The sequence below is a fragment of the Vogesella margarita genome, from assembly GCF_028548475.1.
In the GTDB taxonomy this organism is placed as follows: domain Bacteria; phylum Pseudomonadota; class Gammaproteobacteria; order Burkholderiales; family Chromobacteriaceae; genus Vogesella; species Vogesella margarita.
Map to the genome: position 1 here is coordinate 112,328 of NZ_JAQQLE010000001.1, position 389,136 is coordinate 501,463.

Below are 389,136 nucleotides of genomic sequence, written 5' to 3' on the forward strand. Positions count from 1 at the left end.
GGATACGCTGCAGGAAAAAGAGCGGGTCAATCGGGATATCGCGGCTTTGCAGGAGGCGGCCAGGATCAGGTTTGAAGAGGATTACAAGCAGATAGAGCTGCGCATTTTTGCTTACCGACTCGCCTTTGTCTTGCCGTTGCTGGCCACCGCCAGCTACCTGTTTGCCAAACATCGCAAGAAAGCCTACTGGCCCTTTGTCTGGGGCTTCATCATTTTCAGCCTGTTCGCCTTCTTTGTAGAGCTGGTGCCTTATTTGCCAAGTTATGGCGGCTATGTCAGGTATACGGTTGGCGTCGTGGTCACCCTGGCTGTCGGCAAGTATTCGATAGCCGCGCTGCAAAAATACCTGGAGCAGCAGCGGGAGCTGGAGCAACAACCCGATTTCCAGCGCAAGAATGACATCCAGTACGATCTGGCGCAGACCCGAATCGTCAAAGGCATCTGCCCAAGTTGCGAGCGTCCGATCGCCAGGGACAATGACAATTTCTGCCAGCATTGCGGCATAGAGATATTTGATAAATGCACATCATGCGGCACGCGGAAAATCGCATTTTCAAAGTTCTGCTTTCATTGCGGCAAGAAGACAGAGGAGAGCCCGCCCTAGCCGGCGGTGCTTACTGAGGTGTTGGGATTGCTCTGCCATATGTGCAGGCATGGGGCGCAAAAAAGCCCGCTCATCCGAGCGGGCTTTTTGTCGACTGCTGCGCAGAAAAAGCTTAGCCGTTCTGGCGTGCCAGCTGCGGTGCGCTTTCTTCCACGTCACCGGCTGCGATGCAGGCGGTGGCGGTGAACAGCACGTCGGTGGAGCTGTTCAGCGCGGTTTCCGCCGAGTCCTGCACTACGCCGATGATGAAGCCGACGGCCACCACCTGCATTGCCACGTCGTTGCTGATGCCGAACAGGCTGCACGCCATCGGGATCAGCAGCAGCGAGCCACCGGCCACGCCGGAGGCGCCGCAGGCGGCGACGGTGGACAGGATCGACAGCAGCAGGGCGGTCGGCAGATCCACGGCGATGCCCAGGGTGTGTACCGCGGCTAGGCTCAGCACCGAGATGGTGATGGCAGCACCGGCCATGTTGATGGTGGCGCCCAGCGGGATCGACACCGAGTAGGTGTCTTCATTCAGGCCCAGCTTCTTGCACAGGTTCATGTTGACCGGGATGTTGGCGGCCGAGCTGCGGGTGAAGAAGGCGGTGACGCCGCTTTCGCGCAGGCAGGTGAACACCAGTGGGAACGGGTTGCGACGCAGGGTCAGACCGACGATCAGCGGGTTCACCACCAGTGCGATGAACAGCATGGCGCCGACCAGTACCAGCAGCAGCTGGCTGTAGCCCAGCAGCGACGACAGGCCGGTGGTGGCCACCGCTTCGGCGACCAGGCCGAACACGCCGACCGGAGCAAAGCGGATGATCACGCCGACGATGCGCGATACGCCGTCGGCCAGCTCGTTCAGCAGGGTCTTGGTGCTGTCGCTGGCGTGATGCAGTGCCATGCCCAGTGCTACGGCCCAGGTCAGGATGCCGATGTAGTTACCGGTGGCGATGGCGTTGATCGGGTTGTCCACGATCTGGAACACCAGGTTGTTCAGTACCTGGCCGATGCCGCTAGGCGGGGTGGTATCGGCAACAGCGGCCACCAGTTTCAGCGTGGTCGGGAAGGCAAAGCTGGCCAGCACGCCGGTCACGGCGGCCAGGAAGGTGCCCAGCAGGTACAGGGTCAGAACCGGGCGCATATTGGTCTGCACGCCCTGTTTCTTGTTGGCGATGGCGCTGGCCACCAGCACGAACACCAGTACCGGTGCCACGGCCTTCAGGCCCTTGACGAACAGGCTGCCGAGGAAGGTCAGCGACTTGGCGGTGTCGGGAGCGAAGCTGGCCACCGCAATACCGGCCAGCATGCCGATCAGGATCTGCAGCACGATGCTGCCATTCATGATCCTGCTGATAATCGAAGGATTCTGCTGCATAAATTCCCTAAATCTAGATGTGTTGAGTTGCTACGGGGACAACAGCCGGCACGGTGGCAGATTCTTTTTGTCTTGCCGTGAACGCTTGCGGCCGGACTGCGGCGGCGGGGTGGAGCCCGTCACCTCGGGGCGTTGCGAAATGCCATGAAAAACAGGCACATCGGTGTTGTGGTGCGCAGTGTAACAAATTTTTTACTTGCAGAAAAAATTCAGTATCCAGGATGCGGTGCCATTGTCATCGCTGGCGGAACAGGCTGTTCCGGCTGGCGTGCTTCTGGCCGCGCCACCGGCTGTGGCCTAATGGGGACTTTGCCGGGCGGGATGAAGCGTCCCCGGCGCTGCGGCCAACCTTGCTGGCAGCAGTCATTAACAGGAGCCACCATGAGCCGCAGTTATGCCTACCAGATCGTCAACGTGTTTGCCGAAAGCCGTTTCGGCGGCAATCCGCTGGCGGTGTTTACCGATGCGCGCGGGCTGGACGATGCCGACATGCAGCTGATCGCCCGCCAGTTCAACCTGTCGGAAACGGTGTTCCTGCTGCCGGGTGATGCCGAGGCCGCCGCCAGCCTGCGCATCTTCACCCCCAGCTACGAGCTGCCGTTTGCCGGCCATCCCACCATCGGCAGCGCCGCGGTGCTGCACGCGCTGCAGGGGCTGGGCGATGCCTTCGCTCTGCGTACCAGGGCAGGCTTGATTCCGATCCGCCGGCAGGACGGCGTGTTCCGCCTCACCGCGGTGGCGGCCACGCAGCGTGCGGCCAACCTTGTGCCGGACGATGCGGCGGCGATGCTGGGCCTGGCCGCCGGCGACATCGCCGCCGCGCCGGTGTGGGTGAACGCCGGCAGCGAGCAGCTGCTGATCCGCCTGGCCAGCCGCGAGGCGGTGCTGGCGGCGCGGCCGGTGCACGAGCTGTTCGTGCGCCACGCCACGCTGCACCCCGGGCGCAGCATCGCCTACCTGTGGCACGTGGCAAACCATGTCGGCACCGTGCGGCTGTTTTTCGAGCAGCAGGGTGCCGTCATCGAGGACCCGGGCACCGGCAGCGCCTGCGCCAACCTGGGCGGCTGGTGCGCGCTGAACGGGCTGGCGCCGCTGTCGTGGCGCATCGAGCAGGGCGAGGCGATCCAGCGGCCGAATGTGCTGTATCTGGACGTGGACGCCGCCGGCACGGTGCAGGTCGGCGGCAAGGTGCAGCAACTGGGCGAGGGCACGTTCCGCTTGCCCTGAGCGCGGTGGCTTGCCACTATCGACAAGCGGCCAGCCGGCCGCTTTGTCATTGGGAGAATCCGTCATGCTGCCCGATCGTTTTGCCGTCCTCTCCGACATCCACGGCAACCCGCCGGCCCTGCAGGCGGTGCTGGCTGACCTGCACGGTCGTGGCGTCCGCCACGCGGTGAACCTGGGCGACATCCTGTCCGGCCCGCTGTGGCCGGCGGAGACCGCCGACCTGCTGATGGGCCTGAACCTGCCGACCATCGCCGGCAACCACGAACGCCAGCTGCTGGCCTGCCAGAGCAAGCCCGGCGGCCCGTCCGACCAGTACGCCTTTGATCAGACCTCGCCGCTGCAGCGCGCGTGGCTGGCGTCGCTGCCCGGTGCGCTGCGGCTGGGCGACGTGCAGCTCACCCACGGCAGCCCGCACAGCGACCTGCAGTACCTGCTGGACGACATCGTTGCGGCCAACCTTGTGCCGGCCAACCACGAAACCGTCGCGCAGCGGCTGGGGCAGACCAGTGCCACGCTGGTGTTGTGCGGTCACAGCCACATGCCGCGCCTGCTGCAGCTGCCGGACGGCCCGCTGGTGCTGAACCCCGGAAGCGTGGGCCTGCCGGCCTACGACGACAGCGACGGCGGCTACCACCGCGTGCAGACCGGCGCGCCGCACGCCAGTTACGCGATTGCCGAGCGGGTGGCGGGGGGCTGGCAGGTGCAACTGTTGCGGATTGCCTACGACTGGCAGCAGGCCGCGCAACGGGCGGCAGACAACGGCCGGCCGGATTGGGCGGCCTGGCTGCAAAGCGGGATGGCGGCCTAGCGCCAGTTGCGGTCGCCTGAAATTCATACAAGTGATTGAACGATTGGCGTATCAGGGTTAGAGTCGTGACACCAAACTGGCGTTTGAAAAAGGCATGAGGGGTGCCGGCGCCGGACAACACGAGGGAGATACGCACCATGAAGACACTAACCCAGCTCGCTACCGTCACCGCCCTGTTGCTGGTCAGCCAGGCGGCACTGGCCGCCGGTGCCGGCGGCACCTGGAAAACCATCGACGACGAGACCAAGCAGGCCAAGGCGCTGGTGGAGATCAGCGAAAACGTCGGCGGCGAGCTGTCCGGCCGCATCGTGAAGCTGTTCGCCAATCCGGACGCGGTCTGCGACAAGTGCGACGGCCCGCTGAAGGGCAAGCCGGTGGTCGGCATGACTATCCTCACCGGTCTGAAAAAGGGCGGCGACGGCTGGGAGGGGGGCAAGATCCTCGACCCGAAATCCGGCAAGGTGTACAGCGCCAAGGCCAAGCTGGCCGAGGCCGGCAAGAAGCTGGAAGTGCGCGGCTTCATCGGCATGGCGCTGCTGGGCCGCACCCAGACCTGGGAACGCCAGTAAGCCAGTCAGCGCGGCCCGCGCGGCCGCAAGCGGTAGCAATCGACGGGACAGCTTGGGCTGTCCCGTTTTGCATGGGTACAATGCGGCCATGAACTCTCCTGCCGATATCGCCGGCCAGCCGCCGCTGGCCGCGCCCGCCACCGCCAAGAAACTGGAGAAGCTCGGCATCCGCCGCCGCTTCGACCTGGTGCTGCACCTGCCGCTGCGCTACGAGGACGAGACCCACCTCTACCCGATCGCGCAGGCGCCGTACGGCCAGGCGGTGCTGGTGGAGGGCGAGGTGACGCAGTGCGAGGTGCAGTTCCGCCCGCGGCGGCAGCTGGTGGTGCAGATCGAGGACAAGAGCGGCAAGCTGGTGCTGCGCTTCATCCACTTCTACGGCAGCACGCAGCAGCAGCTGGCCAAGGGCCGCCGCGTGCGGGCGCTGGGCGAGGTGCGCCGCGGCTTCTTCGGCGACGAGATGGTGCACCCCAAGATCCGCGAGGTGCACGAGGGCGATCCGCTGGCCGACAGCCTGACCCCGGTCTATCCGACGGTCAACGGCCTGACCCAGCCGGTGCTGCGCCGCCTGATCCACGCCGAACTGAAGGCGCAGCCGATGCCGGAGACGCTGCCGGACGACATCCGCCGCCGCCTGGGGCTGATGCCCTTCGCCGACGCGGTGCAGCTGTTGCACCGCCCCGGCCCCGAGTATTCCGCCACCCAGCTCACCGACGGCAACCTGCCGGCGTGGCAGCGGTTGAAGTTCGACGAGCTGCTGGCGCAGCAGCTGTCGATGCGTCTGGCCTACCGCGCGCGGCGGCAGGGCACAGCGCCGGTGATCGCCGGCGACGGCAGCCTGCGCGCGCGGCTTGCGGCCAACCTTCCGTTCGCTCTGACCTGCGCGCAGCAGAAAGTTCTGGCCGAGATCGTCACCGATCTGGCGCTGGCGCATCCGATGAACCGCCTGCTGCAGGGCGACGTCGGCAGCGGCAAGACCATCGTGGCGGCGATGGCGGCGCTGGCGGCGATCGAGGCCGGCTTCCAGGTGGCGCTGATGGCGCCGACCGAGATCCTGGCAGAGCAGCACTACGTGAAGCTGGCCGCCTGGCTCGCGCCGCTGGGCATCGACGTGGCCTGGCTGTCCGGCAGCCTGCGCAAGAAGGCGCGTGGCGAGATGGCGGCCAAGATTGCCGGCGGCGAGGCGCGGCTGGCGGTGGGCACCCACGCGCTGTTCCAGGACGACGTTGCCTTCAGCCGGCTGGGGCTGGTGATCGTCGACGAGCAGCACCGCTTCGGCGTCGGCCAGCGTCTGGCCCTGCAGCAGAAGGGCGCCGAGCCGCACCAGCTGATGATGTCGGCGACGCCGATCCCGCGCACGCTGGCGATGAGTTTCTACGCCGATCTGGACGTATCGGTAATCGACGAGCTGCCACCGGGGCGCACGCCCATCGTCACCAAGCTGATCAACGCCGACCGCCGTGACGAGGTGGTGCGCTTCGTCGACAAGGCCTGCCGCGAGGGCAACCAGGTGTACTGGGTGTGCCCGCTGATCGAGGAGTCGGAAACGCTGCAGCTGCAGACCGCGGTCGATACCCACGCGGTGCTGGTGGAAGACCTGCCGCAGTGGGGCGTCGGGCTGGTGCACGGCCGCATGAAGGCGGCCGAAAAGGCCGAGGTGATGGGCCGCTTCATCCGCAACGAGCTGCAGCTGCTGGTGGCGACCACGGTGATCGAGGTCGGCGTCGACGTGCCCAACGCCAGCCTGATGGTGATCGAACACGCCGAGCGCATGGGCCTGGCGCAGCTGCACCAGCTGCGCGGCCGGGTAGGGCGGGGCGCGGCGAAGAGCAGCTGCGTGCTGCTGTTCGAGACGCCGCTGTCGGAGCTGGCCAAGGCACGGCTGAAGGTGATCTACGAGAACACCGACGGTTTCGAGATCGCGCGCCAGGACCTGAACATCCGCGGCCCCGGCGAGTTCCTCGGCGCGCGTCAGAGCGGCCTGCCGATGCTGCGTTTTGCCGATCTGGAGGCCGACATCGAGCTGCTGGAGGCGGCGCGCGAACTGGCACCGCAGCTGTTGCAAGGTTGGCCGCAACACGCGCAGGCGCATCTGGCGCGCTGGCTGGCCGGGCGCGAGCACTTTCTCAAGGCCTGACGCGGCTTGCGGCCAACCTTGCGCCATGAAAAAGGGCTGCCCGCAGGCAGCCCTTTTTGTTTGCAGCGTCGTGCTTACACGAACAGCTTCACGCCGACGTAGTACAGGCTGATCGCCAGACCCATGCTCACCGGCAGGGTCAGTACCCAGGTGATGATGATGGTCTTGATGGTGCCGGCCTGGATACCGGAGCGGTTGACCACCATGGTGCCGGCGACGGCACTGGACAGGATCTGGGTGGTGGACACCGGCGCGCCGATCAGGCTGGCGAGGCCGATGGACAGGGCAGACATGGTCTGTGCCGCCATGCCCTGTGCGTAGGTCATGTCCTTCTTGCCGATCTTCTCGCCTACGGTGTTGACCACGCGTTTCCAGCCGATCATGGTGCCGAGGCCGATCGCCAGCGCCACGGCGACGATCACCCAGGTCGGGGCGTATTCGGTGGTCTGGGTCAGGTCTTTCTGGATGCCCTTCAGCTGCTTCTGGTCGACGTCGTTGAGGCTAGGCACCTTGCTGATCTTCTTGGCGCCGTCGTTAAGGCAGATCAGCTGGGTACGCACGTCCCAGCGCTGCGCTTCCGGCAGGGTCTGGAACGATTTGGCGTCGCCGATTGCGCTCAGCAGCGCGCCGGTTTCTTCCACGATCTTCGACGGTTCACACTGGTGGTTGCCCTTGGCCGGGTACTTCAGGTCGACGATGACCTGGTTGCGCTGGTACAGCTCTTTCAGCTGGATGGCGGCGATCTTGGTGTGTTCGATCTGGATCGGTTCGGCTTCGAGGTTGACCACGAAGTGGGCCGGTGCCAGCGCGATCAGCACCAGCATCACCAGGCCTACGCCCTTCTGGCCGTCGTTGGAGCCGTGGGTGAAGCTCATGCCCATCGACGATACGATCAGCATGAAACGTGCCCAGAATGGTGGATGCTTGCGGCCTTCGATCTGCTGGCGCTGGAATGGCGATTTGTGGATGTTGGACAGCGGGCGCAGCTTCATCAGTACGAACAGCATCAGGCCGGCGAGGGTGGCGCCGAACAGTGGCGAGACCAGCAGCGAGGCGAACACGTCGATGGCCTTGCTCCAGTTGATGCCGTTGACAATGGAGTCGCCGGTCAGCAGCGCGTTGCCGATGCCGACACCGAGGATGGCGCCGATCAGGGTGTGCGAGCTGGACGCCGGGATGCCGAAGTACCAGGTGCCGAGGTTCCACACGATGGCGGAGGTGAGCAGCGCGAACACCATCACCATGCCCTGCGCCGAGTTGATGTTCAGCAGCAGGTCGGTCGGGATCAGGTTGACGATGGCGTAGGCCACGGCCAGGCCGCCAAAGAACACGCCGAGGAAGTTGAAGAGGCCGGACAGCAGCACGGCGGTCTGCGGCTTCATCGACTGGGTGTAGATGACGGTCGCAACGGCGTTGGCGGTGTCGTGAAAGCCGTTGATGAATTCAAAGGCGAGCACGAAGGTGATCGACAGCACCAGCGTGATCGCGAGCGGCGTGTCGAGTCCCGAAAGAAGTTCCAGCATGATTGATGTGTAAGGCGTTATCCGAAAGGCGGGATTCTTGGGGTTGGCAGATGACACGTCAAGGGCTTGTAACAATCTTTTTGCGGTGCGTCCGAAATGTGCCAAAGGCATGAGTTTACGGCTTGACAGTGTTGTATTTTGGCAGGGTTTAGTGGCTTGATTTGAAAAGAAAAATGCCTCCGTTCTGGAGGCATTTGAGGGGCTGTAATAAAACAGTAATATTCAGCCGAATTTGCCGGTGATGTAGTCTTCGGTTTCCTTGCGCTTGGGCGCGGTGAAGATATCGTCGGTGGCGCCGAACTCCATCAGCTCGCCCAGGTACATGTAGGCGGTGTAGTCGGACACGCGGGCCGCCTGCTGCATGTTGTGGGTGACGATGGCGATGGTGTAGTCCTGCTTCAGCTCGTGGATCAGTTCCTCGATGTGCGCGGTGGAGATCGGGTCCAGTGCCGAGGTCGGTTCGTCCAGCAGCAGCACTTCCGGGCGGGTGGCGACGCCACGCGCGATGCACAGGCGCTGTTGCTGGCCGCCGGACAGCGAGTTGCCGGACTGCTTCAGCTTGTCCTTCACCTCGTTCCACAGCGCCGCCTTGCGCAGCGCCCATTCCACACGATCGTCCATCTCGCTGCGCGACAGGTTTTCGTACAGCTTCACGCCGAAGGTGATGTTGTCGTAGATCGACATCGGGAACGGCGTCGGCTTCTGGAACACCATGCCGACGCTGGCGCGCAGCATGTTCACGTCGACCGATTTGGCGAGGATGTTCTGGTTGTCGAGCAGGATCTCGCCTTCGGCGCGCATGCCGGGATACAGCTCGAACATGCGGTTGAAGGTGCGCAGCAGCGTCGATTTGCCACAGCCGGACGGCCCGATGAAGGCGGTGACCTTGCCGGCCGGGATGTCGAGGTTGACCTTCTTCAGCGCGAGGAAGTTGCCGTAGTAAAAGTTGAGGTCTTTTACCTTGAGCTTGATTGCTTGTTCAGTCATGGTGCGTCAAGCCTTAATGAGATTGGGTTTTCTGACTGCCCAGCCAGCGGGCAACGATGTTCAGGGTCAGTACGCTGAGCGTGATCAGCAGGGCGCCGGCCCAGGCAAGGGCGTGCCAGTCTTCGTACGGGCTCATCGCGAACTGGAAGATCACGATCGGCAGGTTGGCCATCGGCTGGTTCATGCCGCTCCAGAACTGGTTGTTCAGCGCGGTGAACAGCAGCGGTGCGGTCTCGCCGGAAATGCGGGCCACCGCCAGCAGGATGCCGGTGATCACGCCGGCCTTGGCCGAGCGCAGCGTCACGTACATGGTCACCTTCCACTGCGGGGCGCCGAGTGCGATCGCCGCTTCGCGCAGGCTGTTCGGTACCAGGCGCAGCATGTTCTCGGTGGTGCGCACCACGACCGGGATCACCAGCAGCGACAGCGCCAGCGCGCCGGCCCAGCCGGAGAAGTGGCCCATGGTCACCACGTACATCTCGTAGATGAACAGGCCGATGACGATGGAAGGTGCCGACAGCAGGATGTCGTTGATGAAGCGGGTGGCGGGTGCCAGCCAGCCGCGATCGCCGAATTCCGCCAGGTACACGCCGGCGAGGATGCCGATCGGGGTGCCGAGCAGGGTGCCGAAGAAGGTCATCTTCAGCGAGCCGGCGATGGCGTTGATCAGGCCGCCAGCGGAGCCGGGCGGCGGCGTGATCTTGGTGAACACGTCCATGCTCATGCCGGCCAGGCCGTGGGCGAGCAGGGTGTACAGGATCCACGCCAGCCAGAACAGGCCGAACCCCATCGCCAGCAGCGAAGCGGTCATGTTGAAGCCGTTGACGAAACGGCGTCGGGCGTAGATGGCGTTGTTGCGCGAATTTTTGCTTGGTTGTGCCGACATGGTGCGATCCGTGTTGGGCGAACGGGCGGTCAGGGTGGTAGTCATCATGCTCCCGCTCAGGAATTACGGCCTTCCTGCTTCTTCAGTTGCAGCAGCAGCAACTTGGAGCAGGACAGTACGACAAAGGTGATGAAGAACAGGATCAGGCCGAGCTCGATCAGCGCCGCCATGTGGAATTCGCCGGTCGCTTCGGCAAATTCGTTGGCCAGTGCCGAGGCAATCGAGTTGCCGGCATCGAACAGGCTGGTGGACAGGTTGGTGGAGTTGCCGATCACGAAGGTGACCGCCATGGTCTCGCCCAGCGCACGACCCAGCCCCAGCATGATGCCGCCGATGACGCCGGTCTTGGTGTAGGGCAGGACCACGTTGCGCACCACTTCCCAGGTGGTGCCACCCAGGCCGTAGGCGGATTCCTTCAGCATTGGCGGTACTACTTCGAACACGTCGCGCATTACCGAGGCGATGAACGGAATCACCATGATCGCCAGGATCAGGCCGGCGGTGAAGATGCCGATACCCATCGGCGCGCCCTGGAACAGGAAGCCGATCAGCGGCCATTCACCCAGGTTTTCCATGACCCATGGCTGCACGTGGTCGCCGAACAGCGGCGCGAATACGAACAGGCCCCACATGCCGTAGATGATGGACGGGATGCCGGCCAGTAGTTCCACCGCGATGCCCAGCGGGCGCTTGAGCAGCGGCGGGCAGATTTCGGTCAGGAAGATGGCAATGCCGAAGCTGACCGGAACCCCGATCAGCAACGCGATAAAGGAGGTGACCAGCGTGCCGAAGATCGGCACCACTGCGCCGAAGTTTTCCGATACCGGATCCCATTCGGTGCTGGTCAGGAAGCCCCAGCCAAAGTGCCGGATGCTGGGCATGGCGCCGATGACAAGCGAGATCAGGATGCCGACCAGCAGTGCCAGCACCAGGAAGGCAAAAAACCGGGTGGTCACGCGGAACAGCGAGTCCAGCATCATCTGGCGCTTCGGGTTGGCGCTGTTGCTTAGTTTTTCCATGAAAATCTCTTGGTCTGATTGGCAGACAAAAAGCCGAGGAGTCTCTCCCCGGCTTGTACTTCAGTCCTGCGGCTGCAGATTACTTCCAGACCGGGGCGCCGGAGGTGGCGGTGATCTGCTTCCAGCTGCTGCGGATGACTGTCTTCACATTGGCAGGCATCGGCACATAGTCAAGCTGGGTGGCAATGGCGTCGCCGCCCTTGTAGGCCCAGTCGAAGAACTTCAGCGCTTCCTGTGCCTGTTCCGGCTTGTCCTGTTTCTTATGCATCAGGATGAAGGTCGCACCGGAGATCGGCCAGCTGTCCTTGCCAGGCTGGTTGGTCAGGATCAGGTAGAAGCCCGGTGCCTTGGCCCAGTCGGCGTTGGCCGCAGCCGCCTTGAAGGTGCTGTCGTCCGGATTCACGAAGGTGCCGGCGGCATTCTGTACCTGGGTGTGGGCAATCTTGTTCTGCTTGGCGTAGGCGTATTCCACGTAGCCGATGGCGCCCTTGATGCGGGTCACGTAGTTGGCCACGCCTTCGTTGCCCTTGCCACCGACACCTGTCTTCCAGTTAACGGCCGTGTTTTCACCGATAGAGGACTTCCACTCCGGCGACACCTTGGACAGATAGTTGGTGAAGATGAAGGTGGTGCCGGAGCCGTCGGAGCGGCGTACCACGGTAATCTTCTGGTCAGGCAGCTTCACGCCCGGGTTCAGCTTGCCGATGGCGGCATCGTTCCAGTTGGCAACCTTGCCAAGGTAGATGTCGGCCAGCAGCGGGCCGGTCAGTTTCAGCTGGCCGGCGCCGATGCCCGGTACGTTGACTACCGGAACCACGCCGCCGATCACGGTTGGGAACTGGGTCAGACCGTGCTTGCTCAGCTCTTCCGGCTTCAGCGGCATGTCGGAGGCGCCGAAGTCAACGGTCTTGGACTGGATCTGTTTGATACCGCCACCCGAGCCGATCGACTGGTAGTTCATGTTGTTGTTGGTCTGTGCCTTGTACGCTTCCGCCCACTTGGCGTACAGCGGATACGGGAAGGTGGCACCGGCACCGGTGATGTCAGCCGCAAACACATTGCTTGCAACAAAACCGGAAACCGCCAGCGCGGCAGCCCAACGAATAGAATGTTTCATGCTTGCTCCTAGAGTTCACGACTTGTTTCGATGTGCGCATCCTAAGGGAGGCTCTTTGCAGAAATATTACAGTCATGACCATGCACAGCAATGTAGTACCCGCTGATATAATTTGCCCATTAAAAACAGCACTCGGGGTATTCGGCATGACGGGCAAACTGGTAATCGGCAACTGGAAGATGAACGGACGGCTTGCGGCCAACCTTGCGCTGCTCGACGCGCTGCAGGCCAATGCGGCCGTGCAGGCGGCCCAGGTGGCGGTGGCGCCGCCGTTTGCCTACCTTGGCCAGGCCGCGACCGTGCTGGCAGGCAGCAATATCGCGCTGGCGGCGCAGGATGTCAGTGCCTTTGACAAGGATGGTGCCTATACCGGCGAGGTCAGCGCCGCGATGCTGGCCGATGTCGGCTGTCGCTATGTGCTGATCGGCCACTCCGAGCGCCGCCAGTACTTTGCCGAAGACCATGCCTTGCTGGCGCGCAAGCTGCAGGCGGCCGTCGCCGCCGGTCTGATCCCGGTCTACTGCGTGGGCGAGACGCTGGCCGAGCGCGAGGCTGATGCTTATAAGGCGGTTATTGCGGAACAGCTGGCGGTGCTGGGGGCATTGGCCGGTCACGACTATGTGGTGGCGTACGAGCCGGTGTGGGCCATCGGCACCGGCAAGGTGGCCAGCGTCGAGCAGATCGACGAGGTGCACCAGTTTATCCGGGAAACCGTGTTGCAATGCCATGGGGCTTCTGATAGTATTCGCGTCCTCTACGGAGGCAGCGTCAAGGCAGACAATGCGGATGCGATTTTATCGCTGCAAAGTGTCGGTGGCGCCTTGGTTGGCGGGGCATCCTTGGATGTTGAGAGCTTTGGGCGAATTTGCCAGGCTGCTAAAATAACGGTATAGTATGGAACTTCTGAATACATTAGCACTCGTCGCCATGTTGGTTTCTGCGCTGGCGATCATCATTCTTGTCCTGATGCAGCATGGCAAGGGTGCGGATATGGGTGCTGCTTTCGGTAGTGGTGCATCGGGTAGTCTGTTTGGTGCCACCGGTTCCGCGAATTTTCTGAGTAGGGCTACTGCGATTGCGGCAGTCGTATTCTTCTCGTCCTTGATGGTTATTGGTTTCTTTCACTCCTCGGCCAAGACGGAATTGGGCGTGATGGGTGGAGTATCCAGCCAGTCTGCATCGCCAATCCCGGGTGGCGCGGATAAAAGCAAGGCCTCTGGTTCTGTGATTCCAGAGTAAAAATTGAGTTTGTATAGTGCCGACATGGTGGAATTGGTAGACACGCTATCTTGAGGGGGTAGTGGCCATAGGCTGTGTGAGTTCGAGTCTCACTGTCGGCACCACATTCAAAAAACAGGCCATCGGGAAACCGGTGGCCTGTTTTACTTGGAGCCAAGGAGGTCTTTGACCTCCTTTCTTTTAGAGGTGCGCGGGAAATGCTGCAAAATTACTTTCCCATTCTGATGTTCGTTGTCGTCGGCCTGCTGGTTGGCGTCGGTCCATTGCTTCTGGGGTGGCTGTTGGCCCCGAATCGTCCTGATCCTGAAAAGCTTTCTCCATACGAATGCGGCTTCGAAGCTTTCGAAGATGCGCGTATGAAGTTTGACGTCCGGTACTACTTGGTCGCCATTCTTTTCATTCTCTTCGATCTGGAAATTGCCTTTCTCTTTCCGTGGGCGGTTGTGCTCAAAGAACTGGGCATGTATGGCTTCGGCGTCATGATTGAGTTCATCACGGTGCTGACCATCGGTTTCGTCTACATGTGGAAAAAGGGAGCTCTGGAATGGGAGTAGAAGGCGTTCTTGAAAAGGGCTTTGTCACCACCACGGCTGACAAGCTCATTAACTGGACCCGTACTGGTTCCCTGTGGCCGATGACCTTCGGTCTGGCCTGCTGTGCGGTGGAGATGATGCATGCGGGTGCCGCTCGTTATGACCTCGACCGTTTCGGTATCGTGTTCCGTCCTAGTCCACGTCAGTCCGATCTGATGATTGTCGCCGGTACTCTGTGCAACAAGATGGCTCCGGCCTTGCGCAAGGTGTACGACCAGATGGCCGAGCCACGCTGGGTCATTTCCATGGGCTCCTGTGCCAATGGCGGCGGCTACTATCACTACTCTTATTCTGTCGTTCGCGGCTGTGATCGTATTGTTCCGGTTGATGTTTACGTGCCGGGCTGTCCGCCGACTGCAGAGGCGTTGCTTTACGGCATCATCCAGCTGCAGAACAAGATCAAGCGTACCAATACTATCGCCCGCTGAGGTTAAACCATGGCATCCAGAATGGAAGTGCTCAAGTCGGCGGTAGAGCGTGTGCTTGGCGACAAGGTTGTATCGGCCAAGATTGCGCTCGGTGAGCTGACTATCGTCTGTAAATCCGTGAACGTGACCGAAGCAATGACCACATTGCGCGATCACCCAGAGCTGGCGTTCGAGCAGTGTATCGACGTCTGCGGCATGGACTACAGCACCTACCAAGACCAACCACAAGACGGCCCGCGTTTTGCGGTGGTTTATCATTTGCTGTCCCTGACGCACAACACCCGCCTGCGGGTGCGCGTGTTTGCGGAAGATGACGATTTCCCGGTCGTGCCGAGCGTGGTGGAAATCTGGAATACCGCCAACTGGTTCGAGCGCGAGGCGTTCGACCTGTTCGGCATCATCTTCGAAGGCCACCCGGACCTTCGTCGCATCCTTACCGACTACGGTTTTGTCGGTCATCCGTTCCGCAAGGACTTCCCGCTGTCCGGTCATGTCGAAATGCGCTACGACGCAGCTCAGCAGCGCGTGATCTACCAGCCGGTCACCATCGAACCGCGTGAGATTACCCCACGCATCATTCGCGAGGAGAACTACGGTGGCTGATATCCGTAACTACACCCTGAACTTCGGTCCGCAGCACCCGGCCGCGCACGGCGTGTTGCGCCTAGTGCTGGAGCTGGATGGCGAAGTGGTACAGCGTGCCGACCCGCATATCGGCCTGCTGCACCGCGGCACCGAGAAGCTGGCCGAGAGCAAGACTTTCATCCAGTCGCTGCCGTACATGGACCGCCTCGACTACGTGTCGATGATGTGCAACGAGCACGCCTACTGCCTGGCGATCGAAAAGCTGGCCGGCATCGAAGTGCCGGAGCGTGCCCAGTACATCCGCGTGATGTTTGCCGAGATCACCCGTATCCTCAACCACCTGTTGTGGATCGGCGCGCACTCCATCGACATCGGCGCGATGACCATGTTCCTGTACGCGTTCCGTGAGCGCGAGGACCTGATGGACTGCTACGAGGCAGTCTCCGGTGCCCGTCTGCACGCTGCCTACTTCCGTCCGGGCGGTGTTTATCGCGACCTGCCGGACAGCATGCCGCAGTACAAGGCGTCCAAGATCCGCAACGCCAAGGAAATCGCACGCCTGAACGAGACCCGCAAGGGCTCGATGCTCGATTTCATCGAAGACTTCACCAACCGTTTCCCGGCCTGTGTCGACGACTACGAGACTCTGCTCACCGATAACCGTATCTGGAAGCAGCGTACCGTCGGTATCGGCGTGGTTACCCCGGAACGTGCCAAGAACCTGGGCATGACCGGTCCGATGCTGCGTGGTTCCGGCATTGCCTGGGACCTGCGCAAGATGCAGCCGTACGACGTGTACGACCGCATGGAATTCGACATTCCGGTTGGCGTCACCGGCGACTGCTACGACCGCTATCTGGTGCGTGTCGAGGAAATGCGCCAGTCCAACCGCATCATCCAGCAGTGCGTAAAGTGGCTGAAGGCCAACCCTGGCCCTGTCATCACCGACAACCACAAGTTCGCCCCGCCTAGCCGCGAAGACATGAAGAGCAATATGGAGGAGCTGATCCACCATTTCAAACTCTTCACCGAAGGCATGCATGTGCCGGAAGGCGAAGCGTACGCCGCTGTAGAGCATCCAAAAGGCGAGTTCGGTATCTATCTGGTATCCGATGGCGCCAACAAACCTTATCGTCTGAAAATCCGTGCGCCGGGCTATGCCCATCTGGCCAGTCTGGATGAAATGTCTCGTGGCCACATGATCGCCGACGTTGTCGCGATCATTGGTACTCAGGACGTGGTATTTGGGGAGATCGACCGCTGATGCTATCCGCACAATCGCTTGCAAAAATTGACTACGAACTGGCCAAGTATCCTGCCGACCAGTTCCGGTCTGCCATCATGGGTGCGTTGCGCATTGCACTGGTCGAGCGTCGTGAAACCGGCAACACGCCGGAAGAGCGCTGCCTCAATGCCGACGTGATCGAATTCGTGGCCAACTACGTGGGCATCCCGCCGGTTGCCGCCTACGAAGTCGCCACCTTCTACAACATGTACGACATGAAGCCGGTCGGCAAATACAAGCTGACCGTCTGCACCAACCTGCCTTGCGCGCTGCAAGGCGGCGTCAATGCCGCGCACTACATCGGTGAAAAGCTGGGTATCGGCATCGGTGAAACCACCGCCGACGGCAAGTTCACCCTGCTGGAAGGGGAGTGCATGGGCGCCTGTGGCGACGCACCGGTACTGCTGGTGAATAACCACAAAATGTGCAGCTTCATGACGCGCGAAGCTATCGATAAGAAACTGGCGGAGTTGGAATAATGGCAGTTTTCGTCAATGGCGTGATTTTCGAGGGCGTGGACACCGCCACTCCGGACTGCTGGCGCCTCGAGGCCTACATGGCTCGCGGTGGCTATCAGGCCCTCAAGAAGATTCTGGATAACAAGATCCCCCAGGAAGACGTGATCGCCGAAGTGAAGAACTCCGGTCTGCGTGGTCGTGGTGGTGCAGGTTTCCCGACCGGTCTGAAGTGGAGCTTCATGCCGCGTTCCTTCCCGGGTGACAAGTACGTCGTCTGCAATACAGATGAGGGCGAACCGGGCACGTTCAAGGATCGCGACATCATCATCTACAACCCGCACGCGCTGATCGAAGGCATGATCATTGCCGGCTACGCGATGGGTTGCAAGGCGGGTTACAACTACATCCACGGTGAAATCTTCGAGGCCTACGAGCTGTTCGAAGAGGCGCTGGACGAGGCACGCAAGGCCGGCCTCCTGGGACAGAACATCCTCGGTACCGACTTCAGCTTCGACCTGTTCGCGCACCACGGTTACGGCGCCTACATCTGCGGCGAAGAAACCGCGCTGCTGGAGTCGCTGGAAGGCAAGAAAGGCCAGCCGCGCTTCAAGCCGCCGTTCCCGGCCAGCTTCGGCTTGTACGGCAAGCCGACCACCATCAACAACACCGAGTCGTTCGCGTCCGTGCCGTTCATCATCCGTGACGGCGGCCAGAAGTTCCTGGAAGCGGGCAAGCCGAACAACGGCGGTACCAAGCTGTTCTCCATCTCCGGTCACGTCAACCGTCCGGGCAACTACGAGATTCCGCTGGGCACCCCGTTCGCCACGCTGTTGGAAATGGCAGGCGGCATGAAGGACGGCAAGAAGCTGAAGGCAGTGATTCCGGGCGGTTCGTCCGCACCTGTACTGCCAGGCGACGTGATGATGGAACTGACCATGGATTACGACAGTATTTCCAAGGCCGGTTCGATGCTGGGTTCCGGCGCCGTCATCGTGATGAACGAGGACGTGTGCATGGTCAAGGCGCTGGAGCGTCTGGCCTACTTCTATCACGAAGAGTCCTGCGGCCAGTGCACGCCATGCCGTGAAGGCACCGGCTGGCTGTACAAGGTGATCCATCGCATCGCCAACGGCGAAGGCCGTGACGGCGATCTGGAGCTGTTGGAATCTGTCGGGAACAATATGGCGGGCCGCACGATTTGCGCCCTGGCTGACGCAGCCGTGTTCCCTGTTCGTAGTTTCACCAAGCACTTCCGCAATGAGTTTGAACATCTCATTAAGCACAAGAAGGCCTTGGTGGATCACAAATGGTGTTGAGCGATGCTTGAAATCGAAATCGACGGAAAAAAACTGACGGTCAATCAGGGCATCACCATCATGGATGCTGCCCATACCGCCGGTACACATATTCCTCACTTCTGCTACCACAAGAAACTGTCCATTGCGGCCAACTGCCGCATGTGCCTGGTGGAAGTCGAGAAGGCACCGAAGCCGCTGCCGGCCTGTGCCACTCCGGTAACCGACGGCATGAAGGTGCATACCGCCTCGCCACTGGCCAAGAAGGCCCAGGCTGGCGTGATGGAATTCCTGCTGATCAACCACCCGCTGGATTGCCCGATCTGCGACCAGGGCGGCGAATGCCAGCTGCAGGATCTGGCCGTGGGCTACGGTAATTCCTCGTCCCGCTATCAGGAAGAAAAACGCGCCGTGGTCGGCAAGGACATGGGGCCGCTGGTTTCCGCCGAGGAAATGAGCCGCTGCATCCATTGCACCCGCTGCGTCCGCTTTACCGAAGAGATCGGTGGCTACCAGGAAATCGGGATGGCCAACCGCAGCGAATTCTCGGAAATCCTGCCGTTCCTCGGCAAGACCGTGAATTCGGAAATCTCCGGCAACGTGATCGACCTGTGCCCGGTCGGCGCGCTGACTTCCAAGCCGTTCCGCTACGCCACCCGTGCCTGGGAGCTGTCGCGCCGCAAGTCGGTCAGCCCGCATGACGGTCTGGGCAGCAACCTGATCGTTCAGGTCAAGCAGAACCAGGTAATGCGCGTACTGCCGCTGGAAAACGAAGACATCAACGAGTGCTGGATCGCCGACCGCGACCGTTTCTCGTACGAAGGCCTGAACAGCGCCGAGCGCCTGCAGAAGCCGATGATCAAGTTTGACGGCAAGTGGCACGAAACCGACTGGCAGACGGCACTGGACTACGTGGTCAAGGGCCTCAACGGCGTGGCCAACGACCACGGCAAGGACGCCATCGGCTTCCTGGCCAGCCCGCACAGCACTACCGAAGAACTGTACCTGGCGCAGAAACTGGCGCGCAGCTTCGGCGTGAACAATATCGATGCCGCGCTGCGTCGCAGCGACAAGCGTGTCGTCGCTGCCCAGCAGGGCGCGCTGTGGCTGGGTTCCAGCATCGTCGAGCTGCTGGCCGCCAAGTCGGTACTGATGGTGGGTTCCACCCAGCGCACGGAACAGCCGTTGCTGGCATCGCGTCTGCGCCAGTCGGTCAAGAAGGGCATGGCACTGAACGTGATCCATACCAGCGACGACGACCTGCTGACCCGCGTCAACGCCAAGCTGATCGTGTCGCCGCTGGCGCTGGTCAACGCGCTGGCCCAGGTGCTGAAAGCCGCGGTGGAAATCAAGTCCGCGTCGACCACGCTGGACCTGTCTGCGGCCAACGTTGGCGCCGAGGCACGCGCGATTGCCGACAGCCTGTGCGCCGCCGAATCCGCTGCCGTGGTGCTGGGCAACGTGGCACAGCATCACCCGGCATTTGCCGAGCTGCTGTCGCTGGCCCAGGAAATCGGCCGCGTGACCGGCGCCCGTTTCGGTATCGCTGCCGAAGCCGCCAACAGCGTCGGTGCCGACATTGCCGGTGTCAATCCGCAACGTGGCCCGATGGGCAACGCCGTGACTGCCGGTCTCGCCGCAAGCGAAATGCTGGCTGCGCCGCGCAAGGCTTACGTGCTGCTCAACAGCGAGATCGAAGCCGACGCCTACAACAGCCAGCAGGCCGTGGCCGCGATGAAGCAGGCAGCCACCGTGATTGCGCTGACTGCATTCAAGGGTGAGGCACTGCTGGACTACGCCGACGTGCTGCTGCCGATCGCGCCGTTCTCCGAAACCGCCGGTTCCTTCGTCAACATGGAAGGCAAGCTGCAGCCGTTCAACGGTGTGGTGCGTCCGCTGGGCGAGACTCGTCCGGCCTGGAAAGTGCTGCGCGTACTGGGCAACATGCTCAACCTGTCCGGCTTTGACTTCAACAGCGCGGAAGACGTGCGTGCCGAACTGCTGGCGCAAGGCGACATCGCCGCGGCACTGAACAACCAGCTGAGCAGTGTTGCGGCCAACGTTGCTGCCGGCGACGCGCTGGTGCGTATCGGTGAAGTGCCGATGTACCAGGCCGATGCCATCTGCCGCCGTGCCGGCTCGCTGCAGAAGACCGCCGCGGCCGCCGCGCCCGTGATTGCCCTCAACCCGCAAGACATCGCCAAACTGGGTCTGGAAGCAGGTCAGCCTGCCATCGTCAGCCAGGGTGAGGCCGAAGTTCGCCTGCAACTGGTAGCCGACGCTGCCGTTGCCGCCGGTGCGGTCCGTGTCGCTGCTGCCCATCCGGCAACGCAGGCACTGGGTGGTCTGTTCGAACCGATTCAGATCAAGCGAGGATAAGTCATGGAATTGCTGCAAAACTTGCTGGGGACCGAGGCCGGTCTGGCAGTGTGGACACTGCTGAAAATTCTGGCCATCGTTGCCCCGCTGATGATCGGTGTGGCCTACCTGACGCTGGCAGAGCGCAAGGTGATCGGCTACATGCAGATCCGTATCGGCCCTAACCGTGTCGGCCCGAAAGGGCTGCTGCAGCCACTGGCTGACGGTGTGAAGCTGCTGATGAAAGAGATCATCCTGCCGACCAAGTCGAGCAAGGGTCTGTTTCTGGTGGCTCCTGTACTGTCCATCATGCCGGCACTGGCGGCCTGGGCGGTGATCCCGTTCACCGACACCATGGTGCTAGCCAATATCGACGCGTCGCTGCTGTTCATCATGGCGATCACCTCGATGGGCGTGTACGGCGTGATCGTGGCCGGCTGGGCGGGTAACTCCAAGTACTCCTTCCTGGGCGCGCTGCGTTCCTCGGCCCAGATCGTGTCCTACGAGATCTCGATGGGCTTCGCGCTGGTCGGCGTACTGATGGTGTCCGGCAGCCTGAACCTGGTCGACATCGTCAACCAGCAGGGCCATGGTATCGGTGGCGGCTCGGCACTGTCGTGGAACTGGCTGCCGCTGTTCCCGCTGTTCCTCGTGTACCTGATTTCCGGCGTTGCCGAAACCAACCGTGCCCCGTTCGACGTGGCGGAAGGTGAATCGGAAATCGTGGCCGGTTTCCACGTGGAATACTCGGGTATGGCCTTCGCCGTGTTCTTCCTGGCGGAATACGCCAACATGATCCTGGTGTCGGCACTGACCGCCATCATGTTCATGGGCGGCTGGCTGTCGCCGTTCCCGGCTTCCTGGGGCGCGCTGGGCGCATCCGGCGTGATCTGGCTGCTGGTCAAGATTTCCCTGGTGCTGTTCCTGTTCCTGTGGTTCCGTGCCACCTTCCCGCGCTATCGCTACGACCAGATCATGCGTCTGGGCTGGAAAATCTTCATCCCGGTATCGCTGGTTTGGGTGCTGGTTGTCGGCGCCTGGATGATGAGCCCACTGTCGCTGTGGAACTGATACGGATTGGATGAAATAGCATGGAAATGATCCGAAATTTTTTCAAAACCTTCCTGCTGGTGGAGCTGGTGCAGGGCCTGATGGTGACCGGTCGTCACTTCTTCGCCCGCAAGATCACCGTCCAGTTCCCGGAAGAGAAGACCCCGATTTCGCCACGCTTCCGTGGCTTGCACGCCCAGCGCCGTTACGCCAACGGTGAAGAGCGTTGCATCGCCTGTAAGCTGTGCGAGGCGGTATGCCCGGCAATGGCCATCACCATCGAGTCGGAACAGCGCGACGACGGCACCCGCCGCACCTCGCGTTACGACATCGACCTGACCAAGTGCATTTTCTGCGGTTTCTGCGAAGAAGCCTGCCCGGTCGACGCCATTGTGGAAACGCACATTTTTGAATACCACGGCGAAAAACGTGGCGACCTCTACTACACCAAGCCGATGCTGCTGGCGGTGGGTGACAAGTACGAGGCTGAAATTGCGGCCAACAAGGCTGCTGATGCCAAGTATCGCTAAGGGGGAGACATGAGCTTTCAAGCTGTTGTGTTTTATGTGCTGTCGTTGATCCTGATCGTTGCCGCGTTCCGCGTGGTTACGGCCAAGAACCCGGTTCATGCGGCCTTGTATCTGGTGCTGGCGTTCTTTACCGCCTCCGGTCACTGGCTGTTGCTGCAGGCGGAGTTCCTCGCGATTGCACTGGTGCTGGTTTATGTCGGTGCGGTCATGGTGCTGTTCCTGTTCGTGGTGATGATGCTGGACATCAACATCGAGAAGCTGCGCGAAGGCTTCTGGCAGAACTTCCCGCTGGCCGGTACCGTGGCGCTGGTGATGGTCGCCGAAATGGTGCTGATCCTGTCCAGCCCGGAGGCCAACCTTGCCGGCTTCAAGGCCGGTGCGGCGGTTGCGGCCGATGCCAGCAACGTGCGCGAACTGGGTCGCCAGCTGTATACCGTTTACCTGCTGCCATTCGAGGCCGCGGCAGTCGTGCTGCTGGTAGCGATGGTTGCCGCCATCGGCATCACCATGCGCAAGCGTGCAGACAGCAAATACATCAATCCGGCGGAGCAGGTGCGTGTGCGTCGTAACGACCGCGTGCGTGTGGTTCAGGTTCAGGCGGTAAAGCCTGAAGCGGACACTGCTTCTGACACTAACGAGCAACAGGCCTGACGGCCGATTAGGAGGACACGTGCTTTCACTCACACACTTCCTGGTTCTGGCCGGCATCCTGTTCGCCATCAGCGTGCTGGGTATTTTCCTGAACCGGAAAAACCTGATCATCCTGCTGATGGCCATCGAACTGATGTTGCTGGCGGTGAACTACAACTTCATCGCGTTTTCGCACTATCTGTCTGATACGGCTGGGCAGATCTTCGTCTTCTTCATCCTTACCGTTGCGGCGGCAGAATCGGCGATTGGTCTGGCGATTCTGGTGGTGCTGTTCCGTAAACTGGACAGCATCAACGTAGAAGACTTGGGCAGCCTCAAAGGCTAAGGCAACCGGATACCACTTTAAAAAGCACGACAAACATGGATATGAAGAGCTTATACCTGCTGATTGCGCTCTCACCACTGGTGGGGTCGGTCATTGCAGGCCTGTTTGGATGGGCGATTGGTCGCCGTGCTGCACACGTTGTTACCATTCTTGGCGTGGCAGTTTCGGCGGTTCTCTCGATTGGCGTACTGAAGGGCTTCCTTGACGGCAGCACCCAGGTATTCAATGCCCCTGTATACACTTGGCTGACGGTCGGTGGTTTCGAGTTCTCCGTCGGTTTCCTCGTTGACTCGCTGACTGCGATGATGCTGGTGGTGGTGACCAGCGTGTCGCTGATGGTGCATATCTACACCATCGGCTACATGCACGAAGACCCGGGTTACCAGCGCTTCTTCAGCTACATCTCGCTGTTTACCTTCTCGATGCTGATGCTGGTGATGTCCAACAACTTCATCCAGCTGTTCTTCGGCTGGGAAGCGGTGGGTCTGGTCTCCTATCTGCTGATCGGCTTCTGGTTCAAGCGTCCGACTGCGATCTTCGCCAACCTGAAGGCCTTCCTGGTCAACCGCGTGGGTGACTTCGGTTTCCTGCTCGGTATCGGCCTGGTGCTGGCCTACTTCGGCGGTTCGCTGAACTACAGCGACGTGTTCGCTGCCGCGCCTGCGCTGGCCAGCAAGACCATCCAGATCATCCCTGGCGTGGAATGGTCGCTGCTGACCGTGACCTGCATCCTGCTGTTCATCGGCGCGATGGGTAAATCGGCGCAGTTCCCGCTGCACGTGTGGCTGCCGGACTCGATGGAAGGCCCGACCCCGATCTCCGCACTGATCCACGCGGCGACCATGGTGACCGCTGGTATCTTCATGGTATCGCGCATGAGCCCGCTGTTCGAAATGTCGGATACCGCACTGAACGTGGTGATGGTGGCCGGTTCGATCACCGCGCTGTTCATGGGCTTCCTGGGCGTGGTGCAGAACGACATCAAGCGCGTGGTGGCTTACTCCACCCTGTCGCAGCTGGGTTACATGACCGTGGCGCTGGGCGCTTCCGCCTACTCGGTGGCCATGTTCCACGTGATGACGCACGCCTTCTTCAAGGCCCTGCTGTTCCTTGGCGCCGGTTCCGTGATCATGGGCATGCACCATGACCAGGACATGCGCAATATGGGCGGTCTGCGCAAGTACATGCCGATCACCTGGATCACCTCGTTGCTGGGCTCGCTGGCGCTGATCGGTACCCCGTTCTTCTCCGGCTTCTACTCCAAGGATTCCATCATCCTGGCCGTGGAAAACAGCAACCTGGCGGCTTCCGGTTTTGCCTACTTTGCCGTGATCGCCGGTGTGTTCGTGACCGCGTTCTACTCCTTCCGCATGTACTTCCTGGTCTTCCACGGCAAGGAACGCTGGATGGAAAACCACGCTCACCACGAGCATCACGGTGACCACGACGACGAAGAGCCGTCCGATGACCACCACCATGGTCTGGGTCCGAACGACAAGCCGCACGAATCGCCGTGGGTAGTTACCCTGCCACTGGCACTGCTGGCGATTCCGTCGGTACTGATCGGCTTCTTCGCGATCCATCCACTGGTCGGCGGCGAGTTCTTCAAGGGCGTGATCTACACCAACCTGGAAGCTCATCCGGGTCTGGAGGCAGCGATGCACCACGCCCACGATGCGATGGCCATGGGCCTGCACGCCTTCGTGACCCTGCCGTTCTGGTTGGCCGCAGCCGGTGTGGCACTGGCCTGGTTCTTCTACATGAAGGCGCCGCACATCCCGGCCGCCATCAAGCAGAAATTCTCCGGCGTACACACGCTACTCGAGAACAAGTACTACATGGACGAGCTGTACTTCGCCGTGTTTGCCAAAGGGTCGCGCGCACTGGGCACTTTCTTCTGGAAAGTCGGTGACATGCTGCTGATCGACGGCTTGCTGGTGAATGGCAGTGCCCGTCTGGTCGGCTCGGTATCCAGAGCGGTCCGCAAGCTGCAAACCGGTTTCATCTACAGCTACGCTGCGGTGATGATCATCGGGGTGCTGGTTCTGATGACGTACTGGTTCAAGCCGCTGATCCTCCGTTAAGGATCGGTACCGGAATCGATATAACAAATTAGGTTCTCGATATGTTTGCTAATCCTTTGAGTCTGGTGATCTGGACCCCCATCGTAGCCGGCCTGCTGGTGCTGGCGACCGGTGGCGACCAGCGCGCACCGCTGGCGCGCTGGCTGGCGCTGGCTGGTGCCGTGCTGGGGTTCCTGGTATCGCTCCCGTTGTTTACGCAGTTCGACAACCTGCATGGCGGCATGCAGTTTGTCGAAAACATGCCGTGGATCGAATCCCTCGGTATCAACTACCACCTGGGGGTGGACGGCATCTCGATGCTGTTCATCGTGCTGAACAGCTTCACCACGCTGATGGTGATCCTGGCCGGCTGGGAAGTGATCCAGAAGCGCACCGCGCAGTACATGGCCGCGTTCCTGATCATGTCCGGCCTGATCAACGGTGCCTTTGCTGCGCTGGACGCGATCCTGTTCTACGTGTTCTTCGAAGGCATGCTGATCCCGATGTACCTGATCATCGGTGTGTGGGGCGGTCCGCGTCGCGTTTACGCGTCGATCAAGTTCTTCCTGTACACGCTGCTGGGTTCGCTGCTGATGCTGGTAGCGTTCATCTACCTGTACTTCCAGGCCGGCAAGAGCTTTGACATCCAGGCCTTCCAGGCACTGAAGCAGATCCCGCTGCAGGTGCAGATCCTGCTGTTCATCGCCTTCTTCCTGTCGTTTGCGGTGAAGGTGCCGATGTGGCCGGTGCATACCTGGTTGCCGGATGCCCACGTGGAAGCGCCGACCGGCGGTTCCATGGTGCTGGCGGCGATCACGCTGAAGATCGGTGCCTACGGCTTCCTGCGATTCGCGCTGCCTATCGTGCCGGATGCCTCGATCGAGCTGTCCCCGATCATTATCGGCCTGTCGCTGGTAGCGGTGGTGTACATCGGTCTGGTGGCACTGGTGCAAACCGACATGAAGAAACTGGTGGCTTACTCCTCCATTTCCCACATGGGCTTCGTGACACTGGGCATGTTCCTGTTCACCGGCAGCCAGATGAATGCGTGGGCGGTGGAAGGTGCACTGGTACAGATGGTGTCGCACGGTTTCGTATCCGCCGCGATGTTCTTCTGCATCGGCGTGATGTATGACCGCGTGCACAGCCGCAACATCGCCGACTACGGCGGTGTCGCAAACAAGATGCCGATCTTCGCTGCCTTCATGATGCTGTTCGGCATGGCCAACTCCGGTCTGCCTGCCACCTCCGGCTTCGTCGGCGAATTCATGGTCATCATGGGTGCGGTGCAGGTGAACTTCCTGGTTGCCGCGCTGGCCGCCACCACCCTGATCTTCGGTGCCGCCTACACCCTGTGGATGTACAAGCGCGTGATTTTCGGTGAGGTGGGCAACCACCACGTGGAAGAGATGAAGGACGTCAACAAGCGTGAATTCCTGATTCTGGTGATCCTGGCCGTGACCGTACTGGGCATGGGTCTGTACCCGCAGCTGTTCGTTGAAAAGATGCACCTGTCTGTCAATGAACTGATCGCGCACGTTGCGCAAAGCAAGCTCTAAGAGGCCACAAGGAATACGAAATGAATTGGGCTGATCTCAATCTGATGCCGGCTTTGCCAGAGATGTTCCTGCTTGGGGCTCTGTCGGTAATCCTCATTCTTGACCTGTTTATCTCGGACGCCAAGCGCGGCATCACCTACGCACTGTCGCTGCTGACACTGCTGGTTTGTGCCGTGATCCAGGTTTCCACTTTCGAACCGTTCGCCACCGTTACCCTCAGTGGCATGTTTGTCGATGATCCGCTGTCGGACATCGTCAAGGTCGCAATGTACGGCGTGACGGCACTGGTGCTGATCTACACCCGCCAGTACGTGAAGGACCGTGGCCTGTTCAAGGGCGAATACTTCACCCTGACCCTGTTCGCGCTCCTGGGCATGAACCTGATGGTGTCGGCCAGCAACTTCGTCAGCCTGTACATGGGCCTGGAACTGCTGTCGCTGTCGCTGTACTCGCTGATCGCGCTGCAGCGTGAGTCCGGTCGCGCCATCGAAGCCGCGATGAAGTACTTCGTGCTCGGCGCGCTGGCTTCCGGCCTGCTGCTGTACGGTGTGTCGATGGTGTACGGTGCCACCGGTTCGCTGGAACTGGCCAAGGTTGCCCAGGCTATCGCCTCGGGCAGCGCCAACCAGACGCTGCTGGTCTTCGGCCTGGTGTTCATCGTGGCCGGTCTCGCGTTCAAGCTGGGCGCGGTACCGTTCCACATGTGGGTGCCTGACGTTTACCAGGGCTCGTCCACCGCGATGACGCTGATGATCGGTGCTGCACCGAAGCTGGCGGCCTTCGTGTTCGTGATCCGCATCCTGGTACAGGGTCTGGGCGAAATGGTGGCCGACTGGCAGGGCATGCTGGTGATCCTGGCGGTGCTGTCGATGGCCATCGGTAACCTGACCGCCATTGCGCAGACCAACCTCAAGCGCATGCTGGCCTACTCGACCATTTCGCACATGGGTTTCCTGCTGCTGGGCCTGATCGCCGGCAACGCCGAAGGCTACTCCGCCGCACTGTTCTACGTAATCGTTTACGTGCTAACCTCGCTGGCCGGTTTCGGCATCCTGCTGGGCCTGTCGCGTGCCGGTTTCGAGTGCGAAACCCTGGACGACCTGAAGGGTCTCAACGGCCGCAACAGCTGGTACGCGCTGCTGATGCTGCTGGCGTTGTTCTCGATGGCCGGTATTCCGCCGCTGGCTGGCTTCTACGCCAAGTTTGCGGTGATCCAGGCTATCGTCAACGTCAACCTGCTGTGGCTGGCGGTGGTGGCGGTGATGATGTCGCTGATCGGTGCCTTCTACTACCTGCGTGCGGTCAAGGTCATGTACTTCGACGACGTGCAGGACAACAGCCCGATCGCCATTCCTGGCGACATGAAGCTGGTGCTGTCGCTCAATGCCGTTGCGCTGCTGGTATTGGGTGCGATGCCGGAACGTTTGATCGCGATGTGCGTCGAAGCGATGAAACAATCCCTCGTCGTCCTGTAAGGAATCAGCATGGAAGTCAGCGTCATCGTTCTGTTACTGCTCGCGTTTGTTGCGGCCAACCTGCCATTCATGACTCGGCGTGTTGCCGGCGTATGGCGGGTCGCCAACAAGCACTTCGGCTGGCAGTTGCTGGAACTGGTGGCGTTGTACCTGCTGCTGGGCGTGCTGGCCCGGCTGCTGGAAGGCCGCTATTCCCCGGTACATGTGCAGAAGTGGCAGTTTTATGTCACCACCCTGTCGCTGTTCCTGGTGTTTGCGTTCCCCGGTTTCATCGGGCACTACTTCTGGAAAAAGCGCGGTATCTGAGCCGCTGCGCAGCACAACAAAAACGCCACGATTTGATCGTGGCGTTTTTGTTTGTCTACCGGCACAGAGGGCCTCGCTTCCGGATCGCTGATGCCGGGATGTCTGGAGATTGAAGGGTGCTGCTCCCGATCGCAGCGGGGCAGGGTAGTGCGGAGGGGCTGTCGCTATGCTGCGACCAACCTTGGCTACCTCAATGCGCAGACCGCTACCGAGCGGCTTCACTTCTGTACAGTTACAACCCGCGTCTCCCTGTGCGGCCAGAGTGCTCTCCGACTTGCTTTTCCAGAAAACAAAAAGGGCAAGGTTGGCCGCAGCCATCCTTGCCCTTGTGCCAGGGAAACGACTCAGTAGAAGCGCGCCTGCCCCTGCGGCCGGGTCTTGAAGCGCTTGTGCAGCCAGAAATACTGTTCCGGTGCCTCCAGGATGCGCTGCTCCAGGAAGGCGTTCATGCGGCGGGTATCGGCTTCCAGATTGTCGCTGGGGAAGTTGTCCAGCGGCGGATGGATGTCGAGCACGAAGCGCGAGCCTTCGCGGCGGGCGATGGCCGGCACTACCTTGGCCTTGGCGATGCTGGCGATGCGCGACAGGCCGGTGATGGTGGCGGCGTCGGTGGCGAAGAACTTCACGAAGATGGCGTCGCGCGGGCCGAAGTCCTGGTCCGGCAGGTACAGGAACGGGGTGTGCTCCTTGCGCATCGCCTTGATGATGCTGCGCAGGCTCTCCTGTCGCGATACGATGTAGGCGTTGTCGAAGCGGTTGCGGCCCTTGTAGAACTGCGCGTCCAGCGTCTTGTTCTTCTGGTGCGAATAGACGCTGACCAGCGGCACTTCCAGGTTCAGGCGCAATGCGCAGATCTCGAAGGCGACGAAGTGCGGGTAGAACAGCACCACGTCCTCGCCCGCCTCGCGCAGCCGGGTGATGTGTTCCAGACCGCGCACCTCCACCAGCTGGCGCAGGCGTTGTGGCGACGACCACCACACGATGCCGTACTCCAGCATCAGTTTCATCATTTCAGTGAAATGCTGCCGGATCAGCCGGCGGCGCTGTGTCGGCCCCATGTCGGGAAAGCACAGGCGCAGGTTGATCAGTCCGACGCGACGGCGCTCGCGGGCGAGCAGGTAGGCCAGTTGACCCAGGCTCCAGGCCAGGGCGTGGATGACGGGCAGCGGCAGCAGACGGATCAGCCACAGCAGGGCCAGGGCGAATTTCATGCGGTATTCCAGTGGTTAGGCTTGATCGGGGGAGGGCGCGCCGGACGGCGTCTTGTAGCGGTTGTAGCTCCACAGGTACTGCTGCGGCCAACGCCGGATCAGCCGCTCGACATTGGCGTTGACCACCGCGGCGTCGGCCTCGCGCTCGCCGCTGAAGGTCCCGACCTGGGGGCTGATGTGGATGTGGAAACCGGCGCCGTCAGGCAGGCGCTCGCCGGTGAACCACAGTACGGCGACACCATTCATCTGCGCCAGCCGTGCCAGCAGTGTCATGGTGAACGCCGGCTTGCCGAAGAATGGCGCCCAGGCGCCTTCGCCGCTGCCGGGTACCTGGTCCGGCAGGATGATGGTGGCCTCGCCGGATTTCAGCGCCTTCATCAGCTGGCGCACGCCGGCGCCGGTGGCCGGTGCGGTGCGGCCTTTGCCGCGGGCACGGCCCTCGTTCATGATCGGCTCCAGCCAGGCCAGCTTCGGCGGGCGGTACATCGCGGTCAGCGGGAACGGCAGCCGCGCCGAGATGTAGCGTCCGGCAATGTCGTAGCTGCCGAGGTGCGGGGTGACGAAGATCAGCCCCTTGCCTTCGGCCAGCGCCGCTTCCACATGCTCCCAGCCGTCGCAGCCGGTAACCAGCGAGGTGATGTAGTCCGGCTCGCGGCACCAGGCGATGGCCAGTTCCAGCGCGCCCTTGCCGGTTTCTGCCGCACAGAGTTTGACGAGCGATTCGTAAAGCTGATAACTTCCAGCGATTTGACTGGTTTTGAGGTTTTCGCGTATGCGTTCGCGAAAACGCGGCGATAGGTAATAGAGGATTTTCCCCAGCAGGGCGCCCAGCCGGTGCAGTGCCGGTAGCGGCAACGCGGCCAGGGTCTGCAGGATGAGTCGTGCGATTCGGGTCATCGTGGTCTGCTGGAAAGTAAACGCGCTATTTTATCATTAACTCAAAGGCCATTATTCGGGAACGGACACAATGAGCGAATATCTTTTTACATCTGAATCGGTATCTGAAGGCCATCCGGACAAGGTCGCGGACCAGATTTCCGACGCCATTCTGGACGCCATCCTGCGTGAAGACAAATACGCCCGCGTTGCGGCCGAGACCCTGGTCAATACCGGCCTGGTAGTGCTGGCCGGCGAGATCACCACCACCGCCAACGTCGACTATATCAAGATCGCGCGCGAAACCATCAAGCGCATCGGTTACGACAATACCGAGCTGGGCTTTGATCATCGCGGCTGCGCCGTGATGGTGTGCTACGACAAGCAGTCGCCGGACATCGCCCAGGGCGTCAACGAAGGCGAGGGCCTCGATCTGGACCAGGGCGCCGGCGACCAGGGCCTGATGTTCGGCTACGCCTGCGACGAAACCCCGACCCTGATGCCGTTCCCGATCTACTACGCACACCGTCTGGTGCAGCGTCAGGCGGAACTGCGCAAGGACGGCCGTCTGCCGTGGCTGCGTCCGGATGCCAAGAGCCAGATCACCTGCGTCTACGACAGCGAAACCGGTCTGCCCAAGCGCATCGACACCGTGGTGCTGTCCACCCAGCACGCGCCGGAAATCGACCACAAGACGCTGACCGAAGCCGTGATCGAGGACATCATCAAGCCGGTGCTGCCGGCGGACATGATTACTGCCGAGACCAAGTTCCTGATCAACCCGACCGGCCGTTTCGTCATCGGCGGCCCGATGGGCGACTGCGGTCTGACCGGCCGCAAGATCATCGTCGACACCTACGGCGGTGCCGCACCGCACGGCGGTGGCGCCTTCTCCGGCAAGGATCCGACCAAGGTTGACCGCTCCGCCGCCTACGCCGGCCGCTATGTCGCCAAGAACGTGGTGGCTGCCGGTCTGGCGCGCCAGTGCCAGATCCAGGTTTCCTACGCCATCGGCGTGGCCGAGCCGACCTCGATCTCGGTGGACACCTTCGGCACCAACGCCATTCCGAACGAGAAGATCGTCGAGCTGGTGAAACAGCACTTCGACCTGCGTCCGAAAGGCATCGTGCAGATGCTGGACCTGTTGCGTCCGATCTACACCAAGACCGCCGCCTACGGCCACTTCGGCCGCGAAGAGCCGGAGTTCACCTGGGAGCGTACCGACAAGGCGGCCGCGCTGCGCGCCGCTGCCGGCCTGTAAGCTACCCCTGTTGTTGTGCCAAAGGGCCTCGCAAGAGGCCTTTTTCTTTGCCGCCGGGCGGCGGTCGCGGCGGCGTTGCTGTCGTTGCGGCCAACCTTGCGGCAGCAAGTTCTGCCATAATGGCGGGATTCCGGGGAGCGCTGCGAGGCCATGCCCCAGGCCCGGAAACGCAAAACGGCGCTCACCTGCTTTTCATTGAACGGCCCCGATCGGGCCGCTTCAGGATAACCCGTGCCGGGCACGGGATGCGCGGGTGAGCCATCCCTCCCGGCCTTCGTGACAAAGGAATACACGAATGGCTGCATTCAACGACTACATCGTTGCCGACATCAATCTGGCAGACTGGGGCCGCAAGGAACTCAATATTGCCGAGACCGAAATGCCGGGCCTGATGGCCACGCGCAAGGAATACCAGCACAGCCAGCCGCTGCGCGGTGCCCGTATCGCCGGTTCGCTGCACATGACGGTGCAGACCGCGGTGCTGATCGAGACCCTGACCGCGCTGGGCGCCGAAGTGCGCTGGGCGTCGTGCAACATCTTCTCCACCCAGGATCACGCTGCCGCTGCCATTGCTGCGGCCAACATTCCGGTGTTCGCGTTCAAGGGCGAGAGCCTGGACGAGTACTGGGAATTCAGCCACAAGATCTTCGAATGGCCGGAAGACCAGCCTGCCAACATGATCCTCGACGACGGCGGCGACGCCACCCTGCTGCTGATGCTGGGCAGCAAGGCGGAGAAGGACATCGGCGTGATCGGCCATCCGACCAACGAGGAAGAAACCGCGCTGTTCGCTTCCATCAAGCGTCACCTGGAAATCGACCCGCAGTGGTACTCCAAGCGCCTGCAGCACATCAAGGGCGTGACCGAGGAAACCACCACCGGCGTGCATCGCCTGTACCAGCTGGAAAAGGACGGCCTGCTGCCGTTCCCGGCCTTCAACGTCAACGACTCGGTGACCAAGTCCAAGTTCGACAACCTGTACGGCTGCCGCGAATCGCTGGTGGACGGCATCAAGCGCGCCACCGACGTGATGATTGCCGGCAAGGTTGCCGTGGTGCTGGGCTACGGTGACGTGGGCAAGGGCTGCGCGCAATCGCTGCGTGGCCTGGGCGCCACCGTGTGGGTGACCGAGATCGATCCGATCTGCGCACTGCAGGCGGCGATGGAAGGCTACCGCGTGGTCCGCATGGACGAGATCTGCGATCAGGCCGACATCTTCGTGACCACCACCGGCAACGTCGGCGTGATCAATCACGAGCACATGAAGAAGATGCGCAACAACGCCATCGTGTGCAACATCGGCCACTTCGACAGCGAAATCGAAGTTGCCTCGCTGCGCCAGTATCAGTGGGAAAACATCAAGCCGCAGGTCGATCACATCATCTTCCCGGACGGCAAGCGCATCATCCTGCTGGCCGAAGGCCGCCTGGTGAACCTCGGCTGCGCCACAGGCCACCCGAGCTTCGTAATGTCCAACTCCTTCACCAACCAGGTGCTGGCACAGATCGAAATCTTCGCCAACGAGCACAAGTACGAGAACAAGGTGTACGTGCTGCCCAAGCATCTGGACGAGAAGGTGGCGCGCCTGCACCTGGAGCGCATCGGCGCCCGCCTGACCGAGCTGTCCGACGAGCAGGCCAGCTACATCAGCGTGCCGAAAGACGGCCCATATAAGCCGGCACACTATCGTTATTGATATTTGATGTCCGGTGAAAACGGACAGGGCCGTAAAATGCCCTGTCCGTTTTTTTGTGCGGCCAACGTTGGCCGCATGCCCCGTCAGCGGCGCCAGACCGATACGGGATGCCAGGGAAACCATCACCAACCTTGCCGCAAGAGCTTGCCATGACCGAACGTAACCGTACCTTCAGCTTCGAATTCTTCCCGCCGCGCACCCCGGAAGGCGTGGCCAAACTGCGTACCACCCGCCAGCAGCTGGCGCAGTTCAAGCCGGAGTTCTTCTCCGTGACCTTCGGTGCCGGCGGCACCACCCGCGACGGCACGCTGTCCACGGTGCTGGAGATCCGCAACGAGGGCTACGCCGCGGCGCCGCACCTGTCCTGCATCGGCTCCACCCGCGACAATATCCGCTCGATCCTGAACGAATACCGCAACCACGGCATCCGCCACATCGTCGCGCTGCGCGGCGACATGCCGTCCGGCATGGTTGAGGCCGGCGAATTCCGTTACGCCAATGAGTTGGTGGCCTTCATCCGCGAAGAGCACGGCGATCACTTCCACATCGAGGTGGCCGCCTATCCGGAATTCCACCCGCAGGCCAAGTCCGCCGAGGACGACATCAACAACTTCGTGCGCAAGGTGAAGGCCGGCGCCAACTCGGCGATGACGCAGTACTTCTTCAATGCCGATTCCTACTTCCGCTTCGTCGACGAAGTGCAGGCGCGCGGCGTGGATGTGCCCATCGTGCCGGGCATCATGCCGATCGCCAACTTCGGCCAGCTGTGCCGCTTCTCCGACATGTGCGGTGCGGAAGTGCCGCGCTGGCTGCGCCTGCGCATGCAGTCCTATATGGACGACAGCGCGTCGATCCGCGCGCTGGGGCTGGACGTGGTCACCGAGCTGTGCGACCGCCTGCTGGCAAACGGCGCGCCTGGCCTGCACTTCTACACACTGAACCAGGCCGGCACGGTGTCGACGATCTGGCAGCGACTCGGTTTATAATCGCGGCTGTTTTTTTCTGGAGTAGAGTTCTGCATGACTGTCGACAAGCAAGCACCCGGCGTAGCGCCATCGCAGCAGGCATCACCGCTCAGCCGCGCGATTTTCTGGAGCCGCTGGCTGCAGTTGCCGATTTATCTGGGCCTGATCGTGGTACAGGGCGTGTACGCCTACAAGTTTCTGGCCGCGTTGTGGCATCTGCTGAGTGACCTGTCTGTCATGACGGAGACCCAGATCATGCTGGCGGTGCTGGGGCTGATCGATGTGGTGATGATTGCCAACCTGCTGGTGATGGTGACCGTCGGCGGTTACGAGACCTTTGTGTCCCGCTTGCGCATCGACGAGCATCCCGATCAGCCGGAATGGCTGAATCACGTCAATGCCTCGGTGCTCAAGGTGAAGCTGTCGATGGCGATCATCAGCATTTCGTCGATACATTTGCTGCAGACCTTCATCAACGCCAGCCAGCTGCCGGAGCACACCATCAAGTGGCAGCTGATGCTGCATCTTGCCTTCCTGCTGTCGGCTGCCGCGATTGCCTATACCGACAAGCTGTTGTACTCCACGGCCCACCAGCCGCATTAAGCGGCTGCTTTCCCGCCAGCAACCGCAGCCCGTGCTGCGGTTTTTTCATGCCGTTGCGGCGCTGACGCAGCGGTTGCGGCCCTGTTCCTTGGCCAGACGCAAGGCGTGGGCCGCCTCGCCGATCAGGTCGTCGATGTCGTCGTGGCGGCGCAGGTCCAGCGTGGCACAGCCGATGCTGACGCTGACAAAGCTGGACACCCGCGACGCCGGATGCGGCAGCTGCAGCGCGGCAACCGCCAGACGCAGCTGCTCGGCGACGGCGGCAGCCTGCGCCGCGTCGTGCTGTGGCAGCAGCAGCAGCAGGGTGGCGCCCTTGGTGCGTACCGCGAGACCGGGACGCGTGAGCAGCTCGGCCTGCAGCAGCTGGGCGATGCGTTGCAGGCAGTCGTCGCCGGCGAGGTGGCCGGCGTGGTTGTTGTAGGCGGCAAACTGGTCGATGTCCAGCATCAGCGCCGACAGCGCCTGCTGGCACAGGAAGGCCTGCTCGAACAGTTGCTGTTTGTCCTGCAGCAGGCGGCTGAGATTGGCCAGGCCGGTCAGGCCGTCGCAATGGTTCTGTGCCTGCAGCTTGCAGTGGGCGGCCGCCAGCTGTTGCGTCAGCGCCTCCTGTTGCTGCTGCTGCTGGTGTCGCAGCAGCAGCCCGGACAGTTGCCCGGCAAACAGGCGCAGCAGGGTCAGCTCCTTGTCCAGCCAGTCGTGCTGACGGTTGACCACCTCGCAGCCGAAAATGCCTTGCAGTGGCGCGGTGTGATCGAGCGCGATCAGCACCAGGCTGCGGATGCCGTGTTCGGCTAGCAGCAGGCGTTCGCCGTGGCCGTCCGGCGGAATCTCCTCCAGCCGGCTGATGGTCAGCTGTGCCTGCTGTCGCAGTTGCGGTAGCAACCACGGCGAGTGCTGCAGGGGGGCCTGCAGGTAGAAGGCTTCGTTCGCCGGCAGCTGCTCGTTTTGCCAGCGGATGTGCTGCTGCAGTGCCTGCTGCTCATCCAGCAGCAGCAGATAGCAGCGGTCGATGCCCAGCAGGTGGCCGATCCGTGCCAGCGCATCGGCGATGGCGTCGTACTGCTCGTGCGGCGGCAGGTGCAGGAAACTGTGCGACAGCCTGGCCAGCAGCTGCTGCGAGCGGGTCAGCTGGTCGAGTTCGGTGGTGCGCTGGCTGGCCAGCTCGCTGAGCTGTTCGCGCTGTTTTTGTAGCTCGCTGCAGCGCTGTTGCTGCAGTTGCAGCTGTTCCTGCCAGTTCTGGCGATAGCGTTGCAGCTGTTTGCCCAGCAGGCTCAGCTCGCGTTCGCTGTCGGGCAGTCGCAGCGGCTGCTCCTTGTGCAGCTGTTCGAGCAGCTGTCCCAGCGGGCGCAGCAGGTGGCGCTGCATGAAGTGGCGGCACAGCAGCAGTATCAGCAGCATGGCGGCCATCAGGCTGGCGGCGAACATCAGGCTGTCAAGGCGCAGTTGCCGCAATGGCTCCTGCTGGCCGAGGTGCAGGCGCAGGCTGGCCAGCGGCTGGTTGCCGGAGCGTTCGGACTGGACCGGGAAATCGCGGATCCACTCGCTGTGTGCCGCCGGGTGTAGCTGGCTGCTCTGGCGCTGGCCGAGGTTGGTGATCAGTTCTACGCGGTTGACGCCGTCGAGCTGGTTGATGCTTTCCAGCAGCTGTTGGGTGTTGTGCTGGTCGAGATCCCATACGCTTTGCGCCAGCACGGCGACGAAGCGCTGCTCCACTAGTGTGTGCAGCTGCGCCAGCCGCTGTTCGATGTCGCGCAGGCCGAGCAGGTAGTGGATGCCGCCGCCGAGCGCGCCCAGCAACACCAGGCACAGCACGCCGCGCCATTGCAGGCGGCTGGATAAGGAATTGGTAGCGGCCACTGCGGATCCCGTTTTGCTGCCTAAGGTGTTCTGGATGATAGCGGAATGGGGCTGTGGCAGGAAATGCCCCCGCACGGGGCGGGGGCAGGGGGCTTACGGATTGAGGTGCGAGATCGGCAGCGAGGTGGTCTGCTTGAATTCCTTCAGCACGAAGCTGGACTTTACGTCCTCCACGCCTGGCTGCTGCAGCAGGTCGTCCATCACGAAGCGGGAGAAGTGCTCCAGATCCTCGAAGTACACCTGCAGCAGGTAGTCCATCTCGCCGGTCATCGCGTAGCAGTTGACCACTTCCGGCCAGCGCTGCACCGCTTCCATGAAGCCCTGCAGATGGGCATTGCCGCGCTTTTCCAGCGTGACGCGCACGAAGGCCTGCAGGCCGAGGCCAATCTTGGCCGGGTCCAGCAGCGCCACGTACTGGCGGATGACGCCGGAGTCTTCGAGCTGCTTCAGGCGGCGCAGGCAGGGCGACGGCGACAGGGCCACCTTTTCCGCCAGTTCCACGTTGGTCAGCCGGCCATTGGCCTGCAATGCGGCCAACATTTTTATATCTGTCTTGTCCAGGGGTGCCGTAGGCATGTTATCTCCTGATGATGGGTTTGCTCTGGAATATTGTTTTAAGTTTTTTATTTTCTCGGCACTATATCGCAAGAAAATTGCGGTTGAGTTTACTTAGAATGAAGCGCCTAAGCCAGACATTTTACACGGTGGCGCCAGATCGCCGGATATTGTCTACATCATGCGGCCGCGACTGGGTACGCTGCGCAACGGCAAGCCCGCCGGCCCGCGCAGCCTTGGTGGCGGCACTACAGAGACAGCGTCGATGACGACGCGCAAGAGGAGAGATGAATGAAAATGGAACATCAACTGATGAATCCGCTGGCAACCGATGGTTTCGAGTTTGTCGAGTACACCGCCCCCAACGCCGAAGGCGTCGACAAGCTGAAAGCGCTGTTCCTGTCGCTCGGCTTCATCGAGATCGCGCGCCATCGCAGCAAGAACGTCAGCCTGTTCCGCCAGGGCGACATCAACTTCATCCTCAACGCCGAGCGCACCCAGCCGGCCTCCGAGTTCGCGACCGTGCACGGCCCGTCCGCCTGCGCGATGGCCTGGCGCGTGAAGGACGCCGCCAAGGCGTATGAGTATGCGCTGGCCCACGGCGCCAAGCCCTACGTACGCCCGGTCGGCGCGATGGAGCTGAACATCCCGGCGGTGGAAGGCATCGGCGGTTCGGCCCTGTACTTCGTCGACCGCTATGGCCACGACAAGGACATCTACGAGATCGACTTCGTGCCGCTGGACGGCGTCGACCAGCACCCGGCCGGTGTCGGCCTGAAGGTGATCGATCACCTGACCCACAACGTGGTGCGCGGCAATATGGAGCACTGGGCCGGCTTCTACGAGAACATCGGCAACTTCCGCGAAATCCGCTACTTCGACATCGAGGGCAAGCTCACCGGCCTGGTGTCCAAGGCGATGACCAGCCCGTGCGGCAAGATCCGCATCCCGATCAACGAGTCGTCCGACGACAAGAGCCAGATCGAGGAATTCCTGAAGCAGTACAACGGCGAGGGCATCCAGCACATCGCGCTGACCACCGAGGACATCTACACTACGGTGGAAACGCTGAAGGCGCGCGGCACCCGCTTCCTCGACACCCCGGCTACCTACTACGAGAAAGTGGACCAGCGCGTGCCGAACCACGGCGAGGATCTGGCCCGCCTGCAGAAGAACAGCATCCTGATCGACGGCGCGCCGGTGGAAGGCATCCTGCTGCAGATCTTCACCGAGACCGTGATCGGTCCGATCTTCTTCGAGATCATCCAGCGCAAGGGCAACGAAGGCTTCGGCGAAGGCAACTTCCGTGCGCTGTTCGAATCGATCGAGGAAGACCAGATCCGCCGCGGCGTGCTGAAGGCCGACTGAGCCCGCCGCATCACCGCGTGAACGCATAGCAACACAAGGTTGGCCGCAGCAGATTGCTGCGGCCAACGTGTATCGACACCGTTCCAGACGAGACCACCCACATGAAACTCGCCACCTACCAGAACAACACCCGCGACGGCCAGCTGATGGTCGTCAGCCGCGACCTCTCCCGCGCCGTTGCCGTACCGCACATCGCCGCCACCCTGCAACAGGCGCTGGACAACTGGGCGCAGGCCGAGCCGCAGCTGCAACGGGTCTACGCCGCGCTGAACCAGGGCGAGGCCGACGGCGCCGTCGCCTTCGAGCAGGCGCGCTGTCTGAGCCCGCTGCCGCGCGCCTACCAGTGGGCGGACGGCTCCGCCTACCTCAACCACGTCGAGCTGGTGCGCAAGGCGCGCGGCGCCGAGGTGCCGGAGAGCTTCTACCACGATCCGCTGATGTACCAGGGCGGCTCCGACGCCTTCCTGCCGCCGCGCTCGCCGATTCCGCTGCGCGACGAGGCGTGGGGGCTGGACTTCGAGGGCGAGGTGGCGGTGGTCACCGGCGACGTGCCGCTGGGCGCCGATGCCGCCGCGTGCGCCGCCCACATCCGCCTGCTGATGCTGGTCAACGATGTGACCCTGCGCAACCTGATCCCGAACGAACTGGCCAAGGGCTTCGGCTTCTTCCAGAGCAAGCCGGCGACCGCGTTCTCGCCGGTGGCGGTGACCCCGGATGAGCTGGGCGACGCCTGGCAGGACGGCAAGGTGCACCTGCCGCTGCTGGTCGACTACAACAACGCCTTCTACGGCAAGCCCAACGCCGGCGTCGAGATGCAGTTCAGCTTCCCGCAGCTGGTGGCGCACGTGGCCAAGACCCGCGAGCTGGTCGCCGGCTCCATCGTCGGCTCCGGCACCGTGTCCAACCACGACCGCAGCGTGGGCAGCTGCTGCCTGGCCGAACAGCGCATGATCGAGATCATCGACACCGGCGCCGCGATCACCCCGTTCATGAAGGTGGGCGACACGGTGCGCATCGAGATGAAGGACGCCGCAGGCTTGAGCATTTTCGGCGCCATCGCACAGACGGTAGTCAAGCATGACTGACGCGGCCAACGTTGGCCGCACCCTGTACGGCTACTTCCGCTCCTCGGCTGCCTACCGCGTGCGCATCGCGCTGAACCTGAAAGGGCTGGCCTACGCGCAGGCGCCGGTCAGCCTGCTGCGCGGCGAGCAGCGCGGCGCCGATTATCTGGCGCTGAATCCGCAGGGGCTGGTGCCGGCGCTGCTGGATAAGGGCGTGCTGCTGACGCAGTCGCTGGCGATCTGCGAGTACCTGGACGAAGCCTACCCGGACAGCGCCCGGTTGCTGCCGGATAGTGCTGTAGCGCGGGCGCAGGTGCGCGCGGTGGCGCAGGCAATCGCCTGCGACATCCACCCGCTCAACAACCTGCGCGTGCTCAATTACCTGAAGGCCGAGCTGGGGCAGGGCGAGGATGCACGCAATGGCTGGTACCGGTACTGGGTGGCGACGGGCTTTGCCGCGCTGGAGCAGCAGCTGGCCGGCAGCGCCGGGCTGTGCTGCTTCGGCGACACGCCGACGCTGGCCGACGTCTGCCTGCTGCCGCAGGTATTCAATGCGCAGCGCTTTGCCGTGGACATGGACGCGTATCCGCTGCTGGCGCGCATTGCGGCCAACCTTGATGCCTTGCCGGCGTTTGCGGACGCCCATCCGTCGCGGCAGCCGGATGCACAGTAATTTGTGAAAACTGCCATTATCGGCGGTTTTTTCCGGAAAAGCCTTGACGTGAAAATTATGATCTGCTTTAATGCATGCCTCTGATGCAGCACGCAAGTGCGAGGCAAAGAGGCCAATTAGCTCAGTTGGTAGAGCAACGGATTGAAAATCCGTGTGTCCTTGGTTCGATTCCGAGATTGGCCACCACTTTTCCCCTGCGCCAGATGTTTGGCCAATTAGCTCAGTTGGTAGAGCAACGGATTGAAAATCCGTGTGTCCTTGGTTCGATTCCGAGATTGGCCACCAGACATGAAAAGCCGCAACCTTAACGGGTTGCGGCTTTTTGCATTCCAGGCAGTGTCTCCTGAACGAAAAAACGGCGCCGCAAAGGGCGCCGTTGTCGTGTTCTGTGCCGGCCTCAGGCCAGCTTCTTGATGTAGGCGGCGACGCCCCCCAGCAGCATCTCGATCGAGATCGCGGTCAGCACCAGCCCCATCAGCCGTTCCAGCGCGGTAATCGCCTGTTCGCCGAGCAGTTTCTGCAGGCGGCCGGAGAACAGGAATACCAGCAGCGTCACCAGCATGGTCAGCGTCAGCGCGCCGACCCACTCCAGTATCCGTTCCGGCTCACGCGTTGACATCAGCAGCACGGTGGCCATCGCCGACGGGCCGGCAATCAGCGGCACCGCGATCGGCACGATGAACGGCTCGCCGCTCAGCTGGTTGCCGCCGTGGCCGCCCTCGCCGGGGAAGATCATTTTCAGCGCGATCAGGAACAGGATCACGCCGCCGGCCACGCGCAGGCTCTCGTCGGTGAGGTGCATCACCTCCAGGAAGCCCTTGCCGAAGAACATGAAGGTCAAGAGCACGCTGAAGGCGATGAAGCACTCGCGGAATACCACGCGGCGGCGGCGCTCCGGCTTCACCTGCTTCAGCGCCGAGATGAACAGCGGAATATTGCCCAGCGGATCGGTGATCAGGATCAGCAGGATGGTGGCGGAGAGAAAGGATGTGTCCATGGCTGCCTCGGTGGGTGGATGGCAAAAGGGCGTGCGATGGATTATCGCACGCCCTTGCCTGGTGGCTACTGCCATGCCCCGTTGCTGAACGGGGCTGTCGCATTATTCCTTGCGGTTGGAGCCGGCCACCAGCGGGAAGACGTAGACGCGGCACTCCAGTGCGCCGTTGTACAGCATCGGCCGCGCTTCGGCATTCAGGCGCATCAGGGCCGGCAGACGGCTGTCGGCGGTCATCAGGTGCGCGGTCCAGCCGGCAAAGTTGCGCTTCAGCCAGGTCGCCAGGCGCGGGTACAGCTCGGCCAGCGAATCCTGCTCGTCGAGGCGGACGCCGTACGGCGGGTTGCATACCAGCAGGCCGCTGGCGGCCGGTGCCTGCAGTTCGGTGGCGTCGCCGTGGCTGAGCGTGACCAGCGACTCCAGGCCGCAGCGCGTCAGGTTGTGGCGGGCAATCTCCACCATTTCCAGCGACGTGTCGTTGCCGTAGATCGCCAGCTTGTCCAGCTGCCGTACCGCCAGCTCGGCGTCATTGCGGATGCTGTGCCACAGCAGGTCGTTGTGGGTGTTCAGCTTTTCGAAGGCAAAGTTGCGCAGGCGGCCCGGCGCGCGGTTGAGCGCGATGTCGGCGGCTTCCACCAGGAAGGTGCCGCTGCCGCACATCGGGTCCAGCAGTGGCTGGCTGCCGTTGTAGCCGGCGCCAAGCAGGATGCCGGCGGCCAGGTTTTCACGCAGCGGTGCCTCGCCGGTTTCGTCGCGCCAGCCGCGCTTGAACAGTGCCTCGCCGCTGGTGTCGAGATAAATCTGCACGTCGAAGCCGGACAGGAACACGCGGATGCGGATGTCCGGACGGCGGGTGTCCACGCTCGGGCGCTCGTCGTTCAGTGCGCGGAAGCGGTCGCAGATCGCGTCCTTCACGATCAGCGACACGTAGTCAATGCTGCGCAGGCGGGCGTGGCCGTCGGTCTTCACCTTGATGGTGTTGCCGACGTCGAACAGCGCCGGCCAGTCGATGCTCTTGGCAAGGGTGTAGATGTCGCGCTCGATCTGGAAGCTGCCTTGTGCCAGCTGTTGCAGCAGGCGGCTGGCGGTGCGCGAGTGCAGGTTGACCCGCATCATCACTTCCTGGTTGCCGGTGAAATGCACGCCGCCGTCGGTCAGCTGCAGGTCGATGCCGCCTTGCTGGCTGATTTCCTCGGCCAGCAGTTTTTCCAGACCGCGCGGGCAGCTGGCGAACAGTGCCAGCTGGCCTTGCTGCAGGACGCGGGCTTGCGGCTTGGCGTAGGGGGTGCGGCCAACGTTGGCCGCATCGCCGCGCTGTGGCGTGCTACCGCGCGGGGCGTCGCTGCGCTGCGGCGCATTGCCCTTGCCAAACAACGAGCGTGGTGCCTGCTCGTCACGCGGCGCACTGCGCTCGCGGTCGAAGCGCGGCTTGTCCTCGCGCGGCCACGGCTTGCGTTCGCCGTCGCGCGGCGCGCTGCTGCGGTCGAAGGTGCGGTCACGCTGGAAGCCGCCTTCGCGTGCGCCGCTTTGTTCGCCACGGGCGTCAAAGGTGCGGTTGCGCTGGAAGCTGCCTTCGCGGGTTTCTCCGTACGGGCGGTCGTCGCGGCGCGGTGCCTGCTCGCCGCTGTCGCGCGGCTCTTCGCGGCGCGGTGTCTTCAGGAACGATTTCGGACGCGCCGGCTCGGTGGCTTCGCGTCGCTCGGTGGCCGGAAAGCTGCGCGGCGCGCTGTCGCCCTCGTCACGGCGTGGCGTTTTCAGAAACGATTTCGGGCGTGGCGGCTCGGCCGGTTCGCGCCGTTCCGGCGCCTGGAAGTCCGGATGCGCCTTGCCGCGGATGCCGGCCACGCGGTCGCGGGTGTAGCTGCGTTCGCCGCTGGCGGCGGTATTGTCGCTGCTGGCCGGTGCAGGGCTGTCTTCGACGACTTTGCGGTTGCCGAACAGCACTTTCGGGGCGTTGCCTTCGGCGGCCGGGCTGCGCGGTGCGCTATCGCGCTGGAAGCCGCCTTCGCGTGGCTTGTCGCCACCGAAACGCGGTTTGTCATCGAAGCGCGGCTTGTTGAAACCGCCTTCGCGTGGTGCCTGGTCGCGGTCGCGCTGGAAGCCGCCTTCACGCGGCTTGTCGCCACCGAAGCGTGGTTTGTCGGCGTCAAAGCGCGGCTTGTTGAAACCGCCGTCGCGTGGCGCCTGGTCGCGGTCGCGCGGGAAGCCGCCTTCACGCGGCTTGTCGCCGCCGAAGCGCGGTCTGTCGGCATCAAAGCGAGGCTTGTTGAAGCCGCCTTCGCGTGGCGCCTGGTCGCGGTCGCGCTGGAAGCCGCCTTCGCGTGGCTTGTCGCCGCCGAAGCGCGGTTTGTCGGCGTCAAAGCGCGGCTTGTTGAAACCGCCGTCGCGTGGTGCCTGGTCGCGGTCGCGCTGGAAGCCGCCTTCGGGTGGCTTGTCGCCACCGAAGCGCGGTTTGTCGGCGTCAAAGCGCGGCTTGTTGAAACCGCCTTCGCGCGGTGCCTGGTCGCGGTCGCGCTGGAAGCCGCCGTCGCGCGGCTTGTCGCCACCGAAACGTGGTTTGTCAGAGTCAAAGCGCGGCTTGTTGAAACCGCCTTCGCGAGGCTTGTCGCCTCCGAAGCGTGGCTTGTCAGCGTCAAAGCGTGGCTTGTTGAAACCGCCTTCGCGTGGCTGGTCGCCGCCGAAGCGTGGTTTGTCGCTACCGAAGCGCGGGTCCTTGTCGCGGGGGGCGCCGTAGCGACCTTCCTGCCGTGTATCGCCGGCGCGCGGTTGTTGGAATGGTTTGTCGCCACGCGGGCCGGTCGGGGCATTGTTCCCGGCTGGTGGCGTGGCGCGCTCGGCGGTCGGAGTGGGCTGACGGCGTTGCGCGGCGCGCTGGCGGGAACGGAAGGTCGACATCTGAGGGTAATCCTTTCAAAACAATCCTCTATTCTAGCCGATTTCGCCGGCGACTTCTTGGTAGTCGCGGATGATTGGTTTACCATGCCCGGTTCGATTCGGAGTGGATGATGCGATGACCTTGCAGTCGGCGTTTGCGGCGCGCCTCGTCGCCTGGCAGAAACAGCACGGCCGGCACGGTTTGCCGTGGCAGGTCAGTGATCCCTATCGCGTGTGGCTGTCGGAAATCATGCTGCAGCAGACGCAGGTGACCACGGTGCTGGGCTACTACGCGCGCTTTCTTGAGCGCTTCCCCGATCTGGCCACGTTGGCCGCGGCGCCGGTGGATGACGTGCTGGCGCACTGGAGCGGCCTCGGCTACTACACCCGCGCCCGCAACCTGCACAAGGCAGCGCAGCAGGTGATGGCCGACTTTGGCGGCGCGTTTCCGGCGCGGCGCGAGGCGATCGAGACGCTGCCCGGCATCGGCCGCTCCACCGCGGCGGCGATTGCCGCCTTTGCCTTCGGCCAGCGGGAAACCATACTCGACGGCAATGTCAAACGCGTGCTGACGCGCTGCTTCGGCGTCGACGGCTATCCCGGCGACAAGAAGGTCGAGGCGCAGCTGTGGACGCTGGCGGAGAGCCTGCTGCCGGCCGCCGACGGCGACATGGTCGCCTACACCCAGGGGTTGATGGATCTGGGCGCCACCGTCTGTACCCGCTCGCGGCCGGCCTGCGGTGTTTGCCCGATGGCGGACGGCTGCGTCGCCGCCCGCGACGGCCGCACCGCCGAGCTGCCGCAGCGCAAGCCCAAAAAGGCGCAGCCGGAACGGGAGACGGTGATGCTGATCGCGCTGCACCAGGGGCAGGTGCTGTTGCAGCGCCGGCCGCCTTCCGGCATCTGGGGTGGGCTGCTGTCGCTGCCGGAATTCGGGTCCACGCTGGCGATTGCCGACTGGCTGGTGGACAACGGCGACGGCGAGCTGCTGCCGGCGTGGCCGGAATTGCGCCACGTGTTTACCCATTTTCGCCTCACCATCACGCCGCAGTGTGTGCCGCTGCAAAGCTTGGCCGCAAGCCATTGCGCCGAAGACGGCCAGGTCTGGCTGCCGCTGGCGCAGGCGCTGGACGCCGGCGTGCCGGCGCCGGTACGCAAATTGCTGTTGCAGGCCTTGCGGTCGCCGGCCGGCGCCACCATTGATTAATCCCGAGACGCCATCACAGGCAGGGTGAAAGACTAGACCATGGTTTCCGTTGTTCGATCTGTTGCCGATACGCTGGCCGATGCGGCCGATCCGGGGCGCTGGCTGGCGCAGTTGTCCAGCTCGGTCGCGCCCGACGATATGGCGATGCTGGAAAAGGCGTTTGCGGAAGCGCGCGAGCTGTACCGCGACAAGAAGCTGCCGAGCACCGGCGAGGACCTGTTCAGCCACGCGGTGGCGGCGGCGGCCATCGTCGCCGACCTCAACCTGCTGACCGACGCCATCGTCGCCACGCTGCTGTTCGCGGTGCCGGACTACCGTGCCGACTGGCAGGAGTGGTTGCCCAAGACGTTCAACCGCACCGTGCTGACGCTGGTGGAGGGCGGCAACCGCGTGCGCCGCCTCACCGAGATCGCGCGCATCGACAAGTTCGCCACGCCTGAAGACAGCGCGCGGCAGGCGGAAACCCTGCGCAAGATGCTGCTGGCGATGGTGGCCGACATCCGCGTGGTGCTGATCAAGCTGGCGTGGCGCACGCAGACCATGCACTACCTGCCGCAGTGCGACGAGCCCGTCCGCCGCCAGATCGCGCGCGAGACGCTGGAGCTGTTCGCGCCGCTGGCCAACCGTCTCGGCGTTTGGCAGATCAAGTGGGAGCTGGAAGACCTCGGCTTCCGCCATACCGATCCGGACAACTACAAGAAGATCGCCAAGCTGCTCGACGAGCGGCGGCTGGAGCGCATCGACTACATCGAGCGCGTGCTGGACACCCTGCGCGGCGAGCTGCGCCAAGCCGGCATCAAGGGTGACGTCGCCGGCCGGCCGAAGCACATCTTCTCCATCTGGAAGAAGATGAAGAAGAAAAAGCTCGACTTCTCCGAGCTGTACGACATCCGCGCGGTGCGCATCCTGGTGGAAAAGCTGCAGGACTGCTACACCGTGCTCGGCCTGATCCACAGCATGTGGCAGCCGATACCCGGCGAATTCGACGACTACATCAGCAACCCGAAGGCCAACGACTACCGCAGCCTGCACACCGCGGTGATCGGCCCGGAAGACCGCGTGGTCGAGGTGCAAATCCGCACCTTCGAGATGCACGAGCACGCCGAATTCGGCGTCGCCGCACACTGGCGCTACAAGGAAGGCGGCAAGGGCGACAGCCAGTACGAGGAGAAGATCTCCTGGCTGCGCCAGCTGCTGGACTGGCGCGAGGACATGTCCGGCTCCGACCGCGAAGGGCTGGCCGACGCGTTCAAGACCGAGCTGTTCGCCGACACCATCTACGTGCTGACGCCGCAGGGGCGGGTGCTGGCGCTGCCGCAGGGCGCCACCGCCATCGACTTCGCCTACGCGCTGCATACCGACGTCGGCCACCACTGCCGCGGCGCCAAGGTCGAGGGGCACATCGTGCCGCTGTCCACCCCGCTGCAGAACGGCCAGCGGGTGGAAATCCTCACCGCCAAGGAGGGCGGCCCGTCGGTGAACTGGCTGCACGAGGGCTGGGTCAAGAGCCATCGCGCGATCTCCAAGATCCGTCAGTACATCCGCCAGCAGAACCTCGACGCGGTGCGCGAGACCGGGCGCCACATCTTCGAGCGCGAGCTGGCACGGCACCCCGGTGTGCAGCCCAACCTCGCGCAGGTGGCGGAAAAACTGGGCTACGACAAGCTGGATGAGGTCTACGCCGCGCTGGGCCACGGCGAACTGGGCACCCGCGCCGTCAACCAGGCCTTCGTCAGCTTCGCGCCGCCGCCGCCGCCGGACGTCAACCCGGAAGACATCGTGCGCCGCAGCCGTGGCGGCCACGACGCCGGCGGCGTGCTGATCGAGGGCGTCGGCAACCTGATGACGGTGCTGGCCAAGTGCTGCCGCCCGGCGCCGCCGGACAGCGTGGTCGGCTTCGTCACCAAGGGCCGCGGCATCTCCATCCACCGCAGCAGCTGCATCACGCTGAAGCGGCTGTCGGCCGACGTGCCGGAGCGGCTGATCGCCGCCGACTGGGGCGAGCAGAAGGGCAGCGTGTTCCCGATCGACATCGACATCCTCGCCGGCGACCGCCCGGGGCTGTTGCGCGACATCTCCGACGTGTTCTCGCGCGAGAAGCTGAACGTGATCGGCGTGAATACGCTGTCGCGCGAGCAGAAGGCGCGTCTGCGCTTCACGCTGGAGGTGCGCCACGTGCGCGACATCAGCCGGGTGCTGGCGCACCTGATGGAAGTGCGCGGCGTGCAGGAAGCGCGCCGCGTGTAGCCGCTGACTCACATCTTGCCGTACCCCGACAAGGTTGGCCGCAAGTGTTGCGGCCAACCTTGTCTTGTTTTTGAGCCGGCGGGCACAAGCTGCCGGTGCACGGCCTGGCGGCGCGGGCGGGTCTGCGCCGGCGCCACGACTGGCGCCGCGCTATCATGACAGGGTTGGCCGCGAGCGACGCGGAGGCGCGTGGCGCAAGGTGGCAAGACAGGGGAGAACAAACATGGCGACACCGCATATCGGCGCCGCAGCCGGCGACTTTGCCGGCATCGTGCTGATGCCGGGTGATCCGCTGCGCGCGCGGCTGATCGCGGACACCTATCTGCAGGACGCGGTGCAGGTCACCAGCGTGCGCAACGTGTTCGGCTACACCGGCAGCTACCGCGGCAAGCGGCTGTCGGTGATGGCGCACGGCATGGGCATCCCGTCAGCCAGCATCTACGCTACCGAGCTGATCAGGGACTACGGCGTGGGCACCCTGATCCGCATCGGCTCCTGTGGCTCGGTGGATGGCGCTCGTCTCGGGCTGCGCGACATCGTCATCGCCATGGGCGCCTGCACCGACAGCAAGGTCAACCGCCTGCGCCTGCTGGATCACGACTTTGCCGCCATCGCCGACTTCGAGGTGTTGCGTACCGCGGTGGAGACCGCCGCGCGGCTGGGCAAGCCGGTGCGGGTCGGCAACGTGTTCACGACCGACCTGTTCTACGGCGTGCAGCCGCAGTTGCTGGACGTGCTCAGGGGCATGAATGTCAATGCGGTGGAAATGGAAACGGCCGGCATCTACGGTGTTGCGGCGCAATATGGCGCCCGTGCGCTGGCCATGCTCACGGTGTCGGACGTGATCCCGACCGGCGAGGCCATGGACGCCGAGGCCCGCCAGAACAGCTTTCAAGACATGATGGAGATCGCGCTGGAGACTGCGTTACAGCTGGATTGAGCGGCGCCGGTTGCGGCCTGCGAGCCACAGTTGGCCGCACTGTGGCGCAAATTATACTGCGCCGCACAAAAAGTACTTGCAAAACCCGAACCGGATCACCATAGTTACAACTGCATCAGGACGTTACATGTTGTATGCGTTTTGGTGTTGTCTCCTCCATCCTCCTTCTATAGGTGGAACTTGGCGCGATCAATCTCTTGGTTGCGCCCTTTTTTTGCCTGTTGTCCACCTCCAGTTACCGCAGCGGGTGTTTTTGGTCGCGATTCCCCGGCGAAAGCCAGCTTCGGTTTGACAGCGAAATAGTCTTGTAATAGACTCCGGAACTTTCAAGAATTACGATGGTAGAGTTCCATGAAGACCTTTTCTGCCAAGCCGCATGAGGTAAAGCGCGAGTGGTTTGTGGTCGACGCCGAAGACAAGGTGTTGGGCCGTCTTGCCGCTGAAATCGCACGCCGCCTGCGTGGCAAGCATAAGCCGGAGTTCACTCCGCACGTTGATACTGGTGATTACATTGTTGTCGTTAACGCAGAAAAACTGCGCGTAACCGGTAACAAGGCACTGGACAAGAAATACTATCGCCACTCTGGCTACCCTGGTGGTATCTACGAGCGCAACTTCACCGAACTGCAAGACAAGTTCCCTGAGCGCGTTCTGGAGAAAGCCGTAAAAGGCATGCTGCCTAAGGGTCCGCTGGGTTACGCGATGATCAAGAAGCTCAAGGTTTACGCCGGCACCGAGCATCCACACACCGCGCAACAGCCTAAAGTGCTGGAAATCTGATCAGAGGCAATTAATAGATGAACGGTAAATATTACTACGGTACCGGCCGTCGCAAGAGCTCTGTAGCTCGTGTGTTCATGCAAAAAGGCTCCGGCCAGATCATCGTTAACGGCAAGCCTGTCGACCAGTACTTCGCTCGCGAAACTGGCCGCATGGTAATCCGTCAGCCGCTGCAAATCACCGATCACCTCGAGTCCTTCGACATCATGGTGAACGTATGCGGTGGTGGCGAAACTGGCCAAGCTGGTGCGATCCGTCACGGTATCACCCGCGCCCTGGTTGACTTCAGTGCTGAACTGAAACCAACCCTGTCGCACGCCGGCTTCGTTACCCGCGATGCCCGTGAAGTTGAACGTAAGAAAGTCGGCTTCCGCAAGGCACGTCGTCGCAAACAGTTCTCCAAGCGTTAATCTGTTTGTACCGATCGAAAAAGCCACCCAGCAGGGTGGCTTTTTTCTTTGTTGCAATGCCTTGCCGCACTCCTTACCATGTCGCCTTTGCGACATTTTTTTATATTGTTAGGAGCGCAGCATGATCAAGGTGGGTATCGTTGGCGGCACCGGGTACACCGGCGTAGAGCTTTTGCGTCTGTTGGCCAACCATCCTTCGGCCAAGGTAACCGCGGTCACCTCGCGCAAGGAAGCGGGGATGACGGTCGCCGAGATGTTCCCGTCGCTGCGCGGCCGTGTCGATGTCGCGTTTTCCACGCCGGATGAAACCGACCTGAAAGCCTGCGACGTGGTGTTTTTCGCCACACCGCACGGGGTGGCGATGGCGCAGGCGCGCGAGCTGCTGGACGCCGGCGTCAAGGTCATCGACCTCGCTGCCGATTTCCGCCTGAAAGACCCGGCCGAGTTCGCCAAGTGGTACGCGATGGAGCACAGCTGCACCGACCTGCTGGCCGAGGCGGTCTACGGTCTGCCGGAGGTGAATCGCGACGCGATCAAGAGCGCGCGCCTGATCGGCATGGCCGGCTGCTACCCGACCTCGGTGCAGCTGGGTCTGTTGCCGCTGCTGGAGGGCGGCAAGCAGTATGTCGAAACCACCACCCTGATCGCCGACTGCAAGTCCGGCGTGTCCGGCGCCGGGCGCAAGGCCGAGGTCGGTACCCTGTTTGCCGAGTCAGCCGACAACTTCAAGGCCTACGGCGTGAAGGGTCACCGCCACTCGCCGGAGATCGAGCAGGGCCTGTCGCTGATCCACGGCGCGCCGGTGAAGCTGACCTTCGTGCCGCACCTGACACCGATGATTCGCGGCATTCATTCCACCATCTACGCCCGCATCAAGCCGGAAGGCCGCGATGTCGATTACCAGCAGCTGTTCGAGCAGCGCTTTGCCGCCGAACCGTTCGTCGATGTGATGCCGGCCGGCAGCTGCCCGGAAACCCGCTCGGTGCGCGGTGCCAATACCGCGCGTATCGCGGTGCATCGTCCGGGCAATGGCGATTTGCTGGTCATCCTGGTGGTGGAGGATAATCTGGTGAAAGGGGCGTCCGGCCAGTCGGTGCAGGTGATGAACCTGATGTTCGGGTTGCCGGAAAACGCCGGTCTGGACATCGTGCCCTTGCTGCCCTGAACTTGAACACTCGCCAGACGACCCAATATCCGACTAAAATAGTAGGATGAAAGGCCGTCTTGCGGCCTGTCCCGTACCGTGAGGCTTAAAATGACTGCTGCTGCTGAAACCCTGTCCCCGATCAACTTTACCGATAGCGCCTGCGCCAAAGTGCGCGACCTGGTGGCTGAAGAAGGTAATCCTGACCTGAAACTGCGCGTGTTCGTCACCGGCGGTGGCTGTTCCGGCTTCCAGTACGGTTTTACCTTCGACGAGATCGCCAACGAAGACGACACCACCATCGAGCGCGAAGGCGTGGTGTTCCTGGTCGACCCGATGAGCTACCAGTATCTGGTCGGCGCCGAAATCGACTACCAGGAAAGCATCGAAGGTTCGCAATTCGTGATCCGCAATCCGAATGCTGAGACCACTTGTGGCTGCGGTTCGTCCTTTTCGGTATAAGGACGGCATTGCCAGCACCTGAAACCCGGACCTGGTGTCCGGGTTTTTCAACTTCAGGGACCTAACGATGCAAAACAAGATGCCGCCCATCATCCTGCCCAAGATCGACTTCACCCGCGAGTTCGCGTTCAGCGACCAGGAGTTCGAGCGCATCCGGCAGCTGATCTACAAGGAAGCCGGCATTGCGCTGAACCCGACCAAGAAGGACATGGTCTACGGCCGCCTGGTGCGGCGCATCCGCGAGCTGAAGCTGAACAGCTTCGCCGCCTACATCGACTTTCTGCAGTCGATCGCCGGCAAGCGCGAGTTCGAGCAGTTCGTCAACGCGCTGACCACCAACCTGACCTTCTTCTTTCGCGAGGAGCATCACTTCCAGATCCTGGTGGCGCACCTGAAGACGCTGGCCGGCAAGGGCGAGATCACTATCTGGTGTGCGGCGTCGTCGACCGGGGAAGAACCGTACTCGATCGCGATCGCGGCGCTGGAAGCGCTGGGCAGTGGCCACCGTATCCAGATCCAGGCTACCGACCTCGATACCAGCGTGCTGGAGGTTGGCCGCAAGGGCATTTACAGCGCCGACAAGATCTCGCGCCTGCCGGCCGGTCATGCCGCGCGCTATTTCGACAAGCTGCCGGACGGCAACTTCCAGGCCAAGGCGCAGCTGCGCGAGATGATCACCTTCTCGCGGCTGAACCTGGTCGACGCCAACTGGGCGCAGCGCAAGAGCTTCGACGCGATCTTTTGCCGCAACGTGATGATCTATTTCGACCGCGACACCCAGCTGGCGGTGCTGAAGAAGTTCCACCCGCTGCTGAAAGCGCACGGTCTGCTGTTCGTAGGCCACTCCGAGAACTTCTACTTTGCGTCGGACTATTTCACCCTGCGCGGCAAGACGGTGTACGAGCTGGCCCGGGGCAAAGTGTAATCACGGATATTTACGCGGGCGGGGCCCGCGGCAAGGAACAACATGCAGGAAATGACCCCCTACGAGCTGCTCGGCGGCGCCGGCGTGGTGCGCTGGCTGACCGACCGCTTCTACGACATCATGGACAGCGACCCGGCGGTGAAGCCGCTGCGGGACATGCATCCGGCGGACCTGACCGCCTCGCGCGAGAAGCTGTACATGTTCCTCTCCGGCTGGCTGGGCGGCCCGCCGCTGTTCATGGACACCTTTGGTCATCCGCGCTTGCGACAGCGGCACATGCCGTTCGCGGTGGACGGCGAGGCGCGCGACCAGTGGATGAAATGCATGACGCAGGCGGTGAACGAGCTGGTGTGCGAGGACTGGCTGAAGGCCAGGCTACTGGAGGCGTTCTACAATACCGCCGACTTCATGCGCAATCGCGAAGACTGAGCGATTTCCTGCCCCGAAAAACATTGCGGCCAACCTTGTACCAGGTTGGCCGCAATGTTTTTGCCGCGAGCGTAGGGTCAGCGCGGACGGTGGCCGCGTTCGATCATCACGCCGACGTGCTTCACGTCCGGCAGGATGTTGAGCTTGGTGACCGCCACCTTGGTCCACGGCGCGCCGAACTCCTCGCGCACCATGCGGGCAATGTGCTCGGCCAGCGCCTCTATCAGCAGGAAATGCTGCTCGGCCAGCGACTGGCGGATGCGTTCCACCACCACGCCGTAGTGGATGGTGTCGCCAATGTCGTCGCTGTGGCAGGGGACTTCGCTGGGGATGCCGATCTCCAGATCCAGCAAGATAGTCTGGGGCGCCAGGCGCTCCCAGTCATAAACGCCGATCACTGTCTCGGCGCGCACTTCGCGCAAAAATATGATGTCCATCGCTGCGGGCTTTGGGTTTACTGCCCGATACCGTAAAATGCCAAGTCTTGCATTCTAGTGGATAAGCCATGACCACAACAGCGTTTGCCTTTATTTTGGGCGCCTACCTGATCGGATCCCTGTCGTTTGCGGTGATCGTCACCCGCCTGATGGGGATGGCCGATCCGCGCACCTACGGCTCGAAAAACCCCGGTGCCACCAATGTGCTGCGCTCCGGCAAGAAGCTGGCCGCGGTGCTGACGCTGCTGGGCGATGGCGTCAAGGGCTGGCTGGCGGTGTTCCTGGTCGCCAGTTTCGGCCCGGCCTACGGCCTGGGCGAGCAGCAGGTCGCCATGGCCGGTCTCGCGGTGCTGTTCGGCCACATGTGGCCGGTGTTCTTTGGCTTCAAGGGCGGCAAGGGCGTGGCCACTGCGGTGGGCGTGCTGCTGGCCTTCAGTCCGTGGCTGGCGCTGGCGGCGCTGGCCACCTGGCTGTTCATGGCCTTCGTGGTGAAGATTTCCTCGCTGTCGGCCATCGTCGCCTGCGTGCTGGTGCCGGTGTACGCCTACTTCATCGTCGGCCCGCAGAGCGTCTACTTCGGCACCTGCATCATCATCGCCATTCTGGTGGTGCACCGCCACAAGTCCAATCTGGTGAACCTGCTTACCGGCACCGAGGACAAGATCGGCAAGCCGGACGAACAGGGCAAGTCCTGAACGTTGGCCGCAAACAAAAAGCCTGTCGTCAGCGACAGGCTTTTTTGCGTATTGCGGCACCTCAATCGCGGGCAAACAGCTTCAGTGCCGCTTCGCGCTGGACCGCGTGGTCGACGATGGGGGCCGGATAGTCGCGGCCGAGCACAAAACCAGGCGGCAGCGCTTTCGCCAGCCATGGCGCATGGATCGCCTTGTCGTCCAGCGCCGCCAGCTCCGGCACGTAGCGACGGATGAACTGGCCCTTGGCGTCGAACTTTTCCGATTGCGTCACCGGGTTAAAGATGCGGAAGTAGGGCTGCGCGTCGCAACCGGTGGACGCCGCCCACTGCCAGCCGCCATTGTTGGCCGCCAGATCGAAGTCCAGCAGCTTCTGCGCGAAATAGGCCTCGCCCCAGCGCCAGTCGACCAGCAGATCCTTGACCAGGAAGCTGGCGGCGATCATGCGCAGCCGGTTGTGCATGTAGCCGCTGTGGTTGAGCTGGCGCATCGCGGCGTCCACCAGCGGGTAGCCGGTACGCCCCTCACACCAGGCTTCGAACAGCGCCGTGTCATTGGGGAAGGGCAGGCCGCGGTATTCCGGCTTGAAGCTGTCGCCGGCCACCGCCGGGAAATGCCACAGCAGCTGCTGGTAGAACTCGCGCCAGATCAGCTCGTTCAACCAGCACTCCGCGCCTTCCGACGGCTCCACCAGTGCCGCGCGCACCGCCTCGCGCACCGACAGCGTGCCAAAGCGCAGATGCGCGGACAGATAGGACACTCCCTTCACCGCCGGGAAGTCGCGCAGCGTCTTGTAATGCGCGATGCGGCGGCGGAAGTCGTCCAGCAGCGCCAGCGCGCCGCTGCGCCCGGTCTGCACCCGCAGCCCGTCCAGTGTCGCCTCGCCGAAACCCAGCTCCGCCAGTGTCGGCAGCGGGCGCAGTGCGTCCGGCGTCGCCAGTGCGCCGCGCAAGGCGGTACTGACCTCCGCCGCAAGTGCCGGGTGAAAGCTCTGCCGCCAGCGCTTCATATAAGGGGTGTACACCGTGTACGGCTTGCCTTGGCCGGTGAGCAGCTGGTCCTGCTCGAAGATCACCGTATCCTTGTACAGCTGCAGCTGGCCAAGGTTGGCCGCAAGCTGTGCCGCCACCTCCTCATCGCGCTGCCGCGCGTACGGTTCGTAGTCGCGGTTGGTGTAGACGCTGCTGCACCCCAGCTCGCGCGCCAGCGCCGGGATCTCGTGCACCGGATCGCCATCCCGCCACAGCAGCTCGCCACCGGCGTCGCGCAGCGCCTGCTGCAACTCCGTCAGGGCGGCATGGATGAAGACCAGGCGTTTGTCGTCCGGCGGCAGGCTGGCCAGAATCCGGCGATCGAACACGAACACGCAATGTACGCTGGCGCCGCTGCGCAAGGCAGCATTCAGCGCCGCGTTGTCACTGGCGCGCAAATCGCGGCGAAACCACATCAGAACGCTTGCTTGGCTCATGGTTTTGACAGATTTATGTGTGAAAAAACAACAGATATTCAGGCTGTGCTTGATTGTGTTGCGAAAAGGAGACTGATGTTGTTTTTGTGTTTATCAAATAAAAACAATGGCTTGTGTTGTTTTTGCCTGGGGTTTTTCGTCGCCGGCAACACAAATGCGTAAAGCGCTTTTGTTTTTTTGCAACGCCCCGCTGTATATTGCCATCCAGAAACCGCCGCCTAATCGCGGTGGTCAATACAGCCCCGCCGGGCCACAGGCTCTGGCAAAACACGGGCAGTGTACATGACCTCGAAAGGAACACACATGAAGAAGCTGATCGTTCTGGCTACTCTGGCTGCGCTGCCAGCTGCTGCAATGGCTGACGTTGTTATCTCCGGTAACCTGGCTGTTGGTATCGTGAATACCAAAGAATCCGGCAAGGGTTCCCTGACTACCGAAAATCGCACTTCCGGCGAGATCAAGTTCGCTGGCAAAGAAGACCTGGGCAACGGCCTGAAATCCATCTGGCAGATCGCTACCAAGGTTGATCTGGCTGACTCCAAAGACGAAAGCGCTGCTGCTGCTAACGCTTGGGGTACTCGTGAGTCCTTCGTTGGTCTGCAAGGTGACTTCGGTACCGTGAAACTGGGTAACATCTACGACCTGCCAACTTCCGGTCAGCTGGCTATCTTTGAAGACCTGTCGGCTACTTACGACTCCGCTATCTACGACCAAGGCACTCGTGTAAACAACACCATCGCCTACGTTACTCCATCGATCGCTGGCTTTACCGCTACTGTTCAGCACTCCTTCGGCGCTTCCAAAGATGCAGAAGCGAATAAAGAGCATGCACAGACCCTGAGCCTGGCCTACGAAGGTGAAGGCTTTGGCGTGTCCTACGACGGTCGTCGTACCAAGGATGCTGATCTGAACAAGACTGGCAAGCTGCACGAACTGAATGCTAACGTATCGCTGGATGCACTGAGCCTGGTGGCTGGTTATGCTCACGCTAAAGAAGCTGATGGCGCCAAGCGTAGCGGTTACGGTCTGTCCGCTTCTTACGCTATGGGCAACCTGACTCCGAAGTTCGGCTTCTGGAAAGAAGGCGATCTGAAAGAAGCTGACGGCGACAAGATCAACGACGGCCACAAGGCTTACACCGTTGGTGTTGAATACGCCCTGTCCAAGCGCACTCGCGCTGGCGCCCAGATCACCAAAGTTAACTACGACGATAACGATGCAGGTTCCCTGCGTCGCGCCATGGTTTACCTTGGTACCAAGTTCTAATCATCGCTTGATGCTTTGATCTGAAAAGGCTGCTTCGGCAGCCTTTTTTCATTGCAGTTGCCACGCAAAGCAGCAGCGCTAGCTGCAATATCATCATTTGTTGCGCCACCATGAATCCCGCCCCGTTTTCTTCGTATAATCCCCCCATCCTTTTCTGGCGAATAATGTCATGAGCACAGCAAGCATTTCCGGACTGGCACGTGCCCTGGTGCAGAACGAGCGGCTGGCGACGGCGGATGCCGAGGCGCTGTTCAAGCAGGCGCAGAGCACGCGAGTGAGCTTTGTCGAGCTGCTGGTGCAGAGCAAGAAGATGAGCGCGATCGAGGTGGCGGTGTTTGCGGCCAACATGTTCGGCTTGCCCTTGCTGGATCTGGCCGCGCTGAGCCAGGATGGTCTGCCGCGCAATCTGGTGGATGACGATACCGTGAACAACGGTCGCCTGCTGCCACTGTACAAGCGTGGCAACAAGTTGTTCATCGCCACTTCCGATCCGACACAGGCGACGCTGTTCCACACCATCACCTTCAAGACCGGTCTCAGCATCGATCTGGTGGTGGTGGAGGACGACAAGCTGGCGCGGGCAATCGGCCGCTATGCCAGCAATCCGAGCAAGGTACTCAACGATCTGGCGGGCGATGAGTTCGGCGATCTGCAGCTGACCGATGGCGATGCCCAGCTGGAAAGTGACAGCCTGCCGGATGTCGATGACGCACCTGTGGTCAAGTTCGTCAACAAGGTGCTGATGGACGCCATCAATGGCGGGGCATCGGATATCCACTTCGAGCCGTACGAGAAGTTCTTCCGCATTCGCTATCGCATCGACGGCATCCTTAAGGAGATCGCACAGCCGCCGCTGGCCATCCGCGAGAAGCTGGCGTCTCGCATCAAGGTGGTGTCGAAGATGGACATCTCGGAGAAACGGGTGCCGCAGGACGGCCGGCTGAAGCTGGTGATCTCCAAGCACCGTGCCGTGGATTTTCGGGTCAGCACCTTGCCGACGCTGTACGGCGAGAAGATCGTGATGCGTATTCTCGACTCTTCCAGTGCCGCGCTGGATATCGAGCAGCTCGGTTTCGAACCGGAGCAGAAGGAAATGCTGCTGCGTGCAATCGAACGGCCTTACGGCATGGTGCTGGTGACCGGGCCGACCGGTAGCGGCAAGACCGTGTCGCTGTATACCTGCCTCAATATCCTGAACCAGCCGGACAGCAATATCTCCACAGCGGAAGACCCGGTGGAAATCAACCTGCCGGGCATCAACCAGGTCAACGTCAACGAGAAGGCCGGGCTGACCTTTGCCTCGGCGCTGCGTGCCTTCCTGCGTCAGGATCCGGACATCATCATGGTCGGCGAGATCCGCGACTTCGAGACCGCGGATATCTCGATCAAGGCGGCACAAACCGGCCACATGGTATTTTCTACCTTGCATACCAATAATGCACCGGCGACACTGACCCGGCTGCTGAACATGGGCGTGGCACCGTTCAACGTGGCCAGCTCGGTATTGCTGATCATGGCGCAGCGGCTGGCGCGACGGCTGTGTCCGCACTGCAAGACGCCGGTCGATATTCCCGAACCGGCCTTGCTGCGTGCCGGTTTCAGCAAGGAAGAGCTGGACGGCAGCTGGCAACCGCACGGCCCGGTCGGCTGCGACGAGTGTCGCGGCAGCGGGTACAAGGGACGGGTCGGTATCTACGAGGTGATGCCGATCACCGACGCCATGGTGCGTCTGATCATGAGTGGCGGCAACGCGATGGATATTGCCGATCTTGCGCGCCGCGAGGGCATGGTCGACTTGCGCCGTGCCGGCCTGCTGAAGGTAAAACGCGGCCTGACGTCGCTGACTGAAATCGAAGCCGTGACCAACGAATAACAGACAAGCGATCACTATGCCCACGCCAAGCAAGAAGCCGCCTTCCCATGCCTTTGTCTGGGAAGGGCGCGACCGGGCCGGCAAGGCCATCCGCGGCGAGATCCGAGCCGAGTCGGAAACCGTCGCCCGTGCCCAACTGCGGCGGCAAGGGGTCATCCCGACCAAGCTGAAAAAGCGCAGCGCCAGTCTGCGCCAGCGCATCACCGAAAAGGATGTGGCGCTGTTTACCCGCCAGTTGGCGACGATGATGAAGGCCGGCGTGCCGCTGCTGCAGGCCTTCGACATCGCGGCCAGGGGCCACAGCAATGCCGCCTTTGTGCGCATCCTGCTGGATGTGCGCTCGGAGGTCGAGTCCGGCAGCAACCTGGCCGATGCCTTTCGCAAGTATCCGCTGTATTTCGACAAGCTGTTCTGCAACCTGATCGCCGCCGGCGAGGCGGGTGGGGTGCTGGATGCGCTGCTGGACAAGCTGGCGACCTACAAGGAGAAGGTGATCGCCATCAAGGGTAAGATCAAGTCAGCAATGATCTATCCGGCGGCGATTATCGCCACCGCCTTCATCATTACCGCGGTGATCCTGATCTATGTGATTCCGGCGTTCAAGGAGCTGTTCTCCAGCTTCGGTGCCGACCTGCCGGCGCCGACGCAGATCGTGATCTGGCTGTCCGATCTGTTTGTCGAGTACTGGTGGATGGTGTTCGGCTCCATCGCGGTGGTGATCATCGGCACCGTTAAGCTGTACCAGCGCTCGACCAAGATGCAGGTGGCGCTGGACCGTTTCGTGCTGAAGGTGCCGGTGATCGGCGACGTGGTGCGCAAGGCGACCATCGCGCGCTGGGCGCGGACGCTGTCGACGCTATTTACCGCCGGCGTGCCGTTGGTGGAAGCGCTGGACTCGGTGGCGGGCGCGGCCGGCAACCAGGTGTACGCCGATGCCACCAAGGTCATCCAGTCGGACGTCAGCGCCGGCTCGACTCTCAACAACTCGATGCAACGCTCCAACCTGTTTCCCAATATGGTGCTGCAGATGACCTCGATCGGCGAGGAGTCCGGCTCACTCGACTCCATGCTGGACAAGGTGGCGGATTTTTATGAAGACGAAGTCGACAATGCGGTGGCGTCGCTGTCCAGCCTGCTGGAGCCGATGATCATGATCATTCTCGGCGTGCTGATTGGTGGCTTGGTGATCGCGATGTACATGCCGATCTTCCAGATGGGACAGGTGGTCGGTTGATGCTGGGACTATTGGCGGAGCTGCCATTCGGTGGCCAGGTGGCGGTTGCGGCATTGCTGGGGCTGCTGCTCGGCAGTTTTCTCAACGTGGTGATCTATCGTCTTCCCTTGATGCTGGAACGGCGCTGGGCGGCGGAGTGCGCGCAGTGGCAGGGCAGCGAAGTGGCCGAGCAGCCGCCGTTCAACCTGCTGGTGCCGGCGTCGGCCTGTCCGCATTGCCAGGCGCCGATCCGCGCGTGGCAGAACATCCCGTTGTTGAGCTTTTTGTGGCAGCGCGGTCGGTGCAGTCATTGCCGGGCGCCGATTTCCTGGCGTTATCCGCTGGTGGAGCTGGCCAGCGGCCTGCTGTTTGCCGGCTTTGCCTGGCAGGACGGCTTGTCGGGCTGGTGGCTGGTGGCGTCGCTGTTTTCGGTGACGCTGCTGACCCTCGCGCTGATCGATGCCCGTACCCAGCTGTTGCCGGATGACCTGACCCTGCCCTTGCTGTGGGCCGGCCTGCTGTACAACCTGTGGAGTGGCCGGGTGCCGCTGGCGGATGCGGTCATGGGCGCGGTACTGGGCTACCTGGCATTGTGGTCGGTGTACTGGCTGTTCAAGCTCGTGACCGGCAAGGAAGGCATGGGCTATGGCGACTTCAAATTGCTGGCGGCGCTGGGTGCCTGGCTGGGCTGGATGCTGTTGCCGCTGGTGATCCTGCTGTCGTCGGTGCTGGGCGCGGTGTTCGGCATCCTGTTGCTGCTGCTGTCGAAACATGAAAAAGGCCAGACCATGCCCTTCGGGCCGTATCTGGCGCTGGCTGGCTGGTGTGCCTTCGTATGGGGGCCTGCCATCATGCAGTGGTATCTCGGTGTCTAGCCCGGTAATCGGCCTGACCGGCGGTATCGGCGCCGGCAAGAGCACCGTCGAGGCGATGTTTGCCAGGTTGGGTATTCCCTGTGTCGATACCGACCGCATCGCGCATCAGCTGACCGCCGTCGGTGGCGCCGCGATGCCGGCGCTGGTAGCGCAGTTCGGTGCAGGGATCCAGACGCCGGAGGGGGCGCTGGATCGCGCCGCGATGCGGCAGAAGGTGTTCGCCGATGCAGGCGAGCGGCAACGACTGGAGGCCATCCTCCATCCGCTGATCCTGGCGGAAAGCCGGCGGCAGCTGGCATTGCAACAGGCGCCCTATATACTGCTGGCGGTCCCGCTGCTGTTTGAAACTGCCGCTTATCGAAACCTGGTGGCCGAAACGCTGCTGGTGGATTGCGAGCCGCAGTTGCAGCGCGAGCGGGTGATGCAGCGTAGCGGCTTGCCGGCAGAGCAGGTGGACGCCATCATCGCTGCGCAGATGCCGCGCGAACAGAGGCGGGCGCTGGCGGATGCCGTGCTTGATAATAGTGGCGATTTGGCGCTATTGTCGCTTCAAGTCGAGAACAAACATCGTTATTATCTGCAACGTTTTGCTGCGGCCAACCTTGCTACCCCTTCAAATTCTGTGGATCCGGCGCTGTGACTAGTTTCGAGTTTCCTGTTACCGAACGTACCAGAACGCTGCTCCGGCTGGAGCAGCTCTACCAGCGCCTGGCCTTTTTCATGGCCCAGGACGAGCCGTACCAGCATCATGCCGCGCTGATGGCGTTGTTCGAGGTGCTGGAGGCGGCCGGCCGTACCGAGCTGAAGTCGGAGCTGCTGCAGGAGCTGGAGCGGCAGAAGCAGGCGCTGGAGAGCTGGCGCGAGAGCCCGGCCATCGAACAGGTGGCGCTGGAGCAGGTACTGGACGAGATCGAGCTGGCGTCGCAGAACCTGCTGGAGCTGAGCAGCCGCTTTGGCCAGCATCTGCGCGAGAACGAGTGGCTGATGGCGATCAAGCAGCGTTCCATCATTCCCGGCGGCACCTGCTCTTTCGATTTGCCTTCCTATCACCTGTGGCTGCAGCAGCCGGTGGCGCAACGTCGCGCCGACCTGCAGCGCTGGTCACTGCCGCTGATGCCGACGGCGCAGGCGGCGGCCATCCTGCTGAAACTGCTGCGCGACAGCGGCAAGCATTTTTCCTATGTTGCGCGCCGTGGTGCATTCCAGCAGATGTCCGGCGGCAAGGTGGTACAGCTGATCCGCGTCAGCTTTGACGAACGCTACCAGGTGGTGCCGGAAGTCTCCGCCAACAAGTACGCGCTGAATATCCGTTTTGTCGATGCCGGCACCGGCGAGGTGCGTTCGCGCCAGGTGGAGCAGGATATCGAGTTCACCCTGACCTTTTGCAAGTTCTGATTTCCGATGACCTCACCCACGATTGTTCCCTGTCCGCAATGCAAGACCCCGGTACGCTGGGGGCCGGACAGCCCGTACCGCCCGTTCTGCAGCGAACGCTGCAAGCTGATCGATCTCGGACAGTGGGCCGACGAACAGTATCGCGTACCGGCGACGCCGGATCTGCCGTTTGACGAGCACCCCGATTGAGCGCAGAGCGCCAGCAAGCAAAAAGCCGTTGCCCGCAAGGCAACGGCTTTTTCATTATCGGCCGGTGATTCAGGTGCGGGCCAGCACCGCTCCCTGTGCAAAATACTGGCGCACGCCGGACATGATCGCCTCCGCCATCTGCTGCTGGAAGGCCGGGCTGACCAGCTTCTTTTCTTCCTCGTAGTTACTGATGAACGCGGTTTCCACCAGGATGGAAGGGATGTCCGGCGCCTTGAGCACGGCAAAGCCGGCCTGTTCAACCTGCGGCTTGTGCAGGCGGTTGAGGCTGCCCATCTTGCCCAGCACCGACTTGCCCAGCTTGAGGCTGTCATTGATGGTGGCGGTCTGGGTCAGGTCGAACAGGGTGTGGGCGAGGTAGCGATCCTTGCCGCTGATCTTGACGCCGCCGATCAGGTCGGCGTCGTTCTGGCTCTTGGCCAGCAGCCTTGCCATGCTGCTGGTGGCGCCGTTTTCCGACAGCGCGAACACCGAGGAGCCGTTGGCGGTGCGGTTGGCGACGGCGTCGGCATGGATGGAGATGAACAGGTCGGCGCCGAGCTTGCGCGCCTTGGCCACGCGCACCCCCAGCGGGATGAACACGTCCTCGTCGCGCGTCAGGTGCGCCTTCATGTTCTTTTCGCCGTCGATCAGCTTTTTCAGCTGGCGGCTGATGCGCAGCACCACGTCTTTTTCGTAGACGCCGGACGGGCCGACCGCGCCGGGGTCTTCGCCGCCGTGTCCCGGGTCGATCACCACGGTGATGATGCGGTTCTTGTCGGCACGGCCCTTGCTGCCCAGCGGCACCTGCTCGTTCAGCTGCCCCTTGTTGTAGTCCTGCAGCAGTGCCAGCAGCGGGTCGTCCTGCTGGCTGTTGGCCGGGTACAGGTCCACCACCAGCCGGTGCCGGTACTCGCCGATCGGCTGCAGCGAGAAGATCTGCGGCTTGACCTCGTTACGCAGGCTCAGCACCAGGCGCACGGTCGTGCTGTTGAACTGGCCGGCGCGCGCACTCTGGATGAAGGGGTCGGCGCTCTGGATCTGCTTGTTGATGTCCTGCAGGATGCCGGACAGCTGCATGTCTTCCAGGTCGATGACCAGCCGGTTCGGATCGGCGAGGCTGAAGTGCTTGTAGCGGATGGCTTCGCTGGCCTCGATGGTGACGCGGGTATAGGTCGACGACGGCCACACCCGTACCGCCACGATCTGGCTGCTGCCGGCGAAGCCGATGCGGCTGACACTCAGGAAAAACGTGGCCGCGGCGGCGCCGATCAGCTGGCGGCGGCGGGGGTCGTGAGGCGGGAGAGACATTGGTGTCCTGTTTCGCTAAAGGCTTGAAGACGATAGTTGCGACCAGCGTCGCAGACCGAGAGTTCCAGCACCAGGTCGGCAGGCGGCAGGCAGGCACCGGCTTTGTCCGGCCATTCGACGATGCACAGCGTGTCGGCCGCAAAGTAGTCGCCGAAGCCCGCATCGTGCCACTCGTCCGGGTCGGCAAAGCGGTACAGGTCGAAGTGGTGCACCGTTAGCGGCGGCAGGCTGTAGCTTTCCACCAGGGTGTAGGTCGGGCTTTTCACCCGTCCCGCATGGCCCAGCGCCTGCAGCAGGCCACGGGTGAACGTGGTCTTGCCGGCGCCGAGGTCGCCGTGCAGTTGCAGCTGGATGCCGCCGTGCAACACTGCGGCCAACGTGGCGCCCAGTTGCAGGGTGGCGCTTTCATCGGCAAGGAAGCCTTGCCGCAGGCTGGTATCATCCGTTGCCATGAGTGAAATATCCTGTAAAAGCGAGAATTATCGCCAATTGGCCAGCCAAATCAAGGGATGGGCCAAAGAACTCGGTTTTGCCGACGCCCGCATCACGCGGGCGGCACTGCCGGCTGAGGCCGAAGCCAGCCTGCTGGCGTGGCTGGCGGCGGGCAACCACGGCGAGATGGACTACATGGCGCGCCACGGCGTGCTGCGCGTACGGCCAGCGGAACTGGTGCCGGGCACGGTGCGCGTGATCAGCCTGCGCATGCACTACTGGCCGGCGACGGCGCGGGTTGCCGAGGCGGTACTGGCCGATGGCTCGCGCGCCTACCTGTCGCGCTACGCGCTGGGCCGCGACTACCACAAGGTGGTGCGCAACCGGCTGCAGAAGCTGGCCGATCGCATCACGCAGGCGGTGGGCGAGCATGGCTACCGCGTGTTCACTGACAGCGCCCCGCTGGCCGAGGTGGCGCTGGCGGCACAGGCGGGGCAGGGCTGGCGCGGCAAGCACACCCTGCTGCTCAACAAGAAGCAGGGCTCGCTGTTCTTCCTCGGCGAGATTCTCACCGATCTGCCCTTGCCGGAAGATGACAGCGAGGACGGCCACTGCGGCAGCTGCACGCGCTGCATCACGGCCTGTCCCACCGGCGCCATCGTGGCGCCGTACCAGGTCGACGCCCGGCGCTGCATTTCCTACCTCACCATCGAGCTGAAGGGCGCGATACCGGAGCCGTTGCGGCCGCTGATCGGCAACCGCGTCTATGGCTGTGACGACTGCCAGCTGGCCTGCCCGTGGAACCGTTTCGTGGTGCACACGCGGGAAGACGATTTTGCCGTGCGTCACGGCCTGGACGACGTCAGCCTGCTGGAGCTGTTCGGCTGGGACGAGGCGACCTTCGCCAGCCGCATGGCCGGCAGCCCGATCTACCGTATCGGCTACGCCAAATGGCTGTCCAATCTCGCCATCGGGCTGGGTAATGCGCCGTACGCGGCCGAGATTGTTGCTGCGTTGCAACAGCGAGTGGCGCATGCGGATGACGTGGTGCGCGAATCGGTGGCTTGGGCGCTGGCGCAGCAACAGGGCAGGGCGTGAAAGGTTGGCCGCAAGCCTGCGGCCAACCTTGGGCGCGGTTCAGTCCAGTGCGCGGGTGAAGTGGAAGGAGGAGATCACGAACTCCTTGCGCAGGTACAGCTTGTGCGCGGCGGTGCGCCAGGTGCCGGAATCCAGCACCAGGAAGCGGCAGCCCAGCGCGCGCGCCTCGGCCTCGCACCAGTCGATCAGCGCACTGCCGACCCCTTGCGAGCGCAGGCGTTCGTCGGTGACCAGGTCGTCGATGTACAGGCGCAGGTCTTCGTAGGTGTTCTCGTAGACGCGGTGCAGCGCCAGGCCCACCACCTGCTCTTCCTCGTTCAATGCCGCTACCAGCCGTGCGCCGTAGCCGCAGATGCGCGCCATCTTGGCGACGTAGTCGGCAGCGTTCTCCGGCAGCATCGGCCGCAGCTGTCTATGCACCGCCAGTGCCGCGGCCAACGTTTGCGGCCGGGTGATGTGGCCGTGCTCGTCGCACAGCCGTTCGATGCGCAGCGTGCCCATCAGGCGGGACGCGACGGCGCGATGACCAGCGACTCGCCTTCCAGTACCACATTGCCTTTCACCAGGCACTGGGTGGCGAACTTGACGCGCTTCTTCGCCGGGTCCAGCTCGGTCACGGTGACGCGGGCGGTGACGGTCTCGCCGAGGCGTACCGGTGCCTTGAACTTGGTCGATTGTGACAGGTAGATGGTGCCGTTGCCCGGCAGGCGGGTGCCGACCACGGTGGAGATCAGGCCGGCGGTGAGCATGCCGTGGGCGATGCGGGTCTTGAACATCGACGCTTCGGCGTATTCTTGGTTGATGTGCACCGGATTGTCGTCGCCGGAAACGGCGGCAAACATCAGGATATCGGCCTCGGTGATGGTTTTGGCGTATTCGGCGCTGTCACCGATCTGGATATCTTCGAAGTAGACAGTCATGCTGTGCTCCCTGTTTTGGCAAGAAAAGCCGCAAGTAGGCACCACGATAGCAGCACTTGCGGCAGGAATGTCCGGTCTGTCGGCGTGTTATGACATGCTCAATTGTTGCAGCGCATTCTGACATGCTTTACCTCAAATGCAAATTGCGGGGAAATGGCGTAATATTTGTGTCGCCCCTGTTGTACTGCAGTTTTTTTGTAGACAATTTACCAATTAAACGCTTGTTTGAGATTGCGCTGTCGCCTCGCGCCAAGCAGCCGCACATTGACGACAATTGTTCAACTCAGAGAGTTCGCTGGAGGAATATGAAAGCTCTAGTCGCTGTGAAACGCGTTGTTGATTACAACGTGAAAGTGCGCGTCAAGGCCGACGGCACCGATGTGGATGTCGCCAACGTCAAGTTCTCGATGAACCCGTTCGACGAGATCGCGGTGGAAGAGGCCGTGCGTCTGAAAGAAGCCGGCAAGGTCTCGGAGATCGTGGTGGTATCGCTGGGGGTGAAGCAGTGCGAGGAAACCCTGCGTACCGCACTGGCGATGGGCGCCGATCGAGCCATCCTGGTGGAAACCGATGCCGAGCTGCAGCCGCTGGCCGTGGCCAAGCTGCTGAAGGCGGTAGCCGAGAAAGAACAGCCGCAACTGCTGATCGTCGGCAAACAGGCGATTGATGACGACGCCAACCAGACCGGCCAGATGGTGTCGGCACTGCTGGGCTGGGCGCAGGGTACCTTCGCCTCGAAAGTGGATGTCGCCGCGGAAACCGTGGACGTGACCCGCGAAGTGGACGGCGGTCTGGAGACCGTCAAGCTGCGCCTGCCGGCGGTGGTGACCACCGACCTGCGCCTGAACGAGCCGCGCTACGTCAAGCTGCCAAACATCATGGCCGCCAAGAAAAAGCCGCTGGACAAGACCTCTCCGGCCGAGCTGGGCGTCGACGTCGCGCCACGCCTGAAAACCCTGAAAGTGGCCGAGCCAGCCAAGCGCTCCGCCGGTATCAAGGTTGCCAATGCCGCCGAGCTGGTGGCCAAACTCAAAAACGAAGCAAAGGTGCTGTAAGCCATGGCTATTCTCGTTATCGCTGAACACGACAACCAGAGCCTGAAAGCAGGCACTCTGAATACCGTTACCGCCGCCGCCAAGCTGGGCGAAGTGCACGTGCTGGTTGCCGGCCACAACGCCGCCGCCGCTGCCGATGCCGCCAAGTCCGTGGCCGGCGTGGCCAAGGTACTGCTGGCCGACAATGCCGCCTACGCGCACGGCCTGGCCGAAAACCTGGCACCGCTGGTGGTGGAACTGGCCAAGGGCTACAGCCACGTGCTGGCCCCAGCAACCTCCTACGGCAAGAACCTGCTGCCGCGCGTCGCTGCACTCTTGGATGTGGCCCAAGTCTCCGACATCATCGCCATCGAATCCGCCGACACCTTCGTTCGTCCGGTGTACGCCGGCAACGTGCTGGCTACCGTGCAGTCCAGCGACGCCATCAAGGTGATCACCGTGCGTACTACCGCTTTCGAGGCGGCAGCTCAGGGCGGTGCGGCCAACGTTGAAGCCGTGGCCACCGTGTCCGACGCCGGTCTGTCCAGCTTTGTCGGTCAGGAGCTGACCAAGTCTGACCGTCCGGAACTGGGCGCCGCCAAGATCATCGTGTCCGGTGGTCGTGCGCTGGGTTCGGAAGAGCAGTTCAAGGCCGTGATCGAGCCACTGGCCGACAAGCTGTCCGCCGCCGTCGGCGCCTCGCGCGCCGCGGTGGACGCCGGTTACGCGCCGAACGACTACCAGGTCGGCCAGACCGGCAAGGTGGTGGCACCGCAGCTGTACGTGGCGGTGGGCATCTCCGGTGCCATCCAGCACCTGGCCGGCATGAAGGATTCCAAGGTGATCGTTGCGATCAACAAGGATGAAGAGGCGCCGATCTTCCAGGTAGCCGACTACGGCATCGTTGGTGACCTGTTCACCGTCGTACCGGAGCTGATTGCCGAGCTGTCCAAGTAATACCCGCAGTACCCATAAAACAAGGTGCGGTGCCACGGTGCCGCACCACACAAGAAGACCGGCCATGACCGGTTCGTCGGGAGGAGTCCACACCGCGCTTTGCGCAGCGTGCGGCTTGTCCGTTGGCGGACACATGGCCGGTTTTTTTGCACGAAAAATGACACAGAGGAGCTATCGATGATTTACAAGGCACCCAGCAAAGACATTCGCTTTGCCCTGAACGAGCTGGCCGAACTGCCGGCCGTGTGCACCCTGCCCGGCTACGAAGACTGCTCGGTCGAGCTGGTCGACGCCATCCTGGAAGAAGGCGCCAAGTTCGCCGAGAACGTACTGGCCCCGATCAACAAGCAGGGCGACAAGGGCGCCAAATGGTCGCCGGACTTTACCGTGACCGCCGCCGAAGGCTTCACGGAAGCGTGGCAGCAGTATGTGGAAGCCGGTTGGGTCGGCCTGCGCGCGCCGGCCGAATTCGGTGGCCAGGGCCTGCCGGCGCTGGTGGCGTTGGCCGCAGAAGAAATGTGGTGCTCGGCCAACCTGGCGTTCTCGCTGGCGCCGATGCTGACCCTGGGCGCGATCGAGGCGATCAATCACCACGCGTCCGACGAGCTGAAGGCGATCTATCTGCCGCGTATGTCGACCGGCGAGTGGACCGGCACCATGAACCTGACCGAGCCACAAGCCGGTTCCGACCTGGCGCAGGTGCGTTCGCGCGCCATCCCGGTCGGCGACGGCAGTTACAAGATCAGCGGCCAGAAGATTTTCATCACCTGGGGCGAGCACGACATGGCGGACAACATCGTCCACCTGGTGCTGGCCCGTCTGCCCGACGCCCCGGCCGGCGTGAAGGGCATCTCGCTGTTCATCGTGCCCAAATTCCTGGTCAACGCCGACGGCAGCCTCGGCGCGCGCAACGACGTGCGTTGCGTGTCGATCGAGCACAAGCTGGGCATCCACGGCAGCCCGACCGCGGTGATGAGCTTCGGTGACGACGGCGGTGCCATCGGCTATCTGGTGGGCGAGGCCAACAAGGGTCTGGCTTACATGTTCACCATGATGAACCATGCGCGCCTCGGTGTTGGCATCGAGGGCATGGCGGTGTCCGAACGCGCCTACCAGAAGGCTGTCGAATACGCGCGAGAGCGGGTACAGAGCCGTGCCGTCGGCAGCCCCGATCCGGCCGGCGTCGCCATCATCCGTCACCCGGATGTGCGCCGCATGTTGATGACGATGAAGGCGCAGATCGAGGCGCAGCGCGCGCTGGCCTTCTACGCCGCTGCCGCGCTCGACCGTGCCGCGCGCGATCCGGTGGCCAGCGAGGCGGCGCGCAGCCAGGCGCTGGTGAACTTCCTGATCCCTATCGTCAAGGGCTGGAACACCGAGCAGGCCAACGAGATCACCAGCCTCGCGATGCAGATCCACGGCGGCATGGGCTATATCGAGGAAACCGGCGTGGCGCAGTACTGCCGCGACGCGCGCATCACCTCTATTTATGAAGGCACCACCGGCATCCAGGCGCTGGACCTGATCGGGCGCAAGACCGCCAGCGAAGACGGCGTGACCGCGCGCTGGCTGCTGGAGGAGGTCAAGGTCACCGCCGGCAAGCTGGCGGCGGCGGGCTACGCCAGCCTTGCGGCCAACCTTGAGGCCGCGGCGAAGGACGCGGAGCGCTGCGTCGCCTTCATTCTGGAAACCTTCGGCAGCCGGCCGCAGCTGGCGGCGGCCGGATCGGTACCTTTCCTCAAGCTGATGGGCATCGTGCTGGGCGGCTGGATGATGGGCCGCGCCGCACTGATCGCCCGCGCACAGCAGGGCGAGGACGGCGCCGATGCCGAGTTCCTGGCGGCGAAGATCGTCACCGCCCGCTTCTACGGTGAGCACCTGTTGCCGCAGACCGGCGGTCTGGCGGCGGCCATCGTCCACGGCGGCGACAGCGTGCTGGAGCTGGACGAAGCACTGTTCTGAGCCGTGATCGGTCTGTAAAAACCGCCGCTGCCGCAGTTGCGACAGCGGCGGTTTTTTCATGTGCTATTCACCGGTAATGGCGAGTGATGTCGATGTGTTGCCGATTGGTGGTCGGTGCAGAACAACTTGCCGGGCGCGCGCATTTTTTGTAAGGTTGACGCCAGCGTAAACAAGGGCTTAGGCGATGATGGCGACTGTATCCATTGTTCGGAAAAGCATCAGTCACGGCGAGCGGTCTTGCCGAAAAGGCCGAAAACAGGATATACTTGAAAAGTTTAACCGAACGGGACAAGCGCACGTCGCTATAGTCCCGTTTGTTGTATCCATAAATCAAAAATATCATTATTAGGAGCCAGCCAGTGACAACCGTACCCGCGATTCTAGCCTTGGCTGACGGCACGCTGTTCAAAGGCGTCGCCATCGGAGCCAACGGCCACACCGTCGGAGAGGTGGTATTCAATACCGCCATGACCGGTTATCAGGAAATCCTTACCGACCCGTCCTATACCCGGCAGATCGTCACCCTGACTTATCCTCATATCGGCAACGTCGGCGCCAACTCGGAAGACACCGAGTCCGGCGCCGTCTTTGCATCCGGCCTGATCATCCGTGATCTGCCGCTGCTGCACAGCAACTTCCGTGCGGAAGAGTCGCTGTCCGATTATCTGAAGAGAAACAATGTCGTCGCCATCGCCGACATCGACACCCGCAAGCTGACCCGCATCCTGCGCGAAAAAGGCGCCCAGCCTGGCTGCATCATGGCCGGTGACATCGACGAGGCGAAAGCCGTCGAGCTGGCGCGCGGTTTCGGCAGCATGGCCGGCCAGGATCTGGCCAAGGTGGTCAGCTGCAAGGAAGCCTACGGCTGGACGACACGCGAATGGCGTCTGGGCCAGGGCTATGTCGAGCAAACCGATACCCCGTTCCACGTGGTGGCCTACGATTTCGGCGTCAAGCGCAACATCCTGCGCATGCTGGCCGAGCGCGGCTGCAAGCTGACCGTGGTACCGGCCGAGACGCCGGCCAAGGATGTGCTGGCGCTGAATCCGGACGGTGTGTTCCTGTCCAACGGCCCTGGCGATCCGGAGCCTTGCGACTACGCGATCAGCGCCATCCGCGACATCCTGGACACCAAGTTGCCGGTATTCGGTATCTGCCTCGGCCACCAGCTGCTGGGCCTGGCGACCGGCGGCAAGACTTCCAAGATGAAGTTCGGCCACCACGGTGCCAACCACCCGGTGCAGGATCTGGATTCCGGCCGCGTGATGATTACCAGCCAGAACCACGGTTTCCAGGTCGACGAGTCCAGCCTTGCGGCCAACGTGCGGGTCACCCACCGTTCGCTGTTCGACCAGACGGTGCAGGGCATCGCGCTGACCGACCGTCCGGCGTTCTCGTTCCAGGGGCACCCTGAGGCGAGCCCGGGTCCGGAAGACGTGGCCTACCTGTTCGACCGCTTCATCGGCATGATGGCCGCGCACAAGCAGGCCTGATCACGGAGGACGCATCATGTTCGGCATCACTGACCTGAGCACCTACATACTCGGCACCATCTTCATCGTGCTGCTGCCGGGCCCCAATTCGATGTATGTGCTGTCGGTAGCGGCACAGCGCGGGGTACGCGCCGGCTTTGCCGGTGCTTGTGGCGTGTTCGTTGGTGATTTCGTGCTGATGACCCTGGCCGCAACCGGCGCCGCCGGTCTGCTACAGGCCAATCCGGCGCTGTTTGCCATCGTCAAGTATGCCGGTGGTGCCTATCTGGCGTGGCTGGGCATCGCCATGCTGCGTGGCGCCTGGGCCGGCTGGCAACAGCGCCGCCAGGGCCAGAGCGCGGCGACTGCGCCGGCGCTGGACATGAGCCGTCCGTTTTCCAGGGCCTTGCTGATCAGCCTGATGAACCCGAAGGCGATCCTGTTCTTCGTGTCGTTCTTCGTGCAGTTCGTCGATCCGGCCTATCCGTACCCGGCACTGACCTTTGCCATCCTCGGCGCCATCGTGCAGCTGTGCAGCGCGCTGTACCTGACCACGCTGATCCTGGCCGGCAACCACCTGGCCGAGGCGTTCCGTCGCCGCCGTCGCCTGTCGGCGGCGCTGGGCGGGGCGGTCGGTGCCATGTTTATCGGCTTCGGCGCCAAGTTGGCCGCCGCCAGCCTGTAATACCCGGCGTCTCCGGCAGCAGGCCGCGTCAGTCTGCCGGAGCGTGTAAAACTATTGAACAATATTGAGCGATTACCATGCCTAAACGTACTGATATCAAGAGCATTCTCATCATTGGCGCTGGCCCGATCGTCATCGGCCAGGCCTGCGAGTTTGACTACTCCGGCGCGCAGGCGTGCAAGGCACTGCGTGAAGAGGGTTACAAGGTCATCCTGGTGAACTCCAACCCGGCCACCATCATGACCGACCCGGACATGGCCGACGTGACCTACATCGAGCCGATCTCGTGGCCGGTGGTGGAAAAGATTATCGCCAAGGAGCGTCCGGACGCGATCCTGCCGACCATGGGCGGCCAGACCGCGCTGAACTGCGCACTCGACCTCGCGCGCAACGGCGTGCTGGAGAAGTACAAGGTCGAGCTGATCGGCGCCACCGAAGACGCGATCGACAAAGCGGAAGACCGTGGTCGCTTCAAGGAAGCCATGGCCAAGATCGGCCTGTCCTGCCCGCTGTCCTTCGTCTGCCACACCATGGAAGAGTCGCTGGAAGCGCAGACCAAGGTCGGCTTCCCGACCCTGATCCGTCCGTCCTTCACCATGGGCGGCTCCGGCGGCGGTATCGCCTACAACAAGGAAGAGTTCCTGGCCATCTGCGAGCGCGGTTTCGAAGCGTCGCCGACCCATGAGCTGCTGATCGAACAATCCGTACTCGGCTGGAAAGAGTACGAGATGGAAGTGGTGCGCGACCGCAACGACAACTGCATCATCATCTGCTCGATCGAAAACTTCGACCCGATGGGCGTGCACACCGGCGACTCCATCACCGTGGCCCCGGCGCAGACGCTGACCGACAAGGAATACCAGATCATGCGCAATGCCTCGCTGGCAGTGCTGCGCGAGATCGGTGTTGATACCGGCGGCTCCAACGTGCAGTTCGCGACCAACCCGGACACCGGCGAGATGATCGTGATCGAGATGAACCCGCGCGTGTCGCGTTCCTCGGCGCTGGCGTCCAAGGCGACCGGCTTCCCGATCGCCAAGATCGCCGCCAAGCTGGCGGTCGGCTTCACCCTCGACGAACTGAAGAACGACATCACCGGCGGCGCGACCCCGGCCTCGTTCGAGCCGTCCATCGACTACGTGGTCACCAAGATCCCGCGTTTCGCCTTCGAGAAATTCCCGCAGGCCGACGACCGTCTGACCACCCAGATGAAATCGGTCGGCGAAGTGATGGCCATGGGCCGCACGCTGCAGGAGTCGATGCAGAAAGCACTGCGTGGCCTGGAAACCGGCCTGTCCGGTTTCAATTCGGTGAGCCAGGACGAGGAAACCATCCGTCACGAACTGGGCGCCCCAGGTCCGGAACGCATCCTGTACGTGGCCGACGCCTTCCGTATCGGCATGAGCCGCGACGACATCTTCGCCGTCAGCAAGATCGATCCGTGGTTCCTGGCCCAGATCGAAGACCTGATCGGCGAAGAAAAAGCGCTGGCCGGTCGCAAGGCGGACAGCCTGTCGTATGACGAACTGCGTCGCCTGAAGCGCAAGGGCTTCTCCGACCGTCGCCTGGGCGAGCTGCTGGGCACCGACCAGGCTGCCGTGCGTAGCCACCGTTGGGGCCTGAACCTGCATCCGGTGTACAAGCGCGTGGATACCTGCGCCGCCGAATTCGCCACCAACACCGCCTACATGTACTCCACTTATGAAGAAGAGTGCGAGTCCAACCCGACCGACCGTAAGAAGGTGATGGTGCTGGGTGGTGGCCCGAACCGTATCGGCCAGGGTATCGAATTCGACTACTGCTGCGTACACGCCGCGCTGAGCCTGCGCGAATCCGGCTTCGAGACCATCATGGTCAACTGCAACCCGGAAACCGTGTCTACCGACTACGACACCTCCGACCGCCTGTACTTCGAGCCGCTGACGCTGGAAGACGTGCTGGAAATCTGCCGCATCGAGAAGCCGTTCGGCGTGATCGTGCAGTACGGCGGCCAGACGCCGCTGAAACTGGCGCGCGCGCTGGAAGCCAACGGCGTGCCCATCATCGGCACCAGCCCGGACATGATCGACGCTGCCGAAGACCGCGAGCGTTTCCAGCAGCTCTTGAACGACCTCGGCCTGAAGCAGCCGCCTAACCGCACCGCGCGCAACCCGGTTGACGCGATGCGCCTGGCCGAAGAGATCGGCTACCCGCTGGTGGTGCGTCCGTCCTACGTACTGGGCGGCCGCGCGATGGAAATCGTGCACGAGCCGGCTGATCTGGAGCGCTACATGCGCGAAGCGGTGAAGGTGTCCAACGACAGCCCGGTGCTGCTGGACCGCTTCCTGAACGACGCGATCGAGGTTGACGTCGACTGCGTGTCCGACGGCACCACCGTGGTGATCGGCGGCATCATGCAGCACGTGGAACAGGCCGGTGTGCACTCCGGTGACTCCGCCTGCTCGCTGCCACCGTACAGCCTGTTCCCGGCGGTGCAGGACGAGATCCGTCGCCAGACCGAAGCGATGGCGCGTGCGCTGAACGTGGTCGGCCTGATGAACGTGCAGTTCGCGATCCAGGGCAACACCATCTACGTGCTGGAAGTGAACCCGCGTGCGTCGCGTACCGTGCCGTTCGTGTCGAAAGTGACCGGCGCCCCGCTGGCCAAGATCGCCGCCCGTGCCATGGCCGGCATCAGCCTGATCGAACAGGGCTTCACCAAGGAAGTGATTCCGCCGTACTACGCGGTGAAGGAAGCGGTGTTCCCGTTCATCAAGTTCCCGGGCGTGGATACCATCCTCGGGCCGGAAATGAAGTCCACCGGTGAAGTGATGGGCGTTGGCCGCACCTTTGCCGAAGCCTTCGTCAAGGGCCAGCTGGCAGCGGGCGATCGCCTGCCGCGTACCGGCAAGGTGTTCCTGTCCTTGCGCGAGAGCGACAAGGAAGGCGGCATCGAAGTGGCGCGTGAACTGCAGAAGCTGGGCTTCGGCGTGTGCGCCACCCGCGGTACCGCCAAGGCGATGGCCGACGCCGGCATCGTGGTGCAGGTGGTGAACAAGGTGAACGAAGGCCGTCCGCACATCGTCGACATGATCAAGAACGGCGAGATCGACGTGCTGGTCAACACCGTGGACGAGAAGCGCAAGGCGATCCAGGACAGCCACGCCATCCGCCGCTCCGCGCTGCAGATGCGCGTGCCGCAGTACACCACCCTGGCCGGTGCCAAGGCGGTCTGCGTCGGCCTGTCGCACGTCGATGATTTCGACGTCTACAGCGTGCAGCAGCTGCACGCCGAGCTGAAGGGCTAAGCACGGTCAAAGGTTGGCCGCATGCGGCCAACCTTTGAACCCGGAGCAAAATCTCGTTACAATCACCGCTGAATCAAACGTCCAGCAAAGCCGCCGTCCCGTACGGCGGCTTGCGCTTTTATCACAGGGCAGCAGTACGCCCTTGGAGAACCGAGTCATGAACAAAGTCCCGTTGACCGTACGTGGTGCCGAGCAGCTGAAGGCCGAATTGCAGCGTCTGAAGAGCATTGAGCGTCCGTCGGTGATCGAGGCCATTGCCGAAGCGCGTGCGCAAGGCGATCTATCCGAGAACGCAGAATACGACGCCGCCAAAGAGCGCCAGGCCTTTGTCGAGGGCCGTATTGCCGAGCTGGAGGGTAAAATCTCCAATGCCCAGATCATCGATCCGACCGAGCTGGATGCCGACGGCCGCATCGTGTTCGGCACCACCGTGCTGCTGACCGATCTGGAAAGCGAAGAAGAAAAGACCTACCAGATCGTCGGCGACGACGAAGCCGACATCAAGCTGGGCAAGGTATCGGTCAACTCGCCGATCGCGCGCGCGCTGATCGGCAAGGTGGAAGGCGACGTGGCCGAGGTGATGGCCCCGGGCGGCATCCGCGAGTACGAAGTGCTGGAAGTACGCTACATCTGAGTGCGGCGGCCGCTTGCGGCCACGCAGGTGCTGTAACGTTGGCCGCAAGCCGGCCCGGAAGAGGAAGACCAATGGACGGATTGCGTGCGATTGCCCGGACCCTGTGGATCGGCGGCATGTGGGTGGTCGGCATCATCGTGGCCCCCATCCTGTTTTCGGCACTGGATAACGTGACCGCCGGCATGGTGGCGGGGCGCTTGTTTGCCGCCATCGCCTGGGTCGGGCTGGTGTGCGGTATCTTCCTGCTGGCCGACTACGTGCTGCGCTACGGCGCGCGCGGCCTGAAGCAGGGCGGTTTCTGGCTGCTGCTGGGCATGCTGGTGTGCATCGTGATCAACCACTTTGCGGTGACGCCCATCATCGCCGGCCTCAAGCTGCAGATGAACCATGCCGCCGAAGGGCTGTTCGGTGGCGGCTTCGCCACCTGGCACGCGATTTCCAGCCTGATCTACCTGCTGCAAAGCCTGATGGCGCTGGTATACCTGCTGCGCAGCGACAACTGAGGTAGTTGCCCTCGGTACTGACGCACAAAGACAAAGCGGTGGCATCGCCACCGCTTTTTGTCTGTCAGGCTGGCCGCGATCAGTGGCGGCCTGCCATGCTCAAGGGCGGGCCTTGAGTGCCTTCTTGCTTTTCGGCAGGTCGATGCGCTTGGCTTCCGACGGGCGGAACAGCACCAGCAGCTTGCCGATGTGCTGCACTTGACCGGCACCCAGATCGTTTGCAATCTGGTCATACATGGCCACGCGTGCCGCGCGGTCGTCGCCGAGTACGCGGACCTTGATCAGTTCGTGGGCGTCCAGGCTGATGGCGATTTCACGGATAACCGACTCGGTCAGGCCATTGTTGCCGATCATCACGACGGGGCTGAGCGAGTGGGCCAAACCCTTCAGATATTGGCGCTCGACTGGTGTCAGTTCGATTTTCATTGTGGCTTCAAGTTTCAGATTAAAAAACGATTTTACTAAACTTTAGGTCATTCCCCAAACGGCACATGCATTAATTACTGGAATCCACATGGCAAGAAGCAAGTCTAGCAACGCCTGGCTGCGTGAGCACGTCAACGATCACTACGTACAAATGGCCCAGAAAGACGGCTATCGCGCGCGCGCCGCGTACAAACTGCTGGAAATCAACGACAAGGACAAGCTGATCCGACCGGGTACCGTGCTCGCCGACCTCGGCTCGGCGCCTGGCAGCTGGTCGCAGGTGGCGGCGCGTATCGTCGGCGACAGCGGCAAGGTCTTCGCCATCGACATCCTGCCGATGGACCCGATCGCCGACGTCGCCTTCATCCAGGGCGACTTCCGCGACGACGAGGTACTGGAGGAGTTCGTGACCATGCTCGGCGGGCGGCAGCTGGACCTTGTAATTTCCGATATGGCGCCCAATATCTCCGGAATGAGCGGGATCGATCAGGCCAGAAGCTTTCACCTGAATGAGCTGGCACTGGAATTTGTCCGTGACCATTTGAAACCCGGCGGCAGTTTTCTCGTCAAAGTGTTCCAGGGTAGTGATTTCCAGCCCTATCTCAAAGCCATGCGCGAGCTGTTTGGCGAAGTCGTAACGCGTAAACCCAAGGCCTCGCGCGACCGTTCCAGTGAAATCTACCTGCTGGGCAAAGACCGTCGCTGACAGTGCGACGTGCCGGGTTTACAATAGAAAAAACCATTTACCAAGTCAGGGCACATAGGAGCACGCTCTTGTGAACAATATCGGAAAAAACATCGCGATCTGGGTCATCATCGGTCTTGTACTGATGACTGTGTTCAACCAGTTTACCAAGCGCCAGGAAACCCAGAATCAGGTCGAGTATTCGCAATTCATGAGCGATGTGGAGTCCGGCAAGATTCAGACGGTGAGCATTGAAGGCAATCCGCTGCGCGGCCAGTGGGTGCGCGGCAAGCGGACCGACGGCTCCAGTTTCAGCACCTATGCCCCGTTCGACGTGAAAATGGTGGACGTGCTGATCAAGAACAACGTCACCTTCTCCGCCAAGCCGGAGGAGGAACCGTCGATGCTGATGAGCATCTTCATCAGCTGGTTCCCGATGCTGCTCCTGATCGGGGTGTGGTTCTTCTTCATGCGCCAGATGCAGGGCGGAGGCAAGGGCGGCGCGTTCTCGTTCGGCAAGAGCAAGGCGCGCATGCTGGACCAGGACACCAATACCGTGACCTTTGCCGACGTGGCCGGTTGCGATGAAGCCAAGGAAGAAGTGAAGGAGATCGTCGACTACCTGCGCGATCCTTCCCGCTACCAGAGCCTGGGCGGCCGCATTCCGCGCGGCATCCTGCTCGCCGGCTCGCCGGGTACCGGTAAGACCCTGCTGGCCAAGGCCATCGCTGGCGAAGCCAAGGTACCGTTCTTCAGTATCTCCGGTTCCGACTTCGTCGAGATGTTCGTCGGCGTCGGCGCCTCCCGCGTGCGCGACATGTTCGAACAGGCGAAGAAGAACGCCCCGTGCATCATCTTCATCGACGAGATCGACGCCGTCGGCCGTCAGCGTGGCGCAGGCCTCGGCGGCGGTAACGACGAACGCGAACAGACCCTCAACCAGCTGCTGGTGGAGATGGACGGTTTCGAGACCAACCAGACGGTGATCGTGATCGCCGCCACCAACCGTCCGGACGTGCTGGACCCGGCGCTGCAGCGCCCCGGTCGTTTCGACCGCCAGGTGGTGGTACCGCTGCCGGATATCCGCGGCCGCGAGCAGATCCTGAACGTGCACATGCGCAAGGTGCCGATCGCCGCCGACGTGGACGCGCCGATCATCGCGCGTGGTACGCCGGGTTTCTCCGGTGCCGACCTCGCCAACCTGGTCAACGAAGCCGCGCTGTTCGCCGCGCGCCGCAACAAGCGCCTGGTCGACATGCTCGACTTCGAGTCCGCCAAGGACAAAATCATGATGGGTGCCGAGCGCAAGTCCATGGTGATGTCCGAGGAAGAGAAGAAGAACACTGCCTACCACGAGTCCGGCCATGCGGTGGTGGCCAAGCTGCTGCCGAAGTCCGATCCGGTGCACAAGGTCACCATCATCCCGCGCGGCCGCGCGCTGGGCGTGACCATGCAGCTGCCGGAAGAAGACCGCTACGCCTACGACCGCGGTTACCTGATGGACCGCATCGCCATCCTGTTCGGCGGTCGTATCGCGGAAGAGCTGTTCATGAACCAGATGACCACCGGCGCCTCCAACGACTTCGAGCGTGCCACGCAGATGGCGCGCGACATGGTGACCCGTTACGGCATGTCCGACCGTCTGGGCCCGATGGTCTACGGCGAGAACGAGGGCGAAGTGTTCCTCGGCCGCTCGGTGACCACCCACAAGAACATGTCGGAAGCCACCATGCAGCAGGTAGATCAGGAAATCCGCCGCATCATCGACGAGCAGTACGCGCTGGCGCGCCGCCTGCTGGACGAGAACCGCGACAAGGTGGAGGCAATGACCGCCGCGCTGCTGGAATGGGAAACCATCGATGCCGAGCAGATCAACGACATCATGGCCGGCAAGACGCCGCGTCCGCCATCGCCGGGCGCCGGTTTCAACAAGCCGGACAGCAAGCCGCCGGCACCTCCGGCACCAGAACCATCGGTGACGCCGGCACAAGAACTGTAAAAGACGAGTAGGGTAAACAACAGGGTGTCAGTCCAGGCTGACACCCTGTTTTGCATTGGAGAAAGCTATGTCGGTTTTTGCCTGTGGCAGGTTCAGCCTGTCGCTCGAGCGCCCGCTGCTGATGGGCATTTTGAACGTGACGCCGGATTCCTTTTCCGATGGCGGCAGCTACAACCGGCTGGATGCGGCACTGGCGCACGCCGAGCGCCTGCTGGCCGACGGTGCCGACATCCTCGACATCGGCGGCGAGTCGACGCGGCCGGGCGCGCCCTACGTCAGCCCGGAAGAGGAACTGCAGCGGGTGTTGCCGGTGCTGGAAAGGTTGGCCGCACTGCAGGTGCCCTTGTCGCTGGACACCCGCCGTACCTCGGTGATGCGTGCCGCGCTGCAGGCCGGTGCCGTGGACCTGATCAACGACGTGTCTGCGCTGGAAGACGACGGCGCGCTGGCGCTGGTGGCTGCGGCCAACGTTGCCATCTGCCTGATGCACAAACAGGGCAATCCGGACACCATGCAGCAGCAGCCCGACTACGCTGACGTGGTGCAGGAGGTCGGCGGCTATCTCGCCCGCCGCATCGAGCTGTGTCTGGCTCACGGCATCGCCCGCGAACGGCTGCTGGCCGACCCCGGCTTCGGTTTCGGCAAGACGCTGGAACACAATCTGGCGCTGTTGCGCGCGCTGCCGCAGCTGGAGACGATGGCCGGGGCGCCTTTGCTGGTCGGCATGTCGCGCAAGTCGATGCTGGGCGCCATCACCGGCGAAGCGCAGCCGGACCAGCGCCTGGGCGCCAGCGTGGCAGCGGCACTGTTGGCCGCACAGCGCGGAGCCAGGATCATCCGCGTGCACGACGTGAAGGCCACGCACCAGGCGCTGCAGGTGTGGCAGGCGCTGGGCTGAGTTTGGCGCACCAGTTGCCCCCGCAAGCGGGCGGCGATGTAAAATGAATAAGATAAAATCTGAAGGAACAGTAATGAGCCGCAAATATTTTGGTACCGATGGTGTGCGTGGCGAAGTCGGCCAGTTTCCGATTACCCCCGATTTCGTGCTGCGTTTGGGCTACGCCGCCGGCAAGGTGCTGGTCGATCACGAGCGGCAGGAACACCCGACCGTGATCATCGGCAAGGACACCCGCATTTCCGGCTACATGCTGGAGGCAGCGCTGCAGGCCGGCCTTACCGCCGCCGGTGTCAACGTGCTGTTGACCGGGCCGCTGCCGACGCCGGGCATCGCCTACCTGACCCGCGCGCTGCGGCTGTCGGCCGGGGTGATGATCTCCGCGTCGCACAACCCGTACCAGGATAACGGCATCAAGTTCTTCGCCGAGGGCGGCAAGAAGCTGGACGACGCGCTGGAGCGCGAGATCGAGGCGATGCTGGATTCGCCGATGCAGACCAGCGCATCGCGAGAACTGGGCCGGGCACGGCGCATCAATGGTGCCGCCGACCGCTACATCGAATTCTGCAAGAGCACCTTTCCCAACGAGCGCAACCTGAAGGGGATGAAGCTGGTTGTCGATTGCGCGCACGGCGCCACCTACCACATCGCGCCCAAGGTGTTCCACGAACTGGGCGCCGAGGTGATCACCATCGGTGGCGAGCCGAACGGCTACAACATCAACGACGGTGTCGGCGCCACTCACACCGAGGCGATCAGCCAGGCGGTATTGCAGCATCGTGCCGATCTCGGCATCTCGCTGGATGGCGACGGCGACCGATTGATGATGGCCGACCGCCACGGCAAGGTTTACGACGGCGACCAGCTGATCTACGTGATCGCCAAGGCGCGCGCGGCGCGCGGCCAGCTTGGTGGCGGCGTGGTCGGCACGGTGATGACCAATCTGGCGATGGAGCTGGCGCTACAGCAGCAGGGCATCGCTTTCGGCCGCGCCAAGGTCGGCGACCGCTACGTGCTGGAGCTGCTGCACGAGAACGGCTGGCAGGTCGGAGGCGAGGCGTCCGGCCACGTGCTGTGCCTGGACAAGCACTCCACCGGTGACGGCATCATCTCCAGCCTGCAGGTGCTGGCGGCGCTGGCCGAGCTGGATTGCGATCTGGCCACCATCTGCAGCGACTGGCAGCCGTTCCCGCAGAAGATGATCAATGTGCGCCTCAACGGCCAGGACTGGAAGATGGCCAGTGCCGCCAAGTACGCCGAGGCACAGCAGGCGCTGGCTGGGCGTGGCCGCGTGGTGCTGCGTCCGTCCGGTACGGAACCGGTGGTGCGCGTGATGGTCGAAGCGGATGAACTGGCGCTGGCCGAGCATTGGGCCGGCCAGATCGCCGCGGCGATCGAAGCGGCCTGACGGTGTACCGGCATCGGCGCAAGCCACCTGCGAAGGTGGCTTTGTTTTTGCCGTGGCGACCTAACCATAGTCAAACAGGGGGCAACGGGGGCTGTGCTATGATGGCAGCCGCTCCCTGAACTGCTTCGCCTGGCCATGCCGGAAGTACTTCGACCGATCAACAGCTTGTCAGGCTGACATGGATATCCTGCAGATTCTTATCGATTTGTTCACGGGATACGGCTACTTTGCCGTATTCATCGTGTTGCTGGTGTGTGGTTTTGGTGTGCCGATTCCCGAGGATATTACCCTGGTCGCCGGCGGCATCATTTCCGGGCTGGGCTATACCGACGTGCACGTGATGTTCGCGGTGGGCATGGCCGGCGTGCTGTTCGGCGATGGCCTGATGTTCTTCGCCGGTCGCCTCTACGGCGACCGGGTGCTGCGCTTCAAGCCGATTGCCAAAGTGATGACGCCGGAGCGTTTTGCCGCGGTACAGGAGAAGTTTGCCCGCTACGGCAACTGGGTGCTGTTCGTCGCCCGTTTCCTGCCCGGCCTGCGTTCGCCTATCTTCCTGACCGCCGGGTTGACGCGGCGCATCCCGTACTGGCGTTTCCTGCTGATGGACGGTTTTGCCGCGCTGATCTCGGTGCCGGTGTGGGTGTATCTCGGCTACTTCGGTGCACGCAACCACGAGTGGCTGATGCAGATGGTGCACCGTGGCCAGGCCGGCATCCTGATCGCGATCGCGCTGCTGGCGGTGGTGCTGGGCGGTTTTTACTGGCGCCACAAGCGGCGCGAGTCGAAGGCCCGCCGCAACGCCGAAGACCTGATCGCCAAATGAATAATGCCCCGCAGCGCGGGGCATTATTCATTGCCGGGTGAGGCGGGCGGTCAGCCGACCTGCAGCAGCTCGACCTCGAATACCAGCGTCGCGTGCGGCGGGATCACGCCGCCGGCACCGCGGGCGCCGTAGCCCAGCTCGGCCGGGATGGTCAGCTTGCGCTTGCCGCCGACCTTCATGCCTTGTACGCCCTGGTCCCAGCCCTTGATCACGTAACCTTCGCCCAGCACGAAGCTGAACGGCTGGTAGCGGTCCTTGCTGGAATCGAATTTGGTGCCATCGGTCAGCCAGCCGGTGTAGTGCACGGTCACTTCCTGAGCGGCCACGGCTTCCGCGCCGTCGCCTACCAGCAGGTCTTCGATGATCAGTTCTGCCATGAGATGTCCTTGTTTTGCTGCATTAGCGAAAGCGGCATTTTAGCAGCCCGCCACCGCGCCGTCGAAATCTTGATATTGTCTTTGCCCTTCAATTGCTTATAAAGAGAAAGCGGAGAAGTTTTCGCCCGTGACATTATTCGAATAGGGGAACGGCAATGGACATTACGCATCTTCCTTCTCATGAGCATGTCGTCGTCAGGCATGTGACACCCGATCAACCATTGCAATGGCTGCAGATGGGCTGGCAGGATCTGCGGCGCGCACCGGCCGATGCGCTGTTCTACGGCGCCGTGTTCGTGGTGATGGGCTTCCTGCTGAACATGTACTTCGACTTCGCACCACAATACGTGATCACCCTGGCGGCGCTGTTCCTGCTTGGCGGCCCGTTCCTCGCCATCGGCCTGTACGATATCGCGCGCCAGCTGGAGGATCCGGCCGGCGGGAAGGTGACGCTGATGCACAGCATGACCGCCTGGCGCGTCAACATGCCGGGCTTTACCCTGTTCGCCGCCTTGCTGGCGGTGCTGGTGTTCGGCTGGTTCCGCATCTCGCTGCTGATGTTCGCGCTGTTCTTCCAGGGGAGCGTGCCGTCGCTGGAGCAGCTGGTGGCCTCCGCCTTCACCGCCGAGAACCTGCCGTTCCTGATTGCCTACTTCGGCACCGGCTTCTTCTTTGCCGCGGCGGTGTTCGCGCTCAGCGTCTGCGCCATCCCGATGATGCTGGACAAGGACGTCGACACCATCACCGCGATGGTGATGAGTGCACAGGCGGTGTACCGCAACTTGCTGACGATGGTGATCTGGGCGGCTATGATCGTGGTCCTGACCGCGATCGGTTTTGCTACCCAGTTCATCGGCCTGCTGCTCATCATGCCCCTGATCGGGCTGGCCAGCTGGCATGCCTATCGCGCCCTGATCAACTTCGAGCGCTAGAACCCGTCCACTTCATGACTCCTCACATCGTGTTTGTCGACCGGGACAGCTTGCCTGTCCCGGTGCCGTCTTGTGCCTTCCCGCACCGCTTCACCGCCTATCCATCGACCAGCCGCGAACAACTGCTGACCCACTGTGCCGATGCCGACATCGTGATCAGCAACAAGGTCGCCTTCGATGCGGCAACGTTGGCCGCATTGCCGCGGCTGAAGCTGCTGGCCATCGCCGCCACCGGCTACAACCACATCGATGTCGCCGCCTGCCGCGAGCGCGACATCGCGGTGTGCAACATCCGCCACTACGGCGACGACACGGTGGCCGAGCACGCCTTCATGCTGATGATGGCGTTGATGCGCAACCTGCCGGCCTACCAGCGCGACGTCGCCGCCGGGGTGTGGCAGCAGGCGGCGCAGTTCTGCCACTTCGGCGCGCCGATCCGCGACCTGCAAGGCGCAACGCTGGGCATCGTCGGCAGCGGCGGCATCGGCCAGGCAATGGCTACGCGCGCCCGTGCCTTCGGCATGCGCGTGCAGTTTGCCGAGCGCAAGGGCGCGGGCACGGTACGTGACGGCTACGTGTCGTTTGACGCGCTGTTGGCCAGCTCCGACGTGATCTCGCTGCACTGCCCGCTGAACGACGACACCCGCAACCTGATCGCCCAGCCGGAGCTGATGGCGATGAAGCCGGGCGCGGTGCTGATCAACACCGCGCGCGGCGGGCTGGTGGACGAGGAGGCGCTGGTGGCGGCGCTGAAATTCGGCCAGCTCGGCGGCGCCGGCTTCGACGTGCTGTCGGTGGAGCCGCCGCGCGACGGCAACCCGCTGCTGAAGGCGCGTCTGCCGCACCTGATCGTGACGCCGCACGTCGGCTGGGCCAGCGGCGAGGCGATGGCCAGGCTGGCGGCGCAACTGGTCGACAATATTGAGGCCTGGCAGCGCGGTGAACGGCAGAACCGGCTGGATTAAAACCGTCTACTTGTGATGGACAAAGCCCGACGATGTCGGGCTTTTTTGTTGAACTTTTCATTTTTGTACAGGACAAACATTTGACAATGTGGGGCAATTGATCGATAACGCAGTATCGATAAAGGACTGACATCATGAAAGTTGCGGTGGTGGGTGCCGGGATTGCCGGCTTGTCCTCGGCCTGGCTCCTGAGCCGGGCGGGACACCAGGTGGTGCTGTACGAGGCAGCGGCCTACGCCGGCGGCCACAGCAACACCGTCGACGTCGAGCTGGACGGCATCCGCGCGCCGGTTGACACCGGCTTCCTGGTGCACAACGACCGTACCTATCCCAATCTGATCCGCCTGTTTGCGCTGCTGGGGGTGCCGGTACGCGCCAGCGAGATGACTTTCTCGGTGGTGCTGGAGCAGGAAAACGTCGAGTGGGCCGGCAGCAGCGTCGCCACGCTGTTCGCGCAGAAGCGCAACCTGTTGCGGCCAACCTTCTGGCGCATGGTCGGCGACATCCTGCGCCTGCACCGGCTGGCGCCGCAGCTGCGGCGGGAAAGCCGCGACAGCGGCGAGACGCTGGGGCAGATCCTCGACCGTTACCGCTTCAGCGCGGCACTGCGCGACTGGTATTTGCTGCCGATGGGGGCTGCGATCTGGTCCAGCTCCACCCGCGACATGGCCGCGTTTCCGGCCTCGACCTTCTTCGACTTCTGCGCCAACCACGGCCTGATGCAGATACTGGACCGGCCGCAGTGGAAGACGGTGCAGGGCGGCTCGCGCGAGTACGTGCAGCGCATGGTGGCCGGCATTGGCGACGTACGGCTGTCGTCGCCGGTGCACCGGGTGCGCCGCGACGAACGCGGCGTGACGCTGTCCAGCCGCCACGGCGACGAGCACTTCGAGCAGCTGGTGCTGGCCTGCCACAGCGACCAGGCGCTGGCGCTGCTTGGCGATGCCAGCGACGCCGAACGGGCGCTCTTGTCGCAGCTGCGCTACCAGCCCAACCGCGCGGTGCTGCACACCGACGCCTCCTTCCTGCCGGCGCGACGCCAGGCGTGGTCGGCGTGGAATTACCGCATGGGCGAGGGCGGGCCGTCGTCGCAGCCGGTGATGGTCAGCTACCTGCTCAACCAGCTGCAGGGGCTGCCGTTCCGCAGTCCGGTGATCGTGACGCTGAATCCCTACCGCGAGCCGCAGGGCAAGCTGGCGGAATTTGACTACGCCCACCCGCTGTTCGACCGCGCCGCCATCGCCGCACAGCAGTCGCTGGCGACGATACAGGGCCGCCAGCGCACCTGGTTTGCCGGCGCGTGGGCCGGCTACGGCTTCCACGAGGACGGCCTCAAGGCCGGCATGGCGGTAGCGCAGGCGCTCGGCGCACCGATCCCGTGGGATATTTCCGTGCCGCTGGCCGCGCAGCCGGCATTGCCGCAGCCAGTGGTGATTGCGCCATGAGCGCGTTTACCGTCTACCGCGGCCGCGTCTGGCACGGACGCAGCGCGCCGGCCCGTCATCAGTTCAGCTACCGCCACGCCTGGCTCGCGCTGACACTGCTGCCGGGCCAGCCGGAGCCGGCCAGCATCCGCCTGGCGCCGGGGGTGAGCTGGCAGCGCCGCCGCCACGGCCCGCGCGACGGCTCGCCGCTGCTGCCGTGGCTGACGGCAAGGTTGGCCGCAAGCGGGGTGCGCGACATCGCGCGCGTCGAGCTGCACACCCTGCCCAGCCTGTGCGGCTACGTGTTCAACCCGGTCAGCTTCTACCTGGTGTTCGATGCCGCCGCCACGTTGCGCGCGGTGTGGGTCGAGGTCAGCAACACCTTCGGCCAGCATCACGACTACTGCCTGCACCATCCCGACCATCGCGCTATCGGCAGCCGCGACCTGCTGGACGCCGGCAAGGCGCTGCAGGTGTCGCCGTTCTTCCGGGTGGAGGGCAGCTACCGCTTCCGCTTCCTGCGCGAGGCAGACGGCCGCTTCGCGGTGCGCATCGAGTACCGCCGCGACGGAGCACACAGCGGCTTCGTCGCCACCCAGCAGGGCACGCCGGTGCCGTACTCGCCGGCGCGGCTGTGGCAGCTGCTGCTGGCCACCGGCCTGCTGAGCGTCGGTGTCTGGGTGCGCATCCACTGGCAGGCGCTGCGCTTGTGGCGCAAGAAAATCCCGTTTTTCGGCAAGGATGGCCACGCGGCCACCCCGGCCCCTCCCGGAGAGTTGTCATGAACGCATCCTCGCGTACCCTCGCTTCGCCGCAGGACTTGCGGGCACCATTGCTGGTGCGCCCGCTGCTGCTGGCCCTGTCGCGCCTGCAGTACGGCGAGCTGACGCTGATCACCCCCGACGGCGGCAGCTACCTGTTCCGCGGCGCCCATCCCGGTCTGCAGGCACAGCTGCAGGTCTACGACTGGCGCGCGCTGCGCCGCATCGTGCTGGCCGGCGACATCGGCCTCGCCGAAGCCTGGCGCGACGGCTGGCTGGCATCGCCGGACTGGACGTCGCTGCTGCAGCTGGCACTGGCCAACGAGGCCGCCTTCGAGCAGGCGATCCACGGCAGCTGGCTGGGCACCGCCGGTTACTGGCTGAAGCACCTGACGCGGGCCAATACCCGCCGCGGCAGCCGCCGCAACATCCACGCGCACTACGACATCGGCAACGACTTCTACCGGCTGTGGCTGGACCCGGGCATGAGCTACTCCGCCGCCATCTTCAGCGGCGAGGCCGGGCAAACGTTGGCCGCGGCGCAGGAGGCCAAGTACGAACGCATCCTCGCGCGCCTCGATGCGCAGCCGGGGCAGCGCATCCTGGAGATCGGCTGCGGCTGGGGCGGCTTTGCCGAGTACGCGATCCGCAGCCGCGGCGTGCACGTCACCGGCGTGACCCTGTCGCCGTCGCAGCTGGAGTGGGCGCAGCAAAGGTTGGCCGCAGCCGGGCTTGCCGAGCAGGCCGAGCTGCGGCTGCAGGACTACCGCGACATCGACGGCCAGTTCGACCACATCGTGTCGATCGAGATGCTGGAGGCGGTCGGCGCGCGCTGGTGGCCGCGCTACTTCCGCACCCTGCACGACCGCCTCAAGCCCGGCGGCCGGGCGATGGTGCAGGTGATCACCATCGGCGACGACTACTTCGCGCGCTACCAGCGCGGCACCGACTTCATCCAGCAGTTCATTTTCCCCGGCGGCATGCTGCCATCGCCGGCGGCGCTGGACCGTGACATCGCCGGCGCCGGGCTGCAGCTGGCCGAGCGCTACACCTTTGGTCGCGATTACGCCGAGACACTGCGGCGCTGGTTGCATGATTTCAACGCCGCGCTGCCGCAGGTGTATGGCCAGGGCTTCGATCAGGCTTTCGTGCGCCTGTGGCAGTTCTACCTGCACTACTGCATCGCCGGCTTCGACGCGGGACGCACCGATGTCTGCCAACTGGAAATCCGTCGCCGCTAGCGTGGCGCTGCTTGTCGCACAGATGGGAAATGCCATGGCACTGCCAGCAGAACTGAACGGTTTGCAACTGCGCGGCCAGGGCACGCTGCGCTGGTTCGGTTTCAAGCTGTACGACTCGGCGCTGTACACCCCGGCGGCGCAGCCCTTCCAGTGGGCGCGGCCGTTCGCGCTGGAGATCCGCTACGCGCGCAGCATTGCCGGCGCCAAGCTGGTGGAAACCAGCCTCGAGGAAATGCTGCGCTACGGCATGCCGGAGCGTTCACGCGTGGCGTGGGCCGAGCACATGCGGCGCGCCTTTCCCGACGTAAAGGAGGGCGACGTGCTGCTCGGCGCCATGGACGGCGCGGTGGTGCGCTTCTGGCTCAACGGCCGCCTGACCCACCGCATCGACGACCCGCTGTTCGGGCAGCTGTTCTTCCGCATCTGGCTGGATCCGGCGTCGCGGGCGCCGGCGGTGCGCGAACAGCTGCTGGGTGGCCGCGGATGAACGCGCTGAGCACGCGCCAGCTGGCACTGAGCGGCCTCGGCGGCCTGCCGCTGGCGATGGTGGCGCTGCCGCTGTACGTGCACACCCCGGCGCTGTACGCCGCCGATTTCGGCGTGGCGCTGGCCAGCCTCGGCTGGGTGCTGCTGCTGGCGCGGCTGTTCGATACCGCGATCGACCCGCTGCTCGGGCTGTGGCAGGACCGCCTGTCGCCGGCCCGCGCCCGCGCGCTGCTGCTGCTGGCCGCCGGCGGCGGGCTGGCCGGTTTCGGCTGGCTGGTGATGCCGCAGCGCGACTGGCCGCTGCTGCCGCAACTGGCTGCCGCGCTGCTGCTGGTGTATCTGGCGCACGGCTGGCTCAGCATCGCGCTGCTGCGCTACGGCGCGGCCTTGTGGCCCAGCGTGCACGGCCGTTCACGGGTGGCGGCGTGGCGTGAGGGCTGGGCGCTGCTGGGCGTGCTGCTGGCGGCGGCGCTGCCGGCAACGTTGGCCGCACGCCACGGCCAGCAGTACGCGCTACAGGTGCTGGTGGCGTTGTTGCTGTTGTGCAGCGTGCTCTGCCTGTGGCTGCTGCGCCATGCCCCTGCCGCGCCGGCGCCGGCCGGGGAGCACGCGGCGCCGCCTTGGCGTCAGTTGTGGCGTGACGCCGCCTTCCGCCGCGTGCTGCTGGTGCTGTTGCTCAACGCCACCGCGATGGCGATTCCGGCGACGCTGCTCAATTTCTACATCGCCGACCTGCTGCGCACGCCGGCGCTGGCCGGGCTGTTCCTGCTGCTGTACTTCCTCGCCGCGGTGCTGTCGCTGCCGCTGTGGGTGCGCCTTGCCGACCGCATCGGCCGCGTCGCCGCCTGGCGCGGCGGCATGCTGCTGGCGCTGCTGGTGTTCCTGCCGGTGCTGGCGCTGGGCGAGGGGCAGGGCGGGCTGTTTGCGGTGGTGTGTCTGCTGACGGGCACGGCACTGGGCGCCGATCTGGCCTTCGGCAGCGCGCTGGTGGCCGACGTGCTCGGCGAGCGCGTCGCGGCGCAGGGCGGCGCCGCCTTCGGTGCGGTGTCGATGGTGAACAAGCTGGCGCTGGCCTGTGCCGCCGGCCTTGCGCTGCCGCTGGCGGCGCAGCTGGGCTACCAGCCCGGTGGCGACGCCTCGGCGCTGCCGTGGCTGTATGCCGGCCTGCCGGCGTTATTCAAGCTGGCGGCCTGCCTGGCGCTGCCGCCGGCCCCCATCCTTTCGGGAGCAAGAGCATGATCAGGACACCAAAAGCCGCGCTGCTCGCGGCACTGTGCGGGCTGCTGGCCGCGTGTTCCAGCACCGGCATCGACGACTACCGCGGCACGCGGCCAACCTTCGACCTGAAAACGTATTTTAACGGCCCGCTGATGGCGCAGGGCATGTTCCAGGACCGCAGCGGCAAGGTGCTGCGCCGCTTCAGCGTGCAGATGAACGGCAGCTGGCAGGGCGACCGCGGCGTGCTGGACGAGCACTTTAGCTACGACGACGGCGAGAAACAGCGCCGGGTGTGGACGCTGCAAAAGCTGCCCGACGGGCGCTACAGCGGCACCGCCAGCGACGTGGTGGGGCAGGCCAGCGGCCGCAGCGCAGGTTTTGCGCTGTTCTGGGACTACACGCTGCGCCTGCCGGTGGACGGCAAGGTGTACGAGGTGCGTTTCGACGACTGGATGTACCAGCTGGACGAACACACGGTGCTGAACCGCTCGGTGATGAGCAAGTGGGGCGTGCGCCTGGGCGAAGTCACGCTGGTGTTCCGCAAGGGAGCGCAGCCGTGAGCCTGAACCCGAGGCTGCAGGACTGGCACAACCGCCGCGTGTGGCTGGTCGGCGCCGGCCACGGCATCGGTGCGGCGCTGGCGCACGAGCTGCACCGCCTGGGCGCCTGGGTGGCGCTGTCCGGCCGCCATGAGGCGGCGCTGCGCGAGGTTGCCCGCGGCCACGAGCGCATGTGGCTGCTGCCGCTGGACGTGACCCGCCCCGAGGACTGGCAGCGCTGCCGCGACCAGTTGCTGCAGCAGTGGCAGGGCATCGACCTGGTGGTGATGCTGGCCGGCGACTACACCCCGCTGCGCGCCTGGCAGCTGACGCCGGAGCTGGCGCGACGCATGGTCGACGTCAACCTGCTGGGAGTGATGTACGGCAGTGCGGCGCTGGTGCCGCAGCTGCTGGCGCAGTCCGGCGGCGCCATCGCGCTGGTGGCCAGCGCCGCCGGCTGGGGGGGGATGCCCAACGGCCTGGTGTACGGCGCCACCAAGGCGGCGGTGAACCACTTCGCGCAGACGCTGTATCTTGACCTGCACCGTCACGGCATCGGTGTGCATGTGATCAATCCCGGCTTTGTCGCCACCCGCCTCACCGCGCAGAACGAGTTCGCCATGCCGGCGCTGCTGACGCCGGAGGAAGCGGCGCAGCTGATCGTGCGCGGCTTCGCCCGCGGCGAGTTCGACATCCATTTCCCCAAGCGCTTCTCGTGGCCGCTGAAGTTGGCCGCATTGTTGCCCTACCGCCTGTATTTCTGGCTCGCCCACAAGGTTACCGGACTATGAACCCCCATCTTGCCCGCCATCTGGACTGGTTTGCCACGCTGTCGCCACAGACGCTGGCCGACATCGACACTGTCTACACCGAGTCGGCCACCTTCCGCGATCCGTTCCAGGCGCTGCACGGTCGCACCGCGATCGCAGAGCTGTACGCGCGCATGTTCCGGCAGCTGCAGGCGCCACGCTTCGTGATCGGCGAGGTGGTGGCGCAGGGCGACAAGGCCTTCGTCTGCTGGGATTTCAGCTTCGTGCTGCTCGGCCGGGCGCAGCAGATCCACGGCGGCACGCTGCTGACCCTCGCCGCCGACGGCCGCATCGCCGCGCACCGCGACTACTGGGATGCGGCGGAAGGGGTGTACGAAAAACTGCCGCTTGTCGGCGCCTTGCTGCGTGTGATCAAACGGCGCATGGCATAATGCCGGCCTTGTCTATGTCTTGTCGGGACGCCAGCGTGTACAAATGATGAACGAAGACTCTGCTCCGAGCGATGGCGGCCTGCCCATCGCCGCCGTCGAACGCGAAACCGGCATTCCCAAGGACCTGTTGCGGATGTGGGAGCGCCGTTATGGCTTTCCGCAGCCGGCGCGCGATGCCGCCGGCGACCGCCTGTACAGCGCGGAGCAGGTCGGCAAGCTGAAGCAGGTGCGGCGGCTGATGGACCTGGGCTTTCGCCCCGGCAAGCTGGTCGGGCAGAGCATGGCGCAGCTGGAGGCGCTGGCGCAGACCCACACCCCGGCGCGGGTGGTGCCGGATGTCTGCGCCGGCCTGATCGACGCGCTGAGCGGCCACGATGCGCTGGCGGTGCGCGAGCTGCTGCGGCACCGCCTGTTCGAGCTCGGCCTGCGCCACTTCGTCTGCGATTTCCTGGCCGCGGCCAACCAGCTGGTCGGCGAGGCGTGGATGCGCGGCGAGCTGCGCGTGCACGAGGAACACCTGTACTCGGAAGAGGTCAAGCGCGTGCTGCGCGAGACCCTGGCCGGGATCCCCGCCGGCCCGCAGTCGCCGCGGGTGATGCTGACCACCTGCCCGGGCGAGCTGCACCTGATCGGCCTGCTGATGGTGGAGGCGCTGCTGCGCCTGGCCGGCTGCGACGCCATCGCCTTCGGCGCGCAGATGCCGCTGTCCGACATCGCCAGCGCGGCGCGCAAGCATCGCGTCGATGTGGTGGTGCTGTCCTTTTCCGCCGCCTACGAGGCCAGTCCGCAGGCGGATGCCGCGCTGCTGGACTCGCTGCTGCCGGACGGGGTCGAGCTCTGGCTCGGCGGTAGCGGCTGCCGCGGCCTGAAGCGCTTGCCGCCGCGCGCGACGCTGCTGACGCTGGAACGGCTCGACGCCTGCGTCAGCCTCTGGCGCGAGCTGCACCCGCCGGCAATTGCCGTTTGAAAAAGGCGGCGACCTTGGCCATAACAAAGAGGCCATCGCGGCGTGTCGCCGGATGGCCTTGGGGTGGTGGCAGCGCGGCCGGTCTCAGAACGTGTTCACGATCTCGCGAGCTAGAGCGAGACCAGGCAAAAACGGCTGAGGAAGCGGCGTTTAACTGGAATAAACAAGCATTCCGAAGCCGTTTTTAACGCGGTATCGCCGAAGCGCAGCAGATCGTGAACAGGTTCTCAGTCGTCCATGTCTTTCAGGTTCTTGCGCGGGGTGTCTTCCGGATCCTGCCCCAGCTTGCCGCGGATACAGGACAGGTACACGTTCACGTCCGGCCCGCCGCCGTAACGCTGCGCCTGCCAGATCATCTCGCCCAGGCAGTCCAGCACCTCGTGCTGCGCGTCGTGCTCGCTGCCGGTCTGCTGCAACAGCTGCTGGTACAGCGCGCGGATGCCGGGCGGCTGGTCGATCGACAGCTGCTCTTCCAGCGCCAGGTGCATGCCCATGTGCAGGAAGGGGTTGGTTTCGCCTTGCTCCGGCATCCACTCACGCTCGGCGTACTGTTGCGGACGGTTGAGCAGGTCGTGGTATTCCGGATGCAGCATGATCACGCTGAACAGCAGCTTCTCCAGATCGGTCAGCGGCTGACCGGCCTGTTGCTTCTGCCAGGTATCGAAAAAGAAACGGCGGGCATCCTGTCGGCTGGGTGCGAACATCATGGTTGACTGATTTACTCGGAAAAGCAGCATTATACGGATGGAGACCCACCATGACCACGATTGCGGACTTTGCGGCCAACCTTGGCGATGGCCTGTTGCAACCCCTGGCGCAGTACCGCGGTCAGGTGCTGCTGATCGTCAACACCGCCAGCGAATGCGGCTACACCCGGCAGTACGCCGGCCTGCAGGAGCTGCACAGCATCTATCAGGGGCAGGGCTTCAGCGTGCTGGGCTTTCCCTGCAACCAGTTCGGCGGCCAGGAGCCCGGCGACGCCCGTGCGATCCGTGATTTCTGCGTCAGCCGTTTCGGCATCAGCTTCCCGTTGTTCGAGAAGGGCGACGTCAACGGCGCGGGTGCCAGCCCGCTGTGGCACTGGCTGACCGGCGCCGACGGCAAGCACCCGCATCCGGTGAAGTGGAACTTCACCAAGTTCCTGATCGACCGCAAGGGGCGGCTGGTAAAACGCTACGAGCCGGCGGCGGAGCCGCACGACATCGCCGGCGACATCGAGGTGCTGCTGCAGGCGGCCGCCTGAACATACCCCACAAAACACTGCGGCCAACCTTGAGCGCAAGGTTGGCCGCAGTGTCACGCCGGCAAAGGGATTACTTGCGGGTGAAGATGATGTCCCACACGCCGTGGCCCAGGCGAATGCCGCGCGCCTCGAACTTGGTCAGCGGGCGGTAGTCCGGGCGCGGCGCGTAGCCGTCGGCGCTGTTGGCCAGATCGGCGTTGGCGCTGAACACTTCCATGATCTGGATTGCGTAGTCTTCCCAGTCGGTGGCTGCGTGCAGGTAGCCGCCCGGCTTCAGCTTGCGCACCAGTTTTTCCACCAGCGGCGCCTGGATCAGCCGGCGCTTGTTGTGGCGCTTCTTGTGCCACGGATCGGGGAAGAAGATGTGCACGCCGTCCAGCGAACCGTCCGGCAGCATGTTGTCCAGCACCTCCACCGCGTCGTGGCGGATCAGGCGCAGGTTGCTGAGGTTCTGCTCGCCGATCAGCTTGAACAGGTTGCCCACGCCCGGCGAGTGCACCTCGATGCCGAGGTAATCCTTGTCCGGATTGCCGGCGGCGATTTCGGCGGTGGCGCCGCCCATGCCGAAGCCGATTTCCAGGATTTTCGGTGCCGCGCGGCCGAAGGCCTGCTGCAGGTCCAGCGGCGCCGCCCGATACTCGATGCCCCATTTCGGCATGCCTTCGTCGATGGCGCGCTGCTGCGCAGGAGACAGGTGGCCCTGACGCAGTACGAAGCTGCGAATGGCGCGGTTGAAGGCCGGATTTTCCATGGTCGTCACTCAAAAACTGCAAAAAGATCGCGATGTTACCGAATCTTGGCCGTCAGCGGTAGGGCTGCGCCACCACCCCGGATGCGGCCGCTTGGCACAGATCAACTCCGCTCCCGATTCACCTTGGCAAAGCGGCAGCATGTGCCATGCTGTGTGAGGGGAAAGCCGACGTAGCCATAGACACGGGAGGTGTCGCATGAATGATGAACTGCACGACTTTGTAAAACAGCTGGAAGAACACCGTGCCGAAGGGCAGGAACTGGGCGCGTTGCTGCAGGTGAACGCCGTGCGCCAGCTGTCGCTGCCCTTGTGTCACGAGACCTGCGCCGAGCTGCGCGCGATGGCCGAGGTGTTCCAGTGCGATGAAGCACTGCTGGCCAGCGCCATCCTGCGCGGCGCACTGCGCCATATGCAGCTGCACCTCAACGACGATCTCGACGCGCTGGCCGCGCTGGCGCGCGACCGGCTGACCAGCCCGTGCGAGGACGCCAGCGAGGCGATCTGACACGGCGGCAAGCCCACCATGAAGAAACCCCGCCACGGCGGGGTTTCTTTTTATGGTGGAGCCCAGGGTTGGCCGCAAGGCGGCGCTTACAGCCGGCGCAGCAACTCGTCCACCGTCGGGTAGCGCAGGCAGCCGGGCAGCTCGCGCAGCAGGCGCGCGTTGCTGAGGCGACGCGATTCTGCCATGAACGACCACAGCCCCGGTGATACCTGCTGCTGCACCACCGTGCGTGGCAGGCGCGGCGCACGCGGGTAGCCCAGCGTATCGGCCAGCTTGTCGTACCACTCGCCGACCGGCAGCGGCTGGCTGTCGCAGGCGTTGTAGACGCGGATGCCGCCGCGCGGCTGCTGCAGCGCGGCCACGCACAGTCGCGCCAGGTCGTCGGCGTGGATGTGGTTGCTGACGCTGTCTTCGGCGGCATCGATCAGCGGGGTGCCGTTGACGAGGCGGGTGACGGGCAGGCGCTCGGCGGCGTAGATACCCGGCGCGCGCAGGATGGTCAGCGCGCTGCCGTGGGCGATGGCGAAGCTGCGCAGCGCGCGCTCGGCGTCGACGCGGCGGCGGGCGCGCGGCGACGTTGGCCGCAGCGGTGCGCACTCGTCCAGCCACTTGCCATCGGCATTGCCGTACACGCCGCTGGTGCTGATATAGACCAGTTGCTGTGGTAAACTCGCCGTTTTTGCCAGTCGCGACAAGACCTTGCGCATTCTGGGGTCGATATTGCCGTGTTCCGGCGGCGGCGCGGTGTACAGCACCGCGTCGGCGAGGCCGGCGAGGCGTTCGAGACTGCGCGCATCATCTAGATCGCCCGGCACTGGCCGGGCTCCCAGCTGTCGCCATTGCGCGGAGGTTTCCGGGCGGCGCGTCAGCGCCAGTATCCGCCAGTGCGGTAGCAGCAGGGGCAGGGCACGCCGGGCGATATCGCCGGTGCCGATGATCAACAAGGTTCGCATGACGGCCATTTTAGCGAAGTTTAAGGGAACAAGATGACGTGTCAGGTAAAGGTGCTTCCGAGCGGCCATTCTTTTGCGGTTGAAACGCATGAAACCATTCTTGAGGCCGCCTTGCGCCAGAACGTTGGCCTGCCTTACGGCTGCCGTGACGGTGCCTGTGGCGCCTGCAAGGGCAAGGTTGTCGCCGGCGAGGTAGAACACGGTGGCGCGCAGGAAAAGGCGCTGTCCGCCGCCGACCGCGCGCAGGGCATGGCGCTGTTCTGCTGTGCCAAGCCGCAGGGTGACATCACCATCGAAGTGCGCGAGCTGGCCGGTATCGGCGACATCCAGATCAAGACCCTGCCTTGCCGTGTTGAGTCGATCGAGAAGATCCACGACGTGGCGGTGCTGAAACTGAAACTGCCGGTCTCCGAGCGCCTGCAGTTCATGGCCGGTCAGTACATCGACATCCTGATGAAGGACGGCAAGAAGCGCAGCTTCTCCATCGCCAATGCGCCGCACGACGACGCCTTCATTGAGCTGCACATCCGCAATCAGCCGGGCGGCACCTTCTCCGAATACGTGTTCAATACCATGAAGGAAAAGGAAATCATGCGCTTCAAGGGGCCGCTGGGTTCCTTCTTCCTGCGCGAGGATTCCGACAAGCCGATCATCATGGTGGCCAGCGGCACCGGTTTTGCGCCGATCAAGGGCATCATCGAGCACGCCATCCACCACTGCATCACCCGCCCGATCGTGTTCTACTGGGGCGCGCGCACGCCGCATGACCTGTACATGGCGGAGAAGGCTGGGCAGTGGCAGGCACAAAACGCCAACATCACCTTCATCCCGGTGGTGTCGGACGCGCTGCCGGAGCACAACTGGCTAGGCCGCAGCGGCTTCGTGCACCAGGCGGTGCTGGACGACTTCGACGACCTGTCCGGCTACCAGGTGTACGCCTGCGGCGCGCCGATCATGGTCGAGGCCGCACACAAGTCCTTCATCGCCGAGCGCAAGCTGCCGGAGGATGAGTTCTTCTCCGACGCCTTCTTCCTGTCCAAGGACATGAGCGGCAGCAAGCCGTAAACCAGCCTCCGCCGATGACAAAGCCGCCTCGTCAGGCGGCTTTTGCGCTTATATGGCTGTACTCAGCCGTCAGACAGCACCTTGATGTGTGCCGCGACACTGCGGCCCAGTGCCGACAGGTCGTAGCCTCCCTCCAGCACCGACACGATGCGTCCTTCGCAATGGGTGGCGGCCAGCTGCAGCAGTTTGCGCGTCACCCACTCGTAGTCGGCTTCGGTCAGCGCCAGCGAGGCCATGTCGTCTTCGCGGTGGGCGTCGAAACCGGCTGAGATGAAGATCATTTCTGGCTTGAATTCTTCCAGCTGCGGCAGCCACAGATATTCGACCGCCTCGCGGAATTCGCGGCTGCCGCTGCCGGCCTTCAGCGGCACATGGTGCATGTTCGTTCCCATCGGTTGATCGCCGCTGTAGGGGAAGAACGGGTGCTGGAAAATCGACACCATCATCACGCGCGGATCGTCGCGGAAGATTTCCTCGGTGCCATTGCCGTGGTGGACATCGAAATCGACGATGGCCACGCGCTGCAACTTATAGGTTGACAGTGCATGGGCAATGCCGACAGCGATATTGTTGAAAAAGCAGAAGCCCATCGAGCGCGCGCTTTCGGCATGGTGTCCCGGCGGCCGGATCGAGCAGAACGCATTCGGCGCTTCCTTGTTGCACACCATGTCGACCGCCTTCACCACCGCACCGGCAGCGCGTCTGGCCGCCTGCAGAGTGCCGGGGCACATCGCGGTATCCGGATCGACACGGAAGGTGCCCACCGACGGTGAGCAGGCCTCGATGTAGTCAACATAATGGGGTGGGTGCACGCGGGCCAGCTGCTGTTCGCTCACCAGCGGTGCCTCCACTTCCTGCAGGCTGTCAAACAGCTGTGCCGCCATCAGCTGATCCTTGATGGCAGTCAGCCGTTCCGGACATTCCGGGTGGCCGCTACCCATATTGTGCTGCAAGCAGTCGGAGTGGCTGATAAAGGCGGTGAGTCCACCGCCGTTCAGGTGCGATTTGAGCCAGGTGAGCACGCGCGTTTCCTTGTTGCGTTGTGGTGGCAAAAGGGATATATGAAATCTTTATAAAGTGTGCGGCCAACGGACCTCAAATGCAATCCATCTCCTTTGCGTATCGTCAACTGAACGCGTTGATTCTGGGCAAACCGCTACAAATCCGTCTGGCGCTGACCTGCGTGCTGGCTGGTGGCCACTTGCTGATCGAGGATGTGCCGGGGGTTGGCAAGACCACGCTGGCGCATGCGCTGGCCGGCGTGCTGGGGCTGGACTATCGTCGCGTGCAGTTCACCAGCGACCTGCTGCCGGCCGACATGCTGGGGGTGAGCCTGTTCCGTCCCGACGAAGGGCGTTTCGAATTCCAGCCGGGGCCGGTGTTTTCGCAGCTGTTGCTGGCCGACGAGATCAACCGCGCCTCGCCCAAGGTGCAGTCGGCGTTGCTGGAGGCGATGGAAGAGCGCCAGGTGTCGATCGACGGCCTGACGCACGCGCTGCCCAAACCGTTCTTCGTGATCGCCACCCAGAATCCGGATGGCCAGCTGGGTACATTTCCGCTGCCGGAGTCACAGCTGGATCGCTTCCTGATGCGCATCTCGCTGGGCTATCCGTCGCCGGAGTCGGAGCGTGCGTTGCTGCTGGCCGGCGACCGGCGGCAGGCCTTGTCGGCATTGCCGGTGGCGATGAAGGCCGGTGAGCTGCTGGCGCTGCAGCAGAAAGCTGCGCAGGTCACCGTCAGTGGCGCACTGGCCGACTACGTGCTGGCCCTGCTGCTGGCCAGTCGCAAGCGTGAGCTGTTCATGCACGGTCTCAGCCCGCGTGCCGGCTTGGCCATTCTGGCCGCCGCCCGCGCCTGGGCGATGCTGGACGGCCGTGACCACGTGCTGCCCGAGGACGTGAAGGCGGTGTTCGTGGCGGTGTGTGCGCATCGCCTGCAGTCGCGGCTGCCAGGCATGAACAGCATCGATGCCGCACAACGGTTGCTGGACCATGTCCCGCTGGCGTAAGGCGGTTTCGGCCTGGCTGTTGCGCCGCCTGCCAAGACAGCCGCAGCTGGTGCTGGGGCAGTCGCGCATCTACCTGCTGCCGACCTCGTTTGGCTGGGGGCTGCTACTGGTGGCGTGGGCGGTGTGGATCGGTGCGCTTAACTATGCGGTCAGCCTCGCCTATGTGCTGTCGTTCTGGATCGTGTCGCTGGTGCTGATTGCCGTGGTGCTGGCCTACCGCCAGCTGGCCGGCCTCGCGATCCGCTGCGGAGCGGCCGACGATGTGGTGGCCGGCAGTCAGGCGCTGTTTCCCTTGCAATTGCAGTGGCCGGAGGGCGAGTCGCGGCTGTTGCGCCTCGGCTGGCATGACGAGGCCGGCAGCGTGGTGCTGGACCGTCCCGGCGAGGTGCTGTTGCCGCGACTGACGCTGCAGCGCGGGCAGATGACGATCCCGCCGCTGCGTGTCTATTCCGAATCGCCATTGGGGCTGGTGCGGGCCTTTGCCTACCTGCGCTTGCAGGCACAGGTATGCGTTTATCCACAGCCTTGCGCCGACGAGCGGGTGGCGGCCAGCCTGCCCAATGGTGACCAGCAGCGTCAGCTGCAGCCGGTGCCGGGTGAGCTGTTTTCCCATCTGGTGGCCTGGCAGCCGGAGCTGGGCGCCCGGCGTATCGCCTGGAAAGCCTACGCCCGCCGCGGTGTGCTGCTGGCGCGGCGGTTCGAGGAGCCGCAAGCGTCACGGGCGACCTGCCTGCTGGAGTGGTCCGCCTATCCGGCGGAGATGACGGCCGAGGCGCGCCTGTCGCGCTTGTGCTGGCAGCTGCTGGCGGCGGCGCGGCGCGGCGAGGATGTCGTCCTGCGGCTGCCGCAACAGGAGCTGCGGCTGAGCGCGGGCGAGGTGCGGCCTGGGCTGCGCGCGCTGGCCGGCTTTGGAGTGCGCGATGCGCAGTGAACCGCGTCTGGCCCACTTTGCCGTGCTGGCGGCGCTGGCGCTGACCGTGCTGCCCCTGTTCCTGCAGCTGCCGCCGTGGGTGCCGCTGCTGTTTGCGCTGCAGCTGGGCGGCCGCGCGTGGCTGGCGTGGCAGGGACGGCAATTGCCGCATCGCGTGTGGCTGCTGCTGGCGATGATCGTGCCGGTGCTGCTGTTGTGGCTCAGCCTGCGCACCCTGGTTGGCCGCGAAGGCGGCGTGGCGCTGCTTTTGTTGCTGACCGGTTTCAAGGCGTTCGAGACGGTGACGCTGCGCGACTGGCGCGTGCTACTGGGGCTGGGCTTCTTCCTGGCCGCGACGCCGCTGTTGTTTGACCAGAGCCTGCCGTCGGCCTTGTGGTTACTGCTATCGCTGTTCGTGCTGACCTGGGCGATGGTGTTGCTCGCCGGGGTCGATAGTGCCGCCAGTCCGCGTGCTGCCGCGCTGGCGCTGCTGTATGCGATGCCGCTGATGCTGTTGTTGTTCGTCGCCATGCCGCGGCTGCCCGGCCCGCTGTGGAGCATGCCGAGCACGGATCAGCGCGCCACCAGCGGCCTTAGTGACAGCCTGGCACCGGGCAGCATCGGGCAGATGATTCCGTCGCGTGAGCCGGCGTTTACAGCCCAGTTTCGTGGTCGCCAGCCGACACGCGAGCAGCTGTACTGGCGGGTGATGGTGTTCGACCGTTTCGACGGTGCGCGCTGGACGGCGGGCAGCGTGCCGGACAACGGCACTGCCTTGCTGCCAGGTGCGACCGAGGTGCTGGCGTACTCGGTCACCGCCACGCCGTTCAAGGGTGTGCTGCCGGTGCTGGAGCACGCGGTGTGGGCCGGCGAGGGCGTGCAGCAGGCCGCCGCCCAGCTGGTGCGGCGTATCGATGCCCGCAATGAGGCACGCCTGCGCTACGACGTGCGCAGCGTGGCACAAGCGGCTTACCCGGCGGCGCTGAATGCGGAGCAGCGTGCGCACTATCTGCAACTGCCTGCGGCCAACCTTCGCACCCGGCAGCAGGGGGAGTTCTTCGCGCGCCAGTTCCGGGACGAGGCCGGCCGTCTGGCTGCTCTTCGCGCCTGGCTGCAGCAGCAGGGGTTGCGCTATACGCTGTCGCCTCCGTTGCTGCAGGGCGATGTGGTCGACGACTTCCTGTTCTCCAGTCGCCAGGGCTTCTGCGAGCATTTCGCCTCGGCCTTCGCCACCCTGGCCCGTGCCGCCGGCCTGCCGGCAAGAATCGTGGTCGGTTTTCAGGGCGGCGAATTCAACGCGGGCGGGCAGTTCTGGCTGGTGCGCTCCTCCGATGCCCACGCCTGGACCGAGGTGTGGCTGCAGGGACGCTGGCAGCGGGTGGACCCGACGGTGCTGGTGGCGCCATCGCGCATCGTCAGTGAAGTCGGCGAACTGGTGCCGGAGGCGCAGGCGGTATTGCCGGTGCTGGGGCGACGTCCGCCACAGTGGTGGCACACGGTTCAGGCGCAATGGCAGCGTGCCGGTTTTGTCTGGCAGCAGTGGGTGGTGGATTACGATGCCCAGCGGCAGCAGAGCCTGTTTCAGCGCCTGGGGCTGGGCCGGGTGGGGGTGGGCAGCGTGATGACGGTATTGCTGCTCGGCGGTGCGTTGCTGGTGTTGCCGTTGCTGTTATGGCTGCTGTGGCGCCGGCCGCCGCCGCGCAGCTATCCGGTGCGCGGCTGGCAGCTGCTGGTGTCGCGCCTGCAGCAGGCCGGTGTCGCGGCGCAGGCCAGCGACACGCCGGCGCAGTTGCGCGACAAAGCCGCGCTGTTGGCGCCAGCGTTGCAGCAACAGCTCGCGCAGCTGCTCGCTGACTGGCAGCGCTGGCGCTACGCCGAGGGGGCGGCTGATGCCGATCCGCGCTGGCGCGGCTGGTGGTGGCAGGTGCGACGTTTCCGCCCGCCAAGGTTGGCCGCAAAAAAACGCACAGGGCGTTAGCGCTGTGCGTGTTGTCGGCTGGCGGTCGTCTTAGAGCAGGAAGTCCTTGGAGATGCCCTTGCGGCGAAGAATGCGGCGCAGGTGCTCCAGTGCCTCGATCTGGATCTGGCGTACCCGTTCGCGAGTCAGGCTCAGCGTGGCGGCCAGCTCTTCCAGCGTGCAGATCTCGTGGTTGTTGAGGCCGTAACGGCGCTCGATCACCATGCGCTGCTTTTCGGTCAGCTGCGCCAGCCATTCGTGTACGAAGTGTTCGATCTGCACATTGTGCAGCTGGGCGTCCGGCTCCTCGTGCTGCTCGTCGGGGATGGACTCGCCGATCGACAGCATCGGGTCGATATCCAGTGGCGCATCCAGTGAGGCCATGCGCTCGTTGAGGCTCATCACCTTGCGCACTTCTTCCACCGGCTTGTCGACCAGATGGGCGATTTCGTCCAGGGTCGGTTCGCGGCCGATCTGGCTTTCCAGATGGCGCGAGGCGCGCAGGTAAATGTTGAGTTCCTTGATGACGTGTACCGGCAGGCGAATGGTGCGCGACTGGTTCATGATCGCCCGTTCCACGCTCTGACGGATCCACCAGGTGGCATAGGTGGAAAAGCGGAAGCCACGCTCCGGATCAAACTTCTCCAGCGCGTGCATCAGGCCGATGTTGCCTTCCTCGATCAGGTCGAGCAAGGCCAGTCCGCGATTGATGTAGTGCTTGGCAATATTGACCACCAGCCGCAGGTTGTGCTCGATCATCTTCTGCCGGGCGGCGAAGTCGCCTTGCACCACTCGGCGCGCCAGCGCCACTTCTTCCGCAGGCGTCAGCAGGGCATTGTTGCCGATGTCGTTGAGATAGATCTGGGTGACGTCGGTGACCTCACTGACCGCCGAGCTGACGCTGCTTTCCTCGGCCTCTGCGGTTTCCTTGGCCTCCGCCTCCTGCTCTACCTCTTCATCCAGCACTTCTTCAAGTAGTTCCAGATCATCGCTCATGACGCTTTCCCCCGCTTGCAGTTACCCCGGTGCAGGGGAGTCCCTGCTAGGGTTTGGCTTCCAGAAACTTGCTCGGATCGACCGGCTTGCCCATTTCCCGGATTTCAAAATGGAGTTTTACCTGATCTGCGTCGGTATCGCCCATTTCGGCAATTTTCTGGCCTTTCTTGACCGCTTGTCCTTCTTTGACCACTAATGCGCTGTTGTGTGCGTAAGCTGACAAATAAGTCTTGTCGTGGCGGATGATGATCAGCTTGCCATAACCACGCAGGCCGCTGCCACTGTAGACCACCTTGCCGTCATTGGCTGCCATTACCGGCTGTCCCAGTTTGCCGCTAATGTTGATGCCCTTGTTCTGCTCAGAGAAGCCCCGGACCACCTTGCCCTGCGTCGGCCACTGCCACTGGCTGCCTGTGCTGGCCGCTGTTTCCGGCCGGTTGCTGTCGATGGGCGCACTGGGCGTGGCCGGAGCCGTGGTGACGGTGGTCTTTGGCGCTTGTTTCTCTTGCGGCTGCTTTTCCTGTGGTGGCAACTTCTCCTGCGGTACAGGTGGCTTGCTGTTGCCCTCTGCCAATTGTGGCAGCTGTTTGCTGGCATTCTCCGAATATGGCAGCTTCAATGCCTTCGGATATTGTTTCAGTGTTTCGTTACTGTTCTTCGCGGCGCTGCCCACCGTCTTGCTGGTGGTCGTGACCACTTCGGCTGGTGGCTTCGCCGCGGTTACCGTCGCCGTGCTGCCCGGCGGGGTCAGGCGCAACGTCTGGCCAACCTTGATGTTGTAGCCATCCAGATTATTCCATTCCGCCAGATCCTGATAGCGCAGACCATTATTAACCGCAATGCGGTACAGCGTTTCGCCCGCCTGGACCTGGTGCGTACCGCTCACCGCCGGCGTGTTTGCTTTCGGCAGTGAGCTCAGCCGAATCGGGCTGCTCTGCGTGTCCGCTGCAACCTGGCCTCCGCCTGCAGCTTTGCTGCTGTTTGCCGTACTGCCAAAGACGCTGGCCTGGCCGGCCACGATCGGCGCCGGCGTTGAATTGCTGGTGGCGCAGGCGGCCAGCAGCAATGGCAAAACGAAAGGTAGCGGTTGGATCAGTTTAAATACTTGCTTGTACATTGGCTTGAGGATGTTATAAGCCAGTTCTGAGCTGGCTGTAAATTGTCTGACAATCTGGCTGGCGTGTGCTGTTGCGTTTGTGCCCTGCATCATTGTTTGCCGGGCAGCAGTGGCACGAAGCGGACGGCCTCCAGCCGGGTTTCCTGAATGGCGGTGGCGGTTTTTTCGTACAGCCACAGGTGCTGCTCCTGGTCACCGATCGGCAAGACCAGCCGGCCGCCGGTGGCCAGCTGCGGTAACAGTGCCGGCGGCACCTGGCGGGCGGCAGCGGTCATGATGATGCCGTCAAACGGTGCCACGTCGGGCAGCCCCTGATGGCCGTCGCCATGAACCAGTCTGGCATGGACCAGCTTGGCATTGCGAAGGTTCAGCCGTGCCTTGTCGAGGATGCCGGACAGGCGTTCGACGGAGTAGACCTGGGCGCCGGTTTTCAGCAGCACGGCGGTCTGGTAGCCGCAACCGGTGCCGATCTCCAGGATCTTGCCGGGGGTGCTGCGTCCTTCCAGCAGCTTTTCGGTCATGCGTGCCACCGTCAGCGGCTGGGAGATGGTCTGTCCCTGTCCGATCGGCAACGATACGTCGTCGTAGGCGCGGGTGGCCAGTGCCTGGTCGATGAACAGGTGGCGTGGCACTTCGTACATTGCCGCCAGCACCCGCTCGTCGCGTATGCCCTGCTGGCGCAGGCGTTCGATCATGCGCAGGCGCGTGCGCTCCGAAATCATGCCGTAGCTGCCCTGGGCAACGCTTACTGGTTGAGCCATGTGCGGATGGATCCCATTTGTTCGCTGGCGGTCAGGTCTATCATCAGCGGCGTGACCGAAATCCGGTTATGGCGAATGGCGTGGAAATCGGTGCCGGCACCGGCATCCTGCTCCGGGCCGACCGGGCCGACCCAGTACACGGTGTCGCCGCGCGGATTCTTGCCGGCAATTACCGGTTCGGCATGGTGGCGGCGACCGAGGCGGGTGACCTCGATCTCTTGCAGTTGCGCCACCGGCACGTCGGGAACATTGACGTTCAGCAGTACCGGCTGGGTAAACGGTGTCTTGAGAGTATTGGCCATCAGCAGGTCGACGGCATGGCAGGCGCTGGCGAAGTGGTGGTACTTGCCGGCCAGCGAAACGGCGACTGCCGGAATGCCGAGCAGGAAGGCTTCGGTGGCGGCGGCGACGGTGCCCGAGTACAGCGTGTCGTCCCCCATGTTCGGGCCATGGTTGATGCCGGAGAACACCATGTCAGGCTTGAAGTCGAGAAAGCCGGTGACGGCAACGTGCACGCAGTCGGTAGGGGTGCCGTTGACATAGAAGTAGCCGGATGCCGCCCGCTTCACGCTCAGCGGTCTATCCAGCGTCAGCGAGTTGCTGGCGCCGCTGCGGTCGCGCTCCGGCGCCACCACCACGACCTCGCCGTATTTGGCCAGGGTGCTGGCCAGGGCCGCGATCCCCGGCGAGAAATAACCATCATCATTACTAACAAGAAATTTCATGGCAACCTTCCGTCCAGACCATCCGATTGTATCCGCGTATGCTGGTGGCGCAAAATTTCTCTGTCAGGCGGTTCGGTGGTTCGGTGCCGCATGAAAAAGGCCGGCGTGAGGCCGGCCCGGGGTGGTGCATCGTCGCGTCGACTCAGGCGTAGTAGCGCTGGCTGAAATCGAGCATGCGTTCGATCGGCAGGCGGGCGGCGTCCATCTCGGCCTGGCTCAGATAGTCGATGCGGGTACCCTGGCCTTGCTGTGCGCGCTTGACCGCTTCGATGGTGTTCATCTTCATGTACGGACAGGAGTTGCACTGGCAGCCGGCGTAGATCGGTGCCTGGCGGATGTCCAGTTCCGGGCGGGCCAGGCGCATGTTGTAGAGAATGCCGTCTTCGGTGGCGACAAAGATCACGTCACTGACCGCGCCGTCATAGGCTTTGATCCAGTTGAGCATGCCGGAGGTGGAGCCGACGTACTGCGCACGCTTGAGTACCGGCAGTGGGCTCTCCGGGTGGGCAATCAGGTAGGCCTTGCTGTTGACGGCTTCCAGTGCCTCGTTGAGCGCGGCCTCGTTGAACTTGTCGTGTACCTCGCATACCGCCGACCACAGCGGCATGTCGTAGCCGTACTGGTAATTGAGGTAGCCGCCCATGTTGCGATCCGGCGAGAAGATGACTTTTTTGCCTTGCTCGTACAGGTGGGCAATGATGTCGTCGACGTTGCGGCTGGTGACGATCCAGTCCGACAGTGCCTTGTGCGCGGCCGAGGAGTTGATATAGGACACGTGCACGTGATCGGGGTGGCTCTCGCGCCACTGGCGCAGCGCCTCGACATCGGTCTGCGTCACCAGCGAACAGGTGGAGCCGGCGTCCGGCAGGATCACTTCGGCTTGCGGGTTCAGGATTTTTGCCGTCTCGGCCATGAAGCGCACACCGGCGAAGACGATGATGTCGGCTTTGGATTCGCGTGCGAACAGGGACAGTTCGAGGCTGTCTCCCACCTTGTCGGCCATTTGCTGGATTTCGGGCTGGGTGTAGTAGTGCGCAAGTGTAACGATGCGTTTAGACATGGTAGCAATCCCCGGCGCGGGCATGAGCCCTGGCTGTTGGCGTTGATTCTTGATGCGGCGCAACAAAAATGCAGCGCCAAACAGGGAAGATTAGCAATATTGTTCGCGCGGCGCTACTGTCGAGATGCGTTGTATGCCGTAGGCAAGTGGTCGCTGTATCTTTACATATCTGCAATGACAACCGGCCATTGCTCGCGCCACTCAGGCCGGAAACCTCTGTCCATCAGGATGGCAAAACTATGAAACCGCACTATCTGACCCCGTTGTTCTCTCCCCGCAATGTCGCCGTGATCGGCGCCAGTGATACGCCCGGCTCGGTGGGGCAGGCGGTGTTTGCCAACCTGCTGGCCGGCAACTTCCAGGGCAAGCTGTATCCGGTCAACCTCAATCACCGCATCGTCGGCGGCATTGCCGCCACACCGTCGGTACGGCTGATCGAAGGACCGATCGACCTGGCGGTGGTGACCACGGCGTTGCGCGGTCTGCCGGCCATCGTCAAGGACTGCGGCAAAAAGGGGGTCAAGGCGATCCTGCTGGCCAAGGACTTTTCCGATTCGGAGGACGTGGAGCGCGCGGCGATGGACGAAGCGCGTTCGCTGGCGCGCCACTACGGCATCCGCATCCTCGGCCCCAATGTGCTGGGCCTGATGCGGCCGGTGGCCGGCTTCAATGCCAGCAACTACAACAGCCGGGTGAAGGCGGGCAATCTGGCGCTGGTGTCGCAGTCCTCGGCGCTGTGTACCGCGATGCTGGACTGGGCCGACAGCAAGGGCATCGGCTTTTCCAGCGTGGTGTCGGTCGGCGAGGCGCTGGACGTCGAGTTCGGCGAAATCCTCGATTACCTGATCGCCGACAACTTCACCCAGGGCATTCTGTTGCATGTACACCACGTGCACGATTCGCGCCGCTTCATGAGCGCGCTGCGGGCGGCGGCGCGGACCAAGCCGGTAGTGGTGGTGAAGTCCGGGCGCTACGAGGACGACGTGATCGGCGTCACCCACTCCTCGAACATGGTCGAAAGTGGGGATGTGTTCGATGCCGCGCTGTCGCGGGCCGGTGTGCTGCGGGTGGCCACCATCGCGCAGCTGTTCACCGCCGCCAAGGTGCTTGCGGCCAACTATCGCGTCACCGGCAAGCGCCTGGCAATCGTCACCAACGGCATCGGCCCCGGCGTGCTGGCGGCCGACAGTGCCTATATGTACGGCGTGGAGCTGGCCAAACTGTCTGCTACTAGTCTCGATCTGCTCAACGAGTCCCTGCCGCGCAATTGGTCCGGTAGCAACCCGGTCGACATCATCGGCGACGCCAGCCCGGTACGCTTCCGTACAGCGGTCAAGGTCTGCCTCGACGATCCCAATGTCGACGGCGTACTGGTGATCTTCACGCCGCAGGCCGGCACCGACCACCTGACCACCGCGCAGCTGATGGTCGGCTTGCAGCGCGAGAGCAACAAGCCGCTGTTCCTGTCCTGGCTGGGCGATGCCAAGGTGTCGGAAAGCCGCGAACTGTTTTCCCGCTCGAAGTGTGCGCATTTCCGCGCGCCGGAATTCGCCATCGAAGTGTTCCGCAACCTGGCGTCCTACCACCAGAACCAGCAGCTGCTGCTGCAGACACCGGGGCCGCTGGAAGGCGAGCGGCTGGTGCCGGACGTGCTCAGTGCCCGCGCGGTGATTGCCACGGCACAGGCGGAAGGGCGCAGCATCCTGTCGGAGCGCGAATCGAAGGCGGTGCTGGCCGCCTTCAACATCCCGGTGAACCCGACAAGGTTGGCCGCAAGCGAGGACGAGGCGGTGCGCTACGCCGCCGAGATCGGTTATCCGGTGGTGCTGAAGATCGACTCGCCGGACATCATCTACAAGTCGGATGTCGGCGGCGTCGAGCTCAATATCAGCAACGAAGCCACGCTGCGCGACGCCTACCGCGGCATCATCGGCCGCACGCTGCAGGCGCGGCCGGAGGCGAAGATCGTCGGCATCTCGGTGCAGCCGATGCGCAAGCGCCGCTTTGCCCGCGAGCTGATGGTCGGCGTGACCCACGATGCCTCGTTCGGGCCGGTGATCACCTTCGGTGCCGGCGGGATCGCGGTCGAAGTGATGCAGGACCGCGCCTTGAGCCTGCCGCCGGTCAACCACTACCTGGTGGAGCGCATGATCGACAAAACCCGCATCGGCAAAATACTCGGCCCGTTCAAGAACATGCCCGGCATCGACATCGAGGCGCTGAAGAATATCGTGCTGCACGTGTCGGAGCTGGTGTGCGAGCTGCCGGAAGTGCGCGAGATGGACATCAATCCGCTGATGGCGGACGAGTCCGGCGTGGTGGCGCTGGACGCGCGCATCATCGTGCAGCCGCAAGCGCAGGGCAAACCCTACGGCCACATGGCGATCATGCCGTACCCGGTGCACATCGTGCACTGCGCGATGCTGAAGGACGGCACCACGGTAATGATCCGGCCGGTGCGTCCGGAAGACGCACAGATGCAGCAGGAGTTCGTGCGCAACCTGTCCGAGGAAAGCCGCTACAACCGCTACATGTCCAGCATCAAGCAGCTGTCGCAGAGCATGCTGGTGCGTTTCACGCAGCTCGATTACGACCGCGAGATGGCACTGGCGATGGTACGCCAGACCGATGACGGCGAAGAGCAGCTGGCGGTGGCGCGCTACATTACCGATCCTGACAACGAGAGCTGCGAGTTCGCGCTGGAGGTGGCCGACTCGTGGCAAGGCAAGGGCATCGGCGTGACCCTGATGCAGGCGCTGTTCGACGCGGCGCGCGAACAGGGGCTGAAAACCATGGTTGGCGAGGTGCTGGCCGGCAACAAGGGCATGCTGAAACTGATGGCACGACTGGGCTTCGTGGTGACCACGCATCCGGAAGACCGGGCGCTGACCATCGTGACCAAAGACCTGCAAGGCGAGGCGGCGGTGAAGTCCCTGCAATAAGCGCTTGCGGTATAAGGGAAAAGTGCCATAAAATCGGAAGCTTTTCTACGATTCCGTAATTTTAAGGACAATCGACAATGGTAGTGATTCGTCTTGCACGTGGTGGCTCCAAGAACCGCCCGTTCTACAGCGTGGTAGTAACTGATTCCCGCAGCCGTCGCGATGGCCGCTTCATCGAGCGCGTTGGTTTCTACAACCCGGTCGCCAACGAGAAGGAAGAGCGTGTACGCCTGTCCATGGACCGTCTGAACTACTGGATCGGTTCTGGCGCACAAGTTTCCGACTCCGTTGCGAAACTGCTGAAAGAGCAGCCAAAAGCCGCTTGATCTCCGTTGATCTGCCAATAAACGGAGCCTGAGCGCATGCGTGATGATGATCTGGCAATAATGGGTTTTGTCCGCGGCGCGTTTGGTGTTCGTGGCTGGATCAAGGTACACGCGGATACCCAGTTCGCTGACAGCCTGTTTGACTATCCGGTCTGGTGGATCGGCAAGGAAAACGACTGGAAGCCTTTTACGTTCAAGGACGGGGCGGTGCAGCCAAAGAATCTGGTGGCACAGCTGGAAGAAGTCACCGGTCGTGAACAGGCTGAGGCGATGCGTGGCCTGAAAGTTGCAGTACCCAAGGCGGAATTGCCGCCTGCGGAAGAGGGCGAATACTACTGGTCGGACCTGATCGGTATGGACGTCGTCAACGCGGAAGGTGTCTGTCTGGGCAAGGTTGTGGATCTGATGGAAACCGGTGCCAATGACGTGCTGGTGATCAACGGTGAATACGGCCAGATCCTGATCCCGTTTGTGGCTGCCTATGTCGGCGATGTCGACACGCAGAACAAGCAGATCAAGGTCGAATGGGGACTGGATTACTGATGCAGCTTGATGCGGTATCACTCTTCCCCGAAATGTTTGACGCCATCACCCGCCACGGGGTCACCCGTCGGGCGCTGGAACAATCGATCTGGCAGTTCTCGGCGTGGAATCCGCGTGATTTCACTACCGACAATTACAAGACAGTCGACGATCGCCCTTACGGCGGCGGCCCAGGAATGGTCATGATGGCCAATCCGCTGGAGCAGGCCATTGCGGCCGCGAAAGCCAGGCAGCAGCAGCAAGGTGTCGAACGCAGTCATGTCGTGTACCTGTCGCCGCAGGGGCAGCCGCTGACGCACCAACGGGTGGCAAGCCTGGCCGCAATGCCGGGTCTGATCCTGTTGTGCGGGCGTTACGAAGGCATCGACGAGCGCTTGATCGACCAGGAGGTCGATGAAGAAATTTCGGTCGGTGACTACGTGCTGTCCGGAGGTGAACTGCCGGCGATGATCGTGATGGACGCAGTGGTACGGCTGTTGCCGGGTGTGCTCAATGACATGCAGTCCGCCTACGAAGACTCCTTCGTGGATGGCCTGCTGGATTGCCCGCACTACACGCGTCCGGAAGAATACCGGGGTGTCCGGGTGCCGGAAGTTCTGCTCTCCGGTAACCATGCCCTGATCGCCAAATGGCGGCTGAAGCAGTCTCTCGGACGCACCTGGTTGCGCCGGCCGGACTTGCTGAAAGACCGCATTTTGACAAAACAGGAATCTCGGCTGCTGACGGAGTTTCAGCAGGAACAAGATTCCCTGAAAAACAAGGAGTAGTAACATGAATCTGATCCAGCAACTGGAACAGGAAGAAATCGCTCGTCTGGGCAAGACTTTCCCTGAATTTGCACCTGGCGACACCGTTGTCGTGCAAGTCAAGGTTAAGGAAGGTAACCGTGAGCGTCTGCAGGCTTACGAAGGTGTTGTGATCGCTCGCAGCAACCGTGGTCTGAACAGCTCTTTCATCGTGCGTAAGCTGTCCGCCGGCGAAGGCGTTGAGCGTACCTTCCAGCTGTACTCCCCGCTGATGGCCTCCATCGAAGTGAAGCGTCGCGGTGACGTACGTCGTGCCAAGCTGTACTACCTGCGTGGTCGTACCGGCAAGTCCGCACGTATCAAGGAAAAGCTGCCAAACCGCAAGTAATCTACTTGCGAAGGCTTTGCCTCAAGAAAGCGCCAGCCTGTTGCTGGCGCTTTTTTCATGTCTGTACACAATAAAAACCATGGCACAGCAAACACAGTCCGCTTCATCCGTACCGGCGCTGGATGGCTTTCTCGATCACCTCTGGCTGCTGGATAACCTGTCGCTGAACACGTTGTCCGCCTACCGCCGCGACCTGGGGCGCGTGCACGAGTTGCTGCTGGCGCAAGGCACGACGCTGGAAGACGCGGATACTCCGGCGCTGGAGCAGGTGATGCTGGCGCTGATCGAGGTCGACAAGCCGGCTACGCGGGCGCGGCGCTTGTCGGCGGTGCGGCGCTATTACCAGTACCTGTGTCAGCAGCAGCTGCGCGATGACGATCCGGCGGCAAGGCTACAGGCACCGCGGCTGGGGCTGCGGCTGCCGACCTCGCTGTCGGAGCAGCATGTGGAAGCGCTGTTGCTGGCGCCGGATTGCGAGACCCCGCTTGGGCTGCGCGACCGGGCGCTGATGGAGGTGCTGTACGCCACCGGCTTGCGCATCAGCGAACTGGTCGGCCTGCAGCTGGGGCAGCTGTATCTCAATGACGGTTATCTGCGCGTGGTCGGCAAGGGCAACAAGGAGCGGCTGGTGCCGCTGGGTGAGGTGGCCGAGGACTGGTTGCGGCGCTATCTGGCGGAGGCGCGTACGCTGATTCTGGGTGCGCATCGCTGTGACGCGGTGTTTGTCAGCCGTCGCAAGCAGGCGCTGACCCGGCAGATGGCCTGGGTGCTGATCACGCGCTATGCACGGCAGGCGCAGTTGCCACCCTTGAGCCCGCACACCCTGCGCCATGCCTTCGCCACCCACCTGGTCAATCACGGTGCCGACCTGCGCGTGGTGCAGCTGTTGCTGGGACACGCCAGCCTGTCCACCACCCAGATCTACACCCATGTCGCACGCGAGCGTCTGAAGGCGCTGCACCTGGCGCATCACCCGCGCGGCTAAGCGCCACAAACAAAACCACTGATCCTGCGTTGCGCCTCCTTGTCGTACGACTTGTACTGTCTGCGTCGGCGCGTCTTGGCTCAGGTGCTCTACGAGGTTTTGTGAGCGGCTAAGGTTGGCCGCAGGCAAGAAAAAACCCCGCGTCGTGACGCGGGGTTTTGCTTTGCACATCAGCCTCAGGCAACGTCGACGGTTTCCTCGAAACTCAGCTGGATCTTCTCCGCGTCGTCGATGTCCACCGTCACCTCGCCGCCATTGGCCAGGCGACCGAACAGCAGCTCGTCGGCCAGCGCCTTGCGGATCAGGTCCTGGATCAGGCGTGCCATCGGACGGGCACCCATCAGCGGGTCGAAACCCTTCTTCGCAAGGTAGGCGCGCAACTCGTCGGAGAAGTGGACTTCCACTTTCTTCTCTTGCAGCTGCTGTTCCAGTTGCATCAGGAACTTGTCCACCACCTGCAGGATGATCTGCTCGTCCAGCATGCGGAACGGGATGGTGGCATCCAGCCGGTTGCGGAATTCCGGGCTGAACAGGCGCTTGATGTCTGCCATCTCATCGCCGGCCTGCTTGGTGTTGGTGAAGCCCATGCTCGGCTTGGCCAGCGCTTCGGCACCGGCGTTGGTGGTCATGATGATCACCACGTTGCGGAAGTCGGCCTTGCGCCCGTTGTTGTCGGTCAGCTTGCCGTGGTCCATCACCTGCAGCAGCACGTTGAAGATGTCCGGATGCGCCTTCTCGATTTCGTCCAGCAGCAGCACCGCGTACGGCTGCTTGTTGATGGCTTCGGTCAGCAGGCCGCCCTGTTCGAAGCCGACATAGCCCGGAGGCGCACCGATCAGGCGCGATACCGCATGGCGCTCCATGTATTCCGACATATCGAAGCGGATCAGCTCGACGCCGAGGAAGTAGGCCAGCTGTTTCGCCACCTCTGTCTTGCCGACCCCGGTCGGGCCGGAGAACAGGAAGGAGCCGATCGGTTTTTGCGGGTTGCCGAGGCCGGAGCGTGCCATCTTGATGGCGCTGGTCAGCGCCTCGATGGCCTTGTCCTGGCCGAACACCACGTTCTTCAGATCGCGGTCGAGGTTCTTCAGCACGTTGCGATCGTCGCTGGAGATGGTCTTCGGCGGAATGCGCGCGATCTTGGCGATGATTTCCTCGATCTCGGACTTGTTGATCACCTTTTTCTGGCGCGACTTCGGCAGGATCTTCTGCGCCGCGCCGGCCTCGTCGATCACGTCGATCGCCTTGTCAGGCAGGTGGCGGTCGTTGATGTAGCGGGCGGACAGCTCGGCGGCGGTGGTCAGCGCCGACACGGTGTACTTCACGCCGTGGTGCTCCTCGAAGCGGCTCTTCAGACCCTTGAGGATTTCCACGGTCTGTTCCACCGTCGGTTCCACCACGTCGATCTTCTGGAAACGGCGCGACAGCGCGCTGTCCTTCTCGAAGATGCCGCGGAACTCGGTATAGGTGGTAGCGCCGATGCAGCGCAGGCTGCCGTTGGACAGCGCCGGCTTCAGCAGGTTGGACGCGTCCAGCGTGCCGCCGGAGGCGGAGCCGGCACCGATCAGGGTGTGGATCTCGTCGATGAACAGGATCGCGCCCTTGTCTTCCGACAGTTGCTTGATCACCTGTTTCAGGCGCTGTTCGAAGTCGCCGCGGTACTTGGTGCCGGCGAGCAGGGCGCCCATGTCCAGCGAGTACACGGTCGCGCTGGCCAGGACATCCGGTACGTCGCCGCCTACGATACGCCGTGCCAGACCTTCGGCGATGGCGGTCTTGCCGACGCCGGCCTCACCGACCAGCAGCGGGTTATTCTTGCGGCGGCGGCACAGGATCTGGATCACGCGCTCGACTTCGCTGGCACGGCCGATCAGCGGGTCGATCTTGCCGTCCCGGGCCAGCTGGTTCAGGTTCTGGGTATAGCTCTCCAGCGCCCGGCCAGGGTTGGCCGCGGCTTCTTCCTGGTCGGCATCGTTGTTCTCGCTATGCTCGCTGCTGCCCGGGCCGCTGGCTTTCGGACTCTGCTTGGTGATGCCGTGCGAGATGAAGTTGACCACATCCAGGCGCGAGGTTCCCTGCTGATGCAGGTAGTACACGGCGTGGGAGTCCTTTTCGCCGAAGATCGCCACCAGGATGTTGGCGCCGGTGACCTCTTTCTTGCCGGAGGACTGCACGTGCAGGATGGCACGCTGGATCACGCGCTGGAAGCCGAGCGTGGGCTGGGTTTCCACTTCGTTGTCACCCGGAACGATAGGGGTGTGTTCGTCGATGAAATCGCCCAGCTGTTTCTTTAGCTGTTCGATATTGGCGCCGCATGCGCGCAGCACTTCGGCAGCAGACGGATTGTCTGTCATTGCCAGCAGCAGATGCTCAACGCTGATGAGTTCATGCCGCTTGCGCCTTGCCTCCATGAATGCCATGTGCAGGCTTACTTCCAGTTCTTGGGCAATCATCAGTTTTCCTCCATGACACACTGCAGCGGTTGCTGGTGCGCCCGTGCGTGCTGCGAAACTTGTTCAACTTTGGTCGCGGCGACATCTTTAGTATAAACACCGCAAACGCCTTTGCCTTCTGTATGTACCTGCAACATGACGCGTGTTGCCTTGGTCTCGTCCATGTAAAAAAACTGCTGCAACACGGCGACCACAAAATCCATCGGGGTAAAATCATCGTTCAGCAGCAAGACCTTGTACAGGGGCGGTGGGGCCGTCTTGCTGCGGGACGCCTGGAGCGTCGTGTCATCCTGGTACTGCGTAGACATGTGGGCTTTCTACTAATTTCGTGCTTGCTTGAAGTTTGGTTCGCGGTGCTTTTTTTTCAAGAGTAACGCATGGGATTGCGCTTGTCGCTTGACGTCTTGGTACGGCTGGCGTAAAAACGAACTGTAAGTTGGCTTACCAGTTTGCATAAGGCTGTCCTTTGCATGCTTGTAGGCTCGAATTGTCAGGCTGCTGCAGCCTGTTTTCATTATGCATGTAAGGATAGTTACAGATGGCAACTGGTATTGTTAAATGGTTTAACGACGCTAAAGGTTTCGGTTTCATCACTCCTGATGGTGGTGGTGACGACCTGTTCGCGCACTTCTCCGCGATCAATATGCAAGGCTTCAAGACCCTGACCGAAGGTCAGCGCGTGTCTTTCGACATCGTACAAGGTCCTAAAGGCAACCAGGCATCGAACATCCAGGCTGCCTGATTTAGCCGCGTCTGACGCAAAACCCCCGCCAGCTGTGCTGGCGGGGGTTTTTGCTTTTGCAGGGCGGTTCAGTGCGAGGGCTGGGCGGCCAGCCACCAGCGCCGCTGCCGCTCGGCGCCGCGGTCGGCGCGGAACTGGCGGTGCAGCAGCAGGCAGGTCAGGTAGCCGACGAGGCCGAGCACCAGCCACGGCAGGCCGGGGTGCTGCAACTGGCGCGCGACGTCCAGCAGCCAGCCGCCGCCGACATAACCGCTGGCGCCGCCCAGCGCCAGCCCCATGCGGCTCATGCCCATGTAGCTGGCGCGGGCCTCGGCCCTGGCGAAGCCGGCGATGCGCGCCTCGCGCGGCGGCTCGGTGATGATGGTGCCGAGATAGAACAGCCCCAGGACGACGAAGGCGGGCTGCCAGGACTGGATCTGGCTCATCAGGAGCAGGCTGCTGCTCATCAGCAGGATGCCGGCCAGAATGCGTGCCTCCAGCGACAGATAGCGCTCGCCGAGGCGCGCCAGCGGGTACAGCAGGCTCAGCGACAGCAGCGTCTCCAGTGTGTACATCCAGCCGACGGCGGCGGGAGTGCCGGCCAGCTGTTTCAGCGTCACCGGCACCAGCAGCATGATCTGCACACCCAGCGCGTAGTAACCGCTGAGGATCAGCACGAAGCGCATATAGGCGCGATCGCGCAGCACGGTGCGCGCCGCGGCCAACGGTGGCGCGCGCTTGCTGGCCACGCGGTAGGGCGGCAGCAGTAGCGCGTTGACCAGCGCCGCCAGCAGGAAGAGGGCACAGCCGCTCATGCCGACCCACCAGAAGTCGTAGTGCAGCAGCCAGGAGCCGAGCAGGGCGCCGATCACCGCGCCGGCGCTGTCCTGCATCATCAGCAGGGTGTAGAAGCGGTTGCGCTCGTGCGGGCGGGTCAGCTTCACGATCAGCGCCGAGCGCGGCGGGTCGAACAGTGTGCCGCCCAGCCCGGAGAACACGCAGGAGGCGATCAGCCACCACGGCGAGCTGGCGTTGGCCATCATCGCGAAGCCGGCGGCCCGCAGCAGCATGCCGCTGACGATCAGCGGCTTGGCACCGTAGCGGTCAGCCAGCGTGCCGCCGAGCAGGCCCAGGCCCTGCTGCAGCAGCTGGCGGATGGCCAGTGCGACGCCGACCAGCGTGGCGGCCCAGCCGAGGCGGTCGACAAAGTGCAGGCTGATCAGCGGAAAAACGATGAAGAAGCCCATCACCACCAGCAGGTTGTCGCACATGATGAACCATCGGCCGTAACGGCGGGCTTGCTCCGGGCTGGACATGATTAGCTTTCTTTTTGGTTGATAAAAGCATTTTCCGCGTGCCTCAGTTATTATTGAAGCCATTAACTTGCAATATTTGCTATCGGATTCGCTTATGTCTATCGCGATGGACGACCTTGCCCTGCTGCTCGATATCGTGGCCTGCGGCAGCTTCAGCCAGGCGGCGGCGCGGCGCGGCTGGTCGCAGCCACAGGTGAGCCAGCGGGTGGCGCTGCTGGAGGCCGAGGTCGGCGCGCAGCTGTTTCGCCGTCACCGGCGCGGCGCCTTGCCGACACCGGCGTGCGAGGCCTTTCTGCCGGCGGCGCAGCAGGCACTGGATGCGCTGCAACGCGGGCGCGAGGCGCTGCAGCGCGAGCCGGCGCTGCCACGGCTGACGCTGGCCAGCCTGCCGTCGCTGTCCTCGGTGATCTTCGGTCCGCTGCTGCTGGCGCTGGCCGATGCCGCGCTGGAAATCCGCTGCAGTACCGACCATTCGCCGGCGATCATGGAACGCTTGCTGACCGGGCAGGCGCAGGTCGGCTTCGTGCTGCGCTGTCCGCCGATGGCCGGCATCCAGATGGAGCGCATCTGGCGCTCGCCGATGGTGGCGGTGGTGCACCACCGTCATCCGCTGGCCGGTGCCGGCAGCCTGCAGCTGGCCGACATCGCCAACGAGCGGCTGGCGCCGCAGTACTGGGGCGAGGGCTGCGACGAGTTGCTGGCGCTGATCCGCGCCGCGCGGCGGGTGGCCGGGCCGATCCACGCGGTGCAGCCGGCGGTGGCGGCGCGCGAGCTGGCGCTGGAGCACGGTTTCCTGACTTTCATGCCGGAGGTGGCGGTGCGGCGCGACCTGCGCGACGGGCGGCTGGTGAAGCTGGCGCTGAGCGACCTGCCGCTGTGGGAGTGGGAGGTGATGATGGCATGGCGCACCGGCAAGCGCGCAGACGCGCCGTTGCAGCAGGTGCTGGATACGGTGCGCGCACTGGCCGGCGAGTGGTGCTAGCGTTGCGGCCAACGTTGGCCGCAACGTAACCGTTAGCAGTAATGCAACAGGCCCGCCGAAGCGGGCCTGACCGGACGGGCGGCGGGATTTACATGCGCGCGATCATCGCGTCGCCGAAGGCCGAGCACGACACCTCGGTGGCGCCGTCCATCAGCCGCGCGAAGTCGTAGGTCACCTGCTTGTCGGCGATGGCGGCCTCCATCGAGCGGATCACCAGGTCGGCGGCTTCCTTCCAGCCCAGGTGACGCAGCATCATCTCGGCGGACAGGATCAGCGAGCCCGGGTTCACCTTGTCGAGGCCGGCGTACTTCGGCGCGGTGCCGTGGGTGGCCTCGAAGCAGGCGTAGTGGTCGGAGATGTTGGCGCCCGGCGCGATGCCGATGCCGCCGACCTGCGCTGCCAGCGCGTCGGAGATGTAGTCGCCGTTGAGGTTGGTGGTGACGATGGTGTCGTATTCCGCCGGCCGCAGCAGGATCTGCTGCAGGAAGGCGTCGGCAATCGCGTCCTTGACGATGATGTCGCGGCCGGTGTGCGGGTTCTTGAACTGGCACCACGGGCCGCCGTCGATCGCCTGGGCGCCGAACTCTTCCTGCGCCACCTTGTAGGCGACGTCGCGGAACAGGCCCTCGGTGAACTTCATGATGTTGCCCTTGTGCACGATGGTCAGCGACTGGCGGTCGTTGGCGATCACGTACTTCAGCGCGGCGCGCACCAGGCGGGTGGTGCCTTCGACGGAGATCGGCTTGATGCCGATGCCGGAGCTGTCCGGGAAGCGGATCTTCTTGACGCCCATCTCCTGCTGCAGGAACTCGATCACCTTGCGTGCACCCTCGGACTCGGCCGCCCACTCGATACCGGCGTAGATGTCCTCGGTGTTCTCGCGGAAGATCACCATGTTGACCAGCTCCGGGTGCTTCAGTGGTGAGGGGACGCCGTTGAAGTACTGCACCGGGCGCACGCACTGGTACAGGTCCAGCTCCTGGCGCAGCGCCACGTTCAGCGAGCGGATGCCGCCGCCGACCGGCGTGGTCATCGGGCCCTTGATGGAGACGGAGTACTCCTTCAGCGCGTCGAAGGTTTCCTTCGGCAGCCACTCGTCCGGGCCGTACAGGCGGGTGGATTTCTCGCCGGCGTACACTTCCATCCAGTGGATTTTCTTGCGGCCGCCGTAGGCTTTTTCCACCGCGGCGTCGATGACCTTGATCATCACCGGGGTGATGTCGATGCCGATGCCGTCGCCTTCGATGAAGGGGATGATCGGGTTGTCCGGGATGGCTTGGCCCGGAATGATTTTCTGTCCACCTGCGGGTACCGTGATATGGGATGCGCTCATCAATCTCTCCTTCTGGGTTGACCTGTGTCGTGGCTATCCGTGGTGCGGGCCTGGGGCCGTCGCCGCCTGTGCGACAGCGGGCTGCTGCTTGTTATTGTTAGCCCAAGGTTGGCCGCAGCGGTATCGCTGTTTTGACGTGGTGCCACGCCGCTTCATTGTAGTCGAGCAGGTGCTTGCTAGAACATGATCGCGGACAAGGCCGGGGAGGGAGCAAGAAAAAACGCCAGAGCTGGGCCCTGGCGTTGTCGGGTGCTGGCAGGGCGTACCCTGCTATCCGTTGCGGCTTAGCCGCGCGCGGTTGCCAGCGCGGCGTTGAAGGTGGCGCTCGGGCGCATTACCGCCTGGCACTTGGCGCGATCGGCCAGGTAGTAGCCGCCGATGTCCACCGGCTTGCCCTGCACGGCCTTCAGCTCGTCCACGATCTGCTGTTCGTTCTCGCTCAGCGTCTTGGCCAGCGGCGCGAACTGGGCCGCCAGGGCGGCGTCCTCGGTCTGCGCGGCCAGTTCCTGCGCCCAGTACATGGCCAGATAGAACTGGCTGCCGCGGTTGTCCAGCTCGCCGGTCTTCGGCGACGGACCCTTGCTGTTGTCCAGCAGCTTGCCGGTGGCGGCGTCCAGCGTCTTGGCCAGGATCTTGGCCTTGTCGTTGCCGGTCTTCAGGCCCAGGTCTTCCAGCGATACCGCCAGCGCCAGGAACTCGCCCAGCGAATCCCAGCGCAGGTGGTTCTCTTCCACCAGCTGCTGTACGTGCTTCGGTGCCGAGCCGCCGGCGCCGGTTTCGTACATGCCGCCGCCGGCCATCAGCGGCACGATGGACAGCATCTTGGCGGAGGTGCCCAGCTCCATGATCGGGAACAGGTCGGTCAGGTAGTCGCGCAGGATGTTGCCGGTCACCGAGATGGTGTCCAGGCCGCGGATCACGCGTTCCAGCGTGTAGCGCATCGCGCGCACCTGCGACATGCACTCGATGTGCAGGCCGGTGGTGTCGTGATCCTTCAGGTACAGCTTCACCTTCTTGATCAGCTCGTTCTCGTGCGGACGGTACGGGTCCAGCCAGAAAATCGCCGGCATGCCGGAGTTGCGGGCGCGGGTCACGGCCAGCTTCACCCAGTCGCGGATCGGGGCGTCCTTCACCTGGCACATGCGCCAGATGTCGCCCTGCTCCACGTCCTGGCTCAGCAGCACTTCGCCGGTGGCCAGGTCAACGATATTGGCTACGCCGTCTTCGGAGATTTCGAAGGTCTTGTCGTGCGAGCCGTACTCTTCGGCTTTCTGCGCCATCAGGCCAACGTTCGGCACCGTGCCCATGGTCTTCGGATCGAAGTTGCCATGCCATTTGCAGAAGTTGATCATCTCCTGGTAGATGCGGGCGAAGGTCGATTCCGGCATTACGGCCTTCACGTCCTTCAGGCGGCCGTCGGCACCCCACATCTTGCCGCCGTTGCGGATCATCGCCGGCATCGAGGCATCAACGATGATGTCGTTCGGCGAGTGGAAGTTGGTGATGCCCTTGGCGGAGTCCACCATTGCCAGTTCCGGACGGTGCTCGTGGCAGGCGTGCAGGTCGCGTTTGATCTCGTCCTGCTTGGATTGCGGCAGGGTGGCGATCTTGTCGTACAGGTTGGCCATGCCGTTGTTCACGTTCACGCCCAGCTCGTCGAACAGTGCGCCGTGCTTGGCGAACGCGTCCTTGTAGAAGATCTTCACGCAGTGACCGAACACGATAGGGTGCGACACCTTCATCATGGTGGCCTTCACGTGCAGCGAGAACATCACGCCGGTCTTGTGCGCGTCTTCTATTTCTTTCTCGTAGAACTCGCACAGCGCCTTCTTGCTCATGAACATGCTGTCGATGATCTCGCCTTCCCGCAGCGATACCTTCGGTTTCAGCACGATGGTCTGGCCGCTCTTGGTCACCAGCTCCATCTTCACGTCACGGGCGCGGTCCAGGGTCATGGATTTTTCGCCGTGGTAGAAGTCGCCGTGGTGCATGTGCGAGACGTGGGTGCGCGAGGCCTGGCTCCACTCGGCCATGCTGTGCGGGTGCTTGCGCGCGTATTCTTTCACCGCTTTCGGTGCGCGGCGGTCGGAGTTGCCTTCACGCAGCACCGGGTTGACGGCGGAGCCCAGGCACTTGCTGTAACGCGCCTTGATGGTCTTTTCTTCGTCGGTGGTCGGGTTTTCCGGGTAGTCTGGTACCGCGTAGCCCTTGCTTTGCAGTTCCTTGATGCAGGCCTGCAGCTGGCCGACGGAGGCGCTGATGTTCGGCAGCTTGATGATGTTGGCGTTCGGGTCCTGCGTCAGGCGGCCAAGTGCAGCCAGGGTGTCCGGCACCTTCTGGGCGTCGGTCAGGTAATCGGGGAATTCAGCCAGCACGCGCGCCGCAACCGAGATGTCGGCGGTGTCGATGGTGATGCCGGCGGCGCCGGTAAAGGTCTGGATGATGGGCAGGAAGGCGTTGGTTGCCAGCGCGGGCGCTTCGTCGGTGAGGGTGTAGATGATGGTCGGTTGTTCCGAAGGCATTACTCTATCTCCATGATTATTTTGGTGACGACTAAACGATGGCACGGGGCGATGGCACGGGGGCTTGCGGTGCTGGACGACAACCCGTGTCGACGCGGGGAAAGGCAGTGAAAGGCCGGCTCTTGCTTCGTCAGGTGCCTGCGGCGACCGGAACGGGGATGCCAGGTGGCTCTCGGGCGACTTTTCAGAAGCGAATTATACTCCCTCCGCGCCCCGCTGTTCGACGCACATTCGAACTTTGGTGTCGTTTTTCCGGTGAACGCTTGTTCGAATGTGAATTGTGTTGCGCCGCGGCTACGGCAGGGCGCCGGCTATTCCGACACGCGATAGCTGCTATCGCGCCGCTGTTTTCTGAAACGAATGTTTGAATTGCTGTGCGGGGCACAAGGTTGGCCGCAGCCGCCGTCGGCAACGCGCGTGTGACCGCAGGCGGGCAGCCTTGCTATCATCCCGGTCATTACTTAAATACCGGTCGGCACGGACATGTCCCAACTCTTCCTGCTCAACAAGCCCTACGGCGTGATTTGCCAGTTTTCCGAGCACCCCTTGCATCCCACGCTCAAGTCCTGCGTCGCCGAGCCAGGCATCTACCCGGCCGGGCGGCTGGATACCGACAGCGAGGGCCTGCTGCTGCTGACCGGCGACGGCGAGCTGCAGCACCGCATCAGCGACCCGCGCTGGAAACTGCCCAAGACCTACTGGGTACAGGTGGAAGGGCGGCCAGACGAGGACAAGCTGCAGGCGCTGCGCGACGGGGTCGACCTGGGCGACTTCGTTACCCGGCCGGCAGAGGTACGCGTGCTACCGGAAGCGCCGTCGCTGTGGGAGCGCAAGCCGCCGGTACGCTTTCGCAAGACGGTGCCGGACTGCTGGCTGGAAATCATCATCAGTGAGGGCAAGAACCGTCAGGTGCGGCGCATGACCGCCAAAGTCGGCCTGCCGACGCTGCGCCTGGTGCGCGTGGCCATCGGCCCGTGGCGGCTGGACGGGCTGCAGCCGGGCATGTTGCGCAGCGTCGAGGTGTCGATGGCCGACCTGCCGCGCACGCGAGTGGCGGCGCCGGCGCGCAAGGATGGCGTGAGCAAAAATTCCGCGGGCAAGCACCCCGCGAACCAGAACAGAACGCCGTCCGCCGCGCCGCAGGCCGTGTCCGCCCCGGCGCCGCGTTTCCGTTTCGCCAAGAAGAAGTAAGGCCGCAGTAGTCATTCCTCTGTGCCGGGCTGCCGGCGCCAGCGAGGTGTCACGATGCAGATTCCCGAGTACTACAACCCGGTGGCGCGCGAGATCGCGCAGGCGCTGGTGGACGGCTTCGACCGCCACTACCGGCTGTTCCGCACCGTCAGCCAGCAGGCCAAGCCGCTGTTCGAGGCGGCCGACTGGCAGGGCGTGCAGAGGCTGGTGCGCGACCGCATCCAGTTCTACGACGAGCGCGTGCACGAGACGGTGCAGCGGCTGAAGCACCAGTACCACGCCGACCTGCTGGATGACGAGATCTGGCAGCAGGCCAAGCTGTACTTCATCGGCCTGCTCACCAACCACAAGCAGCCGGAGCTGGCCGAGACCTTCTTCAACTCGGTGTTCACCCGCATCCTGCACCGCGACTACTTCAACAACGATTTCATCTTCATCCGCCCGGCGATCTCGACCGAGTACATCGAGTCCGATCCGCCGAGCTACCGCAGCTACTACCCGGCACAGCGCGGTCTGCGCCGCGTGTTGCGCCAGATCGTCGCGGATTTCGGCTGGCAACGGCCGTTTGCCAGTCTGGCGCGCGACCTGGCGCAGGTGATCCGCGCGGCGGACGAATTTTGCGGCCAACGTTGGCCGCAGGCCGAGGCGAACCTGCAGATCCAGCTGCTGTCCAGCGCCTTCTACCGCAACAAGAGCGCCTACCTCTTCGGCAAGGTGATCAACGGCGGGCAGGTCTACCCGTTCGCGGTGCCGGTGCTGCACGACGCCGACGGCCGGCTGTATCTGGACACCATCCTGCTGGAGCCGTGGCGTATCGGCGTGCTGTTCTCGTTCAGCCGCGCCTACTTCATGGCCGACATGGAGGTGCCGTCCGGCTACGTGCAGTTTTTGCGCTCCATGCTGCCCACCAAGACCAAGGCCGAGCTGTACACCATGCTGGGGCTGCAGAAGCAGGGCAAGAACACCTTCTACCGCGACTTCATGCAGCACCTGCAGCACTCCGGCGACCAGTTCACGGTGGCGCCGGGCATCCGCGGGCTGGTGATGCTGGTGTTCACCCTGCCGTCCTACCCCTACGTGTTCAAGCTGATCAAGGACGTGTTCGGCGGGCCGAAGGAGGTGGACCGCACCACGGTGAAGGCCAAGTACCAGCTGGTGAAGCGCCACGACCGGGTTGGCCGCATGGCGGATACGCTGGAGTTCTCCAACGTGGCCTTTCCCAAGGCGCGTTTCAGCGACGAGCTGCTGGACGAATTGCGCCGGCTGGCCACCAGCAGCATCGAGGAGGGCGAGGACAGTATCGTCATCAAGCACCTGTACATCGAGCGGCGCATGAAGCCCTTGAACCTGTACCTGATGAACTGCGACGAGCAGGAGAAGGAGCGGGCGGTGCGCGAGTACGGCGACGCCATCCGCGATCTGGCGGCGGCCAACATCTTCCCGGGCGACATGCTGTTCAAGAACTTCGGCGTGACGCGCTACGGGCGGGTGATCTTCTACGACTACGACGAAATCGAGTACATGACCGACTGCCGCTTCCGCCGCATTCCGCCGGCGCCGAACCCGGAAATGGAGATGTCCGGCGAGGTGTGGTACCCGGTGGCGCGCGGCGACGTGTTTCCGGAGGAGTTCGGCACCTTCCTGCTGGGCGATCCGCTGGTGCGGCGGGTGTTCCTCAAGTACCACCGCGAACTGCTGGACGTGGCGTTCTGGCAGCACAAGCAGCAGCGTATCCGCGACGGCTTCATCGAGGACTTCTTTCCCTACCCGGTGGAACTGCGCTTCTGCCACCGCTACGGCGGAGCGGCGCGGGCATGAAAAAACCGGGAGTTCAGCGCTCCCGGTTCTGTTTTGACCTTGTGCCTTGTGCCTATTGCGGCGTGCACTCGAGGTCCTGGAAGTAGGCGATCGGGCCTGCGCTGGTCAGGCCGATGTGAAAACAGCTGTCCTCCGCAAAAGTGACACCCAGGTTTTCGGTGGCGCGTACCACCTCGAACAGCACTTCGACTTCCTTGAAATATTTGGTAACACGGTCATTGCCGTCCAGCCATGCCAGGATGCGTTCCCGCTGCGGGTGTTCGCTTCCCAGGGTGAGCTGGCAATCGGAACAGCTGACCAGGCTGATTGCTGGTGGGATGGAAATATTCAGGCCGCCCAGCTCTTCGCGGACGAGTGCGGAAAATTGCGACAACTCCCGCATCGCGCGTTCGCGGATGCCTGAAAGAGGGAGGGCTTCGCCACCGTTGGGCGCCCCGAACAGGCGGGCCAGTGCGGATGTAACGGCGTAACCTTCTGCATGCATGATATGGGGTTCCTCCTGTGGGACAGCGTTGATCGGGGGCTCACTTGTCTGCACTGTATTTGCGGCAGATTCGTGTTTGTATTGTAGGCAACCGTATGCAGAATGCCTGACTTTATTTTGTCATTTTCTGCAGCTCGTACAGCAAGTCCAGCGCCTGCCGCGGCGTCAGGCTGTCGGTGTCGATATCGCGCAGCCGCTCCAGCGCCGGGTGCGGCTCGGCCTCCACTTCCACCACGCGCGGCGTGCTGAACAGGTCTGGCTGCTGGCTGGCGGCGGACTGGTTTTCCAGCTCGGCGAGATAGCGTTTTGCCTCGCGGATCACCTTGGGTGGCACGCCGGCCAGCTGTGCCACCGCCAGGCCATAACTCTGGCTGGCCGGGCCGTCTTCCACATGGTGCAGGAACACGATGCGGTCCTTGTGCTCCACCGCCGACAGGTGCACGTTGGCCACCGTGTTATAGCTGGCGGCAAGGCTGGTCAGCTCGAAGTAGTGGGTGGCGAACAGCGTGTAGGCGCGGTTCTTCTCGATCAGCGCCTTGGCAATCGCCCACGCCAGCGCCAGGCCGTCGAAGGTGGAGGTGCCGCGGCCAACCTCGTCCATCAGCACCAGCGACTTGTCGGTCGCGTTGTTGAGGATGTTGGCGGTTTCGGTCATCTCCACCATGAAGGTCGAGCGCCCGCCGGCGAGGTCGTCGCTGGCGCCGATGCGGGTGAAGATGCGGTCGATCTGGCCGATGGTGGCGGCGTCGGCCGGCACGAAGCTGCCGATGTGCGCCATCAGGGTGATCAGCGCGTTCTGGCGCATATAGGTGGACTTGCCGCCCATGTTCGGGCCGGTGATCAAGAGCAGCTTGCGCTCGGCGGCGAGGCGGGTGTCGTTGGCGATGAAACGCTCCACCTCGGCTTCCACCACCGGGTGGCGGCCGGCGACGATGTCCAGCCGCGTCTCCGGTACGAACTGCGGCTCCACATAGTTGTGGGTCTCGGCGCGCTCGGCGAAGGCCGCCAGCACGTCCAGCCCGGCCACCGCCTGCGCGATCAGCTTCAGCTCGGCGATGTGCGGCGCCAGCTGGTCCAGCACCAGCTCGTACAGCTGCTTCTCCAGCGCCAGCGACTTGTCCTGCGCCGACAGCGCCTTGTCCTCGAAGGTCTTCAGCTCCGGCGTGATGTAGCGCTCGGCGTTCTTCAGCGTCTGGCGGCGACGGTAGTCTTCCGGCACGTTCACCGATTGCGCCTTCGACACCTCGATGTAGAAGCCGTGCACGCGGTTGAATTCCACCTTCAGCGTGCTGATGCCGGTGCGTTCCCGCTCGCGCGCCTCCAGCTGCAGCAGGAAGTCGCCACAGTCGTTCTGGATCGCGCGCAGCTCGTCGAGGTCGGCATTGAGGCCATGGTTGATCACGCCGCCGTCGCGCAGGAAGGTGGCCGGCTCCGGCAGGATGGCGGTGCGCAGCAGGCTTTCCACCGGCGAATTGTCCGGCAGCAGCGTTGCCAGCTCGGCCAGGAGCGGCGCGTCCAGGCTTGCGGCCAACGTTTTGGCGCCGGTGAGCGCACTCAGCGAATCGCGCAGCGCGGCGAGGTCGCGCGGCCGGGCCGAGCGCAGCGCCACGCGCGCGGTGATGCGCTCGATGTCGGCCACCTCGCGCAGCTGCGCGTGGATGTCTGTGTGTACCGGCAGCAGCGCGCGCACCGCCTGCAGGCGGCGCGCCAGCTTGTCGTGGCGGCGGATCGGGTGGTGCAGCCAGTGGCGCAACAGGCGGCTGCCCATGCTGGTGGCGCAGCTGTCCAGCAGCGACGCCAGGGTGGGCGATGGCTCGCCGCGGATGGTCTCGGTCAGCTCCAGATTGCGGCGGGTGGCGGCGTCCATGCGGATCAGCTCGCCGGCGTCCTCCACCGCCAGCTGCGCGATGTGCGCCGGGTTCACGCCTTGCGTGGACTTCACGTATTCCAGCAGCGCGCCGGCGGCGCCCACCGCCACCGGCAGGGTGTCGGCGCCGAAGCCGGCCAGGTCGCGGGTGCCGAAGTGGCGGGTCAGCGCCAGCGTGGACGACTCGCTGTCGAACTGCCACGGCGGCAGCTTTTTCTTGGGCATCGCGATGGTGTCGAAGGCCGCGAGGCCGGTGTCGTCCGGGATCACCAGCTCGGCCGGCTTCAGCCGCTCCAGCTCGCTATGCAGTTCTTCCACACCGGGCTGCATGATCCTGAATTCGCCGCTGGCCAGCGACAGCCAGGCGAGGCCCAGCACGCCCTTGTGCATATTGACGGCCAGCACCAGGTTGTCGCGCTTGTCGTCCAGCAGCGCGGCGTCGGTCAGCGTGCCGGGGGTGACGATGCGCACCACCTTGCGCTCCACCGGGCCCTTGCTGGTCGCCGGGTCGCCGATCTGCTCGGCGATGGCCACCGACTCGCCCATTTTCACCAGGCGCGCGAGATAACCCTCGGCCGCGTGGTAGGGGATGCCGGCCATCCTGATCGGGTTGCCGCCGCTGGCGCCGCGCGCGGTGAGGGTGATGTCCAGCAGCCGCGACGCTTTCTCGGCGTCGTCGTAGAACAGCTCGTAGAAGTCGCCCATGCGGTAGAACAGCAGCTTGTCGGCGTGTTCGCGTTTCAGGGCGAGATACTGCTGCATCATCGGCGTGTGCTGGGGTGTGGTCATCAGGCTGTCCGTCGGAGGTAAAAAAGGTTGGCCGCAATAGGCAACGCCCCGACTGGCGGGGCGCGGCAAGGTATTTTACGGGATGTGACCGGTGTCGTCACGGCGGGTCGGCGCTGAGCGCGACGGCGCGGTGGCGGCCGGCGGCCTTGGCCGCGTACAGCGCGCTGTCGGCGCGGGCGAGCAGGGTGCGGCTGTCGTCGTCGGCCTGCAGGCAGGCGACACCGATGGAGCAGGTGATGGCGAGGATGTGGTGCCCGCTCTGGATGCGCAGCTCGCTGATGTCGTCGATGATGCGCTCGGCCAGGTCCAGCGCCTCGTGCAGCCCCAGCCCCGGCAGCAGCAGGCAGAACTCCTCGCCGCCGATGCGGCCGGCGACGTCGCTCTCGCGCAGCACCTCTTCCAGCGCGTCGCCCAGCGCGGCCAGCACCAGATCGCCGGCGTGGTGGCCGTGGTGGTCGTTGATCTGCTTGAAGTGATCGAGGTCCAGCATCAGCACCGACAGCGGCGCGTGCTGCACCTGCGCCAGCTGCAGCTGGGTTTCCAGCCGCGCCAGCAGGGTCGGGCGGTTGAACAGGCCGGTCAGCGCGTCGATGGTGGCCTGCTGCTCCAGGATGCGCTGCAGCGCCTTGCGCTGGCTGATGTCGCGCGCCGAGCCCCAGATCACCGGCTGGCCGTCCAGCATCAGGCGGCGGGCGCTGACCTCGACCTCGAGCAGGGTGCCGTCCTTGGTGCGGTTGATACTTTCGAAGGTCTCGCCGTCCTCACCGGTGGCGGCCAGCCGCTGGCGGATGCTTTGCGGCGTGCTGCCGGGCACCACCTGCCACAGGTGCATGTGCAGCAGCTCGTCCAGGCTGTAGCCCAGCATCTGGCACAGGCTGTCGCTGGCCTCCAGAAAGCGGCCGTTCATGTCGATGATGGACAGGCCGTCGGCGGCGTTCTGCAGGATGGCGCGGTACCACTGACTGCGGCTATCCAGCTGGCGGTGGATGGTCTGGTTTTCCAGCAGCAGCGCGAGCAGGCGCGCGGTGTCTTCGAGGATGGTGATCGCCTGCGGCGTCGGCGCCAGCGGCGTGCGGTGGTAGACGGCGAAGCTGCCGTGCACGGTGCCCTTGCTGTCGATCAGCGGCTCGGACCAGCAGCTGCCCAGCTCGAAGCGCGCCGCCAGCTCGCGGTACGGTGCCCAGTTCGGGTGCAGTTGCAGGTTCTCCGCTACCACCCGTTTCGCGTGCCACACCGCTGCGCCGCAGCTGCCGACCATCGGGCCGGGGGCGAGGCCGACCAGGCGCTGCTGATAGGCGCCGGGCAGCGACGGCCCGGCCACCGGCTGCAGGCGGCCGCGCGAATCCAGCAGCAGGATGGAACAGCGCCACTCCGGCAGCGCCTGCTCGATCTGCTGCACCACGGTGCGCAACAGGGTGTCCAGCGGCGTGCCCTGCGCGTTCTGGCGCAGGATGTCGCTGTGCAGCTGCTGCCAGTGCTGGCGCCTGGCCTGTTTCTCGTGCTGTTGCAGCTGCGCGAGCTCGGCGCCGGCGCGTTCGATGAAGGGCTGCAGCAGTGCCGGAAGCTCCGGCGCGAAGAAGTCGGGGCGCGCATCCAGCAGCGCCAGGTGGCCGAGGCAGTGTGCCTCGTCGTCCAGCAGCGGCCAGGCGAGGCAGCTCTGCCACGCCTGCTGGCTGGTGTCGGGCAGGCATTGGCGCAGGCCGCGCCCGAGCAGCAGCGGCTGGCGGTTGTCGAACTGGCAGTTGCAGGGCAGTGGGTGCGACGTGTCGCCGGCGTCGTTGGCAAACAGCAGCCGCAGCTGGCGGTGCGGGCCGTTGCTGCGCTGCGACAGCAGCACGCGCTCGGCACCGGTCAGGCTGGCGAGCTGGCTGACCAGTTGTTGCAGGTACTTTTTGCCGATGCAGCTGGCGCTGTGCCGTAGCAGGGCATCGCGGATGTGATGGGGGTCGGGCATGACTGGCGCGCTCGGTGCGTATCCATTCCAGTATGCGACTTAGTTCCGGCTTGCGGAAGCAATGAATGGTGGCGGTGTCCAGTGCCGCGCGCGCTGTGGTTTGACAAGCATTATTTTCAGAGTCTATGATCCATATCAAACTTTCAGAAATTACTGAAAACTGGAAAACAACATGAACCTGCCACCCCTGATTCAATCCTTCGTGCTGCATTTCGGCGAAATGGGCAGCCACTGGGGCATCAACCGCACCGTGGGCCAGATCTACGCCTTGCTGTACGTATCCGACAAACCGCTGAACGCCGACGATATCGTGGAGGCCATCGGCTGTTCGCGCTCCAATACCAGCATGGCGCTGAAAGAGCTGCAGGCCTGGCGCCTGGTCAAGCTGCAGCACCTGCCGGGCGACCGCCGCGAGTATTTCTCCACCCCGGAAGACGTGTGGGCGATCTTCAAGACCCTGGCCGAGGAGCGGCAGAAGCGCGAGGTGGAGCCGACGCTGACCATGCTGCGCGGCGCGATCATGGAAACACCATCCGGCGACGCCGAGCGCCACGCGCAGGCGCGCATGAACGAGATGTACCAGCTGATCGAGCTGGTGACCAAGTGGTTCGCCGACATCCGCGACATGGACGTGGAGACGCTGCAGAAGCTGATGAAGCTGGGCAGCCAGGTGCAGAAGGTGTTGCAGTTCACGCAGAGCATCGGCCGCCTGACCGGCCGCGACAGCGGCAAGGAGGCATAGATCATGGAGTCGTTCGATCCCGTCATCCTGGCGCGCATCCAGTTTGCGGCCAACATCAGTTTCCACATCCTGTTTCCCACCATCAGCATCGCCATGGGCTGGGTGCTGCTGTACTTCAAGACCCGCTTCAACCGCAGCGGCGACGAGGCGTGGATGGACGCCTACGGTTTCTGGGTGAAGATCTTCGCGCTCACCTTTGCGCTGGGCGTGGTCACCGGCATCACCATGAGCTTCCAGTTCGGCACCAACTGGCCGGGCTATATGCAGCATGTCGGCAATGTGGCCGGGCCGCTGCTGGCCTACGAGGTGCTGACTGCGTTTTTCCTGGAGGCCACCTTCCTCGGCATCATGCTGTTCGGTCGCTCGCGGGTGAGCAACCGCGTGCACACGCTGGCTACCTTCCTGGTGGCGTTCGGCACCACGGTGTCGGCGTTCTGGATCATCGCGCTGAATTCCTGGATGCAGACCCCGGCCGGGGTGGAGGTCATTGCCGGCAAGGTGCACGTGCAGAGCTGGCTGGGGGTGATCTTCAACCCGTCGATGCCTTATCGACTCAGCCACATGCTGCTGGCGTCCGGCCTGACCGTGGCCTTCCTGGTGGCCGGGGTGTCGGCCTACCGCTGGCTGCGCGGCGATCGTGCCGCCAGCGTGCGCGCGGCGCTCAAGACCGGCGTCACGTTGGCCGCAGTGCTGATCCCGCTGCAGATTCTGGTCGGCGACGCGCACGGGCTGAATACCTTCCACCACCAGCCGGCCAAGCTGGCGGCGATCGAAGGCGTGTGGCACACCGAGCGTGGTGCGCCCTTGTTGCTGTTCGCGCTGCCGGACGAGGCGACGCAAAGCAACCGCTTCGAGGTTGGCATTCCCAAGCTGGCCAGCCTGATCATCACCCATCAGCCGGACGGCGAAATCCGCGGCCTGAACGAGTTTGCCGGCGCACACCCGCCGGTGGCCAAGGTGTTCTGGAGCTTCCGCGTGATGGTGGCGGTGGGCGTGGCGATGCTGTTGGCCAGCTGGCTGGCAGCGTGGCAATTGCGCCGCCGCGGCGAACCGGCGCCGTGGCTGAGTCGCGTGCTGGTGGCGATGACCTTTTCCGGCTGGGTGGCCACGCTGGCCGGCTGGTTCGTTACCGAAATCGGCCGCCAGCCGTGGCTGGTCACCGGCATCCTGCGCACCGCCGATGCGGCCTCCAGCGTGGGCGGCGGCATGATCCTGTCCACCTTGCTGATGTACCTTGCGCTCTATGTGGTGCTGCTGGTGAGCTACGTGTCGGTGGTGTTTTACCTCGCGAAGAAGGCCGGCACGCCGGCTGCGGCCAACCTTGAAGGAGTATCGGCATGACTGCGGAACTGGTATTGCCGGTAATCTTCGCCGGCCTGATGGCCATCTCGCTGCTGGCCTACGTGATTCTCGACGGCTACGACCTGGGCGTCGGTGTGCTGTTGCCGCTGGGCAGCGACAGCGAGCGCGACACCATGATCGCCAGCATCGGCCCGTTCTGGGATGCCAACGAAACCTGGCTGGTACTGGGGGTCGGCCTGCTGCTGGTGGCCTTCCCGATGGCGCACGGCATCATCCTCGGCGAGCTGTATCTGCCGGTGGCGCTGATGTTGCTGGGCTTGATCCTGCGTGGGGTGGCGTTCGACTTCCGCGTCAAGGCGCAGGCGCAGCACCAGCCGGCGTGGAACGCCGCCTTCGCTGCCGGCTCGCTGTTGGCCGCAGGCAGCCAGGGCGTGATGCTGGGGCGCTACCTCACCGGCTTCGCGCCCGGCGCGGCGGCGTGGGGCTTCGCGCTGCTGGCCGGGGCCGGGCTGACCGCCGCCTACGTGCTGCTGGGGGCCGGCTGGCTGATCATGAAAACCGAAGGCGAGCTGCAGCAGCGCGCCACGCGCTGGGCGCAGCGCGCGCTGCTGGGCGCCGGGCTCGCGGTGTTGCTGGTGTCGATCGCCACGCCACTGGCAAGCAGCCGTATCGCCACCAAATGGTTTGTGCTGCCGGACTTTCTGCTGCTGTTGCCCTTGCCGCTGGTCACGCTGGCGCTGTTCGGGCTGCTGGCCGTCAGCCTGCCAAGGCTGGCCGCAAGGCAGGCGGCGGGTAACGACAACTTCTGCTGGCTGCCGTTTGCCGCCACGGTGGGTATCGTGCTGCTGTCGTTCTGGGGGCTGGCCTACAGCGTGTTTCCGGAGATCGTCATCGGCCGGTTGAGCATCTGGCAGGCGGCGAGCGATCCGGAGGCGCTGTGGGTGATCCTGATCGGCGCCGCGGTGGTGCTGCCCACCATCATCGCCTACACCGTGTTCGCCTACCGCGTGTTCTGGGGCAAGGCGCGCGGGCTGAGCTATTCCTGAGGAGGAGGGGGGCGGGCTGTTGCTTTCCCGCGGGTGCCTCGCGGCGGATTGACCTGTATCAAAGTCCCTGACAAGGGTAGGGGTAAGATCGAATTTATCCTGATTAGATACCGGAAACCACCGGGAGGAGCTTGAAATGGAACTGTGGAAACAACTGCTCTCCGACGACGTCGGCCTGCTGAGTGTCATCACCATCGGCGTGACGTCGGTAATCGTCACCACCATCATCGTGATGTTCATCAAGAAGGTGAAAAACAGCGACCGCAAGTAAGCGCGACGCCGATTTCCGCAAAAAGGGCACGACCGGGGTCGTGCCCTTTTTCATGGCCACACGCGATAGCAGGGGCCGTTAAACGGCAAAAGCCGGAAGTGCTGGGCAGCACTTCCGGCTTTCTGATTCTGGTCGGGGTGAGAGGATTCGAACCTCCGGCCTCTACGTCCCGAACGTAGCGCTCTACCAGGCTAAGCTACACCCCGAATGCTGCGCATTTTAACCGGCTTGGCGGCCAAAGAAAAGCCCCCTGCGGTGGTGTGGCTTAAGCCTTGGCGCCTTTGTTGGCGGTGCTGGCGGCGATTTTTACGGAAAAACAAGGCTTTAGCCGCCGTCGTGTGACGAGGCTCAGGACGCGGTTTTTTTCTTGCGTCCGCGCGTGCTTTTCTGCTGGCTTTCCTGCGCGCGATACCACGCCTCCAGCGCTTCTTCCGCGTTCAGCACGTGCTGGCGCAGGAAGGCCGCCGCGCTGATGGCGTCCTTCTGCTTGCACAGCTCCAGCAGCCGGGTGTGCTCGTGGTGGGCGCGGTCGTTGAAGCCGGTGAGCAGGATTTGCATCCGCGTGTAGCGGTCGGTGCGGTTGTGCAGCTGCTCGATGATGGCCAGCGTCTGCGGCCGGGCGGCGGCGCGGTACAGCGCCATGTGGAACTGCGCGTTGAGGATGCCCCACGCGCTGATGTCCTTGTCGCGCAGCGCGATCTCGAACTTGGCCAGCAGTGCCTCGGCCTCGGCGATGTCGGCGCTGGTCTGGCGCGGGATCGCCTCCAGCAGCACGTCGCACTCCAGCAGCACGCGCACGCGCAGCAGCTCGACGATTTCCGGCAGCGACAGCCGCGACACTACCGCGCCCTTGTTGTCCTCGATATTGACCAGCCCTTCCGCTTCCAGCTGGCGCAGCGCCTCGCGTACCGGTACGCGGCTCATGCCCAGTTCGCGCGACAGCGCCTCCTGGCGCAGCTGGCTGCCGTCGGCCCATTCGCCGGCGAGGATGCGCTGGCGGATGGCGTCGGTAGCGACGGTGGTGAGTGACAGCGGTGCGCTGTCCTTGCTTTCCTGACTCATGGTGACCTCTTTCATGCAGGCGCTACCTTACCATAGCTGGCCGTCCGGCCACGCGCTTGTCATTGCTGGCTGCGACAAAAAAGCGCCCCGCAGGGCGCAAGGTGCAGTCAGGATTGGCTGCACGCAGAGCAAGCCTTACAGGCCGATATAGGCAGTTTTCACCGTGGTATAGAACTCCGCGGCGTAGCGGCCCTGCTCGCGCGGGCCGTGGCTGGAGCCTTTGCGGCCGCCGAACGGCACGTGGTAATCCACCCCGGCGGTGGGCAGGTTCACCATCACCATGCCGGCTTCGCTGTTACGGCGGAAGTGCGTGGCCAGCGCCAGCGACTGGGTGCAGATGCCGGAAGCCAGCCCGAACGGCGTGTCGTTGGCCAGCGCCAGCGCATGCTCGTAGTCATCGGCACGCAGCACCGCTGCCACCGGGCCGAAGATTTCCTCGCGGCTGATCGCCATCTGCGGCGTGCAGCCGGCAAACAGCGCCGGCGACTGGTAGTAGCCGCGGGTGGCAAGCTGCAACCGCTCACCGCCGCACAGCAGGCTGGCACCTTCGGCCAGGCCCTGTTCCACGTAGCCTAGGTTGCCGGCCAGCTGCGATTCGCTGGCCACCGGGCCGATCTGCGTCTCCGCCGCCAGCGCATTGCCCACCCGCAGCGCGGCAGTGCGTTCCATCAACCGGCCAACGAACTGGTCATGGATGCCGCTGCACACGATCAAGCGGCTGCTGGCAGTGCAGCGCTGGCCGGTGGAATAGAACGCGCCGTTGAGCGCGCACTCCACCGCCTGCTCCAGCTTGGCGTCGTCGGCCACTACCAGCGGGTTCTTGCCGCCCATTTCCAGCTGCACCTTGATGCCGCGCGCCGCGCAGTCTGCGGCCAACCTTTCGCCGGTGGCCTGCGAGCCGGTAAAGCTCAGCGCGTCGATGCCGGCATCCAGCAGCGCCGGTCCCAGCACGCGGCCGCTGCCCATGACCAGGTTGAACACCCCGGCCGGCAAGCCGGCGCGCTGCAGGATGTCGGCCAGCGCCCAGGCCGAGCCCGGCACCAGCTCCGCCGGCTTCATCACCACGGTGTTGCCGAAGGCCAGCGCCGGCGCGGCTTTCCACGCCGGAATGGCAATCGGGAAGTTCCACGGCGTGATCAGCCCCACCACGCCTACCGGCTCGCGGCTGATCAGCACCTCCACACCCGGGCGCACCGAATCCACCAGCTCGCCCTGCGCGCGCAGCGCCTCGCCGGCGAAAAACTTGAAGATCTGGCCGGCGCGCGCCACCTCGCCGATGGCTTCCGGCAGCGTCTTGCCTTCCTCGCGCGCCAGCAGCGTGCCCAGCTCGATCTTGCGCGCCAGAATCTCGCTGCCGGCGGCGTCCAGGATGTCGGCGCGCTGCTGCGGCGTGCTGCGCGACCACGCCGGGAAGGCGGCACGCGCCGCGGCCACCGCCTCGCGCATGTCGTCGGCACCGGCGCTGGCGTATTCGCCCACCACGTCATCGAGGTCGGAGGGGTTGCGGTTGACGATGGCCGGCTGCCCGCCGCGCCATTCGCCATTGATGAGGTTGCAATGCATAAAGACTCCTGCCTGCTGCTGGCACGGGCACGCCGCAAAACCCCCGCTTTCGTTGCGATATTGCGGTGCTCACGAATAATCCCTCCTGACGTCGCCAATCCATGCGGTGTCGGGAGTTTCGTTCGCGCCTTGTCTCGCCTGGAAGTCCGGGTTTTCGGGGCACCTTCCTGCTTACAGCCGAAAAAAATGGCCCTCCCGCCGCGAGAGCGGGAAGGCGGGACTGCGGCAAGGTTGGCCGCAAGATCGGGGAGAGTACTGCGGTGACGCTTACACCGCCGGCAGCTGCGGGCGGCTATCCAGCCCGGCCTGGATGATCGCTGCCACGCGCTCGCGCTCGGCGCCGGTCAGCGGCAGACGCGGGGCGCGCACATGCTCGGTGCCCACGCCGACCATGGCTTCACACAGCTTCAGGTTCTGCACCAGCTTCATCGACACATCCAGGTGCAGCAGCGGCGCGAACCAGCGGTAGATGGCACGGGCTTCTTCCACACGGCCGGCCTTGGCCAGTTTGTAGATGGCCACGGTTTCTTTCGGGAACGCCACCACCAGGCCGGCAACCCAGCCGTCGGCGCCCATCACGATGCTTTCCAGTGCCAGGTCATCCACGCCGCTGAAGATGGCGTAGCGGCTGCCCACGGCATTGATCACGTTGGTCAGGGTGCGGATGTCGCCGCTGGATTCCTTGATCGCCACGTATTTCGGCTCTTTTGCCATCTCTACGTACATTTCCGGGGTGATGTTCACGCCGTAAGCGATCGGGTTGTTGTAGATCATGATCGGCAGCGGGCTGGCATCGGCCACGCGCTGGTAATGATTGATGGTCTCGCGCTCGTCGGACACGTAGCGCATGGCCGGCAGCAGCATGATGCCGTCGGCGCCGGCGGCGTGAGCGGCCTGGGCCAGCGCGGCAGCGGCGCGGGTGCTGTCTTCGGCCACGGTCAGCAGCACCGGCTTGTTGCCGGCCACTTCCTTGGCTGCCTTCAGGATGGCGATTTTTTCGTCCGCGGTCAGGGTGGAAGCCTCGCCCAGCGAACCGCAGACGATGATGCCGTCGGCGCCGCAGTCCAGCTGCCACTTGATGTGGTTCACGGTGCCGGCGATGTCCAGCGACTCGTCAGCGTTGAACTTGGTGGTAACGGCGGGGAAAACGCCAGTCCAGAGATGTGCCATGGTGTTGCTCCTTCAGGGGGTAGGGTGCAGCGACTGTGCTGCGGTCCATTTCATGCTAGGGCTTTTTGAATACAAAACTCAACAGTTTTTGCATTCAAAATCCACATCGCAGCGCAGCATGCCGTTATCCAAAATACGCTGTGATTTTTTGCAACACCAGCACAAATCATTGATTTGCCTACCTGTAAGCCCGGTTTTCTGCATATACATTGCCGAATTCATGCTGTGGCATTTTGGCAAAATTGCATCCAATTATTGTATTCAAAGCGGCAAAATCCTACAGTGAAGCCAACGCAAGCCAAGGAGCACAGCGATGGCAGTAACCGAATTTGAATGCATTGACGGCCACACCTGCGGTAACCCGGTGCGGCTGGTCACCAAGGGCGCCCCGGAACTGCATGGCGACACCCAGGCCGAGCGCCGACTGGATTTCCTGCAGCGCTACGACTGGATACGCACCGGCCTGATGTACGAGCCGCGCGGCCACGCCCAGATGTCCGGCGCCTTCCTGTACCCACCCACCCGTGACGATTGCGATGTGGCGGTGCTGTATATCGAGACCAGCGGCTGCCTGCCGATGTGCGGTCACGGCACCATCGGCGTGGTCACCATGGCCATCGAGCACGGCATCGTTACCCCGAAGACCCCGGGCGTACTGAATCTGGACACCCCGGCGGGCAAGGTGGTGGCCGAGTACACCCAGGTTGGCCGCAAGGTGAAATCGGTGAAGCTCACCAATGTGCCGTCCTTCCTGTTCATGCAGGACGTGGAGGTGGAGATTGCCGCGCTGGGCAAGCTGAAAGTGGACATTGCCTACGGTGGCAACTTCTACCCCATCGTGGAAGCGCAGCAGAACTACCGCGACATGGGCGACTACACGCCGGCACAGCTGGTGGCGATGGGCAACGAGCTGCGCGACTACATCAACGCGCACTACGAAATCGTGCATCCGCTGGATGCCAACATCCGCGGCGTGCGCCACGTGCAGTGGACCGGCGCGCCCAAGACCCCTGGCTCGCATGCGGCCAACGCCGTGCTGTACGGCGCGGCAGCGCTGGACCGCTCGCCATGCGGCACCGGCACCTCGGCACGACTGGCGCAGCGCTATGGCCGCGGCCTGATGAAGAAGGGCGATGTGCTGGTGCATGAAAGCATCATCGGCAGCCAGTTCACCGGCACCATCGAGGCGGAAACCGAGGTAGCCGGCATCCCGGCCATCATCCCCGGTATCGAAGGCTGGGCGATTACCACCGGCTACAACCGCATCCTGCTGGATGACGCCGATCCGTATGTGCACGGCTTCGTGGTGGGCTAATGATGAACGCACGCGCACAACATCGCCCGGAACACATCATCGTGGTCGGCGCCGGTATCGTCGGCATCGCCACCGCGCTACAGCTGCGGCTGGCCGGTTGCCGCGTCACCCTGCTCGACCGCGGCGAGCCGGCGATGGAAACCAGCTACGGCAATGCCGGCGCCTTCGCGGTGAGCGACATCATCCCGCTGGCCGAACCGGGTGTGCTGCGCAAGGTGCCGGGCTGGATGTTCGACCCGCTGGGGCCGCTGGCACTGCGCTGGCGCTACCTGCCCAGCCTCACACCGTGGCTGCTGCGCTTTCTGGCCGCCAGCCGGCCGAGCAAGGTGGCCGAGCTGACCAATCAGTTGAATGCGCTGCTGTCGCGGGTGAATGCCGACTACGCACCGCTAATCGAGCGCGCCGGGCTAACGCATATGTGGCGCCGCCACGGCAATCTCACCCTGTACCGCAGCGAGGCGGAATTCCGTGCCGCCGAGCCGGCCTGGAACACCAAGCGCGCCCACGGCGTGGCATGGCGCAAGCTGGATCGCGCCGCGCTGGCCACCACCGCACCGCAGATCGCCGACGAATGGCAGGTGGCGGTGGAAGTGCCGCAGTGGTCGCACGTGGACGACCCCTACACCTTCAGCCGTGGCCTGTTCGATGCCTTCATCCGCGAGGGCGGCAGCTTCATTCAGGACGAGGTGCTGGCCACCGCCAGCGAAGCTGGCCGCATCGTCGGCGTGGACACCGAAAACAGTGGCCGGCTGGCAGCCGACGGCGTGGTGATTGCCTGCGGCGTGTGGAGCGACCGCTTCAGCCAGCAGCATCACTGCCGCATTCCGCTGGAAAGCGAGCGCGGCTACCACGTCACCCTGCCGCATGCCGGCGTGGCGCTGCACCACTTCATCCAGTGCGCCAGCGAAAGCTTCGTGATCCTGCCGATGGCAAACGGCGGCCTGCGCCTGGCCGGCACCGTGGAGCTGGCACACCGCGACGCGCCGCCGAACTGGGAGCGCGCCCACATCCTGGTGGACCGGGCGCGGCGCATCGTCGGCGATTTCGACACCCGCGACATGCAGGTGTGGATGGGCAACCGCCCGTCGGTGCCGGACACCATCCCGGTGATCGGCCCGGCACCAGACTGCCCCGGCCTGTACTTCGCCACCGGCCACGGCCACCTGGGTCTGACGCTGGCGGCCACCACCGGCGCGCTGCTGACCGAGCAGATTTGCGCGCTGACACCCAGCATGGATACCGGTGCCTACCGCCCCGGCCGTTTTTGAAGCATTTCCCGGCACAGCATGTGCCGGGCCTTTGCAGCAGCAAGCATGCGGCAACAAGACCGCCCACAGCTCTTAGGCAACAAACAGCCGCCTTGCGGCCAACTTTCCAGTAGTGAACACAAAGGAGAAACAGCATGAAACCTTCCATCGCACCGCGTACGCTGCATCTGGTTCTGGCCCTGGGCGGCATGATGGCCCCGTTCGCCATCAGCGCGGCACAGGCCGATACCGTGGTGAAACTCGGCTTTTCCTCGCCGCTGTCCGGCCCGCAGGCGCACTACGGCAAGGACAACGAAAACGCCACCCGCATGGCCATTGACGACCTGAACGCCAAGCCGATCACCATAGCCGGCCAGAAAGTGAAGTTCGAACTGGTGTCCGAGGACGATCAGGCCGACCCGCGCGTCGGCACCCAGGTGGCACAGCGGCTGGTCGATGCCGGCGTCAAGGCGGTGATCGGCCACTTCAACTCCGGCGTGTCCATCCCGGCGTCGCGCATCTACTCCGATGCCGGCATTCCGCAGCTGTCGGTATCCACCAACCCGGCCTACACCACCGCCGGCTACAAGACCACCTTCCGCCTGGTGGGCAGCGACAGCCAGGTCGGCGGCTCGCTGGGCCGCTACGCGGTGATGCAGCTGAAAGCACAGCGCATCGCGGTGATCGACGACCGCTCCGCCTACGGCCAGGGCATCGCCGACGAGTTCATCAAGTCGCTGCAAAGCATGGGCAAGAAGCCGGTGAAGCGCGAATACACCAATGACAAGGCCACCGACTTCACCGCCATACTGACTGCGCTGAAGGCACAGAACCCGGACGTGGTGTTCTACGGCGGCGCCGATGCGCAGGCGGCACCGATGGCACGCCAGATGAAGCGCCTGGGCATCAACGCCAAGCTGATGGGCGGCGACATGCTGAGCACCCCGACCTTCATCAAGCTGGCCGGAGCCGACGCAGCCGGCCATTTCTCGGCGGTGCCGGGTGGCGAGCTGGGCTCGCGTCCAGCCGGCCGCGACTTCGAAACCCGCTACAAGGCGCGCTTCAAGCAGGACGTGGTACTGCTGGGGCCGCAGTTCTACGACGGTGTGATGATCGTGGCCGACGCCATGAAGCGCGCCAACTCCACCGAGCCGGCCAAGTTCCTGCCGCTGATCGCCAAGACCGGCTACAAGGGCGTGACCGCTGACTTCAGCTTTGACGGCCATGGCAACCTGAAGAACGCGCCGGTGACCATCTCCGCGGTGGAAGGCAATGACTGGAAGGTGAAGACCGTGGTGCAGTAAGCGGTACAGGAAGCGGTGCAGTAAACGCAGCCAGCGCAGTAGGCGTAGAGGTTAATTGATCGTTGCATTTGCGGCCGGCACAAGCCGGCCGTTTTTTTGATGGAGCAGCAGCATGAACTGGCAGACCCGCACTTTCGACACCATCGAAATGCACACCGGCGGCGAGCCGGTGCGCATCATTCCCGGCCTGATCGACGACATTCACGGCGCAGATATCCTGGCCAAGCGCCGCGACATGCGCGAACGGCTGGACGGCGTGCGCAAGCTGCTGATGTTCGAGCCACGCGGCCACTACGACATGTACGGCGCGGTACTGGTGCGCCCCAGCCTGCCCGGCGCGGACCTCGCGGTACTGTTCATCCACAACGAGGGCTACAGCACCATGTGCGGCCACGCGGTGATCGCGCTGGCGCGCTACGCGGTGGATCACGGCCTGGTGGCGCGCACCGCACCGCTGACACGCGTAGGCATCGAATGCCCGTGCGGCCTGGTTACCGCCTGGCTGGCGGAAGACGGCAGCGTGAGCTTCGACAGCGTGCCGGCCTTCGCCTTCGCGCTGGATCACGAGATGGAGGTACCGGGGGTTGGCCGCATCCGCGTCGATATCGGCTACGGCGGCGCCTTCTACGCGGTGACCTCTGCGGCCAACCTTGGCGTGTCGCTGGACGGCCGCCTGCGCGACATCGTGGACGCCGCCACCACGATCTCCGAGGCGGTACGGCGCAGCATCAACGTGCGCCACCCCGAAGCCGAAGACCTGGGCTTTCTGTACGGCAGCATCCTCACCGATGGCAAGGAGCGCGCCAGCGACGGCCCCAGCCGCAATGTGTGCGTGTTTGCCGACGCCGAAGTGGACCGCAGCCCCACCGGCTCCGGCGTCACCACCCGCATGGCGCTGCGCCACGCCCACGGCCTGGTGGCCGCCGGCGAAGCCTGCGTGTTCGAGAGCATCACCGGTGCCCGCTTTAGCGCCAGCGTGAACGGTGCGGCCAAGCTTCCCGGCCACAACGCGGTCACCGTCCGCGTCAGCGGCCGTGCCCACTACAGCGGCAAAGCCAGCTGGACGCTGGAGGCGGACGACGAGATCGGGCGGGGTTTTTTGCTGCGCTAACGCCAGCCGCGCTGCCAGTGCGCGGCATCGGCCAGTGCCCGCCACGGCAGGGTGTAGTGGCGACGGCTGAGCACCGCTTCCAGCGTGATGGTGGTGACGCGCTGTGCGTCCAGCGGATCATGCTCGACGGCGACGACCAGGAAATGCTTTTCGCGATCGCGCGGCGCAAGCGCGGTCCACTTGCTGTGCAGCAGTTTTTTCGGGCTGAGGTCGGTCATGGTGCGGGGCCAGGCTGGTGAACGGGCTGGAGTTGTGAGCTCGCGGCGGGGGCGGCGGTTCCCGTGCCGTAAAACAAAACACCCCCGGCCGTGAGGCGCGGGGGTGTGTGTCTGTTGCGGCCAAGGTTGGCCGCAACGGGGATTACTTGACGTGCTTGCCGATGATAGGCAGCAGCTGGCCCAGCACCTTCGGCGGTGCGGCCACGATGTCGCCGCTTTCCAGCCAGGTCTGCTCGCCGTGCATGTCGGTGACGATGCCGCCTGCCTCTTGCACGATCAGGCTGCCGGCGGCGATGTCCCACGGCTTCAGGTTGAATTCGAAGAAACCGTCAACGCGGCCGATGGCGACGTTGCACAGGTCCAGCGCGGCGGAGCCTTCGCGGCGGGCGCCGGCGGTCTTCTTCAGTACGTCTTTCAGAATGTCCAGATGGGTGTCCAGCATGCTCTGGTCCACCACCGGGAAACCGGTGGAGATCAGGCATTCGTTCATGTTGATGCGCTTGGAGACACGGATGCGGCGGTCGTTCATGAACGAGCCCACGCCGCGGGAGGCGGAGTACAGTTCGTTGCGGTTCGGGTCGTACACCACCGCCTGCTGGATCTGGCCGCGATGCGCCATCGCGATGGAGATGCAGTATTGCGGGTGGCCGTGCAGGAAGTTGGTGGTACCGTCCAGTGGGTCGATGATCCATTCGTACTCGGACTCGCCGATGCCTTTGGCGCCGGACTCTTCTGCTAGAATCGCGTGCTTCGGATAGGCTTCCAGGATCACATCAATGATCGCAGCTTCGGCGGCACGGTCTACGTCGGAAACAAAGTCGTTGTGCTTCTTGTTTTCGACACGAACGGATTCCATGTTCAGCGATGCTCGCTGGATGATGTTGCCCGCACGACGTGCTGCTTTGATGGCGATGGTGAGAATTGGATGCATTGATAGCCTCTGAATGAATCATCTGGGCAGGCGCGCGGGCGGGTTCGCCACGGCGCGGCTGCCTTATTACTGGTCGATGTTAAGGAACAAAAAAACCCCGCACGGTGCGGAGTTTTTGAATAAACCGCGATTCTACGCAAAAGCAGCCAATGAATAAACCCCAAGTACCTGATTTTTTGAAGAACATTCGTGTCGTGCTGGCGCGTCCCAGCCATCCGGGCAATATCGGCTCGGCGGCGCGTGCGATGAAAACCATGGGCCTGACCCGGTTGTATCTGGTCGAGCCTAAGGCCTTCCCGCACGAGGAGGCCAATGTGCTGGCCTCCGGCGCGGTGGACGTGGTGGAAAACGCCATCGTGGTGTCCAGCCTGGCCGAGGCGCTGGCCGATGTCAGCGTCGCCTGCGCGCTGACCAGCCGCCGTCGCGAGCTGTCGACGCCCTTGTCCACCCCGCGAGAGACCGCGCCGGAGCTGATGGCGCGCGCGCGCGACGGCGAGCAGGTGGCGCTGGTGTTCGGCAACGAGACCTTCGGCCTGTCCATCGACGAGGTGGAGCAGTGCAACCGTCTGGTGACGGTGCCGGGCAATCCGGACTACTTCTCGCTGAATCTGGCGATGGCGGTGCAGGTGATGACCTACGAGCTGTTCAGCCACAGCGGTGTCAGCGTCGACTACCTGAAGCCGGAAGACCGCACCGCGACGCTGGGCGAGGTCGACAGCTTCTGCGGCCATCTGGAAGCGGCGATGGATGACGTCGGCTATCTGGAGCACCGCAACAGCGAGCGCCTGTTGCGCCGCATGCGCACGCTGTTCCACCGCGCCGCGCTGCAGCGCGAGGAGATCGACATCCTGCGCGGCTTCTTCAAGCAGGCGCAGCGCTTTGCCGACGGCACGCTGCCGCCGCGCAAGAAACGCGAAGACTGAGATGCCTGCGGCCAACCTTGCGGCGCTGCACACGCCGGCGGTGCGTGACCTGGCCTGGCTGCTGACGTCGGCGTCGCCGTGGCAGGATAGCGCCGACATCGACCCGGCGCGGCTGCTGGGCGCGCAAGGTTGGCCGCAATTGCTGGCGCTGGACGCGGTACCGCAGCCCTTGCTGGCTTACCTCGCCGCGCACCCGGTGCGACGGCTGGGTTTCTACGCCGAGCGGCTGCTGGCGTTCTGGTTCGGCCTCGCGCCGCACATCGAGCTGGTGGCGGCCAACCTGCCGGTGCGCGACGGCGGCAAGACGGTCGGTGAGTTCGACTTCCTGCTGCGTATCGATGGTGTGCCGCTGCATCTGGAGGCCGCCAGCAAGTTTTATCTGCAGCTGGAAGGCGGCGCCTGGGTCGGCGCCAGCCTGCGCGACGCGCTGCTGCTGAAGGCCGGCAAGACACGGCAACAGCTGCAGCTGTCGCGCCATCCAGCGGCCTGTCTGCCGGTCGGTTTCGCCGGCTGCGAGGTGGCGGCGCGCACCAGAGGCTGGCTGTTCTCGCCGCCGTCGGCGCTAATGACAACGTTGGCCGCACCGCTGAACCCGCACGCTAATCGCGGCTGGTGGATACGGTGCGACGACGACTGGCCACAGCGGGCGGCGGACAGCCGCTGGTGCCAGCTGCCGCGCCTGCGCTGGCTGGCGCCGGCCTTGCTCGATGGTGAGGATACGTGCTCGCTGACCGAGCTGCAGTTGGCGAGCCGGCAGTTTGCCGCGCCGCAACTGGTGGCGGAGCTACGGCCGCGTGACGACGGCCGCTGGCAGGAAGTGGCGCGCGGCTTTGTCGCGCCGTGCGACTGGCCGCAGCCGGCGTTGCTGGCACCGTTGCTGGCGCGGCTGGAGGCAGCATGAAAACGTTGCTGCTGGTGTACGCCAGCCAGAGCGGCCACACCCTGCAGCTGGCGGATGCCGCCGCGCGCGGCATCGCCACGCTGGCGGAGGAGGTCAGCCTGTGCCAGCTGCCGGCGCTGCAGGCCGGCATCGACGAGCTGCTGCAGGCCGATGCCTTGTTGCTGGCGACGCCGGAAAACTTCGGCTACATGGCCGGCGCGCTGAAGGATTTTTTCGACCGTACCTACTATCCGGCGCAGGGGAGGGTGGACGGTTTGCCCTATGCGCTGCTGGTGTCGGCCGGCAACGACGGCCGCGGCGCGGTGCAGGCGGTGGAGCGCATCGCGCGCGGCTATCCGCTGCAACAGGTGCTGCCGCCGCTGATCGTGCGCGGCGAGGCGACAGCGGCGGATCTGGCGGCGGCGGAGGAGCTGGGCGCCACGCTGGCGGCGGGGTTGTCGATCGGCATGTACTGAGCGTTGCGGCCAACCCTGGGTGTGGTTGCCGACTACACGACGCCTGCTTGAGGCAAACAAAAAGCCACCGCAGGGGTGGCTTGGTTCGTAACGGGTGGCCGGCTCAGGGCGGGCTGACGGCTGCGCCGCTGGCATCGTTCGCTGCCGGCGCGCTGGCGTCCTGCGGATCATCGACCAGTTCGTCGATGTTCAGGTCTTCCTCCTGCTGCCGCTTGTCCTGTGGCAGACCCAGCTGGTGGGCACGCATCTGCAGGAAGCCGTCACGCACGTAGCTGTAGTTGTCCAGCGCCGCGCCTTCGACCACGGTTTCCAGTCCCAGCAATCTTTCGCGGGTGTTGACCGCGTCCAGCACCCGCGCCGTGGTGGCCTGGGTGTGGGTCTGGAACACGCCGGTGGCCGGCTCCAGCGAGTTGCTGATCAGGATGCCACTGCCGTCGCGCACGGTGGATGGCCCCAGCAGCGGCAGCACCAGGTAGCTGCTGTTCTGCCAGCCGTAGTGGGCGAAGGTGTCGCCCAGCGTCGCCTTGTTGCTCTTCAGTCCCATCGGCGTGGCGATGTCGATCAGGCCGAACAGGCCGAAGGTGCTGTTGAACGACACGCGCAGTACGTCGGTGAGTGCCAGCTCCGCCTTGCCCTGCAGGGTGTGGTTGGCGGCGCTGTACACGTCGCGCAGGTTGTCGAAGAAGTTGCCGACCCCGGTGCGTACCGGCTGCGGCGTCACCTTCTGGTAGGCCTGCGCCACCGGCTTCAGTACCGCCTTGTCCGCGGTGTCGTTGAAGCGGTAAACGGCACGGTTCAGCGGCTCCAGCGGGTCCTGCGGATGGCTGGGGGCGCTGGCACAGGCGGTCAGCAACAGGCAGCCGCCGACGACAAGCAGACGTTTCATGATCGGGTTTCCGGTGGCAGTTCCAGCAATGGGGTCAGTTCGTAAAGTCGGGCGAGGCCGTACAGGTTGGCCGGGATATGAGCCAGCTTGATGTTGCGCGCATCCTTGCGCCGGCGCAACGCCAGCAGCAGCGCCAGCGCCGCGGAGTCGCAGTGGCTGACGCCGGAAAAATCCAGCGTCATGGCACCGTTGACCAGCATCCTGTCCAGCTGCAGCTGGGTATCGGCGACGCTGTCCATGGTCAGCGCGCCGTCAAGCCGCACCACGCCGCTCTGGGTTTCGGACAGTTTCATGCCGCCTTGGCGCCGCTGTTCTTGTCCTGCAGCGACTTGATCAGGCCGTCGATGCCGCTCTTGCGCACCTGTTCGCCGAACTGGTTGCGGTAGATGGTGACCAGGCTGCCGCCTTCAACGGTGACATTGAATACCTTCCAGCCCTGCGGCGTCTTGTACAGGGTGTAGTCGACGTTGATCGGCTTCTTCTCGGCCGAGCCCGGCAGCGTCACTTCCGACTTCACCACGGCCTCGCGGCCTTCGTTGTTGAGCAGCACATTCGGCTTGATATCGATCTGCGCGTTCTTGAAGCGGGTCATGGTGGCGGAGTAGGTGCCGACCAGCAGGGTCTCGAATTCCTTGGCCAGTTGCTGTTTCTGGGCCGGGGTGGCGGCGCGCCAGTCCTTGCCGACTGCCAGCGCGGTCATGCGCTGGAAGTCGAACTTCGGCGTCACCATGCTGATCAGCTGTTCGCGGACCTTGGCACTGTTCTTGCCGTTGTCCTTGCTCAGCATTTCCAGCGCCTGGCGCGAGGTGTCACGGACCAGATCCACCGGGGTGTCGGCGGCGTGGGCGACGCTGCTCAGACCGAACAGCAGGGCAAAACAGGCAAACAGCTTTTTCATGATGGTTTTCCGTATCTCGGGTAACAAGGGCTTGGAGGGTTTTTTCAGGGCGCAGTTTCCGCGCGCGCGGCATCGGCGGCGGCTTTGTTGTTGCCTTCGGCAAAGCTGGTCATGAACTTGCCGATCAGCTGTTCCAGCACCAGCGCCGACGAGGTCAGCTGCACGCGGTCGCCGGGCTTCAGGTTTTCTTCGTCGCCGCCCTGCACCAGGCCGACGTACTGCTCGCCGAGCAGGCCGGCGGTGAGGATTTCGGCGCTGGTATCGCGGCTGAAGTGGTACTGACCGTTCAGGGTCAGCGTTGCGCGGGCGACGTAGCGCTTGGTGTCCAGCTCGATGTTGCTGACGCGGCCGACCACCACGCCCGACGATTTCACCGGCGCCTTCACCTTCAGGCCGCCGATATTGTCGAATTCGGCGATCAGGGTGTAGCTGTTGCTGTCGCTTTGCGGTGTCAGGTTGGCCACTTTCAGCGCGAGAAAGGTCACCGAGGCGAGACCGATGGCGACGAAGATGCCGACCCACAAATCAATGATGGAGCGTTTCATGATGACGTATTCCTAAAACATGAAGGCGGTCAGGACAAAGTCCAGCGCCAGGATAACCAGGGCCGAGGTCACCACGGTACGGGTGGTGGCAGAAGAGACGCCCGCGGCAGTGGGCGTGGCGTCAAAGCCTTCGAACACCGCGATCAGCGTCACCGCGATGCCGAAGAACAGGCTCTTGATCAGGCCGTTGACCACGTCGAAGTGCAGGTCGACGTTGTTCTGCATCTGCGACCAGAAGGTGCCTTCGTCCAGGCCTATCATCACCACGCCGACCAGATAGCCGCCGAAGATGCCCATCACGTTGAACAGCGCAGCGAGGATGGGCATGGAGATCACGCCGGCCCAGAAGCGCGGCGCCACCACGCGGGCGACCGGATCGACCGCCATCACGCTCATCGCCTCCAGCTGCTCGGTGGCCTTCATCAGGCCGATCTCGGCGGTCATCGCGCTGCCGGAGCGGCTGGCGAACAAGAGCGCGGCCAGCACCGGGCCCAGTTCGCGCAGCAGCGACAGCGCCACCAGCGCGCCCAGCGCGTCGGCGGAGCCGAAACGCGACAGCGTGTTGTAGCCCTGCAGGCCCAGCACCATGCCGACGAACAGGCCGGACACCACGATGATGATCAGCGACAGCACGCCGGCGAAGTACACCTCGCGGATGGTGAGCTGGAAGCGCAACAGGCTTTGCCCGGAGTGGGTGAGGATGGACAGCAGGAAGCGGCTCATCACGCCCAGCTTCCAGATGGCGTTGATGGTGCTGTGGCCGAGTTTGCGCAGTGGTGCGAACAGAGTATCCAGCATCATGCGCCCTCCAGACCGAAGCTGCCGGCGAGGCTCTGCTGCGCCGGGTAGGCGAAGTGCACCGGGCCGTCGGCCTCGCCATGCACGAACTGGTGTACCCATGGCGAATCCGAGGCGCGCACCTCGTCCGGGGTACCGGCGGCGGCGATCTTGCCGCCGGCGATGAAGTAGACGTAGTCGACGATTTCCAGCGACTTGTGCACGTCGTGGGTGACCATCACCGCCGAGGTGCCCAGCGCGTCGCTCAGCTTCTTGATCAAGAGCGCGATGGTGGCCAGCGAGATTGGGTCCAGGCCGGTGAACGGCTCATCGTAGAGCATGATCTGCGGGTCGAGCGCGATGGCGCGCGCCAGCGCGATGCGGCGCGCCATGCCGCCCGACAGCTCGGCCGGCATCAGCGACTCGGTGCCGCGCAGGCCGACAGCGTGCAGCTTCATCAGCACCAGGTCGCGTACCATTTCCGTGCTGAGCGAGGTGTGCTCGCGGATCGGGAACGCGACGTTGTCGAAGACGGAGAGGTCGGTGAACAGCGCGCCGAACTGGAACAGCATGCCCATGCGGCGGCGGTGCTGGTACAGCTCGCGCTGGTTCATGCGGCCAACGTCGCGGCCGTCGACCAGCACCTGGCCCTGCTGGGCGCGGATCTGGCCCGCGATCAGCCGCAACAGCGTGGTCTTGCCGCTGCCGCTGCCGCCCATGATGGCGACCAGCTGGCCACGGCCGATTTTCAGCGAGATATCCTGCAGGATGAGACGATCGCCGTAGCCGAAGCTGACGTGTTTGAATTCGATGAAACTGTCGTTTTGCACGATGTAGTGGCGAGTCCTTGGGGGGAACAGGTAAGGGGATCGTATTCACGATCCCCTCTGCATTGCCCCGCTATTGTACCCGTCTGTGCTGCATGGCGCAAAAAGGCAGCGCCATGACGTGTGCAACTGTGGCGGGCCGGTGCACAGTGCGGCACCGGCCGGCGGTGGGTTTTACACGCCGCGCAGCAGTTCGTTGATGCTGGTCTTGCTGCGTGTCTGCGCGTCGACCTTCTTCACGATCACCGCGCAGTACAGGCTGTGGCTGCCGTCTTTCGATGGCAGGTTGCCGGATACCACCACCGAACCCGGCGGGATGCGGCCGTAAGTGACTTCGCCGGTTTCGCGGTCGTAGATCTTGGTCGACTGGCCGATGTACACGCCCATCGAGATCACCGAACCTTCGCCGACAATGACGCCTTCCACCACTTCGGAACGTGCGCCGATGAAGCAGTTGTCCTCGATGATGGTCGGGTTGGCCTGCAGCGGCTCCAGCACGCCGCCAATGCCGACGCCGCCGGAGAGGTGCACGTTCTTGCCGATCTGGGCGCAGCTGCCGACGGTGGCCCAGGTGTCGACCATGGTGCCTTCGTCAACGTAGGCGCCGATGTTGACGTAGGACGGCATCAGCACGGTGTTCTTGGCGATGAAGCTGCCCTTGCGCGCCACGGCGCCCGGTACCACGCGGAAGCCGGCGTCGGCGAAGCGCTGCTGGTTCCAGTCGTGGAACTTGGTGTCGACCTTGTCGAAGTAGCGCGATACGCCATCATCCTGAACGGCGTTGTCGCGGATGCGGAACGACAGCAGTACCGCCTTCTTCACCCACTGGTTGACCACCCAGTCGCCGTCGATCTTCTCGGCGACGCGCAGGCTGCCGCTGTCCAGCTCGTTGATCACCTGCTCGATCGCCGACTTCAGTTCGGCGGAGACGGTGGCCGGGGTGATGTCGGCGCGTTTTTCAAAAGCTTCTTCGATGAGGGCTTGGATCGGGTGCATTTTGCTCAGTCCTTTGGCAAGGTGGATTTCTACAGACATGATGGGTCTTCTGCTGGTTTGGTTGTTCGGTGGTGTTATTGCTTTTAGTGGTAATGCCGCAAAAACTGTTCGATGCGTGCCGCGGCGGCAACGCATTCCGCCAGCGGTGCCACCAGCGCCAGGCGCACACGGCCGGCGCCGGGGTTGACGCCGTGCGCGTCGCGGGCAAGGAAGCTGCCGGGCAGCACGGTGATGTGCTGCTGCGCGAACAGCTCGCGGGCGAAGCGGGCATCATCGCCGCCCGGCACCGCCGCCCACAGGTAGAAGCCGGCATCCGGCCGCGTCACGTCCAGTACCTGCGACAGGCGCGCGGTGACGGCGTCGAATTTGGCAGTATACGCGTCACGGTTGGCCGCAACATGTTCTTCGTCGTTCCAGGCGGCGATGCTGGCCTGCTGGATGGTGACGCTCATGGCGCTGCCATGATAGGTGCGATACAGCAGGAATTTCTCCAGCACTTTGGCATCGCCGGCGACAAAGCCGGAGCGCAGGCCGGGAGCATTGCTGCGCTTGGACAGACTGGTGAACATCACCAGTCGCTCGAAGCCGCGGCCAAGCTGTTGCGCCGCCTGTAGGCCGCCCAGCGGCGGAGTGCCGAAGTGGATCTCGGAGTAGCACTCGTCGCTGGCGATGATGAAGCCGTAGCGGTCGGACAGCGAGAACAGTGTGTTCCAGTCATCCAGCGACATCACCGCCCCGGTCGGGTTGCCCGGGCTGCATACTACGACTACCTGCGTGCGCTGCCAGATCGCCTCCGGTACTGCCGCCCAGTCGGGCTGGTAGCGGTTGGCGGCCAGGCAATTGACATAGTAGGGTTCGGCACCGGCCAGCAGCGCGGCGCCTTCGTAGATCTGGTAGAACGGGTTGGGCGAGATCAGTACCGGATTCTGTTCACCGCGCGGATCGATCACCGCCTGCACGAAGGAAAACAGCGCCTCGCGGCTGCCGCACACCGGCAGCACTTCGCGGGCGGCATCGACGGCGACGTCGTAGCGGCGCGCTAGCCAGCCGGCGCAGGCAGTGCGCAGCGCATCGCTGCCGAGGGTGGCCGGGTAGGCGGCCAGACCGTCGAGGTTGGCGACGAGTGCCTGCTTCACCACCTCTGGCGTCGGATGTTTCGGCTCGCCGATCGACAGGTTGATGTGCGGCAGGTCGGCGGGGGGCGTCACGCCGGCCAAGAGGCCGCGCAAACGCTGGAACGGGTAGGGCTGCAACAGTTCGAGGTGGGGATTCAACGCCGCTTCCTTGCAATGCAACAAAACGACAAGTGTAAGAAAAGACTATGAATCTGGCAAAACAAAAGCTGCTGGCGGTGACGTGCGCCCTGACCACGGCACTGGTATGGGGAATGATGTGGTTCCCGTTTCGCGCGCTACACGAGGCCGGTTTTTCCACCGCCGCCACCTCGCTGACGGTGTATCTGGTCGCCGCCGCGCTGGGCGGGGTGCTGTTCCGCGAGGTGTTCCGCCGCGAGGCGCGTTTCGAGTTCATCCTGCTACCGCTGGCCCTGCTCTATGGCTGGTGCAACTTCAGCTACACCTGGGCGGTGTCGGAAGGGCAGGTGATGCGCGTGCTGCTGCTGTTCTACCTGTCGCCGCTGTGGAGCGCGCTGTTTTCCTGGTTGCTGCTGCACGAGCGCCTGAGCCGCATCGGCTGGCTGGTGATCGCCATGTCGCTGACCGGCATGATGGTGATCCTGTACCGCCCGGGGCTGTTCAGTGGCGACTTCTTCTCCAGCCGCGCCGACTGGCTGGCGCTGTCCGGCGGCATCAGCTTCGCGCTGGGCAATGTGCTGTCCAAGAAGGCGCATGCACTGCCGGTGGCGCTGAAGTCGGCGATGGTGTGGCTGGGCGTGGCCGCCTGCGGCCTGGCCTCGCTGCTGTGGCGCGGCCAGCTGGAGGCGGAGCTTGTGCTGCTGCACGGCGAGGTGCTGCTGATTGTGCTGGTGCTGGGCGTCACGCTGCTGGCGACCAGCATCATCTCGATGCACGGGTTGTCGATTCTGCCGGCGACGCAGGTGATGACGCTGATGCTGATGGAGCTGCTGTTCGCCGCCATTTCCGCCTATCTGCTCGCCGGCGAGCGCATGCAGCTGCAGGAGTGGATCGGTGGCGCGCTGATCGCCAGCGCCAGCCTGCTGTCCGGCCACATCGTCGCCAGGCCGAAGCCGGTGGCGCAGCCGCTGCCGCAGGCGGCGTAAGCAAGGTTGGCCGCAGGCGTTGCGGCCAACCTTGCGCCGGTTCCATCCTCCTTGTCGTCCTTGCCGCCGCCGCCCTTGTGTTTTGCCATGGCGTTGGCGATAATCGCTTCAATATTTCAATGATTATCAAAATATGGAAACGAAACTCGCCGTCAGGATGCTGGCCGCGCTGGCGCAGGAAACCCGCCTCGCGGTGTTTCGCCAGCTGGTGGAGGCCGGCCCCGCCGGACGTGCCGCCGGCGAGCTGGCCGAGGCACTGGGCTGCGCGCCGGCCACGCTGTCCTTCCACCTGAAAGAACTGTCTCACGCCGGACTGATCGACGGGCGCCAGGATGGCCGCTTCGTGATCTACGCCGCCAATTTCAGCAGCATGAATGCGCTGCTGTCGTTTATGACCGAAAACTGCTGTCGCGCCTCCAGCGCCGACGGCTGTGCCTGCTGAACCGGAGAATTGCCATGAAACGACTGCATATCCACGTCTCGGTGGACGAGCTGGCCACCAGCGTTCGCTTCTATAGCGCGCTGTTCGGCGCCGAGCCGAGCGTGCTGAAACACGACTACGCCAAGTGGCTGCTGGACGACCCGCGCGTCAACTTTGCCATCAGCCAGCGTGGCGCTCCGGCCGGGCTGGATCACCTCGGCATCCAGGCCGAAAACGGTGACGAGCTGGCCGAGCTGAAGCAGCGCATCGACGCTGCCGGCATGGCGGCGCTGACGGAAGAGGGTACCACCTGCTGTTACGCCAGATCGGACAAGCACTGGGTGCAGGACCCGTCCGGCATCGCCTGGGAAACCTACCACACGCTGGACAGCGCGCCGACCTATAACGACGCGCCGGCAGCCGCTGCGGCCAACCCCGACAGCTGTTGCGCCCCGGCGCCGGCGGCGCTGGCTGCCGCCGATGCCTGCTGCACTCCGAGTGCCGCCAGTAGCGATGCCGCCTGCTGTGCCCCAGCGCCGCAAAAGATCCAGCTGATCGCGCGCAAGAACATCGAAGCCATCGTTTCCAAGGAAAGGAAATCCCGTGACTGACAAGGTCTACAACGTACTGATCCTGTGCACCGGCAACTCGGCGCGCAGCATTCTCGGCGAAGCACTGATCAACCATCTGGGGCAGGGCCGTTTCCGCGGCTACAGCGCCGGCAGCCGTCCGGCCGGCAAGGTCAATCCCTACGCGCTGAAGACCCTGCAGCTGCACGGCATCGACACCGCCGGTTACCGCAGCAAGAGCTGGGACGAGTTCGGCGTGCCGGATGCGCCGCAGATGGACTTCGTGTTCACCGTGTGCGGCAGCGCCGCCGGCGAGACCTGTCCGCTGTGGCCGGGTGCGCCGCTGCGTGCGCACTGGGGGCTGGAAGACCCGGCCGGGGTCGGCAGCAACGACGAGGAGGCGATGGCGGCGTTCGCGACCGCGTACCAGATCATCCATCGCCGCGTCAGCCGCTTCGTGGCGCTGGACATCGCCGCGCTGGGCGAGGATGAACTGAAGGCCGAACTGGCCGCCATCGGGAAGGCATAAGCGATGCGGGCATTGGTTGCAGAAGCCCTCGGCAGTGCCCTGCTGCTGGCGGTGGTGGTCGGCTCCGGCATCATGGGGCAAACGTTGGCCGCAGGAAACGACGCGGTCGCCCTGCTGGCCAATGCGCTGGCCACCGGTGCCGGCCTGCTGGTGCTGATCACGCTGTTTGCGCCGCTGTCGGGCGCACACTTCAATCCGGCGGTCAGCCTGGTGATGGCGGCGCGCGGCGATTTGCCGTGGCCACGCCTGCTGCCGTATCTGGCGGCGCAAGTGGCCGGTGCCGTCGCCGGCGTGCTGCTGGCGCACGCGATGTTCGACCTGCCGCTGCTGCAGGCATCGCAGCATGTGCGCAGCGGTTGGCCGCAATGGCTGGCCGAGGCCACCGCGACCGCCGGCCTGTTGCTGACCATTCTCGGTGGCGTGCGGCACGCCCGCGACAAGGTGGCGTTGCTGGTGGCGCTGTATATCGTGGCGGCGTACTGGTTTACCGCCTCGACCTCGTTTGCCAATCCGGCGGTGACGCTGGCGCGCAGCCTGACCGATACCTTTGCCGGCATCGCGCCGGCCGATGTCGGCGGCTTTGTGCTGGCGCAGCTGGCGGGGGCGGCCATCGGTGGCGCGCTGGGCGGCTGGCTGTTCCGCGCCGGGCACGACACGGCCGGCGCCTGAGGCTCCGTGCTGACTGCCTGGGGCCGCAGCTTGCTGCGGCCCTTTTTCATCCCTCCAAAAAAAACGGCCCGCAGGCCGTATCAAGAGAAGCAACAACGCAGTATTCAGACGAAGATCACCAGCGCCGCCATGGCGCCGTGGGCACCCATCACCAGGCTTTGTTCGATGTCGGCGGTGCGCGAGCTGCCGCTGATGAACGCGCCAAAGCCGTGCTCGCGGATGCTGACGCGGGTGTAGGCGTCGCGCATGGTGTCGACAATGGCATCTTTCGGCACCACCAGCACCAGCTTCTGGGTAAGGAAATACAGCGCGCGCTGGCTGTTGCCGGAGTGGCTGACCCACACCGCCGCGCTTTCCGCCACCGCCAGCTCGCCGGGCACGATGGCGATGTCGACGTCGTGCCAGTCGTGCGGTGCGGTTACCTGTTCCGGCGTGGTGGCGGTCAGGTCGGCTACGCGGCCATGTTGCGGCCAACGTTGTGCGACGATGTCCTGCACCGTCTCGCCAGGTTGCAGCTGTACCGCGTCGCCGCCGAGGTTGCGCACCAGCGTGGCAAAGGCGTCGAACTTGTTTTCAAAGGTGATGAACGGCACCGCGTGGATGTCCGGCAGCGCCGGGCCTTGCGGGCGGTTCTGGCGCAGGCGGGCGAGGATGGTTTCGCGGCTGCTCATGACTTGTTCTCCTTTCTGGCCTGCCACATTTCCTTGAAGCTCTGCGCCGGCATGTCCGGCAGCTCGCGCCCCGGCCGGCTCCATGCGCTGTGTCGTGTCAGTGCCTGCGGCACGATGGGCACCACCTTGCGCATCAGCTTGCCGCCGGCGTCCAGCAGGCTTGGATGCTGGGTTAGGAAGCGCATCGCCAGCAGGCCCATCTTCTTGGCCGGCTTCAGCGTGCCGGCGTCGAAGGCGCGCTTGCGCTGCAGGATCAGCTGCTCGTGCAGATTGATCTTCACCGGGCAGACATTGCTGCACGAGCCGCAGGTGGTGCAGGCGAAGGCCATGCTGCCGTGCTTCTTGATGTCGCGGCTGGGACCGAGGGTGGAGCCGATCGGCCCCGGGATGATGTAGCTGTAGCTGTGGCCGGTGCTACGGCGGTACACCGGGCAGGTGTTCATGCAGGCGCCGCAGCGGATGCAGCGCAGGCTCTGGTAGAAGTCGTCGTTGCCGAGGATGTCGCTGCGGCCGTTGTCGACGATCACGATGTGCATCTGCCCGCCCGGGCGCGCCTGCTGGAAGTGCGACGTATAAGTCGTAATCGGCGAGCCGATGGCCGAACGCGCCAAGAGGCGGGTGAACACGCCCAGGTGTTCCTGTTTGGGGATGATTTTCTCCAGCCCCATGCTGGCGATGTGGATCGGTGGCAGCGCGGTGCCGAGGTCGGCATTGCCTTCGTTGGTGCACACCACCACGCCGCCGGTTTCGGCGATGGCAAAGTTGACGCCGGTGAGGCCGGCATCGGCGGTAAGGAAGTGTTCGCGCAGGTTGGCGCGCGCGGCGTGGGTCAAATAGGTCGGGTCGTTGTTGCCGGCCTCGGTGCCCAGTTCTTTATGGAACAGTTCGGAGATCTGTTCCTTCTTCAGGTGAATCGCCGGCATCACGATGTGGCTCGGCGGCTCGTGGCGCAGCTGCACGATGCGCTCGCCGAGGTCGGTGTCGATCACCGCTATGCCGCGCTGCTCCAGATACGGGTTCAGCCCGCATTCCTCGGTCAGCATCGATTTCGACTTCACCAGCTTCTTGACGCCCCCCGCAGCCAGGATGCCGTGCACGATGCGGTTGTGCTCGTCGGCATCGGACGCCCAGTGCACGGTGACGCCGTTCTGCTCGGCGTTACGCTGGAACTGCTCTAGGTACTCGTCGAGTTTTGACAGCGTGTGCGCCTTGATCTGCTGCGCCAAGCTTCGCAGCTGTTCCCACTCCGGCAGCTGCTTGGCCTGCATGTCGCGCTTCTGCCGCACCCACCAGATGGCGGAGTCGTGCCAGCGCGCCTGTTCACGGTCCTGCAAAAAGGCTGCCGCTGCTTCGGCGTGGTTGATGTTGTCGTTCTTCATGCCGCGCCCCCGCGTCCGGTGAGGATCTCGACGATGTGCAGCGGACGGATGGGACGACACTTGTGGCGGATGATGCCGCCCATGTGCATCAGGCAGGACGGGTCGGCGCCGACGATGAACTCGGCACCGGTGGCCTCGTGCTGCGCCACGCGGTCTTCGCCCATCGCCACCGATACTTCCGGTTCGTCCACGCTGAAGGTGCCGCCGAAGCCGCAGCACTCGTCACGGCGTTCCGGCAGCCGCACGTCGACGCCGTCCACCAGCTGCAGGATGCGTTCCAGCCGCGAGTGGTAGGGGATCATCAGCTCCGATGGCGCTGCGTGACCCAGCTCGCGCAGGCCGTGGCAGCTCTGGTGGATGGACACCGGGTGCGGGAAGTACACCGGCTTGGGCAGCCTGTCGACCTTCAGCACGTCCTGCAGGAATTCCACGATCTCGTACACGCGCGGCTGCATGGCCTGGTAGTCGGCATCGTCGGCGATATACCAGCCGTAGTGATGCTTGACGTGCGAGGTGCAGCTGCCGGACGGCGACACGATGTAGTCGTAGTCCTTGAACACGCCGGTGAAGCGGCGCGCGGCGTCGCAGGCGCCCTGGCTGTCGCCGTTATTGCTCAAGGGTTGGCCGCAACAGGATTGTTCCAGCGGGTAGACGACATCGATACCGTAGCCTTCCAGCAGCTCGGCGGTAGCCATCGCCACGTGCGGATACAGTTCGTTGACGAAACAGGGGATGAAAAGGGCGACGTTCATGGCGTAAGCAGGGTCTCCAGCGCAATGCCCGGGCAGGCTCGTTCTGGATTAAAGCCCGTGCCGGCGCGCCTGCCAATGCGGAATTACCCTTGCGCCGGCGATTGTCGGCCGCCAGATAGCGTGCCGCGCCGAAGCGGGTGTCTGTAACGATGGGGGCATGGCGCAGCAGCCAGCCCCGGCACCGAGTTTTTCCGGGTGCCCAGGGTTGGCCGCAGTAGCTCACACCGGGTCGATGTGGGTCATCACGTCCAGCACCGGCTGGCTGCTCATCACCCGCAGCCGTGCCGCGGCGGCGATGTCGTGGCCCTGGTGCACGGTCAGGTTGCCGTCGATCTCGAGGTGGACGTCGACCTGGATCTGGTCGGCCATGCGCCGCGTGCGCAGGTCGTGCACGCCCTGCACCCCCGGCGTCGCCAGCAGCGTGGCGCGGATGGCGGCCACGGTATCCGCGTCGGCGGCGCGGTCCATCAGGTCGTGCAGCGCGTCCCAGGCGAAGCCCCAGCCGGTCTTGCCGACCATGAAGCCGACCAGCGCCGCCGCCAGCGGATCGAGCCAGGTGTAGCCGGCGAGGTTGCCGGCGATGCCCAGCGCCACCACCAGCGACGAGGCGGCGTCGGCGCGCGCGTGCCAGGCGTTGGCCACCAGCATGCTGGATTTGACCTCGGTGGCGATCTTCAGCATGTAGCGGAACAGCAATTCCTTGCTCAGCAGCGTCAGCAGCGCGACCCACAGCGCCGCCTGGTGCACCGGCACCAGCGGCGTACTGCTTGTGATCTTGTTGCCGGCGCCCAGCAGCATGCTGGCGCCAGCGCCCAGCAGCAGCAGGCCCAGCGCCAGCGAGGCGGCGGTCTCGTAGCGCTGGTGGCCGTAGTGGTGGTCGTCGTCCGGCGCCTTGTGGCTGTGGCGGCGCGCCAAGAGAGCGACGAAGTCGGCGATCAGGTCGGACAGCGAGTGTAGCGCGTCGGCAACCAGCGCCTGCGAGCCGGCCCACAGCCCGGTGACGATCTGCAGCAGGGTGAGCACGACGTTGACGGCAACGCTGACCCACAGGCTGCGTTGCGCGGCCTGCTGCAGGGAGGGATGCGGGTTCATGACGGGCTCCGGAAAAAAGGGGGGATGCTGGCAGCGGCGGCTGAAGCCTGCCTTAAGACGCGCCGGCCGCTCATGGCTGATCCTGTTCGTCGTTCTCGTCCAGCGGCGGCAGATTGGCCAGCAGCTCGCCGAGCAGGCTCTGCGTCAGCCACGCCGGGATGGCCGGCAGCTGCCACTCGGCCTTGTCGGCGCACAGCAGCAGTGTGCGCAGGAAACGGTGGAAACCGGGGCGGCTCTGGCGCAGGTTCAGCGTCTTGTCGCCGCAGACGAAGCTGAGGCTGGCGTAGTCGCGGCCCAGCTGCGCGTCCAGACCGGTGCACAGCAGGATGTCGCTGTCGCCCGGCCGCGCCGGCGCGCTGTCGCTGAACTGCAGCGGACGGTGCTGCGGGTCGTTCGTGTCGAGGTCTTCCTCGTTCATCGCCATGCGGTGTTCCAGCGCGATGCGTTCGTCCTCGTTGCCGGCGCCGGGGATGCCGTCGCCAGGCACCTGGCCTGCGAACAGGCGCGCGATGTCACCGAGGATGGAACAGGTCAGGCGGCGGGTCAGCCACAGCTTGTGGTCGCCCGGTTGAACCACCACCAGCAGGCGGTCTTCGGACTGGAAATAGCTAAAGGAAGTTGAGCTCATCCACGGATGGTAAAGGCTGGCCGACAATTCGCAAAGCATCGCGCCATGCGCCTTATAATGCCGACCATGACAGCCCACTCCCTGCACCCCTTTTCGCGCCTGACCCCGGACTTCCTGCTCGACGCGGTGGAAAGCCTCGGCCTGCGCTGCGACGGCCGCCTGCTGGCGCTCAACAGCTACGAAAACCGCGTCTACCAGATCGGCATCGAGGAAGGTACGCCGCTGGTGGCCAAGTTCTACCGCCCGGAGCGCTGGAGCGACGCGCAGATCCAGGAGGAGCACGACTTCGCCGCCGAGCTGGCGGCGCGCGACATCCCGGTGGTGACGGCGCTGGCCTTCGGCGGCCGCACGCTGCACCACTACCAGGATTTCCGTCTCGCGCTGTTCCCGCGCCGCGGCGGCCACGCGCCGGAGCTGGACGACGCTGACACCCTGGCCTGGCTTGGGCGCTTTCTCGGCCGCCTGCACGCTCACGGCGCGGTGGCTCCCTACCACTTGCGGCCAACCCTGGACCCGGACAGCTACGGCGAGGCCTCGCTGCGCTGCGTGCAGGAGCAGGCGCAGCTGCCCTACGATCTCGCCGGCCCCTACGAGCAGGCGGCGCGGCAGGCGCTGGACGAGGTGCGCCGCGCCTTCGACCGTGCCGGCGACATCGGCTGGCGCCGCGTGCACGGCGACTGTCACGTCGGCAACATCCTGTGGGCACAAGAGGGGCCGCATTTCGTCGATCTCGACGACAGCTGCATGGCGCCGGCGCTGCAGGACCTGTGGATGCTGCTCAGCGGCGACCGCGCACAGCAACAGGCGCAGCTGCTGGAACTGATCGTCGGCTACGAGGACTTCTGCGATTTCGACCGCCGCGAGCTGCACCTGCTGGAGGCGCTGCGCACGCTGCGCCTGCTGCACTACAGCGCGTGGCTGACGCGGCGGCGCGAGGATCCGGCCTTTGTCGTCGCCTTCCCGTGGTTCGATACCGCGCAGTACTGGCAGGAGCGCATCGCCGAGCTGCAACAGCAAGTAGAGGCGATGCGCGAGGCCCCGCTCTGCGTCTGAGAACCTGTTCACGATCTGCTGCGGCTGATCCGGATGGGGCGATACCGCGTTGAAAGAAGGTTTCGGAATGCTTGTTTATATCCAGCCAAACGTCGCTTCCCCAGCCATTTCCGCCTTGTCTTGCTCTAGCTCGCGAGATCGTGAGCACGTTCTGAACCCGCCCTCCGGCGGGTTTTTTTGACCCCGTAACGACGGCTGCTGCGCACGGTTGCGGCACGATTTGCTGCACCGCGGAACATGCCGTGTTTTTTGCGGCGCAGCGGCTTGCATTTCTGTGCCAGATCAGGCAAGAATCATCGTTCGACATCCAAAACCCTATCAAGAAAACATAAACATGGCACTTATCGTACAAAAGTACGGCGGTACCTCGATGGGCTCCCCGGAGCGCATCAAGAACGTGGCCCGCCGTGTCGCCAAATGGAAAGCCCAGGGACATGATGTGGTGGTTGTCGTATCCGCCATGAGCGGGGAAACCAACCGCCTGATCGCATTGGCCAAGGAAATCCAGGATCAGCCCGATCCGCGCGAACTCGATGTAATCATCTCTACCGGCGAGCAGGTCACCATCGGCCTCTTGTCCATGGCGCTGAAGGAAATCGGCGTCGAGGCCAAGAGCTACTGCGGCTGGCAGGTGCGTGTCGTCACCGACAGCGCCTTCAACAAGGCCCGTATCCAGTCGATCGACGAAGCCGCGATGCGTGGCGACCTCACCGAGGGCCGCGTGGTCGTCGTTGCCGGTTTCCAGGGCATCGACGAGCAGGGCAACCTCACCACGCTGGGCCGTGGCGGCTCCGACACCTCCGCGGTGGCACTGGCGGCGGCACTGAAGGCCGACGAATGCCAGATCTACACCGACGTGGACGGTGTGTACACCACCGACCCTCGCGTGGTGCCGGAAGCGCGCCGCCTGAAGACCATCACCTTCGAGGAGATGATCGAGATGGCGTCGCTGGGCTCCAAGATCCTGCAGATCCGCTCGGTGGAATTCGCCGGCAAGTACAAGGTACGCCTGCGCGTGCTCTCCAGCTTCGAGGACGAGGGCGAGGGCACACTGATTACGTTTGAGGAAGATGAGAATATGGAAAAGGCCGTAGTTGCCGGTATCGCGTTCGACCGTAACGAAGCACGCATCAACGTGAAAGGCGTGCCGGACAAGCCGGGCATCGCCTACCAGATCCTGGGCCCGATCGCCGATGCCAACGTTGAAGTCGACATGATCATCCAGAATGTCGGCGAAAACGGCACCACCGATTTCTCCTTCACCGTGCCGCGCGGCGAGTTCCCTCGCACCATGGGCGTGCTGCGCGACGTGCAGACCCACATCGGAGCCGCCAAGATCGACGCCGACGACAAGGTGGCCAAGGTATCCATCGTTGGCGTGGGCATGCGCTCGCACTGCGGCATCGCCTCCACCATGTTCCGTACCCTGGCCGAAGAGGGCATCAACATCCAGATGATCTCCACTTCCGAGATCAAGGTATCGGTGCTGATCGACGAGAAGTACCTGGAGCTGGCCGTGCGCGTATTGCACAAGGCCTTCGGCCTGGATCAGGCTACCGCCAATTAATTTGCAATAATGCTTGACAGCAGGCGCCTTCGTTTGTATTATGGCGCCTCGCTTGACGGAGAAATGGCCGAGAGGTCGAAGGCACTTCCCTGCTAAGGAAGCATACGGGCTTAAACCTGTATCGAGGGTTCGAATCCCTCTTTCTCCGCCAGCACTGCACCCGTAGCTCAGTTGGATAGAGTATTTGGCTACGAACCAAAGGGTCGGGCGTTCGAATCGCTCCGGGTGCACCACAGTCCCTATAGTTTAGCGGTTAGAACACTGCCCTTTCACGGCGGCGGCCGGGGTTCGATTCCCCGTGGGGACGCCAGGATTCAAGCAAAAACACCACCTTCGGGTGGTGTTTTTGTTTTGTCGGTCGCCGGTCTGTGTGGCCAGAAAAAAGCCCACCGCGACACGGTGGGCTTTTCGTTTACTGCGGGGCGCGCTTCAGACAGTTGTCGTAGCGCCAGCCGACGCGCTTGGCGAACCACTCGGTGGTCAGCTTGCGCGTGATCTTCGGGCTGTTCAGCTGGATCTGCGGAAACGCCTCGCGCGCCACCTTGCGTCCCTGCTGCTTGTCGGCCAGCGCCATCACCTTCTGGTACAGCACGCTCTGGCTGAAGCTGCTGTTCTTTTCCTGCTTCAGGTCGCGCAGGATGGCGCTGTCGCTCAGCCCCAGCTGCGGGCCCATGCGGTACAGCGCGCGCTCGGTGCTGCTGGACTCGCCGGAGGGCAGGCCGTCGCGATAGCGCAGCAGGTCGCCATCCGGTACCAGCTTGCGCCCGCTCAGCTGCGCCACGGCAAGCTGGAAGGCGGCGTTGCGGCTGGAGTAGCGGCCGGCGTTGAAATCGGCGAAGCGGTAGATCATGTCGCGGTAGCCGGCCGGATACTGCAGCAGGTTGGCCGCACCGAAGTAGATGCCGCCACGGCGGCTGAACGCCTCGTTGCGCAGGCTGCCCTGGTAGCGGTAAGGGTAGGGCCAGGCGCGAACGTGGCCCTGGGCGAAGGCCACGCTGACCTGCATCGAGCCGACGGTGTTGATCGGGTTTCTCATGCCCACCGGCAGGTTCAGCTTGCCGGCCTCGGCCGCCATGTCCTCGAACAGGTCGTTCATCTCGCGCTCGGTGCGCAGGCTGTCGATGCGCGACTTGTAGCTCTCGCCGGTCGGCGACGGCTTCAGCAGCGCCGCCTTCACCAGCGTCAGCGGGACGTGGTAGCCGGCGACTTTTTCCTCGATCTTGTTCCACACGATGGCCGGCAGGCCCGGCACCACCGGGTCGGCCTGGAAGGTAGATTCCTGCTCGATCACCGCGATCACCGCACAGAAGTTCTCCGCCGTCGGCGGCAGCTGCAGTGCGCCGAAGGCATTGACGATGTCGTCGCGCCAGCCGCTGCGCGGCTTGACGTAGTCCGGCAGCAGCCTGTCCAGCAGCTGTGTCGGGGGCAGGGTGGCCTTTTTCGGTGCTGGCACGCTGACCGGGGCCGTTGGCGTGATGACGGGGGCAGTGACGACCGGCGCCGGGGCCGGTTCGGCCAGACCGTCCTGCTGGCTGGCCAGCGGGAACGGCGTGGCCACGGGGGCCGGGGTGTGGCTGGCGCAGCCGCCCAGCAGCGACAGCAGGGCAACGGGGTAAAGCAGCGATCTCATGGCACGGTATTCCGCTAATCGGCAAAGGGCAGATTCTAGCGTAACTGGCCGCCGTTCCGTCAGTAAGCTGGCTGCGGCCAACCTTGGGCGACCGGGCAGGTGGCACGGCTGAAACCGTTGTCATGGGCTGTGCGGCCGGGCGTGACCGCCGTCGGCAGACGCGCCGGTTCTGCCGGCAGCAGGCGAGGAAAAAGCCGCAATTTTCTTATGGGTATTGCGACGCTATGTCGATGAAAAAAAAGCCTTTTTCAGATGAAAGCCGCGCCGCTTTCTGGCACAATGCGCGGTCTTACACGGAATACCTGCCACGATGACGCTTCCTGCCGCACCCCAACCGATCAACAGTTACCGCAAATACTGGGCGCAACGCTTCGGCACCGCGCCCTTCCTGCCGATGAGCCGTGCCGAGATGGACGAGCTGGGCTGGGATTCCTGCGACATCATCATTGTCAGCGGCGACTGCTACATCGACCATCCGAGCTTCGGCATGGCACTGATCGGGCGGCTGCTGGAGGCGCAGGGCTTCCGTGTCGGCATCATCGCGCAGCCGGACTGGAACAGCGCCGACGCCTTCCGCGAGCTGGGCAAGCCCAACCTGTTCTTCGGCGTCACCGCCGGCAACATGGACTCGATGATCAACCGCTACACCGCCGATCGCCGCCCGCGCTCCGACGACGCCTACACCCCGCACGCCGAGGCCAACAAGCGCCCGGATCGCGCGGTGACGGTGTACGCGCAGCGCTGCCGCGAGGCCTATCCCGGCGTCGGCGTGATGATCGGCTCCATCGAGGCGTCCTTGCGCCGCATCGCCCACTACGACTACTGGAGCGAGAAGGTGCGCCCGTCGGTGCTGGTGAACTCCAAGGCCGACATCCTGCTGTACGGCAACGCCGAGCGCGCGCTGGTGGAGATCGCCCACCGTGCCTCGCGCGGCGAGAAGCTGTCCGAGATGCGCGACATCCGCGGTACCGCCTTCGTGGTGCCGCACGGCTGGCGTCCGGACGAGGAATGGCAGGAGATGGACTCCAGCGTGGTCGACGTGCCGGGCAAGGTCGATGTCCACCTCAACCCGTACGAAGAGATTCCGGAGCAGGCGGCCAAGGCCACCGCCGGCAACGATCCGGCCAAGCCGCAGGTGATCCGCATCGAATCGCGCGAGGAGCGCCTGGCCAAGCGCCGCGCCGAACGCGCCAAGACCGTGATCCGCATCCCGTCCTTTGAGGCAGTGGCGCACGACCCGGTACTGTACGCGCACGCCAGCCGCACCCTGCACTTGGAGTCCAACCCCGGCAACGCCCGCGCGCTGGTGCAGGGCCACGGCACGCGCGACGTGTGGCTGACGCCGCCACCGATCCCGCTGAGCACCGAGGAAATGGACTTCGTGTTCGGCGCGCCCTACGCCCGTAATCCGCACCCGAGCTACGGCGACGCGCACATCCCGGCGTGGGAGATGATCAAGTACTCGGTCAACATCATGCGCGGCTGTTTCGGCGGCTGTACCTTCTGCTCCATCACCGAGCACGAGGGCCGCATCATCCAGAGCCGTTCGGAAGAGTCGATCCTGAAAGAGATCGAGGAAATCCGCGACAAGACGCCGGGCTTTACCGGCCACATCTCGGACCTTGGTGGCCCGACCGCCAACATGTACCGCCTCAGCTGCAAGGACCCGAAGATCGAGCGTTCCTGTCGCAAGCTGTCCTGTGTCTATCCGGACGTGTGCGAGAACCTCGGCACCGACCACGGCCCGCTGATCCAGCTGTACCGCAAGGCGCGCGCGCTGCCGGGCATCAAGAAGATCAACATCCAGTCCGGCCTGCGCTACGACCTGGCGGTGAAATCGCCGGAGTACATCAAGGAGCTGGTGCAGCACCACGTTGGCGGCTACCTGAAGATCGCGCCGGAGCACACCGAAGAAGGCCCCCTGTCCAAGATGATGAAGCCGGGCATGGGCGCTTACGACAAGTTCAAGGAGCTGTTCGAGCGCTTCAGCCGCCAGGCCGGCAAGGAGCAGTACCTGATCCCGTACTTCATCGCGGCCCACCCGGGCACCAGCGACGAAGACATGGTCAACCTGGCGCTGTGGCTGAAGAAGAACAACTTCCGCCTCGACCAGGTGCAGACCTTCACCCCGACGCCGATGGCGATGGCCACCACCATGTGGCACACCCGCCGCAACCCGCTGAAGCGCCTGTCGCGCAGCTCGGAAAAGGTGGACGTGGTGCGCGACGGCTACCGCCGCAAGCTGCACAAGGCGCTGCTGCGCTACCACCACCCGGACAACTGGCAGATCATCTACGAGGCGCTGATCAATATGGGGCGTACCGACCTGATCGGCCACAGCAAGCAGTGCCTGATCCCGCCGACGCCGCCGGGTGACAAGGCCGCCGCCGCGCGCCATCGCTTCGGCCAACAGCCGCTGAGTCGCGGCAAGCCGCAGGGCCAGCGCGCACCGGCCGGCAGCCCGCGTGGCAGTGGCAAGACCTTCAGCGCCAGCGCCAAACCGGCCGCCGCCAAGGCGCCAGCCGGCAAACCCGCCGCCGCCAAGCCCAACACCGGTCGTGGCGGTGGCGGCGCCAAACCGGGCGGCAAGGTTGGCCGCAGCCGTTAATAACCGATAGTCAGCCGCCCTCCGGGGCGGCTTTTTGCTGCCGCGCACGGCGCACCTTGCCGCCGCGGCGCGGTCGAACCCCCATCAGTCTTCTTGCCGGAAAGCCAGATCATGTCCCTCATCGCCTTCGACAACAGCTACGCCCGCGACCTGCCGCAACACGCGGTGCCGTGGCAACCGGCCACCCCGCCGCAGCCGCGGCTGCTGTACTGGAACGCCGCGCTGGCCGATGAGCTGGGGCTGGATGGCGCGGCCGTCTCCACGGAAACGTTGGCCGCATGGTTTTCCGGCGCGGCGCTGCCGGATGGCGCCCAGCCGGTGGCGCAGGCCTACGCCGGCCACCAGTTCGGCGGCTACTCGCCGACGCTGGGCGACGGCCGCGCGCTGCTACTGGGCGAGATGATCGACCGCGGCGGCCAACGTCGCGACCTCGCCTTCAAGGGCAGCGGTCGCACCCCGTTCTCGCGCCGCGGCGACGGCAAGGCGGCGCTGGGGCCGATGCTGCGCGAGCTGATCGTCGGCGAGGCGATGCAGGCGCTGGCCATCCCCACCACCCGCGCGCTGGCGGTGGTCGCCACCGGCGAGAACGTATACCGCGAGCGGCCGCTGCCCGGCGCGGTGCTGACCCGCGTCGCCGCCAGCCACCTGCGCGTCGGCACCTTCGAGTACTTCGCCAACGGCGAGGACGAGGACGCGCTGCTCCAGCTGGCCGACTACGCGATCCGCCGTCACGATCCGGCACTGCTGGATGCGGCCAACCCTTATCTTGCCTTCCTCGACGCGGTATGCCGGCGCCAGGCACGGCTGATCGCGCAGTGGATGCACGCCGGTTTCATCCACGGCGTGATGAATACCGACAACATGACCATCAGCGGCGAAACTATCGACTACGGCCCGTGCGCGTTCATGGACGCCTATGACCCGGCCACCGTGTTCAGCTCTATCGACGAGCGCGGCCGCTACGCCTACGGCAACCAGCCGGCCATCGCGCAGTGGAACCTGGCGCGGCTGGCGGAAACGCTGCTGCCGCTGCTGGACGCCGAATCGCAGCAACAGGCGGTGGCGCAGGCGACCGAGGTCATCCACCGCTTTGCCGACCATTACCGCGACGAGTGGCTGGCGCAGGCGCGGCGCAAACTCGGCCTCGACACGGCGCAGGATGGCGACCAGCAGCTGGCCGACGACTGGCTGGCACTGCTCAAGGCGCAGCAGGCGGACTTCACCCTCGCCTGGCGTTATCTCGCCGACGCGGTGGATGGCGACGGTTCAAGGTTGGCCGCATTGTTTGCCGATCCGGCCGCGCTGCAGCCGTGGCTCGCGCGCTGGCAGCAACGCCTCGCCGCCGAGCCGCAAACCGCCGCCGCGCGCGCTGGCGCGATGCGCGTGCTCAACCCGCTGTACATCGCGCGCAATCATCTGGTGGAGGAAGCGCTGGCCGCCGCCAGCGAGCACGGCGACATGAGCCTGACGCTGCGCCTGCTCGACGTGCTGGCCGATCCGTTCACCGAACGCGCCGGGCTGGAACGCTACGCGCTACCGGCGGCGCCGGAACTGGCGGCCGGCTACCGTACCTTCTGCGGCACCTGAGCGAGGTTGCGGCCAACCCTGGCCGCATTTTCGGGACATCGCCGTGCCGATGCGGGCACGCCGCCTCGCGCGCGGACGGCAATGCCCGCTAGACTGGCGGCTCCATTAACCGGGAGTCCGTCCATGTCGCACAGCCATTTCCAATTCAGTCTCGGCGCCGATCCGCAGGCGCGCGCAGTCGTCCAGCATGGCCTCAAGGCCTTCAACGTCGAACAGATCGGCGACTACGCCTATCAGGACTTCGAGCTGTACGCGCGCGATGCGGCCGGCGCGGTGGTCGGCGGCCTGTTCGGCCACTCCGGCATGGGCTGGCTGTACGTGGACTACCTGTGGCTGGACGCCGCGCAGCGTGGCGCCGGCCTGGGCGCGGCGCTGATGGCGCAGGTAGAGGAGGAGGCGCGACGCCGCGGCTGTGTCGGCGTGTTCCTGTACACCTACAGCTTCCAGGCGCCGGACTTCTACCACAAGCTTGGCTACCAGCCGATGGGCGTGCTGGACGACTGCCCGCCTGGGCACCAGCGGCTGTACCTGAAAAAGCCGCTGCCGGCCGTCGCCGCGTCAACGGCCGCCTGAGCAGCGCCGCCGGCGGCGATTCGCAGTAAGATGTCAGCCTCACCGTTATCGCCAGGCCCGTCATGATCCTGATCCACACCCCCAGCAGCAAGGAAGTTGCCGCCTACCTCGAGCAGTTCCGCGCCGCGCTGCCGCAGCAGCGTTTCATTACTCTGGACGAGATGATAGAGCCGGAGGCGGTGCGCTATGTGATTACCTGGGGGCCGCCGCCGGCGCTGTTCGCCGGCCTGCCGAATCTGCAGGCGGTGTTTGCGCTCGGTGCCGGCGTCGACAAGCTGCTGGCGCGCGATGACCTGTCGCCGCAGACGCCGATCTACCGCCTGCTCGATGGCGGCATGGCGCAGCAGATGAGCGAGTACATCCGCTTCGGCGTGCTGTCCTACCAGCGGCACATGGATGTCTACCGTCGCCAGCAGGCGGCGGGGGTGTGGAAGATGCTGGCGCCGAAGCTGCCGGCGCAAGTGCGTGTCGGCGTGCTGGGGCTGGGCGAGATCGGCAGCGCGGTGGCGCAGGCGCTGGCCGCCGACGGTTACCGCGTCAGCGGCTGGAGCCGCACGCCGCGCCAGGTGCCGGGCGTGGACTGCCTGTTCGGCGACGAGGGGCTGGACGAACTGCTGGCCGGCAGCGAGGTGCTGGCCTGCGTGCTGCCGTCCACGCCGCAGACGCAGCGCCTGCTGGATGCGCAAAGGTTGGCCGCACTGCCGCCAGGCGCGATGCTGATCAATGCCGGCCGCGGCGACCTGCTGGACGAGGACGCGCTGCTGGCGCTGCTCGACAGTGGCCACCTGCGCTGCGCGCAGCTGGACGTGTTTGCCAGCGAGCCGCTGCCGCACGGCCACCGGCTGTGGCAACACCCGGCGGTGACGGTGACGCCACACATCGCCGCCATCACCCTGCGCGAGGAAGCGGTGCGCCAGATTGCGGCCAACCTTGCGCGGCTGGCGGCGGGCGAGGACGCGCAGGGACGGGTGCTGCGCGAGCGCGGCTACTGATGGCGCAGGTCAGCTGCGACAGCTGTCGCGCCTGCTGTTGCCGGCTGGAGGTGATGCTGATCGCCGGCGACGACGACGTGCCGGACCGCTTTGTCACCCGGGACCAGTGGGGCGGCCACGTGATGTTAAGGCTGGACGACGGCTGGTGTGCGGCACTGGACCGGCAGACCATGCGCTGCACCATCTACGCGGTGCGGCCGTGGATCTGCGCCGACTACCAGGAAGGCGAGCCGGATTGCCTGGAGCAGCGCAAGCTGATCCCGCTGTTTCCGGCTCGCAGCTAGCCGGCGGCGGGCGCCGGCCGCGGCCGGACTGCACGGCGGCCAGGCTTGCGCACCGCTTTACATCACGCTCGCGTCACGGACGCACCACGTGCCACACGCCGCCGATATTGTCGCCCATCATGTCGCCCGGTTTCTGGTCGCCGGACCAGAAGTACAGCGGCTTGCCGCGATGGGTCCACTGCTGGCTGCCGTCGTTGCGCGGGGCAAGGCCGAAGTCGCCGCTGGCACTGGCGCCGGCCGGGGCGAGGTAGGGCGGCCACTTCATCGCGCACTCGCCGTAGCAGGCGCTGCTGCCGGCCTGATCGCGGTCGAAGCGGTACAGCGTCTTGCCGCCGTGCGCTACCAGCATGCCGCCGCGGAATATCGCCGGCATCATCGCCATGCCGCCATGCATGCCACCGCCTTGCATGCCGCCTTGTTGCATCATCGTGCCGTCCTGCGGGTGATGGGCGCGGTGGCCGTAGCCGGCACAGCCGGCCAGCAGCGACAGCGACACGGTGGCAAGGAGTAGGGGGGAGTTCATCGTCGATTCCTTTCCGGAAGTGTGGCAAGAGCCTCCCTTACCATAGCCCATGGTGGCGGCGTTGTCGGCCTGTGACACGGTGCGGTGGCGGCGGCTAGCCAGTGCCGGCGCCGGCGGCGTAACATCGCCGTATCGTCATGCTCTTGCCGGTATTCCACATGTCCCTTCTTCCGCTCTATGCCCGGCTACAGCCACAGTTGCCGGCGGGCAGCGCCCTCACCCTGTTGCAGCTGGATGGCGACGAAACCCGGCTGCTCAGCGGCTGCGGCACCGTGCAGCCACCGCTGCTGAGCCTGCCGCTCGGCTACCGCCGCACCGCGCAGCAGTACTTCCGTCACCAGCCACCGACGGCGGTGGAAATCGAGCTGGCGATCATGACGGTGGAGGACGCGCTGGCGCCGGTACGGGCGCAGCTGGCTCCGGCGTCGCAGCTGTACAGCCAGGATGGCGCGCTGCGGGCGCTGGCCGCCCATGCCGGGGTGCGCGGCAGCGGCACGCTGTGGTTGTCCACCGCGCAGCTGGAATTCACCTTCGGCCGCTTTGCCGAGGTGGTGCAGGGGCGTCCGGCGGCGCTGGAGGGGCTGCCGACGGACGGCGAGTTTGCCGCCCGGCTGCTGATCCTGCGCGAGCTGAGCCACCATCTCGGCTTTGACGGCATCCACCTGCTGCCGGAGCGTTAGCTTTACCTTATCGCTTTACTCAACTACGCCGGGTCTTGAGCGTCGCCACCACGGGGTGGGCTGGCATTGTGGGTTGTTGCCGATGAAACGTTAGGAGTCCCTATGTCTAAATGCATCGTTTTAGTTCCGAGTGCACCTTACTCTGACGAGAGTGAAGCGTTTTTGCGTTCACTTTTGGAGGAAGCGCCTGACCTGTTATCTGTTGTCGGTCCTTACGCGGGGAGTTGGGAAGATGGGGTGGATTGGCTGTGTGTGAAGCTGGAGGTGCGCGAAAATACTGAGGCTTTCTGTATCACCACGGCGCATATTGATGACCGTCTTGAAGACGTGGTGGCTTTTGCAAATCAATGGTGCGAGCTGAAAGGGTGGCAACACGATGTCCGCGTTGTTAGAACCTAATCTTTGGGCCAAGCGGAATTCCACATGACAAGTTGGCCCGTAGTGCTTATCTCCGACGATAAACGAGATCAAGGTTGGCCGCATTGTGGCGAAAAGCGCGTGATATAGAGTGGGTGCATTTTCAGCCCTGCGGACTCAGCCGGCGCGCCAAGAGCCGCGCGCGGGCGTGGTCGTAGCACCAGTTGAAGACATAGGTGTAGGGCAGGAAGAACAGCAGGATGCCGACATCGAGCAGGAACGCCTGCCAGTAGCTGATCGCCATCCACCACGCCGCCACCGGCACGCACAGGAACACCAGCCCGCCCTCGAAGGCGATGGCGTGCAGGCTGCGCACCAGCGGCGTGCGCTGCCAGCCGGCGCGCCGCTCCAGCCGTTCGAACAGCGCGTTGAACAGCATGTTCCAGCTCATCGCGATGCTGGACATCAGCACTGCCAGCACGCCGACGTGGCCGAGTCCGGCATCCAGCAGCCAGCTGCCCAGCGGCACCAGCAGCGCCATCGCGCACACCTCGTACAGTACGGCATGAAACAGCCGTTCACGCAGCGTCTTGTCGGGAGTCATCATCGCGGCCAACCTTTCTTTGCTATCGGATTGACGGCCAGTGTGATAGGTTTTTCTGCCTGATAACAGCTAACATCCATCGGAGAAACCGATATGTTCATCTCTGCCGACGCGGTTGCCGCATTCGTGCTGGCCGCGGAGCTGGGCTCGTTCTCGGCGGCGGCGCGGCGGCTGGGCAAGCGCCAGTCCACCATCAGCGAGACCATCGCCAACCTGGAGATCGACCTCGGCGTCACGCTATTCGAGCGAGTCGGGCGCCAGCCGCAGCTCACCGCCGCCGGCCAGCGCCTGCTGCCGGCGGCGCGGCAGACACTGGCGGCACAGGACACGCTACAGCTGGAGGCGCAGCTGCTGGCCGGCGGGCTGGAGCCGCGGCTGACGCTGGTGCTGTCGGACACCTTCCACACCGGCGACTTCGAGGCGATGCTGTCCGAGTTTGCCGAACGCTTTCCGACGCTGGAGCTGGAGTGCCTGGTCGGCGAGCAGGAGGACGTGCTGGCGCTGCTGCAGAGCGGCCGCGCGCAGCTGGGCCTGCTCACCGCGCTGGCCGCCTACCCGGCTGACATCGCCAGCTGCAGTCTGCCGCGCCCGGCCGACACCGCGCTGTACGTCGCGGCCGGTCATGCGCTGGCAGGGCAGGACACGGTGACGGCGGCGCACTTGCGCGAGCACCGCGAGCTTCGGCTGAAGACCTATCTGGACAGCCCGGCGGCGGACAGCGGCGGCCTGTGCTGGTCGGCGCCCAGTTACCTGCTGCTGATGGAGATGGCGCTGCACGGCTTCGGCTGGGCGGAGCTGCCGGACTGGCTGGTGGCGCGCTACGGCGCCGGCCTGCAGATGCTGCCGGTGGCCGGCTGGCCGCGACGGCAGCGCATCGACGCGGTGTGGGCGCGGCCACGCCCGCTGGGCGCCGCCGCGGCGTGGGTGCTGCAGCGCCTACTCACGCCGGCCGCGGCCTGATGCAGTGCGGCCAACCTTGCGGTATGGCGTCCAGCAGCTGGCGGGTGTACGGGTGCTGCGGCGCAGCGTACAGGGTGTCGGCGTCGGCCAGCTCCACGCAGCGGCCCTGCTGCATCACCAGCACCTGGTCGGACAGGTGCTTCACCACCGCCAGATCGTGCGAGATGAACAGGTAGGACAGCCCCAGTTCGTCCTGTAGCGCCTGCAGCAGGTTGAGCACCTGCGCCTGCACCGACACGTCCAGCGCCGACACCGACTCGTCGCAGATCAGGATTTCCGGGTGCATGGTCAGGCAGCGCGCGATGGCGATGCGCTGGCGCTGGCCGCCGGAAAACTCGTGCGGATACTTGGCCAGTGCCTTGCGCGGCAGCCCGACGTGTTCCAGCCAGTCGCCGGCCAGCTGCAGCCGCTCCGCCGTATCGCAGCCGATGCCGTGCAGCAGCATCGGCTCGGTCAGGATCTGCGCCACGGAGAAGCGCGGGTTGAGCGAGGCGTACGGATTCTGGAACACGATCTGGATGCGGCGCTTGTAGTCGCGCAGCTGGCGCGGCGTCAGTGCCAGCATGTCTTCGCCCTCGAACAGCACCCGCCCGGCGCTGGCCTGCTGCAGCCGGATCAGCGCCAGCCCCAGCGTGCTCTTGCCGCTGCCGGACTCGCCGACGATGCCCAGCGTGCGGCCGCGCATCAGCGTGAACGACACCCCGTCCACCGCGCGCTGGCTGTGGTGGCCGAACCAGCCGTGGCGGCTGTGGTAGTCGACGCTGAGCCCTTGCACCTCCAGGATCACGCGGTCGTCCGTCTGGTAGCCGCGCTGGCGTTGCGGCGGCTCGAAGTAGCAGCTGTCGCCGAGGAAGTCCCGGATCACCGGCAGCTTGGCCGGGCGGCTTGCCAGGTGCGGGCGGCAGCGCAGCAGCGCCTTGGTGTAGGCGTCCTGTGGCGCCTCGAAGATCTGCCGCACCGGCGCGTGTTCGTGGATGCTGCCGTGGTGCATCACGATCACTTCGTCGGCGAACTGGCCGACCAGCTCCAGGTCGTGGCTGATGAACAGCACCGCCATGCCGTGCTTTTGCTGCAGGCTGGCCAAGAGCTGCAGGATCTGCTGCTGGATGGTGACGTCCAGTGCGGTGGTCGGCTCGTCGGCGATCAGCAGCTTCGGCTCGCAGGCGATGGCCATCGCGATCATCACCCGCTGCTGTTGGCCGCCGGACAGCTGGTGCGGGTAGCTGCGCATCTTGCGCTCCGGCGCCGGCAGGCCGACCTCCTGCATCAGCGCCAGCGCGCGCTGCTGCGCCGCCTTGCGGCCAACCCCGGTGTGCAGCATCAGCGTCTCGATGATCTGCTCGCCGACGCTGAACACCGGGTTGAGCGAGCTCATCGGCTCCTGGAACACCATGGCGATGTCGCCGCCGCGCAGGCTGCGCAGCTCGCTGCGGCTGGCGGTGAGCAGGTTGCGGCCGCCGAACAGGATCTCGCTGTCGGGGTCGATGTGGCAGCCGTGCTCCGGCAGCAGCCGGGTGATCGCCATCGCGGTCACCGACTTGCCGGAGCCGGATTCGCCGACCAGCGCCACGGTCTTGCCGGCCGGGATGTCGAAGCTGATGCCTTTCACCGCTTCGGCGCCGTGGCCGTGTTCGTCGCGGAAGCTGACGCGCAGCTTGCGCACGCTGAGCAGGGGCGGGGCGGGGTTCACGATGTCACCTTCGGGGCCTGTTTCACGTTGGGTGCCTGTTTCACGGAGCGGTTTCACTTCTGGGGCTATTTCACCTTGTGAGCTATTTCAGCTTGGGGGCTATTTCACTTTGGGATCGAGCGCGTCGCGCAGGCTGTCGGCCAGCAGCGAGAACGCGGTCACCAGCAGCGACATGCACAGGGTGACGGCCAGCATCTGCCACCAGTAGCCCTGCAGCAGCTCGGCCGGCGCCTCGGCCAGCATCGCGCCCCAGCTGACCTGGGTGACGCCGACGCCGAAGCCGAGGAAGGACAGGATGGCTTCGTACTTGATCAGCGCCACGGTGAGCATGGAAAACTGCACCAGTAGCAGGTGGCCGACGTTGGGCAGGATGTGGTGGAACATGCGGCGGCCGTGGCCGGCGCCGATGGCGTCGGCGGCGCGCACGTAGTCGCGGCCCTTGTGCTTGAGGAACTCGGCGCGCATCAGGCGGAAGGTGCCGGTCCAGCTGGTGAACGCCATCACCAGCACCACGGTGCCGATGCCGCGGCCGCTGACCGCGGCAAACGCGAGCAGCAGCAGCATGTCCGGCACCGAGGTGAACACGCTGTAGCCCCACATCAGCAGGTCGTCGAGCAGGCCGCCGAAGTAGCCGGACAAGGCGCCGAGCACGGTGCCGATGGCGAGTGCCAGCAGCGCGCCGGCGATGCCGACCTGCAGCGAGGTGGCGCTGCCCTGCAGCAGCTTCTGCAGCACGTCGCGGCCGCGCTGGTCGGCGCCCAGCGGCAGGCTGTCGGCGCGGGCCTGCCCGGCGCTGCGGTACTGGGCGGACTGCTGCTCGGCGGCGGCGAGATCGGCGGCCAGCGGGTCCTCGTCGGCGGACAGGCCGGTGGCGCCGCTGCTGTCTTGCGCGGCGGCGCTGGCGGCGCGGCGGTCGGCGGCGTCGATGTCGGCGGCATCCAGTTCGAGATGGTGCGGCGCGCTGCCGGCGAACAGCGTCGGCGGCGCGTAGGGATGGGCGACCTCGTCCTGCCAGTGGCTGGCGACGAGGCCGCTCCAGGCGGCCAGCGCCAGCAGCAGGTAGGCGCCGACGATGCACAGCGCGGCAAAACCGACGCGGTCGCGGCGCAGCCGGCGCCAGCCGATGCGCGTCAGGCTGTTGTGGGGATGCGGGGCCGCAGGCGGCGGGGAGGAGTGGGGCATGGTGTCAGTGTAGTTGCACGCGCGGGTCGATCAGCTTGTAGACGATGTCGGTCAGCAGGTTGAACAGCATGGTGGCCAGCGCGATGTAGATGGTGATCGCCTTGATCACCGGGAAATCGCTGCGCTCCACCGCCATCACCACCTCCTTGCCCATGCCGGGAATGCCGAAGAAAGTCTCCAGCAGCATGGCACCCATCATCAGGTAGGGCAGCGACATCATCAGCGAGGTCACCACCGGGATCATCGCGTTGCGCAGCACGTGCTTGAGCATGATCACCGGCTCGGACAGGCCCTTGGCGCGCGCGGTGCGCACGTAGTCGTGGCCCAGCTCCTCGACGAAGCAGCTGCGGTAGAAGCGGATGTCCGGCGCCAGGCCGACGATCACCCCCAGCAGCAGCGGCAGTGGCAGGTAGTGCAGCAGGTTGTCGAGCGTGCTGTCGCTCCAGCCCATGATCGGGAACCAGCCGCCCTTGAACGCCAGCCAGTACTGGCCAGCGATGATGTAGACCAACGCGCTGACCGACATCGCGCAGGTGGCGATCAGCGTCACCAGCCGGTCGGTGAGGCTGCCGCGCCGGTAGGCGACCAGCGCGGCGATGGCGATGGCCAGCACGGTGCCCAGCAGCAGCATGCTGCCGGTGAGCAGCAGCGACGGCCCGATGCGGCTGTGCAGCAGCGCCGACACCGGCTGCTGCGTCGACCACGAGGTGCCGAAGTCCAGCGTCAGCACCTGGCGCACGAAGATCAGGAACTGTTGCGGCAGCGGCAGATCCAGCCCCAGCTGCTGGCGGATGCCGGCCAGCGCCTCCGCGCTCAGGTTCTTGCCGGCCAGGATGTAGGACGGATCACCGCCCACCCAGTTGAACAGCACGAACAGCAGCAGCATCACGCCGAACAGCGTCGGCACCATCTGCCACACGCGGCGGACGATATAAGCCAGCATGATTCACCCTCCGGCCGCGCGGCCGCTCATTTCTGCAGGTCCAGGTAGCGCCAGCTGGTGTTCAGCAGCGGGTGCAGCTTCAGCCCCTTCACGTACGAGTGCGCCAGCGTGCTGCGCATGCGGATGTCGCCGAAGATCCACGGCTGCTGCGCCACCGCGATCTTGTTCATCGCGTCGTACAGCTGGTTGCGCTGCGGGCCGTGCGGCAGTTTCAGCGAGGCCTCGAACAGGCGGTCGTAGTCGGCGTTCTTGAAGTCGGCGGCGTTGGAGTCGCCGGCATTCCTGCCGTACAGCAGCTGCATGAAGTTCTCGCCGTCCGGGTAGTCGGCGCCCCAGGCCATGCCCCACATCTGCAGCTTGCCCTGGTGGTTGGCCTTGGACAGCTCGTTCCACTTGCCCTGCCTGAAACCGAGGCGGATCTTCAGCGTGTCGAAGGTCTTCTGCCAGTATTCGTTCCACTGCTTGTCGGTGCTGCTGGTGCCGCAGGCCAGCTCGATCGCCAGCGGCTTGCCGTCCGGCCGGGTGCGGTAGCCATCCGCGCCCACGCGATAGCCGAAGCGGTCCAGCAGCGCGTTGGCCGCCGCCGGATCGTACTTCGGTGCGCCGCGGAAGGCAGGATTGTGGCCGGCCACGCCGGGCGGCACGATGTAGTTCATCGGCACCGCCTGGCCGCGGCGGATGCTGGCGATGGCTTCACTGACCGGGAACGACATCGCGATGGCGCGGCGCAGCGCGATCTTGTCCTTGCTGTCGCCGCCGACCACCGGGTCCTGCATGTTGAAGAAGTGGAAGGTGATCTCCGGCAACAGCTGGCGCTGCAGCTGGATGCCCTGCCGCGCATACGACTCGGCCAGGCGCACCTTGAGCGGGTTTTTCGGGTCGATCACCAGCGCGCTCTGCAGGGCGACCTGCGGGATGCCGCTGATGTCCAGTTGGCGGTTGAGGAAGGACAGCCACAGCGGCTGTTCTTCCTCAATGACGGAGATCTCGATGCGGCCAACCTGTGGCAGGGTCTTGCCCTGCAGCGCCTGCACCACGGCCTTGTCCAGCGGGTCACTACCCGGCGTGGCGTTGAATACCAGCTTGCGAAAGCCGGGGTTGGCCTCCAGCACGATGCGGCTGCCAGGCTTCCACTCCTTCAGCAGGTAGGGGCCGGTGCCGACGGGGTGGGCGTTGGTGTTGTCGCGGTGGGCCTTGATCACCTCGCGTGCCACCGCGCCGAAGGCCGGCATCGCCAGGATGGGCAGGAAGTTGAAATTGGTCTCGGTCAGCGTTAGCTGTAGCGTGTATTTGTCCAGTACCTTGATGCCTTCCAGCGGTGCGTCGTAGTTCAGCGCCCCCTTGCCGGCGGCCTTTACCAGTTCGTTGCCGCCGACAAAGCGACCGTCAACCAGGAAGCTCCACGGCGAGTGGATGCCGGGGTCGAGGTGGCGTTTGATGCTGTAGGCGTAGTCGGCGGCGGTCAGCTCGCGCTTCTTGCCCTTGAATGCCGGATCGGCGGCGAAAAAGATGCCGGGTTTGAGGCGGAAGGTGTACACCTTGCCATCGGCGGAGATAGAGGGCAGGGCGCTGACGGTATTGGGGATCAGCTTCGCCGGCCGTGCCAGATAGTCGTAGGTGACCAGCGGATCGAAGATGTTCTCGGTGACGGTGCTGGAGTACAGGTCGGAGACCTTGGCCGGGTCGAAACCGGTCTCCGGCGCGTTCAGTGCCACGCGTAGTACCTTGTTCATGTCGGCGGCCTGCGCCGGCAGCAGCACCAGCGCGGCCACGGTGGCCAGCAGGGCGTGTGGATTCATGTTGGCTCCTCGGGTTTTGTTTCTATTCTGGCAACAAATGGCGCCTTTTGCGCGCACATTGCCGGCAGCGTGCTTGCGGCCAAGGGTAAAGCAAACGGCGCGCCGCTGCAGCGTGTCAGCGCGCGGCCGGCGCCAGCCGCGCCAGCATGTCCTGCAGCAGCTCGATCAGCACCCGCACTTTCATCGGCAGGTAGCGCCGTGCCGGGTACACCACGTATACCTCGGCGCTGCGAGTGCGGTAGTCGCTCAGCAGCGGTTGCAGCTGATCGTGCTGCAGCGCGTCCTCCAGCAGGAAGCGCGGCTGCAGCAGGATGCCCATGCCGGCCACCGCGGCACTGACCAGCACGTCGCCGTTATTGCTCTGCAGCGGGCCATCCACTTCCACCGCGATTTCCTCGTCGCCGTGCCAGAAGCGCCACACTTGCGGCTGGCTGCCCTGCTGGTAGCGCAGGCAGCTGTGGCGGACGAGCTCGGCCGGCGTCTGCGGCGCAGGGTTGGCCGCAAGGTAGGATGGCGCGGCGCACAGCAGCATGTCGATGCGACCCAGCGGCCGCGCGATCAGGCCGCCACCCAGCGGCTGGGTGCTGATGCGCAGCGCGAGGTCGAAGCCGTCTTCCAGCAGATCGACCTGGCGGTCGGACAGCTCCAGCTCCACCTGCAGTTGCGGGTGGCGGCAGCGCAGCTCCGCCAGCCACTCGCCGAGATAGCGCATGCCGAAGGACAGTGGTGCCGCCAGCCGCAGCGTGCCGCGCGCCTCCACGCTCTGCTGCATCGCGGCGGCGTCGGCTTCTTCCAGCTGTGCCAGCACCAGCGCGGTGCGTCGTGCGTAGTCCAGCCCGGCCTCGGTGAATGCCAGCCGCCGCGTGGTGCGCTGGATCAGGCGGGTGCCCAGTTCCTGTTCCAGCGCACCGAGGTACTTGCTGACCATGGCGGTGGACATCTCCAGCCGCGCTGCGGCGGCGACGAAGCTGCCGCTGTCGTGAATGCTGTGCAACACCCGCAAGGCCACCAGCTTGTCCATTATTGTTTCTTTTTGGTTAGTAATTCATTGAGTGAATAGCCGTTTATTCGCTGACTGGCAAGGTGTTTAATGCAGTCATCGCCACGCAGCGTGGTGCCACCCACCCGAAGGAAACCATCATGATCGACCAACGTACCGCTCCTTACGCCGCCCTGATCCTGCGTCTGGCACTGGGCCTGATGTTCGTCGCGCACGGCGCGCTGAAACTGTTCGTGTTCACCCCGGCCGGCACCGTCGGCTACTTCGCCTCGCTGGGGCTGCCGGCGATCTTCGCCTACCTCACCATCGCCGCCGAGCTGGGTGGCGGCGTGCTGCTGCTGCTGGGCGTGGCCACTCGTCCGGTGGCGCTGGCGCTGATTCCGCTGTTGATCGGCGCCGGTGTGCTCGGCCACGGCGGCAATGGCTGGGTGTTCAGCAACCAGGGCGGTGGCTGGGAATATCCGGCTTTCCTGGTGGTGGCGGCCGTGGTGCAGGTGCTACTCGGTGACGGTGCCGCGGCGCTGAAGCCGGTCGGCTACAAAAAAGGCTGATTCAACACTTAACAATGATCCCGCTGGCGGTGCCCGTGTGGCACCGCCCTTGCTACAGGTAACGCACCATGTTCTTCGCTCCCTTGTTTCTGTCCCACGGCGGTCCGGATGTGCTGATCAACGGCTCGCCGGCTCCCGCGGCCTGGCGCGCCCACGCTGCCAGCCTGCCGCGGCCGCGTGCCATCCTGATGATGTCGGCGCACTACCTCGCGCTGCAGCCGCTGCTGGGCAGCAGTCCGCGCTGGGCTACGGTGCACGACTTCGGCGGCTTCCCGCGCGAACTGTACAAACTGCAGTATCCGGCGGCGGGCGACGACAGCGTGCTTGCCGAGGCGATGGCGCTGCTGGCGGCGGCGGGCATCAGCGCCCGTCACGACGGCGCCGAGGGGCTGGATCACGGCGCGTGGGTGCCGCTGCTGGCGATGTATCCGCAGGCCGACATCCCGGTGATCACCATCAGCACCCTGCCGCGGCAGGACGCGCGCGCGCACTACCAGCTGGGGCTGGCGCTGGCGCAGCTGGCGGAACGCGGCGTGCTGATCATCGGCTCCGGCAGCATCACGCACAATCTGTACGAGCTGTCGCGTTCCGGCGGCCCGGAGCAGCCGTGGGCGAAGGCATTTGCCGACTGGATGGCACAGCGCCTGCTGGACAACGATATCGAGGCCTTGCTGGACTGGGAGGCGCGGGTGCCGTTTGCCAAGCAGAACCACCCCAGCGACGAACACCTGTTGCCGCTGTTCTTTGCGCTGGGCGCGGCCAACGGCAAGGTTGGCCGCAGCCTGCACCGCGGCATCGAGCTGGGCGCGCTGGCGATGGATGCCTGGGTGTTTGACGCTGCGGCGGGCTGAGTTTTAACGCGGTATCGCCCCTTGTGGGCTGCGGCAGCCGCGCGTGAACAGCGTGTCAGACCGCCTGCTGCAGCCACTGCACCAGTGGCTGCACGCGGCGCAGCAGGCGGTCGTGTGGCGGCAGCACCAGGTAGTAGCCCTTGCCGCTGCGCACGCTGCGCGGGCAGGGGGTGACCAGGCTGCCGTCGCGCAGCGCATCCTGCACGATCAGCGGATCGACCAGCGCGATGCCCAGCCCGTGGCGTGCCGCCTCGATGCCCATCACGTCGGCATCGAACAGCAATTCCTTCTGTCCCTTCGGCCACGGCGCCGCCAGCCACAGTTGCCAGTCGTGACGGTCGCGGCTGGTGTGGATCAGCGGATACTGTGCCAGCGCGTCCTCGGCCAGCGTCTGCGCACCGCCCAGCAGCGACGGCGCCGCCACCGGCGTCAGCACTTCCTGGTGCAGCAGCTTGACGCTGACCCCCGGCCAGTTGCCGTCGCCGTACTGGATCGCCATGTCGAACAGCCCCCAGTCGAAGGCGGGCTTTTCTTCCCACACCGTGCTGACACTGATGTCGAGATCGGGGAACTGGGTCTTGAACAGCTGCAGCTGCGGCACCAGCCAGCGCACCGCGATCGACGGCGGCGACTTGATGCGGATGCTGTGCTGGCGCTGGTTGAGCTGCTCGCAGGTTTCCGTGATTTTCTGGATCGCCTCGTGCAGGCCGTGCTGCAGCGTGGCGCCTTCCGGCGTCAGCGTGATGCCGCGCTGGCTGCGCACCAGCAACGGAAAGCCGAAATGTTCTTCCAGGTTGCGCACCTGGTGGCTGACCGCGCTCTGGGTCAGGTACAGCGTGTCGGCGGCTTTGGTGAAGCTTTGCAGGCGGGCGACCGCCTCAAAGATACGCAAGGCATTGAGCGGGGGCAGTTTGGTCATCGGGCAGCGAACGCGGGTGGCTATCCGCCACAATCTGCCGTACCGGCAGCCGGCTCGTCAATGCGCACTGCAATTCTTCGCTGATGGTGCCGCAGCGCCAGGCGATCTCGTCGCAGCTCAGCGCCGGATCGCCCCACAGTGTCACCTCGTCGCCGATGCCCACTTGCGGCAGCGTCGTCAGGTCGATGGCCAGCACGTTCATCGCCACGCGGCCGACCAGCGGCACGCGCTGGCCGTTCACCAGCACCGGGGTGCCGCTGGGCGCCGCACGCGGGTAGCCGTCGCCGTAGCCGGCGCCGACGATGCCGATGCGCATCGGTTTCTCGGCGGTAAAGGCGGCGCCGTAGCCGATGCTGTCGCCCGCCTGCAGCTCGCTGGTATGCACGATGCGGGCGGCAAAGCGCATGACCGGCTGCAGGCCGTCAAGCCACAGGCTGGTGTCGGGGTAGAACGGATTGTTGTTGTACAAGAGACCACCGAGGCGTACCGCGGCGCCGTGGGTCAGCGGCGCGCGCAGGGTGGCGGCACTGTTGGCCGCGGTATACGGCAGGCCGGTGGCGTCCACCACCTGCATGAAGCGCTGCCACGGAGTGTCCAGCTTGATGGCCAGGTCGTCGGCGCAGGCGAAGTGCGTCATCAGCCCGGCGACGTCGCAACCCAGTGCGCGCAGCTCATCGACTACCGCGATGGCGCGCTGCGGCACGAAGCCGAAGCGGTTCATGCCGGTATTGACCTTCACCCACACCCGCAAGGGTTGGCCGCAGTCACGCAGCCACTGCAGCTGGTGCTCGGAGCGCACCACCACGTCCAGCTGCCACGCATGCGCCTCGTCCAGCTCGCGCGCCTCGATGGCGCCTTCCAGCAGCAGGATCGGAGCCTGGATGCCGGCGTGGCGCAACGCGATGGCGTCGTCGAGGTTGATCAGCGCGAAGCCGTCGGCCGCAGGCAATGCCTGTGCCACGCGCAGCAGGCCGTGGCCGTAGCCGTTGGATTTCACCACCGCCCATACCCGGCTGCCGGGCAGCTGTTGCTTGGCAATGGCGTAATTGTGGCGCAGGGCGGGGAGATTAATTTCGGCGTAGGCGGTGCGGGTCATGGCGGGTCTTTCGTGCCGGGGCAGGGCGCCCCGGCGGTCAGTCAGCAAGAGTCAGGTGCTTACTTGAACGGGTAGATGTCGTAGCTGAAGTACTTGTTCTGCACCTGCTTGTAGGTGCCGTTGTCGATGATCTTTTTCAGCGCGGTGTTGACCTTGGCCAGCAGCTCCTTGTTGCCCTTCTGCACGGCGATGCCGGAGCCCATGTAGTACTTCGGATCGTTGTACACCGGACCGACAAAGGAATAGCCCTTGCCCATCGGCTTCTTCAGGAAGTCCTCGTCACCGACGTTGGCATCGAGGTACACCGCGTCCAGACGCTGGTTGCTGAGGTCGAGGAAGCTGTCGGTGACCTTGCCGTACAGCTTCAGCTTGACGCCCTTCGGTACCCACTTGGCGGTGGCTTCTTCACGCTGTACCGAGGTGCGCAGCACGCCGATGGTCTTGCCCTTGAACCAGGCGTCGTCGATCTTGGTGCCGGCCTTGGCGATCAGGCGGCCGGGGATGTTGAAGTACATGTCGCTGAAGTCGACCGCCTTGGCGCGTTCCGGGGTGATGTTCATCGAGGCGATGGCCAGATCGTACTTCTTGGCTTGCACCGCCGGGATGATGCCGTCGAAGTCCATGGTGCTGACTTCGCACTGCAGCTTGGCCTCGGCGCAGATGGCACGGGCGATGTCCGGGTCGAAGCCGACGATGCTGCCGTCCGGGTTGACCTTGGAGAACGGCGGGTAGCTGACGTCGGTGACGATGCGCACGGTCTGGGCGTTGGCCAGCAGCGGCAGGGAGCACAACAGGGACAGCGCGAGGACTTTGTTGCAGTTCATGGTGATCTCCGATTGTTTCTTGGTTTGGTGTTGGCGGCGGTGCCTGTGCCGTTGAAGTCAGGCTAATGATCCGGCGCCTGCGGAACAAATGATTTATGGCGATCGGCGCATGAGAGAAATTCATGCTGCACTGCGTTTGAGCGCGGCAGCCGCCGCTTGCGGCCAAGGTTGGCCGCAGACGGCAAAACACCGGCGCGTGGCCGGTGTTGTCGGGTGTGCTGCCGCGCGGGCGGATCAGTCTTCCAGCAGGCCGTCCAGCTGGTGCTTCTTCAGCAGCGCCGCGTACTCGCCGCTGGCCTTGACCTGGTCGATGGCCTTGTTGAGGCGCTGTTTCAGCTCGCCGTCCTGCTTGCGCAGCGCCACCGCCACGCCTTCCCCGAGGATCTTGTCCTTGCGGCCGTCGAATACCGGGCCGGTAAAGGCAAACGCCTTGCCCGCCGCGGTATCGAGGAAGCCCTTCTGCAGCTGTACGGTGTTGCCGAAGGTGAAGTCGGCGCGGCCGGAAGTCAGCTCCAGCATCGGGTCCTGCGCGTTGACATAGCGTTTCACGCTGGCGGCCTTGAAGTACTGGGTCACGTAGCTGTCCTGTGGCGTGCCGGTCTGCACCGCGATCACCTTGTCCTTGAGATCGGCTGTCAGCTGCGTGCCCTTGCGCGCCACAAAGCGGTTCTGCATCAGGTAGTACACCTTGCTGAAGTCCACCACCTGGCGGCGCTTGTCGGTGATGTTCATCGACGACATGATCGCGTCGTACTTCTTCGCCTGCAGGCCGGGGATCAGCCCGTCCCACGGCTGGTTGATGACCTCGCACGGCGTGGCCATCGCCTTGCACACGGCGTAGGCGAAGTCGACCTCGAAGCCGGCGACCTTGCCGCTGGCGTCGACATACTCGAACGGCGGGTAGGTGGCGTCGGTGGCGATCACCAGCTTGTCGGCGGCGTGGACGGTGAACGGGGCCAGCAGGCTGGCGGTCAGGATCAGGTGCTTCAGTTTCATGTTTTCTCCTTGAGACACTTTGTAGTTGATGCTTTAGCCAATGAAACGACGGTGTTGCAGCGCCGGCAGGCGGCTGCGCCAGGTCTGTTGCCCGGTGAAATCGAGTGTTGCCAGCGCGATGCCCTCGCCCTCGGCGTGGCAGGCCAGCACCTGCCCCCACGGGTCGACGATCATGCTGTGGCCGAATGTGCGTTTGCCGCCCGGGTGCACGCCGCCCTGGCCGGGGGCGATGACGAAGGCGAGGTTTTCCACCGCCCGGGCGCGCAGCAGCAGCTCCCAGTGTGCCTGGCCGGTGGTGTGGGTGAACGCCGCCGGCGCGGTGATCAGCACCGGGGCCGGCGCCTGGCGGTACAGTTCGGGGAAGCGCAGGTCGTAGCACACCGACAGCCGCGTCGGCCCCCACGGCGTGGCGGCGCTGACGATGCTGTCGCCGGCCTGCATGGTGTCGGCCTCGGCGTAGCGTTCGCGGCCGTCGTCGAAGCCGAACAAATGGGTCTTGTCGTAGCGTGCCGCGCACTGCCCCTGCGGACCAAACAGCAGGCTGCTGTTGCAGAAGCGCCCCGGCTGCGTGCCCGCCAGCGGCAGGGTGCCGGCCAGCAGCCAGATGCCGTGGTGGGCGGCGGCTGCGGCCAACCTTTGCTGCAGCGGGCCGGCGCCGAAGGGCTCGGCAATGCTCAGCCGCGCGCGCTCGTCGGCCGGCATCAGGTAGAAGTACTCCGGCAGCGCGACGAACTGCGCGCCCTGCGCCGCGGCCTCGGCCAGCAGCGCCTCGGCCCGTTCAAGGTTGGCCGCAAGGTCGTCGCCGGACACCATCTGGATTGCGGCGGCGGTCAGTGTTTCCATCGTCATGCTCAGCCTCCGATCCGGCACAGGCGCTCGGCGCCGGCGAGCAGGGTGGCGTCGTCCTTGGCGAAGGACAGGCGGATCACGCGCTGGTCGGTGCCGTCGCGGTAGAACGCCGACACCGGGATGGTGGCCACGCCGTGCTCCACGATCAGGCGCTGCACGAAGTCGCTGTCGCTCTCGTCCGACAGGTGGCCGAAGCTCGCCAGCATGAAGAAGCTGCCCTGACTCGGGATCAGTTTCAGCGGCGACTCCGCCAGCGCGCGGCCCAGCAGGTCGCGCTTGTGCTGATAAAAACCGGACAGGCCGAGGTAGTGCTCGGGCTCCGCCATCAGCCGCGCTAGCGCGTACTGCATCGGGGTGTCGGCGGCGAACATCGCGAACTGGTGCACCTTGCGGATCTCGTCCATCAGCGCTTGCGGTGCCAGGCAGTAGCCGACGCGCCAGCCGGTGACGTGGAAGGTCTTGCCGAAAGACGTCACCACCACGGAGCGTGCGGCCAACCTGGGATGGCGGCTCATGCTGTGGTGCAGCGCGCCGTCGAACACCACGTGCTCGTACACCTCGTCGGACAGGATGATGATGTTGCTGCCCTCGGTGAGCGCCTCCAGCCGCGCCACGTCGGCGGCGGACAGCACGGTGCCGGTCGGGTTGTGCGGGGTGTTGAGCAGGATCATGCGCGTGCGCGGCGTGATGCGGGCGGCGACTTCGTCCCACGGAATGGCGAACTCGGGGGCCGCCAGCTTGATCACCACCGGGGTGGCGCCCTGCAGCTCGATCATCGGGATGTAGCTATCGAATGCCGGCTCGAACACGATCACCTCGTCGCCCGGGTGCACCAGAGCGGTAATCGCCGAGAACAGCGCCTCGCTGGCGCTGGCCATCACCGTCACCTCGTCGTCGATGTCGTAGCGCTGGCCGTACAGCGTCTCGACCTTGGCGGCGATCGCCTCGCGCAGCGCCGGCAGCCCGCTCATCGGCGCGTACTGGTTGTGGCCGGCCTGCATCGCCTCGTGCGCGTAGCGCACCAGATCGGCGCTGCACGGGAAGTTGGGCGCACCCTGCGACAGGTTGATCGCCTGGTGGCGGGCGGCCAGCTGGCCGATCACGGTGAAGATGGTGGTGCCGACGTGCGGCAGCTTGGAGGGGACGGTGACGGTGTTGTGCATGATCTGTGGCGAGCGGTTGTGGTATCTGGCGTCCATTGAACGCCACCGCCCCTTGTGCGACAAACGATTTATCGGCATGTTATGGCTGAGAATTTTTCAGTCATGGAGGCCGCGATGTCGCGCCGCAATCTGCCGCTGTACGCCTTGTCGTTGTTCGAGGCCGCCGCCCGTCACCAGAGCTTCACCCGCGCCGCCGACGAGCTGTGCCTGACCCAGGGTGCGGTCAGCAAGCAGATGGCGCAGCTGGAGGCGCACCTCGGCTACCCGCTGTTCCACCGCTACGCGCGCAGCCTGAAACTGTCGGTGCAGGGCGAGTGCCTGCTCGGCTACGTGCAGCAGGCGCTGGGCCTGCTCGACAAGGGGGTGGCGGAGGCGGCGGCGGCCAGCGCGCCGTTGCGGCTGAAGGCGCCCAGCTGCATCGCACGCTGGTTATTGCAGCAGTTGCGTGCTTTTGCCGACGAGGTGCCGGAGATCAGCGTGCAGCTCAGTGGCGTGCACGCCCACGACATCGACTTTGCCCGGGAGCATTACGATCTGGCGATCGCCTACCGGCCGCTGGCCAGCGCCGGCGATCGCGGCGTGGTGCTGTTCGCCGAGCGGCTGACGCCGGTGCTGGCACCGTCGCTGCTGGCACAGGTTGGCCGCAAGCTGGACAGCCCGGCGGCGCTGGCTGCCTATCCGCTGTTGCATCCCTCCGCCGACCGCCGCGACTGGCGGCAATGGCTGCAGGCCAACGGCGAGCGGCCGCCGGCACTGATGACCGGCACCGTGTTCGATACCCTCGATCAGGCGATCAATGCCGCATTGCAGGGCTTCGGCATCACGCTTGGCGATGTGACTCTGCTGGCGGAGGAGCTGAAAAACGGGCAGGCGATCGCGCCATTCGCCAGCTGCCTGGACAGCGGCTACGGCTACGTGCTGCTGCTGCCGGAGCAGGCGCCGGCAGCCGCGGCGTTGCGGCTGCAGCAGTGGTTCCGGCAGCGCGTCGCGCCGGTTGCCTAGACGCTTCCCAAGGCCATGATGGCCTCAAGCCCGCGGCGGGAAACAGCTCAATGCAGCCAGCGCGCGGCCAGCCAGCGGCAGAAATCCTGCACCATCGCCGCGGTCAGCTGGTGGCCGGCCGGATAGCGCTGCAGCTGGTGCGGCACGCCCAGCTCGTCCAGCCACTGGTGGGCTTTTTCTGCCCACGCCAGCGGTAGCTTGTCGTCGAACTCGCCGTGCGAGATGAAACCGGCCAGCGTCGCCAGATCCTGTGGCGCGGCCAGCAGCGGCGCGATTTCCGGCAGGATGCGCCCGGAGAGCAGGCCGAAGCCGCCGACCAGCTGCGATGAGGTCAGCGCCACACCGGCACTCATGATGCCGCCCTGGCTGAAGCCGGCGATCACCGTCTGCGAGGCATCCAGCCCGCATTCGACCTGCAGGCTGGCGACCAGGCGCTGCAGCTGCTGGCGGCTGGCTTCCGCCTGTGCCGGGTTGATCGACGGTCCTTGCGCGCCAAAACTGACCTGGAACCAGCCGAACTGGCCGGGGCCGAACTGTAGCGGCGCCTGCACCAGCACCACTCTCACCCGGGTATCCAGCTGCTGACCAAGTGCGGCCAGTTGCCCCTCGTTGCCGCCCACACCATGCAACAGCAGCAGCAACAGTTGCGGCGCGCTGGCCGTGTCGGCCTGCAGCACGCGATAGTGCAGGCCGGAGGCGGCGTCCTGGCGCAGTGCCGATGGTTGTTGCGTGGACAGGGAAGGGTAGGAGGGCTGGCTGTGCATTGCGGTTCCTTAGGTATCCATGGTGCCAAGGCTGGCAGATGACACCAATTCTGCGGCCGGAATGGCCGGCCGATAAACCGGTCATGGCGAAACGGATTGTTGCCTAGCAGGAAATAATCAAGCCGCTACTGGGAGATGGCTGCGATGAGGTGAGTGTTCATCACGTGGTAGGAGTGGCCTGGGCGGTTGGGCAGGGCCGCGGACAACAAAGAAAAAGGACTTACAGCGTGAACTGTAAGTCCTTGATTTCTTGTGGTGGGCCCTGCGGGGCTCGAACCCGCGACCAAAGGATTATGAGTCCTCTGCTCTAACCAACTGAGCTAAAGGCCCAAACGGCGGCCATTATAGCAGGATATTGGCTTACTGGTTGCCCGGTTCGTTGTCGAGGAAGCTGCGCAGGCGCTCGGAACGGGTCGGGTGACGCAGCTTGCGCAGCGCCTTGGCTTCGATCTGGCGAATCCGCTCACGCGTCACGTCAAACTGCTTGCCGACTTCTTCCAGGGTGTGGTCGGTATTCATGTCGATACCGAAACGCATGCGCAGGACCTTGGCTTCCCGCGGGGTCAGCGAGTCAAGGACTTCCTTGGTCGCGTCGCGCAAGCTGGAGTACATCGCCGCTTCCGCCGGTGCCACGGTAACCGAGTCCTCGATGAAGTCGCCCAGATGGGAGTCGTCATCGTCGCCGATCGGGGTTTCCATCGAGATCGGCTCTTTGGAAATCTTCATGATCTTGCGGATCTTGTCTTCCGGCATTTCCATCTTTTCTGCCAGTTCGGCCGGGTCGGGTTCGCGACCGGTCTCCTGCAGGATCTGACGGCTGATACGATTCATCTTGTTGATGGTTTCGATCATGTGTACCGGAATGCGGATGGTACGTGCCTGGTCGGCGATGGAACGGGTAATCGCCTGACGGATCCACCAGGTGGCGTAGGTCGAGAACTTGTAGCCGCGACGGTATTCGAACTTGTCCACCGCCTTCATCAGGCCGATGTTACCTTCCTGGATCAGGTCGAGGAACTGCAGACCGCGGTTGGTGTACTTCTTGGCGATGGAGATCACCAGACGCAGGTTGGCCTCGATCATTTCGCGCTTGGCCAGGCGAGCCTTGGTCTCGCCGGACGACATCTGGCGATTGATTTCCTTCAGCTCGTTGATGGTCAGCATCGACAGGGTCTGCAGCTCGGCAATCTTGCCCTGCTTCTCGATGATCGCGTACTTGAAGCGCGACAGCACGTCGGACCACGGCTTGCCGGCCGCGATTTCACGCTCGACCCAATCCGGGTTGCATTCGTTGCCCGGGAACTGGCTGACGAAGTGCTTGCGGTCCATGCGCACACGGCTGACACAGATGTCGAGGATTTCGCGTTCCAGCTTGCGGATGTCGTTGACGCTGTTGCGCAGGCTCTCGCACAGGCTTTCGATCTGGCGGGTGGAGAAACGCACCAGCATGAACTGCGCGGAAATCGCGTCCTGTACTTCGTTGTACTGCTTGCTGCCGAAACCGTGCTTGTCGAGTGCCTTCAGCAGCTGGTCGTAGAGGGTACGCACTTCGGCGAAGTGGAGCAGGGCCTGTTGCTTCAACTCTTCCAGATTGGCTTCGTTGATGCGTGCCTGGTTGGCCTCTTCGTCCTCTTCGCTTTCTTCTTCCTCGTCCTCGTCCAGCTCCTCGTCGGAGGCCGGCTCGGTGAACGGTACCTCTTCGGTGGCTTCTTCCGCGTTCGGGTCGATGATGCCTTCGATGATCTCGTCGATGCGCATCTCGCCGGCTTCGACCTTGGCGATCAGGTCCAGCACCTGGGCAACCGATCCCGGGCACGCCGAGATCGCCTGGATCATGTTCTTCAGGCCTTCCTCGATGCGCTTGGCGATGACGATTTCGCCTTCGCGGGTCAGCAGTTCGACCGAGCCCATTTCGCGCATGTACATGCGCACCGGGTCGGTGGTGCGGCCGAACTCGGCATCCACGGACGACAGCGCGGCTTCCGCTTCTTCCACCGCGTCCTCGTCGGCCACCGCCGGCGTCGAGTCGGACATCAGCAGGGTTTCCGCGTCCGGTGCCTCGTCATAGACCTGGATACCCAGGCCGCCGATCATGGTGACGATGTTCTCGATCTGCTCGGTGTCGGAGACATCCTCGGGCAGGTGGTCGTTGATCTCGGCGTAGGTGAGATAGCCACGCTCTTTGCCCAAGGCAATGAGCATACGAAGCCGCTTGCGCTGCTCTTCGATGCTCATTGGCTCGGTTGCCGGTTCGTTATTCTGTTTCTTGATGTCGGGAGAAGCCGCCATTTGGTTTCCTGCTCAAAAAAAGCCGAAAAAAACAATTGATTATATCACAACTCGGTATCACCCGTTGCGGGGAGGGGCGCCGGAGGGCGCCAGCTTCCTGGCAAGCAGGGTACGCAGCAGTTGTAATTCCTCGCTGCTCAGGTGTTCGTAGCCTTTGGCCGACAGGCTGGAGATCAGGTCGTCGTCGTAACGGTCGGTCAGGCGGATGAAGCCCAGCCGGAAGTTTTCGCGGTCATTCTGATCCGGGTTGGAGAATTCTTCGGGTTCGCGCATGGTGTCCAACAGGACGGAGTCGATCGTGAGCTCGTGTGGGCTGTGCCGGAAAAATTCTGCCAGTCGTGCTGTCGTCAGTTCGCTGTCACTGGCCTGTATTGCTTCCACGATGGCTACCAGGGTGGCCATCTCGTTTTCGTAGGGCCGGTTGTCACTTACGATGACATCGTGCGCCCACGCGGGGTTCATCAATAGCCACTTGATCTGCTTGCGAACCATCGAGCTGCTGCCGGGACGGTTCGACTGCTCAGGTAGCTGGTAATCGCGACGACCCTTGCGCTCCGGACGGCTGTGTCCGGTCAGCATGTCAAACTCGTCGACATCCATGCCGGCCAGTTCGGCCAGCCTCTTTTTAATGATATAGCCCAAGGTGGGGGCGGCAATCTGTTCCAAAAGAGGCTTGGCCTGACGAACCAGATCGGCACGCCCTTCCGGGGTGCTCATGTCGACGCGGGCGGTCAGTTCCTGGGTGAAATACGCCGACAGCGGCACGCTTTGCTCTTTCAGCGCGGCCTCGAAGGCCTCGCGGCCGAACTCGCGGATGTAGCTGTCGGGGTCGTGCTCCTGCGGCAGGAACAGGAAGTGCAGTGCCTTGCCGTCTACCAGCTGCGGCAGGCTGTTTTCCAGCGCCCGCCACGCCGCCTTCTGGCCGGCCTTGTCGCCGTCGAAGCAGAAGTAGACGTGATCGGCGTGGCGCAGCAGCTTGCGCACGTGTTCGCCGGTGGTGGCGGTGCCGAGGGTGGCCACCGCGTACGCCACACCGTACTGTGCCAGCGCCACCACGTCCATATAGCCTTCCACCACCAGCACGGCGTTCGCGTCGCGGATCGCCTGGCGCGCCTCGTACAGGCCGTACAGCTCGCGGCCCTTTTCGAACAGCGGCGTTTCCGGCGAGTTCAGGTATTTCGGCGCATTCGGCGCCTTGTCTTTCGACAGGATGCGGCCGCCGAAACCGATGATGCCGCCGCGCTGGTTGCGGATCGGGAACATCACCCGTTCGCGGAAGCGGTCGTAGCGGCGGCCGCCGTCCTCGGCGTCGATGACCAGGCCGCACTCGGCCAGGACCGGGCTCAGGTATTCGGGAAACACGCTGGCCAGGTTCTGCCGGTTGTCCGGGGCGTAGCCCAGGGCAAAGCGGGCAGCAATTTCACCGGTCAGGCCGCGTCCCTTCAGGTAGTCGATGGCGACCGGAGCCTGCTTCAGCTGCTGCTTGTAGTAGCGGGCGGCCTGTTCCAGCGCGCCCTCCAGCGACAGCTTCTTCTCGCGCGCCGCGCGGCTGGCCTCGGGGTTGGCCGCACGCTCTTCCGGCACCGGCAGGCCGATGCCTTCGGCCAGCATCTTCACCGCGTCGACAAAGGGCAGCCCCTGGTACTCCATCACGAAGCCGATGGCGGAGCCGTGCGCTCCGCAGCCGAAGCAGTGGTAGAACTGCTTGCTCGGGCTAACGGTGAAGGACGGCGATTTTTCCTTGTGGAACGGGCAGCAGGCCATGTAGTTCTGGCCGGCCTTTTTCAGCGGGACGTAACGATCCACCACGTCGACGATGTCGACGCGGGACAGCAACTGGTCGATGAAATCCTGCGGGATCATCCGGCGGGGATCAGCCTGCCAGCTTTGCCTTGATGCGGGCGGAGACGGCGGCCATGTCGGCGCGGCCGGCCATGTGCGGCTTCAGCAGTGCCATCACCTTGCCCATGTCCTGCATGCCGGCGGCACCGCTGCTGAGGATGGCGCCCTCGATCATGGTGTCGATCTCGGCCTCGCTCAGCTGCTGCGGCAGGTAGGCCATCAGTACGGCCATTTCCGCCTTTTCCTTGTCGGCCAGATCCTGGCGTTGGGCGGCTTCGTACTGGCTGATCGAGTCACGGCGCTGTTTCAGCATCTTGTCGACCACCGCGGTGATGGCAGCATCGTCCAGCTCGACACGCTCGTCGACTTCCTTTTGCTTGATGGCGGCCATCAGCAGGCGGATGGCGGCCAGGCGTTCGGTTTCGCGGGCTTTCATCGCCGATTTCATGTCGTCTTGGATGCGTGCTTTCAGGCTCATGATCGTGTCCGTACTTGGGGGAGAAACGTTGGCCGCGTGCGGCCAACGTATAAATGGCAAAACCGCAGGACAGGCCTGCGGTCTTCATGCGTACAACCGGGAAGCTTAGTACAGCTTCGGTGGCAGCATCTGGCTGCGGATGCGCTTGTAGTGGCGCTTAACGGCAGCCGCTTTCTTGCGCTTGCGTTCTGCAGTTGGCTTTTCGTAGAACTCACGAGCGCGCAGTTCGGTCAGCAGACCGGTTTTTTCGATCGCGCGCTTGAAGCGACGCATGGCAACTTCGAACGGCTCGTTCTCTTTAACGCGAATATTCGGCATTTAGCGAAGGTCCTTAAAATCTTGGCTTGAGGCGTAAAACCGCCCCGAGGAAAATGAGTATTGTAAACAACGTCGTAGCTTTTGTAAAAGCCTGATGCAGGGCAAAGGGTATTTGTGTGCCTGAATGCATCATCCCTTGCGGGAAGAAATCACCCCCTCGAGTGGCGAAGACGGAGTCGCCGAATAAAAGCGTCGAGGCATGCGGCCCGCCAGATGGGCTTCGCGGCCTGCTTCGACAGCAAGTTTCATTGCCCGTGCCATACGCACGGGGTCTTGTGCTGCGGCGATGGCGGTGTTCATCAACACACCGTCACAGCCTAATTCCATACCGATGGCGGCATCGGATGCGGTGCCGACGCCGGCATCGACCAGAACAGGCACCTTGGCCTGTTCGATGATCAGTTGCAGGTTCCACGGATTGAGGATGCCCATGCCGGAGCCGATCAGGCTGGCCAGCGGCATGATTGCGCAGCAGCCGATCTGTTCCAGCTCGCGTGCGGCAATCGGATCGTCCGAGGTGTACACCATGACATCGAAACCTTCCTTCACCAGCGTTTCCGCGGCTTTCAGGGTTTCGCGCATATTGGGATACAGATTGTTCGGGTCGCCCAGTACTTCGAGTTTGACCAGTCTGTGGTCGTCCAGCAGTTCGCGCGCCAGGCGCAGCGTACGCACGGCGTCGTCTGCCGAGTAGCAGCCCGCCGTGTTGGGCAGCAGTGTATACCGGTTTTTCGGCAGAAAGTCCAGCAGGTTCGGCTCGCCGGCCGTCTGTCCCAGGTTGACGCGGCGGATGGCGACGGTGACGATTTCGCAGCCGGAGGCATCCAGGGCGTCGGCGGTCTGCTGGAAATCCCGGTATTTGCCGGTGCCTACCAGCAGTCGCGATTGATAGGATTTTCCTGCGATGGTCAGAGCGTCCTGCACGGTGTCTTTCTCCTTGAAATGGGTTAGCCGCCGCCAACGGCAACGACGACTTCCAGCATGTCGCCATCGCTCAGGCGAGTGTGCGCATGCTGGCTGCGCGGCACGATTTCGCCATTGTGCTCGATGGCGATGCGCTTGCCGCGCAGGTCGAGGGTATCGATCAGCGCGTCCAGCGTGCCGATCTCGTCAAACTGGCGCGTCTCGCCGTTGATGATGAGCGTGGTCATGGTTATTGGCGTCGTTCGGCCTGCTGTACGACATGGACCTGCTGGATCGCGGTCAGCACGTTTTCCAGATGGGTCAGGTTGTCGACCTGCAGGCGGAAGTGGATGTGGATGAAGCCGTCGCCACCGTGGTTTTCCTGGGTGTCGACCGTTTCGATATTGGCCGAGGCGTGCGAGATGGCAGAGGCGATTTCGGCCAGCGCACCGCGCTGGTTGTGTGCCAGCACGCTGATGTTGACGCCGAACATGCGGTCTTTCTGCGGCTCCCAGTTCACTTCCAGCAGCTTTTCCGGATCGATGCGCGCGGCGTTGCCGCAGCCCTTGCGGTGTACCAGCAGGCCCTGGCCCTTGCTGATCACGCCGATGATGGCGTCGCCCGGGATCGGATTGCAGCAGCTGGACAGCTGTACCGCGCCGCCCTCGTTGCCGCGGATGGTGACCGGGCCGACCTCCGGGGTCTGGCCCAGCTGTTCGCCGGACAACTCGAACAGCTTGCGTGCGATCACGATCGCCAGCTGTTTGCCGGTGCCGATGTCGGCGAGCAGATCGTTGAAGCTGCGCTGGCGTTCGCCCAGTGCATGCAGCAGGCTTTCTTCCAGCTTGGGCGAGATGTCCAGCGGTGTCGGCGACAGCGCGCTGGCGGCCTGGCGCAGCAGCTTTTCGCCCAGCTGCACCGCGTCCTTCTGCTGCAGCGTTTTCAGGTAGTTGCGGATGCCGGAGCGGGCGCGGCCGCTCTGCACGAAATTGAGCCACGACGGGTTCGGCTTGGCCTGGGTCGAGGTGATGATCTCGACGGTGTCGCCGTTGCGCAGCACGGTGCGCAGCGGTACCAGGTTGAAATTGACGCGACCGGCGATGCAGCGGTGGCCGATGTCGGTGTGTACCGCGTAGGCAAAGTCGACCGGGGTGGAGCCTTGCGGCAGCACCATGATCTTGCCCTTGGGGGTGAAGACGTAGACTTCATCCGGGAACAGGTCGATCTTGATGTGTTCCAGGAATTCGATCGCGTCTTCGCTTTCTTCCTGCATGTCGAGGATGCTCTGCAGCCACTGGTGGGTGCGCTGCTTGGCGGCATCGATGCTGGCATCGCCGGACTTGTACATCCAGTGCGAGGCGACGCCGGCCTCGGCGACGGCGTTCATCTCCTGGGTGCGGATCTGCATTTCCACCGGCGTGCCGTAAGGGCCGAACAGGGTGGTGTGCAGGCTCTGGTAACCGTTGCCCTTGGGGATGGCGATGTAGTCCTTGAACTTGCCGGGGATGGGCTTGTACAGGCTGTGCAGCGCGCCCAGCGTCAGGTAGCAGCTGGCGTTGTCCTTGACCACGATGCGGAAGCCGTAGATGTCCAGCACCTCGGAAAACGACAGGTGCTTCTCCTGCATCTTCTTGTAGATGCTGTACAGGTTTTTCTCGCGGCCCTTGATGGTGGCCTCGATATTGGCCTCGCCCAGTTTCTGGGTGACGGCCTGCAGAATCTTGTTGACCACTTCGCGGCGGTTGCCGCGCGCGGCGCGTACCGCCTTGGACAGCACGCTGTAGCGGTGCGGGTGCAGGTGCTTGAACGCCAGGTCCTGCAGCTCGCGATAGACCTTGTTCAGACCGATGCGGTTGGCGATCGGCGCGTAGATTTCCAGCGTTTCCAGCGCGATGCGCTGGCGCTTGTCCTCGCGCATCGCGTCGAGGGTGCGCATATTGTGCAGCCGGTCGGCGAGCTTGACGATGATGACACGGATGTCGCGCGCCATCGCCAGCACCATCTTGCGGAAGTTTTCCGCCTGTGCCGATTCCTTGGTCTGGTATTCCAGCCGCTCCAGCTTGGACAGGCCGTCGACCAGGTCGGCGATGGTGCGGCCGAACTTCTCGCTCAGCGTCGGCTTGCTGACGCCGGTGTCTTCCAGCACGTCGTGCATCAGCGCTGCGGCCAACCCTTGCGCATCAAGGCGCCAGTCGGTGAGCATCGCCGCCACCGCCAGCGGGTGGGTGATATAAGGCTCGCCGCTCTTGCGGGTCTGGCCCTCGTGTGCCTCGCGTGCGGTGGCGAATGCCTGCCGCAGCAGCTGCACGTCCTCCGGGCGCAGGTACTGGTTGGCCGCGTCGAACAGGGCCGCCGCCTCGGCGTCAACGAGGGCGTTGTAGTCGATGTGTTCGGCGGCGCTGTCCTGGCTCATATTTGCGGCTTACGACTTGTTGCGGGTCAGGATCTCGCGGCCGATGTGGCCGGCGGCGATTTCGCGCAGTGCGACCACGGTCGGCTTGTTGCGGCCCTGATCCACAAAGGTGGTGGCGCCGGAGGCAACCTGGCGGGCGCGGTAGGAGGCGGCCAGGGTCAGGTCAAAGCGGTTCTGGATACGGTCCAGGCAGTCGTCAACGGTAATGCGGGCCATGAAGGTGGTCTCCCGAGAAGGTGATGCAAAAAATAATGGGGTTATTGCGGCGGATTCGCAAGTATCAGGCCAGCGTCTGCATTGCGGCAATCGCGGCCTGATGGCGAAGGCATTGCCGCTCGCCGCGCAGGCGCTGGCTGCGGATGACACTGATCAGGTCCAGGCGTGCCTGTTCGAAATCATCGTTGACGATCAGGTAGTCGTACTCGGCAACCTGATCGATCTCGGCGCGCGCTTCGGACAGGCGACGGGTGATGACCTCCTCGCTGTCGGTGGCGCGGCCGCGCAGGCGGGCTTCCAGTACCTCGATCGACGGCGGCAGGATGAATACCGACACCGCGTCCGGGAATACCTCGCGCACCTGGCGCGCGCCCTGCCAGTCGATCTCCAGCAGGATGTCGCGGCCTGCGGCCAACCTTTCGCGCAGCCAGCGCTTGCTGGTGCCGTAGTAGTTGCCGTAGACCTCGGCGTACTCGAGGAAATCGCCGGCGGCGATCATGTCTTCGAACGTGGCGCGATCGGTAAAGTGGTAGTGCCTGCCGTTTTCCTCACCGGCGCGCGGGGCGCGGGTGGTATAGGACACGGACAGTTCGACACCGGGTTCGGCTTGCAGCAGCGCGCCGACCAGGGTGGTTTTACCGGCGCCGGACGGGGCGACCACGATGAAAATCGTGCCGTTTGTTTGCGACATGAGGCTTCCTGCCAACGATCGAAAATAATATTTCAGGATACCACAACGACCATTGATTGGTTAAGTGCCACACCCGGCGCCCATCTCGCCGAGCGTGAAACAGGCGTTTCAGTTAAAATCGCCCGCTTTGCCAGAAACTTGTCTGCGTATTTTGAGGGAGCACAAAATGCTGCTGGAAAGCTTTTTCAAGCTGAAAGAGCACGGCACCGACGTGAAAACGGAGGTCATCGCCGGCTTTACCACCTTCCTGACCATGGCCTACATCGTCATCGTCAACCCGGCGATCCTGTCGCTCACCGGTATGGATTTCAACGCCGTCTTCGTGGCCACCTGCCTTGCGGCGGCGCTGGGCACCGGCATCATGGCGCTGGTCGCCAACTATCCGATCGCGCTGGCACCGGGCATGGGCCTGAACGCCTACTTCACCTTCACCGTGGTGCAGGGCATGGGCGTGCCGTGGCAGGCGGCGCTGGGTGCGGTGTTCATCTCCGGCATCGTGTTCCTGGCGGTGAGCCTGTTCAAGGTGCGCGAGGCCATCGTCAACGCCATTCCGCAGTCGCTGAAGTTCGCGATCTCGGCCGGTGTCGGCCTGTTCCTCGCCATCATCGCGCTGAAGAATGCCGGCGTGGTGGCTGATCATCCGGCCACGCTGGTGACGCTGGGCAACCTGCACGACCCGAAAGTGCTGCTCGCCATCCTCGGCTTCTTCATCATCGTGGCGCTGGAATACCGCCGCGTGCATGGCTCCATCATCATCGGCATCCTGGCGGTGACGGTGCTGTCGGTGGTGCTGGGGCTGTCCAATTTCGAAGGCGTGGTGGCGCCGGTGCCGAGCATGGCGCCGACCTTCATGCACATGGATCTGCAGGGCGCGATGAGTGCCGGCCTCCTGGGCGTGATCTTCGTGTTCTTCTTCGTCGACCTGTTCGACACCACCGGCACCCTGGTCGGCGTGTCGCACCGTGCCGGCCTCTTGGACAAGGACGGCAAGCTGCCGCGCCTGAAGCGCGCGCTGATGGCCGACTCGATCGCCATTACCGCCGGCGCGGCGATGGGCACCTCGTCCACCACCGCCTATATTGAATCGGCAGCGGGCACCGCCGTCGGCGGCCGTACCGGCCTCACCGCGCTGGTGGTGGCCATCCTGTTCCTCGCCTGCCTGTGGATCTCGCCGCTGGCGAAGACCGTCCCGGCCTACGCCACCGCGCCCGCGCTGTGCTACGTCGCGGTGCTGATGACGCGCGGCCTGGCCGAGATCGACTGGGACGACCTGACCGAATCGGCGCCGGCGGTGATGACCGCGGTGGCGATGCCGTTCACCTTCTCCATTGCCGACGGCATCGCCTTCGGCTTCATCAGCTACGCCGTGATCAAGATCCTGGCCGGCCGCTTTGCCGACCTGAAGCCGGCGGTACTGGTGATTGCCGTACTGTGGGTCGTGAAACTGGCATTCTTCCACTAAGGCACCGAATTGATGGAAAACCTGAGCAATCTGGACTACGCCAGTTACCTGAAGGGCTGGATCCGTACCGTACCGAACTGGCCGAGCGAAGGGGTGATGTTCCGCGACATCACGCCGCTGCTGCAGAACCCGAAAACCTTCCGCATGCTGATCGACATCTTCGTGCACCGCTATATGGGCGAGCGCATCGACGTGGTGGCGGGGCTGGACGCGCGCGGCTTCATCATCGGCTCGGTGCTGGCCTACGAGCTGAACGTCGGCTTCGTGCCCATCCGCAAGAAGGGCAAGCTGCCGTTCACCACCGTGGCCGAGGAGTACGAGCTGGAGTACGGCAACGCCACCGTGGAGATGCATACCGACGCGGTGAAGCCGGGCGACCGCGTGGTGCTGATCGACGACCTGATCGCCACCGGCGGCACCATGATGGCCGGCTACAAGCTGCTGCAGCGCCTGGGCGCCGAGGTGGTCGAGACTGCCGGCATCATCGAGCTGCCGGAGCTGGGCGGCGGCGAGCTGATGCGCGATCTGAACATCCCGCTGTTCACCGTGTGCTCGTTCGACGGCCACTGAGCGTCGTGTGAGCTGACACGACAACCGGCAGCGCCCCACGGGCCTGCCGGTTTTTTCATGGCCAAGGTTGGCCGCAAGCCCTTGCGGCCAACCTTGTGCGATTACAGCTTGAAGCGTTCGATGCGCTGCTGCAGCTCGTCCGCCAGCTGGCGCAGCTGCCCGGTGGCGTGGCTGGCGTGCAGTACCGAGCGGTCGGTGCCGTCTATCATGTCGTGGATCTGCGCCACGTTGCGCGCGATGTCGTGGCTGGCGCCGGACTGCTGGGCGGTGGCGCTGGCAATGCCGGCCACGGTGCGCATCACCTGCCGGTTGTGGTGGTGGATGCCGGAGATGGCGGCGGCGGCGCGCTCCGCCTGCTGCACGCCGGTTTCCACCTGGCGGATGGCGGCGTTCATGCTGTCGTTGGCGTTGCGGGTCTCGTCCTGCACCTGGCGGATGCTGGCGGCGATTTCCACGGTGGCGCCGGCGCTGCGCTCGGCCAGCTTGCGCACCTCGTCGGCGACCACGGCGAAGCCGCGCCCCTGCTCGCCGGCGCGGGCGGCCTCGATCGCCGCGTTCAGTGCCAGCAGGTTGGTCTGCTCGGCGATGTCGCGGATCACCTGCACCACGTGGCTGATCTGGCCGGCACGCTGCTCCAGCCCGAGCAGCACGCTGCCGAGCTGGCGGATGGTGTCGGCGATGCCCGCGATCCCGCTGGCGGTGGCGTGCACGCTGTCGGCGACCTGTTCCGCCTCCTGGCCGGCCTCGCGCACGCTGTCTTCGGCGACGCGGGCGGAGTCGGCGATGTGGCTGATGCTGACCGACAGCTGCTCGATGGCGGCGGCGGTGGCGGTGGCGGCCACCGATTGCTGCTGCGAGCGGGCGCTGATGTCGCCGGTTTCGCCGGCTAGCGCCCGGGTGGCGTGATGCACGGCGCCGACCCGTTCGCGTACCTCCAGCAGCATCTGCCGCAGCGACTGGCTGAAATGGTTGAAGGCGCCGGCGGAGGCGCCGATCTCGTCGCGGCCGCGGATCGCCAGCTCGCGGGTGAGGTCGCCGTCGCCGGTAGCCAGTGCGCTCAGTGCCTGCTGCAGCCGCGTCAGCGGCGTGGTCAGCCGCCGCAGCAGCGCGGCGAGCACCAGCAGGATCAGCAGCAGCGCGCCGAGGCTGAACAGGATGGTGTCGCGGGTGGCGGCGCGGCTGTCGGCCAGCGCGCGCTCCAGCGGAATCGAGATGCGCACCGCCCACGCGTTGCGGATGTTGCCGACGTGCATCGGCTCGATGTAGTGCAGCACCTGCGCGTCGTCGACGTACTGCAGGCTGCTGCCGCTGCGGATCGCGCGCCGCGCCGCTGCCGGCAGCCCCGCGTCGGCCTTGCCGACCAGCGCCTTGTCGCCGGCACCGAGCACCATGCCGTTGCCGGAGTAGATGGTCATGAAGCCGCTGCCGTAGGGCCTGATCGCGGCGGCGACCGCCTGCAACTGCTCCAGGCTGAAGTCGAGACCGGCGACGCCGACAAAGCGGCCGTCATCGACGATGGGGTAGGACAGCGTCGCCATCAGCACCTTGATGTCGTGATCCTCGTACGGCTCGGTCAGTACCGGCTGCAGGCTGTGCTTGGGGCCGTCGTAGTACTCGCTGCCGTCGGTGTCCTCCGAGCCCCACACCACATCCTCCTTGCCGCCCTTGCGGAACCAGTAGCTGCCGGCGCGGCCGCTGGCGCCGTTTTCCGGCTGGCCGGCCAGCTCGCTGTCGCGGCCGTCCAGCGCGTTCGGCTCCCAGCCGAGGAACACGCCGATGGCCTGCGGGTTGGTCTGCATCAGCAGGCGGGTGTGGGCGCCGGCCAGCGCGCGGGCATTGGCGGGTGCAGCGCGCTTGAGCACCAGCGCGTAGGCGGCGAGGTCCTTGGCGGTGGTGTAGGCGGCTTCCAGGCGCTGGTTGAGCTTGGCGGCTTCGTTGGCGGCCAGCAGGCGGGTGGCCGCCAGCACGTGCTGTTCCGCCTGTTGCGCGGAGAGGCGGGCGTTGACGCCGATGATCAGGCCGAAGCCGCCGAGTACGAGCAGGCCGGTGCCGAGCAGCAGCTTGGCCTTGATGGTGTCGAACATGGTCTTCCTTGTCGCTGCAGCGGTTTGTAGTGGAGCGGGTCGGCTGATGATAGGGGGCGGCGAGGCGGAAGATAAAGCGACGAGTGTTTAATATTTTAAATTAAGATGCGGTAAATGACGTTTGTGCAACAGTTTTATTAAACATCAATGCGCATAAAAAACCGCCGTAACTGCGGGGGCAGTCACGGCGGTGGTGTGGCTGTTTAATATTTAGCTCGCGACGCGGGTGATGTTGGCACCGACGGCATTGAGCTTGGCTTCGATGTGCTCGTAGCCGCGATCCAGGTGGTAGATGCGGTCGACGATGGTCTCGCCCTCGGCGGCGAGGCCGGCGATCACCAGGCTGGCGGAGGCGCGCAGATCGGTGGCCATCACGGTGGCGCCGGACAGCTTCTCCACGCCCTTGACGATGGCGGTGTTGCCTTCCACCTCGATGTTGGCACCCATGCGGTTCAGCTCCGGCACGTGCATGAAGCGGTTCTCGAAGATGGTCTCGGTCATCACCGCCGCGCCGTCGGCGATGGTGTTCAGCGTCATCATCTGCGCCTGCATGTCGGTCGGGAAGGCCGGATGCGGCAGGGTGCGCACGTTGACCGCTTTCGGGCGGCGCTTCATATCCAGCGAGATCCAGTCGTCGCCACACTCGATCACGGCGCCGGTTTCGGTCAGCTTGTCGAGGATCACGTCCATGCTGCGCGGCGCGGCATTGCGCAGCACCACGTGGCCCTGGGTCATGGCACCGGCGACGAGGAAGGTGCCGGCCTCGATGCGGTCTGGCATGATCGCGTGTTCGGCGCCGTGCAGGCGCTCGACGCCCTCGATGACCAGCTTGTCGCTGCCGATGCCCTGGATCTTGGCGCCCATCGCCACCAGGCAGTGGGCGAGGTCGACCACTTCCGGCTCGCGCGCGGCGTTTTCCAGGATGGTGGTGCCTTCGGCCAGCACCGCCGCCATCATCAGGTTTTCTGTGCCGCCGACGGTGACCATGTCCATCACGATGTGGGCGCCGCGCAGTTTCTTGGCGCGCGCCTTGACGTAGCCGTGCTCGATGGAGATCTCGGCGCCCATGGCGACCATGCCCTTGATGTGCTGCTCCACCGGGCGCGAGCCGATGGCGCAGCCGCCGGGCAGGGACACGGTGGCCTCGCCGAAGCGGGCCAGCGTCGGGCCCAGCACCAGGATGGACGCGCGCATGGTTTTCACCAGGTCGTACGGTGCCACCAGGGTGTCAAGGTTGGCCGCAGTGATCTCGAACTCGTGCACGTTGTCGGTCATCACGCGCACGCCCATGCCTTGCAGCAGCTTTTGCGTGGTGGCCACGTCGCGCAGCATCGGCACGTTGGTGAGCTTCAGCGTGTCGGCGGTCAACAGGCCGGCGCACAGGATGGGCAGGGCGGCGTTCTTGGCGCCGGAAACACGGATTTCACCGTTGAGCGGGCCGTTGCCGCCTTGAATGACCAGTTTTTCCATTTTCGTGATTTAGCCTTGTTGCTGCGCCCATTCTTCCGGGCTGAGTGTCTTCATTCCCAGTGCGTGAATCTCGGCGCGCATGCGGTCGCCGAGGGCCTGGTACACCAGCTGGTGGCGCTGGACGCGATTGCGGCCGGAGAATTCCGCGCTGACGATCACGGCGTTGAAGTGGGTGCCGTCGTCGCCCTGCACGTCGATGTAGTCGCAGGGGAGACCGGCGAGAATGACTTCCTTGATATAGTCTGCACTTACCATTTTGGTTCCTGTCTTTATGTTGTCATGGCGCGGCACGCAGAGTGCCGCCGCTCAATGGCGAAGCTTGTAGCCGCTCGCGATCAGCCGCATCACCCACAGCGATAGCGCGACGAAGCAGCCGCCGACCACCGCCAGCGACAGCCACGGCGACACGTCGGCCTGGCCGAAGAAACCGTAGCGGAAGCCGTCGATCATGTAGAACACCGGGTTGAGGTGGGAGACGCTGCGCCATAGCGGCGGCAGGCTGTTGATAGAGTAGAACACGCCGGACAGGAAGGTCAGCGGCATGATCAGGAAGTTCTGGAACGCGGCCAGCTGGTCGAACTTGTCGGCCCAGATGCCGGCCATGATGCCCAGCGTGCCGAGCACGCCGCAGCCGAGCACGGCAAAGGCCAGCAGCCACAGCGGCTGCGCCGGCAGCGGCAGGCCGAACCAGGCGGTGACCAGCAGCACGCCGGCGCCGACCACCAGCCCGCGCACGACGGATGCCAGCAGGTAGGCGCCAAAGAAGGCCGGCGCGCTGATCGGCGGCAGCAGCAGGAACACGATGTTGCCGGTGATCTTGGACTGGATCAGGCTGGACGAGCTGTTGGCGAACGCGTTCTGTGCCATCGACATCATCGCGAGGCCAGGGATCAGGAAGGCGGTGTAGCTGACGCCGGGATAAGCCTCGACGTGTTGCGACAGCACGTGCGAGAAGATCAACTGGTACAGCAGCGCGGTCAGTACCGGCGCCATCACCGTCTGGAAGCCGACCTTCCAGAAACGCAGGATTTCCTTCTTGAACAGGGTAATGAAGCCGTACATCAGAGTTGTCCTCCGTGCATCAGCTTGACGAAGACCTGTTCCAGGTCGGTTTCGTGTACCGACAGCTCGCGTACTTCCACTGCGGCCAACCTCAGTTCGCTCAATACCTGCTCCAGTTTGGCAATATCCGGCAGCGCCAGGATGTGGCGGCCGTCCTGCTGGCGCAGGCTCAGCGGCTGCAGGCTGGCCGGTAGCGGCCCCGACAGCTGCAGCGACACTTCGCGCGCCGCGCTGCGCGACAGCAGGGTGTCCTTGTTCTCCAGCGCGATCAGCCGGCCTTTTTTCATCATCGCGATGCGGCTGCACAGCGCCTCGGCTTCTTCCAGATAGTGGGTGGTCAGCACGATGGTGTGGCCGGCGGCGTTGAGTTCCTTCACGAACGCCCACAGGCTCTGGCGCAGTTCGACATCGACGCCGGCGGTGGGTTCATCCAGCACGATCACCGGCGGGCGGTGCACCAGCGCCTGCGCCACCATCACCCGCCGTTTCATGCCACCGGACAGCGCGCGCATGTTGACGTTGGCCTTGTCGGTCAGCCCCAGCTTGTAGAGCAGTTCGTCGACCCAGGCGTCGTTATGGCGGATGCCGAAATAGCCGGACTGGAAGGTCAGCGTCTCGCGCACGGTGAAGAACGGGTCGAACACCAGTTCCTGCGGCACCACGCCCAGCTTCATGCGTGCGTCACGCGTCTGGGTCACGGTGTCGTGGCCCATGATGCGGATCCGGCCGCTGTCGGCGCGCGACAGCCCGGCCATGGCGGAAATCAGCGTGGTCTTGCCGGCGCCGTTGGGGCCGAGCAGGGCGAAGAACTCGCCGTGCTCTACCGTGAAGCTGATGCTATCCAGGGCCTGCAGCGACGCGAAGCGTTTGCTGACAGCCTCGATGCTGATGGCGTGAGTCATGACAAAAGGGCGGAAGGCGTAAAGACGCGGAGTATAACGCTATTCAGCCGCACATGGCAGGGGTTGCAGCCAGCAGCGCTCCTTGAAAATGCCTTCAAAATAAGGGCTTAACAGCGCGGATAGATTATGGTGAATGGTGCGGTCGTCTTGTGCCAGCAGCCAGCTGTGGATCAGGCCGCCGTACAGGCTGTGCAGGCCGATGGCGGCCAGCTTGGGATCGACGTCGTCACGCAGCAGGTGCTGTTCCTGCGCGCAGAGCAGTACCTGCTGCAGCTTGGCCTGTTTTTCCTGGGTCCAGCTGATCTGCTCCAGCAGGAGCGGCGCCATTTCGCCGACCTGCTCGCAGCCCAGATGGTGGATGCCGCAGATGCGGCGGATGCGCGGACTGTCGTGCAGCAGCGCGAACATGGCGTGGCCGTGCTGCCACAGTCGCGTCGCCGGGTTGATGGCAGGATCGAGCAGGCGCGCGTCGAGACTGTCCAGCTCCGGGATGATGCGGTCGCACAGTGCGTTGAACAGGTCGAGCTTGTTGGAAAAGTGCCAGTAGATCGCGCCGCGGGTCAGCCCGGCGGCGGCGGCGATGTCGGCAAGCGAGGTCGCGGCGACACCTTTCTCCCAGAATACCTGTTCGGCGGTATCCAGCAGCAGGTGGCGGGTTTGCTCGGCTTCTTCTCGGGTTTTGCGTGCCATGTTCTCGAAAGGGTTATTCAGCGCGGCGTAAGGATAGCGTTAAAGCCGCCGTTGCGCTGGCCGATTTGTTTACATACATACACGGATGTATGTATTATGACGCAAAATTGTCGCATTGTCTGTATCGGAATTCGGAAACGCGTCCTGGCAAGCGGCTGTCCAGCACGATTGCATGCTATATAGCCGGTTGGCATTTTCTGACCGGCACGCAGCGCGCAGACGGCTGTTGCCTATGTACGACGCACACATCAAGGAGATCTCGGGTGAGTTCTTTCAATAATCATAAATGGACGCTGGCGCTGTTGCCGCTGGCAGTGATGCTGACCGCTTGCGGGCAGCAGGGCGGGCAGGCCGCCGGTCACGGGGCGATGCCGCCGCTGCCGGTCAGCGTGGTGAAGATGACCGCAGCCGATGTGCCGGTGGTCACCGAGTACGTCGGCCAGGCGGTCGGTTCGCGCGAGGTGGAAGTGCGCGCCCGCGTCTCCGGCATCCTGCAGAAGCGTGCCTACACCGAGGGTGCCAGCGTGCGCGCCGGTGACGTGCTGTTCCAGCTCGACGCCGCGCCGTACCAGGCGGCACTGGAGCAGGCGGAGGCGACGCTGAAGCTGGAAGAGGCCAAGCTGATCCGCGCGCAGCAGGACCACGACCGCGTGCTGCCGCTGTTCAAGGAAAACGCCGTCAGCCAGAAAGACCGCGACGACGCGGTAGCCGCGCTGGCCACGGCCAAGGCTTCGGTCGCCGCCGCCCGCGCCGCGATGAAGTCGGCGCAGATCAACCTCGGCTACACCCGCGTCACCGCGCCGATCTCCGGCGTGACCAGTGCCGAGGCGCGCTCCGAGGGCAGCCTGGTGCAGCCGGGCGATGCCGGCCTGCTGACCAAGATCTCGCAGCTGGATCCGATCTACGTCAAGTTCTCGCTGTCCGACAACGATGTGCTGAAGAACCAGCGGCTGGCGGCCAGCGGCAAGCTGCGCCAGCCGGAAGGCGGCCGCTACATCGTGTCGCTGAAACTGCCGGACGGCAGCACCTACGGTCGTGAAGGCCGCATCAACTTTGCCGACCGCGTCATCGACCCGACCACCGGTACCTCGGCGGCGCGCGCCAGCTTCGACAATCCGGAAGGCACCGTGCGTGCCGGCCAGTTCGTGCGCGTCGAGCTGAAGGGCGCGGTGCGCCTGAATGCGCTGGTGGTGCCGCAGAAGGCGGTGCTGACCTCGCAGCAAGGCAAGATGGTGTGGGTGGTCGGCAAGGACAACACCGTCGAGGCCCGTCCGCTGCAGATCAGCGACAGCGCCAATAACGGCTTCATCGTAGAGAGCGGGCTGAAGGCCGGCGACCTGGTGATTACCGACAACCTGATCAAGCTGCGCCCGGGTGCCAAGGTGGTGCCGCAGGCGGCTGCGGCCAACGTTGCCGCCCCGGCAGCGGCCCAGGGCTAAGGCGAGGAACAATACATGTTTTCATCTTTCTTCATCCGCCGGCCGATCTTTGCCAGCGTGCTGTCGATCGTGATCGTGCTGGCCGGTTTCTTCGGCATGCGCGCGCTGCCGATCGAACAGTACCCGCAGATCGTGCCGCCGTCGGTGGCGGTGACCACCGCCTATCCCGGCGCCTCCGCCGAGGTGATCGCCGATACCGTGGCCTCGCCGCTGGAACAGGCGATCAACGGCGTCGACGACATGCTGTACATGCAGTCCAGCAGCGCCAGTAACGGCCGGCTGACCATCAACGTGACGTTCAAGATCGGTACCAATCCGGACCAGGCGTCGATCAACGTCAACAACCGCGTGCAGTCGGTGCTGTCCTCGCTGCCGGAAGAGGTGCGTCGCCAGAGCGTGAACGTGCGCAAGCAGGCCGCCACCTTCCTGCAGGTGATCTCGCTGTACTCGCCGGACAAGCGCTACGACACGCTGTTCATGAGCAACTACGCGCTGCTCAACGTGGTCGACGAGCTGAAGCGCATCCCCGGCGTCGGCCAGGTCACCAACTTCGCCGGCAAGGACTACGCGATGCGGGTGTGGCTGCGGCCGGACCGTCTGGCGCAGCTGAAGCTGACGCCCAGCGACGTGGCCACCGCCATCCGTGAGCAGAACGCGCAGTTCGCCGCCGGCAAGATCAGTGCCGAGCCGAACGCCGGCAAGCCTGACTTCACCTACACCATCACCACCAAGGGCCGTCTGACCGAGGCCAGCGAGTTCGAGAACATCATCGTGCGCGCGGCCGCCGACGGTGCCAAGGTGCGCCTGAAGGACGTGGCACGGGTGGAGCTGGGTGCGCTGGGCTACGACTTCTACGGCAAGCACAACGGCCGTCCTAGCATCCCGATCGGTATCAACCTGGCGCCGGGCGCCAACCAGCTGGACACCGCCAAAGCGGTACAGGCGAAGATGGACGAACTGGCGGAGCGTTTCCCGGCCGGCCTGTCCTACTCCATTCCCTACGACACCACCCGCTTCGTCGAGGTATCGATCCAGGAGGTGATCACCACGCTGATGGAAGCGATGGTGCTGGTGTTCGCCGTGGTGTACCTGTTCCTGCAGAACTGGCGCGCGACGCTGATCCCGGGCCTCGCGGTGCCGGTGTCCATCGTCGGTACCTTCGCCGGCATGTACATGTTCGGCTACTCCATCAACACGCTGACGCTGTTCGGCATGGTGCTGGCGATCGGTATCGTGGTCGACGACGCCATCGTGGTGCTCGAGAACGTCGAACGCATCATGATGAAAGAGGGCAAGCCGCCGCGCGAAGCCACCATCCAGGCGATGAAGGAAGTCAGCGGCCCGGTGGTCGCCATCGTGCTGGTGCTGTGCTCGGTGTTCATCCCGGTGGCGTTCATGGGCGGTATTGCCGGCCAGATGTACAAGCAGTTCGCCATCACCATCGCGATGTCGGTGACCATCTCCGGCATCGTGGCGCTGACGCTGACCCCGGCGCTGTGCGCGGCGATGCTGAAGTCCGAGCACCAGCACAGCAACGCCTTCTTCGACGGCTTCAACCGCCTGTTTGACCGCATCACCCACCGCTACAGCAGCGGCGTGGCCTTCCTGATCAAGCGCTCCGTGCTGGCGCTGGTGCTGTTCGGGCTGCTGATCGGCGCCTCGGTGTGGCTGTTCAAGCTGATTCCGTCGTCGCTGGCGCCGGAAGAAGACCAGGGCTACGTGATCTCCGCCACCATCCTGCCCGACGGCGCGGCGATCAACCGCACCGTGGACGCGATGGACAAGCTGGACGTGGAAATCGCCAAGAACCCGGCGGTGAAGGACGTGATGAGCTTTGCCGGCTTCGACATCCTGTCCGGCTCCAACCGCACCAACACCGGTGTCACCTTCATCACCCTGAAGCCGTGGGGCGAGCGCAAGGCGCCGGGCATGTCGGCGCAGGCGGTGGTTGGCGACGTGTTCATGAAGGGCGCCGGCATCAAGGAAGGCCTGGTCCTGGCCTTCAACCCGCCACCGATCTCCGGCATGTCCTCCACCGGCGGCTTCGAGGCCTACGTGCAGAACCGTGCCGGTGCCTCGGCCGGCGAGCTGGCGGCGCAGGCGCAGGCGCTGATGATGGCGGCGGCGAAACGGCCGGAACTGGCCGGCGTGCAGAGCACCTTCTCGGCCAACGTGCCGCAGGTCAACGTGCAGCTGGACCGTGAAAAGGCCAAGGCGCTGGGCGTGCCGATCGACGACGTGTTCGACACCATGCAGAGCACCTTCGGTGCGCTGTACGTGAACGACTTCAACAAGTTCGGCCGCATCTTCACCGTGCAGCTGCAGTCGGAGGCCGAGTTCCGCAAGAGCGTGGACAACCTGCGCACCGTGTTCGTGCGCGCGCAGAACGGGCAGATGATCCCGCTGTCCAGCCTGGTGACGGTGGAGCAGACCACCGGCCCGGAAATCGTCGAGCGCTACAACGCCTTCCCGTCGGCCAAGCTGGTCGGCGGCCCGGCACCGGGCTACAGCTCCGGCGAAGCGCTGGCGGTGATGGAGCAGCTGGCGAAGGAAACCCTGCCGGACGGCTACACCCTGGCGTGGACCGGTTCCGCGTTCCAGGAGAAGTCCACCGGCGGTGCCTCGTCGACGGTGTTCGTGATCGCACTGGTGATGGTGTTCCTGATCCTCGCGGCACAGTACGAGCGCTGGACGCTGCCGATCGCGGTGCTGACCGCGGTGCCGTTCGCGGTATTCGGCGCGCTGGTGGCCAACTGGCTGCGCGGGCTGGAGAACGACATCTACTTCCAGGTGGCACTGGTGACGCTGATCGGCCTCGCGGCCAAGAACGCGATCCTGATCGTCGAGTTCGCGGTGCTGAAGATGGAAGAAGGGCGCTCGCTGGCCGAGGCGGCGGTGGAGGCGGCCAAGCTGCGCTTCCGCCCTATCGTGATGACCTCGCTGGCCTTCATCCTGGGTTGCGTGCCGCTGGCGATTTCCAGTGGTGCCGGCTCCGCCAGCCGTCACTCGATCGGTACCGGCGTGATCGGGGGCATGTTAGCCGCAACCTTCATCGCGGCGCTGTTCATCCCCCTGTTTTTCAAACTGATTATGCAGTGGAGCCAGCGCAAGCCGGCACCACAAGGAGAGCAGCATGATGCTTAAGCAAGCGCTGTTGCCAATGCTGGTTGCCGCCACGCTGTCGGCGTGCGCGGCGGTCGGCCCGGACTACCAGCGTCCGCAGCTGGACATGCCGCAGGCTGCGGCCAACGTGGCGCCGGTCGCCGGCGACTGGTGGCGCAGTTTCGGGGATCCGGTGCTGGATGCGATGATAGACGAGTCGCTGCGCTACAACCGTGATCTGGTGCAGGCCGCGGCGCGGGTGGAAGAAGCCGCCGCCGCCGCCGGCGTGGCGCGTGCCGGCCTGCTGCCGCAGGTCAGCGCCAGCGCCGGCAGCGGCCGCAGCCAGACCTCGGCCTACAGCAGCGGTGGTGGCGCACTGGTCGACAGCCGCCAGGCCGGGCTGACCGCCAGCTGGGAGCTGGACCTGTGGGGCAAGCTGCGCCGCGAACGCGAGGCGGCGCTGGCCGACGTCAGCGCCAGCGAACGCTCGCTGGCCGCGCTCAGACTGTCGCTGGGCAGCCAGGTGGCCAAGAGCTACTTCCAGCTCGCCAGCTACGACGCCCAGCTCGCCAGCGCCCGCGCCACGCTGCAAAGCCGCGAGGAGTCGCTGCAGCTGCGCCGCAAACGCTTCAACGGCGGCATGACTTCCGAGCTGGAGCTGCGCCAGGCCGAGGCCGAGGCCGCCAGTGCGCGCGCCACCGTACCGCAGCTGGCACAGGCGGTGACGCAGACCGAACACGCGCTGGCGGTGCTGCTGGGCCGCTCGCCGCGTGACATTGCGGCCAACCTTGGCCGCGGCAAGACCTTGTCGGCGCTGGCCGAGCCGGAGCAGATCCCGTCCGGCCTGCCGTCCGACCTGCTGCTGCGCCGTGCCGACGTGGCGGCGGCGGAAGCCAGCCTGGTCGCGGCCAATGCCCGCATCGGCGTCGCCCGCGCCGCCTACTTCCCGAGCATCAGCCTGTCGGCCGGCATCGGCAGCGCCAGCACCGCGCTGACCGACCTGTTCAGCGGCCCGGCGCAGACCTGGAACTTCGCGGCCAACCTTGCCGCGCCGATCTTCAACGCCGGCCGCATCGCCGCCGGTGTCGATGCAGCCAACGCGCGCCAGAAACAGGCGCTGGCAGTGTACGAGAAGACGGTGCAGCAGGCGTTTGCCGACACGCTGGACGCGATGTCGGCGGTCAGCACCACGCGCGACACCGAACAGGCGCAGCTGCAGCAGCTGGCATCGCTGCGCGAGGCGCTGCGCCTGGCACGGCTCCGCTACGACAACGGCTACTCCAGCTATCTGGACGTGCTGGACGCCGAACGCGGCGTGTTCCAGGTGGAGCAGGCGCTATCCAGCGCCCGCCTCGCGCGGCTGTCGGCGGTGGTGTCGCTGTACGCGGCGCTGGGTGGCGGCTGGCAGGGCAGTTGATCCTGCAAACCACAATGCAAAAAGCCCGGATCAGTCGATCCGGGCTTTTTTGTTTGCTGGCGCGGCGGGCTTAGCCGGCGCTGTTGGCCTGCGAGCAGCCGGCCACCAGGGCCTTCAGCTCTTCCGGGCGGACCAGCTGGATGTGCTTGTGATCGACCAGGATCCAGCCCTGCTGCTGGAATTTCGACAGCGTGCGGCTGACGGTTTCCAGTTTCAGGCCGAGGAAGCTGCCGATCTCCTCGCGGCTCATGCGCAGGATGAAATCGTTGGCCGCAAAGCCTCGGCTGGCCAGGCGCTGCGACAGGTTGAGCAGGAAGGCGGCGAGGCGCTCTTCCGCTTTCATATTGCCCAGCAGCAGCATCACCGACTGGTCGCGCACGATCTCTCGGCTCATTAGGCGGAAGAAGTGGTGTTGCAGGCTGGGGATGTCGCGCCCCAGGCTTTCCATGCGGCTGAACGGCAGCTCGCACACCTCGCTGTCCTCCAGCGCGATGGCGTCGCAACCGTGAGTGTTGGAGGAAATGCCGTCCAGCCCCATCAGCTCGCCGGACATGTGGAAACCGGTCACCTGCTCGCGGCCGTCCTGGCTGGAAACGCAGGTCTTGAAATAGCCGGTGCGTACCGCGTATAAAGAACGGAAGCCCTCACCGCTGCGGAACAGGTACTCGCCGCGCTTGAAACGGCGGCTCTGACGGATAACGGCATCCAGCTGCGCCATCTCGTCACGGTTCAGCCCCACCGGCAGGCACAATTCACGCAGGCTGCAGTTGGAACAAGTGACTTTCAGCGAATGCAGGGGGGAGGACAGATCGTTCATACCGAGAGTCGATTTCCAGGGACAGATGAGCTTGCTTGATGAGCGTCAATGCAGATCAAGGCGTAATTGCGCAAATTTACCAGTCCCCCACCAGATTTCCAATCAAAATATATGATGGCTGCTCATTCTGCATTTATCCCGACCCAATGTGTTTTCGACCGGACCCTGATCGAAACACTGGAAGGGTCCGGTCCGCGTTATACCTCCTATCCTACCGCCGACCGCTTTCACGCGGGTTTCGGGGTGAGTGATTATGAGCATTGCCTGGCGCAGCGCGCCATCGGGGCAAACCATCGCGGCATTTCGCTGTACGTCCACATCCCGTTCTGCAACACCATCTGCTACTACTGCGGCTGCAACAAGATCATCACCAAGGACAAGAGCCGCGCCGACGCCTACCTCGACTACCTGGAAAAGGAAATCGCGCTGGTGGCGGAAAAGCTTGGCTGCCGCGAGAAGGTGATCCAGCTGCACTTCGGCGGCGGCACGCCGACCTTCCTGTCCGATGCGCAGCTGGACCGGGTGATGGGCGTCATCAACCGCTACTTCGAACTGCTGCCGGAAGGCGAGTTCTCCATCGAGATCGACCCGCGCAAGGTTGGCCGCGACACCGTGCTCCATCTCGGCCGGCTCGGCTTCAACCGCATGAGCGTCGGCATCCAGGACTTCGATCCGGCGGTGCAGCAGGCGGTGAACCGCATCCAGAGCGAGGAAGAAACCCGGCTGGTGATCGACGCCGCGCGCGAGGCCGGCTTCAAGTCGGTGAGCGTGGACCTGATCTACGGCCTGCCGCTGCAGACCGCGCACTCGCTGGAAAGCACCGTCAACAAGGTGATCGCGATGTCGCCGGACCGCATCGCGCTGTACAACTACGCGCATCTGCCGACCGTGTTCAAGCCGCAGCGCCGCATCAACGAGGCCGATCTGCCGTCCAGCGCCACCAAGCTCGACATCCTGCAGAACTCCGTTCAGCAGCTGAGCGATGCCGGCTACGTGTTCATCGGCATGGACCACTTTGCCAAGCCCGGTGATGAACTGACGCGCGCGCTGGAGCAGGGTCGCCTGCAGCGCAATTTCCAGGGCTACTCCACCCACGCCGATTGCGACATGATCGGCTTTGGCGTGTCGTCGATCGGCAAGGTCGGCCCCTGTTACAGCCAGAACGAAAAGGACATCGACGCCTACTACGCGGCGCTGGATGCCGGCCACCTGCCGGTGATGCGCGGCATGACGCTGACCCAGGACGACATCCTGCGCCGTAGCGTGATCCAGGCGCTGATGTGCCGCTTCTCGCTGTCGGTGGAGGCGATCGAGCAGACCTTCGCCATCAACTTCGCCGACTACTTCGCCGACGAGCTGCCGAAGATCCGCGAATTCCAGCAGATGGGCCTGCTGCACTTCGACGGCGACTTCCTGATGGTGGAGCCGAAGGGGCGCTTCCTGATCCGCAATATCGCGATGGCGTTCGACCGCCACCTGCGCGAGCGCGAAACGCACGCGCGCTATTCGAAGACCATCTGACCCGCGCCGCACAGGCGGCGGGACGACAGGCACACAAGGTTGGCCGCAGCGATGCGGCCAACCTTTTTGCTTTTATATAGGTTGCGGCGGTGCGGACGAGGATGGCCATGCGGTCTGCCTGCCATACAGGGATCAGCTAGCGCTCGCTCCGTTATTTCTGCGTCGCCGCCGGACGCAAAAAAGCCCGCCAGAGGCGGGCTTGCTCGGGACAAGGTTGGCCGCAAGGCTTACCACACGTCCTTGTGGATCTTGGCTTCGATCTCCGGGTACTTCTTCACGTCGAACACCGGCTGTTTCACGCCGGCCTTCAGCTGTTGCTGGTAGTCCTTCAGCAGCACGAATACGTACTTGGACAGCATCATGATGGCGAACAGGTTGATCAGCGCCATCACGCCCATCGCCAGGTCGGCCATGTCCCAGACCAGCATCGAGCTGCCCAGGCAGCCGAATACCACCATGCCCAGCACCGCCAGACGGAACAGGAAGATCACGGTCTTGTTGTTCTTGATGAACTCGACGTTGCCTTCGGCGTAGGCGTAGTTGCCGATGATGGTGCTGAAGCAGAACAGGAACATGATCACCGCCAGCAGCGTGCCGCCCCAGCTGCCCAGCGTGGCGCTCATCGCGGCCTGGGTCAGTTGTACGCCTTTCAGCTCGGCACCCGGTACGAAGGCGCCGGACAGCAGCACGATCAGCGCGGTGCAGGTGCACACGATCATGGTGTCGATGAACACGCCGAACATCTGGATCAGGCCCTGCGATGCCGGGTGGCGGGTGGTGGCGGCGGCGGCGGCGTTCGGTGCCGAGCCCATGCCGGCCTCGTTGGAGAACAGGCCGCGCTTGATGCCCAGCATCATCGCCTGGCTCAGTGCGTAGCCGGCAAAGCCGCCAGCAGCCTGTTGTACGCCGAAGGCGCTCTTCACGATCAGTGCCAGCACCGCCGGTACTTCACTGGCGTGGGTGATGATCACGAACACGGTCATGCCCAGATACAGCACAGCCATTACCGGCACCATCCATTCGGCCACCTGGCCGACCTTGCGCAGGCCGCCGAAGATGATCGGGGCGGTCAGCAGCACCAGGCCAATGGCGACCAGATTCTTGTTCCAGCCCAGCGCGCCCTCGGTCGCGGCGACGATGGAGTTGGCCTGCACCGCGTTGAACACCAGGCCGAAGGCGATGATCAGCGAGATCGAGAACGCCATGCCCAGCCAGCGCATGTTCAGGCCCTTCTGGATGTAGTAGGCCGGGCCGCCACGGAAGGTGTTGTCGTGGTGGCTGACCTTGAACAGCTGTGCCAGCGAGGATTCGGCAAAGGCGCTGGCCATGCCCAGCAGCGCGGTCATCCACATCCAGAACACGGCACCGGGGCCGCCCAGCGCGATGGCGGTGGCGACACCGGCCACGTTACCGGTACCGACGCGGCTGGCGAGGCCGGTGGCGAAGGCCTGGAACGAGGAGATGTCGTTACTGCCGGCAACGTGGTTGCGGCCGCCCAGCATTTCCTTGATGCCGCGCGGCAGCAGGCGGATCTGCATGAAGCCCATGCGCAGGGTGAAGAATAGGCCGATGCCCAGTAACAGATAGATCAGCAACTGACCCCAGATCAGGTCGTTGCCGGCATTGATCCAGCTATGAAGTAATTCCATTCGTGCTCCTAATACATGTCGAGCGCAACGCGGCCGGCCGCGCTTGTGGCGGTGCCGGCGACATCAACGGGCTCTGGGTGTTGTTTGGACAATCGCCGCTCAGGCGGTCTTGTTGTACCGGTTCGCCGGCGCAGATTGGCGCTGGCGGGGCGGCATGATAGCGTAAATTGCGACGGGAGTGTGTTCGTTTTCGATGATTTATGGCGGGAAAAACCCTTTTTGCCGGCGGGTTTCCGGTGTTTTTGATTCGATTTGATTGAAATCGAACTTAAACGAATGTCGGCGGTGCGGCCGCCGTGGCGTCAGGGACCGACGTAGCGCAGCAGCAGGCGGCGTACGCGCGGCGCCCCGACCAGCACCAGCGGGAAGGCGCAGCCCCACGCCAGCAGCCAGGCGCGCAGCCAGCGGCCGACGAAGCCGGCGTCGATGCCGGTGTTGACCGCGGTGAGGATGCCCGACATCAGGAAGGCCATGTAGCAGGACATCAGCAGGGCGAACAGCAGGGCGTGCTTGCGGGAGGGGATGGACATGGCGGGCTCGCTACGGTGGTGGGTAGCGTAGTTTATAGAATGTAAAGCAGCTTGACCAATATGCCGCCGCTTCAGGCGCCGCCGTCAGCGCGTGCTCAGGCCTGAGCGCGCGGCGACATGCGGTGCAGGATGGCGATGGCCTGGCTGGTTGGCGTGCGCACCGCATCGGCCAGCGTGTAGCGGTCCAGCGCGCTGAAAAAGGCCTGCAGCGCCTCGTCCAGCATCCCTTTCAGCTGGCAGCTGCCGCGCAGCTGGCAAGGTGGCTCGGCACAGTCGATCAGCTCGGTGACGCCTTCCAGCTGGCGGATCACCTGTCCCAGCCGGTAAAGGTTGGCCGCACGCGCCAGCGCGAGGCCGCCGCCCTTGCCGCGGGTGGTGACCAGCCAGCCCTGCTGCGACATGAAGTGCACCACCTTGACCAGATGGTTGCGCGACACGGCAAAGCGCTCGGCGATCTCGCCGATGGTGACCGGCGCCGCGCGCGGCTCGTCGGTGAGGTACATCAGGACTCGCAGGCCAAGGTCGGTGAAGTGGGTCAGTTGCATGCAGGGGTATCCGGGTAAAAGCGGGCCGCCGTTGCGGCCCGCTGTGCGCGATTATAGCGCGGTGCCACCGGTGCCGAAGGCCTCGGCGTGAATGCGCACGGCATCGACGCCCAGCGCCAGCAGCGCCTGCTGCTGCGCCTGCATGAACGGCAGCGGGCCGCACAGGTAGTAGTCGGCGTCGGCGACGATCATGTCCGCCGTCAGTGCGAGGCGACCGGCGTGGTGGTAGTGCACGCCCGGCTGGTCCTCGGCGCGCGGCGCCTCATAGTAGATGCGGCTGTCCAGCTGCGGATACTCGGCCGCCAGATTGGCGACGTGCTGGCGGAAGGCGTGCACGCTGCCGTCGCGGCAGGCGTGCAGGAAGCGGATGCTGCGCGGGCTGTTCTGTTGCAGCAGCTGCTCCAGCATCGCCAGCAGCGGGGTGATGCCGACGCCGCCGCTGATCAGCACCACCGGCGTGCTGCGCTCCTGGTGCAGGAAGAAGTCGCCCATCGGTGGTGCCAGGTCCAGCAGCGCGCCGGCCTCGATCGCGTCGTGCAGCACGTTGGACACCATGCCCGCCGGACGGCTGTCGTCGCCGGCCTCGCGCTTCACCGAGATGCGCAGCGCCGTGCCGCCGGGCGCGGCCGACAGGCTGTACTGCCGCGGCTGCATCATGCCCAGTTCCGGCACCGCCAGCCGCACCGACACGTACTGCCCAGGCAGGTAGTCCGGCAGCGCGCCGCCGTCGGCCGGCTGCAGATAGAAGGAGGTGATTTCGGCGCTCTCAACCACCTTGCGGCCAACCTTGAACGCGCGCCAGCCGCTCCAGCCGCCGCGCTGGGTGGCCGCCTGCTGGTACAGCTTGTTTTCTTCTGCGATCAGGATGTCGGCCAGCTGGCCGTAGGCGGCGGCCCAGGCGGCGATCAGCTCGTCGCTGGCGGCGTCGCCCAGCACCTCGCGGATCGAGGCCAGCAGGTGGCCGCCGACGATAGGGTAGTGCTCGGCGCGGATGCCCAGGCTGGCGTGCTTGTTGGCCACCAGGGTCAGTACCGGTGCCAGCACCGACGGATCGTCAATGTGTTCGGCGTAGGCGGCCACCGCCATCGCCAGCGCCTGTTGCTGGCTGCCGGCCTGCTGGTGACCCTGGTTGAAGATCTGCTTCAGTTCCGGATTGTGCTGGAACATGCGGGCGTAGAAGTGGCGGGTGAGGGTGACGCCGTGTTGTTTCAGGACGGGAGCGGTGGCCTTGACCAGTTGACGGGTGTGCTGATCCAGCATTGTGATTTCCTTTTAATGTTGTGTAAAAAATACATGTTTTTGCGCGCAAGCGGCGATACGCGGCCAACGTTCGGGCCGGAGGTGGGCGGTGGCGAACGCGGCGGGACAGGCTGGCTTAAAACATGTACAAATAATACATGTTTAATTCCATCGTGTCAGCCCCGGAGCCCCTCATGTCGCACACCATCGAAACCATCGCCCGCCGCGCCGCCGTCACCGCCCTGCTGCTGTTCGGCATCTGTCTGTATCTGGCCTACCAGGAAAGCGTGCCGCTGGCGCTGGGCTGGGTCATCGCCTCCCACCTGCTGCTGACGCTGTCGGCCGGGGTGTTCAAGCTGTCGGTGGTGGTGGTGATGGCCTGCCGTCACGGCCGACGCCATGCAGTGTGATTTTTCATGCTTCTATGTGTGCCATGCAGCGGTAGCCGAGTTGGTCTATTTTGTTAGTTTTGCTATCAAATTGACTGGTTTATTGGTGAAATTTACAATCAAATAATTATGCCAAAACTGAACCGTCCGAATGGCCCGGCTGAAAAAGAGCGAACCCGTAGTGCACACACGAAAAAGTAAAGAAATGAATCTGGACGACATCAAGGCGCAGTTGGCCGCAACCGATTTTTTTGCCGACCAGCCCCCCGTGGTTTTGGACAGAGTGATCGACCATGCCATTTCCTTGCGCGTGCGCAAGGGTGAATACGTGTTTCAGGAAGGACAGACCGTGTCCGCCATCTACCTGGTGGTCAGCGGTCGTTTGCAGGCGCACGTCTCGGACAGCGCCAACCGCAAGTACGTACTGATGTTCAACAATCCCGGGGAGCTGATGGGCGAGGTGTCCTACCTCGACGGCGGCCCCTGTGCCTGGAGCGCGATGGCGGAAGAGGACTGTCTGCTGTTCAAGTTCAACCGCCAGGACCTGATCAGCATTTTCGGCACCGCCGACGGCCTGCCCAGCGACTCGGTCCGCAACCGGATCCTGGTGAGCCTGGCCGGCATGGTGCGCCGCATTTCGGCATCGGCCAAAAGCCTGGCACTGCTGGACGTCTACGGCCGCATCCGTCTGCTGTTCAACGACTACACCGTGAACCACGATGGCGTGATGCAGCTGCAAAAAACCTTTACCCAGCAGGAAATCGCCGACCAGATCGGCTCCTCGCGCGAGATGGTGGCGCGCATCCTGAAGGAGCTGGTGTTCGGCCGCTACATCGCCATGGAAAACCGCCGCATCGTGTTGCTGAAGATGCTGCCGGAGAACTTCTGATCTGGTGCCGCCGCAGAATACTGTTCCGCGGCGCCAGTTAAGTCTTCATTGTGGATTGCCTGTCGTGGCAATTGGTACTGGAACGTCGTTCATCATGGTGCGAACGCGGCAGATAGCTGCAAGCTGACGTAGCCACCGCCACGGCAAAGGTTGGCCGCAAAAAAAGGGCGTGTCTCCGACGGAGACACGCCCTTGTCGCGTGTGCGCTGGAGGCTCAGGCGATCAGGCTGGCCACCTTGGTAGTGATGATGTCCACCGCCGGATCGTTGGCGCCGTGCGGCAGGATCACGTCGGCAAAGCGCTTGGTCGGCTCGATGAACTGGTTGTGCATCGGGCGCACCGTGGCCAGGTACTGTTCGATCACGCTGTCGGTGGTGCGGCCGCGTTCGGCGATGTCGCGCTTCAGGCGGCGGATGAAACGCACGTCGGCGTCGGTGTCGACAAAGATCTTCAGCGACATCATCTCGCGCAGCGCGGCGTCGTACAGCGGGAACAGGCCCTCGATCACGATCACCGGTGCCGGCTGGATGGTCACGGTGCGCTCGGCGCGGGTGTGGTTGGTGAAGTCGTAGCTGGGCATCTCGATGGCGTGGCCGCAGCGTAGCTCGTCGATGTGCTCGATCAGGAGCGGCCAGTCGAAGGCGTGCGGATGGTCGTAGTTGGTGGCGAGGCGCTGCTCGAAGCTGAGGTGGCTCTGGTCGCGGTAGTAGTCATCCTGCACGATCACTGCCGCCATCTCGGCGCCTATGGTTTCCAGCACCTTGCGGGTCACCGTGGTTTTGCCGCTGCCGCTGCCGCCAGCGACGCCGATGATGAACGGAGTCGTCATGTTGTCTGTGCCCGATCGAAATGAAAAACCGGCCATTCTAATGACTTGCCGCCAACTTCTCCATCGGCAATGCGTCATTGGTGGCCGGATATGCCGGAAAACAGCCATCTCTGGCCATTTTCCGGCGATGGCATGGTCAGGCGTCGGTGGCGGCCTGCTCCAGTTCCGCCTCGTCCAGCCATTGCTGCATCGCCGGCAGCGACAGCAGGCTGTCGGCGTAGGCCTGCGACACCGGGTCCAGCGTCACGCCGTAGCTGACAAAGCGCAGCACCACCGGCGCGAACATGGCATCGACGATGCCGAAGTGGCCGAACAGGAAGTCGCCGTCGGCGACGAAGCGCTGGCGCAGCTGGCGCCAGATGGTGGTGATGCGCGCGATGTCGGCGGCGCAGTCTGCGGACGGTTGCAGCAGGGTGCGCAGGCTGGCGTTCATCGGCATCTCGCTGCGCAGCGCGGTAAAGCCGGAATGCATCTCGGCGCTGATGGCGCGCGCCTCGGCGCGGTCGGCGCGCTCCTGCGGCCACAGCCGTGCCGCCGGGAACAGCTCGGCGAGGTATTCGCAGATCGCCAGCGAGTCGTGCACGCGCAGCAGGCCGTCGAACAGCACCGGCACCTTGCCGGCGGGATTGGCGGCCAGCAGCTGCTGCTTGCTGTCCGGGCTGTACAGGTGGATGTGTTTCTCGGCGAACGGCTCGCCCAGCTGTTTCAGTACCAGCCACGGCCGCAGCGACCAGGACGAGAAGTTCTTGTTGCCGATGACGAGGGTCAGCATGATGGCTCCAGTGCAGGATTGAGGGTCATGCTGCATTACAGCCCAGCCCCGGCATCAGGACAAGCAAAACGCCCTGCCGGGGCGGGCAGGGCGTGGTGGCTGTTGCGGCCAACGTTGTCAGGGCCTTTCAATGTCTGCTGCGACTGCTCGCGACATGGGGCGATACGGCGTTGAAAACGGCCTCGGCATGCTGATTTATATCCAGCTAAACGCCGCTTCCTCAGCCGTTTTCGCCTTGTCTCGCGTGAGCTCGCGAGACCTTGAACAGGACCTAGTCGGCTTCGTTGATCCAGGCCTGCTGGATCGCTTCCAGCACCTTTTCGCCACCGCGGCTGTGGTCGTCGTCAAAACCGGGCAGGTCCACCACCCAGTTGTGCAGCTCGACGAAGCGGATGGTGGTCGGGTCGATGTCCGGATGCGCCTCGTACAGTTCGATGGCGATATCGTTGATGTCGGTCCATTTCATGGCACGTCTCCTTGGATGCTGCGCGGCTCAGTGGTGTTCGCGGGCGTGGTTGATGGTGTAGCGCGGGATCTCCACCACCAGGTCCTCGCTGGTGACGATGGCCTGACAGGACAGGCGCGACTGCGCTTCCAGCCCCCAGGCCTTGTCCAGCATGTCGTCTTCCAGGTCGTCGGACGGTGGCAGCGAGTTGAAGCCTTCGCGCACGATGACGTGGCAGGTGGTGCAGGCGCAGGACATCTCGCAGGCGTGTTCGATCTCGATGTCGTGGGCGAGCAGGGCTTCGCACACGGTGGTGCCGGTGGCGACATCGTCGAGCACGGCGCCCTCGGGGCACAGGTCGGCGTGTGGCAGCACAATGATACGCGGCATGGTCAATCCTTCTGGTGTCGTTCTGCGTTGCGGCCAACGTTGGCCGCAAGGCTTACAGGGTTTCGATGTTCTTGCCGGTCAGCGCGCGCTGGATGTTGCGGTCCATGCGGCGTGCGGCAAACGGTTCACTGGCCTGGTTGAGCTTGTGCGAGCAGGCGTTGATGTCCTTGGTGCTCTCGGCGGCGATGGCGTCGCGCAGTGCCTGCATCGCGGCGTCCAGTGTGGCGCGCTCGGCCTCGTCCAGCAGGTCGGCGTCGCTGGCCAGTGCAGCGTCCAGCGCATCCAGCAGGCTGTCGGCGTCGACGATCGCCTCGCGCAGCTTGCGCGCGTTGATGTCGTCGGCGACGTGGGCGATGGAGTCGCTCAGCATGCGCGTGATCTCGTCATCGGACAGGCCGTAGGACGGTTTCACCTCGATGCTGGCCTCGACGCCGGAGATCATCTCGCGGGCGGTCACCGCCAGCAGGCCGTCGGCGTCGACCTGGAAGGTGACGCGGATGCGCGCGGCGCCAGCCACCATAGGCGGGATGCCGCGCAGCACGAACTTGGCCAGGCTGCGGCAATCGGATACCAGTTCGCGCTCGCCCTGCAGGATGTGCACGGAGAGGGCGGTCTGGCCGTCCTTGAAGGTGGTGAATTCCTGCGCCCGCGCGATCGGGATGGTGCTGTTGCGCGGGATGATCTTCTCGGTGAGGCCTCCCATGGTTTCCAGCCCCAGCGACAGCGGGATCACGTCCAGCAGCAGCCACTCGTCGTCGCCCTTGTTGCCGGCCAGCACGTTGGCCTGGATGGCGGCGCCCAGCGCCACCACCTTGTCCGGGTCGAGGTTGGTCAGCGGCGGGCGGCCGAAGAAGTCGCCGACGGCTTTCTGTACCTGCGGCATGCGCGTGGCGCCGCCGACCATCACCACGCCCTTGACGTCCTCGGCGCCGATCCTGGCGTCGCGCAGCGCCTTGCGTACCGGCAGCAGCGTCTTGTCGATCAGCGTCTTGCTGATGGCGTGGAAGGTGGCCTGCGACAGTTGCAGGTCGATGGTCTGGCCGTCGGACAACACGGCGGTGATGCGGGTGTCGGCGTGCTCGGTCAGCGCTTCCTTCGCCTCGCGGGCGCGAGTCAGCAGCAGGCGGGTGTCGTGGGCGTTCAGGCCGTGCAGGTCGGCCTGTTCCAGGATCCAGCAGTAGATGCGGTGGTCGAAGTCGTCGCCGCCCAGAGAGGAATCGCCGCTGGTGGCGAGCACCTCGAACACGCCGCGGGTCAGCGCCAGCACCGACACGTCGAAGGTGCCGCCACCGAGGTCGTACACCACGTAGGTGCCCTCGGCGCCGTTGTCCAGCCCGTAGGCGATGGCGGCGGCGGTCGGCTCGTTCAAGAGGCGCAGCACGTTGAGGCCGGCCAGGCGTGCCGCGTCCTTGGTCGCCTGGCGCTGCGCGTCGTCGAAGTAGGCCGGCACGGTGATCACCGCACCGATCAGCTCGCCGCCGAGGCTGGCCTCGGCGCGTTCGCGCAGGCTACGCAGGATGTCGGCGGACACCTCCACCGGGCTCTTGTGGCCGGCGCGGGTCACCAGCTGCACCATGCCCGGCGCGTCGACGAAGCGGTAGGGGCTGCGGCCAACGTCCTGGATGTCGGCGAGGCCACGGCCCATGAAGCGCTTCACCGACACGATGGTGTTGTTCGGGTCGCGGCTCTGTTCCGCCTGCGCGTCGAAACCGACGATGGTGCGGCCGTCGTCGCGGTAGCGCACCACCGACGGCAGCAGGCTGCGGCCGTGTTCGTCCGGCAGCACGGTGGCGGCGCCGCTTTTCACGGTGGCGACCAGCGAGTTGGTGGTGCCAAGGTCGATCCCGACCGCCAGACGGTGCTGGTGCGGGGCGGCGGAGAGGCCGGGTTCGGCGATTTGCAGTAGGGCCATGGCTGCTAGCTACTCTTTATTCAATGATCCGGGCTGGGCGCGGTATTGCGGCCAACCTTGGGTATGCTCAAAACAGCAACGCCTCGATGGCGTCGCCGATTTCCTGATCCAGCTTTTCCAGAAAGCGCAGCTTGCGCACCAGGAGCGCGGCGCTGTCGTGGTCGTGCCGCTCGTCCAGCGCGGCGCCCAGCTCGTCTTCCATCGCGCACATATCCTGGCGCAGCTGGCGCGACAGCCGCTCCAGCGCGTCGACGTCGTGGCCGTGGCGGGCGTCCTCGATCGCCTCGCGCCACTCTATCTGCGCCATCAGGAAGGCCGGCGGCATGCTGGTGTTGGTTTCCTCGGCGGTGTCGACACCGGCCAGCATCAGCAGGTAGCGCGCGCGCGCCAGTGGCGATTTCAGCGTCTGGTAGGCTTCGTTGACGCGGGTGGCGGCCATCAGCGCGACGCGCTTTTCGGCATCGCCGGCGCTGGCGAAACGGTCCGGATGCACCTGCGCCGCGGCGGTGCGCCACAGCGTGTCCAGCGCGGCGCCGTCCAGCGCAAAGCGGCGCGGCAGGCCGAACAGGGCAAAGTGGTCCTGCTGGAAATCGGAGAACAGGTCGGCGGTCATGGAGGCTTTCTGCGGGCAACACCCGGGCGGGGCCGGGACGCGACAGCGGCCCCTGTCAGACAGGGGCCGTCAGCACGGCAAGGGAATCAGACGTTGAAGCTCTCGCCACAACCGCATTCGTTCTTCACGTTCGGGTTGTTGAACTTGAAGCCTTCGTTGAGGCCTTCCTTGGTGTAGTCCAGCTCGGTGCCGTCAAGGTAGGCGAGGCTCTTGGCGTCGGTGAACACCTTGACGCCGAAGCTCTCGAACGCGATGTCGTCATCGCTGGCGACATCGACGAACTCCAGCTTGTAGGCCATGCCGGAACAGCCGGAAGTCTTGACGCCGAGACGGACGCCCAGACCCTTGCCGCGCTTGGCGATGAAGTTGCTGACGTGACGGGCGGCGTTTTCGGAAAGCGTGATAGCCATAGTGCGTTTGCCTTCAGGATTAAGAGGGCGGCCACGGCCGCCCGGAATCATTTAGCGTGCTTCTGCTTGTAGTCGGCGACGGCGGCCTTGATCGCGTCTTCGGCCAGGATCGAGCAGTGGATCTTGACCGGTGGCAGCGCCAGTTCTTCGGCGATTTCGGTGTTCTTCAGCGCCATTGCCTGGTCCAGCGTCTTGCCCTTGACCCATTCGGTCACCAGCGAGCTGGACGCAATGGCGGAGCCACAGCCGTAGGTCTTGAACTTGGCGTCTTCGATCACGCCCTGTTCGTTGACCTTGATCTGCAGCTTCATCACGTCGCCACAGGCCGGCGCGCCGACCATGCCGGTGCCGACCGATTCGTCGCCCTTGTCGAAAGCCCCCACGTTACGCGGGTTCTCGTAGTGGTCCATTACCTTGTCGCTGTATGCCATGATTTTCTCCTTGTCGATGCGGCCGGCCGGTGCAAGGTTGGCCGCATCATGCCATCTGTTAGTGTGCAGCCCATTCGATGCTGTTGAGGTCGACGCCGTCCTTGAACATCTCCCACAGCGGGGACATTTCGCGCAGCTTGCCGATCTTTTCGTGCAGCAGCTTGACCGCGTAGTCGACATCGGCCTCGGTAGTGAAGCGGCCGATGGAGAAGCGGATCGAGCTGTGCGCCAGTTCGTCATTGCGGCCCAGCGCGCGCAGTACGTAGGACGGTTCCAGCGAGGCCGAGGTACAGGCCGAACCGGACGAGACCGCCAGGTCCTTGATCGCCATGATCAGGCTTTCGCCTTCGACGAAGTTGAAGCTCACGTTCAGGTTGTGCGGTACGCGGGCGTCGATGTCGCCGTTGAGGTAGACCTCTTCGATGTCCTGCAGGCCGGTCCACAGGCGGTCGCGCAGCATGCGGATGCGCTCGTTCTCGGCGTGCATGTTTTCGCGGGCGATGCGGTAGGCCTCACCCATGCCGGCGATCTGGTGCGTGGCCAGGGTGCCGGAGCGGAAACCACGCTCGTGGCCGCCACCGTGCATCTGCGCTTCCAGGCGTACGCGCGGCTTGCGGCGGATATACAGCGCGCCGATGCCTTTCGGGCCGTAGGTCTTGTGTGCGGAGAAGCTCATCAGGTCGACCTTGAGCTTGTCCAGGTCGATGTCGATCTTGCCGGTAGCCTGGGCCGAATCCACGTGCAGCAGGATGCCGCGGCTGCGCAGCAGCTCGCCGATGGCCGGGATGTCCTGGATCACGCCGATTTCGTTGTTCACGAACAGCACGGAGACCAGGATGGTGTCCGGACGCAGCGCCGCTTCCAGCGCGGCGAGGTCGAGCAGGCCGTTTTCCTGCACGTCGAGGTAGGTGACCTCGAAGCCCTGGCGTTCCAGCTCGCGCATGGTGTCCAGCGTGGCCTTGTGTTCGGTCTTCAGGGTGATCAGGTGACGGCCCTTGCTCTTGTAGAACTGGGCAGCGCCTTTGAGCGCAAGGTTGATCGATTCGGTGGCGCCGGAGGTCCACACGATTTCCTTCGGATCACAGTTGACCAGAGCGGCGACCTGGGCGCGGGCGTTTTCCACCGCGGCCTCGGCGGTCCAGCCGTAGGCGTGGCTGCGCGACGCCGGGTTGCCGAAGTTCTCGGTCAGGAACGGGATCATTACCTCCGCCACACGCGGGTCGACCGGCGTGGTCGCAGAGTAATCGAGGTAAATGGGTTGTTTCAGCTCGCTCATTACGGGTTCTCCACGAGGTCGACGGTCAGAGGCTGCCGGCGAGAGGCTCGCTACAGGTGCCATTACGGCGTTGTGGGCGTTGATCTATTACTACGCAGGTTTCTTTGGCGCGCTGCGCGTCGACCAGGCTGGCCAGGCTGACCTTGGACAGGTAGTCGAAAATGGTCAGGTTCAGGTTGGTCCACAGGTCGTGTGTCATGCAGCGGTGGTTGTCGTGACAGTTCTCGCGGCCGCCGCACTGGGTGGCGTCCACCGATTCGTCGACCGCGACGATGATGTCGGCGACGGAGATTTCCTGCACGGTGCGCGCCAGCGTGTAGCCGCCACCGGGGCCGCGCACGCTGTCCACCAGCTGCGAACGGCGCAGCTTGCCGAATAATTGCTCGAGATACGACAGGGAGATGCCTTGGCGCTCGCTGATGCCGGCCAGCGTCACCGGACCGTTTGCTTCGCGCAGGGCGAGGTCCAGCATGGCTGTTACGGCGAAGCGGCCTTTGGTGGTCAAGCGCATGGTGAAAGGCTCCCTGAATAGTTGTGCCGATTATACCCTAAATCCGAGTAATTTAGTCAACTATTGCGGGTCTTGGTTCCACGGGACTGTGGTATCGGGAGTGCCGTCTGGCAAAGGTTGGCCGCACGGGGCCGGGACAGGCTAGCGCATGATTATAACGCGCTTTGCTGCGCGTGGCCGGGATTTTTCCGTCGCGACTGGTGTATGATTCGCACAAACAATTGTTTGAATTTCAGCTGCCATCAGCGCACACGCCGAAGGATACTCTATGTATAAGGTTGTCATCAGTGGCACCGGCCTGTTTACCCCGCCCCACGCCGTCAGCAACGAGGCCCTGGTTACGGCCTTCAACCAGTACGTCGCCGACTTCAACGCCGCCCACGCGACGCGGATCGCCGCTGGCGAGATCGTGGCGCTGACCGAATCCAGCGCCGAATTCATCGAGAAGGCTTCCGGCATCAAGCAGCGCTACCTGATGGACGCCAGCGGCGTGCTGGATCCGCAGCGCATGGCGCCCTCGCTGCCGGAGCGCGACAATGACGCGTTGTCGGTGCAGGCGGAGATGGCGGTGGCGGCGGCACGCGAGGCATTGCAGCGCGCCGGGCGCACGGCGGCCGACATCGACATGGTGATCGTGGCCTGCTCCAACATGCCGCGGCCGTACCCGGCGCTGTCTATCGAGGTGCAGCAGGCGCTGGGCATCAGCGGCTACGCCTTCGACATGAACGTCGCCTGCTCGTCGGCCACCTTCGGCATCCAGACCGCGGTGAACGCCATCGCCAACGGGCAGGCGCACGCGGTGCTGATGGTGAACCCGGAAATCTGCTCGGCGCACCTGAACTTCCGCGACCGCGACAGCCACTTCATCTTCGGCGATGCCTGCACCGCGGTGCTGCTGGAACGCGCCGAGCTGGCCACGGCGGCACAGCGCTTCGAGGTGCTGGACTGCAAGCTGGCGACGCTGTTCTCCAACAATATCCGCAACAACTTCGGCTTCCTCAACCGTTGCGACGAGCGCGGCATCGGCGCGCTGGACAAGCTGTTCGTGCAGCAGGGGCGTAAGGTATTTAAAGAGGTATGCCCGATGGTGGGCGAACACATCGTCGCGCACCTGGCCAGCCAGGCCATCCAGCCTAGTGACGTGAAGCGCTTCTGGCTGCACCAGGCCAACCTGAGCATGAACCAGCTGATCGCCCGCCGCGTGCTGGGGCGCGACGCCGATGCCACCGAGGCGCCGGTGATTCTCGACCGCTACGCCAATACCAGCTCCGCCGGCTCGGTGATCGCGCTGCACCTGCATCACGAGGACATGGCCACCGGCGAGCTTGGCGTGCTGTCCTCGTTCGGCGCCGGCTACTCGGTGGGTAGCGTGATCCTGCGCAAAGGTTGAGCGGCAAAATTTAAGTGTCACTAAAATGCCACAGTTTTCGGTGGCATTTTTTACGGCTTTTTTACTGGGCGGCGGCATGTTGCCACGGTACCAGCGCCGGGTCCTGGATCACTTTCATGGTGGCGGAGCGGAAGTCGTGCACCAGACTGGAGCGGCGGCCGGTGCTGGGGTAGGCCAGCACGTAATCGTGGGTAGCCTCGGTCTGGAATGGCTTTACGACAACGCCATGCTTTTCCCAGACCTGGGCGCCGAACGGCTCGACGATGGAGACGCCAAGGCCGTGCGCCACCATCGCGTAACGGGTGTGCGAGGTGTGGGTGCGGATGGGAAACTGAGGTTTTTCAATGCCTTGCGGGAAGTACTTGTCTTCCTGTCCCTGGCTGAGCGGGCGGTTGGGAATCCAGCCGATCACGTTCTCGCCGGCGAGGTCGGCCGGGGTGATCACCTCCCGGTCGCACAGCCGGTGCCCGGCCGGCAGCGCACACAGCACTTCGGCCTGCAGGATGGGTTCCACCTCGATGCCGGCGATCGCAGGGAAGGCGAGGCTGAGTGCGACGTCCACCTTCAGGTCCTGCAGCCGCACCAGTACCTCGGCGTTGCCGACCGAGTCGATGTTGACCGGTACGTCCGGTTGTAGCTTGAAAAACTCTTTTAAAATCAAAGGTAATAGCGTGGTGGAGAGCACCGGCATGCAGGCGACGCTCAGCGCCTGGGTCTCGTCCTTGCGGATGGTTTCGGCTGCCTTGCGCAGACGTTCAAGGCCGAGGAAATTCTCTTCCACCGCCAGCTGGAAGCGCACCGCCGCGGTGGTCGGCTCCATGCGGCCCTTGGTGCGGTTGAACAGGCGGAAGCCGAGGTCGGCCTCCAGGTCGGCGATCAGGCGGCTGACCGCCGGCTGGGTGATGTGCATGCGCCGTGCCGCGCCCACCGTGGTGCCGGTGTCCATCAAGGAGCGGAATGCCTCAATTTGGCGAAAGCGGATCATGGCGCGGCCCTGGAAAAGTGAAAACAAAATCCTATAACAAAATCACATTGATAATGATGATAACTTAGTGGATGTGATAGGTTGGCTGTGAAATACTGCGCCGAAGCCGGTAGCGCTTGCCCGGTTCGCAGTTTTGACACTTGGACTGAAATGTACTTTTCCTGATGCTACGTTGCAGCGATCGGTATAAAGTCAACACAAACATGCTGCTACTGACCGTAGATGTAGAACATTGTCGGTTAGCGAGCAGTCTGTTGAAGTCGGGAACGACTGTGTCGTGGTGATCCGTCAGGATGACTGCAGAAAACGGGCGGCCCGTCAGCCCGGAACATGGAGGCGTATCAACGCCGTCATTAAAAACACAATAAGGAATAGAGAAACTATGCGAGTTGCTAAACACCTTTTGCTGGCCGCCGGTCTGACTGCCGCGGCATCCGCCGCCCAGGCTGCAGGGACCCTGATCTACTGCTCCGAGGCCAGCCCAGAGGGCTTTGATTCCGCACAATACACCGGCGGCTCCACATTTGACGCTGCCGGTCACGCCATGTTCAACCGCCTGATCGAGTTCAAGGCCGGCTCCACCAGTATCGAGCCGGGTCTGGCCGAATCGTGGACCTCGTCGCCGGACGGCCTGACCTACACCTTCAAGCTGCGCAAGGGCGTCAAGTTCCACACAACCGAATACTTCACCCCGTCCCGCGATTTCAACGCCGATGACGTGGTGTTCAGCTTCATGCGGATGATCGACAAGAACCATCCGTTCCGCAAAGCGTACAACGTCGAATTCCCGTACGCCTCCGATACCGGTCTGGACAGCAACATCACCGCCGTCGAGAAGACCGACCCGTACACCGTCGTGTTCAAGCTGAAGGCTCCGGATGCCGACCTGCTGGCCAAGATCGCGATGCCGTTCGCGTCCATCCTGTCCGCCGAGTTCGGCGACAAGCTGATGAAGGAAGGCAAGGCGTCGATGATCAACCAGCAGCCGGTCGGCACTGGTCCGTTCATCCTGAAGCGCTACCAGAAAGACGCGCAGATCCGCTATGCGGCCAACAAGCAGTACTGGAAAAAAGGCGACGTCAAGGTCGACAACCTGATTTTCGCGATCACCACCGACCCGTCGGTACGCGCCCAGAAGATGAAGGCCGGCGAGTGCCACATCATGTCCTATCCGAAGCCGCAGGATCTGGCCGGCATGAAGGCTGATCCGGCGCTGAAAATGATGTCCGCTCCGGGCTTCAACATCGGCTACCTGGCCTACAACGTTGAAAAGCCGCAGCTGAAGAAGCTGGAAGTGCGCCAGGCACTGGACATGGCCATCAACCGCAAGGCAATCATCGATGCCGTGTACCAGGGCCAGGGCCAGGAAGCGTCCAACCCGTTCCCGGCGTCCTTGTGGTCGTACAACAAGTCGTTGCGCAACCAGCCGACCGATATCGCCAAGGCCAAGGCACTGCTGGCCAAGGCCGGCTACCCGAACGGCTTCGAGATCTCCCTGTGGGCGATGCCGGTACAGCGTCCGTACAACCCGAACGCCAAGCTGATGGCGGAAATGATCCAGGCCGACTGGGCCAAGATCGGCGTCAAGGCCAAGATCACTTCCTACGAGTGGGGCGAATACCTCAAGCGCATGAAGAACGGCGAGCATGACGCCGGCCTGATCGGCTGGACCGGCGACTACGCCAGCCCGGACAACTTCCTCGGCGTGTTGCTGACCTGCGAAGCCATCGGCGGCTCCAACTACGCACGCTACTGCAGCAAGGCCTTCGACAAGGAAGTGCTGGGCGCCCGCAAGAGCACCGACCTGAAGCAGCGCACCGCCATGTACATGAAGGCGCAGGAAATCTTCAAGAAGGATCTGCCTTGGTCGACCATCGCCCACTCGGTAGTGAACCAGCCGATGCGCAAGGAAGTGAACGGCTTCAAGATCAGCCCGTTCGGCGACTATTCCTTCAAGGGTGTTAGCGTCAAGTAAGTTCGCGGTATCGCCCGGCTGGTCCGGGTGAATGGCAAGGAGGGCGCCTTTGGCCCCTCCTTGTTCATTATCAGGCGAACGGTTTATGCAAAAGGAAAGTCGGGGCGCACCAGCGGTGCGGATGTCGCGTGATTGACCTGTATCAAGGCGGTCACGGCGTGCGATCCGTAAAGTGTGTCTTGCCGTGGCGGCGATTGCATCTGGTGTAGGTGGGTGGTCAGATGCAGCTCCGTCGCCCGGCACCCCTTCCGCTTTCCTTTCTGCTGTTCCCGTTCCCTGTCTCTTGCAGCAATACGTCACGCCAGCCTTGTGCGTGGACGGGAGACCTTCACATGTTTTTCTTTATCCTGCGTCGTCTTGGCGTACTGATTCCGACCTTTTTCGGCATCACGCTGATTACCTTCAGCCTGATCCGCATGATCCCGGGCGATCCCATCGAAGTGATGATGGGGGAGCGTTCGCTTGATCCGGCGCTGCACGCGGCGGCGATGAAGCGTCTGGGCCTGGATCAGCCGCTGTATATCCAGTACTTCGACTACATCGGCAACCTGTTCCAGGGCAACCTCGGCGCCTCGCTGAAAACCCAGCAGAGCGTGTGGAGCGAATTCACCACCCTGTTCCCGGCCACGCTGGAACTGGCGCTGTGCGCGCTGGTGTTCGCTACCGTCTGTGGCCTGCTGGCCGGCGTGGTGGCGGCGATCAAGCGCGGCTCCATCTTCGACCACGGCGTGATGGGCATCTCGCTGACCGGCTTCTCGATGCCGATCTTCTGGTGGGGCCTGATCCTGATCATGCTGTTCTCGGTGCAGCTGGGCTGGACCCCGGTGTCCGGCCGCCTCGATCTCGCCTTTGACGTGCAGCCGCAGACCGGCTTCATGCTGATCGACGCCTGGCGCGCCGAAATGGCCGATCCCGAATTCAACGCCGGCGCCTTCAAGGACGCGGTGATGCACCTGATCCTGCCGGCCATCGTGCTGGGCACCATCCCGCTGGCGGTGATCGCGCGGATGACGCGCTCGTCGATGCTGGAAGTGCTGCGCGAGGACTACGTGCGTACCGCCCGCGCCAAAGGCCTGTCGCCGGCGCGCGTGATCTTCATCCACACCCTGCGCAACGCGCTGATCCCGGTGCTGACCGTGATCGGCCTGCAGGTGGGCACGCTGATGGGCGGCGCGGTGCTGACTGAGACCATCTTCTCCTGGCCCGGCATCGGCAAGTGGCTGATCGACGCCATCGGCCGCCGCGACTATCCGGTGGTGCAGAACGGCATCCTGATCGTGGCCACGCTGGTGATCCTCACCAACTTCATCGTAGACATCCTGTACGGCATCGCGAACCCGCGCATCCGTCATGCCAAGTAAGAGGCGAGCAATGACATCCATTTCTACTGCGCCCGCTGCGGCGCCGGTTGAAGAGTTGGCCGCAGGCTATCCTTCGCCGCTCAAGGAGTTCTGGCAGGGCTTCTCCCACAACAAGGGCGCCGTCGCCGGGCTGGTGTTCATGTCCATCGTCGCCGTCTGTGCGCTGTTTGCGCCGTGGATCGCGCCGTACGACCCGATCGAACAGTTCCGCGACTACTTCCTGACACCGCCGGCCTGGGCTGCGGGTGGCAGCAGCCAGTTCCTGCTCGGCACCGACGAGCTGGGCCGCGACATCCTGTCGCGCCTGATCCACGGCGCGCGCCTGTCGCTGCTGATCGGTCTGGTGTCGGTGGTGATGGCGCTGATTCCCGGCGTGGTGATGGGGCTGCTGGCGGCCTTCTTCCCCAAGGTGCTGGGCACCCTGATCATGCGCCTGATGGACGTGATGATGGCCTTGCCGTCGCTGCTGCTGGCGGTGGCGATCATGGCCATCCTCGGGCCGGGCCTGGTCAACGCGATGATCGCCATCGCCGTGGTGTCGCTGCCGGCCTACGTGCGCCTGACGCGCGCCTCGGCGATGACCGAGCTGAACCGCGACTACGTGACCGCCTCGCGCGTCGCCGGTGCCGGCCTGTTCCGTCTGATGTTCGTCACCGTGCTGCCCAACTGCATGGCGCCGTTGATCGTGCACGCCACCATGAGCTTCTCCTCCGCCATCCTGGAAATCGCCGCCCTGGGCTTCCTCGGCCTCGGCGTACAGCCGCCAACGCCGGAGTGGGGCACCATGCTGGCCTCGGCGCGTGACTACATGGACAGCGCCTGGTGGGTGGTCACCCTGCCGGGCCTGACCATCCTGGTGTCGGTGTTGTCGATCAACCTGATGGGCGACGGCCTGCGCGATGCGCTGGACCCGAAAATGAAGCGCGCGGCGTAAGGGAAAATCATGAGTCTGTTGCAAATCAAGAACCTCTCGGTCGAGTTCGGCTCCGAGAAAAACCCGTTCCGCGCCGTGGAAGGGCTGGACCTGTCGGTCGACCAGGGCGAGATCGTCGGCATCGTCGGCGAATCCGGCTCCGGCAAGTCCGTCACCATGATGGCGATGATGGGCCTCCTGGAGGGGCAGGGCCGCATCGTCGCCGACGAACTGAGCTTCGACGGCAAGAACCTGCTGACCATCAGCGCGCGGGAACGTCGCAAGATCGTGGGTAAGGACATCGCCATGATCTTCCAGGACCCGATGACCTCGCTCAACCCGAGCTACACCGTCGGTTACCAGATCATGGAAGTGCTGAAGGTGCATCAGGGCCTGCGCGGCGCCGAGCTGAAGGCGCGCGCGCTGGAACTGATGGAGCTGGTGGAGATTCCGGCGGCCAAGACCCGTCTTGAGGCCTACCCGCACCAGCTGTCCGGCGGCATGAGCCAGCGCGTGATGATCGCGGTGGCGCTGGCCTGTAACCCCAAGCTGCTGATTGCCGATGAGCCGACCACCGCGCTGGACGTGACCATTCAGGCACAGATCATGGACCTGCTGGTCAACCTGCAAAAAGAGCGCAATATGGCGCTGCTGATGATCACCCACGATCTGGCGGTGATTGCCGAGGTGGCACACCGCGTGGCGGTGATGTACGCCGGCCAGGTGGCCGAGGAGGGCCGCGTGCCGCAGTTGTTCCGCCACCCGGTGCATCCTTATACCAACGCGCTGTTGTCCTCCATTCCTGAGCACAGCAAGGGCGCACGCCGGCTGGTGACCTTGCCCGGCATCGTGCCCGGCCAGTATGACCGCCCCAGCGGCTGCCTGCTGTCGCCGCGCTGCCCGTACGTGCAGGAACGCTGCCGTGCCGAGCGCCCCGGCATCACCGCGCACGAGCATGGTGCCGTGCGTTGCTTCTACCCGCTGTTCGAGAAGAAGGAGGCCCCATGAGCCAGACCGTATTGCAGGCTCGCGACCTGACCCGTCACTACGAGGTGTCGCAGGGCTTCATGAAACCGAAGGCCGTGGTCAAGGCGCTGAACGGCGTGTCGTTTGAACTCAAGGCCGGCAAGACGCTGGCGGTGGTCGGCGAGTCCGGCTGCGGCAAGTCCACGCTGGCACGGCAGCTGACGCTGATCGAGGCCCCGACCGCCGGTTCGCTGGTGCTGGATGGCGTCGACATCGCCAGCGCCGGCAAGGCCGCACTGAAGGCGCTGCGCAGCAAGGTGCAGATGGTGTTCCAGAACCCGTACGCCTCGCTCAACCCGCGGCAGAAGGTCGGCGACCAGCTGGGCGAGCCGCTGCTGATCAACACCAGTCTGACCGCGCAACAGCGCGAGGACAAGGTCAAGGCGATGATGAAGCGCGTCGGCCTGCGTCCGGAGCACTATTACCGCTACCCGCACATGTTCTCAGGCGGTCAGCGCCAGCGTATCGCCATCGCGCGTGCGATGATGCTGCAGCCGCAGATCGTGATCGCCGACGAGCCGACCTCGGCGCTGGACGTGTCGATCCAGGCGCAGGTGCTGAACCTGTTCATGGACCTGCAGGAAGAGTTCAACACCGCCTACGTGTTCATCTCGCACAACCTGGCGGTGGTGGAGCACGTTGCCGACGACCTGATGGTGATGTACCTCGGCCGCGCGGTGGAGGTGGGCAGCAAGGAGGTGATCTACGCCAAGCCGCTGCACCCCTACACCCAGGCGCTGCTGTCGGCGACCCCGTCCATCCATCCGGAAGACCGCAGCATCAAGATCAAGATCCACGGCGAGCTGCCCAGCCCGCTCAATCCGCCAAGCGGCTGCGCCTTCCACAAGCGCTGCCCCTACGCGACCGATCTGTGCGGCAAGGAAGTGCCGCAGCTGCGCGCCCTCGAAGGCCGCGAAGTGGCGTGCCACCATGCGGAAACCATCAACGCCTGATATCCTGCAAGAGAGTGCCGCACCGGCGTGATGCGTTAGCGCACCGCGCCGGTGCTTTTATTTTTGCAATGCAGCAAAAATTCCTTGTCCACCATCCCCAGCCACGCTACATTCCGCCATGACAAATAGTCGAAAAGGAAAGCATCAATTGAAGCGCGCCGTCTATGCCGGTAGTTTTGACCCGGTGACCAACGGGCATTTGTGGATGATACGCGAGGCCGTGGAACTGTTTGACGAGGTGGTGGTGGCCATCGGCGTCAATCCGGAAAAACATTGCACCTTCAGTGTGGACGAGCGTCTGGACATGCTGCGTGCCGTCACGCGCGGCTTTTCCAAGCTGCGGGTCGAGGTATTCGAGAACCAGTTCCTGGTCAACTACGCGCAGAGCATTGAGGCCAACTACATCATTCGCGGCATCCGCACCGCCAGCGACTACGAGTACGAGCGCACCATGCGCTACATCAACTCCGACCTGCACGCCGACATCACCACCATCTTCCTGCTGCCGCCGCGCGAGTACGCCGAGGTGTCCTCCACCATGGTCAAGGGCCTGATGGGACCGCAGGGCTGGGAGCAGATGATCCGCCAGTACGTGCCGGAGCCGGTATACCGCCGCCTGGTGGCCTATCATGAACGGCAGCAGGCCGCGCTGAACAACGACTAGCCGTGCGGCCAACGTTGGCCGCAACGCACCGAAATAGTGGCGCCGGACATGTTCCGGCGTTTGGTTTTTATCGAAAAGGAAGTTGCATGGTTGACGTTTCCGCCTTTGCCAACCGGCTTGCCAAGAATTACAAGCACTACGCCAAATGGGCGCGCCGCAACGGACTGGACGCCTGGCGCGTCTACGACCGCGACGTGCCGCAGTTTCCGCTGATCATCGACCTGTACGGCCAGCGCATCCACCTGCAGGAGTACGACACCGGCTGGCAGATCGAGGAATCCGAGTACGTGGCGTGGATCGCCGCGGTGCAGCAGGCGATCAGCGAGATCACCGGCGTACCGCTGTGGAACATCGCGCTGAAGACGCGCCGCCGCCAGAAGGGCGAAAGCCAGTACGAGAAGACCGGCCGCGAGGGCGAGGACTTCGTAGTGGCGGAGCAGGGCCAGCGCTTCTGGGTGAATCTGGATGCTTATCTCGACACCGGCCTGTTCCTCGACCACCGCAACACCCGCAAGCGGGTACGTGACGAGGCTGCCGGCAAGCGCTTTCTCAATCTGTTCGCCTACACCGGCAGCTTCACCGTGTACGCGGCCGCCGGCGGCGCGACGAGCAGCGAGACGGTGGACCTGTCCAACACCTACCAGGCGTGGAGCCGCCGCAACTTCGAGCTGAACGGGCTGGATCTGGACAAGCACCAGCTGATCCGCGACGACGTGTTCCAGTATCTGGAAGATGCCGCCTTTGCCGGCAAGCAGTTCGACCTGATCGTGATGGACCCGCCGAGCTTCTCCAACTCCAAGAAGATGATGGACGAGCTGGACGTGCAGCGTGACCAGGTCAAACTGGTCGACGGCGCGATGCGGTTGCTGGCACCGGACGGTGTGCTGTACTTCTCCAACAACCTGCGCAGCTTCACGCTGGACGACAGGTTGATCGCCGACTACGCGGTGCAGGACATCAGCGCGCAATCGGTGCCGGAGGACTTCCGTAACAGGAAGATCCACCAGTGCTGGCGCATCCGTCATCGCCACTGATAGCGGCCGCCAATATGCGGTATCGCGAAATTTAATGGCAGCTATCCCTTGCCTAGTCGCCGCGTTGCGACAATCTTGAAAAGCAGCAAGGTTGGCCGCAGCGGCCGCCACAACCGACCCAAGGAGCCGTCATGGCCTATGTAAACGTAACTGCCGATACCTTTAACGACACCGTCGAGGGCGACGGCATGGTGATCCTCGACTTCTGGGCGCCGTGGTGCGGCCCGTGCAAGTCGTTCGGCCCGATCTTCGAAGCGGCAGCGGAAAAACACCCCGACATCGTGTTCGCCAAGATCAACACCGAGGACGAGCAGGAGCTGGCCGCCCACTTCAAGATCCGTTCCATCCCGACGCTGATGGCACTGAAGGACGGCATCGTGGTGTTCCACCAGGCCGGCGCGATGATGGCGCCGCAGTTCGAGCAGCTGGTGCAGGCGGTGCGCGATCTGGACATGGATCAGGTGCGCGCCGATATGGCCGCCCAGGACCAGGGCTGAGCCGCAAGACGGGGAGGGCAGGCTGATGCGCAAGCAAGCATGGTGGCTGTGGTTGCTGCTGGCGGCACCGCTGGCGCAGGCGGCCTGCCCGCCGCTGCTGGATTACCGGGTGCCGCGCCTGACCGGCGGCAGCACCGATCTGTGCCAGTATCAGGACAAGGCCATCGTGGTGGTCAACACCGCCAGCGAGTGCGGCTTCACGCCGCAGTTTGCCCAGCTGCAGGCGCTGTGGCAGCAATACCGCAACCGCGGCGTGGTGGTGATCGGCTTCCCCAGCGACGATTTCTTCCAGGAGCTGGAACAGGCCAAGGACATTGCCGAGTTCTGCCACAGCAATTACGGCGTCGATTTCCCGATGATGAGCCGGGTCAGTGTGCGCGGCAGCAACGCGCACCCCTTCTACCAGGCGCTGGCCAGCGCGGCCGGCAGTACGCCGAAGTGGAATTTCTACAAGTACATCATCGCGCCGGGCGGCAAGTCGGTGATCGCCTTCGGCCCGCTGACGCGACCGGATGATCCGGACTTCCTCAAGGCGCTGCAGCAACGGCTGCCGGCCACACCCTGAGCCAGGCGGCTGTCGTATTCACGACAGCCGCATTGTTTTTCCGGCCGCCGTTCCAGTACCATCCGAACTTTCCGGTGCCGTGCCGCTCTAGCACCCGTGCCTGTTCCGGGTTTTCCGAGAGTCCTGTTTCCATGCTGAACCGTTTACTGCTGTGCACCAGCCTGCTGTTGCTGGTCGCCTGTTCCACCGTTTCCCCGCCGACGACGTCGTCGCCCGCCGATGCCATCCGCTACCAGCCGGCCGCGTTCAGCCAGCTGCCGCAGTGGGACAGCTCGCTGGCGAGCGAAAGCCTGCTGGCGCTGCGCGAAAGCTGCCGCCCGCTGGCCGGCCGCCCGCAGTGGCAGGCGGTCTGCAGCGAGGCCGCGACGCTGGATGCGGCCAACGTTGACGGCATCCGCCGCTTTTACGAGAGCCGCTTCGTGCCGTGGCAGGTCAGCGAGGCCGGCAAGGACAGCGGCCTGATCACCGGCTACTACGAGCCGTTGCTGACTGGCAGCCGCCAGCGCAGCGCGCAGACGCCGTACCCGGTGTACGGCGTGCCGCAGGACCTGTTGCTGCTGGACATCAGCGCCGAGCAGCGCGCGGCCACGCAGCTGGTGGCGCGCCGCAGCGGCGGCAACCGGCTGCAGGTGGTGCCGGGCAAGACCCAGCCCGGCGCCGACGAGCTGCTGGTGAGGCCGGCCGATTTCGTCATCGACAGCCGCACCCGCACGCTGAAGGGCCGTCTCGACGGCAACCGCCTGCTGCCGTACTACACGCGCGCCGAGATCAACGCCGGCAAGGGCGTAGGCAGTGCGCCGGTGCTGGCCTGGGTGGAGGATGAAACCGAGCTGTTCTTCCTGCAGGTGCAGGGCTCCGGCCGCATCCAGCTGGAAGACGGCAGCTTCCTGCGGGTGACCTACGCCGAGCAGAACGGCCACCCGTACAAGTCCATCGGCCGCTGGCTGATCGACCAGCAGCAGCTGACGCTGGCCGAGGCCAGCATGCAGGGCATCAAGGGCTGGCTGGATGCCAACCCACAGCGCCGGCGCGAGCTGTTCGACGTCAACCCGAGCTACGTGTTCTTCCGCACCCTGAACAGCAGCGGCGGCGGGCCGATCGGCGCGCTGGGCGTGCCGCTGACCGACGGCCACAGCCTGGCGGTCGATCCGCGCTACATCCCGCTGGGCGCGCCGGTGTACCTGGCCACCACCTGGCCGCTGGACGGCAGCCCGAAACCGCTGACCCGGCTGATGCACGCGCAGGACACCGGCGGTGCCATTCGCGGTGCGGTGCGCGGCGACTTCTTTTTCGGCTTCGGCACCGAGGCCGGCATGTACGCCGGCCGCATGAAGCAGCAGGGCAAGTTCTGGCTGCTGCTGCCGCGCGGCATGACCCCTGCGCCGCGCCCCTGAGCCGTCACCATTCCGAGAAACGACCCGCCATGATCCGCCCGACCCTGTTCCGAAGCGCCTGTCTTGCCGGCTGCGTGCTGCTTGCCGCCTGCGGCCAACCTGCTACCAGCACCAAGGATGCCAGCGCTGGCGCCGCCGCCGCGCCGCTACGCCAGCTGGCACGCGGCGACGTGCTGCAGGCGACGCTGGCGCCGGTGGCCGCCAGCCTGCCGTTTACCGCCACCCTCAACGCGCTGACCAGCATCGAGGTCGCCGCCGAGATCGATGCCAGCGTACGCGAGGTGCTGGTGCGCGAGGGCGAAACCGTGCGCCGCGGCCAGCTCTTGGCGCGGCTGGACGGCGAGACGCTGCAGCAGGCGCTGCTGGAGCAGCAGGCGCAGCTGGCCAACGACGAGGCGCGGCTGCGCTTGGCGCGCTTGAAGCTGGACAAGCAGCGCGAGCTGTACCAGCAGGGCTTCATCTCCAAGCTGGCCTTCGACGAGGTGGACAGCGAGTACCGCATCCGCGAAGGCGACGTCAACGCCCGCCGCAGCCAGCTGGCGCGCGCGCGCAAGAGCCTGGCCGATACTGCGGTGCACTCGCCGATGGACGGCGTGGTCTACGCCCGCCGCATCCAGCCGGGCGAGCAGGTCAGCCGCAACCAGAAGCTGTTCGCCATCGCGGACCTGAGCCAGCTGGAGGCGACCGCCAGCATCCCGGCGCGGCAGGTGGCGCAGCTGCAGCCCGGCCAGCGCGCACGCTTCCGCGTCGAGGGCGCGACCGAGCAGTTCGCCGCGCAGCTGCTGCGCATCAACCCGGTGGCCAATGCCGGCAGCCGCACCTTCAATGCCTATCTGCGCGTCGATAACCGCGCCGGCCGGCTGCAGGCCGGCCAGTTCGTCAGCGGCGAGGTGATCCTGCGCGAAGTCGCCGACGCGGTGCGCCTGCCGCAGGCGGCGGTGCGCGACGCCGACGGCAGCGCGCCGTGGGTGATGCTGCTGGACGGCAACACCTTGCGCCGCCAGCCGGTCAGCATCGTGCTGCGCAACGACAACGAGCGGGTGCTGGCGGTGCGCGGCATCGAGCTTGGCCGCACGCTGCTGGCGGCGCCGCTCTTGGGGCTGAAACCCGGCGACCGCGTGGCGCTGCCGCGTTAAGGAGAGGGCGATACCATGTGGTTGACCCGCGTCAGCGTGCAGAACCCCTATCTTGCCGCCGTGATGATGCTGTTGCTGACGGTGCTGGGCCTGTTTGCCTGGAAGCAGCTGCCGGTGGAGGAGTTTCCCGATATCCGCTTCCCGGTGGCGGTGGTGTCGGCGACCTATCCCGGCGCCTCGCCGGAGGTGATCGAGAGCGAGGTCACCCGTCCGCTGGAAGAGGCGGTCAACACCATCAACGGCGTCAAGCACATCCGTTCCTACTCCTCCGAGGGCGTCGCCACGCTGGTGGTGGAGTTCGAGCTGTCCACCGACGCGGCCATCGGCCTGCAGGAGGTGCGCGACAAGGTCGGCGCCGCGCAGGGCCGGCTGCGGCGCGAGGTGAGCACGCCGACCATCTCGCAGATGAACCCCAACGACGAGCCGCTGATGTCCTACACCTTCAGCCAGCAGGACGGTTCGCTGCGCGAGCTGAGCAACTGGCTGGACAATGTGCTGAAGAAGCGGCTGCAGACGGTGAGCGGCGTCGGCGAGGTGAAACTGGTTGGCGCCAGCAAGCGCGAGATCCGCATCGAGCTGCAGCCGTACCGGCTGGAGGCGCTGGGGCTGTCGGTCAGCGAGGTGGCCGACGCCATCGCCGCGGCCAACCGTGATTTCCCGGCCGGCCAGGTCAGCAGCCAGCGCGACGAGCTGTCGGTGCGCGTCGCCGGCAAGCTTCAGTCGGTGGACGACTTCCGCGAGCTGGGCATCGCCACGCGCCAGGGCGCGACCATCCGTCTGGCCGATGTGGCCGAGGTGCGCGACAGCGAGGAAGAAAAGAACAGCATCAGCCTGATCGACGGCAAGCCGGCGGTGGGGCTGGACGTGCGCGCCGCGCGCGGCGCCAACGTGGTGGCGGTGGCCGACGCGGTGAAGGCGGTGATCGCCGAGCAGCGGGCGCAGCTGCCGGCCGGCAGCGAGGTCAGGCTCACCTACGACAAGTCGGACGAGGTGCGCAAGTCGCTGAGCGGGGTGCAGCAGACGCTGCTGGAGGGCGCGCTGCTGACGGTGCTGATCGTGTTCCTGTTCCTCGGCAGCTGGCGCAGCACGGTGATCACCGGCCTCACGCTGCCGATCGCGCTCTTGGGCACCCTGTTCGCGCTGCAGGCGCTGGGCTTCACCCTCAACGTGATGACGCTGATGGCGCTGTCGCTGTCCATCGGCCTGTTGATCGACGACGCCATCGTGGTGCGCGAGAACATCGTGCGCCACGCCACGCTGGGCAAGGGCCACTACCAGGCGGCACTGGACGGTACCAACGAGATCGGCCTCGCGGTGCTGGCCACCACGCTGACCATCGTCGCGGTGTTCCTGCCGGTCGGTTTCATGGGCGGCATCATCGGCAAGTTCTTCCACCAGTTCGGCCTCGCGGTGACGGTGGCGGTGCTGATCTCGATGTTCGTGTCGTTCACGCTGGACCCGATGCTGTCCTCGGTGTGGCACGATCCGCACCGCCACGGCGACCACCACAAGGGCCCGGTCGGCCGCGCGCTGGACTGGTTCGAGGCCTCGCTCGACCGCCTCGCCGACGGCTACGTGAGGGTGATCCGCTGGGCGCTGGCACACCGCAAGACGGTGCTGGCCACGGCGCTGGCGCTGACCGTCGGCAGCTTCATGCTGGTGCCGGTGATCGGCGGCGAATTCCTGCCGCGCGCCGACAACGGCGATTTCCGCCTGTCGTTCAAGACCGCGCCAGGCTCGACGCTGGAATACACCGCCGCCAAGGCGCGCGAGGTGGAGGCGCAGCTGCGCAGCATTCCGGAGGTGAGCAGCGTCGACAGCAAGATCGGCGGCGGCCGCTTCGGCGCCGGCCGCAACGAGGCGCAGCTGACCATCGACGTCGGCGACAAGCAGTCGCGCCAGCGCGACCTGTTCCAGCTGATGGCGGCGGCGCGCAGCAGCGCGCAGCGGGTGGCCGGCATCGAGCTGGATTCGGTGCAGGAGCTGGGCCAGCACGGCCCCGGCGGCAAGCCGGTCAATATCGGCATCCGCGGCAGCGACCTGCAGGCGCTGCGCCAGGCCACCGACGCGGTGATGGCGGCGATTGCGCGCGTCAACGGCGTGCGCGACGTGCAGAGCAGCTTTTCCGACGCCGATCCGGCGCTGGACGTGCGCCTGGACCGCGACGCCGCCGCCTCGCTGGGCGTGGATCTCACCCGCGTCGGCAACACGCTGTCGGTGCTGCTGGCCGGCAGCACGGTGACGACGTGGGAGGCGCCGGACGGCGAGAACTACGACGTGCGCCTGCAACTGCCGCGCGAGGGGCGCGAGGCGGCGCTGCTGGAGGTGCTGATGGTGCCCGGCACGCGGCGCGACAACGGCGAGGCCAATATGGTGCCGCTGGCGCAGCTGGCGCGCATCGAGCCGGGCAGCAGCCCGCGCCAGATCGAGCGCACCGACCTGATGCGCGAGATCAGCGTCACCGCCAACATCAGCGGCCGCAGCGCCGGCGAGGTGTTTGCCGGCGTCGATGCCGCGCTGAAGCAGCTGCGGCTGCCGGCCGGGGTGGTGCTGTCGCAGGAGGGCGAGCGCAAGAGCATGCAGGAGTCGCTGGACTACGCGATACAGGCGCTGGCGATGGGGGTGATCTTCATCTACCTCATTCTCGCCGCGCAGTTCCGCAGCTTCACGCTGCCGGTGACCATCATGATGGCGTTGCCGCTGGCCTTCGTCGGCGTGTTCGCCGCGCTGTGGCTGTTCGGCTCGACGCTGAACATGTTCTCGGTGATCGGCATCATCATGCTGATGGGGCTGGCGGCGAAGAACGGCATCCTGCTGGTCGACTTCATCAACCAGAGCCGCAAGGAGGGCATGGCGCGGCTGGATGCCATCGTCGAGGCCGGCCGCGTGCGGCTGCGCCCGATCATGATGACCAGCCTGGCGATGATCTTCGGCATGCTGCCGCTGGCGCTGGCCAGCGGCGCCGGCTCGGAGACGCAGCGGCCGATGGCGCACGCGATCATCGGCGGCCTGATTACCTCCACCGTACTGACGCTGATCGTGCTGCCGGTGGTGTACACCTACCTCGACGGCCTGCGCACGCGCATTCGCCGCCTCTTGGCGCGGCTCACCGGCCAGACGGCGGCCTCGCCGCACTGAGCCGCCGCGCAGGAACGCGCAAGGCCGCTGCCGATGGATGCCGGCAGCGGCCTTGCGTATTGACGACGCTTGCGGCCAACCTTACTGCTTCACGTACACCACCTGCGCCGGCATCGGCGGCGGGAACGCCGCGCCGCCCAGCGCGTCGCGGATCAGCTGGTTGCTGTCGAAGTACACCTGCCAGTAGTGGTCGTTGTGGCAGAACGGCCGCACCGCCAGCACCGGCCCCACCAGGTTGAATTCCAGTATCGCCACCTCCACCGCCGGCTCCGCCAGCACGTTGGGTATCGCCGCCAGCCGCTGCCGCAGCAGCGCGATGGCGGCATCCACGTCGGCGCTGCCGGCCAGCTGCGCCTTCAGCTCCACGCGGCGGAACGGGTTGCTGCTGAAGTTCTGGATGGTGTCGCCCATGATCTTGCCGTTGCCGACCATGGTCAGCACGTTGTCCGGGGTGTTGAGGGCGGTGGTGAACAGGCCGATCTCCTTCACCGTGCCGGTCACGCCGCCGGCGGTGACGAAGTCGCCGACCTTCATCGGCCGCAGCACGATCAGGAACACCCCGGCGGCGAAGTTGGACAGCAGCCCGGACCAGGCCATGCCGATGGCGACGCCGGCGGCGGCGAACAGCGCGGCGAAGGTGGTGGTCTGGATGCCGAAGTAGCCGAGGATGCCGACCACCAGGATTATGTTGAGGGTGACGTTGATGGTGGTGCCGAGGTAACGCATGATGGTGGCGTCGACGTGCTGCCGCTCCAGCGTGCGCTGCACCAGGCTGCCGACCTGGCCGATCAGCCAGCGGCCGATGATCCAGAACGCCAGCGCCGCCAGCAGCGTGCCGCCGATAGTGAACGCGTAGTCGGTGGCCAGCTGCTGCCAGCGGGAAAGGTCGAGCTGATTCATGGCAACTCCTTGTCCGGGTGGGGATTCCCTCTGCAGTTAAGCAGCCGGTATCGCCGCTAACAAGTTCATTTGCATGAATTGTCGTCACGGGCAGGCAAAAACATCGGCCGATGCCGCAGTCAGGTCAAGGCAGCGCCGCCGGCGCAGGGTATAATGCGGCCAACTTTTTTCAGCCCTGACAGCCAACATGACCCAGCTCAAGAACGACACCTTCCTGCGCGCGCTGCTGAAGCAGCCGGTTGAATACACCCCGATCTGGATGATGCGCCAGGCCGGCCGCTACCTGCCGGAATACCGCGCCACCCGCGCGCGCGCCGGCAGCTTCATGGGCCTGTGCACCAGCCCGGATTACGCCACCGAGGTGACGTTGCAGCCGCTGGAGCGCTTCCCGCTGGACGCGGCCATCCTGTTCTCCGACATCTTGACGGTGCCGGACGCGATGGGGCTGGGGCTGTCCTTTGCCGAGGGAGAGGGTCCGCGCTTTGCCCGTCCGCTGCGCGACGAGGCGGCGATCAAGGCGCTGCAGGTGGCACCGCTGGACAAGCTGCAGTACGTGTTCGACGCGGTGTCCAGCATCCGCAAGGCGCTCGACGGCCGCGTGCCGCTGATCGGCTTCTCCGGCAGCCCGTTCACGCTGGCCTGCTACATGATCGAGGGCGCCGGCTCCGCCGACTTCCGCCACGTGAAGGCGATGCTGTACGGCCGTCCGGAGCTGCTGCACCACATCCTGCGCATCACCGCCGACTCGGTGACCGCCTACCTCAACGCGCAGATCGACGCCGGCGCGCAGGCGGTGCAGATCTTCGATACCTGGGGGGGCGCACTGAGCCACGCCGCGTACCAGGAATTCTCGCTGGCCTACATGCAGCAGATCATCTCCGGCCTCAAGCGAGAGGCCGACGGCCGCCGCGTGCCGGTGATCGTGTTCACCAAGGGCGGCGGCCAGTGGCTGGAGCAGATCGCCGCCATCGGTGCCGACTGCGTGGGCCTGGACTGGACCACCGACATCGGCCAGGCGCGCGCGCGCGTCGGCGACAAGGTGGCGCTGCAGGGCAACTTCGACCCCAACGCGCTGTTCGGCAGCCCGGCGGCGATCGAGCAGGAAGCCGGCCGCATCCTGGCCGCCTACGGCCACGGCTCCGGCCACGTGTTCAACCTCGGCCACGGCATCTCGCAGTTTGCCGACCCGGAACACGCCAAGGCACTGGTCGCCGCCGTGCACCGCCTGTCGCGCCCGTACCACGCCGTCTGAGGCCGCCTGCCGCGCATAGCCACCGCCTGCCGGCGGTGGCTTTTTTTGACGCATAAACAAAGCTTGCCGGCAAGGCTTGACAGTTGCCGTCGCAGTTGTTCCACGACTTATGCACACCACAACGGGGCATTTTTTCGGCCTGTCAAGGCTTGTTGCCAAAGAAATCCGGAATTTATGTAAACCAATGATTTTATTGGATTTAATATTTCAGATTAAAATTTGTGCAATCTAATGGAATGCCCGATTGACGCGCTTTTTGCCAGTCGCTTCGTCAGTTGTTCACAAAGTTATCCACAGTATCTGTGCACAGCTGGCGCCAAGCCGCGCCAGTGCTGGATTAGCGGGGAGTCCGTCCCATCATGACTGCAATGCAGCACATCAGTGTCTGGCTCGACGTGCCCTTGCGTGGTGCGTTCACCTACCTGCACCCGCAGCCGCTGCCCAGCGGCCAGCGCGTCCGCGTCGCCTTCGGCAACCGCGAATTGTGCGGCGTGGTCGACAACAGCGTGCCGCCGCAGGCGCTGGACGAGGCGCGCTGCAAGCCGATTCTGGCGGTGCTGGACGAGTTGCCGCCGCTGCCGGAGGCGCTGCTGCAGCAAGTGCGTTTTGCCGCGCGCTACTACCTGCATCCGCAGGGGCAGGCGCTGTTCACCGCCTTGCCCACCGCGCTGCGCGAACCGCGCGCGGTGACGCTGGCCGATCGCCAGTCCTACCGCCTCAATGCCGCCGGCCTCGCCGCCGAACCGTCGGCGCGCAGCACGGTGCAGCGCCAGCTGTGGCAGGCGTTGCAGCAGCCGCAATCGCGCGACGCGTTGCGCCGCGTGCACCCGCAGGCGACGGCTTTTCTCAGGCAAAGGTTGGCCGCAGCCCACATCGACATCCTGCCGTGGCAGGCGTCACCCTTGCAGGTGGCCGCGGCGTTGACGCTGAACGACGAGCAGCAGGCGGCGCTGGACGCGGTGGCGGCCAAGCTTGGCCGCTTCGGCGCCTTCCTGCTGCACGGCATCACCGGCAGCGGCAAGACCGAGGTCTACCTGCAGCTGATCGCCCGCGTGCTGGCGGCCGGGCAGCAGGCGCTGGTGATCATCCCCGAGATCAACCTCACCCCGCAGCTGATCGAGCGCTTCGCGCAGCGTTTTCCCGCCAGCCACATCGTCTGTCTGCACAGCGGCCTGTCTGACGGCGAGCGGCTGCAGGGCTGGGTCGACGCCTGGCAGGGTGTCGCCGACATCGTGATCGGTACCCGGCTGGCGGTGTTCACGCCGCTGCCGCGCGCCGGGCTGGTGATCGTCGACGAGGAGCACGATGGCTCGTTCAAGCAGCAGGACGGCCTGCGCTACCACGCGCGCGATCTGGCGGTATGGCGCGCCAACCAGGCGCAGGTGCCGGTGCTGCTGGGCAGCGCCACCCCCAGCCTGGAAACAGTGGCCAACGTCGAGGCCGGCCGCTATCGCAGGCTGGTGTTGTCGGCGCGGGCGCACGGCAGCGCGCGGCTGCCGCGCATCGGCCTGGTCGATACCCGCCGCCTGAAGCTGGTGGACGGCCTGTCCGAGCCGGTGATCGCCGCGCTGCGGCAGCGGCTGGAGCGGCGCGAGATGAGCCTGGTGTTCATCAACCGCCGCGGCTACTCGCCGGTGCTGGCCTGCACCGCCTGTGGCTGGACCTCGGCCTGCAAGCACTGCAGCGCGCGCATGGTGCTGCACCTGTCGGCGCGCCAGCTGCGCTGCCACCATTGCGGCGCGCAGCAGCGGGTACCGTTGCAGTGCCCGGCCTGCGGCAATCCCGACGTGCAGCCGCTGGGCGAGGGCACGCAGCGGCTGGAGGAGGCGCTGCGCCGGCTGTTGCCGGAGGCGCGCATCCTGCGCATAGACCGCGACAGCACCAGCCACAAGGCGGCGTGGGACGCGGTATACCAGCGCGTGCACGCCGGCGAGGTGGACATCCTGCTCGGCACCCAGATGCTGGCCAAGGGCCACGACTTCGGTGCGCTGTCGCTGGTGGTGGTGCTGGGCAGCGACGGCGCCCTCTACTCTGCCGACTATCGCGCCAGCGAGCGCCTGTTCGCGCAGCTGCTGCAGGTGTCCGGTCGTGCCGGCCGCGCCGAGCTGGCCGGCGACGTCATCGTGCAGACCAACTGGCCGGAACACCCGCTGTACCTCGCGCTGATGCAGCACGATTTCGACGGCTTTGCCGCCAGCCAGCTGCAGGAGCGGCGCGAGGCCGGTTTCCCGCCGGCGGCGAGCCAGGTGATCCTGCGCGCCGACGCGCCGCAGTACCAGGAGGCCGAGGCCTTCCTGCAGCAGGTGCTGGCGCTGTGCGGCGAACTGCCGCCGCCGCTGTTCGTGTTCGGCCCGGCGCCGGCGCTGATGGCGCGCCTGGCCGGCCGCGAGCGCTCGCAGCTGACCTTCGAATCGCCGCAGCGCAACGCGCTGCACGCCTGGCTGCGCGCGCTACTGCCGCAGCTGGATGCGCTGGCGCGCAAGGCGCCGCGCCAATTACGCTGGTCGCTGGATGTCGACCCACAGGAGATCTGAGTGACACGACGTTTGCTGATGGCCATGCTGGCCGTTTCGCCGCTGGCACTTGCGGCCAACCTTGGCGTGCTGCGCGCCGACGAGGTGGCGCTGTGGGCGGCGCCGGTGGAAGGGCGCGCGGTGTTCGACGAGCACCGCGCCGATGCCGCGATGAACCCGGCCTCGACCATGAAGCTGGTCACCGCCTGGGCGGCGCTGAACCGGCTGGGGCCGGGCTACCGCTGGCGCAGCGAGCTGAAAAGCAATGCCGTGCTGGAAAACGGCGTGCTGCGCGGCGACCTGTACTGGATAGGCCGCGGCGATCCGCGTTTCGATTCCGTGCGCCTGACCGAGCTGCTGCGTCAGCTGCGCCTGCGCGGCGTGCAGCGCATCGACGGTCAGCTGCTGCTGGACAAGCGCGCGTTCAGCCGCATCAGCAGTGCCGACGGCTTCGACGGTGACGCCGAGCGCGTGTTCTCGGTGCCGCCGGACACCCACCTGTCCAACCTGAAGGTGGCGTGGCTGCGTTACTTCTACGAGCAGGGCCGGCCACAGGTGGTGCTGGACCCGCCGCTGCCGGGCTTCCGCCTCGACAACCGGCTGCAGCCCGGCGCCGCCGCCAGCTGTGGCGACGTGCGCGAGCACGCCGAGGTCAGCGTCAGCGGCAGCAGCATCCGCGTCAGCGGCAAGCTGCCGCTGGCCTGTGACGGCGCGGCCAGCTACGTCAACGTGCTGGATAACGACGGCTACGCCGGACAGAGCTTTGCCGCCATCTGGCAGCAGCTGGGCGGCGAGGGGCCGCGCGGCATCGCGCAGGGCGATACTCCGCCCGACGCGCGCCAGCTGGTGCGGCTGGATTCCGACCCGCTGCCGCAGGCACTGAACGACATCAACAAATACAGTAACAACACCATGGCGCGCAGCGTGTGGCTGACGGTGGGCGCGGAAAGCCCGCACAGCGGCGATACCGTGGCCGACGCGCAGCTGGCGGTGCGCTCGCTGCTCCTGGAGCGCGGCATCGCCGCCGAGCCGCTGCAGCTGGAAAACGGCGCCGGCCTGTCGCGGCGCGAGCGCATCAGCGCGCGCCAGCTGGGCGCGATCCTGCTCGATGCCGCACGCGGGCCGTACGCGGCGGAATTCATTGCCAGCCTGCCGCTGGCCGGCGAGGACGGCACCCTGCGTCGCCGTTTCGCCGGGCTGGGGCCACGGCTGCGGCTGAAGACCGGCACCCTGGGCGACACCCGCGCGCTGGCCGGCTACTGGCAGGCGCCGTCCGGGCAGCGGCTGGCGATCGTGGCGCTGCTCAATTCCGCGCGCGCGGCGCAGCTGCAGGGCGCGCTGGACGCGCTGGTCGGCGAGGTGGTCGAGCGTTACGCGGCACAGCTGCAAGGGCAGCCCTGAGCCTTGCCTTGGGCGCGGTAACTGGCCTTATAATCATCGTTTGTTCTAGCTTAAGGTCGTCACCATGCAACCCGTTACCATGTACACCTCGGCCTATTGCCCATACTGCATCCGCGCCAAGCAGGTGCTGGCCCAGAATGGCGTGACCGACATTGAAGAAGTCCGCATCGACCTCGACCCGCAGGCGCGCGACACCATGATGTCGCTGACCGGGCGCCGCACCGTGCCGCAGATCTTCATCGGCGACGTGCACGTCGGCGGCTGTGACGACCTGGTGGCGTTGCATTCGGCCGGCAAACTGGACGTGCTGCTGGCCGGTTGACGCGCGCAGCTGTCATCATTTTCGTGCGATGATCCGCACTTGACTCCAACCCCGCGCCCGACGGCGCTACCGAGATCCAACACCATGAGCGAACAACAAGAGCTGCAACCGGTATTCTCCATCGAAAAAATCTACGTCAAAGACCTGTCGCTGGAAATCCCGAACGCACCCGCCATCTTCCTGGAGCAGGCGCAGCCGGAAATCGACATGCAGCTGGCTTCCGAAGGCCGCCAGCTGGAAGACGGCTTCTTCGAAGTGTCGCTGACCGTGACCGTGACCGCCAAGCTGCCGGAAAAAACCATGTTCCTGTGCGAAGTGGCACAGGCCGGTATCTTCCAGATCCAGAACATTCCTGCTGAAGACATCGACCCGATTCTCGGCGTGGCCTGCCCGAACATCCTGTTCCCGTACGCCCGCGAAACCGTGTCCAGCCTGGTTGGCCGCGCCGGCTTCCCGCCTGTGCTGCTGGCTCCGATCAACTTCGAAGCCCTGTACATGCAGCAACGCGCCGCCCAGGCCGAAGCCGGTACAGCCTGATCGCGATGAAACCGACTCGCATTGTGTTTGCAGCCGTACTGGCCCTGCTGGCCAGTACGGTTTTTGCATTGGAATTCCGTTCGGTCAAGGAAACCGGCGTCGCGCTGTACGAGGCGCCCAACCTTGCCGCCAAGAAACTGTTCGTGGTCAGCCGCTACTACCCGGTGGAAGTGCTGGTGACGCAGAAAGACTGGGCGCGGGTGCGTGACGCCACCGGCGGCATCGCCTGGATCCCGGCGGCGGCGCTGTCGACGCGGCAGATGCTGCTGGTCACCGCCGAGCAGCTGCCGGTGCGTGCCGCACCGGCGGAAAGTTCGGCCGTGCTGTACCAGGCCGGCAAGGATCTGGCGCTGGAACTGCTGGAGCCGCCGCAAAGCGGCTGGGTCAAGGTACGTCATCGCGACAATACCGTGGGCTATGCCCGCATTACCGGCCTGTGGGGCTTGTAAGGAACACGATGAAAATAGCCGTACTTGGTGCCGGTGCCTGGGGCACGGCGCTGGCCTTCGCATTCTGCCGCCAGCATCATGTCACGCTGTGGGGCCGCAACGCCGAGCAGATGATAGACATGCAGGCCACGCGCCTGAACCGTCGCTACCTGCCGGAGTGCCCGTTCCCGGCCGATCTGCACCTGTCCGCCGACCTGTCCGAGGCGGTGCTCGGCGTCGATCTGGTGCTGGTGGTAACGCCGATCGCCGGTTTGCGGCCAACCTTGCGCGAGCTGGCGCGGCTGAAGGTGGATGCGCCGCTGCTGTGGGCGTGCAAGGGCTTCGAGGCCGGTTCCAGCCTGCTGCCGCACCAGGTGGTGGCCGAGGAGTTCCCCCATCTCAAGAGCGTCGGCGTGCTGTCCGGCCCGAGCTTTGCCCGCGAGGTGGCGCAGGGCCTGCCGGCGGCGGTGACGCTGGCGTCGGAAAACTACGCGTTTGCCCGCGACTACGCGCGCGAGCTGCACAGCCCGCTGCTGCGCATCTATGCCAATGACGATCTGGTCGGGGTGGAAGTCGGCGGCGCGGTGAAAAACGTGATGGCGATCGCCACCGGTGTTGCCGACGGCCTCGGCTTCGGCATGAACGCGCGCGCGGCGCTGATTACCCGCGGCCTCGCCGAGATCACCCGCCTCGCGGTCGCACTCGGCGGCAGCCAGCAGAGCATGATGGGCCTGTCCGGTGTCGGCGACCTGCTGCTGACCTGCACCGGCGCGCTGTCGCGCAACCGTCAGGTCGGCCTCAAGCTGGCGGAAGGCAAGTCGCTGGATACCATCCTCGCCGAGCTGGGCCACGTCGCCGAGGGTGTGCCGACGGCGCGCGAGGTGCTGAAGATGGCGGAGCGGCTGCAGGTGGACATGCCGATCACCGCCGCGGTGTGCGAGCTTCTGTATCACCAGGCCACACCACAACAGGTGGTGGAGCGCCTGCTCGGCCGTGCGCCCAAGCCGGAGTTTCACGCGCCCGGCGCGTAAACCGTTGCGACGCCGCTACTGCAGCACCCTCCGCAGCATCCCCACCGGCAGCCTGGCGCTGCCGGTTTTCACGTCCGCGCTGTCCTAGCGCGGCAGGGTGGAGTAGCGCTCCACCAGCTGCTGCCGCAGCTCTGCGAAGTCGAAGTCCTCGTCTTCGCCCTGCAGCCGCTGCGCGTAGCCGATGCGGTCGTCACCATCCACCAGCCATAGCGCCGGGCAGGTCATGCCGGCCAGCGGCACATCCCGGATCAGCACGCCGAAGTGCTTGTGGAAGTCGCGTCCGCGCAGGGTGGAGAGCAGCACCACATAGGGCAGGCCGTGCGCCTGGCGCGCGCGGGCGAGGCTGAACGGCGAATCGACGGTGATCACGATCAGTTGCAGCTGCGGCCACGGTTCCAGCTGGCGGCGCAATGCCTGCAGCAGCGCGAGTCCGGCCTTGGGCGCGTCCAGCGATAGCAGGGTCACCACCAGCTTGTCGTGGCCGAGAAAACGCTCCAGCGACACGTCGCGCAGCTGTTCGTCGACCAGCATGAAGCTGGGCAGGGTCTCGCCCGCCTGCGGGAAACGGCCTTCTACCTCCAGCTGGTCGTCGGCATGGCGGAAATGAAAATGGGTCATGATCTGCTCCTGATGGTTTCTTCATGGTGGAACAGAACATGCGAAAAGCAAGCGCCGGGCGGCGGGCTTATGAAAAAAGCCGGTGACCGGCAGCGTGAGGGCTACGGGCACCGGCTTTGCTTCCTGATGGGATCAGGGGTAGTAGAAGTGCAGGCTGTAGCCCAGCGCCTTGGCGTTGCGCACTTCCATGCGGGTGACGATCTTCAGTTCGCTGCTCGCGTTGAAGCGGCCCAGCTTGAGGTCGTCGGCGGACAGGTACTGTTCCGGCTTCAGCGTCTTGCGGATCAGCACGCGGTCCTCGCCGTCCTTCAGCGACACCTCCATCAGCGGGAAGGCCTGCGGATAGGGGGCCAGATTCTTCAGCGTGGCGTCCAGCTGGATCAGGTGCTCGTGCTGCGGCACGAACGACAGCTCGGACCACTCGGTGCGGATCAGCTGGCGCTGGGTCGGCAGCGGCACCTCGCAGCCGAGCGACTGGCACAGCGACTCGAAGGCGGGGCGCAGTTCCGGCAGCTCGGCGCTGACCGCGGTACGGTTGATGAAGGCCAGCTGCAGCAGCAGCACCAAGACGCCGATGACGCCGAGTAGGCCGAAGGCGGTGGCGCGCAGCCAGTTGCCGTCACCGGCTGGTGCGGTGTCGCTTTCCTCGGCGTCGTGGTCGGCCGGCGCGGGGGCGTCGTCGTCCAGGTCGGCGGCGGAAATCGGCGGCAGCGGGCTGTCCGTGCGCTCTGTGTCGTACTGTGCGGCCAACCTTTGCTGGCGGTTGCTTACCGGTGCTGGCGGCGGTTCGTCCACCAGCGCCACCGGTTCGCTCACGCGACCGGCCGGTGTTTGCAGCGCCTCGGCCAGCGCGCGCTGGAAGGCGGCGATGTCCTGCTGTGGCTCGGCGGCCGGGGTGTCATCCTGCTGCCGGGGCGGGGTATCCAGATCCTGCCACGACAGCGGCTGTTCCGGTTCCGGCATCAGGTCGAAGTCAGGCAGATCCAGCTCCGCCCCGGCCTCGGGTGCGCTTACGGCTGCCGCACGCGGCTCGGCCACGGGGGCAAGGTTGGCCGCATCCCGTTCCGGATGAAAGTCCGGCAGCTCCAGCTCGAAGTCGTCGTCGGACGCCGTATCGATGCGGGAGGCGGCCGCACTGGCCGGGGGGGTGATGACCGGCGGCGCCTCGACTACGGGCGGCGCCTGGTCGAAATGACTCGGTGCGTGGAAGACATGGCTACAGCGCCCGCAGCGCACCATGCCGGCAGCAAGGGCGAGGTGGGCATCGGAGACCTTGAAGCGGGTCTGGCAGGCGGGGCACTGTGTGGTGTAGCTCATGTCGTCAGCCGCGTTTCACGCCGGAAAGACGGGTCCAGCCTTCGTCGAACACCGGTGCATCCATGTCGAACCACTGGCCGTAGATGGCCGCCAGTTCTTCCGCCTGTTCCTGCAGGATGCCGGACAGCACGATGCGGCCACCTGTGCGTACATGGCCGGCCAGCAGGCCGCCCAGCAGGCGCAGCGGATTGGCGAGGATGTTGGCGACCACGACGTCGTACTCGCCCGGCTGCAGGCTGTCGGGCAGGCCGAAGTCGGCACTGACGCCATTCTGTTCCGCGTTGTCGATGCTGGCGCGTACCGCCTGGGCGTCGATGTCGATGCCGCGGGTGGCACCGGCGCCCAGCTTCAGTGCGGCGATGGCGAGGATGCCGGAGCCGCAGCCGTAGTCGAGCACTGTTTCGCCGCCCTTGATCTGTTCGTCCAGCCACTGCAGGCACAGACGGGTGGTCGGGTGGCTGCCGGTACCGAAGGCGAGGCCCGGGTCCAGTTGCAGGTTGATCGCCGCCGGGTCCGGCGACTGGTGCCAGGTCGGGGTGATCCACAGCCGCGACGAGATGCGGATCGGGTCGAACTGGCTTTGCGTCAGGCGCACCCAGTCCTGTTCCTCGACACGGCCAAGCTCGTACTGCGGCAGCGGCAGGCTGCACTTGAGCGCGGCCATCGCGATCATGGCGGCGACGTCGGCGTCCTCGGCGAACAGGCAGTTGATCAGGCTGTGTTGCCACATCTGGTCAACCGGCTCGCCCGGTTCGCCGAAAATCGGCTGCTCTTCGGCGGTGCCGGCCAGCGCATCCTCGATGGTGGCGGACAGGGCGCCGACGTCCATCAGGACGTCGGCGAAGCGCTCGGCCACCGCCGAGTCAGCTTGAATGGTGGCTTGCAGCCATGCCATAGAATTAACTGCCTTTCTTCAACTGCGCCAGACGTTCTTCCAGGTAGTGAATGCTGGTGCTGCCTTTCTGGAAGGCGGCATCGAGGAACAGCTCCTGGTGCAGCGGGATATTGGTCTTGATGCCGGTGATGGCCATTTCCGACAGCGCGACGCGCATGCGCGCCATCGCCTGGTCGCGGGTATCGCCGTAGGCAATCAGTTTACCCACCATCGAATCGTAATGCGACGGCACGGTATAGCCCTGGTAGATGTGCGAATCGATGCGGATGCCTGGGCCGCCGGCCGGATGGTAGCTCTCGATCTTGCCCGGCGACGGCACGAAGGTGAACGGGTCTTCGGCGTTGATACGGCACTCCATCGCGTGGCCGCGGAAGTGGATGTCCTTCTGCTTGAAGCGCAGCGGCAGGCCAGCGGCGATGCGGATCTGTTCCTGCACGATGTCGATGCCGGTGATCAGCTCGGAAACCGGATGCTCCACCTGCACGCGGGTGTTCATCTCGATGAAGTAGAACTCGCCGTTTTCGTACAGGAATTCGAAAGTACCGGCGCCACGGTAGCCGATACGGCGGCAGGCGTCGGCGCAGGCTTCGCCGATCTTCTTGCGCTGTGCATCGGTGATGCCCGGTGCCGGCGCTTCTTCGATGATCTTCTGGTGACGGCGCTGCATCGAGCAGTCACGCTCGCCCAGATGCACGGCGTTGCCGTGCTGGTCGGACAGCACCTGGATCTCGATGTGGCGCGGCTGCTCCAGGAACTTCTCCATGTACACGGTCGGGTTGCCGAAGGCGGCACCGGCTTCGGTACGGGTCATGTTCACGGAGTTGATCAGCGCCGCTTCGGTGTGCACCACGCGCATGCCGCGGCCACCACCACCGCCGGAGGCCTTGATGATCACCGGGAAGCCGATCTTGCGGGCGATCTTGGTGATTTCGGCCGGATCATCCGGCAGGGCGCCGGCGACGCCGGGTACGGTCGGTACGCCGGCTTCGATCATCGCCTGCTTGGCGGACACCTTGTCGCCCATCAGGCGGATGGTTTCCGAGCGCGGGCCGATGAACACGAAACCGGACTGCTCCACGCGTTCGGCAAAGTCGGCATTTTCCGACAGGAAGCCGTAGCCGGGGTGGATCGCCTGCGCGTCGGTGACTTCGGCGGCGGCGATCAGTGCCGGTACGTTCAGGTAGCTGAGGGTGGAGGAGGCCGGGCCGATGCAGACCGATTCGTCGGCCAGCTTCACGTATTTGGCTTCGCGGTCGGCCTCGGAGTGCACGACCACGGTCTTGATGCCCATTTCGCGGCAGGCGCGCTGGATGCGCAGGGCGATTTCGCCGCGGTTTGCAATCAGGATCTTTTCAAACATGTATTTCTCCACTGCGGGGCGGACGCCGGAAGTGCGATCCGGAACGCACGCCGTGTGCAGGCTGGGGTTTTTCCCGTAAACGGTGCGTCAAACAACAAGGGCACTGACCAGACTGGCGTGCCCTGTGTTCAGCATGTCGTGCGGCAGGCTGCTTACTCGATGATGAACATCGGCTCGCCGAACTCGACCGGCTGGCCTTCTTCGATCAGGATGGCTTTCACCACGCCGGCGCGCTCGGCCTCGATCTCGTTCATCAGCTTCATCGCTTCGATGATGCACAGCGTGTCGCCGACATTGACCTGCTGGCCGACTTCGACGAACGGGGTCGATTGCGGGCTAGGACGACGGTAGAAGGTGCCGACCATAGGCGACTTGACGGTGCCCGGGTTGTTGGCAACGGATACCGCGGCCGGTGCTTCGGCGGCGGCCGGTGCGGCGGCGGCTGGTGCTGCGTGTTGCGGCACCTGCATGGTCATCGGTTGTGCGTAGTGCACGGTGCTGTTCGGGGAAACGCGGGTAATGCGGACTTTTTCTTCGCCTTCGGTCACTTCCAGTTCGGCAATGCCGGACTCTTCGACCAGATCAATCAGCTTTTTCAGTTTGCGCAGGTCCATGGTTTTCCTTCTTTAGGTATTCGGGTGTTTATGCCGGCTGTGCCAGACGCTTGATCGCGTGGGCCAGGGCCAGCTCGTAGCCGTGGGCGCCCAGTCCGCAAATGACGCCGATCGCCAGATCCGAGAAATAGGAGTGATGGCGGAAGGCTTCGCGGGCGTGGACATTCGACAGGTGAACTTCGATGAACGGTACCTTGACACCGGCCAGCGCATCGCGCAGGGCGACGCTGGTGTGGGTGAATGCAGCCGGATTGATGATGACCAGATCGGTGCCGTCACCAAGACAGGCGTGGATGCGGTCGATCAGCACGGATTCGGCGTTGCTTTGCAGCGAATCCAGTTCAATACCGGCAGCAGCGGCCTGTTGCTGCAGACGACGGTTGATGTCGTCCAGTGTATCCCGGCCATAATGCTGTGGCTCGCGCAGTCCGAGGAGATTCAGATTGGGGCCGTGCAGCACAAGGATTTTTCGGGTCAAGATAGCAGTCTCGGTTTTGATATGGGCGCGAGTTTGCCGCAATTGCCGGCACGATGTCTAGTATTTGACGTATTTCAAACGCTCGTTTGTTTTTTGGTGCGGCGAAAATTTGTCACGCTCCGGAGTCAAAACCCGGGTGCCACTTCCCGCCGCACGGCAGCTTGCCGCCTTGTCGCCGGCGATGACTTGATCTGGGGCAAGTGATGCCGCCGGCGGAACGCTGTGCGGCAATCGTGCTCGAAAGGTATAATCCGCCGGTTTCCCAGAAGATGCCTGTCATGCTTGTTTCCGATTTCGATTACCACCTGCCCGAACACCTGATTGCCCAGCATCCGCCAGCCGAGCGCGGCGGCAGCCGTCTGCTGCGCGTCAACGGGCGGGTGTTGCAGGATGATCACTTTTCCGCCATTGCCGACGCCCTCGACGCCGGCGACGTGCTGGTCTTCAACGATACCCGCGTGATCAAGGCGCGCCTGTTCGGCGAGAAGGCCAGCGGCGGCAAGATCGAGGCGCTGGTGGAGCGGGTGCTGAACGAGCACGAGGTGCTGGCGCATGTGCGCGCCAGCAAGTCGCCCAAGCCGGGCACGCGGCTGGTGTTTGCCGGCCGCTGGCAGGCGGAGATGGTCGAGCGTGCCGGCGAGCTGTTCAAGCTACGCTTCCTGGATGCGGCCAACGTATTCGATATCCTCGATGCCTCCGGCAAGCTGCCGCTGCCTCCTTATATCGAGCGCGATACCGACGGTGACGACGACGAGCGCTACCAGACGGTGTACGCGCGGGAGAAGGGCGCGGTGGCGGCGCCGACCGCCGGTCTGCACTTCACCGGCGCGATGCTGCAGACGCTGCGCGACAAGGGCGTGACCCTGGCCAGCGTGACGCTGCACGTCGGTGCCGGCACCTTCCAGCCGGTGCGGGTGGAGAACATCGCCGAGCACAAGATGCACAGCGAGATCTACGACATCCCGCAGGCGACGGTGGACGCCATCGACGCCGCGCACAAGGTTGGCCGCAAGGTGCTGGCGGTAGGCACCACCAGCATGCGCGCGCTGGAATCGGCGGCGCGGCCGGACGGCGTGCTGCGCGCCGGTCGCGGCGAGACCGACATCTTCATCACCCCCGGCTACCGCTTCAACGTGGTGGACAGGCTGCTGACCAATTTCCACCTGCCCAAATCGACGCTGCTGATGCTGGTGTCGGCGTTCGCCGGTTACGAGGAAATGCGCGCCGCCTACGCCCACGCGGTGGCGCAGGAATACCGTTTCTTCAGCTATGGCGATGCCATGCTGCTGACCCGCAAGGAGTAAGGCCATGAGCGGACTGAGCCCGGACAGCGCACGCCCGGTGGAGATCAAGCTGCACAGCGTGTCGAAAAAGCTGGAGATCAGCTTCGACGACGGCGCCAGCTTCCAGCTGCCGGCCGAGTACCTGCGCGTCTATTCGCCGTCGGCGGAAGTGCGCGGCCACGGCGTCGGCAACGAAACGCTGCAGACCGGCAAGATGCACGTCGCCATCACCGCGCTGGAGCCGGTCGGCCACTACGCGCTGAAGATCACCTTCGACGACGGCCACGACAGCGGGCTGTACAGCTGGGCCTACTTATACGAGCTGGGCGTCAAGCACGACCAGTACTGGCAGGATTATCTGAATCGGCTCGCCGCTGCCGGCGCGCTCAGGGAGTAAACATGGACAAGCAGACGCACTTTGGTTTCAAGACCGTCGACGAGAGCGAAAAGGCGGACAAGGTCGCCGAGGTGTTCCACTCGGTGGCGCAGAAGTACGACGTGATGAACGACCTGATGTCCGGTGGCCTGCACCGGGTGTGGAAGCACTTCACGCTGACCACCTCCGGCGTGCGCGCCGGTGACAAGGTGCTGGACATCGCCGGCGGTACCGGCGACCTCGCCCGCGGCTGGGCCAAGCGCGTCGGCAAGAGCGGCGAAGTATGGCTGACCGACATCAACAGCTCGATGCTGACCGTCGGCCGCGACCGGCTGCTGGACGAGGGCATGATCCTGCCGGTGTCGCTGGCCGACGCCGAGAAGCTGCCCTTCCCCGACAACTACTTCAACGCGGTGTCGGTGGCCTTCGGCCTGCGCAACATGACGCACAAGGACGCGGCGCTGAAGGAAATGTGCCGCGTGCTGAAGCCGGGCGGCAAGCTGTTCGTGCTGGAATTCTCCAAGGTGTGGAAGCCGCTGTCGCCGTTCTACGACTTCTACTCCTTCAAGGCGCTGCCGGTGATGGGCAAGCTGGTGGCGGGTGACGCCGACAGCTACCAGTACCTGGCCGAATCCATCCGCATGCACCCGGATCAGGAAACGCTGAAGCAGATGATGCTGGACGCCGGCTTCGGTCGCGTCGACTACCACAACATGACCGGCGGCGTGGTCGCGCTACACAAGGGCGTCAAGTTCTGATGACGGACGAGCTGGCCGCGCTCAACGCCACCCTCGGCATCGACGTGCAGACGTTGGCCGCACGCGGCCTGGTGCCGTTCGCCGAGGCGGACACGCTGGTGGTGGCGGAGCGCAACGCGGCCGGCCGCGAGTTCGAGCTGACGCCGGCCGCCGCCGGGGCGTGGCTGGCGATGCGCGACGCCGCTGCCGCGGACGGGGTGACGCTGCAGCTGGTGTCGGCCTTTCGCAGCATCGCGCGCCAGCACGAAATCGTCGCCGCCAAGCTGGCGCGCGGCCAACGTCTGGAAGACATCCTGCAGGTCAGCGCCGCGCCCGGTTTCAGCGAGCACCACACCGGCCGCGCCGTCGATATCGGCACCCCGGACTCGCCGCCGCTTGAAGAAGCATTCGAGCAGACGCCGGCCTTCGCCTGGCTGCAGGCCAACGCCGGCCGCTTCGGCTTCGTGCTGAGCTTTCCGCGCGGCAACGCCTGCGGCTATCTGTACGAACCGTGGCACTGGTGCTACCAGCAGGTGACGGCTTGAATCCGTGGCTGATGCTGGCGCTGGCGATCGGCACCGAGGTGATCGCCACCAGCTCGCTGAAGCTGGCCGCGGGTTTCACCAAGCCGCTGCCGTCGCTGCTGGTGGTGCTCGGCTACATCGCCTCGTTCTGGCTGCTGTCGCAAGTGCTGCTCAAGCTGGATCTCGGCGTGGTATACGCCATCTGGTGCGGGGTCGGCATCGCGGTGGTGGCGACGGTGGGCGTGCTGCTGTTCGGCGAGAGCCTGTCGCCGCTGCGTATCGCCGGGCTGCTGGCGATCATGATCGGCACCATCTTGTTGAGTTTGTCGGGCAAAGGACATTAATGATGCGTATCCGCGTGGCGGCTTTCAATCATTTGCTGAACCAGCATCCGGCGCAGCGCGCCGAGTTGGCGCAATTCGCCGGGCGCCGCATCGGCATCGTGCTGCCGCCGCTGGACGTGCACGGCGTGGTCACCGAGGAGGGCTGGCTGGCAGTGTGCGAGGGCGAGGCCGAGGCGGTGTTGCGCCTGAAGCACGGCGTAGCGCTGGCGCAGCTGTCCGGCCGCGCGCCGGACTTGGCCGACGTGCTGCTGGAGGGCGATGCCGAGCTGGCGGCCAACGTTGGCCGCATCGTGCGCCAGCTGAAGTGGGACGCCACCGAAGACCTGTCGCGCGTGGTCGGCGACATCGCCGCGCAGCGGCTGCAGGGCTTTGCCCGCGGCCTGTTCGGCATCAAGGGCGAGATCGGCGGCCGCCTGCTGGAAAACTGGCTGGAATACCTGCGCGAGGAAAGCCCGCTGCTGGCGCGCAAGGACAGCGTCGAGCAGTTCGTGCGCGCGGTGGATGCCCTGCGCGACGACGCCGAACGCCTGGAAAAACGCCTCGCCCATCTCGAAGCCCTGGCGCAAGCCAGCAACCGGAACTGACTTCCCCCATCATGCGGATTGCCCGTTTTAGCAAAATCGTTGCCACGTTTTACCGTTTCGGTCTCGACGAATTCTTTGCCGGCCGCGCGCGCGTCGGCTTCATCCACCGCCTGTGCCAGCTGACGCCGCTGCCGCGCGACCTGTCGGCGCCGTTGCCGCAGCGGGTACGGCTGGCGCTGGAAGCGCTGGGGCCGATCTTTGTCAAGTTCGGCCAGGTGTTGTCCACCCGCCGCGACCTGCTGCCGGAAGAATACGCCGACGCGCTGGCCCACCTGCAGGACAATGTACAGCCCTTCGACGGCGCCATCTCGCACCAGGTGATAGCCCGCAATCTGGGGCGGCCGGTGGCCGAGCTGTACGCCGAATTCGACGACGTGCCGGTGGCCAGTGCCTCTGTGGCGCAGGTGCACCGCGCGCGGCTGCACGGGACGGACGGCAAGCCGGGACGCGCGGTGGCGGTGAAGGTGCTGCGCCCGGGCATCCTGCCGGTGATCGAGCAGGACCTGGCGCTGATGCGGACACTGGCGCGGCTGGTGGAGCGCTTCCTGCCGGACGGCAAGCGCCTGAAACCGCAGGAGGTGGTGGCCGAGTTCGACCGCCACCTGCACGACGAGCTGGACCTGATGCACGAGGCCGGCAACGCCAGCCAGCTGCGCCGCAACTTCACCGGCTCCGACATGCTGCTGGTGCCGGAGGTGTTCTACGACTACTCGGCGCGCGAGGTGCTGACGCTGGAGTGGATGGACGGCATTCCGGTGGGGCAGATCGAGCGCCTGCGCGAGGCCGGCGTCGACCTGAAAAAACTCAGCCGCTTCGGCGTCGAGATCTTCTTCACCCAGGTGTTCCGCCACGGCTTCTTCCACGCCGACATGCACCCGGGCAACATCTTCGTCGCCGCCGACGGCCGCTACATCGCGCTCGACTTCGGCATCGTCGGCAGCCTCACCGAGTCCGACAAGCACTACCTGGCGGTGAACTTCCTCGCCTTCTTCAACCGCGACTACCACCGCGTCGCCACCGCGCACATCGAATCCGGCTGGGTGCCCAAGGAAACCCGCGCCGAGGAGCTGGAAGCGGCGGTGCGCACGGTGTGCGAGCCGATCTTCGACAAGCCGCTGTCGCAGATCTCCTTCGGCCTGGTGCTGTTGCGCCTGTTCGAGACCAGTCGCCGCTTCAACGTCGAGATCCAGCCGCAGCTGGTGCTGTTGCAGAAGACGCTGCTCAACATCGAGGGCCTCGGTCGCCAGCTCGACCCCGACCTCGACCTGTGGGATACCGCCAAGCCGTTCCTCACCAAGTGGATGAACGAGCAGATCGGCTGGCGCGGCCTGCTGCGCACGCTGAAGCACGAGGCGCCGGAGTGGGCGACCACGCTGCCGGCGATCCCGCGCAAGCTGAACGAGGCACTGTCCGGCAAGAGCACGGAGCTGGTGGTGCAGGGTTACATCCAGCTGATGCGCGAGCAGAAAACGCAGAACTTCCTGCTGAAGCTGATCGCGCTGCTGCTCGCTGCACTGCTGCTGCACGACTGGCTGTAACGCGTTCTATCCCGCTCTATATAGAAGCCGCCCACGGGCGGCTTTTTTGCGGCCAACGTTGGCCGCAGGCTTGACCTTGCGATTTAAATATACAAAAATATATAACGTAAATTATTTAATCGTAAGGGGTGAGAATGAGCCACAACTACCAGGAACTGACCGCCGCGCTGTCGGCCAAGCTGGCCGAATTCCGCAAGGAAATGCCGGACAGCATGCGCGGCTTCGGCCAGATGAGCAAAAGCGCGCACAGCGACGGCGCGCTGGACAACAAGACCAAGGAGCTGATCGCGCTGGCCATCGGCATCGCCGGCCGCTGCCAGGGCTGCCTCGCCTTTCACGGCAAGGCGCTGGTGGAGCTGGGCTGCACGCGTGCGGAATTCATGGAGATGCTGCAGGTGGCGGTGTACATGGGCGGCGGGCCGTCGCTGATGACGGCGGCGGAAGCGCTGCTGGCCTACGAGAGCTTCGGCGGCGAACGCGCCGCCTAGGGAAAAGGGCTGACAGGCTGGCCTGCGGCCAACCTTGCGGGTTTCAGGCCATCAGCCGCGTCCAGCCCCACAGCAGCAGGGCGGCGGCCAGTAGCCAGGCGAGGGTGGCCAGCAGCAGGGTCGGCAGCAGCGCGGTACGGGTGCTGAGCCAGTACACCGCCAGCAGGTACAGCGCGTAGGGCAGTAGCGACCACAGCCCGAACAGCGCGGTGCGCTGCAAGGCCTGCGCGTCGCGCTCGCTGCCGACGATGTAGTGCGCGATCAGCGCGAAGGTGGGAAACAGCGGCACCAGGCCGGCAATGTAAAAGGCACGCGACTGCGATAGTAGCGCGATCAGTAGCACCGCCAGCGCGCCGAGGCTGCACTTGGCGAACAGCGCCAGCATCAGTCCTGCAGCAGCGCGGCGACCACGCCGCGGCCCTCGGCCAGCAGGATGTTATAGGTGCGGCACAGCGCGGCGGTGTCCATCACCTCGACGCCGATGCCGGCATTGGTCAGCGCCGCGTAAAGCTTCGGGTGCGGAAAGCGCAGCTTGCTGCCGGTGCCCAGCAGCACCAGTTCCGGCTGCAGCGCCAGCACCGCGGCGAAATCGGCCTCGCCGAAATCCTCGAAACGGGCCGGGCGCCACGGCGTGATGCTGTCGGCGGTGACGATCAGGCTGCCCTCGTGGCGCACCTTGTTGATCTCGACATGACCGGCGCCGGAGGCGGTGAACAGGTTGGATCCGGCGGTGTTGGCTTCGTGAAGTTTCATGATGTCATCCTGGCGTGAGAAGCTGGTGCAGTGCACCACGTATTGGGATAGGATTATACCTTGCCCGCAAGTGGTGCATGCCCTGCATTGCGCTTGCGACATATCGTGAACCGACACCCCCAGCCAGTGGTAACAGTGCCCATGCAGCCTATCCAGAAATCACAAAAACTCGCCAACGTCTGCTACGACATCCGTGGCCCGGTACTCGAACACGCCAAGCGCATGGAAGAGGAAGGCCACCGCATCATCAAGCTCAATATCGGCAATCCGGCGCCATTCGGCTTTTTCGCCCCGGACGAGATCATCGAGGACGTGATCGCCAATTTGCAGAATGCGTCCGGCTATTGTGATTCCAAGGGGCTGTTCGCCGCGCGCAAGGCGATCATGCACTACGCGCAGCAAAAGCATATTCCCAACGTCGGCATGGAAGACATCTACATCGGCAACGGCGTGTCCGAGCTGATCGTGATGGCGATGCAGGCGCTGCTCGACAACGGCGATGAGGTGCTGGTGCCGGCGCCGGACTATCCGCTGTGGACCGCAGCGGTGAGCCTGGCCGGCGGCCGCCCGGTGCACTACCTGTGCGACGAGGCCGAGGGCTGGATGCCGTCCATCGCCGACATCCGCGCCAAGATCACGCCGCGCACCAAGGCGCTGGTGGTGATCAACCCCAACAACCCGACCGGCGCGCTGTACCCGGACCACGTGCTGCAGCAGCTGGTCGAGGTGGCGCGCGAGTTCGGTCTCATCCTCTACGCGGATGAAATCTACGACAAGGTGTTGTACGACGGCGCCACCCACACCTCGATCGCCTCGCTGGCGCCGGACCTCTTGGTGTGCACCTTCAACGGCCTGTCCAAGAACTACCGCGCCTGTGGCTACCGCGCCGGCTGGATGATCCTCGCCGGCGAAAAGCGCCACGCCAAGGACTACATCGAGGGCCTCAACATGCTGGCCTCGATGCGGCTGTGTGCCAACGTGCCGGCGCAGTACGCGATCCAGACCGCGCTGGGCGGCTACCAGAGCATCGACGATCTGGTGGCGCCGGGCGGCCGTCTCGCGCGACAGCGCGATCTGGCCTGGGAGATGCTGACCGCCATCCCCGGCGTGAGCTGCGTCAAGCCGCAGGGCGCGCTGTACCTGTTCCCGCGGCTGGACCCGGCGGTATATCCGATCGAGGACGACCAGCAGTTCATCCTGGAACTGCTGCAGCAGGAGCGGGTGTTGCTGGTGCAGGGCAGCGGCTTCAACTGGGTTGCCCCCGATCACTTCCGCGTGGTATTCCTGCCTAACAGCGACGACCTGACCGAGGCCATTGGCCGTATCGCGCGTTTTCTGGAAAACTACCGCAAACAACACGGTACCGCCTGATCGTGATGCAAAGGGGAGCCGCGGGCTCCCCTTTTTTGCACGCGGCAGGACGCCGAGTACGGCTAATCAAGGTTGGCCGCACTGGACGCCTTGCGCCAGGGACAAATCAATAACACTTTGGAGTTCAGCATGAAACCGATCAACATTGGTCTGATGGGAGTGGGGACAGTCGGTGGCGGTACCGCCACCGTATTGAAGCGCAACGCGGAAGAAATCAGCCGCCGGGCCGGACGCGAGATCCGCCTGTTCATGGCAGCCAACCGCGATCTGGCGCGCGCGCGCGAAGTCGTCGGCGACGGCGTGCCGCTGGTCGACGACGCCTTCCAGGTGGTCAACCATCCGGAAGTCGATATCGTGGTCGAGCTGATCGGCGGCGACACCATCGCCAAGGAGCTGGTGCTCAAGGCCATCGACAACGGCAAGCACGTGGTCACCGCCAACAAGAAACTCCTGGCGATGCACGGCAACGAGATCTTCGCCCGCGCGCAGGAAAAGGGCGTGATGGTGGCGTTCGAGGCCGCGGTCGCCGGCGGCATCCCGATCATCAAGGCGCTGCGTGAAGGCCTGTCGGCCAACCGCATCGAGTGGCTGGCCGGCATCATCAATGGCACCTCCAACTTCATCCTGTCGGAAATGCGCGAAAAAGGCGCCGACTTCGCTGACGTGCTGAAAGAAGCGCAGCGTCTGGGCTATGCCGAAGCCGACCCGACCTTCGACGTGGAAGGCCACGATGCCGGTCACAAGCTGACCATCATGGCGGCCATCGCGTTCGGCATCCCGATGAACTTCGACAACTGCTATCTGGAAGGCATCAGCCAGCTGGAAGGCAAGGACATCCAGTACGCGGAAGAACTGGGTTACCGCGTCAAGCTCTTGGGCCTGACCCGCCGCACCGACAAGGGCGTCGAGCTGCGCGTGCATCCGACGCTGATCCCGGAAGACCAGCTGATCGCCAACGTCAACGGCGTGATGAACGCGGTGCTGGTGCGTGGCGATGCCATCGGCCAGGCGCTGTTCAACGGCCCGGGTGCCGGTGCGCTGCCGACGGCGTCGGCGGTAGTGGCCGACATCGTCGATGTCGCGCGCCTGCTGACTTCCGATCCGGAGCACCGCGTGCCGCACCTGTCGTTCCAGCCGGACCGGCTGCAGAACCTGCCTATTCTGCCGATGGGCGAGGTGGTCAGCAGCTACTACCTGCGCATCCAGGCCGCCGACCGCGCCGGGGTGATGGCCGACATCACCCGCCTGCTGGCGGAGAACAACATCTCGATCGAGGCGCTGATCCAGAAGGGCTCCGCCACCGACGGTTCCGCCGAGATCGTGATCCTGACCCATCGCGTGGTGGAGAAGTCCGCCAACAAGGCGATCGCCGCCATCGAGGCGCTGGACAGCGTCGCCGGCAAGGTGGTGCGCCTGCGCATGGAAGAGCTGAATGGCTAAGAAGTGTGGCTGGCTGCTGTTGCTGCTGCCGGCGCTGGCTTGCGCCGGCAACGTCGCCAGTGGCAGCGCTGGCGCGATCCCGCGCCAGCCGGTGATACAGCTGCTGACCTCCGCCTGTCTGGCCAAGGCCGGGCAGGAGCCGCTGCTGAAAAGCCTGCTCAGCAGCCCGGCGGCGGCCAGCGCCTACTGCGGTTGCGCCGGCGAGCGCATCGTCGGCGGCCTCAGCGACGACGAATTGATGGATGCAGTCAGCAAAGGCAAGGGCGTGGCGCAGGATCCGGTCTGGAAACGGCGCCTGCTCAATGTCGGACTGCAATGTCTGGATCAACTGGTTAAATAAACAACATGCGATACATCAGCACCCGTGGCGGCATGGCGCCGCTTGAATTCTCCGACACCATCCTGATGGGTCTGGCCCCGGACGGCGGCCTGGCGCTGCCGGAAAGCTACCCGCAGATCACGCGCGCGCAGCTGGACGCCTGGCGCGGCCTGTCCTACGCCGACCTCGCCTTCGAGATCGTCAGCCTGTTTGCCACCGACATTCCGGCGGCCGACCTCAAGGACATTCTCGACCGCACCTACACCGCCGAGGTGTATGGCTCGGCCGAGATCACCCCGGTGAAGCGCCTGCACGACGGTCTGGTGATCCTGGAGCTGTCCAACGGCCCGACGCTGGCGTTCAAGGACATGGCGATGCAGTTCCTCGGCAACCTGTTCGAGTACGTGCTGGCGAAGAAGGGCGAACAGCTCAACATCGTCGGCGCCACCTCCGGCGACACCGGCTCCGCCGCCGAGTACGCGATGCGCGGCAAACAGAACATCAACGTGTTCATGATGAGCCCGGACGGGTTGATGAGTACGTTCCAGCGTGCGCAGATGTACAGCCTGCAGGACGCCAATATCCACAACATCGCCATCCGCGGCATGTTCGACGATTGCCAGGACATCGTGAAGGCGGTGCAGAACGATCACGTCTTCAAGGCGAAGTACAAGGTCGGCACCGTCAACTCCATCAACTGGGCGCGCATCGTGGCGCAGGTGGTGTACTACTTCAAGGGCTACTTCAACGCCACCAGCAGCAATGACGAACAGGTCAGCTTCTGCGTGCCGTCCGGCAACTTCGGCAACGTCTGCGCCGGTCACATCGCGCGTCAGATGGGGCTGCCGGTGCAGCGCCTGATCGTGGCCACCAACGAGAACGACGTGCTGGACGAGTTCTTCAAGAGCGGCAAGTACGCACCGCGCGGCACCGCCAACACCTGGGTGACCTCCAGCCCGTCGATGGACATCTCCAAGGCGTCCAACTTCGAGCGCTTCATCTTCGACCTGGTTGGCCGCGACGGCGACAGGGTCAAGGCACTGTGGGCCGAGGTCGACAGCGGCAAGGGCTTCGACCTTGCGGCCAACCTTGGCGCGGTGCGCGAGCGCTTCGGCTTCGTCTCCGGCAAGAGCACGCACGCCGACCGCTTGGCCACCATCCGCACGGTGGACGCCGAGGATGGCGTGGTGGTGGACACCCACACCGCCGACGGCATCAAGGTAGCGCGCGAAGTGCGCCTGCCGGGCGAAACCATCGTCTGCCTGGAAACGGCGCTGCCGGCCAAGTTCGCCGACACCATCCGCGAGGCGCTGAACCGCGACGCGCCACGTCCGGACGGCTTCGACGGCCTGGAAGAGCTGCCGCAGCGCGTGACGGTATTCGATGCCGATGCCGCCGCGGTGAAGGCCTACATCGAGCAGGCGCTGGCCTGAGTCGGTCCGCCTTTGCTGTTTCCAGCCCCTGCCGGATGGCAGGGGCTTTTTGTTGTCCGCTGTCCGGCGTCAGGCTGTGGCCGCGCCAGTCGGCAACCGTTTTTGCAAGGGAGGATGACGCGGGTACAATGGGCGGATGATGCGAAATCCATTGTGGTACGGCCTGTTGCTGCTCAGCCAGTTCGCCAGCGCCGCGGGGGTGCAGGATCTGCGCCAGCTGGAACAGGTGGCAAAGGCATTTGCCGAGGCGGACGCCGGTAGCGACGGCTTCCGTTACCAGGCGGGCAAGGCCGATCCGCGCCTGCGCCTGCCGGCCTGTGCGCAGCCGCCTGTGGCCGCCTGGCCGGCTGGCCAGAAACCGCCGTTCACGGCGCTGGAGCTGGTCTGTGCCGGGCAGGGCTGGCGCATCCTGCTGCCGGTGACCGCCAGCCAGCTCAGCGTTGGCTACGTCACCACCCGACAGCTGCGCGCCGGCGAGGTGCTGCAGGAGGCTGACATCAAGCTGGCACCGGTCAGCAACCGCGCGCTGGCGTTGCAGGCGGTGCGAGATCCGGCGCTGCTGGTGGGCAAGGCGCTGCGCAGCACCCTGCCGGCCGGCAGCCTGTTGCGCGAAAGCCAGCTGCGCCTGCCGCTGGTGATCAAGACCAACCAGCCGGTGCGAGTGCTGGTGCAGGGCAACGGCTTCGCCATCGGCAGCGACGCGGTGGCGCTGGGCAATGCCGCGGTCGGTGAGCGGCTGAATGTGCGGGTGCCGTCCGGCAAGGTGATCTCGGGCGTGGTGCAGGAGGATCTGAGCGTGCTGATTGCGGCACCCTGAAAAAATAGTCAAGTTTCTGGATTTTCAGGCGATAATGACTTCAGATTACAAAACTTTTTGTCGGGCAGGTGACATATGAAAATCGACAATTCGGGCAAGGTGGCTGCGGCCTACGGTGCGCCGGTGCGTGCTGCCAAGAAAGAAGAAGTAGCTACCCAGGCATCGGGTGCCGCGTCGCGCAGCGAAAGCGTGGCGATCAGCTCGCAGGGCCTCGCCAAGGCGGCGCAGACGTCCGAGGCTTTCGATGCGGACAAGGTTGCCGCCATCAAGGCCGCCATTGCCGCCGGCGAATTCAAGATCAATCCGGAAGCCATTGCCGACAGCCTGATCGCCAGTACGCGCGAGTTGCTGGCCGGCTGATAGCGGATGATGCCAAACGAACTGTTCTTGCAGCAGTGCCGGCAGGAAACGGCGGCACTGCACGCGCTATTGTCGCTGCTGGAAGAAGAGCAGCGCGCGATCGTGCGTTTTGACGCGCTGAAACTGGATGCCTGTGCCGTCAGCAAGCAGCAGCAACTGCAGCTGCTGCAGGATAGCAAGGCGCAGCGCCTGGCGCTGCTGGCCGCGCACCAGCTGGACGGCAAGACCGCCTTTCTCTCGTGGCTGTCCGCCGCCGAGCCGGCGCTGCAGCAGGCCTGGATGGCGCTGGAGCACGAGCTGGCCAAGGTGCAGGCGCTGAACGACAGCAATGCCGCGATGGCGGCGGAACGGATGACCTTTGCCACCGAGGCGCTGACCGCGCTGCGCGAGGAAGCCAAGGCCATCGACGGCTACGGTCGCGACGGCAACTTCGCCGCCACGCAGGCCGCATCGCGCCGTCTGGGCTCTGCCTGACAGCGTTTGTTGTTTTTGTGTTATCTTCCCTCGCGAGTTCATCTCCTGCGTCTGCGTTAATTCATGACCCTGATCTCCCTTATCGTTGCACTGGCACTGGAACAATTGCGCCCCCTGGGTAACCGCAACCGGGTATGGCGCGTGTTCACCCGTTACGCCAACCATCTGGAACGCACGCTCAATGCCGGCTACAACCGGCACGGCGTACTGGCCTGGGTGGCGGCGGTATTGCCGGTGGTGGCGGTGGTGATGGCGGTGTACTACGCGCTGTACCAGGCCAGCCCGCTGTTGGCCCTGCTGTGGAATATCCTGGTGCTGTACCTGACCATGGGCTTCCGCCATTTCTCGGGCTCGTTCTCCGAAATCGCGCTGGCGCTGGGCGAGGGACGGGATTTTGACGCACGCAAGGAGCTAGCGCGCTGGACCAACCAGCCGACGTCCGAGCTGTCGATCGAGGAAGTCTCGCGACTGGCGATTGAGCAGGGCGTGCTGGACAGCTACCGCCACGTGTTCGGCACCATGTTCTGGTTCGTGCTGTTGCCGGGCCCGGCTGGTGCCGTGCTGTACCGTGCCACGCAGATGCTGGCGCAGAAGTGGGGTGCCCGCGACGACGAGCTGTTCGGCCGTTTCTCGCGCCGTGCCGGCGAATGGCTGGACTGGATTCCGGTGCGCCTGACCGCGGCCAGCTTTGCGGTGATGGGCGACTTCGAGGATGCGGTGTACTGCTGGCGTTCGCAGGCCAAGACCTGGGGCAACTACGCGACCGGCATCCTGCTGGCCTCGGCGGCCGGCGCTCTGGGCGTCAAGCTCGGCGATCCGCTGCGCCAGGACTACACCGTGAAATACCGCCCGGAACTGGGTGTCGGCGACGATGCCGACCCCAACTACCTGAAGAGCGCCGTCGGCCTGGTGTGGCGTACCGTGCTGCTGTGGCTGTTCGTGGTGTTGCTGATCAGCGTGATCTCATTCTTTGGCTGAACCCAGCCTGTTGCTGCGCCGCCAGTGTTGGCGGCGCTTCGCTTTTTAATTGATTATTGAACGGGGCCGGGGCGCAGTAGCGGCGCCAGCCCTGATGGAGTTCCCGACATGTCTTTTGCCGAACTGGGTCTATCGCCCGAAATCCTGCGGGCCGTAGATGAACTGGGGTATAGCGAAGCCACCCCGATCCAGGCCAAGGCGATTCCGCTGGTACTGTCCGGCCGTGACCTGTTGGCCGCGGCGCAGACGGGTACCGGCAAGACGGCGGCCTTCCTGCTGCCTATCCTGGAGCGCCTGAAGAAATTCGCCAATCCCAGCGTGTCGCCGGCGATGCACCCGGTGCGCGCGCTGATCCTGTCGCCGACGCGCGAGCTGGCCGACCAGATCGGCGTCAACGCCAAGGCCTATACCAAATACCTGCCGCTGCGCAGCACCACCGTCTACGGTGGCATGAACATGGACCCGCAGACGGCGGAACTGCGTCGCGGTGTCGAGATCGTGATCGCCACCCCGGGCCGCCTGCTCGACCACATCCAGCAGAAAACCATCCAGCTGAACAAGGTCGACGTGCTGGTGCTGGACGAGGCCGACCGCATGTTGGACATGGGCTTCATCCAGGACATCCGCAAGATCATGTCCCTGCTGCCCAAGCAGCGCCAGACGCTGCTGTTCTCCGCCACCTTCGCGCCGGAGATCAAAAGGTTGGCCGCAGACTTCATGCACGACCCGCAAACGGTGGAGGTGGCGCGCCAGAACTCCACCAATGCCCAGGTCGAGCAGCTGGTGTATGCCGTCGACAGCGGCCGCAAGCGCGCGCTGCTGTCGCACCTGATCCGCGAACGCGAGATGAGCCAGGTGATCGTGTTCTGCAAGACCAAGATTTCCGCCGACCAGCTGTCGCGCGACCTGAAGCGCGACGGCCACGCCGCCGAGGCGATCCACGGCGACAAGGCGCAGAGCGCACGCCTGGAAACGCTGAACAGCTTCAAGAGCGGCGAGGTGAAGGTGCTGGTGGCCACCGACGTGGCGGCGCGCGGTCTCGACATTTCCGAGCTGCCCTTCGTGGTCAACTACGAAATGCCGAACTCGCCGGAAGACTACGTGCACCGCATCGGCCGTACCGGTCGTGCCGGCGCCTCCGGGGTCGCGATCTCGCTGATGTCGCCGGATGAGGTCAAGCAGCACGAAGCCATCGAGAAACTGACCCGGCAGACGCTGCCGCCGCAGACCGTCAACGGCTTCGAGCGCCGCGAGTCGTCCGCCGCCGACAGCGGCTTCGGCAGCCGCAATGCCGGCCGCGAGCGCAGCGATGCACGACCAGCGCGCGAGCCGCGCGCCGAGCGGGCAGAACGCAGCGAACGGCCGGAACGCAGTGAGCGTCCCGAGCGTAGCGAACGCCCGGAACGCAGCGAACGTCCGGAACGCAGCGAGCGGGCGCCGCGCGCACCGCGTGACCTGCGCGATGCGGCCACCCGCAGCCGCGAGCAGCGCGATCCGCAGGAAGGCCTGAAAGTGGCGCGTGTCGGCGCGATCGGCGGCCGCGTCCTGCCACAGCGACAGCGTGAAGTACCGGCGTTGCTGCTGCCGCCGCGTTACAAGGTGAACCAGGAGCGCTAAGCGCCGCGGTTCCGCCCTCACCCGCGCAAGCCGTTTGCGCGGGTTTGTTTTTCCGGCGTGCCTAGTCGGCGAGGGCGATCACCACCCGCTTGTTGCGCGCGCCCTTGCTCTCGATCTTTTTCACCAGCACGCGGCCGATTTCGCCGGTGCGGGCGACGTGGGTGCCGCCACAGGGTTGCAGGTCGACTTCGTCGATCTCGATCAGGCGGATTTCCGGCAGGTGCAGCGGCGGCGTCACCGACATGGTCTTGATCAGCTCCGGTTGCGCCTGCAGCGCGGCGCCGCTGGTCATCTTGACGCCGACCGGCAGGTCGCGCGCGATCAGCTCGTTGAGCGCCTGTTCGATGGCCTGCGGTTCCAGCTGCATGCCTTCCGGCAGGTCGAAGTCGAGGCGGCCGCCGTCGGCGGTCAGGTTGCCGCCGGTGACGCCGGCCTTGATCACCACCGACAGCAGGTGCAGACAGGTGTGCACCCGCATGTGGCGGTAGCGGCGTTCCCAGTCCAGCGTCAGCGTCAGCGGCGTGCCGGGCGCCAGCAGCGGCGCGTTGGCGTCGAGCTGGTGCACGATGCGTCGGCTTTCCTTGTCGCGGCGGGTGTCGTGGATGGTCAGGCTGCTGCCGTCGGCCAGCGTCAGTGTGGCGCGGTCGCCGGGCTGGCCGCCGCCCAGCGGGTAGCACAGGGTATCGGCCAGCACCAGGCCGTGCTCGTCGTGCTGCAGTACATGGGTGTCCAGCGTGCGCTGGTAGGCGTCGAGATTGAATTGTTCGGACATGGTTCCCCCTGGGTGTCGTGTCGCCGTTGCCGCGCACGGCCGGTACGGTGAGGCGCAAAGGTTGGCCGCAAGCGGCCGGCGAATGGAATAGATGAAGACGTTGTCGCCACAATCAAGCGTGCATACGCTGGATGATTACACGCCGCCGCAAGAGGCGGTTACGGTGCTGTACGCCGACGCGGCGCTGCTGGTGGTGGCCAAGCCGGCCGGCCTGCTGGCGGTGCCGGGGCGGCTGCCCGAAATGCAGGATTGCCTGATCCACCGCGTGCAGCAGCAGTATCCGGATGCGCTGGTGGTGCATCGCCTGGACATGGCGACCTCCGGGCTGATGGTGCTGGCGCGCAGCCCGGCGGCGCAGCGCGCGCTGAGCGAGGCCTTTGCCAGCCGTGCGGTGAGCAAACAGTATGTCGCGCTGCTGGACGGCCAGCTGCCGGATGTGGCCGGCAGCGTGGCGCTGCCGCTGATGAGCGACTGGCTGCGGCGGCCGCGGCAGAAGGTGGACGCCGCCGGCAAGCCGGCGCTGACCGAATACCGGCTGTTGCAGCAGCAGGCCGACGGTTGCCGCGTGCTGCTGACGCCGGTCACCGGCCGCACCCACCAGCTGCGGGTGCACATGCTGGCGCTCGGTTGCCCTATCGTCGGCGACGTGTTGTACGGCGGCCGCACCGCGCCGAGGCTGATGCTGCACGCGCAGTCGCTGGCGCTGCGTCATCCACATAGCGATGCCTTGCTGCAGTGGCAGCTGGCGGCGCCGTTCTGAATGGCCGCCAAACCGAAAACCGAGGAAATGAGGCGCATGAGCCAGACCAGACAGTTGTCCCGAGAAGAGATCAAGACCCTGCCGCTGTTCCCGGCGCTGGGGCCGGCGCAGATCACCGTGGTCGATCGCGCCACCTTGCCGGGGGCGCTCGCGGCGCTGCGTGCGGCGCGGGTAGCCGGCTTCGATACCGAGTCGCGGCCAACCTTTCGCAAGGGCGAAGAGGCCACCGGCCCGCACTTGATCCAGCTGGCCACCAGCGACCACGCCTACCTGTTCCCGGTGTCCGACGCCGAGGTGCTGGCGGCGCTGGGTGCGCTCTTGGCCAGCGGCGAGGTGCTGGTGGTTGGTTTCGACCTGCGCTCCGACAAACGCCACCTGCGAGACCGCTTCGGCATCGAGTGCAAGGCGCTGCTGGATGTCGGCAGCCTGTTCCAGAGCGACTCGCCAACCATCACCGTCGGTGCGGTGCAGGCGGTGGCGCGGGTGTTCGGCCAGTACTTCCGCAAGTCGAAAAAACTGTCCACCTCCAACTGGGGCGCGAAGGTGCTGAGCGAGGCGCAGCAGGTGTACGCCGCCAACGACGCCTGGGTGGCGCTGCGCATCTACCAGGCGCTGCGCCCGGAGGCGTGATGCGGCCAACGTTGGCCGCAATACTTTTACCACGCGGCAGCGGCCGTGACCGATCGATTGACTAGGGGTAAGCATGCTGTTTGAGCGGCCTTGTGCCATTGTCGACCTGGAGACCACCGGCGGCCACATCAGCCGCGACCGGGTGACCGAGGTTGGCGTTATCCTGATTGACGGCGAGCGCGTCGAGCGCTTCGACATGCTGGTCAATCCCGGGCAACCGATCCCGCCCTTCATCGAGCAGATCACCGGCATCAGCGACGCGATGGTCGCCGACGCGCCGCCGTTCGCCGACATTGCCGCCCAACTGCTGGACAAGCTGCGCGGCCGGCTGCTGATCGCGCACAACGTGCGCTTCGACTACGGCTTCCTGAAGAACGAATTCAAGCGTCTCAACCTGCCGTTCCGCAGCGAGGTGCTGTGCACCGTCAAGCTGTCGCGGCTGCTGTATCCGCAGCACTTCAAGCACAGCCTGGACAGCATCATCGCGCGCCACGGCATCGTGCAGACCGAGCGCCATCGCGCGCTGGCCGACGCCGACGCGCTGTACCAGTTCCTGCAGCAGGCGATCGCCGAGCACGGCCAGCAACAGGTCGAGGCACAAGCCGCGTTGCTGATGGCCGAGCCGGCCGCGCCGCCGGGCATCGATTCGGAGGTGGTGGAGCAGCTGCCGGACGTGCCGGGGGTGTATTCCTTCTACGGCGACGACGGCCAGGCGCTGTATGTCGGTCGCAGTGACAACCTGCGCCGTCGCGTGCTGGCGCATTTCGGCGCCGAGCCGCGCCCGCACAAGGACGTGCGCATCGGCCAACCGATCAAGCGCATCGAGTGGCAGGAGACGGTCGGCGACTTCGGCGCCCAGCTGCAGGAGTTGCAGCTGATCCGCGCCTTGCAGCCGCTGCACAATCTGCGCGGCCGCCTGTCGCAGGAGCTGTGCTCGCTGCAGCTGACGCCGCTGGACAGCGGCTTCCTGACGCCGCGCATCGTGCTGGCGAGCGAGGTCGACTTTTCGCGGCTGGACACGCTGTACGGGCTGTTCCGCAGCCAGAAGGAAGCGAAGAAGGCGCTGGCCGACCTGTGCGCCGGCAACGGCCTGTGCCAGACCTGCCTTGCGCTGGAAAAGCGCGGCGCGCGCAAGGGCGCCTGCTCCGCCTTCGCGCTCGGTCGCTGCAAGGGTGCCTGCATCGGGCGCGAGGACGCAGACAGCCACAATCAGCGTCTACAGCAGGCACTGTCCCGTCTGAAGCTGCAAAGCTGGCCTTATCCCGGCGCGGTGGCGGTGCGCGAGACCGACCCGGTATCTGGACAGTGGCAGGAACACCTGTTCGAGCGCTGGTGCTATCTCGGCTCGCGCAGCGAGGAGGGCGCCGTACCGCAGGGGGCGCCGACTTTCGATGCCGATACCTACAAGCTGCTGGCCGCCTTCCTGCGCAAGCCGCTGCCCGATGCCGAATTGCGCGTGCTGTGACGCACGCACCAGCCACGAGCGAGAGCCATGTTTGACCTGCTGCACACCGATCCGCGTTTTTACGTCATCGCCAAGCATCCAGGCGTCAGCTTCCATGCCGATGGCGAGGAGGCCGGGCTGATGAGCCTGCTACGCGCGGGGCTGGATGATGACGCGCTGTGGCCGGTGCACCGCCTCGACCGCGTCACCTCCGGCCTGCTGCTGATCGCACGCAGCCAGCAGGTTGCGGCCAACCTTGGTGCCGCCTTCGCCGGGCGCGAGGTGGAAAAGTACTACCTGGCACTGTCCGATGCCAAACCGGCCAAAAAGCAGGGCCTGATCCGCGGCGACATGGAGAAGGGCCGTGGCGGGGCGTGGAAGCTGTGCCAAAGCCAGCACAATCCGGCGGTGACGCAGTTTTTCAGCCACTCGCTGGCGCCAGGGCGGCGCCTGTTCGTGTTGCGGCCGCGTACCGGCAAGACCCACCAGTTGCGGGTGGCGATGAAGTCGCTGGGCGCACCCATCCTCGGCGACGCGTTGTACGGCGGCAGCGCCGCCGACCGCACCTATCTGCACGCCTATGCGCTGGCGCTGACACTGGACGGCGAGGCGCTGCGTTTTGTCTGCCCGCCGGCGCAGGGCGACGAGTTCGCCGTGCCGGCGCTGGCCGATTACCTGCAGCAACAGCCGCCGTGGACGCTGCCCTGGCCGCAGCGCTAGGCGCGGGACGGCAACCGGCGCGTATGTCCGCTGCCGGTTTGCTTCGCCAGCAAGCGATAGGCTGCAGAGTGGGGCTGCGGCAGCTATGCTTTTAGGGCAAGGCGCCTTGTGCCCGTTTTCATTACGCTGCCATGGCGGGTGCGCGGCGATTTAATAGGCAAACGGCGGCGCGCTGCTGTTAAGCTGGCGGTGCAGGGATGGTCCGTACTGCTTCCTGCCCGCGCAGCGGGGGCGGCCGGCCCGGGGCCATGCCGACTGTGCTGCCGGTAGTCGTGTTGATTGAATAAGAACATTCCGGTCGAAATTCTCGCTGGAGAAGCGACGCCATGGATAATTCAGATATCCAACTCAAAAAGGGTTATGGTCGCGGCTGCCGCTATGCGCTGTGGTCCGTCGCCATCCTGTTGCTGCTGCTGATCGGCGGCCTGCTGTATCTGCTGCTGGACGAATTGCAGCACTCGCGACAGCAGGCGCGTTTCTTCAGCGATGCGGCGCGCGAGGCCCGTTTCCAGGTCAAGCCGGGGCCGAGCAAGGCAATCCGCTTCCCGACGGGCGGCGGCCCCTATGACCTGCGCCTGGGTTATGCCGCGATGCCCGGCTACCTGCAGCGGTTGCAGGCGCGTGGCTACACCGTCGCCAGCCAGGCCGAGCTGTCCGACGGCATGCTGGCACTGGCCGATCACGGCGTGACGGCGCCGGTTCTGCCGCTGGGCCTGTTCCTGCCGTACCGCGAGAAAGATCAGACCGGCCTCACCCTGTACGACGGTTACGGCCAGACCATCTACCAGTCGCGCACGCCGCAGCGCGTGTACGCGGACTTCAAGACCCTGCCGCCCTTGCTGGTCAACGGCCTGCTTTACATCGAAAACCGTACCCTGCTCGACACCGACACGCCCAAGCGCAATCCGGCGGTGGATTGGTCGCGCTTCAGCAAGGCGGTGTTCGACAAGTCGCTGCACCTGTTCGACTCCGGCTATCGCGCCGCCGGCGCCAGCACACTGGCGACCCAGATCGAGAAATACCGCCATTCGCCGGCCGGGCGCACCAGCTCGGAGCAGGAAAAGCTGCGTCAGATGCTGTCGGCCTCGGTGCGCGCCTATCTCGATGGCGAGGACACCACCGCCGCGCGCCACCAGCTGGTGGTCCGATACCTGAACACGGTGCCGCTGGCGGCGCGTGCCGGCTTCGGCGAGGTGTCCGGCATCGGCGACGGGATGTGGGCGTGGTACGGGCGCGACTTCGCGCAGATCAACCGGGCACTGACCGATCCCCGCGTGCCGGTGGCGGAGCAGGCGGCGGTGTTCAAGGAGGCATTGAGCCTGATGATCTCGCAGCGCAGCCCGTCCGTGTTCCTGAATGGCGACATGAAGGTGCTGCAGGCGATGACTGACGCCTATCTGCGCATGATGGCCAATGACAAAGTGATCAGCCCGGCACTGCGTGACGCGGCGCTGCGGGTATCGCTGCGTCAGCAACGCGAGCGGGTGAGGCTGCCGGTGGTGGCGCCGATTGCGCAGAAGGGTGCCAATGCGGTACGCATCAAGCTGGCCAGCCTGCTGGGTGTGCCGCGCATGTACGATCTGGACCGGCTGGATCTGGTCGCCAGCAGCACGCTGGACCTCACCCTGCAGCAAAAGGTCACCGCCGAGTTGCTCAGGCTGCGCGATCCGGAGTACGCGCGTGCGGCCAACCTCAACAACGAGTATCTGCTGCAGCAGGGCTCGCCGCAGGGGGTGACCTACAGCTTCACCCTGCTGGAGCGCACGCCGACCGGCAACAAGGTGCGGGTGCAGGCCGACAACTTCGACCAGCCGTTCGACATCAACGAGGGCGCCAAGCTGGATCTCGGCTCCACCGCCAAGCTGCGCACGCTGGTCAGCTACCTGACGGTGATCCACGATCTGCACCAGCAGTACGTGCAGATGAGCCGCGAACAGCTGGCCGCCATCCGGCCCGCCGCCGGCGAATCCGCGCTGCGCCGCTGGGCGATCGACTATCTGTTGCAGACGGAAGACACCGACCTGACGGCGATGCTGGAGGCGGCGCTGGAGCGGACCTATTCCGCGAGCCCCGGCGAGAGCTTCTTCACCGCCGGCGGGCTCCATACCTTCAACAACTTCGACGAGAACGACGACGGCAAGATACTCACCGTGCGCGAGGCTACCCGCCGCTCCGTCAACCTGGTCTACATTCGGCTGATGCGCGACATCGTGCGTTTCTACATGGCGCCGGGGACAGGCGATGACGACGCCGCGGGCAAGGATGAGGACGCCGCGCGCCGCGAATATCTGCAGCGTTTTGCCGATCGCGAAGGGCGCACCTTCCTGGCCGGCTTCTACAACAAGTACCGCCACAAGAGCGAGACCGAAATCGATGCGCTGCTGGTGGCGCGGGCACGGCAAAGTCCCAAGAAACTGGCGGTCATTTTCCGCAGCATCCGGCCCACGGCCGGGCTGGACGCGTTCGCCGCCTTCCTGCAGCAGCATCTCAATCCGAAGCTGCTGCCCGACGCCAAAGTGCAGGCCAGGCTGTACGACGAGTTGGGCCCGGAGCGCTTCAACCTGAACGACCGCGGCTATCTGGCCGGCGTGCACCCGCTCGAACTGTGGCTGGTCGCCTACCTGCACGAGCATCCGCAGGCCAGCTGGTCCGAGCTGGTACGCGCCAGCACCCAGCAACGGCAGGAGGTTTACCAGTGGCTGCTCAACAGCAAGAACCGGGCAGGGCAGGCGTCGCGCATCCGCGAAATCAAGGAGATCGACGCCTTCAAGAAGATCCACCAGGGCTGGAAGCGGCTGGGCTACCCATTCGACACGCTGGTGCCGTCCTACGCCACCGCGCTGGGGGCCTCCGCCGACCGGCCGGCATCGCTGGCGGAACTGATGGGCATCCTGTCCAGTGATGGCCTGCGCCTGCCTGTGCTTTACCTCGACAAGCTGCACTTTGCCGCCGGTACGCCTTACGAAACCACCCTGACACAGACGGCGGCCAAAGGTGAACGCGTGTTGCCAGCCGAGGTCGCCCAGGTGGTGCGCAGGGTGCTGGCCGAGGTGGTGGAACTGGGCACCGCGCGTCGCGTCGCCGGCGCCTTCGATCTGGCGGACGGAACCCACATCCCGGTGGGCGGCAAGACAGGCACCGGCGATCACCGCTTCAAGGTGTTTGCCAGGGGCGGGGCGCTACTCTCCGAGCGGGTGGTCAGCCGCGCCGGTGCCTTTGCGTTCTATATCGGCGACCGCTACTTCGGCACGCTGATCGCTTACGTGGCCGGGCCGCAGGCGGGTGACTACCGCTTCACCAGCGCCCTGCCGGTACAAGTGCTGAAGATACTGGCACCGACCCTGCGCCAGCGCCTGGAGCTGAAAGCGCCGGTGATGCCAGAGGTCGCACCTCCTCCCTTGCCGGCTGGTGATCAGGGCGTGTCTGCAGGCGAAGAGGGCACGGGCTGATGACCACATTTTGCTGTCGTGATGGGCTGCTCCCTGCAGCTGGCAGAGATGGCCCGGAGGAAGAAAAGCACGGCGACGGGTCATTCTGTCTTCTGTCTGTTGGCGGTGGTGTTGGAGGTGTCGTGCGCGAGTCGACCTGAGCGACTGCCTGACGGGCCGCGCTGCCCGGCGCGTTGGCAGCACGGTGCGGCGGGGCAGGGCGATGCTGAAGCGCCAAACCATGGAACACTCCTGCTGTCGGCTCTGGCGGCGCTTAACTGTACTCTGTGCTATGCCCGCAGCTTGCGGCCAACGTGTGACTGGTCATGTGCAGCCTGAAAGGGCGCCAATATCAGGCAATCTCGAATGACTATTCGAGCAGTTTTTCGCTCTGACATAATCCGTAGCGCGTTGTCCGAATCATGCCGTGATCAGCCTCATTGCAGGATGAAGGGCACGCCTTTCTGTCCTCCTCTCCGACATGGTGGGAGCCTTCGCCGCGATTGCCGGGGAATTCCGTGCCATCGCGCGGTGCTACGTTGACGAACAGCAGGAGTGCGCCGTCCGCCGCAGCCACCAGGCGCCGGATAGCTGGATGCAAAAAGCCCCGGCATCGCTGCCGGGGCTTTGGCTTCACAAACTTTGAGCTTCTGCTGCTCAGGCCTGGCCTTCCAGTCTCATCTGCGGGAACAGGATGACGTCACGGATAGAGGGCGAGTCGGTGAGCAGCATCACCAGACGGTCGATGCCGATGCCGCAGCCGCCGGTCGGTGGCAGGCCGTATTCCATCGCGCGGATGTAGTCGGCGTCGTAGTGCATCGCCTCGTCGTCGCCGGCGTCCTTCTGCTCGACCTGCGACAGGAAGCGTGCGGCCTGGTCTTCCGGGTCGTTCAGCTCGGAGTAGCCGTTGGCGTGTTCGCGGCCAACGATGAACAGCTCGAAACGCTCGGTGATCGACGGGTCGGCGTCGGAGCCGCGCGCCAGCGGCGACACTTCTACCGGATAGTCGACGATGAAGGTCGGGTTCCACAGCTGGCCTTCGGCGCACTCTTCGAACAGCGTCAGCTGCAGGCTGCCCAGGCCCGGTGCCGGCGGCAGCTTGCCGCCCAGACGCTGGATCTCCGCGGCCACCCACTCGGCATCGAACAGCTGTGCGTCGGTGTAGTGCGGGTTGTAGTGCTTGATGGCGCCGACGATGGTGAAGCGGTCGAACGGCTTGCCGAGGTCCACTTCCTTGCCGTGGTAGGTCACGGTGGTGTGACCGGTGGCGGCGATGGCGCACTGGCGGATGATGTGCTCGGTCATCTGCATCATGCGCTGGTAGTCGCTGTACGCCTCGTAGAATTCGATCATGGTGAACTCGGGGTTGTGGCGCGTGCTCATCCCCTCGTTACGGAAGTTGCGGTTGATCTCGAACACGCGTTCCAGGCCGCCGACCACCAGGCGCTTCAGGTACAGCTCCGGGGCTACGCGCAGGTACAGCGACATGTCCAGCGCGTTGTGGTGGGTGACGAAGGGCTTGGCGGTGGCACCACCCGGGATCGGGTGCATCATCGGGGTTTCCACTTCCAGGTAGTGCTGGGCGACCATCACTTCACGGATGGTTTGCACGATCTTGGAGCGTTTGATGAAGGTGTTGCGGCTGTGCTCGCTGGTGATCAGGTCGACGTAGCGCTGACGGTATTTCTGTTCCTGGTCGGTCATGCCGTGGAACTTGTCCGGCAGCGGACGCAGCGATTTGGTCAGCAGGCGCAGTTCGCTGACGTTGACCGACAGCTCGCCCTTGTTGGTCTTGAACAGGGTGCCGCACGCGGCGATGATGTCGCCCATGTCCCAGTGCTTGAACGCGGCGTGGACTTCCGGGCCGACGCCCTGGTCGTTGATGTAGAGCTGGATCTGGCCGGTTACGTCCTGGATGGTGGCGAAGCTGGCCTTGCCCATCACGCGCTTGAGCATCATGCGGCCGGCCACGGCGACCTGTACGTTCAGCGGCTCCAGCTCTTCCTTGCTGTGGTCGTTGTAGCGGGTGTGCAGATCGCCGCTGAAGTCTTCGCGCTTGAAGTCGTTGGGGAAGGCAACGCCGGCTTCGCGCAGTGCTTTCAGTTTGTCACGGCGCTCGGCCATGATGTGGTTTTCGTCGTGCTGCGGCTGGCTGGATTCGTGTTCCGACATGGTATCTCCATCAATGTAAAAGGTTGGCCGCATCGCGTGCGGCCAACCTTGGGTATCGTTTAAACGCCCTGTTTCAGGCTGGCTTCGATAAAGCCGTCCAGGTCGCCGTCCATCACGCCCTTGATGTTGCCAACTTCATAGCTGGTACGCAGGTCTTTGATGCGCGACTGGTCGAATACGTAGGAGCGGATCTGGTGGCCCCAGCCCACGTCCGTCTTGCTGTCTTCCAGCGACTGCTTGGCTTCGTTGCGCAGTTTCAGTTCGCGTTCGTACAGCTTGGCGCGCAGCATCTGCCACGCTTCGTCGCGGTTGCGGTGTTGCGAGCGGTCGTTCTGGCACTGCACCACGATATTGGTCGGGATGTGCGTCAGGCGCACTGCCGAATCGGTCTTGTTGATGTGCTGGCCGCCGGCACCGGAGGCGCGGTAGGTATCGGTGCGCACGTCGGCCGGGTTGATGGTGATCTCGAAGCTGTCGTCCACTTCCGGATACACGAACACGGAGCAGAACGAGGTGTGGCGGCGTGCGTTGGAGTCGAACGGCGACACGCGTACCAGGCGATGGACGCCCACTTCGGTGCGCAGCAGGCCGTAGGCGTATTCGCCCTCGATCTTGATGGTCGCGCTGGAGATGCCGGCCACTTCGCCTTCGGACTCTTCCAGGATCTCGACCTTGAAGCCCTTGCGTTCGGCGTAGCGCACGTACATGCGCAGCAGCATGCCGGCCCAGTCCTGGGCCTCGGTGCCGCCGGCGCCGGCCTGGATGTCCAGGAAGCAGTTGTTCGGGTCCATCGGGTCGTGGAACATGCGGCGGAATTCGAGCTTGGCCAGCTTGGCCTCGACTTCGTCCAGATCCGCCTTGACGGCCAGGATGGTGTCGTCGTCGCCTTCGGCGCGGCCCATTTCAAACAGTTCGGCGCAGTCGTCGAGCGTGCTGGCGATGCCTTCGATCACTAGGACTACGTCTTCCAGCTGCTTGCGCTCGCGGCCGAGTTCTTGTGCCTTTTTGGGGTCGTTCCAGATATCGGGGTCTTCGGTCAGGCGGGAAACTTCTTCCAGACGGTCTTTTTTACCGTCGTAGTCAAAGATACCCCCGGATATCAGCGTTGCGGGTAGCCAGATCGTCGATCTGTGCCTGGATTTGATTGAGTACTTCGGCTTCAATCATGGTGTTTCGACCTCCAAAAAGAGCGGGATTGCGTTGCGATTCGGTAATTCGGTAAAGACAAAAAGCGCACCTCGCGGTGCGCTTTTGCCGGAACGCCCAGTCATCAACCCAGCAGGTGGGCAACGCCGGCGCGTTCTTCTTCCAGCTCGTTCAGGGTGACGTTGATGCAGTCACGGCTGAACTGATCGATTTCCAGACCTTCGACCATCTTGTACTCGCCGTTTTCGCAAGTCACAGGGAAGCCGAACATCACGTCTTTCGGGATGCCGTATGAACCGTCGGACGGGATGCCCATGGTCACCCACTTGCCGTTGGTGCCCAGCACCCAGTCGCGGATGTGGTCGATGGCAGCGTTGGCCGCAGAGGCAGCGGAGGACAGGCCGCGCGCTTCGATGATGGCGGCGCCGCGCTTGCCCACGGTCGGCAGGAACACGTCGCGGTTCCATTCGTGGTCGTTGATCATGTCTTTCACCGACTGGCCATCGATGGTGGCGAAGCGGTAGTCGGCGTACATGGTTGGCGAGTGGTTACCCCACACGGCCAGTTTCTCGATGGCGGCCACCGGCTTGCCGGTCTTGGCGGCGAGTTGCGACAGCGCGCGGTTGTGGTCCAGACGCAACATGGCGGTGAAGTTTTTCGGATTCAGGTCCGGAGCCGACTTCATTGCGATGTAGGCGTTGGTGTTGGCTGGGTTGCCGACAACCAGCACCTTGACGTTGCGGTCAGCCACCTTGTTCAGGGCGGCGCCCTGCACGGTGAAGATTTCGGCGTTGGCGGTCAGCAGGTCTTTGCGTTCCATGCCTTTGCTGCGCGGACGGGCACCAACCAGCAGGGCAACCTGTACATCCTTGAAAGCCACTTCCGGGTCGTCGGTCGCAACCATGCCGGCCAGCAGCGGGAACGCGCAGTCTTCCAGTTCCATCATCACGCCTTTAACGGCGGTCTGGGCTTGCGGCAGATCCAGCAGTTGCAGGATGACAGGCTGGTCCTTGCCCAGCATTTCACCACTGGCAATACGGAACAACAGGCTGTAACCAATCTGACCGGCTGCACCAGTGACGGCGACGCGAACGGGGGCTTTCATCGATTTACTCTCCTTTAGAACTTTGGAATGACTGCTCTTTGGATGCTGCTTTGCAACAGTTTCAGCGAGTTTAGCATGCTGCACCGCCTTTGTGCTGCCCTTGCACCGCTCGGTGCAATCAGTGCGTGACTTTTTGTCTTGTGTCTTATATAAGACTGGTGTTTACCTTGATCGCGTTTGGTGTTAAAAAGTCCATGAACAGCAAGAGTCTCCACCGTATCCCTTTGTATAGACAGGCAAGACAGCAGATTCTGGAGCGTCTGTGCGACGGGGAGTGGCAGGTGGCGGAATCGCTGCCCAGCGAGTGGGAACTGGCGGAACAGCTGTCCGTGAGCCAGGGCACGGTACGCAAGGCGTTGACCGAACTGGTGGCAGACGGGGTGTTGTACCGGCAGCAAGGCAAGGGCACTTTTGTGGCGCCCGGCGCCGATGAGTGGGCCGGGATGTCGATGATCTCGCCGGGCCTGTTGTCGGAAAGTCCTGATCGTCTGCAGCGCGAGTTTCTCGGTGTGGCACGCGGCAATGCACCGGACGATGTGTCTGCGGCGCTGGGTCTGCGCCGTGCGGCGCCGGTGCTTCGCATCCGCCTGCTGTGGCGGCTGCGCGGTCAGGCGGTGGCGCTGGACGAGGTGCTGTTGTCGGCCGAACGTTTTTCGGCGCTGGATTCGCGCTGGTTGCGGCAGCTGCCCGGGGTGTGGGCGGTGTTGCAGCAGCATTTTGGCGTACGCCTGCGGGTGGCCACCGAGCAGTGGCGGGCGGTGGTGCTGGAGCGCGAAGAGGCGCAGTTGCTGGCAGCGGTGTCCGGCACGCCGGTGCTGTCTCACCTGCGGCTGGCGGTGGATGTCAACGGTACGGCGGTGGAGTGGCGGCAACGCTTGTGTCTGACCGATCGGCTGGCGTTGACCATGCAGCATCTGCCGCTATGACGATGTGTCGCAAACGCAATTTTGTATGTCGCATTTCGGATGGTCCGGTCGGCAGTTGCGCGCAGATTTGGTAGAATCTTCAGGTTGTGTTGCACGTGCAGCATCGTGCGACATGATCTTGATGGATCAGGGCTGGTCCCTGGCTCCTAACGGTGACGGCAGTTTTCAGGCCGGCGCTAACGTAAAAAACCACTTGGTTCATGCACATCCAAGGAAGCTATATGCAGAAGCAACGACCAAAGCACTTAGATCTGAGCAAGATCAGGCTGCCCGTACCGGGCATAGTCTCGATCCTGCACCGGATCAGCGGTGTGGCACTGTTTTTCTCCCTGCCACTCCTGATCTACCTCCTCAGCGGTTCGCTCAGTTCCGCCGATGCCTTTGACAGCTACCGTGCTGTTGTCGCCCACCCCCTGGTGAAATTGATCCTGATCGGCTTGCTGTGGGGCTTCCTGCACCACGCCGCCGCCGGTATCCGTTTCCTGCTGCTGGATATCCACAAGGGTCTTGAGCTGCAAACTGCCCGCGCTACCGCGAAAATGGTTCTGGCCGTCAGCCTGAGCCTGACCGCCATCATCGGAGGCATCCTATGGTAAACCGTCAAGTTGTCGGAGCTCACTACGGTCTGAAAGACTGGATTATCCAGCGTGCCACGGCCGTGATCATGCTGGTGTATACCGCCGCCCTGATCCTGTTCCTGCTGGCCATGCCTTCCGGCTACGAAGGCTGGAAACTGCTGTTCGGCCAGACCTGGGTAAAAGTGCTGACCCAAACCACCCTGATCGCGCTGTTCCTGCATGCATGGGTAGGCATTCGCGACCTCTGGATGGACTACATCAAACCGGTTGGCGTGCGTTTGACCATGCACACCCTGACCGCAGTTTGGCTGGTGTCCTGTTTTATTTATTCGCTTAAGGTTGTATGGGGGCTGTAATGACCATTCCCGTTCGTCGATTTGATGCAGTAATTGTTGGCGGCGGTGGCGCAGGTCTGCGTGCTGCCTTGCAACTGTCCGAGTCCGGCCTGAAAACTGCCGTACTGTCCAAAGTATTCCCGACCCGTTCTCACACCGTTGCCGCACAAGGTGGTATCTCCGCCTCGCTGGGTAACGTGCAGGAAGACCGTTGGGAATGGCACATGTTCGATACCGTGAAGGGTTCGGACTGGCTGGGTGACCAGGACGCCATCGAATTCATGTGCCGGAAGGCGCCTGAAGCCGTGATCGAGCTTGAGCACTTCGGCATGCCGTTTGACCGTCTGGAAAACGGCAAGATCTACCAGCGCCCGTTCGGTGGCCACACCCAGAACGAAGGCGAAGCGCCAGTGCAGCGTGCCTGTGCCGCGGCCGACCGTACTGGTCACGCGATGCTGCACACCCTGTACCAGCGTAACGTGCGCGCCAACACCCAGTTCTTCATCGAGTGGATGGCGCTGGACCTGATCCGTGACGAAGACGGTGACGTGGTCGGCGTGACCGCCCTGGAAATGGAAACCGGCGAGGTATACAACTTCCACGCCAAGGGCGTGCTGTTCGCCACCGGCGGTGCAGGCCGTATCTACGCCGCTTCCACCAACGCCTTCATCAACACCGGTGACGGCCTGGGCATGAGTGTACGTGCAGGCATCCCGCTGGAAGATATGGAATTCTGGCAGTTCCACCCGACCGGCGTGGCCGGTGCCGGCGTGCTGATTACCGAAGGCGTGCGCGGCGAGGGCGGTATTTTGCTCAACGCCAACGGTGAGCGCTTCATGGAGCGCTACGCGCCTAACCTGAAAGACCTAGCGCCGCGCGACTTCGTGGCCCGCTCGATGGAGCAGGAAGTGCTGGAAGGTCGCGGTTGCGGTCCGAACAAGGATCACGTGCTGCTGAAGCTGGACCACCTCGGTCCGGACATCATCAAACAGCGTCTGCCAGGCATTCGCGAGATCGCCATCAAGTTCGCCGGCGTTGACCCGATCAAGGAACCGATTCCGGTAATCCCGACCTGCCACTACATGATGGGCGGTATTCCGACCAACTACCGTGGCGAAGTGGTCATCCCGAAAGGCGACAATCCGGAAGCCCGCGTCAACGGCTTCTACGCCGCCGGCGAATGCGCATGCGCCTCGGTGCACGGTGCCAACCGTCTGGGTACCAACTCGCTGCTCGATCTGGTGGTATTCGGCAAGTCGGCCGGTGACAGCATGGTCGAATTCATCAAGAACGAGATGCCGACCTGGAAGCCGTTGCCAGCCAACGCTGGCCAGATCTCGCTGGATCGTATCGCGCGTCTGGACAACCAGACCGGTGGCGAAGAAGTTGCCGACGTGCGCGCTGCAATGCAGCGTACCGTACAGGCCCGTGCCGCCGTGTTCCGCAACTCGGAAAACCTGGCGCTGGGCGTGAAGGAAATCCAGGAAGTGGCCGAGCGCGTGAAGCGCACCCAGATCAAGGACAAGTCCAAGGTGTTCAACACCGCCCGCGTGGAAGCGCTGGAACTGGAAAACCTGATCGAAGTGGCGGTGGCGACCCTGATCTCGGCCGATGCGCGCAAGGAGTCTCGTGGCGCCCACGCCCACGCCGACTACCAAGAGCGTGACGACGAAGTCTGGATGAAGCACACCCTGTACTACGGTGAAGATCGTCGTCTGACCTACAAGCCGGTACACACCAAGCCGCTGTCGGTTGAGTACATCGCACCGAAAGTGCGTACCTTCTAAGCGCCGGCCGGAGACTTATATGAAAACAGCACGTTTTTCCATCTATCGCTACGATCCGGACAAGGACGCCAAGCCTTACATGCAGGATTACGAGGTCGAGCTGTCGCCGACCGACGTGAAACTGCTGGACGTGATCGTGAAGCTCAAGGCGATGGACGACACCCTGTCGTTCCGCCGCTCTTGCCGCGAAGGCATCTGCGGCTCCGATGCGATGAACATCAACGGCAAGAACGGTCTCGCTTGCGTGACCAACGTGGCCGACCTGAAACAGCCGATCGAACTGCGCCCGTTGCCGGGCCTGCCGGTCATCCGCGACCTGATCGTGGACATGACCCAGTTCTTCAAGCAGTACCACTCGATCAAGCCGTACGTGATCAACGACACGCCGCCGCCAGAGCGCGAGCGTCTGCAGTCGCCGGAAGATCGCGAAGAGCTGGACGGCCTGTACGAGTGCATCCTGTGCGCCTGCTGTTCCACGTCCTGCCCGTCGTTCTGGTGGAACCCGGACAAGTTCGTCGGCCCGGCCGGCCTGCTGGCTGCGTACCGCTTCATCGCCGATACCCGCGACGAAGCCACCAACGAGCGTCTGGACAACCTGGAAGACCCGTACCGTCTGTTCCGCTGCCATTCCATCATGAACTGTGTTGACGTATGTCCTAAGGGTCTGAACCCGACCAAGGCCATCGGCAAGATCAAGGACCTGATGGTCAAGCGTGCGGTATGACCGATTTTGATCCGATCGAACTGAAACGGATCCGCTGGCGCTCGCGCCGTGGCCTGCTCGAACTCGACCTGGTGCTGGAACGTTTCCTCGCCAACGGGTTCGATCAGCTCACCACGGCCGAGCTGTTTGCGTATCAGAAGTGCCTGGACCTCGGCGACAACGATTTCCTGGACTACGTGAACGGCAAGGCGGAAGTGGACGATCCCGAACTGGCGCACATCATCGGGATCTTGCGGGCAGCCTGACGCCCGCTGCAGCAAACATTAATACAACGACCATAAATTTAGACTGGGAGTATTGCTGTGGAAAACAATCGTAAAGTGACGCTCACCTACAACGAAGGCAAAGACACGCTGGATATGCCGGTACTGAAAGGTACCCTCGGTCCGGACGTCGTTGACATCCGCGCCTTCTCCAAGACCGGCATGTTCACCTTCGACCCGGGCTTCCTGGCGACCGCCAGCTGCGAGTCCGCCATCACCTTTATCGACGGTGATGTCGGCCAGCTGTACTACCGCGGCTACCCGATCGAGCAACTGGCCGAGAAGAGCGACTACCTCGAAGTCTGCTACCTGCTGCTGAACGGCGAACTGCCGACCGCAGAACAGCGCAAGGAATTCGAGCGCGGCATCATGCGTCACAACATGCTGCACGACCAGATCATCAGCTTCTACAAGGGCTTCCGCCGCGACGCACACCCGATGGCCGTGATGGTCGGTGTGGTGGGCGCGCTGTCCGCGTTCTATCACGACTCGCTGGACATCAACAACGCGGATCACCGCAAGATCTCGGCACACCGCCTGATCGCCAAGCTGCCGAACATCGCGGCCCAGGCGTATCGCTACAACAAGGGCCTGCCGTTCTCCTATCCGAAGAACGGCCTGACCTACGCCGAGAACTTCCTGCACATGATGTTCTCCACCCCGTGCGAAGAGTACAAGGTGAATGCCGTGACCGCGCGCGCGCTGGACCGCATCTTCACCCTGCACGCCGACCACGAGCAGAACGCCTCCACCTCCACCGTGCGTCTGGCCGGCTCCTCCGGTGCCAACCCGTTCGCGTGTATCGCGGCCGGTATCGCCTGCCTGTGGGGCCCGTCGCACGGCGGCGCCAACGAGGCCGTACTGAAGATGCTGGACGAAATCGGTTCCGTGGACAACGTGGCCGAATTCATGCAGGGCGTGAAGGACAAGCGCTACAAGCTGATGGGCTTCGGCCACCGCGTGTACAAGAACATGGACCCGCGCGCCGCCATCATGAAGAAGACCTGCGACGAAGTGCTGACCGAACTGGGTCTGCAGAACGATCCGAAGTTCAAGCTGGCCATGGAACTGGAAAAGATCGCGCTGGAAGATCCGTACTTCATCGAGCGCAAGCTGTACCCGAACGTCGACTTCTACTCCGGCATCGTGCTGTCCGCGATCGGTATCCCGGTATCGATGTTCACGCCGATCTTCGCGCTGGCACGTACCGTGGGCTGGATCTCGCACTGGACCGAAATGATCGCCGATCCGGCGATGAAGATCGGCCGTCCGCGCCAGCTGTACACCGGTTCGCCGCGTCGTGACTTCATCGACGAAGGCAATCGCTAAGCAGTAATCAAGGTTGGCCGCAGCGTGCGGCCAACCTTGTTCTGTCCCCCGGGGCAGGCAGAGCGTTCTGTCAAAGGGAGCGGGGCGGTTGACCCCACTCTCTTTGTCAAAACGGTTTTTGCAAAGCAGCAACGCAGACAAAAGGGTCGAATAATGATGCAATCCATGTACAGTCATTCCTACCTGTTTGGTGGGAATGCACCGTTCATCGAGGATCTCTACGAGCAGTACCTCGCTGATCCGACAGTCGTTTCGCAGGAATGGCGGGACTACTTCGACAAGCTTTCTTCCGCGCCTGGTGCTGCCGAGCGTGATGTCGCCCACCAGCCGATCCAGGAATCCTTCATCCAGCTGGCCAAGCGCCCGCCGGCAGCGTCGCGCAGCAGCGCCGCCGCCGATTGGGAGTCGATGCAGAAACAGGTGGCGGTGCTGAAGCTGATCTCGGCCTACCGCGTACTGGGTTCGCGCCAGGCCAACCTCGACCCGCTCAAGCGCATGGACCAGGCAACGCTGCGCGAGCTGGATCACGCCACCCACGGCCTGACCGATGCCGACATGGCGGTGCACTTCAACGTCGGCTCGCTGGTAGCGCCGCAAAAGCTGCCGCTGTCCGAGATCATTGCCCGTCTGAAGCAGACCTACTGCGGCAATATCGGCGTCGAGTACATGCACATCACCAACTCCGAAGAAAAGCACTGGGTACAGAAGCGCTTCGAGGGTGACCTGTCGACCCCGCACTACAACGCCGACAAGAAAAAGCGCATCTTCAAGCAGATCACCGCTGCCGAAACGCTGGAACGCTACCTGCACACCAAGTACGTCGGCCAGAAGCGCTTCTCGCTGGAAGGTGGCGAATCCGCCATCGCCGCGCTGGACCACCTGATCCAGAACGCCACTTCGGTGGGCGTGGAAGAGCTGATCATCGGTATGGCCCACCGTGGCCGCCTGAACGTGCTGGTCAACACCCTGGGCAAGCAGCCGCGCGACCTGTTCGCCGAGTTCGAAGGCAAGGCGGCGCAGGAGCTGGCCTCCGGCGACGTGAAGTACCACATGGGCTTCTCCTCCGACATCCCGACCGCCAACGGCCCGATGCACGTGTCGCTGGCGTTCAACCCGTCGCACCTGGAAATCGTCAACCCGGTGGTCGAGGGTTCGGTGCGCGCGCGCCAGGATCGCCGCAAGGACAGCGAGCGCAAGGCCGCGGTACCGGTGCTGATCCACGGTGACTCCGCCTTTGCCGGTCTCGGCGTCAACCAGGGCACCTTCAACCTGTCGCAGACGCGCGGTTACGGTACTGGCGGCACGCTGCACATCGTGATCAACAACCAGGTCGGCTTCACCACCTCCGATACCCGCGACATGCGTTCCACGCTGTACTGTACCGACGTGGCGAAGATGATCGAGGCACCGATCTTCCACGTGAACGGCGACGATCCGGAAGCGGTGTGCTACGTGATGCAGGCGGCGCTGGACTTCCGCATGAAGTTCAACAAGGACGTGGTCATCGACCTCGTCTGCTACCGCAAACTGGGCCACAACGAGGGCGACGACCCGTTCCTGACCCAGCCGATGATGTACAAGAAGATCGCCAAGCACGGCGGCGTGCGCGCGATGTACGCCGAGCGTCTGGTGAGCGAGGGCGTGCTGACCGCCGCCGAAGCCGACAACTTCATCCAGGCCTACCGCGACGCGCTGGACAAGGGCGAACACGTCGAGCAGACCGTACTGTCCAACTACCGCCGTGAACACGCGCTGGACTGGTCGCAGTACCAGGGCACCCACTGGGCGCACCCGACCGACACCTCGCTGCCGCACGCCGATATCCAGCGTCTGGCCGAGAAGTTCACCACCGTGCCGGAAAACTACAAGCTGCACCCGACCGTGAAGCGTGTACAGGACGCCCGTCGCGCGATGGCTGCCGGCGAGCAGGCGATCGACTGGGGCATGGCCGAAACGCTGGCCTACGCCAGCCTGGTGACCAACGGTTACGGCGTGCGCATCTCCGGTGAAGACTCCGGCCGCGGCACCTTCTCGCACCGTCATGCTGTCGTGCACGACCAGAACCGCGAGCGCTGGGACCAGGGCACCTACGTGCCGCTGCGCAACATGTCCGACAACCAGGCCGATTTCCTGGTGATCGACTCCATCCTGAACGAAGAGGCGGTCCTCGCTTACGAGTACGGCTACGCCTGCTCGGCACCGGACCAGCTGGTGATCTGGGAAGCCCAGTTCGGCGACTTCGCCAACGGCGCTCAGGTCGCGATCGACCAGTTCATCTCCTCCGGCGAAACCAAGTGGGGCCGTCTGTGCGGCCTGACCACCATCCTGCCGCACGGCTACGATGGCCAGGGTCCGGAGCACTCCTCCGCGCGTCTGGAACGCTGGCTGCAGCTGTGCGCCGAGCACAATATGCAGATCGTGATGCCGTCCGAAGCCAGCCAGATGTTCCACGTGCTGCGCCGCCAGGTACTGCGTCCGTACCGCAAGCCGCTGGTGATCTTCCTGTCCAAGCGCCTGCTGCGCTACAAGGATGCGATGAGCCCGCTGGAAGACTTCACTTCCCACAGCTTCCGTCCGGTGATCGGCGATGCCGGCATCAGCGATGCCAAGGCGGTGAAGCGCGTGATCCTGTGTTCCGGTCAGGTCTACTACGATCTGGTCAACGGCCGCAAAGAGCGCGAGCTGGACAACGAAGTGGCGATCATCCGCGTCGAGCAGCTGTATCCGTTCCCGACCGAACAGCTGCAGGCCGAGCTGGCCCGCTTCTCCCACGTGAAGGAAATCATGTGGGTTCAGGAAGAGCCGCGTAACCAGGGTGCCTGGTACCAGATCCGCCATCGCCTGGAAAGCCTCCTCGGCGCCAAGCAGAACCTGCTGTTTGCCGGTCGTCCGTCGTCCGCATCGCCGGCCGTGGGTTACATGAGCAAGCACGTTGCGCAACTGAAGGGCTTCATCGAAGAAGCCATGTCGGTTAACAAATAACACCTGTAGAACAAAGGGCGGCCGCCAGCCGCCCCCAAACGGAGAAGAACATGGCCATTATCGAAGTGAAAGTGCCGCAGTTGCCGGAATCGGTTTCCGAAGCCACCCTGATGTCCTGGCACAAGAGTGTCGGCCAGGCCGTCGCCCGTGACGAGAACCTGATCGACCTGGAGACCGACAAGGTCGTGCTGGAACTGCCGGCACCACTGGCCGGTGTGATCGTCGAGATCATCGAGCAGGATGGCGCGACCGTGGTATCCGGTCAGCTGATCGCCCGCATCGACACCGCCGCTACCGCCGGCGATGCCGCCCCGGCCGCTGCTGCTGCCCCGGCTCCGGTTGCCGCGGCACCGGTACAGGCTGCTGCGCCAGGCGGCGCGGCTATGCCGTCGGCTGCCAAGCTGGCTGCCGAAACCGGCGTGGACCTGGCTGGCGTGGCCGGCTCCGGTCGTGACGGTCGCATCCTGAAAGAAGACGTTGCCGCTGCCGCCGCCAAACCGGCTGCCGCTGCTGCCAAGCCGGTAGCACCGCTGCCACCGGTTGCCGCTGACGCTTCCGGCCGTCCGGAACAGCGCGTGGCGATGTCCCGTCTCCGCCAGCGCGTGGCCGAGCGCCTGCTGCAATCGCAACAGACCAACGCGATTCTGACCACTTTCAACGAAGTGAACATGAAGCCGCTGATGGAGCTGCGTGCCAAGTACAAGGACAAGTTCGAGAAAGAGCACGGCGTGAAGCTGGGCTTCATGGGCTTCTTCGTCAAGGCCGCCGTGGCCGCGCTGAAGAAATACCCGATCGTGAACGCCTCGGTTGACGGCAACGACATCATCTACCACGGCTACTTCGACATCGGCGTCGCCGTTGGCAGCCCGCGTGGTCTGGTGGTACCGGTGATCCGCAATGCCGACCAGTTGAGCCTGGCCGACATCGAGAAGCAGATCGCCGAATTCGGCAAGCGTGCGCAGGAAGGCAAGCTGACCGTGGAAGAGCTGACCGGCGGTACCTACACCATCTCCAACGGTGGCACCTTCGGCTCCATGATGTCGACCCCGATCATCAACCCGCCACAGTCCGCCATCCTCGGCATGCACGCCACCAAGGAGCGCGCCGTGGTTGAAAACGGCCAGGTGGTAGTACGTCCGATGATGTACCTGGCGCAGTCCTACGACCACCGCATCATCGACGGCCGCGAAGCGGTGCTGTCGCTGGTAGCGATCAAGGACGCGATCGAAGATCCGGCCCGCCTGATCCTCGACCTGTAAGCCAGTCCGGGACGGCTGGTCCCGCTTTCCCGGTTGCGGCCAACCTTGTGAGGTTGGCCGCAATGAATACAAGGAACAATCATGAGTCAACAGTTTGACGTGGTGGTCATCGGCGGCGGCCCAGGCGGCTATGTCGCAGCCATCCGTGCTGCCCAGCTGGGCTTCAGCACCGCTTGCGTGGACGCCACCAAGAACCCGGAAGGCAAGCCTTCGCTGGGTGGTACCTGCCTCAACGTCGGTTGCATTCCGTCCAAGGCACTGCTGCAGTCGTCGGAAAACTTCCACGCCGTACAGCACGACTTCCAGAAGCACGGCATCAGCGTCGACGGCGCCCAGATGGACGTGGCCAAGATGCTGGCGCGCAAGAACGACATCATCACCAAGAACGCCGGTGGCATTGCCTTCCTGTTCAAGAAGAACAAGGTGGCCAATGTGCACGGTCTGGGTAGCCTGAAAGGCCGCCAGGGCGAGAAGTGGGTCATCGAAGTGACCGACAACGGTGCCGTGGTCGATACCCTGGAAGCCAGCCACGTGATCGTGGCCACCGGCTCCAGCCCGCGTCAGCTGCCGGGCCTGCCGACAGACAACCAGATCGTGCTGGACAACGAAGGCGCACTGGCGCTGGCAGAAGTGCCGGCCCGCCTGGGCGTGATCGGTGCCGGCGTGATCGGCCTGGAAATGGGTTCGGTATGGAAGCGCCTCGGCGCCGACGTGACCATCCTGGAAGCCATGCCGACCTTCCTTGCCGCTGCCGACCAGCAGATCGCCAAGGAAGCGTTCAAGACGCTGACCCGTGACACCGGCCTCGACATCAAGCTGGGCGTGAAGATCGGCGAGATCGTCAAGGGCGACAAGGGCGTGACCGTCAACTACGAGCTGAACGGCGAAGCCGTGAAGGCCGAGTTCGACAAGCTGATCGTATCCATCGGCCGCGTGCCGCACACGGCCGGCCTCGGCGCCGAAACCGTCGGCCTGCAGCTGGACGAGCGCGGTTTCGTGGTCGTCGATGACCACTGCCTGACCAACCTGCCGAACGTGTGGGCGATTGGCGACGTGGTACGTGGCCCGATGCTGGCGCACAAGGCGTCGGAAGAGGGCGTGGCCGTGGCCGAGCGTATCGCCGGCCAGAAGCCGCACGTGGACTTCGGCGTGATTCCGTGGGTGATCTACACCTCGCCGGAAATCGCCTGGGTCGGCAAGACCGAAGAGCAGCTCAAGGCCGAAGGCATCGAGTACAAGAAGGGCACCTCCGGCTTTGCGGCCAACGGTCGCGCGCTGGGCCTGGGGCAGGCACAGGGCACCGTCAAGCTGCTGGCCTGCGCCAAGACCGACCGCATCCTCGGCCTGCACATGATCGGCCCGATGGTGTCCGAGCTGGTGACCGAAGGCGTGGTGTCGATGGAGTTCAAGGCGGCCAGCGAAGACCTGGCCCGCATTGTTCACGCCCATCCAAGCCTGTCCGAAGTGGTGCACGAAGCAGCCCTGGCTGCCGACAAGCGCGCGCTGCACGGCTAAGCAAGCTGCACGATTAAACAAGACCGCCCGCACCGCGGGCGGTACAATCGCAGAATTACAGGCATAGCAAGGTTGGCCGCAAGGCTTGCCGACTATCCAACCGAAAGGAAACTCAATGAACCTGCACGAATACCAAGCGAAAGAGCTGCTGGCCAAGTACGGCCTGCCGGTGCAAAAGGGCATCCTGGCGAACTCGCCAGAAGAGGCTGCTGCTGCTTACGACACTCTGGGCGGCAAATTTGCTGTTGTCAAAGCCCAGGTCCACGCCGGTGGCCGTGGCAAGGCAGGTGGCGTGAAAGTGGTGAAAAGCCGCGAAGAAGCAGCCGAAGTGGCCAAGAGCCTGATCGGCACCAACCTGGTGACCTACCAGACCGACGCTGCCGGCCAGCCGGTTCATAGCGTACTGGTATGCGAAGACATGTACCCGGTGCAGCGCGAACTGTACCTGGGCGCCGTGGTTGACCGCGGTTCCCAGCGCGTGGTGTTCATGGTTTCCACCGAAGGCGGCGTGGAAATCGAAAAAGTAGCGGAAGAAACTCCGGAAAAAATCATCAAGGTGGAAGTGGATCCGCTGGTCGGCATGCAGCCGTTCCAGGCACGCGATTGCGCGTTCGCTCTGGGCCTGTCCGGCAAGCAGATCGGTGAGTTCACCAAGCTGATGCTGGGCGCCTACGATGCCTTCGTGTCCAACGACTTCGCCCTGTTCGAAGTGAACCCGCTGGCACTGCGTGAAAATGGCGAACTGGCTTGCGTCGACGGCAAGATCAACCTCGACTCCAACGCCCTGTATCGTCACCCTGAGCTGCTGGCCCAGCGCGACAAGTCGCAGGAAAACGAGCGCGAAGTGAAGGCTTCCGAGTTCGACCTGAACTACGTGGCCCTGGAAGGTAACATCGGCTGCATGGTGAACGGCGCCGGTCTGGCGATGGCCACCATGGACATCATCAAGCTGAAAGGCGGCCAGCCAGCCAACTTCCTGGACGTGGGCGGCGGCGCGACCAAAGAGCGCGTGATCGAGGCGTTCAAGCTGATCCTGGCCGATACCTCGGTCAAGGGCGTGCTGATCAACATCTTCGGCGGTATCGTTCGTTGCGACATGATCGCCGAAGCGATTATCGCTGCTGTTAAGGAAGTGAACGTGACCGTTCCTGTCGTTGTACGCCTGGAAGGCAACAACGCTGAACTGGGCGCCAAGATCCTGGACGAGTCCGGTCTGAAACTGACCTCCGCCCAAGGCCTGAACGACGCAGCCGAGAAGATCGTTGCTGCCGTTGCCGCGCTTTAATCACCTGCACCGCATAAGGATTTCAAAATGAGCGTATTGGTAAACAAAGATACGAAAGTGCTGGTGCAAGGCTTCACCGGCAAGAACGGTACTTTCCACGCCGAACAGGCGCTGAAAGTCGGCACCAAGGTTGTCGGTGGCGTGACTCCGGGCAAGGGTGGTTCCGAGCACCTGGGCCTGCCAGTGTTCAACACCATGAAAGACGCCGTACGCCAGACCCAGGCTGATGCCTCGGTGATCTACGTACCGGCAGCTTTCGCCAAGGACTCCATCCTGGAAGCCATCGATTCCGGCGTGAAGCTGATCGTGTGCATCACCGAAGGCGTGCCGACTCTGGACATGCTGTACGTGAAGAAAGCCGTCGACGAAGCCGGCATCCGCCTGATCGGCCCTAACTGCCCAGGTATCATCACTCCGGGCGAGTGCAAGATCGGCATCATGCCGTGGCACATCCACAACCCGGGCCGCATCGGTATCGTGTCCCGTTCCGGTACCCTGACTTACGAAGCCGTGGCACAAACCACCGCTCTGGGTCTGGGCCAGTCCACATGTATCGGTATCGGTGGCGACCCGATCCCTGGCACCAGCCATATCGACGCCCTGAAACTGTTCCAGGACGATCCGGATACCGACGCCATCGTGATGATCGGTGAAATCGGCGGCTCCGCTGAAGAAGAAGCGGCCGAATTCGCCAAGGCCTACGTGACCAAGCCGGTAGTTGGCTATATCGCCGGTGTGACTGCGCCTAAGGGCAAGCGCATGGGCCACGCTGGCGCCATCATCTCCGGTGGCAAGGGTACTGCCGAAGAGAAGTTCAAGGCTTTCGAGCAGGCTGGCATCGCCTACACTCGCAGCCCGGCCGAGATCGGCAAGACCATGTTCGAACTGCTGAAAAGCAAGGGCATGATCTAAGTCGCAAGACTGCCTGATCACAGCACAACGCCACCGTTCGCGGTGGCGTTTTTCATTATGTGGCAGCAAGGTTGGCCGCAAGGTTTGCGGCCAACCTTGTGTCGCTCCGCGTCTGCTGTCGCGTGCGGCTCAGTGTCCCGGCAGCAGGATTTCGCGGGTCAGCGTGATCCAGGCGCGGGCGGCGTGCGACAGGTAGCTGTCCTTCTTCCAGATCAGGCCGATGTGCCACACGATGCGCTCCTCGTCGACCGGCACCACGTCGAAGCGATGCGGCTCCAGGTGGCGCGCCACCACCTCCGGCAGCAGCGCGATGCCGAGCCGCGCCTCCACCATCGCGGCGATGAAGTCCCAGTGCGCGCTGCGCCCGGCGATGTGCACGCTCTTGCCGAGCAGGCGGAAGGCGTCGGTGATGCGCGCGCTGAGCGAGAAGTCCTCCGGGTAGAACACCAGCGGCCGGTCGGCGATGTCGAGCAGGGTGACGCTGTCCAAGCCGTGCCACGGGCTGCCGGTGGGTGCGATCAGGCACAGCCGGTCGCGCACCAGGCTCAGGCTTTCGAACACGCTGTTGTCCACCGGTAGTACCGCGGCGCCGATTTCCAGCAGGCCGTTGCGCACGCTGCTTTCGATGGCGCGGGCGCCGTCTTCCACCATCTTCAGCTCGACATTGGGGTAGCGGTCGCGGAAGGCACCGACCACCGGCGCGAAGAAGGCGCCGCCGGTCATCGGCGGCAGGCCGACCACCAGCTCGCCGCGCGCCAGCTCCGCCAGCTCCGCCAGCTGGCTGTTGAGGCGCATCTGCGCCGCCAGCACGTCCTGGCCACGCTGGTACACCACGCGGCCGGCATCGGTGAGGTGGAAGCTCTTGCCCTCGCGGATCAGCAGAGGGCTGCCGATCTCGTCCTCCAGCTGTTTCACCATCTTGCTGATGGTGGGCTGGGTGACAAACAGCGCCTCGGCGGCGCGGGTGAAGTTCTGCTGGCGTACCAGCTCGGTAAAGTAACGCAGCGCCTTGATGTCCATCTTGACTATTCTTTAATGGAATTGATTTTATAATTTTAATTCATTTCCAGAATGGACGGCAGCTACCTATACTGCAATCACTCTCTGTGTTGTGTTGTGGCTCGTAACGACAATCGGCACTGGCACCCAGGCTGCAGAACGGATTCTCCTCCCGACTCGCGCCGCCAGTGACAGGTTGTGACAGCGGTAGCGATACCGTTGAAGGCATCAGCCGAGTGCTGAATCAGAATTGACTGATGCCTCGTACATCCGGGGATTGTGTACGAGGTTTATTCCTTGGATTCCCCTTACGAGCATGTTAGGCCGGCTACTTAGCCGGCTCTTTTTTTGCCCGGCGCTAGATGATTCCACTGTGGAATGATTTTGATAATTTTAATTCATTTCCGGAATGGCTAGCGCCTGCTTATACTGCACTCACTCTCTGTGTTGTGTTGTGGCTCGTAACGACAACCGGCACTGGCACCCAGGCTGCAGAACGGATTCTCCTCCCGACTCGCGCCGCCAGTGGCAGGTTGTAATCAGTGGTAGCGATGCTGCTGAAAGGCATCAGCCGAGTGCTGAATCAGAATTAACTGATGCCTCGTACATCCGGGGATTGTGTACGAGGTTTATTCCTTGGATTCCCCTTACGAGCGTTGTTAGGCCGGCTACTTAGCCGGCTCTTTTTTTGCCCGGCGCTAAATGATTCCGCCGTGGAATGATTTTGATAATTTTAATTCATTTCCGGAATGGCTGGCGCCTGCTTATACTGCACTCACTCTCTGTGTTGTGTTGTGGCTCGTAACGACAACCGGCACTGGCACCCAGGCTGCAGAACGGATTCTCCTCCCGACTCGCGCCGCCAGTGGCAGGTTGTGACAGCGGTAGCGATACCGTTGAAGGCATCAGCCGAGTGCTGAATCAGAATTGACTGATGCCTCGTACCACCGGGGATGAGGTACGAGGTGTATTCCTTGGATTCCCCTTACGAGCGTTGTTAGGCCGGCTATCTAGCCGGCTATTTTTTTGTCCGTCGCCGTCGGATGGCAGACGCAGGGCTCGCCGCTGGAGGCATCTTCCAGCGTTTTTAGGATGCCGCAATCGGCCAGCGTGTGCGGGCTGTGGCAACGGTCGCGCAGGGCCTGCAACTGCCGCTCCAGTTGCTGCAGGGTTTCGATCTGGCTGTGCACGCGGCGGATCTGGTCGTCGATCAGCGCATTGACGCGGTCGCACGGCTCCGGTGCCGGATGCCGGTGGTAGTCGGCCAGCTGGCGGATGTCGGCCAGCGACATGCCCAGCGAGCGGCAGTGGCGGATGAAGTTGAGCTGCTCGACGTGCTGCGGTTCGTAGCTGCGATAACCGCTGGCGCTGCGCGCCGGCGCCGGCAGCAGCCCCTCGCGCTCGTAGTAGCGTATGGTTTCCACCTCGCAGCCAGTCTGTCTGGCCAGTTCCCCGATTTGCATCAGCCTGCTCCCGTCTCATGAATTGCCGCTTGACCCTATAGTAGCTACAGGGTGTGCAATACACGAATGAAATCTGCGGGAGCCCACCATGTCCTCTTGTTGCAAGCATCAACACGCCAGCTGCGCTACGTCGGAGCACGCCGGTCACGACCATGCGGGTCACGACCATGCGGCCCACGATCACGCCGCTCACGCCCATGACGAGACTTCGCCACCGGCCAACGCCGCCGGTACCCGCCTGCAACTGGCGATTCCGGCGATGGACTGCCCGACCGAGGGCCAGCTGATCGCCAAGGTTTTGCGCCCGCTGGCCGGCGTCAACGACCTGTCCTTCAACTACATCGAGCGCACGGTGACGTTGTACCACGACGGCGTGGCCGAGACCGAGGTGCTGGTCGCGCTGTCCGCGATCGGCATGCCCGCCACGCTGCACGCGAGTGCCGCCCCAGCCGTCGCCACCACACACGGCCAGGCTGGCTGGCAGCTGTGGCTGGCCGGTGCCCTCGCGGTGCTGGCCGAGGCGCTGGCCTTCGGCGGCGCCGGCGACGCCAGTGTGCCGGTGGTGGCCTGCGCCGTGCCGGCGATGCTGCTGGCCGGGCGAAGCACCGCGCGCAAGGGCTGGTTCGCGTTGAAGACGGCGACGCTGAACATCTATTTCCTGATGAGCGTGGCGGTGCTCGGCGCGATGCTGCTCGGGCAGTGGCCGGAAGCGGCGATGGTGCTGTTCCTGTTCGCCCTGTCGGAAAAGCTGGAGGCGCGGGCGCTGGCGCGCGCCGGCGACGCGGTGAAGGCGCTGATGGCGCTGCGTCCGGAAACCGCCTGGGTGCAGCACGGCGACGGCTGGCAGGAAGTGGCGGTGGCCGAGGTCAAGGTTGGCCGCACCGTGCGCGTGCGCCCCGGCGAGCGGGTGCCGCTGGACGGCGAGATCATCGCCGGCCACAGCCAGTTCGACGAGGCGCCGATCACCGGCGAGAGCCTGCCGCTGGACAAGGGGCCGGGCGATGCGGTGTACGCCGGCACCATCAACGGCGGCGCGCTGGTGCAGCTGCGCGTCACCGCGCCGGCCGACGGCAGCGTGCTGGCGCGCATCATCCGCAGCGTGCGCGAGGCGCAGGCCGGCAAGGCGCCGACGCAGCGCTTCATCGACCGCTTCGCCGCGCGCTATACGCCGCTGGTGGTGGCGCTGGCCGTGCTGCTGGCGGTGGCGCTGCCGATGTTGGGGCTGATGGGCTGGCAGGCGGCGCTGTACCAGGCGCTGGTGCTGCTGGTGATCGCCTGCCCCTGCGCGCTGGTGATCGCCACCCCGGTGACGCTGGTGTCGGCCCTGGCCGCCGGCGCGCGCCACGGCATGCTGATCAAGGGCGGCGCCGCGCTGGAAGCCGCCGCGCGCGTGCGCACCGTGGCGCTGGACAAGACCGGCACCCTCACCAGCGGCACGGTGGCGGTGACGCGCGTCGAGCCGCTGGCCGACGGCCACGACGAGGCGACGGTGCTGGCGCTGGCGGCGGCGCTGGAGCAGCACTCCACCCATCCGCTGGCGCGCGCGGTGTGCCGGCGCGCGGCGGCGGCCAACGTTGCGGCCGCCGCGCTGCACGGCGCGGTGACGGAGCGGCCGGGGCAGGGCATGCTGGGCAGCATCGGTGGCCGGCAACTGGCGCTGGGCAACCGCCGCCTGGCGCTGGCGCAGGGCGTGGCGGCGGCGCGGCTGGACGCGCTGCTGGCGCCGCTGGAGGAACAGGGTGAGGGCTATCTGCTGTTGCTGCTGGACGGCGAGTTGCTGGCGCTGCTGCACGTCAACGACACGCTGAGGCCGCAGGCGGAGCACAGCATCGCCGCGCTGCAGGCGCAGGGCTTGCGCGTGCTGATGCTGTCCGGCGACCAGCCGGCGGTGGTGCGCCGCGTCGCCGCCGAGTTGAAGCTGGATGAGGCGCACGGCGGGCTGCTGCCGGACGACAAGTTGCAAAGCTTGGCCGCGGCGCAGCGCCACGGCGCGGTGGCGATGGTCGGCGACGGCGTCAACGACGCACCGGCGCTGGCGCAGGCGGAGCTGGGCATCGCGATGGGCGCGGCCGGCTCGGACACCGCGCTGGAGACGGCGCAGGTGGCGCTGATGGACGACCGCCTCGACCGGCTGCCCTTGCTGTTCGCCCACGCGCGGCGCAGCATGGCGGTGCTGCGCGCCAATATCGCGATCGCGCTGGCGATCAAGCTGCTGTTCTTCGTGCTGGCGCTGGCCGGGGTCGCCACGTTGTGGATGGCGGTGTTCGCCGACGTCGGCGCCAGCCTGCTGGTGATCGGCAACGGCCTGCGCCTGGCGCGGGTGCGGCTGGGGGATGAACAGGGAAAGGAGACAACATGATGCGCTGGCTGGAGTGCCGTATCCCACCGCCGCTGGTCGGGCTGACGTGTGCCGCGCTGATGGCGGCGCTGGCGTGGTGGCGCGGCGGCTGGCCGCCGGAGTCGGCGGTGCAGTGGCCGCTATGGCTGCTGCTGGCGCTGGCCGTGCTGCTGGAAGGCAGCGCGGTGCTGGCCTTCGTGCGCCGGCATACCACCGTCAATCCGCTGACGCCGCAGCGCAGCAGCGTGCTGGTGGTCAGCGGCTTCTACCGCCTCAGCCGCAATCCGATGTATCTGGGCATGCTGTGCCTGCTGCTGGCCTGGGCCTGGTGGCTGCAGCAGTGGCCGGCGCTGCAGGGGCCGCTGCTGTTCGTGCTGTGGCTGAACCGCTTCCAGATCGCGCCGGAGGAGCGCGCCCTGCTGGCGCTGTTCGGCGAGGACTATGCCGCCTATTGCCGCCGCGTGCGGCGCTGGTGCTAGCCGCTTGCGGCCAACGTTGGCCGCAAGCGCCGGCAGCATCAGGCAAACAGCCCGGCAAACGCCGGGCTGTTTTCATGGCAAGGGCCGTTCCATCAAAGCTTGGTGGCTAGGCGAGCTCGGCGCTGCGCTCGCCGGTCTGCAGCCGCCACAGCGCGGCGTAGCTGCCGTCCTGCGCCAACAGCGTGTCGTGGGTGCCGGACTCGATCAGGCGGCCGTGCTCCATCACGTGGATGCAGTGCGCGTGGCGCACGGTGGACAGCCGGTGCGCGATCACCACCGTGGTGCGGCCGCGCGACACCACGTCCAGCGAGCGCTGGATGGCGGCCTCGGTCTCGTTGTCCACCGCGCTGGTGGCCTCGTCGAGGATCAGGATCTTCGGGTCTTTCAGGATCGCTCGCGCCAGTGCCAGCCGCTGGCGCTGGCCGCCGGACAGCTTCTGGCCGCGCTCGCCGATCGGTGTGTCGTAGCCCTGCGGCAGGCGTTCGATGAACTCGTGCGCCTCGGCCGCGCGTGCGGCGGCGACGATGGCGTCGCGGCCAACTTCGGGCATGCCGTAGGCGATGTTCTGCGCCACGCTGCCGTCGGTGAGGAACACGTCCTGGCTGACATAGCCGATGGCGCGGCGCAGGTCGGTCAGCGCCAGCTGGCGGATGTCCTGGCCGTCGAGGCGGATCTCGCCGTGCTGCGCGTCGTAGAAGCGCAGCAGCAGCTTGACCAGCGTGCTCTTGCCGGAGCCGGTGGCACCGACAAAGGCTACCGTGCGCCCCGGCGGGATGGTCAGCGAGATGTCGTGCAGCACGGTGAGGTCGCCGTAGCCGAAGGTCAGGTGGCTGAAGCTCAGCTGGCCGCTGACGCTGTCGTGCGGCAGGGGCTTGCCGTGGTAGTCGATGGACAGCGGCGCCTGCAGGATGTCCAGCACGCGGTCGACGGCGGTCATCGAGCGCTGGTACAGGTCGGCGATGTCGGCGAGGCCGGTCAGCGGCCACAGCAGGCGCTGGGTCAGGAACACCAGCACCGAATAGCTGCCGACGCCGATGGCGCCGGTGAGCGCCAGGTGGCCACCGTACACCAGCGTCACCACGAAGCCGGACAGGATGGCCATGCGGATCACCGGGATGATGGCCGACGACAGGCGGATGGCGGCGGCGTTGGTGGCGCGGTAGTGCTCGCTGGCGTCGCGGATGTGCGCCGCCTCGAACGCCTCGGCGGTGAACGCCTTGATGGTGGCGACGCCGAGCAGGTTGTTGTTCAGCCGGCCGCTGATCACCGCCGCCGCCTCGCGCACCGCGGCGTAGCGCGGCGCGATGCGCTTCTGGAACCAGAAGGTGCCGTACAGGATCAGCGGGATCGGCGCCAGCGCGATCATCGCCAGCGTCGGCGCCAGGTAGAAGAACACCGCGCTGACCATCACCGTCGAGCACAGCACCTGGATGATGCTGTTGGCGCCGCCGTTGAGGAAGCGCTCCAGCTGGTTGATGTCGTCGTTGAGCACCGACATCAGCTTGCCGGTGCTCTTGTCCTCGAAGTAGGACAGCGGCAGCTTCTGCACGTGCTGGTAGGCATCCAGCCGCAGCTCGTGCTGCAGGTTCTGCGCCAGATTGCGCCAGCGCAGCTGGTACAGGTACTCGAACAGCGACTCGCCGCCCCAGATCAGCACCGTCAGCAAGCCCAGCCACAGCAGCTGGCTGAAGGCGTCGGTCACGCCCAGTGCCGCCAGGAAGGACGCGTCGCGGTTGACCACCACGTCCACCGCCACGCCGATCAGCACCTCGGGCAGGATGTCGAAGAACTTGTTGACCACGGAAAAACTGCTGGCCAGGTACACGTCACGGCGATAGCGCCGCGCGTACTGGAACAATCGGGACAGGGATGACATGATGGCAAGCACAAACAATAGGGCGGGCAACGATTGTACGCTGCCGTGCCCACAAAATGCATAAAGGATAGGAAGCAATGCTAGAACACACTGTAAACCAGCGCGAACTCACCATGTCGGTGCTGATGACGCCGGACATGGCCAATTTTTCCGGCAACGTGCACGGCGGCGTGCTGCTGAAACTGCTGGACCAGGTCGCCTACGCCTGCGCCAGCCGCTACGCCGGCTGCTACGTGGTCACGCTGTCGGTGGACCAGGTGCTGTTCAAGCAGCCTATCCACGTCGGCGAGATGGTGACCTTCCTCGCCAGCGTCAACCACGTTGGCCGCACCTCGATGGAGGTCGGCATCAAGGTGATCGCCGAAGACATCCAGAAGCGCAGCGTGCGCCACACCAACAGCTGCTACTTCACCATGGTGGCGTTCGACAACGGCAAGGCGATGCCGGTGCCGGCGCTGTCGCTGGACAGCGATACCCACAAGAAGCGTTTCCGCGAGGCGGAAATCCGCAAGAAGATGCGCATGGAAGCGGAACAGCACATGCAGGCCGCCGCGCAGTGACTCACGGCGGCGCGCTGCAGCCGCTGCTGGCTAGCGAGCAGCAGGCCGCCTACGCTCTGTACCGCGACGCGATGATGGCCGGCCTCAGCCGCATCGCGCACTGGGACGAGGCGCTGCAACGGCAGCGCTTCGCCGCCAGCCAGCAGGCGGCGTCGCTGTTCTGGTTTGAGGAGGGCGGCGCCAGGCGCGCGCTGCTCAGCCTGCGCCGCGACGATGCCGGCCTGATCGTCGATCTGCTGGTGGTGCCGCCGGCACAGCAGCGCAGCGGCAGCGGCCGCCGCGCGATGAGGCTGGTGCAGGCGCTGTGCCGACCCGGCGAGCAGGTACGGCTGAGCTGCCTGCGCCACGACCGTCGCGTGCGCGCGTTCTATGCCGCCCTCGGCTACCGCGTCGGTCACGCCGGCACCGATTTCCTCGAACTGCTGTGGCAGGCGCCGGCCTGAACCCTGCGGCCAACCTTGTTCCGCTCGCGCACCGCTGGCCGTACAATGCCCCCCTTGCCGCCCACCCGTTTCCCCCGACCATGACCGAACCGCTTGCCGACTTCCAGCTTTCCGCGCCCGAACTGCCGCCGGCGCTGCCGATCGCGCACGTGTTCGGCCAGCCGGTACTGGAAATCCCGCAGGACCTGTTCATCCCGCCCGACGCACTGCAGGTGATCCTGGACAGCTTCGAAGGCCCGCTCGACCTGCTGCTGTACCTGATCCGCAAGCAGAACCTCGACGTGCTCAACATCCCGCTGGCCGAGGTCACCGCGCAGTACATGAGCTACGTCGAGGTGATGAAGGCCGGCCAGTTCGAGCTGGCGGCGGAATACTTGCTGATGGCGGCGCTGCTGATCGAGATCAAGTCGCGCCTGCTGCTGCCGCGCCCGCCGGTGGAAGGCGAGGACGACCCGGACGACCCGCGTGCCGAGCTGGTGCGCCGGCTGCTGGAGTACGAGCAGATGAAACTGGCGGCGCTGGCGCTGGACAAGCTGCCGCAAGCCGACCGCGACTTCGCCTGGCTGGCGGTGCTGGTGGAGCAGTCGGCGGAACAGCGGCTGCCGGACGTCAGCGCGCTGGACCTGCGCCAGGCGTGGCTGTCCATCCTGTCGCGTGCCAAGCATAACCGCCACCACAAGGTGAAACAGGACGAGCTGTCGGTACGCGAGCAGATGAGCTGGATCGTGCGCTACCTTGACGGCCGCGATTACGTCGCCTTCGAGGAGCTGTTCGACATCGGCAAGGGCGTCGCCCACCTGGTGGTCAACTTCATCGCCGTGCTGGAGCTGGTGAAAGAGGGCATGGTCCGGGTCAGTCAGGACGAGCCGTACCAGCCTATCTATGTGCGGTTGGCGGTGGTGTGACTTTTAGGCTTTGCTGATAGATTCCAAGTATCTTATCTCAGCATTTAGTGCAATTTCGTAAAATCTTTTGTTTCCTGTGAAGAAAAATTCCTTGCCGCGCATGACGTCAAGAACAGTGATTTCTTTTTCTTCTCCTAGAATTTTCTTCATTAAGTGTATGCACATGCTGGCTGTTTCTTTTTTTAGCTGAGCTTGTTGTAAATAAAGCTTGATCTGTCTGGTTTTTCCTTCGCCATCAGTGATGGCAATCTCTGGGTTCGCGTGTAGATCAAAAGTTTCAAGTGGTAATGTGTCACTGATTGTTGGTGCGCTTTTGATGTCTTTTTGTTTCTTAATCCACTTGTTCCATCCCCCGAGCACAGCGACATGTGTGTTAATTTTTTTGGGATGAACAGACTTCGCTGCATTTTCTAGTGGAAGGTTAGAGGCAAAAGAATTTTTGTGAATTTCTTTAATGGCTTCTCGCGCTTTTTTATAATGATCCTTCGCAGGGCTATATTCGGCCATATTTAATAGGTCCACTGCTTTCTGAGCCTTCTGTTGGCCTGTGAGCATGGATAGTTGTGCGAATTGTCTAGCTCCAATTTTGGGTTTGCTCATGGATGTTCTCTATTTGCCTATGATTTTGTTATTTTTATGTCATTAATCTAATATGGTCAATACTTTTTTATTGTTTGTCGTCACTGCGGTATCAGAGATCGTCGGCTGTTATCTGCCGTGGCTGTGGCTGAAAAAGAATGGCTCGCCGTGGCTGCTGCTGCCGGCGGCGGCCAGTCTCGCGCTGTTCGCCTGGCTGCTGACCCTGCATCCGGATGCGTCGGGGCGGATCTACGCCGCCTATGGCGGGGTGTATGTCAGCGTGGCGCTGGTGTGGTTGTGGATGGTGGATGGCGTGCGGCCAAGCTTGTGGGATGTGGCCGGGGTCGGGCTGTGCCTGGCCGGCATGGCGGTGATCATGCTGGCGCCGCGCTCATGATTTATTCCGCTCGCGGGCAAAAAATCGTGTAAAATCCGCACCTTCCGTTCTGTATGTGCCCGTTGTTCCGGGGCTGTCATGTCGACCATTACCGACCTTAATTACCTCAAGATCGTGCTGGAAACCGCGCTGTTGACGGCGCAGGAGCCACTTACCGTCGGCCAGCTGAAAAAGCTGTTCACCGAAGACGTGAAGGCGGCGCTGATCAATGACATCCTCGACGAGATCCGGCAGAACTGGAAGGGCAGGGGCGTGGAGCTGGTCAAGCTCGCCTCCGGCTGGCGCTTTCGGGCGCGCGCCGAGTTCACCCCCTACCTTGCGCGACTGACGCCGGAAAAACCGCCGCGTTATTCGCGTGCCGTGATGGAAACACTGGCCATCATTGCCTATAAACAGCCGGTTACCCGCGGGGATATCGAATCCATCCGCGGCGTATCGGTGTCGACCAGTGTGATGCAGACCCTGCTGGAGCGGGGCTGGATCGAAGTGATCGGGCATAAAGACGTGCCCGGCCGTCCTGGCTTGTATGCCAGCACCCACAAGTTTCTCGATGATCTGGGTTTCAACACCCTGCGTGACCTGCCGCCGCTGGCGGAGCTGGGCACGCTGGTGTTGCCGGAACAGCTTGCGGCCAACGTGGACGAGGACGGTGAAGTGCCCCTCGCTGATGAGGCGCCCCAAAATACTGAACAGGAATCATGATGTCTAAAGGACAACGCAATCACGCGCGCCAACCCGTCGCCCGCGTCCGTGGCCAGGAATCCGGCCAATCCCGCAACCCGTCCAGCGATCGCCCGGCTTTCGGCGGCAAACCGCTGCAGCCCAAGGCCCCGGCCAGCTTCAACCCGCGCAGCACGCCTGCTACGGCACCAAGCGGCAAGCCGCTGCCGAAAACCGTGATGAAAACCCGCCGCGACGGCAGCACCTATCCTGCCGATGCCCGCACCGTGGCCCCGGCCGCGCAGAGCCGCCGCGACGCTCCCGCTACCAGCCGCCGTGACGGCAAGCCGCTGGATCCGGATACCCGTCCGGCCACCCGCCGCGATGGCCAGGCTTTCCACCAGGACGACCGCCGCAATGCCGGCCGTGGCGAAGCCGCGTTCAAGCACGAGCGTCAGTTCGGCAACAAGAATTTCGCGGTTCCGGGCGGCGCACCGTCGCCGGACGGCCGCGGCAGCAACGAGTTCGGCAAGGCGCGCCGCGAGGCGCCGGCGGTAAAGGTACCGCGCGCCAAGAAACTGGCGCTGCGCGCGCCGAAGCAGGAAATCGCCGAGCGCTCCGCCCGCCTGCGCGAAACCCGCGTCGACTACAGCAATATCGAACCGGTACGTCTACAGAAGGCGCTGGCCGCCTCCGGCGTCGGCTCGCGTCGCGAGATGGAAGAGTGGATCGAGGCCGGTTTCATCACCGTCAACGGCAAGAAGGCGGAGCTGGGCGACAAGGTCGGCCCGCAGGACCGCGTGACCGCCAAGGGCAACCCGATCAAGCTGAAGTGGGCCGACCGCCTGCCGCGCGTGATCATGTACCACAAGCAGGAAGGCGAGATCGTGTCGCGTGACGACCCGGGTGGCCGCATCACCGTGTTTGACCGCCTGCCGCAGGCCAAGTCCAGCCGCTGGGTGGCGATCGGCCGTCTCGACGTCAACACCTCCGGCCTGTTGCTGGTGACCACCAGCGGCGAGCTGGCCAACCGCATGATGCACCCGAGCTTCGAGTTCGACCGCGAGTACGCGGTGCGCGTGCTGGGCGAGCTGACCCGCGAGCAGATGAAGGAAATGACCGCCGGCATCGAACTGGAAGACGGCACCGCCCACTTCCAGCGCATCAGCGAGCAGGGCGGCGCCGACGAGGGCGCCAACCGCTGGTACAAGGTGGTGATCCGCGAAGGCCGCAACCGCGAAGTGCGCCGCATGTTCGAGCACTTCGGCATTACCGTCAGCCGCCTGATCCGCGTCCGTTTCGGCAATATCGGCTTGCCTCCGCGCCTCAAGCGCGGTCAGTATTACGAGCTGAACGAGGCCGAAGTGGCCGCGGTGATGAAGTGGGCCGGGCTGACCTCCACCGGCCAGATCAAGGTACGCGGCGGCGACGCACGCTAAACCCGTTGCCGACCATCAACGCCTCCCGCTCCGGCCGGGGGCGTTTTTTCATTCCGGGATGTCCATCTATGAGCAAAGCCTTTACCCGCGAGCAGGACGACGAGCACGACGACGAGCTGCCGGCGGAACAGCGGCTGCCGGCCGCGAGCAAGAACTACATCACGCCGGCGGGCTGGCACCGCCTGCGCGAGGAGCTGAACCAGTTGGTGAAGCACGAGCGCCCGCACATGACGCAGGTGGTGAACTGGGCGGCCAGCAACGGCGACCGCTCGGAAAACGGCGACTACCTGTACGGCAAACGCCGCCTGCGCGAGATCGACCGCCGCATCCGCTTCCTCACCAAGCGGCTGGAGATCGCCGAGGTGGTCGATCCGGAGCTGCGCGAGGCCACCGACCAGGTATTCTTCTCGGCCACGGTGCTGATCCAGCGCGGTGACGGCAAGGAGCAGCTGCTGCGCATCGTCGGCGTCGACGAGATCGACCTCGCACGCGGCCACATCAGCTGGATCTCGCCGATCGCGCGCACGCTGATCAAGGCGCGCGAGGGCGACACGGTGTTCTTCCGCGGGCCGGACGGCGAGGAGGAGATCGAGATTCTGGAGGTGCGCTACGAGCGCATAGCCTGAGCGTCGGGGAGGGGAGCGTTGCGGCCAAGGTTGGCCGCAGCGTGTGTCAGATGCGCGGGATATCGGACTTGCTGAGCAGGCTCATCGCCTGGTTGACCTTGAGCCAGCCTTCGGTGGCGTCCTGGCCGGCCTCGGCGAATGCCTGCATCAGCAGGCGCGCCTGTTCGCGGTGCAGCGCCTCTTCCAGCTTGCGGCCTTCCTCGGTCAGGCGCAGCTCCTTCACCCGTTTGTCGTGGCTGGCGGTGTCGGTGGCGATCAGCCCCATCTCGATCAGCTGCCGCAGCGGGATGTTGATCGCCTGCTTGGTGACGTCGAGACAGGCCAGCAGATCCTTGATCGACAGCGCGGGATACAGTGCCACGAAGAACAGGATGCGGTGGTGCACCCGCGCCAGGCCGCGCCGCGCCAGCATTTCATCCGGCTTGTCGGTAAAGGCCTGGTAGGCATGAAAAAACGCCTTCATGGCGTCGCGCAAAACAAAGGAATCTGGCAAGGAAATCATGGTTGACGTAAAGGTCATTAAGCGTTAAGTTGGTCAAACAATTTGACTAATAAAAACCTGTCTTCCAGAGGAGAGTACCATGTTTTCAGAGCGCGTCGAACGCCTGTCCGGTTCCCTGATCCGCGAGATCCTGGCTGCGGCACAACGTCCGGAAGTGATCTCGTTTGCCGGTGGCCTGCCGGCCGCCGATTGCCTGCCGGCACTGGATTTCAAGGGCGTACCGCCAGCACTGGCGCAGTACGGCACCAGCGAAGGCGAACCGGAACTGCGCGAGCAGATCGCCCGTGAAGCGGCCCGTATCGGCCTGCCGTGCGACCCGTCGCAGGTGCTGGTGCTGTCCGGCTCGCAGCAGGCGCTGGACCTCGCCGCCAAGCTGTTCATCGATCCGGGTACACCGGTCATCACCGAAGGCCCGACCTATCTCGCGGCGCTGCAGGTATTCAAGCTGTTCGGTGCCGACATCACCACCGTGCAGCAGGTGGACGGCCAGCTGCCGGCGGCCACGCTGGCCGCGGCGCTGGACAGCAGCAAGGCGCGCCTTGCCTACCTGATCCCGACCTTCCAGAACCCGTCCGGCGCCTGTTACACCCCGGACACGCGCAAGGCGCTGGCCGAGGTCATCGATGCCGCCGGCACCGTGCTGATCGAGGACGACCCGTACCGCGCGCTGTCCTACGACGGCGACGCGCCGGCCCCGCTGGTTACCCACCTGAAGTCGGCGTCGTGGATCTACTGCGGCTCCTTCTCCAAGACGCTGGCACCGGGCCTGCGCATCGGCTACCTGATCGCCTCGCCGGACCTGATGCCCTACCTGCTGAAGCTGAAGCAGGCGGTGGACCTGCACTCCAACCGTCTGGGCCAGTGGTTCATCAGCGAATGGCTGAAGAGCGGCAACTATCCGGCACACCTGGCCGGCTTGCAGGCCAAGTACAAGGTTGGCCGCGACGCAATGCAGACCGCGCTGGAAAAGCACTTTGCCGATCTGGCCGACTGGCAGGTGCCGCAGGGTGGCCTGTTCTTCTGGCTGAAGCTGAAAACCACGCGCGACACCCGCGAGCTGCTGAAGGTGGCGCTGGGCGAGCACAACGTGGCGTTCATGCCCGGCGAGCCGTTCTACGCCAACCAGGCCGACGGCATCGGCCGCCTGCGCCTGAACTTCAGCCACGCCACGCCGGATCGCATCGAGGAAGGCGTCGCCCGCCTCGCCAAGCTGATCCGCGACACGCAGTAAGCGCCAGCCTCGCCGCCACGGCGGCCAGCAAAAAAGGCACCCGTCCGGGTGCCTTTTTCTTTGCGGCCAACCTTTGGAGGGGGCGGCTTATTCCTCGTCGTCGCCGTGGTGCAGCGCGGCGTCCACTTCCTTGCGGTGCAGGTGCGGCGCGAACAGCTCGATGAAGGTGTAGGCGTAGCCGCGCAGGTAGGCGTCCTTGCGGATGCCGATCTTGGTCACCGAGGCGTCGAACAGGTGGCCGGCGTCGCGCGCCTGCAGCCCGATGTCGCGTTCCGCCTCGAAAGCCATGCTGGCGATGATGCCGATGCCGAGGCCGAGCTTGACGTAGGTCTTGATCACGTCGGTGTCGATCGCGGTCAGCACCACGTTCGGCGTCTTGCCGATGCTGGTGAAGGCCTGGTTGATCTTGGAGCGGCCGGCAAAAGCGAAGTCGTAGGTGATGATCGGGTGGGCGACGATGTCGTCCAGCGTCAGCGGTCGCTGCAGTGCCAGCAGCGGGTGGCCGTCCGGCGCCACGATGCTGCGGTTCCACTCGTAGCAGGGCAGCATCGCCAGTTCCTTGTACAGCGAGATGCCCTCGGTGGCGATGGCGAGGTCGGCCTCGCCGGACACCACCATGTCGCAGATCTGCGTCGGGCTGCCTTGCTTGATCGACAGCCGCACCTTGGGGTAACGCTGCACGAATTCGGCGATCACCTTGGGCAGCGCGTAGCGGGCCTGGGTGTGGGTGGTGGCGATGGTGAGTGCGCCTTCGGCCTCCTTGGAGAACTCGTCGCCGACACGCTTGAGGTTCTGTGCCTCGCGCAAGATGCGCTCCGAGATGCGCAGCACTTCCTTGCCCGGCTCCGACACCGCGACCACGCGCTTGCCGTTGCGGATGAACACCTGGATGCCGAGTTCGTCCTCCAGCAGGCGGATCTGTTTGGAGATGCCAGGCTGCGAGGTGTGCAGCTTTTCCGCCGCTTCGGACACGTTCAGGCCCTGCTTGGCCACTTCGACCAGGTAGCGTAACTGCTGGAGTTTCATCGTGCGCTCCTTAAAACCTAAAGTAATTAAATACTAACACAATATTCTTTTCGGCTTTAAAGGCTTTCGCTACCATGGCAGACTTCACACCGAACGCCCACTGGAGGCCCCACGATGAGCCTTGCCGACAAGCTAGCGCATACCGAAGCCCTGCTCGATACCATCGCCCGCGACCACGCGCCCGTTGCGCTGGCCAACAGCTTTGGCGCCGAAGACATGGTGCTGATGCACCTGATCGCCAGCCGTAACCTGCCGATCGGCATTTTCAGCCTCGATACCGGGCGCCTGCCGGTGGAAACCTACACCCTGATGCAGCAGGTCGGCGAGCGCTACCCCAGCCACCCGATCCGTGTTTACTATCCGGATGCGACGGCGCTGGAAGCCTACGTCAACCAGAACGGCATCAACGCTTTTTATAACAGTGTCGAGCTGCGCAAGTCCTGTTGCCATATCCGCAAGATCGAGCCGCTGAAGCGCGCGCTGAACGGCCTGTCGGCGTGGATCACCGGCCTGCGCCGCGAGCAGTCGCCAACGCGGCAGGATCTTACCGATCGCGAGTTCGACGCCGACAACGGCCTGATGAAGTTCAACCCGCTAATCGAGTGGACCGAAAAAGAGGTGTGGGAATACATCCGCGCCAACGACGTGCCCTACAACAGCCTGCACGACAAGCATGTGCCGTCCATCGGCTGTGCGCCCTGTACCCGGCCGATTTCCGTCGGCGAGGACGTCCGTGCCGGTCGCTGGTGGTGGGAAAACCCGGAATCCAAGGAATGTGGCCTGCACGTGAAGGCCAGTCCGCTGAAACGCCCGAATGCCTGACAAGGTTGGCCGCAAGCACTGCGGCCCATACCGTTTGAGGAAACAGAAGCATGTACAAGTACGATGAAGTGGATCACCGCCTGGTGCGCGAGCGCGTCGAGCAGTTCCGCGACCAGACCCGCCGCTACTTGGCCGGCGAGCTGTCGGAAGACGAATTCCGCCCGCTGCGGCTGATGAATGGCCTCTATGTGCAACGCCACGCGCCGATGCTGCGCGTTGCCATTCCCTATGGCCACCTGTCCAGCACCCAGCTGCGCAAGCTGTCCCACATCGCCCGTACCTATGATCGCGGCTACGCCCACCTGACCACGCGCCAGAACATCCAGTTCAACTGGCCGGCACTGGAGCGGGTGCCCGACATCCTCGCCGAGCTGGCCGAGGTCGAGATGCACGCGATCCAGACTTCCGGCAACTGTGTGCGCAACACCACCACCGACGCGTTTGCCGGTGTCGCCGCCGACGAGCTGATCGACGGCCGCGCCTACTGCGAGATCATCCGCCAGTGGAGCACACTGCACCCGGAGTTCGCCTACCTGCCGCGCAAGTTCAAGATCGCCGTTTCCGGCAGCGCCGACGACCGTGCCGCCACCCAGGTGCACGACATCGGCCTGCACGTGGTGAAGAACGACGCGGGTGAAGTCGGCTTCAAGGTCATCGTCGGTGGCGGCCTCGGCCGCACTCCGCTGGTGGGCAAGACCATCCGCGAGTTCCTGCCGACGCGCCACCTGTTGACCTACCTCGACGCCGTACTGCGCGTGTACAACCGCTTCGGTCGTCGTGACAACAAGTACAAGGCGCGCATCAAGATCCTGGTGCAGGCGCTGACGCCGGAAGCCTTCGCCGCCAAGGTGGAAGACGAGTGGGCGCACCTGAAGGACGGCCCGGCGACGCTGCGCGACGAGGACGTGGCGCACTACGCCAGCTTCTTTACCGACCCGGCCTACGAGCCGCTGGCGGCCAACCCTGATAGCTTCACCGGTCCGCTGGCCAGCGATGCGGCATTCGCCAAGTGGGTGGCGCGCAATACCCGCAGCCACAAGCAGGGCGGTTACCGTTCGGTGGTGCTGTCGCTGAAGAAAACCGGCGTGCCGCCGGGCGACATCACGGCCGAGCAGATGGACGCCGCCGCCGACTGGGCCGACCGTTTCGGCTTCGGCGAGCTGCGCGTGGCACACGAACAGAACCTGATCCTGCCGGACGTAAAGGAAAGCGACCTGTACGAGGTGTGGCAGCTGGCACGCCAGCACGGCTTCGCCACCCCGAACGTCGGCCTGCTCACCGACATCATCTGCTGCCCGGGCGGCGACTTCTGTTCGCTGGCCAACGCCCGCTCCATTCCGGTGGCGGAAGCGATCCAGCAGAAGTTCGACAGCTTGGACTACCTGTTCGACCTCGGCGATATCGACTGCAACTTCTCCGGCTGCATGAACGCCTGTGGCCATCATCACATCGGCAACATCGGTATTCTTGGCGTCGACAAGAACGGCGAAGAGTGGTACCAGATCACCCTCGGCGGCAGCCAGGGTAATCAGACCGCCATCGGCAAGGTGATCGGGCCGTCGTTTGCCCAGGCCGACGTGCCGCTGGCATTCGAGAAGATCATGAACCTGTACGTCGAGCAGCGCCTGGCTGGCGAACGCTTTATCGAGACCGTACGCCGTATCGGGCTGGAGCCATTCAAGGAGCGCGTTTATGCAAAATCTCATTAAGAACGACGCGGTCACAGAAGATGCCTGGCGCCTGATCCGCAGCGACGAGGAAAGCTTTGGCGCGGCGGAGGATGTCATCCTGCCGCTGGCCGCCTGGCTGGCGCTTGATCCTGCCGCCCGCAGCGGGCAGGCTGCACCATGGCTGGCGCCGGATGCCGACCTGGGCCTGCTGCTGCCGGTTCTGGCGCAGCTGCCGCTGATCGCCATCGACTTCCCGGCCTTTACCGATGGTCGCGGCTATAGCCTTGCCCGATTGCTGCGCGAGCGCTACGGTTATCAGGGAGAGCTGCGTGCCATTGGCGACGTGCAGCGTGATCAGCTTGCTTATATGGCACAGGTCGGTTTTACTGCATTCGCGATTCGCGACGACCGCCCGGCCGAGGCAGCGCTGGATGGCCTGCGCGATTTCAGCGACCAGTACCAGGCCACGGTGCTGCAGCCGGAACCGTTGTTTAAAAGACGCACTCAGCGCTAAATTGTTGCTTGTTAGCAACTGAAGCTGTGGCGTTTCGATTGAAACGCTGCGTTAGTGTTGCTTTTTTTGTCGCATTCCATTGAGCTGAAGTTGACATCGGGGTGACCGACTACCTATAGTCACCCCAACTATCTGGCAACGGATGAATTTCGCGTTTGTCTTAAAGCTTGACGTGCTGTGCTTGTCATAAGCAGTTTTGCGAAGCTGGTAGACTTATCCAACAAAGAGGAAATGCTATGAAAAAATCGATCAAACTGAGCGCTCTGGTTGTTGCCATGATGCTGTCCAGCGGTGCATTCGCTGCCAAGTCCGGCTACGCGACTGACGGCGTTCTGGATAACGTGGCTCGCAACGCCTACGGCGAATGCTGGAAAGATGGCTACTTCAACAAGGAAGCCAACGGTCTGGTTGAGTGCGGCGACAAGGAAGCTCCTAAGCCAGTTGCTGTAGCGCCTGCCGCTCCGGCTCCGGCTCCAGTCGTTTCCCAGATCAAGTCCTTCACCCTGTCGGCTGCCGGCCTGTTCGCCTTCGACAAGACCGTGATCACTTCCGGCAATGCAGCGCTGGACGGCGTGGTTGCAGAACTGAAGGGCGACAAGTACCTGAAGTCGGTTGCCATCGTTGGCCACACTGACTCCATGGGCGCCGAAGCCTACAACCAGAAGCTGTCCGAGCGTCGTGCCAACGCCGTGAAGGACTACCTGGTTGCCGGCGGCATCCCTGCCGAGAAGATCACCGCTTCCGGCGCTGGCGAATCGCAAGCCAAGATGACCGAGCAGTGCTCGAAGATCAAGGCTCGCAACCAGCGCATCGCCTGCATGGAGCCGGATCGTCGCTTCGAAGTGACTGTAGAAACCGCCAAAGAAGTGAAGATGTAAGTCTCGTTTCTTCCCAGAAAGCCCCGGCTCTTGCCGGGGCTTTTGTTTTTTGGCTTTGGGCTGGCGCGGCTCAGGGTGGCTGGTTAAAATCACCGTTTGTTTCTTTTCGAGCACGACTGTCCATGCGAGCGTTTCTGGGCGACCCGCGTCGCCATGACTTGTTGCCCTGTGCGCTGACCATCGGTAATTTCGACGGTGTCCACCTCGGCCATCAGAAGATGCTGGCCCGCTTGCGGCACGAGGCCGTCGCCCGTGGCCTGCCCACCGCGCTGCTGACGTTCGAGCCGCATCCGCGCGAATTCTTTGCCCGCAGCCAGCCGCCGGCACGGCTGTCGGTGCTGCGCGACAAGCTGCAATTCCTGGCGGAAGAAGAACGGGTCGACTACGTGTTTGTCTACCGTTTCAACCACGCCTTTTCACGCATGCCGGCCGAGCTGTTCGTGCGCGAGGTGTTGCTGCAGCAATTGCAGACCCGTTACCTGCTGATCGGCGATGATTTCCAGTTCGGCGCCGACCGCAAGGGCAATTTCGAGCTGCTGAGCGCCTGTCCCGATTTCGTCACCGAAGCGATGCCGTCGGTGCTGGTGGCTGGCGAGCGTGCCTCCAGCACCCTGGTGCGCGATACCCTGGCCGCCGGCGACCTGCAACGCGCGGCCGCCTTGCTGGGGCGACCGTACCAGATCAGTGGCAAGGTGATGCACGGCCAGAAACTGGGACGCACCATCGGTTTCCCGACCGCCAACGTGCACCTGCCGCATCTGCGCCCGGCGCTGCAGGGGGTGTTCGTGGTGGAGGTCGATACGCCGCAGGGGCGTCTCGGCGGCGTGGCCAGCCTCGGCAAGAACCCGACGGTCACCGACAGCCAGCACTACAAGCTGGAAGTGCATTTGTTCGATTTTCACGGTGACCTGTACGGTCAGCGTGTTTCGGTGCACTTCCTGAAAAAATTGCGCGATGAAGCGCGTTATGATGATTTGAACGAGCTGGTGGCGCAGATTGAACGCGACGCCGCCAGCGCCAAGACCTATTTGACCAGTTTGCAACGAGACCAGGCATGAGCATCGACTATCGCAAGACCGTAAACCTGCTGGATACCCCGTTCCCGATGCGGGGTGATCTGGCCAAACGTGAACCCGCTTGGCTCAAGCGCTGGACCGAACAGCAGCGTTACCAGAAACTGCGCAAGGTCGCTGCCGGCCGTCCCAAGTTCATCCTGCACGACGGCCCGCCGTACGCCAACGGCGACATCCACATCGGTCACGCCGTCAACAAGGTGCTGAAGGACATCATCGTCCGCTCCAAGACCTTGTCCGGCTTCGACGCGCCTTACGTGCCGGGCTGGGATTGTCACGGCCTGCCGATCGAGCTGATGGTGGAAAAACTGCACGGCAAGGACATCCCGGCCGCCAAGTTCCGCGAGCTGTGCCGCGAATATGCGCACGAGCAGATCGCGCGCCAGAAGAAGGACTTCATCCGTCTGGGCGTGCTGGGCGACTGGGACAACCCCTACCTGACCATGGACTTCAAGACCGAGGCCGACATCGTGCGCACCCTCGGCAAGATCTACGAGAACGGCTACCTGTTCAAGGGCGAGAAGCCGGTGCACTGGTGCATCGAGTGCGGCTCGGCGCTGGCCGAGGCGGAAGTCGAATACGAAGACAAGACTTCGCCGGCGATCGATGTCGGCTTCAAGGTGCTGGAAGGCGACAAGCTGGCCGCAGCGTTTGGGCTTGCGGCCAACGTTGACGATGCCCGTGCCGTGATCTGGACCACCACGCCGTGGACGCTGCCGGCCAACCAGGCGGTATCGGTCAATGCCAAGCTGGTGTACCAGCTGATCGCCACCGCCAAGGGCACGCTGCTGCTGGCGAAAGACCTGGCTGAAGCCACGCTCAAACGCTATGGCGTCGAGGGCGAGGTACTGGGCGAAACCACCGGTGACAAGCTGGAACTGATCCGCCTGCAGCACCCGTTCTACGACCGCCAGGTGCCGATCATCTGCGGCGAGCACGTGACCACCGACGCCGGTACCGGCTTGGTGCACACCGCGCCGGCGCACGGTCTGGAGGACTTCCAGGTCGGCCAGCAGTACGGCATCCCGGTAGATAACCCGGTGGCCGACAACGGCCGCTACAAGTCCACCACCGCGCTGTACGCCGGTCTGTCGGTGTGGGAAGCCAATCCGAAAGTGATCGAGACGCTGGTCGAGCAGGGCGCGCTGATCCACCAGGAAAAGCTGCTGCACAGCTACCCGCACTGCTGGCGCCACAAGACCCCGATCATCTTCCGCGCCACCGCGCAGTGGTTCATCGGCATGGACAAGTCCGGCAAGGACAGCGAGGTGCTGCGCGAGCGCGCCAAGCACGCGGTGGACAGTACCGAGTTCTTCCCGGCCTGGGGCCGTGCCCGCCTGGAAGCGATGATCGGCAACCGTCCGGACTGGTGCGTGTCGCGCCAGCGTAACTGGGGCGTGCCGATGACCTTCTTCGTGCACAAGGAAAGCGGCGAGCTGCATCCGGATTCCGCTGCACTGCTGGAGCAGGTGGCGAAGCGCATCGAGCAGCAGGGCATCGAGGCTTGGTTCAGCCTGGACGCCGCCGAACTGCTGGGCGACGATGCGGCCAACTACCGCAAGCTGAGCGACACCCTGGACGTGTGGTTCGACTCCGGCTCCACCCACTTCGCGGTGCTGAAACAGCGTCCGGAACTGGCGTGGCCGGCCGACCTGTACCTGGAAGGCTCCGACCAGCACCGCGGCTGGTTCCAGTCGTCCCTGCTGACCGGTTGCGCCACCATCGGCCGCGCACCGTACCAGCAGCTGCTGACCCACGGCTTCGTGGTCGACGGCAAGGGCCTGAAGATGTCCAAGTCCAAGGGCAACGTGGTGGCGCCGCAGAAGGTCAACGACAGCCTGGGTGCCGACATCCTGCGCCTGTGGGTGGCCTCCACCGACTACTCCGGCGAACTGGCGATCTCCGACGAGATCCTCAAGCGCGTCACCGAGAGCTACCGCCGCCTGCGCAACACCTTCCGCTTCCTGCTGGCCAACCTGTCGGACTTCGATCCGATGGAGCACGCGGTACCGTTCGGCAACATGCTGGAGATCGACCGCTACGCGTTGCTGATGGCCAAGGAAATGCAGGAGAAGGTGACCGGCGAGCTGTATCCGCGCTACGCCTTCCACCACGCGGTGCAGGAAATCGTCAACTACTGCTCCGAGGATCTGGGCGCCTTCTACCTCGACATCCTGAAGGACCGCCTGTACACCACCAAGGCGGGCAGCCAAGCACGCCGCAGCGCGCAGACCGCGCTGTACCACATCACTCGCAGCCTGCTGCTGCTGGTGTCGCCGATTCTGTGCTTCACCGCTGACGAGGCGTGGGAAGTGCTGGTCGGCAGCGACGAGGAGTCGCCGCTGTTCCACGTGTGGCACGAGTTCCCGCTCACCGGCGAACAGCAGGAAGCGGACTTGGTCGGCAAGTGGCAGGCCATCCGCGCCTTCCGCGCACAGCTGAACAAGGATATCGAGGCGCTGCGCAGTGCCGAGCAGCTCGGCTCCGCGCTGCAGGCCGAGGTCGATGTCGTGGCCGACGAAGTGCTGTTCCCGCTGCTGGCCAGCCTCGGCGACGACCTCAAGTTCGTGCTGATGGTGTCGCGTGTCAGCGTTAGCGAAGGCACCGCGCTGAGCATCACCGTCACGCCGTCGGCGCACGCCAAGTGCGACCGTTGCTGGCACTACCGCAGCGATGTCGGCAGCCATGCCGGCCACGGCAATGTCTGCGGCCGCTGCGTCGACAACATCGATGGTAAAGGTGAGGCCCGTGTCCACGCCTGAGGTCGAACTGCAAGCAACCGCGCCGGCGACGGCGCTGCGTGACAGCCTGAAGTGGTTCGTGCTGGCGCTGCTGATCATCGTGATCGACCAGCTCAGCAAGATCCACTTCAACTCCACCTACCAGTTCGGCGAGTACCGCGCGGTGATCCCGGGTTATTTCGGCTTCACCCTGCTGTACAACCCGGGCGCGGCGTTCAGCTTTCTCGCCGATGCCGGCGGCTGGCAGAGGTTCTTCTTCACCGCGCTGGCCTTCGCCGTCTCCGGCTGGCTGGGCTGGCAGATGGTGAAAGGGCGCTTCAGCACGGTGATGAGCCTGGCGGCCTCGTTCATCATCGGCGGTGCGCTGGGCAATGTGATCGACCGCCTGCTGCACGGCCACGTCATCGATTTCATCCAGGTGCACTACTACGACAGCTGGTACTACCCGGCCTTCAACCTGGCCGACAGCTTCATCTGCGTCGGTGCCGTGCTGATGGTGATCGACAGCTTCCGCCACCCGCAACCATGACGACAACGTTGGCCGCAGCCTTGCGGCCAACCTTTTAGCTACTGAAGGATACCCCGATGACGAAGACCATCATGCTGGCCAACCCGCGCGGTTTCTGCGCCGGCGTCGACCGTGCCATCGCCATCGTCGAGCGCGCGCTGGAAATCTACGGCGCCCCGATCTATGTGCGCCACGAGGTAGTGCACAACCGCTTCGTGGTCGACAACCTGCGCGACAAGGGCGCCATCTTCATCGAGGAGCTGCAGGACGTGCCGCCCGGCGCCACCCTGATCTACTCGGCGCACGGCGTGCCGCAATCGGTGCGCCAGGAAGCGGAAGCCCGCGGCCTGACGGTGTACGACGCCACCTGTCCGCTGGTGACCAAGGTGCACGTCGAGGTCAAGCGCATGCACCAGGCCGGCATGAGCATCATCATGATCGGCCACAAGGGCCACCCCGAGGTGGAGGGCACCATGGGCCAGGTCGAGCACGGCATGTACCTGGTGGAAACGGTCGACGATGTCGCCACGCTGCAGCTGCCGGACGAGTCGCGGCTGTCCTACGTCAGCCAGACCACGCTGTCGGTGGACGAGACCCGCGACATCATCGCCGCGCTGAAGGCCCGCTTCCCGCAGATCACCAGCCCGAAGAAGGACGACATCTGCTACGCCACGCAGAACCGCCAGGACGCGGTGAAGGTGCTGTCCGACGAGTGCGACATCGTGATCGTGGTCGGCTCGCCGAACAGCTCCAACTCCAACCGCCTGCGCGAAGTGGCGGCACTGCGCGGCGTGACCGCCTACATGGTCGACAACGCCACCCTGCTGCAGCAGGAGTGGTTCGACGGCAAGCAGCGCGTCGGCGTTACCGCCGGTGCCAGCGCGCCGGAGGTGCTGGTGCAGGCGGTGATCGCGCGGATCCGCGAGTTTGGCGCCACCAGCGTCAGCGAGCTGAACGGGGTGGAGGAGAGCATCGTGTTCGCACTGCCACCCGGCCTGCGCGAGAAGAAGGACGGCGCCAGCGCCTGACGCGCGTATCCGCCCACAACCCGGCTACCGGCAGGTGCCGGGTTTTTTCATGGCTGCGGCCGGTCGCGCGCGCCGGCTCTTGAAGAATGGGCGCCCGTCGCCATCTTGTCTTCTGTTATCAACTCTTCATTCAGACATAGCCATGAGCGCACAGAAAGAAACCCTGGGTTTTCAGACCGAAGTCAAGCAGCTGCTGAAACTGATGATCCATTCCTTGTACTCCAACAAGGAAATCTTCCTGCGTGAGCTGGTGTCCAACGCCAGCGATGCGGCCGACAAGCTGCGTTTCGAGGGGCTGAACAACGCCGCCCTGTTCGAGAATGATCCCGAGCTGAAAATCCGTATCAGCGTCGACAAGGACGCGAAGACCATCACCATCGCCGACAACGGCATCGGCATGAGCCGCGACGAGGTGATTGCCAACATCGGTACCATCGCCAAGTCCGGCACCAAGGCCTTCTTCGAGCAGCTGTCCGGCGACGCCAAGAAGGACGCCAACCTGATCGGCCAGTTCGGCGTCGGCTTCTACTCCGCCTTCATCGTCGCCGACAAGGTAACGCTGACCACCCGTCGCGCCGGCAGCCCGGCCAGCGAAGGCGTGCGCTGGGAGTCGGCCGGCGAGGGCGACTTCACGCTGGAGCCGGTGGAGAAAGCTGGCCGCGGCACAGAGATCGTGCTGCACCTGAAGGACGGTAACGAGGACTTCCTCAACGACTGGTCGCTGAAGCGTATCGTGCGCACCTACTCCGACCACATCTCCATCCCGATCGAGATGAAGAAGGGCAACAGCTACGGCGAGAACGGCGAAGTGATCGTCAGCGACGAGTTCGAGACCGTCAACGAAGCGTCCGCGCTGTGGACCCGCAGCAAGAACGACATTACCGAAGAGCAGTACCAGGAATTCTACAAGCACGTGGCGCACGATTTCACCGAGCCGCTGGCCTGGAGCCACGCCCGCGTCGAAGGCCGCCAGGAGTACACCGAGCTGCTGTACATCCCGTCGCGCGCGCCGTTCGACATGTGGGACCGCGACCGCAAGCAGGGCGTGAAACTGTACGTGCGTCGCGTGTTCATCATGGAAGACAGCAACAAGCTGATGCCGCAGTACCTGCGCTTCGTGCGCGGCGTGATCGACAGCAACGACCTGCCACTGAACGTATCGCGCGAGATCCTGCAGGAATCCAAGGACATCGACGCCATCCGCGCCGGTTGCGTGAAGAAGGTGCTGGGCCTGCTGGATGATCTCGCTGCCAACGATCAGGACAAGTACGCCGCGTTCTGGAAGGAATTCGGCCAGGTGCTGAAAGAGGGGGTGGGCGAGGACTTTGCCAACAAGGAGCGCATCGCCAAGCTGCTGCGCTTCGTGTCCACAACTTCGGAAGGCGATGTGCCCACCGTGTCGCTGGCCGACTACGTTGGCCGCATGAAGGAAGGTCAGGACAAGATCTACTTCATCACTGCTGACACCCTGTCCGCCGCGCGCAACAGTCCGCATCTGGAAGTGTTCAAGAAGAAGGGCGTGGAAGTGCTGCTGCTCACCGACCGTGTCGACGAGTGGGTGACCGGCTCGCTGACCGAGTTCGATGGCAAGCCGCTGCAGTCGGTCGCCAAGGGCGCGCTGGATCTGGGCGCGCTGGAAGACGATGCCGACAAGGAAGCGCAGAAGCAGGTGGAAGAAGCCGCCAAGCCGGTGGTGGAGCTGGTGCAGAAGGCGCTGGGCGAGCGCGTGAAGGACGTGCGTGCTACCGCGCGCCTGACCGACAGCCCGGCCTGCCTGGTGGTGGGCGAGCACGAGATGAGCGCGCACCTGGAGCGCATGCTGAAGGCCGCCGGCCAGCCGGTACCGGAAGGCAGCAAGCCGACACTGGAGATCAATCCGGAGCACGTGCTGGTCAAGCGTCTGGCCGCGGAAGGCGACGACGGCCGCCGCGAAGACCTCGCGCACGTGCTGTACGATCAGGCATTGCTGGCGGAAGGCGGCAAGCTGGAAGACCCGGCCACCTTCGTGAAGCGGATCAACAAGCTGATGCTGGAGTTGTCGGTCTGATCCGGTGCATTGCGGCCAACGTTGGCCGCAGTGGTTTGCCCCTTAGCAACCGTCCTGCCCAGTGGCAGGGCGGTTTTTTATTGGGGGCTATCCGGTAGTGGGTGCTGCGTTGGTAGCGTGTGGCAGTCGGCGCGCTTAGCGAGCCGCGGCGATGTAGGCATCGCCCTGATAGTGTGCACTGGACAATCCCAGTGCCGAGTTGAAAGTCACCATGAAGCGGCGGCCAACCTGGCGGATGGCGATGACTTCGTAGGCAACAGTGTGGTCAAGACGTTGTTCGGTGATGCGATCACCTGGTTGCAATTCCTGGATTTTCATTAAATTCCTTGTTCAATTCTCAATATCAGCGGCGGTAGTGCTGCGGGGCACCTTCCGGACGCGCTGTAGGGTGGCGGAAGTTGATCCGTCCCTTGCTCAAATCATACGGTGACATTTCTACGGTGACGCGGTCGCCCATCAGCACGCGGATGCGGTGCATGCGCATCTTGCCGGAACCGTAGGCGAGGATTTCCACGCCGTTGTCCAGCAGTACACGAAAGCGCGATTCAGGCAGCATTTCGGTAACGACACCTTGCAGTTCGATCATATCTTCTTTAGACATTGTATTCTTTCGGGTAGCTGGTTCCGTGCCCGGTCATCAGACCATGCACCAAGGCCCGTTCATAAGCGGCATGAACGGGAAAGAAATGTGAAACCGTGTTGGGGAGTGTCGCCTGCAAGGTAGGGCAGGGCAGGCAAAAACAGACGGCAGCAGTACGAAAACAGTGCCAGCAAGACGGAAACAGGCCCTACTATACCGCTAAATCCATGATTTGTCAGTTTTTTCGTGCCACGGGACGACAAGCCCCAGTTAGCGATTACCGGCCGGCTAAAAAGCAGGCGGATGCCGCGCGGGCATCCGCCGCTTTTGATGGACTGGCTTTAGCTGGATAGCTGCTTCATTGCACTGCGAAAGCGCGCATGCGCGCGTGAAACGGTAGAGAGGCTGATATCGAGTTGGCGGGCGGCGGCATAGCCGGTCATGCCGTCTATCTCCATCAGGCAGACTGCTTCACGGGACTTTTTCTTCAGGCCGATCATGTCCGCGATGCGTTTCATTTGTTCCAACCGCATGATGATTCTCCTTGCTGGATAACAGGCGACAGCGCATGCCTGATATAAGCTTAGACCGTATTGCCCGAATTGCCATGCTGCATGGCACAAGCCGCTTAGAGCCTATTCACGATCTGCTGCGCTTCGGCGATACAGCGTTGAAAACGGCTTCGGAATGCTCATTTACCACTTGTAAACTCCGCTTCCTCAGCCGTTTTCGCCTTGTCTCGCTCTAGCTAGCGAGATCGTGAACAGGCTCTACGCCGGTGGCAGCGTGTCGCTGAAGCTGGCGCGCTGCTGCAGCCGTTGCGCCAGACTGGCGAGGTTGGGATGCAGCGTGCGCCAGTCGAAATTGGCAAAGCGGAAGTCGAGGTAGCCGAGGCAGCAACCGACGCTGATGTCGGCAATGCCGTAGCTGTCGGCGCAGCACCAGTGGCGCTCGCCGAGGTCGTGCGCGAGGGCGGACAGGCCGCGGATGATCTTGTCGTGCTGGCGATTGATCCAGTCGGCGCTTTGCAGCGCCGGCGGGCGGCGCTGTTCGATCACGATATTGGCGGCGGCATCGCAGATGCCGTCGGCCAGCGCCTCCCAGCGGCGGGCCTCGATCAGCTGGCGCCGTTCCTGCGGGAACAGCCGTGCCACCGGGGAAATACTGTCCAGGTACTCGACGATGACACGGGAGTCAAACAGCGTGCTGCCGTCGTCCAGCAGCAAGACCGGCACCTTGCCCAGCGGGTTGAATTCGGCGACGCGGCTGCCGGCCTCCCAGGGCATGTCCAGTTCCAGCGGGCAGTCGATCTTTTTCTCGGCCAGCACCACGCGCACCTTGCGGGCAAACGGGCTGGTCAGTGAGGCAATCAGTTTCATGATGGTGTGTGTGCTTGGCGGCTTGTGTCGCGGGAGTGCGATATTGTAAGCGCAGTATCTGCAACGGCGGGATGAGCGTCAATCTCGCCGTTGCTGCAGATGCGTTATTGCAGCTCGATGCGGCCGCTGACATTGAGCTGGATGGTGCTTTTACCCGGCTGCCATTCCGGAATGGCGACCTCGGTGACCGCATCGGCCGTCATCGCCTTGGCTCGCATCATCAGCGGCGGCATGCTTGGCTGGCTTTCGCCTATGGTCAGCTCACGCACCTGCTGTTGCTGCTTGCCCAGCGCCTTGCCGGCGGCGGCGGCCTGATGCTGCAGCTGGGCAATCGCTTCCGGAATCAGTGTCTGTTCGGTGGCCTTGCGGGTGCTGTCGGCAACGCTGAACTGTACCCCTTCCAGCAGCATGTATTTCTGCAGCTGCGCGATCAGCTCGGCGGCGGCGGCAAAATCGCGGCTGTGCAGGCGGATGTCGGCACGACCTTGCCAGCCATTGATCTTGCCGTTCTTGTCGTAGCTGGGCCAGCTGTTGTAGTTGCCGCTGCTGATGGTCACTTTCGGTGAGCTGGCGGCATCAGCCTTGGCGCGGTTGAGGGCGCGGTTCAGCTTGTCTGCCAGCTGCGCTGCCTGTGGTTGCCGCTCCTGGATGTACAGCGTCGCGTTCAGCTGGTCATTGGGCAACTCGCGCTGGGCGCTGGCACTGAGATGAAGGATGGTGGCGGGTTCGGCCGCCTGGGCCGGAGCCAGCTGGCACAACAGCAGGCTGGCACCGAGCAGCCAGGGATGGGGGGAGCGCAGGAGCAGGGACATGATGTAGCCTTTCACGATGGAAACAGCGCTGTGACTGTGGCAATGCGTGATGGTTGCGCCGCCACCGGCTCATTATGGCCGTCGAATGCGGTGTTGTCGCGTGGCGGGCAAGCGGGACGGGCATGAAAAAGCACGGCCCGTGGGCCGTGCTGTCAGGGGGGGGCGGACTCAGCCCAGCAACAGCGCGTCGTCGTCGATCTGTTCGCCGCGTGTTTTCTCGAACATCGCCAACAGGTCGCTGACCTGCATCTGCTTGCGCTCGTCGCCGCTGACATCCAGTACCACCCGGCCCTGGTGCAGCATCACGGTGCGGTGGCCATGATCCAGTGCCTGGCGCATGGAGTGGGTGACCATCATCGCGGTGAGCTTGTTTTCCTGCACGATGCGGTCGGTCAGCTCCAGCACGAAGGCGGCGGTTTTCGGATCCAGCGCCGCGGTGTGCTCGTCCAGCAGCAGGATGCGCGACGGCTGCAGCGAGGCCATCAGCAGGCTGACTGCCTGGCGCTGGCCGCCGGAGAGCAGGTCGATGCGGTCGGCGAGGCGGTTTTCCAGCCCCAGCTTCAGCATCGCCAGCTTGTCGCGGAACAGCTCGCGCTGCTCGGCGCGGATGGCGCGGCCAAAGCCGCGGCTGCGGCCACGGTGCCACGCCAGCGCCATGTTTTCCTCGATGCTGAGGCCTTCGCAGGTACCGGCCATCGGGTCCTGGAACACGCGCGCCACCATGCCGGCGCGTTGCCAGGCCGGCATGCGGGTGACGTCCTGATCGTCGATGTGCAGGCTGCCGCTGTCGACGAACAGGTCGCCGGAGATCGCATTCAGCAAGGTGGACTTGCCGGCGCCGTTACTGCCGATCACGGTCACGAACTGGCCGGATTCGATGGTCAGCGACAGGCCGCGCAGCACCGGATTCTCGATCGGGGTGCCGGGGTTGAAGGTCTTGAACAGCTGTTCGGCGCGCATCATGATGCTTTACCTCCTTTGCGGCGCAGTTTGGCTTTCAGTTGCGGCAGTACCAGCGCGCCGCCCACCAGCAGTGCGGTGATCAGGTTCAGGTCCTGCGCCTGCAAACCGATGAAGTCGGCGTTCAGTGCCACCGCGATCAGCAGGCGATAGAGCAGGGCACCGATGATGGTGGCCAGCGTGATCACCCACAGCTTGCGCGACGGCAGCAGGGTTTCGCCGATGATTACTGCGGCCAAGCCCACCACGATGGTGCCCACGCCCATCGACACGTCGGCGCCGCCCTGGGTCTGTACGTACAGCGCGCCGGCCAGCGCGATCAGCGCATTGGACAGCGCCATGCCGGACAGCACCATGCGCTCGGTGGCCACGCCCTGGGCACGGGCCATGCGCGGGTTGGCGCCGGTGGCGCGCATCGCGAGGCCGGTCTGCGAGGCAAAGAACAGGTCCAGGCCGATCTTGGTGGCGACGATGATCACCGCCAGCACCGCCGGCTGCACCAGCCAGCTGTTTTCCAGCGCCTCGCCGATGAACGGGGCAAACACCGTCGGCGAGCCGATCAGCGGCATATTGGGCGCGCCCATGATGCGCAGGTTGATCGAGTACAGCGCGATCATCACCAGGATACTGGCCAGCAGCTGCAGGATGTTGAGGCGCACGTGCAGCCAGGCGGTGACGAGGCCGGAGGCGGCACCGGCCAACGCGGCGAAGGCGCAGGCCAGCCACGGGTCGTGGCCGCCGGCGATCAGAGTGGCGGCGACGGCGCCGCCCAGCGGGAAGCTGCCGTCGGCGGTGAGGTCGGGGAAATCAAGGGTGCGGAAGGAAATCAGCACGCCCAGCGCCACCAGCGCAAAGATCAGACCGATTTCCAGGGCACCCATCAACGCGATTGGGGTCATGGCTTACCTGTAATAGCAAGCGCTCCTGTGCGCCAATTGGTAATTGGGCATCGCGGAGCGCGGAGTGAACAAGGTTGGCCGCAACGGTGGTTGCGGCCAACGTTGGCATTACTTGATGATTTCCTTGGCTTCCTTCAGCAGGGCCGGCGACAGGGTGACGCCCTGTTTCTGCGCGGCGCCCTGGTTCAGCGTCAGCGACAGCTTCTCGCCGACCTGCGGCGCGATGGTTGCTGGCTTCTCGCCTTTCAGGATGCGTACCACCAGCTTGCCGGTCTGGCGGCCGATGTCGTAGTAGTTCTGGCCCAGCGCCGCGGTGGCGCCACGCTTCACCGAATCGGTATCGGCGGCTACCAGCGGGATCTTGGCCTGCTGTGCCACGCCGACCAGCGACTCGTAGGTCGATACCACGTTGTTGTCGGTGCTGGTGTAGATCACGTCCACTTTGCCGATCAGGCTCTTGGCGGCCGGGGCCACGTCCACGGTGCGTGCCGCCGGGGCTTCCACCAGGGTCATGCCGCGCTTGGCCAGCTCGGCCTTCAGTTCCTTGGCCACGATCACCGAGTTCACTTCACCCGGGCTGTACACCATGCCGACGCGCTTGGCGCCCGGCTTCACCTTGGCGATCAGGTCAACCTGCGACGACAGCTTCAGCATGTCGGACACGCCGGTAACGTTGCCGTTGCCGGCTTTCCAGCTCTTCACCAGCTTGGCGGCGACCGGGTCGGTCACCGCGGTGAACACCACCGGAATGCTGCGGGTGCCGGCGACGGCTGCCTGCGCGCTCGGGGTGGCGATGGCCACGATCACGTCCGGACCGTCACCGATGAACTTGCGGGCGATCTGCGCGGCGGTGGCCGGGTTGCCCTGTGCACTCTGGTACTGGTACTTGATCTGCTTGCCGGCCTCGAAGCCGGCCGCCTTCAGTTCGTCTTCCACGCCCTTGCGCGCGGCATCCAGCGCCGGGTGATCCACAATGGCGGTGACAGCGACGGATTTCATGTCGGCGGCAGTGGCGAACGGGCTGAGGCTGGCGGCCAGCAGCGCGGCCAATACAGTGCGGCGAGGGAAGTTCATCATGGCGATACCTTTGGTTCCGGATGGTATTGTTGACTTGGGAATGCAGCTTTCGCGCAATGATATTGCAAAACACCGCGAATTTCAGTTTGTGCAAAGCAATAATATTTCAAATATTGTATACATGGGGAGCAATCTGCCACCACTTGCGGCATTGCGAAGCGAAAAGGCCCCATAACGGGGCCTGGACGCTCTTTGCTATCAAAATGGGCAGGGCGGCGCCTCAGTCCAGATACTCGTTGCCGGGCAGGGTCAGGAAATCGATGAACTCGTCGCTGCTGACCAGCAGGTCGAACAGCTGCGCCGCGTCCTCGAACTGGCGGCGCCAGCGGCTGCCGTACTCGGCGCGCAGCTTGTTGATCTCGTCGGCGGCCAGGTCGCGGAACAGGCCCAGCGTCACCTTGCGGCCGTCGTCCAGTACCCCTTTCGGGCTGCGTATCCACTGCCAGATCTGCGAGCGGGCGATCTCGGCGGTGGCGGCCTCTTCCAGCAGGTTGTGGATAGGCACGCAGCCGTTGCCGCTGAACCAGGCGCCGAGGTACTGGATGCCGACGTTGATGTTGTTGCGCAGGCCTTGCTCGGAGATCGGTGTTTCCGGCTGGAAGTTGAGCAGGTCGGCGGCGGTGATCAGCACATCGTCGCGCCGGCGTTGCCACTGGTGGACGGCACTACCCAGCACGCTGCGGAAGGCCTCGTGCGCCAGCGGCACCAGTCCGGGGTGGGCGACCCAGCCGCCGTCGTAGCCGTCGCGCGCGTCGCGTTCCTTTTCGGCTCGGATTTCGGCCAGCGCCAGCTCGTTGCGGCTGGGGTCGTGCTTGATCGGGATCAGCGCCGACATGCCGCCGATGGCCGGCGCACCGCGCTGGTGGCAGGTCTTGATCAGCTGCAGCGCGTAGGAGCGCATGAAGGGCACGCGCATGGTGATGCGCTCGCGGTCGGCGAGGCAGAACTCGCGGTTGTGACGGAAGTGCTTGATGCAGCTGAAGATGTAGTCCCAGCGACCGGCGTTCAGCCCGGCACTGTGCTCGCGCAGCTCGTACAGGATTTCGTCCATCTCGAAGGCGGCGAGGATGTTCTCGATCATCACCGTGGCCTTGATGCTGCCGCGCGGCAGCCGCAGCCACTCCTGGGCGCAGATGAAAATATCGTTCCACAGCCGCGCTTCAAGGTGCGACTCCAGCTTGGGCAGGTAGTAGTAGGGCGCGCGGCCAAGTTCGTGCAGGGCGGCGGCATTGTGAAAGTACGACAGCGCAAAATCGAACAGGCCGCCGTTGACCATCTGGCCGTCGACCAGCAGGTGTTTTTCCGGCAGGTGCCAGCCGCGCGGGCGCACCATCAGTGTGGCGATGTTGTCGTTGAGACGGTAGTGGCGGCCGTCTTGGCCGTGGTAGCTCAGCGTCTTGCGCCAGGCGTCGCGCAGGTTGATCTGCCCCTGCAGCTGGTTGTTCCAGCTCGGGCATTGCGCATCCTCGAAATCGACCATGAACACGCCGGCGCCGGAGTTCAGCGCGTTGATCATCACCTTGCGCTCGGCGGGGCCGGTAATCTCGACGCGGCGGTCGTGCAGGTCGGCCGGCAGCGGCGCGATCTGCCAGTCACCCTGGCGGATGGCGGTAGTTTCCGGCAGGAAGTCGGGCAGGGTGCCGGCATCAAGGCTGGCCTGGCGTTGCTGGCGGCGCTGCATCAGTTCGCGGCGCTGCGGCTCGAAGCGGCGGTGCAGCGCGGCGACAAAGGCCAGCGCCTCGGGGGTGAGGATGGCGGCAAACGCGCCGCTGACCGGGGCGTTGATGTCCACGCCTTGCGGCAGAACCTGCGTCATGGGTGTTCTCTCCTGGGCTTGTCGGGTGGTGCGGCAAGTTTCTATTTTTATTTGCGATCTTGCTTAGCAACTGCTTGCTTTGCGATGGCAGTTTAGCATGTGGCAGTGCGGGAAAATCCGGTAAGATCGCTAAACATATTTTACTTTTTGTGAGGTAATGCCCGGTGCTGAAGCAGATGGAAACCTTTGTCGCGGTGGTCAATCTGGGCAGCCTGTCGGCGGCGGCGCGACAAGAGGGGGTGGTGGCGGCGATGATAGGCCGGCGCCTGGATGCGCTGGAGGAGCGGCTGGGGGTCAAGCTGCTGGTGCGCACCACGCGCAGCGTGACCCTGACGCAGGAGGGCAGCGCCTTTTTCGAGGATTGCCAACGCATTCTCGCCGAGCTGGCCGAGGCCGAGGCGGCGGTGGCCTCCGGCAGTGGTCGTGCCCGCGGCCACCTGCGGCTGTCGGCGCCGGCCGGGTTCGGCCGCCGTCATGTCGCGCCGCACATCGCCTCCTTCCAGCAGGCGCATCCTGACCTGCGCGTCACGCTGGACCTGTCCGACCGGCTGGTGGATCTGGCGCGCGACCGCATCGACTGCGCGATCCGCATTTCCGATCTGGCCGATTCCTCGCTGGTGGCGGTGCGGCTGGCGGAGAACCGGCGCGTGGTGGTGGCATCGCCGGCCTATCTGGCGCGGCACGGCATCCCGCGCACGCTGGAAGACCTGGCCGGCCACAACTGCCTGTCGCTGGGCGAGAGCCAGAGCCGCGGCTGGACCTTCAAGGTCGACGGCGAGCTGCTCAACCTGCGCGTGCGCGGCGTGCTGGAGTGCAACGACGGCGCGGTGCTGCACGACTGGGCGCTGGCCGGGCTGGGGCTGGCGTGGCGTTCGCTGTGGGAGGTGAAGGACGATCTGTCGGACGGGCGGCTGGTGACGGTGCTGGAGCGTTTCTCGTCGCCGGATTACCCGGTGTACGCGGTGGTGCCGCAGCGGCGCTTCCTGCCGGGGCGGGTGCGCCTGTTCATCGATCACCTGAAGGCGTGCTACAGCAGCCCGGGCTACTGGGACTAGCGGGACAGGCTTGCGGCCAACCTTGGGATGATTTGTTTACGGCTGGGGGCTGTGGCGGGCGGCACGCATCGGTGCGGCCGCCCGTCGGGAAAGGTCAGGGCATTTCCGCCGACAGGGTACGGTTCTTGCCGGCCAGCTTGGCGCGGTACATGGCGCCGTCGGCACGCTCGATCACGTCGCTATCGCACTCGCCGAGATGCCACTGCGCGACGCCGGCGCTGAAGGTGACTACCAGCCTGTCCTGGTTGGCGAGGAAGAAGTTCTTGGTCAGTTCGCGCTGCAGGCGCTGCACCAGTTCCACCGCTTCGTTGATGCCGGTTTCCGGCAGCAGCACCACGAACTCCTCGCCGCCGAAGCGGGCGACGATGTCGGAGCTGCGCAGCGAGCGGTGCATCAGTTCCACCAGATACTTCAGCACGTCGTCGCCGGTCAGGTGGCCGTAACGGTCGTTCAGCTGCTTGAAGTTGTCGACGTCGATCAGCGCCACCGACAGCGGCTGGCCATTGCGCTTGGCACGGCTGATCTCGCGCTCGAAGTGTTCTTCCAGGCCGCGGCGGTTGTAGGCGCCGGTGAGCTGGTCTTCCTTGATCTTGGCGCTGGCAGCTTCCAGCGCCTGTTCCAGTTCGCTGATGCGCTGCTGTGCGCTGTGCACCTCGTTGCGTGCGGCCAGCAGTTCGCCGTGCGATGTGCTGAGGTTGGTCTGCATGCTGGCGGTGTCGCTCAGCAGCGATTGCAGGATGTCGTTCAGCTGCTTGACGTCCTGGGTGCCGCGGATGCTTTCGCTGTGGCGGTGCAGGCGTTGCTGGAAGTCACCGGTGCTGCTGCTCATCAGCGACAGCTTGTCGAGGAAGGTGTCCAGCAGCGCGCGCAGCGAACTGGTGGCCTCGTCCAGCGAGTGCTTCAGCTTGCCCTGCTTGTGGATCACTTCCTTGAGACTGGCTTCCAGCTGGTAGAGGTGCTGGATCGAGATGTTCGGTTGCGCCAGGATCTGCTGCAGGCCGCTGATCTGGCCGACCAGATAGCTGTCGGACTGGTTCAGCTCGGCGACATTCTGCAGCATCAGCTGCATCAGGTTGGACAGGCCGGTAACCAGCCGTTCGTCATCGTGCGACTGCAGTTCGAGCCGGATCAGGAAGCTGCGCAGCTGCGGGAAGAAGTTGTCGACGTCGCGGCTGCTGTGGATGCTGTCCAGCGCGGTGCGGGTATCGCTGAAGTGCTGGGACAGTTCCGGGTAGTGCACCAGTCGCGGCTCGATGCCGAATTTGAGCGTGTAGTCGAGCACATCCTTCCACGCCTGGCAGCGCTCGGCGTCGTCGGCCTCGCTGGCGGTGGCCGCTACCGGCCCGGCGTTGCCGGCGGCCGGCAGGGTGCCCGCTTCCGGCAGGTTGCCCGCTTCCGGCGTTCCGCCCTGGCTATCGGCCGGCTGCAGCCAGCTTTTCACCAGGTTGTGCAGCTTTTCGTTGAGTTCGTCCGGCGCGTTGCCGAAGGACAGCAGCACCCGTTCCAGCGCCGACTGCTTGTAGTTCTGGCTCAGGGCCGGATTGCGGATTTCCCAGGCCTTCATCAGGTCCTGGATCAGGTTGCCCCAGTTTTGCGCCAGCTGGCGCTTGCGGCCGTTGAGTTCGGCCAGTTCCAGCGTCAGCTGCGGTACCAGCTCCCATTTTTCGTCGTCGATGGCGCGGCGCAGCTTGGCGATGCCGATCTTGCTGGACGGCTCATCCGCCGGCAGGCTCTCGTAGGCGCGCAGCAGCAGGTCGGCCAGCTTGTTGGTGCGGGCATCGGCGGGCACGCCCATGATTTCGCTGTAAACGCGTTCGAAATTGTCGGGAGTCGGGAGGAGTTTGCGTTGTGTTAGCTGTTTCAGCGTTTCGCGTGCGGTGTCGATAGGATTGTGCGTCGTCATGGACCAGACCCGGGGGCTTTTATGAGCAACCATTATGTTTTTTTGAGCCTGCAGGGGAGGCCGGAGCCGCCCGGTTATTGAGCCTGCGAGGCGGTGCTATTGTCCAGTAGCTGGAAAAACACCTCGTTGTTCCGGATCATACCAAGTTCATTTCGTGCACGCTCTTCGATTGCAGCAGAACCTTGCTTCAGGTCACGCACTTCGGCGTCGAGTGCGGCGTTGCGGCCAACCAGGACTGCGTTGGCCGCACGTTGTTCCTCGACCTGGGAGTCGAGTTGCCAGACCCTGAGCCAGCTGCCCTTGCCTAGCCAGAGTGGCCATTGCAGGGCAGCGATCAGGACAATCAGCGTCAGGGTCAGCTTGCGCATTGCTTACTTCAGGTGATAGAAGGCGGCACGGCCAGGGTACCAGGCAGCATCACCCAGTTCTTCTTCGATACGCAGCAGCTGGTTGTACTTGGCCATGCGGTCGGAGCGCGACAGCGAGCCGGTCTTGATCTGCATGCAGTTGGTCGCTACAGCCAGATCGGCGATGGTGCTGTCTTCGGTTTCGCCGGAACGATGGCTCATCACGCTGGTGTAGCGCGAGCGCTTGGCCAGGTCGACGGCTTTCAGGGTCTCGGATAGGGTACCGATCTGGTTCACCTTCACCAGCAGCGAGTTGGCGAGACCGCCTTCGATGCCTTTGGCCAGGATGGCCGGGTTGGTCACGAACAGGTCGTCGCCGACCAGCTGCACGCGGTCGCCCAGACGTTCGGTCAGGATCTTCCAGCCGTTCCAGTCGTGCTCGCTCATGCCGTCCTCGATCGAGATGATCGGGTACTTGTCGGCCAGCGTTTCCAGGTAGTCGGTGAACTGCTCGGAGGTCAGCGACAGGCCTTCGGCGGTCAGGTGGTACTTGCCGTCCTTGTAGAACTCGGAGGAGGCGCAGTCCAGCGCCAGCATCACGTCCTGGCCGGCAACGTAACCGGCGGCGTCGATGGCTTCCAGAATCAGCGTGATCGCTTCTTCGTGGCTGGTCAGGTTGGGCGCGAAGCCGCCTTCGTCACCGACGGTGGTGGCGTAGCCCTTGCTGTCGCACAGTTTCTTCAGCGCGTGGAAGATCTCGGCGCCGCAGCGCAGCGCTTCGCGGAAGGTGGCGGCACCGACCGGCAGGATCATGAATTCCTGGATGTCCAGGGTGTTGTTGGCGTGGGCACCACCGTTGATCACGTTCATCATCGGTACCGGCAGGGCCATAGGGCCGGCGCCGCCGAGGTAGCGGTACAGCGGCAGGCCGGCATCTTCAGCGGCGGCGCGGGCCACGGCCATCGATACGGCCAGCATGGCGTTGGCGCCGAGGCGGGACTTGGTTTCGGTGCCGTCCAGCTCGATCAGGGTCTTGTCGATGAAGGCCTGGTCGGAAGCGTCGAGGCCGATGATGGCTTCGCAGATTTCGGTGTTGATGTTCTCAACGGCTTTCAGTACGCCCTTGCCGAGGTAGCGGCCCTTGTCGCCATCACGCAGTTCCAGTGCTTCTTTCTCGCCGGTGGAGGCGCCGGACGGTACGGCGGCGCGGCCCATCACGCCGGAGTCCAGCAAGACGTCGGCTTCAACTGTCGGGTTGCCACGGGAATCGAGGATTTCGCGGGCAATCACGTCGATGATCGAACTCATGAATGTTTCCTTCAGGGGATCTTGGTTAGTCAAACCGGAGTACGGTGCGGCCAACCTTGCAACAGGTTGGCCGTGAAATCAACCTGTTACAGCGCTTGTTCGGCAAATGGCTGACCCTTGACCAGCGCATCGATCTGCTTGAGCGTGTGCAGCAGGGTTTTCATGTGCGGCAGCGGCCAGGCGTTGGGGCCGTCGGACATGGCGCGGGCCGGGTCCGGATGCGTCTCCATGAACAGGCCGGCGATGCCGGTGGCTACCGCGGCGCGCGCCAGGACCGGCACGAATTCGCGCTGGCCGCCGGAGCTGGTGCCCTGGCCGCCGGGCAGCTGTACCGAGTGGGTGGCGTCGTACACCACCGGGCAGCCGGTCTCGCGCATGATCGCCAGCGAACGCATGTCGGACACTAGGTTGTTGTAGCCGAAGGAGGCGCCGCGTTCGCAGGCCATGAAGCTGTCCGGGTCGAGACCGGCTTCCAGCGCAGCTTCGCGCGCCTTGTCGATCACGTGTTTCATGTCGCCCGGTGCCATGAACTGGCCCTTCTTGATGTTCACCGGCTTGCCGCACACGGCGACGGCGCGGATGAAGTCGGTCTGGCGTGCGAGGAAGGCCGGGGTCTGCAGCACGTCGACGACGGCGGCAACGTGCGGTACCTGTTCCTCGGTGTGTACGTCGGTCAGCACCGGCACGCCGATCTGGCGGCGTACCTCGGCCAGGATGCGCAGGCCTTCTTCCATGCCGAAGCCGCGGAACGACTTGCCGGACGAGCGGTTGGCCTTGTCGAAACTGGACTTGTAGATGAAGTTGATGCCCAGTTCGCTGGTGATTTCCTTCAGCTGACCGGCGGTATCCAGCGCCATCTGTTCGCTCTCGATCACGCAGGGACCGGCAATCAGGAACAGCGGCTGGTCAAGGCCGACTTCGAATCCGGCGAGTTTCATGGTGTGTGTCCTTCAGCTGGAAGCAGGGTTGGCCGCAGTGCTGCGGCCAACCCTGGATGGCATCAAGCCTTGGCTGTGTCAGCCTGGTAGGCGAGCGCCGCTTTGACGTAGGCGATGAACAGCGGGTGGCCGTCACGCGGGGTGGAAGTGAATTCCGGATGGAACTGGCAGGCGAAGAACCAGCGGTGGTTGCCCAGCTCGATGGTTTCCACCAGCTTTTCGTGGCCGGCGGACAGACCGCTGATGGTCAGACCGGCTTCTTGCAGGCGGCCAACGTAGTGGTTGTTCACTTCGTAGCGGTGACGGTGACGCTCGGTGATCTCGGTGCTGCCGTACACGCGTGCCGCCAGCGAACCCGGGGTCAGGTCGCACTGCTGGCTGCCCAGGCGCATGGTGCCGCCGAGGTTGGAGTTCTCGTCGCGGGTCTCGATCTTGCCGTCGTGGTTGACCCACTCGTCGATCAGCGCCACTACCGGGTAGTCGGTTTCGAGGTCGAACTCGGTGGAGTTGGCGCCAGCCATGCCGGCCACGTCGCGGGCGTACTCGATCAGTGCGATCTGCATCCCCAGGCAGATGCCCAGGTAAGGGATGTTGTTCTCGCGGGCGAATTTCACCGCCTTGATCTTGCCTTCCACGCCGCGCTTGCCGAAGCCGCCCGGTACCAGGATGGCGTCCATGTTCTTCAGCGATTCGGCGCCGTCACGCTCGATCTCTTCCGAGTCGACGTAGATGATGTTGACGTTGGTGCGGGTGTGCACGCCGGCGTGCTTCAGCGCCTCGGTCAGCGACTTGTACGATTCGGTCAGGTCGACGTACTTGCCGACCATGGCGATGTTGACTTCGTGCTGCGGATGCTCGATGGCGTCGATGATGCCGTTCCACACCGACAGGTCCGCCTTCGGCAGCTCCAGCTGCAGCTGTTCGCAGATAATGTCGTCGATACCCTGCGCGTGCAGCATGCCAGGTACCTTGTAGATCGAGTCGGCGTCGTAGCAGCCGATCACCGCGTTCTCTTCCACGTTGCAGAACAGCGCGATCTTGCGCTTTTCGTCTTCCGGCAGTTCGCGGTCCATGCGGCACAGCAGGATGTCCGGCTGGATGCCGATCTCGCGCATCTCCTTCACCGAGTGCTGTGTCGGCTTGGTCTTGATTTCGCCGGCGGTGGCGATATAAGGCACGTAGGAGAGGTGCACGAACAGGGTGTTCTTGCGACCGTGGTTGGAGCGCATCTGGCGAATCGCTTCCAGGAACGGCAGCGACTCGATGTCGCCCACGGTGCCGCCGATTTCCACGATGGCCACGTCCACGTCACCGGCGCCTTCGCGTACCTTCAGCTTGATCTCGTCGGTGATGTGCGGGATCACCTGCACGGTGCCGCCGAGGTAGTCGCCGCGGCGTTCCTTGGTGATCACGGATTCGTAGATCTGGCCGGTGGTGAAGTTGTTGCTTTTCTTCATCTTGGCTTTGATGAAGCGCTCGTAGTGACCCAGATCCAGGTCGGTTTCCGCACCGTCTTCGGTCACGAAGACTTCGCCGTGCTGGAACGGGCTCATGGTGCCCGGATCGACGTTGATGTAAGGGTCGAGCTTCAGCATGGTGACTTTAAGCCCGCGAGACTCAAGGATAGCGGCGATGGACGCAGCGGCGATGCCCTTGCCGAGGGAGGACACCACACCGCCGGTTACGAAGATGTACTTGGTCATGGGAATGCAACTCTGTTGGAATCTGTGATTTTAACCGAAAGCCGCACTTTTTTGAATGGGCAATGCGCGACTGTTTGCCGTTTGTCTGCAATTACTTGCCGCTGCTCCGCCGGGCGGGTGCCGCCGGTTTTTGTGGTGCAAGCCACAGTTGTTCGCGGTGGCTGCGTTTCATGACAATTAAAGCGTGCGTGCGCCGTAGCCTTGTTGTATTATTGCGGATTCTTTTAGCCGCTCACGCATGGCGGGTGATACTGTCGGGTTCCATGACCGACAGGGCGCCGTCTTGTCGAATGGCTTCTTAATATGGTATAAGTTTACCTTTTACCGGCTTTTGGGAGTGATGAACCATGGCGCGTGTTTGCAAAGTCACCGGCAAGCGTCCGATGACCGGGAACAATGTGTCCCACGCCAATAACAAGACTAAGCGTCGTTTTCTGCCTAACCTGCAATATCGCAAGTTCTGGGTAGAGAGCGAAAATCGTTGGGTGCGTCTGCGTATTTCTAACGCAGCACTGCGTACCATCGATAAGGTAGGCATCGACGCCGTTCTGGCCGACCTGCGTGCTCGCGGCGAGCTGTAATTTTTCGACCGACGAAATCGACAATAAGGAATAGCCATGCGCGACAAGATCAAGCTGGAATCGACCGCAGGTACCGGTCACTTCTACACTACCACCAAGAACAAGCGTACGATGCCTGAGAAAATGGAGATCAAAAAATTTGATCCCGTTGCTCGCAAGCATGTTCTGTACAAGGAAATCAAACTGAAGTAATTCAGTCTGGTTGTCTTGTTGAGAAAAGCCCTTTGACTCGTCAAAGGGCTTTTTGTTTGGTGCTGGCGGTTATCGCGCAGCAAGAACACGCTGCGGCCAGGGTTGGCCGCAGCGTGTTTTCATTTGCCGGGCAGGCCGATGCGCAGGCCGCGTGCCAGCGGTGACAGGCCCAGTGCGTAGCGCACCACTTCCTGTTTCAGCCTGCCTGGGCGGTTGGCGAGCTTTAGCGCCAGGTTGCGCAGCAGGCGCAGCGGCGGCGCGCTGTTGCCGAAGCCGTAGCAGAAAGCATCCATCAGTCGCTGCATGGCGTGGTTGGGCAACATGCGCTGGCGCTGGTAGCGTTGCAGCAGCGCCGGTGCCGCCGGATCCTGCTCCAGGCGGAAAGCCTCGTGCAGCAGCGCGGACAGTGCCTGCACGTCCTGGAAGCCGAGGTTGACGCCTTGCCCGGCCAGCGGATGGATGGTGTGTGCGGCGTCGCCGGCCAGCACCACGCGGCCGCGATGGTACTGCTGCGCGTGGCGGCGGGTGAGGGCGAAGCTGCCGCGGCTGACCAGCTGGCGCAATACCGGCAGCCGCGCGGGGAATTCGCGCTGGAAGGCGGCGATCAGCGCCGCTTCGCTGAGGGTTTCCAGCTCGCGCACCCGTGCCGGCTGGTGGTACCACACCAGCGACGCGTAGTCGCCGGGCAGCGGCAGCAGCGATTGCGGGCCGTCGGCGGTGAACTGCTGCCAGGTGATGTCGCGCTCGCCGCCCTCGATGGCGAAGGTAGCGACGAAGGCGTGCATCGGGTAGTCGTGGCTGTTGATGCCGATGCCGGCCAGCCGGCGCGCGGCGGACTGGGCGCCGTCGGCGGCGACCACCAGTTTGGCGGCAAACTGGCGGCCGCTGCCCAGTGTCACCAGGCAGTGGTCGCCCCGTTCACTCAGCGATTGCAGCAGGTCGGGGCAGATCAGCTCGACATTGTCGTGCTGCGCCAGCGCCTGCTGGCAGGCCAGCTGCACGATGCGGTTCTCGATGATGTGGCCCAGTTCGGCCTCGCCCAGCTCGGCGGCGTCGAACAGCGTGCCTTCCTGCTCGTCGTTTTCCCACACCAGCATGCGCCGGTACGGCGCGCTGCGCATCGCCTCGATAGATGGCCAGGCGCCGATGGCGGACAGCAGTTGCCGTGATGCCGGGCTGATGGCAGACACGCGCAGGTCCGGCGCGCTGGCCGGATCGAAGGCGGCGGGCGCCTGTTGTTCCAGCACCACGATGCGGCGGCCGGTGTCGGCCAGCGCCGCGGCCAGCGCCGCCCCGACCATGCCGCCACCGACGATGAACAGATCAGCTTGTTCGACCATGTTTAGCCTCTTGTACCGAATAAAGTCGGGGCCGACTGTAGCAGTCCGCCTTGCGGCCAACCTTGGTCTGGGTCAAATCCCGTCCAGCGCCGCCTGCAGCCGCGGGATGATGAAGGAGATGAAGGCCTGGTGCTTGCGCGGCATCGGCTGGTGGTAGGCAAACACCAGGAACACCGGCCAGCCGGCGGCGCGCCACTGCGGCAACACCGCGACGATGTCGCCTTTTTCCAGCAGCGGCCTGGCCATGTAGCTGGGCAACAGGCCGATGCCGTGCCCGGCCTGGATGATGCTGGACACCACTGCGTACTGGTCTACCACCAGCGACGGGCAGATGCTGACGGTGGCGCTGGTGTCGTCGCAGGCCAGTCGCCATTCGCTGCCCTGCTTGCCGTAGTAGGCGTTGCTGATCAGGCGGTGCTGGTGCAGCTGCTCGGTGCTGGCCGGCGCCGGGTGCTGCGCGAGATAGTCCGGGCTGGCGTACAGCGCCTCCCACACCAGGCCCACCGGGCGCGCCACCAGCCGGTCGTCGTGGACATTGCGCGTGCGCAGGGTAAAATCCAGCCCCTCGCCGACCGGGTCCTGGATGCGGTTTTCCACGACCAGTTCGATGCGCAGCGCCGGGTACAGCACGGTCATCTCCGCCAGCAGCGGCCCCAGCAGTTGTTGCGCAAGGCCGGCGGAGCAGCCGATGCGCAGCACGCCTTCCACACTGTCGCGCGCCTGTTCGATGTCGTGACGCACGCTGTCCAGCAGCTCGCGCAGGCGGGTGGCGTGGGCGGCCAGCCGCTGCCCGCTTTCGGTCAGCGCCACGCGGCGGGTATTGCGCAGCACCAGCACGGTGCCCAGTTCCTGTTCCAGTTCCTTGATCAGCTGGCTGATGCGGCTCTTGGCGCAGTGCAGCGCCTCGGCGGCGGCGGTGAAACTGCCGTGACGGGCGAGGGCATCGAAAGCAAGTAGCGCGTCAGGCGAAAGCGTTGGTGTTGTTTTCATTGCAGAACAATCTGTTTAGCATCTTATGGTGTTCAGTAGTGTAACGCGGGATTAAGCTGTCGTTCACCTCGCTGTCATGGTTTCGCAACCTGCGCGACGGTTGATGCACTCCAGTGTGACCTATGGCCGACCGCCCATGTCGGCCATTTTTTTTGCGGCCGCGCCGGCTGCCAGACGGAAAACCATGTTGCCCTATATTGCCTTGACCACGGCCATGCTGCTGTGGGCCAGTTCCTTCATCGCCCTGAAAACGGTGTTCCAGGTGTTCGACCCGCTGTTCGTGCTGTTCTGCCGCATGGTGATCGCCACCGCGCTGCTGCTGCCGCTGATGGCGTGGCAGGGCACGCGCTGGCACTACCGCGCCGGCGACTGGAAGTGGATCCTGCTGCTCGGCCTGTGCGAGCCGTGCCTGTATTTCCTGTTCGAGGCGCAGGCGCTGCTGTACACCAGCGCCTCGCAGGCCGGGCTGATCACTGCCACGCTGCCGGTGCTGGCTGCGCTGGGCGCGCTGCTGTTCCTGCGCGAAAAGCTGGGGCGGCGCGCCTGGTGCGGCATCGCCATCTCGCTGCTGGGCGTGGCGTGGCTGACGCTGACCAGCGAATCCTCGGCCGCGGCGCCCAACCCGCTGCTGGGCAACACGCTGGAGTTTCTCGCCATGGTCTGCGCCACCGGTTACGTGCTGATGGCGAAGAAGCTGTCCAGCCGTTACTCCGCGCTGGCGATCACCGCGATCCAGACGGTGATGGGCTGCGTGTGGTTCGGCGTCAGCCTGCTGACGCCGTGGGCCAGCTGGCCGCAGGCGTTCCCGGCCGACGCGGTGTTCTGGGTAGTCTATCTTGGCGCCTTCATCACCCTTGGCGCCTACGGCCTGTACACCTGGTCGGTGTCCAAGGTGCCGGTGGCGATGGCGGCGGCCTTCATCAACCTGATCCCGGTGTTCACCCTGCTGCTGGCCGGCCTGTTGCTGGACGAGCGCCTCAACGGCTGGCAGTGGCTGGCCTGCCTGCTGGTACTGGGCGGGGTGATGCTGAGCCAGAGCAAGCGGAGTACCGCCTGAGTTTGCCGCCGGGCGATAGTGTATTACCCTTGCGTTTTGGCATTATTCAGCGGTGGTTCTTCATGACGTCTTATCTCGCGGCGCTTGCCGCCACTTGCGGCCTGTTGCTGCCGGCGCTGTCGCTGGCGCAGACGCCGGTCATCGCGCACGGTGCGGTCGCGCCCGAGGCCGCCAAGCCGGCTGTTGCAGCCCCTGAAGCCGCTCACGAGAAACTGTCACCGTCGATGCGGCCGCTGTCGCCGCCGGTGCCGGTCTACCATCCACCACGGCGCCTGCCGCAACAGGCGGTGCACTACGCCAAACCGGCGGCCAAGCGTCAGCAGCATGCTGCGCCGGCGCGCCAGCCGGCGATGGCCCCGTCGCTGCGCGCCGCCGCCGCCCTCGGCAAACGGCTGTTGCCGCCTGCCGCGCATGCAGGCAAGTCGCCGCGCCTGACGGTGCTGGCCTGCGCCGACGGTGCGCCGCGCCACGGCGCGCAGGGCGCGCTCTACCTGGTGCAGAACCCCGGCAACCAGTTGCTGCTGGGCGAGGCGGGCGTCAGCCACGCGGTGCGCCAGCTGCGCACGCCGCTGCTGCTGGTGCTGGCCAGTGCCGACTGCAAGGCGGTCAACACCGCGCGCGGCGATTTTTCGGCGCTGCCGCTGGCCGAGCAAGCCACGCTGCTGAGCATCAATGTCGACAAGGGCGGTACGCCGCTTTCGGCGCAGCTGGACAACCTCGACAACCAGGTCGAGGCGGCGGTGCTGCTCTACGGCGGCGAGGTCGAGGCCGGCCGGCTGTCGGTGATCGGCGCCTACTACGACGCCGCCGGCCAGCTGGGCAAGCGCGGCCAGCTGGTGGTGACCAGCATCAACGGCGAGCGCGACAAGGCCACCATCGCGCGCCTGCTGCGGCAGCGGGCGGTGTTCAATGCAGCCACCGGCATCGGCACGCCACTGGCCGGCGCCGGCCACTGAGTTTTACCGCGCCCGAGGCGACTGCGGCCAACCTTGCACGGCAAGGTTGGCCGCAGTGCCTTGTGGCGTATCCCGCCTGTCGTGACGGCGCGGCTGTACTACGCTACATAGCAACAGCCAGCCGAAAGCCCGCGCCATGTCCGCCTCTGCCCGCCGCATCCTGAAACGACGCCTCGCCCGCTATGGCCGCGACATCCTGCTGGCGCGGCAGCAACTGGGCGCGGCCGACAATGGCGAGGCGCTGCACCGGCTGCGCATCGGCCTGCGCCAGCTGCGCAGCCTGTTGCGCGGCCTCGGCGCCTTGTCGGGGGCCGCGCCGCTGCTACGGCTGTCGGCGCAGTTGCGGCAGCTGGCCTGTGCCGGCAACGACTGGCGCGACCGCGAGGTGCGGCTGGCGCTGCTGCAACAGGCGGCGGGGAAAGCGGACAGCCAGGCCTTTGCCGCCTGGCGCTGGCGTGAAGTGACGGCGCTGCAGGCCGGACGGCTGGACTTGCAGCAGCAGGCGAAAGTGCTGGATCGGCTGCTGCCGGCCTTGCGGCGTGCCTGCGTGCCGCTGCTCGCCCGTCGCAACCGGCGCCTGCGGCGCACGCTGCGACGGGCGCTGCTGCAGACGCGGCGCCGCTATCGCCGCGCCCGGCGCGACTGGCAACGCCAGCCGGACGATGCCGCGCTGGCGCACCGGCTGCGGCTGTTGGCCAAGCGCTTGCGTTATCAGATTGAGGCCGGCGGCAAGTTGCTGGGCAAACGCTGGCAGCGGCGGGCGCAGCGTGCCCGTGACTGGCAGCAGCGGCTGGGTGACGAGCGCGACCGGCAGCTGCTGCTGCAGAGCATCGCGCGCGATCACATCCCGTTGCCGGCGGCGGCGCAGCGCTGGCTGGAGCAGGGCGCCACTGCCCAGGCGGGCGAGCGGCTACCGGCGGCCGGCGTGTCCTGAGAACCTGTTCACGATCTGCTGCGTTTCGTGAAACGTTACACGGTGAGTACGGCTTCGGCATGCTGGTTTATCTCTGGATAAATGCCGCTTCTCCAGCCGTTTTCGCCTTGGCTGGCGTGATTGTGAACACGTCCTGAGCCGCCCCGGCCTGCGGCCAACCTTGCCACGGCCGGTATCCTTGTTCACTCGCTTTTCTTGGCGCGCGGCTTGCGCGGCGCGGTGGTCGGCAGCCCTTGCTGGATGCGGTGCAGACGGCGGCGGATGTCGTCGGTATCGAGCCAGATGTCCTCGCCGCGGAAGATGCGCTCCAGTTCCTCCGCGCTGAGAAAGGGCATGCACACGTGGCGCATCACCTTCTCGAACCACTTGCCGCTGGCCATCACCTGCGCCTGCTGCTCGTTGCCCTTGCCGATCAGCGCCGACGAGTAGTTGTGGAACATCAGCTGGCAGGTGTCGTGCACGATCAGCTCGTCACCGGCGAGGAAGATCAGCGCGCCCATCGAGTAGGCGCGCGCTTCCAGGATGGTGATCACGTGCGCCGGGCTGGCGGCGATGTTGTTGATGATCTGCAGCCCGGTGTCGAAATTGCCGCCCTGGGTGTTCAGGTGCAGGAAAATGATGTCGGATTCGCTGGTGCTGCGCAGCGTGTACAGCAGGTCGGTGTAGTGGATGGGCGCGCCGATCTCGCCGGACAGGTAGAACGAGATCTGGCGGATCACGCCCTGGGTTTCGTAGCGGCGGAACAGCGGCACCTTCTTGCTGTCGTCGTCTTCGTCTTCTTCCAGCTCGGCGCTTGGGATGAGGTGGGAGTGGTGCATCGCGGCTCCTTTGGGTGCGGCAGCGGGGACGGCTTTATCTGGATGGTAGCCGGCGGGATGCCCTTTTGCCGGCGGACTGCAAGGCGGGGACGGCAACGACGCTGGCAGCTGTGCCCCTGGCGTGCGGCCAACCCTGGCACGCGGCGGCGGGCGAGACCGGCGGCAGTGCGCCGGCTGAACCATGTCGACCGCATTTTATGCGATCATGCTTGGCCGTGTGACGGACGGGGAACGGGATGAAACAGACACTGCGGCGCGGCTTGGTATTGCTGCTGGCTATGGCGGCGTGGCCGGTGGCGGCACAGCCGCCGGTCACGCTGCACTACTACGAGCGGCCGCCGTTCATGGTGCGGCAGGCGGACGGCGGCGTCGGCGGGCTGACCGCCGATCGCGCACGGCGCGCCTTTGTCCGCGCCGGCATCCCGGTCCGCTGGGCGCTGACGCCGGCCAAGCGCCAGCTTGCCCTGTTGCGCGCCAATGGCGGCGACGACTGCGCCGTCGGCTGGTTCCGCACCCCGCAGCGACAGGCCTACGCGCTGTTCAGCCGCACGATATACCAGGATCGCGGCGTGGTGCTGATCGCGCGCAGCCCCTTGCTGCCGGCGGCCGGCAGCACGCTGGAACAGGTACTGGCCAATGAACGCCTGCACCTGCTGTACAAGGACGGGCTGAGCTACGGCAGCTACGTGCAGAGCAAGCTGGGCATGGCCAAGGCCGATATCAACTACAGCACCATGGAACAGCCGCAGCTGCTGCGTATGGTGGCGGCCGGCCGTGCCGACGCCATGTTCGCTACCCGCGAAGAGGCGGAAATGCTGCTCACCAGCGGCGAATCCGGCCACGGTGCGCTGCAGCTGCTGGTGTTTTCCGACGTCGGCGCCGGCGACACTCGTCACATCCTGTGCAGCCGCCGTGTCGGCGACGCGCTGATGCAGCGGCTGGATGCCGCCATTGCCAGCGAGATCCGGCTGACGCAGCGCTGAACGCCTGCGGCCAACCTTGTACTCAAAGGTTGGCCGCAAGTGGTGGTGATGGCTCGTGAGGCTCAGGCCGCGGGCGTGCTGCCGGTCGGCCAGTGAATGGCCGGCAGCTGTTCGAAGCCCGGCTTGGCGAACAGGTAGCCCTGGTACAGGTGGATCGCCTGTGCCTGCAACCAGGCCAGCTCGTCCTCGCTTTCCACGCCCTCCGCGATGATCTCGATCTGCAGCGCCTGACACACGCCGATGATCCCCTTCACGATGGCCTGCCGCACCAGATCCAGGTGGATGTTGCGCACCAGCGCCATGTCCAGCTTGATGATGTCCGGCTGGAATTCCGCCAGCAGATTGAGCCCGGAATAGCCGGCGCCAAAATCGTCGATCGCGGTCTGGAAGCCCTGGCGCTTGTACTCCGCCATGATGCTTTTCAGGTGGGTCTTGTCCACCATCTGCTCGCTCTCGGTGATCTCGAACAGCAGGCGGTTGGTGGGGAAGTTGAAGCGCTGCGCCGCCGCCAGCGTGGTGCGGATGCAGGTCGCGGCCTGATACACCGCATTGGGCAGGAAGTTGATGCTGACAAAGCAGGGAATCGCCAGCTTGGCGGCCAGCTCCACCGCTTTCACGCGGCAGGACTGGTCGAACACGTAGCGGTTGTGCTCGTTGACCTGCCCCAGGATGCTGGCCGCGCCGCTGCCATCCCGCCCGCGCACCAGTGCTTCATAGGCAAACACGCTGCGATCGCGGATATCGACAATCGGCTGGAATGCCATGGTGAAGTCAAAGCCCAGCGGCGCCGCGTCGCGGCAGGCGTGGCAGGGTTTGATGTCGGGCGGGGCTGTCTGCATGCGGGGGCTCCTGTGGGAAAGGCTGGCCAGGCCGGGGTCGGGAAATCGGCCGCTCGGTGGCGTTGGCGACACATTATGGCACTGTTTCAAAGCGCGGTAGCGGCATGGCGGCATCGTCGTCCTTATCGGGCCTGCGCCTGGCGCGCTGCGCATGCCAGGACCGAAGAGGCGGTATGGTATCGGGCCGATGCGGCGTGGGCCAACGCGTTGCGGCCAACCTTGTACTCAAAGGTTGGCCGCAACGCGTGCTACTACGGAGGATGGCTGCGCGGCTACATGTCCAGTCGGGTGATGCGGGTGCCTTCCAGCGTCAGGTTGGCCATCAGCCCGCTGTTGGTCATCGCAAAGCCGATCACCGGCTGCATCGCGGTGTTGAGGTCGATCTCGCCGTTGGCACCGACATTGAGCAGCGCGACGGAGGCATCGGCGCCCACGGTCCAGCCGTTGCCGCGCCGGAATTTGTCGAGCGCGTCCTGGGTCATGAACAGGAATACCACCGCCTTGGATTGCGCGCCGATCTGCCAGCCGAAGGAGCCGCTGACGGTCTGGTAGTAGCCGGCGGGCTTGCCTTCCATGCGCAGCGCGCCCTTGCCGTACTCGGCACCCACAACCAGCCCGGCGGCGATCACCGACGGAAACACCAGCACGCCCTTGGCCTTGGCCACCAGCTCCTGCGAGCCGTGCGCATTGCTGTACAGCCGCGTCAGGGTGCTGTCGTAGGCGCTGTCGATCTCGCGCTTCTCGTTGGCGATGCTGGCGGCGTCGCGGTTGGCCTGCGTGGTGGTGAGGTGGCCGCCGCCGGTGGTGGTGCAGCCGGCCAGTAGCGACAGGGCGACGCCAAGTGCGACGCCCAGTTTGCGAACTTGCATGATGTTCTCCTGAATGGCTTGCCATCCGGTACATCGCACTGTTGCCGTGCAGCGTCCGGTGGTGCGGGAAAAGGGCAGGGCCGGGGCCGCTGGCGGATCAGGGCGGGCAACAGGGGGAGGATGGCGTGGGGATAAGGGGAAACGGCTCTCCTGAAGGGAGTGGAATGACACCAACCCGGCCACCCGAGCGCGAGCGGCATGACGCGGCATAAGGGAGAAGTGGCTCACGGCTGGCGGCTGGGTGTCGCCGGGCTGGTGTATTCCTTCCGTCGTTATAGGCGATGAATGTGGCACCAGCCCGTTGATTCGCCAAACAATTCATTGCGGGTGCGTTGTTTTGCATTTCATGCTTTGTAACTAAAAATGCGCCGGCCGCCGCCCAAAAGCGTTGCGGCCAACCTTGTCGACAAGGTTGGCCGCAAGAGGCGGACACTGTGCCGGTTTTCGCTCAGCCGAGTTCCTTCAGCAACTCCTTCACCCGCACGATGCGCATCGCCACGTCCGGGATGCTGCTTTCCACGCGCAGCTTGTCCTGGCCGGCAAGCTTGTAGTTACGCTTGGTCTGGATCAGCTGGATGATCTTCATCGGGTCGATGGGTGGGTTCTTGATGAAGGTGAGCTGCAGCGCGACCTCGCTGGCGTCCAGCTTCTGGACGCCAATTACCTTCGCCGCCAGCCGCAGGCGGTGGCTTTCGATCAGCGTCTTCACGCTTTGCGGTGGCAGGCCGAAGCGGTCGATCAGCTCCTCGTGGATGGTGTCGATCTCGTCGTCGGTGTCGCAGGTGGCGAGGCGCTTGTAGATGATCAGGCGCTCGTGCACGCCGGGGCAGTACTCGTCCGGCAGCAGGGCCGGGCTGTGCAGGTTGATCTCGGTGGTGACGCCCAGCGGCGCGTCCAGATCCGGCTCGCGGCCCTTTTTCAGGTCGCGCACCGCCTGTTTCAGCATCTCGGTGAACAGGCTGAAACCGACCTCCTGCATCTCGCCGGACTGGCCTTCGCCCAGCACCTCGCCGGCGCCGCGGATTTCCAGGTCGTGCATCGCCAGATAGAAGCCGGAACCCAGCTCCTCGGACGCCTGGATCGCCTCCAGCCGCTTCTGCGCGTCGCGCGTCATGCCGTCGCCGGTGAGCAGGTAGGCGTAGGCCTGGTGGTGGCTGCGGCCAACCCGGCCGCGCAGCTGGTGCAGCTGCGCCAGGCCGAACTTGTCGGCGCGGTTGATCAGGATGGTGTTGGCGTTGGGGATGTCGATACCGGTCTCGATGATGGTGGAGCACAACAGCACGTTGTAGCGCACTTGCAGGAAGTCGCGCATCACCTGCTCCAGCTCGCGTTCTCGCAGCTGGCCGTGGGCGACGCCGATGCGCGCTTCCGGTACCAGTTCGGCCAGTTTCTCGCGCATGTTCTCGATGGTGTCCACCTCGTTGTGCAGGAAGAACACCTGCCCGCCGCGCTTGAATTCGCGCAGCATCGCCTCGCGGATCACGCCGTTGCTGATCGGGCTGACGAAGGTCTTCACCGCCAGCCGGCGCGACGGCGCGGTGGTGATGGCGGAGAACTCGCGCAGGCCTTCCAGCGCCATCGACAATGTGCGCGGGATCGGCGTGGCGGTCAGCGTCAGCACGTCTACGTTGGCGCGCAGACGTTTCAGCTGCTCCTTCTGGCGCACGCCGAAGCGGTGCTCCTCGTCGATGATGACGAGGCCGAGGTTGTGGAAGTGCACGTCCGGCTGCACCAGCTTGTGGGTGCCGATCACGATGTCTATCGTGCCGGCGGCCAGCCCCTCCATCGCCTGCTTCACTTCCTTCGCGCTCTTGAAGCGCGACAGCTCGGCGACCTTCACCGGCCAGTCGGCAAAGCGGTCGGAGAAGTTCTGGTAGTGCTGCTCGGCCAGCAAGGTGGTCGGCACCAGCACCGCCACCTGCTTGCCGCCCATCACCGCAACGAAGGCGGCGCGCAGTGCGACCTCGGTCTTGCCGAAACCGACGTCGCCGCACACCAGCCGGTCCATCGGCCGGCCGCCGGTCATGTCGGCTATCACCGCCTCGATGGCGCTGGCCTGGTCGACGGTTTCCTCGAAGCCGAAGCCGGCGGCGAAGGCGTCGTAGTCGTGGTGGCTCAGCGTGAACGCGTGGCCCTCGCGCGCCGCGCGTTGCGCGTACAGGTTCAGCAGCTCGGCGGCGGTGTCGCGCGCCTTCTCGGCGGCCTTTTTCTTGGCCTTGTCCCAGGCCGGGTTGCCCAGCCGGTGCAGGGTGACCTCGTCACTGGCGCGGCCGGCGTAGCGGCTGATCAGCTGCAGCTGCGACACCGGCACGTACAGCGTGGCGCCCTCGGCGTACTCCAGCTGCATCATCTCGGTCTGGCCTTCGCCGAGGTCGATCGACACCAGTCCCATGTAGCGGCCAATGCCGTGCGCCTCGTGCACCACCGGGTCGCCGACCTTGACCTCGGCCAGATCGCGCAGCATGGCATCGGAGCTGGCCGCGCTCTTGCGGCGCTTGCCGTGGCTGCGCGCGATGTGCTGGTACAGCTCGGCCTCGGTGACGATGGCAAGGTTGGCCGCAGCGATTTCAAAGCCGTTGAACAGCGGCGTGGCGGCCAGCGCCAGCGGCTGCCGGCCGTCGGCGAATTGCTGCCAGTTGTCCACCGGCTGCGGCTGGATGCCGTTGTCGCGCAGGAACTGGAATAGCGTCTCGCGGCGGCCCAGGCTCTCGGCGGCGATCAGCACCCGGCCGCCGTAGCGCTGGATGAAGCCGGCCAGCTTGGCCAGCGGGTTGTCGGCGCGGCGCTCGACGCCGAGATCGGGCAGCGGCAGATAGTCGCCCTGCGGCTCGCCGTCGCTGACCAGCTCGATGCGCGGGTAGGGCTTCAGCGCCGCCATCAGCTCGTCCGGGCGCAGGAACAGCTCGCCCGGCGGCAGCACCGGCCGTTCCGGATTGCCGCCGGCCATGTTGTAGCGGCTCTGTGCATCGCGCCAGAAGCCTTCCGCCTCGGCCTGCACGTCGCCGTGCACGATCACGCCGGCGGCCGTGCCGAGGTAGTCGAACAGCGTGGCGGTGGCGTCGAAGAACAGCGGCAGGTAGTACTCGATGCCGGCCGGCCACAGGTTGTTGGACACGTCCTTGTAGATGCGGCTCTTGCTCGGGTCGCCTTCCATCTTTTCGCGGTAGTGCTGGCGGAAGGCGGTGACGCCGGCCTCGTCGGTGGGGTACTCGCGCGCCGGCAGCAGGCGGATCTCCGGCACCGGGTACAGCGTGCGCTGGGTGTCTGGGTCGAAGGTCTTCAGGCTGTCGATCTCGTCGTCGAACAGGTCGATGCGATACGGCAGCGCGCTGCCCATCGGGAACAGGTCGACCAGGCCGCCACGGATGGAGAACTCGCCGGGGGCGACCACCTGCGACACGTGCTGGTAGCCGCCGGTGACCATGTCGGCGCGCAGCTTGTCCACGTCCAGCCGCTGTTTCTGCTTCAGCCAGAAGGTGCGCGACAGCAAAAAGCTGACCGGCGACAGGCGGGTGATGACGGTGGACACCGGCGCGATCACCACGTCGCACTCGCCATTGCGGATTTGCCACAGCGTGGCCAGCCGTTCCGACACCAGGTCGCTGTGCGGCGAGAAGTGGTCGTAGGGCAGCGTTTCCCAGTCCGGCAGCAGGGCGATGCGCAGCTCGGGGCGGAAGAACGGCAGCTCGGCCTGCAGCCGCTGCGCGTCCTGCGCGCTGGCGGTGAGGATCAAAACCGGCTGTCCCGGATGCGGCAGCGCAGCAATGAGCGCGCTGTCGGCACTGCCCGCCGGCCGTGCCAGCCGGGTTCTTTGCCCGCTGGCGGGCCACGATCGCAAAGAGGAGGTCATATCGCTATACATTCGCAAAGAGGCGGGTATTATAGCAACGCCACCGGGCTACATGGCCGCGCAAGACGGTCAACCAATATAGATAAAGTCCGGGGTATTACCCGCGTACGTTTTCACTCAGGAAACACTGTTTTCCCGGCCCTCTGCCGGGCGGGCAGGCCATACGCCATCAGCTGATAAGGGTAGGGGAGCAGTGGAGAGACAAACCCGGAACGCCGTGCTGGCGTTCGTCGTTTTCGTGGCCGGCATTTATGCGTGGCCCGCGCAGTTGGCCGCGCCCTTGTTGCCGGCGATGTTCCTGTCGCACGGGGCGCTGGCGTGGCGCACCGGTAGTGCCGGCCTGCGCGCCGGCCTGGCCTGGTGCGTGCCGGCCGTGGCCGCCGCGCTGTGGCTGATGCCGCCGCTGTCGGCGCTGGTGTGGAGCGCCACGCTGTGCCTGCCGCTGCTGGTGTTGCGCCAGGTGCTGCCCGCCCGCCATTTCCGCCTGTACAGCGCCTTCGGCATCGAGCGGCTGATGCTGCGCCTGTGCCTGCCGGCGCTGCTGCTCGTGCTGCCGCTGGCGCTGGCCTCGCCGGCGTCGCCGCTGCAGTGGCTGGGCTGGTTCGCGCTGGCGTGGCTGTCGCTGCTGCTGTTCTGCGGCCTGCTGTTCACGCCGGCACCAGGCAGCGCGATGCAGCTGCGCACGCTGTGGCTGGGCGCGCTGATGAGCGGCGGCTTTGCGCTGCTGTGGTTGCCGTCCGGTCAGCCGCAACTGCTGTACAGCCTGATTCTGATGTTGCCGTTGCTGGTATTCGCCGCGCCGCGTTACGGCAGCGTCGGCCAGAGCGCGCTACTGGCGCTGGCCCTGCTGCTGCTGTCGCTGCCCCTGCGCCTGGGCGTGCCGGGCTGGGCGGTGCTGCAGGAGACCCGGGCGGCGCTGACCACGGCGCTGTGTGCCGGCCTGCTGTGCGGCGTGGCGGTGATGGGCGATCTCTACCGCCGCCGCGAACGCCTGCTGCGCGACGTGCGTGCGCAATTCGAATCCCTGCTCAACCAGAGCACCAGCCTGATGACGCTGAAGGACACCAACGGCCGCTACCTGCTGGTGAACCTCAACTTTGCCCGCCTGTTCGGCCTGCCGGCCGAGCACTTCAAGGGCAAGAACTCGCGCGACGTGTTCGACGCTGACGAAGCCGCCCGCATCAACAGCCACGACCAGCAGGTGATGCACAGCCTGGAGTCGCGCCAGTTCGAGCAGCGCATCAGCAGCGGCGGCAAGAACTACCTGATGCTGTCCAGCGTGTTCCCGCTGTTCGACAGCGACGGCCTGCCGGCCGGCGTCGGCAGCATCTCGGTCGATATCAGCCAGCGCGAGGAAGAAGAACGCCTGCGCCACGAGGCGATGGAAAAATACCGCGCGGTGGTGGAGCAGTCGCTGATCGGCATCTACATCGTGCAGGGCGACACCCTGGTCTACGTCAATCCCAAGCTGTCCGACCTGGTCGGCTACGCGGCGGAGGACTTGCTCGGCCGCCCGATCACCTCGGTGCTGGTCGCCGGCGAGGACGAGCGCATCCGCCTGCAGATCCGCCGTCGTTTGCGCGAGAACATCCAGGTGATGCACTACAGCACGCGGCTGCTGCACCGGAGCGGCGACATCGTCGACGTCGAGATCCACAGCCGCCTGTTCGACTACCAGGGCAGTAAGGCGCTCATCGGCGTGGTGATGGATATCTCCGAGCGCGTGGCCGCCAGCGCCGAGCTGAGGTTGGCCGCAACGGTGTTCGACAACGCCACCGAAGGCATCCTGGTCACCGACGGCGACGGCGCGGTGGTGATGGTCAACAAGGCCTTTACCCGCATCACCGGCTTTACTTCCGACGAGGCCATCGGCCGCACCTCGCGCATGCTGAAAACCGCCAACCGTGAGCGCAACAAGCCGCTGATCGACGCCCTCAACCAGCAGGGCTTCTGGAAGGGCGAGATGTTCGACCGCCGCAAGTGCGGCGAGCCGTACACCGCCGAGCTGTCGATCAGCGCGGTGCGTGATGCCCACGGCACGCTGTCGCACTACGTCGGCGTGTTCTCCGACATCACCGGCCGCAAGCTGGCGGAAGACCGGCTGCAGTTCCTCGCCAGCCACGACCCGCTGACGCGGCTGCCGAACCGCTCGGCGCTGATCGAGGCGCTGGACAGCGCCATCGCCAGCCCGGACGAGGCGCTGCCGAGCATGGCGCTGATGTTCATCGACCTCGACCGTTTCAAGCTGATCAACGACTCCTTCGGCCACCAGGCCGGCGACGAGGTGCTGCACGAGATCGCGGGACGGCTGCTGCAGGCGGCGGAGCGCTTCGGCATGGTGGCGCGCCTGGGCGGTGACGAGTTCACCCTGCTGGTGCGCGATTTCGACAACCACGAGACGCTGGCGCGGATGGCGGAAGAGGTGCTGCACGCGCTGGCGCGGCCGATGCGGGTGGAAAGCCACGAGGTGTTCGTCAGCGGCAGCATCGGCATCAGCGTCTATCCCAACGACGGCGTCGACGCCGCCGCGCTGCTGAAGAACGCCGACGCCGCGATGTACCGCGCCAAGGAAGCCGGCAAGAACACCTACCAGTTCTTCGACGCGCAGATGAACGCGCAGACCTTCGAGCGCCTGCTGATGGAAAGCGGCCTGCGCCAGGCGCTGGAGCGGGGCGAGTTCGAGCTGCACTACCAACCGCAGGTGGCCTGCGACGATCACCAGCTGGTCGGGGTCGAGGCGCTGATCCGCTGGCGCCACCCGCACCTGGGGCTGGTGTCGCCGGCGCGCTTCATCCCGCTGGCGGAGGAAACCGGCCTGATCAAGCCTATCGGCGCCTGGGTGCTGCGCGAGGCCTGCCGCCAGATGACGGAATGGGACGCGGAGGGGCTGGCCATTCCGCGGCTGGCGGTGAACCTGTCGGCGCGCCAGTTCGAACAGCAGAGCCTGCTGCACGACGTGGCCGAGGTGCTGGCCAGCACCGGACTGGAGCCGGCGCGGCTGGATCTGGAGATCACCGAGAGCATGCTGATGCAGAACCCGCAGGAGGCGGTGCTGCTGCTGGGCGAGCTGAAGGCGCTGGGGGTGAGGCTGTCGATCGACGACTTCGGCACCGGTTACTCCTCGCTGTCCAACCTGAAGCGCTTCCCGCTGGACTACCTGAAGATCGACCGCTCCTTCATCGAGGGCCTGCCCGGCGACGAGGACAGCGCCGCCATCACCGAGGCCATCATCGCGATGGCACGCAAGCTGCACTACACGGTGATCGCCGAAGGCGTGGAGACCGCGGAACAGGGCGCCTTCCTGCGCCTCAACGGCTGCGCGATCCTGCAGGGCTACTACTTCAGCAAGCCGCTGCCTGCAGCCAACCTTGCCGGCTGGCTGCGCAAGCACCAGCAGCGCTGCCAGGCCAGTCTGGCCTGAGCCGTCATGCGCGGGCGAATAAAGCGTTACAATGCGCGCTTGATTTTTACTGGTGATGCCTCGTGAGCAACAAGAAACTCATTCACGGCTTCCATGCCGTCAATGCCCGCCTGTGGCAAAACCCGAAAAGCGTACTGGAAATCTTTCTGGCCGGCGGCCGTCAGGACGTGCGCGCGCAGGCGGTGCTGGAGAAAGCCGCCGCCGAGGGCGTGAAGGCGCACATCGTCGACAAGGACCGCCTGGACAGCATGACCGGCAAGGCGCGCCACCAGGGCGTGGTGGCGATGATCGACGCCAACCAGAACTTCGTCACCCTCGACGACGTGCTGGAAAACCTGTCCGAGCCGCCGCTGCTGCTGATCCTCGACGGCGTGACCGACCCGCACAACCTTGGCGCCTGCCTGCGCGTGGCCGACGCCATGGGCGCGCACGCGGTGATCGCGCCGAAGGACCGCTCCGCGACGCTGAACGCGACGGTATCGAAAGTGGCCTGCGGCGCCGCCGAGGTGGTGCCCTACATCACCGTCACCAACCTCGCGCGCACGTTGCGCGACCTGAAGGACGCCGGGTTGTGGATCGCCGGTACCGACATGGAAGGCAGCACCGACCTGTATCACTTCGACGGCAGCGGCCCGCTGGCGTGGGTGATGGGCGCCGAGGGCGAGGGCATGCGCCGCCTGACGCGCGAACACTGCGACGTGCTGGTGTCGATCCCGATGTTCGGCACCGTCGAGAGCCTGAACGTGTCGGTGTCCGCCGGCATGGTGCTGTCCGAAAGCCGCCGCCAGCGGGTGCTGAAGGCGTCGTAAGCCGCCGCCTCGCCGGATGCAGGGTTGGCCGCAACGTGCACGCGTTGCGGCCTTTTTCTTGCCCCGCACCCGGGGCGCCGGCCTGTCGCGCAGCCGAACTTGTCGCCGCGCGCACGGTCATTGTCTATATACCTTATGGGGGTATAAGATGATGGCTATTGAACAGGAGTCCGTGATGGATCGTCGCTTTTTCCTGCAGGCCGGCAGTGTGCTGGCCGGCCTGCCGTTTGTCAGCCGTGGCGCGTGGGCCGATAGTGCCGCGCCTGAACATACCGCCGTGGATCATGCGGGGATGGACCACGCGGCCATGGGTCACAGCATGGCGCCTGCCGCCGCCAGCAAGAGCGGCAGTGACCTGAGCTTGCCGCGCGGCGAGCCGTTGCCGGCCTTGCAGCCCTTGGCCAACCAGGCCGCCGCTAGCGGGCAGTTTGTTGGCCGTCTTGCCGCCGCGCCGGTACCGGTGGCCCTGTGGGGCGACCAGCGCCGTACCACGTTCTGGGCTTACAACGACAGCGTGCCCGGTCCGCTGCTGGAGCTGTGGGAGGGCGACGAGGTCGAGATCGCCTTCGACAACCGGCTGCCGCAGCCGACCACCCTCCACTGGCACGGCATGCCGGTGCCGCCGGAGCAGGACGGCAACCCGCACGACCCGGTGCCGCCCGGTGGCAGCCGCCGTTACCGCTTCCGCCTGCCGGACGACTGCGCCGGCAGCTACTGGTATCACCCGCACCCGCATGGCCATACCGCGGAACAGGCGTACCGCGGCCTGGCCGGTGCCGTCATCATCCGCAGCAGGCGCGACCCGCTGCGCCACCTGCCGGAAAAACACCTGCTGCTGTCCGACCTCAAGCTGGACGACAACGGCCAGATTGCGGCCAACGACATGGCCGACCTGCACGACGGCCGCGAAGGCCAGTTCCTGCTGATCAACGGTGCCTGGCAGCCGCAGATCGCGCTGGCCCGCGGCGAGCGTCAGCGCTGGCGCATCTGGAATGCCAGCAGCAGTCGCATCATCAAGCTGGCGCTGCCGGCACACGAGCTGCAGCTGGTCGGCAGCGACGGCGGCCTGCTGGCCGCGCCGCGCGACATCGACAGCCTGCTGCTGTCGCCGGGCGAGCGTGCCGAGGTGGTGGTCACCGGCCGCTTTCACGCCGACAAGCCGGCCGGCCTCATCAGCCAGCCCTATGTGCGCGGCAAGCGCATGCACGCGGAACAGACGCAGGACGAAACGCTGGCCAGCGTCGTCGAGCACGGCATGCGGCCAACCCTGGCGCTGCCGGCCACGCTGCGCGACATCGCGCCGCTGGGCACGCCCGGCCACCGTCGCCGCATCGTGCTGTCGGAAAACATGGCCGATGCCCGCGCGCCGTTCCTGATCAACGGCCGCAGCTACGACATGCACCGCATCGACGGCACCGGCGAGGTTGGCCGCATCGAGGAGTGGGAAGTGGTGGCCGACGCGCACATGGACCATCCCTTCCACCTGCACGGCACCCAGTTCCAGGTGCTGGCGCGCAGCGTGGACGGCATCTGGGAGGATGAGCCCTTCCTCGCCTGGCGCGACGTGGTCAACGTGCCGGCCGGCGAGATGGTGCGCTTGCGTTTCGTGCAGGCGCTGCCGGGCCTGCGCATGTACCACTGCCACATCCTGGAGCACGAAGACCAGGGCATGATGGCGCAAATCGACTTTTTGCCGAGGTAAACCATGGACGACCCGCAACATGACTGCTGCAGCGACAAGCGCGTGGTGCAGCCGGACAAGGCCGCGCTGCTGAAACGGCTGGCGCGGCTGGAAGGCCAGGTGCGCGGCGTGGCCGGCATGATCGACGCCGACCGCTACTGCGTCGACGTGCTGACCCAGATCGCCGCCGCGCGCTCGGCGCTGGACGCGGTGGCGCAGCAGCTGCTGGAAAGCCACCTCAAGGGCTGCGTGGCCCGGGCGGTGAACGAAGGCAACAGCGACGAGGCCATCGCCGAGGTGATGGCCCTGCTCAAGAAAATGCGTTAACACACTTTCCGACTGGAGAACGAAATGACAAACCTGATCCTGACCGTCGACGGCATGACCTGCGGCGGCTGCGCCAACAGCGTCAAGAAGGCACTGGCCAGCGTGGCCGGCGTGACCGAAGTGGAGGTCGACCTCGCCGCCAAGCGCGTCAGCGTGCAGCACGACGGCAGCGCCGACGAAGGTGCGCTGCGTAGCGCCATCGAAAACGCCGGTTTCGACGTGATCGGCTGAGCGCTTTGCCACAACTTGCCGGGCAAAAGCGCGCAAAACGTGCCGCGACATTGCGGCACGGCGCATAAGTCCGTACAATCTTCAGCTTTTAACCCTTGCCCTTCGCTATTACGCATGACGAAGGGTTTTATAGCCACAAGGAGTTCACATGCGGCACTACGAAATCGTGTTCATCGTCCATCCGGATCAGAGCGAACAGGTTGGCGCCATGGTCGAGCGTTACAAGGGCATGGTCCTGAACGCTGGCGGTCAGATTCACCGTCTGGAAGACTGGGGCCGTCGTCAACTGGCTTACCCGATCCAGAAAGTTCACAAAGCTCACTACGTGCTGATGAACGTTGAATGCGAACCAGCGACCCTGGCTGAAATCGAACACGCCTTCAAGTTCAACGACGCCGTTCTGCGTCACCTGACCATCAAGATGAATCACGCTATCGTCGAAGCATCCCCGATGATGAAGGACGAAAAGGCGAAGAGCTTGCTGGAAAACCAGCCAGCTGCAGCCGAGGCTGAAGTTTCTGCCTAATTGGCGGTAACCGATTCCTTGCAGAACCGAATTGAACTGACCGCTACGGTCGAACGCGAAGACTCGCTGAGATGCACGCCCGCCGGCTTGCCGGTGCTGGAAATGTGGCTCAGACATCAATCCCGCCAGAGCGCGGCCAACCTGGAACGTGATGTGGTCTGTGAAATACAGGCCGTGCTGCTGGGGGAAGGCGCCAGAAAGATGGCAGGAAAGATGGCAGGAAATGTGGTGCAGTGCACCGGTTTTCTCAGTCAGCGCAGTTTGCGTAATCCCCGGTTGGTTCTGCATATCGAACACGTTGAATTTGTAAAAGGTTAATCAAATGGCACGTCAACTCTTCAAGCGCAAGAAGTTCTGCCGCTTCACCGCGGAAGGCATCAAAGTAATCGACTACAAGTCCGTCGATCTGCTGAAAGACTTCATCGCCGAAAACGGCAAAATCATCCCGGCTCGTATCACCGGCACCAAGGCTGGCTACCAGCGTCAACTGACAGAAGCTATCAAGCGCGCGCGCTTCCTGGCTTTCCTGCCATTCACTGACCAGCACTAAGACCGGGAAAGGACCGACAAGATGCAAATCATTCTGCTCGAACAAGTCGCCAACCTGGGTACCCTGGGTGACGTGGTAAACGTGAAGAACGGCTACGCCCGTAACTTCCTGATCCCGCAAGGCAAAGCCAAGCGTGCAACTGAAGCCAACCTGAAAGAATTCGAAGCTCGCCGTGCCGAGCTGGAAGCCAAACAGGCTGAAATTCTGGCAGACGCCAAAGTCCGCGCTGAAAAACTGAACGAAGCTACCGTTACCATCGCGCAAAAAGCCGGTGTTGATGGCCGCCTGTTCGGCTCCGTAACCAACGTTGACGTTGCTGAAGCGGTTACCGCTTTCGGCGTAGCGATCAAGCGTTTCGAAGTTCGTCTGCCAAACGGCCCGCTGAAGGCCATCGGCGAGTACGACGTCGAAATCGCCCTGCATCACGACGTTGTGGTTGCGATCAAGGTTGTTATCGTTCCTGCTGTTTAAGCAACGATACGCCGCGCAAGAAAAGCCGCCTTCGGGCGGCTTTTTTCATGGCCGGCTATCAGTCATCTCGGTTTATGTCGCATTGCACAACGTCAATGTCCTGTTCTCGAACGCCCATTTGCCTGTGTTGGCGCATAATGCCAACAGATCACAGGAGGGCGCGATGATGGAACTGGTAATTGCTGCAGTATTGTTATTATTCTTTGTTTTTCCGCTGTTTGGTGGCGTGCTGGCCTTTGTCAGCGGCGCGATCCGGCCGCGTTTTCACCACGGCAAGGTGCTGTCCGGCTGGCATCCGCTGAACCCGTACTACAAGCTGTCGCCGTATCACTTCGGCAAACGCTAGACCGATACCGTCTGCTGCAGAATGGCCCCGCCCGCGCGGGGCTTTTGTTTTGCGGCCAACCTTGGCCGCAGCGTCAATCCTGTTGCCCGTCTCCCAGGCGGCGCGCTTCCACTTCGAACGGATTGTCCCGGTACGGCCGCTTGCCGCGCAGCCACAGCCACAGGCTGGCGGCGGAATAGGCGAGCAGAAACAGCACGCCCCAGCGCTGGTACTGGCGCACATGCACCTGCTCGTGTGCGCGCAGTCGCGCCAGCAGCTGCCGGTTCTGGCCAATGATCACGTGGCCGAAGGTGATGGCGGCGAACGGCAGCCGTCGCACTTTGTCATCCGGCCACAGCGCGATCTCCAGCGCGCCCTGCTGGCGGCCGGCACGAGCGCCGCACAGCAGCAGCGGCAAGGCCAGCAGCAGGCCCAGTAGCGAGCAGGGCGCCGCCCACAGGTAACCCAGCGTGCGGCGCAGACGATGTGCTTGCATCGCGTTCACTGCGCGAGCGGCGCCAAGGGCAGGCGGTGATAGCGGGACGGGGGGCGGAAAGCAGGGCGTGGGCTGGCGTAGTGCATGGACGGGCTTTCGGGTTGGCGGGCCGGTGGCAATGGCGGGCGGCATCGAGCGTCACAGCATGCCACGCGGCGGCTCCGAATGACAAAGCCCGTGCGGCCAACGTTGTGACCGGCACGGGCAGTGGGGGGGCTACGGCTTAGCGCTGCGGTTGGGTCGCGCTATCTACCAGCACCATCAGGTGCTGGTAGGGGATGCCGCTGTGGCTGGACAGGCCGATCTCGCAGGTGGCACTGGTGGAGAAGCCGCCGCAGCAGCCGGCCACCTGTTGTTGCAGCCCTGTCAGCGCACTTTCGTTCAGCTCCGGGTGAGAAAAACCCTTGTCGCCGGCAAAGCCGCAGCAGGTAATACCGGCCGGTTCGATCACCGTCTTGGCGCAGCGTCTGGCCAGCGCGTTGAGGGTGGCGGACTGGCCTTTCTTGCGCATCGAGCACACCACGTGCAGCGCCACGGTTTCGTCCTGCGGGCTGAACTGCAGGTACTGTGCCGCTTCTTCTTGTACAAAAGTCGTCACATCCACAATGCGCAGCCGCTTGTCCTGCACGCCGTCCAGCAGCGCCGCGGTACACACGCCGTTGTCGATGATCACCGGCCAGCGGCCGTTGTCGCTGGCGGCCAGCAGCGCGGCCTCCACCTCGTTCACCTTCTTCTGTGCCGCCTCGGTCGCGCCCTTGGACTTGAACGGCGTACCGCAGCACAGATTGGCCAGATTGTCCGGGTACAGCAGCGCGTAGCCGGCCTTGTTCAGCACCGAGGCCACCACTTCGTTCAGCGGCCGCGCGTCCGGTGCCTTGGCGGACGGCACGAAGGTGCGGGTCAGGCAGGATGGCAGGTACACCACCTTGCGTGCGCTGCCGGCCTGGCCGGCGGCCAATTGCAGCTTGCCGGCGGCACGCGGGAAGTACGGCGTCCAGCGCGGAATCTTGCGGCCAACTACCTTGCGCAGGCCGCGCATGATGGCGCCGGTGGCGGTGTCTCCAGCTACCGCGTGCAGCGTGTCCAGCGCCTTCAGCCCCAGCTTGGCGCCGCTGGCGGCGGTGGCGAAGTTGTCGGCCAGCGTGTTGGCGGTGGCCCAGCCGATGTCGGACAGCTGCGCCTCGCGGATCAGGCTGGTCAGGCTACCGGTGTTGATACCGACCGGGCAGGCGGTTTCGCACAGCCCGCAGGTGGTACAGGTTTCATCGCCGGCGTACTGGTAGGCGGCCTGGATCTCGGCCAGCCGCTCGCTGTCGCCCTGCTTTTCCAGTAGCGCCATCTCGCGGTTGGCGACGATGCGCTGGCGCGGGGTGAGGGTGATGGCGCGGCTGGGGCACATCACTTCGCAGAAGCCGCACTCGATGCACTTGTCGATCAGCGGGCCCACCGCCGGAATCGGCTTCAGGTCGCGCACGTGCAGCAGCTTGTCGTGGGTGATGATCACGTCCGGGTTGAGGATGCCCTGCGGGTCGAACAGCGCCTTGATCTCCTGCATCAGGCGATAGGCGGCCGGGCCCCATTCCATTTCCACGAACGGCGCCATATTGCGGCCGGTGCCGTGCTCGGCCTTCAGCGCGCCTTCGTATTCCACCGCCACCAGCTGGCATACTGCGTCGATGAACGCCTCGTAGCGGGCGATTTCCTCCGCACCGCTGAAGTTGGGGGTGAACACGAAGTGCAGGTTGCCTTCCAGCGCATGGCCGAAAATGATCGCCTCGTCGTAGTGGTACTGCTTGAACAGCGCCTGCAGCTTCAGCGTGCCCTCGGCCAGATGCTCGATCGGGAAGGCCACGTCCTCGATGATCACCGTGGTCTCCGCCGCGCGCATCGCCCCCACGCTGGGGAACATGCCCTTGCGGATGTTCCAGTACTGGGTGTACTCGGCCACATCGCTGGTAAAGCGGATACCGGTTTCGGTGGCGATGTGCTGGATAAAGCCGCTGATGGCCGCCACGTTGGCCGCAATCGCCTCCGGGCTGGCGGCACGGGTTTCCATCAGGATGGCGGCGGCGTCCGGCCCCAGTGTCTTGATGAACTCCGGCACCCCGGCCTTGTTCTCCACCGATTTCAGGCTGGCGCGGTCCAGCAGCTCGGCCGACGACACCACGTCCTTGTGCTGTGCCAGGATGGCAATCGCGTCGCAAGCGGCCTTGATGCTGCTGTAGAACACCAGTGCCGATGCCTTGTGCGGGTGTTCCACCACGCTGTGGTAGGTCACCTCGGACACGAAGGCCAGCGTGCCTTCGCTGCCCACCAGCAGGTGCGTCAGCATCTCCACCGGATCGGCAAAATCCAGCAACGCGTTAAGGCTGTAGCCGGTGGTGTTCTTCATCTTGTACTTGCGGCGGATCTTGGCCGCCAGATCGGCGTTGTCCAGCACGCGTTGGCGCAGTGCGGCCAACTGTGCCAGCAGGCCGGCGTGGCTGACGCGGAACGCCGCCACGCTGGCGGCGTCTCCGCTGTCCAGCAGCGTGCCGTCGGCCAGCAGCAGGCGTAGCGACTTCAGCGTCTGGTAGCTGTTTTCGGCGGTGCCGCAGCACATGCCGCTGGAGTTGTTGTTGACGATGCCGCCGATCATGGCGGAATTGATGGTGGCTGGGTCGGGGCCGATCTTGCGGCCGTAGGGCAGCAGCGCGGCATTGGCCTCGGCGCCGATCACCCCCGGCTGCAGGCGGATGGCGCGGCCGTCGTCCAGTACCTGCAGCTTCTTCCAGCCGTGACTGGCCACTACCAGGATGGAGTCGCTGACTGCCTGGCCGGACAGCGAGGTGCCGGCCGCGCGGAAGGTCACCGGCAGCTGCAGGTTGGCCGCCTCGCGCAGGATGGTGCGTACCTCGTCCTCGTGCTCGGTCTTGATGACGATCTTGGGCGTCAGCCGGTAGCAGGAGGCATCGGTGCCGTAGGCCAGCGTCGACAGCGGGTCGCTGAACACCCGGCGCGCGGGTAGCACTTCCAGAATGCGTTGATGGAATTCGCGGTAGGCACCTTGCAGCATGAGACTCTCCGTGTGGCCGTGGCCGGCCTGTTCTGTTCTGGGTCAGCTCCGATGTTGCCACAACACAAACGCTTTCCCATCAGGGGTTTGCCCTTGTTTATGGCAAGCGGTTAAGCTGTTTGCAGCCATGGAGGAGAAATCATGCTGATCGACAAGGAACGGGCCACCCTGCTGGTGGTGGACATCCAGGAAAAACTGCTGCCGGCGGTGCTGGATGCGGAAGGGATGCTGGCGCGCTGCCGCTGGCTGATTGCGGCGGCACACGATGTCGGCCTGCCGGTGGTGTTTTCCGAGCAGTATCCGCAGGGACTGGGCCATACCGCGCCGACGCTGCTGGCGGCGGCGCCGGGTGCCGCGGTGGTGAGCAAGCTGCATTTCTCCTGCGTCGCCAGCCAGTGCCTGCCGCCGGACTTGTTGCAGCGGCCGCAGGTAGTGGTGTGCGGCATGGAGACCCATGTCTGCGTGTTGCAGACGGTGCTGGAGCTCTTGGCGCACGGCAAGCAGGTGTTCGTGGTGGCGGACGCGGTGTCCAGCCGCAGCCAGATCGACCGCGACTATGGCCTGCAGCGCATGCGCGATGCCGGGGCGGTGCTGGTGACGCGCGAGATGGTGCTGTTCGAGGCGCTGCAGGTATCCGGCACCGAGCTGTTCCGCCAGATGAGCAAGCGTTACCTGGTGGGCACGCAGCCGTCCTGATGGGCGAGCGGCCGGTGTGGCGGCCCCAAAAAGGAAAAGGTTGGCCGCAATCGCTTGCGGCCAACCTTGCCTTGTTGAGATGACGGCTGAGCCGTTCTGGTTCTCCCTCTATCAAACCCTGCACGTCGTCGTGCCGACGCCGTGTGACCATCCGGAAAAGAAGCCCCGAATTGGCGCATTGCACCAATTCGGGTGGCTTTGCTGCACCACTATTGTGCAAAAAAACTTCGTCAACCGAGCGTTTGGTCGATCGGACCACGCGATAAACGAAGAACAACACCTGTCGCTCCGTGGAGCAGGGTAATGGTTAGCAAGGAGTGTGCCAGATCAGCCGGCACGGAAGGCGATGCGGTAGGTGTGGTCGCCCTGGTGCAGGTCCAGCAGCCAGTCCGGGCTGCCGCTGACGCAGGCAGGCAGCGTGACGCGCGCCTGCCAGTGATCGCCGCCATCGACGAAGCGGTAGCGGTTGAAACCCATGTCCATGTCCTGCATCGAGAATTCCGCCGTCGGTGCCTCGCTGCCTTGCTTGCTCAGCGTCAGCGTGAACGGGCTGCGCTGGCGCGGGGCGTCGGCAAAACGCAGCACGCTGCCGTCCGGCAGCGTGCAGCCCTGCTGCAGCGTGCTGCAGCTGACGCTGGTGACGGCGGGCGCGGCGGGCTGGCGATGCTGCAGATACCAGGTGATCAGCGCTACCTTGAGCGCGGCGAACACCAGCAGTGCCAGCGCGACGAACTGCCATTGCCTGCGGCTGAGTGCCTTCATCGCCATGCCCCCCGCATCAGCGCGATGCCGTGTGCGCCGTGCTGGCGGGCCGTATCCAGATCCGCCGCCTGCAGACCGCCGATGGCGAAGACCGGTAGCGGGATGTCGTCCTGCAGCAGGCGGGCGAAGCCGTCCCAGCCCAGTGCTGCTTGTTGCGGGTGGCTGGCGGTGGGCTGCACGTGGCCGAGCAACGCGTAGTCGAGGCCCAGCGCCGCGGCGCGCGCCAGTTCCGCGCTGCTGTGCGCCGAGGCGCCGACCCAGGCCAGGTGCGGCGGGCGCTCGTCCTGAGCGGCCAACCTTTGGCCGCTCAGGTGCAGGCCGTCCACCGGCCAGCCCTTGATCCACGCCGGGTCGGTGTTGACCAGCAGCTTGCCGCCCTTGGGGTGGACGATGTCGGCCACTTCGGCGACAAAGTCGGCCAGCTGGTCGCGGCTTTTTTGTGGCTCGCGCACGATGACCCAGCCCGGATCGTCGCGCTGCGCCAGCACTTCCAGCGTGTGGTCGCGGCCGCACTCGCCGACGCAGCTGATCTGCAACACGTCCGGCAGCTGCAGCGAGCGCAGCACCGGGTCGTTGGCCGGCAGCATCGGCGTGACGCTGTGGTGGCCGGGCGTCTGCCAGGCAAAGGACTGGCCTTCGTGCGGCTGCGGCGTGCCCTGCCACGCCCAGACGCGGAAGAAGCTCAGGTGCACCGAGGCATGTTCGTAGTGGTGGGTGCGTGTCAGCCACGGCGTGGCGTGGCTGATCTCGATACCCATCTCCTCGCGGAATTCGCGCACCAGCGCGGCCAGCGGCGTTTCGCCCGCTTCGACCTTGCCGCCGGGGAATTCCCAGTAGCCGGCGTAGGGCTTGCCGTCGGGGCGGCTGCCGAGCATGAAGCTGCCATCGGGGCGCATCAGTGCGCCGGCGACAACGGAAATGACAGGTTTGGATTCAGACATGATCGGGATCCCGGGTGAGGTATTGCGATAGGGAAGGGCGACATGCAAAACGCCGCCGCTGACAGGCAGCGGCGGCGTGACGGGCCAGCAGGATCATTTGGCGCCTTTGACGTGCTGTTCCAGCTCGTTGAACGACGGGCGTTCGGTGGAGTACAGCACCTTGCGGCCGAATTCGATCGCGCTTTGCGGCGCATAGCCTTGCAGGCTGGCCAGCAGCGTGGTCTTGATGCAGTGGAATTCCTTGGTGCTGTCCTCGACCTTCTGTTCCAGCAAGGAACCCAGCGGCGACACCACGCCGTAGGCCAGCAGAATGCCGAGGAAGGTACCGACCAGCGCGCTGCCGATCATGCCGCCGAGAATGGCCGGTGGCTGGCCGACCGAGCCCATGGTGTTCACCACGCCCAGCACCGCCGCCACGATACCGAACGCCGGCAGCGCGTCACCCAGCTTGGTCACCGCCGCGGCCGGCATCGCCGCCTCGTGGTGGTGAGTCTCGATCTCGTTGTCCATCAGGTTCTCGATCTCGAAGGCGTTGAGGTTGCCGGACACCATGATGCGCAGGTAGTCGGTGAGGAATTCGATCACGTGGTGGTCGTTGGCGATGTTCGGATACTTGCTGAACAGCGGACTGTCGTGCGGGTGCTCGACGTCGTTCTCGATCGCCATCAGGCCTTCCTTGCGGATCTTGACCATGATCTCGTACAGCAGCGACAGCAGCTCCATGTAGCGTGCCTTGGTGTACTTGGAGCCCTTGAACGCGCCCGGCAGTGCGGCCTTGACCGCTTTCAGCGTCTTGCCCTGGTTGCTGACCACAAAGGCGCCGAGGGCGCCGCCCAGAATCGCCAGCAATTCGGTGGGCAGCGCATGGATGATCACCATCATGTTCCCGCCGTGAACGATGTAGGCGCCGAAGATACAGCCCAGCGTGATCACATAACCAATGATGACATTCATAAGCAAAACTTCCTGAAATGGGGCGGAGAAGAGGGTTGTTCGGCTGCGCGCAGGCGCAGGGGGCCGGATGGCGACAGCGTGCAGGCCGGCCGGCGCCGGATCGCTGACATGATATTGCATCGCGCCAAGCGCCGTGCATTTTTACCGCGCGGCGCCCGAATTGCGTTGCATACATTGTGCTGTCCACGTTCGGGCGCAGGGCGCCGTCTGGCACTCGGCAGGGGCTTCACTCGGCGCGGCGCTCCTTGCTGCTGCGCCCGGCCCAGTCGCAGGCGAACTGGTAGGCGACGCGGCCGGAGCGGCTGCCGCGCAGCTGGCTCCACTGCAACGCGGCGCGTTCGCTGTGCTTGCCGTGCTTGAGGCCGAAGTGCGCCAGCCAGCCGGCCACGGCGGCGAGGTAGGCGTCCTGGTCGAACGGGTAGAACGACAGCCACAGCCCGAAGCGGTCGGATAGCGACACTTTTTCCTCGGTGGTCTCGCCGGGGTGGATCTCGCCGTCCTTGAGCCAGCCTTCGCGGTTCTCGCTGGCCTTTTCCGGCATCAGGTGGCGACGGTTGGAGGTGGCGTACACCAAAAGGTTGGCCGCACGCCGCGCGAGGCCGCCGTCCAGCGCCGATTTCAGCGCCTTGTAGCTATCTTCGCCTTCCTCGAACGACAGGTCGTCGCAGAACAGGATGAAGCGCTCCGGCCGCGCAGCGACGGCATCGACGATCTGCGCGAGGTCGGGCAGCTGCGCTTTGTCGACCTCGATCACGCGCAGGCCCTGCGCCGCGTACTGGCCCAGCAGCGCCTTGATCAGCGACGACTTGCCGGTGCCGCGCGCGCCGGTGAGCAGCACGTTGTTGGCCGGGCGGCCGGCGAGAAACTGCTCGGTGTTGCGCAGCAGCCGCTGCTTCTGGCGTTCGATGTGGATCAGTTCGTCCAGCGCCACGCTGTGCGGCTGGTGGATGGCTTCCAGCCAGGCGCTGGCGCCGAGGCGACGCCAGCGGAAGGCCGGTGCGCTCCAGTCGGTGTCCGGCACGGCCGGCGGCAGCAGCGGTTCCAGTCGTGCCAGCATCGCTTCGGCGCGGGCGAGAAAGGCTTCGAGTTTGTCCATCGGGCGCCCTTGTTTCAGTCGGTCAGGGGTTTGCGCAGCACTTCGATCTGCAGCTCGCACAGCGGCGTGCCGGCGTTGGCGTCGTGCGGGAAGGGCAGGTATTCGCCGGTCTGGCGGTAGCCGCGGCGCAGATAGTAGGCCAGCAACTCCGGCCGCGCCGACAGTACCGTCATGTGGCAGTAGCTCGCCTGGAAGTGCTGGCGCGCGAACTGTTCGGCGTGGGCCAGCATCCGCTTGCCCAGCCCGCCGCCCTGGATCGCCGGGTCGACCGCCAGCATGCCGATATAGCAGCCGCCACCGTCCGCGACCACGTTGACGCAGGCGCACAGTCGTGTCTGTTGCAGCCCCAGCAGGATGCGGCCGTTGGCTTGCGCCAGCGTGAGTCGCACCTGCGCCGCATCGGTACGGTCGCCGGTCACCAGCCCGCTCTCGTGTGTCCAGCCGGCGGTGCCGGCGGACGGGCGGTAGGCCCGGTTGACGAGATCGGCGATGGCGTCGGCGTCGTCGCTGGTGGCGGTGCGGAAAGTGTCGATCGGCATGCTGGCTCCGTGCCGTGTCAGTCGCGCAGGGTGATGACCGGCCAGCCGTGGGCTTCGGCGTGCACTTTCAGGGTGTCGTCGGCATCGACTGCGACCGGGTTGCTGACGATGGACAAGAGCGGCAGGTCGTTGCGCGAGTCGCTGTAGAAGAACACCTTGTCGTAGCTGGCCAGCGTTTCGCCGCGTGCGGCCAACCATTCGTTGAGGCGGGTGATCTTGCCTTCCTGGAAGCTGGGCGTGCCGGTCGGCTTGCCGGTGAAGTTGCCTTGCTCGTCCTCTTCCAGCTCCACCGCGATCAGGTGGGCCACGCCCAGTTCGCGGGCGATGGGGCCGGTGATGAAGCGGTTGGTGGCGGTGATGATCATCACCTCGTCACCCTGGGCGAAGTGCGCCGCCAGCAAGTCGCGCGCCTTCTGCGGGATGATGGGCTTGATGTGCTCTTCCAGGTAGGCGGCGTGCAGGGTGTCCAGCTCGCTGCGGCTGAAGCGGGTCAGCGGCGAGAGCTGGAAGTCGAGGAATTCGTAGATGTCCAGCGTGCCGGCCTTGTACTGCTCGTAGAAGTAGTCGTTCTGTCGCGCGTGGTGCTCGGCGTCGAGGATGCCGCGTTTGATCAGGAATTTCGGCCATTCGCTGTCGGAGTCGCCAATGATCAGGGTGTTGTCCAGGTCAAACAGGGCAAGATTCATGGTGTTTCAGCTTTCGGTGGGGGCGGTTTGTAACACGTTCTTGACCAGCGGCACCGTGATCGGGCGGCGCATGGCCAGCGAGTAGCGGTCGAGCATGTCCAGCATGCCGATCAGGCTGGACAGGTCGCGGCGCCAGTGGGTGAGCAGGTAGCGGAACACGTCGTCGCCGATGGCCAGCTGGCGCTCGGCGGCGTGATGGCGCAGGGCGGCCAGCTTGTCGTCGTCGGACAGCGCCTTCACCTCGAACACCAGGCCCCAGCCGAGGCGGGTGCGCAGGTCGTCGCGCACCGGCGCCTGCATCGGGGGCTGGTGTCCGGCCATCAGCAGGCGGCCTTCGCCGCTTTGCTTCAGCGAGTTGTAGATCGAGAACAGCATGATCTGGTCGTCCGGTGCCAGTTCGTCGACATGGTCGACGGCGATGAAGCTGGCCTCGCGGGCGAAGTCGGGCAGCTGCTCGTGCTTGGCGTCGAGGTAGATCGAGGCGCGGCCGAGCAGTTCGGCGTGGGCGATCCAGGCCTGCAGCAGGTGGGTCTTGCCGCAGCCGGGTTCGCCCCACAGGTAGACGAAGCGCTCCCCGCCTTCCGCAGTCAGCGCGGCGATGATTTCGCTGTTGCGCTGGGCAAGAAAGTTGTCAAACCCGGGCAGGGGCGTGGGGCTGAGGTCGAGGACGAGCTGATCCAACATGCGGCAAGGTTCTAAATAGAGTCAGGAATCGATTTTACGCTGATAAAAGCCGCTGTTGAAATAACGCTGCACCAGATGACGCGCCAGCACCACGCTGATGGCGGCCAGCGGCAGCGCCAGCAGCACGCCGACGAAGCCCATCAGCTCGCCGAAGGCCATCAGCGCGAAGATCACCGTCACCGGCGACAGGCCGATGCGCTCGCCCACCAGGTAGGGCGTGATCAGGAAGCTTTCCAGCGTCTGGCCGACCACGAACACGCTCCATACCAGCACCAGTCCGCTGAAGCCGTTGTACTGCAGGATGGCGGCCAGCGTCGCCAGCAGCAGGCCGAGAAAGGCGCCGACGTAGGGGATGAACACCAGCAGGCCGGCGACGATGCCGATGGCAAGGCCGGACTCCAGCCCCACCAGCGCGAGGCCGCCGCCGTAGATGATGGCCATCAGCAGCATCACCGACAGCTGGCCGCGCAGGAACTGGCCCAGCACCTCGTCCAGCTCGCGGGCGATGCGGCCAACCTCCGGCGCCCAGCGTCGCGGCACCAGCGTACCGACACGCGCGACCATCTGGTCCCAGTCGTGCAGGAAATAGAACAGCAGCACCGGCAGCAGGCTGAGATTGGCGAGCATGGTCAGCAGCAGCGCGCCGCCGTAACCCAGCTGCGGCGCCAGCTTGGCCAGCAGCTGGCGCAGACTGCCGGTATTGCTGCTTAGCGTATTGCGCCAGCTTTGCGTGTCCAGGCTCAGCTTGGTGCCGAGCAGCTGGTTCAGCCGCGGCAGCGCCTGCTGCTGGATGAAATCCACCATCGCCGGTAGCCGTTCCACCAGCGCATGGCCCTGGCTGACCAGCATCGGGATCACGATCAGCAGTAGTGCAAGGATGGCGAAAAATCCGGCGAACATCACGCAAACAAGCGACAAAATGCGCGATAAGCCGTGTTTTTGCAGGTAATCGACGGCCGGGTCGAGGATGTAGGCGAGCACGATGGCGGTGACAAAAGGTGTCAGCACCGCGGACAGCCGGTCAAGCAGCCATACCGCGCCGGCGAGGGTGATAGCGACAATCAACCACGGAAGATAGTTTGTGCGGGAGCGTTCCATCGGCTTTTCAGTTAAAATACAGGCGCTTCGGGCCAAGAGCCCGTTTGTCGCAGCAGGAAAACGATCACGTTAGCAGAAAGCGAGTAGACCTTGAATACCACGTCCCTCAGTTACCGCGATGCCGGTGTCGATATTGATGCCGGTGACGCGCTCGTCGAAAACATCAAGCCGTTTGCCAAACGCACCATGCGTCCCGAAGTCCTCGGTGGCCTCGGCGGTTTCGGCGCACTGGTGGAAATCTCCAAGAAATACAAGGAGCCGGTGCTGGTTTCCGGCACGGACGGTGTCGGTACCAAGTTGAAGCTGGCCTTCGACTGGAACCAGCATGATACCGTCGGCATCGACTTGGTGGCCATGAGTGTCAACGACATTCTGGTGCAGGGCGCCGAGCCGCTGTTCTTTTTGGACTACTTCGCCTGCGGCAAACTGGACGTGCCGCAAGCCACCGACGTGATCAAGGGCATCGCCCAGGGTTGCGAACAGGCGGGCTGCGCACTGATCGGCGGTGAAACCGCCGAAATGCCGGGCATGTACCCGGTGGGCGAATACGACCTCGCCGGCTTTGCCGTCGGCGTGGTGGAAAAGAGCAAGGTCATCACCGGTCGCGACATCAAGCCGGGCGACGTCGTGCTGGGCCTGAAATCCAACGGCGTGCACTCCAACGGCTACAGCCTGGTGCGCAAGATCATCGATCGCGCGCAACCGGATCTGGACGCGCCGTTCGAAGGCGACACCACCCTGCGTCAGGCTGTCATCGCCCCGACCCGCATCTACGTCAAGCCGCTCTTGGCGCTGATGGAGAAGCTGACCGTGAAGGGCATGGCACACATCACCGGTGGCGGTATCACCGAGAACACCCCGCGCGTGCTGCCGGAAAACACCGTGGCACAGATCGACGCCAAGAGCTGGGAGCTGCCGAAGCTGTTCCAGTGGCTGCAGGCCGAAGGCAATGTCGATGCGCAGGAAATGTATCGCACCTTCAACTGCGGTATCGGCATGGTGGTGATCGTGGACGCGGCCGATGCCGACGCCGCGGCGGCCTTCCTGACCGAGCAGGGTGAAACCGTGTCGCGTATCGGTGTGATCCGTGCGCGTAACGGTGACGAGCATCAGACCCAGGTTGCCTGAGCGCCTGAGCTGATGTGACCGGCGCCGCTGGCACTGCTGGCGGCGTTTGTCATTTCTCGGGCGCAGCCCGAGCGAGTACTTATTGAATGTGGTCCTGCTCGCGGTGACGCCCCTGCTGTGGCGCACCGGCTGCCGGCAAGACCTAGCTGAATTGCAGACATGAAAAACATCGTAATCCTGATCTCCGGCCGTGGCTCCAACATGCAGGCCATTGTCGATGCCGACATCCCCGGCGCCCGCATTGCCGCGGTGATTGCCAACCGTCCCGATGCCGCCGGCCTCGCCTGGGCGGCGGCGCGCGGCATCGCCACCGTCGGTCTGGATCACAAGCAGTTCGCCAGCCGCGAAGCCTTCGACGAAAGCTTGGCCGCAGAAATCGACGCCTTCCAGCCCGATCTCGTGGTGCTGGCCGGCTTCATGCGCATCCTGACGCCGGCATTCACCGCGCGTTACGAGGGGCGGATGCTGAACATCCATCCGTCGCTGCTGCCGTCTTTCCCCGGCCTGCACACCCACCAGCGCGCCATCGACATGGGCTGCAAGGTGGCCGGCTGCACCGTGCATTTCGTCACCGCCGAGCTGGACCACGGCCCGATCGTGGCGCAGGCGGTGGTGCCGGTGCTGGATGACGATACCGAAACCACCCTGGCCGCCCGCGTGCTGCAGCAGGAACACCGGCTGTATCCGGAAGCGGTGCGCCGCTTCGCCGCCGGCGAGCTGCAGATCCGCAACGGCCGCATCGGCGGGGTCGATGCCGCCGCCGCCGGCCTCGCGCTGCAGGTGCCGGTGCTCTGAACATGATGTCCGCGCGGCGGCGCTGGCGGTGGCCGTTGTTGCTGGCGCTGCTGGCGTCGCTGCTGCTGCATCTGCTGCTGTTCGGCGGCAGCCTGCTGTCCTTCGACAGCGCCGCGCCGGACGAGGCGCCGCTGCGCAAGCTGAGCATCAGCCTGCAGGCGATGGCGCCGGAGCAGGGCGACGCCTCGTCGCCGGCGGCGCTGGGGATGGTCGCAGCCACTGCGGATGGCGTGGCGGCCGACGCCTCGGCGCCGCCGTCGCAGGTGCCGCGGCCGGCGAAGCCCGTCAAGGGCAGGACTGCGCCGGCCAGGACTGTGCCGGCCAAACCGGTCGCCGCGCCGGCGGCTGCCGAAGCGCCGGTGGCGCAGGCCGGTAGTGATGGCCGCGCGGCTGAGGCGTCGGCACCGGCAGCCTTGGCAGCACAGCCTGCCGAGCCGCCCGCGCCGAAGCTGGTGCGGTTTCCCGATGCGGCGCGGCTGGAGTACACGCTGCTGGGCAGCGGCTTGCCGCTGGGACGCGGCGAGATGAACTGGCAGCGCAGCGGCGGCGACTACCGCATCGTCACCACGGTCAAGCCGCTGATCGGCCCGACGCTGCGCTACGAGGTGCACGGCGAGCTTGGCCGCAACGGCCTGCGGCCGCAGCGCTTCAGCGCCAGCCGTAACGACGCGCCGCGCGAATACGCCCGCTTCGACTGGGCAGCCGGTGTGCTCGACTACGGCGACAAGGAGGCGAAACAGGCGCCGCTGCGGCCGGGCGCACTGGACTGGCTGAGCCTCGCCTTCGAGCTGGGCTTGTGCGGCGAGCAGCCGGGCGCGGCGACGCGGCAGGTGACCACCGGCAAGAAGGTGTACCAGTTTGCGCTGCAGCTGGCCGGTGAAACGGATTTCGAGGCGGGGGGCGGCACGCTGCGTGTAGCGGTGCTGCGCGCCCGCAATGACAAGGATTTGTTCGAGTTCTGGCTGGCGCCGGACTTTGCCAATCTGCCCGTCCGCATCATGCTGGCGGATAACGACAAGCGCTTAGAATTGCGCGCGACACTGATTGAATTTAACGGTGCGGTAGTGTGGACACCATCGTCACCCCAAAGGTCTAGTAAACATGAAAATTAACCTGCAGCAATTCAACCAGATCGAACAGGTGCTGTTCGCGATGGTGAAGTTCGACCGCCCGGCCGACGCCGTGCTCACCGCCCACTTCCGTGCCAACAGCAAGCTGGGTGCCACCGATCGCCACCTGATCGCGGAAACCGCCTTCGCCTGCCTGCGCCATCTGGAAACGCTGCGCGCGCTGTGCGGCCAACGTGCCAATACCCGCAAGCTGGCGCTGGCCACGCTGGTGCGCATCGGCGGTGCCAACCTGCGCGAGCTGGACGGCATCATCAAGGAAACCGAGCGCGAATGGCTGTCGTCGCTGAAGGGCGCGCCGCTGCCGGACGCACTGACCGCGCGCGCGGCACTGCCGCAGTGGGTGCTGGACCTGCTACCCGCGATGCCGGAAGAAGACGTGGTGGCGCTGGGCAAGGGCCTGGCTTCCGCCGCGCCGCTGGACATCCGCGTCAATACCCTCAAGCTCAAGCGCGACGACGCGCTGGTGCAGCTGCAGGATTCCGGCGTCGCTTGCGAAGCGACACCGTACTCGCCGATCGGCATCCGCCTGAAGGGCAAGCCGTCGCTGGCCAAACATCCGCTGTTCGTCGGTGGCGCCATCGAGGTGCAGGACGAGGGCAGTCAGCTGCTGGGCCTGCTCACCGGCGCCCGTCGTGGCGAGATGGTGGTCGATTTCTGCGCCGGCGCCGGCGGCAAGACCCTGCTGCTGGGCGCGCAGATGGCCTCCACCGGCCGACTGTACGCGTTCGACGTGTCGGAAAAACGCCTCGCCAACTTCAAGCCGCGCATGGCGCGTTCCGGCCTGTCCAACGTCAACACCACGCTGATCGCGCACGAGAACGACACCAAGGTGAAGCGTCTGGCCGGCAAGGCCGACCGCGTGCTGGTCGATGCGCCGTGCTCCGGCCTTGGCACCCTGCGCCGCAACCCGGACCTCAAGTACCGCCAGAGCGCGGACAGCGTGGCCGAGCTCAACGCCAAGCAGCAGTCCATCCTCGCCTCCGCCGCGCGGCTGGTGAAGGCCGGCGGCCGGCTGGTGTACGCCACCTGCAGCCTGTTGCCACAGGAAAACCAGGCCATCGTCGAGGCTTTCCTTGCGGCCAACCCGGCGTTCGAGCTGGTGCCGGCCAACCAGGTGCTGGCCGAGCAGAAGATCCCGCTGGATACCGGCGACTATCTGGCGCTGCGTCCGCACCAGCACAATACCGACGGCTTCTTTGCCGCGGTATTGCAGCGCAAGGCCGGGGTGGCGGATGCCGCACTTGAGCCGGAAGCCGAAGCGGGTCTACAATAACCCATTGATTTAGTCGGGTATGCGCCCGGCGCGTCCACTTGAAAGAGGAATACCATGTCGATTCAGGACACCATCCGTCAGACCGTGACCGAAAACCCTGTCGTGCTTTTCATGAAGGGCTCGGCGCAGTTCCCGCAGTGCGGCTTTTCCGGCCGTGCGGTACAGATCCTCAAGGCTTGTGGCGTGAACAGCTTTGTCACCGTCGACGTGCTGGCCGATCCGGAAATCCGCCAGGGCATCAAGGAGTACGCCAACTGGCCGACCATTCCCCAGCTTTACGTCAACGGCGAGTTCCTCGGCGGCTCCGACATCATGTACGAGATGTATCAGTCCGGCGAACTGCAGGAAGTGCTGAAAGACCTGGCCAACTAAGCCGTTTTTGCTGCTCTCCGACAGCCCGTGTGCCTCGCGCCACGGGCTGTTTTGTTATCCGCCGTCCGCGGCGGTGGGCAAGGGTGAACCCGCTGTGTGGCGTACAGCGGGGCGTTTGAAATGATTGTATAATCTCGCCCCATGCCTCACGCCTGCACCGCCTGGTGCAGCCGGTTTTATCGATTACCGAAAGCGGTTTGCGGGAACCTGGTTCCCCGGCCGCTTTTTGCCAAGGTCTGGGATCCTGCCATGAACATTACCGTCGTCAACCATCCCCTGGTGCAGCACAAGCTCGGCCTGCTGCGCGAGGGCGACATCAGCACCATGAAATTCCGCCTGCTGACCCAGGAGCTGGCACGCCTGCTGGCTTACGAGGCCACCCGCGATTTCGAACTGGAAACCGTCACCATCAACGGCTGGTGCGGCCCGATGGAAGTACAGCAGATCAAGGGCAAGAAAGTGACCGTGGTGCCCATCCTGCGCGCCGGCATCGGCATGCTGGACGGCGTGCTGGATCTGGTGCCGTCGGCCAAGATCAGCGTGGTCGGCCTCGCACGCAACGAGGAAACCCTGGAGCCGGTGTCCTACTTTGAGAAGTTCGTCGGCAACCTCGACGAGCGCATCGCGATGATCATCGACCCGATGCTGGCCACCGGCGGCTCGCTGATCGCCACCATCGACCTGCTCAAGCGCAACGGCTGCAAGCAGATCAAGGCGGTGGTGATGGTCGCCGCGCCGGAAGGCGTGAAGGCCGTGAACGACGCGCATCCGGACGTGCAAATCGTGGCCGCGTCGCTGGACAGCCACCTGAACGAACACGGCTACATCATCCCGGGCCTGGGCGATGCCGGCGACAAGATCTTCGGTACCAAACACGCCTGATGTGCCGCTGCCGCCGGCTTGCGGCCAACCTTGCGCGGGGGAATGTCGATGCAGCACAACGCCTATCAACAGCTGGAGCATGATTTCCTGTTGCGCTTCCCGCACGGCTTGCAGGACGAGGCGTGGCTGGCGCTGGGCAAGAAGCACCGCGGCATCGAGCGCGTGCTGCAGTTGTGCCGCGACGGCCTCGGTGAGCCGCAGCTGCGCGCCGCCATCGACAGCGGCAATACGGCGGCGGTAGTCGAGACTTGCCGCCAGATCGTCAGCCGCTGCACCACGGTCAGCACCTTCGAGCGCATGGCCTTCCGCAACTACCTGGCGTTCAGCGACGTACACCGCCCGTTCGTGGCGGCGCTGTATGCGCTTCTGTACCGCTTCGACGAGGCCAGCTTCGCCGATTTTGTCGAGGTGCTGCAGCTGTGCCGCCACGACGGCAAGGCCAATGCCGCCAAGTGGCCGCTGGTGAGCTGCTTTCTCGCCTACAGCGATCCGCAGCAACACGTCTGCATCAAGCCGACCACCATCAAGAGGTTGGCCGCACGGCTGGACGTCGACATCGCCTACCGGCCGTTGCCCAATTACGACACCTACCGTCGGGTGCAGGCGATGGTGCAGCAGTTCCGCGCGCACAGCACGCTGGCGGCGGGGCAGAACAACATCATCGCCCAGGCGATCATGTATTGCGCGGCGGCCTGAGAACCTGTTTACGATCTGCTGCGCTTCGGCGATACGGCGTTAAAAACGTCTTCGGAATGCTCATTTACTATATGTAAACTCCGCTTCCTCAGCCGTTTTTGCCTTGTCTCGCTCTAGCTCGCGAGATCGTAAACAGGTTCTAAGACGGCCGCGCGCGGCGCACGATTTCAACAACAATAAGGAAAACACAGCATGTTTCAACAACTGAAGACGGCGGTGTCTGGTGCCCAGATCCTGTTCGTCGCTTTCGGCGCGCTGGTGCTGGTGCCGCTGCTGACCGGCCTCAATCCGGCGATGGCGCTGCTGGGTGCCGGTATCGGCACGCTGGTGTTCCAGCTGTGCACCGGCCGCCAGGTGCCGATCTTCCTCGGCTCCTCGTTCGCCTTCATCGGCCCCATCATCTACTCGATGCAGACCTGGGGGCAGGGCGCCACCATGTTCGGCCTGTTCTGCGCCGGCTTCATGTACTTCGTGTTCGCCGCCATCGTGCGCTGGCGCGGCATGGCGATGGTCAATCGCCTGCTGCCGCCGGTGGTGATCGGGCCGGTGATCATGATCATCGGCCTGTCGGTGGCCAACGCCGCGTCCAACATGGCGATGGGCCGTGCCGGCGGCAACCAGATCATGCCGTACGAGACCTCGCTGCTGCTGGCGGCGGTATCGCTGGCCACCACCATCGTGGTGTCGATCTTTGCGCGCGGCATGTTCAAGCTGGTGCCGATCCTGGCCGGCGTCACCGTCGGTTACATCGTGGCCGCCTTCATGGGCATGGTGGATTTCGACAAGCTGGCGGCGGCGCCGTGGTTCGTGGTGCCGACCTTCGGCAGCATGGAGGTGAACTGGGCGGCGGCGCTGTTCATGCTGCCGGTGGCGATCGCCCCGTCGATCGAGCACATCGGTGGCGTGATGGCGATCGGCGGTGTGACCGGCAAGGACTACACCAAGTCGCCGGGCCTGCACCGCACCCTGGCCGGCGACGGTCTGGGCGTGTGTCTGGCCGGTTTCATCGGCGGGCCGCCGGTGACCACCTACGCCGAGGTGACCGGCGCGGTGATGATCACCCGCAACTTCAACCCGGTGGTGATGACGTGGGCGGCGCTGTTCGCCATCGCCATGGCCTTCTTCGGCAAGTTCAACGCGCTGCTGCAGTCCATCCCGATGCCGGTGATGGGCGGCATCATGGTGCTGCTGTTCGGCACCATCGCCTCCATCGGTCTGAAGACGCTGATCGAAGCCAAGGTCGACCTGATGGAGCCGCGCAACCTGGTGATCATCTCGGTGGTGCTGACCTCCGGCATCGGCGGACTGGCGCTGAAGTTCGGCAGCTTCGAGCTGGTCGGTGTCGGCCTGTGCTCGGTGCTGGCCATCGTGCTGAACCTGATCCTGCCGCAACGCGCCGCCAGCCACGACGGCATCGTCGAAGGCCAGGACGTGTAGAGACCGGTTCGTGTCATAGCCCAAGGTTGGCCGCAGGCTGCGGCCAACCCTGGCGGATGACGCGTAGCGGGGGAGTGCCGCCGCGCGTCATCATGAAAAAACCCGCCAGCGATGGCGGGTTTTTTTGCGACCGCGCGGATCAGGCCTCGGCGCTGTCGTCCAGCACGATGCGCACGCGCAGGCCGGGTGCGTCCTGTTCGGCAATCGCCAGCAGGCGGTCGATATTGGGATGCTTGCCGGGGTGGGCGCGGGCGTCGTCGGTGTGTTCGGCGTACAGCGCCAGGCCTTCGCGCGCCGCCGCCTTGTCGATGTGGCCGAAGCGTTTCACCAGCGCGTGATAGACGCGCACCGAGCCGGCGGTGCCCGGCTTGTTGTCGAGACGCTGCAGCGGTTCGCCGGCGGCATCCAGCAGCATCAGCGCGGCAATGCCGTCGATGGCGGGCAGGGTGGCGAGGATGTCGGCAAATTTCATGATGATCAAGGCTCCGTGGGCAAGATGTTTCGTAGAATGGAATCAGACCTTTCTCCATTCCCCGAGTTTACCCGACATGACGCGCCGCAAAATCCTGCTGTCCCTGTTTTTGCTGTTACCGCTGCTGGCCGCTGCTTACTGGTGGTGGCGGCCGGCAGAGGTGACGGTGGTGACGCTTGAGACGCAGGACGTGGTGCGCACGGTGGTCACCAGCGGTCGCATCGAGGCCAGCCGCCAGAGCCGGCTTGGCGCCACCATCGGCGGGCGGGTGGTGGCGACGCCGGTAGCCAAGGGCCAGGCGGTGACCGCTGGCACGGTGCTGCTGCAGCTGGAGCCGGAAGAGCTGCTGGCGCAATTGCAGCAGACCCGCGCCCAGCTGGAGGATGCCGGCCAGCAGCAGGCCGATGCCGAGCGCCAGTTGCAGCGTCAGCTGGCGCTGTTCCGCCAGGGCTTTATCAGCCAGGCGGCGCTGGATGGCCAGCAGCGCAGCCGTGACCAGGCGCGGCTACGCGTGACGCAGCTGCAGGCACAGCTGGCGCAGTATCAGGCGCGGCTGGCACAGGCGCAGATTCGCGCGCCGAGCGACGGCGTGCTGCTGGCGCGCGAGGTGGAGGTCGGCGACCTGCTCACCGCCGGCAGTGCCAGGCTAAGCTTTGCCGCCGCCGGCCCGAAGCACGTGCTGCTGGATGTTGACGAGCGCCAGCTGGCGCAACTGGCCCGCGGCCAGCCGGCGCTGATCGCGGCCGATGCCTTCCCCGCACGGCGGGTGGCCGGCAAGGTTGGCCGCATCGCGGCGCAGGTGGATAACGATCGTGGCACGCTGGAGGTCGAGGTGCTGCTGGACGGGGACGCCGGCTTTTTGCTGCCGGGCATGACGGTGTCGGCGGAGATCGAGACCGCGCGCTTGCGCAAGGTGCTGCTGTTGCCGGCCGAGGCGGTGAAGCGCGGCCAGGTGGCGCTGGTGCAGGAGGGCCGCCTGAAGCTGCGGCCGGTGCAGGCGAGCGCGGTGGTGGACGGCAAGGTGCAGATCCTGCAGGGGCTGCGCGCCGGCATGGCGGTGGTCTCGCCGTTTCCCTTGCTGGCGCCCGGCAGCCGCGTGCGCATCGTGGAGGCGGCACCATGAACTTCGTGTGGACGGTGGCATGGCGCCTGCTGCGCGAAGGGCGCTTCCAGACCGCGCTGATCCTGGCCGGGGTCAGCATCGGCGTCGGCGTCATCGTCTACATCACCGCCATCGTCAGCGGTCTGCAGGCCAACATCATCGAGCGCACGCTGTCGACCCAGGCGCACGTGGTGCTGCGCCCGGCCGACCTCGTCAACCAGGCGCCGCTGACGGTGCCGGGCAGCGTCAAGCTGGCTGACATCGCCAAGCGTACGCAGCGGGAGAACACCATCGCCAACTGGGGCAGCATCGTGGCGCGGGTGCGCGGCACGCCCAATGTCAGCGCGGTGGCGGCGATGGCCAGCGGCCCCGGTGTGGCGCAGCAGGGCGGCGTGCGCAAGTCCATCGTGTTGATGGGGGTGGATCTGGATGACTACCGGCAGGTGGTGCGGCTGGACAACAAGCTGAAAGCCGGGCGCCTGCTGTTGCCGACCGGCACGGCGCTGATCGGCAAGGAGCTGGCGGCGGACCTGGGCCTGCAGCCGGGCGGGCGCCTGCGCCTGCAGACCGCGACCGGCGGCAGCCAGAGCATGACGGTGGGGGCGATTCTCGATTTCGGTCTCAAGGATCTCAACAAGCGCTGGGTGCTGCTGCCGCTGCGCGAGGCGCAGAACCTGCTCGGCTTCCAGCGCGACGTGACCGAAATCTACATCAAGAGCGAGCGCCTGTTCGAGGCGGAAAGCCTTGCGGCCAACCTTGCGCTCGCCACCGGCCTGACTGCGGACAGCTGGCAGACCAGCAACGGCCAGCTGGTGACGGCGCTGAAAAGCCAGAGCGCGTCCAGCCTGATGATCCGCGTGTTCGTCACCTTTGCCGTCGCGCTGGGCATCGCCAGCGTGCTGGTGGTGTCGGTGGTGCAGCGCCAGCGCGAGATCGGCATCCTGCGCGCGATGGGCACGCCGGCCTCGCGCATCCTGGCGGTGTTCCTGCTGCAAGGCGGCCTGGTCGGGCTGTTCGGCTCGCTGTTCGGCTCGCTGCTGGGGGCGGCGATGTCGGTGGGCATCAGCCGTCTGGCGCTGACCGAGGACGGCAGCCCGCTGTTTCCGGTGGTGCTCGACGGCGAGCTGTTCGTCACCACCGCGCTGATCGCGACCCTGGTCGGGGTGCTGGCGGCACTGCTGCCGGCACTGCGTGCCGCCAGACTGGACCCGGTGGAGGCGATCCGTGGCTGAGATCATGACGCTGGACGGGGTGAAGAAAAGCTACGGCGGCGGCAAATCGCCGCTGGTCGAGGTGCTGCACGGCATCGGGCTGCAGCTGGTGGAGGGCGAGTTCGCCGCGCTGCTGGGGCCGTCCGGCTCCGGCAAGTCGACGCTGCTCAACATCATGGGCTTGCTGGAAACGCCGACGGCCGGCGAGCTGCACATTGCCGGTACCGCCACCGCCGGCCTCGACGACGCGGCGCGCACTGCCTTGCGCAATCGCTATCTGGGCTTCGTGTTCCAGTTCCACCATCTGCTGCCGGCATTCTCGGCGCTGGAAAACGTGATGATGCCGCTGTTCGCCGGCCAGGGGCGGGTCACGCTGCAGGACAGGGAGCGCGCCGCCATGCTGTTGCAGCGCGTCGGGCTGGCCGAGCACGCCGCCAAGCGGCCGGTGCAGTTGTCGGGCGGGCAGCAGCAGCGCGTCGCCATCGTGCGTGCGCTGATGAACCGCCCGCGGCTGGTACTGGCCGACGAGCCGACCGGCAACCTCGACACCCAGACGGCGAACGAGGTGTTTGCGCTGCTGCATGAACTCAATCGCGAGGACGGCACCACCTTCCTGATCGTCACCCACGACCAGCGGCTGGCCGATGGTTGTCCGCGCCAGATCCGGCTGCTGGACGGACGGCTGCAGCCGGACGGGGTGGTCAGTCCAGCGCCTTCAGCCAGTGGCCGCTGACGGTGGCGATCAGCGCCGGCTCCTGCGCCACCGGGCCGGACAGGTTGAAGGCGTTGCTGTCGCGCATGAAGTGGCCGTTCAGCGATAGCAGATATTGCATGGCCGGACCGAACAGCGTGCGCTCTGCTTCCTTGTTGCGCGAGACGTTCATCTGCATCGCCACGTGCTGGCCGGAAAGGTGGAATTGCCCCTGATAGCGCGAGGTGGCGTCGTTGCCCTGTAGCGAGTGGTTGTCGATCACCCACTGGCCATCGCTGTGCTGACCGTCGCTGGTGGATACCGTGACGTGATAGATACCGTTGATCATGGTGTGTCTCCTTGGAGGGGAAGATCTGCTGTCTGCCGGCTGGCAGCTACCTGTTTCAACTTAGACCACAAATCAAGGCAGATAAATCTGGATGCGGCCAACGTCCGCAGACGACGCGCAAAACAAAGCGGGCAGCGACCGGCTGCCCGCTTGGCGTGCCACGGCGTATCGCTTCAGCGCAGGCAGTAAGCCAGCACCAGCCCGGCGAAGATCACCGCGCCGACGCGGTTGTTGTCGAGAAAGGCCTTGAAGCACAGCGCGCGGTCGCGGTGGCGGATGTCCAGGTATTGGCGCCCGATCAGCAGCACCGACAGCAGCAGCGACAGATAGTACGGCCAGCCGAGGTCGAGGCTGTGGCCGATGCCGGTCATCAGTGCGATGAAGGCGGCGTGGCACAGCATCACCGCGCGCACGTCGTGATCGCCGAAGGTGATCGCCGAGGTCTTGATGCCGATCTTCAGGTCGTCCGGCTTGTCGGTCATCGCGTAGGCGGTGTCGTAGCCGATGGTCCACAGCGCCTTGGCCAGGAACAGCAGCCACGCCAGCAGTGGCACGTCGCCGGTCACCGCGGCAAACGCCATCGGGATGCCGAAGCCGAAAGCCAGGCCGAGATAGGCCTGCGGCACCGGGAAAAAACGCTTGGTAAACGGATAGCTGGCGGCGAGGAACACCGCCGGTAGCGACAGCAGCAGGGTCAGCCGGTTCAGCGGCAGGATCAAGAGCAGGCTGAGTACGGCCAGTGCCGCGGCCAGCAGCAGCGCTTCCTTGCTGCTTACCGCACCGCGGGCGAACGGTCGTTGCTTGGTGCGCGTCACGTGCATGTCGATGTGGCGGTCGGCAAAGTCGTTGATCACGCAGCCGGCCGAGCGCATCAGGAAGGTGCCGAGCGTGAAGATCAGCAGCAGCTGCCAGTCCGGCTGGCCGGCGGAGGCAATCCACAGTGCCCACAGCGTCGGCCACAGCAGCAGCAGAGTGCCGATCGGCTTGTCGATACGCATCAGCTGGCCGTAGACCGTCAGCCGCTCCTTGATAAAGTCCGTGCTCATCACAGCAATTGCTCCAGTTCCGGCAAGAAGATTTCACAAACCAGCAGGCGCTGCCCGTCCAGCTCGAAGAGGCAGCGGCGCGCCAGGTAGCGGCTGCTGCCATGAGGATCGTGCGCCTGCGCCAGCGCAAACAGCGGGTGCCCGGCGCACAGCTCGGCAAAGCCCAGCTCGCCGCGCTGCAGTTGCGGCAGGCCGCCGAACAGCGTCAGCCCCAGCGAACGGCTGCCGCGCTCCAGGATCGGCCGCCACACCGGGCACTGGGGCAGGCACACGCTGCGCGCCACCACCACCGGTTTGCCGGCCAGCGACAGGCTCACGTGTCTGGCATGCAGTTGGCTATCTGGGGTAAGCTCGAACAGGGCGGTTTCGTCGGCATGAATCGCGTCGTTGTCCTGCTGCAGCACGCTGACGGCGAAGTCGTAGCCGGTTGCCATCAGATAGTTGGTGAGCGAGCCGCTGACGGTGATGCACTCTGCCAGCAGCGGTGAAGTTGGCGGCAACCGGGCCGACCAGTCAGAAAAAGGCGTCATGCGGCGCATTATGCCAAAACCCGCCCTGTCCCGCCGCTATCGCGTGCGGCCAACCTTGTGATCCACCCTGTGAGTTGTCGATGATCGAAACCTTCCTGTGGCTGCTGGGCTACCAGTTTGCCGGCGAGTTGCTGGCACGCAGCCTCGGCTGGCCCATTCCCGGCGCCGTGCTCGGCATGCTGTTCCTGTTCCTGACGCTGTGCGTGCGCAAGGGCATTCCCGACACGCTGCGCCACAACGTGCCGCGGCTGATGACGCACATGTCGCTGCTGTTCATCCCCGCCGGTGCCGGCATCCTCGCCTTCTGGCCGCTGCTGGCCGAGCGGCCACTGGCGATGGCGGCGGTGCTGTTGCTGTCGACGCTGTCGACACTGCTGATCAGCGCACTGACGCTGACCCTGCTGCTGCGCTGGCAACAAGGCAGAAAGGCCAGGTCATGACGCCGACAGTCTATGAATGGCTGCGCCAGTCGCCGCTGACCGGCATTTTCCTCACGCTGCTGGCTTACCGCGTCGCGTTGAGTATCAGCCGCCGCTATCACGGCCATCCGTTGGCCAACACGGTGCTGGTCGGTGCCGGGTTGCTGATCACTAGTTTGCTGGCGCTGGGGCTGAGTTTCGACGAGTACTTCCGCGGCGCCAGCTTTATCCAGTTTCTGCTCGGCCCGGTCACTGTCGCGCTGGCGATTCCGCTGTACAACAATCTGGCGCGCCTCAAACGCAGCGCCTTCGCCATCCTGTGCAGCATCGTGGTCGGCAGTGTGGCCGGGGTGGCCAGCGCGGTGCTGATTGCCACCGCCTTCGACATGCCGCCACAGATCGTGCTCAGCCTGGCGCCGCGCTCGGCCACCACGCCGATCGCGATCGGCGTGGCCGAGGCCATCGGCGGCATCCCCACGTTGGCCGCAGCCTTTGTGATCGTGACCGGCATCATCGGCGCGGTGCTGGCCAGGCCGCTGCTGACGCTGTTGCGCATGAACGATGAAGTAGTGCTGGGGGTCGCCACCGGCATCGCCGCGCACGGCATCGGCACCGCCCGCGTGTTCCAGGTTTCGGAAACTGCTGGCGCCTTTGCCGGTCTGGCGATGGGGCTGACCGGTTTTGTCACGGCGGTGGTGGCACCGTTATTGGTGCATTTCTTGCTGTCGTAACACGCATGGCACAGCATGTAGCAGCCAAACAATAAGACTAAGGAACGATATGGATCTCATCTTGTGGCGTCATGCCGAAGCCGAGGAAGGCTCTGACGACATGCAGCGCGCGCTGACCCGTCGCGGCCAGAAGCAGGCGAGCGCGATGGCAACATGGCTGCGCAAGCAGCTGCCCGACGATTTTGCGCTGCTCGCCTCCGAGGCGCTGCGCTCGCAGCAAACCGCAGCACTGTTCGCCAAGAGTTATGAAGTCGTGCCGGCGCTGAACCCGGATGCCTCGGTCGAGCAGGTACTGAGCGCCATCGATTGGCCGCGTAGCGGCAAGACCATCGTGCTGGTCGGCCATCAACCCTATATCGGTCGTCTCGCCGCCACGCTGATGAGCGAACAGCCCTTGTTGTGGAGCGTGAAGAAGGGGGCCATCTGGTGGCTCAGTCATCGCGAGCGCCACGGCATCGAGCAAATCCGTCTCAAGGCGATGATGACACCGTCGATGCTGGGTATCGATTAATAAGATTATTGCGCCTTACTCTCAAGCTAAAGGTTGGCCGCAAGCATTGCGGCCAACCTTTTTCATTTTTCTTGGCGGTGAGCTTACTGTGAAATCAACGACTTGCCGATTTTGTGCGATAAAGTGCGTGGCGGGGTGTTGACGGAGGTGGCAGGGTTCGCTATAGTTCGTCTCCTCAGCTGCAGACGCAAACGAAACAAGCGACGCAGCACCGCTCTTTAACAAAACGAATAACCGATAGGTGTAAGTGTCTGGCCAAGCCAAATACTTGCACTGTCAAGATTCAAGAAACGATGTTTCTTTGAACTTGCGTGCCAAAAAATTGCTATGAGATTGAACTGAAGAGTTTGATCCTGGCTCAGATTGAACGCTGGCGG

384 protein-coding genes, 8 tRNA genes and 1 riboswitch (1 of these 393 running past the window's edge) are annotated in these 389,136 nt (G+C 64.5%); of the genes, 236 read left to right on the forward strand and 156 right to left on the reverse strand.

Going from position 1 to position 389,136, the window contains the following annotated elements; all coding sequences use genetic code 11:
• Nucleotides 1–604: the 3' portion of a double zinc ribbon domain-containing protein gene (locus PQU96_RS00530; RefSeq protein ID WP_272770363.1), read on the forward strand. It extends 437 nt beyond the left edge of the window; 604 of the gene's 1,041 nt are visible here — the last part of the coding sequence; its start codon lies off the left edge, out of view; the stop codon is at nt 602–604.
• Between the two features lie 112 nt (nt 605–716).
• On the opposite strand, the gene sstT is transcribed toward PQU96_RS00530, so the two are convergent.
• Nucleotides 717–1,967, reverse strand: coding sequence for a serine/threonine transporter SstT (gene sstT, locus PQU96_RS00535; RefSeq protein WP_272770364.1), 1,251 nt, complete (start codon nt 1,965–1,967; stop codon nt 717–719).
• A 381-nt stretch (nt 1,968–2,348) separates the two neighbouring features.
• Here sstT and PQU96_RS00540 point away from each other — a divergent pair, with 381 nt between their 5' ends.
• From PQU96_RS00540 to recG, 4 genes are all read left to right on the forward strand, one after another.
• Nucleotides 2,349–3,194 (forward strand): PhzF family phenazine biosynthesis protein, encoded by an 846-nt coding sequence (locus PQU96_RS00540; RefSeq protein WP_272770365.1) that lies wholly within the window; start codon nt 2,349–2,351, stop codon nt 3,192–3,194.
• Nucleotides 3,195–3,258: 64 nt separating this feature from the next.
• A complete protein-coding gene (locus tag PQU96_RS00545) occupies nt 3,259–4,002 on the forward strand; it encodes a metallophosphoesterase family protein (protein WP_272770366.1) in 744 nt (247 codons plus the stop codon).
• Between the two features lie 137 nt (nt 4,003–4,139).
• Nucleotides 4,140–4,571, forward strand: a complete 432-nt coding sequence (locus PQU96_RS00550; RefSeq protein WP_272770367.1) for a DUF2147 domain-containing protein — start codon at nt 4,140–4,142, stop codon at nt 4,569–4,571.
• An 88-nt stretch (nt 4,572–4,659) separates the two neighbouring features.
• Nucleotides 4,660–6,708 carry an ATP-dependent DNA helicase RecG gene (recG, locus tag PQU96_RS00555; protein WP_272770368.1) on the forward strand — a complete coding sequence of 683 codons (2,049 nt, stop codon included), beginning with the start codon at nt 4,660–4,662 and terminating at the stop codon, nt 6,706–6,708.
• A gap of 74 nt (nt 6,709–6,782) precedes the next feature.
• On the opposite strand, the gene PQU96_RS00560 is transcribed toward recG, so the two are convergent.
• The 5 genes from PQU96_RS00560 to pstS all read right to left on the reverse strand — a co-directional run bounded on the left by PQU96_RS00560 (nt 6,783) and on the right by pstS (nt 12,240).
• Nucleotides 6,783–8,231, reverse strand: coding sequence for an inorganic phosphate transporter (locus PQU96_RS00560; RefSeq protein ID WP_272770369.1), 1,449 nt, complete (start codon nt 8,229–8,231; stop codon nt 6,783–6,785).
• A 222-nt stretch (nt 8,232–8,453) separates the two neighbouring features.
• Nucleotides 8,454–9,218, reverse strand: coding sequence for a phosphate ABC transporter ATP-binding protein PstB (gene pstB / locus PQU96_RS00565; protein ID WP_047966920.1), 765 nt, complete (start codon nt 9,216–9,218; stop codon nt 8,454–8,456).
• Between the two features lie 13 nt (nt 9,219–9,231).
• Nucleotides 9,232–10,104 carry a phosphate ABC transporter permease PstA gene (pstA, locus tag PQU96_RS00570; RefSeq protein WP_272770678.1) on the reverse strand — a complete coding sequence of 291 codons (873 nt, stop codon included), beginning with the start codon at nt 10,102–10,104 and terminating at the stop codon, nt 9,232–9,234.
• A gap of 56 nt (nt 10,105–10,160) precedes the next feature.
• A complete protein-coding gene (pstC, locus tag PQU96_RS00575) occupies nt 10,161–11,123 on the reverse strand; it encodes a phosphate ABC transporter permease subunit PstC (RefSeq protein WP_272770370.1) in 963 nt (320 codons plus the stop codon).
• Between the two features lie 79 nt (nt 11,124–11,202).
• Nucleotides 11,203–12,240 (reverse strand): phosphate ABC transporter substrate-binding protein PstS, encoded by a 1,038-nt coding sequence (gene pstS / locus PQU96_RS00580; protein ID WP_272770371.1) that lies wholly within the window; start codon nt 12,238–12,240, stop codon nt 11,203–11,205.
• 146 nt (nt 12,241–12,386) lie between these two features.
• Here pstS and tpiA point away from each other — a divergent pair, with 146 nt between their 5' ends.
• The 18 genes from tpiA (at nt 12,387) to PQU96_RS00670 (ending at nt 28,440) form a co-directional block, all read left to right on the forward strand.
• Complete coding sequence (tpiA, locus tag PQU96_RS00585) at nt 12,387–13,133, forward strand: triose-phosphate isomerase (protein WP_272770679.1); 747 nt, start codon at nt 12,387–12,389, stop codon at nt 13,131–13,133.
• A gap of 1 nt (nt 13,134) precedes the next feature.
• A complete protein-coding gene (secG, locus tag PQU96_RS00590) occupies nt 13,135–13,479 on the forward strand; it encodes a preprotein translocase subunit SecG (RefSeq protein WP_272770372.1) in 345 nt (114 codons plus the stop codon).
• Nucleotides 13,480–13,497: 18 nt separating this feature from the next.
• Nucleotides 13,498–13,583: transfer RNA gene (locus PQU96_RS00595), tRNA-Leu, on the forward strand.
• A 93-nt stretch (nt 13,584–13,676) separates the two neighbouring features.
• Nucleotides 13,677–14,033 (forward strand): NADH-quinone oxidoreductase subunit A, encoded by a 357-nt coding sequence (locus PQU96_RS00600; RefSeq protein WP_047966923.1) that lies wholly within the window; start codon nt 13,677–13,679, stop codon nt 14,031–14,033.
• Nucleotides 14,024–14,500, forward strand: coding sequence for a NuoB/complex I 20 kDa subunit family protein (locus tag PQU96_RS00605; protein ID WP_047966924.1), 477 nt, complete (start codon nt 14,024–14,026; stop codon nt 14,498–14,500). The genes PQU96_RS00600 and PQU96_RS00605 overlap by 10 nt, the downstream gene beginning before the upstream one ends.
• Nucleotides 14,501–14,509: 9 nt before the next feature.
• Entirely contained in the window at nt 14,510–15,103 is a 594-nt protein-coding gene (locus tag PQU96_RS00610; protein WP_047966925.1) for an NADH-quinone oxidoreductase subunit C, read from the forward strand.
• Nucleotides 15,096–16,349, forward strand: coding sequence for an NADH-quinone oxidoreductase subunit D (locus PQU96_RS00615; RefSeq protein ID WP_047966926.1), 1,254 nt, complete (start codon nt 15,096–15,098; stop codon nt 16,347–16,349). The genes PQU96_RS00610 and PQU96_RS00615 overlap by 8 nt, the downstream gene beginning before the upstream one ends.
• Nucleotides 16,349–16,849 (forward strand): NADH-quinone oxidoreductase subunit NuoE, encoded by a 501-nt coding sequence (nuoE, locus tag PQU96_RS00620; protein WP_272766386.1) that lies wholly within the window; start codon nt 16,349–16,351, stop codon nt 16,847–16,849. Before PQU96_RS00615 ends, nuoE begins: the two co-directional genes overlap by 1 nt.
• Nucleotides 16,849–18,144, forward strand: a complete 1,296-nt coding sequence (gene nuoF / locus PQU96_RS00625; protein WP_272770373.1) for an NADH-quinone oxidoreductase subunit NuoF — start codon at nt 16,849–16,851, stop codon at nt 18,142–18,144. The genes nuoE and nuoF overlap by 1 nt, the downstream gene beginning before the upstream one ends.
• 3 nt (nt 18,145–18,147) lie before the next feature.
• The gene (gene nuoG, locus PQU96_RS00630) at nt 18,148–20,502 is read left to right on the forward strand and encodes an NADH-quinone oxidoreductase subunit NuoG (RefSeq protein WP_272770374.1); all 2,355 of its coding nucleotides are present in this window, start codon (nt 18,148–18,150) and stop codon (nt 20,500–20,502) included.
• Nucleotides 20,503–20,505: 3 nt separating this feature from the next.
• Nucleotides 20,506–21,552, forward strand: coding sequence for an NADH-quinone oxidoreductase subunit NuoH (gene nuoH / locus PQU96_RS00635; RefSeq protein ID WP_272766383.1), 1,047 nt, complete (start codon nt 20,506–20,508; stop codon nt 21,550–21,552).
• Nucleotides 21,553–21,581: 29 nt separating this feature from the next.
• Entirely contained in the window at nt 21,582–22,061 is a 480-nt protein-coding gene (gene nuoI, locus PQU96_RS00640) for an NADH-quinone oxidoreductase subunit NuoI (RefSeq protein WP_197693963.1), read from the forward strand.
• 9 nt (nt 22,062–22,070) lie between these two features.
• Nucleotides 22,071–22,712 carry an NADH-quinone oxidoreductase subunit J gene (locus PQU96_RS00645; protein ID WP_272770375.1) on the forward strand — a complete coding sequence of 214 codons (642 nt, stop codon included), beginning with the start codon at nt 22,071–22,073 and terminating at the stop codon, nt 22,710–22,712.
• 19 nt (nt 22,713–22,731) lie between these two features.
• A complete protein-coding gene (nuoK, locus tag PQU96_RS00650) occupies nt 22,732–23,037 on the forward strand; it encodes an NADH-quinone oxidoreductase subunit NuoK (RefSeq protein ID WP_047966932.1) in 306 nt (101 codons plus the stop codon).
• A 35-nt stretch (nt 23,038–23,072) separates the two neighbouring features.
• The gene (nuoL, locus tag PQU96_RS00655; RefSeq protein ID WP_272770376.1) at nt 23,073–25,121 is read left to right on the forward strand and encodes an NADH-quinone oxidoreductase subunit L; all 2,049 of its coding nucleotides are present in this window, start codon (nt 23,073–23,075) and stop codon (nt 25,119–25,121) included.
• Between the two features lie 41 nt (nt 25,122–25,162).
• Complete coding sequence (locus tag PQU96_RS00660) at nt 25,163–26,659, forward strand: NADH-quinone oxidoreductase subunit M (protein ID WP_272766380.1); 1,497 nt, start codon at nt 25,163–25,165, stop codon at nt 26,657–26,659.
• Nucleotides 26,660–26,679: 20 nt separating this feature from the next.
• A complete protein-coding gene (gene nuoN, locus PQU96_RS00665) occupies nt 26,680–28,134 on the forward strand; it encodes an NADH-quinone oxidoreductase subunit NuoN (protein WP_272770377.1) in 1,455 nt (484 codons plus the stop codon).
• Nucleotides 28,135–28,143: 9 nt separating this feature from the next.
• Nucleotides 28,144–28,440 (forward strand): DUF2818 family protein, encoded by a 297-nt coding sequence (locus PQU96_RS00670; RefSeq protein WP_272770378.1) that lies wholly within the window; start codon nt 28,144–28,146, stop codon nt 28,438–28,440.
• A gap of 344 nt (nt 28,441–28,784) precedes the next feature.
• Here PQU96_RS00670 and PQU96_RS00675 read toward each other — a convergent pair whose 3' ends face one another.
• Nucleotides 28,785–29,651 (reverse strand): lipid A biosynthesis lauroyl acyltransferase, encoded by an 867-nt coding sequence (locus PQU96_RS00675; protein ID WP_272770379.1) that lies wholly within the window; start codon nt 29,649–29,651, stop codon nt 28,785–28,787.
• A gap of 15 nt (nt 29,652–29,666) precedes the next feature.
• Nucleotides 29,667–30,548, reverse strand: a complete 882-nt coding sequence (locus PQU96_RS00680) for a lysophospholipid acyltransferase family protein (protein ID WP_272770380.1) — start codon at nt 30,546–30,548, stop codon at nt 29,667–29,669.
• A 70-nt stretch (nt 30,549–30,618) separates the two neighbouring features.
• On the opposite strand from PQU96_RS00680, the gene metK reads away from it, so the two are divergent.
• The 4 genes from metK to PQU96_RS00700 all read left to right on the forward strand — a co-directional run bounded on the left by metK (nt 30,619) and on the right by PQU96_RS00700 (nt 35,052).
• On the forward strand, nt 30,619–31,788 hold the full coding sequence (gene metK, locus PQU96_RS00685; RefSeq protein ID WP_272770381.1) for a methionine adenosyltransferase: 1,170 nt from the start codon (nt 30,619–30,621) through the stop codon (nt 31,786–31,788).
• 126 nt (nt 31,789–31,914) lie between these two features.
• Nucleotides 31,915–31,978: riboswitch (S-adenosyl-L-homocysteine riboswitch) on the forward strand.
• Nucleotides 31,979–32,083: 105 nt separating this feature from the next.
• On the forward strand, nt 32,084–33,484 hold the full coding sequence (gene ahcY / locus PQU96_RS00690; protein ID WP_272770382.1) for an adenosylhomocysteinase: 1,401 nt from the start codon (nt 32,084–32,086) through the stop codon (nt 33,482–33,484).
• 149 nt (nt 33,485–33,633) lie between these two features.
• Complete coding sequence (gene metF, locus PQU96_RS00695; RefSeq protein ID WP_272770383.1) at nt 33,634–34,470, forward strand: methylenetetrahydrofolate reductase [NAD(P)H]; 837 nt, start codon at nt 33,634–33,636, stop codon at nt 34,468–34,470.
• A gap of 33 nt (nt 34,471–34,503) precedes the next feature.
• Complete coding sequence (locus tag PQU96_RS00700) at nt 34,504–35,052, forward strand: TIGR00645 family protein (protein ID WP_272770384.1); 549 nt, start codon at nt 34,504–34,506, stop codon at nt 35,050–35,052.
• A 45-nt stretch (nt 35,053–35,097) separates the two neighbouring features.
• Here PQU96_RS00700 and PQU96_RS00705 read toward each other — a convergent pair whose 3' ends face one another.
• Together PQU96_RS00705 and PQU96_RS00710 are read right to left on the reverse strand one after the other, a co-directional pair.
• The gene (locus tag PQU96_RS00705) at nt 35,098–36,909 is read right to left on the reverse strand and encodes a diguanylate cyclase domain-containing protein (protein ID WP_272770385.1); all 1,812 of its coding nucleotides are present in this window, start codon (nt 36,907–36,909) and stop codon (nt 35,098–35,100) included.
• A gap of 93 nt (nt 36,910–37,002) precedes the next feature.
• Nucleotides 37,003–37,485: an Lrp/AsnC family transcriptional regulator gene (locus PQU96_RS00710; protein WP_272770386.1), complete on the reverse strand. Its 483-nt coding sequence runs from the start codon at nt 37,483–37,485 to the stop codon at nt 37,003–37,005.
• 270 nt (nt 37,486–37,755) lie between these two features.
• Here PQU96_RS00710 and hppD point away from each other — a divergent pair, with 270 nt between their 5' ends.
• The 5 genes from hppD to PQU96_RS00735 all read left to right on the forward strand — a co-directional run bounded on the left by hppD (nt 37,756) and on the right by PQU96_RS00735 (nt 40,854).
• The gene (gene hppD, locus PQU96_RS00715; RefSeq protein WP_272770387.1) at nt 37,756–38,832 is read left to right on the forward strand and encodes a 4-hydroxyphenylpyruvate dioxygenase; all 1,077 of its coding nucleotides are present in this window, start codon (nt 37,756–37,758) and stop codon (nt 38,830–38,832) included.
• Between the two features lie 101 nt (nt 38,833–38,933).
• Complete coding sequence (locus PQU96_RS00720) at nt 38,934–39,917, forward strand: fumarylacetoacetate hydrolase family protein (protein ID WP_272770388.1); 984 nt, start codon at nt 38,934–38,936, stop codon at nt 39,915–39,917.
• Nucleotides 39,910–40,569, forward strand: a complete 660-nt coding sequence (maiA, locus tag PQU96_RS00725) for a maleylacetoacetate isomerase (protein ID WP_272770389.1) — start codon at nt 39,910–39,912, stop codon at nt 40,567–40,569. Before PQU96_RS00720 ends, maiA begins: the two co-directional genes overlap by 8 nt.
• 110 nt (nt 40,570–40,679) lie before the next feature.
• Nucleotides 40,680–40,755 (forward strand) — tRNA-Phe (locus tag PQU96_RS00730).
• A gap of 23 nt (nt 40,756–40,778) precedes the next feature.
• Nucleotides 40,779–40,854 (forward strand) — tRNA-Phe (locus PQU96_RS00735).
• Nucleotides 40,855–40,966: 112 nt separating this feature from the next.
• Here PQU96_RS00735 and PQU96_RS00740 read toward each other — a convergent pair.
• Together PQU96_RS00740 and PQU96_RS00745 are read right to left on the reverse strand one after the other, a co-directional pair.
• The gene (locus tag PQU96_RS00740; protein WP_272770390.1) at nt 40,967–41,566 is read right to left on the reverse strand and encodes a MarC family protein; all 600 of its coding nucleotides are present in this window, start codon (nt 41,564–41,566) and stop codon (nt 40,967–40,969) included.
• A gap of 102 nt (nt 41,567–41,668) precedes the next feature.
• Nucleotides 41,669–44,458, reverse strand: coding sequence for a THUMP domain-containing protein (locus tag PQU96_RS00745; protein WP_272770391.1), 2,790 nt, complete (start codon nt 44,456–44,458; stop codon nt 41,669–41,671).
• A gap of 121 nt (nt 44,459–44,579) precedes the next feature.
• Between PQU96_RS00745 and mutY the strand changes: the two genes are divergently transcribed.
• From mutY to PQU96_RS00790, 9 genes are all read left to right on the forward strand, one after another.
• Nucleotides 44,580–45,644, forward strand: a complete 1,065-nt coding sequence (mutY, locus tag PQU96_RS00750; RefSeq protein ID WP_373316257.1) for an A/G-specific adenine glycosylase — start codon at nt 44,580–44,582, stop codon at nt 45,642–45,644.
• Between the two features lie 39 nt (nt 45,645–45,683).
• Complete coding sequence (locus tag PQU96_RS00755) at nt 45,684–47,891, forward strand: RelA/SpoT family protein (protein ID WP_272770393.1); 2,208 nt, start codon at nt 45,684–45,686, stop codon at nt 47,889–47,891.
• A 223-nt stretch (nt 47,892–48,114) separates the two neighbouring features.
• Nucleotides 48,115–48,831: a purine-nucleoside phosphorylase gene (gene deoD, locus PQU96_RS00760; RefSeq protein ID WP_272770394.1), complete on the forward strand. Its 717-nt coding sequence runs from the start codon at nt 48,115–48,117 to the stop codon at nt 48,829–48,831.
• A 351-nt stretch (nt 48,832–49,182) separates the two neighbouring features.
• A complete protein-coding gene (rplM, locus tag PQU96_RS00765; protein ID WP_047966949.1) occupies nt 49,183–49,611 on the forward strand; it encodes a 50S ribosomal protein L13 in 429 nt (142 codons plus the stop codon).
• A 17-nt stretch (nt 49,612–49,628) separates the two neighbouring features.
• Nucleotides 49,629–50,021, forward strand: a complete 393-nt coding sequence (gene rpsI, locus PQU96_RS00770) for a 30S ribosomal protein S9 (protein ID WP_047966950.1) — start codon at nt 49,629–49,631, stop codon at nt 50,019–50,021.
• A 121-nt stretch (nt 50,022–50,142) separates the two neighbouring features.
• The gene (gene argC, locus PQU96_RS00775; RefSeq protein WP_272770395.1) at nt 50,143–51,186 is read left to right on the forward strand and encodes an N-acetyl-gamma-glutamyl-phosphate reductase; all 1,044 of its coding nucleotides are present in this window, start codon (nt 50,143–50,145) and stop codon (nt 51,184–51,186) included.
• A gap of 90 nt (nt 51,187–51,276) precedes the next feature.
• Nucleotides 51,277–51,627, forward strand: coding sequence for an iron-sulfur cluster insertion protein ErpA (erpA, locus tag PQU96_RS00780; protein ID WP_120809234.1), 351 nt, complete (start codon nt 51,277–51,279; stop codon nt 51,625–51,627).
• A 67-nt stretch (nt 51,628–51,694) separates the two neighbouring features.
• Nucleotides 51,695–52,552 carry a CheR family methyltransferase gene (locus PQU96_RS00785; RefSeq protein ID WP_272770396.1) on the forward strand — a complete coding sequence of 286 codons (858 nt, stop codon included), beginning with the start codon at nt 51,695–51,697 and terminating at the stop codon, nt 52,550–52,552.
• A 42-nt stretch (nt 52,553–52,594) separates the two neighbouring features.
• Nucleotides 52,595–52,981: a group II truncated hemoglobin gene (locus tag PQU96_RS00790; protein WP_047966954.1), complete on the forward strand. Its 387-nt coding sequence runs from the start codon at nt 52,595–52,597 to the stop codon at nt 52,979–52,981.
• A 77-nt stretch (nt 52,982–53,058) separates the two neighbouring features.
• Here PQU96_RS00790 and PQU96_RS00795 read toward each other — a convergent pair whose 3' ends face one another.
• On the reverse strand, nt 53,059–53,418 hold the full coding sequence (locus PQU96_RS00795; RefSeq protein WP_047966955.1) for a dihydroneopterin aldolase: 360 nt from the start codon (nt 53,416–53,418) through the stop codon (nt 53,059–53,061).
• 68 nt (nt 53,419–53,486) lie between these two features.
• Between PQU96_RS00795 and plsY the strand changes: the two genes are divergently transcribed.
• Nucleotides 53,487–54,113, forward strand: coding sequence for a glycerol-3-phosphate 1-O-acyltransferase PlsY (gene plsY, locus PQU96_RS00800; RefSeq protein ID WP_272770397.1), 627 nt, complete (start codon nt 53,487–53,489; stop codon nt 54,111–54,113).
• A gap of 61 nt (nt 54,114–54,174) precedes the next feature.
• Here plsY and PQU96_RS00805 read toward each other — a convergent pair whose 3' ends face one another.
• The gene (locus PQU96_RS00805; RefSeq protein WP_272770398.1) at nt 54,175–55,557 is read right to left on the reverse strand and encodes a cryptochrome/photolyase family protein; all 1,383 of its coding nucleotides are present in this window, start codon (nt 55,555–55,557) and stop codon (nt 54,175–54,177) included.
• Nucleotides 55,558–55,881: 324 nt separating this feature from the next.
• Between PQU96_RS00805 and PQU96_RS00810 the strand changes: the two genes are divergently transcribed.
• The 7 genes from PQU96_RS00810 to yacG all read left to right on the forward strand — a co-directional run bounded on the left by PQU96_RS00810 (nt 55,882) and on the right by yacG (nt 62,389).
• A complete protein-coding gene (locus tag PQU96_RS00810) occupies nt 55,882–56,844 on the forward strand; it encodes a porin (protein ID WP_272770399.1) in 963 nt (320 codons plus the stop codon).
• Between the two features lie 169 nt (nt 56,845–57,013).
• Nucleotides 57,014–58,717 (forward strand): type IV-A pilus assembly ATPase PilB, encoded by a 1,704-nt coding sequence (gene pilB / locus PQU96_RS00815; protein WP_272770400.1) that lies wholly within the window; start codon nt 57,014–57,016, stop codon nt 58,715–58,717.
• Nucleotides 58,718–58,733: 16 nt separating this feature from the next.
• Nucleotides 58,734–59,951, forward strand: coding sequence for a type II secretion system F family protein (locus tag PQU96_RS00820; RefSeq protein WP_272770401.1), 1,218 nt, complete (start codon nt 58,734–58,736; stop codon nt 59,949–59,951).
• On the forward strand, nt 59,951–60,805 hold the full coding sequence (locus PQU96_RS00825; RefSeq protein ID WP_272770402.1) for a prepilin peptidase: 855 nt from the start codon (nt 59,951–59,953) through the stop codon (nt 60,803–60,805). Before PQU96_RS00820 ends, PQU96_RS00825 begins: the two co-directional genes overlap by 1 nt.
• The gene (gene coaE / locus PQU96_RS00830; RefSeq protein WP_272770403.1) at nt 60,798–61,445 is read left to right on the forward strand and encodes a dephospho-CoA kinase; all 648 of its coding nucleotides are present in this window, start codon (nt 60,798–60,800) and stop codon (nt 61,443–61,445) included. The genes PQU96_RS00825 and coaE overlap by 8 nt, the downstream gene beginning before the upstream one ends.
• A complete protein-coding gene (gene zapD / locus PQU96_RS00835; protein WP_272756718.1) occupies nt 61,442–62,200 on the forward strand; it encodes a cell division protein ZapD in 759 nt (252 codons plus the stop codon). The genes coaE and zapD overlap by 4 nt, the downstream gene beginning before the upstream one ends.
• 6 nt (nt 62,201–62,206) lie before the next feature.
• On the forward strand, nt 62,207–62,389 hold the full coding sequence (yacG, locus tag PQU96_RS00840) for a DNA gyrase inhibitor YacG (RefSeq protein WP_272766356.1): 183 nt from the start codon (nt 62,207–62,209) through the stop codon (nt 62,387–62,389).
• A 69-nt stretch (nt 62,390–62,458) separates the two neighbouring features.
• Here yacG and PQU96_RS00845 read toward each other — a convergent pair whose 3' ends face one another.
• Entirely contained in the window at nt 62,459–63,697 is a 1,239-nt protein-coding gene (locus tag PQU96_RS00845) for an N-acetylmuramoyl-L-alanine amidase (RefSeq protein WP_272770404.1), read from the reverse strand.
• Nucleotides 63,658–64,149: a tRNA (adenosine(37)-N6)-threonylcarbamoyltransferase complex ATPase subunit type 1 TsaE gene (tsaE, locus tag PQU96_RS00850; RefSeq protein ID WP_272770405.1), complete on the reverse strand. Its 492-nt coding sequence runs from the start codon at nt 64,147–64,149 to the stop codon at nt 63,658–63,660. Before tsaE ends, PQU96_RS00845 begins: the two co-directional genes overlap by 40 nt.
• A gap of 37 nt (nt 64,150–64,186) precedes the next feature.
• Between tsaE and queG the strand changes: the two genes are divergently transcribed.
• Complete coding sequence (queG, locus tag PQU96_RS00855) at nt 64,187–65,227, forward strand: tRNA epoxyqueuosine(34) reductase QueG (protein WP_373316254.1); 1,041 nt, start codon at nt 64,187–64,189, stop codon at nt 65,225–65,227.
• Between the two features lie 39 nt (nt 65,228–65,266).
• Here the strand turns inward: queG and PQU96_RS00860 are convergent, their stop codons facing one another.
• Together PQU96_RS00860 and PQU96_RS00865 are read right to left on the reverse strand one after the other, a co-directional pair.
• Entirely contained in the window at nt 65,267–65,728 is a 462-nt protein-coding gene (locus tag PQU96_RS00860; RefSeq protein ID WP_272770407.1) for a GNAT family N-acetyltransferase, read from the reverse strand.
• Nucleotides 65,728–66,147 (reverse strand): MaoC family dehydratase, encoded by a 420-nt coding sequence (locus PQU96_RS00865; protein WP_047966967.1) that lies wholly within the window; start codon nt 66,145–66,147, stop codon nt 65,728–65,730. Before PQU96_RS00865 ends, PQU96_RS00860 begins: the two co-directional genes overlap by 1 nt.
• 305 nt (nt 66,148–66,452) lie before the next feature.
• On the opposite strand from PQU96_RS00865, the gene PQU96_RS00870 reads away from it, so the two are divergent.
• The 8 genes from PQU96_RS00870 (at nt 66,453) to PQU96_RS00905 (ending at nt 76,681) form a co-directional block, all read left to right on the forward strand.
• Nucleotides 66,453–67,202: an electron transfer flavoprotein subunit beta/FixA family protein gene (locus PQU96_RS00870; RefSeq protein ID WP_272770408.1), complete on the forward strand. Its 750-nt coding sequence runs from the start codon at nt 66,453–66,455 to the stop codon at nt 67,200–67,202.
• A 3-nt stretch (nt 67,203–67,205) separates the two neighbouring features.
• Nucleotides 67,206–68,138, forward strand: coding sequence for an electron transfer flavoprotein subunit alpha/FixB family protein (locus tag PQU96_RS00875; RefSeq protein ID WP_272770409.1), 933 nt, complete (start codon nt 67,206–67,208; stop codon nt 68,136–68,138).
• Between the two features lie 177 nt (nt 68,139–68,315).
• Nucleotides 68,316–70,100: an acyl-CoA dehydrogenase gene (locus PQU96_RS00880; RefSeq protein ID WP_272770410.1), complete on the forward strand. Its 1,785-nt coding sequence runs from the start codon at nt 68,316–68,318 to the stop codon at nt 70,098–70,100.
• Between the two features lie 359 nt (nt 70,101–70,459).
• On the forward strand, nt 70,460–71,593 hold the full coding sequence (gene carA / locus PQU96_RS00885) for a glutamine-hydrolyzing carbamoyl-phosphate synthase small subunit (protein ID WP_272770411.1): 1,134 nt from the start codon (nt 70,460–70,462) through the stop codon (nt 71,591–71,593).
• 16 nt (nt 71,594–71,609) lie between these two features.
• Nucleotides 71,610–72,257: a leucine efflux protein LeuE gene (leuE, locus tag PQU96_RS00890; RefSeq protein ID WP_272770412.1), complete on the forward strand. Its 648-nt coding sequence runs from the start codon at nt 71,610–71,612 to the stop codon at nt 72,255–72,257.
• 77 nt (nt 72,258–72,334) lie between these two features.
• Nucleotides 72,335–75,544: a carbamoyl-phosphate synthase large subunit gene (gene carB, locus PQU96_RS00895; protein WP_272770413.1), complete on the forward strand. Its 3,210-nt coding sequence runs from the start codon at nt 72,335–72,337 to the stop codon at nt 75,542–75,544.
• 157 nt (nt 75,545–75,701) lie between these two features.
• A complete protein-coding gene (gene greA, locus PQU96_RS00900) occupies nt 75,702–76,178 on the forward strand; it encodes a transcription elongation factor GreA (protein ID WP_047966974.1) in 477 nt (158 codons plus the stop codon).
• Between the two features lie 71 nt (nt 76,179–76,249).
• Complete coding sequence (locus tag PQU96_RS00905; RefSeq protein ID WP_272770414.1) at nt 76,250–76,681, forward strand: DUF4149 domain-containing protein; 432 nt, start codon at nt 76,250–76,252, stop codon at nt 76,679–76,681.
• 99 nt (nt 76,682–76,780) lie between these two features.
• Here PQU96_RS00905 and yhbY read toward each other — a convergent pair whose 3' ends face one another.
• Nucleotides 76,781–77,107, reverse strand: a complete 327-nt coding sequence (yhbY, locus tag PQU96_RS00910; protein WP_189352637.1) for a ribosome assembly RNA-binding protein YhbY — start codon at nt 77,105–77,107, stop codon at nt 76,781–76,783.
• Nucleotides 77,108–77,195: 88 nt separating this feature from the next.
• Between yhbY and rlmE the strand changes: the two genes are divergently transcribed.
• From rlmE to PQU96_RS00935, 5 genes are all read left to right on the forward strand, one after another.
• Nucleotides 77,196–77,813 (forward strand): 23S rRNA (uridine(2552)-2'-O)-methyltransferase RlmE, encoded by a 618-nt coding sequence (rlmE, locus tag PQU96_RS00915; protein ID WP_189352638.1) that lies wholly within the window; start codon nt 77,196–77,198, stop codon nt 77,811–77,813.
• Nucleotides 77,814–77,883: 70 nt separating this feature from the next.
• The gene (ftsH, locus tag PQU96_RS00920; RefSeq protein WP_189374622.1) at nt 77,884–79,791 is read left to right on the forward strand and encodes an ATP-dependent zinc metalloprotease FtsH; all 1,908 of its coding nucleotides are present in this window, start codon (nt 77,884–77,886) and stop codon (nt 79,789–79,791) included.
• A 67-nt stretch (nt 79,792–79,858) separates the two neighbouring features.
• Nucleotides 79,859–80,689: a dihydropteroate synthase gene (gene folP, locus PQU96_RS00925; protein ID WP_272770415.1), complete on the forward strand. Its 831-nt coding sequence runs from the start codon at nt 79,859–79,861 to the stop codon at nt 80,687–80,689.
• A gap of 73 nt (nt 80,690–80,762) precedes the next feature.
• A complete protein-coding gene (gene glmM / locus PQU96_RS00930) occupies nt 80,763–82,094 on the forward strand; it encodes a phosphoglucosamine mutase (RefSeq protein WP_272770416.1) in 1,332 nt (443 codons plus the stop codon).
• Between the two features lie 178 nt (nt 82,095–82,272).
• Entirely contained in the window at nt 82,273–82,917 is a 645-nt protein-coding gene (locus tag PQU96_RS00935; protein WP_272770417.1) for a DedA family protein, read from the forward strand.
• A gap of 50 nt (nt 82,918–82,967) precedes the next feature.
• Here the strand turns inward: PQU96_RS00935 and PQU96_RS00940 are convergent, their stop codons facing one another.
• A complete protein-coding gene (locus PQU96_RS00940) occupies nt 82,968–83,294 on the reverse strand; it encodes an FKBP-type peptidyl-prolyl cis-trans isomerase (protein ID WP_047966982.1) in 327 nt (108 codons plus the stop codon).
• 221 nt (nt 83,295–83,515) lie between these two features.
• Here PQU96_RS00940 and PQU96_RS00945 point away from each other — a divergent pair, with 221 nt between their 5' ends.
• The 11 genes from PQU96_RS00945 (at nt 83,516) to PQU96_RS00995 (ending at nt 93,028) form a co-directional block, all read left to right on the forward strand.
• Nucleotides 83,516–84,226: a DUF2189 domain-containing protein gene (locus tag PQU96_RS00945; protein WP_272770418.1), complete on the forward strand. Its 711-nt coding sequence runs from the start codon at nt 83,516–83,518 to the stop codon at nt 84,224–84,226.
• Between the two features lie 14 nt (nt 84,227–84,240).
• Nucleotides 84,241–85,191, forward strand: a complete 951-nt coding sequence (locus tag PQU96_RS00950; protein ID WP_272770419.1) for a D-2-hydroxyacid dehydrogenase — start codon at nt 84,241–84,243, stop codon at nt 85,189–85,191.
• Between the two features lie 134 nt (nt 85,192–85,325).
• Nucleotides 85,326–86,636 (forward strand): NAD(P)/FAD-dependent oxidoreductase, encoded by a 1,311-nt coding sequence (locus PQU96_RS00955; RefSeq protein ID WP_272770420.1) that lies wholly within the window; start codon nt 85,326–85,328, stop codon nt 86,634–86,636.
• Complete coding sequence (locus PQU96_RS00960; RefSeq protein WP_272770421.1) at nt 86,633–87,400, forward strand: DUF1365 domain-containing protein; 768 nt, start codon at nt 86,633–86,635, stop codon at nt 87,398–87,400. The genes PQU96_RS00955 and PQU96_RS00960 overlap by 4 nt, the downstream gene beginning before the upstream one ends.
• A complete protein-coding gene (locus tag PQU96_RS00965) occupies nt 87,397–88,617 on the forward strand; it encodes an SAM-dependent methyltransferase (RefSeq protein WP_272770422.1) in 1,221 nt (406 codons plus the stop codon). Before PQU96_RS00960 ends, PQU96_RS00965 begins: the two co-directional genes overlap by 4 nt.
• 34 nt (nt 88,618–88,651) lie before the next feature.
• Nucleotides 88,652–89,104 (forward strand): chalcone isomerase family protein, encoded by a 453-nt coding sequence (locus PQU96_RS00970; RefSeq protein WP_272770423.1) that lies wholly within the window; start codon nt 88,652–88,654, stop codon nt 89,102–89,104.
• Nucleotides 89,101–90,342 (forward strand): MFS transporter, encoded by a 1,242-nt coding sequence (locus PQU96_RS00975; RefSeq protein WP_272770424.1) that lies wholly within the window; start codon nt 89,101–89,103, stop codon nt 90,340–90,342. Before PQU96_RS00970 ends, PQU96_RS00975 begins: the two co-directional genes overlap by 4 nt.
• A complete protein-coding gene (locus tag PQU96_RS00980) occupies nt 90,339–90,881 on the forward strand; it encodes a DUF3833 domain-containing protein (protein WP_272770425.1) in 543 nt (180 codons plus the stop codon). Before PQU96_RS00975 ends, PQU96_RS00980 begins: the two co-directional genes overlap by 4 nt.
• On the forward strand, nt 90,878–91,651 hold the full coding sequence (locus PQU96_RS00985; RefSeq protein ID WP_272770426.1) for an SDR family NAD(P)-dependent oxidoreductase: 774 nt from the start codon (nt 90,878–90,880) through the stop codon (nt 91,649–91,651). Before PQU96_RS00980 ends, PQU96_RS00985 begins: the two co-directional genes overlap by 4 nt.
• On the forward strand, nt 91,648–92,061 hold the full coding sequence (locus PQU96_RS00990) for a nuclear transport factor 2 family protein (protein WP_272770427.1): 414 nt from the start codon (nt 91,648–91,650) through the stop codon (nt 92,059–92,061). The genes PQU96_RS00985 and PQU96_RS00990 overlap by 4 nt, the downstream gene beginning before the upstream one ends.
• A 43-nt stretch (nt 92,062–92,104) precedes the next feature.
• Nucleotides 92,105–93,028, forward strand: coding sequence for a MerR family transcriptional regulator (locus tag PQU96_RS00995; protein ID WP_272770428.1), 924 nt, complete (start codon nt 92,105–92,107; stop codon nt 93,026–93,028).
• A gap of 227 nt (nt 93,029–93,255) precedes the next feature.
• Here PQU96_RS00995 and PQU96_RS01000 read toward each other — a convergent pair whose 3' ends face one another.
• On the reverse strand, nt 93,256–93,735 hold the full coding sequence (locus PQU96_RS01000) for a DUF1841 family protein (protein ID WP_245961022.1): 480 nt from the start codon (nt 93,733–93,735) through the stop codon (nt 93,256–93,258).
• A gap of 50 nt (nt 93,736–93,785) precedes the next feature.
• Here PQU96_RS01000 and PQU96_RS01005 point away from each other — a divergent pair, with 50 nt between their 5' ends.
• On the forward strand, nt 93,786–94,271 hold the full coding sequence (locus PQU96_RS01005; RefSeq protein ID WP_272770429.1) for a glutathione peroxidase: 486 nt from the start codon (nt 93,786–93,788) through the stop codon (nt 94,269–94,271).
• 70 nt (nt 94,272–94,341) lie between these two features.
• Here the strand turns inward: PQU96_RS01005 and trmB are convergent, their stop codons facing one another.
• Nucleotides 94,342–95,022, reverse strand: coding sequence for a tRNA (guanosine(46)-N7)-methyltransferase TrmB (gene trmB, locus PQU96_RS01010; protein ID WP_272770430.1), 681 nt, complete (start codon nt 95,020–95,022; stop codon nt 94,342–94,344).
• A 196-nt stretch (nt 95,023–95,218) separates the two neighbouring features.
• Here trmB and PQU96_RS01015 point away from each other — a divergent pair, with 196 nt between their 5' ends.
• Entirely contained in the window at nt 95,219–95,527 is a 309-nt protein-coding gene (locus tag PQU96_RS01015) for a hypothetical protein (protein WP_272770431.1), read from the forward strand.
• Between the two features lie 86 nt (nt 95,528–95,613).
• On the opposite strand, the gene PQU96_RS01020 is transcribed toward PQU96_RS01015, so the two are convergent.
• Nucleotides 95,614–96,480, reverse strand: coding sequence for an SDR family oxidoreductase (locus PQU96_RS01020; protein ID WP_272770432.1), 867 nt, complete (start codon nt 96,478–96,480; stop codon nt 95,614–95,616).
• A gap of 33 nt (nt 96,481–96,513) precedes the next feature.
• On the opposite strand from PQU96_RS01020, the gene PQU96_RS01025 reads away from it, so the two are divergent.
• Complete coding sequence (locus PQU96_RS01025) at nt 96,514–97,545, forward strand: CDP-6-deoxy-delta-3,4-glucoseen reductase (protein WP_272770433.1); 1,032 nt, start codon at nt 96,514–96,516, stop codon at nt 97,543–97,545.
• A 62-nt stretch (nt 97,546–97,607) separates the two neighbouring features.
• Here PQU96_RS01025 and PQU96_RS01030 read toward each other — a convergent pair whose 3' ends face one another.
• Nucleotides 97,608–98,567 (reverse strand): histone deacetylase family protein, encoded by a 960-nt coding sequence (locus tag PQU96_RS01030; protein ID WP_272770434.1) that lies wholly within the window; start codon nt 98,565–98,567, stop codon nt 97,608–97,610.
• 77 nt (nt 98,568–98,644) lie between these two features.
• Here PQU96_RS01030 and PQU96_RS01035 point away from each other — a divergent pair, with 77 nt between their 5' ends.
• Genes PQU96_RS01035 through PQU96_RS01045 form a run of 3 tightly spaced genes read left to right on the forward strand, consistent with a single transcriptional unit; the run spans nt 98,645 to nt 102,441 of the window.
• On the forward strand, nt 98,645–99,553 hold the full coding sequence (locus PQU96_RS01035; RefSeq protein ID WP_272770435.1) for an AAA family ATPase: 909 nt from the start codon (nt 98,645–98,647) through the stop codon (nt 99,551–99,553).
• Nucleotides 99,537–100,484: a DUF58 domain-containing protein gene (locus PQU96_RS01040; protein ID WP_272770436.1), complete on the forward strand. Its 948-nt coding sequence runs from the start codon at nt 99,537–99,539 to the stop codon at nt 100,482–100,484. Before PQU96_RS01035 ends, PQU96_RS01040 begins: the two co-directional genes overlap by 17 nt.
• Nucleotides 100,474–102,441 (forward strand): transglutaminase TgpA family protein, encoded by a 1,968-nt coding sequence (locus PQU96_RS01045; protein WP_272770437.1) that lies wholly within the window; start codon nt 100,474–100,476, stop codon nt 102,439–102,441. Before PQU96_RS01040 ends, PQU96_RS01045 begins: the two co-directional genes overlap by 11 nt.
• Before the next feature lie 30 nt (nt 102,442–102,471).
• Here the strand turns inward: PQU96_RS01045 and rpoS are convergent, their stop codons facing one another.
• From rpoS to nadA, 5 genes are all read right to left on the reverse strand, one after another.
• Nucleotides 102,472–103,416, reverse strand: coding sequence for an RNA polymerase sigma factor RpoS (gene rpoS / locus PQU96_RS01050; protein WP_272770438.1), 945 nt, complete (start codon nt 103,414–103,416; stop codon nt 102,472–102,474).
• Nucleotides 103,417–103,462: 46 nt separating this feature from the next.
• Nucleotides 103,463–104,626, reverse strand: coding sequence for a peptidoglycan DD-metalloendopeptidase family protein (locus tag PQU96_RS01055; protein ID WP_272770439.1), 1,164 nt, complete (start codon nt 104,624–104,626; stop codon nt 103,463–103,465).
• Complete coding sequence (locus PQU96_RS01060; RefSeq protein WP_272770440.1) at nt 104,623–105,294, reverse strand: protein-L-isoaspartate(D-aspartate) O-methyltransferase; 672 nt, start codon at nt 105,292–105,294, stop codon at nt 104,623–104,625. Before PQU96_RS01060 ends, PQU96_RS01055 begins: the two co-directional genes overlap by 4 nt.
• Nucleotides 105,279–106,019 (reverse strand): 5'/3'-nucleotidase SurE, encoded by a 741-nt coding sequence (gene surE / locus PQU96_RS01065; RefSeq protein WP_272770441.1) that lies wholly within the window; start codon nt 106,017–106,019, stop codon nt 105,279–105,281. Before surE ends, PQU96_RS01060 begins: the two co-directional genes overlap by 16 nt.
• A 142-nt stretch (nt 106,020–106,161) precedes the next feature.
• Nucleotides 106,162–107,079: a quinolinate synthase NadA gene (gene nadA, locus PQU96_RS01070; RefSeq protein ID WP_272770442.1), complete on the reverse strand. Its 918-nt coding sequence runs from the start codon at nt 107,077–107,079 to the stop codon at nt 106,162–106,164.
• Between the two features lie 239 nt (nt 107,080–107,318).
• Between nadA and PQU96_RS01075 the strand changes: the two genes are divergently transcribed.
• The 6 genes from PQU96_RS01075 to xerD all read left to right on the forward strand — a co-directional run bounded on the left by PQU96_RS01075 (nt 107,319) and on the right by xerD (nt 113,009).
• Entirely contained in the window at nt 107,319–110,021 is a 2,703-nt protein-coding gene (locus tag PQU96_RS01075; protein WP_272770443.1) for a bifunctional acetate--CoA ligase family protein/GNAT family N-acetyltransferase, read from the forward strand.
• Nucleotides 110,022–110,098: 77 nt separating this feature from the next.
• On the forward strand, nt 110,099–110,347 hold the full coding sequence (rpsP, locus tag PQU96_RS01080; protein ID WP_272770444.1) for a 30S ribosomal protein S16: 249 nt from the start codon (nt 110,099–110,101) through the stop codon (nt 110,345–110,347).
• Nucleotides 110,348–110,407: 60 nt separating this feature from the next.
• Nucleotides 110,408–110,890, forward strand: a complete 483-nt coding sequence (rimM, locus tag PQU96_RS01085; RefSeq protein WP_272770680.1) for a ribosome maturation factor RimM — start codon at nt 110,408–110,410, stop codon at nt 110,888–110,890.
• Nucleotides 110,890–111,657 (forward strand): tRNA (guanosine(37)-N1)-methyltransferase TrmD, encoded by a 768-nt coding sequence (gene trmD / locus PQU96_RS01090; protein WP_272770445.1) that lies wholly within the window; start codon nt 110,890–110,892, stop codon nt 111,655–111,657. Before rimM ends, trmD begins: the two co-directional genes overlap by 1 nt.
• A 4-nt stretch (nt 111,658–111,661) precedes the next feature.
• A complete protein-coding gene (rplS, locus tag PQU96_RS01095; protein ID WP_189372977.1) occupies nt 111,662–112,024 on the forward strand; it encodes a 50S ribosomal protein L19 in 363 nt (120 codons plus the stop codon).
• Between the two features lie 79 nt (nt 112,025–112,103).
• A complete protein-coding gene (xerD, locus tag PQU96_RS01100; protein WP_272770446.1) occupies nt 112,104–113,009 on the forward strand; it encodes a site-specific tyrosine recombinase XerD in 906 nt (301 codons plus the stop codon).
• 176 nt (nt 113,010–113,185) lie between these two features.
• Here the strand turns inward: xerD and clpA are convergent, their stop codons facing one another.
• Nucleotides 113,186–115,462 (reverse strand): ATP-dependent Clp protease ATP-binding subunit ClpA, encoded by a 2,277-nt coding sequence (clpA, locus tag PQU96_RS01105; RefSeq protein WP_272770447.1) that lies wholly within the window; start codon nt 115,460–115,462, stop codon nt 113,186–113,188.
• Complete coding sequence (gene clpS / locus PQU96_RS01110; protein WP_189372974.1) at nt 115,462–115,770, reverse strand: ATP-dependent Clp protease adapter ClpS; 309 nt, start codon at nt 115,768–115,770, stop codon at nt 115,462–115,464. Before clpS ends, clpA begins: the two co-directional genes overlap by 1 nt.
• Before the next feature lie 230 nt (nt 115,771–116,000).
• On the opposite strand from clpS, the gene PQU96_RS01115 reads away from it, so the two are divergent.
• On the forward strand, nt 116,001–116,204 hold the full coding sequence (locus PQU96_RS01115) for a cold-shock protein (protein ID WP_047966725.1): 204 nt from the start codon (nt 116,001–116,003) through the stop codon (nt 116,202–116,204).
• 68 nt (nt 116,205–116,272) lie between these two features.
• On the opposite strand, the gene mdtH is transcribed toward PQU96_RS01115, so the two are convergent.
• Nucleotides 116,273–117,499, reverse strand: a complete 1,227-nt coding sequence (gene mdtH, locus PQU96_RS01120; RefSeq protein WP_272770448.1) for a multidrug efflux MFS transporter MdtH — start codon at nt 117,497–117,499, stop codon at nt 116,273–116,275.
• 94 nt (nt 117,500–117,593) lie between these two features.
• Between mdtH and PQU96_RS01125 the strand changes: the two genes are divergently transcribed.
• Nucleotides 117,594–118,481 carry a LysR family transcriptional regulator gene (locus tag PQU96_RS01125; protein WP_272768924.1) on the forward strand — a complete coding sequence of 296 codons (888 nt, stop codon included), beginning with the start codon at nt 117,594–117,596 and terminating at the stop codon, nt 118,479–118,481.
• Between the two features lie 88 nt (nt 118,482–118,569).
• Here the strand turns inward: PQU96_RS01125 and icd are convergent, their stop codons facing one another.
• Together icd and PQU96_RS01135 are read right to left on the reverse strand one after the other, a co-directional pair.
• Complete coding sequence (gene icd, locus PQU96_RS01130; RefSeq protein WP_272770449.1) at nt 118,570–119,814, reverse strand: NADP-dependent isocitrate dehydrogenase; 1,245 nt, start codon at nt 119,812–119,814, stop codon at nt 118,570–118,572.
• Nucleotides 119,815–120,098: 284 nt separating this feature from the next.
• Nucleotides 120,099–122,336 carry an NADP-dependent isocitrate dehydrogenase gene (locus tag PQU96_RS01135; RefSeq protein WP_272770450.1) on the reverse strand — a complete coding sequence of 746 codons (2,238 nt, stop codon included), beginning with the start codon at nt 122,334–122,336 and terminating at the stop codon, nt 120,099–120,101.
• A gap of 483 nt (nt 122,337–122,819) precedes the next feature.
• On the opposite strand from PQU96_RS01135, the gene PQU96_RS01140 reads away from it, so the two are divergent.
• Together PQU96_RS01140 and aceK are read left to right on the forward strand one after the other, a co-directional pair.
• The gene (locus tag PQU96_RS01140) at nt 122,820–123,527 is read left to right on the forward strand and encodes a pseudouridine synthase (RefSeq protein ID WP_272770451.1); all 708 of its coding nucleotides are present in this window, start codon (nt 122,820–122,822) and stop codon (nt 123,525–123,527) included.
• A 54-nt stretch (nt 123,528–123,581) separates the two neighbouring features.
• The gene (gene aceK / locus PQU96_RS01145) at nt 123,582–125,345 is read left to right on the forward strand and encodes a bifunctional isocitrate dehydrogenase kinase/phosphatase (RefSeq protein ID WP_272770452.1); all 1,764 of its coding nucleotides are present in this window, start codon (nt 123,582–123,584) and stop codon (nt 125,343–125,345) included.
• Between the two features lie 52 nt (nt 125,346–125,397).
• Here aceK and PQU96_RS01150 read toward each other — a convergent pair whose 3' ends face one another.
• The 3 genes from PQU96_RS01150 to PQU96_RS01160 form a co-directional block, all read right to left on the reverse strand.
• On the reverse strand, nt 125,398–125,829 hold the full coding sequence (locus PQU96_RS01150) for a hypothetical protein (protein ID WP_272770453.1): 432 nt from the start codon (nt 125,827–125,829) through the stop codon (nt 125,398–125,400).
• Between the two features lie 112 nt (nt 125,830–125,941).
• Nucleotides 125,942–128,485 (reverse strand): DNA mismatch repair protein MutS, encoded by a 2,544-nt coding sequence (gene mutS / locus PQU96_RS01155; RefSeq protein WP_272770454.1) that lies wholly within the window; start codon nt 128,483–128,485, stop codon nt 125,942–125,944.
• A 97-nt stretch (nt 128,486–128,582) separates the two neighbouring features.
• The gene (locus PQU96_RS01160) at nt 128,583–130,439 is read right to left on the reverse strand and encodes a sensor domain-containing diguanylate cyclase (protein ID WP_272770455.1); all 1,857 of its coding nucleotides are present in this window, start codon (nt 130,437–130,439) and stop codon (nt 128,583–128,585) included.
• A gap of 172 nt (nt 130,440–130,611) precedes the next feature.
• On the opposite strand from PQU96_RS01160, the gene PQU96_RS01165 reads away from it, so the two are divergent.
• From PQU96_RS01165 to PQU96_RS01180, 4 genes are all read left to right on the forward strand, one after another.
• Entirely contained in the window at nt 130,612–131,181 is a 570-nt protein-coding gene (locus PQU96_RS01165) for a GbsR/MarR family transcriptional regulator (RefSeq protein ID WP_272770456.1), read from the forward strand.
• Between the two features lie 3 nt (nt 131,182–131,184).
• Nucleotides 131,185–132,522: a cytochrome ubiquinol oxidase subunit I gene (locus PQU96_RS01170; RefSeq protein ID WP_272770457.1), complete on the forward strand. Its 1,338-nt coding sequence runs from the start codon at nt 131,185–131,187 to the stop codon at nt 132,520–132,522.
• The gene (locus PQU96_RS01175) at nt 132,519–133,529 is read left to right on the forward strand and encodes a cytochrome d ubiquinol oxidase subunit II (protein ID WP_272770458.1); all 1,011 of its coding nucleotides are present in this window, start codon (nt 132,519–132,521) and stop codon (nt 133,527–133,529) included. The genes PQU96_RS01170 and PQU96_RS01175 overlap by 4 nt, the downstream gene beginning before the upstream one ends.
• A gap of 136 nt (nt 133,530–133,665) precedes the next feature.
• Entirely contained in the window at nt 133,666–133,800 is a 135-nt protein-coding gene (locus tag PQU96_RS01180; protein WP_082133684.1) for a DUF3149 domain-containing protein, read from the forward strand.
• A 129-nt stretch (nt 133,801–133,929) separates the two neighbouring features.
• Here the strand turns inward: PQU96_RS01180 and PQU96_RS01185 are convergent.
• The 4 genes from PQU96_RS01185 to PQU96_RS01200 all read right to left on the reverse strand — a co-directional run bounded on the left by PQU96_RS01185 (nt 133,930) and on the right by PQU96_RS01200 (nt 137,595).
• Nucleotides 133,930–134,006: transfer RNA gene (locus PQU96_RS01185), tRNA-Pro, on the reverse strand.
• Nucleotides 134,007–134,148: 142 nt separating this feature from the next.
• Nucleotides 134,149–134,862, reverse strand: a complete 714-nt coding sequence (locus PQU96_RS01190; protein ID WP_272770459.1) for a GntR family transcriptional regulator — start codon at nt 134,860–134,862, stop codon at nt 134,149–134,151.
• Between the two features lie 135 nt (nt 134,863–134,997).
• Entirely contained in the window at nt 134,998–136,425 is a 1,428-nt protein-coding gene (locus tag PQU96_RS01195; RefSeq protein WP_272770460.1) for an aldehyde dehydrogenase family protein, read from the reverse strand.
• 267 nt (nt 136,426–136,692) lie between these two features.
• Nucleotides 136,693–137,595, reverse strand: coding sequence for a dihydrodipicolinate synthase family protein (locus PQU96_RS01200; RefSeq protein WP_272770461.1), 903 nt, complete (start codon nt 137,593–137,595; stop codon nt 136,693–136,695).
• Nucleotides 137,596–137,908: 313 nt separating this feature from the next.
• Between PQU96_RS01200 and PQU96_RS01205 the strand changes: the two genes are divergently transcribed.
• The 4 genes from PQU96_RS01205 to PQU96_RS01220 all read left to right on the forward strand — a co-directional run bounded on the left by PQU96_RS01205 (nt 137,909) and on the right by PQU96_RS01220 (nt 142,572).
• A complete protein-coding gene (locus PQU96_RS01205; RefSeq protein ID WP_272770462.1) occupies nt 137,909–138,910 on the forward strand; it encodes a 4-hydroxyproline epimerase in 1,002 nt (333 codons plus the stop codon).
• Nucleotides 138,910–140,178, forward strand: a complete 1,269-nt coding sequence (locus PQU96_RS01210) for an NAD(P)/FAD-dependent oxidoreductase (protein ID WP_272770463.1) — start codon at nt 138,910–138,912, stop codon at nt 140,176–140,178. Before PQU96_RS01205 ends, PQU96_RS01210 begins: the two co-directional genes overlap by 1 nt.
• Nucleotides 140,179–140,312: 134 nt before the next feature.
• Nucleotides 140,313–141,461, forward strand: a complete 1,149-nt coding sequence (locus PQU96_RS01215; protein WP_272770464.1) for a branched-chain amino acid ABC transporter substrate-binding protein — start codon at nt 140,313–140,315, stop codon at nt 141,459–141,461.
• A 112-nt stretch (nt 141,462–141,573) separates the two neighbouring features.
• Complete coding sequence (locus tag PQU96_RS01220; protein WP_272770465.1) at nt 141,574–142,572, forward strand: proline racemase family protein; 999 nt, start codon at nt 141,574–141,576, stop codon at nt 142,570–142,572.
• Here PQU96_RS01220 and PQU96_RS01225 read toward each other — a convergent pair.
• Together PQU96_RS01225 and PQU96_RS01230 are read right to left on the reverse strand one after the other, a co-directional pair.
• Entirely contained in the window at nt 142,569–142,790 is a 222-nt protein-coding gene (locus PQU96_RS01225) for a TIGR02450 family Trp-rich protein (RefSeq protein WP_272770466.1), read from the reverse strand. The genes PQU96_RS01220 and PQU96_RS01225 overlap by 4 nt on opposite strands.
• Before the next feature lie 142 nt (nt 142,791–142,932).
• Nucleotides 142,933–143,721: an inositol monophosphatase family protein gene (locus tag PQU96_RS01230; protein ID WP_272770467.1), complete on the reverse strand. Its 789-nt coding sequence runs from the start codon at nt 143,719–143,721 to the stop codon at nt 142,933–142,935.
• Between the two features lie 149 nt (nt 143,722–143,870).
• Between PQU96_RS01230 and PQU96_RS01235 the strand changes: the two genes are divergently transcribed.
• The 3 genes from PQU96_RS01235 to PQU96_RS01245 are packed head-to-tail and all read left to right on the forward strand — an operon-like array spanning nt 143,871 to nt 146,000.
• Nucleotides 143,871–144,644: an RNA methyltransferase gene (locus PQU96_RS01235; RefSeq protein WP_272770468.1), complete on the forward strand. Its 774-nt coding sequence runs from the start codon at nt 143,871–143,873 to the stop codon at nt 144,642–144,644.
• A 1-nt stretch (nt 144,645) separates the two neighbouring features.
• The gene (locus PQU96_RS01240; protein ID WP_272770469.1) at nt 144,646–145,545 is read left to right on the forward strand and encodes a DUF1853 family protein; all 900 of its coding nucleotides are present in this window, start codon (nt 144,646–144,648) and stop codon (nt 145,543–145,545) included.
• Nucleotides 145,542–146,000: an NAD(P)H-dependent oxidoreductase gene (locus PQU96_RS01245; protein ID WP_272770470.1), complete on the forward strand. Its 459-nt coding sequence runs from the start codon at nt 145,542–145,544 to the stop codon at nt 145,998–146,000. Before PQU96_RS01240 ends, PQU96_RS01245 begins: the two co-directional genes overlap by 4 nt.
• Before the next feature lie 103 nt (nt 146,001–146,103).
• Here PQU96_RS01245 and PQU96_RS01250 read toward each other — a convergent pair whose 3' ends face one another.
• The 8 genes from PQU96_RS01250 to dapC all read right to left on the reverse strand — a co-directional run bounded on the left by PQU96_RS01250 (nt 146,104) and on the right by dapC (nt 152,203).
• A complete protein-coding gene (locus PQU96_RS01250; protein ID WP_272770471.1) occupies nt 146,104–146,886 on the reverse strand; it encodes an MlaA family lipoprotein in 783 nt (260 codons plus the stop codon).
• Nucleotides 146,883–147,179 (reverse strand): STAS domain-containing protein, encoded by a 297-nt coding sequence (locus PQU96_RS01255; protein WP_272770472.1) that lies wholly within the window; start codon nt 147,177–147,179, stop codon nt 146,883–146,885. The genes PQU96_RS01250 and PQU96_RS01255 overlap by 4 nt, the downstream gene beginning before the upstream one ends.
• Entirely contained in the window at nt 147,176–147,784 is a 609-nt protein-coding gene (locus tag PQU96_RS01260) for an MlaC/ttg2D family ABC transporter substrate-binding protein (protein WP_272770473.1), read from the reverse strand. The genes PQU96_RS01255 and PQU96_RS01260 overlap by 4 nt, the downstream gene beginning before the upstream one ends.
• 44 nt (nt 147,785–147,828) lie before the next feature.
• Entirely contained in the window at nt 147,829–148,329 is a 501-nt protein-coding gene (gene mlaD / locus PQU96_RS01265; protein WP_272770474.1) for an outer membrane lipid asymmetry maintenance protein MlaD, read from the reverse strand.
• 12 nt (nt 148,330–148,341) lie between these two features.
• Complete coding sequence (gene mlaE, locus PQU96_RS01270; RefSeq protein WP_272770681.1) at nt 148,342–149,127, reverse strand: lipid asymmetry maintenance ABC transporter permease subunit MlaE; 786 nt, start codon at nt 149,125–149,127, stop codon at nt 148,342–148,344.
• Nucleotides 149,127–149,939: an ABC transporter ATP-binding protein gene (locus tag PQU96_RS01275; protein ID WP_272770682.1), complete on the reverse strand. Its 813-nt coding sequence runs from the start codon at nt 149,937–149,939 to the stop codon at nt 149,127–149,129. The genes mlaE and PQU96_RS01275 overlap by 1 nt, the downstream gene beginning before the upstream one ends.
• Before the next feature lie 168 nt (nt 149,940–150,107).
• On the reverse strand, nt 150,108–150,929 hold the full coding sequence (gene dapD / locus PQU96_RS01280; protein ID WP_272770475.1) for a 2,3,4,5-tetrahydropyridine-2,6-dicarboxylate N-succinyltransferase: 822 nt from the start codon (nt 150,927–150,929) through the stop codon (nt 150,108–150,110).
• Between the two features lie 83 nt (nt 150,930–151,012).
• Complete coding sequence (gene dapC / locus PQU96_RS01285; protein WP_272770476.1) at nt 151,013–152,203, reverse strand: succinyldiaminopimelate transaminase; 1,191 nt, start codon at nt 152,201–152,203, stop codon at nt 151,013–151,015.
• Nucleotides 152,204–152,250: 47 nt separating this feature from the next.
• Here dapC and PQU96_RS01290 point away from each other — a divergent pair, with 47 nt between their 5' ends.
• From PQU96_RS01290 to PQU96_RS01310, 5 genes are all read left to right on the forward strand, one after another.
• The gene (locus PQU96_RS01290) at nt 152,251–153,168 is read left to right on the forward strand and encodes a DMT family transporter (RefSeq protein ID WP_272770477.1); all 918 of its coding nucleotides are present in this window, start codon (nt 152,251–152,253) and stop codon (nt 153,166–153,168) included.
• Nucleotides 153,169–153,301: 133 nt separating this feature from the next.
• The gene (locus tag PQU96_RS01295) at nt 153,302–153,610 is read left to right on the forward strand and encodes an ArsR/SmtB family transcription factor (RefSeq protein WP_272770478.1); all 309 of its coding nucleotides are present in this window, start codon (nt 153,302–153,304) and stop codon (nt 153,608–153,610) included.
• Nucleotides 153,611–153,624: 14 nt separating this feature from the next.
• Nucleotides 153,625–154,200 carry an ArsI/CadI family heavy metal resistance metalloenzyme gene (locus PQU96_RS01300; protein WP_272770479.1) on the forward strand — a complete coding sequence of 192 codons (576 nt, stop codon included), beginning with the start codon at nt 153,625–153,627 and terminating at the stop codon, nt 154,198–154,200.
• The gene (locus PQU96_RS01305; RefSeq protein ID WP_272770480.1) at nt 154,193–154,687 is read left to right on the forward strand and encodes an arsenate reductase ArsC; all 495 of its coding nucleotides are present in this window, start codon (nt 154,193–154,195) and stop codon (nt 154,685–154,687) included. The genes PQU96_RS01300 and PQU96_RS01305 overlap by 8 nt, the downstream gene beginning before the upstream one ends.
• A gap of 3 nt (nt 154,688–154,690) precedes the next feature.
• On the forward strand, nt 154,691–155,356 hold the full coding sequence (locus tag PQU96_RS01310; protein ID WP_272770481.1) for an aquaporin: 666 nt from the start codon (nt 154,691–154,693) through the stop codon (nt 155,354–155,356).
• Nucleotides 155,357–155,460: 104 nt separating this feature from the next.
• Here the strand turns inward: PQU96_RS01310 and PQU96_RS01315 are convergent, their stop codons facing one another.
• The 5 genes from PQU96_RS01315 to PQU96_RS01335 all read right to left on the reverse strand — a co-directional run bounded on the left by PQU96_RS01315 (nt 155,461) and on the right by PQU96_RS01335 (nt 159,878).
• Nucleotides 155,461–156,027, reverse strand: a complete 567-nt coding sequence (locus PQU96_RS01315; protein WP_272770482.1) for a LutC/YkgG family protein — start codon at nt 156,025–156,027, stop codon at nt 155,461–155,463.
• Entirely contained in the window at nt 156,024–157,406 is a 1,383-nt protein-coding gene (locus tag PQU96_RS01320; protein ID WP_272770483.1) for a lactate utilization protein B, read from the reverse strand. Before PQU96_RS01320 ends, PQU96_RS01315 begins: the two co-directional genes overlap by 4 nt.
• Nucleotides 157,403–158,158 carry a (Fe-S)-binding protein gene (locus tag PQU96_RS01325; RefSeq protein ID WP_272770484.1) on the reverse strand — a complete coding sequence of 252 codons (756 nt, stop codon included), beginning with the start codon at nt 158,156–158,158 and terminating at the stop codon, nt 157,403–157,405. Before PQU96_RS01325 ends, PQU96_RS01320 begins: the two co-directional genes overlap by 4 nt.
• Before the next feature lie 219 nt (nt 158,159–158,377).
• On the reverse strand, nt 158,378–159,250 hold the full coding sequence (locus PQU96_RS01330) for a cation diffusion facilitator family transporter (RefSeq protein WP_272770485.1): 873 nt from the start codon (nt 159,248–159,250) through the stop codon (nt 158,378–158,380).
• A 70-nt stretch (nt 159,251–159,320) separates the two neighbouring features.
• On the reverse strand, nt 159,321–159,878 hold the full coding sequence (locus tag PQU96_RS01335) for a hypothetical protein (protein ID WP_272770486.1): 558 nt from the start codon (nt 159,876–159,878) through the stop codon (nt 159,321–159,323).
• Between the two features lie 66 nt (nt 159,879–159,944).
• On the opposite strand from PQU96_RS01335, the gene PQU96_RS01340 reads away from it, so the two are divergent.
• The 5 genes from PQU96_RS01340 to PQU96_RS01360 all read left to right on the forward strand — a co-directional run bounded on the left by PQU96_RS01340 (nt 159,945) and on the right by PQU96_RS01360 (nt 162,808).
• Nucleotides 159,945–160,931: a serine/threonine protein kinase gene (locus PQU96_RS01340; RefSeq protein ID WP_272770487.1), complete on the forward strand. Its 987-nt coding sequence runs from the start codon at nt 159,945–159,947 to the stop codon at nt 160,929–160,931.
• Between the two features lie 334 nt (nt 160,932–161,265).
• A complete protein-coding gene (locus tag PQU96_RS01345; RefSeq protein ID WP_272770488.1) occupies nt 161,266–162,498 on the forward strand; it encodes an aspartate kinase in 1,233 nt (410 codons plus the stop codon).
• A gap of 57 nt (nt 162,499–162,555) precedes the next feature.
• A tRNA-Ser gene (locus tag PQU96_RS01350) sits at nt 162,556–162,649 on the forward strand.
• A gap of 5 nt (nt 162,650–162,654) precedes the next feature.
• Nucleotides 162,655–162,731: transfer RNA gene (locus PQU96_RS01355), tRNA-Arg, on the forward strand.
• 2 nt (nt 162,732–162,733) lie between these two features.
• A tRNA-Glu gene (locus PQU96_RS01360) sits at nt 162,734–162,808 on the forward strand.
• Between the two features lie 102 nt (nt 162,809–162,910).
• Here PQU96_RS01360 and PQU96_RS01365 read toward each other — a convergent pair.
• Nucleotides 162,911–164,128 carry a DUF1615 domain-containing protein gene (locus PQU96_RS01365; RefSeq protein ID WP_272770489.1) on the reverse strand — a complete coding sequence of 406 codons (1,218 nt, stop codon included), beginning with the start codon at nt 164,126–164,128 and terminating at the stop codon, nt 162,911–162,913.
• Nucleotides 164,129–164,438: 310 nt separating this feature from the next.
• Here PQU96_RS01365 and PQU96_RS01370 point away from each other — a divergent pair, with 310 nt between their 5' ends.
• The 5 genes from PQU96_RS01370 to PQU96_RS01390 all read left to right on the forward strand — a co-directional run bounded on the left by PQU96_RS01370 (nt 164,439) and on the right by PQU96_RS01390 (nt 170,172).
• Nucleotides 164,439–166,736 (forward strand): YgiQ family radical SAM protein, encoded by a 2,298-nt coding sequence (locus PQU96_RS01370; RefSeq protein ID WP_272770490.1) that lies wholly within the window; start codon nt 164,439–164,441, stop codon nt 166,734–166,736.
• A gap of 111 nt (nt 166,737–166,847) precedes the next feature.
• Complete coding sequence (locus PQU96_RS01375; RefSeq protein WP_272770491.1) at nt 166,848–168,323, forward strand: protein adenylyltransferase SelO; 1,476 nt, start codon at nt 166,848–166,850, stop codon at nt 168,321–168,323.
• A 123-nt stretch (nt 168,324–168,446) separates the two neighbouring features.
• A complete protein-coding gene (locus tag PQU96_RS01380) occupies nt 168,447–168,896 on the forward strand; it encodes a GNAT family N-acetyltransferase (protein WP_272770492.1) in 450 nt (149 codons plus the stop codon).
• Nucleotides 168,897–168,958: 62 nt separating this feature from the next.
• A complete protein-coding gene (locus PQU96_RS01385) occupies nt 168,959–169,888 on the forward strand; it encodes a 2-hydroxyacid dehydrogenase (protein ID WP_272770493.1) in 930 nt (309 codons plus the stop codon).
• Entirely contained in the window at nt 169,888–170,172 is a 285-nt protein-coding gene (locus tag PQU96_RS01390; protein ID WP_272770494.1) for a YkgJ family cysteine cluster protein, read from the forward strand. The genes PQU96_RS01385 and PQU96_RS01390 overlap by 1 nt, the downstream gene beginning before the upstream one ends.
• A gap of 73 nt (nt 170,173–170,245) precedes the next feature.
• Here PQU96_RS01390 and PQU96_RS01395 read toward each other — a convergent pair whose 3' ends face one another.
• Nucleotides 170,246–170,695: a COG4315 family predicted lipoprotein gene (locus tag PQU96_RS01395; protein WP_272770495.1), complete on the reverse strand. Its 450-nt coding sequence runs from the start codon at nt 170,693–170,695 to the stop codon at nt 170,246–170,248.
• A 158-nt stretch (nt 170,696–170,853) separates the two neighbouring features.
• Between PQU96_RS01395 and PQU96_RS01400 the strand changes: the two genes are divergently transcribed.
• Nucleotides 170,854–171,375, forward strand: a complete 522-nt coding sequence (locus PQU96_RS01400) for a hypothetical protein (protein WP_272770496.1) — start codon at nt 170,854–170,856, stop codon at nt 171,373–171,375.
• 102 nt (nt 171,376–171,477) lie between these two features.
• Nucleotides 171,478–171,774, forward strand: coding sequence for a DUF7684 family protein (locus PQU96_RS01405; protein ID WP_156167992.1), 297 nt, complete (start codon nt 171,478–171,480; stop codon nt 171,772–171,774).
• A gap of 121 nt (nt 171,775–171,895) precedes the next feature.
• Here the strand turns inward: PQU96_RS01405 and PQU96_RS01410 are convergent, their stop codons facing one another.
• Entirely contained in the window at nt 171,896–172,339 is a 444-nt protein-coding gene (locus PQU96_RS01410; protein ID WP_272770497.1) for a multidrug/biocide efflux PACE transporter, read from the reverse strand.
• 90 nt (nt 172,340–172,429) lie between these two features.
• Between PQU96_RS01410 and PQU96_RS01415 the strand changes: the two genes are divergently transcribed.
• A complete protein-coding gene (locus PQU96_RS01415; protein WP_272770498.1) occupies nt 172,430–173,296 on the forward strand; it encodes a LysR family transcriptional regulator in 867 nt (288 codons plus the stop codon).
• Here PQU96_RS01415 and PQU96_RS01420 read toward each other — a convergent pair.
• The 5 genes from PQU96_RS01420 to PQU96_RS01440 form a co-directional block, all read right to left on the reverse strand.
• The gene (locus PQU96_RS01420; protein WP_272770499.1) at nt 173,277–174,986 is read right to left on the reverse strand and encodes an ABC transporter ATP-binding protein; all 1,710 of its coding nucleotides are present in this window, start codon (nt 174,984–174,986) and stop codon (nt 173,277–173,279) included. The genes PQU96_RS01415 and PQU96_RS01420 overlap by 20 nt on opposite strands.
• A 99-nt stretch (nt 174,987–175,085) precedes the next feature.
• Nucleotides 175,086–176,168, reverse strand: coding sequence for an ABC transporter permease (locus PQU96_RS01425; protein ID WP_272770500.1), 1,083 nt, complete (start codon nt 176,166–176,168; stop codon nt 175,086–175,088).
• Between the two features lie 4 nt (nt 176,169–176,172).
• Nucleotides 176,173–177,111, reverse strand: coding sequence for an ABC transporter permease (locus tag PQU96_RS01430; RefSeq protein WP_272770501.1), 939 nt, complete (start codon nt 177,109–177,111; stop codon nt 176,173–176,175).
• 26 nt (nt 177,112–177,137) lie between these two features.
• Nucleotides 177,138–178,910: an ABC transporter substrate-binding protein gene (locus PQU96_RS01435; RefSeq protein ID WP_272770502.1), complete on the reverse strand. Its 1,773-nt coding sequence runs from the start codon at nt 178,908–178,910 to the stop codon at nt 177,138–177,140.
• A 115-nt stretch (nt 178,911–179,025) separates the two neighbouring features.
• Nucleotides 179,026–179,931, reverse strand: coding sequence for a LysR family transcriptional regulator (locus PQU96_RS01440; RefSeq protein ID WP_272770503.1), 906 nt, complete (start codon nt 179,929–179,931; stop codon nt 179,026–179,028).
• A gap of 119 nt (nt 179,932–180,050) precedes the next feature.
• Here PQU96_RS01440 and PQU96_RS01445 point away from each other — a divergent pair, with 119 nt between their 5' ends.
• A complete protein-coding gene (locus PQU96_RS01445; RefSeq protein WP_047967809.1) occupies nt 180,051–180,461 on the forward strand; it encodes a DoxX family protein in 411 nt (136 codons plus the stop codon).
• A gap of 68 nt (nt 180,462–180,529) precedes the next feature.
• The gene (locus tag PQU96_RS01450; RefSeq protein WP_272770504.1) at nt 180,530–181,312 is read left to right on the forward strand and encodes a DODA-type extradiol aromatic ring-opening family dioxygenase; all 783 of its coding nucleotides are present in this window, start codon (nt 180,530–180,532) and stop codon (nt 181,310–181,312) included.
• A 55-nt stretch (nt 181,313–181,367) separates the two neighbouring features.
• On the opposite strand, the gene PQU96_RS01455 is transcribed toward PQU96_RS01450, so the two are convergent.
• From PQU96_RS01455 to PQU96_RS01480, 6 genes are all read right to left on the reverse strand, one after another.
• Entirely contained in the window at nt 181,368–182,231 is an 864-nt protein-coding gene (locus tag PQU96_RS01455; protein ID WP_272770505.1) for a LysR substrate-binding domain-containing protein, read from the reverse strand.
• Nucleotides 182,191–183,327: an alanine racemase gene (gene alr / locus PQU96_RS01460; RefSeq protein WP_272770506.1), complete on the reverse strand. Its 1,137-nt coding sequence runs from the start codon at nt 183,325–183,327 to the stop codon at nt 182,191–182,193. The genes PQU96_RS01455 and alr overlap by 41 nt, the downstream gene beginning before the upstream one ends.
• A gap of 59 nt (nt 183,328–183,386) precedes the next feature.
• Entirely contained in the window at nt 183,387–184,151 is a 765-nt protein-coding gene (locus PQU96_RS01465) for a transporter substrate-binding domain-containing protein (RefSeq protein WP_272770507.1), read from the reverse strand.
• 234 nt (nt 184,152–184,385) lie between these two features.
• A complete protein-coding gene (locus PQU96_RS01470; RefSeq protein WP_272770508.1) occupies nt 184,386–185,147 on the reverse strand; it encodes a transporter substrate-binding domain-containing protein in 762 nt (253 codons plus the stop codon).
• Between the two features lie 33 nt (nt 185,148–185,180).
• Entirely contained in the window at nt 185,181–185,990 is an 810-nt protein-coding gene (locus tag PQU96_RS01475; RefSeq protein ID WP_272770683.1) for a carbon-nitrogen hydrolase family protein, read from the reverse strand.
• An 8-nt stretch (nt 185,991–185,998) separates the two neighbouring features.
• Entirely contained in the window at nt 185,999–187,195 is a 1,197-nt protein-coding gene (locus tag PQU96_RS01480) for a methionine aminotransferase (protein ID WP_272770509.1), read from the reverse strand.
• 78 nt (nt 187,196–187,273) lie between these two features.
• Between PQU96_RS01480 and PQU96_RS01485 the strand changes: the two genes are divergently transcribed.
• Entirely contained in the window at nt 187,274–188,161 is an 888-nt protein-coding gene (locus tag PQU96_RS01485) for a LysR substrate-binding domain-containing protein (RefSeq protein ID WP_272770510.1), read from the forward strand.
• Between the two features lie 47 nt (nt 188,162–188,208).
• Here PQU96_RS01485 and PQU96_RS01490 read toward each other — a convergent pair whose 3' ends face one another.
• From PQU96_RS01490 to gmk, 11 genes are all read right to left on the reverse strand, one after another.
• The gene (locus PQU96_RS01490) at nt 188,209–188,925 is read right to left on the reverse strand and encodes an alpha/beta hydrolase (protein WP_272770511.1); all 717 of its coding nucleotides are present in this window, start codon (nt 188,923–188,925) and stop codon (nt 188,209–188,211) included.
• Between the two features lie 253 nt (nt 188,926–189,178).
• Nucleotides 189,179–189,255, reverse strand: a tRNA-Ile gene (locus PQU96_RS01495).
• 30 nt (nt 189,256–189,285) lie between these two features.
• The gene (gene rpoD, locus PQU96_RS01500; protein ID WP_272770512.1) at nt 189,286–191,214 is read right to left on the reverse strand and encodes an RNA polymerase sigma factor RpoD; all 1,929 of its coding nucleotides are present in this window, start codon (nt 191,212–191,214) and stop codon (nt 189,286–189,288) included.
• A 57-nt stretch (nt 191,215–191,271) separates the two neighbouring features.
• Nucleotides 191,272–193,077: a DNA primase gene (gene dnaG / locus PQU96_RS01505; RefSeq protein WP_272770513.1), complete on the reverse strand. Its 1,806-nt coding sequence runs from the start codon at nt 193,075–193,077 to the stop codon at nt 191,272–191,274.
• A gap of 10 nt (nt 193,078–193,087) precedes the next feature.
• A complete protein-coding gene (locus PQU96_RS01510) occupies nt 193,088–193,534 on the reverse strand; it encodes a GatB/YqeY domain-containing protein (protein ID WP_272770514.1) in 447 nt (148 codons plus the stop codon).
• Between the two features lie 105 nt (nt 193,535–193,639).
• Entirely contained in the window at nt 193,640–193,852 is a 213-nt protein-coding gene (gene rpsU, locus PQU96_RS01515; protein ID WP_047967786.1) for a 30S ribosomal protein S21, read from the reverse strand.
• Between the two features lie 129 nt (nt 193,853–193,981).
• Entirely contained in the window at nt 193,982–194,776 is a 795-nt protein-coding gene (locus PQU96_RS01520) for a thiazole synthase (RefSeq protein ID WP_272770515.1), read from the reverse strand.
• Nucleotides 194,777–194,799: 23 nt separating this feature from the next.
• The gene (gene thiS / locus PQU96_RS01525; protein ID WP_272770516.1) at nt 194,800–195,003 is read right to left on the reverse strand and encodes a sulfur carrier protein ThiS; all 204 of its coding nucleotides are present in this window, start codon (nt 195,001–195,003) and stop codon (nt 194,800–194,802) included.
• 2 nt (nt 195,004–195,005) lie between these two features.
• Entirely contained in the window at nt 195,006–197,168 is a 2,163-nt protein-coding gene (locus tag PQU96_RS01530) for a RelA/SpoT family protein (protein WP_272770517.1), read from the reverse strand.
• Between the two features lie 9 nt (nt 197,169–197,177).
• On the reverse strand, nt 197,178–197,384 hold the full coding sequence (rpoZ, locus tag PQU96_RS01535) for a DNA-directed RNA polymerase subunit omega (protein ID WP_189372897.1): 207 nt from the start codon (nt 197,382–197,384) through the stop codon (nt 197,178–197,180).
• A gap of 64 nt (nt 197,385–197,448) precedes the next feature.
• Nucleotides 197,449–198,075, reverse strand: a complete 627-nt coding sequence (gene gmk / locus PQU96_RS01540; RefSeq protein ID WP_272770518.1) for a guanylate kinase — start codon at nt 198,073–198,075, stop codon at nt 197,449–197,451.
• A 166-nt stretch (nt 198,076–198,241) separates the two neighbouring features.
• On the opposite strand from gmk, the gene PQU96_RS01545 reads away from it, so the two are divergent.
• Together PQU96_RS01545 and PQU96_RS01550 are read left to right on the forward strand one after the other, a co-directional pair.
• Nucleotides 198,242–199,537, forward strand: a complete 1,296-nt coding sequence (locus tag PQU96_RS01545; protein ID WP_272770519.1) for an NCS2 family permease — start codon at nt 198,242–198,244, stop codon at nt 199,535–199,537.
• Between the two features lie 12 nt (nt 199,538–199,549).
• Complete coding sequence (locus PQU96_RS01550) at nt 199,550–200,107, forward strand: adenine phosphoribosyltransferase (RefSeq protein WP_272770520.1); 558 nt, start codon at nt 199,550–199,552, stop codon at nt 200,105–200,107.
• A gap of 101 nt (nt 200,108–200,208) precedes the next feature.
• Here the strand turns inward: PQU96_RS01550 and PQU96_RS01555 are convergent, their stop codons facing one another.
• The 6 genes from PQU96_RS01555 to PQU96_RS01580 all read right to left on the reverse strand — a co-directional run bounded on the left by PQU96_RS01555 (nt 200,209) and on the right by PQU96_RS01580 (nt 206,315).
• Nucleotides 200,209–202,191, reverse strand: coding sequence for a methyl-accepting chemotaxis protein (locus PQU96_RS01555; RefSeq protein WP_272770521.1), 1,983 nt, complete (start codon nt 202,189–202,191; stop codon nt 200,209–200,211).
• A gap of 210 nt (nt 202,192–202,401) precedes the next feature.
• Nucleotides 202,402–203,661: a UDP-N-acetylglucosamine 1-carboxyvinyltransferase gene (gene murA, locus PQU96_RS01560; protein ID WP_272770522.1), complete on the reverse strand. Its 1,260-nt coding sequence runs from the start codon at nt 203,659–203,661 to the stop codon at nt 202,402–202,404.
• A 9-nt stretch (nt 203,662–203,670) separates the two neighbouring features.
• Nucleotides 203,671–203,916 carry a BolA family protein gene (locus PQU96_RS01565; protein WP_047967806.1) on the reverse strand — a complete coding sequence of 82 codons (246 nt, stop codon included), beginning with the start codon at nt 203,914–203,916 and terminating at the stop codon, nt 203,671–203,673.
• 51 nt (nt 203,917–203,967) lie between these two features.
• Nucleotides 203,968–204,723 (reverse strand): ABC transporter permease, encoded by a 756-nt coding sequence (locus tag PQU96_RS01570; RefSeq protein ID WP_272770523.1) that lies wholly within the window; start codon nt 204,721–204,723, stop codon nt 203,968–203,970.
• Nucleotides 204,723–205,625, reverse strand: coding sequence for an ABC transporter ATP-binding protein (locus PQU96_RS01575; protein WP_272770524.1), 903 nt, complete (start codon nt 205,623–205,625; stop codon nt 204,723–204,725). The genes PQU96_RS01570 and PQU96_RS01575 overlap by 1 nt, the downstream gene beginning before the upstream one ends.
• Before the next feature lie 39 nt (nt 205,626–205,664).
• Entirely contained in the window at nt 205,665–206,315 is a 651-nt protein-coding gene (locus PQU96_RS01580) for a TetR family transcriptional regulator (protein ID WP_272770525.1), read from the reverse strand.
• 263 nt (nt 206,316–206,578) lie between these two features.
• Here PQU96_RS01580 and PQU96_RS01585 point away from each other — a divergent pair, with 263 nt between their 5' ends.
• From PQU96_RS01585 to PQU96_RS01595, 3 genes are read left to right on the forward strand one after another with little or no spacing between them, the layout of a single operon-like run.
• The gene (locus PQU96_RS01585; protein ID WP_272770526.1) at nt 206,579–207,754 is read left to right on the forward strand and encodes an efflux RND transporter periplasmic adaptor subunit; all 1,176 of its coding nucleotides are present in this window, start codon (nt 206,579–206,581) and stop codon (nt 207,752–207,754) included.
• Nucleotides 207,755–207,769: 15 nt separating this feature from the next.
• A complete protein-coding gene (locus PQU96_RS01590; RefSeq protein ID WP_272770527.1) occupies nt 207,770–210,898 on the forward strand; it encodes an efflux RND transporter permease subunit in 3,129 nt (1,042 codons plus the stop codon).
• Nucleotides 210,888–212,273: an efflux transporter outer membrane subunit gene (locus tag PQU96_RS01595; protein WP_272770528.1), complete on the forward strand. Its 1,386-nt coding sequence runs from the start codon at nt 210,888–210,890 to the stop codon at nt 212,271–212,273. The genes PQU96_RS01590 and PQU96_RS01595 overlap by 11 nt, the downstream gene beginning before the upstream one ends.
• A gap of 70 nt (nt 212,274–212,343) precedes the next feature.
• Here the strand turns inward: PQU96_RS01595 and fnr are convergent, their stop codons facing one another.
• Nucleotides 212,344–213,090 carry a fumarate/nitrate reduction transcriptional regulator Fnr gene (gene fnr, locus PQU96_RS01600; protein WP_047967772.1) on the reverse strand — a complete coding sequence of 249 codons (747 nt, stop codon included), beginning with the start codon at nt 213,088–213,090 and terminating at the stop codon, nt 212,344–212,346.
• A gap of 111 nt (nt 213,091–213,201) precedes the next feature.
• Between fnr and hemN the strand changes: the two genes are divergently transcribed.
• Nucleotides 213,202–214,611 (forward strand): oxygen-independent coproporphyrinogen III oxidase, encoded by a 1,410-nt coding sequence (gene hemN / locus PQU96_RS01605; protein ID WP_272770529.1) that lies wholly within the window; start codon nt 213,202–213,204, stop codon nt 214,609–214,611.
• A 227-nt stretch (nt 214,612–214,838) separates the two neighbouring features.
• Here hemN and PQU96_RS01610 read toward each other — a convergent pair whose 3' ends face one another.
• From PQU96_RS01610 to hmpA, 4 genes are all read right to left on the reverse strand, one after another.
• Nucleotides 214,839–216,260: an alanine/glycine:cation symporter family protein gene (locus PQU96_RS01610; RefSeq protein WP_272770530.1), complete on the reverse strand. Its 1,422-nt coding sequence runs from the start codon at nt 216,258–216,260 to the stop codon at nt 214,839–214,841.
• Nucleotides 216,261–216,562: 302 nt separating this feature from the next.
• On the reverse strand, nt 216,563–216,790 hold the full coding sequence (locus tag PQU96_RS01615; RefSeq protein WP_272770531.1) for a DUF2798 domain-containing protein: 228 nt from the start codon (nt 216,788–216,790) through the stop codon (nt 216,563–216,565).
• A gap of 95 nt (nt 216,791–216,885) precedes the next feature.
• Nucleotides 216,886–217,335, reverse strand: coding sequence for an Rrf2 family transcriptional regulator (locus PQU96_RS01620; RefSeq protein WP_272770532.1), 450 nt, complete (start codon nt 217,333–217,335; stop codon nt 216,886–216,888).
• A 51-nt stretch (nt 217,336–217,386) separates the two neighbouring features.
• The gene (gene hmpA, locus PQU96_RS01625) at nt 217,387–218,595 is read right to left on the reverse strand and encodes an NO-inducible flavohemoprotein (RefSeq protein ID WP_272770533.1); all 1,209 of its coding nucleotides are present in this window, start codon (nt 218,593–218,595) and stop codon (nt 217,387–217,389) included.
• A 173-nt stretch (nt 218,596–218,768) separates the two neighbouring features.
• Between hmpA and PQU96_RS01630 the strand changes: the two genes are divergently transcribed.
• Both PQU96_RS01630 and PQU96_RS01635 read left to right on the forward strand, forming a co-directional pair.
• Nucleotides 218,769–218,984: a hypothetical protein gene (locus PQU96_RS01630; protein ID WP_272770534.1), complete on the forward strand. Its 216-nt coding sequence runs from the start codon at nt 218,769–218,771 to the stop codon at nt 218,982–218,984.
• 184 nt (nt 218,985–219,168) lie between these two features.
• Entirely contained in the window at nt 219,169–219,852 is a 684-nt protein-coding gene (locus PQU96_RS01635) for a Crp/Fnr family transcriptional regulator (protein WP_272770535.1), read from the forward strand.
• 214 nt (nt 219,853–220,066) lie between these two features.
• Here PQU96_RS01635 and udk read toward each other — a convergent pair whose 3' ends face one another.
• From udk to iscR, 10 genes are all read right to left on the reverse strand, one after another.
• Nucleotides 220,067–220,681, reverse strand: a complete 615-nt coding sequence (udk, locus tag PQU96_RS01640) for a uridine kinase (RefSeq protein WP_272770536.1) — start codon at nt 220,679–220,681, stop codon at nt 220,067–220,069.
• A 136-nt stretch (nt 220,682–220,817) separates the two neighbouring features.
• Nucleotides 220,818–221,453 carry a glutathione S-transferase family protein gene (locus PQU96_RS01645; RefSeq protein ID WP_272770537.1) on the reverse strand — a complete coding sequence of 212 codons (636 nt, stop codon included), beginning with the start codon at nt 221,451–221,453 and terminating at the stop codon, nt 220,818–220,820.
• Nucleotides 221,454–221,724: 271 nt separating this feature from the next.
• Nucleotides 221,725–221,919 (reverse strand): Fe-S cluster assembly protein IscX, encoded by a 195-nt coding sequence (gene iscX, locus PQU96_RS01650; protein WP_047966869.1) that lies wholly within the window; start codon nt 221,917–221,919, stop codon nt 221,725–221,727.
• A 27-nt stretch (nt 221,920–221,946) separates the two neighbouring features.
• Nucleotides 221,947–222,288, reverse strand: coding sequence for an ISC system 2Fe-2S type ferredoxin (gene fdx / locus PQU96_RS01655; RefSeq protein ID WP_047966868.1), 342 nt, complete (start codon nt 222,286–222,288; stop codon nt 221,947–221,949).
• 52 nt (nt 222,289–222,340) lie between these two features.
• Complete coding sequence (hscA, locus tag PQU96_RS01660) at nt 222,341–224,200, reverse strand: Fe-S protein assembly chaperone HscA (protein ID WP_272770538.1); 1,860 nt, start codon at nt 224,198–224,200, stop codon at nt 222,341–222,343.
• Nucleotides 224,201–224,267: 67 nt separating this feature from the next.
• On the reverse strand, nt 224,268–224,813 hold the full coding sequence (gene hscB / locus PQU96_RS01665; RefSeq protein WP_272770539.1) for a Fe-S protein assembly co-chaperone HscB: 546 nt from the start codon (nt 224,811–224,813) through the stop codon (nt 224,268–224,270).
• Nucleotides 224,814–224,899: 86 nt separating this feature from the next.
• A complete protein-coding gene (iscA, locus tag PQU96_RS01670) occupies nt 224,900–225,223 on the reverse strand; it encodes an iron-sulfur cluster assembly protein IscA (protein WP_047966865.1) in 324 nt (107 codons plus the stop codon).
• Nucleotides 225,224–225,270: 47 nt separating this feature from the next.
• On the reverse strand, nt 225,271–225,654 hold the full coding sequence (iscU, locus tag PQU96_RS01675; protein ID WP_047966864.1) for a Fe-S cluster assembly scaffold IscU: 384 nt from the start codon (nt 225,652–225,654) through the stop codon (nt 225,271–225,273).
• A 58-nt stretch (nt 225,655–225,712) separates the two neighbouring features.
• Nucleotides 225,713–226,930, reverse strand: coding sequence for an IscS subfamily cysteine desulfurase (locus PQU96_RS01680; RefSeq protein WP_272770540.1), 1,218 nt, complete (start codon nt 226,928–226,930; stop codon nt 225,713–225,715).
• A gap of 25 nt (nt 226,931–226,955) precedes the next feature.
• A complete protein-coding gene (gene iscR, locus PQU96_RS01685) occupies nt 226,956–227,441 on the reverse strand; it encodes a Fe-S cluster assembly transcriptional regulator IscR (RefSeq protein ID WP_272770541.1) in 486 nt (161 codons plus the stop codon).
• Between the two features lie 268 nt (nt 227,442–227,709).
• Between iscR and PQU96_RS01690 the strand changes: the two genes are divergently transcribed.
• Nucleotides 227,710–228,831: a beta-ketoacyl-ACP synthase III gene (locus PQU96_RS01690; RefSeq protein ID WP_272770542.1), complete on the forward strand. Its 1,122-nt coding sequence runs from the start codon at nt 227,710–227,712 to the stop codon at nt 228,829–228,831.
• Nucleotides 228,832–228,892: 61 nt separating this feature from the next.
• On the opposite strand, the gene PQU96_RS01695 is transcribed toward PQU96_RS01690, so the two are convergent.
• Nucleotides 228,893–229,816 (reverse strand): LysR substrate-binding domain-containing protein, encoded by a 924-nt coding sequence (locus PQU96_RS01695; RefSeq protein ID WP_272770543.1) that lies wholly within the window; start codon nt 229,814–229,816, stop codon nt 228,893–228,895.
• 382 nt (nt 229,817–230,198) lie between these two features.
• On the opposite strand from PQU96_RS01695, the gene PQU96_RS01700 reads away from it, so the two are divergent.
• The 12 genes from PQU96_RS01700 to PQU96_RS01755 all read left to right on the forward strand — a co-directional run bounded on the left by PQU96_RS01700 (nt 230,199) and on the right by PQU96_RS01755 (nt 244,472).
• On the forward strand, nt 230,199–231,791 hold the full coding sequence (locus PQU96_RS01700) for an ABC transporter substrate-binding protein (protein WP_272770544.1): 1,593 nt from the start codon (nt 230,199–230,201) through the stop codon (nt 231,789–231,791).
• 332 nt (nt 231,792–232,123) lie between these two features.
• Nucleotides 232,124–233,152, forward strand: a complete 1,029-nt coding sequence (locus PQU96_RS01705) for an ABC transporter permease subunit (protein WP_272770545.1) — start codon at nt 232,124–232,126, stop codon at nt 233,150–233,152.
• A 10-nt stretch (nt 233,153–233,162) separates the two neighbouring features.
• A complete protein-coding gene (locus PQU96_RS01710) occupies nt 233,163–234,086 on the forward strand; it encodes an ABC transporter permease subunit (RefSeq protein WP_272770546.1) in 924 nt (307 codons plus the stop codon).
• 9 nt (nt 234,087–234,095) lie between these two features.
• Nucleotides 234,096–235,073, forward strand: a complete 978-nt coding sequence (locus PQU96_RS01715; RefSeq protein WP_272770547.1) for an ABC transporter ATP-binding protein — start codon at nt 234,096–234,098, stop codon at nt 235,071–235,073.
• A complete protein-coding gene (locus PQU96_RS01720; protein WP_272770548.1) occupies nt 235,070–236,044 on the forward strand; it encodes a peptide ABC transporter ATP-binding protein in 975 nt (324 codons plus the stop codon). Before PQU96_RS01715 ends, PQU96_RS01720 begins: the two co-directional genes overlap by 4 nt.
• Nucleotides 236,045–236,162: 118 nt before the next feature.
• Nucleotides 236,163–236,708, forward strand: coding sequence for a pantetheine-phosphate adenylyltransferase (coaD, locus tag PQU96_RS01725; RefSeq protein ID WP_047966854.1), 546 nt, complete (start codon nt 236,163–236,165; stop codon nt 236,706–236,708).
• Nucleotides 236,709–236,794: 86 nt separating this feature from the next.
• Entirely contained in the window at nt 236,795–237,742 is a 948-nt protein-coding gene (locus PQU96_RS01730; protein ID WP_272770549.1) for a class I SAM-dependent methyltransferase, read from the forward strand.
• Nucleotides 237,743–237,873: 131 nt separating this feature from the next.
• The gene (gene trxA, locus PQU96_RS01735) at nt 237,874–238,239 is read left to right on the forward strand and encodes a thioredoxin (protein WP_120810655.1); all 366 of its coding nucleotides are present in this window, start codon (nt 237,874–237,876) and stop codon (nt 238,237–238,239) included.
• Nucleotides 238,240–238,264: 25 nt separating this feature from the next.
• Nucleotides 238,265–238,804 (forward strand): glutathione peroxidase, encoded by a 540-nt coding sequence (locus tag PQU96_RS01740; RefSeq protein WP_272770550.1) that lies wholly within the window; start codon nt 238,265–238,267, stop codon nt 238,802–238,804.
• A gap of 131 nt (nt 238,805–238,935) precedes the next feature.
• Nucleotides 238,936–240,198: a murein transglycosylase A gene (gene mltA / locus PQU96_RS01745; protein ID WP_272770551.1), complete on the forward strand. Its 1,263-nt coding sequence runs from the start codon at nt 238,936–238,938 to the stop codon at nt 240,196–240,198.
• 29 nt (nt 240,199–240,227) lie between these two features.
• Nucleotides 240,228–241,334: an efflux RND transporter periplasmic adaptor subunit gene (locus tag PQU96_RS01750; RefSeq protein ID WP_272770552.1), complete on the forward strand. Its 1,107-nt coding sequence runs from the start codon at nt 240,228–240,230 to the stop codon at nt 241,332–241,334.
• Nucleotides 241,335–241,349: 15 nt separating this feature from the next.
• Nucleotides 241,350–244,472, forward strand: coding sequence for an efflux RND transporter permease subunit (locus tag PQU96_RS01755; RefSeq protein ID WP_272770553.1), 3,123 nt, complete (start codon nt 241,350–241,352; stop codon nt 244,470–244,472).
• Between the two features lie 81 nt (nt 244,473–244,553).
• Here the strand turns inward: PQU96_RS01755 and PQU96_RS01760 are convergent, their stop codons facing one another.
• Nucleotides 244,554–245,372: a mechanosensitive ion channel family protein gene (locus tag PQU96_RS01760; RefSeq protein ID WP_272770554.1), complete on the reverse strand. Its 819-nt coding sequence runs from the start codon at nt 245,370–245,372 to the stop codon at nt 244,554–244,556.
• Between the two features lie 187 nt (nt 245,373–245,559).
• Between PQU96_RS01760 and hemE the strand changes: the two genes are divergently transcribed.
• The 7 genes from hemE to PQU96_RS01795 all read left to right on the forward strand — a co-directional run bounded on the left by hemE (nt 245,560) and on the right by PQU96_RS01795 (nt 252,856).
• Nucleotides 245,560–246,624: a uroporphyrinogen decarboxylase gene (hemE, locus tag PQU96_RS01765; protein WP_272770555.1), complete on the forward strand. Its 1,065-nt coding sequence runs from the start codon at nt 245,560–245,562 to the stop codon at nt 246,622–246,624.
• A 359-nt stretch (nt 246,625–246,983) separates the two neighbouring features.
• Entirely contained in the window at nt 246,984–249,158 is a 2,175-nt protein-coding gene (locus tag PQU96_RS01770) for a primosomal protein N' (protein WP_272770556.1), read from the forward strand.
• Nucleotides 249,159–250,538, forward strand: a complete 1,380-nt coding sequence (dacB, locus tag PQU96_RS01775) for a D-alanyl-D-alanine carboxypeptidase/D-alanyl-D-alanine endopeptidase (RefSeq protein ID WP_272770557.1) — start codon at nt 249,159–249,161, stop codon at nt 250,536–250,538.
• Between the two features lie 64 nt (nt 250,539–250,602).
• Entirely contained in the window at nt 250,603–250,860 is a 258-nt protein-coding gene (gene grxC / locus PQU96_RS01780; RefSeq protein WP_189372822.1) for a glutaredoxin 3, read from the forward strand.
• Nucleotides 250,861–250,944: 84 nt separating this feature from the next.
• Nucleotides 250,945–251,397: a protein-export chaperone SecB gene (secB, locus tag PQU96_RS01785; protein WP_272770558.1), complete on the forward strand. Its 453-nt coding sequence runs from the start codon at nt 250,945–250,947 to the stop codon at nt 251,395–251,397.
• Nucleotides 251,398–251,465: 68 nt separating this feature from the next.
• Complete coding sequence (locus PQU96_RS01790; RefSeq protein WP_272770559.1) at nt 251,466–251,846, forward strand: SH3 domain-containing protein; 381 nt, start codon at nt 251,466–251,468, stop codon at nt 251,844–251,846.
• A gap of 8 nt (nt 251,847–251,854) precedes the next feature.
• On the forward strand, nt 251,855–252,856 hold the full coding sequence (locus PQU96_RS01795) for an NAD(P)H-dependent glycerol-3-phosphate dehydrogenase (protein WP_272770560.1): 1,002 nt from the start codon (nt 251,855–251,857) through the stop codon (nt 252,854–252,856).
• Between the two features lie 84 nt (nt 252,857–252,940).
• Here the strand turns inward: PQU96_RS01795 and PQU96_RS01800 are convergent, their stop codons facing one another.
• From PQU96_RS01800 to aroQ, 6 genes are all read right to left on the reverse strand, one after another.
• Nucleotides 252,941–253,474, reverse strand: a complete 534-nt coding sequence (locus PQU96_RS01800) for a redoxin family protein (RefSeq protein ID WP_272770561.1) — start codon at nt 253,472–253,474, stop codon at nt 252,941–252,943.
• Between the two features lie 132 nt (nt 253,475–253,606).
• Nucleotides 253,607–254,791, reverse strand: a complete 1,185-nt coding sequence (locus PQU96_RS01805) for a DUF3426 domain-containing protein (protein WP_272770562.1) — start codon at nt 254,789–254,791, stop codon at nt 253,607–253,609.
• A gap of 4 nt (nt 254,792–254,795) precedes the next feature.
• Entirely contained in the window at nt 254,796–255,686 is an 891-nt protein-coding gene (prmA, locus tag PQU96_RS01810; protein ID WP_272770563.1) for a 50S ribosomal protein L11 methyltransferase, read from the reverse strand.
• 4 nt (nt 255,687–255,690) lie between these two features.
• The gene (gene accC, locus PQU96_RS01815) at nt 255,691–257,046 is read right to left on the reverse strand and encodes an acetyl-CoA carboxylase biotin carboxylase subunit (RefSeq protein WP_272770564.1); all 1,356 of its coding nucleotides are present in this window, start codon (nt 257,044–257,046) and stop codon (nt 255,691–255,693) included.
• A 152-nt stretch (nt 257,047–257,198) separates the two neighbouring features.
• The gene (gene accB, locus PQU96_RS01820) at nt 257,199–257,660 is read right to left on the reverse strand and encodes an acetyl-CoA carboxylase biotin carboxyl carrier protein (protein WP_272770565.1); all 462 of its coding nucleotides are present in this window, start codon (nt 257,658–257,660) and stop codon (nt 257,199–257,201) included.
• A 28-nt stretch (nt 257,661–257,688) separates the two neighbouring features.
• Nucleotides 257,689–258,138, reverse strand: a complete 450-nt coding sequence (aroQ, locus tag PQU96_RS01825; protein WP_272770566.1) for a type II 3-dehydroquinate dehydratase — start codon at nt 258,136–258,138, stop codon at nt 257,689–257,691.
• Between the two features lie 278 nt (nt 258,139–258,416).
• On the opposite strand from aroQ, the gene queA reads away from it, so the two are divergent.
• The 8 genes from queA to PQU96_RS01865 all read left to right on the forward strand — a co-directional run bounded on the left by queA (nt 258,417) and on the right by PQU96_RS01865 (nt 264,012).
• On the forward strand, nt 258,417–259,442 hold the full coding sequence (gene queA, locus PQU96_RS01830; protein ID WP_272770567.1) for a tRNA preQ1(34) S-adenosylmethionine ribosyltransferase-isomerase QueA: 1,026 nt from the start codon (nt 258,417–258,419) through the stop codon (nt 259,440–259,442).
• Between the two features lie 4 nt (nt 259,443–259,446).
• The gene (locus PQU96_RS01835) at nt 259,447–259,818 is read left to right on the forward strand and encodes a gamma-butyrobetaine hydroxylase family protein (RefSeq protein WP_189372812.1); all 372 of its coding nucleotides are present in this window, start codon (nt 259,447–259,449) and stop codon (nt 259,816–259,818) included.
• A gap of 2 nt (nt 259,819–259,820) precedes the next feature.
• Nucleotides 259,821–260,555: a bifunctional demethylmenaquinone methyltransferase/2-methoxy-6-polyprenyl-1,4-benzoquinol methylase UbiE gene (ubiE, locus tag PQU96_RS01840; RefSeq protein ID WP_047966832.1), complete on the forward strand. Its 735-nt coding sequence runs from the start codon at nt 259,821–259,823 to the stop codon at nt 260,553–260,555.
• Complete coding sequence (locus PQU96_RS01845) at nt 260,555–261,079, forward strand: M15 family metallopeptidase (protein WP_272770568.1); 525 nt, start codon at nt 260,555–260,557, stop codon at nt 261,077–261,079. The genes ubiE and PQU96_RS01845 overlap by 1 nt, the downstream gene beginning before the upstream one ends.
• Nucleotides 261,076–261,402, forward strand: coding sequence for a DMT family transporter (locus PQU96_RS01850; protein WP_272770569.1), 327 nt, complete (start codon nt 261,076–261,078; stop codon nt 261,400–261,402). Before PQU96_RS01845 ends, PQU96_RS01850 begins: the two co-directional genes overlap by 4 nt.
• A complete protein-coding gene (locus PQU96_RS01855; RefSeq protein ID WP_272770570.1) occupies nt 261,402–261,986 on the forward strand; it encodes a ubiquinone biosynthesis accessory factor UbiJ in 585 nt (194 codons plus the stop codon). The genes PQU96_RS01850 and PQU96_RS01855 overlap by 1 nt, the downstream gene beginning before the upstream one ends.
• Nucleotides 261,987–261,997: 11 nt before the next feature.
• Nucleotides 261,998–263,524: a ubiquinone biosynthesis regulatory protein kinase UbiB gene (ubiB, locus tag PQU96_RS01860; protein ID WP_272770571.1), complete on the forward strand. Its 1,527-nt coding sequence runs from the start codon at nt 261,998–262,000 to the stop codon at nt 263,522–263,524.
• A gap of 134 nt (nt 263,525–263,658) precedes the next feature.
• Nucleotides 263,659–264,012, forward strand: a complete 354-nt coding sequence (locus tag PQU96_RS01865) for a carboxymuconolactone decarboxylase family protein (RefSeq protein ID WP_272770572.1) — start codon at nt 263,659–263,661, stop codon at nt 264,010–264,012.
• 43 nt (nt 264,013–264,055) lie between these two features.
• Here the strand turns inward: PQU96_RS01865 and PQU96_RS01870 are convergent, their stop codons facing one another.
• Nucleotides 264,056–264,397: a GlpM family protein gene (locus PQU96_RS01870; protein WP_272756842.1), complete on the reverse strand. Its 342-nt coding sequence runs from the start codon at nt 264,395–264,397 to the stop codon at nt 264,056–264,058.
• Nucleotides 264,397–264,765, reverse strand: coding sequence for an Mth938-like domain-containing protein (locus PQU96_RS01875; protein WP_272770573.1), 369 nt, complete (start codon nt 264,763–264,765; stop codon nt 264,397–264,399). Before PQU96_RS01875 ends, PQU96_RS01870 begins: the two co-directional genes overlap by 1 nt.
• A 141-nt stretch (nt 264,766–264,906) precedes the next feature.
• On the opposite strand from PQU96_RS01875, the gene PQU96_RS01880 reads away from it, so the two are divergent.
• From PQU96_RS01880 to PQU96_RS01920, 9 genes are all read left to right on the forward strand, one after another.
• On the forward strand, nt 264,907–266,136 hold the full coding sequence (locus PQU96_RS01880) for a pyridoxal phosphate-dependent aminotransferase (RefSeq protein ID WP_272770574.1): 1,230 nt from the start codon (nt 264,907–264,909) through the stop codon (nt 266,134–266,136).
• A gap of 129 nt (nt 266,137–266,265) precedes the next feature.
• Nucleotides 266,266–267,576: a homoserine dehydrogenase gene (locus PQU96_RS01885; protein WP_272770575.1), complete on the forward strand. Its 1,311-nt coding sequence runs from the start codon at nt 266,266–266,268 to the stop codon at nt 267,574–267,576.
• The gene (locus tag PQU96_RS01890; RefSeq protein ID WP_272770576.1) at nt 267,569–267,916 is read left to right on the forward strand and encodes a hypothetical protein; all 348 of its coding nucleotides are present in this window, start codon (nt 267,569–267,571) and stop codon (nt 267,914–267,916) included. Before PQU96_RS01885 ends, PQU96_RS01890 begins: the two co-directional genes overlap by 8 nt.
• Nucleotides 267,917–267,921: 5 nt before the next feature.
• On the forward strand, nt 267,922–269,328 hold the full coding sequence (gene thrC / locus PQU96_RS01895; protein ID WP_272770577.1) for a threonine synthase: 1,407 nt from the start codon (nt 267,922–267,924) through the stop codon (nt 269,326–269,328).
• Nucleotides 269,329–269,464: 136 nt separating this feature from the next.
• The gene (gene flgA, locus PQU96_RS01900) at nt 269,465–270,145 is read left to right on the forward strand and encodes a flagellar basal body P-ring formation chaperone FlgA (RefSeq protein WP_272770578.1); all 681 of its coding nucleotides are present in this window, start codon (nt 269,465–269,467) and stop codon (nt 270,143–270,145) included.
• Between the two features lie 75 nt (nt 270,146–270,220).
• On the forward strand, nt 270,221–270,505 hold the full coding sequence (flgM, locus tag PQU96_RS01905; RefSeq protein WP_272770579.1) for a flagellar biosynthesis anti-sigma factor FlgM: 285 nt from the start codon (nt 270,221–270,223) through the stop codon (nt 270,503–270,505).
• A 6-nt stretch (nt 270,506–270,511) separates the two neighbouring features.
• On the forward strand, nt 270,512–270,979 hold the full coding sequence (gene flgN / locus PQU96_RS01910; RefSeq protein ID WP_272770580.1) for a flagellar export chaperone FlgN: 468 nt from the start codon (nt 270,512–270,514) through the stop codon (nt 270,977–270,979).
• 63 nt (nt 270,980–271,042) lie between these two features.
• Entirely contained in the window at nt 271,043–271,957 is a 915-nt protein-coding gene (locus PQU96_RS01915; RefSeq protein WP_272770581.1) for a CobD/CbiB family protein, read from the forward strand.
• 108 nt (nt 271,958–272,065) lie between these two features.
• Nucleotides 272,066–273,574 carry a DEAD/DEAH box helicase gene (locus PQU96_RS01920; RefSeq protein ID WP_272770582.1) on the forward strand — a complete coding sequence of 503 codons (1,509 nt, stop codon included), beginning with the start codon at nt 272,066–272,068 and terminating at the stop codon, nt 273,572–273,574.
• 61 nt (nt 273,575–273,635) lie between these two features.
• On the opposite strand, the gene PQU96_RS01925 is transcribed toward PQU96_RS01920, so the two are convergent.
• Nucleotides 273,636–274,346, reverse strand: coding sequence for an alanyl-tRNA editing protein (locus PQU96_RS01925; RefSeq protein WP_272770583.1), 711 nt, complete (start codon nt 274,344–274,346; stop codon nt 273,636–273,638).
• Between the two features lie 118 nt (nt 274,347–274,464).
• On the opposite strand from PQU96_RS01925, the gene PQU96_RS01930 reads away from it, so the two are divergent.
• From PQU96_RS01930 to PQU96_RS01950, 5 genes are all read left to right on the forward strand, one after another.
• The gene (locus tag PQU96_RS01930) at nt 274,465–275,106 is read left to right on the forward strand and encodes an RluA family pseudouridine synthase (RefSeq protein WP_272770584.1); all 642 of its coding nucleotides are present in this window, start codon (nt 274,465–274,467) and stop codon (nt 275,104–275,106) included.
• 36 nt (nt 275,107–275,142) lie between these two features.
• Nucleotides 275,143–275,736: a 3'-5' exonuclease gene (locus PQU96_RS01935; RefSeq protein WP_272770585.1), complete on the forward strand. Its 594-nt coding sequence runs from the start codon at nt 275,143–275,145 to the stop codon at nt 275,734–275,736.
• A gap of 73 nt (nt 275,737–275,809) precedes the next feature.
• Complete coding sequence (locus PQU96_RS01940) at nt 275,810–277,201, forward strand: exonuclease domain-containing protein (protein WP_272770586.1); 1,392 nt, start codon at nt 275,810–275,812, stop codon at nt 277,199–277,201.
• 27 nt (nt 277,202–277,228) lie between these two features.
• Nucleotides 277,229–277,900, forward strand: a complete 672-nt coding sequence (locus PQU96_RS01945; RefSeq protein ID WP_272770587.1) for a TIGR01621 family pseudouridine synthase — start codon at nt 277,229–277,231, stop codon at nt 277,898–277,900.
• 326 nt (nt 277,901–278,226) lie between these two features.
• Nucleotides 278,227–281,349, forward strand: a complete 3,123-nt coding sequence (locus PQU96_RS01950; protein ID WP_272770588.1) for a transglycosylase domain-containing protein — start codon at nt 278,227–278,229, stop codon at nt 281,347–281,349.
• A gap of 636 nt (nt 281,350–281,985) precedes the next feature.
• On the opposite strand, the gene lysS is transcribed toward PQU96_RS01950, so the two are convergent.
• The 3 genes from lysS to PQU96_RS01965 form a co-directional block, all read right to left on the reverse strand.
• Nucleotides 281,986–283,500 (reverse strand): lysine--tRNA ligase, encoded by a 1,515-nt coding sequence (gene lysS, locus PQU96_RS01955; RefSeq protein ID WP_272770589.1) that lies wholly within the window; start codon nt 283,498–283,500, stop codon nt 281,986–281,988.
• A 59-nt stretch (nt 283,501–283,559) separates the two neighbouring features.
• Nucleotides 283,560–284,664, reverse strand: a protein-coding gene (prfB, locus tag PQU96_RS01960; RefSeq protein ID WP_272770684.1) for a peptide chain release factor 2 whose coding sequence is annotated in 2 segments (ribosomal slippage) — nt 283,560–284,582 and nt 284,584–284,664 — 1,104 coding nt in all. Because the reading frame shifts where the segments join, the coding sequence is not laid out codon by codon here.
• Between the two features lie 106 nt (nt 284,665–284,770).
• Nucleotides 284,771–285,751: a malate dehydrogenase gene (locus tag PQU96_RS01965; RefSeq protein WP_272765083.1), complete on the reverse strand. Its 981-nt coding sequence runs from the start codon at nt 285,749–285,751 to the stop codon at nt 284,771–284,773.
• A 194-nt stretch (nt 285,752–285,945) separates the two neighbouring features.
• Between PQU96_RS01965 and PQU96_RS01970 the strand changes: the two genes are divergently transcribed.
• From PQU96_RS01970 to sucD, 12 genes are all read left to right on the forward strand, one after another.
• Nucleotides 285,946–286,677, forward strand: coding sequence for a GntR family transcriptional regulator (locus PQU96_RS01970; RefSeq protein WP_272770590.1), 732 nt, complete (start codon nt 285,946–285,948; stop codon nt 286,675–286,677).
• A 221-nt stretch (nt 286,678–286,898) separates the two neighbouring features.
• Nucleotides 286,899–287,273 carry a succinate dehydrogenase, cytochrome b556 subunit gene (gene sdhC / locus PQU96_RS01975; protein ID WP_047966892.1) on the forward strand — a complete coding sequence of 125 codons (375 nt, stop codon included), beginning with the start codon at nt 286,899–286,901 and terminating at the stop codon, nt 287,271–287,273.
• Nucleotides 287,267–287,611, forward strand: a complete 345-nt coding sequence (gene sdhD / locus PQU96_RS01980; RefSeq protein ID WP_272770591.1) for a succinate dehydrogenase, hydrophobic membrane anchor protein — start codon at nt 287,267–287,269, stop codon at nt 287,609–287,611. The genes sdhC and sdhD overlap by 7 nt, the downstream gene beginning before the upstream one ends.
• Entirely contained in the window at nt 287,611–289,377 is a 1,767-nt protein-coding gene (sdhA, locus tag PQU96_RS01985) for a succinate dehydrogenase flavoprotein subunit (RefSeq protein ID WP_047966806.1), read from the forward strand. Before sdhD ends, sdhA begins: the two co-directional genes overlap by 1 nt.
• Before the next feature lie 19 nt (nt 289,378–289,396).
• A complete protein-coding gene (locus PQU96_RS01990; protein WP_272770592.1) occupies nt 289,397–290,101 on the forward strand; it encodes a succinate dehydrogenase iron-sulfur subunit in 705 nt (234 codons plus the stop codon).
• Entirely contained in the window at nt 290,098–290,346 is a 249-nt protein-coding gene (locus PQU96_RS01995) for an FAD assembly factor SdhE (protein WP_272770593.1), read from the forward strand. Before PQU96_RS01990 ends, PQU96_RS01995 begins: the two co-directional genes overlap by 4 nt.
• 57 nt (nt 290,347–290,403) lie before the next feature.
• On the forward strand, nt 290,404–291,693 hold the full coding sequence (gene gltA, locus PQU96_RS02000; RefSeq protein WP_272770594.1) for a citrate synthase: 1,290 nt from the start codon (nt 290,404–290,406) through the stop codon (nt 291,691–291,693).
• Between the two features lie 153 nt (nt 291,694–291,846).
• Nucleotides 291,847–294,675, forward strand: a complete 2,829-nt coding sequence (locus PQU96_RS02005) for a 2-oxoglutarate dehydrogenase E1 component (protein ID WP_272770595.1) — start codon at nt 291,847–291,849, stop codon at nt 294,673–294,675.
• A gap of 50 nt (nt 294,676–294,725) precedes the next feature.
• Nucleotides 294,726–295,934, forward strand: a complete 1,209-nt coding sequence (odhB, locus tag PQU96_RS02010) for a 2-oxoglutarate dehydrogenase complex dihydrolipoyllysine-residue succinyltransferase (protein ID WP_272770596.1) — start codon at nt 294,726–294,728, stop codon at nt 295,932–295,934.
• Between the two features lie 81 nt (nt 295,935–296,015).
• On the forward strand, nt 296,016–297,449 hold the full coding sequence (lpdA, locus tag PQU96_RS02015; RefSeq protein WP_272770597.1) for a dihydrolipoyl dehydrogenase: 1,434 nt from the start codon (nt 296,016–296,018) through the stop codon (nt 297,447–297,449).
• A gap of 115 nt (nt 297,450–297,564) precedes the next feature.
• The gene (gene sucC, locus PQU96_RS02020; RefSeq protein ID WP_189354413.1) at nt 297,565–298,734 is read left to right on the forward strand and encodes an ADP-forming succinate--CoA ligase subunit beta; all 1,170 of its coding nucleotides are present in this window, start codon (nt 297,565–297,567) and stop codon (nt 298,732–298,734) included.
• Nucleotides 298,735–298,761: 27 nt separating this feature from the next.
• On the forward strand, nt 298,762–299,646 hold the full coding sequence (sucD, locus tag PQU96_RS02025; RefSeq protein WP_189354411.1) for a succinate--CoA ligase subunit alpha: 885 nt from the start codon (nt 298,762–298,764) through the stop codon (nt 299,644–299,646).
• A 129-nt stretch (nt 299,647–299,775) separates the two neighbouring features.
• On the opposite strand, the gene PQU96_RS02030 is transcribed toward sucD, so the two are convergent.
• Complete coding sequence (locus tag PQU96_RS02030; protein ID WP_272770598.1) at nt 299,776–300,666, reverse strand: LysR family transcriptional regulator; 891 nt, start codon at nt 300,664–300,666, stop codon at nt 299,776–299,778.
• A 989-nt stretch (nt 300,667–301,655) separates the two neighbouring features.
• On the reverse strand, nt 301,656–302,108 hold the full coding sequence (gene cadR, locus PQU96_RS02035; RefSeq protein ID WP_272770599.1) for a Cd(II)/Pb(II)-responsive transcriptional regulator: 453 nt from the start codon (nt 302,106–302,108) through the stop codon (nt 301,656–301,658).
• Between the two features lie 88 nt (nt 302,109–302,196).
• On the opposite strand from cadR, the gene PQU96_RS02040 reads away from it, so the two are divergent.
• Together PQU96_RS02040 and PQU96_RS02045 are read left to right on the forward strand one after the other, a co-directional pair.
• Nucleotides 302,197–304,467 carry a heavy metal translocating P-type ATPase gene (locus PQU96_RS02040; RefSeq protein ID WP_272770600.1) on the forward strand — a complete coding sequence of 757 codons (2,271 nt, stop codon included), beginning with the start codon at nt 302,197–302,199 and terminating at the stop codon, nt 304,465–304,467.
• On the forward strand, nt 304,464–304,925 hold the full coding sequence (locus tag PQU96_RS02045) for a methyltransferase family protein (protein WP_272770601.1): 462 nt from the start codon (nt 304,464–304,466) through the stop codon (nt 304,923–304,925). Before PQU96_RS02040 ends, PQU96_RS02045 begins: the two co-directional genes overlap by 4 nt.
• A gap of 106 nt (nt 304,926–305,031) precedes the next feature.
• Here the strand turns inward: PQU96_RS02045 and PQU96_RS02050 are convergent, their stop codons facing one another.
• A complete protein-coding gene (locus PQU96_RS02050; RefSeq protein ID WP_272770602.1) occupies nt 305,032–306,801 on the reverse strand; it encodes an ABC transporter ATP-binding protein in 1,770 nt (589 codons plus the stop codon).
• Nucleotides 306,802–306,878: 77 nt separating this feature from the next.
• On the opposite strand from PQU96_RS02050, the gene PQU96_RS02055 reads away from it, so the two are divergent.
• From PQU96_RS02055 to PQU96_RS02065, 3 genes are all read left to right on the forward strand, one after another.
• Nucleotides 306,879–307,361 (forward strand): acyl-CoA thioesterase, encoded by a 483-nt coding sequence (locus PQU96_RS02055; RefSeq protein ID WP_047967315.1) that lies wholly within the window; start codon nt 306,879–306,881, stop codon nt 307,359–307,361.
• The gene (locus PQU96_RS02060; protein WP_272770603.1) at nt 307,358–307,804 is read left to right on the forward strand and encodes a GNAT family N-acetyltransferase; all 447 of its coding nucleotides are present in this window, start codon (nt 307,358–307,360) and stop codon (nt 307,802–307,804) included. The genes PQU96_RS02055 and PQU96_RS02060 overlap by 4 nt, the downstream gene beginning before the upstream one ends.
• 80 nt (nt 307,805–307,884) lie before the next feature.
• Nucleotides 307,885–308,709 carry a segregation and condensation protein A gene (locus tag PQU96_RS02065; protein WP_272770604.1) on the forward strand — a complete coding sequence of 275 codons (825 nt, stop codon included), beginning with the start codon at nt 307,885–307,887 and terminating at the stop codon, nt 308,707–308,709.
• 3 nt (nt 308,710–308,712) lie between these two features.
• On the opposite strand, the gene PQU96_RS02070 is transcribed toward PQU96_RS02065, so the two are convergent.
• Nucleotides 308,713–309,309 carry a hypothetical protein gene (locus PQU96_RS02070; protein WP_272770605.1) on the reverse strand — a complete coding sequence of 199 codons (597 nt, stop codon included), beginning with the start codon at nt 309,307–309,309 and terminating at the stop codon, nt 308,713–308,715.
• A gap of 52 nt (nt 309,310–309,361) precedes the next feature.
• Here PQU96_RS02070 and PQU96_RS02075 point away from each other — a divergent pair, with 52 nt between their 5' ends.
• From PQU96_RS02075 to greB, 4 genes are all read left to right on the forward strand, one after another.
• Nucleotides 309,362–309,685: a YnfA family protein gene (locus tag PQU96_RS02075; protein ID WP_272770606.1), complete on the forward strand. Its 324-nt coding sequence runs from the start codon at nt 309,362–309,364 to the stop codon at nt 309,683–309,685.
• A gap of 78 nt (nt 309,686–309,763) precedes the next feature.
• Nucleotides 309,764–310,387: an SMC-Scp complex subunit ScpB gene (gene scpB / locus PQU96_RS02080; protein ID WP_120810590.1), complete on the forward strand. Its 624-nt coding sequence runs from the start codon at nt 309,764–309,766 to the stop codon at nt 310,385–310,387.
• A 113-nt stretch (nt 310,388–310,500) separates the two neighbouring features.
• A complete protein-coding gene (locus PQU96_RS02085) occupies nt 310,501–311,784 on the forward strand; it encodes a pseudouridine synthase (protein ID WP_444546102.1) in 1,284 nt (427 codons plus the stop codon).
• A gap of 68 nt (nt 311,785–311,852) precedes the next feature.
• Nucleotides 311,853–312,410 (forward strand): transcription elongation factor GreB, encoded by a 558-nt coding sequence (gene greB, locus PQU96_RS02090; RefSeq protein WP_255907858.1) that lies wholly within the window; start codon nt 311,853–311,855, stop codon nt 312,408–312,410.
• Nucleotides 312,411–312,456: 46 nt separating this feature from the next.
• Here greB and PQU96_RS02095 read toward each other — a convergent pair whose 3' ends face one another.
• Nucleotides 312,457–312,873 carry a MarR family winged helix-turn-helix transcriptional regulator gene (locus tag PQU96_RS02095; protein ID WP_272770607.1) on the reverse strand — a complete coding sequence of 139 codons (417 nt, stop codon included), beginning with the start codon at nt 312,871–312,873 and terminating at the stop codon, nt 312,457–312,459.
• A 118-nt stretch (nt 312,874–312,991) separates the two neighbouring features.
• On the opposite strand from PQU96_RS02095, the gene PQU96_RS02100 reads away from it, so the two are divergent.
• Nucleotides 312,992–314,143 carry an aminotransferase-like domain-containing protein gene (locus PQU96_RS02100; protein WP_272770608.1) on the forward strand — a complete coding sequence of 384 codons (1,152 nt, stop codon included), beginning with the start codon at nt 312,992–312,994 and terminating at the stop codon, nt 314,141–314,143.
• Between the two features lie 87 nt (nt 314,144–314,230).
• Here the strand turns inward: PQU96_RS02100 and cysB are convergent, their stop codons facing one another.
• Complete coding sequence (gene cysB / locus PQU96_RS02105) at nt 314,231–315,169, reverse strand: HTH-type transcriptional regulator CysB (RefSeq protein WP_272770609.1); 939 nt, start codon at nt 315,167–315,169, stop codon at nt 314,231–314,233.
• 114 nt (nt 315,170–315,283) lie between these two features.
• Between cysB and PQU96_RS02110 the strand changes: the two genes are divergently transcribed.
• The 9 genes from PQU96_RS02110 to htpG all read left to right on the forward strand — a co-directional run bounded on the left by PQU96_RS02110 (nt 315,284) and on the right by htpG (nt 326,450).
• Nucleotides 315,284–315,991: a phosphoadenylyl-sulfate reductase gene (locus PQU96_RS02110; RefSeq protein ID WP_272770610.1), complete on the forward strand. Its 708-nt coding sequence runs from the start codon at nt 315,284–315,286 to the stop codon at nt 315,989–315,991.
• A gap of 50 nt (nt 315,992–316,041) precedes the next feature.
• Entirely contained in the window at nt 316,042–317,700 is a 1,659-nt protein-coding gene (locus tag PQU96_RS02115; protein ID WP_272770611.1) for a nitrite/sulfite reductase, read from the forward strand.
• Nucleotides 317,684–318,175: a DUF934 domain-containing protein gene (locus PQU96_RS02120; protein ID WP_272770612.1), complete on the forward strand. Its 492-nt coding sequence runs from the start codon at nt 317,684–317,686 to the stop codon at nt 318,173–318,175. The genes PQU96_RS02115 and PQU96_RS02120 overlap by 17 nt, the downstream gene beginning before the upstream one ends.
• Before the next feature lie 236 nt (nt 318,176–318,411).
• Nucleotides 318,412–319,053: an OmpA family protein gene (locus PQU96_RS02125; protein WP_272770613.1), complete on the forward strand. Its 642-nt coding sequence runs from the start codon at nt 318,412–318,414 to the stop codon at nt 319,051–319,053.
• Between the two features lie 122 nt (nt 319,054–319,175).
• Entirely contained in the window at nt 319,176–320,111 is a 936-nt protein-coding gene (locus PQU96_RS02130; protein ID WP_272770614.1) for a bifunctional riboflavin kinase/FAD synthetase, read from the forward strand.
• Entirely contained in the window at nt 320,108–322,888 is a 2,781-nt protein-coding gene (ileS, locus tag PQU96_RS02135) for an isoleucine--tRNA ligase (RefSeq protein WP_272770615.1), read from the forward strand. The genes PQU96_RS02130 and ileS overlap by 4 nt, the downstream gene beginning before the upstream one ends.
• Nucleotides 322,857–323,396 carry a signal peptidase II gene (lspA, locus tag PQU96_RS02140; RefSeq protein WP_373316256.1) on the forward strand — a complete coding sequence of 180 codons (540 nt, stop codon included), beginning with the start codon at nt 322,857–322,859 and terminating at the stop codon, nt 323,394–323,396. The genes ileS and lspA overlap by 32 nt, the downstream gene beginning before the upstream one ends.
• Nucleotides 323,397–323,452: 56 nt before the next feature.
• Entirely contained in the window at nt 323,453–324,403 is a 951-nt protein-coding gene (gene ispH, locus PQU96_RS02145; protein ID WP_272770617.1) for a 4-hydroxy-3-methylbut-2-enyl diphosphate reductase, read from the forward strand.
• A 142-nt stretch (nt 324,404–324,545) separates the two neighbouring features.
• Complete coding sequence (gene htpG, locus PQU96_RS02150) at nt 324,546–326,450, forward strand: molecular chaperone HtpG (protein WP_272770618.1); 1,905 nt, start codon at nt 324,546–324,548, stop codon at nt 326,448–326,450.
• Nucleotides 326,451–326,585: 135 nt separating this feature from the next.
• Here the strand turns inward: htpG and PQU96_RS02155 are convergent, their stop codons facing one another.
• From PQU96_RS02155 to PQU96_RS02190, 8 genes are all read right to left on the reverse strand, one after another.
• Entirely contained in the window at nt 326,586–326,768 is a 183-nt protein-coding gene (locus PQU96_RS02155) for a hypothetical protein (RefSeq protein WP_047967330.1), read from the reverse strand.
• Between the two features lie 25 nt (nt 326,769–326,793).
• Entirely contained in the window at nt 326,794–327,051 is a 258-nt protein-coding gene (infA, locus tag PQU96_RS02160) for a translation initiation factor IF-1 (protein WP_047967331.1), read from the reverse strand.
• A 320-nt stretch (nt 327,052–327,371) separates the two neighbouring features.
• Nucleotides 327,372–327,563: a helix-turn-helix domain-containing protein gene (locus tag PQU96_RS02165; RefSeq protein WP_189352924.1), complete on the reverse strand. Its 192-nt coding sequence runs from the start codon at nt 327,561–327,563 to the stop codon at nt 327,372–327,374.
• A 237-nt stretch (nt 327,564–327,800) separates the two neighbouring features.
• A complete protein-coding gene (locus PQU96_RS02170; RefSeq protein WP_272770619.1) occupies nt 327,801–328,409 on the reverse strand; it encodes a glutathione S-transferase in 609 nt (202 codons plus the stop codon).
• 104 nt (nt 328,410–328,513) lie between these two features.
• On the reverse strand, nt 328,514–329,221 hold the full coding sequence (locus tag PQU96_RS02175; RefSeq protein WP_272770620.1) for an SIMPL domain-containing protein: 708 nt from the start codon (nt 329,219–329,221) through the stop codon (nt 328,514–328,516).
• Between the two features lie 168 nt (nt 329,222–329,389).
• Nucleotides 329,390–330,184, reverse strand: coding sequence for an ABC transporter ATP-binding protein (locus PQU96_RS02180; RefSeq protein ID WP_272770621.1), 795 nt, complete (start codon nt 330,182–330,184; stop codon nt 329,390–329,392).
• Nucleotides 330,181–331,080 carry an ABC transporter permease gene (locus PQU96_RS02185; RefSeq protein ID WP_272770622.1) on the reverse strand — a complete coding sequence of 300 codons (900 nt, stop codon included), beginning with the start codon at nt 331,078–331,080 and terminating at the stop codon, nt 330,181–330,183. Before PQU96_RS02185 ends, PQU96_RS02180 begins: the two co-directional genes overlap by 4 nt.
• A 108-nt stretch (nt 331,081–331,188) precedes the next feature.
• Complete coding sequence (locus PQU96_RS02190) at nt 331,189–332,157, reverse strand: ABC transporter substrate-binding protein (RefSeq protein ID WP_272770623.1); 969 nt, start codon at nt 332,155–332,157, stop codon at nt 331,189–331,191.
• Here PQU96_RS02190 and PQU96_RS02195 point away from each other — a divergent pair.
• A complete protein-coding gene (locus PQU96_RS02195) occupies nt 332,156–332,332 on the forward strand; it encodes a hypothetical protein (protein WP_272770624.1) in 177 nt (58 codons plus the stop codon). The two genes, PQU96_RS02190 and PQU96_RS02195, sit on opposite strands and share 2 nt — an antisense overlap.
• A gap of 45 nt (nt 332,333–332,377) precedes the next feature.
• Here PQU96_RS02195 and aceB read toward each other — a convergent pair whose 3' ends face one another.
• Nucleotides 332,378–333,973: a malate synthase A gene (aceB, locus tag PQU96_RS02200; protein ID WP_272770625.1), complete on the reverse strand. Its 1,596-nt coding sequence runs from the start codon at nt 333,971–333,973 to the stop codon at nt 332,378–332,380.
• 176 nt (nt 333,974–334,149) lie between these two features.
• Here aceB and PQU96_RS02205 point away from each other — a divergent pair, with 176 nt between their 5' ends.
• Nucleotides 334,150–335,028 (forward strand): LysR family transcriptional regulator, encoded by an 879-nt coding sequence (locus PQU96_RS02205; RefSeq protein WP_272770686.1) that lies wholly within the window; start codon nt 334,150–334,152, stop codon nt 335,026–335,028.
• A gap of 94 nt (nt 335,029–335,122) precedes the next feature.
• Here PQU96_RS02205 and PQU96_RS02210 read toward each other — a convergent pair whose 3' ends face one another.
• From PQU96_RS02210 to pyrG, 5 genes are all read right to left on the reverse strand, one after another.
• Nucleotides 335,123–336,931, reverse strand: coding sequence for a GGDEF domain-containing protein (locus tag PQU96_RS02210; protein WP_272770626.1), 1,809 nt, complete (start codon nt 336,929–336,931; stop codon nt 335,123–335,125).
• Between the two features lie 74 nt (nt 336,932–337,005).
• Nucleotides 337,006–337,299 carry a cell division protein FtsB gene (gene ftsB, locus PQU96_RS02215; RefSeq protein ID WP_272770627.1) on the reverse strand — a complete coding sequence of 98 codons (294 nt, stop codon included), beginning with the start codon at nt 337,297–337,299 and terminating at the stop codon, nt 337,006–337,008.
• A 3-nt stretch (nt 337,300–337,302) separates the two neighbouring features.
• On the reverse strand, nt 337,303–338,586 hold the full coding sequence (eno, locus tag PQU96_RS02220) for a phosphopyruvate hydratase (protein ID WP_272770628.1): 1,284 nt from the start codon (nt 338,584–338,586) through the stop codon (nt 337,303–337,305).
• Nucleotides 338,587–338,672: 86 nt separating this feature from the next.
• Nucleotides 338,673–339,524 carry a 3-deoxy-8-phosphooctulonate synthase gene (gene kdsA, locus PQU96_RS02225; protein ID WP_272770629.1) on the reverse strand — a complete coding sequence of 284 codons (852 nt, stop codon included), beginning with the start codon at nt 339,522–339,524 and terminating at the stop codon, nt 338,673–338,675.
• A 62-nt stretch (nt 339,525–339,586) separates the two neighbouring features.
• Nucleotides 339,587–341,227, reverse strand: coding sequence for a CTP synthase (pyrG, locus tag PQU96_RS02230; RefSeq protein ID WP_272770630.1), 1,641 nt, complete (start codon nt 341,225–341,227; stop codon nt 339,587–339,589).
• Nucleotides 341,228–341,574: 347 nt separating this feature from the next.
• On the opposite strand from pyrG, the gene rpmB reads away from it, so the two are divergent.
• Together rpmB and rpmG are read left to right on the forward strand one after the other, a co-directional pair.
• Nucleotides 341,575–341,808: a 50S ribosomal protein L28 gene (gene rpmB, locus PQU96_RS02235; protein ID WP_026107616.1), complete on the forward strand. Its 234-nt coding sequence runs from the start codon at nt 341,575–341,577 to the stop codon at nt 341,806–341,808.
• 36 nt (nt 341,809–341,844) lie between these two features.
• Nucleotides 341,845–342,000: a 50S ribosomal protein L33 gene (gene rpmG / locus PQU96_RS02240; RefSeq protein WP_047967345.1), complete on the forward strand. Its 156-nt coding sequence runs from the start codon at nt 341,845–341,847 to the stop codon at nt 341,998–342,000.
• 119 nt (nt 342,001–342,119) lie between these two features.
• On the opposite strand, the gene PQU96_RS02245 is transcribed toward rpmG, so the two are convergent.
• Both PQU96_RS02245 and PQU96_RS02250 read right to left on the reverse strand, forming a co-directional pair.
• Entirely contained in the window at nt 342,120–343,340 is a 1,221-nt protein-coding gene (locus PQU96_RS02245; protein WP_272770631.1) for an FAD-dependent monooxygenase, read from the reverse strand.
• A 72-nt stretch (nt 343,341–343,412) separates the two neighbouring features.
• The gene (locus PQU96_RS02250; protein WP_272770632.1) at nt 343,413–344,330 is read right to left on the reverse strand and encodes a LysR family transcriptional regulator; all 918 of its coding nucleotides are present in this window, start codon (nt 344,328–344,330) and stop codon (nt 343,413–343,415) included.
• Between the two features lie 184 nt (nt 344,331–344,514).
• Here PQU96_RS02250 and PQU96_RS02255 point away from each other — a divergent pair, with 184 nt between their 5' ends.
• The 3 genes from PQU96_RS02255 to PQU96_RS02265 all read left to right on the forward strand — a co-directional run bounded on the left by PQU96_RS02255 (nt 344,515) and on the right by PQU96_RS02265 (nt 347,277).
• Complete coding sequence (locus PQU96_RS02255; RefSeq protein ID WP_272770633.1) at nt 344,515–345,387, forward strand: DMT family transporter; 873 nt, start codon at nt 344,515–344,517, stop codon at nt 345,385–345,387.
• Between the two features lie 62 nt (nt 345,388–345,449).
• The gene (locus PQU96_RS02260) at nt 345,450–346,343 is read left to right on the forward strand and encodes a hypothetical protein (RefSeq protein WP_272770634.1); all 894 of its coding nucleotides are present in this window, start codon (nt 345,450–345,452) and stop codon (nt 346,341–346,343) included.
• A gap of 136 nt (nt 346,344–346,479) precedes the next feature.
• Nucleotides 346,480–347,277: a CHAD domain-containing protein gene (locus PQU96_RS02265; RefSeq protein ID WP_272770635.1), complete on the forward strand. Its 798-nt coding sequence runs from the start codon at nt 346,480–346,482 to the stop codon at nt 347,275–347,277.
• A gap of 182 nt (nt 347,278–347,459) precedes the next feature.
• Here PQU96_RS02265 and PQU96_RS02270 read toward each other — a convergent pair whose 3' ends face one another.
• Nucleotides 347,460–348,095 carry a Clp protease ClpP gene (locus PQU96_RS02270; protein WP_272770636.1) on the reverse strand — a complete coding sequence of 212 codons (636 nt, stop codon included), beginning with the start codon at nt 348,093–348,095 and terminating at the stop codon, nt 347,460–347,462.
• Between the two features lie 236 nt (nt 348,096–348,331).
• Between PQU96_RS02270 and PQU96_RS02275 the strand changes: the two genes are divergently transcribed.
• On the forward strand, nt 348,332–349,078 hold the full coding sequence (locus PQU96_RS02275; RefSeq protein WP_272770637.1) for a substrate-binding periplasmic protein: 747 nt from the start codon (nt 348,332–348,334) through the stop codon (nt 349,076–349,078).
• Nucleotides 349,079–349,140: 62 nt separating this feature from the next.
• Here PQU96_RS02275 and PQU96_RS02280 read toward each other — a convergent pair whose 3' ends face one another.
• From PQU96_RS02280 to mfd, 3 genes are all read right to left on the reverse strand, one after another.
• The gene (locus PQU96_RS02280; RefSeq protein ID WP_272770638.1) at nt 349,141–349,917 is read right to left on the reverse strand and encodes an EAL domain-containing protein; all 777 of its coding nucleotides are present in this window, start codon (nt 349,915–349,917) and stop codon (nt 349,141–349,143) included.
• 272 nt (nt 349,918–350,189) lie between these two features.
• Nucleotides 350,190–350,786 (reverse strand): BPSL1445 family SYLF domain-containing lipoprotein, encoded by a 597-nt coding sequence (locus PQU96_RS02285; RefSeq protein WP_272770639.1) that lies wholly within the window; start codon nt 350,784–350,786, stop codon nt 350,190–350,192.
• A gap of 448 nt (nt 350,787–351,234) precedes the next feature.
• Complete coding sequence (gene mfd / locus PQU96_RS02290; protein ID WP_272770640.1) at nt 351,235–354,636, reverse strand: transcription-repair coupling factor; 3,402 nt, start codon at nt 354,634–354,636, stop codon at nt 351,235–351,237.
• A 217-nt stretch (nt 354,637–354,853) separates the two neighbouring features.
• Here mfd and PQU96_RS02295 point away from each other — a divergent pair, with 217 nt between their 5' ends.
• From PQU96_RS02295 to PQU96_RS02340, 10 genes are all read left to right on the forward strand, one after another.
• Complete coding sequence (locus PQU96_RS02295; protein ID WP_272770641.1) at nt 354,854–358,057, forward strand: sensor domain-containing protein; 3,204 nt, start codon at nt 354,854–354,856, stop codon at nt 358,055–358,057.
• Nucleotides 358,058–358,119: 62 nt separating this feature from the next.
• Nucleotides 358,120–358,866, forward strand: coding sequence for a 23S rRNA (guanosine(2251)-2'-O)-methyltransferase RlmB (gene rlmB / locus PQU96_RS02300; RefSeq protein ID WP_272770642.1), 747 nt, complete (start codon nt 358,120–358,122; stop codon nt 358,864–358,866).
• Between the two features lie 175 nt (nt 358,867–359,041).
• Nucleotides 359,042–360,568 (forward strand): multicopper oxidase family protein, encoded by a 1,527-nt coding sequence (locus PQU96_RS02305; RefSeq protein ID WP_272770643.1) that lies wholly within the window; start codon nt 359,042–359,044, stop codon nt 360,566–360,568.
• Nucleotides 360,569–360,571: 3 nt separating this feature from the next.
• The gene (locus PQU96_RS02310) at nt 360,572–360,874 is read left to right on the forward strand and encodes a metal-sensitive transcriptional regulator (RefSeq protein WP_189372733.1); all 303 of its coding nucleotides are present in this window, start codon (nt 360,572–360,574) and stop codon (nt 360,872–360,874) included.
• Nucleotides 360,875–360,898: 24 nt separating this feature from the next.
• Nucleotides 360,899–361,105: a heavy-metal-associated domain-containing protein gene (locus PQU96_RS02315; protein ID WP_272770644.1), complete on the forward strand. Its 207-nt coding sequence runs from the start codon at nt 360,899–360,901 to the stop codon at nt 361,103–361,105.
• A 148-nt stretch (nt 361,106–361,253) separates the two neighbouring features.
• The gene (gene rpsF, locus PQU96_RS02320; protein WP_272770645.1) at nt 361,254–361,631 is read left to right on the forward strand and encodes a 30S ribosomal protein S6; all 378 of its coding nucleotides are present in this window, start codon (nt 361,254–361,256) and stop codon (nt 361,629–361,631) included.
• Nucleotides 361,632–361,949, forward strand: coding sequence for a primosomal replication protein N (gene priB / locus PQU96_RS02325; RefSeq protein ID WP_272770646.1), 318 nt, complete (start codon nt 361,632–361,634; stop codon nt 361,947–361,949).
• 4 nt (nt 361,950–361,953) lie between these two features.
• A complete protein-coding gene (rpsR, locus tag PQU96_RS02330; protein WP_047967360.1) occupies nt 361,954–362,181 on the forward strand; it encodes a 30S ribosomal protein S18 in 228 nt (75 codons plus the stop codon).
• A 21-nt stretch (nt 362,182–362,202) separates the two neighbouring features.
• Nucleotides 362,203–362,652, forward strand: coding sequence for a 50S ribosomal protein L9 (gene rplI / locus PQU96_RS02335; protein ID WP_272770647.1), 450 nt, complete (start codon nt 362,203–362,205; stop codon nt 362,650–362,652).
• Nucleotides 362,630–362,998: a hypothetical protein gene (locus PQU96_RS02340; protein WP_272770648.1), complete on the forward strand. Its 369-nt coding sequence runs from the start codon at nt 362,630–362,632 to the stop codon at nt 362,996–362,998. The genes rplI and PQU96_RS02340 overlap by 23 nt, the downstream gene beginning before the upstream one ends.
• A gap of 73 nt (nt 362,999–363,071) precedes the next feature.
• On the opposite strand, the gene PQU96_RS02345 is transcribed toward PQU96_RS02340, so the two are convergent.
• Together PQU96_RS02345 and PQU96_RS02350 are read right to left on the reverse strand one after the other, a co-directional pair.
• A complete protein-coding gene (locus PQU96_RS02345; RefSeq protein ID WP_272770649.1) occupies nt 363,072–363,473 on the reverse strand; it encodes a hypothetical protein in 402 nt (133 codons plus the stop codon).
• A gap of 223 nt (nt 363,474–363,696) precedes the next feature.
• Entirely contained in the window at nt 363,697–366,528 is a 2,832-nt protein-coding gene (locus tag PQU96_RS02350) for an FAD-binding and (Fe-S)-binding domain-containing protein (protein ID WP_272770650.1), read from the reverse strand.
• 141 nt (nt 366,529–366,669) lie between these two features.
• Between PQU96_RS02350 and PQU96_RS02355 the strand changes: the two genes are divergently transcribed.
• Nucleotides 366,670–367,224 (forward strand): hydrolase, encoded by a 555-nt coding sequence (locus PQU96_RS02355; protein ID WP_272770651.1) that lies wholly within the window; start codon nt 366,670–366,672, stop codon nt 367,222–367,224.
• 327 nt (nt 367,225–367,551) lie between these two features.
• Here the strand turns inward: PQU96_RS02355 and PQU96_RS02360 are convergent, their stop codons facing one another.
• From PQU96_RS02360 to PQU96_RS02395, 8 genes are all read right to left on the reverse strand, one after another.
• On the reverse strand, nt 367,552–367,986 hold the full coding sequence (locus PQU96_RS02360) for a hypothetical protein (protein WP_272770652.1): 435 nt from the start codon (nt 367,984–367,986) through the stop codon (nt 367,552–367,554).
• The gene (locus PQU96_RS02365; RefSeq protein WP_308446619.1) at nt 367,983–368,930 is read right to left on the reverse strand and encodes a Nudix family hydrolase; all 948 of its coding nucleotides are present in this window, start codon (nt 368,928–368,930) and stop codon (nt 367,983–367,985) included. Before PQU96_RS02365 ends, PQU96_RS02360 begins: the two co-directional genes overlap by 4 nt.
• Nucleotides 368,931–369,020: 90 nt before the next feature.
• Entirely contained in the window at nt 369,021–369,881 is an 861-nt protein-coding gene (gene motA / locus PQU96_RS02370; protein WP_272770654.1) for a flagellar motor stator protein MotA, read from the reverse strand.
• Between the two features lie 226 nt (nt 369,882–370,107).
• On the reverse strand, nt 370,108–370,977 hold the full coding sequence (locus tag PQU96_RS02375) for an ATP-binding protein (protein ID WP_272770655.1): 870 nt from the start codon (nt 370,975–370,977) through the stop codon (nt 370,108–370,110).
• A 14-nt stretch (nt 370,978–370,991) separates the two neighbouring features.
• Complete coding sequence (locus PQU96_RS02380; protein WP_272770656.1) at nt 370,992–371,516, reverse strand: GNAT family N-acetyltransferase; 525 nt, start codon at nt 371,514–371,516, stop codon at nt 370,992–370,994.
• Between the two features lie 17 nt (nt 371,517–371,533).
• On the reverse strand, nt 371,534–372,202 hold the full coding sequence (locus PQU96_RS02385; protein WP_272770657.1) for a histidinol-phosphatase: 669 nt from the start codon (nt 372,200–372,202) through the stop codon (nt 371,534–371,536).
• Nucleotides 372,203–372,208: 6 nt separating this feature from the next.
• Nucleotides 372,209–372,886: a DnaA regulatory inactivator Hda gene (hda, locus tag PQU96_RS02390; protein ID WP_189372719.1), complete on the reverse strand. Its 678-nt coding sequence runs from the start codon at nt 372,884–372,886 to the stop codon at nt 372,209–372,211.
• A gap of 21 nt (nt 372,887–372,907) precedes the next feature.
• Nucleotides 372,908–373,984 (reverse strand): AI-2E family transporter, encoded by a 1,077-nt coding sequence (locus PQU96_RS02395; protein ID WP_272770658.1) that lies wholly within the window; start codon nt 373,982–373,984, stop codon nt 372,908–372,910.
• A gap of 90 nt (nt 373,985–374,074) precedes the next feature.
• Between PQU96_RS02395 and purM the strand changes: the two genes are divergently transcribed.
• The 8 genes from purM to PQU96_RS02435 all read left to right on the forward strand — a co-directional run bounded on the left by purM (nt 374,075) and on the right by PQU96_RS02435 (nt 381,697).
• A complete protein-coding gene (purM, locus tag PQU96_RS02400; protein ID WP_189372717.1) occupies nt 374,075–375,112 on the forward strand; it encodes a phosphoribosylformylglycinamidine cyclo-ligase in 1,038 nt (345 codons plus the stop codon).
• Nucleotides 375,113–375,271: 159 nt separating this feature from the next.
• Nucleotides 375,272–375,907, forward strand: a complete 636-nt coding sequence (gene purN, locus PQU96_RS02405; protein WP_272770659.1) for a phosphoribosylglycinamide formyltransferase — start codon at nt 375,272–375,274, stop codon at nt 375,905–375,907.
• 2 nt (nt 375,908–375,909) lie between these two features.
• Nucleotides 375,910–377,019 carry a DUF3108 domain-containing protein gene (locus tag PQU96_RS02410; protein ID WP_272770660.1) on the forward strand — a complete coding sequence of 370 codons (1,110 nt, stop codon included), beginning with the start codon at nt 375,910–375,912 and terminating at the stop codon, nt 377,017–377,019.
• Nucleotides 377,015–378,310, forward strand: coding sequence for an RsmB/NOP family class I SAM-dependent RNA methyltransferase (locus PQU96_RS02415; RefSeq protein ID WP_373316260.1), 1,296 nt, complete (start codon nt 377,015–377,017; stop codon nt 378,308–378,310). Before PQU96_RS02410 ends, PQU96_RS02415 begins: the two co-directional genes overlap by 5 nt.
• A 54-nt stretch (nt 378,311–378,364) precedes the next feature.
• Complete coding sequence (gene grxD, locus PQU96_RS02420; RefSeq protein ID WP_272770662.1) at nt 378,365–378,682, forward strand: Grx4 family monothiol glutaredoxin; 318 nt, start codon at nt 378,365–378,367, stop codon at nt 378,680–378,682.
• A 249-nt stretch (nt 378,683–378,931) separates the two neighbouring features.
• Entirely contained in the window at nt 378,932–379,564 is a 633-nt protein-coding gene (gene upp / locus PQU96_RS02425; protein ID WP_189372712.1) for a uracil phosphoribosyltransferase, read from the forward strand.
• Between the two features lie 48 nt (nt 379,565–379,612).
• Entirely contained in the window at nt 379,613–380,260 is a 648-nt protein-coding gene (locus PQU96_RS02430; RefSeq protein WP_272770663.1) for a hypothetical protein, read from the forward strand.
• Nucleotides 380,261–380,452: 192 nt separating this feature from the next.
• The gene (locus PQU96_RS02435; protein WP_272770664.1) at nt 380,453–381,697 is read left to right on the forward strand and encodes a uracil-xanthine permease family protein; all 1,245 of its coding nucleotides are present in this window, start codon (nt 380,453–380,455) and stop codon (nt 381,695–381,697) included.
• 139 nt (nt 381,698–381,836) lie between these two features.
• On the opposite strand, the gene PQU96_RS02440 is transcribed toward PQU96_RS02435, so the two are convergent.
• Entirely contained in the window at nt 381,837–382,169 is a 333-nt protein-coding gene (locus PQU96_RS02440; RefSeq protein ID WP_272770665.1) for a DUF2322 family protein, read from the reverse strand.
• Between the two features lie 76 nt (nt 382,170–382,245).
• Between PQU96_RS02440 and PQU96_RS02445 the strand changes: the two genes are divergently transcribed.
• From PQU96_RS02445 to PQU96_RS02455, 3 genes are read left to right on the forward strand one after another with little or no spacing between them, the layout of a single operon-like run.
• Complete coding sequence (locus PQU96_RS02445; protein ID WP_272770666.1) at nt 382,246–383,292, forward strand: efflux RND transporter periplasmic adaptor subunit; 1,047 nt, start codon at nt 382,246–382,248, stop codon at nt 383,290–383,292.
• Complete coding sequence (locus tag PQU96_RS02450; protein WP_272770667.1) at nt 383,289–384,503, forward strand: ABC transporter permease; 1,215 nt, start codon at nt 383,289–383,291, stop codon at nt 384,501–384,503. Before PQU96_RS02445 ends, PQU96_RS02450 begins: the two co-directional genes overlap by 4 nt.
• Nucleotides 384,496–385,215, forward strand: coding sequence for an ABC transporter ATP-binding protein (locus PQU96_RS02455; RefSeq protein WP_272770668.1), 720 nt, complete (start codon nt 384,496–384,498; stop codon nt 385,213–385,215). Before PQU96_RS02450 ends, PQU96_RS02455 begins: the two co-directional genes overlap by 8 nt.
• Here the strand turns inward: PQU96_RS02455 and PQU96_RS02460 are convergent.
• The 3 genes from PQU96_RS02460 to PQU96_RS02470 all read right to left on the reverse strand — a co-directional run bounded on the left by PQU96_RS02460 (nt 385,184) and on the right by PQU96_RS02470 (nt 387,098).
• A complete protein-coding gene (locus PQU96_RS02460) occupies nt 385,184–385,522 on the reverse strand; it encodes a GrlR family regulatory protein (RefSeq protein ID WP_272770669.1) in 339 nt (112 codons plus the stop codon). The two genes, PQU96_RS02455 and PQU96_RS02460, sit on opposite strands and share 32 nt — an antisense overlap.
• 173 nt (nt 385,523–385,695) lie before the next feature.
• On the reverse strand, nt 385,696–386,568 hold the full coding sequence (ubiA, locus tag PQU96_RS02465; protein ID WP_272770670.1) for a 4-hydroxybenzoate octaprenyltransferase: 873 nt from the start codon (nt 386,566–386,568) through the stop codon (nt 385,696–385,698).
• Nucleotides 386,568–387,098: a chorismate--pyruvate lyase family protein gene (locus tag PQU96_RS02470; protein WP_272770671.1), complete on the reverse strand. Its 531-nt coding sequence runs from the start codon at nt 387,096–387,098 to the stop codon at nt 386,568–386,570. Before PQU96_RS02470 ends, ubiA begins: the two co-directional genes overlap by 1 nt.
• Before the next feature lie 80 nt (nt 387,099–387,178).
• Between PQU96_RS02470 and PQU96_RS02475 the strand changes: the two genes are divergently transcribed.
• From PQU96_RS02475 to PQU96_RS02485, 3 genes are read left to right on the forward strand one after another with little or no spacing between them, the layout of a single operon-like run.
• Nucleotides 387,179–387,538: a CidA/LrgA family protein gene (locus PQU96_RS02475; protein WP_272770672.1), complete on the forward strand. Its 360-nt coding sequence runs from the start codon at nt 387,179–387,181 to the stop codon at nt 387,536–387,538.
• A complete protein-coding gene (locus tag PQU96_RS02480) occupies nt 387,535–388,248 on the forward strand; it encodes an LrgB family protein (RefSeq protein ID WP_272770673.1) in 714 nt (237 codons plus the stop codon). The genes PQU96_RS02475 and PQU96_RS02480 overlap by 4 nt, the downstream gene beginning before the upstream one ends.
• Before the next feature lie 49 nt (nt 388,249–388,297).
• Nucleotides 388,298–388,759, forward strand: a complete 462-nt coding sequence (locus PQU96_RS02485; protein ID WP_272770674.1) for a SixA phosphatase family protein — start codon at nt 388,298–388,300, stop codon at nt 388,757–388,759.
• Nucleotides 388,760–389,136 lie beyond the last annotated feature (377 nt).

What these genes read in the sequence shown, in the direction of transcription:
- sstT (WP_272770364.1), bottom strand. Translation starts at nt 1,967, where the DNA reads ATGCAGCAGAATCCTTCGATTATCAGCAGGATCATGAATGGCAGCATC.
- PQU96_RS00540 (WP_272770365.1), top strand. Translation starts at nt 2,349, where the DNA reads ATGAGCCGCAGTTATGCCTACCAGATCGTCAACGTGTTTGCCGAAAGC.
- PQU96_RS00545 (WP_272770366.1), top strand. Translation starts at nt 3,259, where the DNA reads ATGCTGCCCGATCGTTTTGCCGTCCTCTCCGACATCCACGGCAACCCG.
- PQU96_RS00550 (WP_272770367.1), top strand. Translation starts at nt 4,140, where the DNA reads ATGAAGACACTAACCCAGCTCGCTACCGTCACCGCCCTGTTGCTGGTC.
- recG (WP_272770368.1), top strand. Translation starts at nt 4,660, where the DNA reads ATGAACTCTCCTGCCGATATCGCCGGCCAGCCGCCGCTGGCCGCGCCC.
- PQU96_RS00560 (WP_272770369.1), bottom strand. Translation starts at nt 8,231, where the DNA reads ATGCTGGAACTTCTTTCGGGACTCGACACGCCGCTCGCGATCACGCTG.
- pstB (WP_047966920.1), bottom strand. Translation starts at nt 9,218, where the DNA reads ATGACTGAACAAGCAATCAAGCTCAAGGTAAAAGACCTCAACTTTTAC.
- pstA (WP_272770678.1), bottom strand. Translation starts at nt 10,104, where the DNA reads ATGTCGGCACAACCAAGCAAAAATTCGCGCAACAACGCCATCTACGCC.
- pstC (WP_272770370.1), bottom strand. Translation starts at nt 11,123, where the DNA reads ATGGAAAAACTAAGCAACAGCGCCAACCCGAAGCGCCAGATGATGCTG.
- pstS (WP_272770371.1), bottom strand. Translation starts at nt 12,240, where the DNA reads ATGAAACATTCTATTCGTTGGGCTGCCGCGCTGGCGGTTTCCGGTTTT.
- tpiA (WP_272770679.1), top strand. Translation starts at nt 12,387, where the DNA reads ATGACGGGCAAACTGGTAATCGGCAACTGGAAGATGAACGGACGGCTT.
- secG (WP_272770372.1), top strand. Translation starts at nt 13,135, where the DNA reads ATGGAACTTCTGAATACATTAGCACTCGTCGCCATGTTGGTTTCTGCG.
- PQU96_RS00600 (WP_047966923.1), top strand. Translation starts at nt 13,677, where the DNA reads ATGCTGCAAAATTACTTTCCCATTCTGATGTTCGTTGTCGTCGGCCTG.
- PQU96_RS00605 (WP_047966924.1), top strand. Translation starts at nt 14,024, where the DNA reads ATGGGAGTAGAAGGCGTTCTTGAAAAGGGCTTTGTCACCACCACGGCT.
- PQU96_RS00610 (WP_047966925.1), top strand. Translation starts at nt 14,510, where the DNA reads ATGGCATCCAGAATGGAAGTGCTCAAGTCGGCGGTAGAGCGTGTGCTT.
- nuoE (WP_272766386.1), top strand. Translation starts at nt 16,349, where the DNA reads ATGCTATCCGCACAATCGCTTGCAAAAATTGACTACGAACTGGCCAAG.
- nuoF (WP_272770373.1), top strand. Translation starts at nt 16,849, where the DNA reads ATGGCAGTTTTCGTCAATGGCGTGATTTTCGAGGGCGTGGACACCGCC.
- nuoG (WP_272770374.1), top strand. Translation starts at nt 18,148, where the DNA reads ATGCTTGAAATCGAAATCGACGGAAAAAAACTGACGGTCAATCAGGGC.
- nuoH (WP_272766383.1), top strand. Translation starts at nt 20,506, where the DNA reads ATGGAATTGCTGCAAAACTTGCTGGGGACCGAGGCCGGTCTGGCAGTG.
- PQU96_RS00645 (WP_272770375.1), top strand. Translation starts at nt 22,071, where the DNA reads ATGAGCTTTCAAGCTGTTGTGTTTTATGTGCTGTCGTTGATCCTGATC.
- nuoL (WP_272770376.1), top strand. Translation starts at nt 23,073, where the DNA reads ATGGATATGAAGAGCTTATACCTGCTGATTGCGCTCTCACCACTGGTG.
- PQU96_RS00660 (WP_272766380.1), top strand. Translation starts at nt 25,163, where the DNA reads ATGTTTGCTAATCCTTTGAGTCTGGTGATCTGGACCCCCATCGTAGCC.
- nuoN (WP_272770377.1), top strand. Translation starts at nt 26,680, where the DNA reads ATGAATTGGGCTGATCTCAATCTGATGCCGGCTTTGCCAGAGATGTTC.
- PQU96_RS00670 (WP_272770378.1), top strand. Translation starts at nt 28,144, where the DNA reads ATGGAAGTCAGCGTCATCGTTCTGTTACTGCTCGCGTTTGTTGCGGCC.
- PQU96_RS00675 (WP_272770379.1), bottom strand. Translation starts at nt 29,651, where the DNA reads ATGAAATTCGCCCTGGCCCTGCTGTGGCTGATCCGTCTGCTGCCGCTG.
- PQU96_RS00680 (WP_272770380.1), bottom strand. Translation starts at nt 30,548, where the DNA reads ATGACCCGAATCGCACGACTCATCCTGCAGACCCTGGCCGCGTTGCCG.
- metK (WP_272770381.1), top strand. Translation starts at nt 30,619, where the DNA reads ATGAGCGAATATCTTTTTACATCTGAATCGGTATCTGAAGGCCATCCG.
- ahcY (WP_272770382.1), top strand. Translation starts at nt 32,084, where the DNA reads ATGGCTGCATTCAACGACTACATCGTTGCCGACATCAATCTGGCAGAC.
- metF (WP_272770383.1), top strand. Translation starts at nt 33,634, where the DNA reads ATGACCGAACGTAACCGTACCTTCAGCTTCGAATTCTTCCCGCCGCGC.
- PQU96_RS00700 (WP_272770384.1), top strand. Translation starts at nt 34,504, where the DNA reads ATGACTGTCGACAAGCAAGCACCCGGCGTAGCGCCATCGCAGCAGGCA.
- PQU96_RS00710 (WP_272770386.1), bottom strand. Translation starts at nt 37,485, where the DNA reads ATGCCTACGGCACCCCTGGACAAGACAGATATAAAAATGTTGGCCGCA.
- hppD (WP_272770387.1), top strand. Translation starts at nt 37,756, where the DNA reads ATGAAAATGGAACATCAACTGATGAATCCGCTGGCAACCGATGGTTTC.
- PQU96_RS00720 (WP_272770388.1), top strand. Translation starts at nt 38,934, where the DNA reads ATGAAACTCGCCACCTACCAGAACAACACCCGCGACGGCCAGCTGATG.
- maiA (WP_272770389.1), top strand. Translation starts at nt 39,910, where the DNA reads ATGACTGACGCGGCCAACGTTGGCCGCACCCTGTACGGCTACTTCCGC.
- PQU96_RS00740 (WP_272770390.1), bottom strand. Translation starts at nt 41,566, where the DNA reads ATGGACACATCCTTTCTCTCCGCCACCATCCTGCTGATCCTGATCACC.
- PQU96_RS00745 (WP_272770391.1), bottom strand. Translation starts at nt 44,458, where the DNA reads ATGTCGACCTTCCGTTCCCGCCAGCGCGCCGCGCAACGCCGTCAGCCC.
- PQU96_RS00755 (WP_272770393.1), top strand. Translation starts at nt 45,684, where the DNA reads ATGGTTTCCGTTGTTCGATCTGTTGCCGATACGCTGGCCGATGCGGCC.
- deoD (WP_272770394.1), top strand. Translation starts at nt 48,115, where the DNA reads ATGGCGACACCGCATATCGGCGCCGCAGCCGGCGACTTTGCCGGCATC.
- rplM (WP_047966949.1), top strand. Translation starts at nt 49,183, where the DNA reads ATGAAGACCTTTTCTGCCAAGCCGCATGAGGTAAAGCGCGAGTGGTTT.
- rpsI (WP_047966950.1), top strand. Translation starts at nt 49,629, where the DNA reads ATGAACGGTAAATATTACTACGGTACCGGCCGTCGCAAGAGCTCTGTA.
- argC (WP_272770395.1), top strand. Translation starts at nt 50,143, where the DNA reads ATGATCAAGGTGGGTATCGTTGGCGGCACCGGGTACACCGGCGTAGAG.
- erpA (WP_120809234.1), top strand. Translation starts at nt 51,277, where the DNA reads ATGACTGCTGCTGCTGAAACCCTGTCCCCGATCAACTTTACCGATAGC.
- PQU96_RS00785 (WP_272770396.1), top strand. Translation starts at nt 51,695, where the DNA reads ATGCAAAACAAGATGCCGCCCATCATCCTGCCCAAGATCGACTTCACC.
- PQU96_RS00790 (WP_047966954.1), top strand. Translation starts at nt 52,595, where the DNA reads ATGCAGGAAATGACCCCCTACGAGCTGCTCGGCGGCGCCGGCGTGGTG.
- PQU96_RS00795 (WP_047966955.1), bottom strand. Translation starts at nt 53,418, where the DNA reads ATGGACATCATATTTTTGCGCGAAGTGCGCGCCGAGACAGTGATCGGC.
- plsY (WP_272770397.1), top strand. Translation starts at nt 53,487, where the DNA reads ATGACCACAACAGCGTTTGCCTTTATTTTGGGCGCCTACCTGATCGGA.
- PQU96_RS00805 (WP_272770398.1), bottom strand. Translation starts at nt 55,557, where the DNA reads ATGTGGTTTCGCCGCGATTTGCGCGCCAGTGACAACGCGGCGCTGAAT.
- PQU96_RS00810 (WP_272770399.1), top strand. Translation starts at nt 55,882, where the DNA reads ATGAAGAAGCTGATCGTTCTGGCTACTCTGGCTGCGCTGCCAGCTGCT.
- pilB (WP_272770400.1), top strand. Translation starts at nt 57,014, where the DNA reads ATGAGCACAGCAAGCATTTCCGGACTGGCACGTGCCCTGGTGCAGAAC.
- PQU96_RS00820 (WP_272770401.1), top strand. Translation starts at nt 58,734, where the DNA reads ATGCCCACGCCAAGCAAGAAGCCGCCTTCCCATGCCTTTGTCTGGGAA.
- PQU96_RS00825 (WP_272770402.1), top strand. Translation starts at nt 59,951, where the DNA reads ATGCTGGGACTATTGGCGGAGCTGCCATTCGGTGGCCAGGTGGCGGTT.
- yacG (WP_272766356.1), top strand. Translation starts at nt 62,207, where the DNA reads ATGACCTCACCCACGATTGTTCCCTGTCCGCAATGCAAGACCCCGGTA.
- PQU96_RS00845 (WP_272770404.1), bottom strand. Translation starts at nt 63,697, where the DNA reads ATGTCTCTCCCGCCTCACGACCCCCGCCGCCGCCAGCTGATCGGCGCC.
- tsaE (WP_272770405.1), bottom strand. Translation starts at nt 64,149, where the DNA reads ATGGCAACGGATGATACCAGCCTGCGGCAAGGCTTCCTTGCCGATGAA.
- PQU96_RS00860 (WP_272770407.1), bottom strand. Translation starts at nt 65,728, where the DNA reads ATGGGCACGCTGCGCATCGAACGGCTGTGCGACGAGCACGGCCACATC.
- PQU96_RS00865 (WP_047966967.1), bottom strand. Translation starts at nt 66,147, where the DNA reads ATGACTGTCTACTTCGAAGATATCCAGATCGGTGACAGCGCCGAATAC.
- PQU96_RS00870 (WP_272770408.1), top strand. Translation starts at nt 66,453, where the DNA reads ATGAAAGCTCTAGTCGCTGTGAAACGCGTTGTTGATTACAACGTGAAA.
- PQU96_RS00875 (WP_272770409.1), top strand. Translation starts at nt 67,206, where the DNA reads ATGGCTATTCTCGTTATCGCTGAACACGACAACCAGAGCCTGAAAGCA.
- PQU96_RS00880 (WP_272770410.1), top strand. Translation starts at nt 68,316, where the DNA reads ATGATTTACAAGGCACCCAGCAAAGACATTCGCTTTGCCCTGAACGAG.
- leuE (WP_272770412.1), top strand. Translation starts at nt 71,610, where the DNA reads ATGTTCGGCATCACTGACCTGAGCACCTACATACTCGGCACCATCTTC.
- carB (WP_272770413.1), top strand. Translation starts at nt 72,335, where the DNA reads ATGCCTAAACGTACTGATATCAAGAGCATTCTCATCATTGGCGCTGGC.
- greA (WP_047966974.1), top strand. Translation starts at nt 75,702, where the DNA reads ATGAACAAAGTCCCGTTGACCGTACGTGGTGCCGAGCAGCTGAAGGCC.
- PQU96_RS00905 (WP_272770414.1), top strand. Translation starts at nt 76,250, where the DNA reads ATGGACGGATTGCGTGCGATTGCCCGGACCCTGTGGATCGGCGGCATG.
- yhbY (WP_189352637.1), bottom strand. Translation starts at nt 77,107, where the DNA reads ATGAAAATCGAACTGACACCAGTCGAGCGCCAATATCTGAAGGGTTTG.
- rlmE (WP_189352638.1), top strand. Translation starts at nt 77,196, where the DNA reads ATGGCAAGAAGCAAGTCTAGCAACGCCTGGCTGCGTGAGCACGTCAAC.
- folP (WP_272770415.1), top strand. Translation starts at nt 79,859, where the DNA reads ATGTCGGTTTTTGCCTGTGGCAGGTTCAGCCTGTCGCTCGAGCGCCCG.
- glmM (WP_272770416.1), top strand. Translation starts at nt 80,763, where the DNA reads ATGAGCCGCAAATATTTTGGTACCGATGGTGTGCGTGGCGAAGTCGGC.
- PQU96_RS00935 (WP_272770417.1), top strand. Translation starts at nt 82,273, where the DNA reads ATGGATATCCTGCAGATTCTTATCGATTTGTTCACGGGATACGGCTAC.
- PQU96_RS00940 (WP_047966982.1), bottom strand. Translation starts at nt 83,294, where the DNA reads ATGGCAGAACTGATCATCGAAGACCTGCTGGTAGGCGACGGCGCGGAA.
- PQU96_RS00950 (WP_272770419.1), top strand. Translation starts at nt 84,241, where the DNA reads ATGACTCCTCACATCGTGTTTGTCGACCGGGACAGCTTGCCTGTCCCG.
- PQU96_RS00955 (WP_272770420.1), top strand. Translation starts at nt 85,326, where the DNA reads ATGAAAGTTGCGGTGGTGGGTGCCGGGATTGCCGGCTTGTCCTCGGCC.
- PQU96_RS00960 (WP_272770421.1), top strand. Translation starts at nt 86,633, where the DNA reads ATGAGCGCGTTTACCGTCTACCGCGGCCGCGTCTGGCACGGACGCAGC.
- PQU96_RS00965 (WP_272770422.1), top strand. Translation starts at nt 87,397, where the DNA reads ATGAACGCATCCTCGCGTACCCTCGCTTCGCCGCAGGACTTGCGGGCA.
- PQU96_RS00970 (WP_272770423.1), top strand. Translation starts at nt 88,652, where the DNA reads ATGGCACTGCCAGCAGAACTGAACGGTTTGCAACTGCGCGGCCAGGGC.
- PQU96_RS00975 (WP_272770424.1), top strand. Translation starts at nt 89,101, where the DNA reads ATGAACGCGCTGAGCACGCGCCAGCTGGCACTGAGCGGCCTCGGCGGC.
- PQU96_RS00980 (WP_272770425.1), top strand. Translation starts at nt 90,339, where the DNA reads ATGATCAGGACACCAAAAGCCGCGCTGCTCGCGGCACTGTGCGGGCTG.
- PQU96_RS00990 (WP_272770427.1), top strand. Translation starts at nt 91,648, where the DNA reads ATGAACCCCCATCTTGCCCGCCATCTGGACTGGTTTGCCACGCTGTCG.
- PQU96_RS00995 (WP_272770428.1), top strand. Translation starts at nt 92,105, where the DNA reads ATGATGAACGAAGACTCTGCTCCGAGCGATGGCGGCCTGCCCATCGCC.
- PQU96_RS01000 (WP_245961022.1), bottom strand. Translation starts at nt 93,735, where the DNA reads ATGATGTTCGCACCCAGCCGACAGGATGCCCGCCGTTTCTTTTTCGAT.
- PQU96_RS01005 (WP_272770429.1), top strand. Translation starts at nt 93,786, where the DNA reads ATGACCACGATTGCGGACTTTGCGGCCAACCTTGGCGATGGCCTGTTG.
- trmB (WP_272770430.1), bottom strand. Translation starts at nt 95,022, where the DNA reads ATGGAAAATCCGGCCTTCAACCGCGCCATTCGCAGCTTCGTACTGCGT.
- PQU96_RS01015 (WP_272770431.1), top strand. Translation starts at nt 95,219, where the DNA reads ATGAATGATGAACTGCACGACTTTGTAAAACAGCTGGAAGAACACCGT.
- PQU96_RS01020 (WP_272770432.1), bottom strand. Translation starts at nt 96,480, where the DNA reads ATGCGAACCTTGTTGATCATCGGCACCGGCGATATCGCCCGGCGTGCC.
- PQU96_RS01025 (WP_272770433.1), top strand. Translation starts at nt 96,514, where the DNA reads ATGACGTGTCAGGTAAAGGTGCTTCCGAGCGGCCATTCTTTTGCGGTT.
- PQU96_RS01035 (WP_272770435.1), top strand. Translation starts at nt 98,645, where the DNA reads ATGCAATCCATCTCCTTTGCGTATCGTCAACTGAACGCGTTGATTCTG.
- PQU96_RS01040 (WP_272770436.1), top strand. Translation starts at nt 99,537, where the DNA reads ATGTCCCGCTGGCGTAAGGCGGTTTCGGCCTGGCTGTTGCGCCGCCTG.
- PQU96_RS01045 (WP_272770437.1), top strand. Translation starts at nt 100,474, where the DNA reads ATGCGCAGTGAACCGCGTCTGGCCCACTTTGCCGTGCTGGCGGCGCTG.
- rpoS (WP_272770438.1), bottom strand. Translation starts at nt 103,416, where the DNA reads ATGAGCGATGATCTGGAACTACTTGAAGAAGTGCTGGATGAAGAGGTA.
- PQU96_RS01055 (WP_272770439.1), bottom strand. Translation starts at nt 104,626, where the DNA reads ATGATGCAGGGCACAAACGCAACAGCACACGCCAGCCAGATTGTCAGA.
- PQU96_RS01060 (WP_272770440.1), bottom strand. Translation starts at nt 105,294, where the DNA reads ATGGCTCAACCAGTAAGCGTTGCCCAGGGCAGCTACGGCATGATTTCG.
- surE (WP_272770441.1), bottom strand. Translation starts at nt 106,019, where the DNA reads ATGAAATTTCTTGTTAGTAATGATGATGGTTATTTCTCGCCGGGGATC.
- nadA (WP_272770442.1), bottom strand. Translation starts at nt 107,079, where the DNA reads ATGTCTAAACGCATCGTTACACTTGCGCACTACTACACCCAGCCCGAA.
- PQU96_RS01075 (WP_272770443.1), top strand. Translation starts at nt 107,319, where the DNA reads ATGAAACCGCACTATCTGACCCCGTTGTTCTCTCCCCGCAATGTCGCC.
- rpsP (WP_272770444.1), top strand. Translation starts at nt 110,099, where the DNA reads ATGGTAGTGATTCGTCTTGCACGTGGTGGCTCCAAGAACCGCCCGTTC.
- rimM (WP_272770680.1), top strand. Translation starts at nt 110,408, where the DNA reads ATGGGTTTTGTCCGCGGCGCGTTTGGTGTTCGTGGCTGGATCAAGGTA.
- trmD (WP_272770445.1), top strand. Translation starts at nt 110,890, where the DNA reads ATGCAGCTTGATGCGGTATCACTCTTCCCCGAAATGTTTGACGCCATC.
- rplS (WP_189372977.1), top strand. Translation starts at nt 111,662, where the DNA reads ATGAATCTGATCCAGCAACTGGAACAGGAAGAAATCGCTCGTCTGGGC.
- xerD (WP_272770446.1), top strand. Translation starts at nt 112,104, where the DNA reads ATGGCACAGCAAACACAGTCCGCTTCATCCGTACCGGCGCTGGATGGC.
- clpA (WP_272770447.1), bottom strand. Translation starts at nt 115,462, where the DNA reads ATGATTGCCCAAGAACTGGAAGTAAGCCTGCACATGGCATTCATGGAG.
- clpS (WP_189372974.1), bottom strand. Translation starts at nt 115,770, where the DNA reads ATGTCTACGCAGTACCAGGATGACACGACGCTCCAGGCGTCCCGCAGC.
- PQU96_RS01115 (WP_047966725.1), top strand. Translation starts at nt 116,001, where the DNA reads ATGGCAACTGGTATTGTTAAATGGTTTAACGACGCTAAAGGTTTCGGT.
- mdtH (WP_272770448.1), bottom strand. Translation starts at nt 117,499, where the DNA reads ATGTCCAGCCCGGAGCAAGCCCGCCGTTACGGCCGATGGTTCATCATG.
- PQU96_RS01125 (WP_272768924.1), top strand. Translation starts at nt 117,594, where the DNA reads ATGTCTATCGCGATGGACGACCTTGCCCTGCTGCTCGATATCGTGGCC.
- icd (WP_272770449.1), bottom strand. Translation starts at nt 119,814, where the DNA reads ATGAGCGCATCCCATATCACGGTACCCGCAGGTGGACAGAAAATCATT.
- PQU96_RS01135 (WP_272770450.1), bottom strand. Translation starts at nt 122,336, where the DNA reads ATGCCTTCGGAACAACCGACCATCATCTACACCCTCACCGACGAAGCG.
- PQU96_RS01140 (WP_272770451.1), top strand. Translation starts at nt 122,820, where the DNA reads ATGTCCCAACTCTTCCTGCTCAACAAGCCCTACGGCGTGATTTGCCAG.
- aceK (WP_272770452.1), top strand. Translation starts at nt 123,582, where the DNA reads ATGCAGATTCCCGAGTACTACAACCCGGTGGCGCGCGAGATCGCGCAG.
- PQU96_RS01150 (WP_272770453.1), bottom strand. Translation starts at nt 125,829, where the DNA reads ATGCATGCAGAAGGTTACGCCGTTACATCCGCACTGGCCCGCCTGTTC.
- mutS (WP_272770454.1), bottom strand. Translation starts at nt 128,485, where the DNA reads ATGACCACACCCCAGCACACGCCGATGATGCAGCAGTATCTCGCCCTG.
- PQU96_RS01160 (WP_272770455.1), bottom strand. Translation starts at nt 130,439, where the DNA reads ATGCCCGACCCCCATCACATCCGCGATGCCCTGCTACGGCACAGCGCC.
- PQU96_RS01165 (WP_272770456.1), top strand. Translation starts at nt 130,612, where the DNA reads ATGAACCTGCCACCCCTGATTCAATCCTTCGTGCTGCATTTCGGCGAA.
- PQU96_RS01170 (WP_272770457.1), top strand. Translation starts at nt 131,185, where the DNA reads ATGGAGTCGTTCGATCCCGTCATCCTGGCGCGCATCCAGTTTGCGGCC.
- PQU96_RS01175 (WP_272770458.1), top strand. Translation starts at nt 132,519, where the DNA reads ATGACTGCGGAACTGGTATTGCCGGTAATCTTCGCCGGCCTGATGGCC.
- PQU96_RS01180 (WP_082133684.1), top strand. Translation starts at nt 133,666, where the DNA reads ATGGAACTGTGGAAACAACTGCTCTCCGACGACGTCGGCCTGCTGAGT.
- PQU96_RS01190 (WP_272770459.1), bottom strand. Translation starts at nt 134,862, where the DNA reads ATGAGTCAGGAAAGCAAGGACAGCGCACCGCTGTCACTCACCACCGTC.
- PQU96_RS01195 (WP_272770460.1), bottom strand. Translation starts at nt 136,425, where the DNA reads ATGCATTGCAACCTCATCAATGGCGAATGGCGCGGCGGGCAGCCGGCC.
- PQU96_RS01200 (WP_272770461.1), bottom strand. Translation starts at nt 137,595, where the DNA reads ATGGCACATCTCTGGACTGGCGTTTTCCCCGCCGTTACCACCAAGTTC.
- PQU96_RS01205 (WP_272770462.1), top strand. Translation starts at nt 137,909, where the DNA reads ATGGCAGTAACCGAATTTGAATGCATTGACGGCCACACCTGCGGTAAC.
- PQU96_RS01210 (WP_272770463.1), top strand. Translation starts at nt 138,910, where the DNA reads ATGATGAACGCACGCGCACAACATCGCCCGGAACACATCATCGTGGTC.
- PQU96_RS01215 (WP_272770464.1), top strand. Translation starts at nt 140,313, where the DNA reads ATGAAACCTTCCATCGCACCGCGTACGCTGCATCTGGTTCTGGCCCTG.
- PQU96_RS01220 (WP_272770465.1), top strand. Translation starts at nt 141,574, where the DNA reads ATGAACTGGCAGACCCGCACTTTCGACACCATCGAAATGCACACCGGC.
- PQU96_RS01225 (WP_272770466.1), bottom strand. Translation starts at nt 142,790, where the DNA reads ATGACCGACCTCAGCCCGAAAAAACTGCTGCACAGCAAGTGGACCGCG.
- PQU96_RS01230 (WP_272770467.1), bottom strand. Translation starts at nt 143,721, where the DNA reads ATGCATCCAATTCTCACCATCGCCATCAAAGCAGCACGTCGTGCGGGC.
- PQU96_RS01235 (WP_272770468.1), top strand. Translation starts at nt 143,871, where the DNA reads ATGAATAAACCCCAAGTACCTGATTTTTTGAAGAACATTCGTGTCGTG.
- PQU96_RS01240 (WP_272770469.1), top strand. Translation starts at nt 144,646, where the DNA reads ATGCCTGCGGCCAACCTTGCGGCGCTGCACACGCCGGCGGTGCGTGAC.
- PQU96_RS01245 (WP_272770470.1), top strand. Translation starts at nt 145,542, where the DNA reads ATGAAAACGTTGCTGCTGGTGTACGCCAGCCAGAGCGGCCACACCCTG.
- PQU96_RS01250 (WP_272770471.1), bottom strand. Translation starts at nt 146,886, where the DNA reads ATGAAACGTCTGCTTGTCGTCGGCGGCTGCCTGTTGCTGACCGCCTGT.
- PQU96_RS01255 (WP_272770472.1), bottom strand. Translation starts at nt 147,179, where the DNA reads ATGAAACTGTCCGAAACCCAGAGCGGCGTGGTGCGGCTTGACGGCGCG.
- PQU96_RS01260 (WP_272770473.1), bottom strand. Translation starts at nt 147,784, where the DNA reads ATGAAAAAGCTGTTTGCCTGTTTTGCCCTGCTGTTCGGTCTGAGCAGC.
- mlaD (WP_272770474.1), bottom strand. Translation starts at nt 148,329, where the DNA reads ATGAAACGCTCCATCATTGATTTGTGGGTCGGCATCTTCGTCGCCATC.
- mlaE (WP_272770681.1), bottom strand. Translation starts at nt 149,127, where the DNA reads ATGCTGGATACTCTGTTCGCACCACTGCGCAAACTCGGCCACAGCACC.
- dapD (WP_272770475.1), bottom strand. Translation starts at nt 150,929, where the DNA reads ATGCACCCGATCCAAGCCCTCATCGAAGAAGCTTTTGAAAAACGCGCC.
- PQU96_RS01290 (WP_272770477.1), top strand. Translation starts at nt 152,251, where the DNA reads ATGAATCTGGCAAAACAAAAGCTGCTGGCGGTGACGTGCGCCCTGACC.
- PQU96_RS01295 (WP_272770478.1), top strand. Translation starts at nt 153,302, where the DNA reads ATGGAAACGAAACTCGCCGTCAGGATGCTGGCCGCGCTGGCGCAGGAA.
- PQU96_RS01300 (WP_272770479.1), top strand. Translation starts at nt 153,625, where the DNA reads ATGAAACGACTGCATATCCACGTCTCGGTGGACGAGCTGGCCACCAGC.
- PQU96_RS01310 (WP_272770481.1), top strand. Translation starts at nt 154,691, where the DNA reads ATGCGGGCATTGGTTGCAGAAGCCCTCGGCAGTGCCCTGCTGCTGGCG.
- PQU96_RS01315 (WP_272770482.1), bottom strand. Translation starts at nt 156,027, where the DNA reads ATGAGCAGCCGCGAAACCATCCTCGCCCGCCTGCGCCAGAACCGCCCG.
- PQU96_RS01320 (WP_272770483.1), bottom strand. Translation starts at nt 157,406, where the DNA reads ATGAAGAACGACAACATCAACCACGCCGAAGCAGCGGCAGCCTTTTTG.
- PQU96_RS01325 (WP_272770484.1), bottom strand. Translation starts at nt 158,158, where the DNA reads ATGAACGTCGCCCTTTTCATCCCCTGTTTCGTCAACGAACTGTATCCG.
- PQU96_RS01330 (WP_272770485.1), bottom strand. Translation starts at nt 159,250, where the DNA reads ATGAACCCGCATCCCTCCCTGCAGCAGGCCGCGCAACGCAGCCTGTGG.
- PQU96_RS01335 (WP_272770486.1), bottom strand. Translation starts at nt 159,878, where the DNA reads ATGAGCTCAACTTCCTTTAGCTATTTCCAGTCCGAAGACCGCCTGCTG.
- PQU96_RS01340 (WP_272770487.1), top strand. Translation starts at nt 159,945, where the DNA reads ATGACAGCCCACTCCCTGCACCCCTTTTCGCGCCTGACCCCGGACTTC.
- PQU96_RS01345 (WP_272770488.1), top strand. Translation starts at nt 161,266, where the DNA reads ATGGCACTTATCGTACAAAAGTACGGCGGTACCTCGATGGGCTCCCCG.
- PQU96_RS01365 (WP_272770489.1), bottom strand. Translation starts at nt 164,128, where the DNA reads ATGAGATCGCTGCTTTACCCCGTTGCCCTGCTGTCGCTGCTGGGCGGC.
- PQU96_RS01370 (WP_272770490.1), top strand. Translation starts at nt 164,439, where the DNA reads ATGACGCTTCCTGCCGCACCCCAACCGATCAACAGTTACCGCAAATAC.
- PQU96_RS01375 (WP_272770491.1), top strand. Translation starts at nt 166,848, where the DNA reads ATGTCCCTCATCGCCTTCGACAACAGCTACGCCCGCGACCTGCCGCAA.
- PQU96_RS01380 (WP_272770492.1), top strand. Translation starts at nt 168,447, where the DNA reads ATGTCGCACAGCCATTTCCAATTCAGTCTCGGCGCCGATCCGCAGGCG.
- PQU96_RS01385 (WP_272770493.1), top strand. Translation starts at nt 168,959, where the DNA reads ATGATCCTGATCCACACCCCCAGCAGCAAGGAAGTTGCCGCCTACCTC.
- PQU96_RS01390 (WP_272770494.1), top strand. Translation starts at nt 169,888, where the DNA reads ATGGCGCAGGTCAGCTGCGACAGCTGTCGCGCCTGCTGTTGCCGGCTG.
- PQU96_RS01395 (WP_272770495.1), bottom strand. Translation starts at nt 170,695, where the DNA reads ATGAACTCCCCCCTACTCCTTGCCACCGTGTCGCTGTCGCTGCTGGCC.
- PQU96_RS01400 (WP_272770496.1), top strand. Translation starts at nt 170,854, where the DNA reads ATGTCCCTTCTTCCGCTCTATGCCCGGCTACAGCCACAGTTGCCGGCG.
- PQU96_RS01405 (WP_156167992.1), top strand. Translation starts at nt 171,478, where the DNA reads ATGTCTAAATGCATCGTTTTAGTTCCGAGTGCACCTTACTCTGACGAG.
- PQU96_RS01410 (WP_272770497.1), bottom strand. Translation starts at nt 172,339, where the DNA reads ATGATGACTCCCGACAAGACGCTGCGTGAACGGCTGTTTCATGCCGTA.
- PQU96_RS01415 (WP_272770498.1), top strand. Translation starts at nt 172,430, where the DNA reads ATGTTCATCTCTGCCGACGCGGTTGCCGCATTCGTGCTGGCCGCGGAG.
- PQU96_RS01425 (WP_272770500.1), bottom strand. Translation starts at nt 176,168, where the DNA reads ATGCCCCACTCCTCCCCGCCGCCTGCGGCCCCGCATCCCCACAACAGC.
- PQU96_RS01430 (WP_272770501.1), bottom strand. Translation starts at nt 177,111, where the DNA reads ATGCTGGCTTATATCGTCCGCCGCGTGTGGCAGATGGTGCCGACGCTG.
- PQU96_RS01435 (WP_272770502.1), bottom strand. Translation starts at nt 178,910, where the DNA reads ATGAATCCACACGCCCTGCTGGCCACCGTGGCCGCGCTGGTGCTGCTG.
- PQU96_RS01440 (WP_272770503.1), bottom strand. Translation starts at nt 179,931, where the DNA reads ATGGACAAGCTGGTGGCCTTGCGGGTGTTGCACAGCATTCACGACAGC.
- PQU96_RS01445 (WP_047967809.1), top strand. Translation starts at nt 180,051, where the DNA reads ATGATCGACCAACGTACCGCTCCTTACGCCGCCCTGATCCTGCGTCTG.
- PQU96_RS01450 (WP_272770504.1), top strand. Translation starts at nt 180,530, where the DNA reads ATGTTCTTCGCTCCCTTGTTTCTGTCCCACGGCGGTCCGGATGTGCTG.
- PQU96_RS01455 (WP_272770505.1), bottom strand. Translation starts at nt 182,231, where the DNA reads ATGACCAAACTGCCCCCGCTCAATGCCTTGCGTATCTTTGAGGCGGTC.
- alr (WP_272770506.1), bottom strand. Translation starts at nt 183,327, where the DNA reads ATGACCCGCACCGCCTACGCCGAAATTAATCTCCCCGCCCTGCGCCAC.
- PQU96_RS01465 (WP_272770507.1), bottom strand. Translation starts at nt 184,151, where the DNA reads ATGAACTGCAACAAAGTCCTCGCGCTGTCCCTGTTGTGCTCCCTGCCG.
- PQU96_RS01470 (WP_272770508.1), bottom strand. Translation starts at nt 185,147, where the DNA reads ATGAAACTGAAGCACCTGATCCTGACCGCCAGCCTGCTGGCCCCGTTC.
- PQU96_RS01475 (WP_272770683.1), bottom strand. Translation starts at nt 185,990, where the DNA reads ATGGAAACACTGACCGCCGCCGCAATCCAGATGGTGTCCGGCGACGAC.
- PQU96_RS01480 (WP_272770509.1), bottom strand. Translation starts at nt 187,195, where the DNA reads ATGGACGCCAGATACCACAACCGCTCGCCACAGATCATGCACAACACC.
- PQU96_RS01485 (WP_272770510.1), top strand. Translation starts at nt 187,274, where the DNA reads ATGTCGCGCCGCAATCTGCCGCTGTACGCCTTGTCGTTGTTCGAGGCC.
- PQU96_RS01490 (WP_272770511.1), bottom strand. Translation starts at nt 188,925, where the DNA reads ATGCACAGCCAGCCCTCCTACCCTTCCCTGTCCACGCAACAACCATCG.
- rpoD (WP_272770512.1), bottom strand. Translation starts at nt 191,214, where the DNA reads ATGGCGGCTTCTCCCGACATCAAGAAACAGAATAACGAACCGGCAACC.
- dnaG (WP_272770513.1), bottom strand. Translation starts at nt 193,077, where the DNA reads ATGATCCCGCAGGATTTCATCGACCAGTTGCTGTCCCGCGTCGACATC.
- PQU96_RS01510 (WP_272770514.1), bottom strand. Translation starts at nt 193,534, where the DNA reads ATGAGCCTGAAAGCACGCATCCAAGACGACATGAAATCGGCGATGAAA.
- rpsU (WP_047967786.1), bottom strand. Translation starts at nt 193,852, where the DNA reads ATGCCGAATATTCGCGTTAAAGAGAACGAGCCGTTCGAAGTTGCCATG.
- thiS (WP_272770516.1), bottom strand. Translation starts at nt 195,003, where the DNA reads ATGACCACGCTCATCATCAACGGCGAGACGCGCCAGTTTGACGAGATC.
- PQU96_RS01530 (WP_272770517.1), bottom strand. Translation starts at nt 197,168, where the DNA reads ATGAGCCAGGACAGCGCCGCCGAACACATCGACTACAACGCCCTCGTT.
- rpoZ (WP_189372897.1), bottom strand. Translation starts at nt 197,384, where the DNA reads ATGGCCCGCATTACCGTTGACGACTGCCTGGACCGTATCCAGAACCGC.
- gmk (WP_272770518.1), bottom strand. Translation starts at nt 198,075, where the DNA reads ATGTCGCAAACAAACGGCACGATTTTCATCGTGGTCGCCCCGTCCGGC.
- PQU96_RS01545 (WP_272770519.1), top strand. Translation starts at nt 198,242, where the DNA reads ATGCTGCTGGAAAGCTTTTTCAAGCTGAAAGAGCACGGCACCGACGTG.
- PQU96_RS01550 (WP_272770520.1), top strand. Translation starts at nt 199,550, where the DNA reads ATGGAAAACCTGAGCAATCTGGACTACGCCAGTTACCTGAAGGGCTGG.
- PQU96_RS01555 (WP_272770521.1), bottom strand. Translation starts at nt 202,191, where the DNA reads ATGTTCGACACCATCAAGGCCAAGCTGCTGCTCGGCACCGGCCTGCTC.
- murA (WP_272770522.1), bottom strand. Translation starts at nt 203,661, where the DNA reads ATGGAAAAACTGGTCATTCAAGGCGGCAACGGCCCGCTCAACGGTGAA.
- PQU96_RS01565 (WP_047967806.1), bottom strand. Translation starts at nt 203,916, where the DNA reads ATGGTAAGTGCAGACTATATCAAGGAAGTCATTCTCGCCGGTCTCCCC.
- PQU96_RS01570 (WP_272770523.1), bottom strand. Translation starts at nt 204,723, where the DNA reads ATGTACGGCTTCATTACCCTGTTCAAGAAGGAAATCCTGCGTTTCTGG.
- PQU96_RS01575 (WP_272770524.1), bottom strand. Translation starts at nt 205,625, where the DNA reads ATGACTCACGCCATCAGCATCGAGGCTGTCAGCAAACGCTTCGCGTCG.
- PQU96_RS01580 (WP_272770525.1), bottom strand. Translation starts at nt 206,315, where the DNA reads ATGGCACGCAAAACCCGAGAAGAAGCCGAGCAAACCCGCCACCTGCTG.
- PQU96_RS01590 (WP_272770527.1), top strand. Translation starts at nt 207,770, where the DNA reads ATGTTTTCATCTTTCTTCATCCGCCGGCCGATCTTTGCCAGCGTGCTG.
- PQU96_RS01595 (WP_272770528.1), top strand. Translation starts at nt 210,888, where the DNA reads ATGATGCTTAAGCAAGCGCTGTTGCCAATGCTGGTTGCCGCCACGCTG.
- fnr (WP_047967772.1), bottom strand. Translation starts at nt 213,090, where the DNA reads ATGAACGATCTGTCCTCCCCCCTGCATTCGCTGAAAGTCACTTGTTCC.
- hemN (WP_272770529.1), top strand. Translation starts at nt 213,202, where the DNA reads ATGATGGCTGCTCATTCTGCATTTATCCCGACCCAATGTGTTTTCGAC.
- PQU96_RS01610 (WP_272770530.1), bottom strand. Translation starts at nt 216,260, where the DNA reads ATGGAATTACTTCATAGCTGGATCAATGCCGGCAACGACCTGATCTGG.
- PQU96_RS01615 (WP_272770531.1), bottom strand. Translation starts at nt 216,790, where the DNA reads ATGTCCATCCCCTCCCGCAAGCACGCCCTGCTGTTCGCCCTGCTGATG.
- PQU96_RS01620 (WP_272770532.1), bottom strand. Translation starts at nt 217,335, where the DNA reads ATGCAACTGACCCACTTCACCGACCTTGGCCTGCGAGTCCTGATGTAC.
- hmpA (WP_272770533.1), bottom strand. Translation starts at nt 218,595, where the DNA reads ATGCTGGATCAGCACACCCGTCAACTGGTCAAGGCCACCGCTCCCGTC.
- PQU96_RS01630 (WP_272770534.1), top strand. Translation starts at nt 218,769, where the DNA reads ATGTCGCACACCATCGAAACCATCGCCCGCCGCGCCGCCGTCACCGCC.
- PQU96_RS01635 (WP_272770535.1), top strand. Translation starts at nt 219,169, where the DNA reads ATGAATCTGGACGACATCAAGGCGCAGTTGGCCGCAACCGATTTTTTT.
- udk (WP_272770536.1), bottom strand. Translation starts at nt 220,681, where the DNA reads ATGACGACTCCGTTCATCATCGGCGTCGCTGGCGGCAGCGGCAGCGGC.
- PQU96_RS01645 (WP_272770537.1), bottom strand. Translation starts at nt 221,453, where the DNA reads ATGCTGACCCTCGTCATCGGCAACAAGAACTTCTCGTCCTGGTCGCTG.
- iscX (WP_047966869.1), bottom strand. Translation starts at nt 221,919, where the DNA reads ATGAAATGGACCGACATCAACGATATCGCCATCGAACTGTACGAGGCG.
- fdx (WP_047966868.1), bottom strand. Translation starts at nt 222,288, where the DNA reads ATGCCGCGTATCATTGTGCTGCCACACGCCGACCTGTGCCCCGAGGGC.
- hscA (WP_272770538.1), bottom strand. Translation starts at nt 224,200, where the DNA reads ATGGCCCTACTGCAAATCGCCGAACCCGGCCTCTCCGCCGCCCCGCAC.
- hscB (WP_272770539.1), bottom strand. Translation starts at nt 224,813, where the DNA reads ATGACCGCCGACCTGTTCTCCGATTTCCAGCAGGACCACTTTGCCCTG.
- iscA (WP_047966865.1), bottom strand. Translation starts at nt 225,223, where the DNA reads ATGGCTATCACGCTTTCCGAAAACGCCGCCCGTCACGTCAGCAACTTC.
- iscU (WP_047966864.1), bottom strand. Translation starts at nt 225,654, where the DNA reads ATGGCATACAGCGACAAGGTAATGGACCACTACGAGAACCCGCGTAAC.
- PQU96_RS01680 (WP_272770540.1), bottom strand. Translation starts at nt 226,930, where the DNA reads ATGAGCGAGCTGAAACAACCCATTTACCTCGATTACTCTGCGACCACG.
- iscR (WP_272770541.1), bottom strand. Translation starts at nt 227,441, where the DNA reads ATGCGCTTGACCACCAAAGGCCGCTTCGCCGTAACAGCCATGCTGGAC.
- PQU96_RS01690 (WP_272770542.1), top strand. Translation starts at nt 227,710, where the DNA reads ATGTATAAGGTTGTCATCAGTGGCACCGGCCTGTTTACCCCGCCCCAC.
- PQU96_RS01695 (WP_272770543.1), bottom strand. Translation starts at nt 229,816, where the DNA reads ATGATCCGCTTTCGCCAAATTGAGGCATTCCGCTCCTTGATGGACACC.
- PQU96_RS01700 (WP_272770544.1), top strand. Translation starts at nt 230,199, where the DNA reads ATGCGAGTTGCTAAACACCTTTTGCTGGCCGCCGGTCTGACTGCCGCG.
- PQU96_RS01705 (WP_272770545.1), top strand. Translation starts at nt 232,124, where the DNA reads ATGTTTTTCTTTATCCTGCGTCGTCTTGGCGTACTGATTCCGACCTTT.
- PQU96_RS01710 (WP_272770546.1), top strand. Translation starts at nt 233,163, where the DNA reads ATGACATCCATTTCTACTGCGCCCGCTGCGGCGCCGGTTGAAGAGTTG.
- PQU96_RS01715 (WP_272770547.1), top strand. Translation starts at nt 234,096, where the DNA reads ATGAGTCTGTTGCAAATCAAGAACCTCTCGGTCGAGTTCGGCTCCGAG.
- PQU96_RS01720 (WP_272770548.1), top strand. Translation starts at nt 235,070, where the DNA reads ATGAGCCAGACCGTATTGCAGGCTCGCGACCTGACCCGTCACTACGAG.
- coaD (WP_047966854.1), top strand. Translation starts at nt 236,163, where the DNA reads ATGACAAATAGTCGAAAAGGAAAGCATCAATTGAAGCGCGCCGTCTAT.
- PQU96_RS01730 (WP_272770549.1), top strand. Translation starts at nt 236,795, where the DNA reads ATGGTTGACGTTTCCGCCTTTGCCAACCGGCTTGCCAAGAATTACAAG.
- trxA (WP_120810655.1), top strand. Translation starts at nt 237,874, where the DNA reads ATGGCCTATGTAAACGTAACTGCCGATACCTTTAACGACACCGTCGAG.
- PQU96_RS01740 (WP_272770550.1), top strand. Translation starts at nt 238,265, where the DNA reads ATGCGCAAGCAAGCATGGTGGCTGTGGTTGCTGCTGGCGGCACCGCTG.
- mltA (WP_272770551.1), top strand. Translation starts at nt 238,936, where the DNA reads ATGCTGAACCGTTTACTGCTGTGCACCAGCCTGCTGTTGCTGGTCGCC.
- PQU96_RS01750 (WP_272770552.1), top strand. Translation starts at nt 240,228, where the DNA reads ATGATCCGCCCGACCCTGTTCCGAAGCGCCTGTCTTGCCGGCTGCGTG.
- PQU96_RS01755 (WP_272770553.1), top strand. Translation starts at nt 241,350, where the DNA reads ATGTGGTTGACCCGCGTCAGCGTGCAGAACCCCTATCTTGCCGCCGTG.
- PQU96_RS01760 (WP_272770554.1), bottom strand. Translation starts at nt 245,372, where the DNA reads ATGAATCAGCTCGACCTTTCCCGCTGGCAGCAGCTGGCCACCGACTAC.
- hemE (WP_272770555.1), top strand. Translation starts at nt 245,560, where the DNA reads ATGACCCAGCTCAAGAACGACACCTTCCTGCGCGCGCTGCTGAAGCAG.
- PQU96_RS01770 (WP_272770556.1), top strand. Translation starts at nt 246,984, where the DNA reads ATGACTGCAATGCAGCACATCAGTGTCTGGCTCGACGTGCCCTTGCGT.
- grxC (WP_189372822.1), top strand. Translation starts at nt 250,603, where the DNA reads ATGCAACCCGTTACCATGTACACCTCGGCCTATTGCCCATACTGCATC.
- secB (WP_272770558.1), top strand. Translation starts at nt 250,945, where the DNA reads ATGAGCGAACAACAAGAGCTGCAACCGGTATTCTCCATCGAAAAAATC.
- PQU96_RS01795 (WP_272770560.1), top strand. Translation starts at nt 251,855, where the DNA reads ATGAAAATAGCCGTACTTGGTGCCGGTGCCTGGGGCACGGCGCTGGCC.
- PQU96_RS01800 (WP_272770561.1), bottom strand. Translation starts at nt 253,474, where the DNA reads ATGACCCATTTTCATTTCCGCCATGCCGACGACCAGCTGGAGGTAGAA.
- PQU96_RS01805 (WP_272770562.1), bottom strand. Translation starts at nt 254,791, where the DNA reads ATGAGCTACACCACACAGTGCCCCGCCTGCCAGACCCGCTTCAAGGTC.
- prmA (WP_272770563.1), bottom strand. Translation starts at nt 255,686, where the DNA reads ATGGCATGGCTGCAAGCCACCATTCAAGCTGACTCGGCGGTGGCCGAG.
- accC (WP_272770564.1), bottom strand. Translation starts at nt 257,046, where the DNA reads ATGTTTGAAAAGATCCTGATTGCAAACCGCGGCGAAATCGCCCTGCGC.
- accB (WP_272770565.1), bottom strand. Translation starts at nt 257,660, where the DNA reads ATGGACCTGCGCAAACTGAAAAAGCTGATTGATCTGGTCGAAGAGTCC.
- queA (WP_272770567.1), top strand. Translation starts at nt 258,417, where the DNA reads ATGCTTGTTTCCGATTTCGATTACCACCTGCCCGAACACCTGATTGCC.
- PQU96_RS01835 (WP_189372812.1), top strand. Translation starts at nt 259,447, where the DNA reads ATGAGCGGACTGAGCCCGGACAGCGCACGCCCGGTGGAGATCAAGCTG.
- ubiE (WP_047966832.1), top strand. Translation starts at nt 259,821, where the DNA reads ATGGACAAGCAGACGCACTTTGGTTTCAAGACCGTCGACGAGAGCGAA.
- PQU96_RS01845 (WP_272770568.1), top strand. Translation starts at nt 260,555, where the DNA reads ATGACGGACGAGCTGGCCGCGCTCAACGCCACCCTCGGCATCGACGTG.
- PQU96_RS01855 (WP_272770570.1), top strand. Translation starts at nt 261,402, where the DNA reads ATGATGCGTATCCGCGTGGCGGCTTTCAATCATTTGCTGAACCAGCAT.
- ubiB (WP_272770571.1), top strand. Translation starts at nt 261,998, where the DNA reads ATGCGGATTGCCCGTTTTAGCAAAATCGTTGCCACGTTTTACCGTTTC.
- PQU96_RS01865 (WP_272770572.1), top strand. Translation starts at nt 263,659, where the DNA reads ATGAGCCACAACTACCAGGAACTGACCGCCGCGCTGTCGGCCAAGCTG.
- PQU96_RS01870 (WP_272756842.1), bottom strand. Translation starts at nt 264,397, where the DNA reads ATGCTGGCGCTGTTCGCCAAGTGCAGCCTCGGCGCGCTGGCGGTGCTA.
- PQU96_RS01875 (WP_272770573.1), bottom strand. Translation starts at nt 264,765, where the DNA reads ATGAAACTTCACGAAGCCAACACCGCCGGATCCAACCTGTTCACCGCC.
- PQU96_RS01880 (WP_272770574.1), top strand. Translation starts at nt 264,907, where the DNA reads ATGCAGCCTATCCAGAAATCACAAAAACTCGCCAACGTCTGCTACGAC.
- PQU96_RS01885 (WP_272770575.1), top strand. Translation starts at nt 266,266, where the DNA reads ATGAAACCGATCAACATTGGTCTGATGGGAGTGGGGACAGTCGGTGGC.
- PQU96_RS01890 (WP_272770576.1), top strand. Translation starts at nt 267,569, where the DNA reads ATGGCTAAGAAGTGTGGCTGGCTGCTGTTGCTGCTGCCGGCGCTGGCT.
- thrC (WP_272770577.1), top strand. Translation starts at nt 267,922, where the DNA reads ATGCGATACATCAGCACCCGTGGCGGCATGGCGCCGCTTGAATTCTCC.
- flgA (WP_272770578.1), top strand. Translation starts at nt 269,465, where the DNA reads ATGATGCGAAATCCATTGTGGTACGGCCTGTTGCTGCTCAGCCAGTTC.
- flgM (WP_272770579.1), top strand. Translation starts at nt 270,221, where the DNA reads ATGAAAATCGACAATTCGGGCAAGGTGGCTGCGGCCTACGGTGCGCCG.
- flgN (WP_272770580.1), top strand. Translation starts at nt 270,512, where the DNA reads ATGATGCCAAACGAACTGTTCTTGCAGCAGTGCCGGCAGGAAACGGCG.
- PQU96_RS01915 (WP_272770581.1), top strand. Translation starts at nt 271,043, where the DNA reads ATGACCCTGATCTCCCTTATCGTTGCACTGGCACTGGAACAATTGCGC.
- PQU96_RS01920 (WP_272770582.1), top strand. Translation starts at nt 272,066, where the DNA reads ATGTCTTTTGCCGAACTGGGTCTATCGCCCGAAATCCTGCGGGCCGTA.
- PQU96_RS01925 (WP_272770583.1), bottom strand. Translation starts at nt 274,346, where the DNA reads ATGTCCGAACAATTCAATCTCGACGCCTACCAGCGCACGCTGGACACC.
- PQU96_RS01935 (WP_272770585.1), top strand. Translation starts at nt 275,143, where the DNA reads ATGAGCCAGACCAGACAGTTGTCCCGAGAAGAGATCAAGACCCTGCCG.
- PQU96_RS01940 (WP_272770586.1), top strand. Translation starts at nt 275,810, where the DNA reads ATGCTGTTTGAGCGGCCTTGTGCCATTGTCGACCTGGAGACCACCGGC.
- PQU96_RS01945 (WP_272770587.1), top strand. Translation starts at nt 277,229, where the DNA reads ATGTTTGACCTGCTGCACACCGATCCGCGTTTTTACGTCATCGCCAAG.
- PQU96_RS01950 (WP_272770588.1), top strand. Translation starts at nt 278,227, where the DNA reads ATGGATAATTCAGATATCCAACTCAAAAAGGGTTATGGTCGCGGCTGC.
- lysS (WP_272770589.1), bottom strand. Translation starts at nt 283,500, where the DNA reads ATGTCGGAACACGAATCCAGCCAGCCGCAGCACGACGAAAACCACATC.
- PQU96_RS01965 (WP_272765083.1), bottom strand. Translation starts at nt 285,751, where the DNA reads ATGAAAGCCCCCGTTCGCGTCGCCGTCACTGGTGCAGCCGGTCAGATT.
- PQU96_RS01970 (WP_272770590.1), top strand. Translation starts at nt 285,946, where the DNA reads ATGAACAGCAAGAGTCTCCACCGTATCCCTTTGTATAGACAGGCAAGA.
- sdhC (WP_047966892.1), top strand. Translation starts at nt 286,899, where the DNA reads ATGCAGAAGCAACGACCAAAGCACTTAGATCTGAGCAAGATCAGGCTG.
- sdhD (WP_272770591.1), top strand. Translation starts at nt 287,267, where the DNA reads ATGGTAAACCGTCAAGTTGTCGGAGCTCACTACGGTCTGAAAGACTGG.
- sdhA (WP_047966806.1), top strand. Translation starts at nt 287,611, where the DNA reads ATGACCATTCCCGTTCGTCGATTTGATGCAGTAATTGTTGGCGGCGGT.
- PQU96_RS01990 (WP_272770592.1), top strand. Translation starts at nt 289,397, where the DNA reads ATGAAAACAGCACGTTTTTCCATCTATCGCTACGATCCGGACAAGGAC.
- PQU96_RS01995 (WP_272770593.1), top strand. Translation starts at nt 290,098, where the DNA reads ATGACCGATTTTGATCCGATCGAACTGAAACGGATCCGCTGGCGCTCG.
- PQU96_RS02005 (WP_272770595.1), top strand. Translation starts at nt 291,847, where the DNA reads ATGATGCAATCCATGTACAGTCATTCCTACCTGTTTGGTGGGAATGCA.
- odhB (WP_272770596.1), top strand. Translation starts at nt 294,726, where the DNA reads ATGGCCATTATCGAAGTGAAAGTGCCGCAGTTGCCGGAATCGGTTTCC.
- lpdA (WP_272770597.1), top strand. Translation starts at nt 296,016, where the DNA reads ATGAGTCAACAGTTTGACGTGGTGGTCATCGGCGGCGGCCCAGGCGGC.
- sucC (WP_189354413.1), top strand. Translation starts at nt 297,565, where the DNA reads ATGAACCTGCACGAATACCAAGCGAAAGAGCTGCTGGCCAAGTACGGC.
- sucD (WP_189354411.1), top strand. Translation starts at nt 298,762, where the DNA reads ATGAGCGTATTGGTAAACAAAGATACGAAAGTGCTGGTGCAAGGCTTC.
- PQU96_RS02030 (WP_272770598.1), bottom strand. Translation starts at nt 300,666, where the DNA reads ATGGACATCAAGGCGCTGCGTTACTTTACCGAGCTGGTACGCCAGCAG.
- cadR (WP_272770599.1), bottom strand. Translation starts at nt 302,108, where the DNA reads ATGCAAATCGGGGAACTGGCCAGACAGACTGGCTGCGAGGTGGAAACC.
- PQU96_RS02040 (WP_272770600.1), top strand. Translation starts at nt 302,197, where the DNA reads ATGTCCTCTTGTTGCAAGCATCAACACGCCAGCTGCGCTACGTCGGAG.
- PQU96_RS02045 (WP_272770601.1), top strand. Translation starts at nt 304,464, where the DNA reads ATGATGCGCTGGCTGGAGTGCCGTATCCCACCGCCGCTGGTCGGGCTG.
- PQU96_RS02050 (WP_272770602.1), bottom strand. Translation starts at nt 306,801, where the DNA reads ATGTCATCCCTGTCCCGATTGTTCCAGTACGCGCGGCGCTATCGCCGT.
- PQU96_RS02055 (WP_047967315.1), top strand. Translation starts at nt 306,879, where the DNA reads ATGCTAGAACACACTGTAAACCAGCGCGAACTCACCATGTCGGTGCTG.
- PQU96_RS02065 (WP_272770604.1), top strand. Translation starts at nt 307,885, where the DNA reads ATGACCGAACCGCTTGCCGACTTCCAGCTTTCCGCGCCCGAACTGCCG.
- PQU96_RS02070 (WP_272770605.1), bottom strand. Translation starts at nt 309,309, where the DNA reads ATGAGCAAACCCAAAATTGGAGCTAGACAATTCGCACAACTATCCATG.
- PQU96_RS02075 (WP_272770606.1), top strand. Translation starts at nt 309,362, where the DNA reads ATGGTCAATACTTTTTTATTGTTTGTCGTCACTGCGGTATCAGAGATC.
- scpB (WP_120810590.1), top strand. Translation starts at nt 309,764, where the DNA reads ATGTCGACCATTACCGACCTTAATTACCTCAAGATCGTGCTGGAAACC.
- greB (WP_255907858.1), top strand. Translation starts at nt 311,853, where the DNA reads ATGAGCAAAGCCTTTACCCGCGAGCAGGACGACGAGCACGACGACGAG.
- PQU96_RS02095 (WP_272770607.1), bottom strand. Translation starts at nt 312,873, where the DNA reads ATGAAGGCGTTTTTTCATGCCTACCAGGCCTTTACCGACAAGCCGGAT.
- PQU96_RS02100 (WP_272770608.1), top strand. Translation starts at nt 312,992, where the DNA reads ATGTTTTCAGAGCGCGTCGAACGCCTGTCCGGTTCCCTGATCCGCGAG.
- cysB (WP_272770609.1), bottom strand. Translation starts at nt 315,169, where the DNA reads ATGAAACTCCAGCAGTTACGCTACCTGGTCGAAGTGGCCAAGCAGGGC.
- PQU96_RS02110 (WP_272770610.1), top strand. Translation starts at nt 315,284, where the DNA reads ATGAGCCTTGCCGACAAGCTAGCGCATACCGAAGCCCTGCTCGATACC.
- PQU96_RS02115 (WP_272770611.1), top strand. Translation starts at nt 316,042, where the DNA reads ATGTACAAGTACGATGAAGTGGATCACCGCCTGGTGCGCGAGCGCGTC.
- PQU96_RS02120 (WP_272770612.1), top strand. Translation starts at nt 317,684, where the DNA reads ATGCAAAATCTCATTAAGAACGACGCGGTCACAGAAGATGCCTGGCGC.
- PQU96_RS02125 (WP_272770613.1), top strand. Translation starts at nt 318,412, where the DNA reads ATGAAAAAATCGATCAAACTGAGCGCTCTGGTTGTTGCCATGATGCTG.
- PQU96_RS02130 (WP_272770614.1), top strand. Translation starts at nt 319,176, where the DNA reads ATGCGAGCGTTTCTGGGCGACCCGCGTCGCCATGACTTGTTGCCCTGT.
- ileS (WP_272770615.1), top strand. Translation starts at nt 320,108, where the DNA reads ATGAGCATCGACTATCGCAAGACCGTAAACCTGCTGGATACCCCGTTC.
- lspA (WP_373316256.1), top strand. Translation starts at nt 322,857, where the DNA reads ATGGTAAAGGTGAGGCCCGTGTCCACGCCTGAGGTCGAACTGCAAGCA.
- ispH (WP_272770617.1), top strand. Translation starts at nt 323,453, where the DNA reads ATGACGAAGACCATCATGCTGGCCAACCCGCGCGGTTTCTGCGCCGGC.
- htpG (WP_272770618.1), top strand. Translation starts at nt 324,546, where the DNA reads ATGAGCGCACAGAAAGAAACCCTGGGTTTTCAGACCGAAGTCAAGCAG.
- PQU96_RS02155 (WP_047967330.1), bottom strand. Translation starts at nt 326,768, where the DNA reads ATGAAAATCCAGGAATTGCAACCAGGTGATCGCATCACCGAACAACGT.
- infA (WP_047967331.1), bottom strand. Translation starts at nt 327,051, where the DNA reads ATGTCTAAAGAAGATATGATCGAACTGCAAGGTGTCGTTACCGAAATG.
- PQU96_RS02165 (WP_189352924.1), bottom strand. Translation starts at nt 327,563, where the DNA reads ATGCGGTTGGAACAAATGAAACGCATCGCGGACATGATCGGCCTGAAG.
- PQU96_RS02170 (WP_272770619.1), bottom strand. Translation starts at nt 328,409, where the DNA reads ATGAAACTGATTGCCTCACTGACCAGCCCGTTTGCCCGCAAGGTGCGC.
- PQU96_RS02175 (WP_272770620.1), bottom strand. Translation starts at nt 329,221, where the DNA reads ATGTCCCTGCTCCTGCGCTCCCCCCATCCCTGGCTGCTCGGTGCCAGC.
- PQU96_RS02180 (WP_272770621.1), bottom strand. Translation starts at nt 330,184, where the DNA reads ATGATGCGCGCCGAACAGCTGTTCAAGACCTTCAACCCCGGCACCCCG.
- PQU96_RS02185 (WP_272770622.1), bottom strand. Translation starts at nt 331,080, where the DNA reads ATGACCCCAATCGCGTTGATGGGTGCCCTGGAAATCGGTCTGATCTTT.
- PQU96_RS02195 (WP_272770624.1), top strand. Translation starts at nt 332,156, where the DNA reads ATGGCGATACCTTTGGTTCCGGATGGTATTGTTGACTTGGGAATGCAG.
- PQU96_RS02190 (WP_272770623.1), bottom strand. Translation starts at nt 332,157, where the DNA reads ATGATGAACTTCCCTCGCCGCACTGTATTGGCCGCGCTGCTGGCCGCC.
- aceB (WP_272770625.1), bottom strand. Translation starts at nt 333,973, where the DNA reads ATGACGCAGGTTCTGCCGCAAGGCGTGGACATCAACGCCCCGGTCAGC.
- PQU96_RS02205 (WP_272770686.1), top strand. Translation starts at nt 334,150, where the DNA reads ATGGAAACCTTTGTCGCGGTGGTCAATCTGGGCAGCCTGTCGGCGGCG.
- PQU96_RS02210 (WP_272770626.1), bottom strand. Translation starts at nt 336,931, where the DNA reads ATGACGACGCACAATCCTATCGACACCGCACGCGAAACGCTGAAACAG.
- ftsB (WP_272770627.1), bottom strand. Translation starts at nt 337,299, where the DNA reads ATGCGCAAGCTGACCCTGACGCTGATTGTCCTGATCGCTGCCCTGCAA.
- eno (WP_272770628.1), bottom strand. Translation starts at nt 338,586, where the DNA reads ATGAGTTCGATCATCGACGTGATTGCCCGCGAAATCCTCGATTCCCGT.
- kdsA (WP_272770629.1), bottom strand. Translation starts at nt 339,524, where the DNA reads ATGAAACTCGCCGGATTCGAAGTCGGCCTTGACCAGCCGCTGTTCCTG.
- pyrG (WP_272770630.1), bottom strand. Translation starts at nt 341,227, where the DNA reads ATGACCAAGTACATCTTCGTAACCGGCGGTGTGGTGTCCTCCCTCGGC.
- rpmB (WP_026107616.1), top strand. Translation starts at nt 341,575, where the DNA reads ATGGCGCGTGTTTGCAAAGTCACCGGCAAGCGTCCGATGACCGGGAAC.
- rpmG (WP_047967345.1), top strand. Translation starts at nt 341,845, where the DNA reads ATGCGCGACAAGATCAAGCTGGAATCGACCGCAGGTACCGGTCACTTC.
- PQU96_RS02245 (WP_272770631.1), bottom strand. Translation starts at nt 343,340, where the DNA reads ATGGTCGAACAAGCTGATCTGTTCATCGTCGGTGGCGGCATGGTCGGG.
- PQU96_RS02250 (WP_272770632.1), bottom strand. Translation starts at nt 344,330, where the DNA reads ATGAAAACAACACCAACGCTTTCGCCTGACGCGCTACTTGCTTTCGAT.
- PQU96_RS02255 (WP_272770633.1), top strand. Translation starts at nt 344,515, where the DNA reads ATGTTGCCCTATATTGCCTTGACCACGGCCATGCTGCTGTGGGCCAGT.
- PQU96_RS02260 (WP_272770634.1), top strand. Translation starts at nt 345,450, where the DNA reads ATGACGTCTTATCTCGCGGCGCTTGCCGCCACTTGCGGCCTGTTGCTG.
- PQU96_RS02265 (WP_272770635.1), top strand. Translation starts at nt 346,480, where the DNA reads ATGTCCGCCTCTGCCCGCCGCATCCTGAAACGACGCCTCGCCCGCTAT.
- PQU96_RS02270 (WP_272770636.1), bottom strand. Translation starts at nt 348,095, where the DNA reads ATGCACCACTCCCACCTCATCCCAAGCGCCGAGCTGGAAGAAGACGAA.
- PQU96_RS02275 (WP_272770637.1), top strand. Translation starts at nt 348,332, where the DNA reads ATGAAACAGACACTGCGGCGCGGCTTGGTATTGCTGCTGGCTATGGCG.
- PQU96_RS02280 (WP_272770638.1), bottom strand. Translation starts at nt 349,917, where the DNA reads ATGCAGACAGCCCCGCCCGACATCAAACCCTGCCACGCCTGCCGCGAC.
- PQU96_RS02285 (WP_272770639.1), bottom strand. Translation starts at nt 350,786, where the DNA reads ATGCAAGTTCGCAAACTGGGCGTCGCACTTGGCGTCGCCCTGTCGCTA.
- mfd (WP_272770640.1), bottom strand. Translation starts at nt 354,636, where the DNA reads ATGACCTCCTCTTTGCGATCGTGGCCCGCCAGCGGGCAAAGAACCCGG.
- PQU96_RS02305 (WP_272770643.1), top strand. Translation starts at nt 359,042, where the DNA reads ATGGATCGTCGCTTTTTCCTGCAGGCCGGCAGTGTGCTGGCCGGCCTG.
- PQU96_RS02310 (WP_189372733.1), top strand. Translation starts at nt 360,572, where the DNA reads ATGGACGACCCGCAACATGACTGCTGCAGCGACAAGCGCGTGGTGCAG.
- PQU96_RS02315 (WP_272770644.1), top strand. Translation starts at nt 360,899, where the DNA reads ATGACAAACCTGATCCTGACCGTCGACGGCATGACCTGCGGCGGCTGC.
- rpsF (WP_272770645.1), top strand. Translation starts at nt 361,254, where the DNA reads ATGCGGCACTACGAAATCGTGTTCATCGTCCATCCGGATCAGAGCGAA.
- rpsR (WP_047967360.1), top strand. Translation starts at nt 361,954, where the DNA reads ATGGCACGTCAACTCTTCAAGCGCAAGAAGTTCTGCCGCTTCACCGCG.
- rplI (WP_272770647.1), top strand. Translation starts at nt 362,203, where the DNA reads ATGCAAATCATTCTGCTCGAACAAGTCGCCAACCTGGGTACCCTGGGT.
- PQU96_RS02345 (WP_272770649.1), bottom strand. Translation starts at nt 363,473, where the DNA reads ATGCAAGCACATCGTCTGCGCCGCACGCTGGGTTACCTGTGGGCGGCG.
- PQU96_RS02350 (WP_272770650.1), bottom strand. Translation starts at nt 366,528, where the DNA reads ATGCTGCAAGGTGCCTACCGCGAATTCCATCAACGCATTCTGGAAGTG.
- PQU96_RS02355 (WP_272770651.1), top strand. Translation starts at nt 366,670, where the DNA reads ATGCTGATCGACAAGGAACGGGCCACCCTGCTGGTGGTGGACATCCAG.
- PQU96_RS02360 (WP_272770652.1), bottom strand. Translation starts at nt 367,986, where the DNA reads ATGAAGGCACTCAGCCGCAGGCAATGGCAGTTCGTCGCGCTGGCACTG.
- motA (WP_272770654.1), bottom strand. Translation starts at nt 369,881, where the DNA reads ATGAATGTCATCATTGGTTATGTGATCACGCTGGGCTGTATCTTCGGC.
- PQU96_RS02375 (WP_272770655.1), bottom strand. Translation starts at nt 370,977, where the DNA reads ATGGACAAACTCGAAGCCTTTCTCGCCCGCGCCGAAGCGATGCTGGCA.
- PQU96_RS02380 (WP_272770656.1), bottom strand. Translation starts at nt 371,516, where the DNA reads ATGCCGATCGACACTTTCCGCACCGCCACCAGCGACGACGCCGACGCC.
- PQU96_RS02385 (WP_272770657.1), bottom strand. Translation starts at nt 372,202, where the DNA reads ATGAATCTTGCCCTGTTTGACCTGGACAACACCCTGATCATTGGCGAC.
- hda (WP_189372719.1), bottom strand. Translation starts at nt 372,886, where the DNA reads ATGTTGGATCAGCTCGTCCTCGACCTCAGCCCCACGCCCCTGCCCGGG.
- PQU96_RS02395 (WP_272770658.1), bottom strand. Translation starts at nt 373,984, where the DNA reads ATGGAACGCTCCCGCACAAACTATCTTCCGTGGTTGATTGTCGCTATC.
- purN (WP_272770659.1), top strand. Translation starts at nt 375,272, where the DNA reads ATGAAAAACATCGTAATCCTGATCTCCGGCCGTGGCTCCAACATGCAG.
- PQU96_RS02410 (WP_272770660.1), top strand. Translation starts at nt 375,910, where the DNA reads ATGATGTCCGCGCGGCGGCGCTGGCGGTGGCCGTTGTTGCTGGCGCTG.
- grxD (WP_272770662.1), top strand. Translation starts at nt 378,365, where the DNA reads ATGTCGATTCAGGACACCATCCGTCAGACCGTGACCGAAAACCCTGTC.
- upp (WP_189372712.1), top strand. Translation starts at nt 378,932, where the DNA reads ATGAACATTACCGTCGTCAACCATCCCCTGGTGCAGCACAAGCTCGGC.
- PQU96_RS02430 (WP_272770663.1), top strand. Translation starts at nt 379,613, where the DNA reads ATGCAGCACAACGCCTATCAACAGCTGGAGCATGATTTCCTGTTGCGC.
- PQU96_RS02435 (WP_272770664.1), top strand. Translation starts at nt 380,453, where the DNA reads ATGTTTCAACAACTGAAGACGGCGGTGTCTGGTGCCCAGATCCTGTTC.
- PQU96_RS02440 (WP_272770665.1), bottom strand. Translation starts at nt 382,169, where the DNA reads ATGAAATTTGCCGACATCCTCGCCACCCTGCCCGCCATCGACGGCATT.
- PQU96_RS02445 (WP_272770666.1), top strand. Translation starts at nt 382,246, where the DNA reads ATGACGCGCCGCAAAATCCTGCTGTCCCTGTTTTTGCTGTTACCGCTG.
- PQU96_RS02450 (WP_272770667.1), top strand. Translation starts at nt 383,289, where the DNA reads ATGAACTTCGTGTGGACGGTGGCATGGCGCCTGCTGCGCGAAGGGCGC.
- PQU96_RS02460 (WP_272770669.1), bottom strand. Translation starts at nt 385,522, where the DNA reads ATGATCAACGGTATCTATCACGTCACGGTATCCACCAGCGACGGTCAG.
- ubiA (WP_272770670.1), bottom strand. Translation starts at nt 386,568, where the DNA reads ATGAGCACGGACTTTATCAAGGAGCGGCTGACGGTCTACGGCCAGCTG.
- PQU96_RS02470 (WP_272770671.1), bottom strand. Translation starts at nt 387,098, where the DNA reads ATGACGCCTTTTTCTGACTGGTCGGCCCGGTTGCCGCCAACTTCACCG.
- PQU96_RS02475 (WP_272770672.1), top strand. Translation starts at nt 387,179, where the DNA reads ATGATCGAAACCTTCCTGTGGCTGCTGGGCTACCAGTTTGCCGGCGAG.
- PQU96_RS02480 (WP_272770673.1), top strand. Translation starts at nt 387,535, where the DNA reads ATGACGCCGACAGTCTATGAATGGCTGCGCCAGTCGCCGCTGACCGGC.
- PQU96_RS02485 (WP_272770674.1), top strand. Translation starts at nt 388,298, where the DNA reads ATGGATCTCATCTTGTGGCGTCATGCCGAAGCCGAGGAAGGCTCTGAC.